We start from the raw sequence: 461,373 nt of genomic DNA on the forward strand, positions 1-461,373 counted from the left end.
GAAAGCGACGAGGGCAGCGAGCGGATCGCGCGGTTCGCTCGCGATCGCCTGTCCCGCCTCAATCTCCCCGTCTTGGGCGGCGGCCGCGGCCTCTACCTTCGGCCGCAGCGCCACGACAGGGCGTACAAGCCTTACTTCCCTCACGTGCAGGCGGTCGGACCAGAGCGAGGAGAGCGTCACGGAGCCCGCGACTTTGCCGATCTCGGCCGTCATGCCGTCGGCATCGAGCGAGACGTTTTCGGCCACCACCGCCAGATGCGGGACGACGGAAAGCCTGACCGGGCCGTTGAGCGCGATCGCGCTGCCGGTCGCGTTCGAGAGTTGCCGCCCCAGTTCGGCGCGCATCCAGTCGCTCGAAACGAAGCTGGGCAGGATCATGACTGAAACGACAGCGAGGACGCCGAGCGCCAGCAGGCAAAGAAAGAAACGCCGCATGTTTCCCCTCGTTGCGAAAGCGATTGATTCGGTATCGTTTTCCAGTGCGCGCCGTTTTGCAACTCCCGTGGCGATCTGCCTTCTCGCCATGGTTGCGCTATCGCGCGGCGACACCCTCTTCGGCGACAGCTGCATCGCCCATCTCGGCGGCTTTCCTCTCGGTCACGGCGGCCGAAGCGACAACCGCGCGCGGACGATGCACGAGCGTGACCAGCACGAAGGACAGGATCATCAGCAGATACCAGGCGCCGAGCTTTTGCACGGAGACTAGCGTCCAGCCGGCATGCTGCGAGGGATAGATCCAGGCCCGCGACCAGGTCCCGATGTTTTCGGCGAACCAGATGAAGAGGGCGACCAGCAGGAAGCCGAGGAGCAGTGGCATGCGGTGACGAAAGCGGAAGACGCGATAATGCACCGTGGTGCGAAGGAAGAGGATCGCGGTCAATCCGAACAGCGCGTAGCGAAGGTCGATGATGTAGTGGTGGCTGAAGAAGTTGACATAGATGGCAAGGGCTAAGAGCAGGGTGGCAAAGAGCGGCGGATAGTTGCTGTAGCGCATGTCGAGAATGCGGGTCACGCGCGCCAGATAAGAGCCGACGGCGGCATACATGAAGCCCGAAAACAAAGGCACGCCGCCGATGCGGAAGAAGCTCGGCTCTGGGTAGATCCAGGAGCCGACGGAGGTCTTGAAGATTTCCATCAGGGTGCCGACGATATGGAAGATCAGGATGACCTTGGCCTCGGCGATCGTCTCGAGCTTGAAGACGAGCAGCGAGACCTGGATGGCGATGGCGCTCAGGAACAGGAAGTCGTAGCGGGCGAGACCACTGCCTTCGGGCCAGTAGAATTTCGTTGCCAGCATCAGGGCCAGCATGGCGCCACCGAAGAGGCAGGCGAAGGCCTGTTTGATGCCGAAGACCAGAAATTCGGTCAGGCCGCCAAGGAGGCCGCTTGCCGGAAGCCGGTCGAGCACGCCATGGGCCGCAGCGTCGATGCGCGCCTCAAGGCTCGTAAACCGCCTCTCCTCGGGCTTTCCAACCATCCGCATCGCCTCCTGTTGCCGTCGCTGCTGCGATGGCCTGACAATGCGGTTGAATTGTGGATGGGTGGAAACCGGGCCGTGTGGGGGCCGCCGCGCGGCCGTCACCGCCCGCAGGCGGCGGGATGGCGACAGGCCGCAAGCAGCGTTCGTGGCGGTCGATCAGCGCGGGAAAGCGTAACGGTCGACGATCGCCCAGATTTCCCGGTTGACCTCCTGCAGCTGCTCGATCACCTCGTTGATCCGAGTGATCTCGGCCTCGTTGATCTGCTCGATCTTGCCGTACTTGATCGTGTCCTTGCTGTCGAAGATCGCCATCAGCTGCGTGCTTGCCTGATCGCCGGTTTCGTCGAAGGAATAGATGCAGTGGCTGTATTTGTTGCGGAGTTTCGCCTGCCGGCCAAGCTGTTGGGTAATCGCAAGAATTTCCTGCCGCTGGGCGGCAGGCGTCTTTCCCATCTTGGTCAGCCGCTCGACGAGTTCGATGCGGGCCCGCGTCGTGTTCAGCGTCAAGAAGATGACGATCGCGGTTTCCTTGTCGACCCGGGCGAGGCCGGCGATGAGGTAGATGAGCAAGCTCTCCGTATTGGTCCACGTATAGTTGAGTTGTCCGATCAGAAGTAGGATCTCATGAAATTTCGCCATGGGCCCCTGCCAACGCTTTCGTCCGTCAATGGACAAACGCTAGAATATCCCATTCTGGCGGCGAGTAAATTTGTTCCGCAGGCGTCCTGCAGGGCCTGAAACGCAACGCCCAGCCCTGTCGTCGGCTTGGCGCCAGCGGAAGGTTGATGGCCACATTTTACCTAACCCACGGGTGAAGACATTTCGCCGTCGCCGCTAGCCCGCGGTGGTTAGCCCGAACTGACAACTTACAATGTGTATCGGTTTTCGACAGACTCTCCAGCGCAACCGGCGAGCAGGACGCATCGGGCCTTATGGGGCTAGCACTGCATCGAATGGCAAAATGCCCTTTAGGGAACCTGATCCGGTCCTCTCGACCCAATAGGGGAGAGGCAGCCAGAAGAAAGCAATCGAAATATCGGCATGCGGACGCTGCGGCGTCCAGGAGGAACCATTTTCATTAAGTTCAACATGTAGCCCGCGCATGGCCCAAATCCGCGTATGAGAAGAATGCGGCTCGGCTGTCGCGGCCTCAACTTGAGGTGATCGTTATGAGCAAGGACAAAAATATCCTGTGGCCATGGGATGACAGCCAGTCTCAAGATCAAGACCAGGATCAAGGGCAAGGCCAGGGTCAAGGACAATTGCAGGCGGAGCTGCAGGGCCAGCTTCAGGGGCAGGGACAAGGCCAGGGCCAGGGGCAAGACCAGGGACAGGGCCAGGATCAAGGGCAGGGCCAGGACCAGGGACAATCGCAATACAGCGAGTCCTACAATGGCAACCTGAACGGCAACGGAAACCTGAATGGCAACGGCAACGCCAATGCCAACGGTAACGGCAACCTGAACGGCAATGGCAATGCCAACCTGAACGGCAACGGCAACGCCAACCTCAACGGTAATGGCAACGCCAATCTCAATGCCAACCTCAACGAAAACAGCACCCATGTCGACGTCGACAGCAAGACGACGGTCGACGTGGACGTCGATCTCGACCTGAGCGGCTACAAGCCGTCGGACGACGACTTTGCCGATATCGACAACTCTTCGATCCACGGCATGGCGAACACGAGCTTCAAGGACATCCTGAACGGCTCGATGAACGGCAACAGCAACGTTGCCAACGTGTTCAGCCAGAACGCCATCATGTCGGATGACGACAGCGCCTCCGACATCAACAACAGCGGCACGCTCAACCAGAACGGCAACGCCAATGCCGGCGATGCCCGCTCGGGCGATGGCATTCAGGCCGGAGCCGACGGTGGTGAAGGCGGAAGCAAGGCTTATGCCAACGGTGGTGACGGCGGCGACGGCGGTCATAGCGTTGGTGGCTTCGCGGGCGCTGGCGACGGCGATGGCGGCGACGCAGACAACAATGCCGATGCGACCGGCGGTGCCGGCCTTGGCGGCATTGCAGCCAGCGTTGGCGTTGGCGGCGGCAGCTCCAGCGGTGACGCGAATGGCGGTACGGCGACAGCCGGTGCCGGTGGTGCAGGTGGTGCCGGCCTCGGTGTCGGCCTCGGTCTCGGTGTCGGCCTTGGCGTCGGCGCGGCAGCCGGCGGCGACGGCGGCAGCAACGGTGCCGGCAACGGTGGCACGAGTGGCGACGTCACGAGCGGCCCGGCAGGATCTTCGGATGCAGGTGACGGCGGCGATGCCGGCGGCTTCATCCTTCCGATCCTGAACCTCGGTGGCGACGGTGGCGACAGCAACGGTGGCAACAGCGTAGCGGTTGGCGATACCGGCAGTGCTGACGGTGGTGATGCCGGCGATGCCGGCGACGGCGGCGGCGCTTTGGGTGCTGGTCTTGGCGCGGGTGCTGGATTCGGCGCCGGTGCAGGCGTCGGTGGTGCCGGCGGCGGCGGTGGCGATGCCTATGCCGGTGGAGGCTCTACGGGTGACTCGACCGGTGGTGACGGTACCGGTGGCGCAGCGACCGGTGGTCACGGCCTAGGCGGCCTCGCGCTCACGGGTTCTTGGGCAGCCGGCGGCGACGGTGGCGATGCCTACGGTGGCCATGCACTCGGTGGTGCCGGCGGTGCCGGCGGCAACGGTGGCTTTGCGACCAATGGCGATGGCGGCGCGGGTGGCAGCGCCGGCATGTGGGGCTCGTACAATGGTGACGACAGCTTCGTCGAAGGGCTCTCCTCGGCTTCGGCAGACGCAGTCATCGACACCAACGCCTTCAACCAGCAGATCGTGCTCGGCGCGAACCTGCAGGGCAACACGATCGACATGACGGTCGTCGGTGGTGATTACACGACCACTGCTGTCGGCGACGACGACAACACCTGATCGGTGAGGGGGCGTCGATCCGCGTCTCGCGGAATCGACCCGAGAATGACTGCGCGGGACGCCTCTCGCGCAGTCAGGCACGACCCGCCAGCCGGCGGGGACTGCCGGTGACAAGAGGAGGGCCTGACCTTGTATTCCGCAAAGATCACCGAGGCCATTGCCCATTTCATCGGTCTCTTCGAACTCTCTACCGAAGAGGCGCGTCTGCGTGAAATCCATGAGAAGTTCGACCCGGATCGTGACGTCCACAAGGATCCGAAGGAGCTCGTTTCTGCGCCGGTCAAGGTGCACGCACCTTACGATCTCGACGACTTCAACCCCGACATCCGGTACAAGCCGGTCGGACCGGACATCTTCATGCCAACTCCTGACGGCTATGCTGGAGTGTCCTTCCCCGAATACCCGATTTTTGGCGGCTCCCTTGGCCGCGCCAGCTCGGAAGCCTTCCTGCAGGGCGGATCGCCGAGATCGGCCTCGCAGGTGGTCGAGCCGCACATCAACCCGCCGGGTTCGGTTGCGGTCTATAGCAACCAGGTCGCCGAGCTTTCGGACAACGACTTCGTCAGCGTCGGCGGGCATGGCCTGACGTCCAGCCTGCAGATCGACAACAGCGCCACCATGACCGAGCTCATCGGCGCGGCACAGCAGGTTTCGCTGTTTGGCGAGACCGATGTCGCGGGCTCCAGCGATGCGATCGCCAACCTCGTAACGAACGCGGCTGAAAGGCTCGATGCCTATGCGGCCAGCGACGAGGCCGAGGCCGAGGGGATGACCGTCAGCCACTTCGTTGCCAAGGCAAGCGCGCTTGAGGGCATCTATGTGAATGGCGTGATCGTCGAGGAAGCGCCTGTTCTCAAGGATCATCTGCCGGGTGAGGACGAGGCCACCGAGACGCCGGACGAGCCTGAACTTACGAACGGGCCGGTCGAGGTCAGCGGCGGCGTCGCATACGGCGAAGGCGCCGTCTCGATCAACAGTTCGGTCGAACTGGAGACCGGCAGCAACACGCTGGTCAACTCCGTCGTGATTACGAGCAATTGGCTGCAGGCGGAAGTGATGGCCGTGGCCGGCGACCACGTCGCGCTCAACGCGATCGTGCAGATCAACGCCTATTGCGACAGCGACCTCGTCAGCTCCGCGCTCAGCGGCGGCAGTCCCGAGCAGGCTGCCACCCAGGCGTTCAACATCGCGATGTTCAAGCACGTCGAGCCGGCTCAGGAACCAGCCCACGCCGAAACCGGGGACTTCCCCAAGGCCTGGGCGATCACCGAGGTCAAGGGCGACCTGATGATGGTGAACTGGTTGCAGCAGTTTACCTTCATGTCGGACCAGGACACGGCGATCCTTTCGGCTTCCGGCTCGAAGCTTTCAATCGTCGCCGGCGACAACACCGCCGCCAACGAGGTGTCGCTATTGGAACTCGGATACCGCTTCGACCTGATCTTTGTCGGCGGTAGCGTCTTCGATGCCAACATCATCCAGCAGACCAACATCCTGCTCGACAATGATCTCGTCGGTTCCGTCGGCGGATTTCACACCAGCGGTGCCGGTTCGGTCTCGACCGGCGGAAACCTGCTTTGGAACTATGCCGGTATCGTCGAGGCCGGTCGTGCGGGCCCGGTCAATCCGATGTCGGACGGTTACCTGTCGGCGCTGCAGGATCTGTCGGAAGGCAAGAAGCCGTCGGGCGACGACTTTCTGCATGATGGCGCCTTTGCCGGGCTCCATGGCTTGCGGGTGCTCTACATTTCCGGCGATCTCATCAGCCTCAACTATATCCAGCAGACCAACATTCTCGGCGACAGCGATCAGGTGACGCTGGCGATGAACGCGCTCGAGGCGCGCCCGGATGCGGACTGGACCATTTCCACTGGCTCGAACGCCCTACTGAACTATGCCGGGATCGTCGATGTCGATACCGGCAAGACGATCTATGCCGGCGGCGGCGCCTATTCGGACGAGGTGCTCATCCAGGCAGAGCTGGTCAAGAACGATCCCTATCTGGGAAGCCAGAACCCGGATGCGCTGGTCAGCGAAGCGGTCGTCTTTCTCGGCGACGACATGCTCACTCCGGATTTCGGTCACCAGCCGCAGGATCAGATCGCGCCGAGCCATGGGCACGGCATCGATACGGCCAGTGCCGACCCCATGCACAGCATGGTCGCCTGATGGGAGTGCGGGAGGATAGTCATGACCGACCGCACCAATCCGTCGCGGCCAGCGTCCGCCGAAACCGAATGCGAGGACGTTTCGCACGCGGGGGAAAACGGAACACGGCCGGAAGCGTCCGGCGCCGACGCCGCGCGACGGCAGTTTCTGCGCAAGCTCAATCATCAGGAACACGTTCTGGACCGTGCTGTTAGGGAGATCGACGGGGTGGCGGACCAAATAAGAAGAGTGGCGGCAAACGGCGCCGGCGAGGATGGCAACTGGACCCCTTCACCCGTTTCGCCTCTTCCCGGATCGGGCGTTGCCGCAAGGCCGGTACAGATCACCGGTCCGACACCCGCCTTCGCACCGGCGCGCGCTGCTGCACCGGCCGCACCGATCGGGATCGCGCAGGCGTCAAGTGCACAGACGGGAACGCTACGGGCGGATGCCGCTGAGACGGTCAACGTCACGTCGCGGCCGTGGCCTCCAAAGACCGAGCCCGTGGCCAGGCCCGAGCCGGCTCTGCGCGGCGAGGCGACGGTCGAGCGCCGCCCGTTACAGGGGGAACCAAAGCCGGAACCCTGCATCGAAAAGCCGGTCGGAAAACCGGCTGCCTGGCCGACGGCGGAGATGAAGGAGCGATATTCGCCTTCGGGCATGGTGGTGATCGAAGCCGACCGTGGGCCGATCAAGGCCGAGCCACGGTCACCCGACAAGGGTGGTGGATCGTCCGATAAGGGCGGCGGCGGAGGCGGTGGAGGGGGCGTCTTCCACAAGCGCCTTGGACCCGTCGATTTTTCGGCGAGCCTCAGCGCCGGTCTCAAGGCGATCCGGCAGAACCTGATGATCGTCATGCTGTTTACGATCGTCACCAACATCCTCGTGCTTTCGATCCCTGTCTATCTGTTCCAGATCTCGGACCGGGTGCTGACCAGCCGCTCGGTCGACACACTGGTGATGCTCTCGGCGATCATCGTCGGCGCGGTGCTGTTGCAGTCGGTTTTCGACGCTATTCGGCGCATGATCCTGATGCGCACCGCCGTGGAGGTGGCCGCGCAACTGGGCGCGCCGATCTTGAGCGCGGCAGCGAGAGCCGCGCTGCATAGCAATGGGCGCGAGTATCAGACGCTGGGCGACCTGCAGCAGCTTCGCTCCTTCCTCGTCTCCGGCACGCTGCTTTCGTTTCTCGATGCGCCGATCGCGCCGCTCTTTCTGGTGGCGGTCTTCCTCATCCACCCGCACCTCGGCATGATCGTCGTCACTTCAGCTGTTCTTCTTCTCATCGTCACGCTGTTGAACCAGAAAGCGACGGCTGCGGCGTTCGGCGAAGCGACCAACTTCCAGACCAAGGCCAACCTTCACCTCGATTCGATGTCGCGCAATTCCCAGATCATCAACGCACTGGCGATGATCCCGGAGGCCGTGCACATCTGGGGCAAGGACATGGCCGGTTCGCTCAAAGCCCAGGTGATGGCGCAGGACCGCAACATCGCTTTTGCGTCGCTGTCCAAGGCGGTGCGCCTCCTGACGCAGGTGACGATGCTCGGTTGGGGGGCCCATCTCGCCCTCAATGGCTCGCTCACCGGTGGCATGGTGATTGCGGCGTCCATCATTGCGGGCCGCGCGCTTGGGCCCATCGAGGGCGCGATCGAGGGATGGAGCCAGGTCATTCAGTCGCGTGCTGCCTACGGGCGCATTTCCGCGCTGCTGAAGACGTCACCACTCAATTTCGAACGGTTGAAGCTGCCGCGGCCCGAAGGGCGCCTCGACGTCGAGCGCCTGCTTTTCGTTCCGCAGGGCACCAAGCGCGTGGTGCTCAATGGCATTACCTTTGCGCTGGAACCTGGCGATTCGCTTGCCGTGATCGGCAGCTCCGGTGCCGGCAAGACGACGCTCGGCAAGATGCTGGTTGGATCCATCCTGCCGACGTCAGGCAACGTCCGGCTGGATCTCATGGACCTGAGGAACTGGGACCAGCGGCAGTTCGGCGAAAGCATCGGCTACCTGCCGCAGGATGTGCAGCTGTTTCCCGGCACGATCAAGGCCAATATCGCCCGCATGCGCGAGGATGCCACCGACGCCGACATCTACGCCGCTGCCAAGCTTGCCGACGTCCACGACATGATCGCCATGCTGCCGCACGGATACGAGACCGTCGTGGCCGCCGACGGCTCGCCTCTATCGGGCGGCCAGAAGCAGCGCGTCGCGCTTGCCCGCGCCTTCTTCGGTAATCCACGCATGGTCGTGCTCGACGAGCCCAACTCCAATCTCGATACCGCCGGCGAGGCGGCGCTGACGCGGGCGCTGACCCATGCCAAGCGCGAGAAGATCACGGTTGTCACCATCACTCAGCGACCGGCGCTTTTGAACAGCGTCGACAAGGTTCTGCTGCTCGTCAACGGCACGGTGGCGCTCTTCGGCATGCGCCAGGACGTTCTCAAGGCACTTGCGTCGCGGGGTGTGAATACCGAAGGCAACCCGCTCGAACAAAACCAGCTTCCGTAGGCGATCATGAGCGACATGGCCAAAGTGCAGGATCTGACCTGGTACGCAGAGGTTCCGCGTTCAATCTGGCAGCATACGATGATCGGCCTGGTGCTGATCGTCGTGACCTTCGGTGGCTTTGGCCTTTGGGCCTTCACCGCGCCTCTGGCGGCAGCCATTATCGCCCAGGGCAGCTTTGTCGCAACCGGGCAGAACAAGGTGGTCCAGCACTTCGAAGGCGGGATCATCAAGGATATTCTCGTGAGCGAGGGCGACCGCGTAACCGTGGATCAGCCGTTGGTGCGGCTGGACGAAACGGCAGCACAAGCGAACGAGAGGCAGTATTTTCTGCGCTGGGCGCGACTGGAGGCGATCGTCGCCCGGCTGACCGCGCAGGCGCACGGTTTAAAGCAGATCGTGCTGCCCGCGGCTCTCACGGAGCATGTCAAGAAAGATCCTGAGATTGTCCCGATCGTGCAGAGCCAAGAGCTCAATTTCCAGACCTGGAGGAGCAAGCTTGATAGCGATATCGGACTGTTGAAGCGGAATATCGAGAGCCTGGAGTTCCGTTCGCAAGGTTTTCAGGAGCAGCTGAAATCGGTGCGCGAGCAACGAGTCCTGCTCGAGGAGGAATACATCGGCAAGAAGACGCTTTTGGCTAAGGACCTGATCCGCAAGACGGAGATCAAGACCATCCAGCGCGCGATCGCCGATGCAGAGGGCCAGATTGGCCGTCTTATGTCCGAAGTCTCGGAGACCGGCGCCCAGATCCTCAAGCAGCAGCAGCAGGTCAACCAGACCGAACAGAGTTACCAAGAGGCCGCGCTCGACGAATTGCAGAAGGCCGAAGGTGAACTGGACACAGTGCGTGAACAATTGCGCGGCGCGACCAATGTGCTCCGCCGCGCGACGATCAACGCGCCGGTGACCGGCACGGTCATCCGGATGCATTTTCATACGTCCGGCGGCGTCATCGAGAGCGGCAAGCCGATCATGGAAATCCTGCCGGCCGACGTACCGCTTATCATCGAGGCGCAGGTGCTGCGCACCGACGTCGACAATATCCGGGTCGGTGAGAAGGCGACGGTGCGGCTGACCGCGCTGAACCAGCGCACGACGCCGGTCCTCAATGGGCAGGTCTTCTACGTGTCGGCGGACGCCCTGCCGGTGCAGACGCATGAGGGCACGCGCGAAGTCTATCTGGCGCGCGTCAGCCTTCCGGCAAGCGAGCTTGCAAGAGTTCACAATTTCGTCGTGACCCCCGGCATGCCGGCGGAAATCCTGATCCAGACGGCGGAGCGCACCTTCTTCGACTATCTCACCAAGCCGATCCGCGACAGCATGGCGCGCGCCTTCATGGAAAACTGACTGTTTCGACCGGCAGCAACGCCTACGACGTGAAACCCGTTTCCGCCTGCCGGCGTGTCGCCTGAAAGCATTCGCATTTCGCCGGCATCACCGGCCGTTCGATCGCATTTACGGCGGCTCTGGACCGGTGCGCCGGTGTTGCGCTGCGCGCATAGCGCATAGCTGGCTTGCGCAAAATCCGCCTACGATTTGGGCAGATAACCTGTATATTCACCTCATCGAAGCAATGCATCTCCTCCCGCAGAGCTTCGACGGGTGAACGATCTCCTCCTCCCAGGCTGCTGATCGATTTTTGAGAGCCTGCCGCTCCTCCCGCGGCGGGCTCTTTTATTTTTCGGCTGACGCTGCCGGCAATTGCGTCCCTCAAGCGACGTATCGGCGACGCTCCGCCCCCCACGATCAACAATGCACGCCCGTCCACGGAACCAAAGCGCCCGGTTAGCGGTTACGCCTGTGGAGGTGCGTGATGTCTATCCGGCACGTGAAATCCGATCTGCAGTCGAAACCGCAGCGCTGGGCGTTTCACCATGGCGCGGGGCGCCTGCGGGCAGGAGATGCAACCCGCAATCAGCCCACGACGGAGGGGCGGCCGGCCCCGGTGGTCGATGCCGGCGACGGTGGCCTCGTCGCGCCGGATCTTTCGGGGTCGCTTGCCTCTCATCGCAACCGGCAGCCGCAGACGCACGACTATAGCCGCCGGACGGTGGGCCGCGAGGCTCTGGCCTCCATTCGCGACCTGCGCGACGAAGACTGCAGCGGCGGGCCGATCTGGGCCGCCTTGCTCGGCGACAATACGAGCGAGGGCATGCGGCAGTTCATCGGGCTCGTGCTCGCCTTCATCTTCCTGTCGGCTGTTTTCTTCTGGTTCCTTGCCTAGAAGGCATAGGGCAGCTGGCCCGGGCATTTTCCAGGTTGACCGTTGATCGCCGAGGCCTAGATAACCGGCGACATCCCGTCCTCCCTCCAATGCCAGCGAGAGCACCATGCACTACAGAACCCTCGGCCGCACGGGCCTGCGCATTTCCGAAATCGGTTACGGTGCCTGGGGCATCGGCAAGAGCCAGTGGCAGGGCGCAAGCGATGACGAGTCCGCGCGCGCCCTCAACCGAGCGGTCGACCTCGGCCTCAACTTCATCGACACCGCACTCGGCTACGGTCAGGGTCACAGCGAGAAGCTGATCGGCGCCTTGCTGCGCGAGCGGTCGGAGACGATCCACGTCGCCACCAAGATCCCGCCGAAGAACATGCAATGGCCAGCGCATGCCGGCACGCCTGCCGAGCAGACTTTCCCGGCCGATCACGTGATCGCCTGCACCGAGACGAGCCTGCGCAATCTCGGCGTCGAGACGATCGACGTGCAGCAGTTTCATGTCTGGTCGGACGAGTGGGTCGGCCGCGGCGACTGGCTGGAGGCGGTCGAGCGGCTGAAGCGCGACGGCAAGATCCGCTTCTTCGGCGTTTCGATCAACGACTACGAGCCGGACAATGCGCTCCGGCTGATCGAGACCGGCGTCGTCGACAGCGTGCAGGTGATCTACAACATCTTCGAGCAGGCGCCGGAGGAGAAGCTGCTGCCGGCGTGCCTGAAGCACAATGTCGGCGTCATCGTCCGCGTGGCGCTGGACGAAGGCGGCCTCACCGGCCAGATCCGCGCCGATACCGTCTTCCCGGAAGGCGATTTCCGCGAAACCTACTTCCGCGGCGAGCGCAAGCGCGAGGTCGAGGAACGGACGCAGAAGATCGTCGAAGACCTGGAAATCAAGCCCGACGCGCTGGCCGAGACGGCGCTGCGCTTCGTTCTCAGCCACCCGGCGGTATCGACGGTCATTCCCGGCATGCGCTCGGTGCGCAACGTCGAGCGCAACTGCGCCATCGGCGACGGTGCCGGCCTGCCGGATACGCAGCGGGCGAAACTGACCGCCCACCGCTGGCGGCGCAACTTCTATCGGGATTGAAGATCGGCGACGTCTCTTTGAAGACGGGGCGTTGCCGAGGCGCGGGCGCCGGCTTCTGTTTACGGGCGGACGTTCGCTTCGGAGGAAGGCAATGTCGGAAACGGTCAACGTCCGCTACATGGTCGACGACGTCGAGGCGGCGATCGCCTGGTATACGACCCACCTCGGCTTTTCGCTTCAGTCGAGCTATGCACCGGCTTTCGCGGATGTGCAGCGCGGAGCACTGCGGCTGCTGCTGAGCGGGCCGACGAGTTCGGCCGGCCGGCCAATGCCGGACGGCGAGAAGCCGGGGCCGGGCGGCTGGAACCGTATCCATCTCCTCGTCGATAACCTCGACGCCGAAGTCGAGCGACTGCGCCGCGCCGGCGTCATGTTCCGCAACGACATCGTCACCGGTCCCGGAGGGGCGCAGATCCTTTTGATCGACCCCTCCGGAAATGTCGTCGAACTGTTCCAACCGGCGCGACGATAGCAACCGTGCGCCCGCTGGTCGTTGATGCGAGCTCCGGGTGGGGGCTCAGCCGGCGCTGGTGTCGATCACTTCGAAATCGTGGGTGATCGTCGCGGTCTTGGCGAGCATGGCCGAAGCCGAGCAGTACTTCTCGATCGACAGCGAAACGGCGCGCTCGACCTTGTTGACTGCGAGCCCGCGGCCCTTGACGATGAAGTGCATGTGGATGCGGGTAAAGACGCGCGGCTCCGTCTCGGCGCGGTCGGCGTCGAGTTCGACGACGCAGTCTTCGACCGGCTCGCGGCCCTTTTCCAGAATGTGCACCACGTCATAGGCCGAGCAGCCGCCGGTGCCGATCAGCACCAATTCCATCGGGCTCGGTCCCGGGGTGCGACCTTCCTCTCCGAAGGCGGTTCCCAAAACGACTTTGTGGCCGCTACCAGACTCTCCGACGAAGGTCCGGTCTTCCACCCATTTGACGCGTGCTTTCATGTGTCTCGTCCTGTTGTAGCCATGGCGTGATCATGGTCCGAAACAGAGCCGATGATCCTTCGTTCACATAGCGTCTTGGAGGGTTTTCGCAAATGGCCCGCGTCCGCTAAAATGGCAACCCGCGCCATTGGTGTGGGAGCGGACCACGCGCAAACCAGGCAACAGGTGTTTTGATGAACGAGACGACAGGAAATGCGCCTGACCGTTCCGGCGCGGTGATCCATCCGCCGATCGCCTGGGTGATGTCGGTGGGCGGCGGCCTGGTACTCGACCGGCTCCACCCGTTGCCGTTCGTGCCCGCGATCGTGCCGGACGCCCTCGCCGGCGGCATCATTTTTCTCGCCGGTCTTGCGCTTTTGATCTGGGCGGCGGTGAGTTTCAGGCGCGCGCGAACCGAAATCCAGATCCATCGCCCAACATCGACGATCGTCGAAGCCGGTCCCTACCGCTTCACCCGCAACCCGATCTATACCGGCATGTTCCTCGGCCTGATCGGCTTTTCCATTCTCTTCGACAGTCTGTGGCTGCTGATCCTGCTGGTCCCCTTTTATCTCGTCATCCGCTATGGCGTCGTGGCGCCCGAGGAGGCCTATCTCGAGCGCGAGTTCGGCGACGTCTATCAGGCCTACAAGGCGCGTGTCAGACGCTGGCTCTAATTGCCCAAGTCGGCATGCTCCGTGGTGATGAGGCCGGTTCGGACGTCGCGTCGCAGCACTTGCGATTTCGAGCGGGTGACCCGGCAAGCTCTCGATTGATTATGGCCTCGGCGGCCGCGGGCATGCCCTTGGGGCTATTCCCGGAATGGACTTGAGCGAGCGTCCATCCCGCTGGAATACGAAAGCTGGTCTTTCGTGCGGGAAGGTCCGGCCTTATCTCGGCGCGACGATCCCGTGATAATAGTCGCCGTCGCCAGCCTCATAGTCAGCGGTGTAGCCGCCACCGCCACCGCCGGTCTGGGAGCATCCGGCGAGGGCTAGAACCATTGCCAACAGGATTGTAGCGCGCATTTATTCTACCTTTCAGTTGAACTGATCACGACAGGTCTGCCATGTTGGCATACCTAACACGCCCTATGGGGTCTGATCGAGTGCGTGTGGCGATCCGTGCCTATGGCAATGCGACGCGCCTCAAACGTGTCGTGATCGCCTGTCGAAGGCGATCACGACCGCCCGGCTACGGGCGCTTATAGATGCGGTCGTATCTCCTGTGCCCACCTCTTTCAGGTAGGTTGCTGAGAAGGGCCATAGACTATATGGCCCTTGACCTCACTTCCGGAACAAGGAGGACACATGACTTCGATCGAACCCGTCTATGGAACCGCGACGCTGCTGCTGATTGCGGCGGCAGCCGTCGGCTTGCTTCTTTTTCTTATCCTCCGGTTGCGTCTGCACGCCTTCGTCGCCCTGGTTTTGGTCAGCCTGTTGACCGCGCTGGTGACCGGCATCTCGTTCAAGGACGTGGTCCCGACGCTGTTGCAGGGGTTCGGCTCGACGCTCGCCTCGGTGGCGCTTCTCGTCGGCTTCGGCGCGATGATCGGGCGGATGCTGGAGGTTTCCGGTGGCGCACAGGTGCTCGCGGACCGGCTGATCGGCCAGTTCGGGCCTGAGCGCGCGCCTTTGGCGCTCGGCATCGCCTCGCTGCTCTTCGGCTTTCCGATCTTCTTTGACGCCGGCCTCGTGGTCATGCTGCCGATCATTTTCAGCGTCGCGAGCCGCTTCGGCGGTTCGGTCCTGCTTTATGCGCTGCCTTCGGCGGGCGCTTTCGCGGTGATGCACGCATTTCTCCCGCCCCATCCGGGCCCGGTCGCCGCCAGCGAATTGCTGGGGGCGGATATCGGCCTGCTGGTGCTCGTCGGTCTCGTCGTCGCTTTGCCCACGTGGTATCTCGGCAGCTACCTCTTCGGCCTCTGGGCGGGCAAGCGCTTCGAACTGCCGGTACCAACCCTTCTCGGATCGCCGAGCGAGGCGGCGCGCGACAAGGTGCCTCCGTCTTTCGGCACCGTCATGCTGGTGCTGCTGCTGCCGCTCGTGCTGATCTTCCTCAATACCGGCCTTTCGACACTGGCCGCCGCGAAGATGATCGACGGTGGCGCCTTGTGGGTCAGCATCCTGCGCATGGCCGGGCAGACGCCCGTCGCCCTGCTGATCACTGTGCTTGTCGGCATGTGGGTCCTCAGCGGCGAGCGCACGCTCAAGGACATGGAGAAGCTGATGGATGGGGCACTTGGCCCGATCTGCGGCATCATTCTCGTCACCGGAGCCGGTGGCATGTTCGGTGGCGTGCTGCGCGCAAGCGGCATCGGTCAGGCGCTCGCCGGCAGCCTCGAGGCGATCGGCATGCCGCTGATCGTCGCCGCGTTCCTCATCTCCACGGCCCTGCGCGTGGCCCAGGGTTCGGCGACCGTGGCATTGACGACGACGGCAGGGCTGCTCGCTCCGACGGTCGCGGCGGCGACGGGGCTCAGCCCCTTCGACCTTTGTTTCCTCGTGATCGCTATTGCCTGCGGCGCGACGGTGCTGAGCCACGTGAACGATTCCGGCTTCTGGCTCGTCGGCCGTTTCCTTCAGATGGATGAACGGACGACGCTCAAGACCTGGACGGTGATGGAAACCTTGCTCGGGGTGATTGGCTTCGGCTTCGCGCTTGTGGGATGGTGGCTGCTATGAGCGAAGATCTGCAGCATATCGTGGTGATGGGCGTGTCCGGCAGCGGCAAGACCACTGTCGGCGAGGCGCTGGCCGCAAGGCTCGGCTGGCGCTTCGTCGAGGGCGACAGCTTTCACCCGCCGGAGAACGTCGCCAAGATGTCCGCGGGCATTCCGCTCGACGACAACGACCGTGAACCCTGGCTGCGGGCGCTGGCGGCAGAGATCGCCAAGGACGAGGCGGCCGGCCGCCCCTCGGTGGTCGGGTGCTCGGCGCTGAAGCGGTCCTATCGCGACATCCTGCGCACAGGCGCGCCTCGCGTCCGCTTCGTGCATGTGCACGGCGACCGCGCCGTGCTGGCCGACCGGCTCTCCCATCGGGCGGGACACTTTTTCCCCGCATCCCTGCTCGACACCCAGCTAGCAACCCTCGAGCTGCTCGGTGCGGACGAAGATGGCGTCGTCGTCAACGTGGCGCTCCCAACAGCTGAGCAGGTCGATCTCGCCATGCAGGGGTTGGGCAACTAGCCCAGCCCCGCTTGCGCTTTTCGCGTCGGCAGGCGGTCGTTGCACGCGATTGTAGCCGGCATCGGCGAGCGGCCTTTGCAGTTGCGCGGCCGGAACCAGCCGCGCAATCGCGTATCAAAGGCGACGTGATCCCTGAACGTCCGCGCATCCGGGAGCCTAAGCTCGAACCCGCGCGTGCTGGCGGAGGGGAGTGGGGGTCGAACCCACCCGGGACAGGCTCGCTGCCCCAACCGGATTTGAAGTCCGGCCGTCCCACCGGAGACGATTCCCTTCCTCAGTGTGCGAACAGGTCGCGGCGATGGGGATTTATGCGACGCAAGTCTCCCCTACGCAAGGTCAGGCCCAGCCGGTCGTAGAAATCGAGGATCTCGATGGCGACCTTGCGGCCGTTGTGCACCCGGTCGCGAAAGGCGGGGGCGGTGAACCAGCCGTCATCCGCCTGCGCTGCCACCTCGAGCACGATCGCTGCCATCTCCTCTACGACGGCGCGGGCGAAGAAATGGTCGTGCGCGATCTCGTGGGTCTGCCCGAGCCGCTGGGCGAGTTTCAGCACGCGCCTTATGTCGCGCTCGTCCGCATTGAGAAGGGCTGTGAAGTCGCGCACGCGCGGCGGCCGGAAGCGGTTGTCGTCGACGAGATGCGGATGGATCCGCTGCCACAGGTCTTCGTCGGCCGGCGACAGCCGGACCGCGTGGCCCGGCAGCCGCAGGAAGGCGCCGTCGAGCACGATGCGACCGGCAGCCGCTTCGTCTCTGAGGAACGCGAGGAAGCTTGCCGTCGGCAGGCGTGGTTTGAGCAGGAGCCGCAGCCGCTCGCGGCCGATACCGGCAAGCTCGGGGCTTTCCGCATGGAAGGCTGCGAGTGTGTCGGTCAGGCTCGCCCGCAGGCCGTCAATCGCTGCGGACGATAGCGCATGGTCGCCGATGGTTTTTGCTCCGGCGGCAAGCAGAAGTCCTGACAGCGCCTCCTCACCCAGGCCACGGTCGCGAAGGAAAGCCGCAAGCGCGATCGGCGCCAGATCGGACAGGGCCGAAAGAGCCGCCGCCGGGTCCGCGTTGCCAGAGGCGGCAAGGAAGGCCAGGCGCTCCGGCGTGCTGCGCTTTCGCGCCGGCGGGCGCAGGTCGAGAAAGCGGCCGCCGCCGATGGTCCGGCTGGCCGAGGTGTCGCGCAGGATGAAGCGGTCGCCGATGGTCGCGGCGATCGGACGGTCGAGGACCAGTTGCACCAGGCCCTCCATCCCGGGATCGAGAGGACCGGCAAGAGGCACGATCCGCGCGCCGACTTCCGTCGCGTGGCTGTGCAGGCGTACGGGAAACCAGGTGCCGATCGGCTTGGCCTCGGAGCCAAGCACGCGGACCTCCGCGTCGATCCGGTCCGTCGGGGCGTGCAGCGCCGGGGCGAGGACGACGTCGCCACGCCGGATCGCGTCCTTCGTCACCCGTTCGCCGGCAAGGTTCAGTGCGCAGCGTTGGCCGGCGAGCCCCTCCGATGTTTTCCGGTTCTGCGCATGGATACCGCGGATGCGGGCGGTCAGGCCGGATGGGCTGACGATGACCGTATCGTCGAGCGTTGCACGCCCGCCGAGCACCATGCCTGTCACCACGGTGCCGGTGCCTGAGAGCGTGAAACTGCGGTCGACGGCAAAGCGCAGCAGGCCGGCATCGCTGCGCGCGGCGGTCTCCGCTTCGGCGGCGGCGAGCCCTGCCCGCAGGGCCTCGATGCCTTCGCCGGTGAGGGCGGAGACGGCAAGGATCTGCGCCTTCGCCAGACCGGTGCCAGCGAGCGTTGCTTGGATTTCAGCTGCCACTTCCGCGCGCCGCTCCGGCCCGGCGAGATCGGCCTTGGTGAGCGCGACGATGCCTCTGGTGATACCGAGCAGGTCGAGGATGGCGAGATGTTCGCGGGTCTGCGGCATGACGCCGTCGTCGGCTGCGACCACCAGCAGCGCGAAGTCGATGCCGCCGGCGCCGGCAAGCATGGTGTGGATCAGCCGCTCGTGACCCGGCACATCGACGAAGCCGGTAACCGTGCCGCCGCCGAGGTCGGCATAGGCAAAACCAAGATCGATGGTGATGCCGCGGGCCTTTTCCTCGGCAAGGCGATCGGCGTCCGTGCCGGTCAGCGCCTTCACCAGCGCCGTCTTGCCGTGGTCGATATGCCCTGCCGTTCCGACGATCATAGCGCCGCCAGGGCCTCGATGAGCGCCGCGTCCACCTCGAGGCAGCGCAGGTCGAGGACCAGCGCGCCGTCGCGGATATGGCCGATTACGGGCAGGGGCAGGGCGCGAAGCCGTGCGGACAGCCGTTCCGGCGCGTCGCCGCCGCTGCCCGTCAGCCGCAGCCCGGCGCTCGGGATCGTATCGACCGGCAAGGCGCCGGAGCCGACCTGGCTCTGGCAGGCGCAGGTCGCTGCCGAATAGCCATGCGGCTTGAGCAGCGCATCGATTGCCGGAGCGAGACGGGCCGCCTGTGCGGCGATGTCGGCTTCCGGTCGGGAGAGGAAGCGCAGCGTCGGCAGCCGCGTCTTCAGCCGGTCGGGATCACGATAGAGCTTCAGCGTCGCTTCCAGCGCGGCAATGCGGATCTTATCGAGGCGAACGGCGCGCTTCAGAGGATTGCGGTTGATCGCGGCAATCAGATCGCGCCGGCCGACAATGAGGCCCGCCTGCGGCCCGCCGAGCAGCTTGTCGCCCGAAAACGTCACGAGATCCGCGCCCTCGGCGACCGCTTCGGCGACCGTCGGTTCGCGCCGGAGGCCGAAGGTGGAGAGATCGACGAGCGAGCCCGAGCCGAGGTCGTTCAAGAGCGGCACACCAGCCTTGCGGGCAATCTCGGCCAGTCTTGGCGCCGGCACCTCGGCGGTAAAACCCTCGATCCGGTAGTTGGACGTGTGGACCTTGAGGATGACGCCGGTCTCGGGGCGGATGGCCCCTTCATAGTCACGCGGATGGGTGCGGTTGGTGGTGCCGACCTCCACCAGTTTCGCGCCGGCGCGGGCCATGATGTCGGGCATGCGGAAGGCGCCGCCGATTTCGATCAGTTCGCCGCGCGAGACGATTACCTCGCGGCCGTCGGCAAGCGTATTGAGCGCGATCAGCACGGCTGCGGCATTGTTGTTGACGATGGTGGCGTCCTCGGCGCCGGTGAGTTCGCAGAGCAGGCCACGCAGATGGTCGTCGCGCTGCCCGCGCCCGCCGCCGTCAAGATCGAACTCCAGCGCCAGCGGGTTGGCCATCGCGGCGCTCGCAGCGCGTACGGCTTCCTCGGCCAGGATGGCGCGGCCGAGATTGGTGTGCAGCACCGTGCCCGTGAGGTTGATGAGCGGGCGAAGGGCGGAGCGGGCAGCGATCGCCAACTCCTCGGCGACGCGGCGCGGCAGGTCGGCCGCAAGCGCTGCCCCATCCTCGCCCGCGCGGATTTTCTCCCGCGCGATCTCGAGCCGGGCGCGGACAGCAGTGACGACGGCAAGGCGGCCATGTTCTTCCGCCAGCGCCAGTCCCTCTGGCGAGGTCAGCATCTGGTCGACCGAGGGAAGCACGCGAAAATCCGGCATCAATACCCCGCGAGGTAGGGGTTGAAGCCACCGCGGCGAAAATCGGTCTCCTTCATCAGGATATCGAGGCCGAGGCTGCCGACGTCGTCGGCGATCGGCTCCAGGCTCGGGTTTTTCACCTGGTAGAAGATCTTGACCCAGGAATGGCATTCCCGGCAGGTCTCGGCCTTTACCGTCGCCTCCGAGGTCTCGACCGAACGATAGCTGATGCCCTTGGTCGAACCGCAACAGAGGCACTTCACCCGCACCTCGTTCCACTGCGTGGCGCAGCAGGCGCAGGCGGCGTAACGCACGTTCTCGACGCCCTGCGTGCCCACGACCGACGACGTCGCCGGGCGGCCGCCGCAGGCGGGACAGACGCCGAGGCCGACAGGGACGAGCGGTTCCGCAGCGAGCGTAGCGGCGAGCCGCGCCATGTGCACCTGCACCGCGGCTGCGACGAAGAGGTGGGGAGCGGCGCTGTCATCCGGAACCTGATCCGACAGGATGTTGGTAAGCAACCAGCGCCGGTCGCCGTCCTCGGCAGCGCGCACCGCATCGAGCGCCAGGCGCGCGGCGTCGGGCATGGAAATCTCGACAGCACCTTCGAGAAGCGCGTCGAGCGTCGCCGAAAGGCCGGGGTCATCGACAAGCACCAGTCGGTCGATCGGCGGCATTTCAGTGCGCGCCGCCTCGGCGACGCGCGCCGATGTCGGCGCCGTCACGGGCGGAAGGGTTACTGCCAAGCGAGCCTGGAGTTTGGAGAGCGCCGCAAGAAAGGTGAGGTAGGGCGCAAGCGCGTTGCTTTCAGCGAGGAACGCGAAGCGGCGCGCGCGTGTCTGGAACAGTTTGACCGGCTCGGGCAGGAAGGCCAGCGGCGGTGTCGGCACGCCGCCGATGAGGGAGGGATCGGGTTGTATGTCTTCAGCCATCGCATCTCCGGTGATCCGACGGAGACGCCGGATCATGCAGCATTCACGGTGCTACAGCGACCGTTGCGCGCCCGACAGGACGCGCGGCGCTGTAGGAGATGTTCACTTTGACGGGTCGGAGCCCTGACGTCCAGCCAGTTCGCGCAGCCATTTGCGATGATGGCGAAAGGCCCAGCCGCCAGTGACGGTGCCGCGGGTCATCGCCCGTATCGTGCCGCGCGTCCAGATCGCCGCATAGACATGGACGATGAAGATCAGGATCGTGAAAAGCGCCGCCAGCGCATGCACGGCGACGGCGATGCGGCGAACGGGAATGGATACGAGATCGGGGAAGTACTGCTCCCAGATCATGATCCCCGTCGTCACAAGCACGACGATCAGGCCGGACATGCCCCAGAAAACCATCTTCTGACCGGCATTGTACTTGCCGAGTTCAGGCAGGCTTTCTTCGTTGCCCTGGAGAAGGTCGCCGAACTTGCGGCTCCATTCCACATCCTCGCGCCGCGGCAGATTGAGCTTCCACATCTGCGCAAACAGGAGGAGGAAGCTTGCGACAAGGACAAGTCCGACGATCGGATGCAGCCACCGCGTCGTCTGCCCGCCGCCGAAAAGCCCGGTCAGGAAAAACAGCGAGGGATGGAAGAAGGAAAGTCCGGAGATCAGAAGCACGATCATGCAGGCGGCGGTGACCCAATGGTTGAGACGGGTATAGCCGCGATAGCGATTGACGGTGACCGGGTGCTTCGTCTCGATCCGGTCGCCGGGGGCCGAATAGATGCGTTTGTCAGCCATCACGCCTCCCTGCCGCCTTGCGGGCGGTTGCGGTCCTCGACGAGTTCTTCGGCCTCGCCTTCCTCGTGGGCGGTCACCTCGTTCGGACGGGCGAAGATGCCGTGCAGCACGGCACCGGCGGCTGCAAGCCCGGCAACGGCGAGGCCGACGGTCTTCGCCGGGCCTTTCCAGCCGCGCACCACCGGCGAAATCTGCGGATCTTCCGGCAGCCCGGAATAGAGCGACGGCTGATCGGCATGGTGCAGCACATACATCACATGCGTGCCGCCGACGCCCTGCGGGTCGTAGAGGCCGGCATGGTCGTAGCCGCGCGACTTCAGGTCCTCGACGCGCTCGTTGGCAAGCGTGACCATGTCTTCCTTCGTCCCGAAGGTGATCGCCTTGGTCGGGCAGGCCTTGGCACAGGCCGGTCCCTGGCCGACCGCGACACGGTCCGAGCAGAGGGTGCATTTCTTCGACACATGCGCGGTCTTGGATATGCGCGGAATGTTGAAGGGACAGCCGGCGATGCAATAGCCGCAGCCGATGCAGTTGTCGGAGATGAAATCGACGATGCCGTTGGAATATTGCACGATGGCGCCGGGCGCCGGGCAGGCCTTGAGACAGCCCGGATCGGCGCAGTGCATGCAGCCGTCCTTGCGGATCAACCATTCGAACTCGTTGGTAACGGGGTTCTCGTATTCGGTGAACCGCATCAGCGTGAACATATCCGCTGTCAGGTCGTGCGGGTTCTCGTAGACGCCGACATTTTCCTCCAGGTCCGGATGGGTGTCGTTCCATTCGATGCAGGCGGACTGACAGGCCTTGCAGCCGATGCATTTTGAAACGTCGATCAGCTTGGCGACCGGGGTCAGCTGTCGTTCGGGTGTCGGCACGTCGCTCGTTGCCGACACCTTGATGACGTCGCTTGGCAACAGGTTCGAAGCCAGCGGCTGCAGCGGCGGGTTGGCGGCGGCTGTTACCGGTTCCGGTGCGCGTTCGCTCATGCCGAAGCTCCTTCTTCCGCCGCGGGTTCGATATTGACCAGGAAGGCCTTGAACTCCGGCGTGTCGATGTTGGCGTCGCCGACGAAGGGCGTGAGGCTGTTCGGGCCGAAGCCCTTGCGGGCCGCACCCATGAAGCCCCAGTGCAAGGGAATGCCGACCACATGGACCGGCTTGCCGTTGCAGATCAGCGGGCGAATACGCTTCGTTACCACTGCCTTCGCCCAGACTTCGCCGCGCGCGCTCCACACGCGCACCCGCCCGCCCTTGGTGATGCCGCGCTCGGCCGCCAGCTCCTCGCTGATTTCCACGAAGAATTCCGGCTGCAGCACGGCGTTGACGCGGCTGTGCTTGGTCCAGAAGTGGAAGTGCTCGGTGAGGCGGTAGGACGTGGCAACGAAGGGGAAGTCGGTGCTCGTGCCCAGCTGTTGCAGGTCGTTGGGGAAGATGCGCGCGACGGGATTGCCGCGAAGCTTGGCGTTGAACGGATTTTCGACCGGGCTTTCGAACGGCTCCATATGCGTGGGGAAGGGGCCGTCCCGCATCAGCTTGCGGGCAAAGAGACGGGCGGTTCCCTCGGCCGTCATGATGAACGGCATCACGGTCTCCGGCTTTGCCGTCACCGCGATGTCGGGCACGTCGAAGCCCGCCCAACGCTCGCCGTTCCATTCGATCAGTTTGCGCGCCGGATCCCAGGGCTTGCCCTCTAGGTCGCAGGAGGCGCGATTGTAGAGTATGCGGCGGTTTGCGGGCCAGGCGAAGGTCCATTTGAGGAAGGTGCCGACATCGCCCGGATCGCTGTTGTCGCGCCGGGCCATCATGTTGCCTTCCTCCGTCCAGGAGCCGGTATAGATCCAGCAGCCCGACATGGTGGAGCCGTCGTCGCGCATGACGCCGAAGTTCGGCAGGAGCTTACCGGCCTCGACCAGCACCTTCGTCGGATCCGTCGGATCGTAGAGCGTTTGCAGCGCCCGTCCGTTCATCTCCTGGGCAAGTTCGGCCGGTTCCGGCTCGTACGGGTCCTTGTAGTCCCAGGCGAGGTTCAGGATCGGTTCGGGACAGACCCCGCCTTCCTTGCGGTAGAGTTCACGCACCCGCAGGAAGATGTTGGCCATGATCCAGGTGTCGTGCTTGGCGTCGCCCGGCGGGGTCGCGCCCGGCCAGTGCCATTGCAACCAGCGGCCCGAATTGACGGTGGCGCCCTCGTCCTCGGCAAAGCACGTCGCCGGCAGTTGCAGCACCTCCGTCATGATCTTGGCGGGATCCACCTGGTTGTAGATGCCGTGGTTTTCCCAGAAATGCGCCGTCTCGGTCTGCAGCGGGTCGATGGTGACAAGCAGCTTCAGCTTCGAAAGACCCTCAGTCAGCTTTGCCCTGTTGGGGAAGGACAGAAGCGGATTGAAGCCCTGGCAGAAGTAGAGGTTCACTTCGCCGCGGCTCATCATGTCGAACATCCGGAGGATGTCGTAGTAGGGCACATCGAGCTTCGGCAGCCAGTCGAAGCCCCAGTCGTTTTCCTTGGTCGCAGCGCTGCCCCACATGGCCTTCAGGAAGCTGACCATGAATTTGGGCGTGTTTTGCCAATAGCTCGTCTGGCCCGGAACGAGCGGCTTGTTGCCGCGCGTCGACATGTAGGTCGTGTAGTCCGTCTCCTTTTCGGTCGCCAGGTTCATGTAGCCCGGCAGGGAATTGGAAAGCAGGCCGATGTCGGTCAGGCCCTGAATATTGGAGTGGCCGCGAAGCGCGTTTACCCCGCCGCCCGGCAAGCCGACATTGCCGAGGATCAGCTGCAGCATCGCCATGCCGCGGATATTCTGGGCGCCTTTCGAATGCTGCGTCCAGCCGAGCGCGTAGAGCGAGGTCATCACCTTGTCGCGGGCGGACGTCGCGCCGATCATCTCCAGGATCTTCAGGTAGCGATCCTTGGGCGTGCCGCAGATGTTTTCGACAAACTCCGGCGTGTAGGCTGCGACATGCTGCTTCAGGAGGTTCCAGACGCAGCGCGGGTCTGACAGGGTCGGATCGGTTTTCACCGTGCCGTCCTCGTTCAGCTGGTATTCCCAAGCGGTGCGGTCGTAGTCGCGTTTCTCCTCGTCGTAGCCGTTGAAGAGGCCATCGACCCAGCCGAAGTCTTCATTCACCAGGTAGGTGGCGTTGGTGTAGTTCTTCACGTAGTCCCACTGCACCTTGTCGTTTTCGATGCAGTAGCGGATCGCGCCCATCAGGAAGGCGATGTCGGAGCCGGGTCGGATCGGGGCGTAGACGTCAGCGACCGATGCGGTGCGGTTGAAGCGCGGGTCGACGACGATCAGCCGGGCACCGCGATGATGCTTGGCTTCCGTTACCCATTTGAAGCCGCAGGGATGGGCTTCCGCCGCGTTGCCACCCATGACGATGACGAGGTCGGTGTTCTTGATGTCGGTCCAGGCGTTCGTCATTGCGCCGCGGCCAAATGTTGGAGCCAAACTGGCTACCGTGGGGCCGTGTCAGACGCGTGCCTGGTTGTCGAAGCCGACGACTCCCATGGACCGGACGGTCTTGTAGGTCAGCCATCCCGTCTCGTTGGTGCCGCCCGAGGCCGCGAGGAAGCCCATCGTCGTCCAGCGGTTGACGGTGACGCCGGCCGCATTCTTCTCGATGAAGTTCTTGTCGCGGTCGTCCTTGATCGCGCGGGCGATCTTGTCGAAGGCATCTTCCCAGGAGATGTCCTGCCAGGTGTCGGTGCCTGGAGCGCGGTGACGCGGCTTCGTGGCACGGGTCTCGGACTTCACGAAGTCCTTGAGCGCCGCGCCCTTGGGACAGAGCGTTCCGCGGTTGGTCGGATGATCGGCATCCCCCTCGATATGGATGAGTTCCGCCTTCTCGCCGGCGGAAAGGTCACCCTTCGAATACATCAGGATGCCGCAGGCGACCGAACAGTAGGTGCAGACGTTGCGGGTCTCGGTGGTGCTTGCGAGTTTGAAGGCACGCACATGAGCGGCTGTTGCGGCCTCGGCCGCTCCGAAGCCCATGGCCCCGATCGTGGTAGCCGCGGCTCCTGCGCCGGCAAGCTTCAGGAAACTGCGGCGAGAAAGATCGATGTTCATTGGAGGTCCTCTTCCATGCGTATCGGTCTTGAAACGAATGGTCGAGCCTTGGAGCCGGCGTGTCAAGGCCGATTTGATCGGCTTTTGTCACGAAAAGTCATGGCCTTGCCGGAAATGATCGGTCATGATCGCGTCCGTGGTCGGCAAGGCCGCCATCGATACCATTGCATCGAGGGAGTTCTGATCGTGAGCAGCCTGCCCGCCTCCGAGCCTCGCCTGACCTCGCTTGCCCATGGCGGCGGCTGCGGCTGCAAGATCGCGCCGGGCGTGCTTCAGGAAATCTTGCGGGGACGCGTCCAGCTGCCGGTGCCGCCGGAGCTGCTGGTCGGCATCGAAACCTCCGACGATGCGGCAGTCTATCGCCTCAACGATCACCAGGCGGTGGTCGCCACCACCGACTTCTTCATGCCTGTTGTCGACGATCCCCACGATTTCGGCCGGATCGCCGCGACCAATGCGATCAGCGATGTCTACGCCATGGGCGGCACGCCGATCTTTGCGCTGGCGCTCGTCGGCATGCCGGTCAACGTGCTGTCGACCGAAACCATCGGCGCCATTCTCGACGGCGGCGCGGTGGCCTGCCGGGCGGCCGGCATTCCGATCGCCGGCGGCCACACGATCGATTCAGTCGAGCCGATCTACGGTCTCGTCGCGATCGGCCTCGTCGATCCCGCGCATCTGAAACGCAACAGCGGCGCCCTTGCCGGCGACGTGCTCATCCTCGGCAAACCGCTCGGCGTCGGCATCTTTTCCGCGGCGCTGAAAAAGGGCGCGCTCGATGAGGCCGGCTATGCCCGCATGCTTGACAGCACCACCCGCCTCAACGCGGCCGGGCCCGATCTCGCGCGGCTTCCCGGCGTCCATGCAATGACCGACGTGACGGGCTTCGGCCTTGCCGGCCACGCGCTCGAAATGGCGCGTGGATCGAACTGCCAGGTCCGGATTGACTGGTCCGCCGTTCCGCTTCTGGAGGGTGCTTTCGAGCTGGCTGCCGCCGGTTTCGTCACAGGCGCCTCCGGGCGGAACTGGGCAAGCTACGGGCAGGACGTGGCCTTTGACCGCGAGATGGGCGCGATCGACAAGGCGCTGCTCTGCGATCCGCAGACGAGCGGCGGCTTGCTCGTCGCCTGTGACCGGTCGGCCGCGCAGGACGTGCTCGGCGTCTTCGGCAAGCACAGCTTCGGCGCAGCGGTGATCGGGGAAACGGTGGCCGGCCCAGCGAGGGTGGTGGTCGCGTAGGCATTGGCGCGTACCCGGCGACCGTCGAGTCTAGCCGCCAATGTCTTGCCCAAAAATCTCGCGCCCATCAGGTCGACTGTAACGTCATCGCCGGGTCGCGTTGGTCCCGGCGATGATCGCTATATTGCGGTCGGGTTGCCTCGGCCGCAGGCCGTGACGGTTGCCCCTCTGTCCCCCGCTATTGCTCGGCGGACCGGAGGGCGCCGGCATCGTATACGACCTCGCCGCCGAGCAGGGTCAACACCGATCGGATGGTATCGATCTCGTCGACCGGCATCGTCATGTAAGGCTTGTCGAGCACGGCGAGATCGGCGAGCTTGCCTTCGGAAAGCGTGCCGCGATCCTTTTCGGCAAAGCCGATCCATGCGGCATTGCGGGTGTAAAGCCTGAGCGCCTCTTCGCGCGTCAGCAACTGGTCGCTCGCCTTCTGCACAGTGCCCCCCAGCGAACGCCCCGTCAGGTGATACTCTATCGCCTGCCAGACGCCGGCGACGCCGATGCGCGTGGAGTCGGTGCCGCCTGCCACCAGCAGCCCCTTGTCGATGGCAAGGCGTGTCGGCGGCGAAAGGGCCGCGACATCGGCGCCGTTGGCGTCGGCGATCGCCGCTCCCTCGAAATAGGGTCCCATCTGGACGGTGTAGGCGAGGCCTATCTTCCGCATCCGGTCGAGGGTCCGCTCCGATCCGGTGTTGAGGTGGGCGATCGACCAGCGGAGGTCGTTGAGCGGATGTGTCTTGTGCACCTCCTCGAAGACGTCGAGGATCGCGCCCGCGGCATCATCGGTATAGGCGTGGATCTCGACGGGGATGCGCCGTTCCGCAGCGAAGAGCGCGACTTTCAGGAGTTCGTCGCGGGCCTCCCTGGGCGGCGCAAAGCCAGGCCCCATCTGCACGCCGTCGTTCATCGCAAAGACCAGGGATTCGCCAAGGCCGAGGAAGCTCAGCGTGCCGTCGTCGTGGACGGCGGGACGGAACGACATGATCTCGCGGAACCATTCGGCTTCCTTGCCGGGGTGGGCCGCCGGAATGCGGTAGCCGGCCCTCAGCGTCAGGCCGCCTTCGTCGCGAAGCGCAAAGAACGGTTCGTAGCCGGCCGCCGGCCCTGCGGAAGGGTCGATGAAGCCGGTAACCCCGACCGCGTTGAGATGCGAGAAGAACACCTTGAGGTTCGCCTTGCGCTCTTCCTTCCCAATCGCGCTGAGCTGTCCGAAGAGCACGTTGAACGAGCCGATGTTGCCGAAGAGCTTACCCGTCGCACGGTTTTCTCCGTTGCGCTCGATCCTGACGCCGGGCGGCAGTTTCGGTTCGGCGCTGTCGAGGGCAAGCAGTTCGATCCCCTTGGTGTTCACGAGCGCGTAGTCATAGAGGTATTGCACATAGGCCGGGGTGTCCGGCAGAGCCTTGTCGAGGTCGGCAAGCTCGGGCGGACGGCGCTCGGCGAACTGGTCTGGATGCCAGGAGCCGACGACCGCAACCCACTGGTCCCTGGCGCGATCGCGCGCCGCAGTCTTCAAGGCTTCGAGCGCGCTCGCAAGGCTCGTTTCGTCATGCCAATAGGTTTCGAACGGATAGGTCTGGCCGCCTCGGATCGCGTGGATATGCGTGTCGACAAGGCCGGGTATGACCGTGCGGCCGCCAAGGTCGAGCACCTCGGTGTCAGGCTGCATCAGCTTTGCGATGTCCTCGTCGCTGCCGACCGCCACGATGCGGCCATTGGAAATGGCAAGCGCTTCCGCCGCCGGCCGGACCTCGTCCATGGTGACGATCGTGCCGTTTCTGAGCACGAGGTCGGGGCGATCGCTTGCCAGGGACGGTTGCGTGAAAACGGCAAGCTGCGCCGCGGCGAGGCATAAGGTCGAAAACCGGCGGATCAAGGCACTCTCCTCAACTGGATCGGTGAAACCAAACTGGCGGAGGACGCGGGTGGTTCGCGTTGCTTTCTCCGGCAGCTGCGGCGTCGGGTGGTGGCCGAGCCGTCATCGCCACGCCTGAGATAGCGGGCTGAAAAAAGATACGGACGCTACAAAGCGGCGGTAGGCACCGAAATCGAGCCATAGTGTCCTAGAAATAGGACAAGGAATTTGGCGCGTGCCGATCCAGGCTGCGATGGCATGGGGAGCCGTTGAGGCAAAGGCCGGCGCTCAATTGCTTCCCATGGCGCGCAGAAAGTCCACGTCGAATTGGACGATAGTCCACCAAAAGAGCACACTCGAACCTCATCTCCACGGGAACGGCAAGCTACCAATCTGTCGGCAGGATGAGGAACCCGCCAGATCAGAACCAAGGGAGCGAGAAATGATCCATGCCGATGACGGCTCACTGTCCCAGGAACAGCGAATGATGCGCGACAGCTGCCGCGCCTTCGTCGACGACGCGGTGACGCCTTTCATTCGATCGAACTGGCAGCGCGAATGGGACATGAGCCCGGGCGAGCGGCTGCCGCGCTCGATCCTTGAGGGTGCCGAAACGATCGGCGTCCGCACGCTCGGCGTGCCGGAAGCCTATGGCGGCGTCGACCTGGAGCGCGAGACGGAGGTCAGGACCTTCGCGCTGATCTCCGAGGAAATCGCTCGCGGCGACTCGGGCCTTGCCGACAAGCTGGTGCAGAACTGGAAGGTTTCGATCCTCCTGCGCGAATTCGCGCCGAAGCACCTGCAGGACAAGTGGTTCCCGCGCCTTCTGGCGGACCCGCAGTTCCTGCTGGCCCATTGCCTGACCGAGCCGCGCGGCGCTTCCGATCGCTGGCTGCCCTACAACGTGCCCGAGGCGGCGATGCACACGAAGGCCGTGCTCAAGGACGGCCACTGGGTGATCAACGGCCGCAAGCAGTTCATCTCCAACGGCTTCGATGCGAGCCTCTATGTCGTTTATGCCAATACGGACTCCTCCGTCGGCATGCTGCAGGGAACTTCGAGTTTCCTCGTGCCCCGCGACACGCCCGGCCTGACGGTGACGAAGTGCAACGAGACCATGGGCTGCCGTTTCATGAACAACGGCGAACTGGTGTTCGAAGACTGCCGGGTGCCGGCCGATCATCTTCTCGTCCAGAACACCGCCCTTGGCAGCGCCGGGCAGTATTTCCGGGCCGGCAAGATCATCCAGGCGGCCAAGAACCTCGGCGTCGGCGTCGCCTGCTTCGAGCGCACGGCGGACTACGTCCAGAACTACGTGCAGGGTGGGCGTATCCTCATCAAGCACCAGGCCGTGGCCCTGCGGCTTGCCGACATGGCGACGCGGATCGAGGCGGTGCGCGCGCTGATCGAGCGGGCGTCGAGGGCCGTCGACGAGGGCCATCCGGACATGGATGTTCTCTGCAACATGGCCAAGGTCTACGCCTCGGAAGAGATCATGAAGGTCGCGACCCACGCGCTGGAACTGCATGGCGGCAACGGCGCGATGCTGGAGTTCGGCATCGAGAAGCTGTTCCGCGACGCGGCAATCTTCCTGCACATGGACGCGACCGTCGATGTCAGCCGGATGAAGATCATCAAGACCATGTTCCCGGCGACCGCCGGCAAATACGCGGGCCCTGAGAACTAGGGCCTGCCGGAGGAGATGGCGGGCTCGGGAGGACGAAGATGAAGATATTGGTCGCGATAAAGCGCGTTGCCGATCCGAACGTGAAGGTGAGGCTACGGTCCGATGGCAGCGGTCTCGACCTTGCCGCCATCAAGATGACGATGAACCCGTTCGACGAGATCGCGGTCGAAGAGGCGGTCCGCCTCAAGGAGGCGGGCATCGCCTCCGAGGTGGTCGTCGTTTCGGTCGGCCCCGAAAAGGCGACGGAGACGTTGCGCACGGCACTGGCGATGGGGGCCGATCGCGGCCTCCTCGTCAGGACGGAGGCGACGACCGAGCCGCTGGCGGTTGCCAAGGTGCTGAGCGCCGTCGCCGGCGAAGAACAGCCGGCCCTGATCCTTCTTGGCAAGCAGGCCGTCGACGATGATTGCAACCAGACCGGACAGATGCTGGCGGCCAAACTCGGTTGGCCGCAGGCGACCTTTGCCTCGCAGCTCACCGTCGATGGCGACCGCGCCACCGTCATTCGCGAGGTCGATGGCGGATCGCAGACGATTGCGCTTGCGCTACCGGCGATCGTCACGGCGGATCTGCGCCTCAACGAGCCGCGCTACGCGTCGCTGCCGAACATCATGAAGGCCAAGAAGAAGCCGCTGGAGGAAAAGTTACCTTCAGACTACGGGCTGGTCATCGAGGAGCGCCTGGAGGTCGTCCGTCTCGAAGAGCCGCCGACAAGGGCGGCCGGCATCAAGGTGAAATCCGTGGCGGAGCTTGTCGAACGACTGAAAACGGAAGCGGGAGTGCTGGCATGAGCGTGCTTGTCTTGGCCGAACACGGCAATGCGCAACTGGACGAGGCAACGGCAAGGGCGGTCAGCGCCGCCCTTTGCCTCGGCAACGACATCCATGTGCTTGTCGCGGGTAAAGGGTGTCACGACGTGGCCCTCGCTGCCGCCTGTCTCGACGGCATCTCCAAGGTGCTGATCGCGGAGGGCGAAAGCCTTGCCAACCAGCTTGCCGAGCCGCTTGCCGATGTGATTGTCGCCCTGTCTGGAAACTACGATGCCATCGTCGCGACATCCACCTCGACCGGCAAGAACGTGATGCCGCGCGTCGCGGCGCTGCTCGACGTCATGCAGGTCTCGGACGTGATCGCGATCGACGGCCCCGACCTGTTTCGCCGTCCGATCTATGCCGGCAACATCGTGCAGACCGTGCGCTCGAAAGACCCGAAACGCGTCCTCACGATCCGGGCGTCGGCATTCCGAGCCGTGGGTCGGGGAGAGGCGAAGCCGATCGAGACCGTCGATGTTACCCCAGGCGCCTCCCGGTCGACGTTTGTCGCCAATGCCGTCGCAGTTTCGGAGCGGCCGGAGCTCACCTCGGCGCGCATCGTCGTGTCCGGCGGGCGCGGCATGGGCTCGGCCGACAATTTCGAGACGGTGCTTGCGCCGCTCGCCGACACGCTGGGGGCGGCATTGGGTGCGAGCCGCGCGGCGGTTGACGCCGGCTATGTGTCGAACGACCTTCAGGTCGGCCAGACCGGCAAGATCGTCGCGCCCGAGCTCTACATCGCCTGCGGCATTTCCGGCGCGATCCAGCATCTGGCGGGCATGAAGGATTCGAAGGTGATCGTCGCGATCAACAAGGACGCGGAGGCACCGATCTTCCAGGTGGCCGACTACGGTCTCGTCGCCGATCTCTTCGAGGCCGTTCCCGAATTGAACGGTACGCTCGCAAGCGCGACTTGAAGCAAGCGGCGTCGGCACTGAGGCAAACAGGGAGGACGGGATGGCAAGGATAGACGGGCAGCCGGGCGATGATCCGGATCAGGACGTGGACGATACCCTGTCGGCGCCCTTTCGTTCCTACGCGCTCGAACGAGCCGACGCGCCCCGTTTCCATATTCGCCTCGTCGAAAAGACCCAGAGGCTCTATCCGGCCCACAAGCACGACTACTTCCAGATCGTCTATTTCATGAGCGAGGGGCCAACGGCGCGCGTCGGCCTAAAGTCCTACAAGCCGCAACCGGGCTCGGTCTATTTTATCGGACCGATGACGCCGCATCAGATGCGGTTCAGCAGTGCGTCGCGGTCCGTCGTCATCTACTTCGATCTCGATTTCCTGCGGCCGGGCATCACGCGCTCCTATCCGATACAGGAGCTGGTGCGCATCGCGCCTGAACTCACGCCGTTTGCCTGGCAGGGGCATATCGACTTCAACCTCGACGAAGCCCAGGCGGCGCGCGTCGAGGAGGCCTGCCGGGAGATGATCCTGGAACATGCCGAGGACCGGATCTGCACCGGGGAGATCATTCGCGCCGAACTGACGCTGATGCTCGGCAGGATCTGCCGGGCCTATGAGGATCGTTTCGACGAACTGTCGCCGGTACTGCCGGCGATCGGCCGGGACAGCGGGCACATGCGCCGGATCTCCGATTTCATCGCCGAGAACTACCTGCGCTCGCCGACGCTCGATCAGGCGGCCGCGTATGCCAGGCTTTCCCGCAGCCGCCTCTGCGCGCTGTTGCGACAGCATACGGGCACCAGCTTCAACGCGCTTATCCGTGAGATGCGCATCGATGACGCGCGCGAACGCCTGGTGCTGACCGACGAGCCGATCGGCCAGATCGCCTATGCCGTCGGCTACAACGACGAGAAGTATTTCCTGCGGGCGTTCCGGAAGTCGGTCGGAATGACGCCGACGGCCTATCGGGCGAAACGGCTGAGCGACCTCGCCGTACCCGCCACGACGCGGCGCGGCCTCGGCGCACAGGCTCCGGGCCTGATGCCAAGGAGCAGGAGCTAGGCGGATCACACGAAACCAGTCGGACAACGGGATTGTCCGACGGACAGAGGAAAGCCTGACCGGGATGCGGTCCGGCATGTGCGGTTGATTGCAACACGGGAGGAGTAGCAATGCTTAAGAATGTCGAGGATCAGGCGCGGGCGCCGCTCCGGATGTCCGGCCTGTTTGTGGGCGGGGAATTTCTGGACGATGGCAGCGCCACCACGTTCAGCGTCGAGGAGCCGGCAACCGGCGCGACGATCGCGCATGTGACCAATGCATCGGAGGCCGACGTCGATCAGGCCGTCAGAAGTGCGCGCGCCGCCTTTCAGGCCTGGCGCGACCGCTCCCCGCGCGAGCGCGGGCAGATCCTGCGGGAGGTCGCCGCCCATATCCGCAAGCACGTGGACGAACTGGCCGAGATCGAGGCGCGCGAAGTGGGCAAGCCACGTCGCGATGCGCTCCGCTTCGACGTGTCGTTCTGCCATGCCTGCTTCGACTATTTCGGCGGTCTCGCCGATACGATCCACGGAGAGATCCTCGACCAAGGGCCAATCGAGGCGCGCATCAACTACGAGCCCTACGGCGTGGTGGCCGCGATCCTGCCCTTCAACTGGCCGCCGATCCACTTCTCCAAGAAGTGCGCGCCGGCACTTGCCGCCGGCAACACCGTCGTCATCAAGCCGGGCGAGCAGGCGCCCTTGACCGTGCTGCGCCTCGTCGAGCTCGCCAACGAGATCCTGCCGCCGGGCGTTCTCAACGCGGTCGCCGGCATGGCTTCCGGCCCGGCACTTGCCGCCCATCCGCTGGTCGAGCGCATCACCTTCACCGGGTCAACGATGACGGGCCGCCGCGTGCTGCAGTCGGCCGCGCAGAACCTCACCTATGCCACGATGGAACTGGGCGGCAAGAACGCGTTGATCGTGCTGCCCGATGCCGATCTCGACGTCGCGATCAACGTCGCGCTCGAAGGCATGTTCTACAATCAGGGCGAGGCCTGCACATCGACGTCGCGCATCCTGGTGCACGATAGAATCCATGACGAGTTTCTGGAGCGGTTCGCACGGGCGACCGAGAAGCTGGTCGTCGGCGACGGGCTTGATCCGGCGACCGATATCGGAGCCATGGTCGATGCGAAACACCGCGACAAGGTTCTCTCCTATCTCGACATCGCGCTGAAGGAGGGAGCCCGCCTGGTCACCCAGGGCAAGCTGCCGACCGACGAGCGCTTGAAGGACGGCTACTGGGTCGCGCCGACGGTTCTGGCCGAGGTCACGCCCGACATGACCCCGGCGCGCGAGGAGATGTTCGGCCCGATCGCCAGCATCATGCGGTTTTCGACCGAGGAAGAAGCGATCCGCATCGCCAATGACAGCGAATACGGCCTGACGGCGGCGATTTGCACGACCGACGAGGCGCATGCCGGCAAGATCGCAGCCAAGCTCGAAGCGGGCATGATCTTCATCAACAACTACATGCGCCGCGCCTTTCTCGGCTCGCCCTTCGGCGGTCAGAAGGGAAGCGGCTTCGGCCGGGAAAATGCGGCGGAAACGCTGCGCGAATTCACGCGCTCGAAGAACGTCCGGTTTCCGTCGGGCCGGGGCACCATCCCGACCTGGCCACCGAAGGACTGAGTTCGTTCTGAACCAGATCCATTGAACAAAACATCCAGCACGGTGGCACCCGTCTTCGGCGCGCCACCGTGCGAGCTTCAACCGGTCCCAGTTTAGGATGGGCGTCGCGTTCCGCGTGGCGCGTCCGCTCTGTACGGCCGGCAATTGATAGGCGGGTTGCATGCAGATGGTTGAACGCGAGAGCATGGAGTTCGACGTTGTGATCGTGGGTGCGGGACCGGCGGGTCTTGCGGCGGCGATCCGGCTGAAGCAGGTCAATCCGGAGCTTTCGGTCGTCGTGCTCGAAAAGGGCGCCGAGGTCGGCGCGCATATTCTGTCCGGCGCCGTCGTCGATCCGATCGGCATCGATAGGCTGCTGCCCGACTGGCGTAAGGACGCCGACCATCCGTTCAAGACCGAAGTGAAGGACGACCACTTCCTGTTTTTGGGCCCCGCCGGCTCGATCCGCCTGCCGAACTTTTTGATGCCGCCACTGATGAACAATCACGGCAACTACATCGTCTCGCTCGGCAACGTCTGTCGCTGGCTGGCGACAAAGGCGGAAGAGCTCGGCGTCGAGATCTATCCGGGCTTTGCCGCAACCGAGGTGCTCTACAACGACGAAGGTGCGGTCATTGGTGTCGCCACCGGCGACATGGGTGTCGAGCGGAACGGCGAGCCGGGTCCGAACTTCGCCCGCGGCATGGCGCTCTTGGGCAAATACACGCTGATCGGCGAGGGCGTGCGCGGCTCGCTCGCCAAGCAGCTGATCGCCAAGTTCGATCTCTCCAGGGACAGCGACGTCCAGAAGTTCGGCATTGGCCTCAAAGAGCTCTGGCAGGTGAAGCCGGAAAACCATCGTCCGGGCCTGGTGCAGCACTCCTTCGGCTGGCCGCTCGGCATGAAGACCGGTGGCGGCTCGTTTCTCTACCATCTCGAAGACAACATGGTCGCCGTCGGCTTCGTCGTGCACCTGAATTACAAGAACCCCTATCTCTTCCCGTTCGAGGAGTTCCAGCGCTTCAAGACGCACCCCAGCATTCGCGGCACCTTCGAGGGTGGCAAGCGGCTCTCCTACGGCGCGCGTGCGATCACCGAGGGCGGCTACCAGTCGGTGCCGAAGCTTTCCTTCCCCGGCGGCGCGCTGATCGGCTGTTCGGCCGGCCTCGTCAACGTGCCGCGCATCAAGGGCAGCCACAATGCGGTGCTTTCAGGCATTCTTGCCGCGGAAAAACTGGCGGCGGCAATCGAAGCGGGTCGGGCCAATGACGAGCCGATCGAGATCGAGCGCGGCTGGCGCGACAGCGCCATCGGCCAGGACCTGAAGCGGGTGAGGAACGTCAAGCCGCTGTGGTCGAAGTTCGGCACGGCGATCGGCGTTGGGCTCGGCGGTCTCGACATGTGGACCAACCAGCTGTTCGGCTTCTCCTTCTTCGGCACGCTGAAGCACGGCAAGACCGATGCGCAGTCGCTCGAGCCGGCCGCCCAGCACAAGAAGATCGATTATCCGAAGCCGGACGGGGTTCTGACCTTCGATCGGCTCTCCTCGGTGTTCCTGTCGAACACCAACCATGAGGAGGACCAGCCGGTCCATCTCAAGGTGAAGGACATGGATCTGCAGAAGCGCTCCGAGCACGACATCTATGCCGGCCCGTCGACGCGCTACTGTCCGGCCGGCGTCTACGAATGGGTGGAGAAGGACGGCAGGCAAGTCTTCGTCATCAACGCGCAGAACTGCGTGCACTGCAAGACCTGTGACATCAAGGACCCGAACCAGAACATCAACTGGGTGCCGCCCCAAGGTGGCGAAGGCCCAGTCTATCCGAACATGTGAGTTCGGGAGGTGGGCTGCACGGACCGCCGCGAGGAACCGCGGCGAAGGCCCGGTCTATCCGAACATGTAAGGGCGCTTCCGCCCTCTTCATTGGTGCCAAGTGAGAGACGTATCCATGCAAGAGCCGAATGCCGTAACCAACCCCGCACTCAACCAGTGGATCGACGATGTCCGAACCCTGTGCGAACCGGATCAGGTCCATGTCTGCGACGGCAGCGATGCGGAGTATCGACGTCTCTGCAACACCCTTGTCGCCGCTGGCACCTTTATCCCGTTGAACGAAGCGAAGCGCCCGAACTCGTTCCTCTGCCGCTCCGATCCCGGCGATGTCGCACGCCTGGAGCATCGCACTTTCGTGTGCACGGCCGACCGGGACGATGCAGGCCCGACCAACAACTGGGCCGATCCCGCCATCATGCGCGCCGACCTTTCGCAGCTGTTCAAAGGATCGATGCGCGGGCGGACCATGTATGTGATCCCGTTCTCCATGGGGGAGCCCGGCTCTAAGCTGGCGATGATCGGGGTCCAGATCACCGATTCCGCCTATGTGGCGGTCAGCATGAAGCTGATGGCGCATATCGGGCTGCCTGTCCTTCGCGCGCCTGGCGCGGGCGATTTCGTGCGCTGCCTGCACTCGGTCGGGGCGCCGCTTGCACTTGGCGATCGCGATGTGCCGTGGCCCTGCAACGCGGAGCACAAATACATTGTCAGCTTCCAGGACGATGGTTCGATCGCATCCTTCGGTTCCGGCTACGGCGGCAATGCGCTTCTCGGCAAGAAGTGCCTGGCGCTGCGGACCGCCTCGCTGAAGGGGCGACAGGAAGGGTGGTTTGCCGAGCACATGCTGATCATGGGCGTGGAGGATCCCACTGGCAGAAGCACCTACGTCGCCGCCGCCTTTCCGTCGGCCTGCGGCAAGACCAATTTCGCCATGCTTCTGCCGCCCGAGGGTTTTGCGGGCTGGAAGGTCAAGACCATTGGCGACGACATCGCCTGGATCCGGCCGGATGCGGACGGCACCTTGCGCGCCATCAACCCGGAGACCGGATTTTTCGGGGTTGCTCCGGGCACCAACGAGAAGACCAATCCCAATATGATGGCGGCGATCGCGCGCAATACCATCTTCACCAATTGCGCGCTCACGCCCGATGGCGACGTGTGGTGGGAGGGGTTGACGGAGGGGGCGCCGCCGGCGCTGGTGGATTGGCGCGGGCTCGACTGGACGCCTGAGGCCGGTCGCCCGGCCGCGCATCCGAACGCCCGCTTCACCGTTTCGCGCGACCGCTGCCCGAGCATGGATCCATCGGCCGCCGATCCCGCCGGGGTGCCGATCTCGGCCTTCATCTTTGGCGGGCGGCTCTCCCACACCTTTCCGCTCGTCTTTGAGGCAAGCGACTGGCGCGAGGGCGTCTACTGGGCGGCAACGCTCGGGTCGGAAGCAACGGCGGCGGCCGAAAACCAGGCCGCGACCCGGCGCGATCCCTTCGCGATGCTGCCCTTCTGCGGCTACAATATGGCCGACTACTTTGCGCACTGGCTGTCTCTGGGCGACCGGCTTGTGAACGCACCGGCGATCTTCCGCGTCAACTGGTTCCGGCGCGACGCGGACGGCGCATTTCTCTGGCCGGGCTTCCGGCAAAACATGCGCGTGCTCAAATGGATCGTTGAGAGGACGGAGAACATCGGCGGCGGAGACGCCGCGTCGATCGGCCTTGTGCCGGGTTACGACGACCTCGACTGGGATGGTCTCGGCTACGACCGCCAGACCTTCGGCGCGCTGATGAGGCTCGATCCGGCCGAACTCACGAAGGAACTGCAGAGCCACGACGCCTTGCTGCAGTCCTTCGGTCAACGATTGCCGCCAGAGCTTTCCGCCACCCGTCGCGCCTTGCTTGACGCGCTGGACCGGGCGCCGGATCGAGACTGAGTGCTATGGCTCTGCCCGTTAGTCAGCCAGGCGCCCACGGCCACCGCTGTGGCGGCAGTGCCGTGCTCAGCCGTCGAGCAGCGCCACGTATTCGGGGTGTTTGGCCGCAAAGGCGGCCATGAAGGGACACTTGGCGATAACGCGCGCGTTTCGCGCGCGAAGAACGTCGAAGACGCCGGTGGCAAGCCGGGTGCCGATCCCTTGCCCCGACAGGGCCTGCGGCACTTCCGTGTGTGTGAGAACGACCCGGCCGTCCTCCAGCCGATAGTAGGCAACGGCGATCTCGTCGCCGATCGGCAGCTCAAACCGAGACGCCTGAGTGTTGTCGACGACCTGTTCGACCAATTCGATGCCTACCTTCCCGCAACCGTTATCTGCTGCTGTGGCTGTGCCCTGCACTATAGGAGGAACGATCCATCCGCGCGACCACTCTGTCGCGCGAATGCGCAGTTCTACGTCTCAGAGCGCCCGGCCGCCATCCACCTGGATGATGTGACCGGTCGAGAAACCGAGCAGCGTTGCGCTTGCCAGGATGGCGGCGGCAATGTCGTCGACTTCGCCGATGCGGCCGAGCGGGGTCGAGGCCGCGACCTTATCGTTGAAGTCCGAGCCGCGTCCGGGAACGAATTGCGTGTCGACGACGCCAGGAGAAATCGCAAGCACCCGGATTTCCGGGGCAAGAACGCGGGCGAGCGCCTTGGTCATTACGTCGATGCCGGCCTTGGCGGCGCAATAGGCGATGTTGGACCCGACGCCGGTGAAGGCGGCGATCGACGAGATGGAGACGACGAGCCCGTCGCCGGACTTCTTCAAAAGCGGAGCGAAGGCGCGGATCGCTGCGAACTGGCTGCGCCAGTTCACCTTGAAAATATCGTCGATCAGCTCGTCCGTCAGCGCGTCGAGATCCCGGTGGGCAATGGGCTTGGTGAAGCCTGCGGCATTGACCAGCACATCGAGCTTGCCGAATTTCTGTTCGATGGTGCGGGCAAGGTCGCCAAGGGCGTTGGAATTCGTGATGTCGACGGCATATCGGGCATGACGTTCTGCGTTCGCAAGCGAAGAAATTACCGCGTCCGCGCTTGCGGCCCCCTGTTCGCCCGGCATGTGGGTGACGAGCACGGTCGCTCCGGCGTCTGCAAACAGCCGCCCCGTCGCCGCGCCGATCGCGCCGTTTCCGCCGATGACGAGAACTGTCTTTCCAACCAAGGACCGCGGATACGCCATAAGTTCCTCCCTCTTGACGTGATGTCTTTCGACCGGCGGAAGCGTCCGCCCGGCAATTTGACGATTGATCGATGCGACCTTAGGGCAATCGATTGCACAAAACAACAAGCAATCGATTGCATGGAAGTTCGCGACGAACGCCCGCACAGGGAGGTTCGCAGGGGAAAGCGATCCGAGAGGCGGTCGAAGCCGCCGAACCCTGATGAATTTTCGGCTGGGGGACTGTCAGCGCTTCTGTGCTGCCACCGGCCCGGTGCTTTCGCGCTCCAGCAGTTCCACCGGCAGCACGGTCTCGAGCGGGATGTCGTCGTCCGCGCCGGCATGCATCAGCCGCAGCAGGATCGACGCGGCGGTGATACCCGCATCATATTGTTGGATGCGGACGGTCGTGAGCCTTGGACGCGCCAGTTGCAGGAACGGCATGTCGTTGAAGCCGCTGACGGAAATGTCCGACGGACAGTCGAGACCGTTCTCCCGCAAGACGTCGATGCAGCCGAGTGCCAGACGATCGTTTGCGCAGAGCACGGCGGTGAAATTGTGTCCGGATGCCAGCAGTTCGCGCGTGCAGCGGGCGCCTTCGTCCTCGTCAAAGCGCATGGCGGTGACGATGAGCTGCGGATCGATGTCGATCGACATTCTCTTGGCGGCATTGCGGAAGGCGGCCAGGCGCAATTGCCCGGTCGATAGATCCTGCGGCCCGGCGAGATGCGCGATCTGCCGATGGCCGAGCTTGGTCAAGTGACGCAGCATTTCGCAGATGCCCATGTCCTCGTCATTGATGACATAGGGGATGTTGGAATTCTCGACGCGCCGGTTCAGCGTTACCACCGACAGGCCATCCTGGGCGGCCTTGGCGATCGAGGGGTCGCTTCTGAGCACCGCCGCATGGATGAGGCCGTCGACACCGCGATCGCGCAACACTTCGAGAAGGCGAACCTCGCGTTCGCGCTCGCTGTCGGTGTTGACGATGATCGACGCATAGCCGAGCGGTTCGAGAACGCTTTCGATCCCTCTGAGGATCGGTGGGAAAATCGGATTGGTGATATCCGGAATGACGACGCCGACCGTCATCGTGCGGTTGGTGCGAAGTCCGAAGGCGATGCGGTTGGGACGATAGTCCAGGCGTTCGGCAGCCGCCTGGATCTTCGCTACGACCTCTGGCGTGATGCTCTTCCGCTCGGTCGGGTCAAGGGCGCGCGATACGGTCGACACATGAACGCCGGTCGCGCGCGCAATGTCCTTCAGCGTGGTTCGTTTCTTCTGCATGTGTCACCTCTCGCCTCCATTTAAAATCTTGCAAGAGGTTTTGCAATCGTTCGCATAGATGCTTGACAAAGCGCAAACGCTGCGCATAATCGCCGATGTGCAATCGTTTGCATATTCAGTTTGCGGCAGGGCGGTTGAGGAGCTGGCCTGCTGTCGATCGAACAGTGCGCAAGTGACGTCCGGCGTGGCTGGGCGATTTGTTTTTCGCTTCAATGCAAACGATTGCGCGCAAATGTCTGGGAGGAGACAAAATGGGAATCAATCGGCTGATCGCGGCAGCAACCATCAGCGTGCTTTCGGCAAGCACCGTTGCGAGCGCTGCGGAAACAATAAGGATCGGCGCATCGCTGCCGATCACCGGTGGCCTTTCGGTCAGCGGCGAGAAACATAAGCGGGGCTACGAGCTCTGCAACAAGCTCATCAACGAAGCGGGCGGCATTCTCGGCAAGCAGGTGGAGCTGATCGTCAGCGACAACCGCTCCGACCCCGCGACGGCCATCAACCAGTACGAACGCTTCATCAATGTCGACAAGGTCGATGCCGTCTACGGCACCTTCTCGAGCCGCCTGACCTTTCCGGTCGGCAACGTTCTGTCCAAGTACAACATGGTTCACCCGGTGCCCTCGGGCGGGGCGCTGCGGATCTATGCCCAGGGCTACAAGAACCTCTTCTATTTCCAGGTCAATGCCGCCGAGTACACCGGCAAGGACGTGATCAGTCTCCTGAAGGAGATCAAGGATCCGGCGGATGCGCCGAAGACCGTCGCCGTCGTCCATGCCGACGACTTCTTCGCCAATGCGATCGCCACCGGCCTTCTCGGCAAGAAGGTGATCGACCCCGCCAACGACAAGGAAATCGCCGACCTCGCGCCCGGTTACTTCAAGGAAGCCGGCATCGAGGTGGTGATGGAGGAGAAGTGGCCCGAGGAAGGCTTTAACGACTGGCTAAACCTTGCCAATTCGATCAAGCGTTCCGGCGCTGAAATGATCGTCGGCCTGACGGCCTCGGCCGAAGAGGCGGTGCAGCTTATGCGCGCACTCAAGACCGTCGGCGCATCGGCAAAGCTCGTCTATCTCAGTCAGGGCGCGCAGACGGAGTTCATCGAGGGTGTCGGCAACGGCGCGGCCGATGGCGTCGTCATCCACACCACCTGGCACAAGGATGTTCCGTTCAAGAGCACGCTTGCCGGAAAGCCCTTCGACAACGCCGATTTCGTCAAAGCGTTCGAAGCCGAATATGGCGTCGAGCCGGATGAGGACAGCGCCATCCCCTTCGCCGTCTGCCAGGGCATCGAGCAGGCGATGGTCGGCGCCGGCAGCACGGACAATGCCAAGATGGGTGAGTGGCTGCACGCCCGCACCAAGGAACAGCCTGTCCAGACCGTGCTCGGCGATTTCAGCTGGGACGATCTCGGCCTGCCCGTCGACAAGTCGCACATCATGACCCAGTGGCAGGACGGCAAGCTGACCTTCGTCTACCCGACCGGCCAGTTCGAGGGCATCGTGCCCTTCCGCTATCCCAAGTCTGGTTTCTGACCCTTTGCAAGGCAGGGGAGGGTGTTTCGTCCGCGAGGCGCCCTCCCGATCCACAGGCATCGACTACCCAATTTCTAGTACAAGGAGATCGCGCGGATGCTCGAGGTTAAGAACCTGTGCAAGCACTACGGCGGAATTCGCGCCGTGGACGGCGCAAGCTTCAAGGTCGAGAAAGGCTCGATCACCGCACTCATCGGCCCGAACGGCGCCGGCAAGACCACGGCCTTCAATTGCATCAGCCGCACCGTCGTCCCGACCTCGGGCGAAGTCTGGCTGGACGGGGAGCGGATCGACAATCTGCGTCCGCACAAGATCACGGCCAAAGGCCTCAGCCGGACCTTCCAGATTTCGCGCAACCTCGGCGACATGACCGTGTTGGAAAACGTGATCGTGCAGGCGCGCTGCCGCGGCTTTGCCGATCTGTTCCGGCCGGCGGTCACAGCGGAAGAGCGGGACAAGGCGATGTCGATCCTCGATTTTCTCGGGATCACCCGCATCGCCTACGAGGATGGGCACAACCTGTCCTACGGCCAGAAGAAGCTCATGGATCTGGCCGCGCTGCTGATGGCCGATCCGAAGATCATCCTGCTCGACGAGCCCGCCGGCGGCGTCAACCCGACGCTGCTCGAAGAGATCGTCGGCCACATCCGGGCGCTCAACGCCAAGGGGCTGACGGTGCTGATCGTCGAACACAACATGGACCTGATCATGCGGCTTTCGCACCGCGTCGTCGTCATGGCGCACGGGCGGGTGATCTGCGACGGCACGCCCGATGTGGTGCGTCGCGATCCGCATGTGCTCGAAGCCTATCTGGGCGGCGTACTGGAAGAGGAAGCGGCCTGATGAGCGATCTCCTGCAAGTCACCAACATCACCGCCGGCTACGGCGACGGCCCGGCCATTCTCGACGGCGCGCGGCTGACGGTCGAGCCCGGCAAGGTTCACTGCATCATCGGCCCGAACGGCGCCGGAAAGTCGACGCTGCTGAAGGCGATCTGCGGCATGCTGACGATCCGCAAGGGCGACGTCATCTTCAAGGGCGAGCGGCTGAACGGCCTGCGCCCGGACCAGATCCTGCGCAAGGGCATCTGTTTCGTGCCTCAGGAACGGGCACTGTTTCCGAAGATGACGGTGCGCGAAAACCTGCGCATGGGCGGATACGTGCTCGACGACGCGAAGCTTCGCGACCGTCGCATCGAGGAAATCCTCGAGCGCTTTCCGGTGCTGCGCGAGCGCGCCGACCAGCACGCCGGAACCATGTCGGGCGGCCAGCAGCAGACGCTTGCGATGGCGCGCACGCTGATCGTCAAGCCGGACATCGTCATGCTCGACGAGCCCTCTCTCGGGCTCGCGCCGAAGATCGTCCAGGAGATGTTCGACATCATGAAGATGATGTCCCAGGAGGGCGTCACCGTGCTGCTCGTCGAGCAGAACGCCATGATGGGCCTCAAGAATTCCGACTGGGGCGTTGTGCTCGACCTCGGACGCACCCTTTTCGAGGGGCCGGCCGAGGCGGTTCTGGCGGACCCGCGCATCCAGGAACTTTACCTCGGCGGCCGCAAGGTCGCGTAGCGGAGGACGTGATGACAGACATTCTTCAGATACTGATACTCGGCCTCGCGCTCGGCGGCGTAATCGCGCTGATGGGGTCCGGACTTTCGCTGGTCTTCGGCGTCATGCGCATCGTCAACCTGGCGCATCCGTCGCTGATCATCTGCGGCGCCTATGTCAGCTACTGGGCCTTCAAGCTCTGGGGCCTCGACCCGATCGCCACGCTGCCGATCGCGGCATTGATCATGGCGGCGATCGGCGTGCTGCTCTATCGCCTGATGTTCGAAAGCCAGGCCAAAAGCGCGCGCTACTCGGAAATGACGGTGCTTTTGACCTTCGCGCTGGCGATGATCGTCGAGGGCTTCCTCGGCGCCGCCTTCACCAACACCCAGCGCGTGACCTCGCCGGATTATGCGACGGATGCCTTCTTCATCGGCAGCCTGTTCATTCCGAAAGGCCAGCTCTATGCCGGCTGCGTCTCGCTGGCAATCATCGGCGCGCTGACGCTGTTCCTCAACTACTCGCGGCTCGGTTATGCCATCCGCGCCACGACCCAGAACCGCGAGGCCGCCGAACTGCTCGGCGTCAACGTCAACCTCATCAGCATGATCGCCTTTGCAATCGGCATCGGCCTTGCGGGTGCCGCCGGTTCGCTGGTGAGCTTCGTCTTCAGCTTCTTCCCCGCCAAGCAGTGGGAGTGGATCGCAATGCTGATGTCGGTCGTCGTGCTCGGCGGCATGGGCAGCGTGCTCGGCACCGTCGTCGCCGCGCTTCTCCTGTCGGTCATCGCCGCCTTCGTCGGCACCTGGGTGGGCGCCACCTGGTCGACCATGACCTTCTTCCTCGCACTCTTCGTCATCCTGCTGATCCGTCCCCAGGGCCTGTTCGGCGAAAAACCGGAGCTGGTATAATGGCCGTAAACCTACAACAAGCCGACGCGGGATCGGTGCTCGAGGCCCGTCGCATTCACAACCAGAAGCTCGCGCGCCAGCATGACCAGACCCGTGCCACGTGGTTTCCCCTTGCCGTCCTCGGTGTCCTGCTCGCCCTGCCGCTCCTGCAACTGACCGGCAACTACAATTACCTGCTGCACCTCGTGCTGTTCACCGCCTCCTATGCGGTCATGGCCAGCGGCTGGAACATCATCGGCGGCTTCGCCGGCTATATCTCGCTCGGCCACGCCGTGTTCTTCGCAATCGGTGGGTACTTCTCAGGCGTGCTCCTGGCGCGATACGGCATCTCGACGCTCTTGACGGCGCCGCTTGCCGGGTTGGCGGCCGCGGCCTGCGGCTATCTCATCGGCCTCATCACGCTGAAGGTTCGTGGCCCGAGCTTCATCATCTCGTCGATCGCGCTCCTGATGATCGCCCGCATCCTGTTCGACCACTGGGAGTTCATCGGCGGCGCCAACGGCATGTCGTTGCCGGTCACCGACCTGCCGGTCGAGACCGCCAAGCTGCCCTACTACTACGCCTTCGTGCTGATGGCCGCCTTCACCGTATGGGCCACCTATCGCATCAAGCATTCCAAGTTCGGGCTTGGTCTGCGCGCGCTCTCCAAGGACGAGGTCAAGGCGGAAAGTGCAGGGATCAACACCCGCTTCTACAAGGTGCTTGCCTTCGCGCTCTCGGCCTTCTTCGTCGGCATGGCCGGTGCGGTCTGGGGCGAGTATCTCACCTATCTCCGGCCGAACATCTTCCTGATCATCCTCGTTTCGGCAAACCTGGTGCTGATGTGCATTCTCGGCGGCAAGGGCACGATTGCCGGGCCGGTCGTCGGCGCAATCCTGATCGTCGCCTTCAACGAGATCTTCGTCGCGACCCTCGGTGCCTCCGAGATCAATATCCTGGCGACCGGTTTCGTGATGGTTCTCGGGCTGATGTTCTTCCCGAATGGCGTGATCGGAACGCTCGCCCGCAAGGGCAAGCTGCCCCGCGTCCTCAACTGGGATTGAGGGGGAGACGATGCCGGACTTCATCCTCTACAACGCCCCTCAATCGACGTGCAGCCAAAGGGTGCGATACGTTCTGCACGCCAAGGGCCTCGCCTTCGAGGAGCATAAGCTCGATCTCTTCACCGGCGACCAGCTCAAGCCGGAGTATCTGGCGATCAATCCGAACGGCGTCGTGCCCTCGCTCGTGCACCGGGGCCGCGCGGTGACCGATTCCGCCGTCATCATGGAGTACCTGGAAGACATTCTTCCAGGTGCGCTTCGGCCTGAGGACGCCTTCGGCGCGGCGAAGATGCGGGCGATGATGCGCTTCATCGACGAAGTGCCGACACCGGCGATCCGGGTGCCGTCCTATAACCTCGCCTTCCTGCCGCACTATCAGGCGATGACGGCGGAGGAGTTTCAGGCGGTCTGCGATGCAAAGCCGCTTCGCCGCGAGTTCCTGATGAAGATGGGGCGCTCCGGCTTTCCGGAGCAGGAGATGAACGAGGCGCTCGGTCGCCTCGAGCGCGGCGTTCAGCGCATGGCGACCTGGCTTTCCGACAATGGCGGGCCCTGGCTCATGGGCGAGCAGATGACGCTGGCGGACATCGCGATCATGCCGGTGATCGTGCGGATGGACGATATCGGGCTGTCCTCGATGTGGGCGGAGACGCCGGCGATCCAGGGCTGGCTCGATGCCATCCGCGCAACCGGCGCCTTCACTGACACCTACTATTACGGGTCCTTGCTGACCGAAAAATATCCGCACCTGAAGACGGCGAAGCCCGAGCTTCGGGTCGCTGGCTCAGGCCTGTGACGCGGAAAGGAGAACTGGGATGAACAGCCATATCAGCCCCGAGGCCAAACTGATCTCCAAGGAGGCCGACGTCACGCCGACGGTGCTTGCCGCCATGTCGCGCGGCGACGATCCGCGGCTCAAGCAGATCATGGACGCTATGGTCAGGCATTTGCATGCGTTCCTGCTGGAGGCACGACCGACCGAGGCGGAATTCGAATACGCCCTGCGCTGGATCACGGCCGTCGGCCAGGCGACCAACGAAGCGCACAACGAAACCGTGCTTGCCGCCGACGTGCTCGGCGCCTCGACACTGATCGACCTGATCAACAATGACGGCATGCAGGGCGAGACGCTGTCGGCACTTCTGGGGCCGTTCTACCGCGGCGGCGCGCCGAAATGCGTGAATGGCGACTGCATCGCCCGTTCGGACACGCCGGGATCGCAGCTCTACTTCACGGGGCGGGTGACCGATCCCGCGGGCCGGCCCGTCGAAGGGGCGACCCTTGATGTCTGGCAGGCGTCCCCGGTCGGGCTCTATGAGAACCAGGACGAAACGCAGGACGACTTCAACCTGCGCGGCCGGTTCACCACGGATGGCGACGGCAACTTTCACTTCGTGTCGGTGAAGCCGGCAGGCTACCCGGTCCCGACCGACGGACCGGTCGGCGACCTGCTGCGGGCGCAGAAGCGGACGCCGATGCGCCCGGCTCACATCCACTTCATCGTTTCGGCGCCGGGCTACAAGACGCTCGTCACCCAGATCTTTTCCGACAGTCACGAAGCCCTGGTCAACGACGTGGTCTTCGGCGCGAAGCAGCAGATCGTCGGCAAGTTCTTCCGCCACGACAGCCCGGACCCGGAATTTCCGGGCGCCGAGGCGCCCTTCTACAGCTGCAACTACCATTTCAAGCTGGTGGAGGGCCAATCGGTCCTGCCGCTGCCGCCCATCTCCGGCAAGAAGGTGGCGCATCATGGCTGAGAGATCGAACGGGCCGCGCCCTGGCGTGGGAGGCATGTGATGCAGCAGAACGTCATCATCACCTGCGCCGTCACCGGCAACCTCACGACGCGGGAGAACCACCCCGGTCTCCCCGTCACGCCGGAGGAGATCGCCAATTCCTGCCTGGAAGCGGCCGATGCCGGTGCAGCGATCGCCCATATCCATGTGCGTGATCCGGTTACCGCGAAGCCTTCCATGGAACTCGAATATTACCGGGAGGTCGTCGAGCGTATCCGGGCCAAGAACACGGCATTGATCCTCAACGTCACGACCGGGCCGGGTGGCCGCTACCACCCGAGCGACGAGAACCCGGCGGTTGCCGGACCGCGCACGACGCTGATGCGGCCGGAAAAGCGGGTCGAGCATATCGTCGCGCTGAAACCGGATATCGCCACGCTCGACCTCAACACCATGACCTTCGGATCGGAGGTCGTCATCAACACGCCGGCGAACGTCAAGATCATGGCCGACATCATCAACGAGGCGGGCTCCAAGCCCGAGCTCGAAGTGTTCGACACCGGGCACATCCAGCTGGCGCAGGATCTCTTGAAGGCCGGCGTTTTGAAGTCGCCGGCGATGTTCACGATCGTCACCGGCGTCAAATACGGCTTCCCCTCGACCACCGACGTGATGGCGACCGCCGCCCGCATGCTGCCCGGCGACGCCGTCTGGACCGGTTTCGGCGTCGGGCGAATGTCGTTCCCGATGGCCGTTCAGGCCTATCTGCTCGGCGGTCACGTCCGGGTGGGGCTGGAGGACAATTCCTACATCGCCAAGGGCGTGCTCGCCAAAGGCAATGGCGAACTGGTCGAACGGGCGAGGGACCTGATCGAGAAGCTCGGCGGGAGGATCGCCGAGCCCTCCCAGGCCCGTGAAATCCTCGGACTGCGTGCATAAGCATCGATTTCTGCAAGGAGGCATAGAATGAACATTCAGGTGGACGCCAAGATCGCCCGGGCGCTGAGGGTGACGGAAAAATCCCCCGATCTCGACAATCTCAAGATCGACGTCGTCGATGTCGCGGTGCCGCGGCCGGGTCCCGGACAGGTGCTGGTGGAGATCGTCGCGGCGGGGGTCAATCCCAGCGACGTGAAGGCGTCCCTCGGGCACATGCCGCACGCCGTCTGGCCGCGCACGCCGGGTCGCGATTTCGGCGGCATCGTGCGCGAAGGACCGTCGTCGATGGTCGGCATGGAGATCTGGGGCGGCGGTGGCGAGCTCGGCATCACCCAGGACGGCAGCCACGCCAAGTGGATGGTGCTCGACCAGAAGGCCGTGCGGGCCAAGCCTGCGAATTTCACCATGCAGGAAGCGGGCTCGATCGGTGTGCCGTTCATCACCGCCTTTGAGGGCCTGCGCGAGGCCGGCGGCGTGCAGCCGACGGATGTCGTGCTCGTGTGCGGCGGCAACGGCAAAGTCGGGCAGGCGGTGATCCAGCTTGCGACCATGGCCGGCGCCAAGGTCTTTGCGGTCGAATACAACGAGCAGCCGCTGCTGGCGCACACCAACGCGCCGGTCGAGATGCTGAACAGCGCCAAGGATGACGTTGCCGCGATCGTGCGTGAAAAGACCGGCGGTCATGGGGCCGACATCGTCTTCAACACGGTCGGCAGTCCCTACTTCGAGATCGCCAACAACGCGATGGCGAAGCAGGCGCGCCAGGTGTTCATTTCCACCTTCGACCGCGCAGTTCCCTTCGATATCTTCAACTTCTTCCGCGGCCGCCACAAATATATCGGCATCGACACGCTGGCGCTGTCCTCGGTCGAGGGCGCGCGTATCTTCGACAAGCTGAAGCCGAAGTTCGAAGAGGGCAAGCTGAAGCCGTTCCCGATCAATCCGGCGACCGTCTATGGCTTTGCCGATGCCGCCAAAGCCTATGCCTCGGTGTTGCGCGGCACCCCCGAGCGCGTGCTGCTGGTGCCTTGAGGAGGAGGCGACGATGCAGGTGACGCGCTACGGCGAGGCCAGATCCTACGAGGCGCCGGAGCACTACGGCATGCATTGCTTGCGGCTCCAGGGAAAGGAGGCGACGGTTACCGATACGATCTGGATCGGCCTGTCGCACCTCCTGCCCGGCGGTCATACGTCGCTGAAGGACGCCGCGGTCGAGAAGATCTACATCGTCGTTGCCGGCGAAGTGACGGTCGAAACTGGCAGCGAGAGCGTCACGCTCGGCTTTCTCGACAGTTGCCGCCTGGCGCCCGGCGAGGCGCGTGCGCTCGTCAACCGCACCAATACGCCGGCGTCCATCCTGCTCGCCATGCCGACCTGAGCGCCGCAGAACGGAGAATCTTGGATGGTTTCAACGGGTCTTTACCGGCTGGGGGCGCGCGCGCCGCGCTTTCCCGCCAACGGACGATTTTACGTCGCGCCCGGTGCCGTGGTGATCGGCGACGTGCGGCTCGACGAGGATGTCAGCATCTGGTTCAACGCCGTCTTGCGCGGCGACAACGAGCCGATCATTCTTCGGCGCCGCTGTAACGTGCAGGACGGATGCGTCGTTCATACCGATCCGGGTTACCCCGTGGAAATAGGCGAGGATGTCACCATCGGGCACAACGCCACCATCCACGGATGCCGGATCGGCAAGGGCAGTCTCGTCGGCATGGGTGCTACGATCCTGAACGGCGCGCAGATCGGAGAGAGATGCTTGATCGGCGCTGGCGCCTTGGTCCGGGAAAACATGGTCGTCCCGGATGGCTCGCTGGTCCTCGGGGTGCCCGCCCAGATCGTCCGCACGCTCGACGCGAAAGTGGCCAAGGGCCTGTCGACCGGGGCGCAGCGATACCGCGCGAAGGCGCAGAGCTACACTGGGGATCTTCAACCGGTATCCGTCGGGCAAGCAGCGCCGGGTTCTGACGAAGGCAATGACATCATGCGGGAGGATATGCATGACCCAGAATGAGAACCGACTGGTCAGTGTCGTCGAGCACTGGCTCCCGCGCATGGAGGTGGCCGGGATTCCGTCGGCAACGGCACGCGCCGTCATCGAGCGCGCCGGCGTCTGGCAGAACTGGCTTGCCACCTGGAGCGAGGAGGGCGAACGGCACGCGGAACTCGGCGCTGCGGCTCTTGCTGCCGGCCGCAACGTGACCGCCGGCGAGGCCTATGCCCGCGCCAGCCTTTTTTATCATTTCGGACAGTTCATGGCTTTCGAGGACCTTGAGGCAAAGGCGAGGGCGGCCGCGCGAAAGGTGGAACTCTACCGTCTCGCAACACCCTTGCTCGATCCGCCCGGCGAGATGGTCGCCATTCCCTTCGAGGGCGGGGAACTTCGGGCCGTTCTTCGCGTGCCGAGCGGAGACGGCAGACACCCGCTGGCGCTGATTATCCCGGGCTCGGATTCGACCAAGGAAGAATTTCCGGCCTTCGAGCGGCACTTTCATGCCCGCGGCGTTGCGACCCTGTCGCTCGACGGCCCCGGCCAGGGCGAGGGCCGTTCGATGGGCGCCCTGCGTCCGGATATCGGCCCGGCCGTCGAGGCGGCCCTCCGGTCGGTGGCGGCGCATCCGCGCCTGTCGGGCAAAGTCGCGCTCGTCGGCATGGCCTTCGGCGGCTTTCTCGCGCTACGCGCCGCCGCGTCCGTGCCGACGCTTGCCGGTGTCGTCTCCATCAACGGCTTCTTCGATCTCGGCGGGTTCTGGGATGCGCTTCCGCAGGTCTATCGCGACAACATGCGCTTCTCGCTCGGGGGCGCGGACGTTCGCGAACGGGCCGACCGTTTCACGCTGGCGCGCTGCCCGCCGCCGACTATCCCGGCCCTCATCCTTCACGGCGGACGCGACAAGATCTTCCCACCCTCCGAGGCGGTAAAATGCGCGGATATCTGCGCGCGCGGCGCCGAACTGCACGTCTTCGAGGATGGCAACCACGTCTGCAACAACATCCCCTGGCTCTATCGTCCGCTTGTCGCCGACTGGGTGGCGGAGCGATTGGGCGCATGAGGCGTTACGCGTCCGTCAAGGTGAAGACGGCGCATGGCGCTGCGATGCCGCGCAAGGAATGCTCGCCGAGCGGCAGCAGCGGCATTGACGTGGCCTCAGCGACGGCACCCGAGATCAGCACGGAGCGGCCGAGCGGCCGGCACAGGCCCTCCAGCCGGCTGACGAGATTGACCGCCGGGCCGATCGCGGTGAAGTCGAGCCTGTCGGCGGCACCGATATTGCCCCAGAGAATGTCGCCGAGGTGCAGGGCCACCCCGAAGGAGAGCGGCGGCAGCCCCTCGGCCTGCCGTGTCTCGTCGAGATGCGCCATTCCGGCGCGTGCGGCGGAGACCGCGCGCAGCGCCGCATCGCAGGCTTCGCCCGGCGAACCGCTCACCGGAAAGATCGCCAGGACGCCGTCGCCGATGAATTTCAGCACCTCGCCGCCAAAGGCGTGGATCGCGCCGGCGAGGCGATCGAACCAGGCGTCGAGGGCGGCGATCACCACGGCCGGTTCCGATGTCTCGGACAGCGCGGTGAAGTTGCGCAAATCGGCATAGAGCAGGGCCGCCCGAATGGTTTCGCCGGTGCCGCGGGTGAGCGCCCCGGCGCGAACGCGGGCGGCACTGCGGCGGCCGAGATAGGCGTCGAGCAGGGCGGTCAGCGCTGCCCGCTCGGCAAGAACCGCCAGGGGCGCGACGGCAAAGCGCGCGACCTCATGAAGTCGCGCCGTCTCTTCCCGGTCGAACGGGCGGCTCCCGGCCCAACTGAGGGGCGCGTGTTCCGTTCCCAGTTTGGCCGATGGTCGCAGCATTGGTCCGAACCCGGCCAGCCACTCTTCACCCGCCCGGTCGGAGACGGCGTCGGCAAAGCCCAGGCTCTCGATCACCACCCCGCTCTCGGCCCGCCACAGCCAGGTGCGGCGGGCGATGATCGGGTGTGGCACGGCGAGCGTAAGGGCGCCGGCCGCGAGCGGCAGGCCATCGGCGACGATCCGGCGGCCGAGGTCGGACAGGAAGCGGTCGGGCTCCGGCGAGGCGCTCGCCTCGTCCAGGAGCCAGGCAAGGGGGGCGGACAAATCCATGCTAGAGAGGATAGGGCCGCGCCCCCTGCCGACAAGCCCCTTCCTGCCGCCGCGCTGAGCCCAAAACGGGGGCAAGCGGTGGCGCCATCCGCAATGGCGGTCTATGATTGCGGCAGCCCGCAGAAGGCTAGCAATCCGCGGGCAGGCCAATCAGCAAAGGGAAGACCGATGCCAGAAGCCCTCGTGGTCCGCCGCGAAACACAGATTCCGGCGCCCCCCGCTGCAGTATTCGCTCTCTTGACCGACCCGGAAAAAATCCTGCGCTGGATGGGAACGGAGGCCGACACCAAGGCGGAGCCCGGTGGCCTCTACCTCGTCAACGTGACCGGCGCGCGTTTTGCCCGCGGGGCTTTCCGCGAGGTCGTGCCGGTGCATCGCCTCGCCTACAGCTTCGGCTGGGAAGGCAGCGACATCGTGCCGCCCGGCTCGAGCCTGATCGAGATCGACCTGATCGAGCAGCCGCCCGGAACATTGCTGCGCCTCACGCAAACGGGCCTGCCCAGCGCCGAACAATGTGCGGGGCATGCGGAAGGCTGGGCGCATTATCTGGAGCGCCTGGGCCAGGTGGCCTCCGGACGCGATCCAGGCCCCGATCCCTGGCTCGGCCGCGACGGTGCGGCTTGATGCAGACGTCCCTTGATTGAAACCACTGGCCCTGAAGGCTTGACGACGGCGTTGGAATGCCATGTTGATTCATCGGGATTGGCGCGAACCTGCTTTTACATCTTATTGATGCCGAATCAGGGCGTTAGGCGGCACCCGTCATTGCGGTGCGCCGGCTGAACGCGCCGGAACATGTATGAATTTACCCGGGGTGGGAGCGAATGGACGACAACAACATCATCAAGTTTGAACGACCAAAGCCGAAAAAGGAGGCGAAGCCGACCAGACCTGTGCCGAGGAAGGCGTTGATTTGGCTGGCAGTGATCGCGGCCCTGGTTGCGGTGTGGTCGTACTATCAGTTTATCGCGCCGCCGAGCATACCGGGCTGACAAATCTTCGGGCCGTCTGCGGGTGACCGCGCGAATTTGCGGTCCACGACCGCCTTCGCTCACTTCCACATGGAGCGCATGCGGGCGCCGACGTCGATGCGGATCTGCTTGGCGCTTCGCTCGCTGGCGTTTGCCGAAATCTTCGGCCAGCTGGTCGTCTCGAAGAATTGCAGCAATGTCGCCGGAATGAAGCGGGTTCGCGAGGCGTAGACATGCCGGTCGCCCTGGGCGTTCTGACCGTGGGTGAAGAAGCGCTGCGGCGTCACCAGGGACAGATGATCGCGTGCCCGTGTCATGCCGACATAGAGCAGCCGCCGTTCCTCTTCGAGTTCGGCGGTCGTGCCCACCCCGAGATCGGACGGAATGCAGCCGTCGACGACGTTGAGCATGAAGACCGAGCGCCATTCCTGGCCCTTCGCCGAATGGATGGTCGACAGGATCAGATAGTCCTCGTCGAGCAGCGGCACGCCCGCCTGGTCGCTGGTGGCATCGGGCGGGTCCAGGGTCAGCTCGGTCAGGAAATGTTCGCGGTTCTGGTAGCCGCCGGCAATCTGCTCGAGCTGCAGCAAGTCGGCCTTGCGGGTATCGGCGTCTTCATGGATCCGGTCGAGATGGGGCTCGTACCAGGTGCGTGCAGCGCCAATCTCCTGCGGCCATCCAGGCTCGGCCCGTCGCAGGCCGGACACCAGATCGACGAAGCCGGTCCAGTTCTCGCCGGTCTTGGCGGGAGGTGGGATCTCTGCAAGGGCTGCGAGCGGTTCCGGATCGGCGGCGATCGCATCGAGGATCTTTCCGGCGGTCTGCGGGCCAATACCGGGTAGCATCTGCAGCAACCGGAAACCGGCGACGCGGTCACGCGGGTTCTGCGCGAAGCGCAGGACTGCGAGCAAGTCCTTCACATGGGCGCTGTCGAGAAACTTCAGGCCACCGAACTTCACGAACGGAATGTTGCGCCGAGTGAGTTCGACTTCGAGCGTTCCACTGTGATTGGACGAGCGAAAGAGCACCGCCTGTTGTTTCAAGGCGATGCCGATCTCACGGCCAGCGAGAACCTGCTCCACGATATAGGCCGCCTGATCCGCTTCGTCCTTGACGGCGACGAGCAACGGTCGTTGCTCCGATTGCCTGTCCGTCCAGAGGTTCTTGGTAAACCGCTCCCGCGCCAGACCGATCACGCCGTTTGCAGCGGCGAGGATCGGCTGCGTCGAGCGGTAATTCCGGTCGAGGGTGATGACGTCGGCGGGCTCGGGCGAAAAGGCGTTCGGGAAATCGAGAATGTTGCGAACCGTCGCAGCCCGGAAGGAATAGATCGACTGGGCGTCGTCGCCAACGACTGTCAAACCGTGGCCGCCGGGTCTGAGCGCCATCAGGATCGAGGCCTGCAGCCTGTTGGTGTCCTGATATTCGTCGACAAGAACATGATCGAAGCGTCCGCCGACATCGTCGGCAAGCTCCGGATCGGAAACCATCTGCGCCCAGTAGAGCAGGAGATCGTCGTAATCGAGCACGTTCTGCGCCTGTTTGGCATCGACGTAGGCCGCAAACAGCGCCTTGAGCTGTTCGTCCCAGCCGGTGACCCAGGGATAGGCCGTCTTCAGCACGTCGCCAATCGAGCTTTCGGAGTTCACGACGCGCGAATAGATCGAAAGGCACGTTCCCTTTGTCGGGAACCGGCTTTCCGTCTTCGAGAAGCCGAGCTCGTGGCGCACGAGGTTCATCAGGTCGGCGCTGTCCTCCCGGTCATGGATCGTAAAATCCGGGCCGAGACCGATTTGTTCGGCATAGATGCGCAGGATCCGGGCGCCGATGCCATGGAAGGTGCCGGCCCAGGAAAGCGCGTCCGTCATGACCGCGGCATTGTCGCCAAGAACCTGGCGGCAGATGCGCGCGACCCGGCGGGTCATCTCGGCTGCTGCGCGTCGAGAAAAGGTCATCAAGAGAATGCGACGCGGATCGGCCCCGTTGACGATGAGATGCGCGACCCGGTGGGCGAGCGTATTCGTCTTGCCGGAGCCGGCGCCTGCGATGATGAGAAGCGGGCCGCCGACCTGTCCTTCCGGCAAGCCGATTCCGTGCTCGACCGCTTCGCGCTGGCGGTCATTGAGTTTTTCGAGATAGGCGGCGCTCATGCGGTCCCGTTCGTTTTCGTCGCACTCAGTCACAGCCCGCATCGATTTGCATCCAAGAGACGGGCAGGAACAAAGAAAGAACTAGCAATTTAGCATCCAGATGAAAACCCTGACGTCGCCGAGTTTTCCGTCCGACAACGTCGGAATTCCACTCTTCCAAGGTTTTGATGACCTGTGAGACCGCAGATGGGGTTGTTTGCGACAGTAGGTGCAATCGACGTCATCGACCGGCCTATACCTATGGCTGTGCGCCGCCATGAAGAACGCGCGACGGCTTGTGGCCTTATATGGTGAATTAGAAATATGCTTCGCTCCTGCGTCCACTCGAAAGAGGAAGAGCACATGGACGAACGGAGCGTTGAAGAGACCTGCGAGGCCACCGGCTCGACCGGCGAACTGCAGGAGATTGCCCGCAAGCTGGCGTCGCTCGCCCAAGAGATCAGGTCAATTGCAGCGACCCCGCTGGGCGAGACGGTCGTATTCGACGAAAGCGGCGATGCATCGGAAACGGCCGTCCACTGACTTCGGTGGGCGACGTCGCTTTCCCGGCACGGGCTCATTCCTCAATTGGGGTATGGCCGTCACCTGTCTGCGCGCTTAGAACCAGCCTACGGTGGCGACCTTGGGATATTCGGGACGTCGATACGAGGCGGCGACCTCGAATATCCCTTGGTGCGACAGCGGACGCCGGTGCTTGATTGTGCGGCGCGGGGGCGCTTCAGCCCGTCACGCAACTGCCTTGGATGTGATCTCGATGTAGCCGGCAAGACATAGGGTCGAGGCCAAGATGCCCGGCGTCGATGGCACGGCTTGCATTATTCTCGCCAGGAAGATGCCGCCTGCGATGAACAATCCGCCGAGAAGTAGACCGTGTTCTGCAACGGCGAGGCCGATGGCGCAGAGGTTCACGGCACTCGCAACCATGGTGAGGGGCGCTACGGCCAGCGCGGCGTTCGATTGTGCTTCGAAGATGAGCCTGAAACGCGGCCAGCTGAGACCGATGGCGAGAACGAGGAATAGCAGGGAGATGCCCATCAGCATGCTCCGGCGAGAGTGCGCTCGATCGATCCGGCCTGTTTGTCTCTGGCCGAAAACACGTCGCCGACGGCGATGAGGACAGGGTTGTCGTAGCCGATCGCTGCGATGCCCTCCGGGATTGTCGCGAGCGTGCCGCGCCAGCTGCGCTCCGTCGCTCGGCTGACATCGCTCATGATCACGGCCGGTGTTTCAGGCGGGCGGCCTTCGCCGATGAGCTTTTCGGCAATCAGACTTGCCGTTCGGCCGCCCATGTAAAACACCGCCGTGCTGCGCGCATCGGCAATGCCTGCCCAGTCGACATCATCGGGCAGGCCGCCGTGGCGGGAATGACCGGTCACCAGCCGAAGCGACTGGGCATAGTCGCGGTGGGTCAGCGACAGGCCGAGACGGGAGGCCATGGCGCTTGCGGCGGTGATCCCGGGAATGACGTCGACGGGGATGTTCTCGCGGTCGAGATAGGTAATTTCCTCGCCGGCCCGGCCGAAGACCATGGGGTCGCCGGATTTCAGCCGCACCACGCGCTTCCCAGCCTTGGCGAGCTTGACCATCATGGCGTTGATGTCTTCCTGCCGGCAGCTTTCGCGGCCGCCGCGCTTTCCGACGAGCATGCGCTTCGCCTCCCGCCGTGCGAGTTCGAGCACATCTGCAGAAACGAGGTCGTCGAAGAGGATGACATCGGCCGCCTGCAGCGCGCGCACCGCCTTCAGCGTTAAGAGTTCGGCGTCCCCCGGCCCCGCGCCGACCAAGGTCACGCGACCGATGGCGGGGGCTCCCGCGAGCCTTTCGGCATCAGCAAGAAGCACCCCGCCTACGCCCTCCTCCGGCGTATCCATGGTCGAAAACACCCGGTCGGCAAAACGCTCCCAGAAGAGGCGGCGCCGGGGACCAGGCTCGATCCTGCGGTTCACCGCTCCGCGAAGAGACTGCGCCAGCTGAGCCCAGGCCTTCAGGCTTTTCGGCAGCAGCGTCTCGATCTTGCGGCGGATCGTCTGGGCAAGGATCGGGGCAGCGCCATCGGTCGAGATCGCGACGATGACGGGCGAGCGGTTGACGATCGAGCCGAACTGGAACTCGCAGAAGTCCGGCTTGTCGATGACGTTGACCGGAACGCCCGCCGCGCGGGCAGCGCCGAAGAATGTCCGCGCCTCTGCCATGTCTTCGCAATCGGCGATGGCGAGTGCGGCGCCATCGAGATCGGCAGGCGTCCAGCGCCGACGGTGATGCGCGAAACGGCCGGCCGGGTGTTGTGGCGTACGGCTGACCAATGTCGCGAGCGCCTCGTCGTCCCCTTCGGCGTAAAGGTCAACGCGGGCGCCGCAGGCGGTCAGAAGCTCGGCCTTCCACATCGCTCCGTCCGTTGCGCCCGCCACCACGACGCGCCGGCCCTCGAGCGCCCAGAAGACCGGCAGTTTGGCGAGTGCCTCCATGCGGGCCGGTCCTTCATTCCGCGGCTGTTGCAAGACATCCATCGATGATCCCCCTGATTTCGGCCCGGCAGGAGCCGCAATTGGTTCCGGCATTGAGCGCCACGCCGACGGCCTCGACGCTGTGACAACCGCCGCGTACGGCGGCGACGATCTGGTTGACGCCGACGCCGAAGCAGGAGCAGACGGTGGCGCCGGGATCCGGCTTGTCCGCTCCCGGCCGGCCAGCGACGAGCGCGAAGCGCTTGCGCAGATTGGCATGCTCAGCGGCCAGCTGGGCGATCGCCCAGTTGCGTGCGACGGCGACCGGTTCGCGCGCCAGGAAGAAGGCTGCGAGAAGCCGTGCGCCGTCGAAGAAGGCGAGCCTGATGTCGCCGGTCTGTGCATCCGCATAGCCGAGCGGCTCCACCCCTTGCGGAATGACGAGGACGCGGCGGCACCAAGCGGCCCAGTCGTCCACCGGCTCTGCAAAAGCCAGCTCCAACCGCCATCCGCCTGCCGCCTTTGCCAGCGCCCAATAGGCGGCATCCGGATCGACCGGCTTTGCCAGTGAGACGGCAAAGGCGTAGTGCGTCGCCTTGAACTTTCGCGCGGTGACGGCGACGTTCTTCGATGCCGGCTGGCCCGAGAGACGATCGGTGATCGGCGGCACGAGCACATCGACGCGTGCCTTCGCCGCAAACTGGTCGCTCCAGTGCATCGGCGCGAAAATGCTGCCGCGCGCCTGGCGCTCGGTGATGAGCGCGCGCACGATCGCTTTCCCCTGCGGGCTTTCGATTTCGACGAGGCCCGCATTGCCGACGCCGATCTCCATCGCATCGCGCGGGTGCAGTTCCGCGAACGGTTCGGCGATATGGGCCGAGAGGCGCGCGCTTTTGCCTGTGCGGGTCATCGTGTGCCATTGGTCGCGGATGCGGCCGGTGTTGAGCGTGAACGGGTATTCGGCATTGGTGCGGTCGGTTTCTACAGGTCGAACCGGTACGAACCGGCCCCTGCCGTCAGCGTGATAAAACTTGCCTGCCGCGAAGAAACGGCTTTCGGAGCGCTTCTGCCCCTCTCGTTGGGGCCACTGGAATGGAGTCAGTCCGTCATAGTCCTCAAGCGCAAGATCGGCATGGGCGCCGATGTCGAAATCGCGGCTGCCGGCGTTTTCGAAGGCGGAGAGTGCGGCATGTTCGCGGAAGATCGCGGCGGGCGCTTCGTAGGCGAAGGCATCGGCACAGCCCAGACGGCGCCCGACTTCGGCCAGTTGCCACCAGTCTGCCCGGGCTTCTCCCGGTGCGGCGAGGAACGCCCGCTGGCGGGAAATACGACGCTCGGAATTTGTGACCGTGCCGCTCTTTTCCCCCCAGCCGAGCGACGGCAGCAGCACATGCGCGTGGCGGGCAGTATCGGTCTCCTTCAAGATGTCGGAGACCACGACGAAGGGACAGGCGCGGATCGCCGCCTCGACGGCATCGGCATCCGGCATCGAGACGACAGGGTTCGTTGCCATGATCCAGAGTGCTTTGATGCGACCCTCTGCCGCCGCCTGGAAGAGATCGACGGCCTTTAGCCCCGGCTTCTCGGCAATCTTCGGCGAACGCCAGAAGCGCTGGACGCGATCGCGGTCGCCGGCCTCTTCGATCGCCATGTGTGCGGCGAGCATATTGGCAAGACCACCGACCTCGCGGCCGCCCATCGCATTCGGCTGGCCCGTCAGCGAGAACGGCCCCATGCCCGGCCGGCCGATGCGGCCGGTCGCCAAGTGACAGTTGAGGATCGCGTTGACCTTGTCGGTGCCCGAGGAGGACTGATTGACGCCCTGGCTGTAGCAGGTCACAACCTTTTCGGTTGTCGAAAACAGCCGGTAGAACTCGCGCAACTGCATGGCCGGAAGGCCGGTCCGTTCGAGTACGTCGTCGAACGAAACACCGCCGGCTGCGAGCAAGGTCTCCGCGAAACCGGCCGTATGCGCAGCGACATAGTTCTGGTCGACGGCATTGCTGGAAACCAGATGCGAGAACAGCCCGACAAAGAGCGCGACGTCGGCGTCGGGCCGGATCGCGAGATGCAGGTCGGCGATATCGGCCGACATGGTGCGGCGCGGATCGATGAGAACGATCTTCAGCCCCGGCCGTTTCGCCTTGGCGGCGGCAAGGCGCTGGTAGAGGACGGGGTGACACCAGGCGAGGTTAGATCCGGTCAGCACCACCAGATCGGCCAGCTCCAGATCCTCATAGGTTCCCGGCACCGTATCCGAGCCGAACGCGCGGCGGTGCCCGGCAACCGATGAGGACATGCAGAGGCGCGAATTGGTATCGATGTTGGCCGAGCCGACAAAACCCTTCATCAGCTTGTTGGCGACGTAGTAGTCCTCGGTGAGCAACTGGCCGGAGACGTAGAAGGCGACCGAATCCGGTCCGTTTTCGGCGATCGTTTCCGCAAAGCGGTCGGCGACGAGGTCGAGCGCTTCGTCCCAGCCGGCCCGGCGTCCGCCGATCTCCGGATGCAGCAGCCGACCATCGAGGTCGAGGGTCTCGGCGAGCGCGGAACCCTTGGAGCACAGCCTGCCGAAATTGGCGGGATGGTCGACGTCACCGCGCACGGCGACGGTGCCGTTGTCATCGACCGTCGCGATGACCCCGCAGCCGACGCCGCAATAGGGACAGGTGGTCTTGACCTCCTTCTCCATGGTCATTCCGCCGCAATCAGCAGGCTCTTGAGCGCGATGAACAACGCGCCGCCGTCCATGCGCACCGGTATGGTGCGCACCGCGCCTTCGTCCGCCCCGAGCGCCTTGCCGGTTTCGAGCGAGATCGCCCAATTGTGCAAGGGGCAGGTCACGGCCTTTGCGTGGACGATGCCTTGCGACAGCGGTCCGCCTTTGTGCGGGCAATGGTCCTCGATGGCGAAGACCTCGTTTTCGGCGGTGCGGAAGACGGCGATCTTGCCCTGAGGCGTCTTAACGCAGCGCGCGCCTCTGAGCGGAATATCCGAGATGTCCCCGATCGGGTGCCAGGTCATGTCCATCATTTCACTCCGCAGCTTGGGGGTAGCCGACCGTCGCCATCGGCCGGAACTCGTGTTTGTCCTTGCCGGAGACGCGCTCCGACCAGGGGTCGACCTGGGCAAATTTCTGGCTAAAGACGAAGCGGTCGTAGTAGGCCTTGCGCTTGTCCGTATCGTCCATGATCTGGCGACGGATCTCGTCGAGCCCGATGCGTTTCGCCCACTTGTAGATGCGCTCGAGATAACGCGCCTGCTCGCGGTACATCTGCGTCAGCGCCACGATATGCGCCAGCGCCTCGTCTTCGGTCTTCACCTGGCCCAGGACCTCGGTGCCCTTGATGTCGAGCCCGGCTGCACCGGCGAAATGGATCTCGAAACCGCTATCGACGCAGATGACGCCGATGTCCTTGCAGGTGGCCTCCGCGCAATTGCGCGGACAGCCGGAGACCGCCATCTTCAGCTTGGCGGGCGTCCAGGAACCCCACATGAACTTTTCGATGCGAATGCCGAGACCGGTGGAATCCTGCGTGCCGAAGCGGCACCAATCCGAGCCGACGCAGGTCTTCACCGTGCGCAGACCCTTGGCATAGGCCTGGCCGGAGATGAAACCGGCCTTGCCGAGATCGGCCCAGACCGCGGGCAGATCTTCCTTTTCGATGCCGAGCAGGTCGATGCGTTGGCCGCCCGTCACCTTAACCAGCGGAATCTCGAACTTGTCGACCACGTCGGCAATCGCCCGCAGCTCGCCGGAATTGGTGACTCCACCCCACATGCGCGGAACGACGGAATAGGTGCCGTCCTTCTGGATATTGGCGTGAACGCGCTCGTTGATGAAGCGCGATTGGTAATCGTCGGCATATTCGTCGGGGAAGTCGCAGACGAGGTAGTAGTTCAGCGCCGGGCGGCACTTGGCGCAGCCGCAGGAGGTCTTCCATTCCAGTTCCTGCATGACCGCCGGAATGGACTTCAGACTCTTGGCCTTGATCAGCCGGCGCACGTCGTCGTGGCCGAGATCGGTGCAGCCGCACATCGGCTGGACGGCGGCCGGACTGTAGCTCTCGCCGAGCGTCAGCGTCATCAGCTTTTCGACAAGGCCGGTGCATGAGCCACAGGAGGCGGATGCCTTGGTATGGGCGCGCACCTCGTCGAGTGACGTCAGGCCCTTGTCGGCAATCGTCGAGACGATCTTACCTTTGCAAACGCCGTTGCAGCCGCAGATTTCCGCATCATCCGGCAAGGCTGCAACGGCCGCCATAGGGTCCAGCGGAGCGCCCCCCTGGAAGGCCTGGCCGAAGATCAGGGTCTGGCGCATCTCGGAGACATCGGTCTCCTTCTTCTTCAGGTCGTTGAACCAGGCACCGTCGGAGGTTTCGCCATAGAGCACCGTGCCGATGATGCGGTTTCCCTTCAGCACCACCCGCTTGTAGACGCCGGCCGTGGCGTCGCGCAGCACGATCTCCTCGCGGTCGTCGCCGTCGGCAAAGTCGCCGAGCGAGAAAAGCTCGATTCCGGTGACCTTGAGCTTGGTCGGCGTGTCGGAATGCACGAAGGAGGCGGAGCGGTCGCCGGCCAGATGGGAGGCCGCGACACGGGCCATCTCGTAAAGCGGCGCGACGAGGCCATAGACCATGCCGCCCACTTCCGCACATTCGCCAAGCGCCCAGATGCGGCCATCCGAGGTCTGCATGCCCTGGTCGACGACGATGCCGCGGTTGATCGCAAGGCCGGCCTCCTTCGCAAGGCCGACGCTCGGCCGGATGCCGACGGCCATGACGACGAGCGTTGCCGGAATGATGCGACCGTCGTCGAGCTCGATGCCCTCGACCCTGCCGTTGCCGACGATCGCCTTGGTGTTGGCCTTGCAGATGATCTTGATGCCGCGGCCTTCCAGTTCCTTCTCAAGGAGGTAGCCGGCGGCCGGGTCGAGCTGACGGTCCATCAGCGTCGGCATCACGTGAAGAACGGTGACATCCATGCCGCGGCCGGCAAGGCCGGCGGCGGCTTCAAGGCCGAGCAGGCCGCCGCCGATGACGACGGCCTTTTCGCGTGACTGGGCGGCGAGCAGCATGGCCTGCACGTCATCGAGATCGCGATAGGTGATGACGCCGGGCAGGTCCTTGCCGGGCACCGGCAGGATGAAGGGCACGGAACCGGTGGCGATCACCAGCTTGTCATAGCTCTCGGTCACACCATGGTCGGAAGTCACGGTTTGGGCATCGCGGTCGATCGCAACGATGCGGTGGCCCTTGTAGAGCGTGATGCCGTGCTTGATGTACCAGCCGTCGCCGTGGATGATGATCTCTTCATATTCCTTTTCGCCCGACAGCACCGGCGAAAGCATGATGCGGTCGTAGTTGACGCGCGGTTCGGCGTTGAAAATGGTTACCTCGTAGCGGTCAGGCGCCTTGTCCAGCAGATGCTCCAGCATGCGCCCCGGCGCCATGCCATTGCCGATGATGACGAGTTTCTCTGTCATGGTCTGTCCTTGTCTGTTTATGCGGCTGCAGCCGTCGGCAGGGTGGGCGCACGGCGCTCCATCTGGCGGATCGAGAGATGCATCCACAGCAGCGATGCGACGACGACGGCAAAGAGAAGCAGGAAGCAGCTCGACCAGAGGCCGGTTGCATCCTTGAGCAGGCCGAAGGCGATCGGCAGCACGAAGCCCCCGAGCCCGCCCACCATGCCGACGATGCCGCCGACCGCGCCGACATTGTCCGGGTAATAGGCCGGGATGTGCTTGTAGACGGCGGCCTTGCCGAGGCTCATGACGAAGCCGAGCACGAAGACCGTGACGATGAAGACGGCAGGCGTGATGCCGAAGCTGTGGCCTTCGCCGGCGGCCGGCAGCGACAGGATCAGCGTTGCCACCGCCGAGATGCCGAGCATCCAGTACATGACGCTGCGTGCGCCCTTGCGGTCGGAAAGCATGCCGCCGAAGGCGCGGAAGACGCTGCCGGGGATGGAGTAGGCGGCGGCGACCATGCCGGCCACGGCGATATCGAAGCCATAGACGCCGACGAGATAACGCGGCAGCCAGAGCGAGAGGGCAACGAAACCGCCGAAGGCGAAGAAATAGTAGAGCGAGAAGCGCCAGACCTGCGCATTCTTCAGCGGCGCAAACTCCTGGAGCAGGCTGCGCTTCGGCGTCTGGCGCTCGCGGCGGCTGCGGAAGGCCGGATCGTCGCTGGTCGTGAACCAGAAGACGAGTGCCGTCACTACGAGTGCTGCCGCCCAGATCTCGGCAACCGTCTGCCAGCCCCAGGCGATGAGGACGAAGGGCGCGACGAATTTCGTCAGCGCAGCGCCGACATTCCCGGCGCCGAAGATGCCAAGCGCCGTACCCTGTTTTTCCGGCGGGAAGAAGGGCGAGACATAGGCGACGCCGACGGCGAACGAGCCGCCGGCAAGGCCGATGCCGAGGCCGGCGAGCAGCATCTGCGGATAGGTCGTGGCGTAGGTGAGCAGAAAGGTCGCAAGGGCCGCGGCCAGCATGGTGAGCGTGTAGACGAGGCGCCCGCCATAGCGCCCGGTCCAGACGCCGAGCAGGATGCGCACCAGCGAGCCGGTGAGGATCGGCGTGCCGACCAGCAGGCCGAACTGCGCTTCGGTCAGCGCGAGGTCCTGCTTGATGCGGATGCCGATGATCGCAAAGATCGTCCAGACGGCGAAACAGATGGTGAAGGCAAAAGTGGACATCCACAAAGCCTTGGCGGGTTCGCTGGCGGATAAAGGCTGCTTGTTCTCAGACATGGCTTCTCCGAGGCCCGACAAGGTCGTGCCGCTCCATCTTGGGGGTGAAAAACAAAAAGCCGCTGGCCAGGTATGCCCGACACGGTTTGCCCCGTGTGCGCAGTCCTGATCAGCGGCTTTGCTGGTAGGGCGCCCGTCGTTGGACGCCGATCTCTTGGCCCGAGGGCCTGCAATAAGAAAAGCAATCAGCGTGCCAGTTTTGGCAAGCTATTGATCTAAAAGAAAAAGTGGATTTGTCGGCCTGGTGTCATCCCGGCGGATGACATTCCTTGGTGCAGTGCGAAGCCATTTTTTGTGCAATGCGCATAAATTAGGCGTCGCGCATTCAGTCCGCAGACTGGGCCGCGATATAGGCATCGAGGTCGTCGGGATCGAAGCGTCCACCGTCGAAGAAGCCATCGGGCCCAAGCGTCAGGGCGCCCGAGGATCCAACCGGGGTTTCCACGGTCAAGGCGCCTTCCACCTTGGCGCTTGCCGACGGCATGGCGATACCAAGGTGCTTCAGGGCGGCGCGGTAGATGTCCGGGCGATAGGTTTCCGCGGCGATGCGCTGGCGTTCTGCCGTATGCTCGATCTGCCGCCAGCGCACCATCTGGGTGTAGAACCAGAGGGCATGGCTCTTCCAGGGGAAGGTCGCTGCCTTGGCGTTCGGAACGAAGAAGTCCCTGACGGCCCGGACCTTACCGCCGCCGACCGGCAGGTTGCCTTTGAGGGCGGGAAGAAGCAGTTCGGCGTCGCGCCCCACATAAGCAGGCCTTGCCAGAAGGGTCGCGAGTACCTCGTGGTTGTCCGGGCGGGCGCACCAAATTGACGCCTGGTGAAGCGCCACGAGCAAGGCGGCCATCGCCTCCGGGTTGGCTTGCCCCCACCGGGCGTTGACGCCAAGAACCTTTTCCGGGCTCGACCGCCAGATCGCTGCCTTGACCGTGGCGAGATGCGCGCCGCGGCGAAGCACGCCGAAGGTGTTCCAGGGCTCGCCGGCGCAATAGCCGTCGATCACGCCTTCGGCGAGCGCATCGCCCATATCGGGCGGCGGCAGCACGACGATCTCGATATCACGATCAGGATCGATGCCGCTCGCTGCCAGCCAGTAGCGCAGTTCGTAATTGTGCCCGGAATAGGGGTGCACGACGGCAAAGCGCAGAGGCACGCCCGCATGGGTATCGATCACCTTGCGCAGGGCTGCACCGTTCGCGCGCGCATCGAGATCCGTGGTCGCGCCGTTTTCCGCCATCCTTTGCCAGAGCGCCGGAGACACCGTCACCGCATTGCCGCCCAGACCCAGCGCCATCGGCACGATCATTTCAGGCGCCGGCACATTGAGACCGAGATTTCCGGCGATCGGCATCGGACCGAGAATATGCGCGACTTCGACATGGCGAACCGCAAGCCGGTCGCGGATACTGGCCCAGGAGCGTTCGCGCAAAAGGGTAAGGTCGATCCCCTGTTCCTCGGCAAAGCCCATCTCGCGGGCAACGACGAGCAGCGCACTGTCGAGCAGCGGCACGAAACCGGCGGTGATGGCGTGGCGCGTCGTCATTCCTTTCCTCCCGGATCGAGCAGGCTGGCGGCGGTAACGAGGCTTTGGGCGATCTCGACGATCTTGCGGTTCTGGTTCATCGCCGTCCGCCGCAGCAGCGCATAGGCCTCTTCTTCGGAAAGCCCCCGCGAGCGCATCAGCAGCCCCTTGGCGCGATCGATCACCTTGCGGTTTTCCAGTTCGCCGCGTGTCTCCTCCAGTTCGCGGTTGAGGCGGGAGAAGGCGTTGAAGCGGCTGATCGCCATCTTCAGGATGGGGCGCACCCGTTCCTGCTTCAGGCCGTCAACGATGTAGGCAGAGACCCCGGCTTCGACCGCTGCCTCGATGGAGGCCTCGTCGGACTTGTCGACGAACATGGCGATAGGGCGCCTGACCGCGCGCGAAAGCTGGAACATGCTCTCCAGCATGTCGCGGTTCGGGTTTTCGAGATCGATGACGATGACGTCGGGATTGAGATCGGCGATGCGTCGCGCAAGACCATGCATGTTGTCGATGACGGTCACCTGGTCATAGCCCGCGTCGCGCAGCCCGTCCTCGATGATCGCGGCGCGGATGCGGTTCTCGTCGATAACCAGGACGTTTAGTTTGCTGTGCTGCATGCCACGACCGCATTCTGACCAAGCTTGACCTGCCGTGTCGGCTCTTTTTGCAATGCAGCATGGCCGGTCCGAAAGCAAGGGCGATCTTTCGGATGGCGCTCACGCACAGCCGGGACTGCAACAATCGGCGGCGAAGATCGGCTTTGCCGCGGCGCGAAGGCCGCGCCGCGGCAATGAGGAGGTCAAGCAATTCCGCGGTCCGTGGAAGTGCAGACAGAACGCATTTCAGGCTGCAATGAGTTCGTCAGCTGGGCCGAAGAATTCGTAGTGGACCCGCTCGCTGGAAACGCCTTCCCGGGCAAGAGCCGGGACGAGCGCCCGAAGGAACGGTTTGGGACCACAGAGATAGAATTCGGCATTGGCGATGGGCGTGTGGTTGCGAAGCCATTCCGCCGTGATGAAGCCATCGAAGTCGTGCGACAGCCCCACAGCATCCCCGTTCGCCGGCGCGCTATAAAAGCTGCTGATCGTGATCTTGCCATGGGCATCGGCGAGTTCGCGAACATGCCGATCCATGGCATGCGTGCCGCTGTTCAGCGCGCCGTGGACGAAGTGCGCCTCGAGGTTTGGATGTTCCTCGGCGATCGTCTCGAGAATGCTAACCATGGGCGTCAGGCCGACGCCACCCGACAGCAATACGACCGGTGCCGCCGGCGCGTCGGGGAGGAAGAAGTCGCCAGCCGGCGGAGTCGCGCTCAAGACCGTGCCGACGGTTGCCTGATCGTGGAGATATCGCGATCCGCCTTGCCCCTGCGCTTCGCGCTTCACGGAGATGCGGTAGAAGCTGTCGTTTGGGCCGCTGGAGATCGAGTAGTTGCGCTTGATTTCCAGGCCATTGTCCAGTTGGAAGCGAAACGTCAGATATTGCCCGGGTCTGTGGCGTACGACGCGACCGCCGTCCTTGGGTTTCAGGATAAACGAGGTGACGACGTCGCTTTCGCGAACTTTCGAGGCGATGACGAAATCTCTCCAGCCGTTCCATCCGCCCGAGCGCGCCATCAGCTCGTCGCGGATGGTGGCTTCGCGCTCCTTGAGAATGTCGGCCAGGAACCAATAGGCCTCGCCCCATGCGTTCAGGAGCTCAGGGGTCGCCGCAGTTCCGAGCACATCCTCGACGGCGGCGAGAAGAGCCTTGGCAACAAAGGGATAGTGCTCAGGAAGGATGTGGTAGCCGATATGCTTTTGGGCGATCCGTTCGACCACCGGGCCAAGCACGCCGAGATTATCGATATTCTGCGCATAGGCGAGAATGGCGGCCGCAAGCGCGTTCACCTGTGAACCGCCCTCGCCCTGGTTGGCGTGGTTGAACAGCGCGCGGATGTGATCGTCTTGGAAGAGGCGGGCATACATGCTCTTCGTGATGTCCGCTCCATGGGCCGCGAGCGCCGGAGCGCTGGCCTTCACGATCTGGACAGTCTCGGGGGAGAGTGGTTTCGGCATGATCTTTCCTTTCGGTGGGGTATCAGTGGGGGCAGGTTGGTGATCTTGGAAATGCGACCGGCAATTCGATGGGCCGGTGATCGGGGGGTGTGTCCCAGTCCCTCGCGGCAACGCATCCCGCGCTCGAAATCCTGCTAATGCGGGCTTCGCAGTAGAAGTCTTCGACGATCATTCTGATCTCAGTTCCGACTGCCGTTCGCGCGGTCATCGCAAATGACCCTTAAAGAGGTATCTGAAATGCATCTATTCGCTCGCGATCAAAGATGCTAATCAAATGCATGTATTTTGAACGGACTTTTTGACGCAGACCCGCGATGAGGCTCACGAAATATACCGATTATGCGATGCGCCTGATGATCTATCTGGGCTCACAGCCGGCGGGGCTCAGCTCCATCCGGGGGATATCCGATACCTTCTCGGTCTCGCAGAACCATATGATGAAAGTGGTTCAAGACCTTGCGAATGCGGGGTTTCTGGAGGCCGTGCGCGGCCGCAATGGCGGTATCAGGCTTGCAAGGGCTGCAAACGAAATCAATCTCGGCGCTCTTCTTCGCCACACGGAGGAACTGTCGGATCTGATCGACTGCCGCGGTTGCCGCATCGCACCCGCCTGCAGCCTGCCGTCCGTCCTTTCGGAAGCCACAGCCGCATTCGTCGCAGTCTTCGACAAATACACGCTCGCGGATCTCGTTGAAAAGCGCTCGACGCTCGGCGCGCTCCTCGGTCTTAGCGCGGCTGTGCCGAGCGAAGACTGCACCCTGTGACGAAGGGGTTTGCGGCTTGCGCGCGCTAGGTCGCTAGTCGCTCAAGGCGTCAGATCGGCAGCAGCGCGTCCGGCTTGACGTCGCCGACCGAGGCGTAGGTGTGCGTCTCCCGGACGCCGGGGAGGGGCAGGATGACCCGTTCGAGAAAATCCTGGAACAGCGACATGTCGGCAATGCGCGCCTTAACCAGATAGTCGAAGCCGCCGATCACCATGTGGCATTCCAGAACTTCCGGCGCCTTTGCAACCGCCTCGGAGAAGCGCTCGAAGATATGCGGGGCGGTATGGTCGAGGCGCACCTGGATGAAGACGACGGTGCCCCGGCCGATCTTCTTCGGATCGAGGATCGCGCGCACAGCCTTCACATAACCCTCGCGGAAGAGGCGCTTGACGCGCTGACTGGCGCCAGTCGGCGACAGGCCCACCCGGCCTGCCAGCTCAAGCGTGGTGCGCCGGCCGTCTTCCTGAAGCAACCTCAGCAAGGTTCTGTCGATGGTGTCCAGACCTGGAATTTCATTCTTCACGCAAAACGATCCTCAACAGAGTGAATCTCACTCACTGGAGCTGCAATCAGCATATTCAGACGCACTGAATGCGGCAATACCATGCGTATGTCGCAGGCGGAGAATGAGGGGTAATCGCCATGGCTGCAAGCGCTGATGATATGACGTTCGACGAGAGTGCCAGTCGCCGGCGGCTCGCTATCCTCGCAGGGTTGGCGGTCGTCGCCATCACCACCGTTCAGTTTGTCGCCGCAAGGTTCAGTCTGCGCGCGCATCTGACGCCGGCCGACATTGTCAGCCTGCGGTTCTCGGGCGCTGCCCTTGCGTTCCTGCCGGTGCTCCTGGGGATCGGCATACCGAGGCTGAGCCGACTCGGCTGGCGGAAGGCCGCTGTGTTGGCGCTGTTGACGGGGCTGCCTTACCCGCTGATCATCAATCAGGGACTGGCTCTTGCGCCAGCGGCCCATGCGGCCGCGCTCTCTCCAGCCGTAATCGTCTTCTTCTCGTTCCTGTTCTCGCGCATCGTCTTCAAGGACAGGGTCTCCGGCGTGCGCCTTGCCGGTATCGCCACGGTCATTGCCGGCCTTCTGGTGTTCGTCGTCCAGTCCGGCGTTGGGGACGGGGAAACGCTGCGCGGCGATCTGTTGTTTGCCGTATCAGGGGTCATGTTCGCGGCCTATGCGGTGCTGGTGCGGCTATGGTCCGTCGATGCGGTCACGGCGACGATTGCCGTCGTCTTCTTCTCCTGCCTGCCATTGCCCTTGCTGCACATCCTGGCGCCGAGCGGATTTGCCACCGCTTCGTTCGCCGAGATTGCCACGCAGTTTGTGATCCAGGGCTTCTTCGCCGGAGCGCTCGCGAGTGTTCTCTACACCTATGTCATCCGTCAATTGGGCCCTCAGCCTGCCTCGCTGTTCATGCCGTGCGTCCCGGTGACGACGACCGCCGCGGGCGTCGTCGTTCTCGGTGAAGTCCCGACGCTGCTTCAGGTCGTCGCCATCGCTGTCATCACGTTCGGAATGGTCTTCCCGATCCTGAAAAGGACGTAGCCCGGGCCAATGGCTGGCCTACTTCTGCGCCTGTTCGGCCGGCATCGGTTTGACCGGTGCGCCCGGGAAAATCTTCTGCAGGTTTCCGGCGATCACCTGGTCGCCCTCCGAAACCCCTGACGTCAGGCCGATGAGGTCGCCGCTCGTCGGCCCGAGAGTGACGAGCCGCTGCTCGACGGTTTCCCCCTTGCCGACGACATAGATGTACTTGCCGAGTTGGCTTGAGCCGAGCGCCGTTTCCGGCACCATCAGCACGTTCGTTTCGTCGCGGATCTTCACCCGGACGCGAACGTATTGGCCGGGCAGCAAAGAGAGATCGGTGTTGTCGATGGTCACACGGGCGACGACCGTTCCGGTGTTGCCCTCGACCGTGTTGTTAATGAAGCTGAGCTCGCCGCGATAGCGCGGTTCCTTGTCGCCGGGCAGAAGCACTTCCGCCTCGACCTTGCCCTTTGCCCGTGCCTTCTGGATGTCGGCGAGTTCCGTTTCGCTCGGGTTGAAGGAGACATAGATCGGCGAAAGCTGCACGAGATTGTTGAGGGGCGTTCCCGCGGTGTTGCTGACGAGCGTTCCCTCCGGCGCCTGGTCGCGGCCGAGACGGCCGGCAAAAGGCGCGCGGATTTCGGTGTAGTCGAAGTTGATCTCGGCGGTTCGCACGGCCGCCCGCGACATGGCAAGTGCGGCCTCGGCCTGATGCACCGCGCTCTGGCGCTGGTCAAAGCTGTCCTTGTCGAGATAGCCCGTCGTGGCGAGTTCGTTGCCGCGGTTGAGGTTGGAGCGCAGATAGGCGAGAGACGCCTCGTCGCGCTCGACCTGGGCCTTCGCCTGATCGAGCGCTGCGCCATAGTCGCGCGCGTCGATCCTGTAGAGCAGGTCGCCTTCCTTCACGTCCGAGCCGTCGGGTGCCGCCTGCGCTTCGATATAGCCCGTGATCTTGGCGCGCAGCGTCACGTTACGGATCGCTTCGGTGCGCGCCGAATAATCGAGATAGATGGGAATGGTTTTCTTGACGACCGAGGCGACGGGAACGGGCATGGCCTGCTGCGGCGGCCCCACCGCCGCGCCGGCGTCACCGCCCTTCAGCTCGAAGCCGCCGTTCTTGTAGTGATAGGCCGCAGCAAGGGCAGCGACCACGACCACTGCGGCAAGGACCAGTCTCGAACCACGCATGTCAGGCTCCAATACCTATTCCGCCGCCTCCGGCTCGTGACGCTGGCCGATCGGTTGCGAGGACGTGCCCTCGCGCCATTTTTCGATGACTGCGTAGAAGACCGGGACGAAAATGAGTGTGAGGATCGTTGCCGCCAGCATGCCGCCGAAGACGGTGGTGCCGATCGACTGGCGGCTGGCGGCGCCGGCGCCTCTGGCATACATCAGCGGCAGCACGCCGAGGATGAAGGCAAAGGCCGTCATCAGGATCGGCCGCAGTCGCAGCCGCGCCGCTTCCGCAGCGGCGGCGACCACGTCGAGCCCTTCCTCGCGCCGGCGTCTTGCGAACTCGACGATCAGGATGGCGTTCTTGGCGGCAAGTCCGACCAGCATCACGAAACCGATCTGCGAATAGACGTCGATCTGCATACCGCGCAGCCACAGCGCCGAGAGCGCGCCCAGGAGCGCAAGCGGCACCGAAAGCAGCACCATGAAAGGCATCGACCAGCTTTCATACTGAGCGGCCAGGATCAGGAAGCAGAAGACGAGGGCGAGCGCAAAGACGAGCGCGGCGATCGAGCCTGCCCGGATCTCCTGATAGGTAATGCCGGTCCATTCGAATGTGTAGTCCCTGGGCAGCGTCGTTTTTGCCACGCGCTCCATCGCCGCCACCGCCTGGCTCGAGCTGAAGCCGGGCGCTGCCGCGCCGTTGATCAGCGCCGAGGGGTAGTTGTTGTAGTGGGTGATGGTCTCTGGGCCGACCGTCGGCTTGAACGTCCCGAGCGTATTGAGCGGCACCATTTCGCCTTCCGTGTTGCGGACATACAGGCGCGACAGGTCCGTCGCCGAGGCCCGCGCACCCTGGTCTGCCTGCAGCGTCACCCGGAAGGTGCGGCCGAAGATGTTGAAGTCGTTGACATAGAGCGAGCCGAAATAGATCTGCAGCGTGCTGAAGATATCCGGCAGGCTCAGGCCCAGCAGCTTTGCCTTGTCGCGGTCGAGGTCATAGTCGAACTGCGGGCTCGAGGTGCTGAAGGTAGTGAACAGCTGGTAGGGATTAATTTCCGGCTGCTTGCGCGCCTCGGCAATCAGCGCCTGAGTCGCGTCGTTCAGCGCCTCGGCGCTGCGGCCGGCAAGGTCCTCCACCTGGAACTCAAAGCCACCGGTGGCGCCCAGCCCCTGGATCGATGGCGGGTCGAAGGCGAGCACCAGCGCGTCCGGGATCTGCAGCAGTTGCGGCATGACCGCCTCGCGCAGCGCCGAGGCCCCCTGTTCGGGCGGCCGCTCGTCCCATGGCTTCAGCACGGCGAACTGCACGGCCGAGTTCGACTGGGCGGCGAAGGACAGGAAGTTGAAGCCGACGACCGAACCGACGAAATCGACGCCGGCGGTGCTGCGCAGGATCTCTTCCGAACGCCGCGCGACGGCCTCCGTGCGCTCAAGCGAAGCGCCGTCGGGCAGCTGGATGACGACGAAGAAATAGCCTTGGTCTTCGACCGGCAGGAAGGTCGAAGGCATGCGCTGCCATAGCGCGTAGGTCGAGGCGATCGCGGCGAGGAAGACGGCAAACAGCGCCCAGCGCCATCGCACGAGCCCGGCGACGCTGCGCGCGTAACCGTGCGACAGCGCATGAAAGCCGCTGTTGAACCAGCGGAACAGCGCAAAACGCGGCTCGCCCCGATAGCGCAGGAACGCGGCGCTCAGCGCCGGACTGAGGGTCAGCGAATTGAAGGCAGAGAAGGCGACGGAGATCGCGACGGTCAGCGCGAACTGGTTGTAGAGGCTGCCGGCGACGCCAGGAATGAAGGCGACGGGGATGAAGACGGCAAGCAGCACCGCGGTCGTGGCGATGATCGGGCCCGTCACCTCCTGCATCGCCTTTTTGGTGGCCTCGAGCGGCGGCAACCCGGCCTCGAGCTGGCGCTCGACATTTTCGACGACGACGATCGCGTCGTCCACCACAAGCCCGATGGCGAGCACCATGCCGAGCAGGCTCAGCATGTTGAGGGAGAAGCCGAAGAGATACATCACGACCAGCGTCGCGATGAGCGAAACCGGAATGGCGATCGTCGGGATGATCGTCGTGCGCAGGTTCTGCAGGAAGATGAAGACGACGAAGACGACGAGTGCCAGTGCTTCGAGCAGCGTGAACACCACATCCTTCATCGCCGCCGAGACGAAGCGCGTGGTGTCGTAGAACATGTGGTAGGCGATGCCTGCGGGGAAGCGCTGCGACAGCTCGTCCATCTTCGCCTGCACGCGCGCCTGCAGGTCGAGCGCGTTGGAGCCTGGCGCCTGGAAGACGGCAAGCACGACGCTTTCCTTGCCATTGAATGTGACCGACGAGGAATAGAGCAGCGCCCCGAGTTCGATGCGCGCCACATCGCGTAGCCGCGTCGTCGCCCCCGTCGTCTGATCGGCGCGAAGCACGATGTCGCCGAATTGCGACGGGTCGCTCAGGCGTCCAAGCGCGTTGATCTGCATCTCGAAGGGCGTGCCGGCCGGCGCCGGCGATTGCCCGATCTTGCCGCCGGCGACCTGGATGTTCTGCTCGGCAATGACGTTCTGGACGTCGACGGCGGTGATGCCGAGATTGGCCATGCGGTCGGGATCGAGCCAGACGCGCATTGAATAGCGGCGTTCGCCGAACAGCTGGACGTCGCCAACGCCCGGCAGGCGTTTCAGCGGGTCGAGGATCTGCAGGTAGGCGTAGTTGCTGACCGCGGCGAAATCGACCGAATTGTCGGGCGAATCCAGGCTGACGAGCACGGTGAAATTGGGGATCTGCTTGGCGATGGTCACGCCCGTCTGGTTGACGAGGGCCGGAAGCGAGGAAGCAGCCTGCGAGACACGGTTTTGTACGTCGAGCGCGGCGACGTCGATCGGGTAACCCACTTCGAAGGAAATGATGATGCGCGACGACCCGTCGTTCGAGCTGGTCGAGGTCATGTAGAGCATGCCCGGAACGCCGTTGATCTGCTGTTCGAGCGGCGTCGTCACCGTATCGGCGACCACCTGGGCGCTGGCGCCCGGATAGTTTGCGGCAACGACGATCTGCGGCGGCGTGACGTCAGGAAACTGCGAGATCGGCAGCAGGAAATAGCAGATGCCGCCGGCAAGCGTCATGATGATGGCGATCGCCGATGCGAAGATCGGCCGGTGGATGAAGAAGTCGATCATGGGGCCGATCCTTTGGGAGCGCCACCATCGCAGCAGGCAGCGGGGCAGAAACTCGGCATGCATGTGCGCGCCGCGCGGACCTTGCAGTCAGCGACGGTCTCCCCAGCCTTCAGCCCATCCAGCATGCGCATCGTAAGGCTCCAGCACGAGATCATGACGGGCCGGTCCGGCCCTAATCACGACGACCAAATCACGAGCGTTATCGAATTTTAAAAGTCTCTGCGGTGTGCGCTCTGGCTAAAAGACGCCTGACGACCGCGCCCACCGACACTGCGCATAAAAATTTTTCTGCTAGTTACCGCCGCCGTTTCCGGAAGAGCTTTTCGCGGCAGGTGGCTGCGCCACGATATGCCGCGCTGGCGAAAATGTTACTGGTCGGTAACATCGTCGCATGTTATCGACCAATGACAGGGCGTCAAGGGGCAAGATTTTCCGCGCCGTTCACGCCGGGCCACTGCGATGACAACGGATTTGTGCAAACCATCCCGTCGTTCGCCGCGCGATCGCATCGTCGAGGCTGCGCGTGATCTCTTTCGCCGCCGCGGCATTCGCGGCACCGGCGTCGATGCGATCGCTGATGCCGCCGACAGCAACAAGATGACGCTCTACCGCCACTTCAGTTCGAAGGACGATCTGATCGTCGAATGCCTGCGCCATGCGGGCATGGAGATGGATGGCTTCTGGCGCGAACTGGAAGACGAGCACCCGGGCGACGGTCTCGGTCAGCTCAGGGCCTGGGTCCGGCGGATCGCCGAACATCTCGGCGAGGACAAGTGCCAATGTGAGATGATGAGCGCCGCCGCGCAGCTGACCGATGAGGATCACCCGGGACGCGAGGTGATCCGCTTGTTCAAGGATGCGCAGCGCGACCGCGTCGTCGAACTCTGCCGCCGCGCCGGCATCGCCAATGCGGAACTGCTCGGCGACACATTGCTGCTACTGATCGACGGCGCGCGCGCCGCGCAGCAGAGCAGCGGCGCCGAAGGGCCGAGCGCCCGTTTCGCCGAGATCGCCGATGCGGCGATCCTGTCCTTTGCCGGGAATAGCACCGCTTCCAGGTAGCCGCCGTTGCCTACTGCTGGGCCGGCCAGTCGGGGTGATGGCTGTCGATCACGAAGACATGGGTGTGGCGGTGGCCGCTGCCGACGCGCGTCGCGCCGGCAAGATGGGGATGATCGTCCGCCATCGCGTGATGCACGTGCTCGATTTCGTCCGGGTCGGGCGCCAGCCAGAGCCGGGCGGCCGCAGTGATGGCGCCGACGGCGATGAGGCCAAGCGCGACGAAGGCCACTTCGAGACCGGCGGTAGCGCCGAGCCAACCGGCCAGAGGATAGGTGATCAGCCAGCAGGCATGCGAAAGGGCGAACTGGGCGGCAAAGAGCGCGGGCCGGTCTTCGGGCTGGGCGGAGCGGCGGAGCAGCCGGCCGGACGGCGTCTGGGTCAGCGAGTAACCGAGACCAATGGCGAGCCAAAGCGGCAGCAGCGCAGCGAAACTTGGAACGAGCGGGCCGATGAACAGGCCGGCGACGAGGATCGTCGCCCCGGAAAACATCGCGAAGCGGTCGGGTGTCCGGTCGAGCAGGCGTGGCAGCATCAGCGCGGCAATCATCGAACCGCATCCAAAGGCGGCAAGCGCGATCGCCGTGTCGGTCTGGGTGAGGCCGAAGCCCGCCTGAACCAGAACCACCGTGTTGACGATGACCATCGACCCGGCCGCCGAGACTGCGAGGTTGAGCGCGAGCAGGCCCCTGAGTCGCGGTGTGGCGAGATAAATGCGCAAGCCCCGCGTCGTGCGGTCGTAGATCCCGCGCCGTTCCGCCGCCTTCGGGCTTGGCAGCGCGACCGACACGACGAAGGCGGCCGAGGCGAGGAAACCGAATACCGTGCCGGCAAACAGGTCGTGGAAACTGACGACGGTAAGAAGTGCCGCAGCGAGCATCGGGCTTGCGACGCTTTCGAGATCATAGGCAAGCCGCGAGAGCGACAGGGCGCGGGTGTATTCCTTTTCATCCGGCAGCACGTCCGGAATAGTCGCCTGGAAGGTGGGGGTAAAGGCTGCCGAGGCCGACTGCAGCACGAAGATCAGCACATAGACCTGCCAGATCTCGGCCACGAACGGCAGGAACAGCGCGACGGCGGCGCGCACCAGGTCGAGGCTGACGAGCATGGCACGGCGTGGAAGCCGTTCCGCGAAGGCGGCGGCGATCGGCGCCACGCCGACATAGGCGATCATCTTGATCGCAAGCGCCGTCCCGAGCACCGCGCCCGCTTCGGCCCCGGCCAGATCATAGGCGAGAAGCCCGAGCGCGACGGTTGCGAGGCCGGTTCCGATCAGCGCGATCACCTGCGCCAGGAACAGGTGGCGATAGGTGCGGTTTGCGAGGATCTGCAGCATGACGATGGGGGCCTCGCTCGGTAGCGGGTTGCGGCAGCGGGTTTGCTGCTCAGAGATATTTCGTGATCGCCTTGAACTCGTCGATGGAATGGCGCTGCTCGCGTGGGAGCGCGCCTATCGTGTCTTCGAGGCAATGGTCCAGATGATCCTGGATCAGGGTTCGCTTCGCCTGGCTGATTGCCTTTTCCACCGCGTGGAGCTGCTGTGCGATGTCGAGGCAGGGGCGTCCGCCTTCGATCATGGCGATGACGCTCTTCAGGTGCCCTTCCGCGCGTTTCAGCCGCTTGACGATATCAGGATGGGTGTCGTGTCTGTGCTCGGTCATGCAAATATCCTATCCCCCTGGATAGGATATATCAAGAGCACGATTTTCGATGGTTCTGCGATGTCCGACGGCGGGTAGTGCCTTCGTCTGTCGCCGCGCCCGCGAGACACGCGCCGCTACGTTCCTGCACTTGACGCACCTATGCCCCGCGACAGGGCGGGGCATAGGGTTGGTCTGGGGCGGCGTGATCCGGTTCGCCGATGCGCCCGTTTTCAGCTAGAGGCGCACGAGCATCTTGCCGGTGTTGGCGCCCTTGAAGAGGCCGATGAAGGCGTCAGGCGCATTTTCCAGGCCGTCGACGATGGTCTCGCGCAGCTGGATCTTCCTTTCCTTGATCCAGGCGCTCATCTTGCGATCGAACTCCGGAATGAGATCGACATGATCGGAAACGATCAGCCCTTGAAGGCGGATGCGTTTCTCGATTGCCTGGAAGATGTTGCGCGGACCGGCCGCGCCGCCGGCGTTGTAGCCGGTGATCATGCCGCAAAGCACGAAGCGGGCGTGGTCGTTGGCAAGAGCGAGCGCCGCTTCGAGATGAACTCCGCCGACATTGTCGAAGTAAATGTCGATGCCGCCGGGTGCTGCGGTCGCGAGCGCTTCGGTCAGCTCGGACGTTTCGCGATAGTTGATGACGGCATCGACGCCGATCTCGTTTCTGAGCCAGTCGGCCTTGTCCGACGAGCCGACCGAGGCGATCACCCGCAGGCCGCTGAGCTTGGCGATCTGGGCGACGATGCTGCCGACGGCGCCGCTGGCGGCCGAAACGAAGATCGTCTCGCCTGGCCTGGCATTGGCGATCCGTGTCAGCCCCACATAGGCGGTGAGGCCGGGAAAGCCGAGCGCGCCGAGATAGGTCTGGGCCGGAAGATCCGGATCGAGCTTGCGGGCCGTTGCCGCGTCGATGACCGCGTAGTCCCTCCAGCCGGCGAAATGCACGACGGCGTCGCCGACGGAGAAGGCAGGATCGGTGGAGTGTTCGACCACGCCGACGGCTGCGCCATCCATGGCCGCGTCAAGCTGGAACGGCGGAATATAGCTTTTCCGCTCGTCCATGCGGCCCCGCATATAGGGATCGACGGACATCCAGGTGTTGCGGACCAGCAGTTGGCCCGGTTTCGCCTCGTCGAGGCGCCGGCTGGCGATCTCGAAATTTTCTGGGCTCGGAAGTCCGGTCGGGCGGCTCTTCAGGTGAATTTCTCGCGTGACGGTAGACATGGCTTTTTCCTTTGTCGTGTTGCGTTCGGTTGAGAGGGGCGCGTGGGTTCGTTCGCGCGCCGCCGGTGGCGGCGTTCGGTTCGGTGGTGATCGATCGAAGATGAGATCTCGGGGGGCGCCGACCCGTCGCTTTCAGGCCGTCGCCGGCATCAGGTGCGGTTGAGGCGAAGGCTTCCGCTGTCCTTCGGCATAGGCGCGGCCGAGATCGTGGGCGGTCGCAAGATTGCGCAGGCGCGCGGCGCGGTCGCTGCTCTCCACGTCCAGGAACAGGTGCGCCTCGACATTGGCGACGCCACTGAAGTTGAAGATGCCGTGGGCGACCTGGGCGGCCATCGCACTTCCATAGCCGTGCTTCTGGTAAAGCCGGTGGCTGCCGGCGCCGGTGGCGATCAGGCGAACGTGCTTTGCCGAAAGCGGACCGGCGAAACGATCGTCGCTGCCAAAGGCCCAGCCTTTGGTGAAGACGCGATCGATCCAGCCTTTCGTTACGGCCGGCAGCGACCACCAATAGATCGGAAAGGCCAAGAGCAGGAGGTCGGCGCGTTCGATGCGTTGCTGTTCGCGCCTGACGTCTTCCGGCAACGGTCCGCGGTCGCGATAAAAAGCCAGGTCCTTGCGGGTCATGCGCGGGTCGAAACCTTCGGCGGCAAGATCGGCCAGTTCGATGGTTGCGGCCTTCGTTTCGCGGATGCCGGCGACATAGCGGTCGGCCAGGGACTTGGCGAAGGACGGGCCTTCCGGATCGGCTGTGACGAGAAGAATGTTCATGTCGGCCTCGTTTGTCAGTGTTCGTTGGATCTATACAAGCATCTGTCAGGACGATAAAAAAGTTCGAATATTGGCGTCTATCTATCGATTGGTTCGATCAATGCTACGCATATCCCTGGATCAGTGGCGGACCTTCATCGCGGTGGTCGATGCCGGCGGCTTCGCCCAGGCGGCACAGGCGCTGAACAAGTCGCAATCGACCGTCAGCTATGCGGTGCGACAGATCGAGGAGCGGCTCGGCGTCGCCGTCTTCGAGATCGAAGGCCGCAAGGCGCTGCTGACCACGGAGGGGCGCATTCTCTACCGCCGCGGCAGGTCACTGGTCGACGAAGCGACGCGGTTGGAGCGGGCGGCTGAAAACCTCGCCAAGGGCCAGGAGCAGATGCTGAGCCTGGCGGTGGAGGGGCTGTTTCCGACCTGGCTGCTGCTGAGCTGCATCGAACGCTTCGGTGAGGAGGCGCCGGAAACCCGCATCGAACTGCATGAAAGCGTCATGGGCGGAACGGACGAGCTGCTGCTGTCAGGTGCTGTCGACCTGGCGATCTGCGCCGACAACCTGCCGGCAGGCCATACGGGCGAAGTGCTCCTGCGCTACCGGGCGGTTGCCGCCGCCGCCCCCTTCCACCCGCTGCATCAGCTGGGCCGGGAACTCGGCGTCGAGGATCTGAAGGGCCATCGCCATCTGGTGATCCGCGACAGCGGCCTGCAGCGGCAGCGCCCGAGCGTCTGGAACGTGACCGAAAGGCGGCTTACGATCAGCCACAAGGCAACCTCCATTCGCGCCGCCTGCATGGGCATGGGTTTTGCTTGGTATCCGGAGGACTGGATCCGCGAAGAGCTTGCTGCCGGCCAGTTGAAGCCGCTGCCGCTGAAGGAAGGCTCGGAGCGCTGGGGCGCCATGTATCTGGTCTACCCGGATCCGGATGCGGCGGGACCGGGCGCCAAGCGCCTGGGCGAAATCATCCGCCAAGAGGCGCGCGCCTTGGGGCAATAGCCGTCCGCCTCCGCGCCTTTCCGGAATGTGCCCGCCGTTGCCTTAGGCCAGCCGTTTCAGAAGACCGCGGCGTCCACGCTCCATCACTACCCCGTGGTTCCAGCGGAAGACGGGCCTGAGGATGAAGGAAAGCCGAACCATCCAGGGCTTCGTGACCGCCACGATCCAGTCATAGCGAACCCGGCACGCGCTGCCGTCGCCTTGCAGCGTCCAGCGGCCGATGCCGTCGAGTTCGCCCAAGGCCCGGCCTTCGATCAAGAGGGGTGGTTCGACCCTCGTGGCTTCCATGTCGAAGACCAGTTCGTAGGGCAGCGCCGTCGACCAGCGCATACGCCTGACGGCGCCGACACCGCGCTCGTCACCCGGTTGCAGCAACGTCACCTGTTTCACCGACGGCCACCACTCGGGCCAGCGCTCCGGCGTGCTGAGTTCACGCCACACGTCTTCAAGCGGGGAGGCGATCGTCCATTCGGTGACGAGGTGAAAATTGGTCGACGACATCGCCGATCCCTCAACAGGCGGAACGCCTGAAGTATAACACGGCATGCGGGCCTTGCGGCCCGCATGCGTCGTTTCATGCCGTCAGGCCGCGCGTGCAGCGACGCCAAGCGGTTCCAGGTCGTCGAGCACCTTGTCGCCGTTGTAGACGGTCTCGTCGAGAATGCCTTCGCGCTTGGCGACGATCGTCGGCACCAGCGCCTGGCCGGCGACGTTGACCGCCGTGCGACCCATGTCGAGGATCGGGTCGATGGCGAGCAGCAGGCCGACGCCTTCGAGCGGCAGGCCGAGCGTCGAAAGCGTCAGCGTCAGCATGACGGTCGCGCCGGTGAGGCCGGCGGTGGCGGCGGAGCCGAGCACCGAGACGAAGACGATCAGCACATATTCCTGGATGCCGAGCGGCAGGCCGAAGAACTGCGCGATGAAGATCGCCGAGATTGCCGGATAGATCGCGGCGCAGCCGTCCATCTTGGTCGTGGCGCCGAGCGGTACGGCGAAGGCGGCATATTCGCGCGGCACGCCGAGGCTCTTTTCGGTCACCGTTTCGGTGACGGGCAGAGTGCCGACGGAGGAGCGCGAAACGAAGGCGAGCTGGATCGCCGGCCAGGCGCCGGCAAAGAAGCGCGAGGGCTTCAGGCCGTGACCAACGAGCAGCGCCGGGTAGACGACGAAGAGCACGATCGCAAGGCCGATATAGACGGCAGCGGTGTACCAGCCGAGCTGCGCCAGCGTTTCCCAGCCGTATTGGGCGACGGCGCGGCCGAGCAGGCCGATCGTGCCGATCGGCGTCAGCCGGATGACCCACCAGAGGACCTTGCGCACGATCGCAAGCAGCGACTGGTTGAAGGCGAGGAACGGCTTGGCGGCGTCGCCCACCTTCAGTGCAGCGGCGCCGACGGCAATCGAAACGACGAGGATCTGCAGCACGTTGAAATTGAGCGAGGTGGTGGCACCCGTGTCAGTGACCTTGGTGCTGGCTTCAAGCCCGAGCATGTTGGCGGGCACGAGGCCCTTGAGGAAATCGAGCCACGAGCCGGAATAGGAGGGCGCCTTGGCAGCTTCCTGCGAAACGGCTGAACCCACGCCCGGCTGAATGATCAGGCCGAGGGCAATCGCGATGACCACGGCGATGAGCGACGTGATCGCGAACCAGAGCAGCGTCTGCCATACCAGCTTGGCGGCATTCTGCAACGTCGCCAGATTGGCGATCGACGCGACGATAGCGGTGAAGACGAGCGGCGGCACCAGCGCGCGCAGAAGCTGGACGAAGATCGAGCCGATCGTCTGCAGGGTGACCGTCAGCCAGTTGGCATTGCCGCTGGCATCGACGCCCATGTTGCGGGCGATGAGGCCGAGCAGCAGGCCGATGACCATGGCCGCCAGGACCTGGAAGCCGAAGGAGGCATAGATCGGCTTTGGTGAGGATTGGGTGGTTGCTTGGGACACGTCTTTCACTCTCATTGTGTGGCAGCGGCCACCTTTTTAGGCAATGGCCGCCGCAAGTGCCCGAAAAATAGGCGAGTATTCTGGTCGAGATAAGAAACCCTTTGGCTCGAAAACTATTCCAAGTGGAATATTTTCCCCGATCAACCGCGCACGCTCGCTGCGGCCAGTTTGCCTCCAGGGACGGCGAAGCGGTCATCGATCTCCAAACCGGGCGAACTGACGAAAAACATTTCAATCTCGCCGCGCCTCATTGAAATCTCCTTTCTCTATAAAAATAGTGTATAATGTAGCCTGTCTGTCGTGGCCGGAGTTCGCCGCGTGTTGCGGAGCGCCTTGTGCGCTTCGCCCTCGGCAGGGCGATCTCCTCGAGTTTAAAGCGAGAACAGGAGAGGATTGAGATGACACGCAAGATCCGGCTTGGAGCCTTTCTTCCCGGCGGCGGGCAGCATATCGCAGCCTGGCGCCATCCCGACCAGCCCGCCGACGGGGCGACCAGTTTCGAGTTTCACAAGCAGCTGGCGCTGACCGCCGAACGTGGTCTGTTCGACGCCTACTTTCTTGCCGACGGTCTGGCGATCGGCTTCGGTGGCGCGCGAGAGGGCGGCAATGCCCGTGTTGCCGGTTTCGAGCCCGTGACCCTGTTTTCAGCGCTGGCGCCGCTCACCACCCATCTCGGCTTCATCGCGACGTCGTCGACGACCTATGAGGAGCCCTATACCACAGCGCGCAAGTTCGCCTCGCTCGACCTGATCTCCGGCGGGCGCGCCGGCTGGAACGTGGTGACGACCACGGGCGATCCGACGGCGCAGAATTTCAACCGCGACACCCAACTTCCGCACGCCGAGCGCTACCGGCGCGCGGCCGAGCATGTCGATGTCGTCAGGAAGCTCTGGGACAGCTTCGAGGACGATACCTTCATCCGCGACAAGCAAACGGGCGTCTTCTTCGATCCGGGCAAGCTGCACGACACGGATCACCGCGGCGAGCATTTCAAGGTCCGCGGCCCGCTCAACATTTCACGCTCGCCGCAGGGACATCCCGTCATCGTCCAGGCCGGCCAGTCCGAGGATGGCCGCGGCCTTGCCGCCGCCACCGCGGAGGTGATCTTCACGGCGCATCAGCACATCGAAACGGCGCAGGAATTCTATCGCGACATCAAGGCCCGCGCCCGCGGCCTTGGCCGTAACCCGGACCATATCCTGGTCATGCCCGGCGTCTCGCCCTTCGTCGGCCGGACGGAAGCTGAGGCGCGGGAGAAATACGAACGGCTGACCTCGCTCATCGTCGAGGAGGACGGCATCGGCCTGCTCAACGGCCTGACGGGCGGAACGCTCGATCTTCGTGGCTACGATCTCGATGGGCCGTTGCCGCCGGCGCCGCCGACCGAGGGGATGAAGAGCCGCCAGGCGCTGATCCGCCAGATCGCCGACGAAAACAACTTCACCATTCGCCAGCTCTATCAGTGGATCGCGTCGGCGCGCGGCCACTACACGATCGTCGGAACGGCGGGACAAATCGCCGATACCCTGCAGGAATGGTTCGAGAACGAAGCCGCCGATGGCTTCAACATCCTGCCGCCATGGTTCCCGACGGCGCTCGACGACTTCGTCGAACTGGTGATACCGGAATTGCAGCGTCGCGGCCTGTTCCGCACCGCCTATGAGGGCAAGACGCTGCGCGAAAACCTCGGCCTGCCCGTACCCGTCAACCGCTGGACTGCCGCCCGGTCGGCCGTTCAGGCAGCAGAGTGAGGTGTTGCCATGTCCTATGAAACCATCAACCCTTCGCTTGCGGCAGGCTTTGCGACCGCGCGTCGTGAAGCTTCCACCAAAAGTTCCACGCCGCCCGTGCAGTCCCGGCCGAACAGCGTGCCGCGCTGGCGCCGCCTGCTCGGCGCGATCGTCGCCCGCTACGGTCTCGTGCTTGCGTTTCTGGCCTTCTGGCAGGTTGCAAGCACCGTCGGCTGGGTCAACGCGGCGGTCTTTCCGCCGCTCGATGTGATCCTGGCCGCCCTTTGGGACGGCATCGCCGGCGGCGCGCTGCTCGACGATATCGCCATCAGCCTGCAGCGATCGGGCATTGCCTTTGCCGCTGCCGTCGCAGTCGGTATTCCGCTCGGGCTGTTCATGGGGCAGGTTCGGCTGGTGGAGCAGGCGCTCGACCCCGTCCTGCAGCTTTTCCGCCAGACCTCGGCCCTGGCGCTCTATCCGGTCTTCATCCTGCTGCTCGGCCTCGGCGAGACCTCCAAGGTCTTCGTGATCTTCTGGGCGACGCTGTTTCCGATCCTGTTGTCGACGATCGGCGGGGTCAAGGAGGTCGATAGGAAGCTGATCGAGATGGCTCGCACCTATGGCGCCGGCTCGCTCGCGGTCTTCCGCCGCGTGGTTCTGCCGGCCTCGGTGCCTGCGATCTTCGTCGGCCTTAGGCTCTCGGCGACGACCGCGCTGCTGCTTCTGATCGCTGCCGAAATGATCGGAGCGAACAAGGGCATCGGCTTCCAGGTGATGAACGCCCAATACAACTTCCAGATCCCGCTGATGTTTGCGTCGATCCTGCTGCTTGCCCTGCTCGGTCTCGCCGCCAACGCGCTGCTTGTTCTCATCCAGCGCAATCTCTGCCGCTGGTCTGCGCCGAGCGTCTGACCGCCTCTACCAGTTCTCCTTCGAAAGGATATCAAGATGACCTTCCATCCCCGCAATCTCCTTCTCTCGGCAGCCGTCACGCTTGGCCTTGCGGCGCCGGCCGCCGCCGCCGACGCCGTCACACTGCGTTATCTCGCCAGCCAAGGCGGCCTGTCGGCCCATGAACTCGCGCAGGAACTCGGCTATTTCGACGGCACCGGCATCACGGTCGAGAGCGTCGGCTTTGCCACGGGCGGGCCGGCTTCGCTGATCGCGCTTGCATCCGGTGATGTCGAGATCGGCAGCGCGGCAACCTCGGCCGTGCTGAACTCGATCATCAGCGGCAACGACTTTGTCGCCGCCTATCCCTCCAACGGCATCAACGACGAGGTGCAGTCGATCTTCTACGTGCTGGAAGACAGCCCGATCAAAAGCATCAAGGACATCGCCGGCAAGAGCATCGCGGTGAACACGCTCGGCGCTCACCTCGACTATACGATCCGCGAGGCGCTGCATTCCGTCGGCCTGCCGACTGATGCGGCCAATCAGGTCGTCGTTCCCGGCCCGCAGCTGGAGCAGGTCCTGCGCTCCGGCCAGGTGGATATCTCCGCCTTCGGCTATTGGCAGACGACCTTCGAAGGCGCGGCTCGCAAGAACGGCGGCCTGCGCGCCATCTTCGACGACACCGACGTGCTCGGCGAGATCGCCGGCGGCTTCGTCGTGCTGCGGCGCGACTTCGTGAAGGAGCATCCCGAAGCGGCAAAGACCTTCGTGCTGCAGTCGGCCCGCGCGCTCGACTATGCCCGCGAACATCCGCAGGAAACGAAGGAGATCCTGGCGAAGGCGCTGAAGGCCCGCGGCGAAAATCCCGACATCGCCCAGTACTTCCGCGGCTATGGCGTGCGGGCCGGCGGCCTGCCGGTCGAGCGTGACCTCCAGTTCTGGATCGACGTGCTGGTGCGCGAGGGCAAGCTCAAGCAGGGCCAGTTGACGCCAAAGGACGTGCTCTTTGCCGTCGACGCCGCAACGGCCAGCAACTGAGGACGTTCCATGAGTGTTGCCCAGAACCTTCGCCGCGGAGAGGTGACGATCCGTCACCTCTCCAAGACCTACCGCCTGAACGGCGCTCCTCTGCCCGTGCTTCGGGATATCAACCTTCATATCCGCTCCGGCGAGACGCTCGCCATCGTCGGCGCCAGCGGCTCCGGCAAGACGACCCTGCTTCGGGTGCTGGCGGGTCTCGAGGATCCGGATGCCGGCGAGGTGCTGATCGACGGCAAGCTGACCAGAGGCGTCGGCACCGACCGTGCAGTGATCTTCCAGGAGCCGCGGCTTTTGCCCTGGCTGACCGTGCTCGACAATGTCGGCTTCGGGTTGGAGACGCGTGGCCTTTCCCGTGGGCAGGCGCGGGAGCGGGCGCGGCGCTACGTCCAGCTGGTCGGCCTGCAACAGTTCGAAGGCGCCTATCCGCGGCAATTGTCGGGCGGCATGGCGCAGCGCGTCGGCATTGCCCGGGCGCTCGCCGTCCAGCCGGAAATCCTGCTGCTCGACGAGCCGCTGGGCGCGCTCGACGCCATGACCAAGATCAGCATGCAGCAGGAGTTGGCGCGGATCTGGCGCGACGAGGACGTGACGACGGTGCTCGTCACGCACGATCTCGAAGAGGCGATCTATCTCGCCGACCGCATCCTCATCCTGCCGCGCGAAAAGGGCGGCGAACCGCGGCTGATCGAGATCGACCTGCCGCGGCCGCGCGACCGCAGCGCCAGCGCCTTCGTGCGCCAGCGCGAGGAACTGCTCGGCATCTTCGGACTGCATTGAGGTCGCTTGCGGAACGGTTGCAGCGGCTGGGCGTTATCTTGGGGAAGCGGCATTCACCGGGGCGACGCTGCCCGGTGAATGCCGGATGCCGAGCCGAGACAGGAGCAACGCCATGAAGCTTTCGAAGGGAATGTCATTCGCCGCAATCGTCTTCGCCCTTGGCGCGGCAGCACCGGCGATGGCCAACGGTTTCTACACCGGTATCGATCCGCACAATCCGCCGGGCACCCAGAACAGGGTTCTCTACGGGCAACCCTATTATGTCGAACCCACGCCCGGCCCGGTCTATATCGAGCCCGTGCAGCCGCAGGTCTATGTCGATCCGATGCCGACCGGCAGCATCTATGTCGACCCGGCCCCGGATTACATCTATCGCCCGCCGGCACGCACGCTGGGTGACGCGCGCCAGCGCTATACGGGTGAGTATCAGAGCGGCGGACAGGGCGACTATTACCTCGGCGTCGCGCATCCGCCGCAGGTTCCCTGAACCGGCGACTGAGGGAAGGGGCGCGGCTCTAGAGCCGCGCTACCTACCTCCGGCCGGCTGCCCCCTCCGACCGGCTGCCGGATGTCAGATGCCGGGCGTTTGAGACGCGTCGGCTGGCGCTAGCGCCAACCAAGCGCCGGCGCGACATGCTTGAGGATCGCCTCGATCACATGGGCGTTGTATTCGACGCCAAGCTGGTTAGGGACCGTCAGCAGCAGCGTGTCGGCCTCGGCGATCGCCTCGTCCTTCGCCAGTTGCTCGACCAGCACGTCGGGTGCTGCAGCGTAGCTGCGCCCGAAGATCGCCCGCGTCTTGTCGTCGATGAAGCCGATCTGGTCTTCCTGCTTGTTTCCGCCGCCGAAATACATCCGATCGCGATCGTCCACCAACGCAAAGATGCTGCGGCTGACCGACACGCGCGGCTCGCGCGTGTGGCCCGCCGCCTTCCAAGCTTCGCGATAGGCCCGGATCTGGTCGGCCTGCTGGACGTGGAATGGCAGGCCTGTTTCGTCGTCCTTCAGCGTCGAGCTTTGCAGGTTCATGCCGAGCTTTGCGGCCCAGACGGCCGTGGCGTTCGAGCTTGCGCCCCACCAGATGCGCTCTCTCAAGCCATCCGAATGCGGCTCGAGGCGCAGCAGGCCGGGAGGGTTGGGAAACATCGGTCGCGGATTGGGTTCGGCGAAACCTTCGCCGCGCAGGACGTCGAGCAGCACTTCCGCGTGCCGTCTTGCCATGTCGCTCTCAGTCTCGCTTTCGCCTGGCTGGTAGCCGAAGTGGCGCCAGCCATCGATCACCTGCTCCGGTGAGCCGCGGCTGATCCCGAGCTGTAGCCGTCCACCGGCAATGAGATCAGCGGCACCCGCATCCTCGGCCATATAGAGCGGGTTCTCGTAGCGCATGTCGATGACGGCCGTGCCGATCTCGATCCGGCTGGTCTTTGCGCCGACCGCCGCCAGAAGCGGGAACGGCGAGGCGAGCTGGCGGGCGAAGTGATGGACGCGGAAATAGGCGCCATCTGCGCCGAGTTCTTCGGCCGCAACGGCGAGATCGATCGACTGCAGCAGGGCGTCGCCGGCCGATCGCGTCTGCGACTGGGGCGAGGGCGTCCAGTGTCCGAAGGAAAGAAAACCGATCTTCTTCATGGCCGTACCGCCTCCTCGATGGAACCAGCCGCTTCCATGGCACAATTCGGGTTCCGGATACAGACGGCGTCCGGTGACTTCGCCGTGAACGGCAGCGCGCGAGGATCACCACGCGCTGCCGTCCTCAACTCTTTCATTGCACCTTGAGTCGCGCTTTCATGTTCGGGTGAAAGCGGCAGATGTAATCGAAGGTTCCGGCCTTGGTGACGGTGAGCGTCGCGGTCTTTTTCGGTGGTATCACGATGTCGAAATCACCCTTGGCCGTTGCCGTGTGCGCCATGACGTCCCTGTTGTCCCACTCGATCACGTCGCCGACGGCGGCGCTGATTTCGGCGGGTGAAAAGACGAGCTTTTCGATCGTCACCCGGATGGTCTCCGCCCACGCCGATGGCGCAGTCAGCATCAGGGCCAGGCCGCACAGCGCGCCAAGGCTTCGCTTTCGGACCATGGCGCCGCCTACTTCATCATCTCGGCGACATGCTCGGCATGTTGCTGGTGCCCCTGGAACAGCTTGAGGCCGGTTTCCAGCAGGTCCTTGAGCTCGGCATTCTTCGCGGAGGGAATGAGCAGCGTCTCAAGCGCGCCATTGACCTGCTTGTGGTAGGCCACCTCGTTGGCGACATAGGCCTTGTCGAAGTCGGCGCCGCTGAGCTTCGCCAGCTTTTCGCGCTCTTGCGTCGCCGCTTTCGTCAGCGCGCGGCTGGTATCGTTGTCCTCGGGCGTCACCTTGAGTTTCTTGACGAGATCGAGGGCCTGCTTGTTGACGGCCTCGTGGTCGCGCAGCATGTCTTTGGCAAAGCTGATGACTTCCTTGTCCTTGGAGATTTTCAGGGCCTGCTTGGCGGCCTCGATATCGATGACGCCGGCGGTATAGGCGATGTGGGCGATCTGGGGGTCGGTGACCTTCGTCCCGGCTGCAAGGGTCGCGCCACTCATGAGGCAGGCGATGGCGAGGGCTGAGGTGAGGCGGGCGTACATCGGGAACTCCTCTCCGGCGGCGATCGCCGCCGGTCTTGATGGATCACGCCCATTGGATGCGCGCCGCCTTCAAAGGTTCCCGGAAATATCAGCCTGAAAGTCCGAGCCGGTTCATGACCGCCTCCGTCAAACGGGCGCAACGGCGTCCGGCAAAGGGGAAGGCATTCAAAAGTACGGGGCCGACCTGGCGATGGATCTGCTGGCGCAGAAGCTGGCGGGCCCGGTGCAGGCGGCTTCTGACCGTCTTCGGGTTGATGCCGAGCAGGGCTGCGGTCTCTTCGACGCTCATCGCCTCGATCACCCGGGCGGTGAACACCAGGCGGAAGGGTTCCGGCAGGGCGTCGGCCGCCTCTTCCACCAGCCGCAGGATCTGCCGCTGCGCAAGGCTGCGTTCCGGATCGTCGGCGTTCGCAGCATTGGGAAAGGGTACGATCTCGGCGCCTGCACTGTCCGTCGCAAGCGGAACCTCCCGGCGCGTCGCCGACCGGCGCAGGCGTCCGAGTGCCTCGTTCAGCACGACGCGATGCAGCCAGGTGGCGAGGCCGGCGTCGCCGCGAAACGTCTCGAGGTGTTCGAAGGCGCGCAGATAGGCTTCCTGCACCACATCCTCGGCGATGCTGTCGTTGCGCACGACGGCGCGGGCGATGCGAAAAAGCCGCTGGTTGTGCCTGGTCATGATGATCCGGAAGGCTTCCGGGTCGCTGGCAAGCGCGCGCTCGACGAGCGCCTCGTCCGTCAAATGGTCCGCTTGCGCCGTGGTGCTCCTCGTCAGCAGTGCATCGTTCATCATCCACCTCCAAACGACCGTTTGATGCGGATCGGGCAACAACGTTCCCGAGAAAGCATACGCCGCGTGAGCGGCAACCGAAATAGGGTGTGACTGGAGCGGTGAGGACCGCTGTTCGAGGCGGCATTTTGCGCATTTCCGCCAGCGGAAGTTGGGTCTCCTGGCGCCGTTCGCGCGGCGGTAATCGCAGGTCCTCTTTTTTTCTCACGACAGGGAACCGGGGTTCCCTCCGGCGAGTTTGAGGAACGGCGACCCCGGTATGGAGGGGCGCGTATCGCGGTCGCATCTTCGCACTAGGAGAGACGACGATGAAGCATCAAACCATCGAACAGTTGCAAGCGCTCGCCGAAATTCGTTCCGATCCCGCGATGACGAGAACGGAACGGCTTCAGCGTTGGGCCGAACTCTTGGAAAGCAATCCCGATCGCCGGCTGGGCACGCTTTCCGGTACTGAACGCGCGACCGCTGCCGCGCGCCAGGCCATGCAGGTCAACGGTTCGCCCATGACCGTCGCCTTCGAGGATACGCAATTGCGCCTCGCGGGGCTCGCAGACGACAGCTACGGTGAAGCAAAACGCTTCTTCGAAATATCGGACCACCAACTGCACGACATCGTCTGCGACTGCAATTTCGGCAGCTCCGTTCGGGCCGCCTATGCCGCCCGGCGGGTTCGTGCGGCCATTGGTCTTTGGCCGCGCCTGAAGGCGCTCTTCAGCTGAGGCTGCGCCGATCGGCCAGCCTCCGGGGAAGCCAGGGCGCCAGCCGGAAGCTTCCCTAAACTCTTGTTTTATGGGCGGCGCGGGCCCCCGCCTTCGCGCCGGGTGACGATTTTGTGCGCCGCCGGATCGCGAACCTTGTCCGCCTGGGCTGTATCGGCACGCGCTTCGTCGCTTCAGATCCGCGCCGTTCTAGCGCGGCATCGCTCGAACCTAGCCCGAGGGAGTATATCGTTATCCTCCCCACTTGCAGCATCATCCCTTCAACGCCGGTGCCGCGCGGCTCGCCGGGGGTGGAGGGATGCAGCCGCGGGAGGAGGATTTCATGACATTGGCAGCAGTAACCCGCGCCTTGGGTGCAACGTCCGCTCTGGCGATCCTGGTCGGCACGGCACAACCGGTTTGGGCCGCACCCGATCTGATCGTGCTCAACGGCGACGTGCGCACGGTCGACCAGGGCAAGCCGAAGGCACAGGCCTTCGCGATCGAGAACGGCAAGTTCACCGCAATCGGCAGCAACGACGAGATCAAGGCGCTGGCCGACGCCGAGACCAAGATGATCGACGCCGGCGGCAAGACCGTGACCCCGGGCTTCATCGACGGCCATACCCATCTTACATCCGGCATGGACATGGTGACCGGCGTCGACCTCTCCTACATCCCGGACAAGAAGACCTGGCTCGAAAAGATCAAGGAAGCCGATCAGCGCTTGCCGAAGGGCGTCTGGCTGATGGGCGGCGGCTGGGACTACACGCTCGGCGAGGGCAAGCTGCCGACGAAGGAAGACCTCGACGCCGTGGTACCGGACCGGGTGGTGGTCCTGCGCGATATCGATTTCCATTCCGTCTGGGTCAATTCCAAGGCGCTGGAAGTGGGTGGCGTTACCGCGAAGTCGGAAGTCGAAGAGGGCGGGCAGGTGCTCTTGAACGACAAGGGCGAGCCGAGCGGCATCCTGCTCGAAAAGGCCGGCGATCTTGTCGAGAAGCATCGTCCGGTGGCGACCGACACGGAACGGCGCGCAGCGCTGCTTGAAACGATGAAGTTTGCCAACAGCCTCGGGATCACCGGCGTCAACGACATGTCGGATCTCGCCGCCGTGCACGACTATGCCGCGATCCTCTCCGAAAAGAAGATGCCGCTTCGCGTCTGGTACGGCTTCTTCGAGGGTGATCCGAAGAAGATTGCCGCCGCGGTCAAGGACCGCGACGAGGTCGACAAGGTTGCCGCCGATTCCGGCGAGCAGGAGGTAAAGGGGCCGATGCTGAAGCTCGGCTACACCAAGTCGGTGATCGACGGGGTGCTCTCGACGCGCACCGCTTACATGCACGAGGACTATTCCGACCAGCACGGCTGGAAGGGCAAGCCTTTCGAGACCAAAGAGCAGCTGGCGGCGGCAATCAAGGCCTCGAACGAAAACGGCTTCCCGACCGCGGTGCACGCGATTGGCGACGGCGGCGTCAGTCTCGTTCTCGACGCCTTTGCCGAAGCCTCGGTGCCGCGGCCGCAGCCGAACCGTATCGAGCATATCGAGGTGGTCGAGACCAAGGACATCCAGCGCTTCAAGGATCTCGGCGTCGTCGCCTCGATGCAGCCGAACCATGCGACCGGCACGATCGGCAAGTACATCACCGAACGCATCGGTACCGATCGCGAGCCGCGGGCCTATGTCTGGCATTCGATGCTCGACGCCGGCGTGCCGCTGGTGTTCGGTTCGGATTGGCCGACATCGCCGCTGAGCCCGCTCACCCAGATCAACGACGCCGTCTTCCGCGAAAGCCCATTTGGCTTGGGTGACGGTCCCTGGCATCCTGAGCAGGCCGTCACCTTCGACCAGGCCCTGCATGGTCTCACCCAGGCGGGTGCCGACATGACGCCCTGGGGGGCTCAGATCGGCTCGATCAGCGTCGGCAAGTGGGCGGATTTCGTCGTGATCGACGGCACCCTCGCAGATCCGCTCGACCGTTCCATCCGCGAACGCAAGGTGGAGGCGACCTATCTCGCCGGAAACGAGGTCTATCGCCGGCCGTGATCGGGAGCGAAAGCGGTCGGTCGCCGTGCGAGGACACGTCGATCGGCAGCCTTTTGTGGCGACGTCCCATCGATCCAGATCACGCACGGCCGGCGCTCCCTGCGCCGGCCGAATTTTTTGTTGGGTCCATGATGCACTAGCTTAGTGCCTGAAAATTCATAATAATTGCGCTTCACTTTGGAGTTTCGCAAGCTAAGGGCGCGATCGAATGGCATTGGACTCGTTGGATGTGCGGCTGCTGCGGATCTTCGTGACGATCGTGGAGGCGGGTGGTTTTGCCGCCGCCCAGGGAGAGCTCAACCTGTCGCTATCGACGATCTCCAATCACATCTCGGCGCTGGAAAGCCGCCTCGGCCTGATCCTCTGCCAGCGCGGCCGGTCTGGCTTTCGCCTCACCGAGGAAGGGCGTGCCGTTTACGAGGAGGCCAAGCGCCTGTTCGGCACGATCGACCAGTTCGATATCCGCATGAAGGGCCTGCAGCACCGGCTGAACGGCACGCTTTCCGTCGGCCTCATCGACAACACCCTGTCGGACCCGGCCTCCCGCCTGACCCGCGTCTTTGCCCGGATGACGGACGAGGCGCCGGAGGTGGCGCTTTCGATCGTCACCCGGCCGCCGCATGAGTTGCTGCGCGACGTGATAACCGGCGAGCTTCACATCGCGATCGCCAGCTTCCCGCGCACGACGCTGGGGCTCGAATATGTCGATCTCTACGAGGAGACGCAGCGCTTCTACTGCGGGGCCGAGCATCCGCTGTTTTCCCGCGACGACAGCACGATCGAAATCGACGACATCCGGTCCCACAATCTGATCGGCCGCTCCTATTGGAATGCCCGCGACCTCAAGATCTTCTCGATCGCCAACCCGCGCGCGACGGTGAGCGACATGGAGGCGGAGGCGCGGCTGATCCTTTCCGGGCGCTATCTCGGCTATCTGCCCGATCACTTCGCCAGCCGCTATGTCAGCGAAGGGCTGCTGCGGCCGATCCGTCCGGATCTCTTCAGCTACAGGGCGCCGTTCCAGGCGGCCTTCGACAAGGCGCGCGCGAAGTCGGGGCTGGTGCCGTTTTTCGTCAAGCTGCTGACGAGCGAGTTCGGCGTTGCACCGTCCGGCCGGAGCGCCTCGCGCCTGCGTGCCGGACGCTAGAACGCCGGGTCGCTGCTGCGGCCCGGCGTTCCGAAGGAACACGTTGCCCGGCCGTTCTAGTCGAGCTCGAAGTTCTCTTTGTAGTCCTGCTTCAGGTGCGCCGGCTGGTCTTCTTTCTTCAGCATGCAATTGCCGACGACGAGGCGCTCGATCTCCGTTCCCATGAAGCAGCGATAGGCGTCTTCCGGATTGCAGACGATCGGTTCGCCACGCACGTTGAAGCTGGTGTTGACGAGCACTGGGCAGCCGGTGCGCGCCTTGAACCGGGTCAACAGCTCCCAGTAACGGGGGTTGGTCTCGCGGTGTACAGTCTGAATACGGGCGGAGTAATCGACATGGGTCACCGCCGGTATTTCCGAGCGCGGCACGTTGAGCAGATCGATGCCGAACAGGTTTTCCTGCGGATGATTGGCGTGCAGGCGGCGGCTTTCCAGGACGTCGCCGACAAGCAGCATGTAAGGGCTGTCGGTGTCGATGTCGAACCAGTCCGACAGATCTTCGCGCCGGATCGACGGAGCGAAGGGGCGGAAGCTCTCGCGGTACTTGACCTTGAGATTGAGCATCTTCTGCATCGTCGGCGAACGGGCGTCGCCGAGGATCGACCGACCGCCGAGTGCGCGTGGGCCGAATTCCATCCGCCCCTGCATCCAGCCGACCGCCTTTTCCTCGGTCAGTGCCGAGACGGTGGAGGAGGTGATCTCCTCGTCCGAAAGGACCTCGAAGTTCGCCCCGGCATTGGCAAGCCGCTGCTCGACTTCGCCTTGCGCGAAGGCTGGCCCGAGATAGCCGCCCGACATGGCATCGCCGTCCTTCACGACGCGCGTGCTTCCGAGATATTCGTGCCAGACCGAAAGAGCCGCCCCGAGTGCGCCGCCAGCATCGCCGGCGGCAGGCTGGATCCAGATGTCGTCGAAGATCCCGGCCTTCAGCAGCTTGCCGTTCGCCACGCAGTTGAGCGCGACGCCGCCGGCAAGGCAGAGGTTCTTTTCGCCCGTCTGGCGCCGGGCATAGCGGGCGAGCCGCATGACCGCCTCTTCGGTCACGACCTGAACGGAAGCCGCCAGGTCCATCTCACGCTGGGTCAGCGGCGATTCCGGCTTGCGGGGTTCGCCTCCGAAGAGGTCGTTAAAGGCCGGCGAGGTCATCCTCAGGCCCGTGCAATAGCCGAAATAGTGCTGATCCAGACGGAACGAGCCGTCGTCCTTCAGATCGATCAGGTTGTCGAGGATCGTCTGCGCGAAACGCGGCCGCCCGTAGGGCGCAAGCCCCATCACCTTGTACTCGCCCGAATTGACCTTGAAGCCCGTATAATAGGTGAAGGCCGAATAGAGCAGGCCGAGGGAGTGCGGGAAATGCAGCTCCTTCAGGAAGTCGAGGCGATTGTCATGGCCATGGGCAAGCGACGTGGTGCACCACTCGCCGACGCCGTCCATGGTGAGGACTGCGGCGGAGGCGAAGGGCGAGGGAAAGAAGGCGCTCGCCGCATGGGACTGGTGGTGCTCGGTGAAAAGCAGCGAGCCGTCCCATTCCTTCTTGCCGACAAGCTTGCCGAGATCCTTGCGCAGCATCTTCTTCTGGAAGAGCTTTTCCTTGATCCAGACCGGCATCGCCACGCGAAACGAACTGAAGCCGTGCGGCACTGTCGCAAGATAGGTCTCGACGAGCCGCTCGAACTTCAGGAACGGCTTTTCGTAGAAGACGACATGGTCGATGTCGTTCATGGTGCAGCCTGCTTCCGACAAGCAGTACTCTATTGCCCGCGCCGGAAAGTCGGGGTCGTGTTTCCGGCGCGTGAAGCGCTCTTCCTGTGCGGCGGCTACGATGCGCCCGTCTTCGACGAGCGCGGCCGCGCTATCGTGATAAAAGGCCGAGATACCGAGGATACGCACGATGGTGCCGCCCTAGAACAGCGTATAGATGAAGGGGGCGACGGCCGTTCCCTGCGTCAGTACCACCAGGGTTCCGAAGATGGTCGTCATGACCAGGATCGGCAGCAACCAGTACTTCTTCCGGTTGCCCATGTAAGACAGGAGTTCCCTAGCAAGGTCCATTTTCGTGTCCTCTGTCCAATACAATAAGGGATAGGTTCTTCAAAATTCAGAACTGGTTCTTCATCGTTGCCTGGGCTGCTTCGGCCTGCGGCTTGTCGATCCAGTAGGTCTTGGCGTTCTTGTCGAACTGTTCGGTCAACGCGTCATTGCCGCGCAGCCTGAGATAAAAGCCGATCGGCACGAAGGTCGTGACGTAAATCAGGAACATCACGACCGGATTGACGATCTTGAACAGTACAAGGCCGAGCCGCATCCAGAGATGGTTGGCGCGTGTTAGGGTGGAAGGCGCGATCAGGGCCAGGACGACCAGAACCACGCCGATCAGGGCGAGCACAGCCGTAACGGTCGTAATCTCGGAAGCCCGCCACCATTTTACGAGCGCAATCAGGGTAAGGATGCCACCGACGGTATAGCCGAAACTTCTGTTCGACGGTCCTTCCGGGGGCCTCTCGTGCAGTGGTCCGTGAGAAATGCTCATTGCTATCCACCTCAAAGCGGTTAGCTAAAAAACGCACAATTTTCATTGTGCCGACGAATGAAAAACTTTTTAGTCATTTATATTGGGAGAATATGAGCGGCAAATACTGGGGTAGGTCAATATGCCAATGGATATAGAGGGTCATATCGGGCTTTCGATTCTTGGCGCGATCTTCCGATACTCGGGTTGATGCCCGCTGGTCGGCCCTGTTCCAGGGCATGCCAGCAGCAGTGCAAGGTTCGTGTGGTCCGGGTGCGCGTGCGTAACCTTGGCTATACTGGTGGCAAATGCATTTGAGCGCTGGAAGAGACGAGCGTATGCTGGCGACACTTGAATATGCAGATTGCAGCGGCTGCCAGGGCCGCGCCGTCCTTGTCGTCGAAGATGCGGCCGGCGGCGCTCGGTGGCCGCGATTTGATTTATTCTCGCTCGTCACGCGCAGGATTATTTTCCAAGGGGCGGTGCAGAGCGGAGACTTGGCATGAGGCTAGGGCCGTCAAACCGTTTCAGCGCCCGCCGCGTGAGCCCGACGACGGCCGCGCCGCCGCATACCGGCGCGCCGATGGATCTGGACCAGTTGTCCGGTCGCAAGGTCTGGACGAACACCTTCCGAGCCCGCTCCGATAAGGTGATTGCCGTCGGGCGCATTCTGCTGGCGCTTGGCAGCGTCTGGATCGCCTGGCTCGATTCCGTTCACGTGCCGCTGCCACCAGAGCCCATCTACTTCCTGCTGATCGGCTATCTCTTCTATGCGATCGCAGCCGCCTTCCTCGTCTGGCGGACGGAGATTTCGCGGGTGCGCGGCACGCTGGTGCGTCACATCATCGATGTCGCGGCGTTTGCGACGTTCATGTCGATGACCGACGGTCCGGCGAGCCCGTTCTTCATGCTGATGCCGTTCACCTTGCTGTCGGCGACGCTGCACTGGCGCTGGCGCGGGGCGCTCTACACCGGTCTCGTCTGCCTGGCGGCCCTGCTCTACCTCGGCTACTTCGATGCCGGTGATATGCTCGATCCGGATGCCGATACGACGACGAACGCCTCGCGCATCCTCTTCATCTTCGTTGCGGCTGCGCTGCTCGTCTGGCTCGGCGCCCACCAGGAGGCGGTCCGGGCCGAGCTGCTTCGGCTGGTGCAGCGAACACCGAGCCAGCCGCGTGGCCGCGAGTGGCCGGCGCGCGCGGCGCTCGATTATGCCGCCCATGTCATGCTGGTGCCGCGGGCTCTCCTGTTGTGGACCGATGCGGAGGAGCCCTGGACCTATGCGGCCCTCTGGAACGAAGGCGAACTTGAGGTCATGCAGATGCCGCCCGATGCCTTCGGCACCTGGACGGATGAAAAATTGCTGCAAAGCAGCCTGCTGATCACCGAGGCCGCCCGTGGCCGGCTTCTCGTGCATGTGGGCGAGGGGCGGTTTCATCAATGGTCCGATCCAGACCCGCCGATCTCGCCGGCGCTTGTGGAGGCGTTCAACATCAACGCCGCGGTCTCGACCTACTTTCAGGTCGACGACCTGCAGGCGCGTCTCTTCGTTCTGGAGCCGCCGGCGCTCACGCTTGACGACGTGGCGATCGCTGAAATCATCGCCGACAGGATCAAGGCGCTGTTCGAACAGGCGATCCTGGTCAGGCGCCTGAGCGACGAGGCTGCCGTCGACGAGCGCATCCGCATCGGCCGCGACCTGCACGACGGCGTGCTTCAGGCGCTGGCGGGCACGGCACTGCAGCTTCAGTCGCTGCGCAAGCTCAAGGATGCAGGGCCGGAGGTGATTGCCGAACGCCTCGAGGCCATCCAGGCGATGCTGCTCGAAGAACAGCGGGAGCTTCGCGGTTTCATTCGCGCGCTCGAGCCGGGCGGAAATCTCCAGGCTACCGGCGAAATGCAGCTCGAGCGACAACTGGAAGCGGTTGCCGCGCGGCTGCGACAGCAATGGCAGATCGACGTCTCGATCGCCTTCGACCCGCCGTCCGGCATCGACCTGCCGCTGGCGCTGACCTACGAGCTGGCGCGCATGACCTCCGAGGCGACCGCCAACGCGGTCAGGCACGGCGGCGCGCAGAAGGTCAGGATCATGGTCAGGATCGACAACGGATCGATCGTGCTGACGATCGACGACGACGGGGTCGGCTTCGGTTATGGTGAGCGCCTTGACCATGCCGAGCTGGAACGGGACAAAATCGGACCGCGGAGCCTGCGCGAACGGGCGGCAGCGCGTGGCGGAAAGCTTGCGATCGAAAGGATAGCGGAATGGACTCGAGTGGTCGTCATGCTGCCAATGCCGCAATAGCGTTGCGCGCTGTCGTCGTCGACGATCATCTGATCGTGCTCGACGGGCTGCGCCGGCTGATCGAGACCGTGCCCGGCTGGGAGGTGGTGGCGACCTGCGAGCGTGCAACCGATGCGCTGCAGGTCCTGTCCGAGCGGGGCGCCGATATCGTCGTCGCCGACCTTCGCATGCCGCATATGGGTGGGCTCGAATTCATACGCCAGGTGCGCAGCACCCACGGACAGCAGATCGCGATCGTCATCCTGACGGCTGATATCGGCGACGACCAGGTTGCCGAAGCGATCCGGCTCGGGGTGAACGGCATCGTCCTCAAGGAACAGGCTCCGGACACCCTGATCGACTGCATGAATGTCGTGGCCAGCGGCAAGACCTATTTCCAGGACCAGGCGCTGAAGTCCGCGATCGAGCGGATACGCGCGCAGGAAGCCGTTGAGACCAGGGGCGTCGACCTGTTGACGCAGCGCGAGATCGAGGTGTCACGGCTGGCGGCCTCCGGCATCCGAAGCAAGGAGATCGGCGCCCGGCTCGGCATATCGCCGGGCACGGTCAAGCTGCATCTCCACAGCATCTACAGCAAGCTCGGCATCTCGACACGCGTCGAGCTGGCCAATCTGGCGAACCGGCTCCCGAAAAGCCCTTCGTGACGGCGCCGGCCGCGCTTGCGGGCCGCCTGCCTTTGCGCTGACCCCCTCCTTCAAAAACGATCGAACCCGCGGCAAGGAGACGCCGCGATCGGCGTTTTTTGCCGCAAGCGAACTGTAAGAAACAGGGCCGGAGTATATCCATCTGGATATATTCAGAACGAAAATCCTGGGATAGAGTTCGGAATTGTAAGGCGTCTCCGGCAGCGAAGTGAAACCTCCGAAGCTAATGTCGCTATATAACGAATAGATTCATGTTCTCGTATTCTGAAAATATTGACGGTGTTCTTCTCTGTTCCGGAGAGCCACTATGCATGTTCAAAGTGTTATTGAAATAGCTGAAACAGACGGTCGGCTTCCGGTCGAGATAATCATAAAGGGTTATCGTTTGAGCCAGAAGCGGCTTACCGTCTTCGTTTTAAACGAGGTGACGCCGGCCGCGGTCAACCGGATCCTGGATCCCGTGGTACCGACGTTGCCTCTTTTCATTCCCGGCGTGCTTTACGTCAAGATTTCGGATGATGTCCGCGTGCGGGAAGCGGTCGAGACGGCGGATGTCGTCTATGCCGCGACCACCCTGTTTCGCGACCAGTTGACGGGGTACGGGACTTTGCCCGGATTGCTTCGACCGATCGAGCTCCTGCGGCCGGATGCATCCAAGCGCATCCGGCTCGCAAAATCGGGCGAACACGCAACCTCTGGCGAACCGAAGCGTCCCTCCGTCGCAAAGACGGCGAGGCGTACGACCACCTATCTCGCCAGCCTGGCACGATCCTATTGGCGCGAGGCCGGAAGCGCCTGAAGCGGGCGATGCGGCAACAATCCGAAATGTTTCAACACAGATCGCACAATCAAGGTGTCAGCTGACATGTCCCGAAAAGCCGAACGTCAGGATGCGCTCAACAACAACAATCCGACGGCGACGCCTGCGGATTTCATCGATCAGAACAAGCCCTCGTCGAGCGGCACCCTGAAGCGCATGCGCCGTTCGCGCAATTTCGGCGGCATCATGGATGGGCTGATCATTCTCGTCTCGGGCCTCGTCGCCATTCTGCTGTGCGAGATGCTGCTGCGTATGGTGCCGAGCCTGCAGCTTCCGGTCGGCGAGGGCGAATATGTCTATTGCGGCGTGCCACGGGCGCGGCATCAGTCGCATGCGCTCTATGGCTATACCGAAATACCGGGCAACAGCTATTTCGAGCGCTTCAGCCCGCTCGACCCCTGGAACCGCGTCCAGATCAACAGCGACGGTTTCCGCGACAATGCGACGGGAACGGGGTCTCCGGTGTTCGTGCTCGGGGATTCCATGGTGCGCGGCTCGCTCGTCAAGGAAAGCGAAACCTTCAGTTCGCTGCTGAACGCATGGCACCCGCAGCTGCTTCTCAAGAACTACGGCACCGGCGGCTACGGCCAGCCGAACGAGATCCGGGTCTACGAGGACAAGGGCCACAGCATCCCTCATAAACTCGTCGTCGTCGGCCTCTCGCTCAGCACCGACCTCGAGGACAATGCCGAGCGTGCGGTGCTGACACCGTCGTCCGTCGACATCACCGTCGAGCCGGCCGGCAGCGGAACGAAGAAGCCCAGCCTCGCTTTGCAGGCGCATCTGTACCTGTGGCAGAACAGCAAGCTCTACAACTGGTTCTATTCGACGCTGCTCAGACCCTATGTCGGCGACCGGGCGTCGCGCCGCGACATCGGCCACGCGATCGAGCTGACGCGGCGCCTGTTCGTCCGGCTTGCCGACGACGCCCGCGCCAACGGCGCCGAGCTGCTCGTCGTCATCCTGCCGGGCTGGGCGGAACTGGCTGGCCGCGACGACGGCCTGCAGCCGGAAAAACAACGTGAAATGATCAAGGCGTTCGCCGCTGCGACGCCCGGCGTGTACGTGGTCGATCCGACCGAAAAGCTCTCTGCCAACGATCCGATGAAAACCTATGGCATCGGCGACAAGCACCTTTCTCCGCTCGGACATTTCCTTGTCGCGGAAGCGATCGACCAGTGGCTGGTCAATGATTGGAGCGGCGGCAAGGGCCTGACGGTCGGCGAGCACCCCTTCGTAAAAACCGCTCCGGTGGAGCCTGATTGCCTGAAGTTTTCTCAGGTCGGACAGTAATCGGCGGACCTGAAAGGAAGATCCGATGAATTCCAATGCAACACGTGTCGTTCAAATGGAACAAAACAGCGTCCGGAAGTCCTCCATTCTCAAACGTGCCCTGCTTGCTGTTCTCGCGACGGCCTTCAGCCTCGTGCTCTGCGGTCTCATGATCGAAGGCATGGCGCGCACCGTCTTCGACAACGGCATGGATTTCGACCTCGAGATGTGGAAATACGCCCGCGACCTGAAACGGGTCAGCGCCGAGCCGGCGATCGGCCACGAGCACATTCCCAATTCGAGCGGCGTGTTCATGGGTGTGCCGGTCAGCATCAACTCCGTCGGTCTGCGCAACCGCGAAATCGGCCCGGTGACCGCCGGGACGACGCGCGTGATGATGCTCGGGGATTCGCTGACTTTCGGCTGGGGCGTCAAAGAGGAAGACACGCCGTCCAGGCTGCTGGAAGCGGTCCTCAACGGCGGCAGCCAGGGGGCACCGAAATACGAGGTGATCAACACCGGTGTCGGCAACTACAACACCCAGATGGAAGTTGCCTACTTCATGACCAAGGGCATCGAGCTCAAGCCGGATGTGGTCGTGCTCAACTATTTCATCAACGATGCCGAGCCGACGCCGCGTCGTCACCAGGTCGGCTGGGGCGAATATTCGCAGGCCTATGTCGTGCTCGCCTCGGCGGTCGACAAGATCTCGCGCATCTTCCTCGGCCGGGCGGACTGGAAGGCCTATTACCGGGGCCTCTATGAAGCCGACCAGCCCGGCTGGACGGAAGGGCAGGATGCCATGCGGCGGCTAATCAGCTTCTGCCGCGAGCGCGGCATCAAGCTCGTGATCGTCAACTATCCCGAACTGCATGAAGTCAAGCAGTATCCGTTCCCGGAAGTCACCGGCGCGGTCGAAAAGATCGCCGAAAGCGAGAAGGTTCCCTTCCTCGATCTTCGCCCGTCGGTCGAGGATCTCGTTCCCGAAACGTTGTGGGTGTCGCCGTCGGATGCACACCCGAACCGGATCGCCAACGAGCGCTTCGCCGCTGCGATCGCCGGAACGCTGGAACGCTCCTACCCGGACCTCTTTGCCGGAACCGGGTCGGTCGCCAAGGTCCAGCCGTGAAGCGGCCCTTGGTCGGTTGTTGCCGGCCTTGGTAGACATGCGATTTAGAAATCGACGATCAGGTTTGCGCGGCCGGCGCTCGACCGCGCGCCGTCGCCGAATTCGCCGAGATAGGTGATTGCCAACCGGGCTGATTTGGAGAGCCGGGCGGAAATGCCCGCTTCCACCACCAGCGCATCGCGCGCGATGGGAACGCCCGCGATGGTAAACGGGCTGCCACCGGCAAAGGCAAGGCGTGCGGACGGTGAAAGGTCGCCTTCCGCATGGCGCCATCCGAGCATGCCGGAGGCGGAAACCGGCATCTGGTCTACCGGCAGATCCGCCCACCAGCGCAGGCCAATGGTCGTGAGCATGGCGTCGTCGGTGGCGCCTTCTGCCGATAGCGCTGCCGAACCACCGTTTTCCTGGAACGCATCCGTATCGAGATAGACATAGGCCAGGTTTGCGAACGGCTGCAGCCTGACGTCGTCCGCACTGAGCGTGAAGGAAAGGTCGGCGAAAACCTGTGCAACGGTGCTGTCGTAGTCGGCGGTCAGGTGATCGGCGAACGAGCCGAATGCGAGGTCACGCTCCGACGAAACCTCGTTGTGGGTATAGATCGCGCCGCCTACAAGGTTCAGCGCCCCGATGTTCCCATATCCGTAGAGGCCGGCATGGTAGGCGTCGACGCGCGCCTGCGGTTGAACGGTGAGATGGCTGTAGCCGAGGATCCCGCCGAGGCGCCAATCGTCGGAAACCGCCATATCGGCGCCGACGAGAACACCTGCCGTACGGCTATCGATAGCGGCGGCGTTGCCGTCACCGGACAAATGGCCCGTGCCTGCAAAACCCGACGTCCAGAAGACGGCGTCCTCTGTTTCCTGAAGTGTCGAGACGGCGGAGCTCGCGCGCTCCAGAATGGCGTCCCGCGGAAAGCGGCTGTCCCACATCAGCGCGCTCTTGACCGAGGCGTGGACTTCTCCGCTCAGCTGGGAAAAGGCGCTTGCGGCCGTTGCATCATCCAGAGAGAGCACGGCCAGCGTGAGCGGGTTCGTGACGCCCAACGCTTCGACGGCGCTTGCCGTCGCGCGCCCGTTGGCGGTTTCTGCAAGGTCAGCGAAGGCAACGTCGTTGCGGTCGAGCGTCAGATCGATGCCGGTGGCGCCATAGGTCAGCGTCGGCGAAAGGAAGGCAAGATTGCTGGTCACCGCGTCGAACTGGCCGCTGACAGTGCCGGCGGAAACGATCGTGTAACTCGTCGACGGGTCATAGACGCCGCTGCCCGCGAGGACCGCGAGCCTGCCGCCCTCAAGCGAAAGCGCGCCCGATACGGCCAGGCGGTCGGATTGCCCCGCCGCATCCACATCCACCTGATAGATCGAGCCCGAACGGAACGTCAGGTCGCCGTTGACGGTTGCAACCGCGATGCCCGGGCCTGGCGAGACCACGCCGCCGGCATTGACCGTCAGGCCGCCGACGATGCCGCTGCCGGACAAGAGACCGCCGTCGAAGATTTGGACAGTCCCGGCGATCGTCCCCTGATTGACGAGCGTGCCGCCCGTGATGCTTGCCGCGCCACTGACCGTGCCGGTGTTTTGGAACAGGCCGCCGCTGTTTGCGAGCGAGGCAATGGTTCCGTCGTTCGACCCGGTGCCGGCGTTGGAGACGGCCCCGGCTGTCGCGCCGCTGTTGTTGGTGAACGTGCCGTTGGCGCCGATCTCGACATCTGCGAGCGCCGCATTGTTGACGACGCTGCCGCCGGCAACGGTTGTCTTTCCGGTCACCGTGCCGTTGCCGTTGTTGGTGAAGGATCCGCCATCGTTGCGCACGGACGCGATGGTTCCGGCATTCGACAGGGTGCCGGCGTTGGCGACGTTGCCGGCGACGGCGCCGCTGTTGTTGACGAAGGCGGCCGCGGCCGCGACGTCTGCGTCGGTGACGACGAAGTTGTTCGTCACGGTGCCGCCTGCAACCGTCGTCTTCCCGGTGATGGTGCCGCCGGCATTGTTGGCGAAGTTTCCGGCCGTGTTGGTCAGTCCGGCGATCGTGCCGGCATTCGACGCGGACCCGCTGTTGATGACCGCGCCGGCGTTCGCCCCCGAGGTGTTTGTGAAGGTGCCGTTCGCGCCGACGGTCACCGCACCGAGTGTCGCATTGTTGGTGACGGCGCCGCCCGACACCGTCGTCTCGCCGGTCACTTCGCCGCCGAAATTGTTGGTGAAGCTTCCGGCGTCGTTGCGCACCGACGCGATGGTGCCGGCGTTCGAGACCGTGCCGGCGTTGGTCATCGCGCCCGCCGTTGCGCCATTGTTGTTGACGAAGGCTGCGGCGGCCGCGACATCCGCATCGGTGACGACGAAGTTGTTGGTGACGGTTCCGCCCGACACCGTCGTTTTCCCGGTGATGGTGCCGCCGGTGTTGTTGGTGAAATTCCCTTGGGTGTTGGTGAGCGAGCCCATGGTTCCGGCGTTGGAGGCGGTACCGGCATTCACCGTCGCGCCGGCGACGGCGCCGGTGTTGTTCACGAAAGTACCCCCGGCCGAGACGTTGACGTCACCGACCTGGCCGTTGTTGGAGAGCGACGTGGCGCTGCCGACGCTGGCGCTGTCCAACGTTCCGTTCACCGACACGTTGCCGTTGTTCAGCGTCAGCCGTCCGTTGAGGTCCCCGTCGATCGACAGGCTGCCGCCGTTCAGTTCGACATCGGAGGTGAGTTCGCCGCCTGCATTGATGCTGACGCTTCCCGAATTGATCGTGCTGCCGTTGGTGACAGTCAGCGCGCCGGTGTTGGAGATGGTGACATTGCCGCCGTCGACGCCGAGCTGGCGGATCGTCCGGCCGTCGTTGACCTGCGGAGAACCGGTGCTGACCTCCGCTGCGTCGTTTGCACCGGGCAGCGCCGGCGCCCAGTTCGCACCGTTGCCGAATTCATTGTCGGCTCCCCCGGTCCAAACGGACTGGGCAAGTGCAGGCGTCGAGAAGGCAAGGGAAGCTAGTGCCGTGAAAAGGCCGAGGCGTTTGGAAAGAACCGCGAGCGGTGTTTGTCGCATGGGTGCCGCCGGTGCTACGAACGCTCGCGAATCAGCCAGCGGAATGGGTAGCTTTGGCTATCTAATCATGGTTAACGATTTACTACCACCGTTGCGCCCGGGCCGGATGCGACGCCGCCATCGGCCGGTGGCGGAGCCGAAGGTTTCGGCTCCGCTTGCCCGTTGAAAGCGTCGGAAAACGCACGCTCAACTGAGTGGGAAGCCCATGGCCGAGACCATTTTCAGCCACGGCCTGCGCCAGCCGCCGGACTTGTCGGCGGTGTCGAGCGCATACATGGTGATCTGTGCGCCGAGCCAGCGGAACGGCTCGGGCGGGATCGTGTTCGGAAGGCTGGTGGCGAAATCCAGCCGGCTCTCCGGCGTCTTCGATCCGTCGAGAATGTCGAGCGCGATGCGCGCGCCGAAACGCGAGGCCGAGACGCCGAAGCCGGAATAGCCGCCAGCATAGACGACCTTTTCATCATGGTAGCGCTGGAAGTGCACGGCCATGCGGGTGCTGAGATCGATCGGACCGCTCCAGGCATGGGTGAAGCGCAGGCCTTCGAGTTGTGGGAAGGTATCGAAGAAGGCGGCGGCCAGCGGCTCATAGGTATCGAGTTCCCGGTCGACCGACGGAAACGGATCGCCGGCAAAGGCATAGGCGAGGCGGCCGCCGAAGATGATGCGGTTGTCCTTGGTGAGCCGCATGTAGTTCATCTGGGTGCGGGTGTCGTAGACGCCCTGGCGATGGTTCCAGCCGATGGATGCCATCTGGTCTGCCGACAGGGGCTCTGTCGCCAGCACCCGGTCGCGCACGGCGACGACCCTGTTTTTGATCTTCCTGTGGCCCGAGGCAAAGGCATTGGTGGCGAGCAGCACTTTCGGCGCGGTCACGCTGCCGGAAGGCGTGTGCGCCTTCATCCGGTCGCCGAGGTCTTCGAGACCGGTCAGTTCGGTGTTCTCGAAGATCCGTACACCGAGCGTGAGCGCGACCCGCTTCAGCCCGAAGGCGAGCAGCGCCGGATGCACCGTGCCGCAGATATGCTTCGACCAGACGCCGGCTTTGTAGCGTGGCGAATTGATTTCGGCGCGGACCGCGCTCTGATCGAGGAAGGCCGCCTGATGACCGTATTTCAGGTGAAGTTCGTGCTCCTCGTGCAGCGCCTCGATATGGGCGTCGTCGACCGCGACGGTCAGCTCCCCGCCCCATTCGGCATGACAATCGATCGCATGCTCCTCAAGCGTCTTGAGAAAGCCGTGCATGTTCTCCTGGCCGAGCTTCTCGAGCGCTGCGATGTCCTTCGGGAAAATGCGCACGGCGTTCGAAAGCCCGTGCATGACCGAGGTCGAGACCACGCCGCCCGGCCGGCCCGAAGCGCCGTTGGCGACCGAGCCTTTCTCGATCAGCACGACCTCGATCTCGGGCCGGCGCTGCTTTGCCTGAATGGCGCCCCACAATCCGGTAAAGCCGCCGCCGACGACGAGCAGGTCGGCTTTCAGATGTCGCGACAGCCGTTCTCGGGGCTCAGGCGCATCCGGCCGGTCGAGCCAGAAGGGCGTCATCGTCACATCTGCAAGAGCTTTGCTTCTTACCTTGGTCATGGGGACGGCTCACATCACTTGGCGGCAGGGGCGGTGTAGAGGACGTAGACCTTGCGCATCGTCTCGATCACCTCGAAACGAACCTCGACGCCGGCTGGAAGCACGTAGCTTTCGCCCGCCGTAAAGGTCTCGATCGAACCATCGGGGTTGGTGATTGCGACCTTGCCCGAGAGAATGACGCTGTATTCGTTGCCATCGGGATAGGACAGCATTTCCGCGTAGGGGGTCGACTGCCAGGTGCCGATGACGACGGCCTTGTCGGGGCTTTCGAAATGCACGTCGCCGAGTTCGTCCGCAACGCCCGAGAGGATCGCCTCCGGCGGCACGACGCTGCATTTTTCGAGCGCGTTGAGGCCGACACCATCGCGCCCGAGTTTGATGACCTTCGACATGTTCACTCCAGTTCAGAAAGACGAGCGCCAAATCGATCGGCCACGCGCCAGGGTTTCGTTGCTTCATTCTTCTGCGGAACGACCAGATGGCCGAGAGCAGTATGCCGTCTCGGCAGTCCTGTGCCGCCCTGCCTGCCGCGGATCTACTGTGCGGCTTGCACCATTTTTCTAGGCGCCGGGACCGCAGGTCGGAATACGCCAAAGGGCTAGGTTCGGGCCGCTGCATTCCGTTCGTCCCGCGTCGCGAGGCCTTGTCCCGCTGGATGTCCGCCGCCTAGGCCGTTGTTTTGGTTCACCAAAAGATAGTTTTGGAAATCCCGTAGTGAAAATCCGTTACTTGCGACGGGCCGAACCTTCACCTAGTCTGTGCTTGGAGGAGAACAACATGAACGATAATACGATCATCAAAGTCTGCGCGCCGACGCAGCAGGTGTCTGGCGTGGGCGATCTGGCGCTGTCGCTGATGGAGGGGGTGGGCCGCTCAGATTTCCAGGACCGGCTGACACATTCGCTCAAGCGGCATATCGCAATCGATGCCGGCCTGATGCTCCTCTATCGACGCGACGCCGCGCCGAAGATCCTTTACAACGACTGGCGCACGGACAGGGGGCTGTCGGATATCCGCGCCTATCTGCAGGGGCCGTACCGGATGGACCCGTTCTACCGGCTGGCGCTCGACAACGGCGACGACGGGCTTTACCGCCTGCGGCAGATCGATCCGTCGTTCGACCGGTCGCAATATTACCGCGACTATTACCGGCATTCGGGCCTGCACGACGAATTCAACGTCTTCATTGGCATCGATGCCGACACCAAGATCGCAATCTCTCTGGCGCGGCGCCATGCGCACGCCGCCTTCAGCGGCGAAGACCAGGATTTCCTGCAGAGTGCGGCGCCGCTCATCAGCATGGCCGTGCTTCGGCACTATCGCGATCTGAGGCCCGAAAGTCTGGGCGACGACGGCTCGCCGCTGCAAAGCGCCCTGGCGCAGGCGGTCAGGAACTTTGGTCGCAGCCTGCTGACCGACCGCGAGTGCCAGGTGGCGCAGATGATCCTGCGCGGTTACTCGGTCAAGGGTGCCGCCGAAAAGCTCGGCATCTCGCCGGCAACCGTCAAGCTGCATCGCCGCAATCTCTATGCCAAGCTCGACATCACCTCGCAGACGGCGCTGTTCTCGCTGTTCATCGACGCCGTGTCTTCGGCGAGCAATGCGTTTGAAGATCCGCTGGCCACCTATCTTTCGCCGGCTGGCGCGCTGAGACCGCATTGATCCCAGCGCGCTGCGTCGGCAATTCCGCAGAAGCACCTCTTCCCAGGAGATGCCTTAAGCGGTGGCGCTTACCCTTTGTTCGGAGCGCCGCGAGACGAGTTGCGCGGCGACCAAGCCCAGCACGACGATGCCGAGGATGATCGTCGAGATCGCGTTGATCTCCGGCGTCACGCCGAACTTGATCTGCGAATAGATCTTCATCGGCAGGGTCGAGGCGCCCGGCCCGGTAGTGAAGCTCGAGATCACCAGATCATCCAGCGACAAGGTGAAGGACAGAAGCCAGGCGGAGACGAGCGCCGGGATCATGTTCGGTAAGGCGACGCTGACGAAGGCTTTCGCCGGCGGGCAACCGAGGTCGCGTGCTGCCTCCTCGAGCGACGGGTCGAGCTCGACTAGCCGCGATTGCAAGACGACGGTCGCAAAGCAGAGCGTGAAGGTGGTGTGCGCCAGCGTGATGGTCAGCGGCCCGCGGTCGATCCCGAGCGTCACGAACATCAGAAGCATCGAGACGGCCATCACCACCTCGGGCATCACCATCGGCGCAAGCAGCATGCCGTTCAAGAGCGCCCGACCGCGGAAGCGTCGCAGCCGCACCATGACGACGGCGGCAAGCGTGCCGAGAAGGGTTGCAGCGGTGGCCGAGACCGCCGCAACCAGGAAGCTGACCTTCGCGCCCTCGATGATCGAGGGGTTGTTGAGAACGGTCGCGTACCATTGGGTGGAGAAACCGCCCCAGACCGTTACGAGCTTCGAGCCGTTGAAGCTGTAGACGACAAGCACGACGATCGGCAGATAGAGGAAGGCGAGGCCGAACAGGATCGACAGCCGATTGAACCAGCTTGGTTTGGTCATCGCTTGCTCCTCAGCCTTGTTCGCGCGATTGGCGTGATTGGAAATAGACGATCGGCACGACCAGAAGGGCGAGCAGCACGATCGTCACGGCAGCCGCCATCGGCCAGTCGCGGTTGTTGAAGAATTCGAGCCAGATGGCGCGGCCGATCATCTGCGTGTCGGCCCCGCCGAGCAAATCCGGGATCACGAATTCGCCGACGACCGGGATGAAGACCAGCGCGCAGCCGGCCAGTACACCGGGCAGGCTCAAGGGGAAGGTGACCCGCCAGAAGGCGGAGATGCGCGAGCAGCCAAGATCGCGTGCCGCCTCGATCAGGGTGCGGTCGGCGCTGCTCAAGGTCGAGTAGATCGGCAGCACCATGAAGGGCAGGTAGGTGTAGACGATACCGATATAGATTGCGGTCTCGGTGTTGAGGATGCGCAGCGGCTCGCTGATCAGGCCGATCTTCAGCAGCAGCGCGTTCAGAAGACCGTCGTTCCTCAGGATGCTCATCCAGGAATAGACGCGGATCAGCATCGAACTCCAGAACGGCACGATGACCAGGAAGACGAGAAGCGATCGCGATGACGGCGAGCAGGATGCGATGCCATAGGCGAGCGGATAGGCGATGAACAGCATGGCGGCAGTCGAGATCGCAGCGATCTTCAGGCTCGTCAGATAGGCCAGAAGATAGGTGTCGTCGGTGAGCACATAGAGGAAGTTCTCGAAGTTGAGCCTGAGATTGAGGATCGATCCGTCCCAGGCGGTCAGCGGCTCGAAGGGCGGCATGCCGAGCCGCACGGTCGAGAGGCTGATGCCGGCGACCAGCGCGAACGGTGCCAGGAACAACACGAGAAGCCAGGCATAGGGAATGGCGATCAGCAGGCGCTTGCCCCAGTTCGCCTTTGCGGGCGATGCCGAAACGGAAGTCATGGTGCTCTCCTATTCGGCCAGCAGCCGGCTTGCCTGCGGCGGCCAGCTTGCAAACACCCGATCGCCGACGCCGAGATCGCTCTCAGCGCCAAGGTTGACCCGGCGCGCGTCGAGTGTCGCGCCCGACTTCAGCCGCACGCGATAGTGCCGCTCAACGCCGGTGTAGGTGAGCTGCTCCACGGTGCCTTCAAGACCGCTGCCCGAAGTCGCAAGTTCCACCCGTTCGGGTCGGACCGAAACCCAGAACGGCCGGTCGAGCGCCACCTGGTCGGTGAAGGCGGCGCGCACGCCGCCGCCGGCCTCATCGCTGTCGATCCGCAGTTCTTCGCCGCTCCGCTCCGTGCGTCCACCGGCAAAGACATTGGTTTCGCCAAGGAACTTCGCGACGTAGCGCGATCGCGGCGCCTCATAGACTTCCGAAGGTGAACCGACCTGCAACACCTGCCCCTGCTTCATGATGGCGATGCGGGTGGAGACGGTCATCGCCTCGTGCTGGTCGTGGGTGACGATGATGAAGGTGAGGCCGAGTTCGCGTTGCAGGCGGACGAGTTCGAGCTGGGTTTCCGTGCGCAGGTTCTTGTCGAGCGCGCCCAAGGGCTCGTCGAGCAGCAGCACCTTCGGCCGCTTGACCAGCGCGCGGGCGAGCGCCACGCGCTGGCGCTGGCCGCCGGAAAGCTGCACCGGCTTGCGATCGAGAAGTGCGGTCAGTTGCAGCTTTTCCGCAACCTCGTCGATCCGCTTCCGGATTTCGCTCTTGTCGAGCCCGTCCTGTTGCAATCCGAATGCGATGTTCTTGCCGACGGTCAGGTGCGGAAACAGCGCATAGGACTGGAACATCATGTTGGTCGGGCGCTTGTGCGCCGGCACGTCGGTGACATCGGCCCCTTCCAGCCTGATCGCGCCCGAGGTTGGCGTCTCGAAGCCGGCGATCATCCTGAGCAGCGTCGACTTTCCGCAGCCCGAGGGCCCGAGGAGGGAGAAGAATTCGCCCTTCTCGATGCCCAAGTTGATGTTGTTGACGGCCGCGACGACGCCATAGGACTTCGCCAGGTTCTCGATCGAAATATAGGATGGCACGGGATCTGGTCCTGCTGTTGACGGTTCGCGCTATTGGCCGGCTCTGAACGCCGACCAGACGCGGGTGCGCTCGCGCGTCTGGCGCGGCGGCAGCGACTTGTCGACGAAGAGCTTGGAACGGACTTCGGCAGGCGGATAGATGTTCGGATTGTCGCGGATCGCAGAATCGACTTCCGGTGTCGCCGCTGCATTGGCGTTGGCGTAGAAGACGTGGTTGCTGATCGCCGCGACCGTCTTCGGCTCAAGAATGTAGTCGATGAAGGCGAGCGCCTGTTGCGGATCCGGCGCGTCGGCCGGGATCGCCATCGTGTCGAAGGAGATGATCGTGCCTTCCTTCGGGATCGAATAGTCGACCGCAACGCCGGTCTCCGCCTCTTCGGCGCGGGCAGCGGCAATGCCGGCGTCGCCACTCCACATCAGCGCCAGGCACAGTTGGCCCGATGCCATGTCGGCGACGAGCTGGCCGCTCTGCATATGGCGGATGTAGGGACGAAGCTTGAGCAAGAGCTCCTTCGCCTTGTCGAGGTCATCCGGCTTGGTCGAATAGGGATCGAGGCCGAGATAGTTGAGCGCGATCGGGATCACCTCGTTCGGCGCGTCGACGATGCCGATGCCGCAGTCCTGGAACTTCGCCGCGACCTCGGGCTTGAAGAACATGTCGAGGCTGTTGGTGGGCGCATCGGGCAGGCGATCGGCGACGAGCTTGGCGTTGTAGGCGACCCCCGTCGTCAGCCACATATAGGGAACAAGGTATTTGTTCTCGGGGTCGTGCTCGGCGACAAGCTTGAGGAGGTCCTTATCGAGATTGCCATAGTTCTTGAGCGCCGTGACATCGATCGGCTTCAGTGCGCCGGACTGGATGAGACGCTCGCCGACCGTGGCGCTCGGGAAGGCGACGTCGAAGCCGCTGCCGCCGGCAAGCAACCGGGTCTCGAGCACTTCAAGGGAATCGTAGAAGTCGACCCGAGTTTCGACGCCGGTCTTCGCCTGGAAGTTCGAAACGGTGTCTTCGGCGAAGTAGTCGGAGAAATTGTAGATGAACAGCTTGTCCTGCGCGTGGGCCGCCGTTGAGGCCGCAAGGGCGACGAGCGACGCCGCAAACATGGAGCGCAGGGCGGTGGGGGTTAAGTTTTGCATGGTTCCTCCCAAGGACACGGTATTTTTGTTTTCGCCAAAGTGATCGGCGGGTCCTTGGAGGGCAACACTCCCTTTGGCTAGGTGCGGGAGGCATGGCGGCGGCGTAAACCGCAATCGACGCCTGCCTTTGCTGCATCAAGGGTGATTGTTTGACCCGCATCGAAGTAACGTTCGATCAAAGGGCATTTCTCCGGTGGCAATGGCTGCTAGGGTTCCGGCGACAGAAAGGGAGAACTTCCATGGACGAAAAATTCAACCAGCCGCTCGGCGGCAACGACATGCCCCGCTTCGGCGGCCCCGGCACGATGATGCGCCTCCCGACGGCGACGTCGGCTGAGGGCCTCGATGCGTGCTTCGTCGGCATCCCCATGGATATCGGCGCGTCCAACCGTTCCGGCACCCGCTACGGACCGCGCCAGATCCGCGCGGAATCCGTGATGATCCGCCCCTACAATATGGCGACGGGCGCAGCACCCTTCGAAAGCCTGCAGGTCGCCGATATCGGCGACATCGCCATCAACACCTTCAACCTGCCGGCCAACATGGAGATCATCGCCCGCGGCATCGGCGAGATCCTGAAGCACGATTGCATTCCGCTGACGCTCGGCGGCGACCATACGATCAGCTACCCGATCCTGAAGGCGGTCGCGGAAAAACACGGGCCGGTCGCCCTCATCCATGTCGATGCGCATGCGGATATCAACGACACGATGTTCGGCGAAAAGATTGCCCACGGCACGCCGTTCCGCCGCGCCTATGAGGACGGCTGCCTCAATCCCAATCTCGTCTTCCAGATCGGCCTGCGCGGCACCGGCTATGCGTCCGACGATTTCGACTGGTCGCGCGACAAGGGCTTTACCGTCGTCCCGGCCGAGGAATGCTGGCACAAGTCGCTGGTGCCGCTGATCGAAGGCATCCGCGCGAAGATCGGCAACCACAAGACCTACCTGACCTTCGACATCGACAGCCTTGATCCGGCCTATGCGCCGGGCACCGGCACGCCGGAGATCGGCGGCCTGACCATCATCCAGGCGATCGAGATCATCCGCGGTTGCCGCGGCCTCAACCTCGTCGGCGCCGATCTCGTCGAGGTCAGCCCGCCCTTCGACACGACGGGCACGACCGCGATCACCGCGGCGAACCTGCTTTACGAAATGCTCTGCGTGCTGCCGGGCGTGAAGTACAAGCGGTAATGCTTCCGGCGAGCTTAGGTGCGGATTGGCAGGAGGCCGGAGGCGGCCTCCTTTCCAAAGACCTTTCGACTACCTTCAGTTCTTTGCCGGTCGCAGGCGGCTCCAGATCGGCGCGACGACATTGCCCATGACGACGATGGTCGCGGCGCCGACGACGATGGCGAGCAGGGCCTGCTGCGCCGAGGTCGCGAGCCAGCCGACGAAGCCGGGGGCGACCTGAAGCGCCTGGGCGACGTGCTCGGAGATGTCGTGGATCAAATGTTCCGGACCGGCCTGGCCCATCTGCGCCATGCCGTGCACGAGGATGCTGCCGCCGACCCAGAGCATGGCGGCCGTGCCGATGGCGGCGAGCAGCTTGAGGAAGACCGGCATGCCGAGCACGAGCCCGCGGCCGAGCGGACGCAGGAGCGAGACGGGGTTCTTGGCAAGCGCGACGCCGGCGTCGTCGGCCTTCACGATCAGGGCGACCGCTCCGTAGACGGCGAGCGTGATGAGGATACCGACGCCGGCCAGAACCGCGCCCTGCATGTAGATGCTGGCTTCGGCAACGGTCGAGAGCGTCAACGCCATGATCTCGGCGGAAAGAATGAAGTCGGTGCGGATGGCGCCGGCAACCTTCTCGTTTTCAAGGGCTGCCGGATCGCTGGTTGCGCCGAGCACGGCTTCCTCATGCGCATGGGCGGCATGGGGGAAAAGCGCGCCATAGAGCTTCTCGGCGCCCTCGTAGCAGAGATAGATGCCGCCGACCATGAGCAGCGGCGTGATCGCCCAGGGGGCGAAGTAGCCGAGAAGAAGGGCTCCGGGCAGAAGGAAGAGCAGCTTGTTCTTGAGCGAGCCGAAGGCGATCCGCGCGATGATCGGCAGCTCCCGCTCCGGCGTCAGGCCGACGACATAGCGGGGCGTCACCGCCGCGTCGTCGATCACCACGCCTGCGGCCTTGGTGCTGGCCTTCACCGTCTGGGCGGCGACGTCGTCGAGCGAGGCGGCAGCCATCTTGGCGATCGCGGTGATATCGTCGAGGAGGGCGATGAGACCTGTGGCCATTGATGGCTGAACCCTTTGAGAGAAATCCGAAAAGTGGCGGTTAAGTCGCCAGTAACCACCATAGCGTGTCGAGTCAACGGCAGCCGGGGTTGCATCAATCGTGGTCTCGCATCGCGGAGGCTTCCGGCGGTTCGGCGCCGGCCATTCTGGTCTTCAAACGTGATCGCGTTGCCCGGCCTGTGCCATTGACGCACACCTCGTTTCGATTTACGACTGACGAAATACAAAATTCGTCAGTCGTAAATCGAAAGGCCAGCGATCCGGTGAGCAACGATATCGTCGTCGACCAGACACGGCAGGACAACATCACGCGCATCCTCGATGCGGCGGAGGGCCTGTTCCGGCATTTCGGCTACAGCAAGACCAACGTGGCCGACATCGCCCGCGAGCTCGGCATGTCGCCGGCAAACATCTACCGCTTCTTTGCGTCGAAGGCTGAGATCCACCAGGCGCTTTGCGCGCGGATGCTCGCAGCAAGCTACCAGCAGGCGCAGGAGATCTGCCAATTGCCGCTCACCGCCAGCGAGCGTCTGCGCCGCTACGTCCATGCCCAGCACCGCATGACGGTGGAACTCATGCTCGACGATACCAAGGTGCACGAGATGGTGATCGTTGCCATCGAGCGCGAATGGCACGTTATCGACAAGCATATCGACCGGATCGACGCGCTTCTCGCCGACGTCATCCGCGAAGGCATTGCCGCGGGCGAGTTCCGCGACCAGGACGCCGATGCCGCGTCCCGCTGTTTCGGGGCTGCGACCGTCACGCTCTGTCATCCGCAAATGGTCGCCCAGTGTCTGAGCAAATCGAACCGTGCAAGCCCCGAAGAGCTGGTCGAGTTCGCGATTAACGCATTGAAAGTTTAGCAGAAATATTTCCGGCGCGGCTTCTGCCTGCGCCAGCCTGTTTTGGGAGTGCGAACATGTTTAAGCCCTTAGAATTTCGCCGCCGTATTTCATTCTTTGCCACTGCTGCACTCCTTACGACGCTCACGGCGACCCTTGCCGGCTGCTCGCAGGAAAAGACCGAAGCCACTGCTGTCGTGCGCCCGGTCAAGGTCGTCGAGATCGCCGAGGCCGACACGGCCCGCCAGCTCAGCTATTCCGGCTCGGTTCGGGCGCGGACCGAAATGAACCTCGGCTTCCGCGTCAGCGGCAAGATCGTCGAGCGGGTCGTCAATGTCGGCGACCGCGTCAAGGTCGGCGATCTGCTCGCCCGTATCGACGCTACCGACTACGAGCTTGCCGTGCGCAGCGCCTCGGCCAATCTGGAAGCGGCCGAGCGCCAGGTCGAGACGGTCAAGCTGGTGCGCGACCGCGCCGAACAACTGCTCGCCCGGAAGTTTGCCTCGCAGGCCCAGTTCGATCAGTCGGTGCTGAGCTACAACCAGGCCGTGGCGACGCGCGACGCCGCGAAGTCGGCGCTGTCGCAAGCGGAAAACCAGGTGACCTATACGAACCTTGTCTCCGACCGGCCGGGCATCGTCACCACGATCAATGCCGATGTCGGCCAGGTCGTCGGCTCGGGCACACCTGTCGCCACCGTCGCCGTCGAGGGCGAAAAGGAAGTGCAGGTCGCCGTGCCCGAGACGGAGATCGCCAATTTCAAGACCGGTCTTCCGGTGAAGGTTGGGCTCTGGTCCGACACCGGCCTGTCGCTGGATGGCACGGTGCGCGAGGTGGCGGGTAGCGCCGACCAGCAGTCGCGGACCTTTTCCGTGCGGGTGAGCCTGCCGAACGATCCGCGGGTGCTGCTCGGCATGACCGCCACCGTCGAGGCTTCTGCCGGCAGCGGCAAGCCTTATGTCTCGGTTCCCTTGAGCGCGCTTGCCCAGAAGGACGGCTACACCATCGTCTGGGTTGTCGACCGCGGTACGGAAACCGTCCGCAGCCGCCCGGTCACGCTTTCCGACTTCACCACCGACGGCGTGCGCGTCACCGACGGCCTTGCGGTTGGCGATCTCGTCGTCGCCGCCGGGACGCAGTTCATGGCAGACGATCTCAAGGTGACGATCTCGAACGCGACAATGCAGCACTCCGCTTCGGCCCAGGCCGAAGTCCCCCTCCTGCGCTGACACCCGAAAACCGCGGAACCGAGCCGATGACCACCTCCTCTTCCGACGAAAAGCGGCCTTTCAACCTTTCGCGCTGGGCGATCGCGCATCCGAGCATGGCGCGTTTCCTGTTCGGCCTCATCATCCTTGCCGGCGTCTTCGGCCTGATGCGCATGGGACAGAAGGAAGACCCGGACTTCACCTTCCGCGTCATGGTCGTGCAGGCCTTCTGGCCGGGCGCCTCGATCGAGGAGATGCAGGACCAGGTCGTCAACAAGATCGAGCGCAAGCTGCAGGAAACGCCGCATCTCGATTTCGTGCGCTCCTATACGCGTGCCGGCAGCGCGATCATCACCCTGCAGGTCGAAGGCGATACCAACGCGCAGCAGGTGGCGGACGCCTTCTATCAGGTCCGCAAGAAGGTCGGCGACATTTCCAACGAGCTGCCCGAAGGCTTGCTCGGTCCCTATTTCAACGACGAGTTCGGCGACACCTTCATCACGCTGCATTCGCTGAGCGGCGAAGGCTACAGCTATCCGGAGCTGAAGAAGTTCGCCATCCAGGCGCGTGACATGCTGTTGACGACGCCCGGCGTCGAGAAGGCCGTCATCATCGGCGACCAGCCGGAGAAGATCTATATCGACGTCTCGTCCAATGCGCTGGCCGAGCGCGGGCTGACGCTCAACGATTTGCGCAGCACGATTGCCGGCCAGAACAACATCGATCCGGCGGGTGCGGTCGATACCGGCACGCGCTCGGTGCGCATCTCGGTCGAAGGCAGTCTCGACAAGGTGGAGGACTTGAAGAACCTGAGGCTTCGCGCCGGCGGCCAGATCACCCGGCTTGGCGACATCGCCACGGTCAGCTCCGGTCTCGAGGATCCCTATTCGCGCAAGTTCCGCTTCAACGGCCAAGACAGCGTCCAGATCGGCGTCGTCATGGCCAAGGGCTTCAAGGTGACCGATGTCGGTAACGCGGTGGAGGCGACCTATGAGCGCTTCGAGGCGTCGCTGCCCTATGGCGTCAAGGTCGACCAGGTCTCCAACCAGCCCGAAGTGGTCAAGGAAGCCGTCGGTGAATTCATGAAGGCTCTCGGCGAGGCGCTGGCGATCGTGCTGGTCGTGTCGTTCCTGTCGATCGGCTGGCGTTCGGGCCTGGTGATCGCGATCACCATCCCGCTCGTTCTGGCCGCGACCTTCGCCATCATGTACGAGCTCGGTATCGACCTGCAGCGCATCTCGCTCGGCGCCTTGATCATTGCGCTCGGCCTTCTGGTCGACGACGCCATGATCGTGGTCGAGATGATGGAGCGAAAACTGGAAGAGGGCTTGGTGAAGGTCGAAGCTGCGAGCTTCGCCTATACCTCTACCGCCTTCCCGATGCTGACGGGCACGCTGATCACCACAGCCGGCTTCATTCCTGTCGGTTTTGCCGCCTCGACCGCCGGGGAATATGTGCGCTCGCTGTTCTACGTGGTCGGCATCGCGCTCGTCGTTTCCTGGTTTGTCGCCGTCTATTTCACGCCCTGGCTCGGCAACATGCTCCTGAAGCAGCGCAGCCACGCGGGCAACCATCACGACGTCTTCGACACGCGCTTCTACCGTCACCTGCGCACGACGGTGACGTGGGCCGTGCGCCATCGCATCATCGTGCTGTCGACGACGCTCGTCATCTTCTTCGTCAGCCTCTGGGCCTTCCAGTTCATTCCGAAGAACTTCTTCCCGCAATCGTCACGGCCGGAAATCCTGGTCGACCTTTGGCTGCCCGAAGGCACCAGCATCAAGGAAGTCGAGAAACAGGCCAAGGCACTCGAAGCCCGCATGATGGACGACGAGGACAAGCGCTTCATCGCCACCTATATCGGCGAGGGTGCGCCGCGCTTCTTCCTGCCGCTCGACCAGCAGCTTCGCAATCCGAACTTCGCCCAGCTTCTCGTGATGGCCAAGGACGAGCCGGCGCGCGAACGGCTGATCGCCAAGATGCGCGGAATTCTGGCCACTGATTTCCCGTCGATCCGCGCCAAGGTTGATCGCCTGTTCCTAGGCCCCCCCACCGGCTGGCCGGTGCAGATGCGCATCATGGGACCGGATCGGGAAGAGGTGAGGCGCATCGCCGATCGCGTCAAGGCGAAGTTCCACGAGAACCCGCAGCTTGGCGCCGTGCATGACGACTGGCTGGAGCCGGTGCCGGGCATGAAACTGGTGATCGACCAGGACCGCGCCCGCGCGCTCGGCGTCACCTCGCAGCGCATCCGCCAGATACTGCAGGCGAGCGTCACCGGTGCGCCGCTCGACAACTTCCGCGACGGCGAGGAGACGGTGGCGATCGTCGCCCGCGAACCGGCGGACAGCCGTAAACTCCTGAGTTCGGTCGATTCCATCTACATCCCGACCGACTTCGGCGGCTTCGTACCGCTCTCGCAGGTGGCCAAGGTCGTGCCGGTGCTCGAACAGGGCATCGAATGGCGCCGCGACCGCCTGCCGACGATCAGCGTGCGCGGCACGCTGCCGGATGGGGTGCAGCCGAACGACGTGGCGATGAAGATGTTCGGCGAAATGCAGCCGCTGCGCGACAGCCTGCCTGCCGGCTACTCGATCGCAATCCAGGGCGGTGCCGAGGATTCCGCCGAAAGCCAGGCCTCGATCGCCGCCAAGGCGCCGATCATGCTCGGTGTCATCGTCATCCTGTTGATGATCCAGCTGCAGCATTTCGGCAAGGCGATGCTGGTTCTCGCGACCGGTCCGCTCGGCATCATCGGTGCGGCGGCTGCCCTTCTGATCAGCGGCGCGCCCTTCGGCTTCGTCGCGATCCTCGGGGTCATCGCGCTGCTTGGCATCATCATGCGCAACTCGATCATCCTCGTCGACCAGATCGACCAGGATATCGCGGCGGGCATGGACCGCGCCGAGGCGATCGTCGGGTCGGCCGTGCGGCGCTTCCGTCCGATCACGCTCACGGCGCTGACGGCAGTGCTGGCGCTGATCCCGATCTCGCGCGGCGTCTTCTGGGGGCCGCTCGCCTACGCCATGATGGGCGGCATTCTGGTCGCGACCGTGCTGACGATCCTGGTTTTGCCGGCGGGCTATGCGCTCTTCTTCGGGCGCGAACCGAAGAAAGGTTCCGCCGAGCCTGAGACGGCGGAAAGCATCGAGGCCGAGGACGCAAAGACCGTAGCCTATCCCGCAGCCGTGGCGGCAGAGTAGCGCCACGGCTCCTTGCGAAGATGGCAGATCGGGCGGCGGGCAAGCCGTCCGACGTCAGGCGGTAATGTACATCGCCTGGCCCTGGGCGAGGTATTGGAATAGCTCGTAGCCCATCCAGATATAGCCATGACGCCCGTTCCATTCGCAGCCCCATTTCTCTCCGAAGCTGTTCTGGATGAGAATGGCCTGCTGCTCGTCGTCGTAGCCGATGATCAACATGCAATGGCCGGTGTTCGGCAGCTTTTCCAGTGGGCCCCTCAACGCGCTTGGCCCTTCATATTGCATGAAGCCCTTGTTCAGGGAGGTGCCGTAGCAAAGCGCGCCGCCCGCGACGATGACGGCCTTGATCGCGTCGAGATCGCTGGTCTCGACCGTCGCCCAGCCGGGGATCTGGAAGCTGGCATCGGCAAGGGCGTTGGGATCGTAGCGCGACCAGAGCTCGGGACAATTCGGAAAATAGGGCGCTGTCTTCCAGTTCGGGGTGCCGCCCTGCTTGAGCAGATTGAGATAGGAGGCGAGCTGCGATCCCGCGCAGCCCGTCTTCCCGTAGCTCTTCATCACCTCGATGTAGATATGGGCGGGGCTTGCCTGCCGCACGGGTTGCAACGGCGCCTCGCCGGTCGAGACCGCCGCCCAATAGCTGGCAAGTCCGTAGGTCGTGGCCCAGGCGGCGCAACTGCCGGGACTGCCGACATGGCTCGGTGTGCCCTGTGCCTTGGGCGGCGGCAGATAAAGCGCGTTGACGCTTGCCGCGCTCGGCAGCGATGCCGGTATCGGCGGCCGGAGCAGCGGGCCGTCTTCCTTGATCGTGGGATCATAGCCGAAGTTGAGAATTGCTTCCTGTACGGTCATCGGGATCTCCTGCCGGCAGCTTGGGTTGGGTGGGTGAAAGTCACGGATGCATGCGCCGCGCGCCGCCGGTATGTCCGGTGAGACGACAGCCGAAAGCGGTTCCCTCGTTTCCGGAGGGTGCAGTCGAAATCTCCCCGGCGACCGCGGTGCGTGTGTCAAGATGATACACATATAGGTTTATATTATCAGGATTATGCACGCTGAAAATCCTGGGTTTCGCAGGGTTTTCGATCATTCCATCGTTGTGCATAATGAAATGCACGTTTCATTATTGACATTTAATGGATCATGCATTCCGTTTAGCGTTCATAAGTCGTCTGGTCCCCTGGGAGGTTTCGAATGAGGAAGTTGCTGTTTGCCGCCATGTCGGTTCTGCTGGCTGGCACCGCTCACGCCGAGAACATCGGCATCACCATTGCCCGTTCCGACAGCGCGTTCCTGACCATCCTGCGTCAGGGCATGGAAGACCGGGCAGCCAAGCTCGATGGCGTGTCGGTCCAGGTCGAGGACGCCCAGAACGATCCGAGCAAGCAGCTGGATCAGGTGCAGAACTTCATTTCCTCCGGCGTCGATGCGATCGTCGTGGTTGCCGTCGATGGTGACGGCACTCCGGCGCTGACGAAAATGGCGAGCGCTGCCGGCATTCCGATTGTCTACGCCAACCATCCGCCGGCCGATGTCGATGCGCTTCCCGAAACGGCGGCCTTCGTCGGATCGAACGAGGTGGACTCGGGCACGCTGGAAACGAAGGAAGTGTGCCGGCTGCTTGGCGGCAAGGGTGCCGTCTACGTGCTGATGGGCCCGCTCAACAATCATTCGTCGCTGACCCGCACGAAGGATATCCACGACGTCATCGCCACCGACGGCTGCAAGGGCATGAGCGTGATCGAGGAGCAGAGCGCCAACTGGGATCGCCTCGAGGCCAGCAACATCATGACCAACTGGCTGTCGACCGGACGGGAATTCGATGCCGTCATCGCCAACAATGACGAGATGGCGATCGGCGCGATCCAGGCGATGAAGGCGGCGGGCACCGACATGTCGAAGGTGGTGGTCGGTGGCATCGATGCGACGCCGGACGGGCTTGCCGCCATGGCTGCCGGCGATCTCGACGTTACCGTCTTCCAGAACGCAATCGCGCAGGGCGCAACCGCGATGGATGCCGCCGTCGCCCTGGCGCGGGAGGAAAAGACGGAACGGCAGATCTGGGTTCCGTTCGAACTGGTAACGCCCGGGAACATGAAGGACTACGCCAAGGCGAACCAATAGCCTTTCGCGTCAAACAATCACTGGTAGATCCCGGTTTTAAGCGATAGAGAAGCCGGCAGGCCGCTCGTTACAGGCCCGCCGGCTCTTCTCGTGTCAAATGTCTTCTGATCGTTTCGCCCAGCATCCTTCCCAGCCGATTGCCGACCTGCAGATCGCAATCGCGGCCTTCGTGGCGGGGGCCGGATGGCTGTTTTCGATCCATGCGCTAGCCGAGCTGCCGCCGCTACTCTTCCTCGGCAGCCGCTTCGTCATCGCCGGCCTGCTGATCGGTCTCCTGGCGCGGTTCGCGACCTTTGCCGAACTCGGCAGGGCGGTGCGCCTGCTGCTTCCCGGCGCGCTCGCCTTTGCCGTCGCCATGATGGCCTGGATTTTCGGCCTGAAACAGACGACGAACCCCGGCGTTGCCGCCTTCATCTCCTCGACCGGCAACCTGCTGGTACCGGTTTTCGGCTTGCTGTTCTTCGGCTGGCCTGTGGGGCGAGCGCTCTGGATCTCGATCGCCGTCGCGCTTGCCGGGATGGGCTTGCTGTTTCTTGGCCCCGGCGCCCGCGTCGAGGCGGCTCACCTCTATTTTGTCGTCTCGGCCCTGCTTTGGGCGGCGAGCATCGCGCTGGTCAAACGCAATTCCGCCGAGGTCGGCGCGGTGGCCGTAGCCGCGATCCAGTTGGTGGTCGCAGGGGTGCTCATCCTCGCCTTTTCACTGCTCGTCGAAAAGATGCCCGCGGCGGTCCCTTCGATCGAGACCTGGGGCTGGTTCCTGGCAAGCATCCTGGTCTCGACCTGCCTGCGTTTCGTCCTGCAGTTTCGCGGCCAGCAGCTGATCTCGGCGGCGCGGGCATCGGTGATCATGTGCTGCGAACCGGTATGGGTTCTCGTCTTCGCGCTGGCGTTTCTCGGGACGCCCTTGAGCCTTTCCCAGATCTTCGGCTGCGTGGTCATCTTCCTCGCCATGATCTGTCAGGTTGCTTTGCCGTCCAGATCGGCCGCCTGAAGATCACTCTTACTTTAAGTCGAAGCGTCTGCGCCGGCATGATCGTCCCGGATCAGAACTCGACCGGTTGTGTCGAGGGGCGCTGATCGTTCGCAACTGGTTAACCGAATGACAAAAGCACCAATTTCTAAGGGTTGCCCGCCGCGCGTTTGCGCACGATCTTCTCTACGCAGCCGGAACGGCAGTCGCACACCGGATCACGCTCCTGTGCCTGCCCCGCCCGGCGGTGTCGTGAGTGGGAACCGTTGGCATGCTCCTGAACCATCGCATCACACGCGTCACAATCGGCATCCTGCTGCTCACGCTTGCAATCGCCGTGCTCTTGCCCGGGTTGACGGGCTTTACCAGCCTCGATGGCACCGTAAACGCGCGTTTTGCGGTCATCAATGCGCCGATCGACGGCGAAATCGGACAGGCGCCGCCGCGCATCGGCGCGCCGGTCGCAGATAACGAGACGCTTCTGACCATCCGCAACGAACGGGTCAATCGGGCGATCCTTGCCTCCCTGCACGCGGAAGGAAAAACGGCCGCCGATCGCGTCACAGCCCTGCAGCGGGAAAGGGACGAACTCGTTGCGTTGCGCAACCAGCTCGCCCATCGGCTCGAGAATTTCAAGAACGCCACCATTGCCAGCCTGGAAAGCGAGCTTCGCATTCTGCAGAAGCGCGTTGAGGTGTCCCGCGCTCAGGATGTCGTTGCGCAGGTAGACCTGGGCAGGCGGCAGGAACTGGAATCCAAGGGGATCTTCACGCGCAAGATGGTCGAGGCGGCAGCCGCCGCCGGCGCCGCCACTGGCGGCGAAGTCGAGATCAGCAATTTGTCGCTCGATCTGCTCGAACAACGGCTGACAGCGCTGCGGCAGGGGGTATTCATCGTCGGCGACGGTCAAAACGACGTACCCTATTCGCGCCAGCGTCAGGACGAGGTGATCGTTCGCATAAACGACATCAACACTCGCATCGTCGAAAACCGCACGCGTGCCGACCAGATTGAACGGCAACTGAAGGAAGAGGAGAAGCGCGTTCGCAGTCTCGAACTGGCAGAAGTCGCGTCGCCCTTCAGCGGCGTGGTGTGGACCCGCAACGTCGTCAACGGCTCCAACGTCATCTTGAACAACGAGCTGTTGCGTATCCTCGATTGCCGCGAACTTTTCGTCGACATTCTCGTTCCCGAAGTCGATTACGACGAGATCTATCCGGGCCGTGAGGCGGAAGTCCGGCTTCTCGGGCGAAGCGAAGTCTTCAAGGGGAAGGTGCAGGCCGTCAAAGGCTCTTCCGCCGTCGTCGAGAAAGACAATCTCGCGGCCAAGGAGCCGGAAGCCGCGGAGCGCGATGCGAGAATCCGCGTTCAACTCCTCCCCTCGGCTCTCAACACCGATTTTGGCAATTTTTGCCAGGTGGGGCGGACCGCCCAGGTTCGCATCTCCCGGCACAACCTGCAACTGACACAGTGGATCAAAGGGCTGTGGTTCAACCTCTTCTAGCGCTCGCGCCGACATTGCTGGTGATCGCCTTCTTCCTGCTTGGGCCATCGAACTGGTCGCGGCATCAAAGCTGGGCGCGCACCATCACCTGCGCGGTCGTTGGGGCGGTCGCATTGCGCTACATGGTCTGGCGCCTCTTCGAGACCGTCCTTCCCTATCCAACCGATGGCGCGAACGTCTGGTGGGTCTGGATCGTCTTCGTCATCGAGCTCCTTGCCTTCACGGAGGTCGTTCTGTTCCTCATTCTGATGAGCCGATACGTCGACCGCAGTCTTGAAGCGGACCGCTTGGGAAAGACTTTTTTCGCACGCGAGCAACAGGACCTACCGACGGTCGATGTCTTCATTCCGACCTACAACGAGCCGCTCGATGTGCTGGAGCGTACGATCGTCGGGGCGTTAGCGCTCGATTATCCGAAGGACAAGTTCAAGGTCTATGTCCTCGACGACGGCCGGCGTGATTGGCTGAAGACCTTCTGCGCCGAGCGGGGTGCGGTCCACCTGACGCGGACGGACAATGCGCACGCGAAAGCCGGGAACATGAACAATGGACTGCGCGCGAGCTCCGGCGATTTCATCGCCATTTTCGATGCAGACTTTGTTCCCTATCGCCATTTTCTCAAGCGCACATTGCCGTTTTTCTCGGACGAGAAGATCGGGATCGTCCAGACCCCGCAGCATTTCTTCAATGTCGATCCGGTGCAATCCAATCTGGGCCTGGAGAACATCTGGCCAGACGAACAGCGCCTCTTCTTTGATGAGATCGCACCCAGTCGCGATGTCTGGGACGTCAGCTTCTGCTGTGGTTCTTGCTCGATCGCCCGCCGCAAGGCCGTAGATGCGATCGGCGGCTTCCCGACCGAGTCGATCACCGAAGATCTGTTGACGACCCTTTCGATGCTGAACAAGGGCTACAAGACCCGCTACCTGAACGAACGTCTGTCCATGGGATTGGCGGCCGAGAACCTGACCGGCTATTTCGTCCAGCGGGAGCGCTGGTGCCAGGGCGGCATCCAGACGCTCTATCTCCACAACGATCCCTTGCGTGGGCCGGGCCTGTCCTTGTTTCAGCGGACCATGTTTCTCCCCATGTCCTGGCTGGTCCAGTACGTCGTGCGCCTGATCGTCCTGATCGTGCCGATCGCCTATCTCTGGTTCGGCGCCTTGCCGCTGCACTTCACCGGCGTTGCCGACTATGTTTCAAACCAGCTTCCGGTGCTCGCGGCCTACTTCCTGCTGATGCTCTGGATCACGCCGACGCGCTATCTGCCTGTGGTCTCCAGCGCAGTCGGGACTTTCGCCACCTTCCGCATGCTGCCGACGGTTCTCTCCAGCCTCGTGCGCCCCTTCGGTAAGCCGTTCAAGGTAACCCCGAAAGGCACCGGTAATGAGGCAAACAGCTTCGACGCCTACACGTTTACCTGGATTGCCGCTTTCATCGCCGTCACGGCGCTGGGACTTCTGATCAACCTCGTGCCGGAAACGGCGCAGGTCCAAGGGTCGTTCTCGGCGATCGGAGCCGTCTGGTCGGGGATCAACATCGTCGTCCTCGTCATTGCGTCGCTGATCTGTTTCGAGAAGCCGCGTCGCCTTTTCCAGGCTTTCAAGCTCGACGAGCCTGCCAATGTCGATGGGACACCCGGGCGTGTGGTCAGCCTCTCGCTCGACAAGGCGGTGGTCGCGGTTCCGCCGGAGGTGCGCTTCCAGTCTGCGCAGGTGACGCTCCGGCTCGACGGTTTCGAGCCGCTGCAGGCAGATCTCAGGCAAGTGACGCAACGGCGCGGCGACATATCGCGTACCGGCGACAAGCGGCGCTTCTACCTTCACCTCTACTACGATCTCGACGGCACGGAGCGCGACCGGATGATCGTCAAGCTCTACACCGGCCGCTATTCCCAGGACATTCCTGATATCGACAAGGTCGCGGTTTCCGTGAACCTCTTGCTGCGTGCCTTCGGACGTACGCGTACTGTCTCCTAGCACACGGTCGCTGCGAGCCGGCGCCTAGCTCCGGCTGCCACCAAACTTCGCTGGTCCGCGCAGTGATTCTCCCCTTTCATCCTCCGGCCTGGGTACATCTGCGACCAAACTAGCAGTCTAAACAAACCGCTGACCGCCGCTTTTTCGGAATTGGTATTCTCGTTCGAAATACCACTTGGCGGTTCGCACCATAACTTTAGTCTCGGCGAAAATACCCCGATTGACAGCGCGACTTTGGCGGACTTATCGTTAAGTCAAATTACTTGACTTAATAGTTCGATCAACGAAGCCTGAGGGGGAATTCGTCATGACGGCAGTCGAGGAAATGCGGCCTTTGCGCAATGTGCCGAGGGTCGGGAGGAGCGGTACGGCATGGCGTTTTGGGACGCTCGCGACCGTGCTGATGATGATCGGCGCCGCAGAGGCGCGCGCTGAATCCGTGCTCACCATGCACATCGAAGAGCAGACGAGCTGGGTGCAGAATTTCAACCCGTTCGACCTTGGCGGTCGTCGGCAGAGCACCATGGATTTCGTCTACGAGCCGCTGGTGATCTTCAACGATTACGACGGCGGCAAGCCGGTCTTTCGGTTGGCGGCGGCCTACAAGTTTGCCGACGATCTGAAGTCGATCACCTACACGCTGCGTGACGGCGTGAAGTGGTCGGATGGCAAGCCGCTGACCTCGGCCGACATGAAATTCACGCTCGAGATGATGCTCAAGAACCCGGCCGTCGATACCGTCGGCGTCGGTGAGACCGTCGCTTCCGTAGAGGCGCCGTCGCCGACCGAGGTGAAGATCAATCTCAAGGACGTGGACACGCATTTTCCGGAGTCGCTTGCCGATTTCCCGGTTGTGCCCGAGCACATCTGGAAGGATGTGAAGGATCCGCTGGCCTTCAAGAACGAGACGCCCGTCGGCTCCGGCCCGATGACCGAGATCCGCCGCTTCACGCCGCAGGTCTACGAGCAGTGCCGCAACCCCAACTACTGGGATGCCGCGACGCTGAAGGTCGATTGCCTGAAGCTGCCGCAGATTTCCGGCAACGACCAGATGCTGGCGCTGCTGCCGGAGGGCTCGATCGACTGGTTCGGCTCCTTCCTGCCGCAGATCGACAAGACCTATGTCGGCCTCGATGCCGAGCACAACGGCTACTGGCAGCCGCCGGCCGAAACCGTTGCCTTCCAGATGAACTTCAAGTCGTCGAACCCCGGCAATGCCGAAGCCTTCAACGACATGACCTTCCGTCGCGCCTTCAGCCTTGCCATGGACCGCACCGCGATGGTCGATATCGCCGGGTTCGGCTACCCGGTCGTCAACACCCATGCGAGCGGCCTGCCGCCGCGCTTCGACAGCTGGCGCAACAAGGCCGCCGAGGGCGCGCAGGACGAGTGGCTCGCCTATGACATCGACAAGGCCAACAAGCTGCTCGACGATGCCGGCTACAAGAAGGACGGCGAAGGCTTCCGCACCACGCCGAGCGGCAAGCCCATCGCCTTCCCGATCATCGTGCCGAACGGCTGGACCGATTGGATCGACGCGGTGCAGATCGCGGCCGAAGGTCTGCGTAAGATCGGTGTCAACGCTTCCGTCGCGACGCCCGAATACGAGCAGTGGCAGAAACAGATCCTCGACGGCAGCTTCGAGGCGGTGATGAATTCGCGCGCCGACGGGCCGACGCCTTTCCGCGGCTACTTCCAGTCGCTGTCGACCGGCTTCGGCGGGCGTATCACCAGCGCGCCGTCACGCTATTCCAACCCGGACCTCGACAAGGTTTTCGATGATTACCGCCGCGCCGCAACGGACGAGGAGCGCAAGAAGCTGTTCGACCAGGTGCAGGTAATCGTCGCCGACAATCTGCCCGTCGTTCCCGTCTTCAACGGTCCGACCTGGTATCAGTTCTCGACCAAGCGCTTCACTGGCTGGGTGACGAAGGACGAGCCGGTCATGAACCCTGAGGATCACGACAACAACCGGATGCGGCTGGTGCATCTGCTTCGCCTGAAGCCCGTACAATAAGCGAAAGCGGGCTCCAGCGATGCGACTTTCCCGTCGACGGCTTACCGTCTACTGCGTGGCGTTCCTCTTCGCGATCGTCATGAATTTCGCGGTTCCCCGGCTAATGCCGGGGTCCCCCGTCGACAGCATGATCGCCCAACTCGGACCGCGGGCAACGCCCGCGGCCGTCGAGGCGATCAAGGCGCGCTTCGGTGCGATCGAGCAGCCGATCTGGCAGCAGTTCGTCGACTATGTCGTCGGGCTCGCTCATTTCGATCTCGGCGTCTCGGTCAAATATTATCCGCAAACCGTGCTTGAAGTTCTCGGCCGCTCGGCCGGGTGGACGGCATTCCTCGTGGTGACCGCCATCGTCTTCTCGCTTTGCATCGGCGTGCTGCTCGGCGCGATTGCCGCCTGGCGTCGCGGCGGGCGTTTCGACAGTTTCGTCTCGCCCTTCTCGGTGGTGATGATCGCCGTTCCGCCTGTCATCATCGCGCTCGCGACTCTCTTCACCTTCGGCGTGACGCTCCGGCTGCTGCCGGTCGGTTACGCCTACGATCCGAACCTCGATCCGGGGCTGAACTTCACCTTCTTCGGCAGCGTCTTCCTGCATGCGATCATGCCGGTGTTGACGCTCTCGCCCTATCTGATCGGCGAGTTCCAGACGACCATGCGTTCCAGCATGATCTCGGTGCTCGGCGAGGACTACGTCACCATGGGCCGGGCCAAGGGATTGTCGGAAGCGACCGTGATGTTCGGTTATGCGGCGCGCAACGCCATGCTGCCGGTGCTGACCAATCTGGCGCTGATGCTGGGTGCGGTCTTCGGCGGCTCGATCGTGACCGAAATCGTCTTCAACTATCCGGGCCTCGGCCTGACGCTCTATACCGCGAGCGTCGCCCGCGACTATCCGGTGATCCAGGGGCAACTGCTCTTGATGACGATCGCCACACTCGGCGCCAATCTCCTGGTCGATATCATCTATGGCGTGGTCGATCCGCGCATCAGGGAGGGCAGGGCATGAATGCGGGCGTCTCCTTGTTCTGGCGGCAGAAGAAGGCCGTCGCCGGCCTTGTCATCATCCTCACGCTCTGCCTGATGGCGCTGTTCGCTCCGGTTCTGGCACCGGGTGATCCGAGCGAGCGTGTCGGCCGTTCGCATCAGCCGCCGACCGTCGAGCACGTCTTCGGCACGACGAAGATGGGCCGCGATGTGTTCTCGCAGTTTGTCTGGGGCGCCAGGCCGTCGCTTGCCGTCGGTTTCGCCACCGGTCTCGCGATCACAGCGCTCGGCACAATCGTCGGCCTCGTCGCCGGTTATTTCGGCGGCCGCACCGATGCGACGCTCGATCTTGCGACCAACGCCGTGCTGGTCATCCCCAACATCCCGCTCTTGATCCTGCTCGCTTCCTTTGCCGGCACGGTCGGGCCGATGGCGATCATGGCGATCATCGCGCTCACCTCCTGGCCCTGGGGCGCGCGCATGACGCGGTCGCAGACCATGGCGCTCCGGCAGCGCGAATTCGTGATGGCGGCGCGCATGGTCGGCGAGCCGCACTGGCGGGTGATCTTCGTCGAGATCCTGCCCAATCTGGTGCCGCTGATCGGCATTAACGTCGTCGGCAGCATCATCTATGCGATCGTCGCCCAGACGACGCTCGAATATCTCGGTTTCGGCGATCCGCTCCGGGTGACCTGGGGCACCATGCTCTACAACGCGCAGAACTCCTCGGCGATCATCGTCGGCGCCTGGTGGGACATTGCCGTTCCGGCCGCAGGCATCGCGCTCGTCGGCCTTGGTCTTGCACTCATCAACTTCACCTTCGACGAGATCGCCAATCCGCAGCTTCGCTCCGGGCCGGCGCTCAGCCGCTGGCTGCGCCTGACGCGACTGCGCCGCCGCGAGCTGGAGGCGGCCCGATGAGCGATACACTTCTGGAAATCCGCAACCTCAACGTCGATTATCTGCTCGACGACGGCGCGTTCCGTGCCGTCAACGACGTCTCCTTCGAGGTCCGCCGGGGTGAACTCTTCGGCCTTGCCGGCGAATCCGGTTGTGGCAAGAGCACGATCGCCTATGCGATCACCCGGCTCTCGAAGCCGCCGGCCTGGGTCGCCGGCGGCGAGATCCTGCTCGACGGGCAAAACCTCCTGAAGATGCCGGAGATGGCGCTGCAGCACGTGCGCTGGCGGCGGATCGGCATGGTGTTCCAGAGCGCGATGAATTCGCTCAACCCGCTGATGCGGGTCGAGGCGCAGTTCTTCGATGTGCTGCGCCGCCACACCGGCGCGACGCGGCAGCAGGCGCGTGCGCGGGCAGAGGAGATGTTCCGGCTCGTCGGCATTCCGGTGGGGCGCCTCGACGACTATCCGCACCAGTTCAGCGGCGGCATGCGGCAGCGCATCGTTATCGCCATCTGCCTGGCGCTGAAGCCGGAGCTGATCATCATGGACGAGCCGACGACGGCGCTCGACGTGGTGGTGCAGCGGGAGATCCTAGAGCAGATCGTCGACCTGCAGCGCAGCCTCGGCTTCTCGGTGCTGTTCATCACCCATGACCTGCACCTGATGGCGCAGCTCTGCCACCGCATCGGTGTTATGCTGAAAGGGCAACTGGTCGAGGTCGGCGACACGCAGCAGATCAGCCGGACGCCGGAGCACGACTACACGCGGAAACTTTGGGGCGCGATCCCGCAACTGCCGTCATCCGTCCGCAGCCTGGGGGTCGTCGAATGAACGTGATGCCGCTAGCGACGACAATGGCTGGTGAAGACGACGCGATCGTGCGCCTCAAGGATATCAGGCGCAGCTTTGGCGCCGTCGAGGCATTGCGGGGGATTTCGCTCGCCTTGAAACCCGGACGCGCGCTGGCGCTGGTCGGCGAGTCCGGTTGCGGCAAGACCACCTGTGCCCGCATCGTCGCAAGGCTCGATGCGCCGACATCGGGGAGGATGGCGTTTCGTGGCGCCGACGTCACCGAGGCCGGCGACCGCGCCGAGGAAAAGTTGCGTCGCCGGGCGATCCAGATGGTGTTTCAGGATCCGTTCGCCTCGCTCAATCCGGTGTTCTCCATCTACCACCATCTTGCGCGGCCGCTTCTGTTGCACGGTCATGCGAAGACCGGGGCCGAAGCACGGGCTGCGGTCGCGCGCCTGCTCTCCGATGTCGGCCTTGATCCCGATGTGACCGCGCGAAAATTTCCGCACGAACTGTCCGGTGGCCAGCGCCAACGCGTCAACATTGCCCGGGCGCTCGCCGTTGGGCCGGATGTGCTCGTCGCCGACGAGCCGACGTCGATGCTCGACGTTTCGATCCGGCTCGACATCCTGGAACTGCTTGCGCGCATCAAGCGCGAGCGCAACCTCGCCATGCTTTACATCACCCACGATATCGCCACCGCCGCGCACATTGCCGAGGAGGTCGTCGTGATGTTTGCAGGCCAGATGGTCGAGTGGGGCGCGACCAGTGCCGTCATCGGCAATCCCCGCCATCCCTATACGCAACTGCTTCTGTCCGCGGTTCCAGATCCCGATCGTCCCTTCGTGCCGGGGCAAAGCGCCCGCTTCCTCGCCCATGCTGACGAGGTGCGGCGAAAGAGCCGTCCGGCCTCCGACGACGTGGAAGAAGTTACCGTGAATCACTTCGTCCGTGCCCTTGGCCAAACGCCGACGGGAGCTATGTGAACCGAGGACACGCCTTCGCCAAGAAACGCGCTGGCCTTCCGGCCGATCGCAGAGACCAATCATTCATGGAGCCATTTGATGACGTTTGCCGCCAAATCTGACTATCTTCTGGAAACGCTCTGGGTGCCCGTTGGCACCGCCGACAGGTCGGTATATGCGCTGACGCTCACCAACAATTCGGACCGGACGATTAAGGGTTTTCGCCTCGGCGTCTCCGGCCCCGCGCGCATCGATCCTGCCGCCGAGGTCGAGGGCGGGCAGCTTCTCGTCCGGCTCTCCAACTATGCCGAATTCGCGCCGCCGGAAGGGTTTGAGCTGAAGCCCGGCGCGAGCTGGACGCTCAAGGCCCTCGGCATGAGCTTCGAGCCGCGCCACTGGACCGATGGCGCCAATGCCGCTTTCCTCGTTCTGTCCGACGGCACGAATGCGCCGGTGGCCGTGCTTGCCTCGCGGGCGCACGGCGACAATGCCGAGCTGAAGCGCGGCGCCGCCGTCTATCCGGTGCCGAAGGTGGCGCCGGTGCCGGTCTCGATCGTACCCTGGCCGCAGGCTGTTGCGGTCTCCGGTCAGTTGCTGGCGCCTCCGGGCCTCGATCTGAAGCCTGAAGGCAGCGAGGCTTCCGCCGCCGCCAAGGCCTTTGCCGATCTCACCGCAAGCCTGTTTCCGGTCGAGGGCATCGTCCGGCCGGCGGCGGAGGGTGGCTTCCCGGTCGAATTGGCAAAGGCGATCGATCTTGGTCCGGAGGCCTACACGATCCGCTTCTCGCCCGCTGGCGTTGCCGTTTCGGGCGGTAGCGAGACGGGCATCCTCTACGGCCTTATCACGCTCGGTCAGGTCCTGCGCGGGGCGCGGTCGCATTCGGGCACCTTCGTGTTTCCGACGGGCGGCGAGATCAAAGACGAGCCGGCGCTCGCCTGGCGCGGCACCCATCTCGACGTCGCCCGGCAGTTCTACAGCACAGCGGAAGTCGAGCGCTTCCTGCAGCTGATGGCCTGGAACAAGCTCAATCGTTTCCACTGGCACCTGACCGATGACGAGGCCTGGCGTATCGAGATCGACGCCTATCCGGCGCTGACCGAAATCGGCGCCTGGCGTGGCCACGGCCGCAAGATCCCGCCGCTGCTCGGCTCCGGTCCTGAACCGACCGGCGGCTATTACACCAAGGCGGCGGTCCGCCAGATCGTGGCGCTTGCAGCAAACCTCGGCATCGAGGTAATGCCGGAAATCGACATTCCCGGACATTCCTATGCCATGCTGCAGGCGATCCCGGAGCTGCGCGATCCCGACGAGAAGGGCAGCTATCATTCGGTCCAGGGCTTCCCGGACAATTGCCTCAACCCGGCGCGCGAAGAGACCTATCGCGTGCTGGAGATCATCTTCGACGAGTTGATCGAGCTCTTCCCGATGCGGGCGATCCATGTCGGCGCCGACGAGGTGCCGCTCGGCGCCTGGTCCGGTTCGCCGGAAGCACTGGCACGGCTGCGCGCGCTCGCCGGCGACGAGGTCGCCGAAACCCATGCCAAGCGGCTGAACGTCGTCACCAACACCCACGGTGCCGACGAGATCGACGGCTCGGGTGCAGCGGTGCTGCAGGGCGAGTTCCTGGCCCGCGTCCAGAAATTCCTGGCAAGCCGCGATTGCGTCACCGGCGGATGGCAGGAGGCGGCCCACGGCAATGTCATCGACAAGGCGAAATCGCTGCTCTTCGGCTGGCGCACGGTCGAGGCATCGGCAGCACTCGCCGAGGAAGGCTATGACATCGTCGTCTGCCCCGGCCAGGTCTACTATCTCGATATGGCCAACAGCCCCGCCTGGTCGGAGCCGGGCGGTAGCTGGGCCGGCTGGTCGGATCCGGAAAAGCTCTACACCTTCGATCCCGTGGAAGGCTGGACGGATGCCCAGAAGAAGCATCTGCTCGGCGTGCAATGCTGCATCTGGTCCGAACCGATGACCGACCGCGCCGTCTTCGATCGGCTCGTCTTCCCCCGGCTTTCGGCGCTCGCCGAAACCGGCTGGACCAAGCCGGAGCGCAAGTCGTTCAAGCGTTTCGAGGCCCTGGTCGGGCTGATGCCGGTACTCTACGGCTTCTATGCAGCGGAGTAAGAACGATTGAGTTTCCAGTTTTCGTCTGGGCTTGGCCAGGCGATGGATTGGATAGGTGAACGGCGGCTTGAGCCGCCGTTTGTCGTTGCGAGACAACCGGACGCATGCCTGTGGTCAGTAGGTGAGGTTTGGATTTTCGTGCTTGTGCGCTGGAGCACGGCACGCAAGAGTAAGCATCGATCCGCGGCAATCCGCGGAGATATAGTAGTTTCCCGAGGCCACGTTATCGATGCGAAGACTCCCTGGATTGTCGGCGATGAAGGTCTTCGAAGTGGTCGGGCAGACCCGCAGCTTCACGCGGGCGGCAGAACGGCTCAACCTCACGCAAAGCGCCGTCAGCCGGCAGGTGCGCAATCTCGAGGACGAACTTGGCGAAGACCTGCTCATCCGCCGCCACCACCATCTCGAATTGACGCCGGCCGGCGCCGAATTGCTGGCGACGATCCAGGAGGCGTTTCACAGCATCGAGGTGTCGCTGCGCAGCATCACCGAGAAGAGCAACCAGAACCGGTTGCGGGTCAACGTTCCGCCGACCTTTGCCAAGCGTTGGCTGCTGCCGCGCCTGCCGCGACTGCGCGCAGCTTTGCCGGACGTCGACATCAGCCTCAGCACCGAGGCCACGGACACGCTTGCCGAGCGCGGTCTTCTCGACTGCGCCATCCGCTTCGGCGACGGCGAGTGGCCGATGCTGGATGCCAGCATTCTGATGACGGAGCGGCATGTGGTTGTCTGTGCGCCATCGCTGCTCCAAGGGGTGAGTGTCGAGGGTCCGGCAGACCTCCAACGCTTTACCTTCCTGCATGTATTGGCCTCGCCCGATCGGCGCTACCTGACCTGGCGCCATTGGCTCGATGCGGCCGGATTCCAGGATGTCGATACGCGCGGCGGGCTGGAGTTCGACCTGCTCGACCTTGCGATCGAGGCGGCCTGCGCGGGTCTGGGCGTCACCGTTGCCGATCGTTCGATGGTGCGGGTTCAGTTGGAAACTGGGCAGCTCGTGCAACTCTTCGATGTCGAAGTCGAGGGGCATGAGTCCTACTGGTTCGTGACGCGGCCCCAGGCAGGAACCGACAGCAAGGTCGATGCTTTTCGTGCCTGGCTGCTTACGGAAGTTTCGGCCGACCGCGCGGCCTGAGCCAAGCATTCCATTTTGGAATGCTCTCACTGAAAATTACTCGCTTGTGCCTCCAGGCCTATCGTCGCAACAGTTTCGTGACGGTCTCGGTCGGGGAGAGAGACGGGCCGTCGCTCGTTGTGCTCTCTCCCGCGCAGTCCGCTTGTCCCGCGCGCTTTTGGCGCCCGGAGCCGCGGCCAACACATCCGAGATGCCATGAGCCCCTATCGCAACTTTTCCGGCGGTCGTTTCATCGAAAGCACGTCTGCGATGACGATCGACGTCCGCAATCCGGCAACCGGCCAGATCTTCACATCGGTCCCGGCTGCCACGGATGAGGAGGCAAAAGCGGCAGTCGAGGCAGCCGTGAAGGCGCAGCGCGGCTGGGCGGCGGTGCCGGCTATCCAGCGCGGTGACGCGCTCCGCCGACTGGCGACCGTATTGGAAAAACGGGCCGAGAACATCGGCGCTGCCCTGGCAAAGGAGTCGGGCAAGAGCCTCGCCGACGCGACCGCCGAGGTCATCTACGGCGCCGAACTGATGCGCTACCACGCCGAATGGGCCCGCCGCATCGAGGGCGAAGTGATCGAGAGCGACAATCCCGGTGAAACGCTGCTCTTGAAGCGTGTTCCGATCGGTGTCGTTGCCGGTCTGATCCCGTTCAACTATCCGATCTACACGCTTGTGCGCAAAATCGCCCCAGCGCTGATAGCGGGTAACGCCGTCGTCGTGCGGCCGAGCAACAACACGCCGACATCCGCCTTCGCCTTTGCCGAAGCGATCGTCGAGTCCGGCCTGCCGGAGGGCCTCGTCAATATCCTCACCATGTCGCATGACGTTGCCAAAACGCTCTGCACCCATCCCGGCGTCGGCATGATCACGCTGACCGGCAGCGTTTCGGCCGGCCGCATCGTGCTCGACTACTGCAAGGAAAACATCGCCAAGCCCTCGCTCGAACTCGGCGGCAAGACGCCTGTCATCGTCGAGCCGGATGCCGACCTCGATGCTGTGGCGCAGGCGATCATCGCCGCCAAGACCGCCCATTGCGGCCAGGTCTGCACCAGCGCCGAGCGGCTCTATGTGCATGAAAGCGTGCATGACACGCTGCTCACCAAGCTGCGGGAGGGCTTTGCAGCCCGCACCTTCGGCGACCGCGCCGAGGATGCGACCCGCATGGGGCCGCTTGCCAATGCCGCCGCGCAAAAGCGCGTGCATGAAATGGTCGAGCAGGCGAAGGCGGAAGGCGGAACGGTCGAGACCGGCGGTTATCTGCCGGAGGGCCCGGGCTACTTCTATCCGCCGACGCTGATTTCCGGCTGCCGCCAGGAGATGGAAATCGTGCGCGAAGAGGTCTTCGGTCCGGTGCTTGCGGTGATCCGCTATTCCACCTTCGAGGACGCGCTGGCGCTGGCGAGCGACCATCAGTTCGGCCTGAGCTCGGTGCTCTTCACCGAGAACTATCGCACCGTCATGCGGGCCAGCGACGCGATCGAGGCGGGCGAGCTCTATGTCAACCGCTTCCCGGCCGATCCCTATCAGGGCTTCCATGCCGGCTGGAAACGCTCGGGCCTCGGCGGCGACGACGGCAAGCACGGCATGCTGGAATTCACCCAGACGCGCCTCGTCGTCCTGAAACACTGATCATTTGAAATGACGCAATTCCGGACGGGAACCGGAATTGTTCGGACATCAACATCAAGACCGGACCGATGGCATTGCTCCCGCCATCGGTCGGGGAGGAGACGACCTTTGAGCTCAATTTCCGAAACAGACATCGCTGCGCCGTCCGTGTCGGCCCGCAGCCGTTATCTGCAACTGGCGCTGATCGTGATCGCCGCCGGCGCGATCTATCCGATCCTCTATCTGCGCCAATCCTACCAGACGACGATGTTGGAGGTGCTGAAGCTCTCGAACACCGAGCTTGGCGTCCTCTATTCCATCCTCGGGACCAGCTTCCTCGTCGGCTACCTGCCGAGCGGCTGGCTCGCCGACCGGGTCCAGCCGCGCATCCTCATTCTCATCTCCATGGTCGGCACCGGTCTGCTCGGCCTCTGGTACGCGACGCTGCCCGGCTACTCATCGCTCCTCGTCATCTACTGCGGTTTCGGCGTCACGACGGGCCTGACGTTTTGGGCGGCGACGCTGAAGCAGGTGAACCTGATTGCCGGCGCCAATGAGCAGGGACGCTTCTTCGGCATTCTCGACGGCGGCCGCGGCCTCGTCGAGGCGCTGCTGGCGAGCGTCGCCATAGCGCTCTTCGTCTTCACGACGGAAACGCGCGGTGCCGGTCTGGCAACCGGTTTCCGTGATGTCGTGCTGCTCTATGCCGTCTTCTGCATCGTCGTCGGCATTGCCTATTTCGCCGTGTCGCAGCCCGTCGCTGTCGACAAGAGCGCGCGCAAGCGCGAGGGCAACCTGCTCGCCGACACCAAGACGCTGCTCCGCATCCCCGAGGTCTGGCTCGTCGCCGCCATCATCTTCTGCGGCTATCACGTGTTCCTCGCGACCTACAGCTTCTCGGCCTATCTGCAGGAAGGCGGATTCGGCATTTCCGCCGCAATGGCCGGCCTGATCGTCACGATCAAGCTCTGGCTGCGCCCGGTCGGCGGTATCGGCGGCGGCTTGCTCGGTGACCGCTTCGGAAAAACCGGCATCCTGCTCCTGAGCTTCATCGTTGCCGCCGCCAGCCTCGTGGCGATGATCGCCCTGCCGGGCATCGGCTCCACGATCCTCTTCGTCGGGCTGGTGCTGCTCGTCGGCCTCATCACCTATACGATCCGTGGTCTCTACTGGGCGATCCTCGACGATTGCCAGGTGCCTGCAAACATCACCGGCCTTGCGATCGGCATCATCTCGCTCGTCGGCTACGCGCCCGACACCTACCTGCCGCTGGTCAACGGATATCTCTCGGACCGCTATCCGGGCATCGCCGGCTACCAGTTCTATTTCGGCTACATCGCCGCCATCTGCGTCCTCGGCGCCATCGCCACCCTGGCGCTGATGGCCCGCCTCAAGAAAAAGGGATGACCCCATGAAGATCGCGTCTCTCAAGACCTATGCCGTCGCCGTCCCGCCGCCGCATGTGGGTGGCATGTACTGGATCTTCGTGCGCCTCACGACCGCCTGCGGCATCGAGGGCATCGGCGAGATCTACGCCACCTCGTTCCATCCGAAGGCGCTGATGCCGCTGATCGAGGACGTCTTCGAGCGGCATCTGCTCGGGCATGACCCGCACCAGATCGAGCGCTTCTGGCGCTCGGCCTATTCGAGCGGTTTCACCCAGCGCCCGGACCCGACGATGATGGGCATCGTCTCGGGCCTTGAGATTGCCTGCTGGGACATCATCGGCAAGGCAGCCGGCCGGCCGGTCGCAGACCTCTTGGGCGGCACGGTGCACGAGAAGTTGCGCGCCTATACCTATCTCTACCCGAAGAATGCGGCCGGCGAGTTCGATTTCAACGACCCGGATCTCGCCGCCGAATGTGCCGTCGAAATGGTCGAAATGGGCTTTACCGCCGTCAAGTTCGACCCGGCCGGTCCGTATACCAACTATTCCGGCCATCAGCTTTCGCTTGGCGTGATGGACCGCTCGGAGGAATTCTGCCGCAAGATCCGCGATGCGGTCGGAAGCAGCGCCGACCTGCTCTTCGGCACCCACGGTCAGATGGTGCCGTCCTCGGCGATCCGGCTGGCCCGACGGCTTGAGAAATACGACCCGCTCTGGTTCGAAGAGCCGGTTCCACCGGGCCAGGAAGCGGCGATGGCCGAGGTGGCGCGCGCGACCTCCATTCCGATTTCGACCGGTGAGCGCCTGACGACCAAATATGAGTTCCAGCGCATCCTCGAACTGAAGGCTGCCTCGATCCTGCAGATGAACGTCGCACGCGTCGGCGGACTGCTGGAAGCGAAGAAGATCGCCGGCATGGCCGAGGCCTGTTACGCCCTGATCGCGCCGCATCTCTACAACGGCCCGGTGGGCGCCGCCGCCAGCATCCAGCTTTCGGCGGCGACGCCGAACTTCCTCATCCATGAGGCGATCCTCGATTTCAGCGGGTTTCATGCGGATGTGCTGAAGACCAAGCTCGTGGTCGAAGATGGCTACATCATCCCGTCACGCGAGCCTGGCCTTGGCATCGAACTCAACATGGACGTCGTCGAGAAGCACACGCCCTATACCGGCGAGCGTCTGCACCTGCAGATGGACAGCCGGCCGGCGGATGTGAAGGCCTTTGCGCCGGCACGCGGATAACAGCGACGATAGGACTTCGAGATGATCTACGACTACATCATCGTCGGCGCCGGGTCGGCGGGCTGCATCCTTGCGAGCCGGCTCAGCGAAAACGGTCGCCACACGGTGCTTCTGATCGAGGCCGGCGGCAACGACAATTCCTTCTGGTTCAAGATCCCGGTCGGCTACGCCCGCAGCTACTACAATCCCGCGGTCAACTGGATGTATTCGAGCGAGCCCGAGGCCGCGCTTCAGGATCGCAGCATCTACGTGCCGCGTGGCAAGGTGCAGGGCGGATCGGGCTCGATCAACGCGATGATCTATGTGCGCGGCGCGCGCGACGACTTCGACGATTGGAAGAGCGCCGGCAATTCCGGCTGGGGCTATGACGAGGTGTTGCCCTATTTCCGCCGGCTGGAAACCCATGCGCGCGGCTCGTCCGAGTGGCACGGCGGCGAAGGTCCGATCCACATCACGCCGATGCGCGGCATGACGCACCCGATCACCGACGCATTTCTGGAAAGCTGCGGATCGCTGCAGCTGCCGCTCAACGAGGATTTCAACGGTGCCTCGATCGAGGGCGCCGGTGTCTACGACGTCAACACCAACAATGGCCGCCGCTCGCATTCGAGCGCGGAGTACCTGCGGCCCGCCCTCAAGCGTCCGAATCTGACGATCGAACGCTATGCGCAGGCCGAGCGGCTGGTCTTTGGTGAAGACGGGCGTGTGACCGGCGTCGATGTCATCCAGAACGGGACGCGGCGGCGCTTCACGGCCGGGCGCGAGGTCATCCTGGCCGCCGGCGCGGTCGGTAGCCCGCAACTGCTGCAGGTCTCGGGCATCGGCGACGGCAAGGCGCTGTCGTCAGCGGGCGTGGAAACGCGCCGGCATCTGCCGGCCGTCGGGCAGAACCTGCAGGATCACCTCTGCGCCAGCTTCTATTATCGCGCGACGATCCCGACGCTCAACGACGAGTTCGGCAGCCTCTTCGGCCAGATGCGTCTCGGCCTGCAATATCTCTTGACCGGCAAGGGACCGTTCTCGATGAGCGTCAACCAGGCGGGCGGTTTCTTCCGCGGCCGGCCCGACGAAGAGCGGCCGAACATCCAGCTTTACTTCAACCCGCTCTCCTACCGGATCCCGAAGGACCCGAAGGCCGGGCTGAAGCCGGAGCCCTATCCCGGCTACCTGATCTGCTTCAACTCCTGCCGCCCGACCAGCCGCGGCAGCATCTCGATCGCGTCCGGCGACCCCTTGGCGAAGCCGTTGATCCGACCGAACTATCTGACGACCGATCGCGATATCGACGAGGTGTTGCAGGGCAGCCGGCTCGTCCGGCGCATCGCATCTGCCTCGGCGCTCTCTTCGCTGACGGCAGAAGAAATTTCGCCGACGCCGCGCGTCGAAAGCGACGAAGCGTTGATGGACTATTTCCGAGAAAACTCGGGCTCGATCTACCACCTCTGCGGCACATGCGCGATGGGGCCGGACCAGTCGAGTTCGGTGGTCGACAGCCGCCTGAAGGTCCACGGTGTTCCCGGCCTGCGCGTCGTCGATGCCTCGATCTTCCCCAACATCACCGCCGGCAACATCAACGCGCCGACGATGATGGTCGCGGAAAAGGGCGCCGATCTGATCCTTGCGGATGCAGCCTGACGCTTGCGCGACGCTTCCCCGTCTCGAAGGCGGGGGAAGCGGACGCGGACCGACTGGCGGCGCTCGGGCGTCGGCCGCGGTCACCTGTGATTTGCCATCGTCGATTGAGCGTGACTATACTTCCCCCACTTCATAGCCGCCCACATCAGGTGCTTGCCCCTACCCGAACGATCGTTGCCACCGCGCTCGACGCGGCGAGGCCACGGTCATTGAATTTTGGCAATGCGCCGCGAGCCTGCGAGGGAGAGACGCATGCCGAGTTCCCGCTTGAAGACCCCGTCGATTACGTTGCTTGTTGCATCGAGCCTGACGCCCTGGGCGGTGCAGGCGGCCTCACCCGAGCCCGTGAAGGCGGAGCATGGCATGGTGGTCTCCGCCCAGCACCTGGCGTCCGATGTCGGTGTTGCCGTGCTGAAAAGCGGCGGCAACGCGGTGGATGCGGCCGTTGCCGTCGGCTATGCGCTGGCCGTCACCTATCCGACCGCCGGCAATATCGGCGGCGGCGGTTTCATGACGATCCGCTTCAAGGACGGCAAAACGACGTTCCTCGACTTCCGCGAACGCGCGCCGCAAGCTGCGACCAAGACCATGTATCTCGACGCAAAGGGCAATGTCGTCGATGGCCTGAGCACCGAGGGCTATCTCGCCGTCGGTGTGCCCGGTCCGGTCATGGGCTTTGAAACGGCGCGCAGCCGCTACGGCACCAAGCCGCTTTCCGAATTGATCGCGCCGGCGATCGCGCTTGCCAAGGACGGCTTCGTGCTGGAGCAGGGCGATATCGATTCCTTCGAGGGCGAGACGGACAGGCTCGCCAAGGATCCGGCAGCCGCCGCCATCTTCCTGAAGGACGGCAAGCCTTTCGTCGCCGGCGAGAAGCTTGTCCAGGCCGACCTTGCCGCATCGCTTTCGAGCATCGCCGAGAAGGGCACCGACGCTTTCTACAAAGGGGCGATTGCCGATCAGATCGTCAAGGCGAGCGCCGATAAGGGCGGCATTCTGGCGAAAGCGGATTTCGAGCGTTACGCCGTGCGCGAACTGGAGCCGGTCAAGTGCAACTACCGCGGCTATGACATCGTCTCCTCGCCACCGCCGTCCTCAGGTGGCGTGATCATCTGCGAAATCCTCAACGTGCTCGAAGGTTATCCGATTTCCTACATGGGCTATGGCGCGGCCGAGACCGTGCATGTGATGATCGAGGCCATGCGCCACGCCTATGTCGACCGCAACACGGCGCTCGGCGATCCTGATTTCGTCGAGAACCCCGTCAGCAAGCTCACCGACAAGGCCTACGCCGAGGAAATCCGTGGCAAGATCGACCCGTTTCGCGCCGGCGTTTCGGCGACGCTGATCCCCAAGGGCTTCGGCGAAAGCAAGGAGACGACGCACTATTCGATCATCGACGACGAGGGCAATGCCGTCGCCGTCACCTACACGCTGAACGGCTCCTTCGGGGCCGGCGTGGTGGCGCCCGGAACCGGCATTCTGCTCAACAACGAGATGGACGATTTCACCGCCAAACCCGGCGTGCCCAATCTCTACGGGCTGGTGCAGGGCGAGGCCAATGCGATCGCGCCCGGCAAGACGCCGCTGTCGTCGATGAGCCCGACGATCATTTCCAAGGATGGCAAGCCCTTCATGGTGATTGGCAGCCCCGGTGGCGCGCGCATCATCACCATCACGCTGGAAGCGATCCTCAACGTCATCGACCACGGCATGAACATCCAGGAGGCGGTCGACGCACCGCGCATCCACCACCAGTGGCTGCCGGACAAGGTGTTCATGGAGCCTTATGCGCTCTCGCCCGATACCCGCAAGTTGCTGTCGGCCATGGGCCACAATGTCCAGATCGACGAAAGCTGGACGATCTGGGGGCAGGCGACCGGCATTCTCGTTGGCGGCGAGAGCCTGTCTGAAATCAACGCTGGAGGTGGCGCCCGCTACAATGGCGCGGTCGACAGCCGCATCGGCGCGGGCGCTGCGCGCGGCTATTAGAGCCCGCGCGAAACGGCGTACAAACCGTGCCTTGGCACCGATTAAGGGCGGCGGATCGCCGGTTCGCCGCTCGATTTCGCGCATGCCACCACCACGTGCTCACGCGAAAAAGATTTGAAAGCGGTTCCGGTTGAATTTATTATGTTTTCAGAGCGTGCGACCGCACGCGATCGTACGCTTTGGCCAAGCTTCATTCGTGGAGGTTGTCATGGCACTGATGGAAGGAAAGAAAGCACAGGACTGGATCAATCTGGTTCTTGCAATCTGCCTGTTCGTCTCCCCCTGGATCATGGGTTTCGTTGTCGAGAGCGTTCCGGCCTGGAACGCCTGGGGCGCCGGCGTCGTGCTCGGCGTTCTGGCGATCGCGACGCTTGCCATGTTTGCGGAATGGGAAGAATGGGCAAGCCTCATCGTCGGGCTCTGGCTGATCGCTTCACCCTGGCTGCTCGGTTTCTCGACCAGTCCCAACCCCATGTGGACGCATGTCGTCCTCGGGGCGCTGGTGACCGTGCTCGCGATCTGGGCCGTCTGGGACGAACGTCAGCATCCGCATGCGCATGCATGACGATGAGTAAGGAAGGATCGCGGCCCGGCGCCGCAGCGCCGGGCCGCGAGCAAATCTGAAAACCGCGAGGAGCCATCCTCTTCGGATTTGCGTGATTTCAAACCTCAGGGCTCTTCGAACCGTCCAAATGGGTCGGCGCATCGGCCCCCCTTACGGTGCCTTCGACAACGGCGTGCAAAGAGTGCGCTGAGACTTCCCGAGCGGCGGGGTAGGTTCTCGACTGCCCGTCGGCAGCGAGGTCGTTGAAGCAGGCTTTGCACCTGCTGAAAATCACTGCCGGCCCGCCATGACATCTTGGTCATTCAGCGATTGCGCACGCCCGCTGTGCGCGCCTGTTGCGCAATTGGATAATACCAATATAACGCCAATCAGCGACTGTTTCGGAACGCGCGCGCAACTTGTATTCGCTATCTGTAAGAAATGTAACACAAATTATTCCAGCTTTGCGCGCCATCCCGGCTGGTTGCGCTGCCGCGAGCTGGACAGGTGGTCATGTTTTGGTATTTCTAATATTGGCCGCAAGGAGATGGCCAAATCGCAAGTGAATACGGAAACGCTATCGGCCCAAGGGCGACAAAGCCGGCGGGCAACCGGAAAACTGGGAGATTTAAATGAAGCCGAGTTCCATTTTTGCCCCCTCGGGGTCGACCGTGACTGCATCGGGCACCCCGCGTTCGGTAAAGGCGCGCAGCGCAAGGCGTCGCCTCCTTGGACTGTTGACAGCGACTGCGTGTCTCATTTCAGCCCTTCCGGCCGTCGCCTTCGACCAGGCCAACGCTGCCCGTATCAAACAGCTGGTCGATACCGGCATGCAGTATTACTGGTCGGGCGGCGACGTCAAAAAGGCGGAAGCCGAGGTCTTCAAGGGCATTACGCTCCATGGCAAATATGATGTCGTGGAGGAAGCCTTCAAGGAAGCGGCGACGCTCGCGCCTGAGCGGTTGGACTTCCAATATGCCGTAGCGGCGACCCAGATCATCCAGAAGAAACTCGACGACGCCCAGGCGACCTTCCAGGGCATCCTTGGCAAGGACCCGACCGCTTTTGATGCGCAAAGCTGGCTGGAGGCCATCGCCCGTATTCGTGGCGATGAGACCAGCGCGGCGCTTGCCCACCAGGCCCTGGCCGGTCTCGATCGCGAGCGGGCGGAAGAGTACCGCAAGCGGTTCGTTCGGGCAGAACAGATCATGGCTGAAAAGCCGAACTTCGACGTCCCGACCGTGTCAGGCAAAGTCGTGATCGTCGCGCTGGGTTATGCGCTCGCCGATGACGGCAAGGCGCAGCAAACTCTGCTCGACCGTCTCGAGGTGACGTTGAAGGCCGCCGAGGCCAATCCGACAGCGCTTGTTATGGTGAGTGGCGGCGTGCCGAAAAATGGCGTTACGGAAGGTGACGTCATGTCCAAGTGGCTGGTCGACAAGGGTATCAGCCGCGATCGCATCATGATTGAGGACAAGTCGAAAGACACGATCGGCAATGTGATCAATGCCGCCAATCTCCTTGTGCGGCATCAGGCCGACACGGTAATCCTGGTGACCAGTTCCAGCCACATGCGCCGTGCGCGCGCCGTCATGGAGGATGCCTTGAGGCAGCGCGATCTGCCATCGGCAGTGGTGCCGCTGAATGCACTGGACGCGCCAACCCAGGATGAAGCCGCAAAGGTCGGGGCTGACGAGCGGTTGGTCATATACCGTGATCTGATGCGTGTTTCGGGCGTATGGGCCTATCCGGGGCTGCAGCAGTAGCCATCGAAACATCCCCCGAAACCTGATGCTTGCGCGTCCCACTCTTGCATTTAAGGGTGGGACGCGTGCGTTTCGGGTTCAGTTTGAGAATGCGCAGGTCGCGCGTGTGGCGCGCGGGAAGAGGCTGCGTTCTTCCGGGGGGCCAACATAACGCTTCCCATCGGTCCTGCTTTGCCCTAGAAGGCGCGCCGTAATCCGGTCGCAGCCTACCCGGTCAAAACAAGGACACCTATCATGAAGACAATCGTCATCTGCTCCGGCGGATTGGACTCGGTATCGCTTGCCCACAAGGTCGCAGCCGAGCACGAACTCATTGGCCTGCTCTCCTTCGACTATGGCCAGCGACACCGCAAGGAACTGGACTATGCCGTCGCCTGCGCCAAGCGGCTCGGCGTTCCGCATCAGATCATCGACATCCGCGCCATCGGCGCCCATCTCACCGGATCGGCGCTGACGGACGATGTCGACGTGCCCGACGGGCACTATGCCGAGGAAACGATGAAGGCGACGGTGGTTCCGAACCGCAACGCCATCATGCTCGCCATCGCCTTCGGGCTGGCGGCGGCACAGAAGGCGGATGCGGTGGCGGTCGCCGTGCATGGCGGCGACCATTTCATCTACCCCGACTGCCGTCCCGGCTTCATCGACGCGTTCCAGGCGATGCAGAACCACGCACTCGACGGTTACGCCGACGTCAGGCTCTACGCGCCCTATGTGACGATCTCCAAGGCGGACATCGTCACCGACGGTGCGAGCCACGGAACGCCCTTTGCCGAGACCTGGTCCTGTTACAAGGGCGGAGCGCGCCATTGCGGCCGCTGCGGCACCTGCGTCGAGCGACGCGAAGCTTTTCACCTGGCCGGGCTCGCCGACCCGACCGACTATGAGGATCCGGATTTCTGGGTGGCGGCGACGTCGGCCTTCGCGGCCGAGGAGGTGAAGTGATGTTCCGGATCACCAAGGAATTCCATTTCTCGGCCTCGCACCAACTGAAGAGCCTGCCGGCGGAGCATCAATGCGCCCGGCTGCACGGCCACAACTACGTCGTCGAAGTCGAACTTGCCGGCGCCGAGCTCAACGAACACGGCTTCGTGCGCGACTATCACGAGCTTTCGCCGCTGAAGCGCTACATCGACGAGAGCTTCGACCACCGCCATCTGAACGAGGTTCTCGGCCACGACCGGGTGACGGCCGAATGCCTGGCGAAGCATTTCTACGACTGGTGCAAGGCAAGGCTGCCGGAAACGTCGGCGGTGCGGGTTAGCGAGACGCCGAAGACCTGGGCGGAATACCGGCCATGAGCGGGTCGGCAGAAGCGCGCATCCGTGTCAGCGAAATCTTCGGGCCGACGATCCAGGGTGAGGGTATCCTGATCGGGCTGCCGACCGTGTTCGTGCGCGCGGGCGGCTGCGATTATCGCTGCAGCTGGTGCGACACGCTGCACGCGGTCGACAGCGAATACCGCGATCAATGGCTGCCGATGGGTGTCGAGGAGATCTGGCAGGAGGTCGTCAAGCTTTCCGGCGGCAAGCCGCTGACGGTCTCGCTTTCCGGTGGAAACCCGGCGATCCAGCCGCTGGCTCCCCTGATCGCACGCGGACGCAAGGAGGGGTACCGCTTCGCGCTGGAGACGCAGGGCAGCCTCGCCAAGGACTGGTTTGCCGATCTCGACGTACTGGTCTTGAGTCCGAAACCGCCGTCGAGCGGCATGGAGACGGATTGGCATGCTTTCGACGACTGTCTTTGCATGGCAGCGGATGGGCCGCAGGTGGCGCTGAAGATTGTCGTCTTCGACGAACGCGACTATGCCTATGCCCGGGACGCGGCGGAGCGCTACCCGCATCTGCCGCTCTATCTGCAGCCCGGCAACGATACCCCGCCACCGCCTGAGGATGACGACGCTCAGGTGGACATCGACGGCATCATCGATCGCATGCTGTGGCTCGTCGGCAAGGTGACGGAGGATCGCTGGTTCGAAGCGCGCGTGTTGCCGCAACTGCATGTCCTGCTCTGGGGTAACCGGCGCGGCGTGTAGACGGCAGGTGCCGTTGCCCCTTTGCGCGATTGGACAACGGTCCGCCGCTATGATCCAAAAGGCGGGGTAACGCGCACCGAGGGCGATCATGCTGGTTCATACGAAACGGGTCTACGAACCGAAGGCCAATAGCGACGGCACGCGCATTCTCGTCGATCGCCTCTGGCCACGCGGAATGACGAAGGCGGAAGCGGCCGTTGACCTGTGGCTGAAGGAAATCGCCCCGTCGACCGAGCTGCGCCGCTGGTTTCATGGCGACCAGGGCAACTGGGCCGATTTCAGCGAGCGCTATTTGGCCGAACTGGAGGGCAACCAGGCGGCCGTCGACCAGCTGCGCCAGCGGATCGCCGCCGGTTCCGTGACCTTTCTCTACAGCGTGAAGGACGAGATCTACAACCACGCGGAGCTTCTCAAGGCCTATATGCTGCACCGTCGATAGCCGCCCGCCAGGCGGAGATAGAAGGCTAATTTAGTGGATCGCGCAACGCCGGCGGGCATCGCGGCGGATAGGAAAACAACGAAAGCGCGAATTTCTTGATCCGCGGTGTCGGGAAGCGCATCCGCCGTGCGTCTTAATCTCGACGCCGGTGTTGGGCCGGCCACACAACAAGGAGATTGAGAATGTTTCGCACCGCTTTGATTGCAGGCGCCCTGCTGCTCTCCGGCACTGCATTTGCCGTGGCCGAGCCGGTGGGCAATCGCGTCGATGTCAACGGCATGAAGATGTACTACGAGGTCTCGGGCGAGGGCGAGCCGCTGGTCGTTCTGCACGGCGCCTATATGAACATTTCGTCGATGGGGGCGATCATTCCGAAGCTGGCCGAGACCCACAAAGTCTATGCGGTTGAGCTGCAGGGTCATGGCCGCACCACCGATATCGACCGGCCGATCACCTATCCGAACCTCGCCGACGACGTCGCCGCCTTCATGGATGCGGTGAAGCTCGAAAAGGCGGATGTCTTCGGCTACTCGATGGGCGCGGCCGCCGCCCTGCAGCTGGCGATCCGCCACCCGGAAAAGGTGAACAAGCTTGCGGCCGCATCCGTCGCCTATGATGCCGAGGGTTGGCAGCCGGAATTCAAGGCCGTGATCCCGCAGATGACCGTGGAGATGATCGTCGGCCTGCCCTTTGCCGAGGATTATCGCAAGCTCGCCGCCAATCCGGACGGCTTCCCGGAACTGGCCCGCAAGCTCATCCAGCTCGAAAAGGAGCCCATGGCCTGGGAGGCGGACGTCAAGGCGCTGAAGGCACCGGTTCTGATCATTGCCGGCGACGCCGATGTGGCGACGCTCGATCACAACGTCGCGATGTTCCGCCTGCTCGGCGGCGGCGCGATGGGCGACATGGGCAAGCCGCTTTCGGCTTCGCGTCTCGCCATCCTGCCGGCAACGTCGCACACGGCGGTCATCAATCAGACGGACCTGCTCTACGCCTTCATCGAGCCTTTCCTGAAGGGTGAGACGCCGAAGGGCATGTTCCCGTAACAACAACGAACGGCGCCATCTTCGCAGGCGGCGCCGTTCTGCCATGGTGGATATTCTCTAGCGCAGGCGCTTGCCGTCTGCGTCGAACACCAGAGCGGCCGTGGGGTCGAAGCGGGCGGCGATGCTGTCGCCGGACTTCAGGCCGCGGCCGTTTTTCGTTTCGATGATGATCAGTTCGCCGTCGCCGTGCCGGGCATAGGCAAAGGTCTCGCCGCCCAGATGCTCCAGCATGTCGATCGTCAGGTCGAGGCTCGCCGAGCCACTGTCGCCGAAATGCTCCGGGCGAATGCCGATGGTGACGGTGCTGCCGGATGTGGCGTCCTTGACCGCAATCGGCAGCGTCGCATTGCCGAAATCCGGCAGGCGGACATGCTTTTCCCCGCCGGCACCCGTTTCGACGATCCCCTTCAAAAAGTTCATTTTCGGCGAGCCGATGAAACCGGCGACGAAGAGATTGGCGGGATCGTCGTAAAGGTCGAGCGGCGAGCCGACCTGCTCGACCACACCGCCGCGCATGACGACGATCTTGTCGGCAAGCGTCATCGCCTCGACCTGGTCGTGGGTGACGTAGACGATCGTGGTCTGAAGCTTCTTGTGCAGTCTGGCGATTTCGATGCGCATGTGCACGCGCAGTTCAGCATCGAGGTTCGACAGCGGCTCGTCGAAGAGAAAGATCTTCGGATGCCGCACGATCGCCCGGCCGATCGCCACGCGCTGGCGCTGGCCGCCCGAAAGCTGCTTCGGCTTGCGGTCGAGCAGCGGTCCGAGCTCCAGGATGTTCGCGGCTTCGCCGACGCGCTGCGCGATCTCGGCCTTCGGCACGCCGGCAAAACGCAGCGCGAAGCCCATGTTCTCCCGGACCGTCATATGCGGGTAGAGTGCATAGGACTGGAAGACCATGGCGATGCCGCGCTTGGAGGGGTCGACATCGTTCATGCGCTCGCCGCCGATGGTGAGATCACCGGACGTGATCTCCTCGAGGCCGGCGATCATCCGAAGCAGGGTCGACTTGCCGCAACCGGACGGCCCGACGAAGACGACGAATTCGCCGGTCTTGATGTCGAGGTCGACACCCTTAATGACCTCGAAGGTGCCATAGGACTTTCTGACGTCTTTAAGTTGGAGTTCGCTCATGCAGCCGCCGCCTCGTCCGACACTGCCGAAAGCTCCAGTCTCACGGTGCCGAGCCGGGTCGAAGTCACCACGACTGCGATGCCGCCGGCAGCCCCCGTCGTTTCCAGCCAGAAACCGGTCGAACCGCCCTGGAAAACCAGGCGCTCAGGCCCGACCAGGCGGGCAGGGCCGGTGACGGTGACATCGACCGCATCGTTGAGGAAGGGCAACACGTTGCCGGCCTGATCGAGTGCGCGCACGATCACCCGCACGCTGTCGCGCCCTTCGGCCCTGAGTGCCGTACTGTCGGCGACCACCTCGAGCGTCGTCGGCACCGGATCGGCGACCATGCGCAGGCTGGCGACGGGCTCGCCGTCGATGAAACCGGTGAAGGCGGCGTCTTCCCACTTCATGCCCCAGACGCCGAGTTCGTCCTTGGTGAAGTGGCGATGGTCGATGACGACGGGCGGATGTGGCAGATGCGGGAAGTTTTCGCGGTCCGGGCCGACGCGCTTGACGAGCGAACCGTATTTCAGCTCGACCTCGTCGCAATTGGTAAGCACGATCAACGGCAGAACACCGCCGATGTTGCGCTCGCCGCGTGCCCAGAAGGTGACGGGCTTCATCACCACGCCCTCCGACGGTTCGCCTTGGCTGGCATAGACATAAGCCGCGAATTTCGGCTGGCGGAACATGTCCATGACACCGTGATAGCAGATCCGGTCGCCGGAGCCGAAGTCCTTGTGGGTGTTGTAGTCGAACATGCACCAGCCGACAGCGCCGGAAATGCTCGGGTCGCCGTAGGCTGCGTTCAGCACTTCCAGATGCCGGCGCACATGCTCGGCCTGGCGCTGCTCTTGGTCGTAGATCTTCGTCGGAAACATGTGACCGCCGAACTCGGTGATCATATAGGGGACCTTGCGGGTGAGACCGGTGCATTCCTGCTGCGGCCGCAGCGCCGTGCGCGGGCGGTTCGCGCCCGGCAGTTCCTCGTTGCCGAGGATGAAGTCGTTCATGGTGTAGACGTCTTCGAGGTACTCGCTGTCGGTAATGTAACGTACGCCGCCGGTCTGCCGCGTCGGGTCGAGTTCGCGCGCCAGCCGGTTGGTCTCGGCGTAGAAATCGTGCGAGTCCTGGGATTCGTTGATGCGCACGCCCCAGATAATGATCGACGGATGGTTCCAGTCGCGCTCGATCATGCGGCGGACATTCTCGATCGCTTCCTGCTTCCAGCTGTCGCCGCCGATATGCTGCCAACCGGGGATTTCCTCGAACACCAGCAGGCCGATGCGGTCGCAATGGTCGAGGAACCATTTTGACTGCGGATAGTGCGAGGTGCGCACGAGATTGCAATGCAGCGTGTTCTTCAGGATTTCCGCGTCGCGCTCTTGTGCCGTGCGGCCCATGGCGTAGCCGACATAGGGGAAGGCCTGGTGGCGGTTGAGGCCGCGGATCTTCAGCGGCCGGCCGTTGAGCTTGAACCCCTCGGTGGTGAATTCGGCCGTGCGGAAGCCGAAGCGCGACGACAGCCGGTCGCTGCCACGGTCGCTGCGCAGTTGCGCCTCGACTTCATAGAGAACGGGGCTGTCGATATCCCAGAGCGAAAGCCCCTTCAGCCCCTTCAGCTCAAGTGTGACGCTCTCGCCGCGGCTTTCGCCTGCAATTTCCGCCAGCACTTTGCCGTTCGCGTCCTTGAGCAGTGCGGTAATTGTGCCGGTGAAGGCCAGTCCTTGCGGATTGGCGAGGTCGCAGCGGATCGAGACGGACTTGGTTTCGCTCAGCGCATCGCGGGTCTCGATCTTGAGATTGGCGATCGAAACGGTATCGGTGACCTTCAGCCACACGTCGCGATAGATGCCGGCATAGGTGAGATAATCGATGCGACCGCCAAACGGCGGGATCTCGGGGTTCTCGCTGCCGTCGATCTTGACGGTGATCAGGTTGTCGCCCTCTCGCAGCTTCTCCGTCAGCCGCGCTTCGAACGGCGTGTAACCGTCCTTGTGGGCGATGATCTCTTCGCCGTTGAGGTAGAGGACGGCGTCGGCCATGGCGGCGTCGAAGACGAGCGAGACTTCGCGACCGTGAAACTCCCGACGCCAGGCGAGCACCTTCTGGTAGGTGAAGGCGCGCTGATAGGAGGTCTCGTCGAAATAGTTGAACGGCAGTTCGACCGCATTGTGCGGCAGGCTGACCGGCTTGCCCACCTGCAGGCGCCCGGCGCTTGCCGCATCGAAGCCTTCTGAGAAAATCCAGGTGTCGTTGAAAGAGGTAACAGAACGCATGATCATTCCTATTTGACTGAGCCCAGCATTCCCTGGACGAATTGGCGTTGCATGAGGAAGAAGACCGCGAGGGTGGGAAGCGTCGCGAGAATGGTGCCGACCATGACGACGCCGTAGTCGGGGTAGTAGGCAGACGCGAGGGAGGAGATGACCAGCGTGATCGTCTTCTGCTCGTTCGACTGCAGCACGATCAGCGGCCAGAGATAGTTGTTCCACGCCGTCATGAAGACGATGATGAAGGCGGCTGCATAGGTCGAGCGCATCACCGGCACGTAGATGAACAGGAAGATCTGCCATTCCTTGAGGCCGTCGACCTTGGCCGCGTCGCGCAGTTCGGACGGGAAGGCCTTGGTGGTCTGGCGGAAGTAGAAGACGATGAAGGCCGAGCCGATCGTCGGCAGCACGACGGCAAGGTGCGTGTTGATCAGCCCCGCCTTGCCCATCATGATGAAGAGCGGAATCATCAGCGCCGCGAACGGGATCATCATCGTGATCAGCATGGCGCTGTAGATCCGATCGCGGCGGCGCGAGCGGAACATCTCGAAGCCGTAGCCGGCAAGCGACGAGACCGCGAGCGTCAGCACCGTCGCCAGAATGGCGATCTTGGCCGAATTCCAGAAGACCAGCGGAGCGTTCACCTGGGTAAAGAAGGTGGCGATGTTGGTGGCAAGTGCACTGCCCGGCATCATCCTGCCCTTGATGATGTCGATCGACGAATTGGTGGCGCCGAGAAGCATCCAGACGAAGGGAAAGATCGAGAGAAAGGCCGTCAGCCCGACGAAGCCGTAGGTGACGATGGTGCCGGCGATACGTGTGGTTCCGTTGCTCATCGGTCGCGCTCCCGTGCCGCGAAGAACTGGAGGCAGGCGAGCAGGGCAACGAGCACGACGATCACATAGGAGACCGTCGCCGCGTAGCCGAAATTCGGCATGAAGCGGAAGGTCAGGTTGTAGATGTAGAGCGAGAGCGTCAGCGTCGCGTTGGACGGTCCGCCTTTGCCTTCGGTCAGGTTATAGACCTCGTCGAAGAGCTGGATCGTGCCGATCGTCGAAATGATCGTCGTGAACAGGATGACGGGTTTCAACAGCGGGATGGTGATGTGGGTGAAGCGTGCCCAGGCGGGCACGCCATCGATCCGGGCGACCTCATAGATCGACTTGTCGATGTTCTGCATCGCCGCGAGGTAGAAGATCATGTTGTAGCCGGTCCAGCGCCAGGTGATCGCGATGATGACGAGGGTTTTTGCCCAGAAGGGATGCGTCAGCCACGGGATCGGCGAGGCGATGAGGCCGACCGCCTCGAGCGTTGAATTGACGATGCCGTCGAGCGCGAACATGCCCTTGAACAGCACCGAATAGGCAACGAGCGAGGTGACGCAGGGCAGGAAGATGGCGGTGCGGAAGAAGCCGCGGCCAACGAGCTTGGGGTTGTTGAGCAGTGACGCCAGGATCAGCGCCAGAAGGATCATGATCGGCACCTGCACGACGAAATAGGTCAGCGTGTTGGTGAGTGCCTTGATGAAGACCGGATCGTTCCAGAGGCGGACGATGTTCGAAAAGCCGGCGAATTTCAGCATCATGCCGCGGCCAGACTGGAATGACATCCAGAGCGACCAGAGGATCGGGTAGATCATGAAAAGCGCGATCAGCCCGAGCGCCGGCGCGACGAACAGCCAGCCATTGACGTTGTAGTATCGGCCGATGCCGCCGCGGCGTGCGAGAGCCATCATCATCCTCATGGGTAAAAGGAGCCGTCGGCCGTGGCTTCTGCCACGGCCGGATGCGGTCAGTCGCGGGAGCGATTACTGGATCTGGGCACTGACTTCAGCGTCGATTGCCTTCAGCACCTCGTCAACCGGCGTGCCCTGGTTCAGGGCCGGCAGCTGCGCGGTGACGGCGGTGTCCGCCTCGTTCGTAAAGACGCCGTAGTTGACCGAGGGTACTTTCGCGAGCCAGTCCGAGAAATTCTGCCAGACCTTTTCGCCGCCGAAGAAGGCATCGGCCTCGCCATAGGCGGCCCCGCTACGGGCAGCGAGCAGCGAGCCGACGGCGCCGCGATCGGTCAGGATCGTCTGGTAGAAATCGACGTCCTTGGCGTAGACCTCGTTCAGGAAGTCGATCGCTTCGGCCTTTTCGGCAGAGCCTTCAAGCACGTACCAGCTCGAGCCGCCGAGGTTGGAGGCATGCGTTGCGCCGTCGATCGACAGCGCCGGGATCGGCGCCACGCCCCACTTGCCGGACTGGTCCGGCTGCGCCTTGACGGTGCCGGTGATCCACACGCCGGTGATGACGGTGGCGACATCGCCCGAGGTGAAGGTACCGACCCAATCGGACCAGCCGGCGGCCGGCTTGTAGATGTTGGCAGACATGATCTTGCCAAGCGTTTCCAGCGACGCCTTCAGCGCCGCGTTGCCGGTGATGTTGGCCTTGCCTTCCTTGTCGAAATACCATTGCCCGGCCGATTGCATGATGATGCGCACGAGGCCTGCGTCGGTTGGGTCGAGACCCATCATCTTCTTGCCGGTCTTGGCCTCGACCTGCTTGCCGATCTCGATGAAGCGATCCCAGGTGATGCCTTGCATGTCCTCGGGCTTGAAGCCGGCCTGCTCCAGATAATCCTTCCGATAGTAGAGCCCGGTGACACCGGAATCGAACGGCATGCCGTAGACCTGGCCATCCAGCGTCATCAGCTCGACCTTGTAGGGAGCGAAGCCGGAATAATCGACGGTGCCGGAGAGCGGCGCGAAGGCGCCGGGGAAGGACTGCAGATACTTCTGCGCGCCGTAGTCTTCGATCAGAACGATGTCAGGCAGGGCGTCCGCGGTGCCGGAGGAAAGGCCGGTCTGCAGCTTCTGCTCGACGTCGGCCTTGGCGAAATCGACGATGTTGAAGGTCACGTCCGGGTGCGTCTTGGTGTAGCGCGCGCCGGCCTCCTTCATGATCGCAACGTTGAAGTTCGGATCCCAGCACCAGATGGTGATTTCCTTGGCCTCGGCGGCCGTGACGGCCAAGAGGCTGGCGCCTGCAAGCGCGATGGCGGCAAAGCGCGGCAGATAGGTACGCATATCCATAGTTTCTCCTCCCTCGAAATTCGTTCCCCGAGACGTTCCTCCTGGTCTCGGCGCGGAGTATTTCGCAAAATTCTGGAGAAGGCAATATTTCAGTAAATTTTTACCACGCGTTTTTTACCGACCGTTTTACGCGCCGGCGGCGGCCGTGCTGCCGCGCCATACCATCTCGGTTCCGAGGATCACCTTCTTCGCGACGTCGCGTCCGGTCAGCCGCTCGACCAGAAGGTCGACGGCCGTCTCGCCGATCACTTCGGCCGGGATCTTAACCGTCGAAAGCGGTGGCCCGAGAAACTGGGCGACGGGAATGTCGTTGAAACTCGCCACAGCGACATCGTCGGGGATCCGCAGGCCCATCTCGTGAATGGCGCGGTAGGCGCCGATCGCCATGTTGTCGTTGCAGGTGACGAGGATCTTGGGTGGATTGGGCTTCGATAGCATCGCCTTGGCGAGCGTATAGCCGCTGTCGGGCGTCAGCTTTTCGACCATACAGAGTTCGGGGTCGTAAAGGCCTGCCTTCGTCATCCAGTGGATGAAGGCGCGGCAGCGGCGTTCCGAATGGATGTCGTCCTTGTCTCTGAAAGCGTCGATCCAGCCGAGAAAGCCGATGCGGCGGTATCCCATGCCGTAAACGCCGTCGAGCAGGCGGTTCATCGCGATCGAGACGTCGCTCATCACACTGTCGTCGACATCATCGTCGGGGGCGAAGTCCGCAAAGACCAGATGGCGGCTGTGCCGCCGCAGCCAGTGCACTTCTTCGCCATAGTGGTGGCCGACGGCGACGACGCCGTTGGCGCCCTGCAGGATTGCCGCCTCCGGCAGATTGCCGTTGTGGAAGACTTTCACCACCTCGATCTTCAGCGCCTGACAGCGGTTCTCGATGCCGAGCCGGACGCCGACATAATAGGGGTCGATCAGTTCCTGGGCAGGCTGAAGGAAATGCACCAGCGCGAATTTCAGGCCCTGCATCGGCCCAGCGCCACGGCCGCGGTTGCGGGGCGTCGCGTAGTTCAACGCCTCGGCCGTTTCGATGATCGCCTGCCGCTTCTTGGTCGAGATCGAAAGGGTCGGATCGTAGTTCAGCACCCGAGAGACTGTTGCCGAGGAGACCCCGACAGCCGAAGCGATTTCCTTGATTGTGACCATATCCAATGTCCTGCCCGCCGCCACTGCCCTCGTTTTGGGCGCGGCGCAATTTTTATTTAGTAAAATTTTGCCTCGGCTTTTTCAATCTCTGGGCGCCTTATTTCGTTGATAGAAAGGGGCGTGCCCGCGCGCGGTCACGCGGCGCGGCTGGTTGCCAGGGCCTGCGCCTGCAGTTCGTCGGAAAGAAACGCCCAAAGTGCGGCGACCGGGCGGGACGCCAGGCCCTGATCGTCGGCGGCGAAAAGTCCAAGCTCGATCACCGGGGCGGGCGGCAGGCCCTCTTCGGCGCCGAGAACCCGCATCGTGTTGGGACGGATGTTGAGATCCAGGAGAACGGCGATGCCAAGCCCCGCCTCGATCATCGACTGGATGGAGGACAGGCTGGCGCTCGTCAGCACCGTGCGCCAGGGACGATCCCCGCCCTTCAGCGCTTCGATCATCTTCTGCCGCCAGGTGCAGACCCCGTCGAAGGTGATGAGCGGCAACGGCCCTTCCGCCGGCACCTCGAAACCGCGTGCGGCAACCCACCGGAGCGGCAGTCGCCAGGTAAGGATCGGCTCGCCGCGGATCAGCGCCGGGTCACCGATCGCGACATCGAGCTGGCCCTGCGACAGCTTTTCCGACAACACGGTGCTTTCGGTCACCGTCAGTTCGAGCGCCACATTCGGATGGCATTCGGCGAAGCGCTGCAGCGCCCTTGGCAGTGAGCCCACGGCAATGTCCTCGATCATGCCGAAGCGGATGGGTCCCTGGAGGGCCTGTCCGGCAAGCGCGCGCCGGGCGCCGGCGCTGAGCCCCAGCATCTTCTGCGCATAGGGCAAGAGCACATGCCCGGCTTCGGTCAGGTCCATGCCTCTTGCATTGCGGTTCAACAGTCTCGCGCCGAGATCGTCCTCCAACCGGCGCAGCTGCATGCTGACGGCCGCTTGCGTCCTTGCCAGCCGCTGGGCAGCACCGCTGACGCTGCCGCATTCCGCGGTCACGACGAAGGCGCGCAACAGGGCGATATCCAAATCATGCATATAACGATCCCTTATGAGGGCATCACAATTATTAGCGTTCCTTATTGTGCCGGGATTGCTATGTCTGTTCAAGCCCAAGAGGAGAACGGACATGGCGGAAACGGAGACGACAGCGGATAGCGCGTGGAGCGAACCGGGTGCGGCGGGTGACGCCAACGGGCGCGTCACGATCGCCATCGTCTTTTGCCTGCTCTCGATGTCGAGTGTGCAGTTTGGTGCCGCACTCTCGAAGCCGGCCATGGAAAGCGTCGGCGCCTTCGGCGCGACCTGGCTGCGGCTCTCCTGGGCGGCCGCCTTCCTGCTTGTTCTCGTCCGCCCGCCTTTTCTCCGCTACACCCGGGCGCAATGGATTTCCGGGCTTTCGCTCGGCGCGACGATGGCGGTGATGACGCTCTGTTTCTTCGCGGCGATCGCGCGCATCCCGCTCGGCCTTGCGGTGGCGATCGAGTTTCTCGGTCCTCTAACCGTTGCGGCCGTTTTCGGCGGTCGTGGCTGGCGCCTGCTCTGCCCACTAATCGCAGCCGCCGGCGTGCTCTGCCTCTCCTGGGACGGCTCCTCCTGGGTTGCGGATACGCGCGGGCTTCTGTTCGCCTTCGGTGCGGCGATCGGCTGGGGCGGCTATATCATCCTGATGAAGCAGGCCGGCCAACGCTTCAAGGGATTGGAGGGGCTTGCCGTTTCGCTGCTCTTTGCCGCGCTGTTTGCGACGCCGTTCGGCCTGTCTCAGGTACAAGCCGGCTTCTCCTTCGACATGCTTTTGATGACGGCCGGGCTTGCCATCCTGGTGCCGCTGCTGCCCTACGCGCTCGAATTCATGGCGCTGCGGCGCATGCAGCCGTCGGCCTTCGGCATCCTGATGAGCCTCGAGCCGGCGATCGGTGCCGGTGCCGGCTTCCTCGTGCTCGGGCAGGCGCTCTCCCTCAACCAAATCTTCGGCGTGGCCCTCGTCATGCTCGCGAGCGCCACCGGGACCTTGCTGGCTGCGAAAGCCTAGCGCGCAGCAGCCAGTCGGCCTTCTGAAAATCCCGGCTGGGTGCCGGCGCCTCAGCGGGCCCCGCGCCCCTTCACGCCGACCTCTCGTAAAAAATTCGACCGCGTGGCGTGCCACAGGCGAAATGTGCCCGTTTACAAAAGTAATATTATATGATTTTTTCTCATAGGCTGCGTGGAGGCAGCTTTCTTTGGGAGGAAATCATGAAAATCGCCAAGGCACTTGCGAGTGCAACGATCCTTGCTGCCTGCACGTTCGGCAGCGCTTCGGCCGCGGACCTCGTTGTCGGCTTTTCGCAGATCGGCTCGGAGTCCGGCTGGCGCGCCGCCGAGACGACGCTGACCAAGCAGCAGGCCGAACAGCGCGGCATCGACCTCAAATTCGCTGACGCACAGCAGAAGCAGGAAAACCAGATCAAGGCGATCCGCTCCTTCATCGCGCAAGGGGTGAACGCCATCCTCGTCGCCCCGGTCGTCGCCACCGGTTGGGACGAAGTACTGCAGGAAGCCAAGGACGCGGAAATCCCGGTCATCCTGCTCGACCGCACGGTCGATTCGTCGAAGGATCTCTACCTGACGGCGGTCACGTCCGACCTCGTGCACGAGGGCAATGTAGCCGGCAAGTGGCTCGTCGACACCACGGCGGGCAAGCCCTGCAACGTCGTCGAGCTTCAGGGCACGACCGGTTCGTCGCCGGCGATCGACCGCAAGAAGGGCTTCGAACAAGCGCTTTCCGGCCACGACAACCTGAAGATCGTCCGCAGCCAGACCGGCGACTTCACCCGCACCAAGGGCAAGGAAGTCATGGAGAGCTTCCTCAAGGCCGAGGACGGCGGCAAGAACATCTGCGCGCTCTACGCCCACAACGACGACATGGCCGTCGGCGCCATCCAGGCGATCAAAGAAGCCGGCCTGAAGCCGGGCAAGGATATCCTTGTCGTGTCGATCGATGCCGTTCCTGACATCTTCCAGGCGATGGCCGCCGGCGAAGCCAATGCCACGGTCGAGCTGACGCCGAACATGGCCGGTCCCGCCTTCGATGCGCTTGCCGCCTTCCAGAAGGATGGCACGGCGCCGCCGAAGTGGATCCAGACGGAATCGAAGCTCTACACGCAAGCCGACGAGCCGCTGAAGGTCTACGAGGAAAAGAAGGGCCTCGGCTACTGACGTCGGCCGTGGCCCGCGCTGCTTCTCGCGCGGGCCACGCTCTTTCTCGAGTTTCCGGCTGAAGAGCGCAGCTTGCCGCAGCCAGGCGCTGCGCCTTTCGCCGGCAGATACCAGCATCGCGGAGACGGTATCGATGCAGACCAGTGACCACATTCTCCAGGCGATCCGGATCGAAAAGGCCTTTCCGGGGACCAGAGCTCTCGACAAGGTCGATTTTTACCTCAGGCGCGGCGAGGTTCATGCGCTGCTGGGCGAAAACGGTGCCGGCAAGTCCACCCTGATCAAATGCCTGACCGGCGCCTACCGACGCGACGGCGGCGCCATTCTGCTCGACGATGCTGAGGTCGATCCGCGCGACACCTTCGAGGCCCAGGCGCTCGGCATCGGCACGGTCTACCAGGAGGTCAACCTGCTGCCGAACCTGACGGTTGCGGAGAACCTCTTCCTCGGGCGCCAGCCCCGTCGTTTCGGCATGGTCGACACCCGTGCCATGAACCGGCGTGCGCGGGATCTGCTTTCCGATTACGAACTCGACATCGACGTCACTCGCGATCTCGCCAGCTATTCGGTCGCGATCCAGCAGGTGGTCGCGATTGCCCGGGCCGTCGATCTCTCCGGCAAGGTGCTGATCCTCGACGAGCCGACGGCAAGCCTTGATGCGCATGAGGTGGCGATGCTGTTCCGCATTGTCAGGCGCCTCAAGGCACGCGGCCTCGGCATCGTCTTCGTCACCCATTTTCTCGAACAGGTCTATGAGATTTCCGACCGGATAACCGTGCTTCGGAACGGGCAGCTTGTCGGGACGCGCGAAACCGCTGGCCTCGATCGCCGCGAACTGATCGCAATGATGATCGGCCGCGAGTTGGCGGCGGAAATCCATGCGCCGCGCGCGGAGGCCCAGCAGGGGCCGTTGCGTTATCGCTTTCGCAACTACGGCCGCAAAGGTCGTGTCCGCCCCTTCGATCTCGACGTCCGCGCCGGCGAAGTGGTCGGCATGGCCGGCCTGCTCGGCTCCGGACGGACGGAGACCGCGGAGCTCCTCTTCGGCGCCCATCGCGCCGATAGCGGCGAGGCCGAAATCGATGGTCGTGCGGTCGACCTTTCGTCGCCGCGCGCCGCCATCCGCCACCGCTTCGGTTTCTGCCCGGAAGATCGCAAGACATCGGGCATTATCGGCGATCTCTCTGTGCGCGAAAACATCGTGCTCGCCCTGCAGGCCCGTCGCGGCTGGACCCGGCCCATCTCGCGAGCCGAGCAGAACCGGCTGGCGGACCACTATATCCGCGCGCTCGATATCCGCACCGCCGACCGGGAGAAGCCGATCAAGCTCTTGTCCGGCGGCAACCAGCAGAAGGCGATCCTCGCACGCTGGCTCGCCACCGAACCGGAATTCCTGATCCTCGACGAGCCGACACGCGGCATCGACGTCGGCGCCCATGCGGAAATCGTCAAGCTGATCGAGGCGCTGCGCGAAAAGGGCCTGTCCCTGATCGTCGTCTCCTCGGAGATCGAGGAACTGGTCGCCTACAGCACCCGGGTGATCGTGCTTCGCGATCGCGCCCATGTCGCCGAACTCGACGGCAGCCGGATCACCGCCGGTGAGATCGTCGAGGCGATCGCCGCAACCGAGGAAAGGAGGACGTCGTGACGTCGTTCCTCAGGCTCTATCTCAACCGGTTGCTGCCGCAACTGATCGCGCTCGGCGTCATCGTCGTGGCCGTATCGCTGGTGTTTCCCGGCTTCCTCAATCTGCAGATCCAGAACGGCCGCCTCTATGGCAGCCTCATCGATATCCTCAACCGCGGCGCACCGGTGGTGCTTCTGGCGATCGGCATGACCGTCGTCATCGCCACCAAGGGCATCGATCTCTCCGTCGGCGCCGTCATGGCGATCTGTGGGGCAACCGCCGCCGCCGCGATCACCTCGGGGCATTCGCTCGCCGCCACGCTGCTGATTACGCTCGGTGTCGGCATTCTCTGCGGTCTCTGGAACGGGGTGCTGGTCGCGGTGCTCGACATCCAGCCGATCATCGCGACGCTGGTCCTCATGGTCGCCGGACGCGGCATCGCCCAGCTCATCACCGAGGGTGCGATCCTGACCTTCAACGATCCCGGCCTCATCTTCATCGGCAGCGGTTCCTTTGCCGGCCTGCCGATGCCGGTGGTGATCTGGCTGGTCTTCGGCATATTGATCGCGGTGCTCGTCCGGCGCACCGCGCTCGGCATGCTGATCGAGGCGATCGGCGTCAATCGCCAGGCGAGCACCCTGTCCGGCGTGCTGACGCCGGTACTCCTGATCGCCGCCTATGTCCTTTCCGGGCTCTGCGCCGCCATCGCCGGCATCATCGCCGCCGCCGATATCCGCGGTGCGGATGCCAACAATGCCGGTCTGTGGCTGGAACTCGACGCCATTCTCGCGGTCGTCGTTGGCGGCACGTCGCTGCTTGGCGGCCGCTTCAGCATCGCCGCATCTGTGCTCGGCGCCATTATCATCCAGGCGATCAACACCGGCATTCTTCTCTCCGGCTTCCCGCCGGAGTTCAACCTGATCATCAAGGCTGCGATCATCGTCTTCATCCTGGTGCTTCAGTCGCCGCGGTTCCGCACCGCCTTTGCCTTCCTCGTGCCGGCGCGCGGCGCGAGAAACCCAAGCGAGCGAGCCGCAAAATGAAGCCCAAATATCTTCCGCTCACCGCGACGCTTGTGATCTTCCTGCTCGGCTACGCGCTCTGCGTGCTGCAGTACCCGAACATGCTGTCGACGCGTGTCATCGGCAACCTTCTGACGGACAACGCCTTTCTTGGCATCGCCGCCGTCGGCATGACCTTCGTCATCATCTCCGGCGGCATCGATCTTTCGATCGGCTCGGTCATCGCCTTTACCGGCGTGTTTCTCGCTGTGGTGCTGGAACACACGAGCATCCACCCGCTCATCGCCTTCGCAATGGTTCTGGCGATCGCGACGCTCTTTGGCGCGGCGATGGGGGCGATCATCCACTATCTGGAGATGCCGCCCTTCATCGTCACGCTGGCCGGCATGTTTCTCGCGCGCGGCATGGCCTTCGTTCTGTCGATCGACAGCATTCCGATCAAGCATCCTTTCTACGCGACCTTGAAGGGGCTCTATTTCAAGCTGCCGGGGGGCGGTCGCATCACGTTGATCGGCGGCCTGATGCTGCTCGTCTTTGCGATCGGCATTCTGATCGCACACCGCACACGCTTCGGCACCAACGTCTATGCGCTCGGCGGCGGCACGGCGACGGCGCGGCTGATGGGCGTGCCGGTCGCAGCGACGACAATCCGCATCTATGCCCTTTCGGGCCTGCTGGCGGGATTGTCCGGCATCGTCTTTTCGCTCTACACCTCGGCCGGCTATTCCCTTGCCGCCGTCGGCGTCGAGCTGGACGCCATCACCGCCGTCGTCATCGGCGGCACCCTTCTGACCGGAGGCTCAGGCTTTGTTGCCGGCACGCTGGTGGGCATCCTCATTCAAGGGCTGATCCAGACCTACATCACCTTCGACGGGTCGCTGTCGAGCTGGTGGACGAAGATCCTGATCGGGCTTCTGCTCTTTGCTTTCATCCTGCTTCAGAAGGGCATCATCTTCGTTTCGCGCCAGCGCCAGCAGCGGGCGTGAGGCAGAGGGCGATGTGGCCGTCCTTCCACCAGCCGCGCAAGCGCACGAGCCACCGGCTCGTGGTCGAGGAGCTCGGCCAGGCGGTGGTCGCAGGAGAATTCGCGGTCGGAGATATCCTGCCGGGCGATGTCGAGCTGGCGGCGCGTTTCAACGTTTCGCGCACGGTCCTGCGCGAGGCGATGAAGACGCTTGCCGCCAAGGGGCTGATCGTCGCCCGCGCCCGCATCGGCACGCGCGTCATGCCGCAGGCAAACTGGAACCTGTTCGACGGCGACGTGCTCTCCTGGCATTTCCGGGCCGGCGTCGACGAGGCGTTTCTTCGCCATGTGAGTGAAGTCCGCCTGGCGCTCGAACCCTACGCAGCCGCACTGGCGGCACGCCGCGCCACGGATGCCGACATTTCCCAGATGATGCGCCTGGCCGTCGCCATGGGCGATGCCGGCCATAGCGCGCAGACGCTGGCGCGCGCGGATCTCGAATTCCATCTCCGCCTGCTCGACGCCTCGCTCAATCCGTTCATGCAGACGGTCGGCAGCCTGATCGAGGCGGCGCTGATGGGCGTCTTTCAGCTGAGCAACGCGGCCGCCGACGGCGCCGAGATCGACCGCGTCGCGGTCGCGCATATCCGCATCGTCGAGCAGATCCGCCTGCGCAACGAAGAAGGCGCACGCATCGCGATGGAGCAGGTGATCCGTGTCGGCCAGCAACAGTTGATCGCCAATTTGAGGGCGCGCGGCTGATCCAAGGCTGCGTCCGTCGGGCAAGGCTCCAGGCGGGTCCCGCGGCACTGCTTGGCATCTGCCGTCACCTGTGCGTAGGCTGCTGTTACTGGCGGAGAAACCCAAGTCCCGATGCGACCGGGCCGCCGGCAGTGCGAGCGGGGAGGAGAGGGTGAAACAGGATGTGCTGATCGTCGGCGCCGGACCGACCGGCCTGGTGCTGGCTCTTTGGCTGACCGCCCAGGGCGTGAAGGTCCGCATCATCGACAAGAACGTTGGTCCCGGCCCGACGTCGCGGGCGATGGTGGTGCATGCGCGAACGCTGGAGCTTTATCGGCAACTCGATCTGGCCGATGCCGTGGTCGAAGCGGGGCACCGCAACCCCTCGGTCAACCTCTGGGCGAAGGGCAGGGTCAAGGCGCGCATATCCTTCAGCCCGACGGGCGGAAATCTGACGCCCTATCCCTTCGTTCTTGTCTATCCGCAGGACCATCATGAGCGGCTGCTCGAGGCCCGACTTGCGGCCTTGGGCGTGAAGGTCGAGCGACAGACCGAGCTTGTCGACTTCGAGCATGATGCCGCCGGGGTGAGCGCGCGGCTGCGCTTGCCCGATGGCGGCTCGGATGTCTGCATGGCGCAGTATCTGGCCGGTTGCGACGGCGCGCGCTCGCCGGTCCGGCATAGGCTGGAGGTCGATTTTGCCGGCGGCACCTACGACCAGACCTTTTACGTCGCCGACGTCGACGCGAGCGGCGCGACGGCGAATGGTGAAGCCCACATTTCGCTCGAGACCGGCGATTTCGTCGCTCTCCTCGCCTATGCCGAGGGGCAGGGCCGCCTCATCGGTCTCGTGCGGGAGAAGCGGGAGGATGGAGACGAACTCACCTTCGCCGATGTGAGCCATCGCGCCATCGAGAGCCTTCGCCTCACCGTCGACAAGGTCAACTGGTTCTCCACCTATCGTGTGCATCACCGCGTCGCCGATCGCTTCAGACGCGGGCGTGTGTTCCTGCTGGGTGACGCAGCGCATGTGCACAGTCCGGTCGGTGGCCAGGGCATGAACACCGGCATCGGCGATGCGGTCAATCTGGCCTGGAAGCTTGGAGCGGTGCTGAAAGCGCATGCGCCCGACAGCCTGCTCGACAGTTTTGAAGCCGAGCGGATCAAGTTTGCCCGGCAGCTCGTCGAAACCACCGACCGGCTGTTCACCTTCGTCACGGCGGACGGCAGCGTTGCGGATTTCCTGCGCGTTCAGGTCGCCCCCGCTTTGGCGGGCATCGCTTACCGCGTCGGCGGTGTCAGGGAGTTCCTGTTCCGCATCCTGTCGCAGACGCAGCTCAACTATCGCGGCAGCCCCTTAAGCCGCACCGCGCACGGTCGGGTGCAAGGCGGTGACCGGCTGCCCTGGGTGCGCGTCAATGGCCTCGACAACTATGCTTCGTTGGCAGCCATCGCGTGGCAGGTGCATGTCTATGGCGAAGCGGGCGGCGACATCCGGACATGGTGCGCGGCAAAGCACGTGCCGCTTCACGTCTTCCCTTGGGGGCCGCAACAGGCGGGCGCGGGCTTGGCGCGGGATGCGGCCTATCTGGTGCGCCCGGACACCTACGTGGCGCTGGTGACGGAGGGAGCACGGCCGGAAGCCCTCGAAGCCTACTTCGCCGAGCAAGGCATCCGCCTGTCGGCAACCTCTGCTTAACGCCTCCCGACAAGGCGTCGCCGTCCGCCACTGTCTCGATGAGGCTCGCCGGACGGGCGAGGCCCATCCCCTAGCCTTTGGGCCAGGCCGGCCTTAGTGACCGGCCGGCGTCTCGGCCTTGCCTTCCGCCGCTTCGCCTTCGACCGCCGGATGCCTGGAAATGCCCACGAGCTTGTGGCCGCGCTCGCGCAGCCACTGGAAGGCGACGTAGAGTGCCGGGATGATGAAGATGCCGACGAGGGCTGCGGCGAGCATGCCGCCGGCAACGCCGGTGCCGACCGCACGGCGACTGAGTTCGCCGGCTCCCTTGGCGACCACCAGCGGCAGCAGGCCGACGATGAAGGCGAAGCTGGTCATCATCACCGCGCGGAAGCGGGCGCGTGCGCCCTCGATCGCCGCATCGACGATCGACGCGCCGGCTTCACGGTGGGCCTTGGCGAACTCGACGATCAGGATCGCGTTCTTCGACGCGAGCGCGATCAGCACGACGAGGCCGATCTGGGCGTAGATGTCGAAGGAAAGCCCGGCGACGAGGATCGAGAGCAGCGCGCCCGAGACGCCGAAGGCGACCGACAGCAGCACCGGCACCGGGATCGTCCAGCTTTCATAGAGCGCGACGAGGAAGAGATAGGCAAAGAGCACGGCCATCGCCAGGATCGCGGTCGTCTTGCCAGCCGCTTCCAGTTCCTGCAGCGCAGTGCCGGTCCATTCGTAGCTGTAACCTGTCGGCAGCGTGGAGGCCGACAGCGCCTCCATGGCGGCAAGCGCTTCGCCCGAGGAATGGCCGGCGGACGGCTGGCCGTTGAGGGTGATCGAGCGATAGTTGTTGTAGCGCACGATCGACTGCGGACCGACGATGTAGTCGACCTTGGCGACCGAGGCGACCGGCACCATGTCGCCGCTGGCGTTGCGCACGTGCAGGCGCTGGATGTCGTCCACTGCGTTGCGGTCGGCCTGTGCGGCCTGCATCGTCACCTTCCAGGTGCGGCCGAAGAGGTTGAAGTCGTTGACGTAGTAGCTGCCGAGCGTGCCCTGCAGCGTGGTGAAGAGGTCGCTCACCGAGACGCCGAGCGACTGCAGGCGGTCGCGGTCGATGTCGAGATAGAGCTGCGGCGAGCTCGCCGAATAGGTGGTAAACGTCGGTCCGAGCGCCGGGTTCTGGTTGGCGGCGATGATCAACCCGCCGGCCGTTGCCGAAAGATCTGCGACGGACCGGCCCTGCAGGTCGAGCAACTGGTATTCGAAGCCCGAGCCGGTGCCCAGGCCCATGATCGGCGGCAGATTGAAGGCGAAGATCTGCGCCCCACGGATCGCCTGACCCTTGCCCATGGCCGTGCGGATCGCCGCTTCGACGCCCGAAGACGGGCTCAAGCGCTCGGCGAACGGCTTCATCGTGACGATGGCGAAAGCCGAGTTGGATTTGGACAGACCGTCGAGGAAGGAGTAGCCGGTGACGCTGATGACATTGGCGACCCCCTCGATGCCGCCGAGCATCGTCTCTACCTGCTGCACCACCGCATCCGTGCGGTTGTAGGACGCGCCTTCCGGCAGTCGGATTTCGGTGAAGAAGGCGCCCTGGTCTTCCGCCGGCAGGAAGCCGGTCGGCACGACCTTGAAGAGGAAGCCGGTGGCGACGAAGGCCACAGCCAAAAGAGCAAGGCCGATGATCGCCCGGCGGGCGATGTGGCCGGCCACATAGGCGTAGCCGTCACGCCCCTTGTCGATGGTGCGCGAGATGTAGCCGAGTATGCCGCGCTTTGGTCCATGATGCGGCTTCAAAAGCACCGCGCAGAGCGCCGGGCTCAGCGTCAGCGCGTTGATCGCCGAAATCACCATCGACACCGAGACGGCGACGGCAAACTGCTGGAACAGTTGCCCGCTCAGGCCCGGAATGAAGGCGACGGGCACGAAAACCGAGAGCAGCACAAGCGTGATCGCGACGATGGCGCCGGTGATTTCGCCCATGGCGCGCCGGGCGGCTTCGGCCGCCGACAGGCCCGGATTTTCCTCCATCACCCGCTCGACGTTCTCGACCACCACGATCGCGTCGTCGACGACGATGCCGATCGCCAACACCATGGCGAGCAGCGACACGGTGTTGAGCGAGAAGCCCATAGCAAGCAGCACCGCGAAGGTGCCGATGAGCGCGACCGGAACGGCAACCAGCGGGATCAGCGTCGCCCGCCAGTTCCCAAGGAACAGGAAGACGATGATGATGACGAGGACGAAGGCTTCGAGAAGCGTCTCCTCCACGTTGTCGACGCTGGCTTCGACGAACTGGGCCGTGTCGTAGGCGACCGAATAGGTCAGGCCCTGAGGGAACGATTTCGACAGCCGCTCCATCGCCTCCTGCACGCCCCGGGCGGCCGCAAGCGCGTTGGCGCCCGGCGCCTGATAGGTGCCGATCATGGCGACCGGCTTGCCATTGATGCGGGCGTTGGAATCGGAACTGGCGGCGCCGAGATCGACACGCGCGACATCTCGAATGCGCACGTAGGAGCCGTCAGGCCTTGCGCGCAGCACCACATCCTCGAACTGTTTGGGATCGGTGAGGCGGCCTTGCGTCTGCAAATTCAGCTGAAACAACGGATCGTCGGTCATCGGCTGGGCGCCGATACGGCCGATCGCGGCCTGGACGTTCTGGGCTTTCAGCGCGTTGATCACGTCGGTCGGCGTCAGGTCGAGACTGGTCATCCGATCGACGTCGAGCACGACGCGCATGGAATAGTCCTGCGCGCCGAACAACTGGGCGTCGCCGACGCCGGGCACGCGCTTGATCGTATCGAGCACGTTGATCGTGGCGTAGTTCGACAGGAAGAGCGAATCGAAGCTCTGCTTCTCGTCCGCAGCGTAGATAGCGACCACCTGCATCAGCGCAGACGACTTCTTGCGCACGCTGACGCCGCTCTGCTTGACCTCCGCCGGCAGCCCGGCTTCGGCGAGCGACACGCGGTTCTGCACGTTGACGGTGGCGATATCGGGATCGGTGCCGACAGCGAAGGTGACGGTCAGCGTATAGGAACCGTCGGCGCCGCTGGTCGATTTCATGTAGAGCATGTCGTCGACGCCGACGACCTTGCTTTCGATCGGCTGGGCGACGGTGGTCTCGACCACGTCGGCGCCAGCGCCGGGATAACTTGCCGTGACGCTCACCTGCGGCGGCACGATGTCGGGGAATTGCGCGATCGGCAGGCGGGTAAGCGCGAGCAGGCCCGCCAGGGTCAGCACGATGGAAATGACCGTGGCGAAACGCGGGCGATCGATGAAGATCTCTGAAATCATCGCTTAGCCACCTGCCGCCGTGGCCGCGTCGACGGTGATACCGGGCCGCACCTTGCCGGCCCCTTCGGTGATGACGTTTTCGCCTTCCTTCAGGCCTTTGCTGATCACGGCCTGGCCGCGGGTATTGCGGGCGACGTCGACGCGGCGAAGCTCCACCTTGGAGCTGCCGTCGACGACCAGGACGAAGGCGCCCTGCTGGTCACGCTGGATCGCCTGCTGCGGGACGGCGAGCACATCCTGCTTGTCGGATTGCTCGAGCATCACCCTGACCAGCGCGCCGTCGAGCAGGATGCTGTCCGGATTGGGAAACTCGGCCCGTACCGTCACCGTGTCGGTGCCCTGCGAAACGTTGCTGGCGATGAAGTTGATCGTGCCTTTTTGTTTGTACTCGGTGCCGTTCGGCAGCCCCAGCCCGACATTGGCGCCGCCGCTGATCTCGCCCTTGAGCACGCGTTCGCGATAGGTGAGGTAGAGGGCGGTTGCCACCGGGAACTGGACGTAGATCGGATCAAGCCGGGTCAAGGTCACCAGCGGTCCGCTGTCGGGACCGACCAGCGCGCCGACATCGGCGCCGGTCAATCCGATGATGCCGTCGAAGGGGGCGACGATCTTCGTATAGGAAAGGTTGAGGTCGGCATTGTCCTTGCTGCCCTTCAGCCGGATCAGGTCGCCCTCCGCCTTGCGGACTTCGGCATGCGCCTCGTCGACCTTGGCCTGGGAGATCGTCTTCGTCGTGAGAAGCTGTTCAGCGCGGTCTCGTTCGAGGATAGCCAGTTCCTTGGCTGCTTCGGCCGCTTCGATCTGGCCTTCGATCTCCTGCACGGCGGCGCGATAGGCGCCGTCTTCCACCCGGTAGAGTTCCGTGCCAGCCGTCACCTTCTGCCCTTCGGTAAAGTTGACCGCTTCGAGGAAGCCGGAGACGCGGGCGCGAATGTCGACCTTCTGGATCGCCGTCACCTTGCCCGTCAGGTCAACGCTTTCGCGCAGGTCCATGATGGCGGCTGGCGCCACGACCACGGCCGGCGCCTGTTGCGCGAATGCCGTTTGCGCGGATAACCCGACGGCGACAAGCAATGCGGATGAGAGTGAAAGGGCAAGAATTCTCGAACGGCGCATGCAACGTTCCCCCTGAACGAAACAGCTGGAGATGACTTCAGTCCTTGGCAGTGCATTGAAATCAGAACATGTTATCCGCCCCAAGTCACGCAACTATTAGTTGATTTAAGCGAGGGCTTGCAAAGATAACGCAAATACCCGCGAGAGGCGGGATCAGAGAGAACTTGTCACAAAAGCAATGATTTGCTCGGCCCTTCCGGTTCAAGGCGAAGGAGGGCGACGGCCCGATTCTGTCGGGGCCTGGTTGAGGGCGTTGCGTGAACGCGAACGTTTTACGTGTGCCCGCATCGTCACAATTGCCGTGTCGGGTCTGCAACCTCCGGTGACGGTTTCGCGGAGCCGTCGGGCAGACGGGCCCCGGCGCGATGCCGGGACCCAAGCTTGTACTGTTGCCGGATCGAGCCGTCAGACGAGGTCGAAACGGTCGGCGTTCATCACCTTGTTCCAGGCGGCGACGAAGTCGCGTACGAACTTTGCCTTGGCATCCGCCTGTCCGTAGACTTCGGCGATGGCGCGCAACTGCGAGTTCGAACCGAAGACGAGGTCGATGCGGGTCGCCGTCCGCTTGACGTCGCCGGTTCCGCGGTCGCGCCCTTCGAAGACATCCTTCGCATCCGATGTCGCCGTCCAGGCCGTGCCCATGTCGAGCAGGTTGACGAAGAAGTCATTGCTCAGCGTTTCCGGACGATCGGTGAAGACGCCGTGGGCGGTCTGGCCGTGGTTCGCGCCGAGAACGCGCAAGCCCCCGACGAGCACAGTCATCTCCGGCGCGGTCAGCGTCAGGAGCTGCGCCCGGTCGATCAGCAGCTCTTCCGGCGAAACGGCGTACTGGCCCCGCTGGTAGTTGCGGAAGCCGTCGGCGATCGGTTCGAGAACCGCGAAGGACTCGACATCGGTCTGCTCCTGCGTCGCATCCATGCGTCCCGGCGCAAAGGCAACCTGAATGTCGTGGCCGGCCGCTTTCGCTGCCTTCTCCACGGCTGCGGTGCCGCCGAGCACGATCAGGTCGGCGAGCGACACCTTCTTGCCGCCGGACTGGGCGTCGTTGAAGCCACGCTGGATGCCCTCGAGGACGTCGAGAACCTTCGCCAGCTGCGCCGGCTGGTTGACCTGCCAGTCCTTCTGCGGGGCAAGGCGGATGCGCGCGCCGTTGGCGCCGCCGCGCTTGTCCGAGCCGCGGAAGGTCGAGGCCGATGCCCAGGCCGTCGAAACCAGTTCGGAAACCGAAAGGCCCGAAGCGAGGATCCTGGCCTTGAGGTCGGCGATATCCTCGGCGTCGACGAGCGGATGGTCGACGGTCGGGATCGGATCCTGCCAGATCAGCTCTTCGGCCGGCACTTCCGGGCCGAGATAGCGGGCGCGCGGACCCATGTCGCGGTGCGTCAGCTTGTACCAGGCGCGGGCAAATGCGTCCGCGAAGGCATCCGGGTTCTCGTAGAAATGCCGTGCGACCTTCTCGTAGGCCGGATCGACGCGGAGCGCCAGGTCGGTCGTCAGCATCGAAGGCGCATGGCGCTTCGACTTGTCGTGCGCGTCCGGCACGGTGTTGGCGCCCATGCCATGCTTCGGCGTCCACTGGTGCGCGCCGGCCGGGCTCTTCGTCAGTTCCCATTCGTAGCCGAAGAGGTTCCAGAAGAAGTTGTTGCTCCACTTGGTCGGCGTCGTCGTCCAGGTGACCTCGAGGCCGCTGGTGATGGTGTCGCCGCCACGGCCGCTGCCGTAGGTGCTTGCCCAGCCGAGACCCTGTTCCTCGATGCCGGCAGCTTCCGGCTCGCGGCCGACATTGGCGGCATCGCCGGCGCCGTGGGTCTTGCCGAAGGTGTGACCGCCGGCGATCAGCGCCACGGTTTCCTCGTCGTTCATCGCCATGCGCGCGAAGGTCTCGCGGATGTCACGGGCAGCCGCCAGCGGATCCGGCGTGCCGTTCGGGCCTTCCGGGTTGACGTAGATCAGGCCCATCTGCACGGCGGCGAGCGGGTTTTCGAGGTCGCGGTCGCCCGAGTAGCGCTTGTCGTCGAGCCAGGTCTTTTCCGTGCCCCAGTAGATGTCTTCTTCCGGCTCCCACACGTCGGGGCGGCCGCCGGCAAAGCCGAAGGTCTTGAAGCCCATCGATTCGAGCGCACAGTTGCCGGCGAGGATCATCAGGTCGGCCCAGGAGATGCTGTTGCCGTATTTCTGCTTGATCGGCCAGAGGAGGCGGCGGGCCTTGTCGAGGTTGGCGTTGTCCGGCCAGCTGTTAAGCGGCGCAAAGCGCTGCTGCCCAGCACCGGCGCCGCCGCGGCCGTCACCGGTGCGGTAGGTGCCGGCGCTGTGCCAGGCCATGCGGATGAAGAGCGGGCCATAGTGGCCGAAGTCGGCCGGCCACCAATCCTGCGAATCGGTCATCAGCGCGAAGAGGTCCTTCTTCACCGCCGGCAGGTCGAGTTTCTTGAATTCCTCGGCGTAGTCGAAGGCTTCGCCCATCGGGTCGGACCGCGAGGAGTTCTGGTGCAGGATCTTCAGGTTGAGCTGGTTCGGCCACCAGTCGCGGTTCGAGGTGCCGGCGGATTGAGCGCTCGTCTGGGCTCCGTGCATGACGGGACATTTGCCCGTCTTTTCGGCTTTCGCGTCCATTTTTATCTCCCTTCAAGATGACGTGATTTTTGGATGGGTCAGAGGAAAAGCGCCAGGCGCGCGCCGGCAGTCGGCCGAGCGCGGGGCCCGGAATGTCCTGTGCCGTCGGTGGTTGTCGTTCCGCGAAGCGGTGTCGACACTGGCTGCGTCTCCCTCATTGTGCCGCGGACTCTATCAAAGTGGTTCCATTAATTTAAGTTGGATTTCCTGATTGTGACGATAAGGCAATCCTATGGCTAATGGACGCGGCTCCGCAGGTGCATGCTTGCAGCCCTCCATGCATTTTTGATGACGTGCGACCGTTTGCCGATTGCAGCCGTTACAAGAAAATTGTTGCACTGCACTCCCGCCAAACTTGCGGAAGAAAGCGCCAATGGTTAGTCACAGCGCAACGACTCAAGAGCTTTCTATTTTTCGCGTGATGAAAGGACAGACATCGTGGCTGAGACAGATACGAAGACCGGTAGTGGCCGCCGCAAGGCGCTCTGGGCTGCAGTCGCGGTGATCGCGATCGCGGCTGCCGGCGTGGCCGGCGGCAAGTTCATGCTTGAAAAGGCGGTCGGGACGTTCATCGCCGAGCGCGGCGGCAAGGCCGGCTCGGTTGAGGCGGATTTCTTCGGCCGCATCCATCTGCGCGACGTCACGCTGCCTTTCGCCGATGGCGTCAGCGCGCGCATCGCGGCAATCGACGGCCGCCCGAAGATCTTCTCTCTGAGCGGCAAGCTCGACGTGAAGGGCCTGGAGCTCGATCTCAAGGCCGCCAAGCTTTCCGTGCCTGCGGCGACGCTTGAAGATCCCGACTTTTTCGCCGCCGGCCTGACCGCAAGCGGGGAAAAGGCTGATCTGCTGAAGCGCATCGAGCGTTTCGCGGCAAAGCAGGTCTCTGCGCCGGAAGTCGCCGTCGTTCAGAACGTTGCAGGCGCCGAGCAGAAGACGGTCTACAAGGATGTCCGGCTCGAGGATATCGCCAGCGGCCGCGTTGCGCGCTATTCGGCGAGCGGCGCCACGTTCGCCTTTTCCATGGATATTCCTGACGGTGAAGGGGCAACGAAGCGGGAGAAAATGGACGGCACCATGGGCGCCGTCACCGGTGAGAGCTTCGATGTGGCCTACATGGCCCGCATCTATACGCAGAAGGCCGGCCCTGAGGACAAGGAGCCGAAGCTGCTCTACGGCCCGATCTCGGTAAAGAACCTTGCCTTTGCCGACAGCAAGTCGCGTTTCGGCTATGACGAAGTGCGCAGCAGCGGCCTCAGTGTCCGCATGCCGACCGAGCCGCTTCTCGAAACGCTCGAGAAGCTCCAGGCGGTCAGCGACCCGGAAGCCCTGCCGCCGGCGGAACGCCAGGCATTCTTCAAACGCATCCTTTCGCTGGTCGACATGCTGGCAAAGGGCGACATGGAACTGCTCGGCCTGAAGATGGAAGTGCCGGAGCAGCAAAGCGCCGAAGGCAAGCTCGTGAAGCTCGCCGTCGACAAGATGGCGTTCCAGCTCAACGGCCGCAGTTTCGATGGCACGATGAACGGTGTCACCGCGGGCGAGGGAACCGACTACTTCAAGTTTGCCGAAGCCAGCATCAAGGGTTTCTCCTGGGCTCCGACCATGGAGGCGCTGACGAAGCTTGCGGGCCTGAAGGAGGAGGAGTTCGAGACCTTCCCCTACACCACGCTGATGCCCGAATTCGGCACGATCAAGATCGCCGGGCTCGACGTGGACATGCCCGGCAGCGACCCGGCAGCGGTGACGGACAGCGAAACCGTCGAGGACGAGAGCGCGATCGAAACCGAGGTCGATCCGTCGGCCAGCGCCGAACAGGCGCTGGAAGCCGAGCAGGTGCCGGATCAAGCGACGGACGGCGAAGCCGCCAGCGATGCGGCGATCCCGGACGATGCGGCAGAAGCCTCGACGTCCGAGGCGCCTGCAGAGCAGTCGGCGGATGAAGCCACCGATGGCGAAGCCGCGAGCGACGCGGAGATCGCCGGTGAAGTGGCGGAAGACCCGATGGCGGAGGCGCCGGTGGAGCAGTCGGCAGTGCCGTCCGTTCCGGAACGCGTTCGTTTCACGCTCGACACCTATGAAGTCGCGCTGACGAAACCGCGCAACGGCATTCCGACGGATGTCCGCGTCAGCTACCGCGATCTCAGCGTTCCGATCCCTGCGGACACGCAGGAGGAGGGCTTCAAGATGCTGCGCAAGATCGGCCTCGACAAGCTGGTCTTCTCGTCCAACGTCGAACTGTCGTGGGATGAGCCCAACGAGAACTTCGTCATCAAGCAGATTTCGCTTGATGGCAAGGACATGGGCAGCCTCTCCTTCTCCGGCGTCATGGGAGGCGCTTCGGAGGACTTCTTCTCCGGCGACCTGAATGCGGCGCAGATCGCGATGTTCGGTCTTACCGCGCGCGAAGTCACGCTCAAGCTCGAGGACAAGGGCATCATGGCCAAGGGCATCAAGCTCTATGCCGAAGATAACCACATGACCGAGGACAGCGTTCGCGGCCTGCTCGTGTTGATGACCAGCGCCGGCGTGCAGCATTTTGCCGCCACGCAGCCGAAGCTGCAGGACGCCGCAACGGCGTTCACCCAGTTCATCAGCAAGCCCGGCACCTTCACGCTGAAGGTCAAGGCCAAGGATGAAGCCGGCGTCGGCGCGCTCGAACTGATGGGCGCTGCTGAAAACCCGGCGCTTCTGCTCGAGCAAGTCGATATCGAAGCGAAGGCGCAGTAAAAAATCGACCGCGGGCCGCATCGTCTGCTGCGGCCCGCCTTGCTTCAGCCTATGGGCGCCTGAAGGAAATCCCGAAGCGCCATCAATTCTTCCTGCCCGATCTCGTGTCCGCCCCTGATGTAGAGGGCCCCGACATCCGCTTTCTGCCCCGCAAGATAGTCGACCAGTTGCTCGGTGAGTGCCAATGGGCGGGCCGGATCGTCCTGGCCGCCGGTGACGAGGATCCGTTTGCCCTGAAGTTCGGCGTTGCCGGGCGGCACCCACGATACGAGGGGATGCAACAGCGCGGTTCGCTCGAACAGATCAGGATATTTGACCAGGAGTGCGGCGAGTTGGGTCGCGCCGGTGGCGTAGCCTATGCCATAGACGGCTTGGCGCGGATGCAGCCGCCGCCTGTTGCCGATCGAGCGCGCCAGGTCTTCCACGGAAGCTGCGAGTGCCCGCATATTGCATAAGCCGTCGCCGATCGCAGATGAGCGCGCGGCGTCGCTTTCGCTTGCGCCTTGGTTGACGACAACCAATTGGGAACCCGGCAGCGTATGGGCGATCAGTTGGGCGACCGCATCGTTCGGAGCGGGGTCGCAGAACGCGAACACGACCGGCGCGTCGGGGCTGAACGGTTCTCTCTGTTCGCTGGACGATGAGAATGTCATGTTTGCCGCTCCCTTCTGGGAGACCGAAGGGCCGAGGTGGCAGCATTCACGCCTGCCTGATCTCTGCCAGCACCCATGTGCTTCTCCCGATGAAAGGATCGGCGCATTCATAACCAAAATGAATAGCAATAATATTGACAATATTATTTCATTTTCAGAAATTATAATGCATGAGCGATTTGAGCGATATCCGGGTTTTCCTGGCGGTGGCAAAGCAGCGGAGCTTTACCGCCGCGGCGCGTCAGCTTTCGATGACGGCGCCAAGCGTCACGCGCGCCGTCAGTGCCTTGGAAGCGGATCTCGGCGTTCAGTTGCTGCTGCGTACAACACGCCAGGTCTCGTTGACCTCTGCCGGTGCGGTCTATGCGGCGCGCATCGAGCCCTTGATCCACCAGTTCGACGAGGCGCACGAGGACCTGCGTGAGCAGCACGGCGATGTCGCCGGGCTGATCCGCCTCAATGCGCCGCTGTCGCTCGGCCAGCATATCCTGCCGGACATTGTCACCGGCTTTCGCGCCGAGCATCCGGGCACGCGCATTTCGCTGTCCCTGACCGACCGGCTGATCGATATCGTAACTGAGGATTTCGACCTTGCGGTGCGGGTGTCGGAGCCGCCACGCGACAAATCGACGATCTGGCGACGGATCTGTCCCGTGCGGCGCGTGCTCGTTGCCTCGCCCGGCTACCTCGCCAGGTTCGGAACCCCGCAGACGCCGGATGATCTCGATCGTCACGGTTGCCTTGCCTATGATGGAGAGGCGGTGGCGGAGACCTGGGAACTCTCGTCCGAAGGCCGGACGCGAAAGGTGAGGGCGGGCCAGTCGCTCGCCGCCAACAACGGCGAATTCGTTGCCAGGCTTGCTGAGAACGGCGAGGGCATCGCGCTTCTGCCGCTCTTCATCGTCGAGGACGCGCTGGCGCGGGGCGCGCTGGTTCAGATCCTCAACGGGTGGGAGGCGCCGCAGCTGTGGCTGACCCTGTATTATCCGCCCTATGAACGGCTGCCGCTCAGGGTTGCCAAGTTCTCCGATTTCTTCGAGAGCTACGTCACCGAGACGCGGCCGCTTTGAAGCGGCTGGATCATGCGGCAGGACCTCAAAACAGCGCCGTTTGCGGCCAAATGTGAGCAAAGGATACAAGAAATCACCGGCAGCACACCCCATGTTTTCCTGGATATGAGCGGTAATGGCGAGATGCCCCCTTGCGTCGGGTCTTTCGCGTATCGAAGCGGATTGCACGCGTGCAGTGAATTCCATCGCCAGAAGGCGGGGGTGGACGAAAGATGACAGAGCCAAGTGGCATTGGAGCGTATTTCGGCGAGCCGAAGGCGCCGTTTCTCATGGCGCGACCGGTACGGGACGCCCGGTTTTCGGTGACGCGTCTGCAGTGCCGGCTGAACGGAGAACTGAGCCGCATCGTATCGCTACCGGCCGACGACGCCTATTTCCTGATGTTCTACTTCAAGGATGTCATGCACTGTGACTTGGTGCCGGGCGAAAGCGAAGGTGACATTCGCCACTACCGGCAGGGGTCGATCTGTCTCGTCGATCTCGCTGAGGGCGCCAGTATCCGGCTTGTCAGCGATCTCGATTCCCTCGCCTTCCATCTGCCGCGCGCCTTGTTTCGTGAAGTCTGCGAGTTTTCGCATGCTCCGGCCGCCACTAGTCTCAGGTGCCGTCGCGGCGAGGTCGACGACGTCATGCACAATCTCGCCTTGGCTCTGTTGCCGCTTCTTGCCGAGGGCGAGGGGCAACCGGGTGCGGTGTTGCAGCACATCGCTGTCGCCATCTGCGCGCATCTTCTGCATTCCTACCCGGATCGCGCCCTTGCATCCGGCGGGCCCGGTCTCTCCGTATGGCAGGAGAAGGCGGCCAAGGACTTCATGATCGACCATTGGGCCAAGGACTTTTCGTTTGCGTCAGCAGCGGCGTCTGCGAACCTTTCGGAGGCGGATTTCGCCGCGGCTTTCGCATCCGTGACCGGCCAGACGCCGCAAGAGTGGTTGATGCGCTTCCGGATCGGTCGCGCCAAGCGCTATCTCATCGAAGAGGGATGGTCGGTGGGCAAAACCGCCGCCAGTTGCGGCTATGCAGACGAGGCCCGGTTCATCGAAGCCTTTCGCGAGGTGACGGGCGTGACGCCCGCCGTCTGGCGCGCGCGCTGGCTGCAGTGAGGGTATGATGCTGACCTTTGACGCTCGGCGATGCATCGCTGGATTCGCCTCTTCATTGCGACAGTCAACCGTTGTAGCATCCGCCCGGCCGCTGAAGCGGGTGGCTGAGCTGGAAATCGGGAGACCCTGACCGATGGCCTTGCAAGAGGGAATGAGCGCAGACGAACGCACACCGCGTCCTATCGTCAAGCGGATCAGCGCCGGCGACATTACCGTCACGAGGACCTTTTCGGATCGCTTCGATCTGGAAGTCGGGCCGCTGATCCCGGTCGCCGATGCCTTCAACGTCATTGTCCAGATGCGTGACTTCGAGGCGCACCGCCTGTGGCGGCGCGGCGAACTCGTTTACGAGGGTGGGCACCCGAAGGCCTCGCTTGCGATCACCGACCTACGCGACCAATGGCAGTGCCATCATTTGTCGCCCTTCGACAATGTCCGCTTCCACATCCCCTTTGCCTCGATGCGCAGCTTCACTGAAAGGGCCGGGCGCGGCGAATATGTGTCGCTTTCTCCCGTACAGGGGCGTGTGGATCCCGTCATGTTCGGCCTTGCCCAGGCGCTGCTGCCTTCGCTCGACGAGCCGGACCGGGCCAATCTGCTGTTCGTCGAACAGATCAATCTTGCCGCATTGGCCCACCTCAGCCAGGCCTATGGTGGCCTGCACTTCCCCGTCGACAAGAAGGGGACGCTGGCGCCATGGCAGGAGAGGCTGGCGACGGAATTTCTGGTCGCCCATTTCAACAGGCCGTTCTCGATCGGCGATCTCGCCGCCCAGTGCGAGCTATCGCGCAGCTATTTCAACAAGGCCTTCAAGGAGAGCTTCGGGCGCACACCGTCCAGGTGGCTGTCCGAGTATCGGATCGCGCGGGTCAAGGAGTGTCTGCTTCAGGACACGCCCCTTGCTGAAATCGCAATCCATTGCGGCTTTGCCGACCAGAGCCACATGACCCGCGTTTTCACGAGCCAGACGGGGGAGACGCCGGCGCGCTTCCGGAAAAAGAACAGGTCGGTCATCGTCGCTGTGGACCGACCTCCGCAATAACGTGGAAAGAGGGCGCGCCCTCATGCAAAATTTTCAAAACAGATGAAAAACGTGCAAGAATGATGCGGCGACCGGGGCAATCATAGGGCCGCTCCTGCAAACGATTTGGTGAACCCCAGAGTGAATCCCGTGCATGGTTTCCATGCGCACGCCGATCCGCATTCTTCGTTTTCGTCATCGCGGCAGGAAGCTTTGCGAATGGTTTCGACATATAGGAGCGAAGACGATGACGAATGTTTCCGCTGCCTCGGCCGGAACGCGACCGCGCGACAGTCTCGGATGCTCGCTCGACCAGCTTGATGACGACAGGACGATCGAAGGCCGCGACATGGTCTTCCACCGCAAGCGGTCGACAGCGGGACCGCCGGGCCAGGTCAGGACCCCTGGCAACGGGCGGGGTTATCTGATCGGCCTGTCGCTTGTCGGCGGCCATAGTCGCCGGGTTTTCGGAGCGCACCACTCAGCGATCCAGGAGTTCAGCCAAAACTCGGTCTACGTCAGGAATTTTGTTGACGACTACAAGGCCGATCTCAAAGGGTCGTTCGATTTCACCTTGCTCGAAATCGGCCACGGTGCGCTCGAGCGCATCGCAGATGCGGCAAATGCTTCCGGCGTCAGCGAGCTTCGGTCCGTTTCTGGCTCGCCCGATCCTGTTCTCGGCGGCATGCTCGGCGCCTTGTTTGCGTCGGTGGACGGCTATACGGATCGAAGCGCGCTGTTTGTCGACCAGCTCTCGGTGGCGATCGGCGTGCATATGGTCCGGCAGTACGGTAATGGCCGTGGCGAGAGCCAGGCCGGAGGACGCAGGCTTTCGCAGCGCTGCCAGGCAAAGATCCGCGATCTGGTGCAATCCCGTCTGGATGGCGAGCTGACCGTCGAGGAACTGGCTGCGACCTGCAACCTGTCGCAGGCGGCTTTTCTGCGTGCCTTTCGCGAGACCATGGGCAGCACGCCCTATCGTTGGCTGCTGCAGCAAAGGATCGAAAAGGCCAAGGATCTGCTGCAGTTCTCGCCCACATCCTTAAGTGAAATTGCGGTCGTCTGCGGCTTTTCGGACCAGAGCCACTTTACCCGGGCCTTTGCGCAGGCCGCGGGTGCCACGCCACGCCAGTGGCGGCGCAGCCGGCAGTCGTAACCCTCTGAAACTACACGCGCCCTGCTGGCTGAAGGCGAGCGGAATTTTCAAAAATCCACCTTTGGCGACAAGAACGGGTTGCCGGTCGGCGGCATAGTTGGGCCTCTCCAATCGGAGTTCAGTTTCAACAGTAAGAGGTCACGACCATGTCTGCGACAGCGACCCCCGGCAAACTCCTCGTCTCGCCCAAGGACCACACCCTGATCATGATCGACTTCCAGTCTCAGATGTCTTTTGCGACCAAGTCGATCGACGCGGTGCTCCTGCGCAACAACGCAGCACTCGTCGCCAATGCGGCGGCAGGTTTCGGCGTTTCGACCATCCTCACGACGGTTGCCGAAAAGACCTTCTCCGGCCCGATGTTCTCCGAGATCACCGATGCCTTCCCGGGCCAGAAACTGCTGGACCGCACCTCGATGAACACCTGGGAAGACGCGGCCGTGATCGAAGAGGTCAACCGCATCGGCAAGAAGCGCCTCGTCATGTGCGGGCTGTGGACCTCGGTCTGCATCGTCGGCCCGACACTTTCGGCGCTCGACCAGGGCTTCGAGGTCTATGTCATCGCCGACGCCTGCGGCGACGTTTCGGACGAGGCGCACGAGCGGGCGATGGACCGCATGGTGCAGGCCGGCGTCCGGCCCATGACCTCGCTGCAATACATGCTCGAGCTGCAGCGTGACTGGGCGCGCACCGAGACCTACGACATGACCACCGGCATCGCCAAGAAGTTCGGCGGCTCGTACGGCCTCGGCATCATCTACGCCAAGTCGATGTTCGGCGCGTCCGAAGGCCACTGACAGAACGCCTCCGCGCTCCAGATTAACGTTCTGGCCGCCGCGCTGCGGCCGGAGCGGCACCTCTATCCCGTGAAGGAGTTGTGGCGATGAAAATGTACCTTCTCTCGCTCGGAGCCGGGCTGCTCGTCGGCGTCATCTATGCGCTGCTCAATGTCCGCTCGCCGGCGCCGCCAGTCATCGCGCTGATCGGTCTGCTCGGCATTCTCATCGGGGAGCAATCCGTGCCCCTGGTCAAGCGCGCCCTCTCGGGTGAGCCGGTCAACCTCTCCTGGTTCAATCGGCAGTGCATGCCGCATGTGTTCGGCCATCTGCCCGGCGGGCAGGCCGCGGCTGGCGTGATGAAGGATGCAGTCGGCAACGACGAGAGGGCCTGACGATGCCGACAAGACGCTCGTTCCTCGGTGCAGCCTCGTCGCTGGCGCTGCCCGCGCTCTTCTCGTCGGCCCGTACCGCCGGCGCCCAACAGACCGGAGATACCTCGATGACGCCCGACCTGATCCTTCACAACGGCCTCGTGACGACGCTTGACCGCGCCAATCCCACTGCCACCGCCGTTGCCGTCAAGGATGGCCTGATCCTCGCTGTTGGTGACGACAGGACGATCATGGCGCTGGCGGGCTCAGGCACAAAGACGATCGACCTCAAGGGCAAGCGCGTCCTGCCGGGCTTGAACGACAACCATACCCACGTCGTGCGCGGCGGCCTCAACTTCAACATGGAGCTGCGCTGGGACGGCGTACGCTCGCTCGCCGATGCTATGGACATGCTGAAGCGGCAGGTGGCGATCACGCCGGCGCCGCAATGGGTGCGCGTCGTCGGCGGCTTCACCGAGCACCAGTTCGCCGAAAAGCAGCTGCCGACGATCGACGAGATCAATGCGGTCGCGCCCGATACGCCGGTGTTCCTGCTGCATCTCTACGACCGGGCTCTGCTCAACGCCGCGGCGCTCCGCGCAGTCGGCTACACCAGGGACACGCCGAACCCGCCGGGCGGAGAGATCACGCGCGATGCCCGCGGCAACCCGACCGGGCTGCTCTTGGCCAAGCCCAATGCCGGCATCCTTTATTCGACGCTTGCCAAGGGGCCGAAGCTGCCCTTCGACTACCAGGTCAATTCGACCCGCCACTTCTTGCGCGAGCTCAACCGGCTAGGCGTTACCAGCGTCATCGACGCCGGCGGCGGCTTCCAGAACTATCCGGATGACTATGCCGTCATCCAGAAGCTCTCGGACGAGGGCCAGATGACGGTGCGGCTGGCCTATAACCTCTTCACCCAGAAGCCGAAGCAAGAGAAGGACGACTTCCTGAAATGGACGTCGTCGGTCAAATACAAGCAGGGCAACGACTACTTCCGCCACAACGGTGCCGGCGAGATGCTGGTGTTTTCCGCCGCCGACTTCGAGGACTTCCGCGAGCCACGCCCGGACATGCCGCCGGAGATGGAGGGCGAACTCGAAGAGGTCGTACGCATTCTTGCCGAGAACCGCTGGCCCTGGCGACTGCATGCCACCTATGACGAGACGATCACCCGTGCGCTTGACGTCTTCGAGAAGGTCAACCGCGATATCCCGCTTGAGGGCATCAACTGGTTCTTCGACCATGCCGAGACGATCTCCGATCGCTCGATCGACCGGATCGCCGCCCTTGGCGGCGGCATCGCCGTGCAGCATCGCATGGCCTATCAGGGCGAGTATTTCGTCGAGCGTTACGGCCATGGCGTCGCTGAAGCAACGCCACCGGTGGCCAAGATGTTGGCAAAGGGCGTCAACGTCTCCGCCGGCACCGACGCGACCCGCGTCGCCTCCTACAATCCCTGGGTTTCGCTGTCGTGGATGGTGACCGGCAAGACCGTCGGCGGCCTGCAGCTCTACCCGCGCGCCAACTGCCTCGACCGCGAAACGGCGCTTCGGATGTGGACCGAAAAGGTGCAGTGGTTCTCCAACGAGGAAGGCAAGAAGGGGCGGATCGAGAAGGGACAGTTCGCCGACCTGATCGTGCCGAACAAGGATTTTTTCAACTGCGCCGAGGACGAGATTTCGTTCCTGACCTCGGAACTGACCATGGTCGGCGGCAAGATCGTCTATGCGGCCGGCGACTTCGCCGCCCACGACGAGAACCCGGTGCCGCCGGCAATGCCTGACTGGTCGCCGGTTCGCACCTTCGGCGGCTATGCCGCCTGGGGTGAGCCCGAGGGCGCCGGCAAGCGCTCGCTCCGGCGCACCGCGATCACGTCCTGCGGCTGCGCCAGCGACTGCGGCGTCCATGGTCACGATCATGCCGGCGCCTGGACGTCGAAATTGCCGATCGCCGACCTCAAGGGCTTCTTCGGCGCACTCGGCTGCTCCTGCTGGGCGGTGTAGCGGAAGGGAGGCGCAAAATGCGAACGATAGCCGGCAGCGTGGCGATGGCCGCGATTGCGCTCCTGATCAACGCATCGCTCGGACCGGAGCATGCCTCGGCCTCGCCGACCGAAGGCCTCCGGCACCCCTCTGCGAAAGTCGTCGTGAACCATCCGCCGGCAAAGCACGGAGCCTACTACCAGGGCATATCCCAGAGCGCGATCACGCCTTTGAAGTGGCCGAAAACCCGATGAGGGCGGCCTTGCCGCCCATCAAGCCGAAGACCGCCTGACAAGGAAACGAAAGATTGAGCCACTCTTCCCTCGAAAACCATCTCGCCGCGCGCCTTCGACCGGGCCGTTCCGGCAACCCATTCATGTTCGTCGGATTGCTGGCCCTCTGCTCGGCCTACATTCAGGGGCCTTTGACGAAGATCTTCGACTTCCCCGGCGCGCTTGCCGAGATGGAGCATTTCGGCCTCCATCCGGCGCCGCTCTTTGCGGTCGGCGTCATCGTTTTTGAGCTTGGGATGTCGGCTCTCGTTCTCTCGGGCTTTTATCGCTGGGCGGCGGCAGGCGCGCTTGCGGCCTTCACGCTCGCCGCGACCGTGCTTGCCTTCCGCTTCTGGGAGCTGCCGCCCGGCATGGAGCGTGCGATGGCGACAAACGGCTTCTTCGAACATATCGGCCTTGCAGGCGCCTTCGTGCTCGTTGCACTCTATGATCTGAGCGAACGTGCATTCACGGGGAGGGGCGGCCAATGACGCAGGCAGCGACCAACAACGCCGGCACCTTCGCGCCCTTGCGCCAGAAGGTCTTCGCCGTGCTCTGGGTGGCGACGATCATCGGCAATACCGGCAGCTTCATCCGCGATGTCGCCAGCTCCTGGCTCGTCACCGACCTGTCGGCAACCCCCGCTGCCGTCTCGATGATCCAGGCGGCCGCGACGCTGCCGATCTTCCTGCTCGCCATTCCCGCCGGCGTTCTCTCCGATATTCTCGACCGCCGCAAATTCCTGATCGTCGTACAGTTCCTGCTCGCCTCCGCGAGCCTTTGCCTGTTGTTTCTCTCCGCAAGCGGACTGCAGTCGGTGACCTCGCTGATTGCGCTGACCTTCGTCGGCGGCATCGGCGCAGCGCTCGTTGCCCCCACCTGGCAGGCGATCGTGCCGGAACTCGTGTCGCGGCCGGACGTCAAGGGCGCGGTCGCGCTGAACTCGCTCGGCATCAACATCTCCCGCGCGATCGGCCCGGCGCTTGGCGGTCTGCTGCTCGCCTGGTTCGGCGCGGCCGTCACCTACGGGGTCGACGTCATCAGCTATGTCTTCGTCATTGCCGCCTTGGTCTGGTGGCGGCGGCAGGTGCCGGAGGACGACGCGCTCGCCGAGCGTTTTCTCGGCGCCTTCCGCGCCGGGCTGCGCTATGCGCGCGCCAGCCGCGAGCTGCATGTGGTGCTTTTGCGTGCAGCCGTGTTCTTCGCCTTTTCAAGTGCGATCTGGGCGCTGCTGCCGCTGGTCGCCCGCCAGCTTCTCGGCGGTGGCGCCAGCTTCTACGGCATCCTGCTCGGCGCGGTCGGCGCCGGCGCGATCGGTGGCGCGCTGTTGATGCCGCGGTTGCGCGCGCGAATGGATGCCGACGGGTTGCTGCTGTTGTCGGCGGTTCTGACTGCCGCCGTCATGGGTGTGCTTTCCTTCGCACCGGCGCAATGGGTGGCAGTCGCCGCACTGCTCGTCTGCGGTGCGGCCTGGATCACGGCATTGACGACGCTGAACAGCACCGCGCAAGCGATCCTGCCCAACTGGGTGCGCGGCCGCACGCTCGCCGTCTACCTGACCGTCTTCAATGGCGCGATGACCGGCGGTAGCCTTGCTTGGGGCGCGACAGCCTCCGCGATCGGTGTGCCCTTCACGCTGGCCGTTGCGGCCATCGGCCTTCTCTGCGTCGGCTTCGCCTTCCACGCCATGAAGCTGCCGAAAGGCGAGGCGGATCTCATTCCTTCCAACCATTGGCCGGAGCCGCTGACAAGCGAGCTGGTCGAACACGACCGCGGACCGGTTCTCGTCCTGATCGAATATACGATCGACAAGGCGGATCGGTCCGAGTTCCTGAAGGCGCTTGCCCGCCTGTCGCATGAGCGGCGGCGCGACGGCGCCTATGGCTGGGGCGTGACCGAGGACGCGGCCGATCCCGGGCGCCTCGTTGAATGGTTCATGGTGGAATCCTGGGCCGAGCACCTGCGCCAGCACAAGCGCGTGTCCAAGGCCGATGCCGACATTCAGGACGACGTCCGCCGCTACCACAAGGGGCCGGCCGCACCGGTCGTCAACCACTTTCTCGCGATCAACCATCCCCATCTCGGTTGACGCGGACCGCAAGTCCCGGCGCGGATCCCGCGTCGGGGGCCAGATCTCGAAGACATGTACCCAACCCAAACAAAGGAACCGTTCCCATGACCGAGAACTTCGTCAGGACTGAAGACGGCGTCGATATCTTCTACAAGGATTGGGGCTCGGGCCAGCCCATCGTCTTTCACCACGGCTGGCCCCTGTCGGCGGACGACTGGGACGCGCAGATGCTCTATTTCGTCAACAAGGGCTTTCGCGTCATCGCCCACGACCGCCGTGGTCATGGCCGTTCGACGCAGGTAAGCGAGGGCCACGACATCGCCCATTATGCGAAGGACGTTGCGGCGGTGACCACCAAGCTCGGCCTCAGCGATGCCATCCACATCGGCCACTCCACCGGCGGCGGCGAAGCGGTGGCGTATGTGGCGCGTCATGGCGGCGGCCGGGTTTCCAAGCTGATCATCGTCGGCGCCGTGCCGCCGATCATGGTCAAGACGGCGAACAATCCGGGCGGCCTGCCGATCGAAGTGTTCGACGGCTTCCGGGCGGCGCTTGCTGCCAATCGGGCGCAATTCTTCCTCGACGTTCCGAGCGGTCCGTTCTACGGCTACAACCGGCCGGGTGCCGAAGCGTCGCAGGGCGTCATCCGCAACTGGTGGCGCCAGGGCATGATGGGCAGCGCCAAGGCGCACTACGAAGGCATCAAGGCCTTCTCGGAAACCGACTTCACCGAAGACCTGAAGGCGATCGACGTGCCGACGCTCGTGATGCACGGTGACGACGACCAGATCGTGCCGATCGACGACAGCGCGCGACTGGCGGTGAAGCTGCTGAAGAACGGCACGCTCAAGGTCTACGAGGGTTATCCACATGGCATGTTGACAACCCATGCCGATGTCATCAATCCCGACCTGCTCGCCTTCATTAAGGCCTAAAGCTCGGGCACGGTCCGCGGTGTCCGGGTATTGCGGACCGTGCCGGGACAACGCTACTGCATGGTTCCCTATTCATCGCCGGTTTTGCGGAAGGAACATGCAGCGCTTCGAAGCGCTACAGCGCCCTCTATGCGCCGCAAAGGCGCGCGGCGCTGTAGTGCCGGCGCCGCATCGACAACGGCGCGCAGCCGTAGCTGTCACCAGCAAATCATCGTCAGTGGTTTCAGCGCGCCCGCTTCGGCCGGCGAACCGCCCGGACGACGCCGCTCGGGCCGCCGCCACAGAAGAAGCGTTCGCCGCCATCGGATTCCAGGCCCGAGACGCCCATTCCGGACGGCATGGCGACCGTTTCAAGCACGGCTCCCGTTTGCGGATCGATGCGCCTGAGATCGCTTTCGTCGCCTTCCCAGGTGCCGTGCCAGAGTTCGCCGTCGACCCAGGTCACCCCGGTCACCACGCGCTTGGATTCGATCGTGCGCAGGATTGCGCCGTTCTCGGGATCGATCTGATGAATTTTGCGGCCCCGATGCTGCCCGACCCAAAGCGTGCCCTCGGCCCAGGCAAGGCCGGAATCGCCGCCGCCGCCCGGTGCCGGGATCGTTGCGAGGATTTTCCCGGTTTCCGGATCGATCTTCTGGATGCGATCTTCGGCAATCTGGAAGAGGTGCTTGCCGTCAAACGCGGTGCCGGCATGGGCGGCGACGTCGATCGAACGGACAGGCGCACCGTTTTCCGGGTCGAAGGCGTTGATCGTGTCACCGGCGGCAAACCACACGTTGCGGCCGTCGAAGGTGACGCCGTGGACCTGGTCTGCCCCGGGGAACGGGCCATAGATGTGGATGATTTCGGCTTCGGATCTTTTCATGGGGTTGATCCTATTCGTTTGGCAAAGGGCCGGGGAGTAACAACACTGTCGGGAATGCGGCAATGGGCGGCACGACCCAGCGCCGTGCCCGCCCGCGCCCGATCGGTATGACCTTGCCTTGCGAGGCGAGCTCTTCGAGGGCCCGCTGCACGGTGCGCGCGCTGGCGTCGAGCGCGATCGCGAGCGCCGAACTCGACCAGGCCTCGCCATCCGCCAGCAGCGCCTGCATGGTCGCATGCCGCTCGTCGACGGGCGGCGCAAGGACGACAACCTCGTGCTTGCCGTGCGGCACCAGCCGAAAGCCGTCGCTCGTCGCCTTGATATCTGCAAGCGGGCGCAGTTCCTCGCGCAGCCGGCCGATTTCGACGCGCAGCCTTGCCCGGTGGGATTCGTCGACATGCCGTGCGCCGAAGGCGCGGGCAAGCAAGGTGCGCCGCGAGACATCTCCCGGCCAGGCTTCGCCAAGCGTGCGCGCCAGCGCAAAGAGCACCGGCCGGGTGGCAAGCGTGCACAGGGTCGCTTGTCTTCTGACGAGGTTCCGGCAGGCATCGACGACCAGGGCGCCGGAAGCAAGCAGCTCTTCGACCTCGCCCAGCTGCAGCGAACGCTCTTCCCCGTCCGCCATCAGGCGGGCAGCCGGCGCTTTGAGCACGGCGGCCGCGTTTTCGACTTCGAGGATCAGGGCGGGAATGCCAGTCGCCCGTGCCGCCTCATCTGCGCGCCCGAAGGCGGCGGTGGCGGCTTCGGTCCGCAATCGGCGCACGGCGATGCCGGCGAGCGCCAGTTCGTGGGCGGCCTTCGACAGTGGTGTCAGCCGAGCCGCATCGATGCCGGCAAGAAGGTCCTCGGCTTCGTCCAGCCGGCCGATCAAGAGTAGCCGCCGCGCGCCGAGATTGCGGGCGTGGGCGGCGTTGAGGTGGTCGCCATGGGCTTCGAGCGTCGAGCGGGCGGCGTCGAGCGCCCGCATCGGCCAGGAGAGGTCGCGGGAGACGATGGCGATCTCCGCCTCGGCGACGATGCACCGGGCCCGCGCCACCGCTTCCTTGGGGCCGAAGGCGCGCGCGGCGTTTTTCAGCAGGACCTTTGCGCGGGTGAAGTCGCCAAGTTGGGCCATGGCGATGCCGCGTAGCGCCAGAGCCGGCGGATCGTCGCGCAGCGCCACCCGCTTCAGCGCGCCGAGCGGATCGCCCGACGCCAGTGCGCGTGCTGCGGCCGTGATCAGCGAATCCATCGAAATCCCGTCACACTTGTCACTCCCGCAAGCCGTGTTCCAACCTTTATCTATCTCTCCGGTGGCAACCGACAACAGAAAGAAGCTTGGTCGCACAATCAAGCAGAAACACTCGGGCAAGCAGAAACAGTCGGCGTGTGCCTTGAAGGCTGCATCGAAGGTGAATCTGCAACTATTATGAAATTCTTTCGGAGCTCCTGTCGGCTCGGTGCCGGCGCGAGCGTCTTTCAATCGGGCGGATGCGGGGGGATGTCCCAGGTACGGTCCGCCGCGCGATCAGATTGCACAATTTGTCGGCGTGGCCGAACGTTCGGCCGGGCGGCTCGAAGGAGATTGCAATGACCAATTCGCATTACCGTTGGGTCATCGTGGCGGCGGGCGGCTTGCTCGGCTGCCTGGCGATCGGCGCCATGTTTTCGCTTCCGGTGTTCCTGCTGCCGATTTCGCGTGATACCGGTTGGTCGGTGACCGGCGTTTCGAGCGCCATGACCATCGGCTTCCTGGCCATGGCCTTTGCCAGCATCGCCTGGGGCAGCCTTTCCGACCGGTGGGGCGCACGCCCGATCGTGCTCATTGGCTCGGTGCTCCTGGCTGTCAGCCTGATGGCGGCAAGCTGGGCGACCTCGCTGATCGCCTTCCAGATCCTCTTCGGTGTCGTCGTCGGCACGGCGACGGCCGCGATCTTTGCGCCGATGATGGCCTGCGTCACCGGCTGGTTCGACACGCATCGAAGCCTCGCGGTCTCGCTCGTGTCTGCCGGCATGGGCATGGCGCCGTTGACGATGTCGCCTTTTGCCGCCTGGCTGGTTTCCGCCTACGACTGGAGAACCGCTCTCCAGATCATCGCGCTCGTCGTCGCCGTGATCATGATCCCGGTCTCGTTCCTCGTTCGCCAGGCGCCGGCCCTTGCCGGCGGCGTTGCCGCGGCCTCGCCCGAGGAAGAGCCGCAGTCGTCGATGACGACCAGCCAGGTGCTGAAATCGCCGCTCTTCATCATCCTGCTCCTGACCAACTTCTTCTGCTGCGCCACCCATTCCGGCCCGATCTTCCACACGGTGAGCTACGCGATCACCTGCGGCATTCCGGTCATGGCGGCTGTGTCGATCTACAGCGTCGAAGGGCTCGCCGGCATGGGCGGCCGCGTCGTCTTCGGCCTGCTCGGTGACCGCTTCGGCGCCAAGCGCGTGCTGGTTCTCGGATTGCTCGCCCAGGCCTTCGGGGCGCTTGCCTATGTCTTTGCCGCCGGGCTCGGCTCGTTCTATGCGGTCGCGGCCCTGTTCGGCTTCATCTATGCGGGCGTCATGCCGCTTTATGCGGTGCTTGCCCGTGAGAACTTCCCGCTGCGGATGATGGGGACGGTGATCGGCGGAACGGCCATGGCTGGCAGCCTCGGCATGGCGACGGGACCGATTGCCGGTGGTCTGATCTATGATGCGCTGGCGAGCTACACCTGGCTCTATATCGGCTCCTGGGGCATCGGCCTCGGCGCGTTCCTGATCGCGCTCACCTTCCGGCCGGCGCCACGCTACCAGCCGGTGGCGGCCGCGGCCTGATCCGAGCGCTGACCGCGAGAAAAAGGGCTCCGCCTGGGAAGGGGAGCCCTTGGGTCATTCTAATTCCAATCAGTCCGTCTTAGCGCTCATCTATCCGGACGGTTCGCGCACCGACATGCAGCGCCCGTCCTGCGCCCATTCCCATGATCGCCACGCCGATGCCGAGCGCGATGAAGAGAATGGCGCTGGCGGCGAAGCTGCCGGTCCAGCTGCGGATGAAGCCGACAAGTAGCGGACCAATGGCGGCAAGCACGTAGCCGACGCCCTGGGCCATGCCGGAGAGATGCGCCGCCACGTGGGAATCGGGCGAGCGCAACACGATGAGGGTCATCGCCGCGGCAATGAGGCCGCCCTGGCCAATCCCTTGCAGAACGGCCCAGACGAGCACCGTCGAGAGCGGCGCAAAGAGGATGCCGATCAGCGCGATGACGGCAGCGGCGACGAGCGCCACGCAGACGGCGCGCTGGTCGCGGCGACGGACGGCGAAGGACGGCACGAGCAGGCACGTGACGACCTGCATCATGATCGAGGCGGAGACGACCGCACCGGCGGTTGCGGCATCGAGGCCACGCTCACGCAGGATCGGGGCCATCCAGCCGAAGACGCAATAGGCGAGCGCGGATTGCAGCCCCATGAACAGGGTCACCTGCCAGGCGAGCCGATCGCGCCAGAGGCCGACGACGCGGAAGCCGCTGTGGCGGGCTTGCGCCTTGCCGCGCAGCGCCTGCGGCGCCCAGATCATCAGCACGATGAGGGCGGGTACCGCCCAGGCCGCAAGCGCGCCGGACCAGGAGCCGACCACATGGTGTTCGATCGTTAGCGTCAGGCCCGCGGCACTGGCAGCACCGGCACACAGCGCCATGGTGTAGAGCCCCGTCATCATCGCGGCCCGGTCGGGAAAGTCACGCTTGACAAGGCCGGGAAGCAGCACGTTGCCGATCGCGATCGCCGCACCCGCGGCAAATGTCGAAAGGAAAAGCAACGGCACGGATTGGACGCCGCGCAGACCCGTGCCGAGCGTGAGCAGGACGAGCACCCCGAGAAGCGTGCGTTCGGCGCCGAAGCGCTGCGCGAGCTTCGGCGCAAGCGGCGCGAAGAGGCCGAGGCAAAGCACGGGCAGGGTGGTGAGCACGCTGGCGCTTGCGGTGGAAACGCCGGTCGCCTGCATCACTTCGGGCAGCAGTACCGAGAGGCTCGAAAAGAGCGGCCGAAGGTTGAAGGCGATGAGCACGAGGCTGGCGCCCAAAAGGATGCGGGCGTTGCGGCTCAGCACCGGCGGCTGCGGGGCTGGCACGCTGTCGGCCTCGGCATCGATCAGCTGATCTTCGATGTCCAGAGGTTCGACGGCTTCGGTTTTGTGGGGGTCGCGAAAAGTCTGGTTCATTGGGAAAGTAGCCGATCAAGTTCAGCGAGGACGGGGGCCATAAACGCCCGAACGGCGGCCGCGGCCGTGTCCGGGTCACTGGTCGCTATGGCCTCGACGATAGCCGCATGCGCCCGGTCGTCCGGCTCCGGCAGGTCGCCCGACAGCGTCGAGTGGATGGTTTCGAGAATGGCCGAGGTGAAAAAGTCATAGAGCTCGACGATCGCCCTGTTGCCGGAGGCTTCGACGATCGACCGGTGGAAGGCGATGTCGCGTCGGCCGAAGGTCTCACGCCCGCCATCGGCAACCGTGCCGCGGGCGAGAAGAAGGCGCTTCATCTGTTCCAGGTCCTTGGGCGTATGCCGGAGCGCCGCCAGGCGGGCGGCTTCCACGTCGAGGGCCGCGCGCGCCTCCCACTGGTCGCGCAGGCTCGCCCGCTTGACGCGGTCAAGCGCGCCGGAGCTGTCGACCGTCGAGCGGACATAGGTGCCGGAGCCCTGGCGGGCGTCGAGCAGCCCTTTCGAGATCAGGACGCGAACGGCCTCCCGCACGGTCCCGCGGCTCACCGCCAGGAGTTCCGTCAGCGCCGTTTCGTTGGGTATGCGCTCGCCAATGGCCCAGCGGCCGCTGAGGATTTCCGCCCGCAGGCTTTCGGCAGCGCTCTCGGCAAGGCTGGTACGATTGATCGGCTGCATCGTCTACTCATCAAGTCATCAGATGATTTTACCGATAAGGCGAGGCGTTCGGAGAGTCAAGCGTGACGAGAGAGAGAGAGAGAGAGAGAGAGAGAGAGAGAGAGAGAGAGAGAGATAGCGGGTGCACGACTGGTCTCGGCGACCGGATTTGTCGGCGGCTGGTGCGTGAGCCTTAGCTTCGCAGAACGGCAGTCGCGCGCCGGTGGGGCGCACGATGCTCAGGCTTTAACTACGGGAACGGGTTCCCGGCACGGTGCGATCTCAGTTGAGCCTGAGATCGAGGCCGGGGTGCAGCTTCTTGAGGTTCGGCAGCGATTTCGACTGCCACGGGATCTCCGAGGTTCCGCGCACCGTCAATTGCACGTTCGGGCGGTTGCGTGCCTCGATCGTCAACTTGGCGAGCAGGTTGATCCCGGACGAGTTCAGGAACTGCAGTTCGGTGAGGTCGATCGTGACGTGCTCAGGCTCGGTCTCCAGCACGCCCATCACCGTCGAGAAGATCGGCGCATAGGCTTCCGTTCCCGGCAGCCGCATCGTGCCTTCAAAATGAATATCGTTGCCTTCGGACCAAACGCGATACTCTTCTTCGTCCTTGTTTTCCATGTTCACCGGCTCATCAGTTCGAGAGGTCTGGGACCGCAATGGAGGCATAAGTCTCCAATGAGGTTTCGCCGTCGTCACCCTGGGCACCAAAAACCCAAGCGAAACGAACGCCATAATCGCTCATCAGCGTCAAAAGACCAAGCCCCGAGCCGCTCTTGCCGAGCCCGGTTGCGTTGGCTTCGATGCGCTCGATGAGCAAGTCGCCCGGGTCGCCGTCGGCGATCTCGGACAAAAGATCCTGGAAGCGCGCGGCCGCTTCGTTGTCGATCACGTTCGACACTTTCGTGCGGAAGCTTTGCGCCTCGAGGGCGGCCTCGACGACTACGGACCCGGAAGCGCGGAACTTCACGGCATTCTCGACCAGTTCGTTGGTCAGGTAGCCGATGTTGTGGCGCACTTCCCGATAGGTGTTGCGCGACGCGCGGTAGCGCAGCGCCGCCAGTTCCGCGACGAAATCCGAAGCCATGGCGCAATGCTTCCAGCTGAGATCCAGCGGCCCGTCGTAGAGACGCAGCCGGGTCATCTTCTGGTGGGCGCCGATCGTCAGGTCCGCCAGTCCGTAGAGCGTGGTCATCTGATCACCTGTGTCTCATGACGACGAGTGTGATGTCGTCGTAGATCTTTTGCTTGCCGATATGCGCCATCAGGTCCTCGATGATACCCGATTTGACGTCCTCGGCGCTCTGTCCGTAAAACTTTCCGGCACTCTCGCACAGTCGCTCGATGCCAAACAGTTCGCCCTTGGCGTTCGCAGCCTCGGTCACGCCGTCCGTGTGCAGCACGATCATGTCGCCGCGGCCGAAGGAGATCTCGCGGGTGGCAACAAAGCGCGAAATGTCCGATTCCAGGCCGATCGGCAGGCCGAGGTCGAGCGTGTCGATCCGCTCGATTTCAGCCCCCTTGCGAACGACGATCAGTTCCTCGTGCTGCCCCGACAGCGTCAGGCGGCCGGCGTCGTAGTCGAGGAAGGCGAGCGACAGATGCTTGTCAGTGTTGGTGCGCACGATGTTCTTGTAGATGGCGCGGTTGAGGCGGTTGAGGAACTGCTCCGGGTCCATGTCGCCGGCTTCCTGCAGGGCCCTTGCGACCGACTGCACCATCAGCATCAATACGCCGCTTTCAAGGCCATGACCGGTCACGTCACCGATGCCGATCTTCAGCCGCTCGCCGTCGCGCAGCACGTCGTAGTAGTCGCCGCCCACCTCATCGGCCGGGCGCATATAGGCGGCGATTTCGAGATCGGCGATTTCCGCGAGCTCGCCTGCCTTCGGCAGCACCATCATCTGGATCTGCTTGGCCACGGCAAGCTCGGCGCCGAGCCGCAGGTTCTCGCTGCGCAACTGTGTGTTCAGCGTCGAAATCTGATGGTTGGCGTCCTCGAGCTGCTTGGTGCGTTCGGTCACCAGGTTTTCGAGGTTCTCGGTGTGGTAGCTGATCTCCTCAGCCATTCTGTTGAAGGCGATAGCGGCTTCACCGACCTCGTCGCGCGTGGTGATGGGCACACGGACGGAATAGTCCTTCGCCTCGATGCTGGTCGCCGCTCCGGCGAGCGCGCTGATGCCGCGGGTCACTCGCTTGGAGATGCCGAACACGGCGAGCGTGACGAACAGCAGCGAAGCGAGCAGGGCCAGGATCTGGTAGATAAGGATGCGGTTCGTCGCTTCGGAGATACTCGCCTGTGCCGCAAACAGCGAGGCGTAGATCTCCCGCTCCGGCACGACGATGCCGATCGACATGGTCTCGCGGCGCACCGGGCCGGACACCCAGAGGTTCTCCGGCTCGAGCTGCTTCAGGAGTATGAGATAGGGGACCTTCTCACCGGCTTCGTCGAGCAGCACCCGCTGAATGGCGCCATCGGTGCCGAGCGGCAGCTCTGCGATTGCGGGCTGCGCGCTGCGGCGCAGCGAGCGCTCCAGTCCGGTGACGCCTTGTCCACCCGTGTCGCTGGATCGCCGCAGGCCAATCACCTTTTCGCCGACCGGATTGATGGCAAGCACGTTGCCGTCGGACATCACCAGAAATCCGAAGCCGCTGTCGCCGACCTTGACGCTTTCGACGACCTCGGCCAGCTGGTCGAGCGTGATATCGGTTCCGGTCGCTCCGGCGACACCCTTGCGGTCGGGTGTCCAGAGCGGCTGGAAGAAACTGACGATCAGCTTGCCCGAGGCCGCATCGGTGTAGGGCGCCGTCTGCGTGGTATCGGCTGCAACGGGCCTGAGGCTTGGGTTCTTCGCCCATTCCTCCCAGGAGTCGTAGAGACCGGGGAAGAAGAAGTTCCAGAAGTTGGCTTCGTTGTGGCCGGGATAGAGACGGTCGAACGTCTGCGCCTGGTCCGCATAGGGCGCCATCCGCAAGATCGGCCGTTCCTTTGGCCCGACGTAGTACATCTGCAGTTTGGAGCGGCCGTGCTCAAGCAAAGCGGGGGCAACCAGATCGAGAACGGCACTGTTCTCGATATCGGCCTGCACCTCGGGCAGGGGTCGGTGGTCGGGGCCAAGCAGATAGCTCCATACGCTTACGCTCGAGAGCTGCCCCGGAAGGTTCTGCGCCCACCCACCTTTGGCATCGTAGGTGACGGTAACCGATTCCGGTGCATGCCGCGCAAGCGCTTCACCGACGTCGGAGCGGCGCACGGGGCGGTCGATCTGCGCCTGGATCACGCCTGCGAGCGTGGCGACGTCGGCGTGAACCTGGCCGAGCAGAAGATTAACCCGCGCGGCCGTCGATTCCGCATAGGTGAGCATGTAATCTTCGTTGGCGTTTTGCAGACCCTGTCCGACCTCCGCCGTTGCGTCGCGCGACAGCCTTTGAACGTTCCAGAGCGCCAGGCCGCCTGTCAGCAGGAGGTCGAAGAGCACGGCACTGCCGACCACCAGCACGAACTTGGCGCGAAAGGATCTCAAACCGAACCGGGGACGTTGGATATTGCTCGCGTTCATAGTGGTTTGCGCCCGGACGCTGCCCAGATCGGCCAGCCCGCATAACCCTTCGGATGCAGGGCAGCGAAGACGTGATCCCGGAAGCCCTGACGGAACCGCTCAATGAATTCGGGTGTTTCGCCGTGCCTCACCGCCATGTCCGCAAACATCTTCTCCCAGCCGGCGATGATATCGGCGAAATCCTGTGGATCACCGTCCAGATTGGTGACCATGAAGGATTCGACCAGGATGTCGTCGAAGCCCGTGTCGGCAAGATAACGCCGGCTCTTCGGCCCGAACTCCACATCGATCTCGAAATTGGTCAAAAGCCGCGCGAGCTCATTGTAGGTCCATTGGATGCTTTGCGCCCGCGGCTCGCCGAGGCAGTGCGAGTTCTTCTCGTTGGTGATGTAGACGCGGCCGCCCGGCTTCACGATCCGATAGAGCTCCTTGAGAAGAAGCTCCGGCTGATTGAAGACCTGCAGCGAGTGGCGGCAGCTCACGAAGTCGAACTGATTGTCCTCGAGCAGCATCTCCGACGCATCGCCGTAGGTGTATTCGATATCCGTCACGCCGAACTCGGCGGCCACCTTGCGGGCATAGGCGAGGCTCGGCTTCGAGTGGTCGAGGGCGACGATCCGCGACGGCTGGAACTCCTTCTGCGCGAGCACGGCGAAATCGCCGATGCCGCAGCAGATGTCGGCCACGGCGATGCCGGGCCGCATGCCGTGGCGCGGCAGGATGGTGCGCTCGTGACGCCAGGTCAATTTCGTCTGCGCGCGCAGGATTGGAATGAAGCTCGTATCCTCGAAGTAGTCTTGGCCGGGATAGAACATCGAATCGTAGACCTCGACGGAGATCTGAGGCTCGATCGTGCTCAGGTGCCGGAACATACGCGTCGTCCAGCTGACGACGCTTGAGGTGACGACGATCAGGCGCAGATCGGACCGCTCGCGGCAGGCGTCGAGGGCCACCCGGATGAAGGCCTGGAAGGCCGTGTTGTTCATCTGGATGAGGCGCTTCACATCGATATAAAGAACGCCGCGCACCGTATCGATCGCTTCCCGCAGCGCATGGATACTCTCGGCGATCTCATCGATCGAACGCGGACGAATCGTTCCGGCAAGCGAGAAGATCTGGCTGTTCGGATCGAAGTCGACCTTGAAACGCTGAGGAAGGCTCGCCGCGATCAACTCACCATTCCTTCAAGAGGAAGATCCACGATCAGGGTGATGGCTGGAGCGGCATCCTCGTCAAGCCGGAGGCGGGCGTCATAATTGACCGCGAGGTCCAGAAGCACCGATTCCCGGCTGGGGGCAAGGTCGTTGGAGATGGCGTCGAGATAGCGGGCCTGGGCATCGCTCTCACGGGTTTTCGAGACCGCCTCGCGATAGAAGCGCGCTTGACCAGGCGGGCATGGGAAGCTCAGCTGAACCCGCTCCGTGGCGCCCTGGCGATAGATCGACAGGCCGATCTTTCCGTCGGTGGTGCCGCCGCGAAACGAAACTTCCAGAAGCTCGTTGAGGGCGGAGGAAAAGAAGTTCGAATGCCGTACCGGATCGGTCCTGTTGTGGCTGATCATCCGGGCAAGGTAGCTCGAGACATGATCGCAATGGTGCCAGTCCGAGAGGAAATCTTCCATCTCCATGTCGAACTGAAGCAACGGCTCGAAAGCCGTTTCCGTGGTCTTGTTGACACTAGCACCCATGCAGCAATGCCCTCCGCACCCCGAACTCTGCCACGGCCATACGCGACTTTCTATAATGATTTCTAACCACGCAACCCCGGGATCTTGCAGAAAGACAACCCGGGTTTTGCCTCGCGCCACATCGGGCGCAACGCACGGATGCGGGGGGCTACAGCGTCGCCATTGCCGATGAGCGGCGAAGATAGGCGCCGATCGCGTCTGCAGGCATGGGCATGCCCAGGAAATAACCCTGCAGACGGTCGCAACCCTCTTTTCGAAGCCAGACGGCCTGCCCGATCGTCTCGACCCCCTCGGCGGTCACGCGCATGCCGAGGCCGTGGGCAAGGCCGATGATCGACCGGACGATCGTCTGGCTCTTATCGTCACTTTCCAGGTCCTTGATGAAGTAGCGGTCGATCTTGATCGTATCGAAGGGGAAGTTCTTGAGGTAGCTGAGCGACGAATAGAAGGTGCCGAAATCGTCGAGCGAGATCTGGATGCCGAGCACGTTGAGCGTGTTCAGCGTGTCGAGATTGTTGGTCGTGCGTTCAAGCAGCACCGATTCGGTGACCTCCAGCTCCAGCCGGTCGGCTCTCAGGCCCGACATGTCGAGCGCTTGGGCGACTCGGTCTGTCAGGCCTTCCCGCAGGAACTCCGCCGGCGACAGGTTGACGGCGACGGTGAAGTGCGACGGCCAGGTGGCAGCCTGCCGGCAGGCCTCCTCGAGAACCCATTGGCCGATTTCGTTCATCAGGCCATCGGCTTCCGCCATCGGGATGAAGACATTGGGCGGGATCGTACCGACAAGCGGATGGTGCCAGCGCACCAGCGCCTCGAAGCCAACGATCGAGAACGGCGGCTCGACGAGTGGCTGGTACTCGATCGAAAACTGCCTGTCCTGCAGCGCGGTGCGCAGACTGCGGCGCAGCATCTCGCGCTGTTCCAGCACGATCAGCATGGAACGGCTGAAGGTCTTTGCCCGGCCCCGTCCGTCCTTCTTGGCGGCATAGAGCGCGATGTCCGCCGCCTTCATCAGCTGCTCGATGTCGTTTCCGTCATTCGGCGCAATGGCAATGCCGATGCTGGCGCCGACGAAGACGGAGATGCCGTCGATGGTGAAAGGTTCGCTGAACGCCTCGATAAGTGCCTCGGCGAGATATTCGGCGTCCGCCGGCTGGTCGCTTTGCCGCTGGATGACGGCGAATTCGTCGCCGGCCAGGCGATAGGCGACTTCGCCGTCGCGAAGGGCGCCGCGAATGCGCTCGGCAGCCATCTTGAGGACGGCATCGCCGGCGCCGTGGCCCAGCGTGTCGTTGACCGGCTTGAAGTCGTCGAGGTCGATCTGCATCAGCGCCAGTTTCTCGCCGGGTGTCGGCAGGATGCTCTGAAGGTCGTCGCTGAACTGCCGCCGGTTAGGCAGGCCCGTCAGCACGTCGTGGGTTGCCTGGTGCAGCAGAAGCGCGCGCTCGCTTTCGCCATGGCTGCCGACCTCGCGGCGTGTGGCGCGACCGCTCGTTTCGAGCACTCCGATGCCGCGCATGGCGCGGAAGACGAGCAGCGTGCGCCTCGACTTGGTAACGGCGTCGACCACTTCGACGCTTCGCGGCACGCCATAGGCGATGACGGATTCGACCGCCGCCTTGGAAACGGGCGCAAGCAATTCGGGATAGAGGTGCCACAGGGTGGCGTCGACAAGCGTGCCGACTTCGTAGGTTTCCTGCAGCGCCGGCGAGGCGCTGGTCAGATGAAAGGCCTCGTCATAGAACGAGAGGACTTCGTCCGTATGAGCCGCAACGGGATCTTGCACTGAAGCTGAAGCAGACAACGTTGCATCAGTGTCCGGCATGCTTGCCTTTCCCTCTCTGTTTCGAACGCGCCTGAAGAATGTAAAAGCCCGCTCCAACGGCGGTCCGGTTCGGCTCGTCCTTCTGCAAAGCTACCGCGTCGCCCGCCCGGGTCAATGCCAATAGGCTGCCTGCGATCTTACCTGTGGAAACCTCGCTTCGGAGCATGGCGAGCGCTGCTCGATATCCTTTGCCCCACACGGTTGTATATAAGCTTCCTCTTGTATCATTTGCCATCATTGCATGCAATTTGGGGCGGAACGGCTGTGGGCGTTTCGGCCCCGCCTGCGCGCATGTTCCATTGTGGGACGCCGTATCAACAGGGGTTTCAGGTGCCTATTGCGGCCGGTCGCGGCCAAGCAAACGGCACATACGCCTGGGCAACGGACCTAGTTGGCTCCGTTTAAGTATCGGTTAACCATAAAGGAAGTTTTCAGGGGATTATGTGGCTTCACCCATCCCGCGATCACCCGGAATTAAGAACCACGGGCCCGTTGGCCACCGGGTTGCCGGTGGCCAATCGCTGTCATGCTCAGTGCGTGCTCAGAATCACGTCGGTCTTCTGGAAGGTCCGGACGTCGATCAGGCCCTTGTCGGAAATCCTGAGTTCCGGGATGACGACGAGCGCCAGCAGCGAGTGCTGCATATAGGCGTTGTTGAGCCGGCAGCCGCAGGCGCGCATGGCCTCGACGATGGCGGCGGCCTTTTCGGCGACGATCTCTGCCCGCTGGTCCGACATCAGCCCGGCGACCGGCAGTTCGACCAGGGCCAGTTCGCGGCCTTCCTTGATGACGACGATACCGCCGCCGACCTCGTGCAGCCGGTTGGCGGCCATGGCCATGTCCGCCTTGTTCGTGCCGACGACGATCATGTGGTGGCTGTCATGCGCGACGGTGCTCGCCATGGCGCAATCGCTGTCATAGCCGAAGCCGGAGACGAAGGCGTTGACCACGTCGCCGGTGCCGCGGTGGCGCTCGACGAGTGCGATCTGGCAGACGTCGTTGGCCCGGTCCATTTGCACGAGGCCGTTTTCGATCGCGACTTCGGCCTGAAGCGCCCGCGTCGGCGCCTGGTTCTCGACGACGCCGATCACGTTGACCCGCGCGCGTGTCGCCCGTGCGTTGGATGGGATGTCGAAATCCGCAGCCGCCAGCAACCGGCCGAGGTGGACGGTGTTGCGGGCGCTTTCCGGGTAGACATAGGCCGGGATATCGCGTGCCAGCGCACCGTTTTCGGCCATCAGCTCGCCGCGGGCAAAGACCATTTCGATCGGCAGCGCGGCGAGATCCGAGGTGACGATCAGATCTGCCCGGCGACCGGGTGCGATCGAGCCGATTTCGCGCTCGAGGCCGAAATGCTGGGCGGTGTTCAGCGTCGCCATCTGGATCGCGGTGACGGGCTTCAGGCCTTGCGCGATGGCATGGCGCACCACGCGGTTCATGTGTCCGTCGTGAACCAGCGTGCCGGAATGGCTGTCGTCGGTGCAGAGCAGGAAGTTGCGCGGGTCGAGGCCGGATTCGGTGACAGCCTTGATCTGTGCCGCAACGTCGTACCAGGCCGAGCCGAGGCGCAGCATGGCGCGCATCCCCTGGCGAACACGAGCGATCGCGTCGTCGACCGTCGTGCCTTCATGGTCGTCGGCCGGGCCGCCGGCGGCATAGGCGTGGAACTCGCGGCCGAGGTGCGGCGAGGCATAGTGCCCGCCGACGGTCAGCCGCGCATCCTGGGTGGCGGCGATCTCGGCCATCATCTTCGGGTCGTTTCCGGCGACGCCGGGGAAATTCATCATTTCGCCAAGGCCGATGACGTTCGGCCAGGCAAGCGCCTCGGCAACATCCTCAGCCGAAAGCTCGGCGCCGGCGGTCTCGAGACCCGGCGCGCTCGGCACGCAGCTCGGCACCTGGACGAGCACGTTGATCGGCAGGCTCTGGGCTTCCTCGTTCATCAGCCGGACGCCGTCGAGGCCAAGCACGTTGGCGATCTCGTGTGGGTCGATGAACATGGTGGTGGTGCCGTGCGGAATGACCGCGCGGGCAAATTCTGTGACGGTGACGAGACCGCTTTCCACATGCATGTGCGCGTCGCAGAGGCCGGGAACGAGATAGCGGCCGGCGGCGTCGACGACCTTGGTGTCGTCGCCGATCGTGTGGCTGGCGTCCGGGCCGACATAGGCGAAGCGGCCGGCTTTGACGGCGATGTCGGTGCCGGGGATGATTTCGCCGGAGTAGACGTTGACCCATTTGCCGTTGCGGATCACGAGATCGGCGGGTTTGCGGCCCATGGCGACGTCGACCAGTTCGGGTGCGGTCTTCGACCAGGATTGAAGCATGACAGTTTCCTTCGGATGGGCAATGTCGGCGCCCCAGCATCGAGGGCGCCGAACGATTTTCTGGCGGTTACTGGGTCTGGGCGACGAGCGCTGCGGCAAGCAGGGCCACGAACCACATGACCGGTCTTACATCGCCGGCCCGGCCGCAGACCAGCTTGATCAGCACATAGGCGATGATCGCAAGCGACAGGCCGAGCGTGATCGAGAAGGTGAGCGGGATCAAGACGATCGCAAGGAAGGCCGGGATCGCCTCGTCGAGCGCGCTCCAGCGGATGTTGCTGATCGGCTCGGACATGAAGAGGCCGGTGAGGATCAGAACCGGTGCGGTCGCGACCGCCGGCACCAGGGAAAGCAGCGGCGACAGGAACAGGAAAGGCACGAAGAGAAGACCCGCGACCAGCGCGACGAGGCCGGTGCGTCCGCCTTGCTGGATGCCGGCGCCGGATTCGAGATAGACGGTCGCCGGGCTCGTTCCGAGCGGTGCGGAGATCAGCGCCGCGATGGCGTCGACATGCATCGATTCTCGGATGTTGCGCGGCATGCCGTTTTCATCCTTGAGGTCTGCCGCTTCGGCGAGGCCAAGGAAGGTCGAGAGCGCCTCGATGAAGTTGGTGAACAAGAAGACGAAGATGAAGGGCAGGTAGATCAGGTTCAGCGCGCCCAGGAGATCGATCTGGCCGACGAAGCTGAAATCAGGCGCGGCGGAAAAGCCGCTCCAGTTGACGAGCGTATGCACATCCGGCGTCTCCGGCCAGAACGCCGCTCCATCGCCCCACCAGCGGCCGATCGGGATCGACAGGATGGTGGTGAGGATCATGCCGGCCATCATGGCGCCGGGCACCCGCCGGACCACCAGTGCCACCGTCAGCACGAAGCCGGCGATGAAGGTCAGCGTCACCGGATTGAACTGCGTCAGACCGACGATCGTGTCGGGATTGGCAACGATAAACTTGGCGTTCTCCAGGCCGATCAGCGCGATGAACAGGCCGATGCCGCAGGCGATGCCATAGCGCAGATCGACCGGGATCGCTTCGATGATGGTTTGGCGAAGGTTGAAGAACGCCATGACGGTGAAGAGCACGCCGGCCCAGAAGACGCAGCCGAGCGCGACCTCGAGCGGCACCTTGGCGCCGACCACCATGGTGTAGGCAAACAGCGCGTTGATGCCCATGCCGGGCGCCACCAGGATGGGGCTGCGCGCATAAAGCCCCATGGCGCAGCTGCCGATGAAGCTGACGAGCACCGTCGCCGTCACGCCCGCCGAAAACGGAATGCCGGCATGCGCGAGGATCGAGGGATTGACGACGATGACATAGGAGGCGGCGAGAAAAGTGGTGAGGCCTGCGAGGATCTCGGTGCGGACGGTCGAGCCGAGCCGCGAAATCTGGAAGTAGCGGTCGAGTAGCGCCGCGAGCCAGGATGTCTCCGGGCTCGGTGCCGCCTCCACGGACTTGTTCTGATAGTTCATCTTGTTCCCCTTTTTTTGAACGAAGAAGGGGGCCGGCGTGACCGGCCCCCTTCCAAGGCATCATTCCGCAGCGACGGCGCGCTCGTCCCCGCCGGCGGGCGAAAACGGCGAGATCACCTTCAGCCCGACGCAGTCGACGACACCGAGATCGGTGATCGCATATTCCGGGATCGCGGTGATCTGCAACACGAACATGTACATGAAGGGCCAGGGCAGCGGGCAGCCGAGCGCGCGGGCCGCGTCGTCGAGCTGGTCTTCCAGCGCCGCCATCTCGGCCGGCTCGATGTCGGAGACGATGCCGCCGATCGGCAGGTGCAGGAAGGCCTCGACCTTGCCGTTCCGGACGACGACCTGGCCGCCATTGTTGGCGATCAGGTGATTGATGGCGGTGCGCATGTCCTCGAGATCGGCGCCGATGCAGATGATGTTGTTGTCGTCGGGAGCCGTGGAACTGGCGATCGCGCCTTCCTTCAGGCCGAAGCCGGAGGTGAAGGCGACCGGGCGGTTGTTCGTCTTGCCGTAACGCTCGACGACGGTGACATATTGGACGTCCGCAGCGGGATCGGCGAGAACCTCGCCATCCTTGACCTTCAGCGTCACGTCGCGGCGGGTGCGCACGAAGATCTTTTCCGGGGTGACGGCGATCGCCATCGCGTCCGCCGTCTCGCCGGCGCCGTGATAAGCAACCTTGAGATCGCCGGGCTGCAGCGGTTTTACCTTGACCGAATTGAGCAGGGCGACGCTGCGCTCAGGCGGCGTGAGTTCGATCGCCATCTTGCCGTTGCGGGCGACCACTTCGCCCTTGGCGACGACGGTTTCGATGCTGAAGTTGCGCAGGTCGTCGACAAGCAGGATGTCGGCGGCGCGGCCGGGCGAGATCGAGCCGACCTTGTCGTCGATCCTGAGCGCATCGGCGCCGTTGATGGTCGCCATCTGTATCGCTGCCATCGGCGAAATGCCCATGGCGATCGCCATGCGCACCATGTTGTCGAGATGGCCGCGCTTGAGGATGTCGCTCGCCACCACGTCGTCGGTGCAGAAGCTGATGCGGCGCAGCGCCTTGACGCCCATCTCGGTAACGATCCGCAGGTTGTCGGCAAGGAAGTGCGAGATCGAAGATTCGCGTACGACGACATGCATGCCGGCGCGCAGCTTTTCGAGCATTTCCTCGGGCGTGTAGCTCTCATGGTCGGCGCGCACGCCGGACTGCTGGTAGCCGTTGAGCCGTGCGCCGCGCGTCATTGGGCAGCAGCCGAGCACCGGCAGGCGGCTCTTTTCGGCAAGTTCGAGCGCCGCCAGGACGTCGGCGTCCTCTTCCTGGATGAATTCGCGTACGGTCTCCCAGATGCCGACGCATTCCGGCCAATGGTGCGTCGCCTGGTGGTCGGCCGGGCTGAAATAGTGGCCGACGGTCGAACGCGGCATGGTGTAGGGCGTCTTGCACGGCGCGCCCCAGAAGACCTTGAGCGGCGTCTGCTTGGCTTCATCGAGGAACTCGCGCGCAGCGGCGGGGCCGCCGACGACGATGATCTGGTCGAGACCGGTGACGATCGAGGTGGTGCCGAGCGGCACGACAGCCTTCGCAAAGCTCGTCAGCGACATCTTCGAGCACTCGACATGCAGATGTCCGTCGATCATGCCGGGTGCCAGGTACTTGCCGGTGGCGTCGACGATCTTCGTCTCAGGCCCGATATAGTCGGTGATGTCGCCGACCGCGATGATGCGTTCGCCATAGATGGCGACGTCGGCCTGATAGATCTCTTCCGAAACGACGTTGACCAGGCGACCGCCGCGGATCGCCAGGGTTGCCTTGCCGCCGGTGCCGGATGCGGCGCGGATGAATTCTCTGATATCGCTCACTGGAACCTCTTCTCCCTTAGCTCCAGTGAATATTCCCAATTCCCAGTCGTTTACACAATGGGCCGAAATAGGCTATTCTCTGGACATATCGTACAAGATTTTGGACGAAATATGGATCTCTCGCTCATCGACTGCTTTGTGAAAGTTGCGGATTCCCGTTCGATTTCAGCGGCTTCCAGGCGCCATCGCCTGCCGAAATCGACGCTCAGCCATAAGATCCGACAATTGGAGGATGAGTTCGGCATCGAACTCTTCGTGCGCGAGGGCCATCAGCTGCATGTGACCGATGCCGGCGCGGAGTTCCTGCGCTACGCCCGCCTGATCCAGTCGAATTGCGACGATGCGGCAACGGCGATGGCGGAGATGCGCCAGGAGGTGGCGGGCACGCTGCGCGTGGGCTCGACCGGCGAATTCGGCACGACCATCACCTCGGAACTGCTCTACGCCTTTCGCCAGCAATATCCGCAGGTCAATCTCGACGTCGTGTTCCTGTCCTCACGCCAGCCCTTTTCCGATGTCACCGAACAGGCGCTCGACGGCATCTTCCACTGGGGCGAGCCGTCCGATGTAGACTACATCAGCCGGCGGCTTTCGGTCTCCTCCTACGGCCTCTTCGCGAGCCCACAATACATCGCCCGCCATGGCCAGCCGGATGATCCGGATGCGCTTGCCGGCCATCGCGGCCTCGTCTTCCGCCAGCCCACGCGGCTGCAGTCCTGGTATCTGACGCAGCCCGGCGAGGACGAGGTGGATCTGCTTCCGACCGCCACCTGCACCACCAACGACTATTGGACGATCAAGTATTTCGCGGTTGCCGGCGAGGGCATCGCCTATCTGCCCGACTTTTTCGTCGAGACCGAGCGCCAGGCGGGGCTGCTCGAGCCCGTACTATCGGACTGGCGCTCACCGCAGACGGCGATCAACCTCATCTATTCCCGCCGCCGGCACGTCTCGAAGCGGTTCAAGGCCTTCGTCGACTTTTGCATCGACTTCTATCGCGACCGGGACCGGGTGAAGATCCCGCGCTACTACGTCGAGCGCGTCAGCCTCTAGAGGCGGGGCAGAGGCATGCAGCCGCGTCTCTAGCCCAGCAACGAAGGCAGCACGCTGGCGCCGTCGATATTGCCGCCGCAGAGCAGGATGGCATTGGTCTGGCCGGCGCATTTTGCTGCAACCTGCCGGAAGCCGGCAAGCGCGAGAGCTGCTGCTCCTTCGACCAGCATATGCTCGTCGAGAAGCACGTCCCGCATCGCCGCGGCAATCTCGGCTTCGGAGCAAGTCACGACCTCATCGACGACGGCCATCGCAAGCCCGAGTGTCATGCTGTCTTCGTCAAGACCGCCGGCGACGGCATCGGCGAGCGTGTCGAGGTGTTCGGTTTCGATCACCCGACCGGCCTTCATCGAAGCCGCGAGCGCCGCCGAATTTTTAGCGGAGACGCCGATGACGCGGGTCAACGGGCTGAAACTCTTCAGCACCGAACCGATGCCGCTGATCAGCCCGCCGCCGCCCATGGCGATGAAGACATTGTCGATGCGCTCGGCCTGCTCCAGCAGTTCAAGCGCGATCGTGCCCTGACCGGCGATGATTTCCGGGTCGTTATAGGGCGAGACGTAGCCGAGCTTTTCGGTCGCGGCCAGTTGCTGTGCATGCTGTTCGGCAAGCCCGGTTTCGGAACCGTGAAGGACGACGTCGACACCGTAGGCGCGGATGCGTTCCAGCTTCGCTGGCTTGACGATCTCGGGCAGCACGACAGTCAGCTTTTGCCCGATCGCGCTTGCCGCATGGGCCGCACCGATGCCGTGGTTGCCGGAGGAGGCGGTGATCACCTGCTGGTCCCGCGGCAGCGACGTCATCTTGCTCGCAGCACCGCGGATCTTGAAGGAGCCGGTCAGTTGCAGGTTTTCCGCCTTGAACAGCACCGTCGAGCATGTTTGCTGCCCGATCGTGCGCGAGGGGAACAGCGGCGTCTCATAGATGAAGGGGCGGATGCGCTGACGCGCACGGACAGAGCGCGCCGCCGTTTCGAGGACGTCTTTGGTCATTGGGTTGTTCCTTGCAGGCGGCCGAGCAGGCCAAGTTCATCGAGGACGGTGCGGGCGATGGCGATGTCCTGCGTCGCGATCCCCGTCAGGTCGGCGATGGTGATGTCACGGTCCGAGCGCCGGCCTTCGGCCGCACCGGAAAGGATCGCCCCGAGCGCAACACAGCGGTCCTCTTCGATCAGCCCGGCGCGGGCCGCTGCAGAAAATTCGCCATGGTCACGGCATTGCTCGGCGAGATCGGCGACCAGCCGGTCGGCGCGTACAACGAGAGCAATGTCGAGTTCCTGCTTACCGGGTGCGTCCGCGCCCATGGCGGTGACATGGGTGCCGGGCGCGATCCAGTCCGATCGGATCAGCGGCTCCGTCGATGGCGTCGTGGTGACGATCGCATCGGACTGGCGGCAGAGGGTTTCGAGATCGGTCGTTGCAGCGATGGAAAGGTCGAGGTCCTCAAGGTCGGCAAGTACGGCGCTGGCCCGTTCCATGGATCGCCCCCAGACCGTGAACCGCAGCGGTCGATCCGAGAGTGCGGCAAGCGCCCGGATCTGGATGCGCGCCTGCGTTCCGGTGCCGACGATCCCGATCCTCCGCGCGTCCTTGCGCCAGAGCGCCATCGTCGCGAGCGCGCCGCCGATACCGGTGCGAAGATCGGTGAGCAGCCCCTTGTCGTCGAGCACGGCTATCACGTCGCCGGTCTGCGAGGATACGGCGACCATCATGCCGTTGCTAGACGGCAGTCCTTTGGCCGGATTGTCGTAGAAACCGGAGGCGATCTTCACGACGAAGATCGGATCGCCTTCGATGTAGCCGTACTTGATGTGGCAATCCGCATTGCGACCAGGAAGCGGTAGATAACCGACCGGCGGCAGGTTGGCACGACCGTCGGTGACCGCGATATAGGCGTCGCGGATGGCCGGTGCGGCGAGCGTCAGCAACGGTAGCTCGGCCAGTCTTTCTCGGTCGATGACGATCATGGCGCGCTCCCCTGGCTCAGATATTTATAGACCGTCGCCCGGCCCATGCCGAGGATCCGGGAAATGTAGGAGGCGGCATTCTTGCCGCCGAAGGCGCCGTTTGCCGAAAGCGCGATCACCAGCGCCTGCTTGTCGGCCCTGCTCAAGGTCGAGATCGTCAGTCCCCGCACCGCCGTCCATTGCTGGACATATTCGTTGACGCGCTCGTGCCAGTCCTCCTTGAACAAGCTTTCCGGCTTGTCGCCCGCGACCGGCACGCGCACGAGCGCGTTCAGCGTGCGGAGAGCTGCGTGAAAATCCGAAACGTCGGCGTTGATGCAGAGCACGCCGATCGCCTTGCCGGTGGCATCGCGCAAGACCGCGCTGATCGCCTTGATCGAGCGGCCGTCCCAGTTGACCTTCTCGTAGGGACCGATGATCGCATCGCCTTGCCTGAAGCCGATTTCGCTGAGCAGCGAAGGTTCACCGATTTCCCGCTTGGAGAAGTTGCCCGCGATATGGACGACGGTTTCGGTTGCCAGATCGTGCAGCACGACCTCGGCATAGGGCTGGAACAAAAGCGTGATCGCGTCGCAGACCAGGCAATAGGGACGGAGTTCTGGGGTCACGGCCTTCCTCTTCCTTGATGCAATCCATAAATCACGTGTAGACAAAAATGTCTATACTGGATTTTTTGTCTTTGCGTATCGAGTAAGGCCCCACACGACGACAGCGGCGCGCGATGAACTCGCACGCCGCTGCCCAAGCAGCCGACAGGGAGGGGGATCAGCTAGCTCGTCGCGGTCTTCATGCGCCTCGTCTTTCTCCAGCCGACCAGAAGCGGCATCACGGCCATGGCGCCCGCCAGGATCCAGAGGATGATCGAGATCTTGCTCTGGAACAGGATCGAGATGTCGCCGCCGCTGATCGCCAGCGCATTGCGCAGGTTCACCTCCATCACATGCCCGAGCACGAAGCCGAGGATGATCGGCGCCATGTCGAAGCCGGCCTTTCGAAGCAGCCAGCCGATGATGCCGATGCTAAGCATCAGGAGGATCGAGAACACCGAAGCGTGGGTCGAATAGACGCCGACGATCGACAGCACCAGGATGCCCGGAACCAGCAGCCAGTTCGGCACTGTCAGCACGCGGGCAAAGATGTTGACGAGCGGCAGGTTGAGGAGAAGCAGCAGCACGTTGCCGATAAACAGCGACGCGACGAGGCCGCCGACCACTTCCGGCCGCTCGGTGATCAGCATCGGGCCCGGCTGGATGTTGTAGAGCATCAGCGCGCCGAGCATGACGGCGGTCGTGCCGGAGCCGGGCACGCCGAGCGTGAGCATCGGCACGAAGGCGCCGCAGGCGGTGGCGTTGTTGGCCGCCTCCGGTGCCGTCAGGCCGCGCACGTCGCCCTTGCCGAAGGTGCCCTCGGTGTCGGAGATGCGCTTTTCCGTGGTGTAGGAAACCGCGCTCGAAACCGATGCGCCGGTGCCGGGCAGCACGCCGACGATGAAGCCGATGACCGAGCCGCGCAATGTCGCGCCGACGGACTTGCGGATGTCGTCGAGGCGGGCGGTCATGCGGCCGAGCTCGCGGATGACCGTGACGCCGCTTGCCTGGTGCTCGAGGATCAGCAGCGCCTCGGACACCGAGAACAGGCCGATGACCAGCACGACGAATTCGATGCCGTCGCCGAGTTCCGGCTCGTTGAAGGTGAAGCGGTAGGCGCCGGAGGTGGCGTCGAGGCCGACAGTCGCAAGCATCAGGCCGAGTGTGCAGCCGATCAGCGTCTTTACCGGCTGGCTGCCGACCATGGAGCCGAGCGTGGCGAAGGCAAAGACCATCAGCACGAAGTACTCGGCCGGGCCGAAGCCGATCGCGAGGCCCGCAAGCAGCGGCGCAAACAGCGCAAGCCCGACGGCGCCGAAGACCCCGCCGACGAAGGAGGAGAGGCCCGAGAGCATCAGCGCCTCCCCGGCGCGGCCCTGGCGGGCCATCGGGTTGCCGTCGAGTGCAGTCATCACGGCGCCGGCATCGCCCGGCACGTTCAGAAGGATCGAGGAAATGCGGCCGCCATACTCGGCGCCGCAATAGACGGCGGCGAGCAGGATCATCGTGCTTTCAGCCGGCAGTCCCATCGTATAGGCGATCGGGATCAGAAGCGCGATGCCGTTGATCGGTCCAATCGCCGGCAGGGCGCCGACCAGGGTGCCGATGAAGCAGCCTGCAAGACCGATGAGCAGGTTCTGCATCGTCAGGGCGACGGTAAAACCGTTCCAGAGATATTCGAGATTCATGGGTTTAACTCCTTGACCGGCGGATCAGCCGAACAGCCGGCCGGCGGGCAGATAGACGTCGAGCAGGTAGGAAAAGACGAACCACCAGAGGACCGCCTGTCCGACGCCGCCAATCAGCGCGAGACGCAGCGGTGCGCCGAAGATCCAGCCGACGCCGAATGTCAAAAGGAATATCGAGGCGGCGAAGCCGGCGGGCTCCAGAAGCAGCGCCGACGCGAGAAGCAGGAACGGTACCGCAACGATCTTCACGAGAAGCGGTCCCCGCGGGAAGGCTTCGGCCGTTCCGGGGCTTTTCAAATAGAAGAGGCACAGGACGGCAAGGGTGATGGCAAGCAGCACCGGCACGACGCGCGGTCCGAGCGGATCCGAGGCGAAGGCATATTCGATCTGGCTGCCGCCGATGCCATAGGCAATCGCCAGCGCAAGCATGGCAAGGCCGCCGATCCTGCCAACGAGGGAGGATGAGGATGGAGTGTCTGACATGTTGGGTTTCCCGATGATCACATCGTCACGGAAAACGGGCATTCCTTCACGGCCAGGCGGATCGCCCGTGCCCGTGTGCCCGCAGGATGATGGCGATCGGAGCGGGAGGTCGTCCCGCTCCGATCCTCGGCATTACATGCCGGCTTCCTTGGCGATGATCTTGAAACGTGCCACGTCCGCCTTGACCTGCTGGTCGAAGGCGTCGCCGACCTGGTTGTATTCGTAGAGGCCGCGCGCCTCGCGCTCCTTCACGAATTCCGGCGTTGCGACGAGCTTGGTGAAGGCGTCGGCCCACCATTTGTAGTCCGCGTCGGAGACGTCCTTGCCGACATAGTAGCCGCGCCAGACCGGCCATTCGATGTCGACGCCCTGTTCCTTGGCCGTCGGCACTTCGGCGAGTTCGCCCGGAAGGCGCTCAGGCGCCATGACGGCGAGCACGCGAACCTTGCCGGCGGCATGGTGCTTGGACATTTCTGCCGCATCGCCGGCGCCGACCTTGACGTGGCCGCCTTCGAGCGCCGTCAGCACCGCACCGCCGCCCTCGAGCGCCACATAGCGCATCTGCTTCGGCTCCTGTCCGGCAGCCTTTGCCAAGAGCGAACCCTTCATCCAGTCCTGCGAGCCGACGGCGCCGCCGCCGGCGACCGAGAAGTCGGTCGGGCTTGCCTTGTAGGCGGCGATCAGCTCGCCAAGCGTCTTGTAGGGGGAATCGGCGGCAACGACGAGCACGCCGTAGTCGGCGCCGAGCGCGCCGAGCCAGCGTACGGCCGTTTCGTCATATTGGCCGAACTTGCCCTGGGCGATCAGAAGCGCCGAGCCGGACGAGGCCGCGGTGATCAGGTTGCCGTCGGTGCCGCGCTTGCCGATGACGTGGTTGTAGGCAACCGCACCGACCCCACCTTCCATGTAGGTGACAGCCATCGGCTTGCCGATGATCTTGGCTTCGAGCAGCGCGTTGGCGGCGAGCCGGCAGGTGAGGTCGAAGCCGCCGCCCGGCTTGGCTCCGGCCAGGCACTCAGGCTTGGTGGGCTCGGCGCCGGCCGGCGATTGAACGGCGGCAAACAGTCCGGCCGCCAGAAGGGTCTTTACGAAGGTTCGGGTCATGGTCTCTCTCCCATCCATGAGTTGTTCTTTCGAAGGCGCTGTCGCGCACCTGCCCCACCGTGACATCCAGGGCCCGGACGGGCATCGACCAGCATCGACGGACCGATTGTGCGGCCGCCCGAAAATGCCCCGGCGATGATTGTCCTCCAGACCCTGGCCGCATCTCCCGTTGTCGCGGTCAGGCAACCCTCTTTCCTCCCCGAACCTGTCACCACGCTGTCACGAAAGCGGTCATATCCGCCGGGTTGATCGGCGGAATCTTCCGTGTCACTGCTTGCTCATGCGCATCTTTCTGGTGGAGGACACGAGGGATGTCGGGGAGGCAATCAGCCGTCGACTGGAAAAGGTCGGGCACACCGTCGATTGGCAGACGGACGGTCAAGCCGCCGCCGACATACTCGAATTTACCGATTATGATCTCGTGATCCTCGACGTCATGTTGCCGGGGCTCGACGGGTTCGAGATTCTGCGCCATCTGCGCGCCCGGCGAAAGACGACGCCGGTGCTTGTGCTGACGGCGCGTTCCGAAATCGAGGACCGGGTCGGCGCGCTCGACCTCGGCGCCGACGACTATCTCGTCAAACCGTTCGATTTCCGCGAGCTCGAAGCGCGTACGCGTGTGCTCCTGCGCCGTCGCCAGGGCGATCCGACCAACCTCATCGAGTGTGGCGACCTGGTGCTCGACCGCAACAGCCGCTCGGTGCGGGTGGGCAACCGCGAGGTCCAGCTCAAGCGCCGCGAGATCACGCTTCTGGAGGTGCTCGCCGCCCGGCCGGGGCGGGTTTTCAGCAAGGACGAGCTGCTCGACCGGCTGTTCGGCTTCGACGAAAACGTCAACCCCAATGCCGTCGAACTCTATGTCGGAAGGCTGCGCAAGAAGATCGAGGGCTCGTCGGTGCGCATCGTCACCATCCGCGGTCTCGGCTATCAACTGCTGGCCGATGAAGCGGCGTGAAACCTCCCTCTTCTGGCGGCTGGTGCTGCGCGTGGCGCTGGTGCTTTGCGCTGGGGCGGCGCTGCTCTCGGCGGCTGCCTGGTACTATGCCCGCGCGGCTGCCGACGATGCCTACGACCGGCTGCTGCTCGGCGCGGCGATCCAGATCACCGCGAACATGACCGTTGACGCCGGCAATCTGGGCGTGACGCTGCCGTCGTCGGCGTTTGAGCTCCTTGGCCTTGCCGAGCGCGACCGCATTTTTTATCGCGTGGTGGGACCGGATGGCCGAACCCTGACCGGCTACGACGATCTCGATACCGGCGTCGACGTGACAGCGGCGCGGGCTGGCCCAGTGTTCCTGACGACGGAATATCGCAAGGTGCCGGTGCGCGTGGCCGTGGTCTCGCGGGCGCTCTCGGACCCGTCCTTTTCCGGCTGGGCCTACGTGGTGATGGCGCAGACGACCGAAGCGCGGCGCGGGCTTGCCGGCGAGCTGACGACGCGCGCGATGATCCTCGTCGGCATCATGAGCCTGCTCGCGCTTGCCGGCACCGTGCTTGCCATCCGCTATTCGCTGCTGCCCGTCGATGCCCTTGCCGCGACGCTGCGTGCCCGCGATCCGCAGGACCTGACCCCCGTCGAGGCCGACATGCCAAGGGAGCTCAAACCCTTTGTCGGGTCGATTAATCATTTCATGGGCCGTCTCGACGAACGCGTCACCCTGCTTCAACGCTTCATCGCCGATGCGGCCCACCAGATCCGCACGCCGTTGACGGCCCTTTCGGCGCAGGTCGACATGCTCGAAGACGACGATCTCGACGCCAACCGCAGACGGCATCTGGGGAGGGTGCGCGATCGCGTCAGCCAGCTGGCGCGGCTCACCAACCAGTTGCTCAGCCATGCCATGGTCATCCACCGATCCGATTCCGTGCGTTTCAAGCCGGTCGATCTTGGCGATATCGCCCGCAAAGCGTTTCGCTCGACGGTACCGATTACCGTCGACCCGGATGTCGTCGTCTCCTTCGAAGACTGCAGCGAGCCGGTCTTCGTGCTCGGTGATGCGGTGAGCCTGCGTGAGGCGATCGCCAACATCATCGACAACGCGCTGCAGCACGGTGTCGCGCAACGGCTGGCCGTACGCGTGCGGCGCGACGATGAGCGGGCCCTGGTGGAGGTCGCCGACGACGGTCCCGGCATTCCGCCGGGCGAATGGGCGGCGGTGACCACGCGGTTCGTCAGTTCCAAGACGGGAGAGGGAAGCATGGGGCTCGGCTTTGCAATCGCGGCGGAGGTGGCGCTTGCCCATCGCGGCACGGTCCGGTTTCTGGAGAAAGGCGCGCACGACTTCACCGTCATTCTCGATGTTCCCCTTTATCGGGAGGGACCATGAGGATGTGGCGACAGCTTCCTTCGATCGGACTTGTCGCGGTCCTTGGCCTTGCCGGCCCGGCGGGCGCGGTCGAGGGGACGCGCGCGTTCTTTCCGGCGCTCGACGCTGAACGCGGCCGGCTCGTCATCAACGGCGCGACCGACATCGAGGCGATGGAGCCGCTGATCCGCGATTTTCAGCTGACGGCGCGGGATGTCGCCATCGACTATACCGACTACGTGACCAACGAGCTTTATCACGATGCCGACATCGCCTGCCGATTGCAGCAGCCCTTCGGTGACCTCCTGTTGTCGTCCTCCGTCGACCAGTTGGTGAAGCTTGCGAACGACGGCTGTGCTTTGCAGCATGTCTCGCCGGAGACCGGCAGCGTGCCGGCTTGGGCGAACTGGCGCGACGAGGTCTTCGGCTTTACCTTCGAGCCCTCGGTCATGGTCTACCATAAGGACTTCGTGCCGCCGGAGGACGTGCCGCACACCCATGGCGAGCTGACCGATCTGCTGCGCTTCAAGCCGGATTATTATCGTGGCCGCATCGGCACCTATGATCTGCGCCAGTCCGGCATCGGCTACCTGCTCGCCTTCCTCGATGCCCAGCAGGCCTCGACCACCTACGGCCGCCTGCTCGAAAGCCTGAGCCGCGCCCAGGCGGTGCTGCGCTGCTGCAACAACGCGGTTCTGTCGGAACTCGACAGCGGCAACGTCTATATCGGCTATAACATCCTCGGCTCCTACGCCTATGCCGCCTCGCGCCGGAACGCCAAGCTCAGGATTGTTCTGCCGCGCGACTATACGCTGATCCTCAGCCGCGGCGCGCTGGTCCCGGTGGGGGCGAAACGCCGCGATCTTGCCGGTCGTTTTCTCGACTATCTGCTCTCGGAACGAGGACAGGAGGTGGCGCGGGAGAAAGCGTTCTTCTTTTCGTGGAACGGCGCACTGCCGGCCGAGGTCGACGGCCCGGCAAAACTCGTGGAGTCCGGTATTGGCCGGCCGATCCGCATCGGCCCGGCATTGCTTGCCGCCCAGGACCGACTGCAGCGGTCCCGCTTCATCGACGACTGGACCAAGCTGATCGTCGATACCCCGGTGCGGCTGCGCCCGAACTGAGGGACGGCGCCTGCGGCAGATGCAGTCGCCGGGATCGTGGAACCTATCGTCCGCCCTTGCGCCAGGCGCACAGCAGGTGATCGAGCGACAGCTTGCCGGGACCGGAGGCCATCAGCGCGAGCGCCATGGCGGCCCAGGTAATGTGGATCGGCCAGCCGTCCGGCACGGTCAGCTGCACGACGATCGTCATCACAAGCAGGCCGAGGGCGGCAAAGCGGGTCGCCAGGCCGAAAACGAGCAGAATGGGCAGAACGATTTCCGCCGAGCCGGCCGCAAAGGCCGTTACGGCGGGAGCGGGGTAGGGATAGGGTCCGCCCGGCAGATGCAGCTGGAACTCGGAGCTGAAGAGCAGCACCGCCACGTCGTTCAACTGCAGGAAGCCGTCCCACTTGCTCATGCCGGATCGGAAGAAGGGGACGGCAAGGCCAAAGCGCAGCACAAGCTGGGAGAGCCAGAGCGGCGCAAGCAAACCGACGGCGCGGTTCGCTCGACGGGCCCATTGCGAGAGGTCGGCAGGACTGCCGTTCTGCGAAAATCTGGATGCGGACATCATGGTTTCATCCTCCGTGATGAATGGCCGCAAAGGCGCCGGCTTCGAGCGCGGTGGCGATTGCGGTCGTAAGATCGAGCGTGGGAGATCGGGTTGCAGCTTCCGCGGCGGCCGCGGCGAGGGGAACGCCTGCCAGCAGGCGCGAAAGCAGGAGATCGGCGCCGGGCGCGAGGTTTCGAACGATCACATCGAGACCGGGCCGGGTAATCAGCGCGCTCTCCGGATCAGCCGTTTCGATGCGCCCGACCGGTCCGCGCCCGCGGTTGACGGCAAAGATCGTGACGGCCGGATAATCGGAACGGGCGATCCTGCTTGCCGGATGCGGTTCGAAAACGACGTCGCCAAGCCGCTCGGGCGGAACCAGGGAAAGCGCCGACGGCGCAAGCGCCGGCGCATCGGCGGCATGATAGGCGTCGAGCCAGGCGCGCTCGATCCTGGCAACGTCGGCAAGCCAGGGCATTCCCTTCGCGTATTCGTAGCGCGCGATGAAATCGGGAAAGTCGTGGCCGTATTCGAAAAGCAGCGGCGAGTTCGGCGGCGTCTCCCGTACGTGAAAGCGCGCCATGGCGCGGAAGAAGGCCTCGCCGGTGATCCGCTCGGTTGCCGGAAAAGTCGCCGCCAGCGCCTCGATCAGGCTGACCGTGACGTTGTTGCGATAGACATTGAAGCGCTTCACCGCCGCCTTGCCGTTGGGACCGGCGACAGCGGCCGGTGTCGGCCGGTCGGGTGCAAGCAACGGCGGCACGAAACCGGCGGCATAGCTGCCGGCTCGGCCGATCGGGATGGGGAGCGTTGCGTCAGGCGCGGACACGGATCTTCTCCTGCGACAGCCGCTGCCCGTGAGCATCGAGGATCGCTTGCGCCGCCATGGCCTCGCGTTTCAGCACCGGCCAGTCGGGAATGGCGCTGTCCCATTCGATCAGTGTCGGGATGGCGCCGCTCCTGGCGATGACGATTTCGTAGAGTTTCCACACGGCGTCTGCGACCGGGCCGTCATGGCTGTCGATCAGCAGAAGCTCGCCCTCGTCGTCTTCCTGCTCCGCATGCCCGGCAAGGTGGATCTCTCCGACATGCTCCAGCGGAAAGTCGCCGAGGTAGTCGCGCGCCGAATAGCCCTGGTTGGTGGCCGAGACGAAGACGTTGTTGATGTCGAGCAGCAGCCCGCAGCCGGTGCGTTTCACCAGTTCGCGGATGAACGCAGTTTCGCTCATCGTCGATTCCGGGAACGTCACATAGGTCGAGGGGTTTTCGAGCAGCAGCGGGCGTCCGATCGTTTGCTGGACCTCGTCGATATGCGCGGCAACGCGCGCAACGGTCGCTTCGGTATAGGGGAGCGGCAAAAGGTCGTTGTAGAAGGTGGTTTCATGGGTCGACCAGGCGAGATGCTCGGAGACGAGCGCCGGCTCATAGCGGTCGACCAGCGCCTTAAACCGGGCGAGGTGCGATTTGTCGAGCGGCTGCGGGCCGCCGATCGACATGCAGACGCCATGGAGAGAGACCGGAAACTGCTCGCGGATCCGGGCAAGCGCCGCGTGCGGCGGGCCCCCGGCGCCCATGTAGTTTTCCGCATGAATTTCGAAAAAACCGCCCGGGGCTTCGTCGGCGAGGATCGCCTGAAGGTGCTGGTGCTTGAAGCTCGTTCCGGCCAGCCCGGCAATTTGATGGTTCGGCAGGCGAGGGCTCACCGGGGCAAGTCCGCTGCCGTCGTTGGTTGAAGTGCGCATTGCCAATCCCGTTCCAATCCTGTGAGCTTTGATGGCGGGCGGGAGCGTTGCTCGACCGGCCATCCCCTTGAAAACCGAAGTGCAACGGGAGGCGATTGCCCCGCCTCCCGTTTCCGTCTTGTCGTGGATCAGGACGCCATGTCGCGGGAGAGCGGTTCGGGCGAGCCCTTGCGGCCGTCGGGCAGTTCCATCGTCGTGCAGGTGCCGCCATCGACGAATTTCCAGGCGTTGCCCTGGTAGTCGACCGTCGAGGTTGCCTGGCAGGTGGTGCCGGGGCCGGCGGCGCAATCGTTCTGGCCCTTGAGCGCGACGCCGAAGCATTTTTCCTTGCCCGCATCCATGGCGGACTTGACCTGTGCCTCGGTGAGCGGTGCGGCGGTCGCAAGCGACGACAGGGCCGCGGCCACAGCACCGGCCAACATTGCGGTGCTGATCGTGGACTTCGTGGACATGAATGTGTCTCCGTGTTGAATTGATCGAATGCGCTCCTGACTGAGGCGCACATCGGGTCTTTCGCCACGCAGGTGTCGGGCGTTACATAACGTTGGCAACACGCTTTCGTGATGGGTCCGCGAGGCCGGTCCGAGCAGACAGCAGCCGTGAATTTGCGATAGCCGTGTAACAAATGCCGGGAATCGGCGAATGGGAGGAAGGGCCCGGGTGAGCGGCGCGGACGACGAACATCTCGCAGGGCTCCTTCGCGCGGCGGTGGCCGGCGACGAAAAGGCCTATGCCGATTTCCTGCGGGACGCGGCACAGGTGATCCGCGGCTGGGCCCGGCGCTGGACCATCGGCGGTGGCGTCGATGCGGAGGACGTCGTGCAGGAGGCGCTGCTGGCGGTGCACGTCAAGCGCCACACCTGGCGGGAGGACGCGCCCGTCATGCCGTGGCTGCATGCCGTCGCCCGGCACAAATACGTGGATGCCGTGCGCCGACAAGCTCGCCGCCCGACGGTGGGCATCGAGGGGCTCGAAGAGACGCTGCCGAGCGTCGAAACCGAGACGGCCAGGGATTGGGAGATCGGCCGGGCGCTGGAGGGGCTCGCTCCGGGCCAGCGTTCGGTGGTCAGTGCGATCTCGGTCGAGGGGTTCACCGTGGCCGAGACGGCGCAGAAACTGGACATGAACGAAACGGCGGTTCGGGTGGCGCTGCACCGCGGCCTTGCTGCAATCGCCCGCCGATTTGGACGAAACTGAGATGGATACGAACGACCTCATCAAGGCTCTCGCAGCGGACAATCGGCGCCCCGGTCTGCCGATGAACACCGTATGGCCCGCTGTGGCGATCGGCGCGCTCGTGCTTGCCGGTGTCGCGTTTTCGATCTTGCTCGGCCCGCGGCCGGATATCGCCGCTGCTGCCGAGACGGTCCGGTTCCTGTTCAAGTTCGTGGTGGCGATCGCGCTTGCTGCGGCCGCCTTTGCGGCCATGCGCGTCGCTGCCTGGCCCGATGCGGACCCGCGCCAGCTGGTGCCTTTTCTCGGCATCGCGCCGCTGCTCGTTGCCGGTGGCGTACTGTTCGAGCTTCTTGCCGTGCCATCCGATGCCTGGGCGACGAAACTCGTCGGAACCAATTATCTGGTGTGCATGACCTTCATTCCGCTGATCGGCATTGCACCCCTTGGACTGTTCCTTGTCGCTCTGCGCCATGGCGCGCCGTCGCGCCCCGGCTTTGCCGGCGCCCTGGCGGGGCTTGCAGCCGGCGGCATTGCCGCGACCTTCTACGCCGCCCACTGCCCGGACGATTCGCCACTCTTCGTCGCGACCTGGTACACGATCGCGGTCCTCATACTGACGGTGCTTGGGGCGTTGGGCGGTCGCTGGGCCGTGCGCTGGTAGCAGTTGCACGGGCGCTTGCCGGCGCTGAAAACAAAAAAGGTCGGCAATGCCGACCTTTTCCCGTTCGCTGCGTCACACTGCCAGTACATCCGTGGTCAGCGTTTGCGCGCGAACTACGCCCGGAGCCTTCGGTTGATCATATCCGTCGCGCTCCACGGGCAATTCGTTGATGCCTATGTGTGGTGTCGGGTGAAGGGTTTCAAGCCCCCGGCAAAAATCGCTGCCGGCATCCCTCGGCACTGGCTCCCCCCGACGCTAGCAATGAACGCTGACGCCGTGCTCGCGCAGAAGGGCGACGATCTGTTCGTCGGGCAGCCGGTCGGTGACCAGCGCATCGATATCGGCAAGCGATGCCAGCCGTACCAGCGCGCGCCGCCCGAACTTGCTGCTGTCGACGGCGAGAATGACGCGCTCGGCCTGGCGCATGGCGGCCGAGACAGCGGCGACTTCGGCATGGTCGTCGTCGCCGATATCGCCGTCCTGGTCGATGCCGCTGACGGAGATGATGGCGACATCGAACTTGAATTTGCGGATGTAGTCGGCGGTCTCCTCGCGGAACACGCCGGCATCTACCTGGCGCACGAAGCCGCCGGGCACGGCAACGGCAAAGCTGCTGCTTTCGCTGAGCGTGGTCGCGACCCGCAGACTGTAGGTGACGACGCGCAGGTCGCGGCGCTTGAGAAGGCCCCGCGCCACCGCCTCGCAGGTCGTTCCGGTGTCGAGGAACACGGCAGCGCCGTCGGCGACGAGCTCCGCGGTCAGTTGCCCGATGCGCTCCTTCAGTTCCGCGTTGTCGATGCGCCGCTGGCGGTAGATGTTGGGATCAACCGGGGTCGCAATGGTCGCGCCACCGTGCAGGCGCCGCACCGTGCCCTCCTGTTCGAGCGCCATGATATCGCGCCGCGCCGTCTGGGTGGTGACGCCGAACAGGCCGGTAATCTCCTCGATCGAAATATAGTGGTTCGTTTCGAGGTGGCTGAGAAGCTGCGCTTGCCGGCGCGCCTTCTTATCCCCACCCGCAATATCCCGATCGTCCATCACCCTCATCCTCATTGCCCCTCAGCACGTTTTGCTACCATAGGGCCAACGCCGATCTCCAAGGAAGCCGGCGCAGCGCCTGTGGGCCGCGCGAAATTTTATGGCGCCCTATGAAATGTTGTAAAACTGACATTTGACTCGCCTAATGTCCGCAATCGTACATTTCAGTGAACTCTTCCGCTCATCAACACCATCGCCATGAAGGTCTTGTGACGGAGCGTGTTCGCATCGCGACATTGGAGCAGATAATGAGACAACGTGGACACGACCTCCGCGGGGTGCGGGCCTTCGCGCGCCTTACGCAACCGTTGCGCCTGGCGACGGCGATCCTTCTATGCGGCACGAGCCTGACGCTCTCGGCGGCCGAGGCGCGCGCCGCTGACGACAGCATGAAGATCCTGACGCTGAACACCTGGCTGGACCGTTTCAAGGCCAACCCGAGCGTCATGTCGGACTTCTTCACCAAGGGGAACTACGACATCCTGACCTTCCAGGAGTTCCGCGCCAACAGCACCTACGCGCGTGACATCCCGGGCATCCTGAAGAATGCCGGCCTTGGAACCTACGCCACCCGACAGGACAGCGATACCGGCGTGTTCTCGCGTCTTCCCGGCACCTTCGGCGCAAGCACGCTCGGCGACATCGTGACCTATACGGTGGTCGATCCGACCGTCAGCAAGCCGCAGGTGGTCGTCGGCACCACCCACCTCAATTATTACGACCCGGCGACGACGCGCATCAGCGAGGCCAAGGGCATCAACCAGTGGGCCAAGGGCGAGACGCGACCGATCATTCTCACCGGCGACTTCAATGCCGGCGACGTCTCGGAACGCGGCCTGCATTCGGTCAGCCAGCAGGAATTGCTGCTTAAGACCTACGTCAAAAGCCCAAGCAACAGCTTCTATCTGAGCCTCCTGCGCGACTACGCCAAAGACCAGCAGAAGCTCGATGCCTATATCGCCGAGTGGAAAGGCAAGAGCGCTTCGGCGATCAACGCCTCGACTGTGCCGTCAGGCCTCTTTGCCGACGAGATGTATCCGGTTGCCGGCAACCTGCCGCAGACGATGAACATCCTGAAGAAGCAGTTCCAGATCCTGCAGCTTCCGAACGAGCGCGAACAGTTCTCGCCGCATGCTCTGAACGACGGCAGCGTCACCTGGCCGTCGCACGGCGAGGACGCCACCAACACCTGGGCGAGCTGGCACCGGGTGAAGATCGACCACTTCCTGGCCTCGCGCCCCTTCGGCAAGTGGTGGACGCTCGCCGACGATCCGAAGGATCCCTATTCCGGCGTCATCACCGACGTTAGCTACGTGACCAATCCGGATGGCTCGAAGACGCCGCTTTCGGACCATGAGCCGGTTGGGCACACGGTGCGCTGGGTTGGCCCGGTGCTGCAGAACTACACGGATCCGGCGACCTCGGCGGCAAAGACCCGCATTGTCTGGGGTGACGAAGCGTCGACCTTCACTGAAAAGGGCGGGGTATTCAACCTCAGCCGCAACAACATGCGCAACGACGTCTATCTCGGCCAGATCGCCGACGAGAACGGCCTGCCGATCCTTGCCGGCCTGACCGACCAGGAAAAGAAGACGCTGCTCGACTGCAAGAGCACGGATGCCCGCTTCCAGCAGGCGATCCGCGACTATTGTATCGACGACCACTCCTTTATCGGCGAAACGCTGGTGACCGACGGCGGCACCGTGGTCGTCGAAGAGGATGCAGCCCTCGGCAGCGCAGCGGCGAAGCTCCGACTCGACGGCGGTGCGCTCCGGATCGCCGGCCGCGAAATGCACCAGATCAACCGCGATATCGTGCTCGAAGCGGGCGGCGGTTCGCTCGACGTGGCGGACGCTGCCAACGTCGTTGCCGTCAACAAGGCGATCAGCGGCAGCGGCGGTCTCACCAAGCTCGGCGCCGGCGCGCTCGTGCTCAACGGCCAGAACACCTATACCGGCGCGACCGTGGTCAAGTCAGGCCTGCTCTCTGTGCAAGGGTCGATCGCCTCGTCTTCGGGGCTCACCATCGAAAAGGACGGCGCCATCGGCGGCATCGGAACGTTCGGCAGCATCACCATTGCCGACGGCGGCGTGATCGCGCCCGGCAATTCGATCGGTACGCTCAACGTTGCCGGTGATATCAATTTCGCGGCCGGCTCCACCTATCAGGTCGAAGCCAACGACAAGGGTGAAAGCGACAAGATCGTCGCGTCAGGCAAGGCGACGCTCAACGGCGGCTCGGTCCTAGCGCTTGCGGCCAATGGCAGCTATGCGCCCCAGACCAGCTACACGATCCTGACGGCGGCCGGCGGCGTGACCGGTACCTTTGCCGACGTCGCATCGAGCCTCTTCTTCCTCGACCCGACGCTCGGCTACGACGCCAACAGCGTGACGCTGACGCTCAGCCGCAACGACATCCGCTTCGCGGACGTCACCGAGACCTCCAACCAGCGGGCAACGGCGATCGCCGCCGAAAGTCTCGGCTTCTCCAATGCCGCCTATTCGGCGCTCACCAACCTCGACCGCGCACAGGCGCGTTTTGCCTTCGACCAGCTCTCGGGCGAGATCCATGCCTCGACCAAGGGCATGCTGCTGCAGGACGGTCTGCTTCTGAATGCGGCAGCCACCAACCGCATCCGTGCGGCCTTCGGCGATGACAGCACCAAGGCGACACCGGTGCTCGCCTACGGCGAAGGCGGCATAGAAAGCGTTGCGGCCGATACCGAGCGCTTCGCCTTCTGGAGCCAGGCCTTCGGCACCTGGGGCGATACGGACGGCAACGGCAACGCGGCCGGCTTCCAGCGCAATGTCGGTGGGTTCCTCATGGGCGCCGACGGTCTTGTCGGTGACAACTGGCGCGCCGGCCTCTTCGGCGGCTACAGCCGCTCGACCTTCGATGTGGTCGACCGTCGTTCCTCGGGAGACAGCGACAACTACCATATCGGCGCCTATGCCGGGACCGGGCTTGGCGCGCTGTCGCTGACGGCGGGTGCGACCTATAGCTGGCACCGCATCGAAACGACCCGCAGCGTAGCCTTCGGCGGTTTCGACGACAGCCTGTCGGCAGCCTATGATGCCCGCACCGCCCAGATCTTCGGCGAGGCGAGCTATGCGGCAAGTGCCGGTCGCTTCGATTTCGAGGGCTTCGCCAACCTCGCCTATCTCAACCTCGACATGGACGGTTTCCGTGAAAAGGGCGGAGCAGCGGCGCTCTCGGGTCGCTCGGACAACACCGACACGACCTTCACGACGATCGGCGTGCGCACCTCGACCGACGTGTCCTTCGGCGAAACGGCGGCGGTTCTCAGCGGCACCGTCGGTTGGCGCCATGCCTTCGGCGATGTCGTGCCGACCTCGACGCTTGCCTTTGCTGGCGGCCAGGGCTTTACCGTCGGCGGCGCACCGATCGCCCGGGATGCCGCACTCGTCGAAGCCGGTATCGACTTCAAGATCGCTCCGACCGCGACCTTTGGCGTCAACTACACCGGCCAGATCGCCTCCGGCGTTTCCGACCACGGCGTTAACGCCAAGCTGAAGGTGAGCTTCTAAGGGGGCGGCAATCCCTCTGAATATCGAACGCCGCGCATGGCTTCCATGCGCGGCGTTCTTGTGGCTGGTTGCGGCAGCCTGGTCGATCAGATCCAGACGGTTCTTCCGGCGCCATCGCAGCCAAGGGCGCGCAGGATGTTGAGGGGCACGTCGAGCATGGTCTCGCGACCTGACGAGAGCAGGAACGAGGCCGTCTGCGGCTCGCGATAGGCAAGAATCTCGTCGCGCGAGGCGGCGGTGTAGATGCCGCGCAGCGCCCTGAGGCAGCCGCTATGGGTAACCACGACATGGCGCCGGCCGCGATCGAGCGTGTCGAGCCAGGCTTCGAGGCGCGCTGCAAGTGCGGTCCGGCTTTCACCGCCCGGCATCGAATAGTCGAACGGGTCGGCGCTGTGCGCCTCGTACTGGTCCACAAGATCGCGCTCGATCTCGTCATGGGCCAGGCCCTCCCACGCGCCATAGGAGCGTTCTGCGAGGGCGGCCGCCTCGGCAAAACGATCGAAGGGGATCGACCAGGTGTCGGCGAGGATCGATGCGGTCTGGCGGGCGCGGCCAAGCGGGCTCACCCAGAAGGTCAGGTTCTTGTCCTCCTCGGCGATCCGTTCGGCAAGGCGCAGGCCGACGGCGAGCGCCTGGCGCACGCCATTGGCTGTCAGCGGCGTGTCCTTGCGGCCCTGCAGTCGGCCGGCGACGTTCCATTGGGTTTCGCCGTGGCGGATGAGGATGAGGCTTGGAAGATCTTTTTTCATGCGGAACTCGGGTGTCAGCGGTATGGCGCTGCTTGAATGGAGGAGGGGCGCGTCCGCCGGTCAGACCGGCGGACGCGCGTCGTATGCTCTAATGGGCGAGCCATTGCGCCGACGACGGCTTGAGGCCGAGCGTTGTTGCCGCACCGGGTTCGAGAAGCGCGTCGCCGGAATGGAACGGCGCGTCGATCAGCACCGTCGCAGCCCCGATCCTGACGCCATAACGCACGGTCGCGCCCAGGAATTCGCGATGCGCGATGATGCCTTCGAGCGCGACGGCGCCGGGCTCGAGGCTGCCGATCGTCGCATATTGCGGCCGGAAGACGAGCTTGGCGCCGGCGGGCACGTCGGTGCCGGCCGGGATCGGGATGGAGCCGCCGCCCACGACCTCGAAGCTCCTGGCAGCGCCGCTGCTGGCCACCTTGCCATCGAGGATGTTGGCCGTGCCGAGGAAGTTGGCGACGAACAGGTTGGCCGGTTTCTCATAGAGGCCCATCGGCGTTCCCACCTGCTGGATGCTGCCCTCGTTGAAGACGGCGATCCGGTCGCAGACGGTGTTGGCCTCTTCCTGGTCGTGCGTGACGAAGATCGTCGTCAGCTGCAGCCGCTGCTGCAACTCGCGCAGTTCACGCCTCACCTCGACACGCATCTTGGCGTCGAGGTTGGAGAGCGGTTCGTCGAGCAACAGCACCTTCGGTTCGATGGCGATGGTGCGGGCGAGCGCCACGCGCTGCTGCTGACCACCCGAAAGCTGCGACGGGCGTCGGTCGGCAAGGTGCTTGAGGCCGACGAGGTCCAACGCCTTCTGGACGCGACTTTCGATCTCCGCGCGGGGCAGCCGACGCTCTTCGAGGCCGAAGGCGACGTTGGCGGCGACCGTCATGTGCGGCCAGAGCGCATAGGACTGGAAGACCATGCCGATGTCGCGTTTCCATGCGGGCATGTCGAGCACGTCCTGTCCGCCGATCACGACCTTGCCCTGGCGGGCATTGTTGAAGCCAGCGATCAGCCGCAAAAGCGTTGTCTTGCCGCAGCCGGACGGGCCGAGGAAGGCGAAGAATTCGCCCGGCCGGATTTCAAGGTTGATGTCCTTCAGCACGTGAAGCGCGCCGTAGTAGAGATTGACGTCGCTGATGCTGATCGCCTTGGCGGGGCCGGCGGCGAGTACAGCGCTGTTGATGTTCACTGTCATTGTTTTTCCTCCCGAATTACTTGGCCGTACCCAGCGCCTTCTGGCGACGCTCGATGACGTAGTGGGACAGAAGCGTGCAGAGCGCGACCATGATCACGGCGATGACGCCGAGGGCTGCACCCGGTCCGCGACCGGCCGGCGATTGCATGAAGACGTAGAGCCCGTAGGCGATCGGCGCGTCCGAATTGCTCTGGATCAGCATCAGCGTCGCCGAGAGTTCGACAGCGGCGGTCGAGAAGCTGGTGACGAAGCCGGCGAGCAGGCCGCCGGTCATCAGCGGCAGGACAATGCGGCGGATGGTCCGCTGCTTGGTCGCGCCGAGGTTTTCGGCCGCCTCTTCGAGCGATTCCGACACCTGCTGCAGGGCAGCGTAGCAGGCGCGAAGCGCATAGGGCAGGCGGCGGATGGCGAGCGCCAGAACCACCATGACCCAGAGTGTGGCAAGCGGCGTGCCATCGGGCAGCGTGATGCCGTAGAAGGTTCTGAGATAGCCGATGCCGAGCACAACACCGGGGATGGCGAGTGCTGCGGTTGCCGCCCAGTCGAGCCATCGACGGCCGATGACCTTGGTGCGCAGCACCAGATAGGCGATGGCGCCGCCGATGACCACGTCGATCAGGCCGGCAAGGCTGGCGTAGATCAGCGTGTTCTTGATGTAGAGCGAGCTCTCGCCGAAGACGCGGCCGTAATGGGCGACGGTGTAGGCGTCGGGCAGCGGGCTGAACGACCAGACGGTCGCGAAGGAGAGCAGCAACAGGCCGATATGCGGCGACAGCACCAAGAGCAGGATCAGCGCGACGACGCCATAGGCGATCACGCTTTCGCCTCGGCTGAGCTTGCGCCTGGAAAGGCCGCCACCGCCGCGCTGCACCGTCGAATAGTCCTTGCCGCGCATGGCGACCGCCGAAAGCCACATGGCAAAGATCGAGACGGCGATCAGGATCACCGAGATGACGTAGCCCATCGGATCGGTGAGGCCGACCGAGGTGACGCGCAGATAGGCCTGCGGCGCCAGCATGTCCTTGACGTTGAGAAGCAGCGGCGTCGCCAGGTCGTCGAAGACCTTGACGAAGACCAGCGACGCGCCGGCGAGATAGCCGGGCATGGCGAGCGGAAAGACGATGCGGCGGAAGAGCCGGAAGCCGGAGGAACCGAGGTTCTGGGCGGCCTCTTCCATCGACCGGTCGATGTTGCGCAGGCTGGTCGACAGGTTGATCAGGATGAAGGGGAAGTAGTGCAGCGACTGCACGAAGATGACGCCGTTCAGCCCTTCCATGAACGGGATGCGGATGCCGAACCAGTCGTTCAAGAGCAGGTTCACCGTGCCGTTGCGACCGAAGAGAAGCTGCATCGCCACCGCGCCGACGAAGGGCGGCATGATCAGGGGCACGAAGCCCAGCGTCTGGATGATGAGCGAACCGCGGAAATCGAAGCGGGTCGTCAAGACCGCGAGCGGAAGCGCGATGGCGCTCGCCCAAACGACCGACATCCCGGATACATAGACGGAGTTGAAGAAGGACCGGCGGAAGAGGTCGGTGTTGAAGAAGTCGATGAAGTTGACGATGGTCAGCGCACCGGTGCCCTTCTCGGTGAAGGCGGTGTAGATGACCGTGCCGGCGGGGATGACCAGGAAGATCGCCAGGAACAGGGCGATCACCGAGACAGCCAGGATCTGGCCAGGTTTGGCCGCGGCGGGCCGGATGGGAACGGAAGCGACGAGCGCCATGGGGCAGACTCCGGAGTGAGTTCGGCCAGCCCGGCGCGAAAGGCGCGCCAGGGTCGGCGAAGCTTGAATGTTTGCGGGAGCTTGACCGCCCGCCGGGATGGGCAGGCGGTCGCTGTCGTCGCTTAGTCGACGAGGTTCAGGGCTTCGTCAGCCTTGGCCTTGGCGGCGGCATACTTTTCCGTCGCGAAGGCGGCCCACTTCTGTTCCAGTTCCGCCTGGCGCGCGGTCTTGTCCTCGCCGCCGGTGAAGGCGTCGCGGGTCTCCTTGCTCGCCGCCTCGTCCGCCGTGATCGGCATCGCGGCAACCAGGGCCTTGGCTTCATCGAGAAGTGCGCGGGCGGCCGGCTGCTCGTTGGCGGCAAGCGCCTTTTCGGCCGCATGGATCGCCTGAGTGGCGCCCTTGAGGTTTTCGAGCTGGAAGGAGATGAGCTGGTCGAACAGCGTATCGACGACATCCGTGCGCTTCTTCGAAACGTCGCTGTCAAAGGTGATCATCGACTGGAAGCGCGGATCCTTGAAGGGGTTCGGGAAGCCTTCGGGCGCCTTGGCGTAGAGTGCCGGGTTGATCGGCAGACGACGGATCGCCGGCTCGAGCAGGACTTCCTGGCCCTTCTCCGACAGGATGTAATTGACGAAGGCTTCAGCGCCGGCCTGGTTCGGCGCATTGGCGACGATGCCGATATTGGCCGGAACGACCGTCGTGACCGACGGATAGGCGAAGCTGACCGGGAAGCCGCTCGCCTGGGCCGAGAAGGCGAAGAAGTCGATGACGATACCGATGCCGGTCTGGCCGGAGTTGACCGCATCCGGAACGCCGAAGGAGCGTTCGGTCACCTGCTGCAGGTTGCCGCCGATGCCCTTCAGCGTACCCCAGCCCTTGTCCCAGCCTTCGCCCTGCAGGATCGTCTCGATCGTCAGGTGGGTCGTGCCGGAGCGCGACGGTGCGGCGATGGCGACGTGGTCGAAATATTCCGGCTTGGCGAGATCGCCCCACTCGGCGGGCTTCGGCAGATTGTTGGCTTCCAGGTAACGGTCGTTCGACATGATGCCGTAGCCCGATGCGGCAAAGCCGAAATAGAAACCGTCAGGATCGTTGACCGGATAGGAGCCGACCTTTTCCGGCAGGCCCGTCACCGATGGCGTGAATTTGGCGAGCAGTTCCCTGCTCTTCAGGCTATCGAAGGCGTCAGGCGCGGACGCCCAGAACAGGTCGACCTGGTTGTTGACCTTGGTTTCGTCGATGTACTTGACGCCCGAGCTGGTGCTCTTGTTCTGGACGTCGAGGGTGAAGCCGGGGTTGGCGGCCTCGAAGCCGGCCTTGAACGGGTCGGTCACGTCCTTGGAGAACGAGGTGACGATCGTCACCTTGCCGCCGTCTTGCGCATGCGCCGTCACGATGAAGGCAGCCGACATCAGCATCGCTGCTGCGATGGTTTTCAACATAGGTATCTCCTCCCAATAGACCGCCAATGCTTGGCGGCTGTCCTCTTGAGAGCAAGGCCCGTGCCAGATCGAAAATCCCGGAAAACCGGCCATTTCAGATCGAAATGGGTAAGAAAGGTAACATCGGGGCCGGTGAGGCGGGGTCAAAAGGGTAACATCACCCCTCGTCGCCATCGGTCCGGGCATCGATGTCGAACTTGCGCATCTTCAGATAGAGCGTCTTGCGGGAGATCCCGAGCGCGTCGGCGGTCGCACCCACGCGGCCTTCATGCCTGGCGAGACTGTTGATGAGGATGGTCCGCTCCAGCCGATCCATCTGTGCTTCCAGCGTCTCGCCGCCCGCCGTCGCGGCTTCGGTGTCCGGGCGCTCCTCGAGCCCGAGCACGAAGCGTTCCGCGACGTTGCGCAGCTCTCGCACGTTGCCGGGCCAGGGCCGGGCGTTGAGGTCGGCGAGATGCTCGGCGCCGACCGGTGGCGGCGTGCGCCCCTGGCGCTTGGCGGCAAGGCCGAGGAAATGCTGGAACAGGAGGCCGACATCGCCCTTGCGACGCGCGAGCGGCGGCAGTTCGACCCGGGCGATGTCGAGCCGGTAGGCGAGGTCCTCGCGAAACTCCCCGCGCCGCGCGGCGTCGTGCAGGTCGGCCTTGGTCGCCGCCACTACGCAGATATTGACCGGCAGTTCGACGTTCGAGCCGAGGCGCTCGATCACGCGCTCCTGCAGCACACGCAGCAGCCGCACCTGGGCTGCGAGCGGCATCGATTCGATCTCGTCGAGAAACAGCGTGCCGCCATCGGCATATTCGATCTTGCCGATGCGCTTCTCGCGCGCGCCGGTAAAGGCACCGGCCTCATGGCCGAAAAGCTCGGATTCGAGCATGGTTTCGGGAATGGCGCCGCAGTTGACGGCGACGAAACGGCCCTTGCGTCCACTGAAATCGTGCAGGGCGCGCGCCGTCACTTCCTTGCCGGTGCCGGTATCGCCGATGATCAGCACGTCGGCACTGGCCGCCGCGATGCGCTGCAGCTTGTCGCGCAGCGCCACCATCGGCGCTGAGTGCCCGATCAGCCGCGTTTCCCAGCCGTCCTTGTCGACAGAGAGCCGTAGCCGCCGGTTTTCGAGCAGCAGCCGCCGGTGATCGCGGGCGCGGCGCACGGTCTCGATCAGGTGGACCGGATCAGCCGGCTTTTCGAGGAAGTCCCAGGCGCCTTCGCGCATCGCACGCAGCGCCATCGGGATGTCGCCATGCCCGGACATCAGCACGATCGGGATATCGGGATCGATCTTGCGCACGGCGGCGACCAGGTCGAAGCCGTCATGATCGGGCATGCGGACATCCGAGACGATCACGGTGTCGCTGTCGGCGCGCAGGCCGGCGAGCGCCGAGATGACCGAACCGTGCGGGGCGACGGTGAAGTCCTCCAGTTCCAGCACCTGGCAGCAGGCCTCAAGCACGCTGGCGTCGTCGTCGATCAGGATGATGTCCGCTTCCGGTCTCATTCCGGGCCTTTCAGGGATACGAGGAATCGGGTGCCGGCCGGGCCAGTCTCGAGGATGGCGATATCGCCGCCGAAATCCTTGACGATGTTGTAGGAGATCGACAGGCCGAGGCCGAGCCCCGAGCCTACCGGCTTGGTGGTGAAGAACGGGTCGAACACGGCCGGCAGGTCTTTCGTGGCGATGCCGTGCCCGGTATCGCCGACGATCAGGCGGGCGGCGCCACCGGTCATTTCCACGCTGACGGTCACGCGCCGAAGCGGCCGGTCGGAGACCGCGTCGAGCGCATTGCCGACAAGATTGACGGCCACTTGCTCGAGCCGGACCGGCTCAGCCATGACCATTGCCGGGAAGCCTTCCGGCAACGAAAGCTCGAGCATGACGCTCTCCTCCTCGAAACGATGTTCGAGCAGGCTGAGGGCGTCGCGCACCGCTGCGGTGAGATCGACCGGCCGCAGCTGCGCGTCGGGCCGTCGGGCAAAGCGGCGGATATGGCTGATCTGGTCGGCCATGCGTCCCGTCAGCCCCTTCATCTTGTCGAGGTTGTTGACCGCCTGTTCGCCCTTGCCGCGGCCGATCAGCGTGGCGGCGTTGTGGATGTGTGCGCGAAGGGCGGCCAGCGGCTGGTTGAGTTCGTGGCCGATGCCGGCCGCCATCTGGCCGAGGGCCGCAAGCTTTGCCGACTGGATCAGCTCGTCGCGGGTCTGGCGAAAGAGGGTCAGCGCACGCGAGAGGTCGCCGAGCTCGTCGGCCTCGGGCGGCGGGATCGCCGTGGAATGCCGGCCCGCGCTGATCGCGCCGGCGGCCGTCGCCAGCAGGCGGATACGGGCGATGAGGTTGCGGTGGACGTAGAAGTAGCCGATGGCGCTTGCCACCAGCACCGAGAGGATGGCGATTGCGAGGAGCAGGCTGCGTCCGGTTTCGATTGCCGCGGCCGCGCGTCGAGCGGCGTCCCCGGCGCTCGCCTCGATCGCCACCACCTCCGTCTCGATCTTGCGGCCAAGCTCCTCGACCAGCCGGCCGTTTTCGCTGGCAAGTTCGGCAAGCGTGCCGGCCTGCAGCATTTCCGAGCGCTTGCGATTGGGGATACCCGTCGAGGCGTTGGACTGGTCGAGAATGCGCCCGGCCAGCTGCCGCACGGTGATGCTGTCGGGCCAGCCGTCGAGCGAGCGGATGCGACTTGCCAGTTCGTCGGCGCTGTCTCCGAGGAAGGCGTTGGTCTCCTGCATTTCCTCTTCGGTCGTGGCGTTGACGAGCCGCCCGATGAGACCGGTCGCAAGGTTTGCCTGGGAGACGACGGTCAACAGCGCTTCGCTCTTCTGCTGTTCGGCGAGCGCGGCCGCACCCTGGCCCTTGCGGGTTTCCGCCTCGATGTTGAAGCGGATGTCGTCGACCAACGGGTCGGCTTCTTCCAGAAGATCTGCCTGGACCCAGCGAAGCTCGTCGATGTCCGAGCGCATCGCCTCGCGCAGGGTGAAGCGCTTGCCGGCTGCAAGGTTGATCTTTTTCAGGTTGGTGCCGATGGCCTCGGCGAGCGGCAGCAGCGCCGCCGTGCTCGATTGCGCCGTGTTTTCTTCCAGCAGGGCACGAAGGGTCTGGAGGCGCGTCGCGTAGACGGCGCGGATCTCGTTGTATTCGGTACGGTTCTCGGCGCCGGCAAGCACCGACGTTACGGAGCCGATGTCGGCCCCGGCCTTGGAGAGGCGTGACGCGAAGGCGAGTTGCGGCATCTGCTCGTCGGCCATGCGCGACAGTTCGCCCGACAGCCGCTCATAAGAAAGCCAGCCGACCACGCAGGCGCCGACGGCAAGCCCAACGATCGCGACGAAGGCGAGCACGAGGCGGGCGCCGATCCCGAAGCGCCAGCGCGGCTGCCGGGCGGTCGTTTCGAGCACCGCCATCGTCACTGCCGCCACGGATGGAGATTGACGGATCCGCCGGATCGCGCGGCCGAGGACAGCAACTGCTCCGCCTCGCTGAGGTTCTGCTCGATCCGCGCGCGCAGGCGGCTCGCGAGTTCCGCATGGGCAGGGGTGCGGGCTACGCCACGCGGCCATTCGCCTTGCAGGGCCTCCGCCACATTGGCGACTTCGCTTGCCGAAAGCGGAGGCTGGCCCAACAGCCGCCGTGCCCGGGCCAGCATGCTCAGCCTTTGCGCGTCTTCGATGTTCATCGCCTCCAGATCCGCGGCCCTCTTCCACAGTCGGGCAAGGGTTGCCCGGCGGCGCACGATATAGTCGTCGAAAATCAGATTGACGAGCCCGTATCTGCGCGCCGACAGCGCCGCGTCGAAGCCACCGGATTTCAGCAGGCGCTCGCCGTCTTCCTGTGGCAGCAGGTTGCTGTTGAGCGCGGGATTGACCGGAATGCGCGCGATTGCCGGCGACAGCAGGAGTTTCTGGCCAGCCTCCGAAAGCACGAAATCGACAAAGCGTTCGGCTCCCGGCACGTTGCGCGCCCGGGTCAGGATGCCGATGCTTGCCGGCACGAACACGGTGTCGGGCGGCAGGACGAAGACATTGCCGGCGCCGGCGAAATCCGGCGAGGTGGCGAGGAAGTCGATGGTGATGCCGATGCTGAAGCGCCGCTGCGCCACGCCGGAGGCCACCCCGAAGCTGCGGGCGGTAACCGTCGAGAGATTGCCGCCGAGCTGCGACAGCATCGCCCAGCCTTTCTCCCAGCCGTAGGTTTGCAGCAAGGCCTCGACGATCAGGTGCGTCGTGCCCGAGCGCGAAGGCGTGGTGATGCCGATCTGGCCGGAATAGACGGGGTTCAGCAGATCCTGCCAGTTCTCCGGCACGGGCAGTTTGCTGCGCGCGAGATGGGCGGGATTGTAGACGAAGCCGTAGCCCGACAGCGCGAAGCCGAGATAATAGCCTTGGGGGTCGTTCACCGGGTAGCCGAAGACATGATCCGGTGCGCCGGTGTTGCGCGGCGCGATCGGACGCAGGCTTCGGTTGCGCTTCAGGAGTTCGAAGGCATCGGCCGCCGAGGCCCAGAAGATGTCGGCCGGCACATCCGCCTTCTCGATGACGAAGCGGCTGGCGCTCGCGGTGTTGCGCTGCACGATCGTCACCCGCATGTCGGCATTGGCGTGTTCGAACGCAGCGCGGAAGGGCTCGAAGAAGGACGGCGGATAGGAGGTGACCACCACGAGTTCCTGCTTCTCGACAGCACGTGCAGGGCCCGCAAACGCCATGAAGCCAAGGGTGATCAGCGGCAGCAGGGCCGCAACGATATAGAACCGGAACCTTGTCAATTCACTCCCACCGCGCATCGCCGTCCGGTCATTGCCGGTGCCGGTTGTCGCGGACCCTCCCCAAGATGCCGCCGTTTCGTGCCATGCACGGTCGGCGATCGCGGCGTACTCTGCTACGAACAGCACATCGCCGTAAACCCCGCAGGCATGTCGGAGACTGTTGCAAACAGGTCGCAGCCGCGACGATTGGCGCCATGGCAAGATTTCTGCACTTGGCGGTTGCGCGCGATTCGCCTATAGCTCGTCTTCCGGCAACCAATCAGGGAGGTTTCAAAAGATGCCAGCTTTTTCTTTCTCCCTACGGGGCGGCGTGCAGTCTTGAACTGGGCCGGGAAGGGCATTTTCGCCTTTCCGTCTTTTCCAGGTCGGATTTCTTCTCGCTGACCTTGGCCCTTCCTCTCTTGAGGATACGGTCACTCCAATGATGCCGCATCGGAAGCTGGGTTCCTTTTAACGGCATATTCCATTCTGATCTTGTTTGAGGCCGATGCGTCGCGCATCGGGCGATTGTTATGGCTTTTACTCGTATTGACCTGCGCGGCGGTGCGTTCCGCAGCGTTCTCGGATTCACTTGGTCGCACTGGAAAGCGCAGCCGCTGCGCATCAGCGTCATTCTCGGCATGGTTCTCCTGTCGACGCTCGCCGACGTCCTGACGCCGCTCTATTCGGGCCGGCTCGTGGACGCCGTCGTTTCCGGCGTGGCGACCGATCAGCTTGCCTGGGATGCGGCGCTAGCCGCCTTCTGGATGCTGATGGCGCTGTCGCTCGGCGCGATCATCCTCAGGCACTTCACCTTCCTGGGGGTCACCGATCTGACGCTCAAGATGATGACCGACATCGCGTCGGCTGCGTTTTATCGCATCCAGCGCTTCTCCACCGACTGGCATGCCAACAGCTTTGCCGGATCGACGGTGCGCAAGGTGACGCGCGGTATGTGGGCGCTCGATCTCTTGAACGACACCTTGCTCGTCGCCCTGTTTCCGTCCGTCGTGATGCTGGTCGGATCGACAATCCTGATGTCGTTCTACTGGCCGATGATGGGCGTCATCATCGGTATCGGGTCGATCGTCTTCATCCTGATGACGATCGTGCTGTCGCTCGGCTATGTGGCGCCGATGGCAAGCCTTGCCAACCGGTGGGACACCAAGCTCGGCGGGGCGCTCGCCGATGCCGTGAGCTGCAACATCGTCGTGAAGGGTTTTGGCGGCGAAAGCCGCGAGGACGCACGCCTTGCCAAGGTGCTCGCCAAATGGCGTGACCGCACGCGCCGCACCTGGATCCGCGGCACGACCAACGGCACGTCGCAGGGCGCCATGCTGCTTATCCTGCGCGCGGCGGTGATCGGTTTTGCGTTGTTCCTCTGGTCGAAGGGCCAGGCGACGGCCGGCGACATCACCTTCGTGCTTACCTCGTTCTTCATCCTGCAGGGTTACCTGCGTGAAGTCGGGCAGCACATCCGCAACCTGCAGCGCTCGATCAACGACATGGAAGAGCTTGTCGACATCCACGGCCAGTCGCTCGGCATCGACGATAAGGCGGATGCCAAGCCGATCCGGATCACCGACGGCCGCATCGAGTTCAAGGATGTGACGTTCCACTACGGTGCGCACCGCAAGCCGCTCTACGACCGGTTCTCGGTGACCATCCGGGAGGGCGAGCGTGTCGGTCTCGTCGGGCATTCCGGTTCGGGCAAGACGACCTTCGTCAAGCTGATCCAGCGCCTGCACGACCTGAAAGCCGGCGAGATCCGGATCGATGGTCAGGACATCGCGTCGGTGACGCAGACGTCGCTTCGCCAGCAGATCGCGATCGTCCAGCAGGAGCCGATCCTGTTCCATCGCTCTCTGTCGGAGAACATCGCCTACGCGCGGCCGAACGCCACGCAGAGCGAGATCGAGAAGGCGGCGAAGCTTGCAAGCGCCCACGACTTCATCACGGCGTTGCCGAAAGGCTACGGCACGCTGGTGGGCGAACGCGGCGTCAAGCTCTCGGGCGGCGAGCGTCAGCGCATCGCCATTGCCCGCGCGTTCCTCGCGGATGCGCCGATCCTGATCCTCGACGAGGCGACATCGAGCCTCGATTCGGAATCGGAGGTGCTGATCCAGCAGGCGATGGAGCGGCTGATGCTCGGCCGCACGACACTGGTGATCGCACACCGGCTGTCGACCGTCCGGGCGCTCGACCGTCTGCTGGTTTTCGACCACGGCCGGATCGCCGAGGAGGGTACGCACGACGCGCTGATCCGTCTCGACGGCGGCATCTACCGCGGTCTCTTTGAGCGCCAGGCGCTGGAACTGACCAAGGGGCTGGTGTTGAACGACCAGTAAGGCTTTGACGCCACTTGAAACGATCGCCGCGCCTGGCAAGGGCGCGGCGACTTTTTATGCCGCTCGGCTAAGCCAGCGATCGAGCCCGCGCGCCGCCGCACGGCCTGTGGCAAAGCAGGCGGTCAGCAGATAGCCCCCGGTCGGTGCTTCCCAGTCGATCATTTCGCCGGCGACGAAGGTGCCGGGCAGCGCCTTCAGCATGTAGTCGTCATCGATCGCGGACCAGGCGATGCCGCCGGCCGACGAGATGGCTTCGGCGATCGGGCGCGGGCGGACGAGCGGGATTGGCAGCGCCTTGATCAAGGCCGCAAGTTCCGGCGGCGGCAAGCGCGCGGCATCAGGCGAAACCTCACGCACCAGCGCCGCTTTCACCCCTTCGAGGCCAGCCCCCTTGCGCAGGCGATTGGAGAAGCTGGTCTTGCTGTCGAAGCGGCCAAGGTCTTTTGCCAATTTCTCGACGGAGCGCCCCGGGGTAAGGTCGACCACCAGGTTGGCCGTTTCGCCGCGCGACAGCCGGTCCCGAAGCGCGCTCGTGTGAGCATAAACGAGACTACCTTCGATGCCGGCTCTGCTGACGACGAATTCGCCCGGGACGGTGCCCGCTTCCGAGGTCGCGGTGACGCCCTTCAGTGCGGCGCCGGAGAAGCGATCGCGGAAGGTCTCGCTCCAGTCGACGTCGAAGCCGCAATTGGCGGGCTGGAACTTGGCGACAGACACGTCCCTGTGTTCCAGCCATGGTGTCCAGGCGGCATCGGATCCGAGGCGCGGATAGCTGGCGCCACCGAGCGCAAGCAGGGTCGCATCGGGGCTGACAAGCGCCTTGCCGTCGGGAGTATCGAACGCAAGCGCGTTGCCCTCAAAACCTGTCCAGCGGTGCCGCGTCAGGATGCGAACGCCGCGGCCTTCCAGCGATTTGAGCCAGGCGCGTAGCAGCGGGGAGGCCTTCATCACCTCTGGGAAGACGCGGCCCGAGGAACCGACGAAGGTCTCCGTGCCGAGCGTCTTTGCCCAACGCCTGATGTCATCCGGCGTGAACGCGTCCAGCGCCGCACGCAGCTGTGGCGAAGCATCGCCGAAGCGCTCGGCAAAGGTGGCATAGGGCTCGGAATGGGTGATGTTCAGACCCGACTTGCCGGCGAGCAGGAATTTGCGCGCCACCGTCGGCATGCTGTCATAGACGGTGACCGCGTGGCCGCGCTCGGACAGCACCTCGGCGGCCATCAAGCCGCTCGGTCCGCCGCCAATGACGGCGATGTTTTTTTGTCCCATGCGCTTTGCCCGGTCACAGATTTCGCTTCGGCGCACTCTTGGCCCGGCGGCGCGTGGCACGCAACCCCCGTCGGATGCGGCTATCGGCGATGGCCACCGTTGAGCTTCCTTTCCAGCCAAAGGCTGTAGCGAGAGCCGGTGAAGCAGATGGCGAAATAGACCAGCGCCGCGAAGATATAGGCCTCGCTGTAAAAGCCGAGCCAGGCGGGGTCGGTGGCCGAGGTCTTGGCGGCATTCAGCAGATCGTAGATGCCGATGACGGCCAGCAGCGAGGTGTTGAGCACGATGCCGATCGACAGGTTGACGATCGCCGGGATGACGGCCCGCAGCGCCTGCGGCAGCACCACCAGCCGGAGCATCTGGATCTGGCCAAGGCCAAGCGACAGGGCCGCCTCCTTCTGGCCCGCCGGGATCACTTGCAGGCCGGCGCGGATGATCTCGGCGAGATAGGCGGAGAAGAACAGCGTGACGCCGATCTGTGCGCGCAGCAGCTTGTCAATGGCCGCGCCGCTCGGCAGCGCCATCGGCACGATCAGCATCGCCACGTAGAGAACGGCGATCATCGGCACGCCGCGCAACACTTCGATGAAGGCGATGGCCAGGGACCGAACGATGCCCATGTCCGACTGGCGCGCAAGGGCCAGCAGCAGCGCAATCGGGAAGGCGAAGGCGAGGCCGACGATCGAGACGGTAAGGGTGATCGGCAGTCCGCCCCAATGATTGGTGGAGACCGGCTCCAGGCCTGCCGCGCCCGCCATCAGCAGCCAGATGCCGAGAAGCGCCAGCAGCCAGATCGGCACCAGGCGGAGGCTCCAGAAGCGGGGAAGGGCGGAGACCGTCAAAAGCGCAGCAATCAGGACGATCACCAGCATGGGGCGCCATTGCAGCGGCGGCGGGAAGAAGGCAAACAGCATGAACCGAAATTTGGCGCCGACAAAGGCCCAGCAGGCGCCAGCGCCTTCCGCGGCGCAATCGGCCGCCGTGCCGGTCCAGACGGCATCGATGACGGCCCAACGGACAAAGGGAAGAGCAAGCCAGAGGAGCGCGGCGAGCGTTGCCAGCGTGACGAGGCCATTGGCCCAGCCGCTGAAGAGGCCTTCGCGCCATCGGTGCCAGTCGGGTGCAACCGGCGGCGCAAGTTCGATCTGGCTCATCGTCCTTCTCCGCGCAGGACCACGCGCCGGTTGTAGAGATTCATCAGGGCCGAAACCGAGAGGCTGATGGTCAGGTAGACGCCGCCGATGAGGATGATCGCTTCGAGCGCCTGACCGGTGGTGTTGGCCGTGGTGTTGGCGACGCTGACGAGATCCGGATAGCCGATCGCGACCGCGAGGCTCGAGTTTTTCGTCAGGTCGAGAAAGCTCGAGATCATCAACGGTGTGATCACGCGAAGCGCCTGCGGCAGCACGACGAGGCGCATGATCTGCGCCGGTTTCAGCCCGAGCGCCCGGGCGGCTTCCCATTGTCCCGATGCCACCGATTGGATGCCGCTGCGCACGATCTCGGAGATCGAGGCGGAGGCATTGACGACGAGGCCGATCAGCAGGGCGGCGAATTCCGGCGTTAGCGACAGGCCGCCGCGAATGTTGAAGCCGCCCTTGGCGGGCACGTCGATCGAGGCGCTGAAGCCGAAGGATACGAGAGCGAAATAGAAGATTGCCAGCGCGCCCAGCACTGTTCCGGCGGCTTTCGGCAGATAGAACGTTGCGCCCGCGAGCAGGCGTCTGGAAATGACGAGTGCGGCGAAGACCGTCAGGAGCACCGCGGGCAGCCACACGGCGGCCGGCAGGCCGTCGACCGAAAGCGAGGGCAGGAAGACGCCGCGATTGCTGAGATAGACGCCGCCGAGGAACGTATAGGCGCCGCGCGGTGGCGGCAGCGCGCGGATGATCGCGCTCCAGAGAAACAGTTGCAGCAACAATGGTGTGTTGCGCAGAAGCTCGACATAGCCATGCACGAAGGTCGCGAGCAGCAGATTGCCCGAGAGCCTGATAATGCCGAGCGCGACACCGAGCACAGTTGCAAGCAGGCAGCCGACGAGTGCGACCTTGACCGTATTGGCGATGCCGGCGGCCAGCGCCCGGGCGTAGCTGTCGCCGGCTGCGTAAGGAAGGACACTTTCGCCAATCTCGAAATTGGCCTGATGGGAGAGGAAGGCAAAGCCCGGCGTCAGGCCCATGCGGTGCATGCTCTCGGCGGTGTTCTGGCCGAGAAACGCAAAGAGCAGCAGCACGCCGACAAAGAGCAGGCCTTGCTGCAACGGGAGCGGCCCGATCCACGACAAGAGACGCGAGACGGGTCCGGGCCCCGAAGGGCCCGGTTGGATGTGGCGTGTCATGGGAAATGCCATGGACCGGCTCAACGGAACGGCGGCGAATAGAGCAGGCCGCCTGCCGTCCAGGGCTGGTTGTAGCCGCGCTCGAAGTTGAGCGGCGTGCCCTTGCCAACGTTGCGCTCGAAGATCTGGCCGTAATTGCCGACGGTCTTGACGATGTTGTAGGCGAACTTCGGATCGAGACCGATGGCTTCGCCGAGCGACGGATCGACACCGAGGAAGCGCTTGATCGCTGGGTCTTCGCTCTTGAGGAAGGTATCGACATTGTCCTTGGTGATGCCGAACTCTTCCGCCTGGATCGTTGCGTAGACGGTCCAGTTGACGATTTCGAGCCACTGGTCGTCACCGGCGCGAATTGCCGGCGCCAAGGGCTCCTTCGACAGGCGCTCCGGAAGAAGCACGTAGTCGTCGGGCTTGGAGAGTTGGGTGCGCTTGGCGGCAAGGTCGGTCGCATCCTGGGTGAGCGCGTCGACACGGCCACTGTCGAGCGCCTTCAGGAATTCGCCGGTCTCCTCGATCGTGACCGGCGTGAAAGCCTTGCCGGTCTTGCGGAAGAAATCGGCGATGTTGAGTTCACCGGTCGTGCCGCTCTGGACGCCGATCGTCGCACCGTCGAGTTCCTCGCCCTTGGATACGCCGAGGTCCTTGCGCACCAGCAGGCCCTGGCCGTCGTAGAAGACGACGGGGCCGAAGTGGAAGCCAAGCTTGAAGGCGCGGCTCACCGTCTGGGTGACACCCGAAAGCAGAATGTCGAACTCGCCCGATTGCAGCGCCGGCAGACGCTGCTGCGGCGACGAATTGGTGAACTCGACTTTCTCGGCATCGTTGAAGACGGTGATGGCGATGGCGCGGCCGAAGTCGACGAAGAAGCCCTGCCAGCGGCCGTTGCTGTCGGGCGAGAAGAAGCCCGGTGTGGTGCCAACGCCGACCTTGATGACGCCGCGCGCCTTGATCTTGTCGAGCGTTTCGCCGGCAAGCGCCGAAGTGGCGATCAGGCCGGCAGCCAGCGCTGCCGTCGCGGCAAAGGCTTTTGTGAAAAGTTTTCGGTGAGTGGAAGTTCGCTGCATAAGGGTCCCCAAAGCCAAAGAATGTCATTTCGCCACCGGCCAGAGCCGCTTGAGGCGTGCTTAAAAATTAAATCTATAGAAATTATATAATAGGTATGATTGTGCGAAATAAGCGCGGGACCCGAAACAGATTTCGCCGCCTCGTTTTTGCCGGGAACGTTTTTGACAAGAGCTCATCGGTTGCTGGCGATGACCCCAGAAGGGGGCATTGCATTCGCCCTCGACCGATGACCGGCACGCTGCAGCGCAAAACTCCGGCTGCATATGCAGGCCTATGCCTCTTGTTGAGATCGGCGGAAGCTCCTAGGTTCCGCCCGTCGATTGGTTTATCTCCTTGGCGATGCAGCTTTTTGCGGGAAATTGGCGGGAACGGATGGGATGGGGCGCGCCGGTGTCGGTCGCCCTGCACCTCGTCGTCGCCCTTTTCCTTTTGTACGACCTGCCGTTCGAGCTGCCGAAGCCGCCGAAGGAGCAGACCGTCAACGTCGAGCTCGTTCCGCCGCCGGCAGAGGCGAAAGAGCCGAAGAAGGCCGAGCAGAAGCAGGCAGAGCAAAAGAAGGCGGCGCCGAAAAAGGGCGAAGAGAAGAAGGCTGAACAGCCAAAGCCGCAGCCCAAGCCTCAGCCCCAGCCGAAGGCAGACCCGAAGCCGCAACCCAAGCCGGCGCAGCAAATGCCGCAATCCTTCGCCTCGGCGATGGCCAAGACAAAGCAGGACAACAAGGAGGCAGAGCTTCCGCCGGCTGCGCGCGAGACGGAGAAAAAGACCGAGGCTTCCGAGCCGGCAAAGGCCGTGGACGACAAGGCAAAGCCGGCGGATAAGCCGGCAACGGCGCCTTCGGCCGAGAAAAAAGAACCGGTCAAGGAGCCGAAGCCCCCGTCAACGCTTGCCGTGCCTGCGAGATCCACTGACAGCGCCACGCAGAAGGCGGATGAAAAGCCTGCGGCGACGGTGGCCGAAGCCAAGCCTGAACCAAAAGAAACGCCTGACGCCAAGCCCCAGACGGCCAAGTCGGAAGGGACCACAAAGACCAAGCCGGCCGATGCTGCGGCAAAGGTCGACCTCAAGCCCGTTCCGAGCAAGTTGACCGAAGCAAAAGAACTTTATTCTGCAAAGTCGATTGCCGACCCGCGGGTCAAGCAGGCCCTGATCAACCTGCCGGTCAAGAGGCGGATCCTGCAACTGTGCAATCTCGAGGCCCTGGAACAGATCCGCAGCCAACGGCCGGATACCCCGCCCGAAGGGTTGGTGCCATTCGGACCGAAGGGCGGCTTCATCGCCAGAAACCGTATGGACGCCAGCGGTGGGGCCTACCAGAACAAATCGAATTGGTACGACGTCGACTTCAATTGCGTCGTCAATGAAGATGCGACCGAAGTGACCTCCTTCAGCATAGCGATCGGTGGCGAGGTGCCGAAAGCAGCCTGGAAGGAGCGACGGCTTCCGGGGAATTGATCCTTGCGTCGTGGGTAGAGGGGTGTGTGGTCGCCGACCGAGCCCCCTACGCTCGCTGTGTGCAGCGCCCGCCGTGACCCCGGTCGCCGCGCTGCGCTGAGAAACACTTTGCCTGCCGGACCTAATGAGCCCGGCAGGCGCAGGTGCGAGTTGCCACTCCCGCACCAAGCTGATGCGTTTGTTGTTACTCCGCCGGTTGAAGAACCCGCTCGCGATAGACAGACACCAGCGAGGTTCCGAGCAGCGCCGACACCGCGGCGAACAGGAACACGCCGGCCGGTCCCTGCAGTTCGACGAGCAGGCCACCGAGGATTGCGCCGGTGGAAATGGCGATCTGGAAGGTGGTGAGCGTGGCAGCGCCCGCACCTTCGGCCTCATCGCCGGCAGCCCGGCTCAGGAACGACTGGACGCTGACCGGCAGCGCGCCGAAGGCAAAACCCCAGACGGCGGTGGCCGCGATAGCGACGGCTGGCAGGGCACCGGCGAGCCCCAGAATCAACGTGGTGGCGGCGACGCCGGCCGCCGCCGACATCATCGCAAGGCGTGTGCTGCGTTCGGCTAGAAAGCCGCCGGCAATGTTGCCGAAGAAGCCGCCGACGCCGAAGGCGAGCAGGATGGCGGTGATCGCCTCGACGCCGAACTGCGGCACCTGCTCGAGGAACGGCCGAACGTAGGTGAAGCCGGCGAAGTGACCTGTGACGACCAGCAGGATGGTGGCAAGGCCGAGCCGGATCGCGGGACGCTTCAATACGTTGAGGATGGTATTGAGGCCGGTGGTCCCCCTCGGCGGCAGGCGCGGAACGGTCAGCGCCTGGACGATGAAGGTGACGATGCCGACGGCGGCGGCAAGCAGGAAGGCGTAGCGCCAGCCGAGCGTCGCGCCGATCCAGGCGCCGACCGGGGCCGCGCAGACGGTCGCGATCGAAACGCCGGACATCACGATCGCCATGGCGCGCGGCATCAGCCGGCCTGGAACGAGCCGCATGGCAAGCGCCAGCGACAGGGCCCAGAAACCGCCAAGACCAATGCCGAGCAGGAAGCGCGCGACAAGCAGCATCGGAAGGCTGGATGCGAAGCCGGCGATCAGGCTGGAAATGATGAGAAGCGCCGTCAATGTGAGCAGCACGTTGCGGCGGTCGAAGCGACCGGTGTAGACGACGATCGCCGGGCCGGCGATGGCGGCAACCACCGCCGTGGTCGTCACCGATTGTCCGGCCGCGCCGACGGTAACGCCGAGATCGGCCGACATCGGCGTCAGCAGGCTTGCCGGCAGAAATTCCGCCGTGACCAGGCCGAAAACGCCGAGCGCCAGGGATACGACCGCCGCCCATAGCGGCTTTTCTTGTTCATCCGCCTCGCCCGTGGGCCTTGCGACGATGCCATCCATAATTTCTATCTCCATTGCAGGTGAGATGAAAATATGCATGGCTTACTGGAGTTTCTATGCTAGAAAATCCAAAACACTGTGCCGTTTGTCCAAAGCTGGAGTGACCCATGACCGATGCGCTGACCGACATCCTGCGCGGCCTGAGGTTAGACGGAGTAGAATATGGGCGTTGTCAGCCCTGTGCGCCATGGGCAACCGCCTATCCGGCGCAGGAACCAGCGCGTTTTCACTTTCTCGCGTCCGGTTCGGCCCATCTCCAGAGCCCCGATGGCGCCTGGGTCGAGTTGACGCCCGGCGATGCCGTGCTCTTGCCGCGTGGCGACGCGCATGTGCTTGCCAGCAAGCCCGGCCTGCCGACGATCTCGATCCACGACTTGCCGAAACGGCAGCTTTGCGACGGCATCGTCGACGTGCAATGCCCCAATTCCGATACCCAGAACCTGCTGTTCTTCGCGGTGATGCAGTTCAACGTCGACCGGCTGCACCCGCTCCTGCAGCTCATGCCGTCGGTCATGCGCACCAGCGACCTGGCCTCAAACGAGCCGTCGATCCCGTCGCTGCTCGATACCATGACGCGCGAGGCGGCGATGCAGCGCGTCGGCTCCGGCGGCATCCTGGCGCGGCTTGCCGACGTGCTGACCGCGACGATCATCCGCGCCTGGGTGGAGCACGGCTGCGGCACATCGACCGGCTGGCTTGCCGCCGTGCGTCATCCGGAGGTCGGCCGGGTGCTCGCCGCCATCCATCTCGACCCGACGAAGGACTGGACGGTGCCGGAACTCGCAAAGCTCATGGGCGCGTCGCGCTCGGGTTTCGCCCAGCGCTTCGCCGATACCGTCGGCGAGACGCCGGCGCGCTACGTGGCACGGATGCGCATGCACCAGGCGCATCAGTGGCTGCGTGAAGGAAAGCGCGTCGCCCATGTCGCCAACCGTCTCGGCTATGATTCCGAGGCGTCCTTCAGCCGCGCCTTCCGCAAGATCATGGGCGCGCCGCCAAGCCATTCGCGCAGCCCGATGCCGGCGCCCGAGCAGATCGCTTCGTGACCGGCGAGGCCATCAGCCGCTAGAACTTGATGGCGAGATCGGCCCGCACGCCATGATCGTGTGTGGTCGAGGCGAGTTGCCCCTGATAGGAGATGCCAAGCGTTGCCGTCGGTGAAACGGCAAAGTCGAAACCGGCCTCGATGAGGGCGCTGTCGCGCGCGATCGGTGTGCCGGCGACGGAAAAGGCGTCGCTGCCGGAAAACGCCTGGGAAACCGCCGGCGTGACGTCGCCATACGCGTGTCGCCAACCGATGACGCCTCGGGCGGTCGCTTTTGCCGTTCCAAGGTCGAAATCGGTCGCCAGCCGCAGGCCGATAGTGGTGAAGGTCATGTCGTCGGAGCCGCCGCGTACGGATAGGGCCGCTGCGCCGCCCTTCTCTGTGAAGCTGTCGGTCTGCACGTTGACATAGGCGAGATTGGCAAAGGGCTCGAAGGAAAGACTGCCCGCCTGCATGCCATAGCCGAGTTCGCCGAACACCTGCGTGGTGCCCGCGCGGTAGTCGGCGGTCACGCTGTCGACCAGCGCCGGCGAGATCACATTGCGGCTGCTGTCGATATCGCTCCACGTATAGGCAAGGCCCGATCGGAACAACAGGGCGCCCCACTCCGTGCCGCCATAGACGCCGAGATGATAGTTGTCGCCGGAGGCGGACGAACGGCGGTCGTCCACCTTGAAGCTCGACGAACTGTAGCCGGCGAGGAAGCCGAGTCTCCAGTCATCGTTGACGAGGCCGTCGAGGCCGGCGACGAAGCCGCCGGTGGAACGCGATAGCGCGGCGGCGTTGCCGTCACCATCCGTGTGGCCCCAGGTGCCGAAGGCCGAGCCCCAGGCGCCCGACTGTGCCTCCTTCGCAATCGACCCTGTCGTGAGATCATCCGCTGCCACGATCGGCAAAGCCTTCGCGCCGACGGTCTCGAAGGCGGAGCGCAGCCGGTCGTTCATCTGGTTGCCGATGACCTGGCTGTTTTCGATCAGGCCGGTCACGGTCGAGCCGTAGACTTCGCCGGGCAGCTGGCCGAAAAGATCGGAGGCGGTAGCGGCGTCAAGGGTCACCGCGAAATCATGCAGGGATCGGCCGATGCCAAGATGCTCGATTGCGGCAGCGGTTGCCGCAGCGTTGCGGGTGGTTGCTACATCCGCAAAGGCCACGCCGTTGCGGGCGACGTCGAGATAGACGGTGGTCGGGTCGTAGGCCAGTGAGAGATCGAGAAACGCGTAGCAGCCGCAATCGTCCTCGAAACGTCCGCTGACGCCGCCCGCTGCGGAAAGGATGGTATGGCGGCCATCACCCCGGTAGTTTTCTGGCCTGACCCTGACATCCACCATGCCGGCGATGTCCGCCGTGCCGGTGACATCCAGCCGGCTGCTCCCGTCGGGGGCGTCGAGATTGACGAGGAACCAGGCGTCGCTTGACTGGCGATAGTTGCCGTTCACGGTCAGAGCGCCGCCTTGCCCGGCCCATCCGGGATAGATCGCACCGCCATTGTCGATGTTGCCGTGGATGATGCCGTCGCCCGAAAGCGTGCCGGTTTTATCGACAACGGTGTTGGAGGCGATGCTGCCGGAAAGTGCCAGAATGCCGCCATCGATGCGCGTATCGCCGCCATATGTGCTGTTCCCGTGCAGCATCAGCACGCCATCGCCTGATTTGATCAGGCCACCTTGTCCTGTGATGTCGTTCGACCAACTGCTCTGCCCGTCGGGGACGTCAGCGTGAAAATCGCCCCAGTCGAACTTGCCCGGGCCACGCACCGCTCTGCCGGCGCTGACGAGGCCGTAGCCGAAGATTGCGTCAACACCCGGATCACCGGAGTCGGTCGCAGTCCCCAGCAAGACCTGCCGCACCTGCTGCATTGTCATGTAAGGGAAAGCCTGCGCAACCAAGGCTGCCGTGCCCGCGACGAAAGGGGCCGCAAGCGACGTGCCGGTTTCTCTGACGTAGCTGCCGCCGGGCGTTGCAACCATGATGTTGTTCTCCGGGGCGGCCCATACCCATTCGCCTTTTTCCTCGTCCCATCGCTCAACATCGTCACCCCCAGGTGCTGCAAGGCACCAATCCATGCTGACGCCGCACCGGTTCGACCAATTGGCTATGCGCGAGGGGCCGGTCGCAACGACGGCCAGAAAGCCTGGTTCCAATTCCGGAAACAGGTAGGGCGCGCCTGCCAACAACGAGGACTCTGTTCCGCCCGCATTACCGCTTGCGAAGATCAGTAGCGCGCCCTGGGATACCGCATAGCGATAGGTGGCGAGATTGCCCGGCATTTCTGCTTCAAACTGTTTAGCAGTCAATTCGCCTGCGAACCCACCGCCATAGCTGTTGTTGATGATCCGCACGCCCTGATTTACCAGCGTCCGAATGCCATAATTGGTCGCATCGAAATCGACATAGCCGGGCCTGTCCGACGCCCCCACGGCGACGATGGTTGCGCCAGGGGCAATGCCATGCATGCCGACCCCGTCGCGATTGGCGGCAATGACAGAGGTAACCATGGTGCCGTGGCCCTCGGCGATCGAATTCCACGGCTTGTCCGGGTCGAATGTTATGCCTTCCACATAGCGCCCGACAAACTCGGGATGGGTGATGTCGAGGCCGCTATCGACCACGCCAACCTTGATGCCGCTGCCGTCGAGGCCAAGCATGTAGGCATATTCGGCATGGATCGCCCTTAGCCCCCACTGTGCCTTGAACTCCGGCGTGCGCCACGTTTCCGGATCTCGCGGATCGCCAGCGCCTTGCCCAAGCGCCAAGGAGGGCAGGGCCGTCGATAACATGAGGGCGGCAAGACGGGTGATCGTGCGGCAGTTCTTTTTCAAAGCAGGTCCCCAACGCCCGCCAGCGTGGCGCATCCGTGGCGCAGGGCATTGAAAGAAAACGGAGATTCACGGCGTGGGCACGCGCAAGTTAGCGGCGTGCCGCGCCCCAAGAAATACGGCAGTTGCCGTATTTCAGTCGTCCAGTCGACCGATTGTCCAGCCGCGCTTCCCGTCCGCTGCTAACGATGAGGATCATCACTTGACTGCGCCGCCGTGCGGCTCATGACGACTTTGCCAACGATGGAACCGCTCTCCACCAACTGATGTCCTTCTTCGAGGGCTTCGGCGGAAAAGGGCGACAGGCAACGCGTCATCGTCGAGCGCAGGATGCCTGCATCGGTGAGTGCCGCGACCTCGTTCAGGATGCGATGCTGCCCGATGAGATCGGCAGTGCCATAGAGCGGGCGGGTGAACACCATTTCCCAGTGCAGCGAAAGGCTCTTGGCCTTGAGCGGTGCGGCATCGAGGCTGTCGTGATCGTCGATCACACCGATCTTTCCATGCGGCTCGATGATCTCGATCAGCTCGGCAAAGTGCTGCGCGGTGTGCGTCAACGAGGCGACATAGCGCACCGGTGGCGCTTCCAACGCTTCCACCTGCTGTGGCAACGGCCGGCGATGGTCGAGGACATGATGTGCGCCCATCTGCAGGCACCAGTCTCGGCTTTCCTCGCGCGACGCGGTCGCAATCACCGTCAGGCCGGTCAGTCTGCGGGCGAGTTGCGTCAGCACGGAGCCGACCCCGCCGGCACCGCCGACGATCAGGAGTGCGCCGCCATCGAACGATTTGGTCGCCGGCACGGCGAACCGATCGAACAGGAGCTGCCAGGCGGTAAGGCCCGTCAGGGGAAGGGCCGCCGCCTGTGCAAAGGAAAGCGAGCGCGGCTTGCTGCCCACCATGCGTTCATCAACGAGATTGAGCTCGGCGTTGGCGCCTGAGCGTGTGAAGGTGCCGGCATAAAACACCGCATCGCCCGGTTTGAACAAACGCGCCTCTGTGCCGACGGCGACCACGGTTCCCGCCGCGTCCCAGCCAAGTGTCACGACACCGTTCGGAACGGCAACAGGGCCCGCCCGCACCTTGGTATCGACCGGGTTGATCGAAACGGCCTCGATACGGACGAGCAGGTCGCGAGGGCCTGGCACCGGTGTCGGCAGTTCGATCTCTTGGAATAAGGGCGCGGCTTGGTTTTCAGGGGCTGTTTGAAACGAGATGGCTTTCATGGATCCTGTCCGTCACTTGCAATCCTGCCCAACGTCGCCATTACCTGCCATCTTCGCAAGTACGGTAAATTTCCGTATATAGTTCCCGAAAGGGAACTATCATGGCTGACAAGCACTATCGCAACATTCCGGGATGCCCTGTCGAGGTCACGCTGGATCTCATCGACGGCCGATGGAAGGGCGTCGTCCTGCATCATCTGCTCTCGGCCGAATACCTGCGCTTCAATGAGCTGCAGCGGCGCATGCCGGGGATCACCCAGCGGCTCCTGACCAAGCAATTGCGCGAACTTGAGGCAGCCGGTCTTGTGGATCGGACCGTCTATGCCGAGGTGCCGCCGCGGGTGGAGTACCGTGTCACGGCCGAAGGCGAGAGCCTGCGTTCGTTGATTGCGCTTGCGGAAGAATGGGGCAGGGGACGAATGGCGCGGCGCGCCGACGTCAAATAGCTGTTCACCGAAGGACGAGGGGCGGCGGCTGCATCCACCGCCCCTTTTTCTTGGCTATTGCGCCGGCTGGCTCTCGGCCGGTAGCACCGCCGCCGGAGATCCGGCGGCGGGCTGCACGGTGCTTTCGGCCGGCGGGACCGGTGAGCGCGTTCGCAGCGTTTCGGCGCGATGGCGGCCGACCGAGACCCAGAACAGCGCGACGAGCGCTGCGACCGTCACGGTGACGGTGACGTAGCGGATCCAGGTCGGGGCGTGGCCGCCGGGGTCGATGTGCTTCTCGTCGATCTCGCGCTTGCGGGTGATCGCGGCCGAGTAGAAGACGATAGTCGAGATCACGAAGATCAGCGACCAGCGCGTCTGCTCACCATCGGAACCGATCAACGCCACCAGGCTGTAGATCGCCGCGGCCAGGCCGATGATCACATACCAGTTGTACGTGCTTGCCGGCATCTTCTTGTAGCCGAGCACCTTGATGGAGATCGCCGAGTAGATGTAGGGCAGCAGCGTCATGATCACGGCGATCGAGGCGATCTTGCCGAACTGCTCGCTGGCCGTCGGCGACATCGTTGCAAAGACCTGAACCGTCATGATGACCGCGACGATCGCAAGGCCGGCCGAGGGAACGCCCTTGGAATTGACCTTGGCGAAGATCGAGCCGAAGAGCCCGTCATCGGCCGCGGCCTTGGCGGTCTGCCCGACGAGCAGCGTCCAGCCGGCAAGCGAGCCCAGGCAACCGAGGGCTGCGCAGATCGCGACGACGGCACCGGCCGTATCGCCGAGCGCCAGGCGCGCGGCATCGGCAAAGGGCGCCGAGGAGGCGATCAGCTCCTTGTTCGGGATCATGCCCATGATGACGGTCGACGATAGGATATAGGCGACGGCGGCGAGGATGACGCCGCCGACGGTCGCGATCGGCACGTTGCGCTGCGGGTCACGCACGACGCCCGCCGAGACCGACGCGCTCTCGACCCCAATGAAGGCCCACAGGGTGAAGTTCAGCGTCGCCATGATCGCCGCCCAGCTGTCCTTGCCCGACACGTTCCACCCTTCGGAGAAGGTCGCCGGCGAGAACCAGAACCAGCCGAAGATCGCCATGCCGAGGATCGGCACCAGGGCGAAGGAAGTGGTGAAGGACTGCAGCCTGCCGACGACGTTCGGCCCAAGGATGTTGGCGTAGGTGAAGAACCAGATCAGCGCCACCTGCGCCAGCGCAGACACGAGAGGATCGCGCAGCATCGGGAAGAAGGCGGTGAGGTAACCGAGACCGGCGACCGCCAGGCCGACATTCCCGACGACATTGGCGAGCCAGTAGATAAGGTTCGTCTGGTAGCCCATGTAGTCGCCGAAGGCCTTGCGCGTATAGGCGTAGGGCCCGCCGGCGGCGGGGTCGATCGCCGCCAGCTTGGCGAAGGTCAGGGCCAGCGCAATCGCGCCGGCAATGGTGATCAGCCATCCGAAGACGGCGATGGACCCGACCGCGGCGAGGTTCGCCGGCAGCATGAAGACGCCCGAGCCCATCATGTTGCCCGCGACCATCAGGGTCGCGGGAACGAGCCCGATCTTGGCGGAGTCCGCCACACCCGACGATGTGGCCTTGGATGCGCTATCGACAGCAGCCATGTTCGTTGCTCCCAGGGCCGGTTCAACGGGTCAGGACATAGACGCGGTAAAGGCCGTTCTCGACCTCGACCCCGTGCGTGTCATGGGTAAAGCCCGGGAACCGGAGGTCGTAGGCCTCGAGCGCCTTGAGATAACCGAGGACCGGACCATCGGCGGGGCCGGCGTTTTCGCCCGGCATCAGCAGCGGAATGCCCGGCGGATAGGGCACGACGCCGGTCGCGACGGTCCGGCCGGCCAGATGGTCGAGCGTCACCTGTTCCACCTCGCCGCGCACCAGCCGCTCATAGGCGCGCACCGGGCTCAGGTCCGGATGCGGCAGCACGGAGAAGCCGGCCGCCATGGAGGCCGTGGTCTTCAACTGGTCCATCGCCGAGAACATCGTGTCGGCAAGATCCTTGAGGCCCATGCCGGCGTAGCGCTCCGGGTGGTCCTCGATCAGCGACGGGATCGCCACTTCGAGGGTGAGGTTGGCGTCGTAGTCGCGCTTGAAGTCGCAAAGCGCGCTGACGAGCGAGCCCCACTTGCCCTTGGTGATGCCGAGCGAGAAAAGGAACAGGATGGTAAAGTCGGTCGTCTTCTCGACGACGATGCCCCGGGCATCGAGATAGGCGGTGACGAGGCTCGCGGGGATGCCGACCGGCATCAGCCCGCCGCCGGGCGCAACACCCGGCGTGACGATCGAGACCTTGATCGGGTCGAGCATGCAATAACCGTCCTCGATCTCGCCGAAGCCGTGCCATGCGGCTCCCGGCTTCAGCACCCAGCAGGACGGATCGGTCGCAAGCGATTCCGGCGAGGCTTCGTGGAAGGGGCTGGTGCGGCCGGTCTTCGGGTCGCGCACCGTGTCCGGCTGCCAGCAATCGAAGAACCAGTCACCGCGCTCGGCCGCGTCGTTGGCGAGCCGCGACATCATCAGGCGGAAGGAGACCGCTTCCTCGATCGATTCATTGGTGAGCGCCGCTCCGCCGGGGCCGTCCATCATCGCAGCCGAAACGTCGTTCGAGGCGATGATCGCGTAGTTTGGCGAGGTCGAGGCGTGCATCATGAACGTCTCGTTGAAGATGCCATGCGGGATCGGCTTCCTTCCGTCGCGCACGTGGATGAAGGAGGCCTGCGAAAGGGCGGCCAAAAGCTTGTGCGTCGACTGGGTGGCAAAGACCGTCGGCTTGTCGGCCGTATGCGCCTTCGGATCGCCGTGCATGGCGTGGCGGTCGCGATAGATCGGGTTGAAGCGGGCGTAGCCGTACCAGGCTTCGTCGAAATGCAGCCGGTCGACGCTGGCGCCGAGCAGTTCCTCGACGCGGGTGACGTTGTAGCAAAGACCGTCATAGGTCGAGTTGGTGATGATCGCGTGCTTCGGCTCCTTGTCCGAGAGGTCGGCGGCAAGCGGGTTCTGGTCGATCGCCTTGCGGATCGCCACCGCCGTCAGCCGTTCCGGCGGAATCGGGCCGATGATGCCGTAGTGGTTCCGGGTCGGCACCAGATAGGTCGGCACGGCGCCCGACATGGTCATCGCGTGTTCGGCCGACTTGTGGCAATTGCGGTCGCAGAGCGCGATCTGGTCGCGGCTGACGCTCGCCATCAGGATGACGCGGTTGGATGTCGAGGAGCCGTTGGTGACGTGGTAGCTGCGGTGCGAGCCGAAGACGCGGGCGGCATATTTTTCGCTGGCGCCGATCGGCCCGGAATGGTCGAGCAGCGACCCAAGTTCGCCGACCGAAATCGACAGGTCCGAGCGCAGCAGCGGTTCGCCGAAGAACTCGAAGAAGGCGCGGCCGGGCGGGGACTTGAGGAATCCGGTACCACCGGTGTGTCCTGGCGTATGCCAGGAATACTCGTGCACCTGTGAGAACTGGGCGAGCGCCTTGAACATCGGCGGCAGCACGGTGGAACGATAGCGCTCGATTGCCGCCTGGATGCGCCCGCCGACGAAGTCCATCGTGTCTTCGAGCATCCAGACGAAATCGTCGACCTTCGCCATGATGTCGGCAGGCACCGACGAGGCGACGCTGCGGTCGGCAAGGAGCAGCAGTGGAACGGTGCCGTTGCGCTTACGCAGCGCCTCGACGACTTCGATCGATTGTTCATGACCGTCCGGTCCGAGGTCCCAGTCGACCAGCACGCATTGGAGAGCGGGATCGGACCTGATCACGGCGATACCGTCGTCAGCGCTTTCGGCGGTCACCACCTCGATCTGGCGGCGCTCGAGTTCCGCGATCAGCGAGCGAACGGCGCGGCCGGCAGCACTTTCCTCGCTGATCTCGTCGTCAAGAACGAGTGCTTTCATGCCGAGGCGGCGGTGACCCCTGTTTGACGTGCTCATATCCAATCCTCTCCATAGTTTGGTGCTAGGTGCGGGTGGGGGTATTTCGAAGTGTCAGCTGGTGGATCGCTCCTTCCTTTCGACCGACAGGTAAACGGGCAGCGCCACGAGCAGCAGCAGCAGGCACCAGAGGCCCGCCTGAGGTCCGCTGCCGTAGACCGTCCAAAGGGAAAAGAAGAAGGCGACCAGCGCATAGGGCCTGTAGGGGCCAATGCGGATGCCGGCCCACTCCGCGTCGCGCGGACGCGCGAGCGCCAGGAAAAGCGCGCCCTCGACGAGGCTGCAGAAGACGTAAGGCACCATGGCCGCCGTGGTCGAAAGATCGACGGCGAAGCGATAAACAGCCATCAGCCCGGAGACGCCCGAGGTCTGCAGCACCAGCAGTGCCGAGGCGAGCAGCATCGACACGACGATGCCCCACTGAGGGACGCCGCGGCTCGACAGGCGGCCGAAAACCGGCGGGAACAGGCCGTCGCGCGCCGCCGCCATTGGCACCTGCGCCATCAGTAGCGTCCAGCCGTTGAGCGCGCCGATCGACGAAAGCACGACCGCGGCCGCTACCAGCGTGCTCCCCCACCAGCCCCACATCATGAAGGCCGCATCGGAAAAGGGGGCGGCGGAACGGGCAAGCGCTTCGCGTGGAACCGTGCCCATCACGACGAGCGTGCCGAGAATGAAAACCAGGCCGCAGCAGAGCGTGCCGAGGATCGTCGCCCGCGGGATCGTGCGTTTCGGGTCGTCGACATCGCCGGCCGGCACGGTTGCCGACTCGATACCAAGGAAGGCGAACATCGTCAGTGGGGCGGTGGCGGAGATCAGGCCCAGGACGGAGAGGCCGCTGGGATTGACGGGCGTCAGGTTCTGCGGCTCGATCCAGAAGAGGCCGAACAGCGCGATGGCGATGAAGGGAACGAGCTTCAGCCCGACGGTCACCACCTGAAAACGGCCGGCGCTCTTGACGCCGAACATGTTGATGGCAGCGACCAGCCACATGGCGGCAAGCGAAACCGCGGTGAACCCGCCTGGCACATGCTGAAGGTTCGGGAAAAAGACGCCGAGATATCCGGCGAAGGCCATGGCGATCGCCGGCAGCGAAGCCCAGATCGATATCCAGTAGGCCCAGGCGACGAGAAAGCCGGCGAACGGTCCGAAAGCCATGCGGCTGTAGGCGTAGGGGCCACCGGTCGCGGGCCTGACGCTGGCAAGCCGGGCAAAGACCAGTCCGAGGCACATGGCGGCAATGGCCATGCCGACCCAGCCGACGAGTGCGGCGGCGCCATAAGGGGCGAGCGCTGCAGGCGACAGGTAGAAACCGGAGCCGATGATATTGCCGACGACAAGCGCCGAGCAGGCCCAGATGCCGAGGCTCGGGCGGGCGCCCGTCCCTGCGGACGTCATTTGCGGAGAATTGCTGGCGGTTGCATCAAGCGGCTTCATCATCGAGTGCCGTCGTTCCAAATGCCAAGGACGAGGCGAACTTATGAACTGTTTCTTATGGTTGCAACTGCTTTATTTCACTCCACTATCAGTCGCCGCATGCGCCGACGCGGTGCTTCTGCAAGATCGGTTTTGACCGCCGCTCGTGACGAGCCTTCGCGATCGCTGGCGTTGCAGGCTTCTCATGAAACTATTCCATTTTTGCGATGCCGTTTTGCCGCCGGGGGATGTAGGTTGCCCTGCGACGAAATGCCTGCTTCGCGAACAGGCCGATGGACGGGAAAACGACGAAAAAATGACGAATATCAAGCGCTTGCGCCTTCGAGATCTTGGTTTCCGGCCAGGAGTCTACGAGCCGGGTCCGCTCAACGCGATCACCGATGTCCCGGGCGTTGCCGTCGGCCAGGCCACCGTTGTCGACGCGGACCACATCCGCACCGGGGCGACCGCCATCCTGCCGCATGACGGCAACCTCTTTCAGGACAAGGTGCCGGCCGGCTTCGCCGTGCTCAACGGCTTCGGCAAGTTTGCGGGTTCCACCCAGATCGACGAACTTGGCGAGCTGGAAACGCCCGTCGTTCTCACCAACACGCTGGCGACGGGGCGGGCTATCGAGGCGGTCAATCGCTGGACTCTGGCGCAGCCGGACAACGAGAAGGTCGTGTCGCTGAACGCGGTCGTCGGCGAGACAAACGATTCCCGCCTCAACGACATCCGCGCCAGCCGCCCGACGGTCGACGAGATCGGCGCTGCCCTGGCCGCTGCGAAGACCGGTGCCGTCGAAGAGGGGGCTGTCGGTGCCGGAACCGGCACGGTGGCCTTCGGGCTGAAGGGCGGCATCGGCACGAGTTCGCGTCTTGTGAAGGCGGCCGGCTCGGTCTTTACGCTCGGCGTGCTCGTCCAATCCAATTATGGCGGCCGGCTCACCGTCTGCGGCCGTGCCTACGATGCGCCGGCGGCACACGACCGGGACGGCTCGATCGTCATCGTGGTTGCAACCGATGCGCCGCTGTCTGCCCGCAATCTCAAGCGCCTGGCCGAACGCGCCTTCGGCGGTCTCGCCCGCACCGGGGCGGCACTCAGCAACGGTTCCGGCGACTATGCGCTTGCCTTCTCGACTGCGGCTAGCGTGCGCCGCACCAAGGCGCGGCGAGCCGCGATTGCCGACTATCCGGACCTTCCGAACGACCTGATGTCGCCGCTCTTTGAAGCCGCGATCGAGACGACTGAGGAGGCGATCCTCAATTCTCTGACGATGGCGTGCACGACGCACGGCTTCAACGCCGCGAACGGCAAGCCGAGCACGGTCGAGGCGATCTCGCTCGAACGGCTTCGCGCGCTCAACGAAAACTGATTTTGCGCACTTTGGATCGCGCCCGGTGTTGCGATCCATGCGCTTCTGCCAAACCAATTCCTACGGAGCCCCCATGTCCCAGCCGTCCATCCGCACCGTCTATCTCAACGGCGAGTTCTTGCCGGAGAACGAAGCGCGCCTCTCGATCTTCGACCGCGGCTTCCTCTTCGGCGATGGCATCTACGAGGTTACCGCCGTGCTCGAGGGCAAGCTGATCGACAGCGCCTCGCATATGGCGCGCCTGGAGCGCTGCGCGCGTGAAATCGATGTGCCGTTGCCGGTATCGACCGACGAGATCGTCGGGATCGAAAAGCGGCTGATCGAAGAAAACGGCCTTGTCGAAGGCATGGTCTATCTGCAGCTTACCCGGGGCGCCGAGGACCGGAACTTTCTGTTCTCAGAGGATATCAAGCCGACGCTGGTGCTCTTCACCCAGGCAAAGACGCTGGTGACTGCCACCACCAAGGGGTTGTCGGTCAAGACCGTGCCCGACCAGCGCTGGGCGCGCCGCGACATCAAGAGCGTGTGCCTGTTGCCGCAGGTGATCGCCAAGCGGATCGCCAAGGCCGAAGGCTGCGATGAGGCCTGGATGATCGAGGACGGGTTCGTGACCGAAGGCGCATCGTCGACCGCCTACATCGTGACTGCGGACAACCGCATCGTCACGCGCGGCAACAGTCAAAAGACGCTGCCCGGCTGCACCAGGCTCGCGGCTCTGGCGCTCGCCGCCGAACAGGGAATGACGCTGGAAGAACGCCCCTTCACGCTCGAAGAGGCGCTCAACGCTCGCGAAGCGTGCCTGACCAGCGCTTCGAATTTCGTTGCTCCGATCACCCGCATCGACGGCAAGCCTGTCGGTAGCGGTGAGCCAGGCCCGGTGGTCAGGCGCCTGCGCGAACTCTATTTGGAGCACGCGCGGCGAACGGCGATCTAGCTCGACCGTGCGGGCCAGGCTGTCGCTTAAGCGACAGCTTCCAGATTCTGCCAGACGCGACCGACCACTGGGCGGCGGTTCTCCTTGGACCGGTAGAGCCGGATCTCGACGCTCACGTCCCAGCGCGGGTCGGCGGCCCTGACCAGCGCGCCGTTCGCCAGCTCGTCCGTCATCAGGCTCTCGGGCACCCAGGCGATGCCCCAGCCGGCTTCCGCCATGGCCTTCAAGCCCACCGACATGCTGCCTTCGTGCACCCTTTGCGCCGGCGGCAGTGTGGGGCCGATCAGGTCGTCGAGAAGCTGACCGAAGAAGGACGACTTTTCGTAGCGCAGATGCGGGAAAGGTTTCGTGCCGCCTTCGAGCCGGTGTAGCGGCGCGCCCGCTTCATTCGCCGCCGAGACCGGGATGATGCGCTCGTGCCCGAGCACGCGATGCTCGAAAGCCTGCGGATCGAGCAGGTGCGGAACCTGGGTATGGGCGTAGGTGAGCAGGAAGTCGCATTCGCCGTCGACGAGCGAGTTGAGGTTTTCCTCCATGCTGCCGGAATCCGGGCGAAGCCGGGAAAAGAGCGGCCCGCTCCGGGCGTTGACCCGTGTCATCCACGCGGGAAAGAAGGTGAAGGAGAGCGTGTGCAGCGCCGTCAGCTTGATGGTGCGGGCGTCGGAGCCCTCCTCCTGCTGCAGATTGCGTCGCGCCTGATAGAGTTGCTTCAGTGTGTCCTGCGCTACCGGCACGAATTTCGATCCCGCTTCCGTCAGGCGCGAAGGATAGGTCGCGCGGTCGACGAGCGTTGTGCCGAGCCAGGCCTCCAGCTGTCGGATGCGCCGGCTGAAGGCGGATTGGGTGACATGGCGCTCGTCCGCCGCCTTCGAGAAGTTCAGCGTGCTGGCGAGCGCCAGAAAGTCCTCAAGCCATTTGATTTCCACGGGCATGCACTCCTGAAGTCCGGCCCGTCATTCGCCGGCGACCGGGCTTCTTTTGAGGCAGCGCCCGCGCGCCATCAAGAAAAATCAGGCGCGGCGGCGATATTCGATCATCCGGGCACGGCTTGTCACCAGTTCGAGGTGATCGGGCCCGAGGAGATGCAAGCAGATGCGCTTGACCCAGGGCCCATCGCTCAACGTGAACAGGAAGCGACCGTTGCCAAGCGGCGTGAGCGCCATGGTCTGACGGACGGGACCGACGCCCATCAATACCGCGCCGTTCTCGATCGTGAACTCCGCGCCTTCGTCCGAGCACCAGACCCCGGAGAGCGATGCCGGCAGCGGCTCGGCCGTTGCGGCTGGAAGGAAGCGTCGCGCGGCATGCCCGATCTCTCCGACAAGGGCGGCGCCGTCGCGGCGCAGTCGCAGGGGCGATGAGGCGGAGCGCGACGAGACCCAGCCGTCGCCGTCGTCGTAGAGCGTCTCGTCCGCATCGAGATAGGTGCAGGTGCTGCCCTTGACCTCGATCCACCAGGGGCCGGTTTGCGTCACATAGAAACCGTCGCCGAGGTCAGCCGCGGGATCCGGCAGCGCGAGCCCGGTGAGCGCTGCCATGCTTTCGAGCGCGATCTTGTAGCCGTTGGTGTCCTCGCGGTTGGAGACGACGACGAAGCCGACGCGCGTCTCGGGATCGAGCAGAAAATAGGTCTTGTAGCCGGGGTGCGATCCGCCATGGCCGACGAATTCGCGGCCGCCGAGCGACGAATTGCGCAGGCCGAGACCATAGCCCGTCGAGCGTCCGTCGGCGAGATACCGGGGTGCCCGCAATTTTTGCAGAAGACCGGCGAAGCGACCTTTGTCATCGAGCAGGGCCTGCAGCCAGGTAGCAAGCGCCCGGGCGCTGCCGGTGAGACTGCCCGACGCGGAAATGTGCAGGCCGGCGGCAGAAAGCTGCCAGCTTTCGCCCGAGTGCCAGTATCCGGGAACGAGGCCCGCCACCGGATCGTTCCAGACATCCGGCGCTTTCAGCGCAATGCCAAGCGGGCCGGCGATTTCCGATTGGACGAAATCGTCGAAGCGGAAATCCCGGCGCTCCAAAGCCGCTTCGATGAGGCGATAGCCTGTGTTGGAGTAGGAGACCTCGCTGCCGGCGTCAAAGTTCAGCCGCTCCAGGCGTGAGAGGTATTCGAGCAGCGGTCCCGCCTTCGTCTCCGTGTAGACGGAAAGGCCGAGCAACGACAGGCATTCGCGGGTATCCGGCAGGCCGCTCGTCATGTCGAGCGCCTGCCCGACCGTCACGTCGGCAAGCGGCGAGCGCAGTTCCGGAAGGTGTTGGCCGAGCGGATCGTCGAGACCGATGAGATCGGCATGGGCCAGCACCATCGCTGAGAACACGTGCTTGGTGAGCGACGCATAGCGCGCGACGCTGTCGACCGTGAAGGGTGCGGATGTCGCGAGGCTCTCGACGCCAGCCGTATGCGAGAAGCAGATGCCGGATGCGTCGAAGCCGATGACCGCGCCGCCCGGCTCGTCCGCCGCCCATTGTGCGGTCAGGCGTCCCGCAGCCGCTTCGGCGGCCTGCCAATCGAGCGTTGCCGGCTTCGTCATGTCCATTCTCCAATCCTGACCGCAGCGGTTTCCCGTGCGTATTCCCGACTAAGCACGACAGTGCCTTGTGCCGCCAATTCCGATTCCGGCAGGGCCTATGCACGGTTTGCATTTGCCCGGTCTGCCTGCATCGGGTTAGGGCAGCGGGGAAAAAGGGTGCGGTTCGCGCACCCAATGTCTATGGTCCGTCGGCGACTATCCATGAGTCGCGCTTGAGGACAACAGGTTGAGAAGGCGGTCCAGAATTGGCGACGCAAGCGAAAATCCCGGTCTTTGACGGACATAACGACGTGCTGTCGCGGCTCTGGCGTTCGCCGGGCGGCGCTGCCGAGCGTCGTTTCCTCGATGGTGTCGATACCGGGCATATCGATCTCGACAAGGCCGCGGCGGGTGGCCTCGCCGGCGGCCTCTGCGCCGTCTATGTGGCATCGCCGGGCCTCGCCAAGGACGGCAGCGGCGAGTTCGCAACGCCCGATCAGCAAAGCGCGCTCGAAGCCACGCTCGGCATGGCGAGCCTGCTGATGCGGATCGAGCGCCAGTCCGAGGGTCGGCTGAAGATCTGCCGCAGTGCTGCCGATATCCGCGCCGCAGTGGACAAGGGTGCCTTTGCCTCGGTGCTGCACATCGAGGGTATCGAGGCGGTCGGCGCCGATCTCGACCCGCTCTACGTGCTTCACGCCGCGGGTCTGCGCACGCTCGGCCCCGTCTGGAGCCGGCCGAACATTTTTGCCTATGGCGTTCCCTTCCGCTTTCCCTCCTCGCCCGATATCGGTCCGGGGCTCAGCGAGGCCGGCAAGGATCTGGTGCGCGCCTGCAACGAGCTGAAGATCATGCTCGACCTTTCGCATATGAACGAGCAGGGCTTCTGGGACATCGCCGCGCTGTCGCAGGCGCCGCTCGTCGCCTCCCATTCCAACGTGCATGCGCTCTGCCCGCACAGCCGCAACCTGACGGACCGTCAGCTCGACGCCATCAGGGACAGCGGCGGTTTGGCCGGCATCAACTTCGGCGTCCTTTTCCTGCGCGCGGACGGGACCAGAAACACGGATACGCCGCTCTCGCTCCTTGTCGACCACATCGACTACATCGTCGAGCGTATCGGTATCGAGCATGTGGCGCTCGGCTCTGACTTCGACGGTACGGCCATCCCGGCCGCCATGCGCAGCGCGGCCGATCTGCCGCTCCTCGTCGACCTCTTGCGCACCCGCGGCTATGACGATGCGGCGCTCGCCAAGATCTGCCACGGCAACTGGATCCGCGTGCTGGAGACGACCTGGGGCGCGTGAGCGCCGGCCGGAGCCGCGCAGGCGCTAGGTCCTGGAAGCGATCGGCAGGGCTTCGAGGAGCACGCTGATCGCGCAATCCACAGCGGCCGTGCGTCGATCCCGGGCGAAAAGCCCATATTGCACGGCAAACGGCTTCGGCACGGCAGACGAAGCGGGCAGCGCCCGCATCGTGCCGGCGCGGATCGCTTCCGGCGGAAGCAAACCAATGCCGAGGCCGTTCTCGATCGCGGCCTGCAGCGCCGTGATGCTCTGGCTGGTAAAGGTGATCCGGTGTTCCCGGCCCTGGTCGGCCAGCGTCTCGATCATGCGCCGGCGCCAGAGGCAGGGCGCGGCGAAGGCGACGAGGTCGATCGGCCGCGTTTCGTCGAAAGCGTAGTCCGTCGCACAGACCCATTGCAGTTCGACGTTCCAGGTGGTGAGGGCGTCGGCGGTGACCACCGAGGTCGGCACGACCATGATGTCGAGGTCCCCTTCGGGCCAGGTCTTTCCAAGCGCCACGCATTGTTCGACGACAACATCGAGCCGGATCTCTTGGTAGCCGCGCCGCAATCGCCCGAGCGCTTCGGGCAGCGCCGTCGTTGCCACTTCCTCGGCAAGCCCGACCCGCACGCCACCACTCAGGTCCGCCTGTCGCAGCCGCGCCGCCGCTTCGTCGCCGAGCGCCAGCATGCGCGTGGCGTATCCCAGAAACAATTCGCCTTCGGGTGTTGGCACGACGCCACGACCGGTGCGGGTGAAAAGTTGCCGGCCGAGAAGATCTTCTAGCCGCCGCATCTGCATGCTCAGCGCCGATTGCGTACGGCCGGTCTGGGTGGCGACGCGGTTCAGGCTGCCCTGTCGACAGACCGCGACGAAGCTGCGCAGGAGGTCGATGCTGATCTGATCAGATATCACGATCTTTGAACTCTGTTGTCATTGATATCAGTCTACACGGGGGGCTCACGCATGGCTATCTGTCAGATGTGATCAGCGAGGAAGGCGGGGCAACACCAAGCAGATTGGCATCGACCGTCGCTTGGAGGCTGCCCGGGCCAGCCGACCAACCAGAGGACCAGATCGATGAAAGCTATCCGCGTGTATCAGCACGGCGGGCCTGATGTGCTCGCCTATGAAAATGTCGAACTCGACGAACCCGGCCCCGGTGAAGTGCGCGTGCGCAACCGGGCGATCGGCGTCAACTTCGTCGACATCTACCTGCGCAGCGGCGCCTACCCACCGCCGCAGCTTCCTTTCATCCCAGGCAAAGAGGGAGCGGGCGAGGTGATCTCGGTCGGGCCTGGCGTCGAGGGCTTCAAGCCGGGGGACCGCATCGCCTACGCCGAAGCGCTCGGCGCCTATGCGGAGGAGCACAATGTGCCTGCCCGTGTCCTCGTGCATCTGCCTCACGGCATCGATTTCGAGACGGGCGCAGCGATGATGCTGAAGGGCCTGACGGCGCAATATCTGTTGCGTCGCACCTTCCGGGTCGAGGCCGGTCATACCATCCTCGTCCATGCGTCTGCCGGCGGTGTCGGCCTTATCCTGACGCAATGGGCGAAACATCTTGGCGCAAAGGTCATTGGCACCGTCGGTTCGCCGGAGAAGGCCGAACTTGCGCTGGCCAACGGTGCGGACCACGTGATCGACTACGGCAACGAGAATTTTGCGGCGCGCGTGCGCGAAATCACCAAAGGCGAGGGGGTCGATGTCGTCTATGACAGCATCGGCAAGGCGACGTTCGAAGGTTCGCTCGACAGCTTGCGCCCCTTCGGTCACTTCGTCAGTTTCGGTGCCGCATCCGGCCCGATCCCGCCCTTCGATATCACGACGCTGGCGCAGAAGGGGTCGCTTTACGCCACCTGGCCGCTGTTGCCCGCGCATCTTGTCCGGCGCGAGGACGTGCTGGCGATGAGCAAGGATCTCTTCGCCGTCGTCGCAAGCGGCGCGGTCAAGATCCCCGTGCACGCGCGCCTGCCGCTTTCCGAGGTAGCCGAGGCGCATCGCCGGCTCGAAGGACGTCAGACGACGGGTGCCATGGTGCTCCTGCCATAGATCAGCGGGGCGAGCCATTCGACAAACGCGTGACGGTGCCGGTTGCGGCGCCTGTCACTTGTCTTCGGCGATCCCGCTGGCGTCGAGCCGGTTTTCGGCTCGGGTCACGGCTAAGCTGTCGGCGGGGCTTCCGGAGGGGGCGCCGTCGCCGAAGACGTCCATCGTGCAGGTGTGCAGGATCGTGGTCGGCTCGCTGGTGTGGTTCCACATCGTATGGGTGCGCAGCGACGGGAAATGGGCGGAATCGCCCGGCTCCAGAACCATCGCTTCGCCGTCAACTTCCAGCGTCAGTGCTCCCTTCAGGATGAAAAAGATCTCCTCCCCCTCATGCGACATCGGTTCGCTGCGATGGCCGGGCGGCTCGTGGATGATTGTGCTTCTGAGCACGTTGCCGGGAAAGGACGCGGAGAGCCGCTCGTAGGAGACGGCCTTGCCGCTTTCTCCACCGAGCCCATAGACCGGCCGGTGTTCGCGCCGGGTGAACGGCGTCGCCACCTTCGGCGGGTTGAGGAAGCTGCCGGCCTCGACCTTCAAGGTCCGGCAGACGGCGATCAGCGAGGTCAGCGACGGAACGGTGATGCCGCGCTCGATCTGCGAGATGAAGCCGACGGAAAAACCGGCCTCGTCGGCGACCTCCTGAAGCGTCATCTTCAAGCTCTTTCGCCGCTGGCGCAGGCGATCGCCAAGCGACGGCGTTTCTGCCGCGCCGGTCGATGCGCCGCTGGCATGGTCCGCCGTCGTCACTGTCTGTCCCCTTCTCGTCTCTCCTCAAGCTAGGGTGCAGCCCGATTTCCTGTCAATCGTTTTTAGATATCCTAAAAATTTCGAGCGCGCCCGAAGGGCCGGTTCGGCGTGAAATAGCGCGAGATCGGTCAGTTGCTGCGCGGCTGTTCGACGGTGGCCGCTACGATGCGGCGCACGAACGGAAGGACCACCAGCAGGCTCGGGAAGGCGACCAGCCAGGAAAAGGCCCAGGCCTTGATCCACAGTGCGAGAATATCGGGGTGGATGCCGTTGCCGATCGCCGTCGAGACGAAGGAAACGATGCCGGACATCAGGACGGAGAGAACGAGCGGCATGACGATGGTCTGGTATCGGTGCGGAAGCTTCTTTGGCATGAGGTGAACTCCGGGGGGACGGGAAGGGATACGGTCGCCAGCCTTTAGGCCTGCGCCAGTTCGTGAATGAAACTCTCGAGATTGCGCGGTTCGCGCTGAAGTGCGGCGCGCAGCGTCAGGCTGTTTCCACCGAGGCCGACTTCGGCATAGTGGGCGTGGACCTTGGACAGCAGTTCCAGCTGGTGGTCGGTGTATTTTGTAGCGATCGGCTTTGCCCATTCGTGAAAGCCGATGGTTGCCGCAACGATCGGCCGACCGAGCGCGGCGCTCATCATTTCGGCAATTTCCTCGCGGTTGTGCCGGCCCTCGGCCGAGAGCTCCAGCGTCGCATAGGCAAGGCGGTCTTCCGTGAGCGCGATCGCCGCGACGTCGGCGACATCACGGTAGTCGACGCGGGCGATGCGCGTGCTTGTCGGAAACGGCTCTGCGAAGCTGCCGGTAGCAAGCACGCTTGCCCAGGCAGACCGCAGGTTCTGCATGAAGTTTGCCGGATGCAGGATGGTGTATTCGAGCGGTGACGAATAGAGCGCGTCCTCCACCGGGATCTTTGCTGCGTGGTTCTTCAGCCGCACATGGGTCGGCTGGATGACCGAAGAGAAGACGAACTTCCTGACGCCGGCGCGCACGGCGGCATCGACCATCGATACGCCCATCGCTGCCTCATCCGGTGCAAAGGCCGGACCGATGTGGAAGACCCCGGCAGCACCCTCAAGTGCGTGGTCGAGGCTTTCCCGCTCGCGCAGATCGCCGATCGCGATCTCCGCTGCGCCGAGCGATTTCGCAAGCGCGCCCTGCGCTTTGTCGCGGATCAGGGCACGGACGCTGGCGCCGCGCCGCGCCAGTTCCGGAACGACGAGGCCGGCAAAGCGGCCGGTGGCGCCGACGACAAGGATCGTGTTGGAGCGCTGGTTCATGGGGGTCTGCCTTTCGAGCCGTCGTGATGTGACGATCTCAAGCTAGTGGCGCGCAACAATGCGGACAATCAGCAAGAAATGTGATTTATTCTCCAGCAAAACGGGATTATCGCATGAGCCGCATCGAAGACCTGGAAGCCTTTCTGGCTATCGTCGAGCAGGGGAGCCTGACGGCCGCGGCGAAACGCCTGGGGCGGCCGCTGCAGACGGTCAGCCGGTCGCTCGCCATGCTCGAAGCCGATGTCGGGGTCGAGCTGGTGCATCGAACGACCCGCCGCTCGATGCCGAGCGAGGCGGGCGAGAGCTTCTATCTGCGCATCAAGCCCGCAGTGGAGGAGATTCACGAGGCGCGGGAGGAGGTGGCACAGCGTCGCTCCGAACCGTCAGGCGTGCTGCGTCTCGGGGCGCCCAGTCTGTTTGCGCCGCGGTTCCTGATGCCTGTGATCGCCGAGTACATGGCGAAGTATCCGCAGGTCGAGGTCGATCTCGACCTCTCCGATGCTTTCGTCGACCTCGCCGCAAGCGGGCTCGATCTGGTGGTGCGGATCGGCGATCTTCAGGATTCCGGGCTGACCGGCAAGCGCCTGGGCGCGCTTCGCCGCGTCGTCTTCGGTTCGACCGCCTATTTTGCGCGCTTCGGCCGGCCTTCTCATCCGCAGGAACTCTCGGCCCATCGTTGCGTCACGCGCACAGGCGATGAGCGACCCGGCGTCTGGATGTTCACCATCGACGGGCGGGCTCGGGCGTTCAAGGTGAGCGGCGCGGTTCGCACCAACTCGATGAACGCGATCTATGCGGCGGTGGAACAGGGGCTCGGCCTTGGTTTTTCGCCGCTCTGGCAGATCAAGGACCTGATCGATGCGGGCAAGGTCGAAACAGTGTTGGAAGACTTCGAGCCTGCTCCGGTGCCGATCCACGCGCTCTGGCTGGAGGGGCGGACCCCATCTGCAAAGATCCGCCGCTTTCTCGATCTGCTCGGAGAGCGGTTGAAACTCGACCGGCTCTAGGCGGGCGCAGGCCTGCTTGCCTGCACCCGCCTGATCCGTGAATTCGCCTACTTCGCGAACTTCTTGGCGCCGGCGACGCAGAGCACGATCGCGCCGGTCGCCGCCAGCATGCTCCAACTGACCGGCTCGCCGAGAAGCGTTGCCGCCAGCGCCAGGCCGAAAAAGGGCTGGAGAAGCTGCAATTGCCCGACGCCGGCCACGCCGCCGAGCGCGAGGCCGCGATACCAGAAGACGAAGCCGACGAGCATGCTGAAGAGCGAGACATAGGCAAGGCCCGCCCAGGCGCCGTTCGTGACGGTCGCGAAAGAGGCTGGCAGTGTGAACAGCGTCAGCGCCAGCATGATCGGCAAGGACAGGACCAACGCCCAGCAGATCACCTGCCAGCCGCCGAGCTTGCGCGACAGGCTGGCGCCTTCGGCATAGCCGAGGCCGCAGACGATGATGGCGCCGAGCATCAGGAGGTCGCCGATCGGCGAGGCGGCAAAGCCCTGCACCAGGGCGAAGCCGACCACCGCGGCGCTGCCGAGCGAGGAGAAGAGCCAGAAGGCCGGGCGTGGCCGCTCGCCGGCGCGCATGACGCCGAAGATCGCGGTTGCCAGCGGCAGCAGGCCGACAAAGACGATCAGATGCGCCGAGGTGACATGCTGCAGGGCCAGCGCGGTCAGCAGCGGAAAGCCCAGTACGACGCCGAAGGCGACGATTGCCAGCGAAACGAGGTCGGCCTTCGCCGGGCGCGGCTGGCGGAAGATGAGAAGCAGGACGAGCCCGAGCAGGCCGGCGATCGCCGCGCGCGCCACCGTCAGGAATACCGGGTCGAAATCCATCACCGCAACGCGGGTCGCGGGCAATGATCCGCTGAAGATCAGCACCCCGAGGAAACCGCTCACCCAACCGTCTGCCGTCTTGTCCATAGCATTCTCCTTTTTCGCCTGTATCGGGCGAATGGGCTGGCCCGGCCAGAGACAATGCGGTACAGTTTTGCAAAACTGTATTGGATAGATGAGCAGTACGGATGACGGTCCAGGATTTGGAGATCGGCAGCGAGACGCTGCTCGAAGGCGTGATGGCGACGATCCGGCAGCGGATCGCCGGGCGTATCCTGACGCCGGGGACGAAGCTTCCGTCGATCCGTGCCTTCGCCAACACCATGCGCGTTTCGAAATCCACCGTCGTCGAAGCCTATGAACGGCTGGTGGCCGAAGGCGTCATTCGCTCAAAACCCGGCGCCGGCTTTTTCGTCTCGGCGCCGCTGGCGCCCCTTTCTCTGGCAGAGATCGGTCCGCGGCTCGACCGGGCCGTTGATCCGCTGTGGGTGTCGCGCCAGGCGCTTGAAACGGGCGATAGCGTGCTGAAGCCCGGCTGCGGCTGGCTGCCACCGAGCTGGATGCCGGAAACTGCAATCCGCCGTGCGCTCAAATCCGCAACCAAGCTGGAGGCGAGCGGGCTGACGGACTACGGAACGCCGCTCGGTCATCGGCCCCTGCGCCAACTTCTCGCCCGACGCCTCGGCGAACACGGCGTCGAGGCATCGCCCGACCAGATCATCCTGACGGAGTCGGGCACGCAGGCGATCGATATTCTCTGTCGCTTCTTGATCGAGCCAGGCGATACGGTCGTGGTCGACGACCCCTGCTACTTCAATTTCCATGCCCTGCTGCGTGCTCATCGGGCCGACGTGGTGAGCGTGCCCTATACGCCTTCGGGTCCCGATCTCGAGAAATTCGCCGAGGTTCTCGCGACCCACCGGCCGCGGCTCTACATCACCAATTCCGCCCTTCACAATCCGACGGGCGCCACGCTTTCTCCGGTCGTCGCCCATCGTCTGCTGAAGCTGGCCGAACAGGCCGGGCTGACGATCGTCGAGGACGATATCTTCGCCGATTTCGAGCATGCGCCGGCGCCGCGGCTTGCCGCCTTCGACGGGCTCGAGCGTGTCGTGCAGATCGGCAGCTTCTCCAAGACCCTCTCGGCCTCCATCCGCTGCGGCTTCATCGCCGCGCCGCGGGAGTGGATCGAGGGACTGGTCGACCTGAAGATCGCCACCACGTTCGGCGGGCCAAGCCTTTCGGCAGAGCTGGTTTTTGCGATGCTCAAGGACGGCAGCTACCGCAAGCACATGGAGGCACTACGCCAGCGCCTGTCGCGGGCTATGAGCGATACGGCGGCGCGGCTTGGCGAGATCAGCATCACGCCATGGATCGAGCCGCAGGCGGGCATGTTTCTCTGGTGCCGTCTGCCCGAGAGTGTCGATGCGGCCGAGGTGGCGCAGAAGGCGCTGCAGCAGGAAATTGTTCTGGCGCCCGGCAACGTCTTTTCCCACGCCGGCACCGCCAACGGCTTCCTGCGCTTCAATGTTTCCCAATGTGATGACGCGCGGCTTTTCAAAGTTCTGCCCACGATCATGCGCCAATGCGGGAAGCCGCCGGCCGGCTGAGCGAGCTGCTTACGGCGCCGCTGCACGTTTTGCAGGCAATCGCCGACATTTGCCAGCGCTCGATCATCGATCGTCACGTTGTTGCCCCGGTTTGCCGCGGAGTCGGGCAGGATTTGCCTATTTTTTATGCGATTCGCTGCTTCCTTGCGCTGCCGCACCGGTCCGCCGGAGCCGCATCTGTCGCCAATGATCGTTTTATCTCGATTTTCGGCCCTGAATCCGAGTTGGCACGATTAATGCTTCTTAATTGGCATCGGTCGTCGGGTAGCCAATCTGGATTGCCCAACCGCCTTCGGAACCCAGCCATTCCTGGCGTCATGTGAGAGAACGAAATGACAAAGTTTAAGCTCGAATACATCTGGCTCGACGGTTACAAGCCCACCCCGAACCTGCGCGGCAAGACCCTGATCAAGGAATTCGACGCTTTCCCGACGCTTGAACAGCTCCCCTTCTGGGGCTTCGACGGTTCCTCCACGATGCAGGCCGAAGGCAGCAGCTCGGACTGCGTGCTGAAGCCGGCCGCCGTCTATCCGGATCCGGAGCGCAAGAACGGCGTTCTCGTCCTTTGCGAAGTCATGATGCCGGATGCCAAGACGCCGCATCCGTCCAACACCCGCGCGACGGTCCTTGAAGACGACGGCGCCTGGTTCGGCTTCGAGCAGGAATACTTCTTCTACCAGGGCGGTCGCCCGCTCGGCTTCCCGGACGCCGGCTTCCCCGCGCCGCAGGGCCCCTACTACTGCGGCGTCGGCTTCAGCAACGTCGGCGACGTGGCCCGCAAGATCGTCGAAGAGCATCTCGACATCTGCCTGGCTGCCGGCATCAACCATGAAGGCATCAATGCGGAAGTCGCCAAGGGCCAGTGGGAATTCCAGGTGTTCGGCAAGGGCTCGCGCAAGGCTGCCGACGAAATCTGGCTTGCTCGCTACCTCTTGCAGCGCCTGACGGAAAAGTACGGCATCGACGTCGAATACCACTGCAAGCCGCTCGGCGACACCGACTGGAACGGCTCTGGCATGCACGCCAACTTCTCGACCGCCTACATGCGCGAAGTCGGCGGCAAGGAATACTTCGAGGACCTGATGGCGGCTTTCGCCGACGCCCGTGCCGACCACATCGCCGTCTATGGCCCGGACAACCACATGCGCCTGACCGGCAAGCACGAAACCGCTTCGATCCACCAGTTCAGCTATGGTGTTGCTGACCGTGGCGCGTCGATCCGCGTTCCGCACAGCTTCGTCAACAACGACTACAAGGGCTACCTGGAAGATCGCCGCCCGAACTCCAAGGGCGACCCCTACCAGATCGCTTCGCAGATCCTGAAGACGATCTCCACCGTTCCGACCGACGTCGAAAAGCGCGAAGCCGCCTGATTTAATGGCCCGGCGCACACGAGGGCGCCGGGCCAAAATCGACGGGGTTGCGCTTTTCGCGACCAAACAAAAACGCCCCGCGGTAAGCGGGGCGTTTTTGTTTTTGCCGCTCGGCAGGCGGCTCAGGCCGCGCGCACGAAATGATCGGGCTCGACCTCACGGATCGTCGCCTGATCTGCCGCCGAGCGCCGGCGGGTTTCGTCTGCTTCAGCGGAACTGACCTGTGCGTTCGGGTCGTCGAAGCGGATATCCGGATCCGGCACCGCGGACAGCAGCAGCTTCGTGTAGGGGTGGGCCGGGTTGTCGATGACCTTGCCGGTATTGCCCCATTCGACGATCTGGCCGGCATACATCACCGCGATATCCTCGGCGACGTAGCGAGCGGTGGCGATGTCGTGGGTGATGTAGAGCAGGCCGAGGTTCATGTCGCGCTTCATCTCGCTCAAGAGATTGAGCACGCCGAGCCGCACGGAAACGTCGAGCATCGAGGTCGGCTCGTCGGCAACGATGACCTCGGGCTTGGCCGCAAGCGCCCTAGCGATGTTGACGCGCTGGCGCTGGCCGCCGGAAAGCTCGTGCGGGTACTTCGGCGCGACGATCTCAGGATCGAGCTTCACCTGGCGAAGCAGGGCCTTGATCTCCTCGTCGACCGCAGCCCCCCGGATGTCGGGACGGTGCAGCATCAGCGGCCGCTTCAGGTGATAGGCGATCGTGTGGGCCGGATTGAGCGAGGCGAAAGGATCCTGGAAGATCATCTGCACCGAGCGGCGATAGTCGGCGATTTCCTTGGCTCCGGCCGCGTCGACGGGCTTGCCCTTATAGAGCAGCCGCCCTTCGCTCGGCTCATATTCGCGCATGGCGATGCGGGCGCAGGTGGTCTTGCCGCTGCCGGATTCGCCGACGACGGCGAGCGCCCGGCCGGCATGCAGCGAAAACGAGATGGCGCGCGCGGCGCGCACCGCATTCGGGCCATTGCCGAAGGTCTTGCTGACCTTGTCGAGCGTCAGGATGGGGGCGGATTGGCCGGTCATCTGAGAACGCCTCCGTGCAGCGAGGGGAAGGAGGCCCAGAGCTTCTTGGTATAGTCGTGCTCCGGTGTCCGGTAGATGGCGTCGGCGGTGCCCTGTTCGACCAGCTTGCCGCCGAGCATGATGCCGATGCGGTCGCAGAACTGCACCATCAGCCCGAGATCGTGGGTGATGAAGAGCACGGCAAACCCAAGCTTGCGCCGGAGTTCGTTGATCCGCTGCAGGATTTCGCGCTGGACGACGACGTCGAGCGCCGTTGTCGGCTCGTCCATGACGATCAGACGCGGATCAAGCGCCAGGCAGATGGCAATGACGATACGCTGGCGCATGCCGCCGGAGAACTGGTGCGGATAGTCGCGCATGCGGTCCGGCGAGATATCGACGAGCTTGAGCATCTCGGCGGTGCGGTCCCGCGCCTGGGCGCGAGTGATCCGTTTGTGTGTTCTCAGCACGTCGTAGAACTGCTGCTCTATGCGCAGCACCGGGTTCAGCGAATTCATAGCGCTCTGGAACACCATCGCCACTTCGCGCCAACGGAAGTCGGCGAGATCCCTCTGGTCGAGGTCGAGCACGTTGCGGCCGTCGAGCAGGATGGTACTTTCCTTGCGGATCAGCGCCGGCGGCTTGTGCAGCCGGCTGATGGCAAAGGCGATCGTGCTCTTGCCGCAGCCGCTCTCGCCGGCAAGGCCGAAGACCTCGCCCGGCGCGACATCGAAGCTGACGTCGTCGACGGCGCGGAAGTCGTTGGTCTCGCCAATGTAGTCGATGGTCAGGTTCTTGACCGAAAGCAGAGGTGCGGTCACAGGCGGCCCTCCCCGGAGCGGATGAGCGCGGACCAGCGGCCGAGCCGGTTACCGGTGCGAAGCCGCGGGTTGGCGATTTCGTCGACGGCGAAGTTTAGCAGCGACAGGCCGATGCCGAGGAAGGCGAGCGCGAAGCAGGGCGTCAGGATGTCCCACCAGGCGCCGACCGAAAGCGCAGAGGCCTTCTGCGCGGCATAGAGCATGGTGCCCCAGGAAACGACCTTGGGGTCGCCGAGGCCGAGGAACTCCAGGGTTGCCTGGGTGATGATCGCGAAGATAACGCTACCGATGAAGTTGATGCCGACGATCGAGATGAGGTTGGGGAAGATCTCGAAGGTCATGATGCGCCAGCGTGGCTCGCCCATCATCTCGGCGGATTTCACATAGTCTTTCTGCTTGACCGAAAGCGTCTCGGCGCGGGTGACGCGGGCGCCCCAGGCCCAGGAGGTGCAGCCGAGAATGAGCGCGATGACCCACGGGCTTGCCTGGCCGATGAAGGCGGCGAGCACGAGCAGCAGCGGCAGGTTCGGTACGACGAGCACCATGTTGGTGAAGAAGCTGATGACCTCGTCGATCTTGCCGCCGCGATAGCCGGCGATGATGCCGAGCGCCGTGCCGACAACGGTGATCAGCAGCCCTGCGCCGAAGCCGACGGCCAGCGACGTGCGGGCACCGTAGACGAGGCGTGCGAAGACGTCCTGGCCGATGCGCGTGGTGCCGAGCCAGTGTTCGAGCGACGGCGACTGATGCGGCCGCCCGACGCGGGCGCCGGGATCGTAAGGTGTCAGCAAGGGGGCGGCGATCGCGACCAGAAGAATGAAGGCGACGATCAGCGCGCCGACCATGGCCTTGCGGTTGTGGATGAGCGGGAAGGAGGAGGTCTTCATATCACGCCCTCTTCAGTCGTGGGTCGAGCAGCACGTAGCTGACGTCGACGATGAAGTTGGCAATGAGCATGGTGGCGGTCATGATCAAGAGCTGTCCCTGGATGACGGGGTAATCGCGGGCGAGGATCGCCTGGTAGAGGATGTTGCCGAGGCCCGGATAGTTGAACACCACCTCGGTGACCAGCGAGCCGCCGAGCACCGTGCCGATGGCGATCGCAAGGCTGGAGACGGTCGGCAGCAGGGCGTTGCGCGCCGCATACCAGATCATCACACGGGTGTCGGAGAGCCCCTTGGCGCGGGCCATGACGATATAGTCTTCGCCAAGCAGGTTGATCATGTTGTTGCGCATGGTCACGGCAAAGCCGCCGGTCAAAACCGCGCAGAGCGTCAGCATCGGCAGGATGCCGTGGTAAAGGATGCTGCCGATGTATTCGAATGTGAAGGCCGGATCGAGCGCCGGGTCAGCGGCATAGCCGGTCGGGAACCAGCCGAGCGTGAAGCCGAAGGTGAAGACGACGATCAGCGAGGTGACGACGGCCGGAACCGAGGTCGCGAAAATCGCGCCGACGGAAACGATGACGTCGAACAGGCTGCCGCGCCGCCAGGCCGCGAGAATGCCGAGGAAGGTGCCGAGCGCGAAGCTGACGATGGTGGCGGTTCCCATCAGGCCGACGGTCCACACGAGCGCGTTGCCGAGCACGGTGGTCACCGGCAGCGGGAAATACTTGATGGAACGGCCGAGGTCACCGCTGAAGATGCTGCCGAGATAGGTCAGGTACTGCTGCCACAGCGGGCCGTCGACGAAGCCGAAGGTGAGTTTCAGGGCCTGCAGGCTTTCGGGCGGCAGTTCAGCGCCGGCGCTCGAAAACATGATCTGCACCGGATCGCCGGGCATCAGCCGCGGCAGGAAAAAGTTGATCGTCGCCGCCGCGACGAAGGCCGCCAGATAGAAGCAAAGGCGGCGAAGCAGAAAGGCCATCGGGAACTCCATCGACTGCGGCTGCCGCAAGAGCGCGTCAGGTGGCAGGGCTGTCTTCTTGTCGAACCGCCCGTGGAGACGGACCCCAAGGACGATTGCGTGGCGGACGAAAAGCGCCTGCCACCGTTGCCGATCGAGATGCGGCGTCCTCCCGGATCATCGTCCGAAAGGGCGCCGCGCCTTCGATCAGGGATCACTTCACCGGTTCAAGCGCCAGCAGGTGCAGAAGACGCGCCGGGTTGTTGCGGGTGATCGACGGGTTGACGAAGGGGTTTTCCGCCGTCGCCCAGCCCTTGAAGCGCTTGGTGTTGTACTGGTACCAGTTCGGGTTGTTGAACACGGGCATCATCGGCATGTTCTCGGCGACGATGCGCTGCGCCTTGTTCATCGCTTCCTTCTGCTTGGCCGGATCGGCCGTCTGGGTGAACTCGGTCAGCAGAGCCTCGACTTCCGGATTGAACCAGCGTTGCGAGGTGAAGCGGGTCTTGCCCTTGTCCGACGCGCTGAAGGCACGCTTGTAGGGATAGTAGGGCGAGGCCGATGCCGGCAGGCTGTTGATCGCGGCGTCGAAGGTGCCGTTGATCAGGTTGCCGGTCCAGACGGCTTCCTCGGGCGTTTCGATCTTGGCGTCGAGACCGACGGCCTGCAGGCCTTCGACGGCGATCGTCACCGTGTCGATCCAGTCGGTCCAGGAGCTCGGCACGATGATCGAGAACGAGATTTTGCTGCCATCCGGGTTATCGCGGAAGCCGTCACCGTCCTTGTCAGCATAGCCGGCCTCGTCGAGCAGCGCCTTGGCGGCATCCGCATCGTACTTGCCGTATTTGCCGAAATCGGCGGCAACCGACGGATCGGCCCAGCTCTTGTAGAGCTCGCCCATGCCCGCCGGGTCTTCGTTCAGCGTCGGGTAGCCGTAGCCGGCGACGTCGACCATGGTGCCGCGGTCGAGCGCCATCGAAGCGGCACGGCGGAACTTCACGTCGTTGAAGGCCTTGCGGTTGTTTTCATTGGCCGTTTCCTGGTTGAACAGGAAGGCGACCATGCTGCTCGGCGAATACCAGAAGTGGAAGTGTTCCGGATCCTTGGCGACGTAGACGTTCTCGATATCCGGGATGAAGGAGACGCCCCAGTCGAGCGTGCCCGACGCGGTCGCCGTCAGGATCTGGTTGTTGTCGGCAAGCTGCGGGAAGCGTACGCAGTCGACCTTGAGGGTTGCCGCATCCCAGTAGTGAGGGTTGCGGCACTGGTCGTAGGTCTGGCCGGTAAAACGCGGAATTTCGGTCAACGGGCCGCTGCCGACAGGCGTCTCGTTGGCGAAGGTCACCGGCTCGGCGATGTCCTTCCAGACATGCTCGGGCACGATCGGCAGCTGCGCCAGTTGCTCGGCAGCAAGCGAGCTCGGGTTGGCGAGCGTGAAGCGCACGGTCTGGCCATCAACGGCTTCGACGCCGGTGATGAAGGTCCAGATGCTGACGAAGTCGAGCGCCGGGAACTTCTTCAGGTAGTCGTAGGTGAACTTGACATCGGTTGCCGTCAGCGGCTTGCCGTCCGACCACTTCAGGTTAGGGCGCAGCTTGAACTCGATCGACTTCAGGTCGTCGGAGGGCTTGAAGCTTTCGGCGAGGCGAAAGACCGGCTTGTTGCCGTCGAAGCGGTTGAAGACGACCAGCGGCTCGTAGATGAAGTCGAGCGTGCTCTGGCGCGCCGACGTCTGGTTGAACGGGTTGAAGTTGCGAACCCAGGTGGTCGCCGGCTCGATGTTGGCGGTCAGCACCGTCTGTGCTGCCGCCGGACCGGCGATGAGGGCGAGCGCGGTGGCTGCGCCGAGAAGCGATTTTTTCACGGTAGTTCCCCTTTTAGATCGCTAGGATTTCTTGTTTCGGTCAGGCAACGAGGGCGCTGTTGAAGATGTCCTCGACTTCGGCGTGGGCTGCGCGCACATCGACCTTGAGCGTGCCGAGGCGCGCCTTGCCTGCCGCGATGCGTTTCAGTGCCGCCTCCGTCAGCGGCCTTGCTGCCTTGGCTGCCGCTTCGCTTTCCGCGAGTGTGCCGTGGCTGTGCAGCGCAATGTCGGAGCCGGCATCGAGCACCTGGCGGACGCGCTCCGGCAGTGTGCCGCGCAGCGATTCCATGAAGATGCAGTCGGAGACGAGCACGCCGTCATAGCCCATGTTGTTGCGGATGACGTCGTGCATGATCGGCGAGATGGACGCCGGCAGCTCCTTGTCGAAGGCGGAATAGACGACGTGGGCGACCATGGCCCAGGGCGTGTCGCGAAGCGCAACGAAGGGCTTGAAATCGGTGGACGTCAGCAACTCGCGCGAGGCGTCGACAACAGGACGCTCCTTGTGCGAATCGAGCGTCGCGCGGCCATGGCCGGGAATGTGCTTCATAACAGGCATGTTGCCGGTCTCGAGCAGGCCATCGACCACTTCGCGGCCGAGGGCGGCGATGAAATCCGGGTCGGCGCCGAAGGAACGGGCGCCGATGACGGAGCTCGTCGTCGAGAAGACGAGGTCGAGCACCGGCGAGCAGCCGCTCGTCAGGCCGAGCTCGGTCATCATCGTGCCCATGGCCTGGCTCGACAGGCGCAGCGCCTTCTTGCCGAGGGCAAAGTCACGGCGGGCCAGTTCGGCGAATTCGCCGAAGGAACGGAACAGCGGCCAGGGGCCGGCGTCGAGATGCTGAACGCGTCCGCCCTCCTGGTCGGTGAACACGGGAGCGTCTTCACGGCCGACGGCTTCGCGGAAGCGCTCGATCAGCACTTTCACCTGGCCGGGTTCGCGCTGGTTGCGGCGGCCGACGAAGAGGCCGAGCGGGTTGGTTTCGCGAAACAGCGCGAACTCGTCGTCCGAAAGCGTAGGGTTCGGAAGACCGACAAAAAGGGCGAGGGGTGTCGAGGACATTCAGAGGCTCCGAGATTGGAATTATTTGGAGGGGCGACGCAGCATGCCCTGGTAGATCCCCTTGTCGGGGGCGGGGATCGGAACGGCGCCGACGGTCTTTGCGTAGAAATCGACGGGACCGGCGTCGCCGATGAAGGCATAGGCGTGGCCAAGCGTCTTCATGGTGTCGAGGCAGTCGGAAAGCAGCGCGACGCCGATGCCCTTGCCGCGGGCGACGGGATCGACGCCGGTCGGGCCGAAGAAGCCGGGCGCGGTCGTGTCGTAGCAGGCGAAGCCAACGAGCTTGCCGTCGTCAACCGCGATAAGACAGGCGACGGGCCTACGCGTGAAGGCGACAGTCACCTCGCTCGCCCAGTTCTCGCTGAAGTTCTCCCGAACCCAGCCAACAACCAGGCCCATTTCCGGCGGCAAGGCGGGACGGATCGTCACCTTGTCGGTTTCGGTTCTGCGCTTGAGTTCACCGAGGATCGGCGAATACAAGCTCACCAGCATGTCAGGCATATGCTCCTCCACATATTCCTTTATTAAGGAATTGCTGCCTTTGTAATGCAATAGATGGAGCCAACCCGACCGGCTTGTCAATCGCCAATCATCAGTTTTGGGGGTCTATCTGCGTTTCGCAGATCCCCATGCGGGCCGATGAAACGTTTCCACGGCCGTTCGCGTTGTCTAAAATCACGCGATCGTGCATCGCGTGCATCCGGAACAACGGTCGAGCAAGAGAGCGAGCCGATGTGCGGCTGCGGAAATTGCACATTTGTACAACTTTGTTCTTGAGTTGTTCGAAGTATATTTTGATTTACAAAAACACTAAGTATCGATGGGTGCGCCCATAGCGTGTGCTGGCGGGTAATATTTCGACCTTTTCGAGTGTGAGAGGCTTCGTTTCTCGCGTGGATGGGGCCAGCTTCAGGCCCGGCTACTCCGCGGGGCGCGTCAGGATGAACAGCGCGGGAAGCGCCATAGCGGCTGCGACGATAGCAGCGAGCAACAGGCTCGGATTGCCAAAGAAGAGGAAGAGGCCGAAACTGGCGGCCATGAGGCTGACTGCCCCGGTTTTGGCCCGCCGGGAGATAGCCCCCTTTTCGCGCCACAGCCGCAGCGAGGCGCCGAAGACCCGGTGGTTGAGCAACCATTGCTCCAGTCGGGGCGAGGCGCGGGCAAAGAGCCCGGCCGCCAGCAACAGGAACGGCGTCGTCGGCAGGATCGGCAGGAAGGCGCCGATGACGCCGAGGCCGACCATCAGCCATGCGAGGCAAAGGTAGAGAAGGCGAAGCGCAGGGTTCACCGGAGGGCTCCAAGCTGGGTCATGCTTCGGATGCCTCGGCGCTCGCGACCGTGGCGGTCTCGAGCGGAGGCCAGCGGCGAAGCGCTTCGACCCCCTGTTCCGACAACGCGTAAAGGCCTCGGTCGATCCGGTCGAACCAGCCATAGACGTTGCTGAGCAGGATTTTGGCCGCATCCGGCGCGACCGGGCGCAGATCGCGCGGGCGTTGCTGACCGGCTTGAAGGGCGGCGGCGCAGGCGAGCGCCTGCTGCCGGTAGGCGGTCATGATCGGCGTGCGCGTCGCGCCGCCCGCGGTCGGATCGCCCTTGCGGCGGCGGTGTTCGCTGATCAGGCGCGCCCGCTTCCTGTTGTTCTTGCGCGGCATCACCGCGGAAGCGGTGAGAATGACATCGACCATGCCATTGTCGGCAACCGCCAGCATGCCGAAGCCGAGCCGGCGGCAGAGATCGCGGAAACGCCGGTCGCTCTCCCGCCCCTTGCCCTTGGCCGAAACACGGGCGGCGACCCACACCTCGTCACCGGCGGTGGCGCGGTCGACCGCCTGGAGGATCAGTTCGAGATTGAAGCTCAGCTTCAGTTCGCACACGACCACCAGCGGCGGTTCGTCGTCGCTGAGTGCGACGATATCGCAGCCGCCGATCTCGCCCTTGACGCTATAGCCGCGGGTTTCAAGGAAGCTCTTGATCGGCTGGTAGAGGGTCGTCTCCAAACCCAAAAATCCTGTTCTGCTGAAGCCGCAAGGCGCCATGAAGGCGGCCTCGAATAGGCGGCGAAGCGTTGCCGCCGAAATGAACACCTAGCAGATAACGCCGATCGTCGCCGTTGTCATCCCGTCGCAGCCGGGAGGCCGCCGGCGTCCCACACTCTGACTTGCGGGCTCGGGTGTGCAGTAGCAGCCTTCGCTTCGTCCTAACCTTGTGTTGTGCTATCATGCGGCCAGTGGCCCTGTTCGCAGGTGTCGAGCATGCGAGGTTCTGACGACGGATGTTGCGAACCCTCACGCTGTTGTTTTTGTTGATCTTGTCCTTCGCGTTTCCAGCTTCGTCGCGGGCCGAAAACGATCGGGTCGCCTTGGTGCTGCATGTCGACGGCGCCATCGGTCCGGCGACCGCCGAATATGTCAGGCGCGGCCTGACGAAGGCGGAAGAGCGCCGGCTGCCGCTGGTGGTCCTGCAAATCGATACGCCCGGCGGCCTCGATACCTCGATGCGCGAGATCATCCGCGCGATCCTTGGCTCGCCCATACCGGTCGCAACCTACGTTGCGCCGAGCGGTGCGCGGGCGGCGAGCGCCGGCACCTATATCCTCTATGCCAGCCATATTGCGGCGATGGCGCCGGGTACGAACCTTGGTGCGGCGACGCCGATCGCGATCGGCGGCGACATGTTCGGTCAGGGTAAGGACGGCGACACCGGCAAGGACGGCGACAAACAGCCGGCGGCGCAGAGCCCTGCCGAGGCGAAAATGGTCAACGATGCCGTAGCCTATATCCGCGGGCTGGCGGAGTTGCGTGGTCGCAATGCCGACTGGGCCGAAAAGGCGGTGCGTGAGGCTGCAAGCCTCTCGGCCGAGGCGGCGGTCCGGGAGAAGGTTGCCGATTTCACTGCGACCGACGTTGCCGATCTGCTGAAGCAGGCGAACGGGCGGACGGTGCGCGTCGGGCAGCGGGAGATCGTGCTCGACACGGCAAGTCTTGCGACCGAGGACTTCGTGCCCGACTGGCGCACCCGGCTGCTTTCGGTGGTCACTGATCCCAACATCGCGGTCATCCTGATGATGATCGGCATCTACGGCCTGATCTTCGAGTTCCTGTCGCCGGGGTCGGTGGCGCCGGGAACCATCGGCGGTATCTGCCTGCTGCTCGGGCTCTATGCGCTTTCGGTGCTGCCCGTCAGCTATGCCGGAATCGGGCTGATCATGCTCGGGATCGGATTGATGGTCGCCGAGGCGCATTCGCCATCCTTCGGCGTGCTCGGTGCCGGCGGCAGTTTTGCACTGGTCTTGGGCGCGGCCATTCTCTTCGACACGGACACGCCGGGTTTTGGGGTTTCCTGGCCCGTACTTACGGTGCTTGCAGTTGCAAGCCTTGGCTTCAGCCTGCTGGTTGCGCGGCTCGCCCTCAGCTCACGCCGCCATGTGGTGGTGACCGGCAGCGAACAGATGATCGGCCTTGCCGGCACGGTCGAGAACTGGACCGGCGCGACCGGTACCGTCATCGCCCATGGCGAGCGCTGGCAGGCCGTCAGCGCGGAGACGCTGTCGAGGGGCGAGAATGTGAAGGTCATCGCGCGAAACGGACTGACGCTCGAAGTGATCCGAGGCGACCCAAAGACATAGCGCCCGCGGATCCGGTGAGGGCGCGGTGGTGAAGGCGCCCGGAATGGAGGAATGGTCATGGACATGTTCGGGAGCCTTGCTCCTTTTGCCGCGTTGTTGGTGCTCGTCATTCTCGTTATCGCCTATTCGATCCGGATCCTGCGCGAATACGAGCGCGGTGTGGTCTTCACGCTCGGCCGGTTCACCGGCGTCAAGGGGCCGGGGCTGATCCTGCTTGTGCCCTATGTGCAGCAGATGGTGCGGGTCGATCTGAGGACCCGAGTGCTGGACGTGCCGAGCCAGGATGTCATCTCCCACGACAACGTGTCCGTCCGGGTCAGCGCCGTGATCTACTTCCGGGTGATCGATGCGGAGAAATCGACGATCCAGGTCGAGGACTTCATGATGGCGACGAGCCAGCTTGCGCAGACGACCCTGCGTTCCGTGCTCGGCAAACATGATCTCGACGAGATGCTGGCCGAGCGCGACCGGCTGAACGACGATATTCAGAAGATCCTCGACAGCCAGACCGATGCCTGGGGCATCAAGGTGGCGACCGTCGAGATCAAGCATGTCGACATCAACGAGAGCATGGTTCGGGCGATCGCCCGCCAGGCGGAGGCCGAACGGGAGCGGCGCGCCAAGGTGATCAACGCCGAAGGCGAGCAGCAGGCGGCCGCCAAGCTGCTCGAGGCTGCCGAGATCCTCGCCCGGCAGCCTCAGGCCATGCAGTTGCGCTATCTGAGCACCTTGAACGTCATTGCCGGCGAGAAGAACTCGACCGTCATCTTCCCGTTCCCAATGGAGCTCGGCGGCCTGCTGGGCTTCAAGCCCGACAAGCCGACCGGCCCGACTGAGCGGTGATCAGGCTGCTGCCCGGTCGAGCTGGGCGACCTTCAGCAGGTCGTCGACAGCCCCAGGTGCTGCCGCCAGCACCGGCGCCCAATGCGTCAGCGCCTCGCCGCGCGCCGGGAAAGGCAGCGTCCAGCCGCCGGCTTCGGTCACCAGGCAATAGCCGCCAAGGCAATCCCAGGCATGCATGTAAGGCTCGTAGTAGCCGACGAGGCGACCGGCGGCGACATAGGCGATCATCAGCGCGCCGGAGCCGTTGCGCATGAAGTTGCCGCCGTCCGAAAGCAGGCGCTCGACGATAGCGCCCATCTCGCCCGGTTTCACCTGGTCGTTGGCGCCAAGCCCGGTGACGGCGTTGCGGATCGTGCGGGTGCCGTCGAGACGAAGCGGCTTGCCGTTGAGCGCCGCACCCCGGCCGGTTGCCGCCGCATAGGTTTCCTGATGGCAGGGTGCGTGGATGACGCCGATAACGGGCTTTTCCGCATGGACCACCGCAATCGAGACGCACCAGTTCGGCATGCCGTTGACGAAGGGCGTGGTGCCGTCGATCGGATCGAGCACCCAGGTGAAGCCGGACGTGCCGTCGAGAAGACCATGCTCCTCACCGAGCACGCCGTCGTCAGGAAACGCGGCGGCGATCTTGTCGCGGATCAGCGTCTCGACGTTGCGGTCGGCGATCGAGACGACGTCGTGCGCGTCGCGCTTGGTTTCGATGACGAGCGTTTCGCGCTTCAGGAAATAGTCGAAGGCGAGCCGGCCAGCCTCTTCGGCCATGGATTTGGCAAGCGCGAACCGGGCGTCGAGGCCGGCAATTTCAGCAGTCATGCAAGTGTCCTTCTCGTATCCAGTTGTGAAAAGTCATGCGTCAATCAAAGCCAGGCCGCGGTTGCGGAAACCGATGGCGACCTCCGTTGCCGGAGATAGCATTTCCTCCACCGCCTGATCGACAACAAAGAGCAGACCCGCCGGCGTTTCGACCTCGTATTCGACGTGGCCGCCGAGATAGGCGGCGCTGCTGATCGTGCCGGAAAGGGCAGCACCCTTGGCCGGTGTCAGCGTCACAGCGTTGGGCCTCACGGCGAGTTTCGACGGACCCGGCCGGGCGCCCTTGGAGGGCAGGCGGTGCTCAAATCCGCCGATGCGGATCGTCGCCTGGCCGGCGTCAGACGCGGTCACTTCGCAGGGCAGCACGTTGGCCTCGCCCATGAAGTCGGCGATGAAGGTGGAGGCGGGCGCCTCATAGAGGTCGCGCGGTGCACCTTGCTGCGCGATCGCACCATCCTTCATGACGATGATGCGATCGGAAACCGCAAGCGCCTCGTCCTGGTCGTGGGTGACGTAGACGGCGGTGAAGCCGAGGCGCTGCTGCAACTCGCGGATTTCCGTGCGCACCTTGCGGCGCAGACGCGCGTCGAGGTTGGACAGCGGTTCGTCGAGCAGCAGCACCTGCGGTTCGAGCACGAGCGCGCGGGCAACGGCGACGCGCTGCTGCTGGCCGCCCGAAAGTTCTGCCGGAAGCCTCTGACCGAGGCCGCCGAGACCGACGAGCTGCAGGCCTTCCTCTGCACGCTCGCGCGCTTCCTTCTTCTTGATCCCCGAGGATTCCAGCCCGTAAGCGACATTGTCGAGCGCGGACATGTGCGGGAACAGCGCATAGGACTGGAAGACCATCGAGACGTCGCGTTCGTTGGCCGGCAGCATGGTCACGTCCTTGCCGCCGATCAGGATCCGGCCGGCGGAAGGATGTTCGAGGCCCGCCAGCATGCGCAGCGTCGTCGTCTTGCCACAGCCGGAGGGGCCGAGCAGGGTCACCAGCGTGCCCGGCTCGATGGTGAGCGACAGGTCGTGGATGGCGGTGAAGCTGCCGAACTGCTTGCGCACGTTCTGGAAGACGACCGAGCCGGTGCGCGGGGTGTTCATGGAGGTGCTCATGCGGTTTTCTCCTGGGAGATGGTGGTGGTGGACGAATGGGCCGGAGCGGCGCCGAGGACGCGGTTTTCGCGCCTCAGCTTGCGTTCGCCGACGAGGAGTTGCAGGCCGGTGATGACGGTGATCATCACCAGGATGAGGGCCGAAGAGTAGGCGATCGCCACGCCGAACTCGCCGTTTTCGACAAGGCCGACGATGTAGGCGGTTGCCATGTTGTATTCGGCGCTGACGAGGAAGACGACGGCGCTGATCGAGGTGATCGCTCGGACGAAGGAATAGACGAGTGCTGCGACGATCGCCGGCCTCAAGAGCGGCAGGATGACCTTGCGCAAGGTGCGGAAGCTCGTTGCCCGCAGCGTCAGCGATGCCTCGTCGAGGCTCTTGTCGAGCTGGCTCATCGCCGCAATGCCCCCGCGCACGCCGACCGGCATGTTGCGGAAGACGAAGCAGGCGACGAGGATCAGCGCCGTGCCGGTCATTTCCAGCGGTGGCAGGTTGAAGGCGATGATGTAGCTGATGCCGATGACCGTGCCTGGAATGGCAAAGCTCAGCATCAGCGCGAACTCGAAGACGTCACGGCCGGCGAAGCGCTGGCGCACGATCAGATAGGCCGTCAGCAGACCCACCATGGCGGTCAGCGGCGCTGCGATCAGCGAGATCTCCATGGTCGTCCAGAAGGAGTTCCAGGCAACACCGGTCCAGGCGATCGCGCCGTCGGCAAAGGAGATCGAGAAGGCCTTGGCGTAGTGGTCGAGCGTCAGCGAGTTGTCGAGGCCCCAGGTCTTCACGAAGCCGCCGAAGAGGATCATGCCGTAGACGACGACGGTGAAGATCATCCAGGGAATGACGATGGCGTGAACACCGATCGAGATCGAGCGCGGCAGTGCGCTGTGGGCGCCGGAGTCACCCTTGCCGGTCACGGTCGAATAATTCTTGCCGGCAAGCCAGTAACGTTGCGCGACGAAGGCCGTGAGCGTGAAGCAGAGCAGGATGATCGCGAGAACCGCGGCGCGGGACGGATCGTTCTGCGCGCCGACGACGGCGAAGAAGATTTCGGTCGAAAGCACCCCGTGGCTGCCGCCGAGCACCAGCGGATTGCCGAAGTCGGCCATGCTTTCGATGAAGCCGATGAGGAAGGCGTTGGCGAGGCCAGGCTTCATCAAGGGCAGCGAGACGGTCCAGAAGGTGCGCCAACGATCGGCGCGCAGCGTCTGCGACGCTTCTTCCATGGAGGGGCTGACGCCTTCGACGACGCCGATCAAAACGAGGAAGGAGATCGGGGTGAAGGAAAGGACCTGGGCGATCCAGATGCCGGTGAGGCCATAGAGCCAGCGGCCCGGTTCGACGCCGAAGGCATCGGAGAGAAATTCGGTAACGACGCCGGCACGGCCGAAGAGCAGCGTTAGCGCCAGGCCGATGACGAAGGGCGGCGTGATGATCGGCAGCACAGTCAGAAGCCGCATGCCCTTCTTGAAGGGGAAGCGCGTGCGGGTGGCAACGAGCGCGAAGGCAAGGCCAAGCAGCGTCGAGCCGGACGCCGTCATCAGCGCCAGCCACAAGGTGCGCCAGGCGACACCGCAACGGCCTTCGCCGACGACGCAGCTCAGGCTCCAGATCGAGGCGTCTTGGATATTGCGGATGAAACCGTCCGGTTTGAACGAGCCGTCGAAATCCTGAACCGACGCGGCGAACATGCTGCCGACCGGGTAAAAGACGAAGACGATGACGAGGGTCACGAGCAGGGAAATCGCCGCGACGATGAAGGCGTCGCCCTTGAGCACGCCGCGCTCCGCAAGCCCGAAGGCGAACAGAAGAACGAAGGTGAGGGCCATAAGCACGGCGCCGGCGCCCATCGACGGCTGGCCATCGGAAAGCGTGCCGAATAGCGTCTCGCTCATTGTCCAGGTCCAGCCGGAAAAGCCGATCGCCAGCCCCTGGAGAGCGAGATAGAGAACGCCCGCTGCGCCGGCGACGGCAAGCAGCAGGCCCCGACGCGCGGGATCGCGGACGAAACGCGCTGCAACGCAGATGCCGAGCAGCGCCAGCGCCACGATCAGCCATGGCCGGCCGTGGGCGAAGATCTGCATCAGGCCGGGGGCAACGGCCGGATCGCCGGGGAAATCGGCAAGCCAGCCGAGCCCGAAGAAGCCGCCTTCGATGCGGTACCAGGGGACAGCCAAGAATGCGGCCAGTCCGAGCCCGAGTGTCAGGTCGAGCCTGCGGTTGCGATGTTCCATGACGGTCCTCGCGCAATTTGAAATGAAAGATGATGTGACGTCACATCGCCTCGGCACGTGCCGGCGGCAAAGAACGACGGTTGGGACCGTTGGGCGGTGTCGGCCGGATCAATCACCCGGCCGAACCGTTCAAGCCGCGATCAGTTGGCGCTGGCGCCGACCTCGCGGTCCCAGCGCTCAAGCAGGGACTTGCGCTTCTCGGCATCGCCGAAGGTGGCGAAGTCGTAGTCGATCAGCTTGATGTCCTCGAACTTCGGCGCTTCCTTCGGCACCTCGGCCGACTTGTTGGACGGCAGCTGGAAGGACTTGGCGTCCTTCATGCGCGACTGCACTTCCGGCTTCAGTGCCCAGTCGTACCAGGCCTTGGCGCTGTCCAGGTTCTTGGCGCCACGGATGATCGACATCGAGCCGATCTCGTAGCCCGTGCCTTCGCAAGGCGCGATCGACTTGATCGGGAAGCCTTCGGCGGTCTGGGCCACCGCGTCGTGCATGAAGACGATGCCGAGGCCGGCTTCGCCGCGTGCAGCCGCCTTCACCGGCGCCGAGCCCGACTTGGTGTACTGCGCGATGTTGCCGTTGAGCTTTTTCAAATAATCGAAGGCCTGGTCCTCGCCCATGATCTGCACCAGCGAGGCAAGCGCGGTATATGCAGTCCCGGAAGAGTTCGGGTTGGCCATCTGGATCTCGCCCTTCAGCGAGGGGTCGAGCAGGTCGGCCCAGCACTTCGGCTCTTTCAGGCCCTTCTTCGAGAAGATCTCGGTGTTGTAGCCCCAGCCGAGCGCGCCGGCATAAACGCCGACGGTGCGGAAGCCCGAGCCTTCAGCCTGCTTCTTCGCCCAGTCCTGAAGCTGGTCCAGCATCGGCGATTTGTATTCAAGTGTCAGGCCGTCCGACGCCGCCTGCAGGTGCGGGTCGCCGGTGCCGGCCCACCAGATATCTGTCTTCGGGTTGCGCGCCTCGGCACGGATCTTGGCGTAGGTCTCGCCCGAAGACAGGCGGACCATGTTGACCTTGATGCCGGTCTCCTTCTGGAAGTCGCTGGTCATCTGTTCGCAGATCACCACGTCTGCGGAGCAGATGAGGTTGAGGCTGCCGGCGGCCTGGGCGGGCAGGGCGGCAAGCGCCGTGCCGGCAAAAAGCATGAGGGAAAGCGTCGTTGTTTTCATTGGGGCATCCTCCTGTTGCCTGTTTGAAACTTGGGCGTGAACGGGCATGGCGCGGCCATCGGCCTGCCCGCCGGGCGGCACGTTCACGATTACGGTGCTGCGGATTTGTTAGGCTCCTGCGGAGCGCTCAGTTCGTCGCGGCGATCTCCGCGTCGAACCGTTTGAGCAATCGACTTCGTTCATCCGGCGAGCCGAAGGTGGCGAAGTCGAAATCGACCATTTTTATTAGCGAGATGTCGGGTGCCGCCGGCGGCAGCTCGGCGCGGGCATTGGATGGGACCTGGTTCTGGCCGGCGGCCGCACCCGTGCCCTGGCCTTCCGGGGTGAGTGCGAAGTCGACGAAGCTCTTGGCGTTTTCCAGGTGGCGCGCGCCCTTGACGATGCTGACGGCGCCGATTTCGTAGCCCGTCCCTTCGCAGGGCGCGACGATGACGAGCGGCGAGCCGGCCTGCTTCTGCGTTACCGCGTCATGCATGAAGGAGATGCCGATCAGGGTCTCGCCGCGTGCCGCCGCCTTGACCGGGGCCGAGCCGGCGGTGGTGTACTGGTCGATGTTGCGGTTGAGTGCGCCCATGAACCGGAAGGCCTCGTCCTCGCCGAAGAGCTGCACCAGCGTTGCAAGCGTGGTGAAGGCGGTGCCCGACGAGTTCGGGTTGCCGCTGCGGATACGGCCGCGATAGGCCTTGTCGGCGAGATCCTTCCAGCAGGTCGGGGCCGGCAGTTTCAAGGCATGCAACAGGTCGGCATTGTAGGCAAAGCCGAGTGCTCCGGCATAAATGCCCGCCGAACGTCCGCCAGAGATGGCGAAGAAATTCTGTGCCCAGGGCAGCATGTCGCGCTCATGCGCCGGGCGGTAGGGTTCAAGCAGGTTTTCCGATCCCGCCTGCAGATGGGTGTCGCCGGTCCCACCCCACCACACGTCGATGGTCGGGGCGTTCTTTTCGTCGCGGATCTGAGTGAGGATATCGCCGTTGCTCTTTCGGGTCATGGCGACCTCGATGCCCGACTTCGCCTCGAACGCGGCCTTCATCGTCGCGCACCACGCCTCGTCGACACCGCAAAGTACGGTGAGCGCCGGTGCCGTCATGCCTGACGTGGCGGCGCACAGCCACAGGGCCACGCCCGCGCCGATAGCGGTGATGCCTCTCACGATGTCCTCCCATTTGGAGCGCTGCCGCCCCAATCTCCGCAATCAGGATGTCGGTATTCCCCGCGGGTCGCAACCCGCAGAATGGTTACCGTTCTTACAACACGAATGCGGCTTTGCCGTTTCAAGATTACAAAGATTACAAATGTGACAATGCGGATAACGCGAGCCGCTTTGATCATTGGGACAGCCCCGCCTATGATGGCGACGGGAGGACGTGCATGCTGAGTGAGAGAATACGGATTCTGATCGTCGAGGACGATCCGGACATGGCGGAGCTCGTTTCCGATCTGGTGGAGGCCGAAGGCTGGATGCCGCTGACGGCGCCTTCGGCGGAGGCTGCCGCCATCGTCCTCGAGCGGGAAACGGTGCACCTTGTGCTCGTCGACCATAACCTGCCTGGAACATCGGGCCGGACCTTTGCCCAGCGACTGAGGGCGCGCACCAATATCGGCATCGTCATGGTCACGGCGGCAGGCAGCGCCGCCGACCGGGTGCTGGGACTGGAGACGGCCGCCGACGATTATGTCGTCAAACCGTTCGAGCCGATCGAACTGACGGCCCGGATCAAGGCCGTTCTTCGACGCACCTACCCGTCGCTGAAGCCGGAGCGGGAGACCGAACGCGAGCACGAGCCCGCGGCGCTGAAGCTCGGTGACTGGTCGATCGATCTCAAGAGCCGGCGCGCGGTCTGCCTTTCCGACGCGACCCGGTCGCTCACCAGCGCCGAGTTCGCACTGCTCGAAATCCTCGCGGAAACGCCGAACACGCCTGTCACCCGGGCGCACATCCTCGATCGGCTGGGCGCCGAAAGCGATCGCTACATCGACCGCAACGTCGATGTGCTCGTGCTCCGGCTGCGGCGCAAGATCGAGCGCAATCCGGACCTGCCGCGCCACATCAAGACGCGGCGCGGCAAGGGCTATGTGCTGGATACCGACGACGGCGAGGCCCGGCCGTGATCAGCCGCGCGTTCCTTTCGTCGATCGCCTTCCGCCTGCCCTTTGCGATCGTCTTCATCTGCGTCCTCGTCTTCAGCCTGGCAACAGTCGCCGTATTCGGCCTGCAACGGGCGCGTGACGAGATGGCGGCCTACGGGCTGCAGGCCTTTTCGAGCCTCGCCAAGGCGTCGCTGGTTTCGCGTCAGGTTTCCGACCTCGTGTCCAGCGCGCCGTTCCTGATGAACGCAACATCGCCCTATCGGGTGTCGAGCGAAAGCCGTTCGGTCGTCGCGCAGGTCGACGTCCTGCTTCAAACGATGGCGCCGGAGATCGGCAAGACAGCGGTCGAGGGCTTTGCCAGCGCCCACATCGTCGAGCTGCTGGATGCGATCCGCACGCAGACGGTGACACTTGCCGCCGACGCGGATTCGGCCCAGCAGTACAAGGCCGATGCGGCAGCAGCACTTGGAGAGATTGCCACCGGCAACGGCATCGCCAACGCCGAGGTCCGCCAGAGCCTCAATGCGATCGTGCAATCGGCGTCCAACTCCGACAGCCTGTTCCAGCTTGGCGAACTGCGCCGCCGCTACGTTGCCGTCACGACGCCACGGCTGGCGCCCGCCGGGCCCGATAGCCGGATTTCGGCTGCCGAGCTGACGCCCTATGAGCGGGTGTTCGAGGCGCAGACCCACTATCTTCTGGAAATGTTCGCCATCCGCGCCGCGGTGGCGCGGCTGCATACGGTCTCGCGCGATCTTTCGCATGCCACGGAAACACAAAGCGAGGCCGTTGCCCGCGGGCTCAACGAGGATCTCGCCTCGACTTCCGATGCGCTGAGCCGCCTGCTCGTCATCGTTGCGGTCTCCGCGCTGCTCGTGCTCGTCATGGCGATCTTCTCGATCCGCTCCGTCATGCGGGTATCGCGCGGGATCGTCTCGCTCTCCAAGGGCATGAATGCGCTTGCGCAGGGGCGCCGTGATGTCGACACGCCGAGCTACAAGGGGACGGAGACCGAGTTCTTGCGGCTGCTCGAAGCCTTCAGCGCGTTTCGCGAAAGCGTCGAGCGCGTGTCGCGGCTCCGCCGTACCGCCGAAGCGGCGGCCCGCACCATTCGCTCGACCTTCCGCAACATGAACGAGGGCATTGCGCTCTTCGACCCGAGCGGCAAACCGATTACGATGAACCGGCGCGTCATGGAGCTCGTCGGCTGGCCGGGCTCGGCGCGGAAGTTGCCGCTGCGCCGGTTCGTCAGTCCGATGCCGGAGATCGACCCGACCCTTTTGCCCGCTGACCGAGAGGCGGGCTCGCTCGATGACCGGCTGGTGCTGCGCCATCGATCCGGTGTGGGCCGGGTGACCGAAGTCTCGCTGTCGCGGCAGCCGGACCGGGGTATCGTGTTGCTGGCACGGGACGTGACGGAGATCGACCGCCAGGAGGCCGAGGCAGCCAAGGCGCAGCGGCTGGACGGGATCATGCGCATGACCCACCAGGTGAGCCATGAGGTCGGCAACATGATCGGCATCATCACCGGCAGCCTGGGGCTGTTGGAGCGCGAAACGGGCTTCAGCGACCGGCAGAAACGCCATATCGCCCGCATTCGCAAGGCGGCCGATCGCGGGCGCTCGCTGGCCTCGAGCATGTTGTCCGTCGGCAGCCAGCATCCGCTTCAGCCGGGGGCGCTCGAAATCGGCGCGGTGCTGCGCGGCATGGCCGACGTGCTGGAAATTGCCGTCGGCGAAAAATGCCGGCTCGCCTTCGAGATCGCCGACGACCTGCCCAACGTGCATCTCGATGCAGCCCTCTTCGAGCAGGCGATCCTCAATCTCTGCCTCAACGCCGCCGCGGCGATGCCGCTCGGCGGTACGATCCTGATTCGCGCCGGCAGCGCCGAGGCCGATGTCGTCGTTTCCGTGACCGATGCGGGGATCGGCATGTCGCCGGAGGCGGTGGACAAGGCGTTCGAGCCCTACTTCACAACCCGCGACCAGGAGGGCGGCGCCGGCCTTGGCCTTGCCGTCGTCTACGGCTTTGTCCGGCAAAGCGGCGGCGACGCCCGCATTCTCTCGCAGCCGGGACGCGGAACGACAGTGGAACTCGTCTTTCCGCGTTGAAGCTGTGCCGGTTTCGCAGGCGCTCTATGGCGCGCTTCGGCGCGAAAGGCGCATCACGGCGGCATCGATCCGTTCGCCGTTTTCGGTAAACACGGCCCACAGCCACGCCATCAGCCACAGCATCAGGCACCAGGCCAGCACGACATCGGACAGATAATGCGCGCCGAACACGATCCGGTTCAGCGAGAAGGCGAGGACGAGGGGGACGAGGGCGATGATCGCCGTTCGCCGCCATTGAACCGGCAGCAGCAGCGCAAGCGCCACGAGCGCGATCGCGGTGGCGGATTCGCCTGACGCAAAGGAGCAACTGCGCGAGCAGGCGCCGGAGACTTGCCAGGCCGGCGTGAACGGCAGGCTGCCGCCGAAATCGGTGATCTCATAGGGGCGCGCCCGCCCGATCAGCCGCTTCAGCGCCTGGATGAGGAGCCCCGGCCCGACCGCAAAGAAGGTCAGGAAGAACAGCGCCTTGTGCGGGCGGGGCAGCCAGGGCCGGGGTGCGACGGCTTGCGCAATCAAAAGCGCCAGCACGCAGGGCAGAATGAAAACCGGCAGGATACGGTTGAGGTCACGAAGGGCGCGCAGCTCCGGCTCCCGCGAGAGCGGAAAGTCGCCCGTGGCGAAGGCGGCCCAGCGTGAGACGGCAAGATCGATGCCGGGAAAGGCCATGAAGACGAAAGCTGCGCAAATGGTCAGCGCGCCGGCAGCCGCAATCGGCTGCTGTTCGAGGCGGGCGCGCGCCTGCCCCGGCCAGAGACGGGGATTGGGGCGCGGCCATCGGCTGCTGTTTGAGGAAGTGGCCGTGGATGAGTAAAGGCTGGACATGCGGTCGCTCGCAAGTTGTCGGAATGTGTGGGCCGGACACTTGCTCTGCTCTGTCAAGGCTGCGTCGAGGAACGGGGAGCGCTTGATGCGCAAGATCGGATGGCTGGCGGATACACCTTCTGGTCGAGTGCAAACGGCAAGCGGGAATGCAAATCTTCGGCGCTCATTAACGGGCGGCTTTGCATTTCGCCGGCGCAGAGAACCTGTTTTGCCGGTCGTGCCGGCTGTCCGCCGCCAATTGTCAAGAAACGGCGAAGATTTGTCCGGAGCTCTATCCGGAGGGCCGGTCAAGCGTCGATCGGGCCACGCGGATGAATTGCAACGCGGGCGCATTCGTCACATAAGCTGCTGATCACAACATCAGCTCCAGGGAGTTAGTACATGGTCGATAAGGGTCTCATCCTTCTGGCGGAGGACGAGCCGGAGATTGCGCAGATCCTCGATGCGTATCTCGTGCGCGACGGTTTCCGGACGGTGCGTGCCGCCGACGGCGAGACGGCGCTGACCCACCATGCGGTGCTGTCGCCGGACCTGGTGCTGCTGGACGTTCGCATGCCGAAGCTCGACGGGTTCGAGGTTCTCGCCCGCCTTCGCCGTGAGGGGAACACGCCGGTCATCATGGTCACGGCGCTGGCGGAAGATCTCGACCGGCTGACCGGACTGAGGCTCGGCGCGGATGACTACGTCATCAAGCCGTTCAACCCGCAGGAGGTGGTGGCGCGCGTCAACGCGGTGCTGCGCCGCACCCGCAACGGCGCCGGCGCAACCGTGCTCCGCTTCGAGAGTGTCGAGGTCGATCTCGACGCCCATGTCGCCTTCGTCGAAAAGGCCGGCAATCGCCACTCCGTGCCGTTGACGCTCAGCGAGTTCCGCATCCTTGCCCACATGATCCGCCGCCCGACGCATGCCTTCGATCGCGCCGATATTCTCGACGCCTGCCTGCCTGACAGCGACGCGCTCGCCCGCACCGTCGACACCCACATCGCCAATCTCAGGCGCAAGCTGGAAGATCTCGGGGCCTGCGGCTTCTTCAGCGCCGTGCGCGGCGTCGGTTATCGTTTCGTGGAGCCAAGATGAAAGTCAGCCTGTCGCGCCTTCCGCTGGGTATCCTGACCGCCCTGGTGATCGTCGTCCTGCTCGTGTTCAGCGTCGTCATCGTCTACGGCGGTGTGAACTCCATGGAGTCGCAGCTGGAGGCAAAACTGCTGGAGAGGATGCCGGCAAAGGCGGTCGAGGCTTACAAGGATCTCAATAGCGGCAAGGTGCCGTCGCCGGACTCGCTACAGGTCCTGCTGGCCAGCACGGAGGAGCTTGAGGAGTGGGGGAACTGGGAAGTCGACAAGCTCATTCTCGGTTTCGGGGGCATCGCCGTCGCGTTCTGCGGCTTGGTCGGCTACTGGCTGGCACGCAAGATCAGCCGCCCGCTTGAAGCGTTGGCACGGGCGACACAGGACCTCCGGGCCGGGGACTTTGCGGTGCGTGTCGGCTCGATCCGCAAGGGGGCCAAGGAGGTGGCTACTCTCGTGAAAACATTTGATGAACTGGCGGCCGAGCTTGAAAGCATGGAAGACAGGCTCCGCTTCAACACGATGGCCGTGGCGCATGAACTGCGCACGCCGCTGACGATCCTGCAGGGCAACCTTCAGGGAATGGCCGACGGCGTTTTCCCCCTTGAGCAAGAGAGGGTGCGGCAATTGCTGTTGCAGGTGGAGGGGCTCTCCGCGCTGGTGGAGGACCTGCGCACCCTGTCGCTTGCCGCCGGACAGAAGCTGGTCACCCAGCGCCACCCGGTGGATCTCGCCGTCGAGGCGACCCAGGTGCTTGGCGCGTCGAACACCCTGCTTGGCTCGGTAGGCATGTCCGTGGAGGTCGCGCTCGAGCCGGTGCGGGTTTCCGGCGATTCGCAGCGCCTGCGCCAGGCGCTGCTGGCGCTGATCGAAAACGCCACGCGCTACGCCGCAGACGGCCGTGTCCTGCGCTGCGAGACCGGGCGACGGGGCGTCGACGAGGCCTTTGTCCGGATGCTGGACCGTGGTCCCGGTCTTCCTGACGACGTTTCGACCCATTCGATCGACCTGTTCTGGCGCGGCGACGCCTCGCGATCGCGCGCGACGGGCGGAACGGGTCTGGGGCTTTCCGTCGTCCAGGCGATCGCCAAGGCGCATGGCGGACGGCTGGAGTTTGCCGCGCGCGCCGGCGGCGGCGCCGTCATCACGCTCGTCCTGCCGCGGGAACCCGCCCTCTGAGCGACGGCCGCTGCTGCTGCCGTACTACGCAATTTTTCGTTTCTTGTCCGGCCGGAACTTCGACGCGTCACCATCCTTGCGCGTGTATGGAACCGGTGTGCAATTGCCCACCGGTTCTCCGCAAATCCTTGACAGTGCCCGGGCAAACCTGAGCTCGGCCGAGTCCTTCGGCCAGCAGCGTTTGCTCTCAAGGATAGCATCATGTCCCTGGAATTCAGGCAGGAATACAGCGCGGATCTGCGGTTGCCGGTCGACGGCAAGGCATTCATCAGCGAGCCGCTGGCGCCTTCGAACCGGTCGGTTTCTGCGCCCGTCGTCGGTGAAAATTCAGGGGAGAAAACGTCGCTCACCGGCCATGTGCTCAAGCTCGGCCTGAGAGTGAGCCTGAAGCGCGCAGTCGTCTTTTGCATGCGGTTTGCGCGCCATCCGCTCCTGACATCGCGCTGGATCGGCTTTCTTGGAGATTTCTCCGAGCGCTACCGACTGGGCTTGCCGCATGACGACCTCGTGCGCAAATCGATCCCGACATTCTTCCTGCACGGCGCGTCGTCGGCTGCGAGGCTCGACCTGCTGCTCAATCACTTCGATGTCGCAAGTGAGGTTCTGTCGCGCCGGTCGCTGATGGCGCTCTGGCGCGGCAGCACCCTGGAGATGGGCACGGTTTCCGGCCGCAGCGAGAATTATCGCATCCAGCTGCAACTGGCCGACCATAGTGGCGCCCGCCACGAGGGGGCTTTCGCAATCCGGCTGCGCCGGCAGAGCGACGGCTACGCGCTCTGCACCGTCGGCTTCGTCTTCGTGCGGTGCGAGGGAGACAGCTATAGTCTCGCCATCGGCGGAATGCAGGGGCCGAAGGGTGAAGAGGCCAAGCGAGCGCTGATCACGGCAACGCGCGATCTCGGCGGGCTTCGGCCCAAGGATGCGGCCTTGCTCGTCCTCAGCGGCCTGGTGACGGAAGGCCAGGCCGGGCACGTCTTCGCGGTTTCGAACGACAGGCACGTCATCAACCGCCGCCGGCTCAAGCGGCGCCGGATGATGCGCGCCGACCTCGATGCCTATTGGTGCGATCGCGGCGGCGTGCCGGCCGAGCCTTTCGGCTTCAGTCTGCCGATCGGCGACGACCAGGCGGCCCGGGACGGCAACAGGCGTGATCAGAGCAAACGCGCGTTTCGCGATATCGGCGCGTGGTTCTACTGAACCGGCGCCTGGGCGACACCGGCACAAACGTTGCTGCGATTACGGGATCTTCGTGAAGTCCATTTCGAAGGCGCCGGAGACGATCCGGCCCTTCAGCGCCGGCCCGCTGTCGTCGATATGGAACAGCATGTCCCGTGAAAGCACGAAGTAGGTGTCCGCCGACATGGCATAGAGCGGCTCGCTGACGCCTTCCTTCAAGGAGACGGTCAACTGTCCGTCGTTGTCGGCAATCGAGAACGTGCCTCGGTTCGGAACCTGATACTCGCCGGCGAGCTTGGCCGCCCTGTCGGCGGCGACCGGAATGCTCGGCCTTTCGATGCTGCCGTAATCGGGCCAGCCATAGGCGACGGAAACGCTGTGGACGAGCTCGTTCGCCAGTTCCCCGCCCTGCTGCCCGTTGGTCATGATCACGACACCGTCGCCGCTTCCGGAAAAAGCGACGAGCATGTTTTCGTAACCGGCGTTGCTGCCGCTATGGGAAAAGCTGTGAGCGCCGGCGGTCGTGCGCAGGCTGAAGCCAAGGCCGTAGTCGGATTTCACCGGCGTCAGCATCGCGTCGGCAAGCGCCGGTGGCAACAGCGCGCCGGGCGTGTGGCTTGCCGCGGCACGGACCGCAAGCGCGAAGCGGGCGAGATCGCTTGGCGTCGTCCATAGGCCGGCTGCCGCGAGTTCCGGATAGGTATGCGGGCCGCCGGGGATCGGCGCACCCTTGGCGTCATGCGGCCAGGCCGCCGTCCGCAGCGCCGTTTCGCCAAGCGGTTGCGCAAAGCTGCTGTGTGTCATCCTTACGGGTTCGAGCACGGTTTCGCTGAGGATCTCGGCGAAGGGGCGGCCGGTGGCATCGCCGATCAGCTTCTGCATGACGGTGTAACCGCCGCCGGAGTAGCGCCAGACCGTTCCCGGCGGAGTATCGACGAGCACGGCCGGCGTATTTGCGGATGGCCCGCCGCGCAGCACCTCTTCCGTGCTTGGCACTGGCTTTCCGGCCGCGTAACCCGGAAAGCCAGGCACCGTCGTGCCCGCCGTGTGCGAAAGCAACTGCCGCAATGTAACGGGATGGCCGCCGGCGCCGGGAAGCTTCCAGCCTTGAAGCTGCTCGTTGACGTCGCGGTCGAGGCCGAGCTTGCCTTGATCGACCAGCCGCAGGGCGGCAAAGGCCGCGACGGGCTTGCTGATCGAGGCCGCCTGAAAGATCGTGTCGGGCGTGACCGGCGCTCCGCCGGCGCTGACGACGCCATAGCCCTTTGCCCAGGCGATCGTGCCACCCTGCAGAACGGCGATGCTGACCCCCGGCACGTGCAGCCGCGCCATCTCGTCGGTGAGCGACCTGCGCTCGGTGGGGGCGCCGGCAATCAGGACCGCCGGCGCAAGACCGTGTTCCACCGCATCGACGATTGCCGCCTGTTCGGCCGGCGGGCGCACACCATCCTCGGCCATTGCCTCGCCTGCGATGCCGCCGACAACCACAAAGGCAGATATCACCCGAACTGCACGCATGGACGCCTCCAATTTGGTCGCGGATGTTTATACTGGCGCCGATTCGAAGCCACAACTGGAGGTAAGTATGACGCGGTCCGTTGCCAAGAGGCTCAAGCCGCACACGGGCGGATGCCTTTGCGGAGCAATCCGGTTCGAGGCGCAGGGGAAAGCCGGCAAACCGCATACGTGTTCGTGCAAGATGTGCCAGCGCCATTCGGGCGCCTTGACCCTGGCGTGGGTCGAATTTCCGAGCGAAGCCGTGACCTGGACCGGACCGGGCGGCGCGCCATCGGTCTATCGTTCCTCTGATTATTCCAGCCGCGCCTTCTGCCCGTCCTGCGGCAGCAGCCTCGGCGCGATCGACGATGCGCCGGTGGTTGCCCTTCTGCTCGGTGCGTTCGACAAGACGAATGCCGTCGATCTCATCCCGAAGAGCCACAGCTATCGCACTGCCCGACCCAAGTGGTGGCATGTCAAGGCGGTGAAGCCCGCGACCTGACGAGGTGCAGGGCCGAAAGTGATTGACGCAGCCGGTAAAGGGCTGCGTCGACAGGCGTTAGAGCAGCCCCTTCGCGGCGGCGCCGATGGCAATGATGCCGAAGGCGATCAGAACCAGCCCCGAAATGCGCGATACCCAGACGACGAAGCTGTCGGGCAGTCGCGACCGGGCGATCGCTACACCGCCGCTTAGGAAAAACCACCAGCCGAGCGATCCCAGGAAGACGCCCAGGACCACGACGGCAGCGCTGAGCGCGTCGCCCGCTTCGGCAAGGCCGAGGCCGGCGAAGATGGCGGCAAAGGAAAGGATCGTCGCCGGGCTCGTCATCGTCAGGAAAAAGGTGGCGATGGTCGTGCGAATGAGATCGCGTCCACCGACATCGGCCGCCGCCGTGACCGGCTTCGGCCGCAATCCGCTCCAGCCGAGCCAGATCATGAACAGTCCGCCGGCAAGGCCGAGCGGCATGGCGATGATCGAAAGCACGGCGGCAAAGGCGGCAAAGCCGATTGCCGCAAGGGCCGCATAGGTCGCATCGGCGGCAGCCGTTCCGAGGCCCCCGGCCACGCCCGCCCAGAAGCCGCGCTCCAGAGTGCGGTTGATGCAGAGCGCCCCGATGGGGCCAAGTGGAGCTGCGACCGCGAGGCCGACGAGCAGGCTTTTTCCAAACAGCAATGTGGACATGGCATTGGGCTCCGGCCGCGGCATGGTCGCACCGATCCGCTTGAAGGACGGTGCCTGCCCGGCAAAACAAAAAAAGTTGCAGCAGTTTGCGCGTCCGTCAGGCGCGCGGCGCGATCGTCGTCAGGCTTTCCCGCACGGTCGACAGCGCGATCACCGTTTCGCTTCGCGCCAGGAACCGCCGTTGCTTCATTTCGGCAAGGAACGGCTCGAGGTCACTGAGCGACGGCATCCGCACCTTGACGCAATAGGACCAGGCGCCGGTGACATGGTGGCATTCCGCCACGGCGGGATGGCCGGCCATGAAGCCGCGGAACGCTTCCTCGTCCGCGTCCGGCGCAAGGCCGATCCAGACGAAAGCGAGCACGTCGAGGCCGAGCGCGCGATGATCGACCTCGACGGTGAAATTTCGGATCACGCCACTGGCGACGAGCCGGCGAATACGTTCGTTGACGGCCGACGGCGACAATTCCACCGCGGCGCCGATATCGGTCAGCGATCGCCGTGCATCGTCAGCGAGAATTTCGACGATTTTTCTGTCAACGTCATCCATGGCCAATGAATACGATGATTCTAATGTAATGTACAGAGGATTTTTCTGTTTTACGCCGTAGCGACCGCGGAATCGGTGGCGTCCTGGGCTATTCGATGTCTTTCAATGCGTCGAGCGGGCCTGTCAGCGCCGTGCGCGGCTGCACCAACTCGGGCTGGATCAGGTGGATGCGTGGCTGCGGCCGGGCTTCCTCGATGACGTCGAAGGCCTTGGTGATCATGCCCTCGACGTCCTGGCGGATCATGATGACGGGGAAGGGCAGGAAGGACGCGAAGGGATCGTAGTCGTAGCAGCCGACGACGAGGTCGGCGAAATTCTCGTGCGGGTGGCCGGCCATGAAACGTAGCAGGCCTTCGAAGTTGATCGACGAGTTGACGAAGAGGCCGCGCGGCAGCTTGCCGTGCTTCTCGTAGAAGGCCTCGAAGGCGAGGCGGGCATTGTTCGGCGCATAGCCGGTCGGCTGGATGCATTCGTCCGGATCTGCGCCGAGAAGTTCGCTTTTGACGGCGCGGAAGCCGCGGATGCGCTCGCGGCTGGCGTGGTCGTTGCGGCCGCCAAAGAGGTAGAGTTCGTGCGGCGCAAGCGGACCGGACGCCTGGAAGTGACGGATGATCGCTTCCGTCAGCATGCGCCCGCCCTCGTAGTTGTCGCTGATGACGGAGGGCACCTTGGTGCCGGGCAGGTCGATATTGATGTGCTTGAGGCCGGCTGCCTCGCAGACCTCATGCACGCCGTCAGGGTCGGTCGCGCCGCAGATGAACAGCTCGTCGATCGAATAGGAGATGAGCGTTTCGGCCGTCTTGCGCTCTTCCTCCGGGTCGCGGCTGGCGCTGACGACGATCGGGCATTGGCCTTTGCTTCGGACATGCGCCTCGAAGGTCTGGGCCATCGACGAAAAATAGCGGTTGTCGTGGATCGGAAGAAGCAGGCCGATCAAGCCGGAGCGCGAGCTGCGCAGTCCGCGCGCCTGGCGGTTGGCCGTGTACTGGTGGGTCTCGGCCAGGCTGCGGATCAGTTCCGCCGTGCTTTCCTTGATCCGGCGCTTCTGCCAGGTGCCGTTCAGGACCGCACTTACGGTTGAGGGTGAACTCCCCGACAACACCGACAGGTCGTAGATCGTCGCTTTCTTCTTGCTGCTGCTGGCCATCGTTTTCTCCCCTCGTGGTTTTAGTGCCGATTTCCCCTTGACGAAAGATTAAGTCTGCACAATAGTTCTTGCACCATCGATTGTGCAAACAAGAAATATCGATTGTGCAAATTTGATGGTGTCGTCTGAGGAGGCGGCGTTTCAGGGAGGCGAGGAACACTTCGCCAGTGATGATTTGAAACTGGAGGCCGGCGCTGACGCGACCGGGCGCGTTCCCTTGATGGGAGCGAGTGGAGGAGAGAACATGATCAGGAAAATTCTCGTCGCCGCCCTGGCGACATCGCTGGCGCTTGCGAGTTCGGCGGCAGCCTTTGCGCAAGATGCCGGCAAGGTCGGCGTCGTCGTCAAGATCGGCGGCATTCCGTGGTTCAACGCCATGGAAGCCGGCATCAAGGAGCGCGGCCAGAAGCTCGGTATCGACGCCTTCATGGTCGGCCCGACCAGCGCCGACCCGGCGCTGCAAGTGCGCGCCATCGAGGACCTCATCGCCCAAGGCGTGAAGGTGATCGGCGTGGTTCCGAACGACGCCAAGGTGCTGGAGCCGGTGCTGACCAAGGCCAAGGAAAAGGGCATCATCGTCATTACCCATGAATCCCCGAGCCAGAAGGGTGCCGACTGGGATTTCGAGCTCGCATCCTCGACCGGTTTCGGTGAGGCGCACGGCAAGCTGCTGGCCGAGAAGATGGGCGGCAAGGGCGAATATGCCGTCTTCGTCGGCTCGCTGACCGTGCCGCTGCACAATGCCTGGGCCGATGCCGCGATCGCCTACATCAAGAAGAACCATCCGGATATGACACTGGTCGGCGATCGCTACGGTGTTGCCGAAGACGTCGACAAAAGCAGGTCGACCGCGCTCGACCTGATCTCTGCCCATCCGAACCTGAAAGGCTTCCTTGCCTTCGGCAGCCAGGGCCCGATCGGCGCCGGCCGCGCCGTCGAGGAGCGCCGCAAGGTCGGCGAGATCTTCGTGCTCGGTCCCTTCTCGCCCGGCCAGGGCCAGAAGCTGGTGAAGGCCGACGCGATCTCCGGCGGCTTCATGTGGAATCCGAAGCAGGCCGGCGAAGTCTTCGTCACGCTCGCCGACAAGCTGATGAAGGGCGAAGAGGTCAAGGACGGTGACGAGATCGAAGGTCTCGGCAAGGTCAAGCCGGACTTCGAAAACCGCAACATCATCGTCGATCAGCTCGTGCCGATCAACAAGGACACGGTCGCAGATCTTGCGGCCATGGGTCTCTGAAAACCCGAGTTCAAGGGTTCTCCCGGCTGCTGGGCCGGCTTCGGCCGGCCTGGCAAGTCCCTCAACCGTGCCGGAGCCGGATGAGGAAAGGTGTTTGCGGTTTCTGCCCGCATCCTGCTCGGACTTAACGTGATTTAGGGGCAGTCCATGCACCAGCTTGCGACCGCGGGAGGAGGCGAGACGCCGCTTCTGGCCCTGCGCGATATCAACATGACGTTCGGTGGGGTTCGCGCGCTCAAGAATGTGAGCTTCGACGTCCGCCCGGGCGAGGTTCATTGCCTTGCCGGCGAAAACGGCTGTGGCAAGAGCACGCTGATCAAGATCATCACCGGCGTTTACCGCCCCGCCGACGGCGCCTTGATCGAGTTCGATGGCGAAACCTATTCCCACATGTCGCCGGTGACCGCGCAGGATCGCGGCATCCAGGTGATCTGGCAGGATCTGGCGCTGTTTCCCGAGATGAGCGTCGCCGAAAACATCGCCTTCCAGACCGTGCTCGGCCGCTGGCCGAAGCTCGTTGACTATGGCCGCATGCGCCAGATCGCCACCGACGCGCTTGCCCGTCTTGGCGTGACGCTCGATGTCGACCTGCCGCTCAAGGAATATGCGATTGCCCAGCGCCAGATCGTGGCGATCGCCCGCGCGCTGGTCGGCGAAGCGAGGCTCGTCTTCATGGACGAGCCGACGGCGTCCCTGACGCAGTCGGAAACCGACCATCTGCTCGATATCGTTCGTGGCCTTTCCGCCTCCGGCGTTGCCGTCGTCTTCGTCAGCCATCGGCTTGCCGAGGTGTTGGAGATTTCAAGCCGCATCACGGTCTTGCGCGATGGTGCGCTGGTGGGCGTCTATCCGGCAGCCGGCATGACCCAGTCGCGCATCACCGAACTGATGACCGGCAAGACCTTCGACCAGCAGGTGCGGGCGAAATCCCGTGATGGCCAACCCGTTGTGCTCGACGTGAAGGGCCTTTCCCGCCCGGGCCAGTTCGAGGATATCTCGCTCTCGGTCAGGCGCGGCGAAACGCTTGGGATTACCGGCTTGCTCGGCGCCGGGCGTACCGAACTGGCGCTGACGCTCTTCGGCATGCTGAAGCCGGCATCCGGCACCATTGCGCTTGAAGGCAAGCCGGTCCGCTTTTCCTCCAACCGCGACGCGATAGCGGCGGGCGTCGCCTATCTCTCGGAGGACCGGCTGTCGCTCGGCCTCATCCAGCCGCAGTAGATTGCCGACAATCTCGTCATCAGCTCGCTCGACAAGATCCTTTCGGGCGGTCTGCTTTCCGAGGATCGCAAGCGCAGCCTTGTTGCCCGTTGGATCGCCGATCTCGGCGTCAAGATCGGGCTGCAACAGGATGCGATCTCGACGCTTTCCGGCGGCAACCAGCAGCGTGTGGCGATCGCCAAGTGGCTGGCGACCGACCCGAAGCTCCTAATCCTCGACGCCCCGACCGTCGGCGTCGACGTCGGGGCGCGTGCCGGCATCTTCGACATCGTCGCGCGGCTTGCCGAGACCGGACTTGCGATCATCCTCATCTCCGACGAGGTGCCGGAGGTCTATTTCAACGCCGACCGTGTGCTGCACATGGCGCAGGGCCGCATCGTCGGCAGCTACGATCCGCGCACATCCTCGCTCGCTGACATCGAAGGAGCGGTCTATGCGTAGCTTCGTCCGCACCCACGCAACCGAAGTGTCGCTGCTTGCCGTCATCATCGCGATCAGCGCCGTGCTGTCGGTCTCGACTGCCAACTTCTTCTCGCTCGGCAACGCCTTCGACCTGCTCAACATCAGCTCGGTCAACATCATCTTCGCCGTCGGACTGCTCGTAGTGCTGATCGCCGGTGGCATCGACATCTCCTTTGCCGTTGCCGCATCGGTGGTGCAGTACGGCACGGCGATCATGCTTGGCTGGATCGGTGGAGGCGGCTGGATTTCGGGCCTTTTGATCGCCGGCTCGCTCGGCATCCTGCTCGGCGCCATTAACGCCTTCCTGATCCATCGCTTCCGGGTGATCTCGATCGTTGCGACGATCTCCACCTTCAACATCTATTTCGGCCTGTTGATGTTCTTCACCAAGGGCGTGTCGATCTACGACCTGCCGGACTGGTTGACGGACCGCGTCATTCTGTTCGAGCACGAGATGCCGGATGGAACCTGGATCGAGATCACCCTGCCGGTTTTGGTGATGGTTCTTTGCGTCATCGCCACCTGGGTGCTGATCACCCGCACCACCACCGGCCGCCAGCTCTATGCCTTCGGCGACAATCCCGAGGGCGCGCGTCGCTTCGGCATCAATATCGGCGCCATGCAGTTCATCGCCTTCGGTTGGCTCGGGCTCATGGCCGGGATCGGCGGGCTCATCCAGGCGCACTACGCGCAGGAGGTGGTGCCGAACGCGCTTTATGGCCGCGAACTCGACGTGCTTGCAGCGGTCGTTCTCGGCGGCGCGCGGCTTGGCGGCGGCAAGGGCTCGGTGCTCGGCTGCGTGCTCGGCGTGCTCCTGATCTCGATCACTCAGAACGGCCTCAACCTGATGGGCGTCTCGCCCTTCGCCTTCAAGATGATCATCGGCGCCATCATCCTCGTGGCGATCACGCTCTCCAACACCCGCATCGAAAGGCTGTTGCCCTTCGTCAGCCAGAAAGGAGCCGGGCGATGAGCGCGATCGTCGACCGCGTGAAGACCCTCATCGGCCCGGAGATGGCCGGGCCGGGGCTGGCTTTTCTCGCCGTGATGCTGGTCTTCGGCATCGCCTCGCCGCAGTTCCTCAGCGCCGCCACCTTCGGCTCGGTCGCCTTCCAGCTTCCGGAGCTTGGCCTGCTGACGCTCGCCATGCTGTTGCCGATCCTGACCGGCGGGCTCAATCTCGCAATCACCTTCACGGCCAACATCGCTGGGCTGACGCTTGCCTGGGTGCTGCAGGCAAATGGCGGGGTGGAGGCGGGCCCCGGCGCCTTCCTGCTCGGTTCGGTGCTCGCCATTCTAGTTGGTGCGGCAAGCGGCGTGGTCATGGGGCTGGTGATCGCCTTTACCCGCGCGCATCCGATCCTCGTTTCGCTGTCGATGATGATCTTCCTGCGCGGCCTCGGCGAGTTCCTGACGCGTGGCGGCGACGTCTCGGGTTTTCCGGCCTTCCTTGGCCCGCTCGGCCACGGGTCGTTTCTCGGTGTGCCGATCCCGCTCATCGTCTTCATCGTCTGCGTGCTCGCCTGGCACGTGCTGCTCACCCGCACCAAGCTCGGCTTCAACACCTACATGATCGGCTCCAACCTCGAGGCGACGCGATATTCCGGCATCAACACTCGCAAGGTGATCGTGCTGGTCTATGCGCTTTCGGGCGCCATGTGTGCAATTGCCGGCATCATCATGCTGGCGCGCTTCAACTCCGTGCGCATCGGCCACGGCGAGAGCTACCTGTTGATCACGGTGCTCGCCTGCTTCCTCGGCGGCGTCAATCCGTTCGGCGGCTTCGGCCGGGTCATTCCAGTCTTCGTCGCGCTGGTGGTGCTGCAGCTTCTCTCTTCCGGCCTCAACCTCGTCGGCGCCAACCAGCATCTGGCGACTGCCGTCTGGGGGCTGCTGCTCGCCGGCGTCATGGTGCTGCGCTTCGTCGCCACCAAGTTCAAGATTTCATTTGTCAGAAAGGAAACATGACCATGCAGGGTTTTGGCGTCCATACGAGCATGTGGACCATGAATTGGGATCGTCCCGGTGCCGAGCGTGCCGTCGCGGCGGCGGTGAAATACGCCGTCGATTTCATCGAGATCCCGATGCTCAATCCGCCGGCGGTCGACACCGCCCACACCAAGGCGCTGCTTGAGAAAAACAAGCTGCGTGCGGTCTGCTCGCTCGGCCTGCCGGAGCGCGCCTGGGCGTCCGTTCGGCCGGATGCGGCGATCGAGCACCTGAAGGTGGCGATCGACAAGACGGCCGATCTCGGTGGTGAAGCGCTCTCCGGCGTGATCTACGGCGGCATCGGCGAGCGCACCGGCGTGCCGCCGACCGAGGCCGAATACGACAACATCGCCCGCGTGCTTCAGGCTGCCGCCAAACATGCCAAGACGCGCGGCATCGAGCTCGGGGTCGAGGCGGTCAATCGCTATGAGAACCACCTGATCAACACCGGTTGGCAGGCGGTCGACATGATCAAGCGGGTCGGCGCCGACAATGTCTTCGTGCATCTCGACACCTACCACATGAACATCGAGGAAAAAGGCATCGGCACTGGCATCCTCGATGCCCGCGACTTCATCAAATACATTCACCTGTCCGAAAGCGACCGCGGCACGCCCGGCTACGGCAACTGCGCCTGGGATGAGATTTTCGCGACGCTGGCCGCAATCGGCTTCAAGGGCGGTCTCGCGATGGAAAGCTTCATCAACATGCCGCCGGAAGTCGCCTATGGCCTCGCCGTCTGGCGGCCCGTCGCCAGGGACGAGGAGGAAGTGATGGGCGACGGCCTGCCGTTCCTCAGGAACAAGGCGAGGCAATACGGATTGATCTAGGCGGGCGCGCTTTAAGCACCGCCTCGATCAGGACGGAGGGTTGCAGCATGGCAGTTTCAGCGGGTGCGGACACGGGGACGGTTGCCGTCCTTGACGTCGGCAAGACCAATGTGAAGCTGAACGCGGTCACATCAGACGGTTTCGTCCTGGAAACGCTGAGCGTCGCCAACCCGGTGCTGCCAGGCCCACCCTGGCGGCATCACGATCTCGAAAGCCTCGGCGAATGGATCTTCACCAGTCTCGCCGATCTCGGTCGCCGCCATCCGCTGCAAACCTTCGTCGCCGCCGGTCACGGGTCCGGCGGCGTACTCGTTGGCGACGACCCGGATATGGCCGCCGGCGCGGCCCTGCCGATGATCGATTACGAGCAGCCGGTGCCGGAGAAAATCCAGCTCGGCTACGCGCCGCTCTCCGGCTCCTTCTTCGATCGCGGCAGCGCGACGATGCACAGCGCCACGCACCAGGCGCGCCAACTCTACTGGATGCAGGAGCATGCGCCAGAGTCGGTAGCGGCCGCGCGCTGGTATCTCGGCCTGCCGCAATATTGGGCGTGGCGGCTGTCGGGCGTTGCCGCATCCGAGGCGAGCCTGCTTGGCGCGCAATCGCATCTCTGGAATGTCGCCGACCGCCGCTTTGCGCCCATTGTCGGGACACGCGGCTGGCGGAGCCTGATGCCGGATTTTGCCGATGCCTGGCAGGTCCTCGGCTCCGCCCGTCCCGAGCTTGTCCGGCGCCACGGGTTGCCGGTAGGCTTGCGCGTGCTTGCGGGCGGCCACGACAGCAGCCTCAACCATTATCGCTATCACGCCGGCGGGCTCCTCGATTTCATCGTCGTTTCGACCGGGACCTGGATCGTCGGCTTTTCCGGCCGCACGGCCCTTGACCGGCTCGACGAGCACCGCGGCATGACGCTGAACAGCGACGTCTTCGGACGCCCTCTCGGTGGTGTGCTCACCATGGGCGGCCGCGAATTCTCCCATGTGGCGGGCCGCGAACCGCCGGACGCCGCGGTGCCTGACGACGTCGTTCTCGGCCTGATCGCCAAGCGCACCATGGCACTGCCGTCCTTTGGCGACGATGATGGCCTCTTTCCGGGAAGTGCCGGTCGCGGTCGTATCAGCGGGCCGCCGCCGGAAACGCCGATCGAACGCAAGGCGCTGGCGCTGCTCTATTGCGCGCTTCTAACGTCGGAGTGCGTGGAGGCGCTGGGGCCGGGGCCGCTGGTCGTGCTCGACGGAAGCTTCCTGCGCGATCCGCTCTATGCCCGCCTCGCCGCCGCACTCATGCCGAACCGGCGGGTGCGCTTCAATCTCGATGCCTATGGCGTGGCCTCCGGCGCCGCGCTGCTTGCAAATGAGGGCCGGCGCCAGCGCCCGGCGCCGCTTTCGCTCGCCGATCCCGGCGACGTGTCTCACCTCTCGCCTGCTGTCGCCGTCTATGCGTCGCAATGGCGAGCCCGCGCCCGGGCTGGGCACAACAATGGTTTCAGTCGCGACTTCGAAAGGACATATCGATGACCAAGGCCGACATTCTGTCGCTCCGCCGCGAGATGGTGGACATCTGCCGCCGCATGAACTCGAACGGTATCAACCAGGGCACGGCGGGCAATATTTCTGTTCGCACCGAGGCCGGTTTCCTGATCACCCCGTCATCGCTGCCCTATGAGACGATGCAGCCCGAAGACCTGGTCGAAATGGATTTCGACGGTACCTACGCAGGTCTTCGCCCGTCGTCGGAATGGCGTTTCCACCGCGACATCCTTCGGGAACGCACGGATATCAACGTCGTGCTGCACTGCCATTCGGTCTATGCGACCACGCTTGCCTGCCACCACAAGACCATCCCGAGTTTTCATTACATGACCGGCATCGCCGGCGGCACGACGATCCGCTGCGCGGAATATGCGACCTTCGGCACCCAGGCCCTGTCCGACAATGCGCTTGTCGCACTCAAGGACCGCACCGCCTGCCTGCTTGGCCAGCACGGCCAGATCTCGCTTGGCAAGACGCTCGAAGGCGCGCTTTGGCTCGCGATCGAGATCGAAACCCTGTCGCGCATGTATGTGCAGGCGCTGACGCTCGGCGAGCCGCCGGTTCTGCCCGACGACGAGATGGAACGCGTCATCGCCCAGATGCGCCGCATGAGCTACGGGCAGGCCCCGGATGACGAGGGCGTCAACGATCTCGCCCGCCCGCGCGAGGCGGTTTGAGGCCGTCCGGGGACGTGTCGCTGAAGAGCGTCGGTGCCACTTGAAACAATCGATTTTCAGGGGATGAAACTGCGCGCCTGTGCCCGGTGGCATCTCTGCCCCCATACTTCGCGGGTTTGCGAAATGGGGTGAATCAACTAATGCTCAGCCATGATGCAACGATATCTGAGTCGGAGATTCGGCACGTCGGAGAGACGGCTGCGCCCTGCACAAGCTTGGCGCGTGGCTGCAGCGTCGCTCGTGGCCGCGACCGTGCTGTCGGGCTGCAACACGCGCCAGGACGTCGGCACGCCGACCGGCAGCATCATGGTTCCCTCGGAAAACGCGCTGATCCTGCCGCCGCCCGGCGGACCTGCAGTGCTGAACGTCGTTGAACGGCGCAGCACCAACGCGATCGAGCAGGATATCTATCTTTACACCTCGGCGGCGACCCCGGGTCAGAACCTGCTGCGGGCCAAGTTCTTCGGCCCGATGAACGCCAAGTTCGACCAGCAGTCGCGATCGAACTATGCCGGCGTGCGCGACAACAAGATGATGGCTGAGGCGCGCCGGGCGCTGCCCGGCGTTTCGCTGTCGCTCAACCCATACTTCCTGCAGAACAATTACGGCCCGTTCGGCTATGCCTTCGGCCAGGGCCGAGGGAGCGACGCCTGCATCTTTGCCTGGCAGCAGATCCGCCAGGCGGAGAACCACCGCTCGCCGCTCAAGGGCTACGGCACGATTCAGGTGCGGCTGCGCTATTGCGCGGCAGGCGCCAGCGAGACCGAGCTTCTGGCCCCGGTCTACGGCTACACGATCACTGGCACCTTCGGCGATCCCGCCTGGAACCCCTATGGCGCCCCGCCGCCGCTGGAGGCGGGTCTCGGCCGAACCGGCAACCCGATTTATCGCAAGGAAGAAACGGCGACCGAGAGCGCGCCGGCAGTGGTCATCCGACGCCAGGCGCAGCCGGTGGCGCGACGCGAGGTCACCAGCGTCCCGGCCCGCGCCGAGCAGCCTGTTGTCGCGCCCACCGCGGTAACGTCGATCCCGGTTCCGCAACCGGACGGGACCGTCTCGGTGCCGCAGGCGCAGGCGGAAACCACGGCGAAAACCTTGCCGAACGTGATCGTGCCGGCTCCGGCATGCGCAGGGCAGCAGAGCGGAGGAGCCTGCCCTTAATCGACCGCTAACCATCCTTTGTTATGGGCTGGTGTCGGTAGGGGAGACTCGGTCGAATATGGGTCGGGCAATACCAGTGGCATGATGCCGAACGCTGGAAGGCAAATGTATGAGCAGGATCGGATCGGTTGCGGCTTGGGCGTTTTTTTCGCTTTGCGTGATGGCGGTCATCACGCTGCCGGTGAACCTCCAGACGCAGCTCATCGTCAGCGTTCTCATCGTTACCTTCATGGCCGTGCTCAAGCTTGCCAATGCCGGTGGCCGCTGGCGGCTGATCGCGCTGGCCTTCGGTACGGCAATCGTGCTGCGCTACGTCTACTGGCGCACGACGAGCACGCTGCCGCCGCTCAACCAGCTTGAAAACTTCATTCCGGGCTTCCTGCTCTATCTGGCTGAAATGTACAGCGTGATGATGCTGTCGCTCAGCCTGTTCGTGGTGGCGATGCCGTTGCCGCCGCGCAAAGCGAGCTCGATTTCTCCCGGCAAGTTTCCGAAGGTCGACGTCTTCGTGCCGTCTTACAACGAGGACGCGGGCCTGCTGGCCAATACGCTGGCGGCCGCCAAGGCGATGGATTATCCGGCCGACAAGCTGACGGTGTGGCTGCTCGACGACGGCGGCACGCTGCAGAAGCGCAATTCGGCAAACCTCGTCGAAGCGCAGCGCGCATCCGCCCGCAATGCCGAACTGCAGGCGCTTTGCGACGATCTGGGCGTGCGCTATCTCACCCGCGAGCGCAACGAGCACGCCAAGGCCGGCAACCTCAACAACGGCATGCTGCATTCCGACGGCGAGCTGATCGCGGTCTTCGACGCCGACCACGCGCCGGCGCGCGACTTTCTGCTGGAGACCGTCGGCTATTTCGAGCAGGATCCGAAGCTGTTCCTGGTGCAGACGCCGCACTTCTTCCTCAACCCGGACCCGCTCGAGCGCAACCTGCGCACTTTCGAGAAGATGCCGAGCGAGAACGAGATGTTCTACGGCATCATCCAGCGCGGTCTCGACAAGTGGAATGCCGCCTTCTTCTGCGGCTCGGCCGCCGTTCTGCGCCGCAAGGCGCTGGAGGATACCGAAGGCTTCAGCGGCATGAGCATCACCGAGGACTGCGAAACGGCGCTGGCGCTGCACGGACGCGGCTGGAACAGCATCTATGTCGACCGTCCGCTGATCGCCGGCCTGCAGCCGGCAACCTTCGCCAGCTTCATCGGCCAGCGCAGCCGCTGGGCGCAGGGCATGATGCAGATCCTCATCTTCCGCTTCCCGCTGTTCAAGGGCGGCCTGTCGATCCCGCAGCGGCTTTGCTACATGTCGTCGACGCTGTTCTGGTTGTTCCCGATCCCACGGACGATTTTCCTTTTCGCACCGCTCTTCTATCTGTTCTTCGACCTTGAGATCTTCACGGCGTCTGGCGGCGAGTTCCTCGCCTATACGCTGGCCTACATGGTCGTGAACCTGATGATGCAGAACTATCTCTACGGCTCGTTCCGCTGGCCCTGGATCTCCGAACTCTACGAGTTCGCCCAGACGGTGCATCTGCTGCCGGCGGTCATCTCGGTGCTGCTGCGGCCGAGCCGGCCGACCTTCAAGGTGACGGCAAAGGATGAATCGATCCTTGAAAGCCGGCTCTCCGAGATCGCACGGCCGTTCTTCGTCATCTTCGCGGTACTTTTCGTTGCCCTGCTGATGACGGTCTACCGGGTCTACACCGAGCCCTACAAGGCAGACGTGACGCTCGTCGTCGGCGGCTGGAACCTCCTGAACCTGATCATGGCCGGCTGCGTGCTCGGCGTCGTCTCGGAGCGCGGCGAACGGGCAGCCTCCCGGCGCGTCAAGGTCAGCCGCCGCTGCGAGTTCGGGGTCGCCGACAAATGGTATCCGGCAACGATCGAGGACGTTTCGGCCAACGGCGCGCGGGTCCAGGTCTATGGCATCGATGCATCGACGATGCCGACCGACACGGAGGGTGGCATCCGCTTCGAGCCCTACAGCGGCAGCGGCGGGGCCGAAACACTGCCCGTCGCAATCAGGAACAAGGAGATTGCCGGCGATATTACCGTCATCGGCTGCCGCTACCTGCCGCAGGTCGCCCGCCATCACGGCCTGGTCGCGGACCTTATCTTTGCCAATTCGCGGCAATGGAGCGAGTTTCAAAGCGCGCGGCGCGGTAATCCGGGCCTTGTGCGCGGAACACTCTGGTTCCTCTGGCTGGCGCTCTATCAGACGAGCCGCGGCATGATCTATTTCCTTCGCAGCCTGCGCGGCTCCGAGGCGCAGAAGGAAGGTGCTTGATGCTCAGGCGCCTCGTTCTCCCGGCCCTCTTGCTTGCCAGCCTTGCAACCGGCGCGTCCGCGCAGCCATCGCCCTTCGACATGTCCGGCGAGCGGCCGGCGGATGCCCCGATCCTGCAGCCGCCGGCAGATGCCGGAAGCAACACCGGGCCGTCCGAGCCCATCGTCACGCTCAAGCCGCCGGACGACTTCAAGCGCTTCATCATTCCGTTCAGCGCGTTGTCGCTGACCGGCGAGGTCGATGAACGCACCTGGTCCGTCTATCTGACGCCGGCACAGGCGCAATCTGCTGCCTCGCTCAACTTCGCCTATCAGAACGCGATCGTCGTTGCGCCGGAAGCGTCGACACTGTCGATCTTCGTCAACGGCGAGCTGGCCGGTGAAAAGGCGATCGGCTCGGCGGAGGCGGCCACGCTGCTGAGCTACGACCTGAAGCCCGGGCTGCTGCGTGCCGGTTCCAACGACATTCGCGTCAGGGTTCGCCAGCGCCACCGCACGGACTGCACGGTCGAATCGACCTATGAGCTGTGGACCGAGATCGCGCCGGAATCGGCCTTCATCCGCTTTGCCTCCGGCGACAGCGCGACGCTTTCCAGCCTCGACGACGTGCGCGCCGTCGGTCTCGATGCGCGCGGCCGGACACAGTTCAACCTGGTCGTTCCCGGCCTCCAGCAGCCGAGCCGTACTGCGGCGCTGATGCGGCTTGCGCAAGGTTTGGCGCTGCGCGGACAGATGCCCGCCCAGGAATTCGCTCTCAGCGAGACCATGCCTGAACTCGCAAAACCCGGGCAGATGACGGCACTCGTCGGCACGGCCGAGGAAGTGACGCCTTTCCTCGAACGCCCACCGGAAGGCGCGTCCAGCGGCCCGGTCGCCATGTTCGTGCGCGACGGCAAGACGAAGTCGTCGGTGCTGGTGATCAGCGGTCCGGACTGGTCCGCGGTGCAGGAGGCGATCGAGGGGATCACGCAGCCCATGGACCGCCCGAGCAACGTGCCGCGCGACGTGATCGCCACTGGGCGCTGGCAACTGCCGGAAACGCCGCTGGTCGTGACGCATGCGCGCCTGCGCTTCTCCGAACTCGGGGTCGAGACCAGCGAATTTACGGGCCGGCGCTTTCGCACGCGCTTTTCCGTCGCCGTGCCGTCGGACTTCTATGCCGATGCCTATGGCGATGCGACGCTTTTGCTCGACGCCGCCTACACGGAAGCCGTGCTTCCGGGCAGCCACATCGACATCTACATCAACGGCAACATCGCATCGACGATCCCGCTGAATTCGGCCAACGGCGACATTCTGCGCCACCTGCCGATCAAGGTAACGATGCGGCATTTCAAACCCGGTCCGAACCTGATCGAGATCGAGGCTGTGCTCTCCGCCGAGCCGGACAAGGCCTGCGCGCCGGGAACGCCTGCTTCCAACGATCCGCGCTTCGCGCTCTTCGATACGTCCGAACTGCGGATGCCGGATTTCGCGCGCATCGGCCGCCGGCCGAATATCGCCGCGATTTCGGGTGCTGCCGCCCCCTACCGCAGCGATAGTGCCGCGGTTCCGCTCTTCCTCGATCGTGCCGACGAAGACACGCTGTCGGCCGCCGCGACCTTCCTTGCCCGCCTGGCCGTTGCCGGCGGCAGGCCACTGCTGCTGGAGGTAATCACATCGCCGCTTGCAGCCGGCAGCCGCAATGCGATCTTCATCGGCGCCATGCCGCAGCTGCCGAAGACGGTGCTGACGCAGGTCGGTATCGACCCTGCCCGGCAGATGTCCTGGGGCAATGCGGAGGACACCGGCCGTCCTGACGATACGCAGAAAGCCATCGACGAGTGGCGCACGCGCCTGAGCGGCGGCGCTTGGCGCAACCAGGTCACGGGGTTCCAGACCTGGGTGAAGCAGGAGTTCGACATTTCGCTGAGTTCGCTGCGCATCCTGCCCGAAGCGCAAGCCGCCTATGTTCCGCCGGAAAGCGCCGGCCTGGTGATCGCGCAAGGGGCCAACCCGAGCGACGACGCGACCTGGACGCTGCTGACGGCGCCAACCGGCAAGCGTCTGCGCGAGGGCACGGCGGCGATCGCCGACGTCACGCGCTGGCAGCAGCTTGCCGGACGGGTCTCGGCCTATGAGCCGGCGACGGACAAGATCGAGGCGACGCCGGTCGCCGGCTTCGATTTCGTCCAGACGCAGCCGCCGTCGCTCACCAACTACCGCCTGATCTTTGCCAACTGGCTGTCCAGCAACATCATGGTCTATGCTCTGCTCTTGATCGTGCTGTCGGTGCTTCTGGGGCTGGCGACATCCTCGATGCTGACCCGCCTGGGGCGGCGCCAATGAGGTGGTGGACCGCGCTTCTCGCCGGATTGCTTGCGCTGCTGCTGCCTATGGCAGCCGGCGCCGACGAACAGGGGGGCTCGGTGAAGGCTGGCGAATGGGACCAGTACAAGGCGCGGTTCCTCGATTCCGGCGGTCGGATCATCGACGACGCCAATGGCAATGTCAGCCATAGCGAGGGTCAGGGCTATGGCCTCCTGCTCGCCGTGCTCGCCGAAAACCCGGCCGACTTCGCGCTGATCTGGTCGTTCACGCGCCGCGAACTGTTGCTGCGGGACGATGGACTGGCGGCCTGGAAGTGGAGTGCCACCGAAACACCGCACATTATCGACATCAACAATGCCACCGACGGCGATATCCTGATCGCCTATGCGCTGGTGCTTGCCGGTGAACGCTGGAAGCGGCAAGACTATCTGCAGGCGGCGTCGCGGATCGCCAAGGCTATCCTCGACAACACCCTGCTCGACCATGGCGGACGAACCTTGCTGTTGCCCGGCGTTACGGGCTTCGGCACGACCGATCGTCCCGATGGCCCGGTCGTCAATCCGTCCTATTGGATCTTCGAGGCTTTTCCGGCCCTTGATCGGGTGGCGCCGTCGCCGCGCTGGAAAGCGCTCTCGGATGACGGCCTGGTCTTGCTCAATGCTTTGCAATCGGGTCCGAGAAAGATGCCGGCCGACTGGGTCAGCCTGCGTACGATGCCGAAGCCGGCCCAGGGCTTTCCGGCCGAGTTCGGCTACAACGCCTTGCGCATCCCGCTCTACCTCGCCCGGGCCGACATGGGTGGCCGCGATCTGATGGCGCGGCTGCGGGCGGGAATGGCCGGCGACAACGACGCATTGGTCCTCAGCGACGTCTCCACGGGGGCGGTTCAAACCAGCCTCACGGACCCCGGTTATCGATTTGTTAACCATATTCTGGCCTGTGTCTTGGACAGGGTCCCGATACCCGACAGCGTCAAGGTGTTCAGCCCGACGCAATATTACCCTTCCACGCTGCACCTGTTGGGGTTGTCTTACGTGAGGGAGAAGCGTCCGGAGTGTCTATGAAGTCCTCAATCGTTGCCATTGCCGCTGTGATGACTACGGCGATCGGGGTTGCCGGACTGACCGATGGCGGCTTCTTGCGCCAGGACAACAAGAAACTCGGCAGCTTGGCCGGTGAGAGCCAGGAGGCGCCCGCCGTCGGCAGCAGCGCCGGCCAGAGCGCGCGCGGTGCCGCGCCGCAATTTACCGAGGTGGCCCAGGCCGACAGGCCGTCAGAGGCAACGCAAAGCGCAAGCAAGCCGCAGCCGGTCGTCGACGAATCGGCGCTTCGCTACTTTGCCGCCAAGGGCGACACGGCGCGCCTGCAGGCGGAAATCTCGCGCCTGCGCTCGCTTTATCCCGACTGGGTTCCGCCCGCCGATCCGCTGGCCGTGCCGCGCAACAACGATGTCGCGCTCGAAACCATGTGGCGGCTCTATTCTGAAGGCCGCTACGCCGAAGTGCGCAAGGCGATCGCCGAGCGTCAGGCGAAGGAGACTGCCTGGCAGCCGCCGGCGGACCTGCTTGAGCGCCTCAATGTGGCCGAGGCCCGCGCCCGGTTGGTGAACGCCTCCGAGCTCAAGCAGTATGAAACCGTGATTTCGATCGCCGCCAGCACGCCGAGCCTTCTGACCTGCTCGGAAGTCGATGTGCTCTGGCATGTGGCGCAGGCCTTTGCCGAGACCAAGCGGCCGGACCGGGCCCGCGACGCCTATCTCTATGTGCTGAAGAGCTGCGACGACGCGCCGGAACGCCTCGCGACCGTGCAGAAGGCTGCCGCGGTGCTGCCCTACGCGACGCTGCAGGATCTGCTCGCGCTGGAGCGCACCACGCCCGAGGGCGTGCCGGAGTTCGAAAGCATCCGCGACGATCTCGCCCGGCGCTTCGTTGCCGAAGGCGACGGAGACAAGACGCTCGCGGTTGATCCCAAGTATGTCCAGCGCGTCGAAAAGCTGGCGGAAACCGGCGGCACGGCAAGCGACGCATTGCTGCTCGGCTGGTATCAGCTGCGCCGCGACAACATGAGCGCCGCGGAGCAATGGTTCCGGCGCGCCCACGACAAGGAAGATAGCGCTTCGGCCGCGCAGGGCCTGGCACTGACGCTGATCGCGCGCAAGGCTCCGCTCGAGGCCGAGGCAGTCCTCTATCCGTGGCGCGACAGCTCGCCCGACGCGCTTGCGACCTATTTCGCGGCGACGGCCAATCTGCTGGCGATCGATCCGCCGGTCGCCCTCGATGCCGCCGTGCTGGCGCGGATCGCGCAGGAAACGACCAAGGCGCGCGAGCCGGCGACGGCCCAGCAGTTCGGCTGGTATGCGCGCGCCCTCAACCAGCCGGCAACCGCCGCACAATGGTTTGCAACGGCGCTGCGCTGGAAGCCGGACGATGAGCCGTCGGCCTATGGCCTCGCGCTCAGCCGCGACCAGTTGAACGACAAGGATGGCGTCGTCGAAATCCAGCGTTTGTGGTCGGGCCGCTCCGAACGCATCGCCCGGCTTGGCGAAGTCAAGGAGAAACTCGACGAAGTCAGCCGCGCGCCGCTTCCGACCGCCGAAGTGCAGCAGCGGACGCAACAGCAGTCGGCGGCGCGCACCACCGTCGTCACCGAGGTGGTCGAACAACCCGTCGCTCAGAGGCCGCGTATGGGCGGTGTTGTCCAGAAATCGGTGCGCAGCGGCGCCGGTTGCCGCACCACCATCAACCCTGCCGGCATGGCGCCGCAGGCGGCGCTCGCGCGCGGCTGGTGCCTGATGGACCTCAACCGTCCGCTGGAAGCCGCAGAAGCCTTCGAGGTCGCCTTGCAGGCACCTGCGTCGCAGACCCGCGAAGACGCTGCCTATGGCCAGAGCCTGGCCTATCTGCGCGCCGGCCTCACCAACAAGGCGGCGGTGTCGGCGACGAAGTCGACGCAGAGCCGCGGTCGGGTCGACGAGCTGCAGACGGCGATCCTTGCCGACCGCGCCATTGCCGCTTTCAATGCCAATCGCTACCGCGAGGCGATCTTGTTTCTCGATCAGCTCGGGCAGATTTCGCAGCGCCGCCAGGACCTGATGGTGCTGCGCGGCTACGCCTACATGAACCTCAAATACCACGCGGAAGCGCGGCGCATCTTCGAAGCGCTTGCCGCCACCGGCAATCGCGACGCGATGCAGGGTCTTGCGGCCGTCGACGCCAGCCAGGAAATCTGGCCGAACAAGAACTGATCGTCGATCCCGCGACGTCACGGAGCTCCTTGGCGCCATCTCGGGAATGGAACGCCAACCGTCGGACCGGCGCGAGGGTGCGCCAACCCGTTCGCGCACAGGATGCAATCGGCGGGCGCCTCCGGATTTGCATATCGTGCTTGGCTTTGCCCCTCTTTGGAAGGAAATTAGCGAAACGCGGTGCTATCGTCCGGCCATGTCGCGGCGTTGATATCATTGCATTCGCCGCGATCCGCGTAGAGGATGGAGCGTTATCGTCCGGCCGCTGTGGGAGGAGACCGCACTGGCCGGAACGGTGGGAGGATAGACATGTTTCAGGGCGGCTTGAGCTTCGCGCTTGGCGAGGACATCGACGCGTTGCGCGAGAGCGTGCGGCGCTTCGCAACGGACCGTATCGCGCCTTTGGCGGACGAGACCGATCGCAACAACGCCTTTCCGATGCCGCTCTGGCGCGAGATGGGCGAGCTTGGTCTGCTCGGCATCACTGCCGCCGAGGAGCACGGCGGCGCCGGCATGGGCTATCTCGCCCACTGCGTGGCGATGGAAGAGATCAGCCGCGCATCGGCCTCGATCGGCCTCAGCTATGGCGCGCATTCCAATCTCTGCGTCAACCAGATCAACCGCAACGGCAACGACGACCAGAAGGCGCGTTACCTGCCGAAGCTGATTTCCGGCGAGTATGTTGGCGCGCTGGCGATGTCGGAGCCCGGCGCCGGTTCCGACGTCGTATCGATGACGCTGAAGGCCGATAAGCGTGGCGACCGCTATGTGCTTAACGGCAACAAGATGTGGATCACCAACGGCCCGGATGCCGACGTGTTCGTCGTCTACGCCAAGACCGATCCGACCGCCGGCCCGCGCGGCATCACCGCCTTCCTCGTCGAGAAGGGCTATGCCGGCTTTTCGACCGGCCAGAAGCTCGACAAGCTCGGCATGCGCGGCTCCAACACCTGCGAGCTGATCTTCAAGGATTGCGAAGTGCCGGAAGAAAACGTGCTCGGCACCATCGGCGGCGGCGTGCGCGTTCTGATGTCGGGGCTCGACTATGAGCGCGTCGTGCTGTCGGCCGGGCCGCTCGGCATCATGGCCGCTTGCCTCGATGTGGTCGTCCCCTATCTGCATGAGCGCAAGCAGTTCGGCCAGGCGATCGGCGAGTTCCAGCTGATGCAGGGCAAGCTTGCCGACATGTATGTGACGGCGAATGCGGCGCGCGCCTATGTCTATGCGGTGGCAGCCGCCTGCGACCGCGGAGAGACGACGCGCAAGGATGCGGCTGGCTGCATTCTCTATGCGGCCGAAAAGGCGACGGCGCTGGCGCTCGAGGCAATCCAGGCGCTCGGCGGCAACGGCTATACCAACGACTACCCGGCGGGTCGCCTGCTGCGCGACGCCAAGCTCTATGAGATCGGCGCCGGCACCAGCGAGATCCGCCGCATGCTGATCGGGCGGGAGCTGTTTACCGAGACGCGGTAGCCGCCAACTAAAACGGCCGAACTCGATCGAAAGAGGACTTGATGACCGTTCTGAAATCTCACATTTCTCCGTCCTCCGATACGTTCAAGGCAAACCAGGCGGCCATGGCGGAGGCGATCGCGACTGTCGAAGACGCGGTGAAGGTGGCGGCCGCCGGTGGTGGCGACACGGCGCGCGAACGCCATGTCAGCCGCGGCAAGCTCCTGCCGCGCGATCGGGTCGCCAACCTCATCGATCCGGCGACGCCCTTCCTCGAAGTCGGCATGACGGCGGCGCACGGCATGTACAACGGCGACGCGCCGGCCGCCGGGCTGATCACCGGCATCGGCCGGGTGTCGGGCCGGGAATGCATGATCGTCTGCAACGATCCGACCGTCAAAGGCGGCACCTACTATCCGCTGACGGTGAAGAAGCACCTGCGCGCGCAGGAAATCGCCGCGGAAAACAGTCTGCCCTGCATCTACCTCGTCGATTCCGGTGGCGCCAACCTGCCGAACCAGGACGAGGTCTTTCCGGACCGGGATCACTTCGGCCGGATCTTCTATAACCAGGCCAACATGTCGGCTGCCGGCATCCCGCAGATCGCCGTGGTCATGGGCTCGTGCACGGCGGGTGGCGCCTATGTACCGGCCATGTCGGACGAGACGATCATCGTCGAAGGCCAGGGCACGATCTTTCTCGCCGGGCCGCCGCTCGTGCGCGCCGCGACAGGCGAGGTCGTCTCGGCGGAGGACCTCGGCGGCGCCGACGTGCACACGCGCCTCTCCGGTGTGGCCGATCATCTGGCGCGCGACGACGCCCATGCGCTGGCGCTTGCCCGCCGGGCTGTTTCGGCGCTCAACCGGCATAAGCCTTTGACGGTCGAGCTCGCGACACCGGAGCCGCCGCTCTACGATCCGCAGGAGATCGCCGGCATCGTACCGTCCGATCTGCGCACGCCCTATGATATCCGCGAGGTGATCGCCCGCACCGTCGACGGTTCGCGCTTCGACGAGTTCAAGGCGCGCTACGGCACGACGCTTGTCTGCGGCTTTGCCCATGTGCACGGCATTCCGGTCGGCATCATCGCCAACAATGGCGTGCTGTTTTCGGAATCGGCATTGAAAGGCGCGCATTTCGTCGAGCTCTGCGCTCAGCGCAAGATCCCGCTGGTCTTCCTGCAGAACATCACCGGCTTCATGGTCGGGCGGAAATATGAAACCGAAGGCATCGCCAAGCATGGGGCCAAGCTTGTGACGGCGGTGGCGACGGCGCGGGTGCCGAAGGTGACGATGCTGGTCGGCGGCTCGTTCGGGGCCGGTAATTACGGCATGTGCGGCCGGGCGTTTTCGCCGCGGTTCCTGTGGACCTGGCCGAACAGCCGCATCTCCGTCATGGGCGGCGAACAGGCGGCCGGCGTGTTGACGACCGTTCGCAGCGAAGCGCTGAAACGGGCCGGCACGCCGTGGAACGACGAGGACGAGGCGCGTTTCCGCCAGCCCATCCTCGATCTCTTCGAGCGCCAGAGCCATCCGCTCTATGCCTCGGCCAGACTTTGGGACGACGGCGTCGTCGATCCGCGCAAGACGCGCGACGTGCTCGGCCTGTCGCTGTCGGCGGCGCTGAATGCGCCGATCGAAGACACGCGCTTCGGCCTCTTCAGGATGTAGGAACACCGTCATGAAACGCGACAACATCAATGCCCCGAACGCACCGCAGCCGCGCGGCGGCTATTCGCAGGCCGTTCGCCTGGAGAATTTCGAACGTCTGCTCTTCGTCAGCGGGCAGGTGCCGCTGACGCCTGAAGACGCGCTGCCGGAGGGTTTCGAGGCGCAGGCCCGCCAGGTCTGGGCCAACATCGACGCGCAATTGGCCGCGGCGGGCATGGCCAAGGCCGATATCGTCAAGGTGACGGTGCTGCTTGCCGATCGGCAATACGCCATGGCCAACCGCGCGGCCCGCGCCGAATATCTCGGTCCGCTCGCACCAGCGATGACAGTTGCGATCGCCGGCATCTTCGATGCCGGCTGGTTGCTCGAAATCGATGTGATTGCAGCGCAATAGGGCCAGGAGATGCCGATGTTTTCCAAACTCCTGATTGCCAATCGCGGTGAGATCGCCTGCCGGGTGATCCGCACCGCCAAGCGCCTCGGCGTCCGCACGGTCGCCGTCTACTCCGATGCCGATGTCGGCGCGCTGCATGTGGCGCTTGCCGACGAGGCGATCCGCATCGGCCCGGCGCCGGCGCTCGACAGCTACCTTGTGGCCGAACGCATCATCGCGGCGGCGCACTCCGTCGGCGCGGACGCCATTCATCCCGGCTATGGCTTCCTGTCGGAGAACGCCGACTTTGCCGAAGCCGTGGAGGCGGCCGGCATCACCTTCGTCGGACCGTCGGCGTCCGCCATTCGCGCCATGGGGCTGAAGGATGCCGCCAAGGCGCTGATGGAGCAATCCGGCGTGCCCGTGGTTCCCGGCTATCACGGCGAGACGCAGGATCCGGATTTCCTTGCCGGGGAAGCGGCGAACATCGGCTATCCCGTGCTGATCAAGGCGCGCGCCGGCGGCGGCGGCAAGGGCATGCGGCGGGTCGACAGTGCCGCCGATTTTCCGGCGGCACTGGAAGCGGCGCGTCGCGAGGCGGAAGCGGCCTTCGGCGACGGCGCGGTGCTGATCGAGAAGTATCTGACGAAGCCGCGCCACATCGAGGTGCAGGTCTTCGGTGATCGGCACGGCAACATCCTGCACCTTTACGAGCGCGACTGCTCGCTGCAGCGCCGCCACCAGAAGGTGATCGAGGAAGCGCCGGCGCCAGGCATGACTGCGGAAGTGCGGCGCGCCATGGGTGATGCGGCCGTTCGCGCGGCGCAGGCGATCGGCTATGTCGGGGCGGGCACCGTCGAATTCATCGCCGACGTGACCGACGGGCTCTGGCCGGACCAGTTCTACTTCATGGAAATGAACACTCGGCTGCAGGTGGAGCATCCGGTCACAGAGGCGATCACCGGCATCGACCTCGTCGAGTGGCAACTACGCGCTGCAGCCGGTGAAGCACTGCCAAAACGCCAAAGCGAGATCGCCATCGACGGCTGGGCCTTTGAGGCCCGCATCTATGCGGAAGACCCATCGCGCGGTTTCCTGCCGGCGACCGGGCAACTGACGACCTTGAGCTTTCCGGAGGAGAGCGTCCGCGTCGATGCCGGCGTCCGGCAGGGAGACAGGATCACGCCGTTCTACGATCCGTTGATCGCGAAGCTGATCGTCCATGGGCCAAACCGGTCGACGGCGCTGGCTAGGCTCGAGAACGCGCTCAGGGCTTGCCGCATCGGTGGCACGGTCACCAACCTCGATTTTCTGGCCCGCCTGGCGGCTGAACCGGATTTTCGCGCCGGGCACCCGGATACCGGCTTGATCGACCGCTCGATCGACCGGCTTTCGGCGTCGCCGGTGCCAAACGACGCGGCGCTTGCGCTTGCGGCCATCATTTCGACCGGAGCCCTGCAGCCGGACGGGTCGGCCGATCCCTGGTCTTCGCTCGGCCACTGGCAGATCTGGGGTGACGCCAACCGCAACATCGCGATCGAGCATCTGGGCGGACGGACGACCGTGGCGCTGGCTGCGCGTGGCCGGGATCAGTTCGCCGTTCACACCGGGACGGCGGCGTTGCCGGTCGTGATCCTCAGTCGCTCGGCCGATGGCGCCCGTGCGGAAATCGCCGGGGCGCAGCAGGAGTTCCGCTTCCTGCGCGAAGGCGAGCAGATCACGCTGTTCCTGAATGGTGAGACCTATGTGCTTCGTTTGCCGGACGCGCTTGGTGCGGGCCATTCCAGCGAGGTCGCCGATGACGCGGTGTCGGCGCCGATGCCCGGCATCGTCAAGCTGATCCGGGTTCGCCCCGGTGATGCCGTCGAGAAGGGCCAGGCGCTTGCCGTCATGGAAGCGATGAAGATGGAGCTGACGCTGTCGGCGTCGCGGGCTGGCGTGGTCGAGAACGTGCTGGTCAGCGAAGGCGAGCAGGTGACTGCCGGCGCCGTGCTGGTGATGCTCCAGCCGGAGAGCGCGGAATGAGCGGAGCGGCGGCGCAGCATGTGACGATCGTCGAGATGGCGCCGCGCGACGGGCTGCAGAACGAAAGCACGCTCGTCTCAACAAGCGACAAGATCCGCCTCGTCGATATGCTCTCCGACTGCGGCTACGAGCGGATCGAGGTGACGAGCTTCGTCAGCCCGAAATGGGTGCCGCAGATGGCCGATGCGGCCGAGGTCATGGCCGGCATCCGCAGGCGAGCCGGGACGCGCTACGCGGTGCTGACGCCCAACTTGCGTGGGCTTGAAGCCGCCATCGAAGCTGGTGCCGACGAGGTGGCGATCTTCGCCTCCGCGTCCGAAACCTTCTCGCAAAAAAACATCAATTGCTCGATCGCCGAAAGCATCGGGCGCTTTCGACCGGTTGCCGAACTGTGCCGCGAACGCGGGCTATTGCTACGCGGCTATGTCAGTTGCGTCGTCGAATGCCCTTATGAGGGTGCGATAGCGCCGGCCAGCGCCGCCCGCGTTGCCGGTCTGCTCAACGATCTCGGCTGCTATGAGATCAGTCTCGGCGACACCATCGGCCGCGGTACGCCAGAGGCCGTGGATGCGATGTTGGCCACGGTGCTGGAACGCATTCCGGCCAACCGGCTCGCCGGGCATTTTCACGACACATCCGGCCGCGCGCTCGATAACATTGCCGTGGCGCTCGACCGCGGCCTCAGGGTCTTCGACGCTTCGGCTGGCGGCCTTGGCGGCTGCCCCTATGCGCCGGGTGCTGCCGGCAATGTCGATACGCTCGCCGTCAACGCCTTCGTCACGGCCAAGGGTTTTTCGACCGGGCTCGACGCAGCGAAGCTCGAACAGGCGGCCGCTTTCGCGCGCACCTTGAGGACGGGATCATGACCTTCGAAACGATCCGGATCGAAACCGATGCGCGCGGTGTCGCGCGGCTGACGCTGGCGCTGCCGCAGAAGCACAACGCGCTCTCGGCGCGGATGATCGGCGAATTGACCTCGGCGGCAGAACAGCTTTCGGCCGACCGTTCGGTCCGCGTGGTTGTCCTTGAGGGTGAAGGCCGCAGCTTCTGCGCCGGAGGCGATCTTGGCTGGATGCGCGAACAGTTCGATGCGGACAGGGCGACCCGCATTGCCGAGGCGACACGGCTGGCGATGATGTTCAAGGCGCTGAACGAGATCGCAAAACCCGTGATCGGCCGCCTGCATGGCAATGCCTTTGGCGGCGGCGTTGGCCTGATGAGCATCTGCGATGCGGCGGTTGCCTCGGCCGACGCAAAGTTCGGTTTGACCGAGACGCGCCTCGGCCTGATCCCGGCAACCATCAGCCCCTATGTCGTCGCCCGCATCGGCGAGGGCAAGGCGCGGCCACTGTTCATGTCCGCCAGGCTTTTCGGTGCGGAGGAGGCGCGCGCCTTGGGGCTCGCCACCACCGTCGTTGCCGCCGACGCACTGGAGGCGGCGATTGAAGCGGAAATCGAGCCCTATCTGGCGGTCGCGCCGGAAGCCACCGGCCGGGCCAAACGGCTGGCCCGTTCACTTGGGGCCCCGATCACCGAAGAGACCATTGCCGCGACGATCGAACAGCTTGCCGACTGCTGGGAATCCGATGAAGCGCGTGAGGGTGTCGGCGCCTTCTTCGACAAGCGCGAGCCCGCCTGGCGGCAATAGGCTTCCTTGATTTGGGCATGTTTTGATCTTATTTTGATAGCGCAATGATCAAAACAAGCGCGGATCGTGTCATGGCTGCTGTCGGTCTCAATATCTCCACCGCCCATTACGGCGAAAACCACTCGTCCTTTCTGTCCGCTCGGCTGGTTGCCGATCGGCTCGGCGTGACGCTTGCGGAACTGGCGAAGCTGATCGGTGTCGCGCGCAACACGCTGACGGCGAAGTCGAGTGCCCGCAAGGTCGATGCGGCCTTGAGCAGCGTCGTCCGTATCCTCGCCATGGCCGGCGAAATGGCGGGCGACGACAGTCGCGCCGTCATCTGGTTCAAGCACCAGCCGATCCCCGGCTGGGCCGGGAAGACCGCCTATGACCTCGTTGGCGAGGGCAAGGCCGACAAGGTGCTCGCTTATCTCGAAGCCGTGCGTTCCGGTGTCTACGCCTGATGGCGGTTGACGAGCCGGTGCGCCTCTGGCGCGCCTATGTGCCGCGCTGGGCGCATGCGCCGCTTTCGGGCGAAGGGGCAGGGCGATATGGTGGGCGGTGGAATCCCGTGGGAACGCCGACAATTTATGCCGCCCGCGAGCTCTCGACCGCCTGGGCCGAATACAATCAGGGTTTCGTCCAGCACCCGGCGCTGATCGCCCAGCTTGAACTACGTTATGCCCGTCTTGCCGATCTGACGGCGCCGGAGATTCTTTCCGACCTCGGCCTCACGGAAGACATCCATCGTTGCGAATGGCGCGATGCGCTCGATCGCGGCCTCGTGCCGGAAACGCATCGCCTGCAACTGACGCTGAGCGACCGAGACTTCGATGGCCTGATCTATCCGTCCTTCATGTCACCCGGCGGAACCTGCGTCGCGCTCTGGCGCTGGAATGCGGGCGAGGGGGCCGAGTTGAAGGTGATTGATCCCGATGGGCGCCTGCCGAAAAATCCGGCCTCCTGGCTCTGAACCCAGTTGTTGCGAAGGGTTGTCTCCGGGATTGGTCCTTCTATAGTCGTGGTCTCAGATCACCTTGCCCGGATTGAGGATGCCGTTCGGGTCCAGCGCCTGCTTGATCCGCCGCATGAGTTCGAGTTCGGACGGACTGCGCGAATGGTCGAGGAAATCGCGTTTCAGCGTGCCGATCCCATGTTCGGCCGAGATCGACCCTTTGTAGCGCCGGACGATTTCATAGACGACGCCGTCGACGATATGCGGGGTGTCCGCGTCGCCGTTCGGTTCCGAAAAGGCGATATGCAGGTTGCTGTCGGCGACATGGCCGAAGAAGGAGACATGGGCTGCCGGGAACCGGGCGGATAGAGCCTCACCGCATTCCGCGGCGAAGCGGCCGATATCGCCGATCGGCAGGCTGACGTCGAGGTTGACGAGATCAGGCAACTGGCTGTCCATCGCGTGGCCTTCGCGCACGCTCCAGAAAGAACGGCTTTCCTTCTCCGACTGGGCGATCAGCGCATCGGCAATGATGCCATCTTCAAGCGCTTCGCCGAGAAAGGCCTCAAAGCCGTCACGCTCGCCGGCATCACCGAGCAGATCCTGCTCGACGATCACCGCGAAGGCCGGGATTTCTTCAAAGAGCTTCAGCTTCTCCGCTTCGGCATTGAAGCGGAAATAGCTTTCCCACATAGCCTCGAAAGCCGAGAGGCCGGGAAGGCCGCGCTGACACCGCGCGAGGAACGAAACCACGGCTTCGTAGCTTTCGAGTGCACAAAGCGCCGTCAGCCGGCCGGCGGGCAGTGGCCGCAGCCGCAGGACTGCGCGGGTGATCACGCCGAGTGTTCCCTCCGAGCCAATGAAGAATTGCCGGAGGTCGTAGCCGGTGTTGTTCTTGATCATCTTGTTCAGCGACGAGATGATTGTGCCGTCGGCAAGTACCGCTTCGAGACCGAGGACGTTGTCGCGCGTCACACCATAGCGCAGCACCCGGATGCCGCCGGCATTGGTAGCGAGGTTGCCGCCAATCTGGCAGGAGCCACGGGCGCCAAGATCGATGGGCAGCAGGAAACCGGCGTCTTCGGCGGCGCGCTGAGCTACCTCGAGCGCGGTGCCGGCCCGCACGGTCATGGTGCCGGCTTGGGGGTCGATCTCTTCGATGCCGGCAAAGCGTTCGAGCGAAATCACCACAGCGTCACCGCCGGCATTGGCGCCGCCGGCAAGTCCGGTCAGGCCGCCTTGAACGACGACCGTTTGGCCGTTCTCGTTGCAAAGCCGGAGAGCCGTGGCAATCTCTTCGCTGCTTGTCGGGCGGATCACGGCCTTCGGCAGCTCACGGCCGGTCAGGCTGGCATCGCTGCGATGGCGTTCGCCGATTTCGGTGCCGGTGAGCACGATGTCGCCGAGGGCTTGTTTCAGGTCGTCGACGATCGTCATGCGCTTCTCCCGTTTCCGCAGCCATTGTCGGCAGCGGGCGTCCCTGCTTAGCGCATATCGAGGCAAACCGATATCCGCGCGGCGACGCTGCCGTTTGCCGGCGCGCCTGCACACTCGGCACGACAAGAGGGGCGAAACTGGACTGGGGCGCGCGACCGGTCAGCTGCCGGTGCGAGCCAGTTCGAACGGTTCGGCCGTCTCGACCTCGGCCGGCGCCTGCGGCGTTGTCGGCGTTGTGGCGGTCTTGGGCTGTTCCTCCCTGAACAGTTTCCACTTTGTCGGCCGGAAGGCGATGCGACTGTGGTCGCCGGCGGCGGCCCGTTCGGGGGAGAGTTCGATCTCGACATGCGGATGGTTGCGGCCAAGGTCGAGTTCGAGATGGCGGGTGCCGGCAACCCGGCGGCTGGCGGCAACCAGACCGGCGAGACAACCGCCGCAGCCGTCGATCAGTTCGATGTCGTGCGGGCGGAAGTGCAGTTTTGCCGGACCGTCGGGCTCGGATGGCGCGCGCAAGCCGATCGGCCGATCCTCGAACCAGATCTCGCCGTTCTGCAGCGTGACCGACAGGCAGTTCGACTGGCCGATGAAGCCGTAGACGAAGGGCGAGACCGGATGGTCGTAGATCTCGTCGGGGGTGCCGACCTGCTCGATCACGCCCTTGCTCATGACGACGACGCGGTCGGCGAGTTCCAGCGCTTCGTCCTGGTCGTGGGTGACGAAGATGGTGGTGTGGCCGGTGCGGTCGTGAATGTCGCGCAGCCACTTGCGCAGCTCTTTGCGCACCTGCGCATCGAGCGCGCCGAAGGGTTCGTCGAGCAGAAGCACGTTCGGTTCCACCGCCATGGCGCGGGCGAGCGCCACGCGCTGGCGCTGGCCGCCCGAAAGCTGGGCCGGATAGCGCTTGTCGAGACCGGAGAGCTGCACGAGGTCGAGAAGATCGAGGGCGCGCTTGCGGATTTCTGCGGCCGGCGGCCGGCGGTTGGCGGGCCGCACCTTCAGGCCGAAGGCGACGTTGTCGAGCACGGTCATGTGGCGGAACAGGGCATAGTGCTGGAAGACGAAGCCGATGTTGCGCTCCTGCACGGTCTTTTGCGAGGCATCCTCGTTGCCGAAGAAGATCGTGCCTTCGGTCGGGCTTTCGAGACCGGCCACGAGCCTGAGCAGCGTCGTCTTGCCGGAGCCGGAGGGGCCGAGCAGCGCGATCAGCTCGCCGGAGCGGATGTTAAGCGAGACGTCGTCGAGCGCCGGGAAGCGGCCGAATTCCTTGCGGATGTTGTGAACGCGCACGTCCATGGCGATACCTTTCGAATGCTGGTCAGTGTCTGCGGCTGGCGGCGATCTCGGCGCTGTAGCGGATCTCCAGCGCCGTCTTCAAAATCAGGGTGATCAGCGCCAGCAGCGCCAGCAACGCCGCCACCGCGAACGCGGCGACGAAGTTGTATTCATTATAGAGGATTTCCACCTGCAACGGCATGGTGTTGGTCTCGCCGCGGATATGGCCGGACACGACCGAGACGGCGCCGAACTCGCCCATGGCACGGGCGTTGCATAAGAGCACGCCGTAAAGCAGCCCCCATTTGATGTTGGGCAGCGTCACATGCCAGAAGGTCTGCCAGCCGGACGCCCCCAAGGAAAGTGCTGCTTCCTCGTCGCTCGATCCCTGTTCCTGCATCAACGGGATCAACTCGCGGGCAACGAAGGGGAAGGTGACGAAGACGGTGGCGAGCACCAAGCCGGGCACGGCAAACAGGATCTGGATGCCGTGGCTCTGCAGCCAGGGGCCAAGCAGGCTGTGCGAGCCGAACAGAAGCACGAAGACGAGGCCGGAGATAACCGGCGAGACCGAGAACGGCAGGTCGATCAAGGTCGTCAGAAACGCCTTGCCCTTGAACTCGAACTTGGCGATCGCCCAGGCGGCGGCGACGCCGAAGACGAGGTTGAGCGGCACGGCGATGGCAGCGACGATCAGCGTCAGGCGGATGGCGGAAAACGTCTCGGCATCGCCAAGCGCCAGCACGAATTCGGTCACGCCCTTGCGCAGCGCCTCGGTAAAGACGGCGGCGAGCGGCAGAAGCAGAAACAGCGCGACGAAGGCAAGGGCCGTGATCGTCAGCGTCAGCCGGGCAAAACGGCTTTCGGAGGTGGCGGCGGCCAGTTCCGGCAGCGCCGGCTTCGGGCCGGAGGCCGGACTGAGACCGGGACTGGGTGCCGAAGCGGCGGTCAGATCATGCGACATAGACATATCTCCGCCGGCTCCAGGCCTGGATCGAGTTGATGAGGAGCAGCATGGCAAAGGAGATCGCCAGCATGACCGCGGCAATGGCAGTCGCTGCCGCATAGTTGAACTCTTCGAGCCTGATGACGATCAGAAGCGGGGCGATCTCGGAGACGTAGGGCAGGTTGCCGGCGATGAAGATGACCGAGCCGTATTCGCCGACGCCACGGGCAAAGGCGAGCGCAAAGCCGGTGAGGCCGGCCGGCAGCAACCCCGGCAGAAGCACCCGGCTGATCGTCTGGAAGCGGCTGGCGCCGAGCGTGGCTGCGGCTTCCTCCACCTCCTTGTCGATCTCTTCCATGATCGGCTGCACGGTCCGGACGACGAAGGGCAGGCCGACGAAGATCAGCGCGATGACGATGCCGGCGGGGGTGAAGGCGATCTTGATCCCGAGCGGCTCGAGGAACTGGCCGATCCAGCCGTTCGGGGCATAAAGCGTCGTCAGCGCGATGCCGGCAACGGCGGTCGGCAGCGCAAAGGGCAGGTCGACCATGGCGTCGATCACGCGCTTGCCGGGAAAGCGATACCGCACCAGCACCCAGGCGAGGATGACACCGAAGACGAGGTTGATGATCGCCGCGATGAAGGCCGTGCCAAACGAGATCTTCAGGGCATTGAGCGTGCGTTGGTCGAGCGCCAGCTCAAAGAACTTGGACCAGCCGAGACCGCTGGCGCGAAACACCAGGCCCGACAACGGGATCAACACGATCAGAACCAGCCAGCTCAGCGTGATCCCGAGCGACAATCCAAATCCAGGCAAAACACTCGGCTGGCGAAATCGCCAGGGTGCAGTCTTCGTCGCATCCGTCAATGGCACTACCTTTGCAGTCTTTACGCGGCACGATGAAACGCGCTTCGCTTCGAGTGTTCGGCCCGGCGCGAAGCAGGACGCGCAACCGGGCTTGCCGGCTGCGCGCGCAGTTCAGGTTTTATTGGCCCGGCTTGTAGAGCTGGTCGAAGACACCGCCGTCGCCGAAGAACTTCGGCTGGGCTTCCTTCCAGCCGCCAAAGTCCTCAATGGTGACGAGCTTCAGCTCGCCGAACCGCTTGATATCAGCCGGATCGGCGGCCGCCGGCTTGAACGGCCGGTAGTAGTGCTTGGCGGCGATCTTCTGGCCGGCATCGCTGTAGAGGTAGCCGAGATAGGCTTCCGCCACCTTGCGGGTGCCCTTGGCGTCGACATTGCCGTCGACGAGGGCCACCGGCGGTTCAGCCTTGATCGAGATCGACGGCGTGACGATCTCGAACTTGTCGGGGCCGAGTTCCTCGAGCGACAGATAGGCTTCGTTTTCCCAGGCGAGCAGCACGTCGCCGAGGCCACGCTGGACGAAGGTCGTCGTCGAACCACGCGCACCGGTGTCGAGCACCGGCACGTGCTTGAAGAGCTCCGTCACGTATTCCTGGGCTTTCGCTTCGTCACCTCCATTGGCGGCGCGGCCATAGGCCCAGGCAGCGAGGAAGTTCCAGCGCGCGCCGCCCGAGGTCTTCGGGTTGGGCGTGATCACCTGGATGTCCGGCTTCACCAGGTCGCCCCAATCCTTGATGCCCTTGGGGTTGCCCTTGCGCACCAGGAAGACGATCGTCGACGTATAGGGCGCGCTGTTGTTCTCGAACTTCGTCTTCCAGTCCGCCGGGATCTTGCCGGTTTCCTTGGCGATCGCATCGATGTCGGCTTCGAGCGCGAGCGTCACGACGTCGGCCTGCAGGCCGTCGATCACCGAGCGCGCCTGCTTGCCCGAGCCGCCGTGCGACGTCTGGATCGTCACGGTCTCGCCGGTGTCGGCCTTCCACGTCTCGGCGAAGGCAGCATTGAAGTCCTTGTAAAGTTCACGTGTCGGGTCATAGGACACGTTCAAGATCGTCGTGTCGGCAAACGCTACACTCGCGGCACCGAGCTGCAGGCCTCCGAGCACGATTGCCAGTCCCACCATTCCGGTAATTCGTCCAAAGACCATTTCGACCTCCATTGGTTACCAGATAAAACTATCAATTTTGTCGACTGCTACAACGTAAACCGATGATGCCAGAGGCAGCTATGGGGAAATGTCCTATCGTTTTGTCGGGCTTTTCGGGAACGGTTTGCCCGCAACCACGCCGGCGGCGGTGCCAACCATCGACAGATAACATGGGAAGCGCGCCGCGGCTGTCCAGTGGGCCGGCGTCGATTCTACCGTCCGGCGCCTCGGGTGCGGAAGGGCACAGGAGATGTGTTCGGCAGCAAGACCGATGGCGATGAACGGCGAATCTGTCAGGCGAAACGCTTCAATTCAGCGCTGTTCGTTTTCGATTGGAGGCGCCTAGAGAACGTGGCCGCGCGCTACTACCGGCCACACATCCTTCAATTTGTCGCCTTCGACGATATGGATGGCGTCCACCATGTTGGTGACGACGCAGGCGTGGTTCGGCACGATCCTCAGCTGGTCGCCGACATTGAGCCCGATCGGGCCGTCGGTGACGAGGCGGCCGTGTTCCTCCGACAGCTGGTCGATGCGGATGTCGTCGCGGCCAAGCACGTGGCCGTAGCCGGTGAGGCCGAGCAGGTCCGAGGTCAGCACCTTGCTGCCGGCATCGATGATGGCGCGGTTTTCGGACGGAACGGATACGACGGTCGCCAGCACCGTGAGCGCGCACTCGTCCCAGCCGGCGACGCCGCGCGCAACCAGCGAGCGGTCGTTATAGATATAGGTGCCCGGTCGGTACTCGCTCGCGACCGGTGCACCGTCGGCACGCATCATGCTCGGCGTGCCGCCGGAGGTAATCGCCGGCACGGCAATGCCGTCGGCTTCGATCAGCTGCTTCGCCTCGCTCATGAAGGCCTGGACCTTCGCCTCGCCGTTGACGGGCGGATAGGTCATCAGGCCGCCGAAGACGAGCCCCTTTGCCTCTTCGATCCGGCGGGCGAGTTTGGCGGCTTCCGCCGGGGAGCCGACGCCGCAGCGATCGGCGCCGGTGTTGCATTCGACGAACACGCGCAGCGGCTTGTCCTTGCCGGCGAAATAGCCGGCGAGCCCGTCGATGACCGTTTCGCTGTCGGCGACGACCGCGAGCGAAACGCGGTCATTGAGCCGCTCCAGCCGCGCCATCTTGGCGTCGCCGAGAATATTGTAGGTGATCAGAACGTCCCTGATCCGCTCGCTGCCCGCAACCATCGCCTCCGCCTCGGTGACCTTCTGGCAGGTGATGCCGATGGCGCCGGCTTGAAGCTGAAGCTCGGCCATCTGCGGCAGCTTGTGCGTCTTGATGTGCGGGCGGACGCGAATGCCGTGCTCATCCGCATAGGCCTGAAAGCGCTCGATGTTGCGCTTGGCAATTTCAAGATCGACGAGAACGGCCGGGGTTTCGATCGGCAGGGGCATCGCGACTCAACTCCTCTTGGGCGGCGCAGGATCGGGGCGAAACTACCTCAACTGCCCTTGACAAGATATGACTGCGGGCCTTTGATACGTCAATCCATTATTCAAGATTATAATGCATAGTTATAGAATAATGGTGAGGAGGCTAAAAAAGGGAGGAATGAAATGAGCAAGACCGTTTTTGCAGCGGCTGCCATCGCAGTCATGGCTATGGCCGGTACGGCCGCGGCCCAGGAACCGGCGAGCAAGCTGGACGAAGTGATCGCCCGCGGCCATCTGGTCATGGGCACCGGCAGCACCAATGCGCCGTGGCATTTCAAGAGCGCCGACGACAAGCTGCAGGGCTTTGATGTCGACATGGGCCGCATCATCGCCAAGGCGCTGTTCGGCGATCCGGAAAAGATCGAGTTCGTCAACCAGTCGTCCGACGCCCGCATTCCGAACATCACCACCAACAAGGTGGATATTACCTGCCAGTTCATGACGGTGACCGGTGAGCGCGCGCAGCAGATCGCCTTCACCATTCCCTATTATCGCGAGGGCGTGGGCCTGATGCTGAAGGCCGACGGCAAATATGCCGATTACGCCGCGCTCAAGGCCGCCGGCTCGTCCGTCACCGTATCCGTGCTGCAGAACGTCTATGCCGAGGCGATGGTGCATGCCGCCTTGCCGGAAGCGACGGTCGACCAGTACGAATCCGTCGACCTCATCTATCAGGCGCTGGAATCCGGACGCGCCGACACCGTCGCCACCGACCAGTCGTCGCTCGCCTGGTACATGACCCAGAACCCCAACCGCTACAAGGATGCCGGCTACGGCTGGAACCCGCAGACCTACGCCTGCGGCGTCAAGCGCGGCGACCAGGACTGGCTGAACTTCGTCAACACCGCACTGCACGAGGCGATGACCGGCGTCGAGTTCGACTTCTATGCGAAGTCGTTCAAGACCTGGTTCGGCAAGGATCTTGCTCCGCCGCAGATCGGTTTCCCGGTCGAGTACAAGTAAGCCTCTCCGGGCGATCCCGCCGCCTGTGGGGTCGCTCTCCGTCCTTCGGCATGGGTGGCTGAAACATGGGCTATACTCTGAATTTTTCCGCAGTCTGGCGCTCCTTCGATCTTCTGCTCGAAGGGCTGGCGCTCAGCCTCGGCCTCGCCTTCGCGGCGATCCTTGCGGGCTGCCTGATCGGCCTCGTCACGGCCTTCGGGCTGGTGTCGAAGAACCCGTTCCTGCGCAAACCGGCCGGTCTCTACGTGACCGTCATCCGCAACACGCCGATCCTGGTTCTGGTGCTGTTCAGCTACTTCGCCTTGCCGCAACTCGGCGTCAGGCTCGGCAAGATCGAGAGCTTCGTGCTGACGCTGGCGATCTATTCCGGCGCCTATCTCGCTGAAGTTTTTCGCGGCGGGCTGCTCTCGGTTCCGCCGGGGCAGCGCGAGGCGGGGCTGGCGATCGGGCTCACGGAAATGCAGATCCGCACCTCGATCATCCTGCCCTTGATGCTGCGCAACGTGCTGCCCTCGCTCAGCAGCACGATGATCTCGCTGTTCAAGGACACCTCGCTCGCCGCGGCGATCGCCGTTCCCGAACTCACCTTCGAGGCGCGCAAGATCAACGTCGAGACCTTCCGGGTGATCGAGACCTGGATCGTAGCGAGCTGCCTCTATGTCGCCACCTGTTCGGTGCTTGCCGCCCTGATGCGCGCGGTCGAGCGTCGTCTCTCCGTGCCGAGGTGATCGCGATGGATTTTCCAGCATTTCTTGATCAGCTCTGGCTCGCCCGCATTCCCTTGCTGAAGGGGCTTGGCGTTTCGATCTCGATCTCCTTCCTGTCGATCGTCGTCGGAACGGTACTCGGCGTCTTCGTCGGCCTTGCGCTCACCTACGGCTATCGGCCGGTGCAATGGATCGTGCGCGGCTATACGGATTTCATCCGGGGTACGCCGGTTCTCGTGCTCGTGCTTGCGAGCTACTATGTGCTCAGCACCGTCGGCATTGATCTCGGTCCCTTCCAGGCCGGCATCCTGGCGCTGTCGATCTTCTGCAGTTCCCATGTCGGCGAGCTTGTCCGCGGCGCCCTGCAGGCGATCCCGAAGGGGCAGACGGAGGCGGCGAAGGCCATCGGCCTGACATTCTCGCAGACCTTCGTCGACGTGCTCGGGCCGCAGGCGTTGCGGCAGGCGCTGCCGGCCTGGGTCAATACGGCGGCCGAGATGGTCAAGGCCTCGACGCTTCTGTCGATCATCGGCGTCGCCGAGCTTCTGCTGCGCACCCAGGAGCAGATTTCGCGCAGCTTCATGAGCCTCGAGTTCTACTTCTTTGCCGGCTTCCTCTATTTCGTCATCAACTACAGCATCGAGCGCTTCGGCCGTTACGTCGAACGCAAGACCGCTGTCCCATCCTGAGGCTTCGGCTCCGATGACCCAGACATTGCTTGAAATCCGCGATCTCCACAAACGCTACGGCGCCGTCGAAGTGCTGAAGGGCGTCGACTGCACCATGGCGCAAGGGGAGGTCATCTCGATCATCGGCTCCAGCGGCTCGGGCAAGACGACGATGCTGCGCTGTATCAACATGCTGGAGGAATTCCAGGGCGGCTCGATCCGCATCGACGGCCAGGAGATCGGCTACGAGACCGTGGGCGGGGTGCGCAAACGTAAGAAGGAAAAGGAAATCGCCCGCCAGCGGGCGATGACCGGCATGGCCTTCCAGCAGTTCAACCTCTTTCCGCATATGAGTGCGGCGAGAAACATCATGCTCGGCCTGATGAAGGTCCGCGGCATGGGGCGCGACGAGGCGCGGGCGGTTGCCGAGAAATGGCTGGACCGCGTCGGGCTGCTGTCGCGCATGGATCACTTTCCCGGCCAGCTCTCCGGCGGCCAGCAGCAGCGCGTGGCGATCGCCCGGGCGATCGCAATGAACCCGAAGCTGATGCTGTTTGACGAGGTGACCTCGGCGCTGGATCCGGAACTCGTCAACGAGGTGCTTCAGGTGATCAAGGGCCTTGCCGAAGACGGCATGAGCATGCTGCTCGTCACCCACGAAATGCGCTTTGCCTATGAGGTCTCGTCGCGGGTGATCTTCATGAACCAGGGGCGCATCGGCGAGGAGGGCAATCCGAAGGAAATGTTCGTGAAGCCGCAGACGGAGCGTCTGGCGGAGTTCCTGAAAAGCTCGTCCTTCAACTGATCCGGGTTCTATGATCGGGCTGGCCGCCGCGAAAGCGACGGCCGGCTCTTGTTTTCCGCGAAAGGCTCAACCTTTCGCGAGCGACCGGCCGCTTTGCGGATCGAAGAGATGCAGCGCATCAGCCTCTATGGTGAAAGCGCGCTCGTCGCCGGCAAGCAGCGAACTGCGCGGCGGCAGGCAGGCGGTGATGCGCTGGTCGCCGATCCGCGCGGTGGTGACGAGTTCCGCGCCGGTCAGTTCAACCACCTCGACTCGCGCCTTGAACTGCGGCGCAGCCTCGTCGCCGGAGGCCAGACTTAGCGCTTCCGGACGGATGCCGACCTTGACGCGCTGACCATCGGAGACCAGGCCGCGAAATTGGGGCGGCAGGGCGATCGCCTGATCACCGCCGGCGATCGTCACCCGGCCTTGTGCAACGGTCGCGTCCAGGATGTTCATCGGCGGTGAACCGACGAAGCCGGCGACATAGAGCGTGGCGGGTCGATCGTAGATCTCTTCCGGCGTTCCCAGCTGCTCGATACGGCCGTCGCGCATCACGGCGATACGTGTCGCAAGCGTCATCGCCTCGATCTGGTCGTGGGTGACGTAGACGACGGTCGTCTTCAGCATCTGGTGCAGGCGTTTGAGCTCGGTGCGCATTTCCATGCGCAGCTTGGCGTCGAGGTTGGAGAGCGGCTCGTCGAACAGGAAGACCTGCGGATTGCGCACCAGCGCCCGGCCGATGGCAACGCGCTGGCGCTGGCCGCCCGAGAGCTGGCTCGGCTTGCGCTCGAGCAGGTTTTCGATCTGCAGCAGCTTTGCCGTTTCCTTCACCGCCTTCTCGCGTTCGGCGACCGGAACCTTGCGCATCTCCAGGCCGAAACCGATGTTTCGCGCGACGCTCATGTTCGGGTAGAGCGCATAGGACTGGAACACCATGGCGATGTCGCGATCCTTCGGATGCGCGCCGAGAATGGAGCGCTCGCCGATGCGGATGTCGCCGCCAGTCGGTTCTGCGAGGCCCGCGATGATGTTGAGAAGCGTGGACTTGCCGCAGCCGGACGAGCCGAGAAGAACCAGGAACTCGCCGCTTTCGAGCGCGATGTCGATGCCCTTCAGCGTCTCGATCTCGCCATAGCGCTTGTGGATGTTCTCTATGGCAAGAGCGCTCATGCGCCGGTCTCCTGAAGGTAGGACGAAAGCGGTTGGCCGTAGCTGCGCGGCAGGGTGGAGATCGCCTCGGAGGCGATGGCGACGCCGGTGCGCAGGCAGGCCTCGAGCGGCATTTCGGCGGCAAGTGCCGCGAGGAAGCCGGCATTGAAGACGTCGCCGGCGCCGATCGTATCAACGACGGTGACGGCGGGTGCGGCCGCCGATGAAACGCGGCCGTCCGCGTCGATGGCGATCGCGCCGTGCGGTCCGCGCTTGACGACGACGATCGCGCCTTCGGGCATGTGTTTGCGGAGCTCGCGCGCCGCCTCGGTCGGGTCGGAGACGCCTGTCAGGGTCGTCGTCTCGACCTCGTTGAAGAGCGCCAGCCGGCAACGCTTCAGCCAGCCGATGGTCGCCGCGCAGTTCGCCTCGATCCAGCCGTCGAGCGGCCAGCCGGTGTCGAGGGCCACGGCAATGTCGTGCGCATCGGCCCAGTCGAAGAAGCGGTCATAGTCCGCGGTCAGCGCGTCGGTCAGGAACGAGCCGGTCAGGAGCGCGTAACCGCCGCGCAGCTTTTCGCCGTCGAGCATGGCACGGACTTCCTCGAAATTGAGGAGCGGCAGATGCCCGCGCGTGGTGAAAAAGGTGCGCTCGCCATCGGGATGGGTGATGCCGACGGAGAGTGTGGTTCCGACAGCCTCGACCGGCCACGCCTTGGAGCGCTCGGGAAAGGCCTGCCTCAGCCAGGTGCCGAACTGGTCGTTGCCGACATTGGCGGCGATCGCGTAGTCGACGCCGAGCGAGTCCCAGGCGAGCGCGCTGTTGCCGGCGCAGCCGCCGACGCGCAGCTCGTCATGGTCGACGATGATTTCGGTTCCGGCCTTGGGCCAGGGGGCCGCCGGCCCGAGGATGAGGTCGACATTGGCGTTGCCGACCACGGCAAGAGGACGCATCGTTATTCGCTCCGGGTAATTTTGGTCGAGCGCACGGGGGTGCCGGCATTCTCGACGCGGGCCGCCGCAAAGGCGATCATGAAGGATTGGGCGACCGGCAGCATGGCGAAGATCGCCGCCAGGCCGGAAGCCGATGCAAAGGGGATGGTGGTGACGCCATCGATCGCTGCCTCGCCGGAAGCGTCGAAGACGACGACCGGCGAACCGGCTTCGGCAGCCGAGATCGCCATGGCGCGAACGAGCCCGGCGGTCGCATCTGCGCCACGGAAGAGAACGACGCCGACCGAAGGGCCAAGCATTTCCATCGGCCCATGTCGAAGCTGGCCGCCTTCGAGCGAGAAGCACGGCAGGCGCGAGAGTTCGGTGAGGCCGAGGCCGATCGCCTCGGCGAGACCCTGCAGGCGACGGGCCGAAGTGACGACGGAGCGGACGTCCGCCAGCGCCGCAAGCGCTGCGGACGTATCCGGCGCTTGCGGATTTTCCAATGCGGAAAGCGCGTCGGCGGGATCGTCGCCGAGCGCTGCGAGCACGGCGAGATGCAGGGCGAAGCTGATGGTCAGGCTGCGGGTGGCGGCAAAGGCCTTTTCAGTCCCGCCGACACCGACGAGCGACGGTGCGTTCGTCGCCAGGAAGGAGTCCCTCTCCAGCGTCAGCCCGAACGTATGCGGCGTTCCGCCATTGGTCTCGCCGAACCAGCGCAGCACTTCGGCACTTTCACCGGATTGCGAGGTGATGAGGATCGTCTTGCCTTCGATCGACAGTGGCTGGCCGAGCTGCTCGGAGAGTGGCAGGGCGACGGCGTCGATGCCATGGGCGCGGTAGAGCGGTTCGACGGCGCGGCCGACGGCATGCGAACCGCCCATGCCGAGCAGCAGGAGTTTGCCGGTCGCCTTCAGCGAGCGGGCGATCTCCGCGGCGCGTGGCGCTGCGCCGCGGACCGAGGCGACAGCGTCGGCGGCCTGGCGCGCCATTTCACGATCGATTGCGACGAGCCCAGCGGGGCGTTCCGAAGTGGTCATAGCCGTTATCCCTTCACACCGCCGCTGGTAAGCCCGGAGATCAGGGCACGTTGCATGATAAGGCCGATCAGGACCGGGGGCAGGGCGGCCAGCACCCCGGCTGTGGCGATCAGCCCGTAATCGGAGACACGGCCGCCGGCGAGGTCGGAAATGGCAACCGTAAGCGTCTTGGCGCGCAGATCCGACGTGAAAAGCAGCGCATAGAAGAATTCGTCCCAGGCGAGCAGGAAGGCAAAGAGCGCCGATGTCGCCATGACGGGTGCCGCGAGCGGCAGGGTGATGAGCCGCAGGATCTGGTCGAGGCGGGCGCCGTCGATCATCGCCGCACTCTCGATTTCCTTGGGAATGGAATCGAAGCCGGATTTCAAGAGCCAGGTCGTGAAGGGTGCGAGAATGGTGAGGTAGACGAGCGCCAGGCCGAACACCGAATTCAGAAGTCCGAGATAGGCAAGCCCCATATAAAGCGGCACGGCAAGCGCCACCGGCGGCAGCATGTAGGTGGCAATCACCGCATAGAGCGACCAGGAGACATTCGACGTGCGCGACACCGCCCAGGCGGCCGGAATGGCGACCGCGATCGCTGCCAGCGTCGCCATGCCGGCGACCTTCAGGCTGTTGAACAGCGAAGCGGTAAAGGCCGCGCCTGCGCTGTTTTCGATCGTCGAAAGCAGCAGCCGGTAGCGCGAAAGGTCGATTTCCTCCGGCCACCAGTTGAGCGGTTTCGCCGAAAGGTCGGCGGCCGACGAAATGCTCATGACGAAGAGCCAAAGGATCGGGGCGAGAATGACCGCCGCCAGCAGCAGTGCAGCCGCATAGACGAAGACGGTAAAGAGGGGGCTTTGGCGTTCCATCACGAGGCTCCCGCGGCTTTGCGCACCATGGCCGCGTAGGCGACGGCGAGCACGGTGACGAGCAGGGTGACGATCAGCGCCAGCGAGGCGCCGGATCCCGCCCGCTGGAAGGAGAAGGCCTCCTGGTAGACCAGGATCGACAGGGTGCGGGTGCTGTTGGCCGGTCCGCCGCGCGTCATCACCCAGATGAGGTCGAAGACCTTGAAGGCCTCGATGGTGCGCAGCACCAGGGCGACGAGAAGAGGGCCGGCCAGATAGGGCATGATGACGTAGCGGAACCGATTGAACGGCCCGGCCCCGTCGACGAGCGAGGCGGCGGTGATGTCGCGCGGCACGGCCTGAAGGGCGGCGAGCGCGATCAGCGCCACCAGCGGAAAGTTCTTCCAGCAGTCGGCGATGATCAGCGCTGTCAGCGCCGAGCCGGGCTCGCCGAGCCAGGAGCGGTAGCTGTCGATCAGGCCGAGCTGCATCAGCGCGGCGTTGAGCGCGCCGTATTCCGGGTTGTAGATCAGCCGCCACAGCGTGGCATTGACCACGGTCGGCAGCGCCCAGGGCAGGATCATCAGGGCCCTGAGCGCCGTTCGGCCGCGAAATTGCTGGTTGAGCAGCAGGGCCGCGAGCACGCCGAGCACCATTTCGGCGGTGACGGAGACGACCGCGAACCAGGTCGTCGTGATGAACGCACGCTGGAAATTCGAGCCACCAAGCATCTTGGCATAGTTGTCGAAGCCGACGAACGTGCCTTCCGTGCCGACGAGCTTGGCGTCGGTGAAGGAAAGCCTGACCGTGTCGATCAACGGCCAGCCGATGACGGCGATCATCACCGCCAGCAGCGGCAGCATGAGCAGCCATGCGCGCGTTGTTATCCAGGTGCCGGACATAGGATGGAAACCTTCTCGGGCCTAGGGAGCCCCGTCATGCTATCGCATCTTGCCCCGGATCGTCATCGACCCAAGCGAATGATGCGCCAAATCAAAGTGTTGAAGCGTGGCGGTGCTGCCGCCAGTTCCCGCGGTCCCCGGGCGGTTTCCCGCCCGGGGCTTGGGAGGGCGGCTCAAAGGCCGCTGTTTTCGGCCGCCGTCTTCAGGGCGTCTTCGGCCGAAGCCTGGCCGAGAAGCGCTTCCTGGATCGCCTGTTGAAGGGCGGTCGAAAGTTCCTGGTATTTCGGGGTCGTCGGACGCGGATACATCGCCGCAAGGCCGAGCTTGGCAGCGCCGATCAGCTCTTCCTGGCCCTTGGTGACGCTGGCGTCCTCATAGGACGAGGCCCAGATCGGCAGGCTGAGCTTGGCATAAGTGTTCTGCGTTTGCTGCGAGGTCATGTAGACGATGTACTTCCAGGCCTCGTCCGGGTTCTTGCTGGTCGAGGTTACGCCGAGACCCATCGAGCCGTTGACGGCCGAGACTTCGCTCTTGCCGGCCACGCCCGGCGCCGGCACGACGCCGACCTTGCCAGCTACCTTGCTTTCCTTCGGATCGTTGGCGAGGTTGTACATATAGGTCCAGTTGAGCGCGAAGGCAGCTTCGCCGTTCTGGAACACCTTGCGCACGTCCTCCTCCAGGAATTCCTTGGAGTTCGGATTGGTGAGCCCCGAGGTGTAGCTCGTCACCATGTAGTTGAGCGCATCGAGACCGCCGCCCGACGTAAAGGCCGGCTTGCCACCGTCGATGAACTTGCCGCCATAGGCGCTGACGAGGGTGGTATAGTCGCAGATCGCGGCTTCCGCCTGCGACCAGCTCCAGGCGATCGGGGTGGCGAGCAGGCCCTTGTCCTTGATGACCTTGGCCTGTTCGGCAAGCTCGTCCCAGGTCTTCGGCGGCGCCTTGATGCCGGCCTTCTCCAGGATTTCCTTGTTGTAGAACAGGTATTTGGTGTCGAGGATCCAAGGCATGCCGTAGCGCTTGCCGTCATATTCGACCGTCGTCCAGGCACCGGGCAGAACGCCGGACTTCATTTCGTCGGTGATGCGGTCGGTGACGTCGACGAGCACCTTGTTGGCTGCATATTCGGCCGGCCAGATCACGTCGAAGAGCACGACGTCGTAGCCGCCACCGGAACCCTGCGCCAGCACGGTCTTGTCGTGCAGGCCTTCGTAGGGAACGAATTCGAGATTGACCTTCACATCCGGGTTGGCCTTGGTGAAGGCCTCGGTCATGGCGCGCACATCCGCCTCGCTATAGGCGGCCTGGGCCATGAACAGTGCGTTGAGCGTCGTTTCCGCATGCGCGTGGCCAGCAAAGGAGACGCCGGCAAGGGTCGCGCAAAGCAGCGTCGTTCTTATGGATTTCAACATTCCTACCTCCCAATGACATAAGCGTTTCAGATTTCCCGGCATGCCTTATGCGGCACGCCGCATGCGAGAAGGCCGCCTTTCACGAAGCGGCTGTCGACATATCAATTGGAGCGCTCGCGGTGGTCTTGCCGCCGCTGTCGTTCCCCCGAAGCTCTTTTCGGCTTCTATTAAGTCAATTGTCTTGACTTATTTTTTGTTCAATATTCTAACAGTGTCAAGAGGGGTTTTTGGATGAACGATATGCGCCTGATCCGGGCGAAGAGCGGCACCAATCAGGAGGGGACGAGCGCGCATAACCGCCGCGTCATGATCGACGCGTTGCGGCTGAACGGCCAATTGTCCCGCGCTGACCTTGCCCGCGCGACGGCGCTGACCAAGCAGACCGTTTCCAACATCATCGAGGACCTGGAGCGAGACGGGCTGGTCGAGTCGCTGGAGGCCGTTCGCAACGGCCGCGGGCAGCCGTCCACGCCCTACCGGCTGGTGCCGGAAGGCGCGTTTGCAATCGGGTTGCAGATCGACCGGCACGTGACGCGCACGATCGCGGTCGATCTTGTCGGCCGGGTGCTTGCCCGCGGCGAGGCCAACCTGCCGGCCGGCGGGCCGGCGACCGGAGTCAGGACCATCCTCGAGCTGATCGAAAAGACCCGCCGCGACCTGACGGCGCTGGCGCCCCATTCGGAGGATCGTCTCGTCGGGCTTGGCGCCGCCATGCCCGGTCCGTTCGGTGTGGACGCCGATGCCGACGACCCCTGGATGATGGCCGCCTGGCAGAACTTTCCGTTGCTCGAAACGCTTGCCGCCGGTACCGGGCTCGATGTCGGCCTGCAGAACGACGCCGCTGCGGCCGCGACCGCCGAGCGTATGGTCGGGGCTGCGCATGGTGTCGATCATGCGATCTGCATTTACTTCGGCTACGGTCTCGGCGCGGGCCTGATCCTCAACGGCGAGCTTTATCGCGGCGCCAACGGCAATGCCGGCGAGATCGGCATGATCCTCAGCCTGCCGCGCGGGGCAAGCTCCGACGACCGCATGCCGCTCGAACACCGTGCCTCGATCGCGTCGCTGTGCAAGCTTCTCGACCTCGATCCGGCCGACCCTGACCTCTATGCGCGCATCGATGCCGTGGCCGCGAGCCCGGACCACAGCCTGCTTTGCTGGATCGACGCGGCCGCCTTCGAAATGCGCGCGGCTGTCCAGGCGCTGGAAACGATCTTCGACCCGCAGACGGTGATCCTCTGCGGTGGGCTGCCGCCGGGTCTTGCGCGCCTGTTGACCGACGCGATGATGCCGCTGCTTCCGTCGATCGCTGAGCGGCGGGACCGCACGCTTCCGAGGCTTCAGGTCGGCTTCACCGACCCCTGGGCGGTGGCGATCGGTGCTGCCGCCGAGCCGATCAGCCGGACCTTCGATCCGCGCTTTTCGGCAATCCTCAAGACCCGGGTCGCCGCCGTCGTCTGACCGCCGGCTTTCGGCGATCAGGTCCGGGGCTCGTCCAGACGGGCAAGTTCCGCAAATTCGGCGCCGAGAAAATCGAGTAGCGCGCGGACAGAGGGAAGCAGGCCACGCCGCGACGGGAAGGCCGCATGAATGATGCCGGCCTTCGGCGCCCAGTCGGGCAGAACGTCCACAAGCGTGCCGTCCTTCAGGTCTTGCCGCACCACCATGGTCGGCAATTGGCAGATGCCGACGCCGTTGAGCGCGGCGAGCCGCAGGGCCACCATATCCTCCGTCACCAGCCGCGGCCGGTGCCGGACGATCGCGGTCGCGCCGTCGGGGCCGTCGAGCCGCCAGTCGTGGCTCTGGCGATCGGGGTTCCAGGCAAGGCTCGGCAGGCCGCCGAGATCCGCCGGTGCTGGCGGGTTGCTCATGCCGGCAAGTAGCCTGGGGCTGGCGACCAGCCTTTGCTTGCTCTCGGCGAACCGCTTGACGACGAGATCGCTTTCCTCGAGCGGCGGGAAGCGCACGCGGATCGCGACATCGATGCCTTCGCGCAGGACATCGACGCGCCGATTGGTGCTTTCGAGCACGACCTCGACCTTCGGGCATTCGGCCATGAAGCGCGCGATCATCTCACCCACCTGGAAATAGACGACCGACGACGGGCAACTGACATGAACCACGCCCTGCGGTTCGGAACGGGTGCGGTCGATCATTTCCTGCGCGGCCTCGGCCTCCACCAGCATGGCCACGCAATGACGGTAATATTCGCGCCCGATCTCGGTAATGACGAAGTGGCGCGTCGAGCGTTGCACCAGCCGCACCCCGAGGCGCTCTTCGAGAAGGCCGATGCGACGGCTCAGGCGCGAGCGCGGCATGTTCAATTTGCGGGCCGCGGCGGCAAAGCCGTTCTGCTCGACGACGTCGACGAACAGCTTGAGATCGTTCAAATCCTGCATGGGCGTTTGTCCTGTTTTCAGGACACTATAGACCGGTTTAGCCGCCTACCGCCAGATTTGGTGCACGCATATCTTCCCTCCAACGCTCTCGCTGACATGGCGAGGCCAAGGAGAAACAGCCATGAGAAAGATACTCGGCATCTTCGGGAATGCGCATCCGCATTGGGTTGGCGATGGCTTCCCGGTTCGTTCGCTGCTGGCGCGTGACCGCGCTGGCGATCACGCCAGCCCCTTCCTGCTGCTCGACTACGCTGGGCCGATGAATTTTGCGCCTGGTGTCACGCCGCGCGGCGTCGGTGTCCATCCGCACCGCGGCTTCGAGACCGTGACGATCGTCTACCAGGGCGAGGTCGACCACCGCGACTCCGCCGGCAATGGCGGCCATATCGGTCCGGGCGACGTGCAATGGATGACGGCTGCGGGTGGCATCCTGCACGAGGAGTTCCATTCGGAGCGTTTCACTCGCGAAGGCGGCACGCTTGAAATGGTGCAGCTCTGGGTCAACCTTCCGGCCGCCCACAAGAGTGTCGATCCCGGCTACCAAACGTTGCTCGATCGCGACATTCCGACGGTCAACCTGCTGGACGGTGCGGGATCGCTAAGGGTGATCGCCGGAAATTACGCCGGAACGCAGGGACCTGCGCGCACCCACACGCCGCTCAATCTCTGGGACCTGCGCCTGAAGCAGCAGGGCTCGCTCAGCCTTGACCCGCCCGAGGGCCACTCGCTCGGCCTGGCGGTCCTGCGCGGCAACGTGCTCGTCAACGGCAGTGATCTCGTCGGCGAGGCGCAGTTCGTGCTCTTCGGCCGCGTCGGTGGCGGCATCACGCTGGACGCCAGTTCGGATGCGACTGCGCTCATCCTGACCGGCGAGCCGATCGACGAACCGGTCGCCATGTACGGCCCCTTCGTCATGAACACCGAACAGGAAATCAGGCAGGCGATGACGGACTTCCAGTCCGGTCGCTTCGGCAAGATCGCGAGCGCCTAGCCCCGGCTGGGGCGCACGCACCGGGTCGATGCTCGGATGACCCACCGGCGGAAGCGATCCGCCTAAAGATATCGAGCCTCACACGGAGCAACGGCCACAAATCAACCGGGCCGTTGTCTCGACGCAAACAGACGTCAATCAACAAGGAGCAAGACCATGACCCCTGCAAACTTCAACGGACAGCGCCCGGTTATCGATCCCGATGATGCGGTGATGCTTTTGATCGACCACCAGAGCGGCCTGTTCCAGACCGTCAACGACATGCCGATGCCGAAGCTTCGCGCCCATGCGGCAGCGCTTGCCAGCATGGCGACGCTGACGAAGATGCCGGTCATCACCACCGCCTCCGTGCCGCAGGGCCCGAACGGCCCGCTGATCCCGGAAATCCATGCTAATGCGCCGCATGCCAAGTATGTTGCCCGCCGCGGCGAGATCAACGCCTGGGACAATCCGGACTTCGTCGCCGCCGTCAAGGAAACCGGTCGCAAGACCCTGATCATCGCCGGCACGATCACCAGCGTCTGCATGGCCTTCCCGGCGATCAGCGCCGTCCATGAGGGCTACAAGGTGTTCGTCGTCATCGACGCCTCGGGCACCTATTCGAAGATGGCGGAGGAAATCACTCTTGCCCGTGTGGTCCAGGCCGGCGTGGTGCCGATGGATACGGCAGCCGTCGCGTCTGAACTGCAGCGCACCTGGCATCGCGACGACGCCCAGCAGTGGGCCGAGATCTACACCAAGATCTTCCCGGAATACCAGCTGCTGATCGAAAGCTACCTGAAAGCCCAGCAGGTCGAGAAGGACCACGAACAGCTGGACTCCCAGCGCGGCTAAGACCATCGCGAGAGCAAACGAAGCACCCACGGCAGACATTCTGCCGTGGGTGTTTTGTATTGATGATCAGCGGCGGTCGATTTCCAGGATGGTCTGGAACAGGACCTCGGCGCCGCGGGCACATTCCTTGGGTGACGTGTATTCCGCCTCGTTGTGCGACAGCCCGTCCTTGGACGGCACGAAGATCATGGCGGTCGGAGTGATCGTCGCAATATGGGCCGCATCATGCCCGGCTCCGGAGACCATGTCGGTCGCCGAATAGCCGAGCGCTCCCGTACTGGCGCGCACGGCGTTTACGATCGTCGGATCGAAAACGACCGGCGCCTTCGACCAAATGTGTTCCAAGGCGACGCCAGGGCCAGCCTTGCGGACAGCGTCTTCAAGAGCCGCTTGCATCTGGTCGAGTCCGATCTCGGACGGATGGCGCATATCGATCTGCAGTCGCACGGAACCCGGCACGACATTGCGCGAATTCGGGCCGACCTCGACGAAGCCGACAGTGCCGACGCCCGGCGGGTTCTGGTGGGCGATGTCGCGGACGGCAAGGACGATCTCGGCCGCCGCCACAAGCGCATCGTCGCGCTGCGCCATCGGCGTGCTGCCCGCATGCGCCTCCGTGCCGGAGACGACGACATCGAACCAGCGCAATCCCTGGATACCGGTGACGACACCGATCTCGGTCGCCGACGCTTCGAGCAGCGGCCCCTGCTCGATATGGAGCTCGACATAGGCGGCAAAGGCAGACGGATCGATCTTGGCCTCGCCGCGATAGCCGATCGCATCGAGGGCCGTTCCAACCGTGACGCCTTCGCGGTCGGTGCGCGCCTGGGCGTCATCGAGCGCCATCGCGCCGGCAAAGACGCCGGAGCCCAGCATTGCCGGCGAGAAGCGGGAGCCTTCCTCGTTCGTCCAGTTGATGACCACGAGCGGATGGCGGAGCCGGGTGGCGCTCTCCTTGAGCGTGCGCAGGATTTCGACCCCGGCAAGCACGCCGAGAATGCCGTCGAAGCGGCCGCCCTGCGGCTGGGTGTCGAGATGGCTGCCGACGGCGATCGCCGGCAGCGACATGTCCTCGCCTGCATAGGTCGCGAAGATGTTGCCGATGGCGTCGATCTCGACCGTGCAGCCGAGCGCTCGGCATTCGCCAACGTACCAATCGCGGACCTCGCGATCCTCCTCGGTCAATGTCAGTCGCGTGACGCCGCCCTTGTCCGCAGCGCCGAAGCGCGCGGTCGAGACGATGTCGGCCCACAGCCGGTCGCCGTTGGTCGCCGGCGTGTTGATGCGGCTCGGTTCGCTGCGCATGGCTTCCGCGTTCATTTCGATTGCTCCGGCGCGTCCTTGTTGAGCCGGTAGCGGAAATCGCAATGGGAAGCGCCCTGCATCACCGTCTGGGTGCGCTCTAGCGTGATGCGCGGATCGTAGCCGGTGCAGAAGACGCCGTCGCGGTTGCAGGACAGCAGGTGTCCGATATGGCCGAGCCCCATCTCGCTGTAGGTCTCGGCGTAGCGACAGCGCTTCACGTTGTAATGGAATTCGTCGTCGGTCGCTTTCGTCACCTCGATCACGAGGGCGTCGTCCTGGGTCCAGAGATCCTGCAGTTCCTGGAAAGTGCGCAGGTTGGTGCCGCCGGGGGTCTTTGCGGCAAAGGTCCGGCCGGCCTCGATCGCGGCCTTGGTGATCGCCTTGTCGAGGATCGCCTGGGCGCGCTCCTCGCCGATCTCCTCGCGCATCGCCTCATAGATCGGCGCGATGATGCCGGCCTCGATACGGCGGCGTGCGAGAATGCCGATCTCGCCGTCCATCGCCGCGCGTGTATCGGTGTTTTGTTTGTCCGTCTTGTCCATGCAATGCCTCCCTGTCTGCCACAGGGCAGATCGACAGGGGACAGGATACTACGCCGAACATGCCTCGGTGTTGCAAATCTGTGCCGGAGCTGTTTCTCCAGGTGCAAATTTTTTGCGTCAAATTGCCGTTGTGCAGGAATCGATCGCGAGCTTGTCGAAAAGCACCGAACGACAGGTGCGTGGAAGCGCTGGATTCTGCGGCGCGATCAGCGCTCGCTGCTTGAAACGAACCACCGATAGTAGGGATTGTCCGGCTCCACGCGCATCAACAATTCCATGTCGCGCGCCCACTCCTCGCGATAGCCGGCATAGGCGTTGAGCGAGGCCTGGTAGAACAGCATCAGCCGGTTGTGGGCGTCACTTACGGATTTTTCGAGCGCGGCGTCGTCGCCGGCAACTGGCGCCTTCGAACGCAGGGCAACGAGGGCCGGAAGCGTGCGCTGCAGTTCGTCGGGGCGAACCCAGCTTGCATATTCGATCCGCGGCTGGTCGTCGGTGACGGGAAGGGCGGAACCGGCATAGCGCTCGAGCCCGGCCCGGTCGGTCATCCAGGTGGCGATGAGGTCGGCCGGCCCGGAAATGCCGACCTCGCCAAGCGCTGCCGCAAGCGTCGGGTCGGAGAGCCGGGCGGCGATGCGGGAAGCGTCAAGCTCCTGCGGCTCGAGCGAGCCGACGAGCAGCATCTCGTGCAGTTCGGTCGACCAGAGCGTGGCGTGGGGGAAACTGTCGAGAAAGCTGCGCACGAGCGCGCGGGTGTCCTCGTCGTTCTGGGTGGCGATCGGCAGCCATTGCGCGACCAGGCCGTTCGGCGCGAGGCGCTCGCGCGCCAGAGCGTAGAAATCGGAAGAGTAGAGATTGACGACGCCGGCGGCGGATGGCGGCGGCGGTTCGAGTGTGATGAGGTCGTAGCGTTCTTGGCTGCGCATCAGTTCGCGCCGCCCGTCGGCGACACGCACGTCGAGGCGGCTATCGACGGCCGCATTGAAGTTGCCGGCAAAGAGCGCCGAGGCGCGGGCGACCGAGGGCAGGAGTTCGGCGGCAACGCGTCGGTCGAGACCGGGATAGGCGAGCAGCGAACCGGCGGTAATGCCTGTGCCGAGGCCGATGACGAGAGCCGATTTCGGTTCGCCCTTATGGATGACAAGCGGCAACAGCGCCTGCAGCCGCATGTAGCGCAACGACGGCATGGCGTCGCCGGTGTTGGAAACGCCCTGGATGTAGAGCCGGCGGAAGCGGCGGTCCTGCTGGCCCTGCTCGATGACGGCGACGGTCGCGCCGAGGCCCTCCTCATAGGACACGATCGTGCCGTTGCCGCGCGAAAGGTTGAGCAGATTCGCGAGCCGGTCCGGCGGCACGACGAGGGCGATCACCACGGTGAGGACGCCGAGCGCCGGTGCGAGAAGCCGCCGGCTGGTCCAGCCGCCTTTTCCGCGGCTGACGGCGATGAGGCCGATTGCGGCGGCGGCCACGGCGAGAACGGCAAAGCTCCGGACAATGCCGAGGGACGGGATCAGCACGAAGCCGGTCAGAAGCGTGCCGAAGATGCCGCCGAGCGTGTTGAGCGCCAGAACCCGGCCGGTGTCGCGGCCGGCGTGTTCCGGATCGACCGCGAGCCTGAGGGCGACCGGGAAGGCGGCGCCGAGGATCAGCGTCGGAACGAAGACGATCGTCAGCGCAGCAACGAGGAACCGCACGCACATGCCCGCAAAGATGCTGCCAGTAAAGCCGGCGACGGCGGCCTCGGCGCTGGTCTGCAATGCCGTCAACCAGGGGCCGAGCAACGCGAGTTCGGCAAGCGCAACCAGGCCGGCAAGCGTGATCAGCAGGCCGAATGTGCTCCAGGGATCGGAGAGGCGCTCGCTTCGTCGCGCGAAAAGGGCGGCGCCGAGGGCAAGGCCAGCGAGATAGGTGGCAAGCACCACCGAAAAGGCGAAAGAGCGGGTGGAGATGAACTGAACAATCGCTTGCGACCAGGCGACTTCATACCCAAGGGCGATACCGCCGGCGACCGCATAAAGGACGAGCGCCAGCCGCGAGCCGCCGGCGCTACGCGTTTCCGCAGGCGGCCTCCCTTGGCCGGGTTCTTGGGCGGCTGGGGTGTTCAGGGAAAGTGCTACCGCTGCGGCGGCAAGGCCGAGCCCCGCGGCCGCGAGCCCGGTCGCCTGAACGCCGAGGGCTGGAATGAGAACGAAGGAGACCGCGAGGCACCCGGCGATGGCGCCGAGCGTATTGGCGGCATAGAGCCGGCCGCCTTTTGCGGCGACCCCGCCCGGAGCTGCATTCAGTGCCCGCAGCAGCACCGGCAGGGTGCCGCCCATCAGGAAGGCGGGCATGGCGATGATCAGGACCAGCAGGGCCCAGGCGGCCAGCGGGCTTGTGCCTTCGATCGCGACGAAGAGCGGCGCAATCCTGGAAAGGATGAAGGTAATGCCGGCGCCAAGCACGGCGACGCCGGTTTCGAGCAGGGCATAGAGGCGGAGCGGCCGTCGGGAACGGTCGCCGGCGCGGCCAAGGGCAAAGCTGCCGAGCGCAAGGCCGAGGAAGAAGGCGCTGACCCCGGTGCTGACCGCGTAGACATCGACGCCGGTGACGAGCGAGAGCTGTTTGATCCAGAGAACCTGGAAGACCAGCGCGGCAGTACCGGAGAGAAAGAGCATGAATGCCGCGACTGCCGGACCGAAGCGTCTCCGCTCTGCCGCCACGGCATCTTCATTCGCCGCCTCCATGGCAACCGTTCGAGCGGGCGGAATGGTCTTCGTCATTGCGGCACGCCATCTCCAGCAAAGGCAAAAGGAAGGCGGCGCAAGGCGCCGCCTCCAATAGATTATTGAGCCGGTTGCGACTTGGCCAGGATCTCGTCGATCTTCTGGTGCACGCTTTCCTCGATCTGGTCTACCGAGAAGCTTGCCGGCTTCTGGCTCGGCGGGTACTCGATGAAGGTTTCTAGGAATACGGCTGCCTTTTGCACGGCCTGTGCGCTCAGATAGACGTTCTTGGTCCGCCAGTCGTTGTACTGGTCCGAAACGATGTCTGCGCGTTCATACGGGTCCATGCGCAGGTTGAAGATCTTCGGAACGCGCAGGCAGACGAATGGATCCTGCCAGACGTCGAATCCGCCAGGCTTGCGCATTTCGCAGAAGACGTATTTCCAGTTATCGAGACGCATGCCGACGAGCTTGGCGTCGTCGTTGAAGTAATAGAACTCGCTGCGTGCGCCCTTTGGCTGCTCGCCCAGTATGTAGGGAAGCTGGTTGTAGCCATCGAGGTGGACCTTGAAGGTCTTGCCGTCCAGGTCGGTGCCCTTCAGCAGCCGATCCTTGATGTCCTTGTCGCCGGCAGCAGCAAGCAGGGTCGGGAACCAGTCGAGACCGGAGACCATCTCATTGGAAATCCCGGGCTTGATCTTGCCCGGCCAGCGGATCATCGCCGGCACGCGGAAAGCGCCTTCCCAGTTGCTGTCCTTCTCGCTGCGGAACGGCGTGGTTGCCGCATCCGGCCAGGAGAACTGATTGGGACCGTTGTCGGTCGTGTAGACGACGATGGTGTTGTCGGCGATCTTCAGTTCGTCGAGCAGGTCGAGGAGCTTGCCGACGTCGTTGTCGTGCTCGACCATGCCGTCGGCATAGTCGTTGCCGGGCATGCCGCTCTGGCCCTTGTACTGGTCGCGCACATGGGTGAAGAGGTGCATACGCGTCGTGTTCATCCAGGTGAAGAACGGCTTCTTCGCCTCGGTCTGCTTCTTGATGAACTCCATCGCCGCCGCGGTCGTCTCGTCGTCGATGGTTTCCATGCGCTTGGAGTTGAGCGCGCCGGTGTCTTCCACCTTGCCGTCGGCGAAGGAATGCAGCACGCCGCGCGGCGCGTAGGATTTCAGGAACGCCGGATCATCCTTCGGCCAATAGGGGCGCTCCGGCTCTTCCTCGGCGTTGAGGTGATAGAGGTTGCCGAAGAACTCGTCGAAGCCATGTGCCGTCGGCAGGAAGCGGTCCTGGTCGCCAAGATGGTTCTTGCCGAACTGGCCGGTGGCGTAACCCTGCGCCTTCAGCGCCTGGGCGATCGTCACGTCGCGGTCCTGGATACCGACCGGGGCGCCGGGAACGCCGACTTTGGACATGCCGGTGCGCAGCACCGTCTGGCCGGTAATGAAGGACCGGCGGTGCAGCTGTTCTCGGCATAGTAGTCGGTGAACATCAGGCCGTCGCGGGCGATCCGGTCGATGTTCGGGGTCTTGTAGCCGACGACGCCGAAGGAATAGGCGCTGATGTTGGTCTGGCCGATATCGTCGCCAAAGATAACGAGGATGTTCGGCTTGGCGGCGTCCTGCGCGTGGGCTGGAAGTGCGGAGGCGGAAATTGTCGACATCAGCACGGTGCCGGCGAGCGCCAGCGCCTTCGGTTTCGCGGCATGCCCGATGGTACACGCGGCGATCCGGCCAAGCCGGTTCTTCAGATCGATACTCATCTCATGTCTCCCTGAGGCAGCAAGCAATCGCTCTCGGAATGCAGGCAAAGGTTTGAGCTTACCGATGCAACTTCTACCGGTGGGCGTTCACGGGTAAGTACGTAACAGTTACGAAGGCAGGCAACGGCGTGTAAATCAGGCCTGACCGGCAACAAGGCGCCTTGGCGGTTCGGCCTCCAGTCCGGGGTTGAGATCGGGCAGGTCCGATGCCGGGCCGCCGCCATCGGCGGAGGTTTCCGCAAGCCAGCGCTGTCTTGCCGCCTTCAGGCCGGCGCGCAGCCGCGGAAGATCCGGCCCGTCCTGATGGGGGCCGGGGCTACCGTATCGGCTGCGGCGAAAATCGGCGAATGCGTTTGCCGTCGCCGGGTCGGCAAAGCTGTCGAGCCAGCGCGAGAGCGGCGTGTTGCCGGTGCGGCGCGACCAATGGTCGAGCGCCGCCTCCAGCCGCGACGGGTCATGATCCCGACAGGCGTCGAGCACATGGCGAAACGCCGTCGCCTCGGATTGCGCCCTCTGTTCGTGTGCGGTTTCCAGCCTAATTTCGAGGCGGCCGAACAGATTGGCGGTCAGCTGGATAAGCGCCGCAAGGGCGGCGACCGATGCCACGATGCTGAACCACCACAGCCAGTCGAAGGGTTCCTCGGACGGCGGCGAGGTCGGCGGGGCGAGCGCAGGCTCCACCACTGGAGCCGCACCGACGCTGACGGTAGCGCCAGCCGCTTCGGCCGACTGCATCGATCCGCTCGCCGGATCGAACCAGGGCAGGCTGATCGCCGGAAGCGAATAGCTGCCGGGCTTTGCAAAGACGTAGGTCGCCACGTCCTTGCGCAACCCCGCCGTTATCTCTCCGCGTGACGTGCGTTCCTGCGAAAGCACGGGGTCGTGCCGGTAGACCTGCACGCCTGCCGGGGCATCGAAGGTCGGTTCGGGGATCATCATCGGCGCCAGTCCGGCTGCGCGGATGGTGATCGTTCGCACCAGAGCGTCGCCTGCCTTCAACCCCGCCGGATCCCGGTCGAACGACTGGGCGATGGTGATTTCTCCGGCGGTGACGCCGGCCTTTCCGCCCGCGCCCTGAGGAACGGCTTCGACCGTGAATTTGAGCGAAGGCAATGTCACCTGACCCTTGCTCGTCTGGCCGGGCACGGCGGCATAGCCGAACGGAATGACCGCAGCCGGCAGCACGTAATCGCCGGGTGCCTGCGGGGTGATCGCGTAGGTCTTGCGGATGCCGGAGAAGGCCTCGCCGTTGACGGTCTCGTTGAGATTCATGCCGCGTTCGTCGGGCATGGTGACGACAGTGCCGGGAAGGTCGAACAGGGGAAACTGCGGCGGCGAAAGGAAGTAGTTCGGCACGAAGACGTCGACGTCGACTTCGATCTGCTGGCCGGCATAGATCGGCCCCTTCGTCGTGACCGTTGCGCGGGCGAAAGGATCGGCGGCGAAGGCCGTGCCCGCGAACGAGAGCGACAGGCCGACGAGCCAGAGAACCAGACGTTGCAGGGCGACGAGGGCTGTCACGGGGCCTCCTCCTTCGCTTCGATCGCAAACTTTCTTGCCAGCAGTTCGGCCGGTGACACCTGGATGTTGCGCATCCACATGTCGGCCGTCTGCGGTCCGCCCTGAACGGTGGCTTCCGTTCCCTTCTTGCCCTTGTCGTCGAACTGGACCTGGTCGGGGTCGATGCCCGCCTGCTCCTGCCGTGCGTCCTGTTCCTGCTTGTCCTTGTCGGTCTTTCTCTTCCGGGCGATGTCGAGGTTCTTCTTGGCGTCCGGCCAGTCGGGACGGCGCTTCAACGCCTGTTCGTAGGCGGCGATCGCCTCCTCGGCCTTGTCGAGGTGCAGCAGCGCATTGCCCTGATTGTAGTAGCTTTCGGCCGTATCGCTCTCGGCAAAGGCGTCGATCGCATCCTGGAAGCGACCGGCACGGTAGAGCGCCGCGCCGCGCCAGGCGGGATCGGCGAACGTTTCTGATGCGCCCTGGAAATCGCCTTGCTCGAAGGCGCGTCGGCCCTGCTGGTCCGGCGTCAGCCAGAGGTCGACAAAGCGGTTGTCCGCTGCCTCTGCCCGATCGTTGCCGATCAGCGAAATGGCAGCGAGCAGATAGACCGCCCAGCGGATGGTCCAGCCACGGCGGAACCAGAAGAGGCCGAAGACGGTGATCGGGATCGTCAGCCACCAGCCGAGATCGTGCCAGCGCGTCAGCCCCTCGGCCGTCTTCGCGGCAAAATTCGTCTGGATGCGCCTGACGATCCAGCTGACATCGGCGTCGTCGGCGGTCACCGACGCGACCTCGGCCTTGGAGGCCGACTGCAGCGCCTTGAGGCCCTCGACATCGAGTTTCGCCCGGACATGCGCGCCGGTGGCATCGGTCAGGAACCCGCCGTCCGCCGTCTTGACCGGGCCGCCCTCGGCGGTGCCGATGCCGAGCACCATCAATGAGTTGCGCCCCTGATAATCACCGAAGGCCTTGAAGGCGGAACGCTCGACGCCGTCGGTCATGAACAGGATGGTGCCGGGCACCGTTTCGTTGGCGAGTGCCTTCTCGACCGCCTGGAGGGCCTTGGCCGTGTCCTTGCCGTCGACCGGCATGATCTGCGGTGACAGCGCGGCAAGGTAGGACTTCACCAGCGCCGCGTCGTCGCTGAGCGGCAGCACCATGTGGGCGGAACCGGCATAGGCGAACAGGGCGGTGCGCGAGCCTTTCCGCCGCTCGAGAATGTCCTGGACCTTGAGCTTGGCACGTTCGAGCCGCGTCGGCGAAATATCGGTCGCGTTCATCGTCGGGTTGAGGTCGATGGCGATGGCCAGAGGCGCGGTGTCCTCGACGAAGGGCGGCCGCTCGCGCTGCCAGGTCGGGCCGGCGGCCGCGACCGCCGCAACGGCGATCAACGCAGCGGTGATATGTACCGGCTGGAAGCGCCGCTTGCCGCCCTTGTCGATCAGCAGATGATCGAGCAGGTGCGGTGCGATCATGTCCTGCCACTGCGAGCGGACATCGCCGCGCCGGGTTACGAGATAGATCAGCAGCGGGACGGCGGCGATCGCCAGCAGCCACAGCGGCCGCAGAAAATGAAAATCCGCGATCATGGCGCTGCCTCCCGGCGCTGACGGCGATCACCGAGCGACGACAGGAGCCACATGGCGGCATGATAGGCGAGCACAAGCAGCAGTGCTGCGCCAAGCGGATAGTGGAACAGCTCGATGCGCGGCCGCCAGGAGAGCGTCTTCTGGTTTGCCGGCGTCAACTGGTCGAGCAACTGGTAGATGTTTTGCAGACCGGCCTGGTCCTGGCCGAAGAAGTAGCGCCCCTTCGTCGCTTCGGCGATCTGCTGCAGCGCCTTGGTGTCGAGCTTCTGTTCGCCCTGGGCATTGGGATCGCCGATGCCGACCGTGTGGATCACCACTTTTCGCTCGGCGGCGATGCCGGCGGCCTTGTCGGGCGGCATCTTGCTGGCGGTGTCGTTGCCGTCGGTCAAGAGGATCATCACCTTGTCCGGCGCGGTGCTGGCGTCGAACATCTTGATCGCAAGCCCGATCGCGTCGCCGACGGCGGTGCGCGGACCGGCCATGCCTGGCAGACTGTCGGCCAGCATTAGCTTGACGGTCTTGTGGTCAAGCGTGAACGGAACGAGCGGATAGGGCGCATCGCCGAAGGCGATCAGGCCGAGCCGGTCATTGGGACGCCGGTCGATGAAGTCGGCGACCACCTTGTGCACGGCTTCGGCGCGGGTCTGCAGGTTGCCGGAGGGATCGCGAAAATCGCGTGTGTCCATGGATTGCGAAAGATCGATCGCCAGCATCAGGTCGCGCTGCGGCTCTACCTTTTCGATCGGCGGCTCGACATATTGCGGCCGGGCCAGCGCCAGCACGATCAGTGTCCAGCACAGGGGCGCGATCACCTTCTGGCCGAGATTGGTCCTCGGAACGACGGAACCTTCGGTCGGGCCGAGATTGGCGGCCGCCGTGATGTCCTTGAAGAACGGCACCCTGACGGCAGCCGATTGCTCGCGGTATGGCGGAAGCAGCCACCAGACGAGGAAGGGCAACGGCAAGAGGATCAGCGCCCAGGCATGGTCAAGCACGTACATGATGCGCCTCGATCCAATGCCGCGCTGCTGCGATGTAAGCCCTTGCCTCTGCCTCAGGGACCGCGGCGAGCGCCTGGCTGCCGCGATACTCGGCTTCCTCGAAAAAACGCGCAGAGGCGATCGGGAAGACGGGGCCGCCGGAATGAGCGTCGAGGTATTTGGTCCAGCCGGTGCCGTGCAGGCCGGCAATGGCCTCGCGCGGCCAGACCGAAAGCGCGGTCCGCTTCAAAAGGACAGGCAGGGCAACAAGGGCCTCGCCACGCGTGCCGGTGGCAGCCACTCCGGCCTCGATCTTCCTGAGGTCGGCGAGTGCTTCGCGGCGGTAGCTATTGGCCTCCCAGCGGCGGTACCAGCGCCAACAGGCAAGCGCGATCAGCAGCAATATGAAGCAGCCGAGCGCTGCCCATGCCTGGGTTTGAGGCATCATCGAGACCGGCTGCGGCAAGGCGATATCCGCGAGCCCGCGAAGGGCGGCCTCGAGCAACGGGTCTTTCGGAGGGGCTGCCGTCGCCATCATCGCCTCCGCTGCCGGCTGGCGAGTTGGCCGAGCATGGTGCGCAGCTGCGGCGCTACCTCTTCCGCTGATGAGATCGGCAGCATCGGCAGGCCGAGCTCCTCCTGCCAGGCGCGCAGCGCCCGCCCGCGCTTGCGGGCAAAGCTGTCGATCGCCTCGCGCACATTGCCGTGGCCGAACTGCACTTCGGCCTGAAGCAGCCCGCCGCTGAAGACGATATCGCCCTTGCGCGGCAGTTCGAGCAGGAAGGGATCGTAGATCAGAACGCAGATCACGTCGTTGTGGGCCGAAAGCTTCAAAAGCATGTCGCGGGTTTCGAGGCTGTAGCCGTCGAAGTCGCTGATGACGATGACCAGGTGATCGTGCCGGGCGATGTTGGCGACGGTCGTCAGCACGACATCGAGCTGCTCGGCGCCATGCGGCGCCTGCGAACCCGCCTGCAGCGCGGTGTTGTGGCGAACGATGCTGTCGGCGAGCCGGATCACCGCTTCGCGGCTGCGATAGGGGCGCGTCTCGGTCACCTCCTCGTCGCCGAAGACGAAGCCACCGACACGGTCGCCGAGCGCCAGCACGCGCCAGGCGGCGAGCGCTGCGACCTCTGCCGCGGCGACCGACTTCATCGCGCGGCGGCTGCCGAAGAACATGTTGATACGCTGGTCGACGACAATGAGGGCCGGACGATCCTTCTCCTCGTCGTAGACGCGCACGACCGGCTTGCCGGTGCGCGCCGTCACGCGCCAGTCGATCGCGCGGATGTCGTCGCCGGGCAGGTAGTTGCGCAGTTCCTCGAAGGAAAGTCCGCGGCCGCGCATGCGCGATTCATGACGCCCGGCAAGCAGGCGCCGCACCGGCGCCTTGCGCAGGAACGTCAGGTCGCGGGCCATGGCTTCGAGGCCGACAAGCGCGTCCACGGAGGTATAGACGCCGGTGGTGTCGGCCGTGCGGGGCTTTATGATGCCGCGTGAGCGGGCGAGGGCCGGCAAGGATATGGCCATCGAGGAACCTCCATCCTCAGGCGACCGCGACGAGCTCGACGATGCGGTCGATCACCTGGTTGGCGGTGGTGCCGCCAGCATGGGCTTCGTAGGAAAGCACCAGGCGATGGCGAAAGACGTCGTGCACGGTCGCCTGCACGTCGTCGGGCGTGACGAAGTCGCGGCCGTTCAGCCAGGCATGCGCCCGCGAAACCTTGTCGAGGCCGATGACGCCGCGCGGGCTGACGCCGACCTGGAGCCATTTGGCGAGATCCTTGTCGACCTTGTCGGGATAGCGCGTCGCCATCACCAGCGCGACGATGTAGTTTTCGATCGCTTCGGAAACGGTGATCGCCGAAATTTCCTTGCGCGCCACGAAGACCGCGTCCTGGGCGAGCTTCTCGGTCGCATGGTTGTCGGACTTGGCGTTGGTCTCCTCAGAGCGTACGAGCCGCATGATGTCCGCCTCGGAGGCCGCATCCGGATAGTCCACCTGGATGTGCATGAGGAAGCGGTCGAGCTGCGCCTCGGGCAGCGGATAGGTGCCTTCCTGCTCGATCGGGTTCTGGGTCGCCATGACCAGGAAGAGATCGGGCAGCATATGGCTCTTGCCGCCGATCGTGACCTGGCGCTCCTCCATCGCCTCGAGCAGGGCCGACTGCACCTTGGCCGGCGCGCGGTTCACTTCGTCGGCGAGAATGAGATTGGCGAAGATCGGCCCTTCCTGGAACTGGAACGCGCCCTTGCCGCCCTCGGAGAAATAGACTTCGGAGCCGGTGATGTCGGCCGGCAAGAGGTCCGGCGTGAACTGGATGCGCGAAAGCTCCGCATCGAGGTTCTTCGCCATGCTCTTGATCGCGCGGGTTTTCGCAAGTCCGGGCAGGCCCTCGACCAGCAGGTGGCCGTTGCTGAGCAACCCCAGCAGCAGGCGCTCGATCATGCCTTCCTGGCCGATGATCGCTTCGCCGATGCGCTTGCCGAGTTGCTGGATATCGTCGCGTGCACCCATGAAGTCCTGCTCCCTTGCCCTGTCGGCAACATCAGTCGTCATGAACTTTCGCTTGAGCTTATTGTTAAATCAGCCCGATTGGAAAGAACGTAACAGTAACGAAGGACTGCGTGACGCTGGCGGATACGTCCCACGGCAGGCGGTTTCGCATTCCAGAGGCTTCGGGCGATTGCGTAACGGTTACGTACTTTGGGCGGCGGGCATTTGGCGCTAACGTGTGCCGGCCGTCTGCGGATATCTTTGCCGATGGCGCCCAGGGAGATCAGAGCCAGATGCAAATGTCCCCGAAAATGCCCCTTGTCGACGAAACGCCGGCGGCGATCAGCGCCCGCGAGCAGGTCTGGATAGAGGGCGGGACCTTTGTCATGGGCTCGGACAAGCACTATCCGGAGGAGGCGCCGGCCCATCCGGTGAAGGTCGACGGCTTCTGGATCGACGTCACGCCCGTTACGAACCGGCAGTTTGCGGCTTTTGTCGAGGCGACCGGCTACGTGACCGAGGCCGAAAAGACGCCAGACCCGAAGGACTATCCCGGTGCGCTTCCGGAGATGATGCGGGCGGGCTCGGTGATCTTCGATCCGCCGAAACGGGTGGCCGGCAACAGTCCGTCGCAATGGTGGAACTTCAAGTTCGGCGCCGATTGGCGGCGACCCTACGGGCGGCAAAGCAACATCCGCGGCAAGCTCGACCATCCGGTCGTGCAGGTCTCCTTTCTCGACGCCAGGGCCTATGCAGCCTGGGCGGGCAAGGACCTGCCGACGGAAGCAGAGTGGGAGTTCGCCGCGAAAGGCGGGCTCGAAGGCGCGGAATTTGCCTGGGGAGACGAACTGGTCCCGGATGGGCGCTTCATGGCGAACACCTGGCACGGCCTGTTTCCAACGGAAAACCTGAGGCCCGACGGCTTCGAGCGGACCTCGCCGGTCGCGAGCTTCCCCGCCAATGGCTACGGCCTCTACGACATGATCGGCAACACCTGGGAATGGACCAGCGACTTCTGGTCGACCCGCCACCCGGCGCCGGCGCAAAAGAGCTGCTGCATTCCCGCCAATCCGCGGGGCGGGGACCGGGAGGCGAGCTTCGATCCGCGCCAGCCCACGCTCCACATTGCCCGTCGGGTGGTGAAAGGGGGCTCGCACCTCTGCGCGCCCAACTATTGTCGCCGGTATCGGCCGGCGGCGCGTCACGCGCATGAGGAAAACGCGGCGACGACCCATATCGGGTTCCGTTGCATTCGGCGGCCCTGATCCGGCCAGAGGACTTTAAAAACCGTTCCGCGAGGAGGATGGATGATGACGGCAACAGCGATGCGTTCCGGGTCCGTGGTGGACGGCGATGCCCGTAGACTGCGGCGTCGCTCCAGGCTCGCCGGCCTGCTGCTTACGTTCGCTGCGGCCTTTGCATCGCCGAGCGCGCTCCTGGCAGCGGATGCGCCGGCCGACACGCTCCCTTCGTGGAACGATGGCGCTGCGAAAACCGAGATCGTCGATTTCGTCACACGGGTCACCAGCGAGGGCAGCGCCGATTTCGTGGCGCCGGCAGAGCGGATCGCCGTTTTCGACAATGACGGCACGCTCTGGACCGAGCAGCCGAACTATTTCCAGGGCATGTTCGCCATCGACCGCGTCAAGGCGATGGCGCCCGAGCATCCCGAGTGGAAGGACAAGGAACCCTTCGCATCGCTGTTGAAGGGCGACATGGCCGGCGTTGCGGCCGCCGGCGAAAAAGGCATCGTCGAACTGGTCATGGCGACTCATGCCGGAATGACGACGGACGCGTTCACGAAGACCGTCAAGGACTGGTTTGCGACCGCCCGGCACCCGCGCTTCGATCGCCCCTATAACGAGATCACCTTTCTGCCGATGCGCGAGTTGCTCGATTATCTGCGGGCAAACGGCTTCAAGACCTATATCGTCTCGGGCGGCGGTATCGAGTTCATGCGGCCGATGACCGAGCAGATGTATGGGATCCCGCCCGAGCAGGTGGTCGGCAGCAGCATCGCGACGAAGTACGAACTCGACGGCGACGCGCCGGTGCTCATGCGCGAACCCAAGATCGACTTCATCGACGACGGTGCCGGCAAGCCGGTCGGGATCAACACCTTTATCGGCCGGCGGCCGATCTTTGCTGCCGGCAATTCCGATGGCGACTACGAGATGCTGCGTTGGGTGACGGCCGGCTCCGGCCCGCGGTTCGGCATGATCGTGCACCATACGGACGGCGAGCGCGAATGGGCCTATGATCGCCAATCGCCGGTCGGCAAGCTGGACAAGGCGATGACCGAGGCCGAGCAGCGGAACTGGCTGCTGGTCGACATGAAGAACGACTGGCGCAAGATCTACGCCTTCGAAAAATAAACGGCTGCGCTGCTGGCGCGGTATGCGCCAGCGATCGATGTCGAGGCGAAGGCCGACGCCGAGCGCGACTTGCTGTGCGCGCGGCACCGGCAGGCCATCGCCGCGCGAACGATGCTGCTCTGGCGCGTCTATCCCGCCCCGGAATATTTCCCAGGATCGATCGCGATATCGCCCATGCAGCCGGTGACGGCGCAATTCATGAGGATTCGGGGCGAAGATCGCCAAGACGGCGGCCAATACGGGCCAATGTTACTGTTACGTACTTCCGAAAATCGGCGTTCGTGCCACTTTTCGTTCAGGGGAGAGGTAAGCGAGGGCCGGATTGGCCACAAGCGCCGACCGGCGAGCCGGCCCCCGCCCGCAACGGTGTCTGGTCGTCACTGACACCCCCGGGGAATGCCAATGCATGAGCATCGATTGTCGTTCAGGCGGATGGTAACCCATGCCCAGCGCAGCCTTTCAACGGGGACTTCTGAAGCTTATGCTCAAGCTGCCGGCATTGCGCGGCCAGTTGCAATTGATCAGTGCCAAGAACCAGTCCCTGGCAAGCCTCTGCGAAGCCTATGAGGAAGCAAGCTCGATGCTTGACCGGCAAAGGCGTCTCGCCCCTCTGGATCATTCGATGATCTCGGAGTATGAATTGATCTGTCGCGAGATCGAAGAAGAAGTCATTTCCGTCTGTATCGCCGATACGGGGACATGAGCCTAGTCCGTTGTGATTAACGAATACATCGCTTGAGCTTGCCAGAGCGACGAAAACCCCACAAGAATTCTATGGGAATTATCGGGGTTCCTGTTCCAATTTAAAATGATTCAATTCTTCGATAAAAATATTTTGTGACGGTGCGATATTCTTCTTTCCGCCACAGAAGCTCTCGTCTAGAGTTCGCCTCGCGTTGCACTCTCTTTGGGGTTGTGGCAGTTGGGAGCGCATCATGGAAGCCAGCAGAAATGCGGGTCATATGAACTGCATTGCCGTTGCAGAATGCGAGGCGCGAGCCGCCCTTGAGCGCATTCTTGCCGATAGCCAGTTTCACGCGACCGAGCGTCATCGCAAGCTGTTGCGGTATCTGGTTGACGAGTTTTTCGCTGGCCGTTCGGGCCAGGTGAAAGCCTACACGATCGCCATCGACGTCTTTGGGCGGCCCGCGTCCTTCGATCCTGCGACCGACCCGATCGTGCGGGTGGAAGCGTCGCGCCTGCGCGCGGCCCTGGCGCAGTATTACGAGGCGCTCGGCGAAAGAGCGGAGCTTCGCATCGAGTTGCCGAAGGGCAATTACGTCCCACAGTTCGTGATTAGCGGCGAGCCCTTGCAAGGGATGCCCGAGAGCGCGGCGCCGGTTGCAGAGCCCGCAGCCGAGCAGCCCGTAGAGCCGGTGATTGCACCGGCCGCGATTGCGCGCAAATGGCCCCCGCTTGCCGGCTTCGCGGCACTCGGTGCCGGCGCGGCGGTCATGGCCGGGGCCTTCTACCTGTCCGTGGCCGACCATCTTCCCTGGCAACCGGTTTTCTCGGCCAAGCCGACTATCGTCGTTGACGTGCCGACGCGGCTCGGGGCCGACGACGACGTGCAGAAGAAGGCCGGAGACTATCTGGTCCACGCGCTCTCGCAGTTTTCCGCTGTCCGTACCCTCGCGCCGGTCTCGCCCGCGGGTGTCGATGTGGCTTCGATCACCGGGTGGGTCTCGTCCGCGCCGCCGGTCAAGCTGCAGGGCAGCAAGGAATACAGGCTTTCGATCGCCTACAGCACCGACGAACGCCAGCACGAGGTCTCCTGGCAGGTCATCGACGTGCAAAGCAACGAGGCCTTGAGAGCCGGCATTTCGAAGGCGGCGCTCGACAGTGGCGATGCGCGCGAAATACAGGAGAAGCTGCTTTCTCGTCTTGCTCTTTCGCTTGCCGGCGAGGAGGGCGTCATCGTCAGCCTGGAGGCTGCGCGGCAGCTGGTGACGCCGTCGATCGGCTACGGCTGCGTGCTGCAGGCGGATGTGGCGCTAGCACGGATCGATCCTGAGGGCCTGGCTTCGGCTCACGGGTGCCTCGAAAAATCGGTCTCCTACCAGGCCGCCGACGCCGATGTTCTGGCGAGCCTGGCGATGGTGCTGGTTGCGACCGGCGAAGCCAGCGCTGCGCCGACGGTTGCCGAGCGTGCCTTGAAACTTGCGGACAAGGCCGTTGCTCTGGCGCCGCAATCGAGCCAGAGCTATGTGGCCCAGATGCAGGCGCGCTTTGCGGCTGGCGAGACGGAAGCGGCGTTCATCTCCGGTCGTCGCGCGGCGGCGCTCAATCCGCTCGACGATGCCATTCCGGCTCGGCTCGGCCTGCTGCTGTTCGTCAGCGGCGCCTATTCGGACGGCGTGAACCTGGCCCGCGTGGCGGATGCCGGCAGCGAGTATCTGCACCACGACGCCGCGCTGACCATGGCGCTGGAAGACTATCGCAGCGGCCGCTATCGCGAAGCGCTGAGGCGCGCCCGCGAGCTTGCCAATCCGGCGGACACTGCCGTCAATCTTCTGCGCGTGGCAGCGGCAGGCCAGCTCGGCCTGACGCGTGAGGCGACAAGCGCCCTGGATGGATTGCGCCTGAGCAGAACGCGCTCGCCACAGCCATACGACGCGGAACTGGTCGCTCGCGGCTATGCGCCGGACCTGATCGCACTGCTCGACGACGGTCTCGCCAAGGCCGGCTTGCATCCGGTCGCCCAGCAGTAAGGCCGGGCCCGAGCCTTCTCAGCTTTCGGCGGCGACCCGGATGACCAGTTTGCCGAAATTGCGGCCGTCGAGCAGGCCGATGAAGGCCTCCGGCGCATTCTCGATTCCGTCGACGATGTCTTCGCGATATCGCACCTCGCCGCCTTTGATCCAGCCGGCCATCTCCTGATAGAAGAGCGGCCGCTGGTCGGCAAATTCGCGCTGGATGAAGCCCCGGATGAGCAGGCTCCGGCTCAGCACTTCACGCATGACGCCCGGCAGCCGGTCGCCTCCGGCTTGTGCGCCTGCGGGCTGGTTGTAGTGCGCAATAAGGCCGCAGACGGGCACGCGGGCGAAATCGTTCAGCAGCGGAAACACTGCATCCCAGACATGGCCGCCGACATTTTCGAAATAGACGTCGATGCCTTTCGGGCAGGCGGCGGCGAGTTGTTCGGCGAAGTCCGGCGCCCGATGATCGATCACGGCGTCAAAGCCGAGCGTGTCGCGAACGAAGGCGCATTTGTCCGCGCCGCCGGCGATCCCGACTGCGCGCGCGCCCTTGATGCGGGCAATCTGCCCGACCGCCGAGCCGACGGCGCCGCTTGCGGCCGCAACGACGACCGTTTCGCCGGGCTGCGGTTTGCCGATCGTCAGCAGCCCCGCATAGGCGGTGAAGCCGGGCATGCCGAGAATGCCGAGCGCCGTCGACAGGGGCGCGGCCGCCGGATCGAGCTTGCGCAGGTCAGCACCGCGCGACAGCGCATAGCTTTGCCAGCCGGAGTGGGAAAGCACGAAGTCGCCGTCGCTGAAATCCGGGTGCCGCGAGCGGACGACGCGGGCGACCGTACCGCCCTCCATGACCGAACCGATCTCCACCGGCTTGGCATAGGACCGGCCGGCATTCATCCGGCCGCGCATATAGGGGTCGAGCGAAAGGTAGAGGATCTTCAGGAGAACCTCGCCTTCCGCCGGCTCCGGAATTGCCGTTTCGACGACGCGGAAATCGCTGGGCGCCGGTTTCCCGGATGGCCGCGCGGCAAGCAGGACCTGGGTGTTCGTGTTCATTGTCTTTTCCTCCTTGTGCGCGTCTCGATGTGCCGCGGCGACGGACGCGCCCGGCAACATCAATCCGACATGACTGCCCCCTTTTCGCATGAAACGAAACAAAGGCCTATGGACGTGTCTTGAACCGAAAACGGCACCGCGGGCTCACCCCTCTTGGATGAGCCCGCGGAAGATGCGAAAGCGTCGCTCGCTCAGGCGGCGTCGATCGCCTGCCTGAGGTCGGCGATGATGTCGTCGGCATGTTCGATCCCGATCGAGAGCCTGACATAGCCGGGCGTCACGCCGGTTTTCAGCTGGTCGATCTCAGACAGCTGCGAATGGGTCGTCGTTGCCGGATGGATGGCGAGCGAGCGCGCGTCGCCGATATTGGCGACATGGTAGAGCAGCTTCAACCCGTCGATGAAACGCCGTCCCGCCTCGCGACCGTCCTTCAGTTCGAAGCCGACAAGCGCACCATAGTGGCCGTTCAGCAGATATTTTTCGCCGCGCGCCTTCGCCTCGCCATCCTGGAACTTCGGAAAGATCACCCGCGCCACCTTCGGGTGGGTGCGCAGGAACTCGGCCACCTTGATGGCGTTCTCGTTGTGCTGCCGGATCCGCAGAGGCAGCGTTTCCAGGCCCTGGATGAACTGGAATGCGTTCAGCGGGCTGATCGCCGCACCAAGGTCGCGCAGCAGCACGGCGCGAGCGCGCAGGATATAGGGATGAAACGCGATTGCGGCCGCCTTTTCGAGCCAGGTCTTGCCCTGGTAGCTCGGGTCCGGCTCGTGCAGGTTCGGATGCCGCGCCTCATGCTCGTGCCAGGGAAACTGGCCGCTGTCGATGATCGCGCCGCCGATCGAGGTGCCGTGCCCGCCGATGTACTTCGTCGTCGAGTAGACGACGACGGCAGCGCCATGGTCGAAAGGACGGATCGTCAGCGGCGCTGCGGTGTTGTCGACGATCAGCGGAATGCCGAAGCGCTTGCCGATTTCGGCGACCTCGGCAATCGGAAAGACCTCGAGCTTCGGGTTCGGCAGGGACTCGGCGTAGTAGGCGCGCGTCCGCTCGTCCGTCGCCCGGGCAAAGGCTTCCGGATCCGCCGCATCGACGAAACGAACCTCGATGCCGAAGCTTTTCAGCGTCGCGGCAAACAGCGCCCAGGTGCCGCCATAAAGGCCCGCGGCGCTGACGACGTTGTCGCCGGAGCGCGCAAGGTTCAGAAGCGCGAAAGCCGATGCCGCCTGGCCGGAACCAAGTGCGAGCGCTGCTGCACCTCCTTCGATTTCCGCCAGCCGTTGTTCGAAGGCGTCCTGCGTCGGATTGGAGACGCGGGTGTAGAGATGCCCGGGCGCCTCCAGCGCAAAGAGCTTGTCGGCGCCGTCGGTGCCGGGCAACTGGTAGGAGGTCGTTTGGTAGATCGGCACGGCGACGGCGCCGGTTGCCGGATCGAAGCGATAGCTTCCGCCGTGGAGCGCCAGCGTTTCGGGACGCAGCCGGCCGCTGGCTTCGCGCAAGCCGGTTGGCACCTGGATCTCGACTGCAGGCTCTTCCGGCTTCTGATAGATCGTCATGCCATTTCTCCTTGGCTCTCAGGTTGATCGGCGCTGTCCGGTTGGTCAGGCGGGCACGGCCGCCTTTGGCTGTTCCAGCAGGTCTGCGTGGTGCGCGGCGGCGACATCGGGGTGCGAGCGCAGCCGGGACTTCAGCACGTTGCGGCCGACCTCGTGGAAGAGGGGGTTCTGCGGATCCTGGGTGACGCCGCGGACCTCGGCTGCAAGCTGTGGCGGCAGATCGAGGACAGGGATGGTCGATGCGAGATTGGCGCCGAGGAAGAAGGCGACCGAAAGCCGATCGCCGCCGGCCGGCGGCGTCACCACCCGGTGGATGTTGGCGAGCAGATAGCCGTTCGATGCCAGTTCCAGGAGTTCGCCGACATTGATGACGAAGCTGCCGCGCTTCGGCGGCGCGTCGATCCAGCCGCCCTTGCCGTCGTCGACCTGCAGCCCGCCGACCACGTCCTGCAACAGGATGGTGACGAAGCCGCCATCCTTGTGGGCGCCCACGCCCTGGTCGCTTTCGGTCTTGTCGCGGCCGGGATAGCGGATGATCTTCAGCAACTGGTTGGGGCCGTCCTTATAGATCGGCCCGAAGACATCGGGCTTCTGCCCGAGCGCTTCGGAGAAAATCTCGATCAAGCGGATGCCGAGCCCGGTGACGGCTTCGATATAGCCAAGGATCGCAGGCTTCAGTTCCGGCAAGGCGTCTGGAAACTGGTTCGGGCCGACGAGCCGCTTCCAAGGCGCGTCGCCGGACGCGATATCGAGGCTCCGGCGCTCAGGGCCGAAGTCCACCTGTTCGCGCCAGTCCTGGGTGCCCCGGGTATATTCGAGGCCGGCGCGATTGTAGCCGCGGAAGTGCGGCGAGTTGCGCATTTCGATCGCCAGCTTGTCATCCTCCGGCAGCGCGAAGAAGCGGCGCGAAAGCGAAAGAATGCCGTCGATCTCTTCCTGCGGAATGCCGTGGCCCTCGAGATAGAAGAAGCCCACCGAGCGGGCAACGCTACGCAACTCGTCGAGCGCTGCGGCCCGCTCGGGGTGGCCCGCCGCAAAGCGTGAGAGGTCAAGGACGGGCAGGGTTGGATTTGTCTGGCTCAAGCTGGTCTCCCTTGGTCGTTCGGGCGTTCGGGGCAGTCCCTCGGACAAGGGCCCTGCGCCGGTTCGCACATGATGGGAGAAGCCTAACCGGAGGTGGCTGGGCCACTCAATATTGTCTATGGAAATTATGGACTAAATTTCAACGAAAGCGCGAAGCGGGCTTTCGAACGGAACTGGCTTGCGGGGAATATCCGTCCCGGCCGTTTGTTTTCCGAATTCTCGGGGGCTGGCTCATGCGGTGCGAGAGAGCGATCGCTTCTGCGACCAAATCCGATCGCGGCGGAGCGCGGGGACGGGCCCACCGCGGGCCGAACAACGGCGGCGACCCCGCTTCGCCTTTGGCAAAACGGGGCTAGCCGGTTGTCGGCGTCATCGAGGTCATGCCGTCGCTTATCCGCAAAACTAAGGGTTCGCGGAGGCAGACCAACCGCCGAATGACGGTAATCCCAGAAGCGGCGTGGAACCTAGCAGCGACCGAGGCTCGGGCGTGTCAGCAGCTCGTTGGTCAGATGTGCTCTCTGGCTGCCGCAGTCTTCGGCTTCCTTGAGCAGCGATGCGAGCGCGAGTTCGAGGCAGTATTGCACGCCTTCGACGTTGAGGGTCTTGGCGGAGTCGCGCGCATAGGTGACGAGACGAGCCAGTGCCAAGAGCTCCTTTTCCTTGTCTTCCGGTTCGACCGGTACAGCAAATGAAGATAGCATGATTTTCCCCAGCTTCCATTGGACCCAAAGGCCCAGCCCAGCGTGACCAATCATAGCGTGACTTGGCGGGAGTGCGCGTGACATGAGCGTGACACACGTTGTATCTGAAAACCACACCCTTAAGATGAAGCGTCAGGTTGACCGAACAACCTCTTCCACATGCTGGTAGAATTGAATTTCCAGCTTTGCGGTACAACCGTTCGTTGGGCCGGTGCATGTTGCAGTGCGTCCAGCAAATGTCGCGCGTCGATGCCCTTCTGGTCGACATATTCGCGCGCGAGCAGAGCAACGAGACGGGTGCGGTCCGTGCCCGCCGGAAGCGCCACGCGCGCGACGATGCTCGCCCAGTTGCGCTCCTTGTAGAACATGGCGGACGCGTTCGCGCCGATCGACGTGATGAGCTCCGGGGCAAGGACGTGGCTCTGCGAAAGGCGCCTGAGCGTCGCATCGACATTGACCAGCGGTAGCGTCAGCGGCAGATAGCCGAGTTCGGCGGGGCCGTGGATCAGCGCAACGTCGGCGTCGTCCACGCGCTCGCCCTCGGCGTATTGCCGGTAGATCTCGCCAATGCCGACCATGCCGTAGGGTGCGCATTCTGCCGCCCGCAGCGCGCCCATGCTGGCCGCGCCGAAGACCTGCACGCCTCTCGACAGGGCATAGAGGATTTCCTTGTGCCAGACGGGCGCGACATTCTCAAAGTTGCCGTCGATTAGCCCGATCGCGGTTGCGCCGTCCTCAACAGCGCGCAGCACGTCGCCCTGGACGGCGGGCGGGAGGACGAGAACGCTCTTGTCCGCGGCGTTTCGTACGTCGGGCAAGGTCGGGCCGACAAAGACGACGTTCATCCGGCCTCCAGTGCGCGCGCGAGCGCCCGTTCGCCGAAACGGCGCTTGCGCAGACCGTCGGGATTTTCGAGGGCCGGAACGATGACCTTGACCACGGAGAAAGGCGCTACGCCTTCCATCAGCGGAACGACGACAACCGTCCGGATGCCGGCCGTTTCGAGCTGCTGCACGACGTCATCGAGCAACGCCTGCGGCCCGGCCGGGGTATGTGGCGCGGCTACGCTTCTCCGCTGCGGCACGGCGGCAAACAGGCCTCGCGTTTCCTCGGGAAGGTCGCGGGTGAAGGTTTCCGGAAACACGTCGTCGCGGGCGCCGCTGATATAGGTGAGCCGCGACTGGGCAGCCTCCGTCACCGCACGGATGGCGGCGCGCCGCGCGACCAGATGGGCGCCGTGCCCGATGGTGACATCGTGATAGCGCGGCTGCCTGGCCGAAAGAATGCCTGCTCCTGCAAGGGTCGCGGCATAGCAGGGAATGCCGACGTCGCTCGTCATGTCGAAGAGGCGCAGGTCCAGGCCCGACAAGGCGATCCGTTCCGCGAGCTCGTCGAGAACGGGATCCTCGAAGCTTCCCGGATCGATGCAGCCGCGGTGCTTGCCGCTTAGCGGCAGCATTCGCCACAGCGTTTCTGCATCGCGCTCGATGCGCTCGAGCAAGCCGTGCAGGACCGCCTCGGTCTCGGTGTTGCCCGATGCCAGGCCGTCGGAGGATTGCCAGTAGCGACAGCCGACGATCGTGCGGTCGAGGATCGCCGCTTCGCGCGGAACCCAGGTGGTTGCGCCGTCAAAGAGGTCGAAGCCCCGAAGCCAGTCGATGGTTTCGTCGTCCTGAAGGTCCGCTTGCCCGGCCGCGATGAGCCCCGGCAGATGCAATGTTCGGTCGCCTGTTTCGGAAAGAGCCCGGCTGGTGGCCGTTCTTGTCGCGGCTGACGGTGCGCAGGCCACTGTGCGCTCGATCGCCTCCATGGCCGCCGAAACCTTTGCGTCGATGTCGGTGATGCCTTTTCCCTGGTTGATGACGATCGATCGGGCGTTGGGCGATACGGCGCTCCACACCGGGATGCCGATCCGGTCGAGGCCCGTCAGTCGCGCAAGCCGGGTGACGCCGAGCGCCGGCAAGTATGCCTCGATCCGCCGGAATGTTTCTTCGGGCGGGCAGGCGCGATCGCTATAGCAAAACGCGCCGGCCGCCGGACGGCTGGAATGCTCGTCCGACGGCCGGCCGGTTTCAGCGGCTTGTGCCACGCGTGGACTAGCCGTCCATGAACCCGCCGGAAACGGAGCCGGACGAGGCCGCAACGACGGCGAGATTGACGCCCTTGTGCACCATGGCCCCACTGTTGTTGCGCAGGTCGTTGGCCGCAGCCAGCGGTCCCTGCGTCGGCGTCGCAATCTGCGTGACCGTGCCCGCATCCAGATCCGCGACCCAAAGACGGTTGTCGTCCGCCAAACCGATCACCACTACTTTTGCCATTTTCCCCTCCTGGCCGTTGTCGATGTGAGAAATCAGAAGCCTGCCTTGCGCAGGCCCTCGCAATAATGAACGCGCTGCCATTCTTCCCTAAAGGGAACGATCGTCATCCACTTGTCGAGATCAAAGTCCGGATGCACGTCGAAAGTCTTACGGACGAACTGGCGCGCCTTCTTCCGGTTGCCGAGCATGCCCCAACTTGCCGCCGCCAGGCGGTCGGCAGGGGTCGGATCGCGCATGCGCTCGATATAAGCGATCGCCTGCTCATACTGACCAAGCGAGTAGCTGGCGCCGGCCGCGGTCCAGAAATACTCGTCCGGCGCAATCGGGTTGAGCTCGATTGCTGCCTGGATCTTGCGCAGGCCGCCCTCGGGGCGTGAGGCCTGCACCAGCGTGTCGGCATAGCTCGCGATCACGTTGGCGTGCTGAGGGCTCAGCGCCTCCGCCTTGTCATGGTATTCCATGCTCTCGTCGAACTGTCTCAAGTAGAGCTTGACGACGCCAAGCTCGCGGTAGCCCGTCGCCAGCGTGTCGTCGGCCACAACCGCATCGCGCGCATGCCGTTCGGCAAGCGCCAGCAATTCGGCGTCGCCACGGGCCGTCAGCAGCCATTCGACGAAATAGCTGCGGGCCAGACCGCTCATCGCCGGCGCGAAGTCGCCGTGCTGGTAGAGCGCTTCGCGGAAACTCTTGCGGGCGCGCCGTACCTCCGGAAGATTGAGCTGCTTGAGATAGCGCTGGCCGAGCAGGAAGTTGCGGTAGGAACCGACATTCGTCTCGTAGGTCTGGCGATGGGTCTCGTTGCGCTCCACCTGGTTGGCGATCGCCAGCGCGATCTGGCGGGCGATTTCCCGTCGCGACGCCATCAGCCCATCACCGTCGAGATTGAAACGGTCGGCCCAGATCACCTCGTCATTGGCAAAGAAGATCAGTTGCGTGAAGAGCGTCAGCCGGCTGCCTTCGTCGGTGAGGCGCGTGTCGAGAATGTAGCTGATGGCATGTTTCTGGTAGGTGTTGGCCTTGTCGGCCTGCAGGCTGATTTGCGCGGCTGTATAGGGCGCGATCACCGAAACCGAGCGAAGCGCGCAAAGCCCGATGGTCACATCTTCGATCAGGGCGCTCGCAAATTGGGTTGCCGGACTATCGATCGCGCCGTTGTTCGGCGGCAGAAGGACGACACGTGGCGGGCGCGTGTCGACGGCCGCCTCCGGCGTCGGCGCAATTATCGTCGAGACCGATCGAAACTCCGGCCTGCTGACTGCGATCGCACCGCCACCATTCGAGACGGCCCGTGCCTCCAGGTGATTGCCTTCGAGCTGAAACGCCTGGGTCAGGATCTTGCGCACGTCTTCGTCGAGCGGGTTGCGCTCGAGCAGCCGGGTCGCCGCCGCCTTGACCAGCTTGCGATGGTTGTTCGTCGCCTCCGCTGCTGCGAGCAGCAGGCTTTCGCGCAGCAGCGCCATGTGCTCGCCACGCTGCCGCTCGATCCAGCCATGCAGCGCCTGGCCCTGGGACTTCAGGTCCTTGAGGAAGTCTTCCTGGAACGTTTCGACCGCCCACTGGAGGCGCGAAAGCGGATCGCCGGCCTCGCGCCCGATGGCATCGACGTCGCTTTTGAGCCGGCTGGCGTCGAGGCGCACGGACGACGGGGAGAAACTCAGAAAATGACAGCCGAGCTCTTCCTGGCGCGCGCTGATGCGGGAGATCGTCTTGCGCAGATTGACGAAGGCCTGGCTCGGGACGATCTCGTCCCAAAGGAGCTTGGCGATATCGTTTCTGGACTGCTCGCTGTGGCCGTCGACGATCAGATGACACAGGATCAGCAGACCCTTTTCGGGAAACGCTACCTCACGCCCGCCGTTATCGACGAGCCGCAAGCGCCCGAGGGTCTGCAGTCTGAATGTCATCCGGTCATTCCTGTCGGGCGCTGGCCTGTCGGGCGCGGGTGTTTAGCCGTGCAGGTCCTGAGCGTGGCTCGCGCTTGAGCGGGCGGTCTCGGTCTCCGGCGTCTGAGCAACCGCTGCCACCAGCGAGATGATCTTCTTGCGCAGCACCGGGTCCGTGATCTTCAGGAAAGCCCGGTTGAGCGCAATGCCTTCCTTCGACGAAACGAAGGACGAGATTTCGCTCGGTTCGCGCGTGGTGTCGCCCGCACCGTTGCGTGCGCCGGCCGGGTCTTCACCTTCCTGGAAGAAGAAGCTCGGGTGCACGCCGAGGATATCGGCGATCGCCTGCAAACGGCTCGCGCCAATGCGGTTGGTGCCTTTTTCGTACTTCTGTACCTGCTGGAATGTGATCCCGAGACCGTCGGCCAGCTTCTCCTGGCTCAGTCCGGCCATCAACCGACGCATCCTGACGCGGGAACCGACAAAGACATCGATCTGGCTGGGGGCTTTCGTGTTCACTTGTATTTCCTCCGCACGTAGGAGTGGTCAAATCATGCATATGAGTTTGCTTGAATAAATGACGCTATGCAATCACTACGGGCTAAAACACAAAGATTTGCGACGCTTTGATGATTTCCCTTGGGGAGACGGGATAGCGACCGTCGCGATCGGGACAGAAGCGGGCGAGCTGAAGGACCGTAAGGGGCGGTGAAACGGCATGGGCCCCTGCGGCGCTCCGAATCGCTTCCGTGCCGGGCGTATGCTGCGACATGCTCCGCGCCATCCACCGTCTCGCTGACCCGTTACGGTCGCCGTTACTGTTACGTACTTGCGCTACGGCAGCGGGCAAAGATGCTTATGGCTCAACCGGTTCCGGTGCCAGCTTCGGCTTCAGTCGTTGCGGGCGCGCGTCGGGCCGCCCGGGATCTCGGAGAACCGTTCATGCGCAGACTGACGCTCGCTTTCACCCTGCTCGCGATTGCCACCGTTCCGGCGCAGGCCGGGCCGGCGACGACGAGCGCCTCCGTCAATTTCCGGGAAGGACCGGGAACCGGCTTCAACAGCCTGGGCACGATCGCGGAGGGAACCGAGGTCGATGTCAAGGAATGCGACGATGCGGGCGCCTGGTGCGCGGTGAGCTTCAACGGCCAGAACGGCTTCGTCAGCGGCAAGTACCTGAACGATGCCGATCCCAAGGGGCTCGGCTGGCCGCGCGCCTACAAGACCGATAGCGGCGCGACCATCACGCTCTACCAGCCGCAGATCAACGCCTGGAAGGATTTTACCGACCTCGACGCGCTGATTGCCGCCGAATACAAGCAGTCCGACGACGCCAAGCCGATCTTCGGCGTAGTCGGCGTTACCGGCAAGACCGACGCCGACAGTGCGTCGGGGCAAGTCGTCGTTTCCGACATCAAGATGACCGAGATCAACTTCTCCGTCCTCGACCGCAAAGAGCTGGCGGACCTGACGCTTGAGGTCGGCAAGCTGATGCCGGTCGGGACGATAACCGTTTCGGAGGACAAGCTGACGGCGAGCCTTGCCGACTATCAGCGGCTCGGCAATGTCGAGGGGCTGAAGGCCGACGCGCCGCCGATCTTCGTCAGCAAGAAGCCGGCAATCCTGGTGCAGACCGACGGCAAGATCGTGCTCGCCCCGGTCAAGGGCGTCGAGGGGCTCTCCTTTGCGGTCAACACCAATTGGGACCTGTTCAAGGTCGAGGCCGACGCGATCTACTACCTGCGCAACGACAAGTCATGGCTGCAGTCCAAGGATATCTCCTCGGGATGGCAGCCTGCGGCGTCGCTTCCCGACATTCTCAGCAAGCTGCCGGACGACGACAACTGGAAGGATGCCAAGGCGGCGATCCCGCCGCAGGCGGACAAGGTGATCGTCCCCGACGTCATCTATTCGGACAAGCCGTCGGAACAGCTCGCCTTCGACGGTGAGCCGAAACTCGAGCAGGTTCCGGGCACCGGCCTCAAGGTTGCGACCAATACAGAGAGCGACGTCTTTTACCGTGACGCCGATAGCAGCTGGTACATCCTCGTATCCGGCCGCTGGTTCGCGAGCACCTCGCTCGACGGGCCCTGGACCTTTGCAACACCCAAACTGCCGCAGGACTTCCAGAACATCCCGCAGGATGCGGCCTATTACACGGTGCGCTCATCCGTTCCCGGCACCTCCGAGAATGCAGAGGCACGGCTGAAGGCCAGCATCCCCGAAAAGGCGCGTGTCGCCCTCGACGGTTCGGTCACCGTGGACGTCGTCTATAGCGGCGACCCGAAGTTCGAAAAGATCGACGGGACCTCCCTGACCTATGCGGTCAACACCAACGAGACCGTCATCAAGGTCGGCGACAAGTACTTCGTGCTGAAGGACGGGGTGTGGTTCGTCGGCGATGCACCGACCGGGCCATTCGCCGTGGCAAAGGCGGTGCCGGACGAGATCTATACCATCCCGCCGTCTTCGCCGATCTACAACGCCACCTATGTGCGCATCTACGATACCGAGCCCGACGCGGTCTGGTTCGGCTATACGATGGGTTATCTCGGCGCCTATCTTGCCTGGGACACCTTCGTCTACGGCACCGGCTGGTACTATGACGACTACTGGGATTACGGATGGGCCGGTGGCGGCTACTGGCCCTATTATCCGCGCCCGGTGACCTATGGCGTCGGCGCTTTCTACAACCCCGCCATCGGCACGTTCGGCCGTTACGGATATGCGTACGGGCCCTATCGCGGCATTGCTGCCGGTGCGGCCTACAATCCGCGCACGGGCACCTATATTCGCGGCGCGGTCGGCTACGGGCCGAACGGAGACCGCGGCTTCGTTGCCGCCTACAATCCCCGCACCGGCAACGCGGCGATCGCCCGCGGAGGGCATAACGTTTACGGCAGCTGGGGCACGGCGGCCGTCAAGCACGGGTCCGATTTTGCGCGCATCAGCGGCGGCTCGACTGCCAATGGCGCCGGCGTCAATTGGCGCACGTCGGATGGCAACCACGGCTTTGTCGCCGGCGGCAAGGGCGGCGACGTCTATGCCGGCCGCGACGGAAACGTCTATCGCCGCGACGACGGACAATGGCAGAAGCATACGCCGGACGGCTGGCAGCCGGTCCAAAAACCTTTGATCCAGGACAGGACAAAAGCCGGTGAACAATTCTCCGCCAACCATCCGGATGCGGCTGCGAACCTCAACCAGCGGATCGAGACGCGCCAGCAGACCGGCCAGGGTGCGGCGCGGGCTGCCCGCGAACACGCTCCCGATCATCTGGCGATCGACAATATCGGCCGGCAGCTCGGCAACCAGCGCACCTTCGAGCGGCAGTCCTTCGATCAGCGGCCGCTGAACTTCCCGGCCGGTGGCGGCGGCGGCTTCGACCGCCCAGGCGGTTTCGGGGGCGGCGGTTTTGACGGCGGCGGCTTCCACGGTGGTGGCGGCTTCCAGGGCGGGGGTGGATTTGGCGGTGGGGGTGGCTTCCATGGCGGTGGCGGGTTCCACGGAGGTGGCGGGTTCCATGGCGGCGGTGGCTTCCGCCGCCGCTGACCGCATTGCATTTGACGTTGACGCAACAGCCAGGTGGTATGTTAGCCTTTGTAAAGATTGGGAGTCGTGCCGGTCGGGGGACGGGCATGTTCGTCGGGGGTGTTGAGAATGGGCTGTGTCGGATCGTCGGGTCGTTTGCTTATGGGGCCGGTCTTCGGTCTCCTGGCTTTTCTTTCCGTATTTTTCGGGCTGGTTTCGCCGGGGCTGGCGCAGGAGGCCGCGCCTGCGGCGCCGCCCGCAAAGGTCCAGCAGCTGATCCAGCTTCTCGATGATCCGGAAGTGAAGCAGTGGCTGTCGACGAAACAGACGGCGCCAGCCGCGTCGGCGGATACAGCGGACGGAACGCCCGCGACCGGCGTCGTGGCGCGGTGGACCGCCGAAATCCGGCGCCACCTGACCGGCATCGGCAATGCGGTTCCGCGCGTCGGTCCGGAAATTCGGGCGGCGCAGGAGCGCCTTGCCGGCGACATGGAGAGCCACGGCACTGCGCCCATCCTCAAGGGGTTTTTCCTGATCCTGGTGATCGGCTATGGCGCCGAATATCTCCTGCGCTGGCTGCTCGGACGTAGCCTGAAGGGGGCGGTGCTGACGGGGCCTGCCCGCACGATGCTTACGCGGGTGCTGCCGCTCATCGTTTTTGCCGCTGCCAGCATGTCGGTGCTGGCGATCGCCGACTGGCCGACGCGGCTGGAAACGACCATCGCGCCGCTGCTCGGCGCCTGGATCGGTGCCCGCCTGCTGATAATCATCGCTTCGGCCGTGCTGACGGGCGGCCCTGTCAGCGAAGAGAGTGCGGACGGGCGAGGGGGCTATCTGTCACTGACAACGGAGGAGGCCAGGTTCTGGCATCGGCACAGTCTGTGGCTGATCGGCGCCGCCGCCCTCGTCTGGGGTGTCGGCGACGCGATGCGCGCGCTTTCGATCTCCAGCGACGTGCATGATCTCATCACCGCGCTGCTTGGTCTGCTGGTGCTGGCGCTCGGGATACTGACCGTCGTGCGCCGGCCTGCCGGCACCGTTGTCGGTTCGCGCCGTATCGTCGGCAATGTGTTCCTGGTTGCCTTCCTCATCGTGCTGTGGCTGCTTTGGGTCGCCGGCATGGACGTCCTGTTCTGGATCGGCCTCTACGTCATCGGCATACCGCCGCTGCTGCGCTTCACCAGCGCGTTCACCAAGACCTTGCTGCAGGCATCCGCCGAAGACGACTTGCATGTGATGCGCAACATCTTCATCGAGCGCGGCGCGCGACTGCTGGTCATCACTCTGGCGGCCGGCTGGCTGGCGCTCGTCTTCAAGGTCAGCGCCACGGCGATGATGCATGACGACGCCTTCAACCGGGTGGTCCGCGGGGCGCTCGCCGGTATCGTCATTCTGCTGGCGGCGGATCTGGTCTGGCAGCTGGTGAAGGGGTTCATCAATCTGCGCGTCAAGCAGGCCAATCACGCGACCGAGGATCCTGCCGAACGCGCGCGCAACACCCGCCTGATGACGCTGCTGCCGATCCTGCGCAATTTTCTCGCGGCCTTCATCGCCGTCGTGGCCGTGCTGATGGTGCTCTCCGGCCTTGGCGTCGAAATCGGCCCGCTGATTGCCGGCGCCGGTGTCTTCGGCGTGGCCATCGGCTTCGGTTCGCAGACGCTGGTCAAGGACGTCATTAGCGGCATCTTCTATATGATGGACGATGCCTTCCGGATCGGCGAGTACATCCAGAGCGGCAGCTACAAGGGCACGGTCGAGTCATTCAGCATTCGCTCCGTTAAGCTCAGGCATCACCGCGGTCCGGTCTATACGGTGCCCTTCGGCTCTCTCGGCGCGGTGCAGAACATGAGCCGCGACTGGGTGATCGACAAGTTCCTGATCAACGTTTCCTTCGATGCCGATGTGGCCAAGGTGAAGAAGCTGGTGAAGGGGATCGGCGCCAAGCTGCTCGAGGATCCAGATATCGGGCCGCTGATCCTGGAGACGGTCAAGATGAAGGGCGTCGAGAACTTTGGCGACTACGGCATGACGTTGAGTTTCGCCATGAAGACGAAGCCCGGGTCGCAGACCCAGGTCCGGCGCCGGGCGCAGGTCATGATCAAGGAATCCTTCAAGGAAAACGGCATCAACTTTGCCTCGCCGACCGTGCAGGTGGCAGGCGACGAGCAGCAGCATTCGGCCGCTGCCGCCGCCGCAACCCGCGACGCGATCGCCAAGAAGAATGCCGCGGCCGCGCTCGGCGAGGAGGGCGGGGCAAAGGAGTAAAATTCGTCAACGGGTTTCTCAGGGCTGGGGAGGCCGACCATGAAACGCATTCTGTTGGGGCTGTTGCTGATCGTGTTTTTTGCGAGCGGCAGCGCCATGGCGCAATCGAGCGAGCAATTCCTTCGCTCGATGTTCGTCCCGCACGCGGATGACTTCGACGGCATGGAGAAGCGGCGGCTGATCCGCATCATCGTGCCGTTCAGCAAGACGATCTATTTCCTCGATCGCGGCCAGCAACTGGGCACGGCCGTCGATTTTGGAACGGCACTCGAAAACGAACTCAACAAGGGCCGCAAGAAGCAGATCGACAAGATCCGCGTCGGGTTCCTGCCGATGCCGCGGGCGCGGCTGCTGTCGGCGCTCGAAGAGGGGCTTGGCGACATCGTCATGGCCAACCTGACGATCACCGAGACGCGGCTTGCAAAGGTCGACTTCACCGCGCCGCTGTTCGACGACGCCAAGGAGGTGCTGGTCACCGGCCCTTCGGCGCCGCCGATCACGAGCGTCGACGATCTGAGCGGACAGGAACTGCATGTGCGCCGATCGAGCAGCTATTACGAGCACCTGGCGGCGCTCAGTGCCGGCTTCGAAAAGGCCGGCCGCGCGCCGATCGCGCTGAAGGACATGGATGAGAACCTCGAGGACGAAGATGTCCTGGAGATGATCAATGCCGGCCTGTTGCCCTGGACGGTCGTCGACAAATACAAGGCGGACATCTGGGTGAAGGTGTTCACCGACCTCAAGGTGCGCGACGATATCGTCGTTTCCGACCATGGCGAGATCGCCTGGGCGATCCGCAAGGACAGCCCCAAGCTCAAGGCGATGCTCGACGACTTCGTCAAGACCCACAAGGTGGGGACCACCTTCGGCAACATTCTGAGGAGCACCTATTACAAGGGCGACAAGATGCTGAAGCGCGCCTATGCGCCGGCCGATGTCGAGCGCTTCAAGCAGCTCGTGGAAATCTTCCGCACGCACGGGAAGACCTATTCCTTCGACCACCTGATGCTGATGGCACAGGGCTACCAGGAATCGCAGCTCGACCAGTCCCGCCGCAGCCACCGGGGCGCGGTCGGCATCATGCAGCTTCTGCCATCGACCGCCGCCGACAAGGCCGTCAACATCCACGGCATCGACAAGGACGAAAACCTCAACGTCGAGGCCGGCTCGAAATATCTGCGCTACCTCGTCGATACCTACATCAACGACCCGGCCGTCACACCGAAAAACCAGATGCTCTTCGCCTTCGCGGCCTACAATGCCGGGCCAGGAAACCTGCGCAAGTTCAGGGCCAAGGCCAAGGATATGGGGCTCGATCCGAACCTCTGGTTCGGCAATGTCGAGAACGCAGCCGCGGCGATCGTCGGGCGCGAGACGGTGCAATACGTCAGCAACATCTACAAATACTATGTCGCCTACAGCCTGCTGTCGGAGCATGATGCGCAAACCTCGGCCGCGAAGACCGGCAGTGCTGGGGTGGCTGCAACGCCGTAGCCGGCGCGGGGCGTATCCCGCGACCTGGCCGCAGGCTGGAAGACGAGAAACGAAACAAGGAGTGGCAGGCACGGAGCGGTCGGCAGACGGCGATGGGCTGCCAGTTGATCATGGTGAAAAGCATCCGCAGTCTTGGCGGGCTGTTTGGCCTGCTTGCTCTGTCCGCGGCGACGCTTGCGGGCTGTACGACGCCGGACCTGGAGCCGATCCCCGGCAGCATCACCTATGGCGGGCAGCCCCGCACGAAGCTGACGAAAGCACCCGTCGGCAGCATCGTCCCGCACCGTTTCACGAGCGGCAACAGCTTCGTTCAGGAAACCTATGTCATCGAGCCGGACCGCTCGCTGAAACTGATCCGCCGGGACTACTACGATTTGCCGATCGACCGATGAACCGGTGGTGGCGGTGCCAACTCCCCTTGACCGTATACGGGCTGCGCGGTGACGCGAACGCCTGGTTTTTCTTCCCGCGTTCCCATCGGAAAATGTCAGGCTCCGAGCGCAGTCGGTTGACAGTCTGCTGCGGAGAAACGATAGCTCGGTGCGGATGAAGATCGCCTTTTACGCTCCCTTGAAATCCCCTGACCATCCGGTTCCCTCGGGTGACCGGCTGATGGCGCGCATGCTGGTCGCGGCGCTCTGCGCAGGAGGGCACGAGGTCGAGGTCGTCTCGGATCTGCGCAGCTTCATGGCGACCGCCTCGGACTTGGATTTTCGGGAACTGGAGCAGGCGGCGGCGGGCGAAATCGCCCGACTTCGGCAGGGCTGGAAACGCGACGGCACCCCTGATCTCTGGTTCTGCTACCATCCCTACTACAAGGCGCCGGACCTGCTTGGCCCATCGCTTGCCGCCGAATTCGCCATCCCTTACCTGACGGCAGAAGCCTCCTATTCGGCGCGGCGAAACGAAGGCGTGCGCGCGATCGCCCAACGTCACGTTCTGCAGGCCGTCGGGCAGGCGGCGGTCAACATCTGCCTGACGCGCCGGGACCGGGATGGTCTGCTGGAGGCCGCGCCCGATTGCCGCCACGCGATGCTTGCGCCGTTCATCGATGCGACCCCTTTTGCGCCTGCGGGCGGAAGCACGGATGACCTCTGCCGCATGGTCGTTGTCGCGATGATGCGCAGCGGCGACAAGATGGACAGCTACCGCATGCTGGCACAATCGCTGACACGCATCGCCGACAGCCGCTGGACCCTGACGATCGTCGGCCACGGTCCGTGCCGCGACGAGGTGCAACAAGCCTTTTCGACCCTGCCGTCCGACCGGTTGGAATGGCTCGGCGAAAGGAGCGCTGCCGATCTGCCGGCTATTCTTGCGCGCGGCGATCTCTATGTCTGGCCGGGTTGCGGCGAGGCCTATGGGCTTGCCTACCTCGAAGCCCAGGCGGCGGGCCTGCCGGTCGTTGCGCAAAATACTGCCGGCGTGCCGGAAGTGGTCAAGGACGGCGAGACAGGGATCCTCACGTCCGACGGCGATGTCGCGGCCTTCGCGGCGGCGTTGCGGGCGCTGATAGAGGATCCGGCTCTCCGCCGGAGATTGGGCGCAGCAGCCGGACGGTTCGTCCACGAGGAACGTTCCTTTCCTGCCGCGGCGCGGCGGCTGCGCACGATATTCGACGAGCACCTGGAGGCGATGCCATGACGCAATCCCACTGGCAGCAGCTTGCCGTCGCGCTTGAGGGCGTGGCTGAATCCGGGCGACAGGTGGATTTCTGGCTGCGGGACGACGATGCCGCCGAGCCGACGGCAGCGCTCGACCGCCTGCTGTCGCTGGTCGACAGCCACCAGCTTCCGGTGGTCATCGCCGTGCCGCCGGCGCTGACGGGCGAGGCGCTTGCGCGCCACCTCGATGGGCATGCCGGCGTCAGCATCGCGGTGCACGGCTGGGCGCATCGCAACCACGCTCTACCGGAAGAGAAGAAGCAGGAACTCGGCGCCCACCGGCCCCGCTCAACGGTTCTCCAGGAACTCGCCGAGGGCTATGCGCGCCTCCAGGCCCTGTTTCCGCGCAGCTTCGTGCCGATGCTGGTGCCGCCGTGGAACCGGATCGATGGCGCGCTTCTGGATGGCCTGCCCGGGATTGGTTTTGAAGCGCTCTCGGTCTACGGCCCCGAAAAGCCTTCGCCGTTCAAGCTCGTCAACACCCATGTCGATGTGATGGACTGGCACGGAACGCGCGGTTGCCGCGACCACGCGGCAATCGTGTCCGACCTAATCGCCCGGCTGCGGCAGGTCTGCGGTGACGATGAAAAGAGGCGGGATCAGACCGGGCGAACCATCGGCGTGCTCACCCATCATCTGGTTCACGACGCCGGCGTCTGGTCCTTCATGGAGGCGCTGTTCGCCCTGACGGCCGGGCATCCGGCCTGTCGCTGGCGGGCCGGTGCCGATCTCACAGCCTGACAGACCTGCGCTGCCACCGGCTTCGCTGACTGTCGCGAGAGACAGCGCGTCTCGGATTGGGCGCTTGCCGCGATGTCCGGTCGGCGCGGCCTCGGATGCGACGGCCATGCTTAGACACCCTCAGCCGCTACCGGGAACGATCGCGTCGTCGTCGTTGTCCGGCAGCAAGCCGGAGCCGGGCGTCTTGCTCTTGTCGGTCAGTCGATCCTTCGCATGGGGACCTGCAGTCGGAAGATTCTGCCCACCCGAGGGTTCCTTGCCGGTTTCCTCGATCGCCTGTTGGGCCTTCTTGTCCTTGTTCATGCGCTACTCCTTCTTTGGAAAGAAGGAATCCGCAGGGCGAGAAATAGTTCCGCCCCGAATTTGGCGCGCTGGCGAATGTGAAGCCAATTCCGACGCGGTATCGGATGCTCAGTCGAGCTCGACGATCTGTCCGTCACGGGCGGCAAAAGCACCGGGGAACGTCGCCTGGACGTCGCGTTCCATGGCGGCCAACGCCTCGTCGGTGCGCGACGGGTCGTGGTGGAACATTGCAAGCTGCTTGACACCGGCGGCCATCGCCAGTCTTGCGCCATGCATGCCGGTCGAGTGTCCGTAACCCTGAAAATGCTCCATCTCGCTTTCGAGATAGGTGCAGTCGTAGACGAACAGGTCGGCACCGGCGATCAGGTCGAGGACGCCGGGATCGAGAACGCCCGGCTCATGCTCGGTATCGTAGACGAGCGCGACGGCGCGGCCGTTCCATTCGATCCGGTAGCCGACGCAGCCACCGGGATGGTTGAGGCTCGTCGTGCGGATGGTGACGCCGGCACGCGGGGTCAGCACGTCACCGGGTTTGAAGTCCATGCCGTCGAGGCTAGCCTGACAGATGTCCGGATCGACCGGGAACCACGGCGGGCGCATGAAATCGCGGATCATCTCCCGCGTGGTCATGGTGCCGTGCAGGTGGCCAGACCAGAAGCGCACCGAATTGCGACACTTGTAGATGGGTTTGAAATAGGGAAGACCGATGATGTGGTCGTAGTGGCTGTGGGTGAAGAACAGATCGAACTCTTCGACACCTTCGGCGATCAGGGCATAGCCCGCCTCGCGCAGGCCGGAACCGGCGTCGAACAGCAATACGTCCTTGCCGCATCGAATCTCGATGCAGGATGTATTTCCCCCATAGGCGACGTATTGTTGGCCGGAGACCGGCAAACTTCCTCTTACGCCCCAGAACCGCACTCGAAAGTTGTCGTCACGCATTCAGTTTCGGCTTCACTACGCACGCTTGGATCATTTTGATCCTTGTGTGACTGTTAAACAAGCACAGATGGCCACACCCCTGCAATGCCATGGGTTATTATTTGGAAACTAACCTTCGCGTCGCCAAGTCCCGCTCCAGCCAATCCGCTCCTCGCATGTCTTCTAGGCCATCGAACCAGAAAGAGGTGTCCCCGTGGTAACAGCCAATGAAACTTTTTGTTGCGCTCCTGCGTGAAATATCTATCGAACGTTAAGAGCGAGCGAAGATCGAGGCGCTGATGGCTGAAGCAATGGAAGGCCGATTTTACGATAGCGTGCCGCTGTTCGACGCCTTCGAAGGCGTCGCGGACGAGGCGAATTACCGGCCATTGCCGGACGGCTGGCTGCTGGCCGTCGCCGATATCGTCAATTCGACCGGTGCGATTGCCGACGGCCGCTACAAGACGGTCAATATGGCCGGCGCGAGCGTCATATCCGCCCTGATGAACGTACTCGAAGAAAAGACGATGCCCTTCGTATTCGGGGGGGACGGCGCCTTGGCGGCGCTGCCGGCCTCGATGGCCGACCGGGCGCGGGATGCGCTTGCGGCGGTAAAGACTTGGGTGGCGGAGGAACTAGACCTTGAGTTGCGGACCGCGCTCGTTCCGGTCGGCGACATTCGCCAGCAAGGGCTCGACATGCGCGTCGCCCGCTTCAAGGCGAGCGACGAGGTTTCCTACGCGATGTTTGCCGGCGGCGGCGCAAGCTGGGCCGAGGCGGCGATGAAGGCCGGGCGCTATCATGTCGCGGCGGCGCCTGCCGGAAGCCGGCCGGACCTGACCGGCCTTTCCTGTCGCTGGAACCCGATCGAGTCTCGCCACGGCACCATCGCCTCGATCATCGCGGTGCCGGGGTCAAAGGGCAACGGCCCGGAATTCCAGGCGCTGATCGCCGACGTCGTCGCGCTTGCCGACGAGGAAGACCGCGGCGGTCACCCCGTTCCCGAGCTCGGGCCGACCGCGCGGTTCTCTTTCCAGGGGATCGACACCGAGACGCGTGCGGCCGCTCCGCGAGGGCGACGTTTCCTGAAGCGTTGCGTCATCACCGTGCAGACCCTGGCACTTTTCGTCTGCCTTCGCATGGGCTGGAACCTCGGGCCTTTCGATACGAACCGGTATCGCCGCGACCTTGCCGACAACACCGACTTCCGCAAATTCGACGACGGCCTGAAAATGACGATCGATATCAGCGCTGCGCGCCTCGAGCGGATCGAGGCGCGGTTGCAGCGGGCAGAGGCCGAAGGTGTCGGGCACTATGGCCTGCACCGGCAGGATTCGGCGCTGATGACCTGCATCGTGCCGACGCCGATGACCCGCGACCACATACACTTCGTCGACGGTGCCTCAGGCGGTTATGCGGTGGCGGCAAGCAATCTCAAGGCTGCGCTGGCCCGCAACAAGGCCGCTCCACCCTTCGCGGGTGGCACTCCCTAAGCGTTGCGGCACAGGGACGCGCTTCATCCGTTGCGCTATGCCTTGATGATGTGGCTGCCCGTCACGCCGTTGCGGTGGAAGACATTGCGGGTATCGACGATGAGCGGCGCCCACTTGGCGAGGGCCGCGTAGTCCACCTGATCGTGGTCGGTGGCGATCAGCACGGCGTCGAACGCCGCCACCGTGGGCTCGTCGAGCGTCACCGAACGGCGGCCCTTCAGAGCAGCATATTCGCGCGTCGGCGGGATCTCGGCGACGTAGGGGTCGTGATAGGCGGTACGGCCGCCACGCTCCTCGATCAGTTCGATCAGACGCAGCGAAGGGCTCTCGCGAATATCGGGAACGTTCTTCTTGTAGGCGAGGCCGATGACGAGGACGTTGGAGCGGCTGAGCGCCTTGCCCGCGTGCCGGTCCAGTGCTTCGGCCAGCCGGCTGACGACGTGGCGCGGCATGGCCGAGTTGATCTCGCCGGCAAGCTCGATGAAGCGCGTCGGCAGGTCGTACTCGCGCGACTTCCAGGTGAGGTAGAAGGGGTCGATCGGAATACAGTGGCCGCCGAGGCCCGGGCCGGGATAGAACGGCATGTAGCCGAACGGTTTGGTCTTGGCCGCCTCGATCACTTCCCAGACATCGATGCCCATCGCCTCGTAGACGATCTTCAATTCGTTGACGAGCGCGATGTTGACCGAGCGGAAGATGTTTTCGGTGAGCTTCACGGCTTCCGCCGTGGCGTTGGACGAGACCGGCACGACGGTCTTGACCACGGAGGCGTAGAACGTCTCCATCAGCTTTGACGCCTCGGGCCCGTCGCCGGCGACAACCTTCGGAATGCTCACGGTCTCATAGACCGGATTGCCGGGGTCTTCGCGTTCCGGCGAAAAACCGACGAAAAATTCGGCGCCGGACTTGAGCCCGGTTTCCTCGAGAATGCTGCGCACGATGCCGTCGGTCGTGCCGGGGTAGGTGGTCGATTCCAGGACGATGAGCTGCGCGGGGCGCAGGGTCGCGGCGATCGCGCGCGACGTCTTTTCGACGAAGGAAAGGTCCGGGTCGCGGTATTTGGTCAGGGGCGTCGGCACGCAGATGACGATGACGTCGCAGCGGGACAGTTCGAGGAAATCCGTCGTGGAACGGAAGCGGCCGGCGCTGCTCTCCTGCGCAAGTACAGCGTCCGAGACCGCGCCGATATAGGATTTGCCTGCGTCGAGCGCGACGATCTTGCCGGGATCGATGTCGAAACCGATGACGGAATAGCCCGCGCGCGCCGCGGCGATCGCCAATGGCAGGCCGACATAGCCGAGCCCGATGACGCCGACCTTGGCGCTCCGGGCGGAGATGGACGACAGCAGGCTTTCGAAATGAGGTGAGGTCAAGTTTCGGTTCCGGATCTCGTGGACAGACAGGCGCGGCGCGCGAACATGTCGTGGTTTGTTGGAGAGAAACAAGCCCCAAGTCAAGCGAGGCACGGCGCTGCGGCCGTCGGCAGGCCGGTGAGCCGGCTATCAAATCTTCGTGCTGCAACAGGTCGGAAAAATCTTCGTCCGCCTCTGGAAATTGGCGGCGCGCGTGAATATCTGCAACATATAAGTGCCGCATTCCGGGTGCCTGCACGTCATCGACGCCGGAATCGGTTGGAGCATTTTCTTAACGGGCACGGCTCATCATCATCCACCGCGAACAGCAACCGGCAAATTGCCGGGGCGTTCGCCGTCTCCGGATGCTGACGCGGGACGGTCTGTCATGCGAGGACGCGAAATGGGCCCGACGAACGACAACGTATCCGAAATCCTCATCGACAAGGTCGCCGACTGGCTGATGCGCACATCGCTGAGCGACGCGCCGCTGGAGACGATCGTCAAGGGCTTCTGCGAGCGGCTGGCGGCGGCCGGCCTGCCGCTGATGCGCGTCCATCTTTCCTTCTCGATGCTGCACCCGCTTTATGATGCGCTGGGTTTCACCTGGGTGCGCGGCAAGGGCGTGGAGGTCAGCGGCCTTCGACACGAGGAACTGGCGCTCAACCCCGAGCGGTTCCTGCAGAGCCCCTATTACTACCTTCTCAACAACAATCTCGAGCATGTCCGCCGGCGCCTCTACCAGGATACGCCGTCCGAGTTCCCAATCTTCGACGACCTCAAGGAAATGGGGGCAACGGATTATCTCGCCTTCATGCAGTCGCTGGGCGCCGATTCCGGTCACGGCATGGTCGGCTCCTGGACGACCGATCGCCACGGCGGTTTTACAGATGACGTGATCGGCGCACTGTTGAAATTGCAGTACCACTTGGCGGTCGCCGCGAAGATGGCGGTGCTCGGCAAGCTCGCCGACAACATGCTGACCACCTATCTCGGCTCCAGCGCCGGCCGGCGCGTGATGAGCGGCCAGGTTCGCCGCGGCGACGGCGAGACCGTGCGCGCCATCCTGGTTATGGGCGACATGCGCCGCTCGACGATGCTTGCCGAAAAGGAAGGTCGTCAGTCCTATATCGAGACGCTGAACACCTATTTCGATGCGATCGCAGCCCCCTTCAATCGCAACGGCGGTCATATTCTGAGCTTCGTCGGTGACGGCTTCATCGCCGTCTATCCCTGTGGGCGCCACAAGGAGCCCTCGGAGTTTGCCGCCCGCGAGGCCTTTGCCGCCGTTCGCGCGGCAACCGCCCGCATGGACATGCTGAACGGCGAGCGGCGCAAGCAGGCGCGCGATCCGATCGGCTACGGCATCGGCCTGCATGTGGGCAACGTGATGTTCGGCAATGTGGGCCTGCGCGACCGGCTGACGTTCTCGGCTTTCGGCTCCGCCGTCAACGAAGTCCAGAGGTTGCAGAACCTGACCAAGAAATATGCCCACAGCGTCGTCGCAAGCGAAGCCTTCGTCAATTATTGCGGTGGCGACTGGACGGCCCTCGGCCAGGAAAAGCTCCGGGGCGTAAGGCAGAAATTCACGATCCTCTACCCCAACGATGCTGCCTTGCTCGCAAGGGCCGACGAACGCTTCGACGACGTGTTGCAGGATGGACTTTCCGAGGCGGAGCATGTCATGCTGCTTCATCGCAATACGCGTCCGCTGCAGCCGCCGCGCGGCCTGATCGACAAGATGCTTCAGTAGGGGGAAGAATGTTTCGTACCGTCCTTTTCGCCGCTTCCATCCTCATGGCCGGGAGCGCGATGGCGCAGCCATGGGAAACCAAGCTTTCCGACGGCTTCGAGGGGCGGGATTTCGCGCCTGAGGGCGGGCTCTACTATCGCGAGAATTTCGAACAGACCGCCGGCACGGTGGAGTTTCAGAGCGACGTCAAGCACAACGGCAACGGCGCGCTCAAGCTGAGCGTCGTTCCGACCTGTCCAGATTCGCTCGACGGTTGCAGCGAGCGGGCCGAGATCTGGGAGAAGACGGCACTGCGTGTGCCCTACGACCAGGGTGTTTGGTATGGCTTTGCCGTCAAGTTTGCCGACCCGATCCCCAACGAGGACCATCGTTATCTGATCGCCCAGTGGAAGCGCGAGATCGACCCGGGTGCGGAGGGCGATTTCAGCCCGTTCCTCGCCCTGAGGCTTGAGGCTGGCAAGCTCTTCGCCACGGTGGAAACGAACTATATCGCGCCGCTCTCGGCCGGTCCTGAGGGAAAGCCGGCGAGCTGCAAGCCGGGTGAAGTCCCCGTGTGGGGACGGCCGGGCGTCAACCAGATGCGCATGCTGGTCGCGGCGGACAACAATTGGGAGCTGATCGACGGCAGTCTCTTCAATGCGTGCACCGATGCGATCAAGGTGACGAGCCACGGCAATCCGTTGCCCGACCCGAAGTCCGGCTGGATCGATTTCGCGATCTACACGCTGCCGGGAGCCAATGGCACGGGGCGTATCGAACTCTTCGCCAACGACAAGCCGATCATCACGGTGACCGGCCATATCGGCCACGACGACAAGGGGCTCGGCAAGAACCAGTACTTCAAGTTCGGCCCCTACCGGGCGGCCGATGACACCAACTGGACGCTGTTTTACGACGACTTCCGACGCTCGCCCAATTGCGCCGACGTGTTGAAGGGCGGTGCCTGCCCTTCGTTCTAACCATCTGAAGATGCAGGTGGGTATAGCCTCGTCCGCCACCGGGTGTGCTGGACAGCCCTTAGAAGCTGCGCTAGTCTTTTTTAGAGGCGGCGGATAAAAAGCAATGAGGGAAGCGTGCTGCTATGACATCTGGGGCGGACCTGCTTCGAGTTGAAGGTCTGCGGATCACATTCTCGGTGCTCGGCGGCGAAGTTCAAGCCGTCAATAACGCGAATTTCAGGATTTTGCCCGGCAAGGTGACGGCGCTCGTCGGCGAATCCGGATCGGGAAAATCCGCAATCAGCCAGGCGGTGATGGGCATTTTGCCCAACGTCGCCAAGGTTGGTGGCAAAATTTTGTTCAACGACCCGACGACGGCGGCAAAGCCGATCGACCTGCTCTCGCTCGAGCGGGAAGGGGAGGAGATCCGCGCCCTGCGCGGCACGCGCATCAGCAAGATTTTCCAGGAGCCGATGACATCGCTGTCGCCGCTCCACACGATCGGGAACCAGATTTCCGAAGTCCTGAAGATCCACACGGACGCGGAGAAGGCGGAACGGCGGGCGCGAACGGAAGAGCTGCTCGGCTATGTGGGTTTTGCCAATCCGAAGCGCGCCTACGACATGTATCCGTTCGAGCTTTCGGGTGGCATGCGCCAGCGCGCGATGATCGCCATGGCATTGATCTGCCGGCCGGCGCTGTTGATCGCCGACGAGCCGACGACGGCGCTCGACGTGACGGTTCAGGCGCAGATCCTGAAACTCCTGCGCGAGCTTCAGGTCAAGCTCAACATGGCCATGCTGCTGATCACCCATGACCTTGGCGTCGTCGCCAACATGGCCGACGAAGTTGTGGTCATCTATCACGGCCAGATCGTCGAGGCCGGTCCGGTCGAGGCGATCTTCCGCAATCCGCAGCATCCCTATCTCAAGGGGCTGATGGCCGCGGTTCCGCATTTCGACATGAAGCCCGGCGAGCGGCTGAAGGCGTTGCGCGAAGTGCCGGTCAAGGCCGGCACGCTGCTTGGGACCTCGGCGGCCGACCGGCGCACCGGTCCCGATGTGCTGTTGTCCGTCCGCAATGTCTCGAAGACCTACGGAACGCGCAAATCGTCCTGGTTCGGCGGTGGCGAAAATACGCTCCATCGCGCCGTCGACGATGTCAGCTTCGACATCCGCCGTGGCGAGTGCCTCGGCCTCGTCGGGGAAAGCGGCTGCGGCAAGACCACAGTCAGCAAGATCCTGATGCGCGCCATCACGCCCGACCAGGGCACGGTGACCTTCGACAATGGCGAGGGACCGGTCGATGTGCTGAAGGTGCAGGGCGACGACCTCAAGGCCATGCGGTCCAAGATCCAGATGGTCTTCCAGGATCCGGTTTCCTCGCTCTCGCCACGCATGACCGTCAAGAACATCCTGAGTGAGCCGCTGGAGATCCACAGCCGCGGCACGGCGAAGTCGCGCGTCGAGACGGTGCGCTCGTTGTTGCAGGCCGTCGGCCTCGACCAGCGCTTCATCAACCGCTACCCGCATTCGTTCTCGGGCGGCCAACGCCAGCGCATCGGCATTGCGCGTGCGCTTGCGCTCGTGCCGGAACTGCTGATCTGCGACGAGCCGGTGTCGGCGCTCGACGTTTCCGTCCAGGCGCAGATTCTCAACCTGCTCAAGGATCTGCAGAAGGAGCTGGGGCTGACCTGCCTGTTCATCTCGCACAATCTTGCGGTCGTGGACTACATGGCCGATCGCATCGCCGTGATGTGCGCCGGGCGCATCGTCGAGCTGGCGCCGCGCGAGGTGCTGATGCGCAATCCGGTTCATCCCTATACCAAGTCGCTGCTGGCGGCGGTCCCTTACCCGGATCTCGACCGGCCGCTTGATTTCGAACGGCTGAAGGACAGCGAAGGTTCGGACATGCGGCGCTGGGGGCCACAGTTCCGGGACGACGATGCCGGCGACGCGCTGATCCCCGCGGATCTCGGCGGTGACCACATCGTGCTGGCACGCCGATCCGTGGATGCAAGGGAGTTGCGGCCATGATCACCCGCCGAACTGTACTGGCATTGCTTGCGACCGTGGCTCTGCCGACGCGGCTCTTTGCGGCTGCGGGCGAGCCCGCGTTCTGGGAAAAGCAGATTGCCGACGGCAAGTTGCCGCCGCTCGCCGAGCGCCTGCCGAAGACGCCGCGCGTCATCAACGTCGCGGCCATGGGGCGCCAGCCCGGCAAGTATGGCGGCGAGGTGCGGATGCTGATTGGCAGCGCCAAGGACATCCGCCTGATGACCATCTACGGCTATGCCCGTCTGGTCGGCTTCGACGAAGCGCTGAAGATCGAAGCGGACGTTCTCGAAAGCTTCGAAACGGTCGAGGACCGCATCTTCACCTTCCATATTCGCGAAGGCCACAAGTGGTCTGACGGCACGCCGCTGACGTCGGAGGATTTCCGTTATTGCTGGGACGACGTTCTCAACAACGAGAAGCTGAGCCCGGCCGGGCTGCCGACGGCGCTGGTCATGGATGGCGAGGCCGCCAAGTTCGAGATCATCGACGAACGTACGGTGCGCTACTCCTGGTCGACGCCCAATCCCGACTTTCTGCAGAAGCTCGCCGGCCCCCAGCCGATGGTGGTGGTGATGCCGTCGGCCTACCTGAAACAGTTCCATGAGAAGTATCAGGAAGAAGACAAGCTCAAGGCGCTGATGAAGGAGGAGCGGGTCAAGAAATGGAGCCAGCTGCACATGCGCATGGCCCGTTCCTACCGCCCGGAAAACCCGGACCTGCCGACGCTGGACCCCTGGCGCAACACGACGCCGCTTCCGGCCGAGCAATTCGTCTTCGAGCGCAATCCCTATTACCATCGCGTCGACGAGAACGGCCTACAGCTACCCTATATCGACAAGTTCGTGCTCAGCGTCAGTTCCTCGGCGCTGATCCCGGCCAAGACCGGCACCGGCGAGAGCGACCTGCAGGCAACCAGTATCGACTTCGTCGACTATACCTTCCTGAAGGATTCCGAGAAGCGCTATCCGGTGAAGGTGCTGCTGTGGAAGAAGACGCAGGGCTCGCGCCTGGCGCTGCTTCCCAATCTCAATTGCTCGGACGAGGTCTGGCGAGCGCTGTTGCAGGATGTGCGTGTTCGCCGCGCGTTGTCGCTTGCGATCGACCGTACAGAAATCAACAAGGCGGTGTTCTACGGCCTGACCAAGGAAAGCGCCGATACGATTCTGCCGGACAGCCCGCTCTTCCGGCCCGAGTTCGCCAGTGCCTGGGTCGCCCACGATCCGGAACAGGCCAATGCGTTGCTCGACGAGGCAGGCCTTACGAAGAAGGGCAGCGACGGCATCCGCATTCTCTCCGACGGCCGTGCGGCGCAGATCGTTGTGGAAACGGCCGGGGAAAGCACGCTCGAGACGGACGTGCTGCAGCTCATCACCGACTACTGGCAGAAGGTCGGAATATCGCTCTTCATCCGGACCTCGCAGCGTGACACGTTCCGCAGCCGCGCCGTCGGTGGCGAGATCATCATGTCGATGTGGTTCGGCATAGACAATGGCGTGCCGACGGCCAGCATGAACCCCGGCCAGCTTGCGCCGACCGCGGACGACCAGCTGCAATGGCCGGTCTGGGGGCTGAACTACCTGTCTCACGGCGAAATGGGCCAGGCCCCGGACCTTCCGGCAGCCGTCGAGCTGACGGAACTGCTGCAGCGCTGGCGGCATTCGGCCGAGGACGCCGAACGGACGGAGATTTGGAGCCGGATGCTCTCGATCTACACCGACCAGGTGTTCTCGATCGGCATCGTCAACGCCTCGCTCCAGCCGATCCTCGTGGCAAAGAAGCTGAGGAACGTGCCTGACACTGCGCTCTACGGCTTCGACCCCACGTGTTATTTCGGTGTCTACAAACCCGACACCTTCTGGATCGAACAGGAAGGCTGACATGCTGCGATATATTCTCTGGCGTATCGCGGCGATGGTTCCGACCCTCCTCATCATTTCCGCCCTTGTCTTCACCATCATCGAACTGCCACCGGGCGACTACTTCGAGAGCTATGTCGCCGAGATCAAGGCGCAGGGCGAAGGCGTCGACATGGAGCAGATCGAAGCGCTCCGGAAGGAGTATGGCTTCGACCAGCCGCCGGTGCTGCGCTACGTCTATTGGCTCGGCGGCATGCTGCAGGGCGATTTCGGCTATTCCTTCGAGTACGAGCTTCCGGTCAGCGCCGTCGTCGGCGATCGCCTGTGGCTGACGATCCTCGTTTCCTTCGTCACCATCATCTTCACCTGGCTGATCGCTTTCCCGATCGGCATTTACTCGGCAACCCATCAGTACAGCTGGGGCGATTACGGCCTCTCGCTGATGGGCCTGATCGGCATCGCCATCCCCAATTTCATGCTAGCGCTGATCCTGATGTACTTCGCCAACATCTGGTTCGGGATTTCCATCGGCCACCTGATGGACCAGAAGTATCTCGCCGAACCCATGAGTTGGGAAAAGGCGAAGTCGATCCTTGAGCACATCTGGATTCCGGTGATCATCGTCGGCGCGGCGGGTACTGCCGGCATGATCAGGCGCCTGCGCGCCAACCTGCTCGACGAACTGCAGAAGCAATATGTGGTGACGGCGCGCGCCAAGGGCCTGTCACCGATGCGCACGCTGGTGAAATATCCGCTGCGCATGGCGCTGAACTTCTTTATCTCGGATATCGGCTCGATCCTGCCGGCGATCATCTCCGGCGCGGAAATCACTGCGATCGTGCTGTCGCTCGAGACCACCGGCCCGATGCTGATCAAGGCGTTGCAGAGCCAGGATATGTATCTTGCCGGGTCGTTCCTGATGTTCCTGGCCTTCCTGACGGTGATCGGCGTGCTGATCTCCGACATCGCGCTCGCCATTCTTGATCCTCGAATTCGGCTGCAAGGCAGGAGCACCAAGTGACGTCATTTCTCCCGGCGCCCGGCGAGCCCATGCCGCACTACGTATCTACGGCCCCGTTCGATCCCTATTCCGTCGAGGCGATGACGGACGAGCAGGTGCGCGTCAACCAGGCTTCGCAGCTGCGACTGATGTGGTGGAAGTTCCGCCGCCACAGGCTCGCGCTTGCGTCGGGCATCTTTCTCGCAGCGCTGTACCTGATGATCGTCGTCTGCGAGTTTCTGGCGCCCTACAACCTGCACACACGCAACATGGACTACATCTATGCCCCGCCGCAGGGGGTGCATCTTTTCCATGAGGGCAAGTTCGTCGGTCCCTTCGTCTACGGCCGCACGATGACGCTGGATATGGACACGCTGAAGCGCAACTACGCCGACGATACCAAGGACGTGCAGCCGCTTCGCTTCTTCTGCCGCGGCGACGGTTATCGTTTCTGGGGGCTGTTCGAAAGCAACGTGCATCTCGTCTGTCCGGCAAAGGGCGGTCAGGCCTTCTTCCTCGGAACGGACCGCCTCGGTCGTGACGTGCTGTCGCGCATCATCTATGGCGCGCGGATTTCGCTGACCATCGGCCTGCTCGGCATCACCGTCAGCTTCGTGCTCGGCATCGTCATCGGTGGTCTCGCCGGCTACCATGGCGGTGTCTTCGATCTCATCGTCCAGCGCGTGATCGAGGTGCTGCAGTCGATCCCGAGCATTCCGCTCTGGCTGTCTCTGGCGGCGATCATGCCGGCGACCTGGAGCCCGATCTTCATATATCTGGCGATCACGATCATCCTCGGCCTGCTCGACTGGACCGGGCTTGCCCGCGCTGTCCGCTCGAAGTTGCTGGCCTTGCGCGAGGAGGATTATGTGCTTGCGGCCCAGCTGATGGGCGCAAGGAGCAGCCGCATCATCGGCCGGCACCTCGTGCCGGGTTTCATGTCGCATCTGATTGCCACGGCGACGATTGCGATTCCCGGCATGATCCTGGGCGAAACGGCGCTCAGCTTCCTTGGCCTCGGTCTCAGGCCGCCCATCACCAGCTGGGGTATTTTGCTGACGGAGGCGAAAAGCGTCAGCGTCATTGCCTTCTATCCCTGGCTACTATTTCCCACAATTCCGGTCATTTTTGTGATTTTGGCGTTCAACTTCTTGGGAGATGGGTTGCGTGACGCCGCCGATCCCTACAAATGAAGCCCGGTTTGACGCAGCCACACGGCGCGCGTGAAACGGTTCATCGTACCCTGAGTGAAAGGTCTTTTGCATGATGCGGCGTTTTGAAGATGCCCGGATCCTCATGTATAGCCATGACACGTTCGGGCTCGGACACCTCAGGCGCTGCCGCACGATCGCGCATTCGCTGGTGGAAGACTATCGCGGCTTGAACATCCTGATCATTTCCGGGGCGACGATTGCCGGCGCGTTCGACTATCGTGCGCGCGTGGATTTCGTGAAGATCCCGAGCGTGATCAAGCTGCACAATGGCGACTACACCTCGCTCGACCGCCATATCGAACTCGACGAGACGCTGAAGATGCGCCAGGCGATCATTCGCCATACGGCAGAGACCTTCAAGCCGGATATCTTCATCGTCGACAAGGAGCCGATGGGCCTGCGTGGCGAGGTCGAGGAGACGCTGACCTATCTGAAGGCGCACGGCACGACGCTGGTGCTCGGCCTGCGTGAGGTCATGGACGCGCCGCACCTGCTCGAGGCCGAGTGGAAGCGCCGCGACACCATGCGCAAGATCGAGCAGTATTACGACACGATCTGGGTCTACGGCCCCCCCGACTTCTACGACCCGCTGACCGAACTCGACGTGCCGCCGGCGGTGCGCGAGCGCATGAACTTCGTAGGCTTCCTGCAGCGCAGCGTTCCGCGCGAGGAACTGCCGGGCCATAAGCCTCAGGGCGACTACATCCTCGTCACCACGGGCGGCGGCGGCGACGGCGCGGACCTGATCCACGATGTCATCCACGCCTATCAGCAAGATCCCGAGCTCACCCACAAGGCGCTGATCGTGCTTGGGCCCTATATGCCGGTGAAGAAGCGGGAGAAGCTGATCCGCAAGGGCAGCAAGATACCCTTCATCAAGATCATCGAATTCGACAATCGCATGGAGGAGCTCATCGCCGGCGCCAAGGGCGTCGTCGCCATGGGCGGCTACAACACCTATTGCGAAATCCTCTCCTTCGACAAGCCGGCGCTGATCGTGCCGCGCATCCAACCGCGCGAGGAGCAATTGATCCGCGCGCGCCGGGCTGCCGAGCTCGGGCTGGTCGAGATGCTCCTGCCGGACGAGGCGGAAGATCCGTTGCGGCTGGCGGCGGCGCTGAGGGCGCTGCCCTATCGCGCGCCACCGTCGAAAAGCAGCGCCAACGGCCTGCGGCTGGAAGGCCTCGTGCACATCTCCGAAATCGTCGGCAGATGGCTCGATCGGCCATCGAGCGACCACCTGAACATCGTGAAGAAATCGAGCTGAAGCATTGCCGACAGACCGCAAGATTGCAGTCGTGCTGAAGGGCTACCCGCGTCTTTCGGAAACATTCATCGCCCAGGAACTGCTTGGCCTCGAACGCGCCGGGATGGAACTCGTCCTGATCTCGCTTCGACGTCCGACGGACGGCAAGCGCCACCCGGTTCACGACGAAATCCGCGCCGACGTCCATTACCTTCCGGAATATCTGCATGAGGAGCCGCTAAGGGTCCTGCGCGGGCTGGTGCGCTGTCTGCCGAAGCCCGGGTTCTGGCGCGCCCTCGGCTTGTTCCTCAAGGACCTGCCGCGCGATTTCAGCCGCAACCGCTTTCGCCGCCTCGGCCAGGCGCTGGTGCTCGCCGCCGAGTGGCCGGGGCGGCCGCGCTGGCTGCACGCGCATTTCATCCATACCCCTGCCTCGGTGACGGCCTATGCCAGCGTGATTGCGGGCACGCCCTGGACCTGTTCGGCGCATGCAAAGGACATCTGGACCTCGCCCGACTGGGAACTGTCCGAAAAGCTCGGCCTTGCGCGCTGGACCGTGACCTGCACGCGCATGGGGTACGAGCATCTCCGCAGCCTTGCGCGCGACAAGTCGAGGGTTCATCTGAGCTATCACGGCCTCGACCTCGATCGCTTCCAGCGTTTCGACGGCACGCATTCCAACCGCACAGGCTCCGATCCTTCGGACCCCGTCCGTATCGTCAGTGTCGGGCGTGCGGTTGGCAAGAAGGGCTACGACGTCTTACTGAAGGCGTTGGCCAAGCTTCCCTCGGAGCTTCATTGGCGGTTCGAGCATATCGGTGCCGGGGAACTGACCGGCCAGTTGAAGACGATTGCCACGGACCTCGGCATCTCCGACCGCATCGTCTGGAAGGGTGCGCTCGACCAGACCGATGTGCTTGCGCACTATCGGGCAAGCGACATCTTCGCGCTCGCCTGCCGGATCACCGCGGATGGCGATCGGGACGGCTTGCCGAACGTGCTCGTGGAAGCATCGAGCCAGCGCCTTGCCTGCGTCTCGACGGACATATCCGGCGTGCCGGAACTGCTCGAGAATGGCGAAAACGGCCGTGTCGTTCCGTCGGAGGACCCGCAGGCGCTTGCGGTCGCGCTAGAGGAACTGATCCGCAATCCGGCCCTTCGCCACCGGTTCGGCGATGCGGCCGAGCGAAAGGTTCGCGGCCAGTTCGACCACCACACCAGCATCGAACAACTCGCCGGCCTGTTTGTCCGCGAATGGAGAGCCGCCTGATGTCCGCCCGCCGCGTCTTCTTCTACGTACAGCACCTGCTCGGCATCGGTCACCTGGCGCGGGCAAGCCGGATCGCGAGCGCCTTGGCGGCCAAAGGCTATGACGTGACCGTCGTGACGGGCGGCAGCCCGGTGCCGGGGTTCCCGGCAAACGATGTGAAACACGTGGCCCTGCCGCCAGTGTTGGCGGGCGACAAGGGGTTTAGCGGACTTGCCGATGGCGAGGGAAATCCGGTCAGCGGAGCTTTCAAGCAAAAGCGCCGGGGCCTTCTGATCGAGGCCTTTCTTGCCTGCAAGCCCGACATCGTCATCTTCGAAGCCTTCCCCTTTGGCCGTCGCCAGATGCGTTTCGAGTTGATGCCGCTGCTGGAGGTGATCGAGAAGCAGGAGCCGCGGCCCCTCGTTGCCGCATCGCTGCGCGATATCCTGCAGGAGCGCACGAAGCCCGGGCGCGCCGAAGAAACCCTCGACGTGGTCAGGGCGCATTTCGACCTCGTGCTCGTGCACGGCGATCCGGCCTTCGCGCGGCTCGAAGAGACCTATCCCTATACGGCGGAGATCCAAGACAAGATCGTCTACACAGGCCTTGTCGCCGGCCATCCCCCTGAACCCCCGGCTGAAAGGTTCGACGTGCTTGTTTCGGCCGGCGGCGGCGCGGTCGGCAAGGAACTGATCGGCGCGGCGCTGCAGGCGGCCGGGCTGCTTGCGGGCGACCTGAAATGGTGCCTGATCACCGGGCCGAACCTGCCGCAGGTCGACTACGACGGCTTTGCCGCCGCAGCGCCCGCAAACGTGCATCTCTTCCGCTTCCGCAAGGATTTTGCGAGCCTCTTGTCGGGTGCGCGGCTCTCGGTCTCCCAGGCCGGCTACAACACCGTCTGCGATATCTTCCGCGCCGGCTGTGCATCGCTGCTCATCCCCTTCGTCGCCGGCGGCGAGACCGAGCAATCGACGCGCGCGGAAAGGCTTGAAAAACTGGGCCTTGCCGGCGTTCTGCCGGAAGCGGACGTAACACCGGAGCGGCTGGCCCGCGACGTCGAGATGATGCTGGCGCGGCCAAGGCCGGAGATCCCGCCGCTCGATCTTAACGGTGCCGCTAAAACGGCCGAGATACTGGAGCTTCAGGCGGTTCGCTAGCCCGTGCTCGGTGGTGCCCCATCGGTCTTCGGCGAAGGGCGCGCTGGTGCGGAACCACCGCCCTAGAAAAGTCGCTCGGCAAACCAAAGCTCGGACGAGCATTCGTTTGTCTGCCAGAATGTAGTCGTCTGGATATATTACTCGCGCTCTGCGTGTTCCGGCTGGCTGCCTCCGGAATCGTATGTTAGGTAAATAAATAATACCGATTCTGAATATACGCAGTGCGTTTCCACCGAACGATAACCTGGGTTCCCTTGCGCACGAAACGCAAGGTCTCGCCAGGACTGGTTCATTCTCTTGGCGAAGCGTTGCCCGCACGGCTCTCCTACCTTGTCGATTTCTCCAACGACCGCTGGCCTCGCGCCATCGCCTGTGCGCTGAACCGGTGCCGGCTGACGGGCGTAGAGGCAGTGGCGCGGTCGCGGTGAACGTCGGTCGCAGAACAATGCCAGGGGATTTCGGCGCGTCGAGCGCTTAAGGCAGGAGGGGCAGTTGAGAAATCTGATCGCGCTGTTGATCTCAGTGACCCTGGCGTTGGGGGCCGGCGAGGTAATGCTGCGCGTGTTCACGCCGTTTCCGATCGGAACGCAATCGCACCGAACCACCGACGAGAAGTACGGCTATCGTCTCGATCCTACCCTTTCCGGCGTTGACGGGGACGGCTTTCGCGACCCGGCAGGCGCACGGCAGGACTTTCACGTCGCCGCAATCGGCGACTCGATGACCTATGGCAACAACGTCGAGAGCGGCCAGGCCTGGCCGGCCGTCTTCCAGGCCATCACCGGCGAGCACACCTACAATTTCGGTATCGGAAGCTACGGCATCTACACCTACCACGCGCTCATCCACGACGCGCTGGCACAGGGAGCCAAAGGCGCGATCGTCGCTATTTTCCCAGCCAACGACTTCGCGATCGTTTTTTCGGCCTGCGATATCATGAACGCGCGTTCCGACTTCTGGCTTGCAGAACAGGCGCGGCTTCACCTGCAGGCTCTCTTCAGCCCGACCGGAAGCCATACGCAATGCACCAAGGCACGATCGGCGAACATCAAGACGAAGCTGTTCGAGAACGTCGCGCTTCTGAGCGCTTATCAGTATGCGGTTAAGGACCGTGTGGCGAACTTGTATGCGCGCCTGTTTGGCGCGGGCGGCGATGAAACCTCAGACTATTACCGGTTCCCGGACGGGATCCCGCCCGTGTCGCGGCGCTATGTGGATGATGCCGGTCGAATGAGCGATTTGGCTTCATCCGAGACGGCAGCGATGTTTGGCGACTTTGAACGTTTCGCGGCCGACTGGGCCGCGCAGGGACGGGGACGGGTGGGACTGTTGCTCATTCCGTCCAAGGAGCGTGTGGTTTTCGAGCATCTTCGGCGCAGTGGCCAGCTGGCCGTTGCCGATCCCGGCTTCATCCGCAGTGTCGAACGTCAGATCGCGCTTGAGGATAAAATTCGGGAAGTCGCCGGCCGCCTTGATCTGTCGTATCGTAGTGCGGTCGACGCAACGGCCGATGCCTTGCTGGATGCGATCTTGGCCGGGCAGCGCTTTTATCCTGACAACGACGGACATCCGTTTGAAGCAGGCTACAGGGCCTTCGCCGGAACCGCGTCGTCCCTCTGGAGCGAGATGAAAGCAAGAGCTGCCGAGACGCATGACTGAACGTCGAGGAGCGGCGGTAGCCGCCGCTGCCGAAGACGGGCAACGGTGCCGGAGCGCATGGGTGTCGTCCGGTCAAACACGTGCACTCCCGATCGGTTCAGACCGTGCCGATCAGCATGAAGCGGGTGTATTTTTTCGTCGGCAGCGCGCCGGCGAATTCGACAGTCGTCAGCGCCGCCTGTTTGGCGAACTCCTCGACCGAGGCCACGCAGTTGATATGCGTCGGCTCGCTGAAATAGTCGTTGGATTGCAGTAGAACCCGCGTGCCGGCCGGTATGCGATCGAGCCACGCCTTGAGGTCCGCGATATGCTCGCAGCTCGTGTTGATCACCAGGTCCGCCTTGAGCGCTGCGTAGTCGATCGCGTACATGTCCGCCGTCACGGCGTGAAACTTGTCCGGAAAGGCAGCGTTCAGGGTCCGCGCCACTGTTTCGACGTCCGGGTCGATGTCGAAGCTGTCTACGGCTGCCACGTCGAAGCGCTGGTCTTCCAGAAGCATGGCGCCGAGAATACCGTACCAGCCGCCGAGAATGGCGATCTTGCCATAGGAGGGGCCCGCGACCTCAAACAGCGTATCGCGCGCCCAGACCTTGCAGGCGACCTGCTTGTGGTTGAAGGCATTGGCGATGTGTGCGTCGGGATGCTTGGCGATCACCCGTCCGATCCCTTCGATCAGCGGACTGCGCGTATAGGCGGCGATGCCACGCGCGAGATCGAAGGCATGCTCGTACCAGTCGCGGGTTTGGGCAGGGGGATGGCTGGTGTGTTTCATGCGGCCGTTGTAAGCTGCGCATTGAGCGAGTGCAATAACGGCGTGTTCCTTTGGGAACGTCGACCTCTGCGTCGATAGTATATAAGCCGCCTGTTGGAAACCGCGTCCATTGCAGATTTCCCTCGCACCTGCATAATCGATCAACCGGATTCGGCGCCGGGCGGAATATGCAGGCGTCCCTTCAGGAGCGTGCCCTAGGGCACCGTCCGGAGGTGTCGCCGAAGAGTGATGCGTGCAGGGGACATGTGGCAACCCGGCCCGCCAGCAGCAGTCGTGTTCAATAAGGTCCTATCGCCAGTAACATGGAACCACGCCTTTCCCGCTATATCTGGACCCACACGCGCAAGGACCAGCTTTGGATCCTGGTTGTCGTCGCGCTGTCGATGATCCCTTACTTCCTGTCGTTCGATCTGCCGAAGCAGATCGTCAACGGGCCGATCCAGGGCGATGGCTTCGACAGTCCGGAGGCCACGCAGGCCTTTCTGCCGATATCCTTCGACCTGCCGTATTTCGGCACGTTCAATGTCTTTGACGGCTTCCAGCTCGGCCGCGAAGGCATGCTGCTTGCCCTCAGCCTGGTGTTCTTGGCGTTGGTGGTGGTCAACGGTCTCTTCAAATTCTACATCAACACGTTCAAGGGACGGCTCGGCGAGCGGCTGTTGCGGCGCATCCGTTTCGAACTCGTCGACCGGGTGTTGCGCTTTCCGCCCAGCCATTTCAAGCGGGTGAAGCCCGCCGAAATCGCGACGATGATCAAGGACGAGGTCGAGCCGCTCGGCGGTTTCACCGGCGATGCCTTCGTCTCGCCCGCGTTGCTCGGCGGCCAGGCCTTGACGGCGCTGGTGTTCATCCTCCTGCAGAGCTTCTGGCTCGGGCTGATCGCAACGCTGATCGTCGCGGTTCAGGCGATTATCATTCCGCGCATGCGCAAGCGGCTCCTCGTGCTTGGACGCGAGCGGCAGTTGACGGCGCGCGAGCTCTCCGGTCGCGTCAGCGAGATCGTCGACGGCATCGGCGCGATCCGCGGTCACGACACGTCGAACTACGAGCGCGCCGACATTGCGGCTCGCCTCGGCCGGATCTTTCAGATCCGCTACGACCTCTACCAGTGGAAATTCCTCGTCAAGTTCATCAACAACTTCCTGGCGCAGGTCACGCCCTTCCTGTTCTACGCGATCGGCGGTTATTTCGCCCTGCAGGGTCGCCTCGACATCGGCCAGCTCGTCGCCGTCATCGGCGCCTACAAGGACCTGCCGGGTCCGCTGAAGGAGCTGATCGACTGGGACCAGGCCCGTCAGGACGTCCAGGTGAAATATGCGCAGGTGGTCGAGCAGTTCAGTGTCGACACGCTGCTCGATCCCAAGGTGCAGGCGGTGGCGACGACCGCTGCGGTGCCGCTCGCCGGCCCGCTTGCGGCCGTCAATCTGACGGTGATCGACGACGGCGGCTCGACGTTGCTCGACCATGTCTCGCTGCAGGTGCAGCCCGGCGAGAAGGTGGCGCTGATGGGCGGCGGCGAAGTGCTCGCCGAGGCCTTCGGCCGCCTCGTCTGGCCGGCAAGCGGCAAGGTGCTCGTCGGTGGACAGGACATTCTGGAGCTGCCGGAATCGGTGACCGGCCGGCGTATCGCCTATGCTTCGTCCGACGTCTACGTCTTCCAGGGCAGCCTCGGCGACAACATCCTTTACGGGCTGAAGCATGCGCCGCTCACGAACGAGGTCTATGAGGGCGAGCGTGCCACGCACCGCAAGTGGGAGGTGACCGAGGCCCGGCTGGCCGGCAACCCGTATCTCGACGTCAACAGCGACTGGATCGACTATGGATCCGCCGGGGCGAACGGGCCGGACGATCTGCTCGTGCAGATCCGGCCGGTTCTCGACGCCGTGCTTCTGACCAACGACGTCATGGCGCTGGCCGTGCGTTCGACCATCGATCCCCATGAGCATGCGGAGTTTGCCGCTGGCATCGTCGAGATGCGCAGTGCGCTCCGGCAGCGTCTGGAAAAGGAAAAGCTCAGCGACCTCGTCGTGTTCTTCGAGCCCGGGACCTACAACGTCGAGGCGACGATCGGCGAAAACATGCTGTTTGGCACCATCACCGATCAGGTGGTGTGGGCAGACGCGCTGGAGAACCATCCGTTCTTCAAGACGATCCTGCAGCGGGTCGGCCTGCGCGACGTCTTCTACGAGATGGGCATCGAGATCGCCGAGAACGTCGTCGAACTGTTCCGCGACTTGCCGCCGGATCACCCGTTCTTCCAGCAGTTGACATTCATGACCGCCGAGGAAATCCCGGTCTATGAGGCCATTCTCCAGAAGGTCCGCACCAAGGGCAAGGGCGAAGTCTCGGAAGACGATCAGATCAAGGTGCTGAGGCTGTGCTTCGACTATATCGAGCCCCGGCATCGTTTCGGTCTCTTGACCGATGAGGTCATGGCGAAGATCGTCGCCGCCCGGCGCGAGTTCGACGAAGGCCTGCCGGCCGATCTCGCAGGCATGATCGAGCACTACCGTCCGAACCGCTTCATCGCGTCCGGCAGCATCATCGATAACGTGCTCTTCGGGCGTATCGGTCACAAACACGCCGACGGCTCGGAGAAAATCCGCGCCATCGTCCGGGACCTCTTCGAGGCCGGCGGCCTCTACAACGAAGTGCTTTCCTTCGGCTTCGACTTCAATGTCGGCGCCGGCGGCAAGCGACTGACGGCCGCGCAGCGGCAGAAGCTCGATCTTGCGCGCGCGTTGATCCGCAATTGCGATTACTACATCTTCAATCAGCCGCTCCTGGCGCTCGACCAGCGTGTCCAGGAACAGGTCGTCCGCAACGTTTTTGCGATGCTCGATCAGGGCGGGCGCGATCCGGCGGTGATCTGGGTCCTCGCCAATCCAGCGTTGACGGACCTCTTCGACCGCGTCGCCCGTTTCGAGAACGGGCGCCTGCTGCACGACGCCAATGTGGATGAACGACCTGACTATAAGGAAATGGCATCTTGATGTAATATTAATGTCAGGGCACGAGCATATGGTCCCGCCGCGATGCGGGAGGCAAGTTGCTCCCGACGGGAACTCGGAGACACGGATTGTGATGTTGCTCAAAGATGAAGTCGAAATGCTGCGCCGAATAACCCTGTTCTCGGGATTGCCGCCGGCAAAGCTGAAACTTCTGGCCTTCACGTCCGATAGGGTCATGTACAGCGCCGGCGAAGCGCTCTTCTACCAGGGTGACATCGGCGACGCCGCCTATGTCATTCTTTCCGGCAAGGCCGAGGTGTTGATCAATACGGCGAGCGGACCGTTCACGATCGCCGAAGTCGAGCAGAATTCGATCGTCGGCGAAATCGCCATTCTCTGTAATACGCCACGCACGGCGACCGTGCGCACCAGCACGCCGCTCGAAGCCCTGCGCATCCGCAAGGACGATTTCCTTAAGCTTCTGGCCGATTTCCCCGAGATGGCGGTGGAAATCATGCGTGTTCTCGCCGACCGCCTCGCGCAGACGACGGCAGAACTCAGCGAGGCCCGCGGTTCGATGGAGCCGGTGGACGCCTGACGGCGGCGGCTCCCTTGTACGGGCGATCCTTCCCGAAAATGCAGACGGTGATGCGCCGGGGCAGTCATTCGCCTCGGGCATACGAGCCCTTCGCAAAATCGATTCCGCTTCGTCCGGATATGGGTTAGAGAAACGCCATGCGTTCGATCACCTATTTCCACAAGACCGTTCAGTTTCCCGACAAGCCGGAAAAGAAGCGCTTTTTCGCGCGGCTGCAGAACGGTGACTGGGAGCCCTGCACGTTCCAGAACATCGAACGCCTGGTCGACGCCAAGACGACCTTCATCGACATCGGCGGCTGGATCGGCGTGACGCCCTATTGGGCGGCACAGATTGCCGACAACGTCATCACGGTCGAGCCCGACCCTGTCTGTTTCGGCATCCTCAAGGAAATGCAGCCGGAGAATTGCGGCGAGGTGCGGGTCATCAATGCCGCTCTGTCGGAGGATGACGTTCTCGTGTTGCATTCCGTCGGCGGCGGTTTCGGCAGCTCCGAAACATCGGCCCTGATCGCCGACGACGACGGCGAGGCGATCAGGGCGCGTACCGTGACGATCGCAACCCTTCAGGACATGGCCCGGACCGAACGGCTCTGTTTCAAGATCGACATCGAAGGCTACGAGTATCGCGCGCTGGACCAGTTCCGAACGATCGATCGGACGCGGACGGCCGGTGTGCTGCTGGCGGTCCACCCGCAGATCCTGTTTGCGTCGCTGACGGGCTCCAGGCTGTCACGTGTCCTTCGCACCATGACCGCCACTGTCGGGCTGATCCGCAGCTTCGAAGGTTTCCGCCTCGACAATCCCTCGGCCATCTGGACGGCGCTGCGCAAATCGATCGCGCGCCGGGAGTTCCGCGGTTTCGACCTGCTGTTCGTGGCTCGCGAGGGCAGCCGCTGAGGACTGCTGGCAGCTCAAATTCGTTCCGTGTCTTCAGAACGCGAATGGCGATGCTCCGGGCATTCGCCGAGAACCGAAACGATCCCCGGTTCGGTTAACCATGCCTCCGCTTAAAGTTAATTCTTCGTTTCAAGATGTTACTTCCGGTGGTATAAGTCCGCTGTTGCTATTTTCTGGTTTCGGTTGTGGCGCGTCGCGGAGGGCGGTCGCATGTCCTGGTTATACGTTGCCGGTGTCGCCTATGGCCTGACCGCGTTTTTTCTCGTGGCGATGACGTATCTCGAGGGCTTGCAGGCGCATGCACCCTGGAACATGTATCGCTTCGCCGGGCTTCTGGTCTGCGTTTTCTGGCCAATCCTGTTTCTGTATCTGATGCTCAGGATGGCATCGAAAAGACGAATTCCGGAGCGCTGACGGCAGAGGCCAGCGGCGCTCATCCTCAAGGCGGCGCCTGAACGGCGGTATTTACCATACAACTAGAAAATGCCGGAGATTAACCCATGATTCCGTCATGCGGTTTATGGTCCGGCAGTGATCGAACGGTGTGAAAGTATCTCGGCATGTGCGGTTACGGTGGCTATTTCGGGTCGGTCCCGGAGGCGGAAATCCTTCTCAAAAGGATGGCCTCTGCGATCGCGCATCGCGGCCCGGATGAAAACGGTATTCTTGCCGCGCCGGAGGCCGGGCTCGCCCATGTGCGGCTCTCGATCGTCGGTCTCGGCGACGGCCAGCAGCCGATGTCCGATGAAGCCGGCGACCTTTCGATCGCCTTCAATGGTGAGATCTTCAACTACGTCGAATTGCGCGAGGAACTGCGCGCCAAGGGGCGGCGGTTCCGCACCGGGAGCGACACCGAGGTCATCCTGCACCTCTACGCCGAGATGGGCGAGGACTGCCTGTCCGTCCTCAACGGCGACTTCTCTTTCGCGATCTGGGATCGACGCCGCCAGCGCATGATGTTGGCGCGCGACCGCATGGGCGTGCGCCCGCTGTTTTATACGACCCATGGCGGGACGTTCTATTTCGCTTCCGAAATCAAGGCTCTGCTTCAGGTTCCCGGCATTTCCGCCGAACTCGATCCGGTTGCGCTCGACCAGATCTTTACCCTTTGGGCGCCGATCGCGCCGCGGACCGGTTTTCGCGGCATTCACGAGCTCGAGCCGGCTCACCTGATGATCGTCGAGAAGGGCAGGACGTCGATCCGCCCCTATTGGCAACTCGACTATCCGGATCACGACGCGCCGCCATTGTTTACGGATGAGCGCAGCGCGGCTGAGGAATTGCGCGCCCTTCTTAGCGATGCGACCCGGATCCGCATGCGGGCCGACGTGACCGTCGGCTCCTATCTTTCGGGCGGGCTCGACAGCTCCATCGTCTCGGCGCTTGCAGCGGGAATGGCGCCACAGGGGCTGCGCACGTTTTCCGTAACCTTCGATAGCGTCGAGCACGACGAGAGTGCCTTCCAGATGGAAATGGCGAAGGCTCTCGGCACGCATCATAGCGCGGTCGCCTGTCGCGCCGGCGACATCGCGAAAGTGTTCCCGCAGGTCGTCCGTTTCGCCGAACGTCCAATCATCCGCACGGCGCCGGCTCCGCTTTACCAACTCTCGGGCCTCGTGCGCGAGCAAGGGCTGAAGGTCGTACTGACAGGCGAGGGCGCCGACGAGGTTTTTGCCGGCTACGATATCTTCAAGGAGGCGCGGGTGCGCCGCTTCTGCGGCCGCCAGCCCGGTTCGAAGATCCGCCCGCATTTGTTCCGGAAGCTCTACCCCTACCTGCCCGGCCTGCAGCAGCAATCGGCAGAATATCTCGCCGCATTTTTCGGCGCCGGCGACGTGCCGCTCGACGACCCGCTGTTTTCGCACCACCCGCGGTTCAAGAGCACGGCCGCGACCAAGATCTTCTTTTCTCCCGATCTGCGCGCCACGCTGAAGGGCTACGACGCGGCCGAAGATCTGGCGAGCAGGCTTCCTGCCGAATTCGGTCGCTGGCATCCGCTGCACCAGGCGCAGTATCTCGAAAGCCGTTTCCTTCTGCCCGGCTACATTCTCTCCAGCCAGGGCGACCGCATGGCGATGGCGCACGGGATCGAGGGACGCTTCCCGTTCCTGGACCACCGGCTCGTGGAGTTCGCGACGCGCCTGCCGCCGGAAATGAAGCTGAAGGGCCTGGTGGAAAAACACATCCTGCGCGAAGCGACAAAGGATCTGCTTCCGCGGACGATCGGTCAGCGCACAAAGCAGCCCTATCGCGCGCCCGACAGCCATTCGTTCACCGGCGCCGGCGAACTGGATTACGTTCGCGATGCCATGAGCGAGACGCGCATCGGTGACAGCGGTCTGTTCAATGCCAAGGCCGTGAGCAAGCTCTACGAGAAATGCCAGTCGCAACCGACCACCGGCTTCAGGGACAACGCCGCCTTCGTCGGCATCCTGTCGACGCAGCTCTGGCTGCAGACCTTTACCGGCACCAGCATCCGCGCCGCTCAAGCGGCCTGAAACCCATTGGGAAAGGACATGAAATGACGGAAACGATTAAGGACAAGGTCAGGGCCTTTGTCATCGAGAACTTCCTGTTTGGCGATACCTCCTACGATCTCGCCGACGGCGCATCGCTGATCGAGAACGATATCATCGACTCGACCGGCGTTCTCGAACTCGTCGCCTTCATCGAAGACCAGTTCGGCATTGCCATGGCCGACGCCGACATCGTGCCTGCGAACCTCGATTCGCTCGCGCGCATCTCGGCCTTCATCGAGGCAAAGGCCGGAGTGCCGGCCACGGCCTAACCAAGACCCGAGGGCGTTCCATGCGGTTCGAGCAATTTCTCATCGGCAATGCGGCACGGCATGCGGCTAAGACGGCGCTGGTCACCGATCGCAAGCGGCTCAGCTACGGCGAGTTCGACGAGCTGTCGAACCGGCTGGCGGCCGCGCTGGCTAAGGCAGGCGTCAAGCGCAACGACCGCGTCCTCGTGTTCATGGACAATTGCTGGGAGGCGGCCGTCTCGATCTTTGCGATCCTGAAGGCGGGCGCGACCTTCAGCCCGATCAACGCCTCCACCAAGGCGGACAAGCTCGCCTACATTATCGATGACTGCGAGCCGGCCGCGATCCTGACGCAGGCCAAGCTGATGCCGGTGGTGGCGGAAGCCCGGGCGCAGAGCAGCGGCAAGGCCGACATCTTCGTTGCATCGACCGCAGCCCCCAGTGGTCAGTCGCCTGCCGGCGCGGTGCCCTTCGAGGGCTGCCTGTCGGCAGCGGCGACGCCGGTGCCGCATCGCGGCATCGATGTCGATCTGGCGATGCTGATCTACACGTCGGGTTCGACCGGGCGCCCGAAGGGCGTGATGATGACCCATCGCAATATCGACGCGGCGTCGGAATCGATCACCACCTACTTGCGCAACGAGCACGACGATATCATCCTCAACGTGCTGCCGCTCGCCTTCGACTATGGCCTCTACCAGTTGCTGATGGCGATCAGGCTCGGCGCGACGCTGGTGCTCGAAAAGTCCTTTGCGTTCCCGCATGCGATCTTCGAGCGCATCCGCGAGGAGGGCGTCACCGGCTTCCCGCTGGTGCCGACGATGGCGGCGATGATCCTGCAGATGCGCGATCTGGAGCCGGGGTTCCTGCCGAGCCTGCGTTATCTCTCCAACACCGCCGCGGCGCTGCCGCCGCCGCACATCGCCCGCCTGCGTGAGCTTTTCCCGGGCGCGCGGCTCTATTCGATGTACGGGCTGACCGAGTGCAAGCGCTGCACCTATCTGCCGCCGGAGGAACTGGATCGCCGGCCGGGCTCCGTCGGCATCGCCATCCCGAATACGGAAGCCTTCGTCGTCGACGACGAGGGCAGCCGCGTGCCGCCGGGCGTTCCCGGCGAACTCGTCATCCGCGGGCCGCATGTGATGCAGGGCTACTGGCGCAACGACGCGGCGACCGAGCGCATGCTACGGCCCGGACCGAACCCATGGGAAAAGGTGCTCTATACGGGCGACCTCTTCCAGACGGACGAAGAGGGCTTTCTCTATTTCGTCGGCCGCAAGGACGACATCATCAAGACCCGTGGCGAGAAGGTGGCGCCCAAGGAAGTCGAGACCGTGCTCCATGCTCATCCCGGCATCGCCGAGGCCGTCGTGGTCGGCGTGGCCGATCCGGTGCTCGGCCACGCGATCGCTGCCCTTGTGGTGCGCACGGATCCTGACTTGACCGACAAGGATATCATCCGCCACTGCACCCGCCACCTCGAGGATTTCATGGTACCGAAGATCATCGAATTCCGCGCCGAACTGCCGAAGACGGATACCGGCAAGGTCAGCCGTCGACTTGCCGCCGAGACGATGGAGCCTGCACAATGAACATCAGAACAACCGGGGGCACGGGCCTGTTTTCGGCCGAAACCCTGACGATCGACCATGCGGCCGAGACCGACCGCATCGTTTCCGGCTTGCGCGGGCAGTTGCGCTCCATGAAGAAGCGCGGTCTGGTGCTCGGGCTCTCCGGCGGCATCGACTCGAGCGTCTCTGTGGCGCTTGCGGTGCGCGCGGTCGGCGCCAAGAACGTCTTCTGCCTGTTCATGCCGGAAAACGATTCCGATCCGGAAAGCCTGCGCTTCGGCCGGCTGGTGGCTGAAACCTTCGGCGTCGAGGCGATCGTCGAAGACATCGGGCCGACGCTCAAGGCCATGGGCTGCTACGAGCGCCGCGACGCCTTCATTCGGGAACTGGTTCCGGACTATGGCGACGGATGGGCCTCGAAGGTCGTCATCGCCAATGCGCTCGAGGGCGAAGGCTACAACATCTCGTCGCTGGTGGTTCAGAGCCCTGAAGGCGTGCAATCGAAACACCGCATGCCGCCATCGGTCTATCTCGGCGTCGTCGCTGCCACCAACATGAAGCAGCGCACCCGCAAGCAGGTCGAGTACTACCATGCGGACCGGCTGAACTTCGCCGTGCTCGGTACGCCGAACCGGCTGGAATACGACCAGGGCTTCTTCGTCAAGAACGGCGATGGCGCCGCCGACGTCAAGCCGATCGCCCATCTCTACAAGTCGCAGGTCTATGCGCTTGCCGCCCATCTCGGTGTTCCCGCCGAAGTTTGCCGTCGCCCGCCGACGACCGACACCTATTCGCTGGAGCAGACGCAGGAGGAGTTTTATTTCTCCCTGCCTTACGATCGCATGGACCTCTGCCTATACGGCCTCAACCACGGGATCGAGATCGACGACGTCGCCAAGGCGGCCGGCCTGACCGTGGTGCAGGTCGAACGGGTCTGGGCCGATATCGCCGCCAAGCGCAAGGCGACGCGCTACCTGCATCTCGGGCCGCAACTGGTGCAGCCCGTGGAGGAGATCGCCGGCTATTGAGGCCTGGCCGGACCGCCGGTCACGCTCAAGAGAAGCTGCCGCCGATCAGCCGGCTCCAATATTCGCCGGAAATACCGTTGAAGAAGCCCTGTCCGTCGCGGCAGGCTTCGACAATCTGCTGGTCGCGCGAATGCACGACGGTCGAGGCGACGTGCACGAAGGCGATGCGTCGGCCGAGCATGGCTTCCATCAGCGCCGGCTGCGTGCGTCCGCGCAAGCCCGCAAGGCCCCGTCTCGACGCCGCGTCGACCAGGCAGTCGATGACCGGCCCGGCCTGCCCTGGCCGCGCCAGGATCTGCAGGACCCGACCGATTTCACCGGCCTTGGCGTAGTAGGCGAAGGCCCCGACGACGGCGCCCGTGCGGGCCGTTACCAGCGCGTAGACGAGCTCGCCTTGCTCCGGCTTCTTTTCAGCATCGGCTAGGATGTGGTCGAGCTGGCCATCGCTCCATTCGGGGCGAAGTGGAAATTGCGCGGTGAACTGGTCGACAACGGCGGCAAAGCCGCTGCGGTCCGTCTCGGTCGCGGTGAAGCCGGCCGGTGCCGCTCCCGCTTCGGGAAGGGCGGACCAGCGCTGCTCGCCCTGGCCCATGCGCTTGCGATAGAAATTGTCGAGCGCACGCGCGAAGGGCGCGGCGAGCCGGGCGGGCTTGATACGGTTCGAGGCGACGCTGAGGCTGAACGTCGCCGGACGGATGACGCGCACCCAGTCGAGGCTGTACTGCGGCAGGACCACGCCGCGAAGCCGCGTCCACATCTGCACCGAGACTTCGCTTGCCGTCTCGCTGAACGATAGATCCTGCAGACCGGCGAGGAACGCCTTCATGAGGCGCGCTCCCGCCAAGGGATCGCTTTCACGGTCTTCCGCCATCAGCGATCCGCAGATCGCGGCGCGCAGAGGCCGACCGTTCAGCGTCATCGGCAGCGCGTTGACGCCGACGAAACCGGTGATCCGGCCTTCGTCGTTCACATGCACCAGCGGTCTGATTTCCGCATCGGAGTTCGGTCCGTCGAGATAGAGCTGCCGCATATAGTCGGCAAGGGCTGGCGAAGTGGTCCGCTCCTCGCGGAACACCCGCTGGAACATTCCGGCGACCGCTGGAACGTCCGCGTATTCTAGCGAACGGATTTCGCTCATCGGGCGAGCTCTCCGGTGCCCGCCGCCGCCGGGTCGGCGATTTTCTGGACAATGGCGACACGCGGTTTGCCGTCGCGGTCGGTCGCGAAGGTGACCGGTGCATAGGCTTTCGCCCGTGAGAGAAGGGCGGCTGCCTGCCGCTCCTGGCCCTCGCCGAACTCGAACAACAACCAGCCTCCCGGCTTCAGGAAGGCAAGCGCGTCGCGGATCAGGCGCTGATGGATGGAAATGCCGTAGGGGCCGCCATCGAAGGCTTCGCGCGGCTCGCTCTCGAGCAGGTGCGCGCGGTCGCCCTCCAGCCGGCCGGTCGAGATATAGGGCGGATTGCAGACCACGACGTCAATCTTGCCTTGCAGATCGTCGCTTTCAAGCGCCGCGAAAAGATCGCCCTGCCGGATGGAGACGCGCGAGCCGAGGCCGAGCCGATCGACGTTGCGGCGGGCAAGCGCGACGGTGCTGTCCGTCAGATCCGCGCCCCAGACACGCGCCGAGGGGATCTCGCTGGCGATGCCAAGGGCGAGGTTGCCGGAACCGCAGCACATGTCGATGATGGTGACGTCCGAAGGGCCGCCTTCAAGGATCGAAACGGCCTTCCTTCCAAGAAGCTCCGTTTCTTCCCGCGGAACCAGGACGTCGGGCGCAAGTTCCAGTTCGACACCCATGAACCGGTGCAGTGTCGCGGCCCGGTCTTCGGTCGGTCGGTCGGTCGGATTGATGTCGTCGTGCGCCACGGCCGCTCCTCATGTCGCTGGAAAACTCTGTAGACGTGCGGACCGCAGCCTAGTGTAATTGAGTAAACGGAAGCTGAAATACAATTGCTGCGAGCACGTTAACCGCGCAATCATTTCTGCCTGTTACCGTGCGCGTGATCAGAGGCGGGTGCTCGCTGTCATTGAACGCTTTTTGAGCGTAACAATGAGCGGTTGAGATCAAGGGCAGATCGGAATGGCTTCGGAAGGTGTGAAGGAACGCGCGCACAAACCGTTCCTCTCGATGATCATATCCTATGCTGCATCCGGCGGCAGCCTTGTCATTGGCTCGGCTGCGCAACTCCTGACCTTTGCGATCCTCGCGCGTTTTCTCGGCGTGCATGAGTTCAGCGTCTTTGTCGCAATCACGGCCGTTGCCAACATCGCGGTTCACCTGTGCGGTCTCGGCGCGATGGAGTGCCTGGTGCGCCGCGTCGCGCGCGACCGCAGCATGTACCCGCAGATGCTCGGCCACAACATCATCCTGACTGCGATCAGCGGCGTGCTGCTGGTGTTGCTTGGCGCGGCGGTGTTGCCGTTCTTCTTCACGCTTTCGCCCGATCCGGTGACCAATGTCACAGTGATCACCTTGATGCTCGTGACCAACATCATCTTCGTGCGCGTCATCGTGCTGGCGGAGCAGATCTTTCTCGCGCATTCGAATTTTGCCTCGGCCAACAAGGTGGTCGTCGGTTTCGCCCTGGCGCGCACCATCGCTGCAGCGCTCGCCTGCATCGCCTTCGGAGTGGCGTCGGTTGCCTCCTGGGCCGTTTGGCAGTTCGTGTGCCATGTGATCGTGGCCTTTGGCTGCTGGCGGGCGGTCAAGGGACTGGGACGTCCGACCTACGGGATCGTGCGGGAAGAGCTGCCGCTCGGGCTCTATTTCAGTATCCCGTTCATCCTGCGCGCAGTGCGGCAGAACGCCGATCTTCTGGTCCTGAGCCTGGTCGCGAGTGCCGAGGTCATGTCCAGCTACAGCGTCGCACGACGCATGCTGGAGAGCAGCTACCTGTCGGTCGAGGCCTTGAACCGGTTGATCTATCCCGGTTCGGCAAAGGCGACCGCAGCCGGCCTGCACCATGCCTTCGAGCGCGTGCGCAAGGTGCTGTTCGCGGCCACCTCGATCAGCATTGCTGCGGCCGTCGCCGTCTTCGTGGTGGCGCCGGTGCTTCCCTATCTCTTCGGCAAGGACTACGTCTCCCTCGTTTCCTTCGTTCGCATCCTGTGCTGGGTCGTCGTGCCGCTTGCCATGTGGTCGGTGGCGATGGAGGCGCTTGGCGCGTCCGGCCATCATCCGGCCCGCGCGTCGGTCATGGGTCTTGGCAGCGTGCTTGGGGCGGCACTCACCGCTTGGGCGACCTGGTACGCACCGCCGACAGGCACGTTCATTTCCTTCTACGTGATCGAGATCGCGATGGTGATCGTCTCATGGGCGGTCTTCCTGCGTTTCGTGCGGCGCGATCGGGAGCAGGCCGGTGCAGCTTCCCTGTCGACGGGGGTGGCGCATGGAGGCTGAGCTGGGGAAAATCCAGGCTGCACGGTCGCTCGGACGGGAAATGCCCCGCATGGGCAATGTGCGTGCCATGGAACCCCGGGATATTCCGGCCGTCAGCAGCATGTTCACCCGGATCTTTCGCAAGCGGGAGCAGGACGCGAGCCCGGAACTGCAGAACTATGTCGAGACCATCTTCTTCGGCAGCCCCCTATACGCGCCTGAACACGGCAGCATCGTCTACGACGACGGCTCCGGCAGCATCGGCAGCGCCATCCTGGCACTTCCCATGGAGTTCACGGTCAACGGCCGCCGGACGGTGGCGAAGCTTCTCTGCGCCTTCATGTCCGAAGGCAAGGCCGGCGCGGTCGGCGCCGCCTGCCTGGCGCGCGCCATGCGGGCGACACGCCAGGACATGTGTTTTTCCGACAACTCGTCTCCGGTCAGCGCCGATCACTGGGTTGCCGGCGGAGGCGTCGTGCTGCCGATCCAGAGTCTCGACTGGCGTCGCTCCTTCCGGCCGTTCAAAGCCTGGGGGTTGACGGTTAGTCGGCAAGTGCGCCCGCTCCGATCCCCGATCCTTTCCAAGCCGCTCGCGCTTGCCGACCGGCTGTTGCGGCGTCGCCGCCCGCGTACGAAACCCGATCCGGTGGCCGGCTGCACGACGCACGCCATCGACCCCGCCGCCTTCGTCGATCTCGCAGAACCGATGCTGCAGCGCTTTTCCGTGAGGCCGGTCTGGTCGCGAAGCGAGTTCGACTGGCTGGTGATGGTCGCGCGATTGAACACGCCGCTCGGCGATCTTCTCTGCCGCGAGGTTCGAGACGAGAGCGGGCGCGTCATCGGCGCCTATCTCTACTTCGGCAAGGCCGGCGAGCGGGCGACGGTGCTCAATGTCGTCTGCGAGGCCGGCCGCGAGTTCGACGTCACCGCACAGATGTTCCATGCGCTTGACGCCGAAGGCTATGCGCTCGCCGTCGGCAGCTCGCAGCCGTTCCTCATGAATGCGATCTCGCGCCAGAGATGGCTGTCTTTCCACCATCGCGGCTATTTCTGCATGGTGACGCGGCATGCCGATCTGAAAGACGCGGCCCAGCGCAACGATATCTATGTCGGCGGCCTGGCATCGGAGAGCTGGAGCCGGTTGTTGACCGACTTCTGAAGCCATGGGTTAAGCGACAATCCTGCCGTTTAACGGAATATTCACCGTACAACCTTAATTCTGCGCTAGAAGGCGGCTCGCGGGGTCACGATCTTCGCGTCTTGATGGGCGTGCGTGAGGGATGCTTATGTATAGGCCGGACGAGGCCGGAAAACAGGGGGCCAGTCAACCGGCACGCGAGCAGCGTGCACCGGTCGAAAGAGGCTCGTTGCTCGATCTGCTCTCGTCGGACCTTCACGAAGCGGAGGCTGCCGCCGACAGGTCGGCAACAGACAGGCCCGCCGAAATCCAGCGCCAATCCAGAGATATTCCGAACGCCACGCCCCACCCCACTGACGTGGCGCGTCCCGTGTCCAGGACGGCTAACGCGCCTCGTGATAGCTATTTTCCCGGGTTGAGCGGCCTTAGCAGGATCGGCATCGACGATATCATCGGCTGGTTGCGCGACGGGCTCATCTGGATCGTGCTGGCGCTCGTCCTGTGTGTGGGCGGTGCGCTCGCCTATGCGATGACGGCGACGCCGCGCTATACGGTCTACACTGATATCGTCGTCGATCCGTCCAACCTCAACGTCGTCAGCGATGACGTTTTCACCAGCAACCCGCAGCGCGATGCGCAATTGCTGGAAGTGGAAAGCAAGCTGCGCATCCTGACGTCGCGCAATGTGCTGTCGCGGGTGATCACCCAATTGCGCCTCACCGAGGATCCGGAATTCGTGAAGCCCTCGGCCTTTAGCTCGCTGAAGAACCTCTTCTCGACGAAGGCGGAACAGCAGGCCGGAAACGAGCTTGCCGCCATGCGCGCCTTGTCGGAGCGGGTGGAAGCCCGGCGCGAAGAGCGGTCCTTCGTGGTGGTGATGAAGGTCTGGAGCGAAGAGCCTGCGAAAGCGGTGACGCTGTCGGATGCGATCGTCGCGGCCTTCGAGCAGGAGCTGTTTCAGTCCGCCGCCGAGAGTGCCGGTCGCGTCGCGCAAAGCCTCAACGCCCGGCTCGACGAACTTCGCCACAACGTCACCGAAGCCGAACGGGCGGTTGAGGATTTCCGCCGCAAGAACGGGCTGCAGTCGACCAATGACGGCCAGCTCGTGAGCAATCAGCTTTCGAACGAACTCAACACCCAGGTCCTCGACGCCCAGCAGCGCTTCATCCAGGCCGATACCCGCTACCGACAGATGAACGATGCGATCGCGCAAGGGCGGACCGCAAGCGCCTCCGAGTTCGAATCCGTCAACATGACGAATCTGCGCGAACAGTACAACGTGCTGCAGCAGCAGATCGCCTCCATGCAGCGCACCTATGGCGAGCGCCATCCGCGCCTCGTCAACGCGCGCTCGGAGCGCGCGAACCTCGAATCGGCCATGGCCGACGAAGCGCGCCGCATCCTCGATCGCGCCAAGGCGGACATGGACCGGGAGCAGCAGGCCTTTTCGGCCTTGCGCGCCAAGGCGAGCGACGAGAAGTCGAACGTGTTTTCCGACAACGAAGCCCAGGTACAGCTGCGCGATCTCGAAAGGGACGCCCGCGCCAAGGCCGCCATCTATGAGACCCACCTGGCGCGTGCCCAGCAGATCACTGAACGCCAGCAGATCGACACGACCAATGTTCGCGTGATCTCGCGCGCCTTGCCGCCGAATGCACGCAGCTGGCCGCCGCGCACCGTGGTTCTGCTCGCCGGCGGCGGCTTCCTCGGGATCGTTCTCGGCATATCGCTCGCGCTTGCCCTCGGTCTGTGGAGATACATCCGTCGTCCGCAGCCCCTGGCGCCGTGAGAGGGCGGCCATCGTGCCCGATCTCAGCGGCAATCCGGTCAACTCTGCCGAAACCCTGAGGGTCCGCGTCGGGACCTTCCTGTTCCTGGCGATTTCCATCTACTACTGGATTCCCTTCCATTCCTTCGTCGACCTGACCAAGGAAAGCCTGCTGGAGCCGGGCGGTGACAATTCCAGCCGGCTGAACCAGATCGTGGCCTTGCTGCTGTTTGCCGGCGCTTCTTGTTACGGTGTGCTGCATCCGATGCGGCGCGGGCTGATGCAGCCGCGGGTGCTGCTTGCGGTTCTGCTTTTGTGGGTGCTCTTTGCCTGTCTGGTTTCCGCTCATCCGGCCAACGGCATCAAGGCGATCATCCTGACGACGATGGTCGCGGTCAACGCCAACGTCTATCTGCTGCTGCCGGCCAACGAGCGGCACTTCGCCAAGATGCTGGCGATCTCGACGCTCGTCATGCTCGCGGTTGCCTATTACGGCGTTCTGTTCAAGCCGCTTCTGTCCATTCACCAGGCCAACGAAGTGCTGGAGCCGATGCATGCAGGGCTGTGGCGCGGCCATTTTCGTCACAAGAACGAAGCGGCCGTCGCCATGGTGCTGGCCTCGTTTCTCGGCCTTTACGTCCTGCATCGGTGGTCGAAGCTAGCCGGCGTGACCATCGTTGGCCTCGCCTTCTTCTTCCTCATCCACACGGGAGGGAAGACCTCGACGGCGATGCTGCCGGGCATCCTGCTTCTGGCATGGCTGTTCGAACGCGTACGCCTGATGCGCATCCCGATCGCGATCGGCGGCGTGGCCCTGTTCAATCTTTTCGCCGTCGGGTCGGCCGTCTTTCGGCCACTTGGCGAATTCGTCACGTCGCTCGGCATTGACGCGACCTTCACGAACCGCGCCGACGTCTGGCGCTTCGCCTTTTCGGTGATCGCCGAACAGCCGTTTATCGGGCGCGGCTTCAAGGCTTTCTGGCAGACCGAGGAAGTGGTCTTTAGCGGCGGCGGCATCGAGACCTGGGCGGTTCGCGCCGCCCATGCACATAATTCCTATCTCGAGACGCTTCTGGTCATCGGCATACCCGGATTGATCCTCACGCTGCTCTGGCTGGTGGTGCTCCCGCTTTATCATATCTCGCGCATTCCGCCGGCCCGGCAGCGCAGCGATCTCACGCGGCTGTTCCTGCGGATCTGGCTCTATTCGATCTACAGCGCCAGCCTCGAGGCCTTCTTCTTCGATGGTCCGAACGTGCTGTGGTTTACCTTGCTCTTCGCGATTTGCGGTTTGCGCCTGCAGTCCTCGGCAGCGCTTGCAACCGAACCACGCCCGCTTGCACAAAGGATGGTGGCGCATGCCTAGTTTTTCACAGGCTCTGTCGAGGGTCGACGGCCTTGTCGACCGCGTCGCCAACCGGCTGATCTGGCGTCTCGCGGCGAAACCGCGTGACGTTATAACCGATGCGCCGCTTGTCTCCTTCACCTTCGACGACGTGCCGGACTCAGCACTGCACAACGGCGCCGCGATCCTCGAACGTCATGGCGTGCACGGAACGTTTTATATCGCCGGAGGGCTTGGGGGGCGGGTCGAGACGGATCGCACCCTGATCTCGCCGGAGGGCTGCGCCGAGCTCGCTCGTCGGGGTCACGAGGTCGGCTGCCACACCTATTCCCACAGCAAGATCAGGCGTCTGGGCGGAGGCGGGCTCGCCCGGGATCTCGACCGCAATGCCGCCTATCTCAGGCAGAGCGGCGTCAGTGCGGCTGCAACAAACTTCGCCTTTCCCTACAATGCCGCCTGGCCGCCGGCGCGGCGGGAACTGGGGCGCCGCTACCGCACTTGCCGTGCGGCCGGCGAGAGCGTCAACCGCACGGCCGTCGATCCGCTGATGCTGAAGGCCGTCGAGATCCGGCAGCCGGAGGCGGACGCTCGAGCGCTCACGGGCTGGATCGACGATGTCGTCGATCGACCGGGCTGGCTCGTGTTTTTCACCCACGACATCGCCGCGCGTCCGACGCCCTACGGCTGCACGCCCGAGACCTTCGAGACCCTGGTTCGCTATGCGGTTGAGAAGGGCTGTGTCGTGTTGCCGGTCGAGCAGGCGCTCGACAGGCTCGGCTGGTAGGAGGGCGCATGTCGGGGCAGGGGAACGGCGGCAACAGGCTGCTCGCCATCAACAACTACTTCTATCGCCGCGGCGGCGCGGAGGCGGTCTTTTTCGACCATATGAAGATGTTTTCGGATATCGGCTGGGACGTGGTGCCTTTCGCCATGCAGCACGAGGATAACGAAGCCTCGCCATGGTCCGACTATTTCGTCTCCGAGATCGAGTATGGCCGGCGCACCAACCTCCTGCGCAAGGTGGTGCAGGCGGCAAGCGTCATCTACTCGCGCGAAGCGCAGAAGAACGTCAGCCGGCTGATCGAGCGCGCCCGGCCCTCCGTCGCCCATGCTCACAACGTCTACCACCATCTTTCGCCGGCGATCTTCTCGACGCTGAAGGCGGCCGGCGTCCCGGTCGTCATGACCGCCCACGATCTGAAGCTCGCCTGTCCCTCCTACAAGATGCTGCGTGACGGTGCCGTTTGCGAGGACTGTCGCGGAGGGCATATCTACAACGTCTTGCGTCATCGCTGCATCAAGGGGGAGACGACGCTGAGCGCCGTCGTGCTCGCCGAAACCGTCGTTCACCGCGGCCTCGGTCTCTACCGCAACAAAGTGGACCGCATCGTCGTACCGAGCAAATTCTATGTCGAGAAGCTGGTCGAATGGGGCTGGCCGCGGGAACAGATGGTCCATATCCCGAACTTCGTCGATGTCGACGACTATTCGGCCGACTGGGTCGAGGCCGACTATTTCGTCTTTGCCGGACGGCTGGCCCCGGAGAAGGGGTTGGCGACGCTGATCCGCGCGGCGGCCGCATCGGGCCAACGGCTGGTGATCGCCGGAACCGGGCCCGAGGAAGCGATGCTGCGTCAGCTGGTTGCGCAAACCGGCGCCGACGTAACCTTTGCCGGCTATCTCTCCGGCGAGGCCCTGCACCGCCTGATTGGGCAGTCGCTGGCGCTGGTTCTGCCTTCCGAATGGTATGAGAACGCGCCGATCAGCGTGCTTGAGGCCTATGCGTTGGGGCGGCCGGTGATCGGAGCCTCGATCGGCGGCATTCCTGAAATGATCCGCGAGGGCGAGACCGGCATGACCGCGATTTCGGGGGACGCCGACGATCTCGCCCGCGTGCTCTCGACGATGGCCGGTCTGCCGGCTGCCGAACGCGCTGCGATGGGGGCTTCGGGCCGACGCTGGATCGCAAACGAGTTCTCCGCCGCCGCCTATCGGCAAAGGACGATCGACCTCTATTCCAGGCTGGGCGCGGTCTGATGGCGTCCGCCATTAACGTTACGATACAATTTGTAGTAACCTGGGCTCGCGCTATGGTTTTCGGTCATTTATATAAGGGGTAAATGAAATATCTTGGCGGTGATTAAGTATATCGCCCTAGTAAACGGAACGGGCAACCTTCGAGGCGACACATGAGCAGAAAGTCTGATGTTTCGCGAAGTCATCGCCAGCAACAGCCGGTGATTGCGCAGGAGATGGTACAGACCGGACTGTCGGACGGCGCCGGCCGGCTGCCACTGCAAAGCGCCGCACGCGCTGGCCGACAGCACGGCCACCCCGCTCAGAGCGGCGCGCTGGCCGCACGCGGCGAGCGCAAGCGTGTGATGATGCTGGGCCTGCGCGGTATCCCCAACGTTCAGGGCGGCGTCGAGAAACACGTCGAAATGCTGGCGAGCAAGCTGCTTGGATACGGCTGGGACGTCGAGGTGGTCGGACGCCGCGGCTATCTGAAGGATCGCGAGGCTTACGCCTGGAATGGGGTGGACGTCGTTCCTATCTGGGCGCCGCGCCGTATGGCGCTGGAAGCGATCGTCCATACCTTCCTCGGTGTCTGGCTCGCCGCCTGGCGGCGCCCGGATGTCCTGCACATTCATGCCATCGGCCCGGCGCTGATGACGCCGCTTGCGCGCTTGCTCGGTCTCAAGGTCGTGGTGACCCACCATGGCTACGATTATGACCGGCAGAAATGGGGCGGGTTTGCCAAGCGCACGCTGAAGCTCGGCGAGCGCCTCGGCATGCGGTTCTCGAACGGTCGCGTGGCGATTTCGAAGGACATCGCCGAGACGATGCACGCCCAGCACCATGTTGCGATGACGCTGGTGCCGAACGGCGTCCAGGTAACCCCGCCGACGGGAGAGGCCGGCACTCTCGCGGAGTTCAGCCTGGAGCGGCGGCGCTATATTCTGCTCGCCGCCCGCCTGGTTCCGGAAAAGCGGCAGCTCGATCTCATCCGTGCTTTCGCCAAGTGCGGCCTCAGCGACACGAAGCTCGTTCTTGCCGGCGGCGCAGAGTTCGAGACGCCCTATGCCAAGGAGGTGAGGGCGCTTGCGCACGACGTGCCGGGCGTCGTGCTCACCGGCTTTCAGACGGGCGACAGGCTGGCGGAACTCTTCGACAATGCCGCCCTCTTCGTGCTGCCGTCCAGCCACGAGGGAATGCCGATTGCGCTGCTCGAGGCGATGGCCTACGGGCTGCCGGTCCTGGCAAGCGATATCGTCGCCAATCAGGAGCTGGAGCTGGCGCCCGACGAGTATTTCCCGTTGGGCGATATCGATGCGCTGGCGTCCGGCATCGTGGACAAGCTCGCAGCCCCGCTTAGCGACGAGGAGGTGCGCGAACGCGCCGCGCACGCCGAAGCCGCCTATAGCTGGACAAATGTGGCGCAAAGGACCGCGGCGGTGTATAGCGCGTTGCTGGCGAAGTAGCCGGGCGTTCGCGTCCGCCGTGTCGCCGGCCGGAGCCTGCCTCGTGCGTTCACCGCACACCGCTCTCCTCAAGAATGCGACCGCGCCCCCGCAACGCGATGAACGCGCAGGCGCCGTCGCCGATCGTTCGATGATTGCCGTGCCTCGCACGCCGCCTGGAAGACAAGCCGACAATGACTATCAAACGCGCCGCCAGCCTTTTCGCATGGATCCTGTTTGCCGTGATCGCCTATTCGACGATGTCGCCGCTCGACCTGCGGCCGCGCATCGGGCACATGGTCCATCTCGAACGTTTCGGGGCCTTCGGACTGCTGGGCCTGCTGTTTGCGATCGCCTATCCGCGGCGGCTGGCGCTCGTGCTGGTTCTGGTCTTTGCGACCGCCATCGGCTTCGAACTGTTGCAGATGGTTTCTGCCGACCGCCACGCACGCCTGACGGATGTGATGGTCAAGCTTCTCGGCGGCGCCTGCGGCGTCTTTGGCGGCTGGTTCCTCTATCGCTTTCGCTTGCCGCTGCTGCGGCTGCTGGGGCGGTAAACCAAAACGCAAAATATCGCCGGTAAGATCGGCGGCAACCGGAGCAGGCCTGCGCTCCGTCGAGACTGGGGGATCGCGTGGCAGTATCCGTCATCATCAAGACGCTGAACGAAGAAAAGCGCATCGCCGCGACGATCGAAAGCGCGTTGAAGGCGCTCGAAGCCGTTGGCGGCGAGGTCATCGTCGCCGACAGCGGCTCCAGGGACCGGACGGTGGAGATCGCCTCGCGCTATCCTGTTGTCATCGCACAGATCAGCCCGCCGGCGCTTCCGAGCTGCGGCATCGGCCCGCAACTCGGCTTCCAATATTCGCGGCACGCGCATATCTGCCTGCTTGACGGCGACATGTTGCTGGACGACGACTTCCTCGAAGTGGCGGAAGCGTTCCTTGCTGACGATCCCACAGTGGCTGGTGTTACCGGCCATGTGCAGGAGATGCTGACCTCCAACCTCGAATTTTCCCGGCGGGTCACCCGTAATTCACCGGAAAACCGGATCGGCGCGATCGACCGCATGAACGGCGGCGGCCTCTATCGCCGGTCGGCGATAGAGGCGGTCGGCTATCTCTCCGATCGCAACCTGCACGGCTATGAGGAGTTCGACCTCGGCATCCGGCTCAGAAGCGCCGGCTTCAAGCTGCATCGCCTCGACCGACGCTTCGTCCAGCATTTCGGCCACACGGACAATTCCTATCGCCTGCTCGTGCGCCGCTGGAAGAGCAAGTACCTGTTCGGCATCGGGGAGTTGTTGCGCGCCTCGCTCGGCCAGCCCTATTTCTTCCAGCTCGTCCGGGAGCTGCCGGAGCTCAAGCTTTGGGCGCTGGTCTATCTCTGGTGGGCAGCGTCGCTGGCGATCCTGCTGTTCGTGCCCGACAAGCTCGTTGCGCTCGGTATCGTTCTTGCGATCCTTGCCGGCGTCGTCGGGCTCATGAGCCTGCGCAAGGGCGGTTTCAGCATGGGGCTCTACACAGTCGTTGCCTGGTTCTTTCATGCGGCGGCGCTGCCGGTCGGCTTCTTCCGCGCGCGCCGGAAGCCTGACGCGCCGATCGAAAGCAAGCTGCTCGGAGCCCCGGCATGAGGTGGCAGCCGCTGCTGGCGGCAGCCGCGGCGCTTGCTGCCGTCGGCGCGCCGGCGCAGGCATCGGACCAGTGGCTTCTGGTGCGGGAAATCTCGCTTGAGTTCGAGGCTGGCAGCCCTCTCGATTTTTCCTCTTTCCTGCCGAACGGCACGATCGATGCGGATCACCGCCTGGTCGTCGGTGCCGGCGGACGACTTGCCCTCGCGAAGTCACCGGACAAGCCGGAGCGCATGCTCTGCGCATCGCTTGCCTGGAGCCCGGCCTCCGGCGGGTTTCCCGATCACGAAACCGCCGATCGTTACGCCCGGCAACTGGCGATGCGCGGCTACAATCTCGCCCGGCTGCATTTCGTCGACGGCAGCCTGATGTTCGGCCGCGACCGGGACTTCGATTTCGACCCCGAGACGCTCGACCGCATCCACTATCTGCTGGCGGCGCTGAAGCGAAACGGCATCTACTGGATGATGGACGGCCTGTCGTCGCTGCGCGGCGTTTACGGCGGCTTTGACGATCGCTGGGACGATGGCGGCAACCTCAAGCTCGAGCTGTTTGTCGACGAGCGGGCGTTCGACCACTGGAAGCGCATGCAGGAGACGATCCTCGGGCGCGTAAACCCATATACGGGCGTGGCGCCGATCCGCGACGACGCGCTCGCGGTCGTCATTCTTGCCAACGAGAACGGCATGGAGTTCGACACCGTCGTGCACGATCGGCCGGGCAAGCCGCCCTATGATCCGCAGCTTGCCAAGCCGTTCAACGCGTGGCTGGCCAAACGCTACGGATCGACCGCGGCGCTTGCCAAGGCGTGGCCTGATCTGCGCCCAGACGAGACGATCGAAGCGAGATCCGTGGCGCTGCCGGCGGACCGCTACGTTCCCGGCCCGCGGCTGCGCGACCTGCAGGCGTTCTTTACAGAGACGGAAGCGGCGACGACCGCGCGCATGAGCGAGGTGCTACGCGGGCTCGGCTACCGCGGCCTGATCAGCAACTACAACAACTGGCCTACGGTCCAGGCGTCGCTCAGCCGGCGCGGCCTCGAAGCCGTGACCATGAACACCTATCACGACTGGGTCAGCGGCTATGCGCCCGGCAGCAAGACGACGCAGGTCAGTTCGATCGCCGACGGGGTGAATTACATTCGCATGATCGCCGCCACGCGCTGGCTCGACCGACCGTTCCTCGTCAGCGAATACGATCACCTCTTCTGGAACCGCTACCGCTACGAGGCCGGGCTGGCGATGCCGGCCTATGCGGCGCTGCAAGGCTGGGATGCGCTCTGCCGTCACGGCCATGGCCCGATCGTTCTTTCCTATGGCGAGCCGTTCCCGCACAAGAAGGCAATGCTGCCCTACGCCATTGCGCTCGATCCCGTCGCGCGCGCCGGCGAGACGCTGTCGGCGCTTCTCTACCGTCGCGGCGACGTGGCGACCTCAGCCGTTACCGTCCCGTTTGCGGTGCGCGGAGAAGAGGATCTTTCCGACGACATGCAGGCGCGCGAACCGGAGCGCCTGACGGACCTCGCGCTGGTCGGGCGGATCGGCCTTGAAGAGGCGAACCGGCTCGGCGATGTGCCCGCGGTAAAGCAACCGCGCCAGCAAGACAGCGAAGGGATACTCGACAGCCTGCGCCAAGACGGCGCGCTTTCGGATGATAACGGCACCAGCATCGGCGCCGGCATTTACCAGAGCAGTACCGGCGAAATCCGGTTGAACCGCTTTGCCGGCCAATTGCGCGTCGTCACCGACAGGACCGAGGCCGCCGCCTTCTCGACGCTGCGGGAGCCGATCGATCTCGGCCTGCTCCGGGTCGAGCGGGCCGATGGCAACGGGCTTGTTGCGATCTCGGCGCTCGATGCGAATGCAGGGCTCGCCAGCAGCCGGCGCCTGCTGCTGATCTTTGCGACCGATGCGCAGAACACCGGCATGGCGTTTCGCGATACCGAGGAGAAGGTGATCGAGGATTTTGGCCGGCTGCCGGTTCGGCTGCGCGAAGGCTATGTCGATCTGACGCTGGCGCGGACCGCGGGGAACTGGAGCGTTTCGCCGGTGGGCCTCGACGGCAACGTGCATGCGCCGGTGGTGCAAGGCACGGGTAATGTCGCCTTCCGGCTCTCCAACAACGGCCCTTCCGGCCCGACCACCTATTTCCTCCTGGAACTGCGGTAGGAGTGGGGCAGCCTTTCGCGGATCAATGAATGGCCATGATGTCAGCCTATGCTCCCCCGCTTTCACGCACAGGAGGATGAGATGAGAATATCGGAAGCCATGCATCCCGGCGCTCGCTGGATCTCTCCCGAAACCGATCTGAAGACGATCGCGCGTATCATGCGCGACGAGGACATCGGCGCGTTGCCGGTCGGCGAAAACGACCGCCTGATCGGCATGGTCACTGACCGCGACATTGCGCTACGCGCTTTTGCCAACGGGCGGGACCCGGCGTCGATGACGGCGCGGGACGTGATGACGAGGGATATCGTCTATTGCCGCACGGACGAGACGATCGAACATGCCGTCCATCTGATGGAGGCAAAACAGGTGCGGCGTCTGCCGGTGATCGACCAGGACAAGCGCATGGTCGGTATGCTGTCGCTCGGGGACGTCTCCCATGCCGGCAGCCAGCAACTGTCAGGCGAACTCGCCAAGGCCGTCACGGCCCATCACGTCTGACGTCGGCTTTGCAGCTTGCGGCGCCTTTGAATAGGCGCCGCCAGCCGTTTCGTTTGGTTCTGTCAGAACCGGTAGCTGATACCGGTGCCGATCAGCCACGGATCGAGCTTGACCTTGCCGCTGACAGCGCCGGCGCCCGGCAGGGTGGCGTTGACCTCAGGCTCTAGGAACAGCTTCTTCACGTCGAAGTTCAGGCCCCAGTGGTCGTCGAGCTTGATATCGACGCCCGCCTGCAGTGCCACGCCGAAGGTGTTTTTCAGATTGAAGCTGGAGAAATCGCCGCGGGGCTTCTCGTTGTAGAACATCGTGTAGTTCACGCCGGCGCCGACATAGGGCTTGATCTCGTCGGTGACGTTAAAGTGATACTGCAGTGTGAGCGTGGGCGGCAGCAGCCAGGCCTTGCCGATCTCGCCGAGGCCGGCGATCGAGCCGCTGCCGCGCGCCGTGTGCGGCGTCGTGCCGAGGATCAGTTCGGCGGCGATGTTGTCGGTGAAGAAGTAGGTGATGTCGAGTTCCGGCACGACGGAGTTGCTGACGCCGACCTTTTCGCCGTCGAGTGCGCTGCCGTTGAGATAGAGTGTGCCCTTGTCGTCAGGCAGGACGGCGAGCGCGCGGCCACGGATCATCCACGGGCCGGGCTCGCTTGCCAGTGGCATTTCCGGTGCCGCGACCGCGCCCGGCTCGGAGAGATCTGCCGCCGTCGCGAGCGCGAGCGGCGCCGCGAATGCGGCGAAAAGGACGGCAGATGGCAGAATGGCGCGAGTAGGCATGATTTTCCGGACCCCCAGAAGAAGTTGAACATCGCCGGCCAGGGCGTTCGGCGGCAGGGATTCTGCGGCCGACGGCACTATGCTCAACAGGGCGTCTCAGCGGTTGTCCTGGATCAATGCAGGCGCGAATCATCAAGACCTTGGGGATAAAGGTGGATTCGGCTAAAGACGCGATATCCGCGCCAATCCCTTGTCAGGCGGGCATGCGCGGAATGCTGGCAAGAAGACGCTGCGTATAGGGATGTTGCGGGGCGGCCAAAATGTCGCGGGTCTTGCCGCTTTCGACCACCTTGCCACGCTCCAGAATGACCATCTCCTCGCAGAGGGCCGCGACGACGCCGAGATCGTGGGAGACGAAAACCAGCGTCAACTTCTCGGCGAGCGTCTTGAACAGCTCGACGATGCGGATGCGGGTGGAAAGGTCGAGCGCGCTGACCGCCTCGTCGGCAAGGACGATCTGAGGGCGGGCGACGATGGCGCGGGCAATGGCGATGCGCTGGCGCTGGCCGCCGGAAAACTCGTGCGGGTAGCGGCGGAGTGCATCGGCAGGAAGCCCGACCGCTTCGAGCGCACCGATGACCGCCTGCGTCCGGTCGCCCGGGATCCGCAGCGACCTTAGCGGCTCGCCGATGATGTCGATCACCCGCTGGCGCGGGTCGAGAGAGGAATAGGGATCCTGGAAAACGGGTTGCACGGCGCGGCGGTAGCGTTGCATGAAGGCGCTGCTGCCGGTGTCGAGGGCTTCCTCGCCGAAGCGAATGGTACCGCTCGTCGGGCGAATGAGCCCGAGCATCAGTCGCAGCAGCGTCGTCTTGCCCGATCCGGATTCGCCGACGAGGCCGACGCTCACCCTCGGTCGCACCGAGAGCGAGACATTGTCGAGCGTGGTCTGCTGGCGGGAGTAGCCGAAGCTGACGTTTTGAAGATCGAGCATCATGATCCGGTTGCTCCGAGCGCTTCGTCGAACAGGCGGGCGGCCTCGACCAGGGTTTTGGTATAGTCGTGCTGCGGTGTGCCGAAGACCGAGCCGACCTGGCCCTCTTCGACGGCGATGCCGTTTTTCAGCACGATGACGCGCTCGACGACCTGGGAGACGACCGGCAGGTCGTGGCTGATGAACAGAAGCGCCATGCCGGTCTCGCGCACCAGTTGGTCCAGCAGTTTCAGGATCTCGGCCTGCGTCGTGACGTCGAGTGCTGTCGTCGGCTCGTCGGCAATCAGCAGCTTCGGGCGGCAGGCGAGCGCCATGGCGATGGCCACGCGCTGGCGCTGGCCACCGGACACTTCGTGCGGGTAGGAATTGATGATGCGGTCGGGCTGCGGCAATGCCACCTTGTCGACCAGGTCGCGGACTTCGCGTTGAACCGCTTCCTTCGTTGCCTTGCCGCCGTCCCGCTCCAGACGTCGGCGAACCGGTTCGGCGATCTGCCGGCCGATCTTCATCAGGGGATCGAGCGCGGTCAACGGCTCCTGGAAGACGACCGCTGCGGCGACGCCGCGCAGCCGGTTCATCACCCGGTCGGTGGCGCCGACAACCTGTTGCCCGTCAAGCGTGATCGAGCCGGCGACGGCAATCGATGGCGGCAGCAGGCCAGTCGCTGCCATTGCCGTCATCGACTTGCCGGAACCGGATTCGCCGATCAGGCCGACGCGTTCACCGGGGCGAATGGCGAAAGAGAGGTCGGACACCAGAGGCTTGTCGCCGGCGCGGATGTCGAGACCCTGGATGTCGAGCAGCGCTATCATCGCGATCTCCCCCGCGTCGGATCGGCGATATCGCGCAGGCCGTCAGCCAGAAGATTCATGCCGATAACGAGCGCGACGAGGGCGATGCCCGGTGCGATCGCGCCGATCGGCGCCGTATAGACGGTCCCTTGCGCTTCCTGCAGCAGCCGTCCCCAGGAGGCATTCGGTGGTGGCGCGCCAAGGCCGAGATAGGAGAGCGACGCTTCGGCGATGACGGCGAGGCCGAACTGCAGGGCAAAATTGACCGACAGTGTCGGCCAGATATTGGGCAGCACGTGGCGGAAGACGACGCCGGTCCAGGAGGTTCCGGACGTGCGCGAGGCGACGATGTAGTCCTGCCTAAGCACGCGCTTGGCGAGGATGCGGGTCAGCCGCGCAACGATCGCCGAGATGGCAAGCCCGAGTGCCAGGATCGCAGACCAGAGGCTGGCGCTGTCGCTTGCCGCCACCACCAGCATGGCAAGCAGCAGGGTGGGGAATGCGATCAGGATATCGAGCGTCGCAGCCATCACGTCGTCGGCCAGGCGCGTGGCGAAGGCGGCGACAACGCCGAGGCTGACACCGATCGCAGCCCCGATCGCAACTGCACCGGTGCCGACCAGCAGAGCGGTACGGGCGCCGATCATCAACTGGGTAAGCAGGTCGCGGCCCAGGCGGTCAGTGCCGAGCCAGTGCAAAAGTGACGGCGCTTCCAGTCGTCCACCCGAGGCATTCAGCGCATCATAGGGCGTCCAGAAAAGCGTCAGTACCGCGACGGCGACGTTGAGGCCGACGAGGGCAAGGCCGACGGTCAGGGCCAGCGAGCGCCGGCGCTTCGGTGCGGAAACGGCTGTATCGACGGGGCTCATGCGTTGCCTCCGACGGCGCGTTCGCGCAGGCGCGGATCGATCAGCCTTTGGGTGAGATCAGCGGCAAAACCGATGAGCAGCACAAGCAGGGTGGAGATGAACAGAACGCCCTGAACATTCGGATAGTCGCGCTGCTCGATTGCGAGCAACAGCATCGAGCCAAGGCCCGGAAGGGCGAAGACGCGCTCGACGACGACTGCTCCGAGCAAGGTCGTTGCCAGCTCGATGCCGAGGATGGAGACGATCGGCACGGCGCCGTTGCGGATGCCGTGACGAATGAGCGCCTCGGGGAAGCTGGCGCCGAGGGCACGTGCGGTGCGCAGATAGTCGCTGCCGAGGACGTCCTGGGTCGCCGAGCGCACGTAGCGCAGCAGGGACGCGCCCATGACGAGGCCGATCGTCATGACGGGCAATGCAAGCGCATAGAGCACCTGTCCCTCGTTCTGCCAGCCGCGGCGGGGAAAACCGCCCGAAGGGAACAACCGGAAGGTGACGGCAAACACCGTGACCAGCAGGATGCCGACCCAGAAGACGGGGATGGCGATGCCGAGCTGTGAAATGGTCGAGATCAGTCCGCCATACCAGCGATCAGCTTTGACGGCCGAGAGGATGCCGAGCGGAACGGCAATCAGGACGGCGAGCACGAAGCCCATCAGCGCCAGCGGCACGGTGACCGTCAGCCGCGCGGCGATCTCCTCGATCACCGGCTTGCCGCTCACAAAAGAGGTCCCGAGATCGAAGCGGGCGAGGCTGCCGGCAAAGCGCAGGAACTGCTGCCAGAGCGGTAGGTTCGAGCCGACCTGTTCGCGCGCCTTCTCGATCTGCACGGCATCGGCGCCGACAGAGAGAAGCGCATTGGCGGGATCGCCGGGCAAAAGGCGCAAAAGCACGAACAGCACCACCGCCGCGATCAGCAGCGACAGAAGCAGAATGGCAAAGCGGCGGACGAGATAGGTGAGAATGGCTGCATTCCTTTCTTCTCACGGGGGCCGTGATCAGAGAGCTGGCTTTTGCACCAAAAAGATCGGGCAGGCTAGAGCATGGTCCATCTTTGGTCGCGCCTGTGGAAGGACGGCGAATTGCCCGGACAATTGGCGCGAAACGCAATCAGCCCCCGGAACGGATCCAGGGGCTGTTGTTTATGCATCCGACGCTAGGGCGCATCGGATAGTGATGCCGCTTACTGCTCGCTCTTCTTGATGCCGAAGGCGAAGAACTGCGAGTTCAGGCCGTTCACGGGATAACCGGTGACGGCCGAGCTCGAGACGACGATCTGCGGGTAGAGGTAGAGCCAGTTGCTGGCCGCATCTTCGGCGATGATCGTGTTGGCTTCCTTCAGCTTCGCCGTCTGCTCGTCGGTGTTGGCGGCGGCCTCCGACGCCTTGATCAGATCGACGACCTTGGGATTGTTGTAACCCCAGTAGAAATCCGGATTGCCGTAGAAGACGATGTCGCGGTGATTGACGTGCTCCTGCAGCGTCGCCTGGAAGTCATGCGCCTTGTAGACCTTGGTGTACCACTCGTTGGCGGTGATCACGTTGATCTCGACCTTGATGTTGACCTTTGCGAGTTCGCTCTGGATGAACTGCGCGACGATCGGGTGCGGATCGTAGTTCGGCGTATCGAGCTTGAAGGTGAAGCCATCGGCAAAGCCCGCTTCCTTCAAGAGCGCCTTGGCGCTCTCGACGTCATAGGCGTCGACGGCGGTCAGGTCCACGTACCAGGGATCGGTCGGCGGAACGAAGGAGCCGATCAGCGTGCCGTATTCGCCCCAGATCGAGGTCAGGAGCTTCTTGTCGTCGATGGCACGGGCGATCGCCTTGCGGACCTTGACGTTGTCGAAGGGGGCGACGCGGTCGTTGAAGGCAAGCAGTTCCTTGGTCGTCGACTGGCCTGCAGTGACCGTGAAGTCAGGATTGTCCTTGAACTGGGCAATCGAGTCCGGGCTCTGGACGCTGGTGACGATGTCGACGGCGCCGGTCAATAGCGCATTGTTGAGCGCGGTCGCATCGGTGAAATATTGGAAGACGACTTCGTCATTGGTCGGTGCCGTGCCCCAGTATTTGTCGTTGCGGACGAGCGCTAGCGACGAACCGCGGCGCCATTCGTCGAGGCGATAGGGGCCTGTGCCGTCTTCGCCCGCGTTCAGGTCCTTGGCTGCATCATTGACGATCCAGACATAGCTCAGATTGTAGGGCAACGAGATCGAGCGGGCGGACAGCTTGACGACGACCGTCTGGTCATCGGGCGTTTCGATGGAGTTGATGGTTGCAAGGCTCTTCTTGCGCGAGCTCTTGGATTGCTCGGCCGTCACGCGCTCGATGCTGTACTTGACGTCGGCGGCCGTTAGAGGATCGCCGGAGTGGAAGGTGACGCCGGGGCGAAGCTTGAAAGTGTAGGTGAGGCCATCGTCGCTGACGCTCTGCTCGGCCACGAGGCCCGGCTGAACGTCGCCGGCATCGGTCAGCGTGAACAGCGCCTCATAGACATTGCCGTTGAAGGCTTCGTTGATGCCCTGGCCGGCGCCGGCAGTGTTGTCGAGGTTCTGCGGCTCATAAAGCGAGCCGATGGCGATCGAGGCGTTGGGATCGAACTTCGCGTCCTCGGCAAAAACGGCCGTGCTCGACGCAAGAGCCAGTGCCAGCGTGGTGGCTGCCAAGGTTGCGCCGCGCGCCCGGCGGGCCTGTCCCGTGGTCTTGCCAAAGCCGATGATAGTGCCAGTCATGTCCCAAACTCCTGCTTATGCCTGTTGTGCGGATCGCACCGCCGCCCGAATTCTAGCCATCGGACGATTGCCGTGCATCATACTTATTCCCTAGTAATTTAGTGGGAAAATTGATTTCTTTTGTCAGGCGAAGTTGAAATTTGTACCCGCGATTGCGGCGGTTGGGCAGATGCGCATTTCGCTTTTCACCGCATGTCGTGGACAGAGATATATCAGGCCGGCCTTGGATAGGCCTGCCCACCCTTTGACAAATTGGCGCGAATTCCTTCCGCTGGCTGTGAATGCCGGGGGTCAGGCAGAAATTGATTGTTGTTCGCGTAGGTTTTCCCTCGAAAATTGCAAAATGCAACGAGTCGACAAAAGGATTCGACAGTCGGGAGATTCTGATATATCGGCTGATTAATCGTTTAATCACGCGATAGCGGGAACACTGTCTTGGCGCGTTCCGGACCAAAACTGACGAGGATTGCCAGAACGCTGGGCGTCTCCGCGGCGACGGTTTCCAACGCGCTCTCCGGCAAGGGGCGCGTCTCCGCCGAGATGGTGGAAAAGATCCGCGCGACCGCTGCCGAACTCGGCTATGTGCCGAGCCAGGCGGGCAGGGCGCTGCGCACCGGCCGCACCGGCGTTCTCGGTCTCGTCCTTCCCGATATTGCCAATCCGCTCTTCCCGCAAATCGCCCAGGCAATCGAGCTCGCCGCTTCGTCGTCGGGCTATGGCGTGCTGATCGCCGACTCCCGCGGTGACGTCTCGACCCAGACCAAGGCGATCGAGCGTCTGATCGATCGCGACGTCGATGGTCTCGTGATCGTGCCCAGGCGCGGCACGCGCATTGCCGATGTCGGTTGTCCGGTTGCCGTCATCGATACGCCCTCGACGCCTGGCAACACGGTTGCTGCCGACCATTGGGGTGGCGGCCAGCAGATCGCCGAGCATCTGAAGGTGCTCGGCCACCGCCGGGTGCTGATCATCGGCAACAATCCCGCCTCGAACGTACAGAACGACCGCGCCGGCGGCATCCGCTCGGTCTTCGGCGAGGGCTGCCATACCGATACGCTCTGGATTGAGCCATTGGAAAAAGCGGCGGGCAAGGGCTGTCCGCTCGGCCTCGCCGATAAGGTGGCCGAAGGCTACACCGCCTTTGCCTGCATCTCCGATCTTCATGCGCTCCGGGCGCTCACCGAATTGCAGCGCGCCGGCATCGATGTGCCGGAAAAGGCAAGCGTCACCGGTTTCGACGACCTGATCTGGTCGCCGGTCATCACGCCGGCACTGACGACGGCGCGCATGGACATGACCGAGATCGCGGCGGTCGCCGTCGCGGCGCTCGTCAAGGCGATCAGCGAGCGCGACCCGTCCGATCCTGAGATCGGCGCGCCGGTTACGGCGGCGACCTCCAAGGTGCCAATGCACCTGGTCGTCCGGCAATCGGCCGCAGCGCCGCCCGCGCCTCAACCCGTTCATACCACTGTCACCGCAGCCACATCCGTCACCGAAGGAGGACCCCAGCCATGAAGAAGTTCCTGCTCGCCTCAAGCGCGCTCTTGCTCGTTACCGCCAACGCCGCATCTGCCCAGGACAAGACGCTCACCATTTCCGTCTACGGCTTTGCCCAGGACGCCTTCAAGGAACTGGTCTACACACCGTTCGAAGAGAAGTGCGGCTGCAAGCTCGTCGTCGAAACCGGCAACAGCGTCGAGCGCCTGGCCAAGATGGAAGCCAACAAGGCAAGCCCGGTCGTCGACATGGCCGTCGTGTCTATGGCCGACGCGCTTTCGGCCACCCGCGCCGATCTGATCGAAAAGATCGACACCTCGAAGCTCCAGAACTTCAACAAGCTCTACGACCTCGCCAAGGACCCGAACGGCGACGGCATGAGCGTCGGCTACACCTTCTATGCCACCTCGATCGTCTACCGCTCGGACAAGATGGAAGTGAACTCCTGGGCCGACCTCCTGAGCGAGAAGAACGCCAGCCACGTGGCGTTCCCGAACGTCACCACCAACCAAGGCCCGCCGGCGCTCTACATGGTCGGCGAAGCCATCGGCAAGAATACGCCTGACCTCAAGGAAGCGATCGCCGCCGTCGGCGCCAAGAAGGACGAGATCGTCACCTTCTACGTCAAGTCCTCGCAGCTCGTTCAGCTGATGCAGCAGGAAGAAATCTGGGCCGCCCCGATCGGTCGTTTCTCCTGGGAAGGCTTCACCAAGCTCGGCCTGCCGATCAAGTGGGCAACGCCCAAGGAAGGCCAGACCGGCGGCATGAACGTGATGGTGCTGACCAAGGGCGGCAAGAACCAGGATCTCGCACTTCAGTTCATGGACTTCTGGCTCTCGACCGAAGTTCAGACCGCACTTGCCGAAAAGCTGGTCGACAGCCCGGCCAACAAGGACGTGAAGGTCTCGCCCGAGATCGCCGAAAACCTGACCTACGGCGAAGAGACCGTGAAGAATCTCAAGCTGATCCCGTCGGCCGTCGCCCTCGACAACCGCGAAGCGTGGCTGTCGGAGTGGAACGCCCAGGTCGGCCAGTAAGTCCAAGCCATTGCGACCTCCATCGGCGGACACGCACCGCCGGTGGAGACTTGATGCGACGGGCGCGATGAGACGCACCCAGGAATGCCTTGAAAGGAAGAAGGATGTTCCAGAACCGCGCCGAAGCCCTGGCGCTCGCTCTGCCCGCAGCGGTTTTTGCGGCGATCGTCTTTCTGGCGCCGGTGGTGATCCTGCTGGCGGAAGGCTTTCGCAGCGCCGACAGCTGGTCATTGTCGGCCTACACGACCTTCTTTTCCGATTCGCTGAACCGCACCGTCTTCCTGCGCACCTTCCGGCTCGGCCTGATGGTTACCGTCGTTTCGGCGGTCATCGGCTATGCCGCGGCCTTTGCGATCGTCAATCTGTCGCCGCGCAACAAGGGACAGATGATCGGCCTCGTCGTGCTGCCGCTGATGATCTCGTCGGTCGCGCGCACCTATGCCTGGATCGTCATCCTCGGCCGCACCGGCATCGTCAACCAGGCGCTGCAGCTCGTCGGCCTCTCGGATGAGCCGATCCGCTTCCTCTTCACCGAGACCGCCGTGTTCATCGGCCTACTGCAACTGTTCCTGCCGTTGATGATCCTGTCCTTGATCAGCGCGCTCGAAAACATGCCGAAGGATGCGATCCCGGCGGCCCGCGTTCTCGGCGCCAACTGGTTCCAGGTGTTCTTCAAGGTGATCCTGCCGCTGACCAAGGAGGGCCTTGTAATCGGGGGAACACTGGTCTTCACCGGTTCGCTCACCGCCTATATCACGCCGGCGATCCTCGGCGGCTCCAAGGTTCTGATGCTTGAAACGCTGCTCTACCAGCGCGTCACCGTCGCCAACGACTTCGTCGCCGCAAGCGTCATCGCCTTCATCCTGATCGTCATGAGCTTTGCCGCCAATCTTCTCCTGAAACGGCTTGCCACTGCGAGGAACAAGCGATGACCCCTCGTATCTTTACTCCGCTCGTCCTCTTCCTGGTGATCGCCTTCCTGATCGGGCCGTTCTTCATCATCGTCGCGGCGTCGCTTTCGGGCGGCGAGACGCTGGCCTTCCCGCCTCAGGGCTTCTCGCTCAAGTGGGTCACCAAGGTCTTCACGGTCGAGAGCTTCCAGGAGAGCTTCGCGATCTCGATGCTGCTGGCGATCGGCGGCACGGCGGCCGCTCTCGTGCTCGGCGTTCCCGCCTCTTACGCCCTGTCGCGCTACAAGCTGCCTTTCGGCGAAACCATCCGCACGATCGTGTCGCTGCCGATCATCGTGCCGGGCATCATCGTCGGCCTGGCGCTCCTGCGCTACATCGTCGTGCCCTTTGGCCTCAACATCACGCTGACCCTGTTCCTCGCCCACACCGCGCTGGTTCTGCCCTATGCGGTGCGGGTCGTCTCGGCGAGCCTCAACAACCTGCGCTCGGATATCGAAGAGGCGGCCGTGCTGCTCGGGTCGTCACGCGCCGGCGCCTTCTTCCGCGTGGTGATGCCGAACATCCGCAGCGGCATTCTCGCCGCCTTCATCCTCGGCTTCGTCACGAGCTTCAACCAGGTGCCGGTGTCGCTCTTCCTCTCCGGCCCGGGAGTGCGCACCCTGCCGATCGACATGCTCTCCTACATGGAGATCACCTACGATCCGTCGGTCGCAGCCCTCTCGGCACTGCTCGCCTTCATGTCCATCGGCATCGTTTTCCTTGCCGAACGCTTCCTGGGATTCTCTCGCTATGTCTGACGCCCCCTTCCTCAGCCTTGAAAAACTGACGCTCGCCTATGGCGACACCGTTGCGGTGAAGGATCTCGACCTTTCGATCCGCAAGGGCGAACTTGTGGCGTTCCTTGGGCCCTCCGGTTGCGGCAAGACGACGACGATGCGCTCGATCGCCGGCCTGCTGTCGCCGGCCTCCGGCGCGATCAAGCTTGATGGCGCCGACATCACCCGCGTGTCCGCCAACAAGCGCTCCGTCGGCCTCGTCTTCCAGTCCTACGCGCTGTTCCCGCACCTGACCGTGTTCGAAAATGTCGCCTTCGGCCTGCGGCTGAAGAAGCTGCCGGCTGCCGATATCGAGAGCAAGGTGACGGCTGGCCTCAAGTCCGTCGGGCTTTCGAAGTTCTCCGCCCGCAAGCCGGGCGAGCTTTCGGGCGGCCAGCAGCAGCGCGTGGCGCTGGCGCGTTCCATGGTGATGGAACCGAAGGTGCTGCTTCTCGACGAGCCGCTGTCGAACCTCGATGCTCGCCTGCGTCTCGAAATGCGCACGGAACTGCAGCGGGTGCAGAAGGAAACCGGCGTCACGATGATCTTCGTCACCCACGATCAGGGCGAAGCCCTGTCGCTGGCGGACCGCATCGTTGTCATGCTGAACGGCGCGATCGAGCAGATCGGCACGCCCGAGGATATCTACAACCGCCCGATCTCGCGCTTCGTCGCCGATTTCGTCGGTTTCGAAAACATCTTTGCCGTCGAGGGCGGCAAGCTGAAGGCCGAAAACGGCCCGATCGATCTTTCCGGATCCCTGCCGCCTGACACGGCAGGGCTTGCGTGGCGTCCGCGCATGGTGACCCTTGGTTCAGGTCCTTTCCAAGGCACTGTGCGCGGAGCCTCTTTCTCCGGCAGCACGCGCGAGTATCTGCTCGATACGCCGCTCGGCGCCATCAAAGCGGAAGAGGATGCAGCGCTTGCAGCCCGTGAAACCGGTTCTGCCATCGCCTTCGACCTGCCGGTCGAGAAGGCCGCACGCCTCAAGAAGTTCGGGTAAGGTCAAATGGGTGTCTGGATCGATACGGACATGGGGTTCGACGACATCGCCGCCGTGCTTGTCGTCCTTCATGCCGGTGAAGAGATCGACGGCGTTTCGCTCGTCTTCGGCAACACGCCGCTTGACCGGGTGAAGCGCAATGCAGCCAGTGCCGCGCGCGCCTTCGACTGGGCTTTCCCAATCCACGAAGGCCGTGCCCTTCCGGTGCTCGGCAAGCTCGAAACCGCCGAACGCATCCTCGGCGAAGCCGGCATGCCGACCGCCGGCCTGACGCTGCCGGAGGCTGACGCCTTGCCGGCGAGCGACGCCTTTGCCGCCCTTTGCGGCTGGCTGGAGCAGGAGGGCCCGAAGCGCATTCTGGCACTCGGACCGCTCACCAATCTCGCTGCCCTTTGTCTTGCCCGTCCGGACCTGGCCAGCCGGATCACCGATCTCACCTGGATGGGCGGCGGTGTCACCAGCGGCAACCATACGGCATCCGCCGAGTTCAACGCCTTTGCTGACCCGGAAGCGTTGGCGATCGTCATCGCGCATGGCCTGCCGTTGCGCATGGTCGATCTCGATCTTTGCCGCAAGGTCTTTGCCTACCCCGATGACGTCGCGCCGATCCGCTCGGCGGGTGGCGCCCACGCGGCCCTCATCGCCGATCTGCTTGCCGGCTTCATTTCGATCGGCACCAGCCGTGGGCGACCCGGCATGGCGATCTATGATCCTTGCGCTGCCGTTGCCTTCGTCAATCCGGGCGCGGTCTCGTTTCGCCAGGCGCGCATCGACGTCGAACTTGGCGGGACACTGACCCGCGGGCGTACCGTCGTCGAAACGCGCGAAAGCCATGCGATCTTCAATGCCGAATATGCTGTCGATGCCCATGTCGAGACGACGCGGGCACAAATCCTGGGCGCCCTGATGAAGGAAGCGCAGAAGTGAGTTTCAAAGAGCAGCCTCAGGACCTGATGGATGCGGCACTCCGCAGCCGGGCAGTGGCCGCAGCGCGTGGTGCCGAGCCGTTCGACGTTTTGATTTCGGGCGGCACGCTCGTCGACGTGGTGACCGGAGAGCTTCGTCCGGCCGATATCGGCCTCGTCGGATCGTTGATTGCAAGCGTTCACGAACCGGGCGCGCGCAGTGACGCAGTAACCGTTGTTGATGCCACCGGCGCTTTCGTTTCGCCCGGCCTGATCGACACGCACATGCATGTCGAAAGCTCCATGGTGACGCCGGCGACCTATGCCAATGCGGTGTTGCCGCGTGGCGTGACGACCGTCGTCTGGGATCCGCATGAGTTCGGCAATGTCAACGGCGTTGCCGGCGTGCGCTGGGCGGCGGACGCCAGTCGCGATCTGCCGCTGCGCACGGTGCTGCTGGCGCCCTCCAGCGTGCCGTCTGCCCCCGGCCTGGAGCTGGCCGGCGCCGATTTCGACGCTGATGTGATTGCCGACATTTTGAGCTGGCCGGAAATCGGCGGAATCGCCGAAATGATGAACATGCGCGGCGTCATCGACGGCGAAGCGCGCATCACCGGGATCGTCCAGGCGGGGCTTGCGGCCGGCAAGCCGGTCAACGGCCATGCGCGCAGTCTTGCCGGCTCCGATCTCCAGGCCTTCGTGACGGCCGGCGTCAGCTCCGACCATGAGCTGGTCTCGGGCGACGATCTCCTGGCAAAGCTCCGGGCCGGTCTGTCGATCGAACTGCGCGGCTCGCACGACCACCTGCTGCCGGATTTCGTCAGGACGATCAAGGCTCTCGGCCATCTTCCTCAGACGGTAACGCTTTGCACCGACGACGTCTTCCCCGACGATCTCGCCCATGCCGGCGGCCTCGACGACGTCGTTCGCCGGCTGGTGCGCTATGGCCTGCCCGCCGAATGGGCGCTTCGGGCGGCAACGCTGAACGGCGCCGTGCGCCTCGGCCGTCACGACCTTGGGCTCGTGGCGCCAGGCCGCCGGGCGGATATCGTGCTCTTCGAGGATCTCGTTGATTTCCGTGCGCGCACCGTCATTGTCGATGGCAAAATGATTGCAGATGCCAGTCGGATGATCGAGCCGCTGAGCAGCATCGCCGCCGAGAGCCTGCACGGCACGATGAAGATCGCGCCGCTTTCGGATGACGATTTCCGCATTCCTGCCGACGGCACCAAGGTCCGCATCGCGACCATCGATCGGCCGCGTTTCACCCAGTGGGGCGAAGCCGTTGCTCAGGTTGAGGGCGGCTTCGTCGTTCCGCCTGAGGGCACGACTCTGATCGCCGTCGCGCATCGTCATGGGCGCGCCGATAGCCGACCGCGCGTTGGTCTGTTGTCGAGCTGGGGCACCTGGCGCGGCGCCTTTGCGACCACGGTTTCGCATGACAGCCACAACCTCACGGTCTTCGGCGGCAATGCGCAGGATATGGCGATCGCGGCCAATGCTGTGATTGCATCGGGCGGCGGCATGGCTGTCGCGTCCAGTGGCAGGGTCGATGCGCTCCTGCCGCTGCCGCTTGCCGGGCTGGTTTCCGAGACGCCGTTGGAAGAGGTGGCGGATAACTTTGCAGCACTCCGCGAAGCGGTCGGCCGCATCGTCGATTGGCAGCCGCCATACCTGGTCTTCAAGGCCTGCTTCGGCGCGACGCTCGCCTGCAACGCCGGCCCGCACCAGACCGATCGCGGCATCGCCGACGTGGCGACGGGCACGGTCATGGAAAGCCCGATCCTCGAGATCCTTGAAGCCTGACATTCAAGGCCACCCGGCCTGGGCGGCCTTTGAAGTCCGACGCCACTTCCGTCGAGGCGGGCAGCCTCGCTCTTTAAGCGCTGGCTCTAAATCCTTGAGAACACGGGTTCCCGCGGGCATCTTCGCGATGCACGCGTTACTCCGCCTGTGCCAGTTCCTGCTCCACCAGGGTCGACCAGAAGGCGGCGCCCGGACCGATCGCTTCGTCGTTGAAATCATAGGCGGTGTTGTGATGCAGCGCGCCATCGACGGCGGGGCCGTTGCCAAGCCAGACATAACAGCCGGGCGCCTCCAGCCCGAAGAAGGCGAAGTCGTCGCCGGCGGTTGACGGCGGAAATGCCGCGCGGGTCTTCTTGCCGAACACCGCCTGAGCGGCGCTCAACGCCCTGGCCGTGGCATCGGCGTCGTTGACGACGGGCGGAATGCGGCGTTCGAACTCGTAGTCGACGGAAATCCCGTACATCTCTGCCGTACCGCGCGCGAGACGGCCGATCTCCGTTTCGAGCTGATCGCGCACTTCGGGCGTATAGGCGCGGGCGGTACCGCCAATTTCGACGATGTCGGGGATGACGTTGAGCGCCTTCTGGTCGCCGGCGCGCACGGAGCAGGCGCTGACGACGGCTGGCTGCAAGGGATCGACGACGCGACCGACGATCGACTGCAGCGAGGCAAGGAAGGTGCCTGATGCCGTTACCGGATCGCGGCCGAGATGCGGCTTGGCCCCATGGGTGCCGACGCCGCGGAAGGTGAGCCGCCAGCTATCGGACGAGGCAAGCTGCGGGCCGGCTACGACGGCCATTTCGTCGGGATCGAGACCGGGCATGTTGTGCAGGCCGTAGACTGCGTCGCAGGGAAACAGGTTAAACAGCCCGTCCTCGACCATGCGCTTCGCACCGCCACGCCCTTCTTCGGCAGGCTGGAAGATGAAGTGCACGGTCCCGGAGAAATTGCGCGTCTTCGCCAGATGGCGGGCAGCGCCGAGCAGCATTGTCGTGTGGCCGTCATGGCCGCAGGCATGCATCTTGCCGGCCTCGCGGGATTTGTAGGGACGATCGGCGATTTCCGGCATGGCAAGCGCGTCCATATCGGCGCGAAGGCCGATCGAGCGCGTGCCGTTGCCGACCTGCAGCGTACCGACGACGCCGGTTTTTCCCAAGCCTCGGTGGACCTTGATCCCTGCGTCTTCAAGCCATTTGGCAACGAGGTCGCTGGTGCGTACCTCTTCGAAGCCGAGTTCCGGATGGGCATGCAGATCGCGACGGAAGTCGGTGAGGAAGGTGAGGTCGTCGGCTATTCCGTCTGGCAGGCGCATCGTCAGGCATTCCCATGTTCATTGCGCGAAGGGGCTTGTGAATTCCGCGTGCTTTGCTTCAGCCGCGGCGCCCTTTCGGTTTGATCGAAGTCGCAAACGGTATAGACGAAAACGGCCGGAACCAGAACAGCAAGCCGGCCTTTTTGATCGCCTTTCATTTCGGGCGAAAGCGCGCAGACGAGGACCGGACCGATGCAGCCCCACGACTTCTGGCAGGAAATCTACCCGCCGAAAAGCTTCGACATTCAGGCGGGTTATCGCAATTTCTTCCCGGTATCTCTCGGCGATGGCAGCCAGATCCTGTTGCCGATCCGTCCGCTTTCCGACGGCAAGCATGCGCTGGCCTCGCTGATCGTCAATCAGGCGAGCTTTGCCGTCGAGGATGCGCTGGCAACGGAACTGGCCGCCAAGCTCGCGCCCTATGAGCCCGAAGTCGTCGCCGGCCTGCCGACGCTCGGCCTGACGCTCGCCTCGGCCGTCGCCCGCAAGCTCGGCCACAGCCGCTACGTGCCGCTCGGGACCTCCAGGAAATTCTGGTATGTCGACGATCTCTCCGTCCCGCTTTCCTCGATTACGACGCCCGACCAGAAGAAGCGGCTCTATGTCGATCCGCGCATGCTGCCGCTGCTGGAAGGAAAACGGGTGGTGCTGATCGACGATGTGATTTCGAGCGGCACGTCGATCCTTGCCGGGCTGACGCTGATGGAGACCTGTGGCATCGAGCCGGTCGCGATCGGCGCCGCCATGCTGCAGACCGAGCGCTGGCGCCAGCCGCTCGCCGACCGCGCGCCGCATTGGCCGGAGCGTGTCGTCGGGGTGTTCCAGACGCCGCTGCTCACCCGCAACGAGGACGGTAGCTGGCGAGGGGCTTGATCGAGCGACGGCTGCCACCCAGTCGCCCGAATGTGCCTGCGCTCTCGCCCAAACAAATTCCTTTGCCTCCTGCGACCGCAGCGCGCTAGCCTCGACCCGGCGTTGCAGCAGCGAGGCAATTCATGCGCTTCATCAATCCGATCCCCTTTGTCGGCGACATCGACCGATCGCGGGTCTTTTACGAGACAGTACTTGGTCTGACGATCCGAGAGGACTTCGGCGACTTCGTGCTTTTCGAGGGCGGCTTTGCCATCCACGAAGGACGCGCGCTCCAGCGGACGATCTGGCGGCAGGACCTGTCTTCGGGCGAACCCTATGGGCGGAAAAACGTGCTCCTGTATTTCGAGGATGACGATGTAGAAGCAGCCTTCGCGCGCATCGCACCGCATGTGGAGCTGATCCATCCGATCGAGCTGCAGACGTGGGGTCAGCGCGTCTTTCGATTTTACGATCCGGACGGGCATGCAATCGAGATCGGAGAGCCACAGGACTTGGGCGCCGCAGGCACCGCAGTTTAGGGCGTCTCAATTGGCGAGGCGACGTCAAAGTTCGGGCACCGCCGCGATCGCGGACGCGCCCGAACTTTTCGTGCAAGACAGCCCAGAGGGCTTTGAACGGCTGGGACCGGTTTCTAGTTCGCCGGCCGGACCTGATAATAGACCGTCGACTTCGCGCCGCCTGCCTTTGCGATCGTGTAGACATCGTAGGAGGCCTGCGGATCATTGCCCATGCCGAGCGAACCCGAGGGCATGCCGGGAACCGCGATGCCTGCGACATCAGGCTTTTCCGAGAGCAGCTTCTTGACCGCCTCGAGCGGTACATGACCCTCGATGACATAGCCGTCGATGACGGCGGTATGGCAGCCTTCCATGTCGGCGGGAACCGCAAAGCGCGTCTTGATCACCGACATGTCGGCCTCGTCGCGCACCTCGACCTTGTAGCCGGCCGCTTCCATCGCGTCCGCCCATAGTTCGCAGCAACCGCATTGCGGGTCCTTGTAGACCGCCATGGTGCCGGTTGCCGCGACTGCGCCTGTTGCCAAGAGGGTGATGCCCGCAATCGTGCCTGCAACGAAATGCCTGCGTAACACGTTCATCGAACACTCCTTTCCGTTTCTTCCTGATTTCCGGATTGTGACGCCCGGGCCGCGCAAAGTCGACCCGGGCGGTTTGCCGCAGTTTACTTGACCTCGGTCACCGTAAGCTTGCCGTTGACCCGGTCGGCGACGAATTCGATCGCAGCACCTTCCTTGAGTTTGGCAAGCACCGCGTCGTCGGCGCGGAACACCATGGTCATGGCCGGCATGTCGAGGTTCTTCAGATCCTCATGGTCGATCGTCACCTTCTTGGCCTTGGTGTCGATCTTCTTGACCACGCCCTTGGTGAACTCCGCCGCATAAGCGGGCAGGGCGAAGGCGGCGGAAACGGTGAGCGCGAGCGCTGCAAAGAGGGTACCTACGGTTTTCATGGTTTCATCCTTTCCTGTTTTCTCGGGTTACTTCTTCACGACGTCGAGCGGGCCGTGCATGCCGGCGTCGTAGTGGCCCGGCACCAGGCACGCGAATTCGAAGGTGCCGTCATTGGTGAAGGTCCAGTAGATGTCACCGGACTTGCCGGGCTCGAGCCGAATGGCGTTCGGGTCGTCGTGCTCCATGTCCGGGAACTTCTCCATGGTGATCTTGTGTTCTTGGATCGTCGCCTTGTCGTCGAGCACGAATTCATGCGCGAGTTCGCCGGCGTTCTTGATCGCGAAGTGGACCGTCTGGCCCTGGCGAACCTTGATGGTCGAGGGCGTGAAGATCATCTTGCCGTCGTCGGTTTCCTTCATGGTGACGCGGATCGTCTGCGTCGACTTCTTGCTGTCGCCGGGCTCGCCGATCGACACCTTGTCGTCGCCGCCGGCGTGGCTGCCGCTGGCGAGCGCCTGGGAGGAAAGGGCGGAGGCGACAACGAGCGCCAGAGCGAATGCTGATTTCTTCATCGTAATGTTCCTGATGGATTTGAAAGAGTTCATTGCAGTCGGCCGCCCTCTCACGGTTTGGGCGTGAGCACGGTCTTGGCATCCTTGGCCCGCGTCGGTTCCGGCAAAGCACCGGTCCATTCCCAGGCCTGTGTTCCCGGTGGGTTTTCGTACCAGCCGGGATCGCTGTAATCGCCGGCGGAGATGCCTTCGCGCACCTTAACCACCGAGAACATGCCGCCCATCTCCAACGCGCCGTGCGGACCCCAGCCGGTCATCATCGGGATCGTGTTGTCGGGGAGCGGCATTTCCATTTCGCCCATGTCGGCCATGCCGGCCGTACCCATGGGCATGTAGTCGGGCTTCACCTTGCGGATCTTCGCCGCGACCGATTTCTTGTCGGCGCCGATGAAAGTCGGGATATCGTGACCCATGGCGTTCATCGTGTGGTGCGACTTGTGGCAATGGATCGCCCAGTCGCCCTCGTACTTGGCGTCGAACTCGTAGGCGCGCATGGCGCCGACGGGGATGTCGATCGACACTTCAGGCCAGCGTGCCTCCGGCCTGACCCAGCCGCCGTCGGTGCAGGTGACCTCGAAGTCGTAACCATGCATATGGATCGGATGGTTGGTCATGGTGAGGTTGCCGACCCTGACCCGCACCCGGTCGTTCTTCGACACGACCAGAGGGTCGATGTCCGGGAAGATCCGGCTGTTCCAGCACCACATGTTGAAGTCGGTCATTTCCATGATGCGCGGCACATAGGTGCCGGGATCGATGTCATAGGCATTGAGCAGGAACACGAAGTCGCGGTCGACGCGCATGAAGTTCGGATCCTTCGGATGCACCACGAAGAAGCCCATCATGCCCATGGCCATCTGCACCATCTCGTCGGCATGGGGGTGGTACATGAAGGTGCCGGACTTCACGAGGTCGAACTCGTAGACATAGGTCTTGCCGGCGGGGATATGCGGCTGCGACAGGCCGCCGACACCGTCCATGCCCGAGGGCAGGATCATGCCGTGCCAATGGATGGTGGTGTGCTCCGGCAGCTTGTTGGTGACGAAGATCCTGACGCGATCGCCCTCGACCGCCTCGATCGTCGGGCCCGGCGACTGGCCGTTATAGCCCCAGAGATAGGCGGTCATCCCGTCGGCCATCTCGCGTTCGACCGGCTCGGCGACAAGGTGAAATTCCTTGACGCCGTTGTTCACGCGGTGCGGCAGCGTCCAGCCGTTGAGGGTGACGACCGGGTTGTAGTCCGGTCCGCTCGTCGGCACGAGCGGCTTCTGGGTCGTGGCATTGTCCATGCTTGCCGCTTCGGGCAGCCCGGAGTTGGAGGTTTGCGCCCAGGCGGCGGTCGAGACGAGAGCAGCACCGGCGCCGAGGAAGTTTCTTCTGTTGAACATGATCTGATCCTTTTTGAATGAGGCGGGATGCGTACGGAAAACCGCACACATTTTTCCTCAACCCGCCCTAGTGCCCGGCGCCGCCGGCTTCCGCTGCCGCGGGTGCTGCCGCCCCTCCAGCCGAGCCACCTGATCCGCCGCCGTGGATGGCGGTCATCAGGTCGGCATCGGCCAGCCAGAAATCGCGCTTTGCGTTGACGGAGAGCACGGTCGAATTGACCTTGGCCCTGACGTCGGCAAGCAGCTCGAAGGTGCTGGTGATCATGCCGTTGTAGCTGAGGGTCGCTTCCTCCTCGATCTTGTTGCGCAGCGGCACGACGTTGTTGCGGTAGTGCCGGGCGATGTCGTAGCGCGAGCGGTAGGCCTCATAGGCCGAGCGGGCTTCCGAGCGGATGTTGACCGCCTTTTCCGCCAGCAGGTTTGCCGAGCGCATATGGGCAAGCTCGGACTTGCGCATGCGCGCGCTGCCGCTGTCGAAGATCGGGATCACGAATTCGAGCTCGAACTGGCCTGTTGTCTCGACCTTGGTGCCGTCGTCCTCCTTCTCCCGTTCCGCTTCCGCTCCGGCGATGAGCTCGAGGTCGGTCACATAGCGGGTCGCTTCGGTGAGCTTGTAGGACTTGGCCACCGCTTCGAGGTCGAGGCGGGCGATCTGCAGGTCGACGCGGCGTTTCAGCGCTTCCGCCTCGATGCTGTCCTTGCGCGCCAGCGTCTTCGGCAGGTTCGGCAGGCGGTTGGGAACCTGGTAATCGACGTCGGAACCCCAGAGACCCATCAGGCGCGTCAGGTTCTCCTTGGCAAGACGCGCCGCAAGCCGGGCTTCTGCCGTCTGGCCGGCAAGTTCGGCGTTGAAGACGTGCTCGCGCGCCTGGTTGCCCTTGCCCATGGCGCCGGTTTCGCCAAGTTTTGCGGCGAGCTCCGAGGAGGCGTCTGCCGCCGCCTGGGCCTGGTTCAGCTGTGCGACGGTTTCCCAAGCGGCAACCGCTTCGATCCAGGCGCGGCGGGTTTCGGCCGCCAGCTGCAGTGTGCTGAGCGCCGCGTTGAGCTGCGCCTGGCGGAAACGCGCATCGGCAATGGCGATCGTCTTGTCGCGGGTCAGGAGCGCCAGGATGTTGGTCGTGACGAGGCCCTCGATCGCCTTATAGGCCTGCAGTTCCGGCGTGCCGATTCCGGTGGTGCCGATCGAGACGGTGGGGTTGAGGAACAAGGTCGCCTGCCAGGCATCAGCCGACGCGTCGCCGAGATCGGCATAGGCCGCCTGCAGGCCCTTGTTGTTGAGAAGGGCGATCTGAACGGCCGTGTCGGCGTCGATGGTCTTGCGCTTCAGCAGCGCCTTGACCTCGGCATTGACCTTGTCGGCCTGTTCGCGGTTCTGGATCCAGACGCTCTTCTTGGTCGCGGCCGTCGAGACCTTGGCATCTACGGTGGTGAAGCCCGCGTCCTTGGCCGAGTATTCGGTCACGCATCCGGCGAGCACGAGAGGCAGACCGATGGCTGCTGCGAGGTTGAGTTTGCGAAGCCTCATGACGCGTCTCCCTTGGACTGCGCGTCGTTGAGCGGTCCCCAGGCCTTGGGGCCGGTCGGTTCGCGGTGGGTGTAGCCCGAAATGGGGCTGCGATACTGCGTGCTTCGAATGCCGCTCGTGCTGTTGGCGGGATCGCCAAGGCTTGAGACCTCGGCAGGCAATGTGGCAGCGCATCCGCCCAGGATCATGGGCAGGAGCGCCATGGAAAGCAAACGTTTCATGGTCAAACCTGAAATGTGAATGGCAGAGGTCGGCGGTCGACCGGATGAAACCGGGCGGGCCTTGTCGCGGACCGCGCTAGAGGTGGGGCGAGCGTCTCATCGGACACGCGGAAGCCACGGCAGCGCTTCGCACCGCCACAGACCCTTTAGTCGGCAAGGACCAAAAGAAGCCCGCGGCAGCGGTCACAGGTTCACGAAATCAGGCTCTTGGGGGGCGATGAAGGCCGTCAAGCTCACCGGGGGTGAGCTGCGGGTGCGGGCCGAAATTGCGGACCGAGCGTGGGAACGTCGGATGGCTGCCGTCGAAATCGCCAAGCACCGCGACGGCGGCGCAGAAGGTCTTGCAGCAATCCTTCTTGTCCGCCTTGCCGTTTTCCTGTGCCGGCTTCACCTTGCCCTTGTCGAGGCTCGGGCAATGCTCGGTCGCAGATTGCATCGGATTGGCGGCTGCCTCGATCTGCATCGAGCCGTGCGCGGCCGCATGCATCATGCCGGAGGCGGTGGAAAAGGGCAGCACGGCCAGCGACAAAGCGATCGCCAGCTTGAGCACTATCAGCAAACGCAGATATGTGGTTCGCACCTTCTTCATGATCGATCCGTAGAAACGCCTTTGATTCCTGTCAATGCTGCTTGCGCTTGGCGCCGTCACGAATGCGTGAGGCCTCCGGGGCTGCATACGCGTCGTCACCCGTGCCGCCGGTTGCGGACCGGATCGATGCCGGCCGTACCGAAGCGAGCGGGCTCGGTTGCCTTCGTCGGCGCGTTCGTGGCGTCGGCGAGGTCCTCGAGTATGGGGCAGTCCGGGCGCCCGTCGCCATGACAATGGGCGGCGAGATGCTTGAGCGTCCGGCTCATCGCCTTCAATTCCTCGGCCTTGCGCTCCAGGATCTCGACATGTTCGAGCGCGATCTTCTTGACCTCGCCGCTGGCGCGCTCGCGGTCGCGCCAGAGCGCCAAAAGGTCGGCCATCTGCTCGACGGTGAAGCCGAGATCGCGCGAGCGGCGAATGAAGCGCAGCGTATGGACATCGTTGTCGCCATAGTTGCGATAGCCGGCTTCGCTGCGGTCGGCCTGCGGGATGAGGCCGATCGTCTCGTAATAGCGGATCATTTTCGTCGAGACGCCGGAGGCGCGGGAAGCTTCGCCGATATTCATGATGTCATCCTTGTTACCGCCGTGCGGCCATTCCCTTGAGAATATAAGGGCTCTCCCCGGCTTCCGCCATGCTGGCGAGAGCCGGGGAGACGATCGAACCTAGGCCGCCTGTGCTGCGGCAACCGGGCGAAAGGCCCGAAGCCGGAGCGCATTGCCGAGCACGAAGACGCTCGACAGCGCCATGGCGCCGGCCGCGAAGATCGGCGACAGCAGAAGGCCGTAGACCGGGTAGAGGGCGCCGGCGGCAACCGGGATCAGCACCGCGTTGTAGGCGAAGGCCCAGAACAGGTTCTCCTTGATGTTGCGGATCGTCGCCTTGGACAGCGCGATCGCATTCGGCACACCCAAGAGATCACCCGACATCAGCACCACGTCGGCGCTTTCGATGGCAACGTCCGTACCGGTGCCGATCGCGAGGCCGACATCGGCTTCGGCGAGCGCTGGTGCATCGTTGATGCCGTCGCCGACGAAGGCGACCGCCCGCCCGCCTTGCTTCAGCTTCTTCAGGGCCGCGACCTTACCGTCCGGCAGCACTTCGGCGATGACCTCGTCGATGCCGAGCTTGGCGGCGATCGCCTCGGCGGTGCGACGATTGTCGCCGGTGATCATCGCGACCTTCAGGCCGAGATCGTGCAGCATGCGGATCGCCTGCGGCGTCGTCTCCTTGATCGGGTCGGCAACCGCGATGATCGCCGCAAGCTTGCCGTCGATCGCCGCATAGAGCGGGCTCTTGCCTTCCGAGCCGAGGCGGGCCGCCTGGTCGGCGAAGGCCGACACGTCGAGCTTCAGCTGCGTCATCAGCCGGTCGGCACCGACATGGACGGTGCGGCCCGACACCTCGGCGCTGGCGCCGAAACCGGGGATTGCCTCGAACCTGGCCGGTTCAGCGATATCAAGACCCTTTGCCTTGGCCGCCTCGACGATCGCTTCGGCGATCGGGTGCTCGGAGCGGGTTTCGACGGCCGCGACCAGCGCCAGCACGGCGTCACGCTCGAAGCCTTCGGCGGTGGCAAGATCGGTCAGTTCCGGCCGTCCCTTGGTCAGCGTTCCGGTCTTGTCGACGGCGATGACTGCGGCGTTGCGCAAGGTCTGCAGTGCCTCGCCCTTGCGGAAGAGCACGCCCATTTCGGCGGCACGGCCGGTGCCGACCATGATTGAGGTCGGCGTGGCAAGGCCCATGGCACAGGGGCAGGCGATGATCAGTACGGCGACGCCGTTGACGAGCGCGAAGGTGAGCGCCGGATCGGGACCGAAGACAAGCCAGATGCCGAAGGTCAGAAGCGCAATCGCGATGACGGCCGGCACGAACCAGGCGGTGACACGATCGACCAGCGACTGGATCGGCAGCTTGGCGCCCTGGGCCTGCTCGACCATCTTGATAATCTGCGCCAGCACCGTGTCGGCGCCGACCTTGGTGGCGCGGAAGGTGAAGGATCCGGTCTTGTTGATCGTGCCGCCGACCACCTCGCTGCCGGCGATCTTTTCGACCGGAACCGGCTCGCCGGTGATCATCGATTCGTCGACATAGGATTTGCCGTCGAGGACGCTGCCATCGACCGGAACCCGGTCGCCGGGACGCACGACGACGGTGTCGCCGGTCTGCACGTCGGACAACGGAACCTCGATCGTCTCGCCGTTGCGGATGACGCGGGCGGTCTTTGCCTGCAGGCCCATCAGGTGCTTGATCGCCTCGGAGGTCCGGCCCTTGGCGCGAGCTTCCAGGAACCGGCCGAGCAGGATCAGCGTCACGATGACGGCAGCGGCTTCGTAATAGACGTTGGCCGTACCGTCAGGCAGAAGGTCGGGCGCGAAGGTGGCGACGACCGAATAGATCCAGGCGGCGGACGCGCCGATCGCGACCAGCGAGTTCATGTCGGGCGCCAGGCGGAAGAGGGCGGGAACGCCCTTCTGGTAGAAGCGCAGGCCCGGGCCGAAGAGCACCAGCGTTGTCAGCACGAACTGCAGATACCAGCTTTCCTGCATGCCGATATTGTTCATGACGAATTCGTGCACGGCCGGAATGAAGTGCGAGCCCATTTCAAGCATGAAGATCGGCAGCGTCAGCACGCCGGCAATCAGCAGCGAGCGCGCAAGCTTGCGGGTCTCCTGTTCGCGCTTCTCGCCTTCGCGGTCGACGCTTTCGTCGCCGGTGATGCGCTTGGCGGCATAGCCGGCAACGCGGACCGCTTCTTCGAGTGCTGCGGCCGTGGCGATGCCCTTGGTTACCCGCACCGACGCGCGCTCGGTGGCCAGGTTGACGTTGGCCTCGGTGACACCCGGCACGGTCTTCAGCGCCTTTTCGATGCGCGCGACGCAGGAGGCGCAGGTCATGCCTTCGATGGTGAGCTCGATCGTGTCTTCGGCCGCACCATATCCGGCATTCTCGATCGCCTTGACGATATCGGCGGACTTTGTGCTGGCATCGAAGCGGACGTCGGCGCGTTCGGTTGCGAGGTTGACCGAGGCTTCGGTGACACCAGGCACGGCGCGAATCGCCTTTTCGACGCGTGCCACGCAGGATGCGCAGGTCATGCCCTCGACGGGAATGCTGGCGCTTAATGCCGCGGCGGACATCGCTTCGAGATCGTTCGTTCTAATGGGGGTCACAGATCCCATGATCGTGCTCCTTTCTCTGTCTTTTGTCGCAAGATGGGGCTTCCAACGATGGGAAGGTCAAGGGCGAAAAGGAGATTTCTGGGCGCCATCTTCGGAGCGGCCTGGAGAGGTCTGCCACCGCAGCGACAATTGCCCGGAATGCATGGTCGCAGCGTCCTTGACGCAAGCTTGACCGCGGAGCCCGGGAGGCTTGTCAAAGCTCAGGTCGAATGGCTCAAGGCTTGCCGGCGATCCAAGGCTGCAACCGTACTTTGCCTGCCTCTTGCGAGTGAACCGTATCGGATCCATCCTGTAGAAGTTGCGTCCCATAGGGAGGTTAGGATGACGGCTTACAATTGTGTCCGTTTCCGCGTGAGACCCGGCCAAGAGGAACGGTTCGAGCACCTTTTTCGCAGCGCTCTTCGCGACTTTGAAGGTTTGCGGAAGATGGCGCTCAGCAAGGCTGCGGATGGATCGTATTTCTCAATTGCCGAGTGGGAAAGCCTTGAGGCGATCGCTGCGGCACGTCCCATGATGAAGGCGAACCTCGATACGTTCCGCGATACGCTCCTGGAACTCGGTCAGGATCTCGGGGTCACGGACCCTATTTCCGGCGAGGCGATCTTCGAAATGGCGCGTTAATGTCGCTGAGAAAGGTGACGGCAACGGCTCCGCCAGTCGGTTGACGGGAAGAGTGTTGTTGCCTGCCAAGGTCGCGGATCTGACGGCAGTGATGTCGTCGGCTCGTGAACGTGTGGGGCAATGTCAGAAGCGGCGCGACATCTCGCGCCGGATTTAGGTGCGTTGAGAAAAGAACACTGCGACGAAGGCGCGATGACGGGTTGAGGTCACCGCAGGCAATGGCTATGTCGTGCCGCACACACGCGTCACGAACCATAAGGCCATTCGGAATGATCCCAGACTTTCTCGTTACCCATTCCGGTGGTTTCCACGCCGACGAACTGCTTTCCAGCGTCATCCTTACGCGGCTTTTCCCCGAGGCTCGCCTCGTTCGCAGCCGGGCGCCGGAATGGCTGAAGCCGGGGACGGACCGCATCATCTACGACGTCGGCGGCCAGTATGATGCCGAGGCAGGGCTGTTCGACCACCATCAGCGCGGGGCGCCGGTGCGAGAGGATGGCCAGCCTTACAGTTCGTTCGGCTTGATCTGGAAGCATTACGGCCGCGCCTATCTGGCAGCGTTCGGCGTTCCCGAGGCCCATGTAGAGGCGGTTCACGCCGCCTTCGATGCGCGGTTCGTGCTGCCGATCGATCTGGTCGACAACGGTGCGCTCGATCCTTCCGTTGCTGGGCCCTTGGCGGGGTTGACGCTGTCGGCGCTGCTGGAAACCTTGAAGCCTGTCTTCGACGAAGGCGGCCAGGAGGCCGAGGATCGCAGCTTCCATCAGGCCCTTTCGATCGCGCGCGCCTTTGTCGAGGCTGGCGTGTCGCAGCGCGCCGCAAAGCTTCGGGCCGAGGCGCTCGTGCTTGCGCAGATCGCGCTTGCCGGTGGAGGCCGCGTGCTCGAACTGCCGCGGGGCATGCCTTTCCGCCCGGCGATCGTGAAGGCTGGCGCCGACCACCTGCTGTTCGTCGTTCATCCGCGCGAGAACGACTGGTGCCTGACGGGCATTCGCAAGGCCGACGAAGGGTTCGAGCTGCGCGCCGATCTCCCGGCTGCCTGGGCCGGCCTGACGAACGGCGAACTGGAGGCGGCTTGCGGCGTGGCCGGCGCGCGCTTCTGCCACAATGGCCGCTTCATCGCGGCGGCAGCGACGCGAGAGGCAGCGCTCGCCATGGCGGAACTCGCCGTCAAGGAAGTCGCGACAGCGGGTAGCGGCCAGGCCTGAGGAAACCGACGAGCCGACGGCGGCGACGGCCAGTGTGCTTTTGGCCGGGCCGCCTGGGACGGGTTACGCCGGAAGCGTGGCCCTGAACTTGCTCGGTGATTGACCGTAGGTCTTCGCAAAAATTCGCGAGAAGTGGCCGGCGTTCTCGAAGCCGACTTCGAGCGCGATGTCGATCAGCGGCGCCTTCGTCTGCGTCAGCAGATGCTTGGCTCGTTCCAGCCGAAACTTCCGATAGACGAGCGCCGGCGACATCTTCGCCTTGTCCATGAACAGGCGCTCGAGCTGCCGTCGGGACAGGCCGACGGATGCGGCCAGTTCCGGGATCGACAGCGTGTTGTCCGTGTGCTGCTCCATGATGATGAGGGCGGCGTTCAGGCGCGGGTCGTTGCTCTCGATCGCCAGCGGCTTTCTCGGCTGGACATGAAGATGCGAGCGCGCCTTGTCGATCTGCAGCACCTCGAGCGCATTCCGCTCGGCTTCCTTGCTGATGTGCAGGCGCACGATATGGGCTGCCATGTCGGCGGCACTGCTGCCACCTGCGCAGGACCCGCGGGTGCGGTCGAGATTGAAGAGACGGTCCGAACGAACCTTGAGATCGGGGAAACGCTCGCGGAACGCCTGATAATGAAGCCAGCTCACGCAGACGGTGTGCCCGGTCATCAGGCCCGCTTCGGCAAGCACGAAGGTCCCGGTGCAGAGGCCGATCAGAGGCACCCTGCGCGCCGCCGCCTTCTGAAGGAAGCGGACCGTGTCGTCGTCGATCGGCTGCTTGCTGTTGAGCAGGCCGCCGACCACGACGATGTAGTTGAACCCGGCGGGATCGACGAGGTCGGATGTCGGCGCCACCTGCACGCCGCAGCTGGAGGCGATGAGGTGCCGGGTGTTGCCCAGGACCTGCCAGTCCGCGCGGATGCGGCCGGACTTGTCGAGCTCGTCGCTCGCAAGCCGCAGCGTGTCGATGAACAGCGCGAATGCGGAAAGGGTGAAGGACCGCGCCAGAACGAAGCCGATCTTGAGACGCTCGGGCTGTGTCTCGCTGGATTTGATGGTCGTCGTCATTTGCCCTTCATGCTCGCGCCGCCAAGATCTCCCGTTCGCTGTCGAGCATGCTCGAACATATCCGGAGAGGTGGCCGCTGGCGGCCGAGACTTGCCTTTCGCTGTCCATGGGAGCCGGGGTTCGGTTCTTCCGGCACCCCATGGTGTGGCGCGGGAGGTCGACGCCCGGATGAGGGTGTCTTCGTCCTCATCATAACGAAGAGGTCGGGCTCAGATTGCTCTCGTCACGACCTGCGCCGCCACGGTTACGAACATTGCGGCCAGTGTCAGCGCCGCACTGAAGCGTGCAACCTTCATTCGCCGTTCGCGTGAGCCGCTCCAATCATAACCCATCTTTTCTCTCCCTTTGTCGCGACTGGGCCGGAACGCGTTTGCTCGGACGTCCGCCGAGCTGCGAGCCTTTCCAGGTCGTGGCTCTGAGTAGCGCTCATGCTGACGCGATGCCGTCGATCGTGTCAAGTTTGCCTCGGCACGCAACGTTCCGGTGCCAGTCATGGCTCTGCGTCGCAGGCGACTGTGCAAAGGAATTTGCTGTTCGAGGGCGCAAACCCCCCAGTTGTGCGGGGAGCCTCTTTCCGCCGTTGTGATAGTTTTCTCTTTGGTGTGATTATTAAAGGGAGGGCGACGATGCCCGGCACATTCTCTACCGCCGACATGGACGTCATCAAACAGCAGCACGAGGAATGGTGTCGCGCCAACGACACCGACCCGAACAGTCCCGCGGGCATAGAGAAAGCCATGCAGATGCTGGTGAATTATGGCGGCAGCGCCAGCCGGCAACCGCCCGCGCAGCCGGAGACGGTGCGCGCCAAAGCGCGCGCCTGATCACAGCGTCCACCTACATTCTTTAGCAGTCTCGTCCGGTCTTCGATCATCTCGAGCGAGGGTTGTGGTCGGCTGCGTAGGGAATGCATTCCATGGCGCGCGGCGGCGCTATCGCGATCAGGCGTTGCGCCCGGTTGCTTGGGGTGCGCACGTCAAAGATGTATGCGCCAAGCGTTGGCTTAAAGGTTCTCCTTGAGGAGGACCTCTATCCTGATCTTGTCCTGAGCGGCGTGCGGTTCGCGAAAATCGGTCCGCGCGCGCATAATGCGGATGGCGCTGCGCACCGCGTGGCCCGGATCCTGGGCGATGACGGCGTCGATGCTGGCGTCGCGCAGGCCGCGTTCACTGAAGGGGGTGCGCTCGTGTACGACCACCGTGATCTTTTGCAGATCGGTGAAGGATGCTGCGCCCTCAAGCGGAATCCTCGCCTCGGAACTCAGCACGTAGATTGCTGCAACCTCCTGATTGTTTTCCAGAACTCTCTGGAGAATCTGGGTCGCCCTGCGCTCGTCGCCGTGGGTCTCGACCGAGGGCAGACACTGCAGGTGCGGGAACTGTGAGTTGACGACATCGTCGAAGCCGAAGCGGCGCTGGATGCTGTCGAGCGACTGCATCGTCTCGGCCACGATCAGGACTTTTCCGGCCCTCTGGCCGACAAACCGGCCGATGATCTTGGCCGCGGTCGCGCCGGCGGCATAGTTGTCGACGCCGACGAAATCTGCGGTCGGCAGCTTTTCCTGCCCGGACAGGAACTGCACGAACTTGACGCCGCGTTCGATCAGGCGGCCGATCGCATCGCGGACCTGCGGCGATTCCGGCGCCATCATCGCGATCCCGTCGAATTCGTTCTCGTCGATGTCGGCGAGATATTTTGCGACCTTGTGCGGGTCGTCGATCGGGATCTGGACGACATCGAGGTCGACGAGGTCGCCCTTCATTGACACCCGCGCCTCCTCGACCCGGTGGATGAGTTCCGCCAGATAGAGGTCGCCGCTCGTCGGCAGCACGAACCGGAACCGATAGCTCTTGTTGCGGGCCAGGCTGACGGCCGCCGGGTTTCGAATAAACCCAATACGCTCAATGGCTTCGTTGACGCTGCGGACAGCCTTCGGGCTGACATTCGGCCTGTCGTTCAGCACGCGGTCGACGGTTGCGAGGCTCAACCCCGCTGCCTCAGCAAGATCCTTGGCTGTTGGCCGCATGCGGAACTCCCAGTGTGTATCGTCCCCAATCTACTCCACCAAAATCGCCGCGAAATCAAGAATTGATGTGCGCACCTCAAAAATCGCTTGCGCTGAGGTGCGCACCTCAGTTATGAATCCTTCAGCGAAGAACGCAGGCCCTGAATGCGGCCGCGCCCACCGCTCGTGCCAAGAGGATTTAGGTACGCCAACCGCCCGGTCAGGGCGCTTCCTTCTGATGGAGGTCAGAAGGTACAAGGGGGAGGAACCCGATGATGAAGCAGATTCTGTTGAGCTCCACAGTCATGGTCGGAGCGTATTTTGCCATTGCGGGTGCGTCCGGTACGCACGCTTCCGCAGCGGAGCTGACCCTTTGCTGGGCCGCTTGGGATCCGGCCAACGCGCTCGTCGAACTCAGCAAGGACTTCGAAGCCAAGAGCGGCAACACGATGAAATTCGAGTTCGTGCCGTGGCCGAACTTCGCCGACCGGATGCTGAACGAGCTGAATTCCGGCGGCAAGCTCTGCGATCTGATGATCGGCGACAGCCAGTGGATCGGCGGCGCCGCCGAGAATGGCCAATACATCAAGCTCAATGATTTCTTCGACAAGGAAGGGATCAAGATGGACGACTTCATTCCGGCAACCGTCATCGGTTACGCGGAATGGCCGAAGAACTCGCCGAACTACTGGGCGCTGCCGGCGTTCGGCGACGTGGTCGGCTGGACCTATCGCAAGGACTGGTTCTCGCGTCCTGAACTCCAGGCGGAGTTCAAGCAGAAATACGGCCGCGATCTTGCCGTGCCGAAGACCTTCGCCGAGCTCAAGGATATCGCCGAATTTTTCCAGAAGCGTCAGATCGACGGCAAGACCGTCTATGGCGCTGCGATCTATACGGAGCGCGGCTCTGAAGGCATCACCATGGGCGTGATGGACGTGCTCTACAGCTACGGCTTCGAATACGGAAATCCGAAGAAGGCCTATGAGCTCGACGGCTTCGTCAACTCGGCGGATGCGGTCAAGGGCCTGGAATTCTACAAGGCGCTCTACGATTGCTGCACGCCGCCCGGTCATTCCGACGCCTACATGTCGGAGGACATCGACGCCTACAAGTCCGGCCAGGTCGCCCTGCAGATGAACTTCGCCTTCACCTGGCCCGGCATCCATGCCGACGCCAATGTCGGCGGCGACAAGTCCGGCTACTTCCCCAATCCCGCCGGCCCGACCGGTGTGCAGTTCGCGCAACTCGGCGGCCAGGGCATCTCGGTCGTCGCGGCGTCCGACAAGCAGAAGGAAGCGCTGGATTACATCAAGTGGTTCGCGCAGCCTGAAATCCAGAAAAAGTGGTGGGCGCTTGGCGGTTACTCCGCGCTGCGCTCGGTGGTCGAGGACCCGAGCTTCGCCACGAGCCAGCCCTATGCGCAGACCTTCCTGGACTCGATGGCAATCGTGAAGGACTTCTGGGCAGAACCTTCCTATGCATCTCTGCTCCAGGCTTCCCAAAAGCGCTTCCACGACTATGTCGTAGCAAAGCAGGGCACGGCGAAGGACGCGCTCGATGGTCTCGCTGACGACTGGAAGGACATCTTCGAGGACGAAGGCAAGTATTGACGCAAACACCCGCCGCCTCCCGGCGGAAGCGTCCATGCGGGGCCGGCCGGCCGATCTCTCGCGCCGGTCCCGCATGCCCATTCGTCAATGCCTTAGGGGAATACCATGCTCCATTCTTCGATCGATCGCGCTGCGCACGCGACGCCGCCCGTGCTTGCACGGCGCATCAAAGGGTTGTCGGACCGCGCGATCGCCTGGATCTTCGTCGCACCGTCCATCGTGCTTTTGCTTGCGATCAACATCTTCCCGCTGATCTGGACCGTCCGGCTGAGCTTCACCAATTTTCGCGTGAATCGCCCGAACGAGCCTGTTCAGTTCGTCGGTCTGCGCAACTACCTGAACATCCTGACCGACAAGGACATCTGGCTGACGATGCAGGCGACGGCCCACTTCCTGATCTGGACGATCGTCCTGCAGGTGTTGATCGGCTTTGCTCTCGCCTATCTCATCAACAAGAAGTTCCGCGGTAACGACCTGTGGACGACCATCATCGTGCTTCCGATGATGCTGAGCCCCGCCGTCGTCGGCAACTTCTGGACCTTTCTCTACCAGCCGCAGATCGGCCTCTTCAATTACGCGATCGGGTTCCTGACCGGAGCAGACCCGTCCAGCTTCTCGATGATCGGCGACACGTCGCTGGCGCCCTGGGCGATCATCATCGTCGACACCTGGATGTGGACGCCGTTCGTCATGCTCATCTGCCTCGCCGGGCTGCGCTCCATTCCAAGCAGCATCTATGAGGCGGCGGAATGCGACCGGGCCAGCAGCTGGCGCCAGTTCTGGACGATCACCATTCCCATGGTGCTGCCGTTCCTGATGCTGGCCATCCTTTTTCGCGGCATCGAGAACTTCAAGATGTTCGACCTGGTGGTGCAACTGACGGGTGGCGGCCCAGGCTCGATCACGGAGCTGACGTCGATCAACCTGAAGCGCGAAGCCTTCGAGAAATGGCGCACCGGATACGCCTCCGCCTATGCCGTCATCCTCTTCGTGACCGTCTTCGGCCTGGCGTCGATCTATGTCAAAGCACTGAACAAGGTGAAGCAGAGATGAGCAGCTTTTCTGTAACGGAGCCATCCGCACGGCAGAAGTGGTTCGCAGGCGCCCTGGTCGTGCTGTATGCGGTGATCACCATTCTCCCGCTGCTCTGGATCATCGGAACGGGGTTCAAGTCGCCGTCGGACGCGATCGCCTATCCGCCGAAAACCTTCTTCGAGCCGACGCTCGAAGGCTATGTGAACCTCTTCACGACGCGCACCCGCGTTTCTGAAGAGCAACTGAAGGAGATGGGCGAGCCGAAGACCTGGTACGAGCGTCTCGTTCGCAAAGATGGGCTGATCATCGCCGGCCCGTCGCGCTTCCCGGAGCGCTTCTACAATTCCGTCATCATCGGGTTTGGTTCGACGGTGCTGTGCATCGTGCTCGGAACGGCTGCGGCCTATGCCTTCTCGCGCTTCAAGGTGCCGCTCAAGGACGACCTGCTGTTTTTCATTCTTTCCACCCGGATGATGCCGCCGATCGCGGTCGCCATACCGATCTTCCTGATGTTCCGCTCGCTCGGTCTGAACGACACCCATGCCGGCATGATCCTGCTCTACACGGCGGTCAACCTGTCGCTCTCGGTCTGGCTGCTCAAGGGGTTCATCGACGAGATCCCGATCGAGTATGAAGAGGCGGCGCTGATCGACGGCTACACGCGCTTCCAGGCGTTCTACAAGGTGGTGCTGCCCCAGGCGGCGACCGGCATCGCGTCGACGGCGATCTTCTGCCTGATCTTCGCCTGGAACGAATACGCCTTCGCCGTGCTGCTGACGTCCGGCACCGCGCAGACCGCACCGCCCTTCATTCCGACGATCATTGGCGTCGGCGGCCAGGACTGGCCGGCCGTAGCGGCCGGCGCGACCCTCTTCCTCGTCCCCGTGATGGTGTTCACGATCTTGCTTCGCAAACACCTGCTGCGCGGCATCACCTTCGGAGCGGTAAGAAAATGACAGCTTTCCTCAACCAGTTGCTCCGGCTTCGCCGTGGCGCATGGGAAATGGTGGCATCGGTGCTCATCGCGCTCGGCGTGGTCATGCTGATGCAGCCGGTCTCGCTCACGCTCTACTCCTTCTCCTTCCTCGTGACGCTGCTTGGAACAGTCATGTTCATCATCGTCAGCCATTTTCCGGAGTGACCCATGGCACAGATCAGAATTGAAAATGTGCGCAAGGAGTTCGGGGCGTTCACGGCTGTCCAGTCCTCGAGCTTCACGGTGGAAGACGGCGAGTTCTTCATGCTGCTCGGCCCCTCCGGATGCGGCAAGACGACGACGCTTCGCATGATGGCGGGACTGGAACTGCCGACGAGCGGCCAGATCTATATCGGCGGCGAAGAGGTCGGCATGAAGCGGGCAAGGGAGCGCGATATCGCCTTCGTCTTCCAGATGTTCGCCCTCTATCCCCACATGAACGTGCGCAAGAACATCTCCTATCCCCTCGTCAGCCAGGGCATGAAAAAGGCGGATGTGGCGACGCGTGTCGCCGAGGTGGCAAGGATCCTCAGAATTGAAGGCATCCTCGATAAGCCCGTCGGCGGGCTCTCAGGCGGCGACCGCCAGCGCGTCGCGCTCGGCCGGGCGATCGTACGCAACCCGAAGGCCTTCTTCATGGACGAGCCGCTCGGCGCGCTCGACGCGGAGTTCCGCGAACATATGGCAGGCGAGCTGCGGGCGCTGCACGATCGCATGGGCGCCACCACCGTATACGTCACCCACGACCAGCTGGAAGCGATGCAGATGGGCGACAAGAT

393 protein-coding genes, 1 tRNA gene and 2 pseudogenes (2 of these 396 only partly in view) are annotated in these 461,373 nt (G+C 64.0%); 209 read left to right on the plus strand and 187 right to left on the minus strand.

Features of this window, described 5'->3' with window-relative positions; genetic code table 11:
* From ACIQUG_RS10870 to ACIQUG_RS10880, 3 genes are all read right to left on the minus strand, one after another.
* Positions 1-435, minus strand: partial view of an AsmA family protein gene (locus tag ACIQUG_RS10870; RefSeq protein ID WP_402320963.1) — the 5' end (the start) only. The gene continues 2,622 nt to the left of window position 1, outside the view; 435 of the gene's 3,057 nt are visible here — the first part of the coding sequence; its start codon is at positions 433-435; its stop codon lies beyond the left edge, outside the window.
* 97 nt (positions 436-532) lie between these two features.
* Positions 533-1,477 carry a DUF817 domain-containing protein gene (locus ACIQUG_RS10875; protein ID WP_402320966.1) on the minus strand — a complete coding sequence of 315 codons (945 nt, stop codon included), beginning with the start codon at positions 1,475-1,477 and terminating at the stop codon, positions 533-535.
* Between the two features lie 159 nt (positions 1,478-1,636).
* Positions 1,637-2,119 carry a hypothetical protein gene (locus ACIQUG_RS10880; RefSeq protein ID WP_402320969.1) on the minus strand — a complete coding sequence of 161 codons (483 nt, stop codon included), beginning with the start codon at positions 2,117-2,119 and terminating at the stop codon, positions 1,637-1,639.
* A gap of 530 nt (positions 2,120-2,649) precedes the next feature.
* On the opposite strand from ACIQUG_RS10880, the gene ACIQUG_RS10885 reads away from it, so the two are divergent.
* The 7 genes from ACIQUG_RS10885 to ACIQUG_RS10915 all read left to right on the plus strand — a co-directional run bounded on the left by ACIQUG_RS10885 (position 2,650) and on the right by ACIQUG_RS10915 (position 12,822).
* Positions 2,650-4,392, plus strand: coding sequence for a hypothetical protein (locus ACIQUG_RS10885; protein WP_402320972.1), 1,743 nt, complete (start codon positions 2,650-2,652; stop codon positions 4,390-4,392).
* 129 nt (positions 4,393-4,521) lie between these two features.
* Entirely contained in the window at positions 4,522-6,561 is a 2,040-nt protein-coding gene (locus ACIQUG_RS10890) for a type I secretion protein (protein WP_402320975.1), read from the plus strand.
* Positions 6,562-6,582: 21 nt separating this feature from the next.
* The gene (locus tag ACIQUG_RS10895) at positions 6,583-9,048 is read left to right on the plus strand and encodes a type I secretion system permease/ATPase (protein ID WP_402320978.1); all 2,466 of its coding nucleotides are present in this window, start codon (positions 6,583-6,585) and stop codon (positions 9,046-9,048) included.
* 6 nt (positions 9,049-9,054) lie between these two features.
* Positions 9,055-10,395, plus strand: a complete 1,341-nt coding sequence (locus ACIQUG_RS10900) for an HlyD family type I secretion periplasmic adaptor subunit (RefSeq protein WP_402320982.1) — start codon at positions 9,055-9,057, stop codon at positions 10,393-10,395.
* A 466-nt stretch (positions 10,396-10,861) separates the two neighbouring features.
* Entirely contained in the window at positions 10,862-11,272 is a 411-nt protein-coding gene (locus tag ACIQUG_RS10905) for a hypothetical protein (protein WP_402320984.1), read from the plus strand.
* 106 nt (positions 11,273-11,378) lie between these two features.
* Positions 11,379-12,350: an aldo/keto reductase gene (locus ACIQUG_RS10910; protein ID WP_043623464.1), complete on the plus strand. Its 972-nt coding sequence runs from the start codon at positions 11,379-11,381 to the stop codon at positions 12,348-12,350.
* A gap of 91 nt (positions 12,351-12,441) precedes the next feature.
* Positions 12,442-12,822, plus strand: coding sequence for a VOC family protein (locus ACIQUG_RS10915; RefSeq protein WP_402320987.1), 381 nt, complete (start codon positions 12,442-12,444; stop codon positions 12,820-12,822).
* A 45-nt stretch (positions 12,823-12,867) separates the two neighbouring features.
* Here ACIQUG_RS10915 and ACIQUG_RS10920 read toward each other — a convergent pair whose 3' ends face one another.
* On the minus strand, positions 12,868-13,293 hold the full coding sequence (locus ACIQUG_RS10920) for an OsmC family protein (protein WP_275025234.1): 426 nt from the start codon (positions 13,291-13,293) through the stop codon (positions 12,868-12,870).
* Positions 13,294-13,466: 173 nt separating this feature from the next.
* Here ACIQUG_RS10920 and ACIQUG_RS10925 point away from each other — a divergent pair, with 173 nt between their 5' ends.
* Positions 13,467-13,949, plus strand: coding sequence for a methyltransferase family protein (locus tag ACIQUG_RS10925; RefSeq protein ID WP_402320991.1), 483 nt, complete (start codon positions 13,467-13,469; stop codon positions 13,947-13,949).
* A 213-nt stretch (positions 13,950-14,162) separates the two neighbouring features.
* Here the strand turns inward: ACIQUG_RS10925 and ACIQUG_RS10930 are convergent, their stop codons facing one another.
* The gene (locus ACIQUG_RS10930; protein WP_402320994.1) at positions 14,163-14,300 is read right to left on the minus strand and encodes a hypothetical protein; all 138 of its coding nucleotides are present in this window, start codon (positions 14,298-14,300) and stop codon (positions 14,163-14,165) included.
* 282 nt (positions 14,301-14,582) lie between these two features.
* Here ACIQUG_RS10930 and ACIQUG_RS10935 point away from each other — a divergent pair, with 282 nt between their 5' ends.
* Both ACIQUG_RS10935 and ACIQUG_RS10940 read left to right on the plus strand, forming a co-directional pair.
* Positions 14,583-15,959, plus strand: a complete 1,377-nt coding sequence (locus tag ACIQUG_RS10935; protein WP_402320997.1) for a GntP family permease — start codon at positions 14,583-14,585, stop codon at positions 15,957-15,959.
* On the plus strand, positions 15,956-16,465 hold the full coding sequence (locus ACIQUG_RS10940; RefSeq protein ID WP_402321000.1) for a gluconokinase: 510 nt from the start codon (positions 15,956-15,958) through the stop codon (positions 16,463-16,465). The genes ACIQUG_RS10935 and ACIQUG_RS10940 overlap by 4 nt, the downstream gene beginning before the upstream one ends.
* A 178-nt stretch (positions 16,466-16,643) precedes the next feature.
* Here ACIQUG_RS10940 and ACIQUG_RS10945 read toward each other — a convergent pair.
* The 7 genes from ACIQUG_RS10945 to fdnG form a co-directional block, all read right to left on the minus strand.
* A tRNA-Sec gene (locus ACIQUG_RS10945) sits at positions 16,644-16,739 on the minus strand.
* Positions 16,740-18,644 (minus strand): selenocysteine-specific translation elongation factor, encoded by a 1,905-nt coding sequence (selB, locus tag ACIQUG_RS10950; RefSeq protein WP_402321003.1) that lies wholly within the window; start codon positions 18,642-18,644, stop codon positions 16,740-16,742.
* Complete coding sequence (selA, locus tag ACIQUG_RS10955; RefSeq protein WP_402321006.1) at positions 18,641-20,017, minus strand: L-seryl-tRNA(Sec) selenium transferase; 1,377 nt, start codon at positions 20,015-20,017, stop codon at positions 18,641-18,643. The genes selB and selA overlap by 4 nt, the downstream gene beginning before the upstream one ends.
* On the minus strand, positions 20,017-20,928 hold the full coding sequence (fdhE, locus tag ACIQUG_RS10960; protein WP_402321009.1) for a formate dehydrogenase accessory protein FdhE: 912 nt from the start codon (positions 20,926-20,928) through the stop codon (positions 20,017-20,019). The genes selA and fdhE overlap by 1 nt, the downstream gene beginning before the upstream one ends.
* Positions 20,929-21,030: 102 nt before the next feature.
* Complete coding sequence (locus tag ACIQUG_RS10965; RefSeq protein ID WP_043623496.1) at positions 21,031-21,720, minus strand: formate dehydrogenase subunit gamma; 690 nt, start codon at positions 21,718-21,720, stop codon at positions 21,031-21,033.
* Positions 21,720-22,706 (minus strand): formate dehydrogenase subunit beta, encoded by a 987-nt coding sequence (gene fdxH / locus ACIQUG_RS10970; RefSeq protein WP_402321013.1) that lies wholly within the window; start codon positions 22,704-22,706, stop codon positions 21,720-21,722. The genes ACIQUG_RS10965 and fdxH overlap by 1 nt, the downstream gene beginning before the upstream one ends.
* Positions 22,703-25,789 carry a formate dehydrogenase-N subunit alpha gene (gene fdnG / locus ACIQUG_RS10975; protein WP_402321016.1) on the minus strand — a complete coding sequence of 1,029 codons (3,087 nt, stop codon included), beginning with the start codon at positions 25,787-25,789 and terminating at the stop codon, positions 22,703-22,705. Before fdnG ends, fdxH begins: the two co-directional genes overlap by 4 nt.
* Before the next feature lie 195 nt (positions 25,790-25,984).
* Between fdnG and selD the strand changes: the two genes are divergently transcribed.
* Positions 25,985-27,028, plus strand: a complete 1,044-nt coding sequence (gene selD, locus ACIQUG_RS10980; RefSeq protein WP_402323008.1) for a selenide, water dikinase SelD — start codon at positions 25,985-25,987, stop codon at positions 27,026-27,028.
* A 178-nt stretch (positions 27,029-27,206) separates the two neighbouring features.
* Here selD and ACIQUG_RS10985 read toward each other — a convergent pair whose 3' ends face one another.
* Complete coding sequence (locus tag ACIQUG_RS10985) at positions 27,207-28,901, minus strand: amidohydrolase (protein ID WP_402321019.1); 1,695 nt, start codon at positions 28,899-28,901, stop codon at positions 27,207-27,209.
* Between the two features lie 421 nt (positions 28,902-29,322).
* Here ACIQUG_RS10985 and ACIQUG_RS10990 point away from each other — a divergent pair, with 421 nt between their 5' ends.
* The 7 genes from ACIQUG_RS10990 to ACIQUG_RS11020 all read left to right on the plus strand — a co-directional run bounded on the left by ACIQUG_RS10990 (position 29,323) and on the right by ACIQUG_RS11020 (position 38,706).
* Positions 29,323-30,567, plus strand: a complete 1,245-nt coding sequence (locus tag ACIQUG_RS10990; RefSeq protein ID WP_043623505.1) for an acyl-CoA dehydrogenase family protein — start codon at positions 29,323-29,325, stop codon at positions 30,565-30,567.
* Positions 30,568-30,605: 38 nt separating this feature from the next.
* Positions 30,606-31,358 carry an electron transfer flavoprotein subunit beta/FixA family protein gene (locus ACIQUG_RS10995; protein ID WP_402321023.1) on the plus strand — a complete coding sequence of 251 codons (753 nt, stop codon included), beginning with the start codon at positions 30,606-30,608 and terminating at the stop codon, positions 31,356-31,358.
* A complete protein-coding gene (locus ACIQUG_RS11000) occupies positions 31,355-32,296 on the plus strand; it encodes an electron transfer flavoprotein subunit alpha/FixB family protein (protein WP_402321025.1) in 942 nt (313 codons plus the stop codon). Before ACIQUG_RS10995 ends, ACIQUG_RS11000 begins: the two co-directional genes overlap by 4 nt.
* A 40-nt stretch (positions 32,297-32,336) precedes the next feature.
* Entirely contained in the window at positions 32,337-33,353 is a 1,017-nt protein-coding gene (locus ACIQUG_RS11005; protein WP_402321028.1) for an AraC family transcriptional regulator, read from the plus strand.
* Between the two features lie 110 nt (positions 33,354-33,463).
* Entirely contained in the window at positions 33,464-34,966 is a 1,503-nt protein-coding gene (locus ACIQUG_RS11010; protein WP_402321030.1) for an aldehyde dehydrogenase family protein, read from the plus strand.
* A 160-nt stretch (positions 34,967-35,126) separates the two neighbouring features.
* The gene (locus tag ACIQUG_RS11015; protein ID WP_402321033.1) at positions 35,127-36,779 is read left to right on the plus strand and encodes an electron transfer flavoprotein-ubiquinone oxidoreductase; all 1,653 of its coding nucleotides are present in this window, start codon (positions 35,127-35,129) and stop codon (positions 36,777-36,779) included.
* Positions 36,780-36,894: 115 nt separating this feature from the next.
* Positions 36,895-38,706: a phosphoenolpyruvate carboxykinase (GTP) gene (locus ACIQUG_RS11020; protein ID WP_402321035.1), complete on the plus strand. Its 1,812-nt coding sequence runs from the start codon at positions 36,895-36,897 to the stop codon at positions 38,704-38,706.
* A 66-nt stretch (positions 38,707-38,772) separates the two neighbouring features.
* On the opposite strand, the gene ACIQUG_RS11025 is transcribed toward ACIQUG_RS11020, so the two are convergent.
* The 3 genes from ACIQUG_RS11025 to ACIQUG_RS11035 form a co-directional block, all read right to left on the minus strand.
* Positions 38,773-39,051 carry a GNAT family N-acetyltransferase gene (locus ACIQUG_RS11025; protein WP_402321038.1) on the minus strand — a complete coding sequence of 93 codons (279 nt, stop codon included), beginning with the start codon at positions 39,049-39,051 and terminating at the stop codon, positions 38,773-38,775.
* Positions 39,052-39,165: 114 nt separating this feature from the next.
* On the minus strand, positions 39,166-39,930 hold the full coding sequence (locus ACIQUG_RS11030; RefSeq protein WP_402321041.1) for an SDR family NAD(P)-dependent oxidoreductase: 765 nt from the start codon (positions 39,928-39,930) through the stop codon (positions 39,166-39,168).
* 225 nt (positions 39,931-40,155) lie between these two features.
* Positions 40,156-41,196: a LacI family DNA-binding transcriptional regulator gene (locus ACIQUG_RS11035; RefSeq protein WP_402321044.1), complete on the minus strand. Its 1,041-nt coding sequence runs from the start codon at positions 41,194-41,196 to the stop codon at positions 40,156-40,158.
* Between the two features lie 251 nt (positions 41,197-41,447).
* Here ACIQUG_RS11035 and ACIQUG_RS11040 point away from each other — a divergent pair, with 251 nt between their 5' ends.
* The 12 genes from ACIQUG_RS11040 to ACIQUG_RS11095 all read left to right on the plus strand — a co-directional run bounded on the left by ACIQUG_RS11040 (position 41,448) and on the right by ACIQUG_RS11095 (position 51,960).
* Positions 41,448-42,731 (plus strand): amino acid ABC transporter substrate-binding protein, encoded by a 1,284-nt coding sequence (locus ACIQUG_RS11040; protein ID WP_402321047.1) that lies wholly within the window; start codon positions 41,448-41,450, stop codon positions 42,729-42,731.
* A 96-nt stretch (positions 42,732-42,827) separates the two neighbouring features.
* Positions 42,828-43,574 (plus strand): ABC transporter ATP-binding protein, encoded by a 747-nt coding sequence (locus ACIQUG_RS11045; protein ID WP_402321050.1) that lies wholly within the window; start codon positions 42,828-42,830, stop codon positions 43,572-43,574.
* A complete protein-coding gene (locus ACIQUG_RS11050) occupies positions 43,574-44,302 on the plus strand; it encodes an ABC transporter ATP-binding protein (RefSeq protein WP_043611329.1) in 729 nt (242 codons plus the stop codon). Before ACIQUG_RS11045 ends, ACIQUG_RS11050 begins: the two co-directional genes overlap by 1 nt.
* 11 nt (positions 44,303-44,313) lie before the next feature.
* Positions 44,314-45,192 carry a branched-chain amino acid ABC transporter permease gene (locus ACIQUG_RS11055; RefSeq protein WP_043611327.1) on the plus strand — a complete coding sequence of 293 codons (879 nt, stop codon included), beginning with the start codon at positions 44,314-44,316 and terminating at the stop codon, positions 45,190-45,192.
* Positions 45,192-46,235, plus strand: a complete 1,044-nt coding sequence (locus ACIQUG_RS11060; RefSeq protein WP_043611325.1) for a branched-chain amino acid ABC transporter permease — start codon at positions 45,192-45,194, stop codon at positions 46,233-46,235. Before ACIQUG_RS11055 ends, ACIQUG_RS11060 begins: the two co-directional genes overlap by 1 nt.
* Positions 46,236-46,245: 10 nt before the next feature.
* Entirely contained in the window at positions 46,246-47,031 is a 786-nt protein-coding gene (locus ACIQUG_RS11065; RefSeq protein ID WP_402321055.1) for a glutathione S-transferase family protein, read from the plus strand.
* 19 nt (positions 47,032-47,050) lie between these two features.
* On the plus strand, positions 47,051-47,992 hold the full coding sequence (locus tag ACIQUG_RS11070; protein WP_402321058.1) for a dioxygenase: 942 nt from the start codon (positions 47,051-47,053) through the stop codon (positions 47,990-47,992).
* Between the two features lie 39 nt (positions 47,993-48,031).
* The gene (locus ACIQUG_RS11075; RefSeq protein ID WP_113541483.1) at positions 48,032-48,910 is read left to right on the plus strand and encodes a 3-keto-5-aminohexanoate cleavage protein; all 879 of its coding nucleotides are present in this window, start codon (positions 48,032-48,034) and stop codon (positions 48,908-48,910) included.
* A gap of 27 nt (positions 48,911-48,937) precedes the next feature.
* Entirely contained in the window at positions 48,938-49,942 is a 1,005-nt protein-coding gene (locus ACIQUG_RS11080; RefSeq protein ID WP_052201538.1) for a zinc-binding alcohol dehydrogenase family protein, read from the plus strand.
* 13 nt (positions 49,943-49,955) lie between these two features.
* Positions 49,956-50,288, plus strand: a complete 333-nt coding sequence (locus ACIQUG_RS11085; RefSeq protein ID WP_402321061.1) for a cupin domain-containing protein — start codon at positions 49,956-49,958, stop codon at positions 50,286-50,288.
* Between the two features lie 24 nt (positions 50,289-50,312).
* Positions 50,313-50,921 (plus strand): gamma carbonic anhydrase family protein, encoded by a 609-nt coding sequence (locus ACIQUG_RS11090; protein WP_402321064.1) that lies wholly within the window; start codon positions 50,313-50,315, stop codon positions 50,919-50,921.
* Positions 50,908-51,960: an alpha/beta hydrolase family protein gene (locus ACIQUG_RS11095; RefSeq protein ID WP_402321067.1), complete on the plus strand. Its 1,053-nt coding sequence runs from the start codon at positions 50,908-50,910 to the stop codon at positions 51,958-51,960. Before ACIQUG_RS11090 ends, ACIQUG_RS11095 begins: the two co-directional genes overlap by 14 nt.
* 4 nt (positions 51,961-51,964) lie before the next feature.
* Here the strand turns inward: ACIQUG_RS11095 and ACIQUG_RS11100 are convergent, their stop codons facing one another.
* Complete coding sequence (locus tag ACIQUG_RS11100) at positions 51,965-53,023, minus strand: adenylate/guanylate cyclase domain-containing protein (protein ID WP_402321070.1); 1,059 nt, start codon at positions 53,021-53,023, stop codon at positions 51,965-51,967.
* 168 nt (positions 53,024-53,191) lie between these two features.
* On the opposite strand from ACIQUG_RS11100, the gene ACIQUG_RS11105 reads away from it, so the two are divergent.
* A complete protein-coding gene (locus ACIQUG_RS11105; protein WP_043611143.1) occupies positions 53,192-53,647 on the plus strand; it encodes an SRPBCC domain-containing protein in 456 nt (151 codons plus the stop codon).
* Positions 53,648-53,847: 200 nt separating this feature from the next.
* A complete protein-coding gene (locus ACIQUG_RS11110) occupies positions 53,848-54,015 on the plus strand; it encodes a hypothetical protein (RefSeq protein WP_402321074.1) in 168 nt (55 codons plus the stop codon).
* A 59-nt stretch (positions 54,016-54,074) separates the two neighbouring features.
* Here ACIQUG_RS11110 and ACIQUG_RS11115 read toward each other — a convergent pair whose 3' ends face one another.
* Positions 54,075-56,144, minus strand: coding sequence for an ATP-dependent helicase (locus ACIQUG_RS11115; protein WP_402323009.1), 2,070 nt, complete (start codon positions 56,142-56,144; stop codon positions 54,075-54,077).
* Positions 56,145-56,486: 342 nt separating this feature from the next.
* Between ACIQUG_RS11115 and ACIQUG_RS11120 the strand changes: the two genes are divergently transcribed.
* A complete protein-coding gene (locus ACIQUG_RS11120) occupies positions 56,487-56,666 on the plus strand; it encodes a hypothetical protein (protein ID WP_402321076.1) in 180 nt (59 codons plus the stop codon).
* 204 nt (positions 56,667-56,870) lie between these two features.
* Here ACIQUG_RS11120 and ACIQUG_RS11125 read toward each other — a convergent pair whose 3' ends face one another.
* The 9 genes from ACIQUG_RS11125 to hmpA all read right to left on the minus strand — a co-directional run bounded on the left by ACIQUG_RS11125 (position 56,871) and on the right by hmpA (position 68,926).
* On the minus strand, positions 56,871-57,179 hold the full coding sequence (locus tag ACIQUG_RS11125) for a hypothetical protein (protein WP_402321079.1): 309 nt from the start codon (positions 57,177-57,179) through the stop codon (positions 56,871-56,873).
* Entirely contained in the window at positions 57,179-58,651 is a 1,473-nt protein-coding gene (cysG, locus tag ACIQUG_RS11130) for a siroheme synthase CysG (RefSeq protein ID WP_402321082.1), read from the minus strand. Before cysG ends, ACIQUG_RS11125 begins: the two co-directional genes overlap by 1 nt.
* Positions 58,623-61,280, minus strand: a complete 2,658-nt coding sequence (locus ACIQUG_RS11135; RefSeq protein ID WP_402321085.1) for a molybdopterin-dependent oxidoreductase — start codon at positions 61,278-61,280, stop codon at positions 58,623-58,625. Before ACIQUG_RS11135 ends, cysG begins: the two co-directional genes overlap by 29 nt.
* A 2-nt stretch (positions 61,281-61,282) precedes the next feature.
* Positions 61,283-61,618 (minus strand): nitrite reductase small subunit NirD, encoded by a 336-nt coding sequence (nirD, locus tag ACIQUG_RS11140; RefSeq protein ID WP_402321087.1) that lies wholly within the window; start codon positions 61,616-61,618, stop codon positions 61,283-61,285.
* A 4-nt stretch (positions 61,619-61,622) separates the two neighbouring features.
* Complete coding sequence (gene nirB / locus ACIQUG_RS11145; RefSeq protein ID WP_402321090.1) at positions 61,623-64,073, minus strand: nitrite reductase large subunit NirB; 2,451 nt, start codon at positions 64,071-64,073, stop codon at positions 61,623-61,625.
* A 17-nt stretch (positions 64,074-64,090) separates the two neighbouring features.
* Positions 64,091-65,347 (minus strand): nitrate/nitrite transporter, encoded by a 1,257-nt coding sequence (locus tag ACIQUG_RS11150; RefSeq protein ID WP_402321093.1) that lies wholly within the window; start codon positions 65,345-65,347, stop codon positions 64,091-64,093.
* 325 nt (positions 65,348-65,672) lie between these two features.
* Positions 65,673-66,887 carry a CmpA/NrtA family ABC transporter substrate-binding protein gene (locus ACIQUG_RS11155; RefSeq protein ID WP_402321096.1) on the minus strand — a complete coding sequence of 405 codons (1,215 nt, stop codon included), beginning with the start codon at positions 66,885-66,887 and terminating at the stop codon, positions 65,673-65,675.
* Positions 66,884-67,486 carry an ANTAR domain-containing response regulator gene (locus ACIQUG_RS11160; protein WP_402321098.1) on the minus strand — a complete coding sequence of 201 codons (603 nt, stop codon included), beginning with the start codon at positions 67,484-67,486 and terminating at the stop codon, positions 66,884-66,886. Before ACIQUG_RS11160 ends, ACIQUG_RS11155 begins: the two co-directional genes overlap by 4 nt.
* 225 nt (positions 67,487-67,711) lie before the next feature.
* A complete protein-coding gene (gene hmpA / locus ACIQUG_RS11165; protein ID WP_402321101.1) occupies positions 67,712-68,926 on the minus strand; it encodes an NO-inducible flavohemoprotein in 1,215 nt (404 codons plus the stop codon).
* A 314-nt stretch (positions 68,927-69,240) separates the two neighbouring features.
* Between hmpA and ACIQUG_RS11170 the strand changes: the two genes are divergently transcribed.
* Positions 69,241-69,690 (plus strand): Rrf2 family transcriptional regulator, encoded by a 450-nt coding sequence (locus tag ACIQUG_RS11170; RefSeq protein WP_402321104.1) that lies wholly within the window; start codon positions 69,241-69,243, stop codon positions 69,688-69,690.
* 49 nt (positions 69,691-69,739) lie between these two features.
* Here the strand turns inward: ACIQUG_RS11170 and ACIQUG_RS11175 are convergent, their stop codons facing one another.
* Entirely contained in the window at positions 69,740-70,201 is a 462-nt protein-coding gene (locus ACIQUG_RS11175; RefSeq protein WP_052201531.1) for an Lrp/AsnC family transcriptional regulator, read from the minus strand.
* A 131-nt stretch (positions 70,202-70,332) separates the two neighbouring features.
* Here ACIQUG_RS11175 and ACIQUG_RS11180 point away from each other — a divergent pair, with 131 nt between their 5' ends.
* A complete protein-coding gene (locus tag ACIQUG_RS11180; RefSeq protein WP_402321107.1) occupies positions 70,333-71,241 on the plus strand; it encodes a DMT family transporter in 909 nt (302 codons plus the stop codon).
* Between the two features lie 18 nt (positions 71,242-71,259).
* Here the strand turns inward: ACIQUG_RS11180 and ACIQUG_RS11185 are convergent, their stop codons facing one another.
* Positions 71,260-72,411 (minus strand): efflux RND transporter periplasmic adaptor subunit, encoded by a 1,152-nt coding sequence (locus tag ACIQUG_RS11185; protein WP_402321110.1) that lies wholly within the window; start codon positions 72,409-72,411, stop codon positions 71,260-71,262.
* Positions 72,412-72,426: 15 nt separating this feature from the next.
* Positions 72,427-75,570 (minus strand): efflux RND transporter permease subunit, encoded by a 3,144-nt coding sequence (locus tag ACIQUG_RS11190; RefSeq protein ID WP_402321113.1) that lies wholly within the window; start codon positions 75,568-75,570, stop codon positions 72,427-72,429.
* Positions 75,571-76,029: 459 nt separating this feature from the next.
* Between ACIQUG_RS11190 and ACIQUG_RS11195 the strand changes: the two genes are divergently transcribed.
* Positions 76,030-76,632 (plus strand): TetR/AcrR family transcriptional regulator, encoded by a 603-nt coding sequence (locus tag ACIQUG_RS11195; RefSeq protein WP_402321116.1) that lies wholly within the window; start codon positions 76,030-76,032, stop codon positions 76,630-76,632.
* A 10-nt stretch (positions 76,633-76,642) separates the two neighbouring features.
* Here ACIQUG_RS11195 and ACIQUG_RS11200 read toward each other — a convergent pair whose 3' ends face one another.
* The 4 genes from ACIQUG_RS11200 to ACIQUG_RS11215 form a co-directional block, all read right to left on the minus strand.
* A complete protein-coding gene (locus ACIQUG_RS11200) occupies positions 76,643-77,965 on the minus strand; it encodes an MFS transporter (RefSeq protein WP_402321118.1) in 1,323 nt (440 codons plus the stop codon).
* Between the two features lie 49 nt (positions 77,966-78,014).
* On the minus strand, positions 78,015-78,290 hold the full coding sequence (locus ACIQUG_RS11205) for a metal-sensing transcriptional repressor (protein WP_192449350.1): 276 nt from the start codon (positions 78,288-78,290) through the stop codon (positions 78,015-78,017).
* Positions 78,291-78,506: 216 nt separating this feature from the next.
* Positions 78,507-79,505: an NADP-dependent oxidoreductase gene (locus ACIQUG_RS11210; protein WP_402321122.1), complete on the minus strand. Its 999-nt coding sequence runs from the start codon at positions 79,503-79,505 to the stop codon at positions 78,507-78,509.
* A 132-nt stretch (positions 79,506-79,637) separates the two neighbouring features.
* Complete coding sequence (locus tag ACIQUG_RS11215; protein ID WP_402321125.1) at positions 79,638-80,273, minus strand: NAD(P)H-dependent oxidoreductase; 636 nt, start codon at positions 80,271-80,273, stop codon at positions 79,638-79,640.
* Between the two features lie 100 nt (positions 80,274-80,373).
* Here ACIQUG_RS11215 and ACIQUG_RS11220 point away from each other — a divergent pair, with 100 nt between their 5' ends.
* The gene (locus ACIQUG_RS11220; RefSeq protein ID WP_402321128.1) at positions 80,374-81,267 is read left to right on the plus strand and encodes a LysR family transcriptional regulator; all 894 of its coding nucleotides are present in this window, start codon (positions 80,374-80,376) and stop codon (positions 81,265-81,267) included.
* A 42-nt stretch (positions 81,268-81,309) separates the two neighbouring features.
* On the opposite strand, the gene ACIQUG_RS11225 is transcribed toward ACIQUG_RS11220, so the two are convergent.
* Together ACIQUG_RS11225 and ACIQUG_RS11230 are read right to left on the minus strand one after the other, a co-directional pair.
* Positions 81,310-81,768, minus strand: coding sequence for an SRPBCC family protein (locus tag ACIQUG_RS11225; protein ID WP_402321131.1), 459 nt, complete (start codon positions 81,766-81,768; stop codon positions 81,310-81,312).
* Positions 81,769-81,849: 81 nt separating this feature from the next.
* Positions 81,850-83,211 (minus strand): dicarboxylate/amino acid:cation symporter, encoded by a 1,362-nt coding sequence (locus tag ACIQUG_RS11230; RefSeq protein WP_402321134.1) that lies wholly within the window; start codon positions 83,209-83,211, stop codon positions 81,850-81,852.
* 398 nt (positions 83,212-83,609) lie between these two features.
* On the opposite strand from ACIQUG_RS11230, the gene ACIQUG_RS11235 reads away from it, so the two are divergent.
* The 5 genes from ACIQUG_RS11235 to ACIQUG_RS11255 all read left to right on the plus strand — a co-directional run bounded on the left by ACIQUG_RS11235 (position 83,610) and on the right by ACIQUG_RS11255 (position 88,140).
* The gene (locus tag ACIQUG_RS11235; RefSeq protein WP_402321137.1) at positions 83,610-84,962 is read left to right on the plus strand and encodes an LLM class flavin-dependent oxidoreductase; all 1,353 of its coding nucleotides are present in this window, start codon (positions 83,610-83,612) and stop codon (positions 84,960-84,962) included.
* A 9-nt stretch (positions 84,963-84,971) separates the two neighbouring features.
* Entirely contained in the window at positions 84,972-85,853 is an 882-nt protein-coding gene (locus ACIQUG_RS11240; protein ID WP_402321139.1) for an ABC transporter permease, read from the plus strand.
* 36 nt (positions 85,854-85,889) lie between these two features.
* Positions 85,890-86,873 (plus strand): ABC transporter substrate-binding protein, encoded by a 984-nt coding sequence (locus ACIQUG_RS11245; protein ID WP_402321142.1) that lies wholly within the window; start codon positions 85,890-85,892, stop codon positions 86,871-86,873.
* A gap of 9 nt (positions 86,874-86,882) precedes the next feature.
* Positions 86,883-87,653 carry an ABC transporter ATP-binding protein gene (locus ACIQUG_RS11250; protein WP_205236902.1) on the plus strand — a complete coding sequence of 257 codons (771 nt, stop codon included), beginning with the start codon at positions 86,883-86,885 and terminating at the stop codon, positions 87,651-87,653.
* Between the two features lie 112 nt (positions 87,654-87,765).
* Entirely contained in the window at positions 87,766-88,140 is a 375-nt protein-coding gene (locus ACIQUG_RS11255) for a hypothetical protein (protein WP_402321146.1), read from the plus strand.
* 119 nt (positions 88,141-88,259) lie between these two features.
* Here the strand turns inward: ACIQUG_RS11255 and ACIQUG_RS11260 are convergent, their stop codons facing one another.
* The 4 genes from ACIQUG_RS11260 to ACIQUG_RS11275 all read right to left on the minus strand — a co-directional run bounded on the left by ACIQUG_RS11260 (position 88,260) and on the right by ACIQUG_RS11275 (position 91,047).
* A complete protein-coding gene (locus ACIQUG_RS11260; protein WP_402321149.1) occupies positions 88,260-89,282 on the minus strand; it encodes an LLM class flavin-dependent oxidoreductase in 1,023 nt (340 codons plus the stop codon).
* A 133-nt stretch (positions 89,283-89,415) separates the two neighbouring features.
* Positions 89,416-89,730: a cupredoxin family copper-binding protein gene (locus ACIQUG_RS11265; protein WP_402321152.1), complete on the minus strand. Its 315-nt coding sequence runs from the start codon at positions 89,728-89,730 to the stop codon at positions 89,416-89,418.
* Positions 89,731-89,738: 8 nt separating this feature from the next.
* The gene (locus ACIQUG_RS11270) at positions 89,739-90,260 is read right to left on the minus strand and encodes a DUF4142 domain-containing protein (RefSeq protein ID WP_402321155.1); all 522 of its coding nucleotides are present in this window, start codon (positions 90,258-90,260) and stop codon (positions 89,739-89,741) included.
* Positions 90,261-90,348: 88 nt separating this feature from the next.
* A complete protein-coding gene (locus ACIQUG_RS11275; RefSeq protein WP_402321157.1) occupies positions 90,349-91,047 on the minus strand; it encodes an RNA polymerase sigma factor in 699 nt (232 codons plus the stop codon).
* A gap of 308 nt (positions 91,048-91,355) precedes the next feature.
* Here ACIQUG_RS11275 and ACIQUG_RS11280 point away from each other — a divergent pair, with 308 nt between their 5' ends.
* The 3 genes from ACIQUG_RS11280 to ACIQUG_RS11290 all read left to right on the plus strand — a co-directional run bounded on the left by ACIQUG_RS11280 (position 91,356) and on the right by ACIQUG_RS11290 (position 94,939).
* Positions 91,356-91,766 (plus strand): hypothetical protein, encoded by a 411-nt coding sequence (locus ACIQUG_RS11280; protein WP_043611094.1) that lies wholly within the window; start codon positions 91,356-91,358, stop codon positions 91,764-91,766.
* Between the two features lie 322 nt (positions 91,767-92,088).
* Positions 92,089-93,792, plus strand: a complete 1,704-nt coding sequence (locus ACIQUG_RS11285; protein WP_402321162.1) for an amidohydrolase — start codon at positions 92,089-92,091, stop codon at positions 93,790-93,792.
* A 208-nt stretch (positions 93,793-94,000) separates the two neighbouring features.
* Positions 94,001-94,939, plus strand: a complete 939-nt coding sequence (locus ACIQUG_RS11290) for a LysR family transcriptional regulator (RefSeq protein ID WP_402321165.1) — start codon at positions 94,001-94,003, stop codon at positions 94,937-94,939.
* A gap of 56 nt (positions 94,940-94,995) precedes the next feature.
* On the opposite strand, the gene ACIQUG_RS11295 is transcribed toward ACIQUG_RS11290, so the two are convergent.
* From ACIQUG_RS11295 to ACIQUG_RS11305, 3 genes are read right to left on the minus strand one after another with little or no spacing between them, the layout of a single operon-like run.
* On the minus strand, positions 94,996-96,828 hold the full coding sequence (locus ACIQUG_RS11295; protein ID WP_402321167.1) for a carbamoyltransferase: 1,833 nt from the start codon (positions 96,826-96,828) through the stop codon (positions 94,996-94,998).
* A gap of 12 nt (positions 96,829-96,840) precedes the next feature.
* Complete coding sequence (locus tag ACIQUG_RS11300; protein ID WP_089043047.1) at positions 96,841-96,990, minus strand: DUF5989 family protein; 150 nt, start codon at positions 96,988-96,990, stop codon at positions 96,841-96,843.
* A gap of 46 nt (positions 96,991-97,036) precedes the next feature.
* Entirely contained in the window at positions 97,037-97,468 is a 432-nt protein-coding gene (locus ACIQUG_RS11305; RefSeq protein WP_043611091.1) for an SxtJ family membrane protein, read from the minus strand.
* A gap of 481 nt (positions 97,469-97,949) precedes the next feature.
* On the opposite strand from ACIQUG_RS11305, the gene ACIQUG_RS11310 reads away from it, so the two are divergent.
* From ACIQUG_RS11310 to ACIQUG_RS11330, 5 genes are all read left to right on the plus strand, one after another.
* Positions 97,950-99,755, plus strand: a complete 1,806-nt coding sequence (locus ACIQUG_RS11310; RefSeq protein ID WP_402321172.1) for a sensor histidine kinase — start codon at positions 97,950-97,952, stop codon at positions 99,753-99,755.
* The gene (locus ACIQUG_RS11315; RefSeq protein ID WP_402321175.1) at positions 99,716-100,399 is read left to right on the plus strand and encodes a response regulator; all 684 of its coding nucleotides are present in this window, start codon (positions 99,716-99,718) and stop codon (positions 100,397-100,399) included. Before ACIQUG_RS11310 ends, ACIQUG_RS11315 begins: the two co-directional genes overlap by 40 nt.
* A 385-nt stretch (positions 100,400-100,784) precedes the next feature.
* A complete protein-coding gene (locus ACIQUG_RS11320) occupies positions 100,785-101,198 on the plus strand; it encodes a hypothetical protein (protein WP_402321178.1) in 414 nt (137 codons plus the stop codon).
* A 66-nt stretch (positions 101,199-101,264) separates the two neighbouring features.
* Positions 101,265-102,512 carry a hypothetical protein gene (locus ACIQUG_RS11325; RefSeq protein WP_402321181.1) on the plus strand — a complete coding sequence of 416 codons (1,248 nt, stop codon included), beginning with the start codon at positions 101,265-101,267 and terminating at the stop codon, positions 102,510-102,512.
* A gap of 25 nt (positions 102,513-102,537) precedes the next feature.
* Positions 102,538-103,620 (plus strand): SGNH/GDSL hydrolase family protein, encoded by a 1,083-nt coding sequence (locus ACIQUG_RS11330; RefSeq protein ID WP_402321183.1) that lies wholly within the window; start codon positions 102,538-102,540, stop codon positions 103,618-103,620.
* A 44-nt stretch (positions 103,621-103,664) separates the two neighbouring features.
* On the opposite strand, the gene ACIQUG_RS11335 is transcribed toward ACIQUG_RS11330, so the two are convergent.
* The 3 genes from ACIQUG_RS11335 to ACIQUG_RS11345 all read right to left on the minus strand — a co-directional run bounded on the left by ACIQUG_RS11335 (position 103,665) and on the right by ACIQUG_RS11345 (position 108,622).
* The gene (locus ACIQUG_RS11335; protein ID WP_402321186.1) at positions 103,665-106,649 is read right to left on the minus strand and encodes an autotransporter domain-containing protein; all 2,985 of its coding nucleotides are present in this window, start codon (positions 106,647-106,649) and stop codon (positions 103,665-103,667) included.
* A 186-nt stretch (positions 106,650-106,835) separates the two neighbouring features.
* Complete coding sequence (locus tag ACIQUG_RS11340) at positions 106,836-108,230, minus strand: NAD(P)/FAD-dependent oxidoreductase (RefSeq protein WP_402321189.1); 1,395 nt, start codon at positions 108,228-108,230, stop codon at positions 106,836-106,838.
* A gap of 14 nt (positions 108,231-108,244) precedes the next feature.
* Positions 108,245-108,622 (minus strand): cupin domain-containing protein, encoded by a 378-nt coding sequence (locus tag ACIQUG_RS11345; protein WP_402321191.1) that lies wholly within the window; start codon positions 108,620-108,622, stop codon positions 108,245-108,247.
* A 385-nt stretch (positions 108,623-109,007) separates the two neighbouring features.
* Between ACIQUG_RS11345 and ACIQUG_RS11350 the strand changes: the two genes are divergently transcribed.
* Positions 109,008-109,892 (plus strand): LuxR C-terminal-related transcriptional regulator, encoded by an 885-nt coding sequence (locus tag ACIQUG_RS11350; RefSeq protein ID WP_402321194.1) that lies wholly within the window; start codon positions 109,008-109,010, stop codon positions 109,890-109,892.
* A gap of 54 nt (positions 109,893-109,946) precedes the next feature.
* On the opposite strand, the gene ACIQUG_RS11355 is transcribed toward ACIQUG_RS11350, so the two are convergent.
* Genes ACIQUG_RS11355 through ACIQUG_RS11370 form a run of 4 tightly spaced genes read right to left on the minus strand, consistent with a single transcriptional unit; the run spans position 109,947 to position 113,871 of the window.
* Positions 109,947-110,744: an ABC transporter permease gene (locus tag ACIQUG_RS11355; RefSeq protein WP_402321197.1), complete on the minus strand. Its 798-nt coding sequence runs from the start codon at positions 110,742-110,744 to the stop codon at positions 109,947-109,949.
* Between the two features lie 10 nt (positions 110,745-110,754).
* Positions 110,755-111,657 (minus strand): ABC transporter permease subunit, encoded by a 903-nt coding sequence (locus tag ACIQUG_RS11360; protein ID WP_402321200.1) that lies wholly within the window; start codon positions 111,655-111,657, stop codon positions 110,755-110,757.
* A 9-nt stretch (positions 111,658-111,666) separates the two neighbouring features.
* Positions 111,667-112,734 (minus strand): ABC transporter ATP-binding protein, encoded by a 1,068-nt coding sequence (locus ACIQUG_RS11365; RefSeq protein ID WP_402321203.1) that lies wholly within the window; start codon positions 112,732-112,734, stop codon positions 111,667-111,669.
* Between the two features lie 30 nt (positions 112,735-112,764).
* Positions 112,765-113,871: a polyamine ABC transporter substrate-binding protein gene (locus ACIQUG_RS11370; RefSeq protein WP_402321205.1), complete on the minus strand. Its 1,107-nt coding sequence runs from the start codon at positions 113,869-113,871 to the stop codon at positions 112,765-112,767.
* Positions 113,872-114,110: 239 nt separating this feature from the next.
* Here ACIQUG_RS11370 and speB point away from each other — a divergent pair, with 239 nt between their 5' ends.
* Positions 114,111-115,064 carry an agmatinase gene (gene speB, locus ACIQUG_RS11375; protein WP_402321208.1) on the plus strand — a complete coding sequence of 318 codons (954 nt, stop codon included), beginning with the start codon at positions 114,111-114,113 and terminating at the stop codon, positions 115,062-115,064.
* A gap of 75 nt (positions 115,065-115,139) precedes the next feature.
* Here speB and ACIQUG_RS11380 read toward each other — a convergent pair whose 3' ends face one another.
* Positions 115,140-116,108 (minus strand): DUF808 domain-containing protein, encoded by a 969-nt coding sequence (locus tag ACIQUG_RS11380; protein WP_402321211.1) that lies wholly within the window; start codon positions 116,106-116,108, stop codon positions 115,140-115,142.
* 263 nt (positions 116,109-116,371) lie between these two features.
* Between ACIQUG_RS11380 and ACIQUG_RS11385 the strand changes: the two genes are divergently transcribed.
* Genes ACIQUG_RS11385 through ACIQUG_RS11395 form a run of 3 tightly spaced genes read left to right on the plus strand, consistent with a single transcriptional unit; the run spans position 116,372 to position 121,364 of the window.
* Entirely contained in the window at positions 116,372-116,974 is a 603-nt protein-coding gene (locus tag ACIQUG_RS11385) for a TetR family transcriptional regulator (protein WP_043611063.1), read from the plus strand.
* A 56-nt stretch (positions 116,975-117,030) separates the two neighbouring features.
* Entirely contained in the window at positions 117,031-118,182 is a 1,152-nt protein-coding gene (locus ACIQUG_RS11390; protein ID WP_402321216.1) for an efflux RND transporter periplasmic adaptor subunit, read from the plus strand.
* Positions 118,183-118,208: 26 nt separating this feature from the next.
* Positions 118,209-121,364 (plus strand): efflux RND transporter permease subunit, encoded by a 3,156-nt coding sequence (locus ACIQUG_RS11395; RefSeq protein ID WP_402321219.1) that lies wholly within the window; start codon positions 118,209-118,211, stop codon positions 121,362-121,364.
* 54 nt (positions 121,365-121,418) lie between these two features.
* Here the strand turns inward: ACIQUG_RS11395 and ACIQUG_RS11400 are convergent, their stop codons facing one another.
* A complete protein-coding gene (locus ACIQUG_RS11400; RefSeq protein WP_402321222.1) occupies positions 121,419-122,216 on the minus strand; it encodes a C1 family peptidase in 798 nt (265 codons plus the stop codon).
* Between the two features lie 339 nt (positions 122,217-122,555).
* Between ACIQUG_RS11400 and ACIQUG_RS11405 the strand changes: the two genes are divergently transcribed.
* The 23 genes from ACIQUG_RS11405 to ACIQUG_RS11515 all read left to right on the plus strand — a co-directional run bounded on the left by ACIQUG_RS11405 (position 122,556) and on the right by ACIQUG_RS11515 (position 150,539).
* Entirely contained in the window at positions 122,556-123,485 is a 930-nt protein-coding gene (locus ACIQUG_RS11405; RefSeq protein WP_402321225.1) for a sugar ABC transporter substrate-binding protein, read from the plus strand.
* Between the two features lie 97 nt (positions 123,486-123,582).
* The gene (locus tag ACIQUG_RS11410) at positions 123,583-124,476 is read left to right on the plus strand and encodes a DMT family transporter (RefSeq protein WP_402321228.1); all 894 of its coding nucleotides are present in this window, start codon (positions 123,583-123,585) and stop codon (positions 124,474-124,476) included.
* A 250-nt stretch (positions 124,477-124,726) separates the two neighbouring features.
* Positions 124,727-125,959: an HlyD family secretion protein gene (locus tag ACIQUG_RS11415; RefSeq protein WP_402321231.1), complete on the plus strand. Its 1,233-nt coding sequence runs from the start codon at positions 124,727-124,729 to the stop codon at positions 125,957-125,959.
* Entirely contained in the window at positions 125,941-127,938 is a 1,998-nt protein-coding gene (locus ACIQUG_RS11420) for a glycosyltransferase (protein WP_402321234.1), read from the plus strand. The genes ACIQUG_RS11415 and ACIQUG_RS11420 overlap by 19 nt, the downstream gene beginning before the upstream one ends.
* A 403-nt stretch (positions 127,939-128,341) precedes the next feature.
* The gene (locus ACIQUG_RS11425) at positions 128,342-129,955 is read left to right on the plus strand and encodes an ABC transporter substrate-binding protein (RefSeq protein WP_402323010.1); all 1,614 of its coding nucleotides are present in this window, start codon (positions 128,342-128,344) and stop codon (positions 129,953-129,955) included.
* A 19-nt stretch (positions 129,956-129,974) separates the two neighbouring features.
* Positions 129,975-130,958 (plus strand): ABC transporter permease, encoded by a 984-nt coding sequence (locus ACIQUG_RS11430; RefSeq protein ID WP_402321237.1) that lies wholly within the window; start codon positions 129,975-129,977, stop codon positions 130,956-130,958.
* Positions 130,955-131,857, plus strand: a complete 903-nt coding sequence (locus tag ACIQUG_RS11435) for an ABC transporter permease (RefSeq protein ID WP_402321240.1) — start codon at positions 130,955-130,957, stop codon at positions 131,855-131,857. Before ACIQUG_RS11430 ends, ACIQUG_RS11435 begins: the two co-directional genes overlap by 4 nt.
* Positions 131,854-132,669 carry an ABC transporter ATP-binding protein gene (locus tag ACIQUG_RS11440; RefSeq protein ID WP_402321243.1) on the plus strand — a complete coding sequence of 272 codons (816 nt, stop codon included), beginning with the start codon at positions 131,854-131,856 and terminating at the stop codon, positions 132,667-132,669. The genes ACIQUG_RS11435 and ACIQUG_RS11440 overlap by 4 nt, the downstream gene beginning before the upstream one ends.
* Positions 132,666-133,616, plus strand: a complete 951-nt coding sequence (locus tag ACIQUG_RS11445; RefSeq protein ID WP_402321246.1) for an ABC transporter ATP-binding protein — start codon at positions 132,666-132,668, stop codon at positions 133,614-133,616. The genes ACIQUG_RS11440 and ACIQUG_RS11445 overlap by 4 nt, the downstream gene beginning before the upstream one ends.
* A 78-nt stretch (positions 133,617-133,694) precedes the next feature.
* On the plus strand, positions 133,695-135,719 hold the full coding sequence (locus ACIQUG_RS11450) for a beta-N-acetylhexosaminidase (protein WP_402321249.1): 2,025 nt from the start codon (positions 133,695-133,697) through the stop codon (positions 135,717-135,719).
* A 256-nt stretch (positions 135,720-135,975) separates the two neighbouring features.
* Positions 135,976-136,854: a LysR substrate-binding domain-containing protein gene (locus tag ACIQUG_RS11455; protein ID WP_402321252.1), complete on the plus strand. Its 879-nt coding sequence runs from the start codon at positions 135,976-135,978 to the stop codon at positions 136,852-136,854.
* A 195-nt stretch (positions 136,855-137,049) separates the two neighbouring features.
* The gene (gene aldA / locus ACIQUG_RS11460; RefSeq protein WP_402321255.1) at positions 137,050-138,474 is read left to right on the plus strand and encodes an aldehyde dehydrogenase; all 1,425 of its coding nucleotides are present in this window, start codon (positions 137,050-137,052) and stop codon (positions 138,472-138,474) included.
* Between the two features lie 108 nt (positions 138,475-138,582).
* Positions 138,583-139,860 (plus strand): nitrate/nitrite transporter, encoded by a 1,278-nt coding sequence (locus ACIQUG_RS11465; protein ID WP_402321258.1) that lies wholly within the window; start codon positions 138,583-138,585, stop codon positions 139,858-139,860.
* A gap of 4 nt (positions 139,861-139,864) precedes the next feature.
* Complete coding sequence (locus tag ACIQUG_RS11470) at positions 139,865-141,082, plus strand: mandelate racemase/muconate lactonizing enzyme family protein (RefSeq protein ID WP_402321261.1); 1,218 nt, start codon at positions 139,865-139,867, stop codon at positions 141,080-141,082.
* Positions 141,083-141,103: 21 nt separating this feature from the next.
* The gene (locus ACIQUG_RS11475; protein ID WP_402321264.1) at positions 141,104-142,717 is read left to right on the plus strand and encodes a GMC family oxidoreductase; all 1,614 of its coding nucleotides are present in this window, start codon (positions 141,104-141,106) and stop codon (positions 142,715-142,717) included.
* A gap of 252 nt (positions 142,718-142,969) precedes the next feature.
* Positions 142,970-144,709: a gamma-glutamyltransferase gene (gene ggt / locus ACIQUG_RS11480; RefSeq protein ID WP_402321267.1), complete on the plus strand. Its 1,740-nt coding sequence runs from the start codon at positions 142,970-142,972 to the stop codon at positions 144,707-144,709.
* Positions 144,710-144,917: 208 nt separating this feature from the next.
* Complete coding sequence (locus tag ACIQUG_RS11485; protein ID WP_043611028.1) at positions 144,918-145,274, plus strand: SPW repeat protein; 357 nt, start codon at positions 144,918-144,920, stop codon at positions 145,272-145,274.
* 611 nt (positions 145,275-145,885) lie between these two features.
* Positions 145,886-147,019 carry an ElyC/SanA/YdcF family protein gene (locus ACIQUG_RS11490; protein WP_402321271.1) on the plus strand — a complete coding sequence of 378 codons (1,134 nt, stop codon included), beginning with the start codon at positions 145,886-145,888 and terminating at the stop codon, positions 147,017-147,019.
* A gap of 234 nt (positions 147,020-147,253) precedes the next feature.
* A complete protein-coding gene (gene queC, locus ACIQUG_RS11495; protein ID WP_402321274.1) occupies positions 147,254-147,964 on the plus strand; it encodes a 7-cyano-7-deazaguanine synthase QueC in 711 nt (236 codons plus the stop codon).
* Positions 147,964-148,320 carry a 6-carboxytetrahydropterin synthase QueD gene (gene queD / locus ACIQUG_RS11500; RefSeq protein WP_402321277.1) on the plus strand — a complete coding sequence of 119 codons (357 nt, stop codon included), beginning with the start codon at positions 147,964-147,966 and terminating at the stop codon, positions 148,318-148,320. The genes queC and queD overlap by 1 nt, the downstream gene beginning before the upstream one ends.
* A complete protein-coding gene (gene queE / locus ACIQUG_RS11505; protein WP_402321280.1) occupies positions 148,317-149,054 on the plus strand; it encodes a 7-carboxy-7-deazaguanine synthase QueE in 738 nt (245 codons plus the stop codon). The genes queD and queE overlap by 4 nt, the downstream gene beginning before the upstream one ends.
* Positions 149,055-149,142: 88 nt before the next feature.
* Entirely contained in the window at positions 149,143-149,493 is a 351-nt protein-coding gene (locus ACIQUG_RS11510; RefSeq protein WP_402321283.1) for a DUF488 domain-containing protein, read from the plus strand.
* Between the two features lie 182 nt (positions 149,494-149,675).
* A complete protein-coding gene (locus ACIQUG_RS11515; protein ID WP_402321286.1) occupies positions 149,676-150,539 on the plus strand; it encodes an alpha/beta fold hydrolase in 864 nt (287 codons plus the stop codon).
* A gap of 57 nt (positions 150,540-150,596) precedes the next feature.
* On the opposite strand, the gene ACIQUG_RS11520 is transcribed toward ACIQUG_RS11515, so the two are convergent.
* The 7 genes from ACIQUG_RS11520 to ACIQUG_RS11550 all read right to left on the minus strand — a co-directional run bounded on the left by ACIQUG_RS11520 (position 150,597) and on the right by ACIQUG_RS11550 (position 159,169).
* Positions 150,597-151,673 carry an ABC transporter ATP-binding protein gene (locus tag ACIQUG_RS11520; RefSeq protein WP_402321290.1) on the minus strand — a complete coding sequence of 359 codons (1,077 nt, stop codon included), beginning with the start codon at positions 151,671-151,673 and terminating at the stop codon, positions 150,597-150,599.
* Complete coding sequence (locus tag ACIQUG_RS11525; RefSeq protein WP_402321293.1) at positions 151,670-153,934, minus strand: glycoside hydrolase family 2 protein; 2,265 nt, start codon at positions 153,932-153,934, stop codon at positions 151,670-151,672. The genes ACIQUG_RS11520 and ACIQUG_RS11525 overlap by 4 nt, the downstream gene beginning before the upstream one ends.
* Positions 153,935-153,942: 8 nt before the next feature.
* A complete protein-coding gene (locus ACIQUG_RS11530; RefSeq protein WP_402321296.1) occupies positions 153,943-154,764 on the minus strand; it encodes a carbohydrate ABC transporter permease in 822 nt (273 codons plus the stop codon).
* Positions 154,761-155,660, minus strand: coding sequence for a carbohydrate ABC transporter permease (locus ACIQUG_RS11535; RefSeq protein WP_402321299.1), 900 nt, complete (start codon positions 155,658-155,660; stop codon positions 154,761-154,763). Before ACIQUG_RS11535 ends, ACIQUG_RS11530 begins: the two co-directional genes overlap by 4 nt.
* Positions 155,661-155,735: 75 nt before the next feature.
* Complete coding sequence (locus tag ACIQUG_RS11540; protein WP_402321302.1) at positions 155,736-157,004, minus strand: ABC transporter substrate-binding protein; 1,269 nt, start codon at positions 157,002-157,004, stop codon at positions 155,736-155,738.
* A 126-nt stretch (positions 157,005-157,130) separates the two neighbouring features.
* Positions 157,131-158,147, minus strand: coding sequence for a LacI family DNA-binding transcriptional regulator (locus ACIQUG_RS11545; RefSeq protein WP_402321305.1), 1,017 nt, complete (start codon positions 158,145-158,147; stop codon positions 157,131-157,133).
* A gap of 134 nt (positions 158,148-158,281) precedes the next feature.
* Positions 158,282-159,169 (minus strand): LysR family transcriptional regulator, encoded by an 888-nt coding sequence (locus ACIQUG_RS11550; protein ID WP_402321307.1) that lies wholly within the window; start codon positions 159,167-159,169, stop codon positions 158,282-158,284.
* 91 nt (positions 159,170-159,260) lie between these two features.
* Between ACIQUG_RS11550 and ACIQUG_RS11555 the strand changes: the two genes are divergently transcribed.
* The 7 genes from ACIQUG_RS11555 to ACIQUG_RS11585 all read left to right on the plus strand — a co-directional run bounded on the left by ACIQUG_RS11555 (position 159,261) and on the right by ACIQUG_RS11585 (position 167,379).
* Positions 159,261-160,163, plus strand: a complete 903-nt coding sequence (locus tag ACIQUG_RS11555) for an EamA family transporter (RefSeq protein WP_402321309.1) — start codon at positions 159,261-159,263, stop codon at positions 160,161-160,163.
* Between the two features lie 200 nt (positions 160,164-160,363).
* Positions 160,364-161,326: a galactofuranose ABC transporter, galactofuranose-binding protein YtfQ gene (gene ytfQ / locus ACIQUG_RS11560; RefSeq protein WP_192449417.1), complete on the plus strand. Its 963-nt coding sequence runs from the start codon at positions 160,364-160,366 to the stop codon at positions 161,324-161,326.
* A 133-nt stretch (positions 161,327-161,459) separates the two neighbouring features.
* Entirely contained in the window at positions 161,460-162,974 is a 1,515-nt protein-coding gene (gene ytfR, locus ACIQUG_RS11565) for a galactofuranose ABC transporter, ATP-binding protein YtfR (RefSeq protein ID WP_402321313.1), read from the plus strand.
* Positions 162,971-163,996, plus strand: a complete 1,026-nt coding sequence (locus ACIQUG_RS11570; protein WP_402321316.1) for an ABC transporter permease — start codon at positions 162,971-162,973, stop codon at positions 163,994-163,996. Before ytfR ends, ACIQUG_RS11570 begins: the two co-directional genes overlap by 4 nt.
* On the plus strand, positions 163,993-164,961 hold the full coding sequence (yjfF, locus tag ACIQUG_RS11575; RefSeq protein ID WP_402321319.1) for a galactofuranose ABC transporter, permease protein YjfF: 969 nt from the start codon (positions 163,993-163,995) through the stop codon (positions 164,959-164,961). Before ACIQUG_RS11570 ends, yjfF begins: the two co-directional genes overlap by 4 nt.
* 11 nt (positions 164,962-164,972) lie before the next feature.
* Positions 164,973-165,701: a FadR/GntR family transcriptional regulator gene (locus ACIQUG_RS11580; protein ID WP_402321322.1), complete on the plus strand. Its 729-nt coding sequence runs from the start codon at positions 164,973-164,975 to the stop codon at positions 165,699-165,701.
* 151 nt (positions 165,702-165,852) lie between these two features.
* Positions 165,853-167,379 carry an FAD-dependent monooxygenase gene (locus ACIQUG_RS11585; RefSeq protein ID WP_402321325.1) on the plus strand — a complete coding sequence of 509 codons (1,527 nt, stop codon included), beginning with the start codon at positions 165,853-165,855 and terminating at the stop codon, positions 167,377-167,379.
* Positions 167,380-167,472: 93 nt separating this feature from the next.
* On the opposite strand, the gene ACIQUG_RS11590 is transcribed toward ACIQUG_RS11585, so the two are convergent.
* The 3 genes from ACIQUG_RS11590 to katG all read right to left on the minus strand — a co-directional run bounded on the left by ACIQUG_RS11590 (position 167,473) and on the right by katG (position 174,390).
* Positions 167,473-170,661 carry an efflux RND transporter permease subunit gene (locus tag ACIQUG_RS11590; RefSeq protein WP_402321327.1) on the minus strand — a complete coding sequence of 1,063 codons (3,189 nt, stop codon included), beginning with the start codon at positions 170,659-170,661 and terminating at the stop codon, positions 167,473-167,475.
* Between the two features lie 3 nt (positions 170,662-170,664).
* Positions 170,665-171,777 (minus strand): efflux RND transporter periplasmic adaptor subunit, encoded by a 1,113-nt coding sequence (locus tag ACIQUG_RS11595; RefSeq protein WP_205236849.1) that lies wholly within the window; start codon positions 171,775-171,777, stop codon positions 170,665-170,667.
* 405 nt (positions 171,778-172,182) lie between these two features.
* A complete protein-coding gene (gene katG / locus ACIQUG_RS11600) occupies positions 172,183-174,390 on the minus strand; it encodes a catalase/peroxidase HPI (RefSeq protein ID WP_402321330.1) in 2,208 nt (735 codons plus the stop codon).
* Between the two features lie 438 nt (positions 174,391-174,828).
* On the opposite strand from katG, the gene ACIQUG_RS11605 reads away from it, so the two are divergent.
* On the plus strand, positions 174,829-177,117 hold the full coding sequence (locus tag ACIQUG_RS11605) for a hypothetical protein (protein ID WP_402321333.1): 2,289 nt from the start codon (positions 174,829-174,831) through the stop codon (positions 177,115-177,117).
* A gap of 44 nt (positions 177,118-177,161) precedes the next feature.
* Here ACIQUG_RS11605 and ACIQUG_RS11610 read toward each other — a convergent pair whose 3' ends face one another.
* Positions 177,162-177,770 (minus strand): alpha/beta hydrolase, encoded by a 609-nt coding sequence (locus ACIQUG_RS11610; RefSeq protein WP_402321336.1) that lies wholly within the window; start codon positions 177,768-177,770, stop codon positions 177,162-177,164.
* Between the two features lie 170 nt (positions 177,771-177,940).
* Here ACIQUG_RS11610 and ACIQUG_RS11615 point away from each other — a divergent pair, with 170 nt between their 5' ends.
* From ACIQUG_RS11615 to ACIQUG_RS11665, 11 genes are all read left to right on the plus strand, one after another.
* Positions 177,941-178,840, plus strand: coding sequence for a LysR family transcriptional regulator (locus ACIQUG_RS11615; RefSeq protein ID WP_402321338.1), 900 nt, complete (start codon positions 177,941-177,943; stop codon positions 178,838-178,840).
* Between the two features lie 212 nt (positions 178,841-179,052).
* A complete protein-coding gene (locus ACIQUG_RS11620; RefSeq protein ID WP_402321341.1) occupies positions 179,053-179,943 on the plus strand; it encodes a helix-turn-helix transcriptional regulator in 891 nt (296 codons plus the stop codon).
* Between the two features lie 133 nt (positions 179,944-180,076).
* Positions 180,077-180,985 carry a helix-turn-helix domain-containing protein gene (locus ACIQUG_RS11625; protein ID WP_402321343.1) on the plus strand — a complete coding sequence of 303 codons (909 nt, stop codon included), beginning with the start codon at positions 180,077-180,079 and terminating at the stop codon, positions 180,983-180,985.
* Between the two features lie 226 nt (positions 180,986-181,211).
* Positions 181,212-182,120, plus strand: coding sequence for a helix-turn-helix domain-containing protein (locus ACIQUG_RS11630; protein WP_402321346.1), 909 nt, complete (start codon positions 181,212-181,214; stop codon positions 182,118-182,120).
* A 146-nt stretch (positions 182,121-182,266) separates the two neighbouring features.
* Positions 182,267-182,917, plus strand: coding sequence for a hydrolase (locus ACIQUG_RS11635; protein WP_043623178.1), 651 nt, complete (start codon positions 182,267-182,269; stop codon positions 182,915-182,917).
* Between the two features lie 86 nt (positions 182,918-183,003).
* Positions 183,004-183,291 carry a XapX domain-containing protein gene (locus tag ACIQUG_RS11640; RefSeq protein WP_402321350.1) on the plus strand — a complete coding sequence of 96 codons (288 nt, stop codon included), beginning with the start codon at positions 183,004-183,006 and terminating at the stop codon, positions 183,289-183,291.
* Positions 183,292-183,293: 2 nt separating this feature from the next.
* Positions 183,294-185,276, plus strand: coding sequence for an amidohydrolase (locus ACIQUG_RS11645; RefSeq protein ID WP_402321353.1), 1,983 nt, complete (start codon positions 183,294-183,296; stop codon positions 185,274-185,276).
* 17 nt (positions 185,277-185,293) lie between these two features.
* Positions 185,294-185,509: a hypothetical protein gene (locus ACIQUG_RS11650; RefSeq protein WP_402321356.1), complete on the plus strand. Its 216-nt coding sequence runs from the start codon at positions 185,294-185,296 to the stop codon at positions 185,507-185,509.
* Between the two features lie 122 nt (positions 185,510-185,631).
* Positions 185,632-186,018: a DoxX family protein gene (locus ACIQUG_RS11655; RefSeq protein WP_402323011.1), complete on the plus strand. Its 387-nt coding sequence runs from the start codon at positions 185,632-185,634 to the stop codon at positions 186,016-186,018.
* Positions 186,015-187,616, plus strand: a complete 1,602-nt coding sequence (locus ACIQUG_RS11660) for an MFS transporter (RefSeq protein ID WP_402321358.1) — start codon at positions 186,015-186,017, stop codon at positions 187,614-187,616. Before ACIQUG_RS11655 ends, ACIQUG_RS11660 begins: the two co-directional genes overlap by 4 nt.
* A gap of 86 nt (positions 187,617-187,702) precedes the next feature.
* Positions 187,703-188,533, plus strand: coding sequence for an alpha/beta fold hydrolase (locus tag ACIQUG_RS11665; protein ID WP_192449436.1), 831 nt, complete (start codon positions 187,703-187,705; stop codon positions 188,531-188,533).
* A gap of 223 nt (positions 188,534-188,756) precedes the next feature.
* Here the strand turns inward: ACIQUG_RS11665 and ACIQUG_RS11670 are convergent, their stop codons facing one another.
* Both ACIQUG_RS11670 and ACIQUG_RS11675 read right to left on the minus strand, forming a co-directional pair.
* A complete protein-coding gene (locus ACIQUG_RS11670; RefSeq protein WP_205236840.1) occupies positions 188,757-189,398 on the minus strand; it encodes a DUF5074 domain-containing protein in 642 nt (213 codons plus the stop codon).
* A 10-nt stretch (positions 189,399-189,408) separates the two neighbouring features.
* A complete protein-coding gene (locus tag ACIQUG_RS11675; RefSeq protein WP_402321362.1) occupies positions 189,409-190,629 on the minus strand; it encodes a helix-turn-helix domain-containing protein in 1,221 nt (406 codons plus the stop codon).
* A 338-nt stretch (positions 190,630-190,967) separates the two neighbouring features.
* Between ACIQUG_RS11675 and ACIQUG_RS11680 the strand changes: the two genes are divergently transcribed.
* The gene (locus ACIQUG_RS11680) at positions 190,968-192,182 is read left to right on the plus strand and encodes an MFS transporter (protein WP_402321364.1); all 1,215 of its coding nucleotides are present in this window, start codon (positions 190,968-190,970) and stop codon (positions 192,180-192,182) included.
* Positions 192,183-192,261: 79 nt separating this feature from the next.
* Here ACIQUG_RS11680 and ACIQUG_RS11685 read toward each other — a convergent pair whose 3' ends face one another.
* From ACIQUG_RS11685 to ACIQUG_RS11735, 11 genes are all read right to left on the minus strand, one after another.
* Entirely contained in the window at positions 192,262-193,566 is a 1,305-nt protein-coding gene (locus tag ACIQUG_RS11685; RefSeq protein WP_402321367.1) for a CynX/NimT family MFS transporter, read from the minus strand.
* A complete protein-coding gene (locus ACIQUG_RS11690) occupies positions 193,563-194,240 on the minus strand; it encodes a FadR/GntR family transcriptional regulator (protein ID WP_402321370.1) in 678 nt (225 codons plus the stop codon). Before ACIQUG_RS11690 ends, ACIQUG_RS11685 begins: the two co-directional genes overlap by 4 nt.
* A gap of 261 nt (positions 194,241-194,501) precedes the next feature.
* Positions 194,502-194,843 (minus strand): slr1659 superfamily regulator, encoded by a 342-nt coding sequence (locus ACIQUG_RS11695; protein WP_043624455.1) that lies wholly within the window; start codon positions 194,841-194,843, stop codon positions 194,502-194,504.
* Positions 194,844-194,856: 13 nt separating this feature from the next.
* Positions 194,857-195,417 (minus strand): slr1658 superfamily regulator, encoded by a 561-nt coding sequence (locus tag ACIQUG_RS11700; RefSeq protein ID WP_043624452.1) that lies wholly within the window; start codon positions 195,415-195,417, stop codon positions 194,857-194,859.
* Between the two features lie 4 nt (positions 195,418-195,421).
* Positions 195,422-197,782 (minus strand): SpoIIE family protein phosphatase, encoded by a 2,361-nt coding sequence (locus ACIQUG_RS11705; protein WP_402321373.1) that lies wholly within the window; start codon positions 197,780-197,782, stop codon positions 195,422-195,424.
* Positions 197,779-198,954 (minus strand): class I SAM-dependent methyltransferase, encoded by a 1,176-nt coding sequence (locus ACIQUG_RS11710; protein ID WP_043624447.1) that lies wholly within the window; start codon positions 198,952-198,954, stop codon positions 197,779-197,781. The genes ACIQUG_RS11705 and ACIQUG_RS11710 overlap by 4 nt, the downstream gene beginning before the upstream one ends.
* Positions 198,951-199,469, minus strand: a complete 519-nt coding sequence (locus ACIQUG_RS11715; RefSeq protein ID WP_034790260.1) for a hypothetical protein — start codon at positions 199,467-199,469, stop codon at positions 198,951-198,953. Before ACIQUG_RS11715 ends, ACIQUG_RS11710 begins: the two co-directional genes overlap by 4 nt.
* Positions 199,470-199,617: 148 nt before the next feature.
* Complete coding sequence (locus tag ACIQUG_RS11720) at positions 199,618-201,294, minus strand: putative bifunctional diguanylate cyclase/phosphodiesterase (protein WP_402321378.1); 1,677 nt, start codon at positions 201,292-201,294, stop codon at positions 199,618-199,620.
* 530 nt (positions 201,295-201,824) lie between these two features.
* Complete coding sequence (ade, locus tag ACIQUG_RS11725; protein ID WP_402321381.1) at positions 201,825-203,621, minus strand: adenine deaminase; 1,797 nt, start codon at positions 203,619-203,621, stop codon at positions 201,825-201,827.
* A gap of 67 nt (positions 203,622-203,688) precedes the next feature.
* Positions 203,689-205,089: an NCS2 family permease gene (locus ACIQUG_RS11730; RefSeq protein WP_402321384.1), complete on the minus strand. Its 1,401-nt coding sequence runs from the start codon at positions 205,087-205,089 to the stop codon at positions 203,689-203,691.
* A gap of 60 nt (positions 205,090-205,149) precedes the next feature.
* Positions 205,150-206,949 (minus strand): adenine deaminase, encoded by a 1,800-nt coding sequence (locus tag ACIQUG_RS11735; RefSeq protein WP_402321387.1) that lies wholly within the window; start codon positions 206,947-206,949, stop codon positions 205,150-205,152.
* Between the two features lie 111 nt (positions 206,950-207,060).
* Here ACIQUG_RS11735 and ACIQUG_RS11740 point away from each other — a divergent pair, with 111 nt between their 5' ends.
* On the plus strand, positions 207,061-208,002 hold the full coding sequence (locus ACIQUG_RS11740) for a LysR family transcriptional regulator (RefSeq protein WP_043624434.1): 942 nt from the start codon (positions 207,061-207,063) through the stop codon (positions 208,000-208,002).
* 29 nt (positions 208,003-208,031) lie between these two features.
* Here the strand turns inward: ACIQUG_RS11740 and ACIQUG_RS11745 are convergent, their stop codons facing one another.
* The 6 genes from ACIQUG_RS11745 to ACIQUG_RS11770 all read right to left on the minus strand — a co-directional run bounded on the left by ACIQUG_RS11745 (position 208,032) and on the right by ACIQUG_RS11770 (position 213,830).
* Positions 208,032-208,994 (minus strand): pyridoxal-phosphate dependent enzyme, encoded by a 963-nt coding sequence (locus ACIQUG_RS11745; protein ID WP_402321390.1) that lies wholly within the window; start codon positions 208,992-208,994, stop codon positions 208,032-208,034.
* Positions 208,991-209,968, minus strand: coding sequence for an ornithine cyclodeaminase family protein (locus ACIQUG_RS11750; protein WP_402321393.1), 978 nt, complete (start codon positions 209,966-209,968; stop codon positions 208,991-208,993). The genes ACIQUG_RS11745 and ACIQUG_RS11750 overlap by 4 nt, the downstream gene beginning before the upstream one ends.
* Positions 209,965-210,576 (minus strand): transcriptional regulator, encoded by a 612-nt coding sequence (locus ACIQUG_RS11755; RefSeq protein WP_402321395.1) that lies wholly within the window; start codon positions 210,574-210,576, stop codon positions 209,965-209,967. The genes ACIQUG_RS11750 and ACIQUG_RS11755 overlap by 4 nt, the downstream gene beginning before the upstream one ends.
* A 161-nt stretch (positions 210,577-210,737) precedes the next feature.
* On the minus strand, positions 210,738-212,243 hold the full coding sequence (locus tag ACIQUG_RS11760; protein ID WP_402321398.1) for a tripartite tricarboxylate transporter permease: 1,506 nt from the start codon (positions 212,241-212,243) through the stop codon (positions 210,738-210,740).
* A gap of 24 nt (positions 212,244-212,267) precedes the next feature.
* Positions 212,268-212,726: a tripartite tricarboxylate transporter TctB family protein gene (locus ACIQUG_RS11765; protein ID WP_402321401.1), complete on the minus strand. Its 459-nt coding sequence runs from the start codon at positions 212,724-212,726 to the stop codon at positions 212,268-212,270.
* Between the two features lie 132 nt (positions 212,727-212,858).
* The gene (locus ACIQUG_RS11770) at positions 212,859-213,830 is read right to left on the minus strand and encodes a Bug family tripartite tricarboxylate transporter substrate binding protein (protein ID WP_402321404.1); all 972 of its coding nucleotides are present in this window, start codon (positions 213,828-213,830) and stop codon (positions 212,859-212,861) included.
* A 280-nt stretch (positions 213,831-214,110) separates the two neighbouring features.
* Between ACIQUG_RS11770 and ACIQUG_RS11775 the strand changes: the two genes are divergently transcribed.
* Genes ACIQUG_RS11775 through ACIQUG_RS11785 form a run of 3 tightly spaced genes read left to right on the plus strand, consistent with a single transcriptional unit; the run spans position 214,111 to position 217,260 of the window.
* Complete coding sequence (locus ACIQUG_RS11775) at positions 214,111-214,785, plus strand: response regulator transcription factor (protein WP_402321407.1); 675 nt, start codon at positions 214,111-214,113, stop codon at positions 214,783-214,785.
* Positions 214,772-216,157 (plus strand): sensor histidine kinase N-terminal domain-containing protein, encoded by a 1,386-nt coding sequence (locus ACIQUG_RS11780; RefSeq protein ID WP_402321410.1) that lies wholly within the window; start codon positions 214,772-214,774, stop codon positions 216,155-216,157. The genes ACIQUG_RS11775 and ACIQUG_RS11780 overlap by 14 nt, the downstream gene beginning before the upstream one ends.
* On the plus strand, positions 216,154-217,260 hold the full coding sequence (locus ACIQUG_RS11785; RefSeq protein ID WP_402321412.1) for an ABC transporter substrate-binding protein: 1,107 nt from the start codon (positions 216,154-216,156) through the stop codon (positions 217,258-217,260). Before ACIQUG_RS11780 ends, ACIQUG_RS11785 begins: the two co-directional genes overlap by 4 nt.
* Before the next feature lie 43 nt (positions 217,261-217,303).
* Here ACIQUG_RS11785 and ACIQUG_RS11790 read toward each other — a convergent pair whose 3' ends face one another.
* The 4 genes from ACIQUG_RS11790 to ACIQUG_RS11805 form a co-directional block, all read right to left on the minus strand.
* The gene (locus ACIQUG_RS11790) at positions 217,304-217,813 is read right to left on the minus strand and encodes a DoxX family protein (RefSeq protein WP_402321415.1); all 510 of its coding nucleotides are present in this window, start codon (positions 217,811-217,813) and stop codon (positions 217,304-217,306) included.
* A 4-nt stretch (positions 217,814-217,817) separates the two neighbouring features.
* Entirely contained in the window at positions 217,818-218,621 is an 804-nt protein-coding gene (locus ACIQUG_RS11795; RefSeq protein ID WP_402321417.1) for a putative DNA-binding domain-containing protein, read from the minus strand.
* Positions 218,608-219,534 carry a DUF692 domain-containing protein gene (locus ACIQUG_RS11800; RefSeq protein WP_402321420.1) on the minus strand — a complete coding sequence of 309 codons (927 nt, stop codon included), beginning with the start codon at positions 219,532-219,534 and terminating at the stop codon, positions 218,608-218,610. The genes ACIQUG_RS11795 and ACIQUG_RS11800 overlap by 14 nt, the downstream gene beginning before the upstream one ends.
* Before the next feature lie 128 nt (positions 219,535-219,662).
* On the minus strand, positions 219,663-219,986 hold the full coding sequence (locus ACIQUG_RS11805) for a DUF2282 domain-containing protein (protein ID WP_043624401.1): 324 nt from the start codon (positions 219,984-219,986) through the stop codon (positions 219,663-219,665).
* 208 nt (positions 219,987-220,194) lie between these two features.
* On the opposite strand from ACIQUG_RS11805, the gene ACIQUG_RS11810 reads away from it, so the two are divergent.
* Complete coding sequence (locus ACIQUG_RS11810) at positions 220,195-220,731, plus strand: sigma-70 family RNA polymerase sigma factor (RefSeq protein ID WP_205236820.1); 537 nt, start codon at positions 220,195-220,197, stop codon at positions 220,729-220,731.
* A 1-nt stretch (position 220,732) separates the two neighbouring features.
* Complete coding sequence (locus ACIQUG_RS11815) at positions 220,733-221,371, plus strand: NrsF family protein (protein WP_402321424.1); 639 nt, start codon at positions 220,733-220,735, stop codon at positions 221,369-221,371.
* Between the two features lie 255 nt (positions 221,372-221,626).
* On the opposite strand, the gene ACIQUG_RS11820 is transcribed toward ACIQUG_RS11815, so the two are convergent.
* Positions 221,627-222,418 carry a DeoR/GlpR family DNA-binding transcription regulator gene (locus ACIQUG_RS11820; RefSeq protein ID WP_402321426.1) on the minus strand — a complete coding sequence of 264 codons (792 nt, stop codon included), beginning with the start codon at positions 222,416-222,418 and terminating at the stop codon, positions 221,627-221,629.
* A gap of 239 nt (positions 222,419-222,657) precedes the next feature.
* Between ACIQUG_RS11820 and ACIQUG_RS11825 the strand changes: the two genes are divergently transcribed.
* A complete protein-coding gene (locus ACIQUG_RS11825; protein WP_402321429.1) occupies positions 222,658-225,957 on the plus strand; it encodes an autotransporter domain-containing protein in 3,300 nt (1,099 codons plus the stop codon).
* A gap of 86 nt (positions 225,958-226,043) precedes the next feature.
* Here the strand turns inward: ACIQUG_RS11825 and ACIQUG_RS11830 are convergent, their stop codons facing one another.
* The 7 genes from ACIQUG_RS11830 to ACIQUG_RS11860 form a co-directional block, all read right to left on the minus strand.
* On the minus strand, positions 226,044-226,706 hold the full coding sequence (locus tag ACIQUG_RS11830; protein ID WP_402321432.1) for a histidine phosphatase family protein: 663 nt from the start codon (positions 226,704-226,706) through the stop codon (positions 226,044-226,046).
* A gap of 88 nt (positions 226,707-226,794) precedes the next feature.
* Positions 226,795-227,895 (minus strand): ABC transporter ATP-binding protein, encoded by a 1,101-nt coding sequence (locus ACIQUG_RS11835; protein ID WP_402321434.1) that lies wholly within the window; start codon positions 227,893-227,895, stop codon positions 226,795-226,797.
* Between the two features lie 16 nt (positions 227,896-227,911).
* Positions 227,912-229,621, minus strand: a complete 1,710-nt coding sequence (locus ACIQUG_RS11840; protein WP_043624382.1) for an iron ABC transporter permease — start codon at positions 229,619-229,621, stop codon at positions 227,912-227,914.
* 122 nt (positions 229,622-229,743) lie between these two features.
* Positions 229,744-231,063 (minus strand): ABC transporter substrate-binding protein, encoded by a 1,320-nt coding sequence (locus tag ACIQUG_RS11845; protein ID WP_402321437.1) that lies wholly within the window; start codon positions 231,061-231,063, stop codon positions 229,744-229,746.
* 157 nt (positions 231,064-231,220) lie between these two features.
* Positions 231,221-232,561 (minus strand): sigma-54-dependent transcriptional regulator, encoded by a 1,341-nt coding sequence (locus tag ACIQUG_RS11850; protein WP_402321439.1) that lies wholly within the window; start codon positions 232,559-232,561, stop codon positions 231,221-231,223.
* Positions 232,558-234,459, minus strand: coding sequence for an ATP-binding protein (locus ACIQUG_RS11855; protein ID WP_402321442.1), 1,902 nt, complete (start codon positions 234,457-234,459; stop codon positions 232,558-232,560). Before ACIQUG_RS11855 ends, ACIQUG_RS11850 begins: the two co-directional genes overlap by 4 nt.
* Before the next feature lie 2 nt (positions 234,460-234,461).
* Positions 234,462-235,817: an ABC transporter substrate-binding protein gene (locus tag ACIQUG_RS11860; protein ID WP_402321445.1), complete on the minus strand. Its 1,356-nt coding sequence runs from the start codon at positions 235,815-235,817 to the stop codon at positions 234,462-234,464.
* A 512-nt stretch (positions 235,818-236,329) separates the two neighbouring features.
* Between ACIQUG_RS11860 and ACIQUG_RS11865 the strand changes: the two genes are divergently transcribed.
* The gene (locus ACIQUG_RS11865) at positions 236,330-238,144 is read left to right on the plus strand and encodes an ABC transporter ATP-binding protein (RefSeq protein ID WP_043624374.1); all 1,815 of its coding nucleotides are present in this window, start codon (positions 236,330-236,332) and stop codon (positions 238,142-238,144) included.
* Between the two features lie 54 nt (positions 238,145-238,198).
* Here ACIQUG_RS11865 and ACIQUG_RS11870 read toward each other — a convergent pair whose 3' ends face one another.
* The 4 genes from ACIQUG_RS11870 to ACIQUG_RS11885 all read right to left on the minus strand — a co-directional run bounded on the left by ACIQUG_RS11870 (position 238,199) and on the right by ACIQUG_RS11885 (position 242,815).
* On the minus strand, positions 238,199-239,413 hold the full coding sequence (locus tag ACIQUG_RS11870; protein WP_402321448.1) for a TIGR03862 family flavoprotein: 1,215 nt from the start codon (positions 239,411-239,413) through the stop codon (positions 238,199-238,201).
* 80 nt (positions 239,414-239,493) lie between these two features.
* Entirely contained in the window at positions 239,494-240,567 is a 1,074-nt protein-coding gene (locus tag ACIQUG_RS11875) for an amino acid ABC transporter permease (protein ID WP_402321451.1), read from the minus strand.
* Positions 240,564-241,751, minus strand: a complete 1,188-nt coding sequence (locus tag ACIQUG_RS11880) for an amino acid ABC transporter permease (protein WP_402321454.1) — start codon at positions 241,749-241,751, stop codon at positions 240,564-240,566. The genes ACIQUG_RS11875 and ACIQUG_RS11880 overlap by 4 nt, the downstream gene beginning before the upstream one ends.
* A 20-nt stretch (positions 241,752-241,771) precedes the next feature.
* Positions 241,772-242,815, minus strand: a complete 1,044-nt coding sequence (locus ACIQUG_RS11885; RefSeq protein WP_402321457.1) for an amino acid ABC transporter substrate-binding protein — start codon at positions 242,813-242,815, stop codon at positions 241,772-241,774.
* A gap of 373 nt (positions 242,816-243,188) precedes the next feature.
* Between ACIQUG_RS11885 and ACIQUG_RS11890 the strand changes: the two genes are divergently transcribed.
* Complete coding sequence (locus tag ACIQUG_RS11890) at positions 243,189-244,268, plus strand: DUF930 domain-containing protein (protein ID WP_402321460.1); 1,080 nt, start codon at positions 243,189-243,191, stop codon at positions 244,266-244,268.
* 184 nt (positions 244,269-244,452) lie between these two features.
* Here ACIQUG_RS11890 and ACIQUG_RS11895 read toward each other — a convergent pair whose 3' ends face one another.
* A complete protein-coding gene (locus ACIQUG_RS11895) occupies positions 244,453-245,655 on the minus strand; it encodes an MFS transporter (RefSeq protein WP_402321462.1) in 1,203 nt (400 codons plus the stop codon).
* A 107-nt stretch (positions 245,656-245,762) separates the two neighbouring features.
* Here ACIQUG_RS11895 and ACIQUG_RS11900 point away from each other — a divergent pair, with 107 nt between their 5' ends.
* Positions 245,763-246,701, plus strand: coding sequence for an AraC family transcriptional regulator (locus ACIQUG_RS11900; protein WP_402321465.1), 939 nt, complete (start codon positions 245,763-245,765; stop codon positions 246,699-246,701).
* 19 nt (positions 246,702-246,720) lie between these two features.
* Here ACIQUG_RS11900 and ACIQUG_RS11905 read toward each other — a convergent pair whose 3' ends face one another.
* Positions 246,721-249,519: an autotransporter domain-containing protein gene (locus tag ACIQUG_RS11905; RefSeq protein ID WP_402321468.1), complete on the minus strand. Its 2,799-nt coding sequence runs from the start codon at positions 249,517-249,519 to the stop codon at positions 246,721-246,723.
* 179 nt (positions 249,520-249,698) lie between these two features.
* On the minus strand, positions 249,699-250,742 hold the full coding sequence (locus tag ACIQUG_RS11910; RefSeq protein ID WP_402321471.1) for a zinc-binding alcohol dehydrogenase family protein: 1,044 nt from the start codon (positions 250,740-250,742) through the stop codon (positions 249,699-249,701).
* A gap of 101 nt (positions 250,743-250,843) precedes the next feature.
* Between ACIQUG_RS11910 and ACIQUG_RS11915 the strand changes: the two genes are divergently transcribed.
* Positions 250,844-251,188: a winged helix-turn-helix transcriptional regulator gene (locus ACIQUG_RS11915; RefSeq protein WP_402321474.1), complete on the plus strand. Its 345-nt coding sequence runs from the start codon at positions 250,844-250,846 to the stop codon at positions 251,186-251,188.
* A 54-nt stretch (positions 251,189-251,242) separates the two neighbouring features.
* Here ACIQUG_RS11915 and adiC read toward each other — a convergent pair whose 3' ends face one another.
* Genes adiC through ACIQUG_RS11930 form a run of 3 tightly spaced genes read right to left on the minus strand, consistent with a single transcriptional unit; the run spans position 251,243 to position 256,529 of the window.
* Positions 251,243-252,808 carry an arginine/agmatine antiporter gene (gene adiC / locus ACIQUG_RS11920; protein WP_402321477.1) on the minus strand — a complete coding sequence of 522 codons (1,566 nt, stop codon included), beginning with the start codon at positions 252,806-252,808 and terminating at the stop codon, positions 251,243-251,245.
* A 22-nt stretch (positions 252,809-252,830) separates the two neighbouring features.
* Entirely contained in the window at positions 252,831-255,131 is a 2,301-nt protein-coding gene (locus ACIQUG_RS11925) for an Orn/Lys/Arg decarboxylase N-terminal domain-containing protein (protein ID WP_402321480.1), read from the minus strand.
* A 54-nt stretch (positions 255,132-255,185) separates the two neighbouring features.
* A complete protein-coding gene (locus ACIQUG_RS11930; protein ID WP_402321483.1) occupies positions 255,186-256,529 on the minus strand; it encodes an amino acid permease in 1,344 nt (447 codons plus the stop codon).
* 334 nt (positions 256,530-256,863) lie between these two features.
* On the opposite strand from ACIQUG_RS11930, the gene ACIQUG_RS11935 reads away from it, so the two are divergent.
* A complete protein-coding gene (locus tag ACIQUG_RS11935; protein WP_402321486.1) occupies positions 256,864-257,922 on the plus strand; it encodes a P1 family peptidase in 1,059 nt (352 codons plus the stop codon).
* A 73-nt stretch (positions 257,923-257,995) separates the two neighbouring features.
* A complete protein-coding gene (locus ACIQUG_RS11940) occupies positions 257,996-258,856 on the plus strand; it encodes a D-amino-acid transaminase (protein ID WP_402321489.1) in 861 nt (286 codons plus the stop codon).
* A 26-nt stretch (positions 258,857-258,882) separates the two neighbouring features.
* Here ACIQUG_RS11940 and ACIQUG_RS11945 read toward each other — a convergent pair whose 3' ends face one another.
* Positions 258,883-259,782: a LysR family transcriptional regulator gene (locus ACIQUG_RS11945; protein WP_402321492.1), complete on the minus strand. Its 900-nt coding sequence runs from the start codon at positions 259,780-259,782 to the stop codon at positions 258,883-258,885.
* Positions 259,783-259,866: 84 nt separating this feature from the next.
* The gene (locus ACIQUG_RS11950; protein ID WP_402321495.1) at positions 259,867-261,387 is read right to left on the minus strand and encodes a serine hydrolase domain-containing protein; all 1,521 of its coding nucleotides are present in this window, start codon (positions 261,385-261,387) and stop codon (positions 259,867-259,869) included.
* A 245-nt stretch (positions 261,388-261,632) separates the two neighbouring features.
* On the opposite strand from ACIQUG_RS11950, the gene ACIQUG_RS11955 reads away from it, so the two are divergent.
* Positions 261,633-262,673: a dipeptidase gene (locus ACIQUG_RS11955; protein WP_402321498.1), complete on the plus strand. Its 1,041-nt coding sequence runs from the start codon at positions 261,633-261,635 to the stop codon at positions 262,671-262,673.
* 24 nt (positions 262,674-262,697) lie between these two features.
* Here the strand turns inward: ACIQUG_RS11955 and ACIQUG_RS11960 are convergent, their stop codons facing one another.
* Positions 262,698-263,567, minus strand: a complete 870-nt coding sequence (locus ACIQUG_RS11960) for a LysR substrate-binding domain-containing protein (protein ID WP_402321502.1) — start codon at positions 263,565-263,567, stop codon at positions 262,698-262,700.
* A 165-nt stretch (positions 263,568-263,732) separates the two neighbouring features.
* Here ACIQUG_RS11960 and ACIQUG_RS11965 point away from each other — a divergent pair, with 165 nt between their 5' ends.
* Entirely contained in the window at positions 263,733-264,704 is a 972-nt protein-coding gene (locus ACIQUG_RS11965) for a quinone oxidoreductase family protein (RefSeq protein WP_402321505.1), read from the plus strand.
* Positions 264,705-264,758: 54 nt separating this feature from the next.
* Here the strand turns inward: ACIQUG_RS11965 and ACIQUG_RS11970 are convergent, their stop codons facing one another.
* The 3 genes from ACIQUG_RS11970 to ACIQUG_RS11980 all read right to left on the minus strand — a co-directional run bounded on the left by ACIQUG_RS11970 (position 264,759) and on the right by ACIQUG_RS11980 (position 266,736).
* A complete protein-coding gene (locus ACIQUG_RS11970) occupies positions 264,759-265,448 on the minus strand; it encodes a helix-turn-helix domain-containing protein (RefSeq protein ID WP_210335958.1) in 690 nt (229 codons plus the stop codon).
* Between the two features lie 128 nt (positions 265,449-265,576).
* The gene (locus tag ACIQUG_RS11975) at positions 265,577-265,822 is read right to left on the minus strand and encodes a DUF2798 domain-containing protein (RefSeq protein ID WP_043622886.1); all 246 of its coding nucleotides are present in this window, start codon (positions 265,820-265,822) and stop codon (positions 265,577-265,579) included.
* A gap of 44 nt (positions 265,823-265,866) precedes the next feature.
* Entirely contained in the window at positions 265,867-266,736 is an 870-nt protein-coding gene (locus ACIQUG_RS11980) for an NmrA family NAD(P)-binding protein (protein ID WP_402321509.1), read from the minus strand.
* A gap of 113 nt (positions 266,737-266,849) precedes the next feature.
* Between ACIQUG_RS11980 and ACIQUG_RS11985 the strand changes: the two genes are divergently transcribed.
* Complete coding sequence (locus tag ACIQUG_RS11985) at positions 266,850-267,743, plus strand: LysR family transcriptional regulator (RefSeq protein ID WP_402321512.1); 894 nt, start codon at positions 266,850-266,852, stop codon at positions 267,741-267,743.
* Between the two features lie 47 nt (positions 267,744-267,790).
* On the opposite strand, the gene ACIQUG_RS11990 is transcribed toward ACIQUG_RS11985, so the two are convergent.
* On the minus strand, positions 267,791-268,654 hold the full coding sequence (locus ACIQUG_RS11990; RefSeq protein WP_402321515.1) for a DMT family transporter: 864 nt from the start codon (positions 268,652-268,654) through the stop codon (positions 267,791-267,793).
* A gap of 101 nt (positions 268,655-268,755) precedes the next feature.
* Between ACIQUG_RS11990 and ACIQUG_RS11995 the strand changes: the two genes are divergently transcribed.
* Genes ACIQUG_RS11995 through ACIQUG_RS12005 form a run of 3 tightly spaced genes read left to right on the plus strand, consistent with a single transcriptional unit; the run spans position 268,756 to position 271,550 of the window.
* Complete coding sequence (locus ACIQUG_RS11995) at positions 268,756-270,177, plus strand: PLP-dependent aminotransferase family protein (protein WP_402321518.1); 1,422 nt, start codon at positions 268,756-268,758, stop codon at positions 270,175-270,177.
* A complete protein-coding gene (locus ACIQUG_RS12000; RefSeq protein ID WP_402321521.1) occupies positions 270,153-270,500 on the plus strand; it encodes a hypothetical protein in 348 nt (115 codons plus the stop codon). Before ACIQUG_RS11995 ends, ACIQUG_RS12000 begins: the two co-directional genes overlap by 25 nt.
* Before the next feature lie 9 nt (positions 270,501-270,509).
* The gene (locus ACIQUG_RS12005) at positions 270,510-271,550 is read left to right on the plus strand and encodes a glutamine synthetase beta-grasp domain-containing protein (protein ID WP_402321524.1); all 1,041 of its coding nucleotides are present in this window, start codon (positions 270,510-270,512) and stop codon (positions 271,548-271,550) included.
* Positions 271,551-271,672: 122 nt separating this feature from the next.
* Here ACIQUG_RS12005 and ACIQUG_RS12010 read toward each other — a convergent pair whose 3' ends face one another.
* The 9 genes from ACIQUG_RS12010 to ACIQUG_RS12050 all read right to left on the minus strand — a co-directional run bounded on the left by ACIQUG_RS12010 (position 271,673) and on the right by ACIQUG_RS12050 (position 280,150).
* Positions 271,673-272,581: an ABC transporter ATP-binding protein gene (locus tag ACIQUG_RS12010; RefSeq protein ID WP_402321527.1), complete on the minus strand. Its 909-nt coding sequence runs from the start codon at positions 272,579-272,581 to the stop codon at positions 271,673-271,675.
* Positions 272,578-273,381, minus strand: coding sequence for an ABC transporter ATP-binding protein (locus tag ACIQUG_RS12015; protein WP_402321530.1), 804 nt, complete (start codon positions 273,379-273,381; stop codon positions 272,578-272,580). The genes ACIQUG_RS12010 and ACIQUG_RS12015 overlap by 4 nt, the downstream gene beginning before the upstream one ends.
* On the minus strand, positions 273,378-274,268 hold the full coding sequence (locus ACIQUG_RS12020) for an ABC transporter permease (protein WP_402321533.1): 891 nt from the start codon (positions 274,266-274,268) through the stop codon (positions 273,378-273,380). The genes ACIQUG_RS12015 and ACIQUG_RS12020 overlap by 4 nt, the downstream gene beginning before the upstream one ends.
* A 1-nt stretch (position 274,269) precedes the next feature.
* Positions 274,270-275,247 carry an ABC transporter permease gene (locus ACIQUG_RS12025; RefSeq protein WP_060529168.1) on the minus strand — a complete coding sequence of 326 codons (978 nt, stop codon included), beginning with the start codon at positions 275,245-275,247 and terminating at the stop codon, positions 274,270-274,272.
* A 193-nt stretch (positions 275,248-275,440) separates the two neighbouring features.
* On the minus strand, positions 275,441-277,090 hold the full coding sequence (locus tag ACIQUG_RS12030; RefSeq protein WP_402321537.1) for an ABC transporter substrate-binding protein: 1,650 nt from the start codon (positions 277,088-277,090) through the stop codon (positions 275,441-275,443).
* A gap of 40 nt (positions 277,091-277,130) precedes the next feature.
* Positions 277,131-278,153, minus strand: a complete 1,023-nt coding sequence (locus tag ACIQUG_RS12035) for a glycoside hydrolase family 3 N-terminal domain-containing protein (protein ID WP_402321540.1) — start codon at positions 278,151-278,153, stop codon at positions 277,131-277,133.
* 21 nt (positions 278,154-278,174) lie between these two features.
* Positions 278,175-278,654 (minus strand): GNAT family N-acetyltransferase, encoded by a 480-nt coding sequence (locus tag ACIQUG_RS12040; protein WP_192449499.1) that lies wholly within the window; start codon positions 278,652-278,654, stop codon positions 278,175-278,177.
* Between the two features lie 418 nt (positions 278,655-279,072).
* Positions 279,073-279,441 carry a YbaN family protein gene (locus tag ACIQUG_RS12045; RefSeq protein ID WP_192449500.1) on the minus strand — a complete coding sequence of 123 codons (369 nt, stop codon included), beginning with the start codon at positions 279,439-279,441 and terminating at the stop codon, positions 279,073-279,075.
* Between the two features lie 19 nt (positions 279,442-279,460).
* Entirely contained in the window at positions 279,461-280,150 is a 690-nt protein-coding gene (locus ACIQUG_RS12050) for a DUF2161 domain-containing phosphodiesterase (protein WP_402321543.1), read from the minus strand.
* Between the two features lie 275 nt (positions 280,151-280,425).
* Here ACIQUG_RS12050 and ACIQUG_RS12055 point away from each other — a divergent pair, with 275 nt between their 5' ends.
* Positions 280,426-281,778, plus strand: coding sequence for a nodulation protein NfeD (locus tag ACIQUG_RS12055; RefSeq protein WP_402321546.1), 1,353 nt, complete (start codon positions 280,426-280,428; stop codon positions 281,776-281,778).
* 57 nt (positions 281,779-281,835) lie between these two features.
* Complete coding sequence (locus ACIQUG_RS12060; protein ID WP_402321549.1) at positions 281,836-282,621, plus strand: slipin family protein; 786 nt, start codon at positions 281,836-281,838, stop codon at positions 282,619-282,621.
* Here ACIQUG_RS12060 and ACIQUG_RS12065 read toward each other — a convergent pair whose 3' ends face one another.
* From ACIQUG_RS12065 to ACIQUG_RS12085, 5 genes are all read right to left on the minus strand, one after another.
* The gene (locus tag ACIQUG_RS12065) at positions 282,622-283,434 is read right to left on the minus strand and encodes an inositol monophosphatase family protein (protein WP_402321552.1); all 813 of its coding nucleotides are present in this window, start codon (positions 283,432-283,434) and stop codon (positions 282,622-282,624) included. It lies immediately after the preceding gene.
* Between the two features lie 33 nt (positions 283,435-283,467).
* On the minus strand, positions 283,468-284,529 hold the full coding sequence (locus ACIQUG_RS12070) for an ABC transporter ATP-binding protein (RefSeq protein WP_402323012.1): 1,062 nt from the start codon (positions 284,527-284,529) through the stop codon (positions 283,468-283,470).
* Between the two features lie 8 nt (positions 284,530-284,537).
* On the minus strand, positions 284,538-286,775 hold the full coding sequence (locus ACIQUG_RS12075) for an ABC transporter permease (RefSeq protein WP_402321555.1): 2,238 nt from the start codon (positions 286,773-286,775) through the stop codon (positions 284,538-284,540).
* A 140-nt stretch (positions 286,776-286,915) separates the two neighbouring features.
* Positions 286,916-287,941, minus strand: coding sequence for an ABC transporter substrate-binding protein (locus ACIQUG_RS12080; RefSeq protein ID WP_402321558.1), 1,026 nt, complete (start codon positions 287,939-287,941; stop codon positions 286,916-286,918).
* A 127-nt stretch (positions 287,942-288,068) separates the two neighbouring features.
* Entirely contained in the window at positions 288,069-289,091 is a 1,023-nt protein-coding gene (locus tag ACIQUG_RS12085; RefSeq protein WP_402321561.1) for an ABC transporter substrate-binding protein, read from the minus strand.
* A gap of 218 nt (positions 289,092-289,309) precedes the next feature.
* Between ACIQUG_RS12085 and ACIQUG_RS12090 the strand changes: the two genes are divergently transcribed.
* Both ACIQUG_RS12090 and ACIQUG_RS12095 read left to right on the plus strand, forming a co-directional pair.
* Positions 289,310-290,050, plus strand: coding sequence for a response regulator transcription factor (locus ACIQUG_RS12090; RefSeq protein WP_402321564.1), 741 nt, complete (start codon positions 289,310-289,312; stop codon positions 290,048-290,050).
* Entirely contained in the window at positions 290,047-292,140 is a 2,094-nt protein-coding gene (locus tag ACIQUG_RS12095; RefSeq protein ID WP_402321567.1) for a nitrogen regulation protein NR(II), read from the plus strand. Before ACIQUG_RS12090 ends, ACIQUG_RS12095 begins: the two co-directional genes overlap by 4 nt.
* 24 nt (positions 292,141-292,164) lie before the next feature.
* Here ACIQUG_RS12095 and ACIQUG_RS12100 read toward each other — a convergent pair whose 3' ends face one another.
* On the minus strand, positions 292,165-292,962 hold the full coding sequence (locus tag ACIQUG_RS12100; RefSeq protein WP_402321570.1) for a phosphatase PAP2 family protein: 798 nt from the start codon (positions 292,960-292,962) through the stop codon (positions 292,165-292,167).
* Between the two features lie 381 nt (positions 292,963-293,343).
* Here ACIQUG_RS12100 and ACIQUG_RS12105 point away from each other — a divergent pair, with 381 nt between their 5' ends.
* From ACIQUG_RS12105 to ACIQUG_RS12115, 3 genes are all read left to right on the plus strand, one after another.
* Positions 293,344-294,039: a response regulator gene (locus ACIQUG_RS12105; RefSeq protein ID WP_043626533.1), complete on the plus strand. Its 696-nt coding sequence runs from the start codon at positions 293,344-293,346 to the stop codon at positions 294,037-294,039.
* The gene (locus ACIQUG_RS12110; protein ID WP_402321573.1) at positions 294,036-295,208 is read left to right on the plus strand and encodes an ATP-binding protein; all 1,173 of its coding nucleotides are present in this window, start codon (positions 294,036-294,038) and stop codon (positions 295,206-295,208) included. Before ACIQUG_RS12105 ends, ACIQUG_RS12110 begins: the two co-directional genes overlap by 4 nt.
* Positions 295,209-295,409: 201 nt before the next feature.
* Positions 295,410-296,405, plus strand: coding sequence for a DUF535 family protein (locus tag ACIQUG_RS12115; protein WP_402321576.1), 996 nt, complete (start codon positions 295,410-295,412; stop codon positions 296,403-296,405).
* A 39-nt stretch (positions 296,406-296,444) separates the two neighbouring features.
* On the opposite strand, the gene ACIQUG_RS12120 is transcribed toward ACIQUG_RS12115, so the two are convergent.
* Positions 296,445-297,902 carry a serine hydrolase domain-containing protein gene (locus tag ACIQUG_RS12120; RefSeq protein ID WP_402321578.1) on the minus strand — a complete coding sequence of 486 codons (1,458 nt, stop codon included), beginning with the start codon at positions 297,900-297,902 and terminating at the stop codon, positions 296,445-296,447.
* 67 nt (positions 297,903-297,969) lie between these two features.
* Here ACIQUG_RS12120 and ACIQUG_RS12125 point away from each other — a divergent pair, with 67 nt between their 5' ends.
* Positions 297,970-298,383, plus strand: coding sequence for a GFA family protein (locus tag ACIQUG_RS12125; protein WP_402321580.1), 414 nt, complete (start codon positions 297,970-297,972; stop codon positions 298,381-298,383).
* Between the two features lie 57 nt (positions 298,384-298,440).
* Here ACIQUG_RS12125 and ACIQUG_RS12130 read toward each other — a convergent pair whose 3' ends face one another.
* The 3 genes from ACIQUG_RS12130 to ACIQUG_RS12140 form a co-directional block, all read right to left on the minus strand.
* The gene (locus ACIQUG_RS12130) at positions 298,441-299,064 is read right to left on the minus strand and encodes a LysE family translocator (RefSeq protein ID WP_402321583.1); all 624 of its coding nucleotides are present in this window, start codon (positions 299,062-299,064) and stop codon (positions 298,441-298,443) included.
* A gap of 97 nt (positions 299,065-299,161) precedes the next feature.
* On the minus strand, positions 299,162-299,614 hold the full coding sequence (locus ACIQUG_RS12135; RefSeq protein WP_402321587.1) for an Lrp/AsnC family transcriptional regulator: 453 nt from the start codon (positions 299,612-299,614) through the stop codon (positions 299,162-299,164).
* Positions 299,615-299,702: 88 nt separating this feature from the next.
* Entirely contained in the window at positions 299,703-300,761 is a 1,059-nt protein-coding gene (locus ACIQUG_RS12140) for a LacI family DNA-binding transcriptional regulator (protein ID WP_402321590.1), read from the minus strand.
* Between the two features lie 244 nt (positions 300,762-301,005).
* Here ACIQUG_RS12140 and ACIQUG_RS12145 point away from each other — a divergent pair, with 244 nt between their 5' ends.
* From ACIQUG_RS12145 to ACIQUG_RS12240, 20 genes and pseudogenes are all read left to right on the plus strand, one after another.
* Positions 301,006-301,998: an autoinducer 2 ABC transporter substrate-binding protein gene (locus ACIQUG_RS12145; protein WP_156134040.1), complete on the plus strand. Its 993-nt coding sequence runs from the start codon at positions 301,006-301,008 to the stop codon at positions 301,996-301,998.
* Between the two features lie 147 nt (positions 301,999-302,145).
* Positions 302,146-303,660, plus strand: a pseudogene (locus tag ACIQUG_RS12150) (sugar ABC transporter ATP-binding protein).
* The gene (locus tag ACIQUG_RS12155) at positions 303,653-304,654 is read left to right on the plus strand and encodes an ABC transporter permease (protein ID WP_402321593.1); all 1,002 of its coding nucleotides are present in this window, start codon (positions 303,653-303,655) and stop codon (positions 304,652-304,654) included. The pseudogene ACIQUG_RS12150 and the gene ACIQUG_RS12155 overlap by 8 nt, the downstream one beginning before the upstream one ends.
* The gene (locus ACIQUG_RS12160) at positions 304,651-305,649 is read left to right on the plus strand and encodes an ABC transporter permease (protein ID WP_402321596.1); all 999 of its coding nucleotides are present in this window, start codon (positions 304,651-304,653) and stop codon (positions 305,647-305,649) included. Before ACIQUG_RS12155 ends, ACIQUG_RS12160 begins: the two co-directional genes overlap by 4 nt.
* 2 nt (positions 305,650-305,651) lie before the next feature.
* Positions 305,652-306,500, plus strand: a complete 849-nt coding sequence (locus ACIQUG_RS12165; protein WP_402321599.1) for a sugar phosphate isomerase/epimerase family protein — start codon at positions 305,652-305,654, stop codon at positions 306,498-306,500.
* A 47-nt stretch (positions 306,501-306,547) separates the two neighbouring features.
* A complete protein-coding gene (locus ACIQUG_RS12170) occupies positions 306,548-308,017 on the plus strand; it encodes an FGGY family carbohydrate kinase (RefSeq protein ID WP_402321602.1) in 1,470 nt (489 codons plus the stop codon).
* Positions 308,014-308,709, plus strand: a complete 696-nt coding sequence (locus ACIQUG_RS12175; protein ID WP_402321605.1) for a class II aldolase/adducin family protein — start codon at positions 308,014-308,016, stop codon at positions 308,707-308,709. Before ACIQUG_RS12170 ends, ACIQUG_RS12175 begins: the two co-directional genes overlap by 4 nt.
* A gap of 222 nt (positions 308,710-308,931) precedes the next feature.
* A complete protein-coding gene (gene bcsN / locus ACIQUG_RS12180; RefSeq protein ID WP_402321608.1) occupies positions 308,932-309,870 on the plus strand; it encodes a cellulose biosynthesis protein BcsN in 939 nt (312 codons plus the stop codon).
* A gap of 109 nt (positions 309,871-309,979) precedes the next feature.
* A complete protein-coding gene (bcsA, locus tag ACIQUG_RS12185) occupies positions 309,980-312,157 on the plus strand; it encodes a UDP-forming cellulose synthase catalytic subunit (RefSeq protein WP_043614998.1) in 2,178 nt (725 codons plus the stop codon).
* Positions 312,157-314,484, plus strand: a complete 2,328-nt coding sequence (locus tag ACIQUG_RS12190; RefSeq protein WP_402321613.1) for a cellulose biosynthesis cyclic di-GMP-binding regulatory protein BcsB — start codon at positions 312,157-312,159, stop codon at positions 314,482-314,484. Before bcsA ends, ACIQUG_RS12190 begins: the two co-directional genes overlap by 1 nt.
* On the plus strand, positions 314,481-315,530 hold the full coding sequence (locus ACIQUG_RS12195; protein ID WP_402321616.1) for a glycosyl hydrolase family 8: 1,050 nt from the start codon (positions 314,481-314,483) through the stop codon (positions 315,528-315,530). Before ACIQUG_RS12190 ends, ACIQUG_RS12195 begins: the two co-directional genes overlap by 4 nt.
* Positions 315,527-317,710 carry a cellulose synthase gene (locus ACIQUG_RS12200; protein ID WP_402321619.1) on the plus strand — a complete coding sequence of 728 codons (2,184 nt, stop codon included), beginning with the start codon at positions 315,527-315,529 and terminating at the stop codon, positions 317,708-317,710. The genes ACIQUG_RS12195 and ACIQUG_RS12200 overlap by 4 nt, the downstream gene beginning before the upstream one ends.
* A 309-nt stretch (positions 317,711-318,019) precedes the next feature.
* Positions 318,020-319,183, plus strand: a complete 1,164-nt coding sequence (locus ACIQUG_RS12205) for an isovaleryl-CoA dehydrogenase (protein ID WP_402321622.1) — start codon at positions 318,020-318,022, stop codon at positions 319,181-319,183.
* A 41-nt stretch (positions 319,184-319,224) separates the two neighbouring features.
* A complete protein-coding gene (locus ACIQUG_RS12210; protein ID WP_402321625.1) occupies positions 319,225-320,832 on the plus strand; it encodes a carboxyl transferase domain-containing protein in 1,608 nt (535 codons plus the stop codon).
* A 10-nt stretch (positions 320,833-320,842) separates the two neighbouring features.
* Positions 320,843-321,226 (plus strand): RidA family protein, encoded by a 384-nt coding sequence (locus ACIQUG_RS12215; protein WP_402321628.1) that lies wholly within the window; start codon positions 320,843-320,845, stop codon positions 321,224-321,226.
* A 15-nt stretch (positions 321,227-321,241) separates the two neighbouring features.
* On the plus strand, positions 321,242-323,230 hold the full coding sequence (locus ACIQUG_RS12220; RefSeq protein WP_402321631.1) for an acetyl/propionyl/methylcrotonyl-CoA carboxylase subunit alpha: 1,989 nt from the start codon (positions 321,242-321,244) through the stop codon (positions 323,228-323,230).
* Positions 323,227-324,096 (plus strand): hydroxymethylglutaryl-CoA lyase, encoded by an 870-nt coding sequence (locus ACIQUG_RS12225; RefSeq protein WP_402321634.1) that lies wholly within the window; start codon positions 323,227-323,229, stop codon positions 324,094-324,096. The genes ACIQUG_RS12220 and ACIQUG_RS12225 overlap by 4 nt, the downstream gene beginning before the upstream one ends.
* Positions 324,093-324,878, plus strand: coding sequence for a crotonase/enoyl-CoA hydratase family protein (locus ACIQUG_RS12230; RefSeq protein ID WP_402321637.1), 786 nt, complete (start codon positions 324,093-324,095; stop codon positions 324,876-324,878). The genes ACIQUG_RS12225 and ACIQUG_RS12230 overlap by 4 nt, the downstream gene beginning before the upstream one ends.
* A 71-nt stretch (positions 324,879-324,949) precedes the next feature.
* Entirely contained in the window at positions 324,950-325,321 is a 372-nt protein-coding gene (locus ACIQUG_RS12235) for an antitoxin Xre/MbcA/ParS toxin-binding domain-containing protein (protein ID WP_402321640.1), read from the plus strand.
* The gene (locus tag ACIQUG_RS12240; protein ID WP_402321643.1) at positions 325,321-325,830 is read left to right on the plus strand and encodes an RES family NAD+ phosphorylase; all 510 of its coding nucleotides are present in this window, start codon (positions 325,321-325,323) and stop codon (positions 325,828-325,830) included. Before ACIQUG_RS12235 ends, ACIQUG_RS12240 begins: the two co-directional genes overlap by 1 nt.
* A gap of 54 nt (positions 325,831-325,884) precedes the next feature.
* Here the strand turns inward: ACIQUG_RS12240 and ACIQUG_RS12245 are convergent, their stop codons facing one another.
* The 6 genes from ACIQUG_RS12245 to ACIQUG_RS12270 form a co-directional block, all read right to left on the minus strand.
* On the minus strand, positions 325,885-327,249 hold the full coding sequence (locus tag ACIQUG_RS12245; protein WP_402321646.1) for an FAD-binding oxidoreductase: 1,365 nt from the start codon (positions 327,247-327,249) through the stop codon (positions 325,885-325,887).
* Positions 327,250-327,408: 159 nt separating this feature from the next.
* Positions 327,409-328,542, minus strand: a complete 1,134-nt coding sequence (locus ACIQUG_RS12250; RefSeq protein ID WP_402321649.1) for a sulfate/molybdate ABC transporter ATP-binding protein — start codon at positions 328,540-328,542, stop codon at positions 327,409-327,411.
* 22 nt (positions 328,543-328,564) lie between these two features.
* Positions 328,565-329,473 (minus strand): sulfate ABC transporter permease subunit CysW, encoded by a 909-nt coding sequence (gene cysW, locus ACIQUG_RS12255; RefSeq protein WP_402323013.1) that lies wholly within the window; start codon positions 329,471-329,473, stop codon positions 328,565-328,567.
* Position 329,474: 1 nt separating this feature from the next.
* Positions 329,475-330,341 (minus strand): sulfate ABC transporter permease subunit CysT, encoded by an 867-nt coding sequence (gene cysT, locus ACIQUG_RS12260; RefSeq protein ID WP_402321653.1) that lies wholly within the window; start codon positions 330,339-330,341, stop codon positions 329,475-329,477.
* Positions 330,342-330,453: 112 nt separating this feature from the next.
* The gene (locus tag ACIQUG_RS12265) at positions 330,454-331,455 is read right to left on the minus strand and encodes a sulfate ABC transporter substrate-binding protein (protein WP_402323014.1); all 1,002 of its coding nucleotides are present in this window, start codon (positions 331,453-331,455) and stop codon (positions 330,454-330,456) included.
* Positions 331,456-331,821: 366 nt separating this feature from the next.
* On the minus strand, positions 331,822-332,880 hold the full coding sequence (locus ACIQUG_RS12270) for a D-TA family PLP-dependent enzyme (protein WP_402321656.1): 1,059 nt from the start codon (positions 332,878-332,880) through the stop codon (positions 331,822-331,824).
* 162 nt (positions 332,881-333,042) lie between these two features.
* On the opposite strand from ACIQUG_RS12270, the gene ACIQUG_RS12275 reads away from it, so the two are divergent.
* The 4 genes from ACIQUG_RS12275 (at position 333,043) to ACIQUG_RS12290 (ending at position 336,062) form a co-directional block, all read left to right on the plus strand.
* Positions 333,043-333,882 (plus strand): transporter substrate-binding domain-containing protein, encoded by an 840-nt coding sequence (locus ACIQUG_RS12275; protein ID WP_052201656.1) that lies wholly within the window; start codon positions 333,043-333,045, stop codon positions 333,880-333,882.
* Positions 333,883-333,947: 65 nt separating this feature from the next.
* Positions 333,948-334,610 carry an amino acid ABC transporter permease gene (locus ACIQUG_RS12280; protein ID WP_043613628.1) on the plus strand — a complete coding sequence of 221 codons (663 nt, stop codon included), beginning with the start codon at positions 333,948-333,950 and terminating at the stop codon, positions 334,608-334,610.
* Between the two features lie 5 nt (positions 334,611-334,615).
* Positions 334,616-335,278, plus strand: a complete 663-nt coding sequence (locus ACIQUG_RS12285; RefSeq protein ID WP_402321661.1) for an amino acid ABC transporter permease — start codon at positions 334,616-334,618, stop codon at positions 335,276-335,278.
* Positions 335,279-335,291: 13 nt separating this feature from the next.
* Positions 335,292-336,062 carry an amino acid ABC transporter ATP-binding protein gene (locus ACIQUG_RS12290; protein WP_402321664.1) on the plus strand — a complete coding sequence of 257 codons (771 nt, stop codon included), beginning with the start codon at positions 335,292-335,294 and terminating at the stop codon, positions 336,060-336,062.
* Positions 336,063-336,128: 66 nt separating this feature from the next.
* On the opposite strand, the gene ACIQUG_RS12295 is transcribed toward ACIQUG_RS12290, so the two are convergent.
* From ACIQUG_RS12295 to ACIQUG_RS12320, 6 genes are all read right to left on the minus strand, one after another.
* Positions 336,129-337,214, minus strand: coding sequence for an ABC transporter ATP-binding protein (locus tag ACIQUG_RS12295; protein ID WP_402321667.1), 1,086 nt, complete (start codon positions 337,212-337,214; stop codon positions 336,129-336,131).
* Positions 337,211-338,146 carry a carbohydrate kinase family protein gene (locus ACIQUG_RS12300; RefSeq protein WP_402321670.1) on the minus strand — a complete coding sequence of 312 codons (936 nt, stop codon included), beginning with the start codon at positions 338,144-338,146 and terminating at the stop codon, positions 337,211-337,213. The genes ACIQUG_RS12295 and ACIQUG_RS12300 overlap by 4 nt, the downstream gene beginning before the upstream one ends.
* 2 nt (positions 338,147-338,148) lie before the next feature.
* Positions 338,149-339,165 carry an SIS domain-containing protein gene (locus ACIQUG_RS12305; protein WP_402321673.1) on the minus strand — a complete coding sequence of 339 codons (1,017 nt, stop codon included), beginning with the start codon at positions 339,163-339,165 and terminating at the stop codon, positions 338,149-338,151.
* 5 nt (positions 339,166-339,170) lie between these two features.
* Positions 339,171-340,016: a carbohydrate ABC transporter permease gene (locus ACIQUG_RS12310; RefSeq protein ID WP_402321676.1), complete on the minus strand. Its 846-nt coding sequence runs from the start codon at positions 340,014-340,016 to the stop codon at positions 339,171-339,173.
* Positions 340,016-340,897, minus strand: coding sequence for a carbohydrate ABC transporter permease (locus ACIQUG_RS12315; RefSeq protein WP_402321680.1), 882 nt, complete (start codon positions 340,895-340,897; stop codon positions 340,016-340,018). The genes ACIQUG_RS12310 and ACIQUG_RS12315 overlap by 1 nt, the downstream gene beginning before the upstream one ends.
* 173 nt (positions 340,898-341,070) lie before the next feature.
* Positions 341,071-342,309 (minus strand): extracellular solute-binding protein, encoded by a 1,239-nt coding sequence (locus tag ACIQUG_RS12320; RefSeq protein ID WP_402321683.1) that lies wholly within the window; start codon positions 342,307-342,309, stop codon positions 341,071-341,073.
* A 231-nt stretch (positions 342,310-342,540) separates the two neighbouring features.
* Between ACIQUG_RS12320 and ACIQUG_RS12325 the strand changes: the two genes are divergently transcribed.
* Complete coding sequence (locus ACIQUG_RS12325) at positions 342,541-343,770, plus strand: ROK family transcriptional regulator (RefSeq protein ID WP_205236753.1); 1,230 nt, start codon at positions 342,541-342,543, stop codon at positions 343,768-343,770.
* A gap of 17 nt (positions 343,771-343,787) precedes the next feature.
* Here ACIQUG_RS12325 and ACIQUG_RS12330 read toward each other — a convergent pair whose 3' ends face one another.
* Positions 343,788-344,708, minus strand: coding sequence for a LysR family transcriptional regulator (locus tag ACIQUG_RS12330; RefSeq protein ID WP_402321686.1), 921 nt, complete (start codon positions 344,706-344,708; stop codon positions 343,788-343,790).
* A gap of 121 nt (positions 344,709-344,829) precedes the next feature.
* Between ACIQUG_RS12330 and ACIQUG_RS12335 the strand changes: the two genes are divergently transcribed.
* Both ACIQUG_RS12335 and ACIQUG_RS12340 read left to right on the plus strand, forming a co-directional pair.
* Positions 344,830-345,699, plus strand: a complete 870-nt coding sequence (locus ACIQUG_RS12335) for a pirin family protein (RefSeq protein ID WP_402321689.1) — start codon at positions 344,830-344,832, stop codon at positions 345,697-345,699.
* A 156-nt stretch (positions 345,700-345,855) separates the two neighbouring features.
* Positions 345,856-346,533, plus strand: coding sequence for an isochorismatase family protein (locus tag ACIQUG_RS12340; protein WP_402321692.1), 678 nt, complete (start codon positions 345,856-345,858; stop codon positions 346,531-346,533).
* 66 nt (positions 346,534-346,599) lie between these two features.
* Here ACIQUG_RS12340 and ACIQUG_RS12345 read toward each other — a convergent pair whose 3' ends face one another.
* The 10 genes and pseudogenes from ACIQUG_RS12345 to ACIQUG_RS12390 all read right to left on the minus strand — a co-directional run bounded on the left by ACIQUG_RS12345 (position 346,600) and on the right by ACIQUG_RS12390 (position 359,428).
* Positions 346,600-347,853 carry a Zn-dependent hydrolase gene (locus tag ACIQUG_RS12345; RefSeq protein ID WP_402321695.1) on the minus strand — a complete coding sequence of 418 codons (1,254 nt, stop codon included), beginning with the start codon at positions 347,851-347,853 and terminating at the stop codon, positions 346,600-346,602.
* Positions 347,850-348,380: an L-2-amino-thiazoline-4-carboxylic acid hydrolase gene (locus ACIQUG_RS12350; protein WP_402321698.1), complete on the minus strand. Its 531-nt coding sequence runs from the start codon at positions 348,378-348,380 to the stop codon at positions 347,850-347,852. Before ACIQUG_RS12350 ends, ACIQUG_RS12345 begins: the two co-directional genes overlap by 4 nt.
* Positions 348,381-348,586: 206 nt before the next feature.
* Complete coding sequence (locus tag ACIQUG_RS12355; protein WP_402321701.1) at positions 348,587-351,142, minus strand: fused MFS/spermidine synthase; 2,556 nt, start codon at positions 351,140-351,142, stop codon at positions 348,587-348,589.
* A 62-nt stretch (positions 351,143-351,204) separates the two neighbouring features.
* A pseudogene (locus ACIQUG_RS12360) lies at positions 351,205-352,841 on the minus strand (arylsulfatase).
* Between the two features lie 135 nt (positions 352,842-352,976).
* Positions 352,977-354,362, minus strand: coding sequence for a BatD family protein (locus tag ACIQUG_RS12365; protein ID WP_402321703.1), 1,386 nt, complete (start codon positions 354,360-354,362; stop codon positions 352,977-352,979).
* Positions 354,359-355,930, minus strand: a complete 1,572-nt coding sequence (locus tag ACIQUG_RS12370) for a VWA domain-containing protein (protein WP_402321706.1) — start codon at positions 355,928-355,930, stop codon at positions 354,359-354,361. The genes ACIQUG_RS12365 and ACIQUG_RS12370 overlap by 4 nt, the downstream gene beginning before the upstream one ends.
* On the minus strand, positions 355,927-356,931 hold the full coding sequence (locus ACIQUG_RS12375) for a vWA domain-containing protein (RefSeq protein WP_402321708.1): 1,005 nt from the start codon (positions 356,929-356,931) through the stop codon (positions 355,927-355,929). The genes ACIQUG_RS12370 and ACIQUG_RS12375 overlap by 4 nt, the downstream gene beginning before the upstream one ends.
* Positions 356,918-357,445 carry a DUF4381 domain-containing protein gene (locus ACIQUG_RS12380; protein WP_402321711.1) on the minus strand — a complete coding sequence of 176 codons (528 nt, stop codon included), beginning with the start codon at positions 357,443-357,445 and terminating at the stop codon, positions 356,918-356,920. The genes ACIQUG_RS12375 and ACIQUG_RS12380 overlap by 14 nt, the downstream gene beginning before the upstream one ends.
* Positions 357,445-358,440, minus strand: a complete 996-nt coding sequence (locus ACIQUG_RS12385) for a DUF58 domain-containing protein (protein WP_402321713.1) — start codon at positions 358,438-358,440, stop codon at positions 357,445-357,447. Before ACIQUG_RS12385 ends, ACIQUG_RS12380 begins: the two co-directional genes overlap by 1 nt.
* A 16-nt stretch (positions 358,441-358,456) precedes the next feature.
* Positions 358,457-359,428: an AAA family ATPase gene (locus ACIQUG_RS12390; RefSeq protein WP_402323015.1), complete on the minus strand. Its 972-nt coding sequence runs from the start codon at positions 359,426-359,428 to the stop codon at positions 358,457-358,459.
* A 278-nt stretch (positions 359,429-359,706) separates the two neighbouring features.
* On the opposite strand from ACIQUG_RS12390, the gene ACIQUG_RS12395 reads away from it, so the two are divergent.
* The 4 genes from ACIQUG_RS12395 to ACIQUG_RS12410 all read left to right on the plus strand — a co-directional run bounded on the left by ACIQUG_RS12395 (position 359,707) and on the right by ACIQUG_RS12410 (position 364,493).
* Entirely contained in the window at positions 359,707-360,672 is a 966-nt protein-coding gene (locus ACIQUG_RS12395; RefSeq protein WP_402323016.1) for a formylglycine-generating enzyme family protein, read from the plus strand.
* Between the two features lie 45 nt (positions 360,673-360,717).
* The gene (locus tag ACIQUG_RS12400) at positions 360,718-361,782 is read left to right on the plus strand and encodes an HAD family hydrolase (protein WP_402321716.1); all 1,065 of its coding nucleotides are present in this window, start codon (positions 360,718-360,720) and stop codon (positions 361,780-361,782) included.
* A 442-nt stretch (positions 361,783-362,224) separates the two neighbouring features.
* Entirely contained in the window at positions 362,225-362,485 is a 261-nt protein-coding gene (locus tag ACIQUG_RS12405; RefSeq protein ID WP_043613666.1) for a hypothetical protein, read from the plus strand.
* Positions 362,486-362,717: 232 nt separating this feature from the next.
* Complete coding sequence (locus tag ACIQUG_RS12410) at positions 362,718-364,493, plus strand: tetratricopeptide repeat protein (RefSeq protein ID WP_402321720.1); 1,776 nt, start codon at positions 362,718-362,720, stop codon at positions 364,491-364,493.
* Positions 364,494-364,511: 18 nt separating this feature from the next.
* Here the strand turns inward: ACIQUG_RS12410 and ACIQUG_RS12415 are convergent, their stop codons facing one another.
* The 9 genes from ACIQUG_RS12415 to ACIQUG_RS12455 all read right to left on the minus strand — a co-directional run bounded on the left by ACIQUG_RS12415 (position 364,512) and on the right by ACIQUG_RS12455 (position 373,594).
* On the minus strand, positions 364,512-365,537 hold the full coding sequence (locus ACIQUG_RS12415; RefSeq protein ID WP_402321723.1) for an NADP-dependent oxidoreductase: 1,026 nt from the start codon (positions 365,535-365,537) through the stop codon (positions 364,512-364,514).
* A 191-nt stretch (positions 365,538-365,728) separates the two neighbouring features.
* Positions 365,729-367,090 carry an O-acetylhomoserine aminocarboxypropyltransferase/cysteine synthase family protein gene (locus ACIQUG_RS12420; protein ID WP_402321726.1) on the minus strand — a complete coding sequence of 454 codons (1,362 nt, stop codon included), beginning with the start codon at positions 367,088-367,090 and terminating at the stop codon, positions 365,729-365,731.
* Between the two features lie 45 nt (positions 367,091-367,135).
* Positions 367,136-368,173, minus strand: coding sequence for an isopenicillin N synthase family dioxygenase (locus ACIQUG_RS12425; RefSeq protein WP_402321729.1), 1,038 nt, complete (start codon positions 368,171-368,173; stop codon positions 367,136-367,138).
* A gap of 464 nt (positions 368,174-368,637) precedes the next feature.
* Positions 368,638-368,874, minus strand: coding sequence for a hypothetical protein (locus tag ACIQUG_RS12430; RefSeq protein ID WP_034799160.1), 237 nt, complete (start codon positions 368,872-368,874; stop codon positions 368,638-368,640).
* 119 nt (positions 368,875-368,993) lie between these two features.
* Complete coding sequence (locus tag ACIQUG_RS12435) at positions 368,994-369,719, minus strand: TfuA-like protein (protein ID WP_402321733.1); 726 nt, start codon at positions 369,717-369,719, stop codon at positions 368,994-368,996.
* Positions 369,716-370,963, minus strand: coding sequence for a YcaO-like family protein (locus ACIQUG_RS12440; RefSeq protein ID WP_402321740.1), 1,248 nt, complete (start codon positions 370,961-370,963; stop codon positions 369,716-369,718). The genes ACIQUG_RS12435 and ACIQUG_RS12440 overlap by 4 nt, the downstream gene beginning before the upstream one ends.
* A 7-nt stretch (positions 370,964-370,970) precedes the next feature.
* Positions 370,971-371,192: a hypothetical protein gene (locus ACIQUG_RS12445; RefSeq protein WP_043613678.1), complete on the minus strand. Its 222-nt coding sequence runs from the start codon at positions 371,190-371,192 to the stop codon at positions 370,971-370,973.
* A gap of 32 nt (positions 371,193-371,224) precedes the next feature.
* A complete protein-coding gene (locus ACIQUG_RS12450; protein WP_402321743.1) occupies positions 371,225-373,096 on the minus strand; it encodes an SARP family transcriptional regulator in 1,872 nt (623 codons plus the stop codon).
* Positions 373,097-373,138: 42 nt separating this feature from the next.
* Entirely contained in the window at positions 373,139-373,594 is a 456-nt protein-coding gene (locus tag ACIQUG_RS12455; RefSeq protein WP_402321746.1) for a helix-turn-helix domain-containing protein, read from the minus strand.
* Between the two features lie 423 nt (positions 373,595-374,017).
* Between ACIQUG_RS12455 and ACIQUG_RS12460 the strand changes: the two genes are divergently transcribed.
* From ACIQUG_RS12460 to ACIQUG_RS12485, 6 genes are all read left to right on the plus strand, one after another.
* The gene (locus ACIQUG_RS12460; protein ID WP_402321748.1) at positions 374,018-376,627 is read left to right on the plus strand and encodes an SH3 domain-containing protein; all 2,610 of its coding nucleotides are present in this window, start codon (positions 374,018-374,020) and stop codon (positions 376,625-376,627) included.
* A gap of 141 nt (positions 376,628-376,768) precedes the next feature.
* Entirely contained in the window at positions 376,769-378,871 is a 2,103-nt protein-coding gene (locus ACIQUG_RS12465; protein ID WP_402321751.1) for a mechanosensitive ion channel family protein, read from the plus strand.
* Positions 378,872-378,910: 39 nt separating this feature from the next.
* Positions 378,911-380,365, plus strand: a complete 1,455-nt coding sequence (locus ACIQUG_RS12470) for a transglycosylase SLT domain-containing protein (RefSeq protein WP_402321753.1) — start codon at positions 378,911-378,913, stop codon at positions 380,363-380,365.
* Between the two features lie 92 nt (positions 380,366-380,457).
* Positions 380,458-380,757: a hypothetical protein gene (locus tag ACIQUG_RS12475; protein ID WP_402321756.1), complete on the plus strand. Its 300-nt coding sequence runs from the start codon at positions 380,458-380,460 to the stop codon at positions 380,755-380,757.
* A gap of 154 nt (positions 380,758-380,911) precedes the next feature.
* Entirely contained in the window at positions 380,912-382,009 is a 1,098-nt protein-coding gene (locus tag ACIQUG_RS12480; RefSeq protein ID WP_402321758.1) for a glycosyltransferase family 4 protein, read from the plus strand.
* A complete protein-coding gene (locus tag ACIQUG_RS12485) occupies positions 382,006-382,770 on the plus strand; it encodes a polysaccharide deacetylase family protein (RefSeq protein ID WP_402321761.1) in 765 nt (254 codons plus the stop codon). The genes ACIQUG_RS12480 and ACIQUG_RS12485 overlap by 4 nt, the downstream gene beginning before the upstream one ends.
* 120 nt (positions 382,771-382,890) lie before the next feature.
* Here the strand turns inward: ACIQUG_RS12485 and ACIQUG_RS12490 are convergent, their stop codons facing one another.
* Together ACIQUG_RS12490 and ACIQUG_RS12495 are read right to left on the minus strand one after the other, a co-directional pair.
* On the minus strand, positions 382,891-383,073 hold the full coding sequence (locus ACIQUG_RS12490; protein WP_043613687.1) for a hypothetical protein: 183 nt from the start codon (positions 383,071-383,073) through the stop codon (positions 382,891-382,893).
* Between the two features lie 108 nt (positions 383,074-383,181).
* On the minus strand, positions 383,182-384,015 hold the full coding sequence (locus ACIQUG_RS12495; RefSeq protein ID WP_402321765.1) for an MBL fold metallo-hydrolase: 834 nt from the start codon (positions 384,013-384,015) through the stop codon (positions 383,182-383,184).
* 278 nt (positions 384,016-384,293) lie between these two features.
* Here ACIQUG_RS12495 and ACIQUG_RS12500 point away from each other — a divergent pair, with 278 nt between their 5' ends.
* Positions 384,294-385,487: a DUF3095 domain-containing protein gene (locus ACIQUG_RS12500; RefSeq protein WP_402321768.1), complete on the plus strand. Its 1,194-nt coding sequence runs from the start codon at positions 384,294-384,296 to the stop codon at positions 385,485-385,487.
* A gap of 35 nt (positions 385,488-385,522) precedes the next feature.
* Here the strand turns inward: ACIQUG_RS12500 and ACIQUG_RS12505 are convergent, their stop codons facing one another.
* Entirely contained in the window at positions 385,523-386,860 is a 1,338-nt protein-coding gene (locus ACIQUG_RS12505) for a nucleotide sugar dehydrogenase (RefSeq protein ID WP_402321771.1), read from the minus strand.
* A 382-nt stretch (positions 386,861-387,242) separates the two neighbouring features.
* On the opposite strand from ACIQUG_RS12505, the gene ACIQUG_RS12510 reads away from it, so the two are divergent.
* From ACIQUG_RS12510 to ACIQUG_RS12555, 10 genes are all read left to right on the plus strand, one after another.
* On the plus strand, positions 387,243-388,592 hold the full coding sequence (locus ACIQUG_RS12510; protein ID WP_043613693.1) for an adenylate/guanylate cyclase domain-containing protein: 1,350 nt from the start codon (positions 387,243-387,245) through the stop codon (positions 388,590-388,592).
* An 8-nt stretch (positions 388,593-388,600) separates the two neighbouring features.
* A complete protein-coding gene (locus ACIQUG_RS12515) occupies positions 388,601-389,551 on the plus strand; it encodes a polysaccharide lyase (protein WP_402321775.1) in 951 nt (316 codons plus the stop codon).
* 122 nt (positions 389,552-389,673) lie between these two features.
* Complete coding sequence (locus ACIQUG_RS12520; protein ID WP_402321778.1) at positions 389,674-391,566, plus strand: ABC transporter ATP-binding protein; 1,893 nt, start codon at positions 389,674-389,676, stop codon at positions 391,564-391,566.
* Complete coding sequence (locus tag ACIQUG_RS12525) at positions 391,563-393,464, plus strand: ABC transporter substrate-binding protein (RefSeq protein WP_402321780.1); 1,902 nt, start codon at positions 391,563-391,565, stop codon at positions 393,462-393,464. The genes ACIQUG_RS12520 and ACIQUG_RS12525 overlap by 4 nt, the downstream gene beginning before the upstream one ends.
* Before the next feature lies 1 nt (position 393,465).
* Positions 393,466-394,464, plus strand: coding sequence for an ABC transporter permease (locus tag ACIQUG_RS12530; RefSeq protein ID WP_043613700.1), 999 nt, complete (start codon positions 393,466-393,468; stop codon positions 394,462-394,464).
* A gap of 29 nt (positions 394,465-394,493) precedes the next feature.
* On the plus strand, positions 394,494-395,636 hold the full coding sequence (locus ACIQUG_RS12535) for an ABC transporter permease (protein WP_043613701.1): 1,143 nt from the start codon (positions 394,494-394,496) through the stop codon (positions 395,634-395,636).
* A 70-nt stretch (positions 395,637-395,706) separates the two neighbouring features.
* Positions 395,707-396,924, plus strand: coding sequence for a glycosyltransferase family protein (locus tag ACIQUG_RS12540; protein ID WP_402321784.1), 1,218 nt, complete (start codon positions 395,707-395,709; stop codon positions 396,922-396,924).
* Between the two features lie 4 nt (positions 396,925-396,928).
* Positions 396,929-398,173, plus strand: a complete 1,245-nt coding sequence (locus ACIQUG_RS12545; protein WP_402321787.1) for a glycosyltransferase family 4 protein — start codon at positions 396,929-396,931, stop codon at positions 398,171-398,173.
* Positions 398,173-399,309, plus strand: coding sequence for a glycosyltransferase family protein (locus ACIQUG_RS12550; RefSeq protein WP_402321790.1), 1,137 nt, complete (start codon positions 398,173-398,175; stop codon positions 399,307-399,309). Before ACIQUG_RS12545 ends, ACIQUG_RS12550 begins: the two co-directional genes overlap by 1 nt.
* A gap of 492 nt (positions 399,310-399,801) precedes the next feature.
* Entirely contained in the window at positions 399,802-400,968 is a 1,167-nt protein-coding gene (locus ACIQUG_RS12555; RefSeq protein ID WP_402321792.1) for a hypothetical protein, read from the plus strand.
* Positions 400,969-401,065: 97 nt separating this feature from the next.
* Here the strand turns inward: ACIQUG_RS12555 and ACIQUG_RS12560 are convergent, their stop codons facing one another.
* Positions 401,066-401,740, minus strand: a complete 675-nt coding sequence (locus ACIQUG_RS12560; RefSeq protein WP_402321795.1) for a class I SAM-dependent methyltransferase — start codon at positions 401,738-401,740, stop codon at positions 401,066-401,068.
* Between the two features lie 302 nt (positions 401,741-402,042).
* Here ACIQUG_RS12560 and ACIQUG_RS12565 point away from each other — a divergent pair, with 302 nt between their 5' ends.
* From ACIQUG_RS12565 to nadE, 8 genes are all read left to right on the plus strand, one after another.
* Positions 402,043-404,733: an ABC transporter transmembrane domain-containing protein gene (locus tag ACIQUG_RS12565; protein WP_402321798.1), complete on the plus strand. Its 2,691-nt coding sequence runs from the start codon at positions 402,043-402,045 to the stop codon at positions 404,731-404,733.
* Positions 404,734-404,824: 91 nt separating this feature from the next.
* Positions 404,825-405,289, plus strand: coding sequence for a cyclic nucleotide-binding domain-containing protein (locus ACIQUG_RS12570; protein ID WP_402321801.1), 465 nt, complete (start codon positions 404,825-404,827; stop codon positions 405,287-405,289).
* 137 nt (positions 405,290-405,426) lie between these two features.
* A complete protein-coding gene (locus ACIQUG_RS12575; protein WP_402321804.1) occupies positions 405,427-406,188 on the plus strand; it encodes an FkbM family methyltransferase in 762 nt (253 codons plus the stop codon).
* A 210-nt stretch (positions 406,189-406,398) separates the two neighbouring features.
* Positions 406,399-406,602, plus strand: a complete 204-nt coding sequence (locus ACIQUG_RS12580; RefSeq protein ID WP_043613717.1) for a hypothetical protein — start codon at positions 406,399-406,401, stop codon at positions 406,600-406,602.
* A gap of 146 nt (positions 406,603-406,748) precedes the next feature.
* Positions 406,749-408,686 carry an asparagine synthase (glutamine-hydrolyzing) gene (asnB, locus tag ACIQUG_RS12585; RefSeq protein ID WP_402321807.1) on the plus strand — a complete coding sequence of 646 codons (1,938 nt, stop codon included), beginning with the start codon at positions 406,749-406,751 and terminating at the stop codon, positions 408,684-408,686.
* Positions 408,687-408,709: 23 nt separating this feature from the next.
* Positions 408,710-408,976 (plus strand): acyl carrier protein, encoded by a 267-nt coding sequence (locus tag ACIQUG_RS12590; RefSeq protein WP_034799210.1) that lies wholly within the window; start codon positions 408,710-408,712, stop codon positions 408,974-408,976.
* Between the two features lie 20 nt (positions 408,977-408,996).
* Positions 408,997-410,547: a class I adenylate-forming enzyme family protein gene (locus ACIQUG_RS12595; RefSeq protein ID WP_402321812.1), complete on the plus strand. Its 1,551-nt coding sequence runs from the start codon at positions 408,997-408,999 to the stop codon at positions 410,545-410,547.
* The gene (gene nadE / locus ACIQUG_RS12600) at positions 410,544-411,554 is read left to right on the plus strand and encodes an NAD(+) synthase (protein ID WP_402321815.1); all 1,011 of its coding nucleotides are present in this window, start codon (positions 410,544-410,546) and stop codon (positions 411,552-411,554) included. Before ACIQUG_RS12595 ends, nadE begins: the two co-directional genes overlap by 4 nt.
* 25 nt (positions 411,555-411,579) lie before the next feature.
* Here the strand turns inward: nadE and ACIQUG_RS12605 are convergent, their stop codons facing one another.
* Together ACIQUG_RS12605 and ACIQUG_RS12610 are read right to left on the minus strand one after the other, a co-directional pair.
* The gene (locus ACIQUG_RS12605) at positions 411,580-412,692 is read right to left on the minus strand and encodes a hypothetical protein (protein ID WP_402321818.1); all 1,113 of its coding nucleotides are present in this window, start codon (positions 412,690-412,692) and stop codon (positions 411,580-411,582) included.
* Positions 412,689-413,354 carry a N5-glutamine methyltransferase family protein gene (locus tag ACIQUG_RS12610; protein WP_402323017.1) on the minus strand — a complete coding sequence of 222 codons (666 nt, stop codon included), beginning with the start codon at positions 413,352-413,354 and terminating at the stop codon, positions 412,689-412,691. The genes ACIQUG_RS12605 and ACIQUG_RS12610 overlap by 4 nt, the downstream gene beginning before the upstream one ends.
* 283 nt (positions 413,355-413,637) lie before the next feature.
* Here ACIQUG_RS12610 and ACIQUG_RS12615 point away from each other — a divergent pair, with 283 nt between their 5' ends.
* The 11 genes from ACIQUG_RS12615 to ACIQUG_RS12665 all read left to right on the plus strand — a co-directional run bounded on the left by ACIQUG_RS12615 (position 413,638) and on the right by ACIQUG_RS12665 (position 426,947).
* Positions 413,638-414,957, plus strand: a complete 1,320-nt coding sequence (locus ACIQUG_RS12615) for a lipopolysaccharide biosynthesis protein (protein WP_402321821.1) — start codon at positions 413,638-413,640, stop codon at positions 414,955-414,957.
* 49 nt (positions 414,958-415,006) lie between these two features.
* Entirely contained in the window at positions 415,007-416,095 is a 1,089-nt protein-coding gene (locus ACIQUG_RS12620) for a GNAT family N-acetyltransferase (protein WP_402321823.1), read from the plus strand.
* A 127-nt stretch (positions 416,096-416,222) separates the two neighbouring features.
* On the plus strand, positions 416,223-417,863 hold the full coding sequence (locus ACIQUG_RS12625; RefSeq protein WP_402321825.1) for a GumC family protein: 1,641 nt from the start codon (positions 416,223-416,225) through the stop codon (positions 417,861-417,863).
* 13 nt (positions 417,864-417,876) lie between these two features.
* Positions 417,877-419,208, plus strand: coding sequence for an O-antigen ligase family protein (locus ACIQUG_RS12630; protein ID WP_402321828.1), 1,332 nt, complete (start codon positions 417,877-417,879; stop codon positions 419,206-419,208).
* Positions 419,201-419,971 carry a polysaccharide deacetylase family protein gene (locus ACIQUG_RS12635; RefSeq protein WP_402321831.1) on the plus strand — a complete coding sequence of 257 codons (771 nt, stop codon included), beginning with the start codon at positions 419,201-419,203 and terminating at the stop codon, positions 419,969-419,971. Before ACIQUG_RS12630 ends, ACIQUG_RS12635 begins: the two co-directional genes overlap by 8 nt.
* A gap of 8 nt (positions 419,972-419,979) precedes the next feature.
* Complete coding sequence (locus ACIQUG_RS12640) at positions 419,980-421,224, plus strand: glycosyltransferase family 4 protein (protein WP_402321834.1); 1,245 nt, start codon at positions 419,980-419,982, stop codon at positions 421,222-421,224.
* 344 nt (positions 421,225-421,568) lie between these two features.
* Positions 421,569-422,669, plus strand: a complete 1,101-nt coding sequence (locus tag ACIQUG_RS12645) for a glycosyltransferase family 4 protein (RefSeq protein WP_402323018.1) — start codon at positions 421,569-421,571, stop codon at positions 422,667-422,669.
* A gap of 173 nt (positions 422,670-422,842) precedes the next feature.
* Positions 422,843-423,205: a VanZ family protein gene (locus ACIQUG_RS12650; protein ID WP_192449603.1), complete on the plus strand. Its 363-nt coding sequence runs from the start codon at positions 422,843-422,845 to the stop codon at positions 423,203-423,205.
* Positions 423,206-423,282: 77 nt separating this feature from the next.
* Complete coding sequence (locus tag ACIQUG_RS12655) at positions 423,283-424,281, plus strand: glycosyltransferase (protein WP_402321836.1); 999 nt, start codon at positions 423,283-423,285, stop codon at positions 424,279-424,281.
* Entirely contained in the window at positions 424,278-426,446 is a 2,169-nt protein-coding gene (locus tag ACIQUG_RS12660; RefSeq protein ID WP_402321839.1) for a glycoside hydrolase, read from the plus strand. The genes ACIQUG_RS12655 and ACIQUG_RS12660 overlap by 4 nt, the downstream gene beginning before the upstream one ends.
* A gap of 81 nt (positions 426,447-426,527) precedes the next feature.
* Entirely contained in the window at positions 426,528-426,947 is a 420-nt protein-coding gene (locus ACIQUG_RS12665) for a CBS domain-containing protein (protein ID WP_043613745.1), read from the plus strand.
* A 62-nt stretch (positions 426,948-427,009) separates the two neighbouring features.
* On the opposite strand, the gene ACIQUG_RS12670 is transcribed toward ACIQUG_RS12665, so the two are convergent.
* The 6 genes from ACIQUG_RS12670 to ACIQUG_RS12695 all read right to left on the minus strand — a co-directional run bounded on the left by ACIQUG_RS12670 (position 427,010) and on the right by ACIQUG_RS12695 (position 433,036).
* Positions 427,010-427,717 (minus strand): OmpW family protein, encoded by a 708-nt coding sequence (locus ACIQUG_RS12670; RefSeq protein ID WP_402321842.1) that lies wholly within the window; start codon positions 427,715-427,717, stop codon positions 427,010-427,012.
* Positions 427,718-427,910: 193 nt separating this feature from the next.
* The gene (locus tag ACIQUG_RS12675; protein WP_402323019.1) at positions 427,911-428,657 is read right to left on the minus strand and encodes an ABC transporter ATP-binding protein; all 747 of its coding nucleotides are present in this window, start codon (positions 428,655-428,657) and stop codon (positions 427,911-427,913) included.
* Positions 428,651-429,463, minus strand: a complete 813-nt coding sequence (locus ACIQUG_RS12680; RefSeq protein ID WP_402321845.1) for an ATP-binding cassette domain-containing protein — start codon at positions 429,461-429,463, stop codon at positions 428,651-428,653. The genes ACIQUG_RS12675 and ACIQUG_RS12680 overlap by 7 nt, the downstream gene beginning before the upstream one ends.
* Entirely contained in the window at positions 429,460-430,311 is an 852-nt protein-coding gene (locus tag ACIQUG_RS12685; protein WP_402321848.1) for an ABC transporter permease, read from the minus strand. Before ACIQUG_RS12685 ends, ACIQUG_RS12680 begins: the two co-directional genes overlap by 4 nt.
* The gene (locus tag ACIQUG_RS12690) at positions 430,308-431,273 is read right to left on the minus strand and encodes an ABC transporter permease (protein ID WP_402323020.1); all 966 of its coding nucleotides are present in this window, start codon (positions 431,271-431,273) and stop codon (positions 430,308-430,310) included. Before ACIQUG_RS12690 ends, ACIQUG_RS12685 begins: the two co-directional genes overlap by 4 nt.
* Before the next feature lie 218 nt (positions 431,274-431,491).
* Positions 431,492-433,036, minus strand: coding sequence for an ABC transporter substrate-binding protein (locus tag ACIQUG_RS12695; protein WP_402321851.1), 1,545 nt, complete (start codon positions 433,034-433,036; stop codon positions 431,492-431,494).
* Between the two features lie 435 nt (positions 433,037-433,471).
* On the opposite strand from ACIQUG_RS12695, the gene ACIQUG_RS12700 reads away from it, so the two are divergent.
* The 7 genes from ACIQUG_RS12700 (at position 433,472) to ACIQUG_RS12730 (ending at position 441,010) form a co-directional block, all read left to right on the plus strand.
* Positions 433,472-434,551 (plus strand): LacI family DNA-binding transcriptional regulator, encoded by a 1,080-nt coding sequence (locus tag ACIQUG_RS12700; protein WP_402321854.1) that lies wholly within the window; start codon positions 433,472-433,474, stop codon positions 434,549-434,551.
* Entirely contained in the window at positions 434,548-435,570 is a 1,023-nt protein-coding gene (locus ACIQUG_RS12705) for a PotD/PotF family extracellular solute-binding protein (protein ID WP_402321857.1), read from the plus strand. Before ACIQUG_RS12700 ends, ACIQUG_RS12705 begins: the two co-directional genes overlap by 4 nt.
* Positions 435,571-435,674: 104 nt before the next feature.
* Positions 435,675-436,502, plus strand: coding sequence for an ABC transporter permease (locus ACIQUG_RS12710; RefSeq protein ID WP_402321860.1), 828 nt, complete (start codon positions 435,675-435,677; stop codon positions 436,500-436,502).
* Positions 436,499-437,278 carry an ABC transporter permease gene (locus ACIQUG_RS12715; protein ID WP_402321863.1) on the plus strand — a complete coding sequence of 260 codons (780 nt, stop codon included), beginning with the start codon at positions 436,499-436,501 and terminating at the stop codon, positions 437,276-437,278. Before ACIQUG_RS12710 ends, ACIQUG_RS12715 begins: the two co-directional genes overlap by 4 nt.
* Positions 437,271-438,299 carry an ABC transporter ATP-binding protein gene (locus ACIQUG_RS12720; protein ID WP_402321866.1) on the plus strand — a complete coding sequence of 343 codons (1,029 nt, stop codon included), beginning with the start codon at positions 437,271-437,273 and terminating at the stop codon, positions 438,297-438,299. The genes ACIQUG_RS12715 and ACIQUG_RS12720 overlap by 8 nt, the downstream gene beginning before the upstream one ends.
* Before the next feature lie 6 nt (positions 438,300-438,305).
* Positions 438,306-439,226 carry a nucleoside hydrolase gene (locus tag ACIQUG_RS12725; protein WP_402321869.1) on the plus strand — a complete coding sequence of 307 codons (921 nt, stop codon included), beginning with the start codon at positions 438,306-438,308 and terminating at the stop codon, positions 439,224-439,226.
* A gap of 26 nt (positions 439,227-439,252) precedes the next feature.
* On the plus strand, positions 439,253-441,010 hold the full coding sequence (locus ACIQUG_RS12730; protein ID WP_402323021.1) for an adenine deaminase: 1,758 nt from the start codon (positions 439,253-439,255) through the stop codon (positions 441,008-441,010).
* A 136-nt stretch (positions 441,011-441,146) separates the two neighbouring features.
* On the opposite strand, the gene ACIQUG_RS12735 is transcribed toward ACIQUG_RS12730, so the two are convergent.
* Complete coding sequence (locus ACIQUG_RS12735; protein WP_402321871.1) at positions 441,147-442,322, minus strand: M20 aminoacylase family protein; 1,176 nt, start codon at positions 442,320-442,322, stop codon at positions 441,147-441,149.
* Between the two features lie 156 nt (positions 442,323-442,478).
* Here ACIQUG_RS12735 and ACIQUG_RS12740 point away from each other — a divergent pair, with 156 nt between their 5' ends.
* On the plus strand, positions 442,479-443,195 hold the full coding sequence (locus tag ACIQUG_RS12740) for a phosphoribosyltransferase (protein ID WP_402323022.1): 717 nt from the start codon (positions 442,479-442,481) through the stop codon (positions 443,193-443,195).
* Between the two features lie 122 nt (positions 443,196-443,317).
* A complete protein-coding gene (locus ACIQUG_RS12745) occupies positions 443,318-443,713 on the plus strand; it encodes a VOC family protein (protein ID WP_402321874.1) in 396 nt (131 codons plus the stop codon).
* A gap of 113 nt (positions 443,714-443,826) precedes the next feature.
* On the opposite strand, the gene ACIQUG_RS12750 is transcribed toward ACIQUG_RS12745, so the two are convergent.
* From ACIQUG_RS12750 to ACIQUG_RS12790, 9 genes are all read right to left on the minus strand, one after another.
* On the minus strand, positions 443,827-444,285 hold the full coding sequence (locus tag ACIQUG_RS12750; protein WP_371826517.1) for a DUF411 domain-containing protein: 459 nt from the start codon (positions 444,283-444,285) through the stop codon (positions 443,827-443,829).
* Positions 444,286-444,374: 89 nt separating this feature from the next.
* Entirely contained in the window at positions 444,375-444,662 is a 288-nt protein-coding gene (locus ACIQUG_RS12755) for a copper-binding protein (protein ID WP_402321877.1), read from the minus strand.
* Between the two features lie 27 nt (positions 444,663-444,689).
* Positions 444,690-445,175: a plastocyanin/azurin family copper-binding protein gene (locus ACIQUG_RS12760; protein WP_402321880.1), complete on the minus strand. Its 486-nt coding sequence runs from the start codon at positions 445,173-445,175 to the stop codon at positions 444,690-444,692.
* Positions 445,176-445,225: 50 nt separating this feature from the next.
* Positions 445,226-446,563 carry a multicopper oxidase family protein gene (locus ACIQUG_RS12765; RefSeq protein WP_402321883.1) on the minus strand — a complete coding sequence of 446 codons (1,338 nt, stop codon included), beginning with the start codon at positions 446,561-446,563 and terminating at the stop codon, positions 445,226-445,228.
* A 67-nt stretch (positions 446,564-446,630) separates the two neighbouring features.
* Entirely contained in the window at positions 446,631-448,088 is a 1,458-nt protein-coding gene (locus tag ACIQUG_RS12770) for a TolC family protein (protein ID WP_402321886.1), read from the minus strand.
* Complete coding sequence (locus ACIQUG_RS12775) at positions 448,085-448,309, minus strand: hypothetical protein (RefSeq protein WP_402321889.1); 225 nt, start codon at positions 448,307-448,309, stop codon at positions 448,085-448,087. Before ACIQUG_RS12775 ends, ACIQUG_RS12770 begins: the two co-directional genes overlap by 4 nt.
* 199 nt (positions 448,310-448,508) lie before the next feature.
* Entirely contained in the window at positions 448,509-448,898 is a 390-nt protein-coding gene (locus tag ACIQUG_RS12780; RefSeq protein WP_402321892.1) for a hypothetical protein, read from the minus strand.
* 95 nt (positions 448,899-448,993) lie between these two features.
* Positions 448,994-449,464 carry a Cu(I)-responsive transcriptional regulator gene (gene cueR, locus ACIQUG_RS12785; RefSeq protein ID WP_034799282.1) on the minus strand — a complete coding sequence of 157 codons (471 nt, stop codon included), beginning with the start codon at positions 449,462-449,464 and terminating at the stop codon, positions 448,994-448,996.
* Between the two features lie 99 nt (positions 449,465-449,563).
* On the minus strand, positions 449,564-452,038 hold the full coding sequence (locus ACIQUG_RS12790; protein ID WP_402323023.1) for a heavy metal translocating P-type ATPase: 2,475 nt from the start codon (positions 452,036-452,038) through the stop codon (positions 449,564-449,566).
* 363 nt (positions 452,039-452,401) lie between these two features.
* On the opposite strand from ACIQUG_RS12790, the gene ACIQUG_RS12795 reads away from it, so the two are divergent.
* Both ACIQUG_RS12795 and ACIQUG_RS12800 read left to right on the plus strand, forming a co-directional pair.
* On the plus strand, positions 452,402-452,701 hold the full coding sequence (locus ACIQUG_RS12795) for an antibiotic biosynthesis monooxygenase (RefSeq protein WP_043613796.1): 300 nt from the start codon (positions 452,402-452,404) through the stop codon (positions 452,699-452,701).
* Positions 452,702-452,970: 269 nt separating this feature from the next.
* On the plus strand, positions 452,971-453,909 hold the full coding sequence (locus ACIQUG_RS12800; protein WP_402321897.1) for an MYG1 family protein: 939 nt from the start codon (positions 452,971-452,973) through the stop codon (positions 453,907-453,909).
* Between the two features lie 63 nt (positions 453,910-453,972).
* Here ACIQUG_RS12800 and ACIQUG_RS12805 read toward each other — a convergent pair whose 3' ends face one another.
* Both ACIQUG_RS12805 and ACIQUG_RS12810 read right to left on the minus strand, forming a co-directional pair.
* Positions 453,973-454,968: a GlxA family transcriptional regulator gene (locus ACIQUG_RS12805; protein ID WP_402321900.1), complete on the minus strand. Its 996-nt coding sequence runs from the start codon at positions 454,966-454,968 to the stop codon at positions 453,973-453,975.
* Between the two features lie 209 nt (positions 454,969-455,177).
* Positions 455,178-455,300 carry a hypothetical protein gene (locus ACIQUG_RS12810; RefSeq protein WP_256442640.1) on the minus strand — a complete coding sequence of 41 codons (123 nt, stop codon included), beginning with the start codon at positions 455,298-455,300 and terminating at the stop codon, positions 455,178-455,180.
* A gap of 294 nt (positions 455,301-455,594) precedes the next feature.
* On the opposite strand from ACIQUG_RS12810, the gene ACIQUG_RS12815 reads away from it, so the two are divergent.
* Positions 455,595-455,792, plus strand: a complete 198-nt coding sequence (locus ACIQUG_RS12815; RefSeq protein WP_043613804.1) for a hypothetical protein — start codon at positions 455,595-455,597, stop codon at positions 455,790-455,792.
* 179 nt (positions 455,793-455,971) lie between these two features.
* Here the strand turns inward: ACIQUG_RS12815 and ACIQUG_RS12820 are convergent, their stop codons facing one another.
* Positions 455,972-456,994 carry a LacI family DNA-binding transcriptional regulator gene (locus tag ACIQUG_RS12820; RefSeq protein WP_402321904.1) on the minus strand — a complete coding sequence of 341 codons (1,023 nt, stop codon included), beginning with the start codon at positions 456,992-456,994 and terminating at the stop codon, positions 455,972-455,974.
* A 254-nt stretch (positions 456,995-457,248) separates the two neighbouring features.
* On the opposite strand from ACIQUG_RS12820, the gene ACIQUG_RS12825 reads away from it, so the two are divergent.
* From ACIQUG_RS12825 to ACIQUG_RS12845, 5 genes are all read left to right on the plus strand, one after another.
* A complete protein-coding gene (locus ACIQUG_RS12825) occupies positions 457,249-458,583 on the plus strand; it encodes an ABC transporter substrate-binding protein (protein ID WP_402323024.1) in 1,335 nt (444 codons plus the stop codon).
* A gap of 105 nt (positions 458,584-458,688) precedes the next feature.
* Complete coding sequence (locus tag ACIQUG_RS12830; protein ID WP_402321907.1) at positions 458,689-459,636, plus strand: carbohydrate ABC transporter permease; 948 nt, start codon at positions 458,689-458,691, stop codon at positions 459,634-459,636.
* Positions 459,633-460,574, plus strand: a complete 942-nt coding sequence (locus tag ACIQUG_RS12835; protein WP_043613810.1) for a carbohydrate ABC transporter permease — start codon at positions 459,633-459,635, stop codon at positions 460,572-460,574. The genes ACIQUG_RS12830 and ACIQUG_RS12835 overlap by 4 nt, the downstream gene beginning before the upstream one ends.
* Complete coding sequence (locus ACIQUG_RS12840) at positions 460,571-460,759, plus strand: hypothetical protein (RefSeq protein ID WP_034799314.1); 189 nt, start codon at positions 460,571-460,573, stop codon at positions 460,757-460,759. The genes ACIQUG_RS12835 and ACIQUG_RS12840 overlap by 4 nt, the downstream gene beginning before the upstream one ends.
* Before the next feature lie 3 nt (positions 460,760-460,762).
* Positions 460,763-461,373, plus strand: partial view of an ABC transporter ATP-binding protein gene (locus ACIQUG_RS12845; protein ID WP_402321911.1) — the 5' portion only. Its footprint extends 487 nt past the window's final position; the window shows 611 of its 1,098 coding nt (coding positions 1-611); the start codon lies at positions 460,763-460,765; its stop codon lies off the right edge, out of view.

The organism is Ensifer sp. NPDC090286 (assembly GCF_044769565.1).
Classification (GTDB): Bacteria; Pseudomonadota; Alphaproteobacteria; order Rhizobiales; family Rhizobiaceae; genus Ensifer.

Bases quoted from the DNA above. Each gene is read 5' to 3' on its own strand.
- ACIQUG_RS10875 (WP_402320966.1), bottom strand. From the start codon at position 1,477: ATGGTTGGAAAGCCCGAGGAGAGGCGGTTTACGAGCCTTGAGGCGCGC.
- ACIQUG_RS10880 (WP_402320969.1), bottom strand. From the start codon at position 2,119: ATGGCGAAATTTCATGAGATCCTACTTCTGATCGGACAACTCAACTAT.
- ACIQUG_RS10885 (WP_402320972.1), top strand. From the start codon at position 2,650: ATGAGCAAGGACAAAAATATCCTGTGGCCATGGGATGACAGCCAGTCT.
- ACIQUG_RS10895 (WP_402320978.1), top strand. From the start codon at position 6,583: ATGACCGACCGCACCAATCCGTCGCGGCCAGCGTCCGCCGAAACCGAA.
- ACIQUG_RS10900 (WP_402320982.1), top strand. From the start codon at position 9,055: ATGAGCGACATGGCCAAAGTGCAGGATCTGACCTGGTACGCAGAGGTT.
- ACIQUG_RS10905 (WP_402320984.1), top strand. From the start codon at position 10,862: ATGTCTATCCGGCACGTGAAATCCGATCTGCAGTCGAAACCGCAGCGC.
- ACIQUG_RS10910 (WP_043623464.1), top strand. From the start codon at position 11,379: ATGCACTACAGAACCCTCGGCCGCACGGGCCTGCGCATTTCCGAAATC.
- ACIQUG_RS10915 (WP_402320987.1), top strand. From the start codon at position 12,442: ATGTCGGAAACGGTCAACGTCCGCTACATGGTCGACGACGTCGAGGCG.
- ACIQUG_RS10920 (WP_275025234.1), bottom strand. From the start codon at position 13,293: ATGAAAGCACGCGTCAAATGGGTGGAAGACCGGACCTTCGTCGGAGAG.
- ACIQUG_RS10925 (WP_402320991.1), top strand. From the start codon at position 13,467: ATGAACGAGACGACAGGAAATGCGCCTGACCGTTCCGGCGCGGTGATC.
- ACIQUG_RS10930 (WP_402320994.1), bottom strand. From the start codon at position 14,300: ATGCGCGCTACAATCCTGTTGGCAATGGTTCTAGCCCTCGCCGGATGC.
- ACIQUG_RS10935 (WP_402320997.1), top strand. From the start codon at position 14,583: ATGACTTCGATCGAACCCGTCTATGGAACCGCGACGCTGCTGCTGATT.
- ACIQUG_RS10940 (WP_402321000.1), top strand. From the start codon at position 15,956: ATGAGCGAAGATCTGCAGCATATCGTGGTGATGGGCGTGTCCGGCAGC.
- selB (WP_402321003.1), bottom strand. From the start codon at position 18,644: ATGATCGTCGGAACGGCAGGGCATATCGACCACGGCAAGACGGCGCTG.
- selA (WP_402321006.1), bottom strand. From the start codon at position 20,017: ATGCCGGATTTTCGCGTGCTTCCCTCGGTCGACCAGATGCTGACCTCG.
- fdhE (WP_402321009.1), bottom strand. From the start codon at position 20,928: ATGGCTGAAGACATACAACCCGATCCCTCCCTCATCGGCGGCGTGCCG.
- ACIQUG_RS10965 (WP_043623496.1), bottom strand. From the start codon at position 21,720: ATGGCTGACAAACGCATCTATTCGGCCCCCGGCGACCGGATCGAGACG.
- fdxH (WP_402321013.1), bottom strand. From the start codon at position 22,706: ATGAGCGAACGCGCACCGGAACCGGTAACAGCCGCCGCCAACCCGCCG.
- ACIQUG_RS10990 (WP_043623505.1), top strand. From the start codon at position 29,323: ATGATCCATGCCGATGACGGCTCACTGTCCCAGGAACAGCGAATGATG.
- ACIQUG_RS10995 (WP_402321023.1), top strand. From the start codon at position 30,606: ATGAAGATATTGGTCGCGATAAAGCGCGTTGCCGATCCGAACGTGAAG.
- ACIQUG_RS11000 (WP_402321025.1), top strand. From the start codon at position 31,355: ATGAGCGTGCTTGTCTTGGCCGAACACGGCAATGCGCAACTGGACGAG.
- ACIQUG_RS11005 (WP_402321028.1), top strand. From the start codon at position 32,337: ATGGCAAGGATAGACGGGCAGCCGGGCGATGATCCGGATCAGGACGTG.
- ACIQUG_RS11010 (WP_402321030.1), top strand. From the start codon at position 33,464: ATGCTTAAGAATGTCGAGGATCAGGCGCGGGCGCCGCTCCGGATGTCC.
- ACIQUG_RS11015 (WP_402321033.1), top strand. From the start codon at position 35,127: ATGCAGATGGTTGAACGCGAGAGCATGGAGTTCGACGTTGTGATCGTG.
- ACIQUG_RS11020 (WP_402321035.1), top strand. From the start codon at position 36,895: ATGCAAGAGCCGAATGCCGTAACCAACCCCGCACTCAACCAGTGGATC.
- ACIQUG_RS11030 (WP_402321041.1), bottom strand. From the start codon at position 39,930: ATGGCGTATCCGCGGTCCTTGGTTGGAAAGACAGTTCTCGTCATCGGC.
- ACIQUG_RS11035 (WP_402321044.1), bottom strand. From the start codon at position 41,196: ATGCAGAAGAAACGAACCACGCTGAAGGACATTGCGCGCGCGACCGGC.
- ACIQUG_RS11040 (WP_402321047.1), top strand. From the start codon at position 41,448: ATGGGAATCAATCGGCTGATCGCGGCAGCAACCATCAGCGTGCTTTCG.
- ACIQUG_RS11045 (WP_402321050.1), top strand. From the start codon at position 42,828: ATGCTCGAGGTTAAGAACCTGTGCAAGCACTACGGCGGAATTCGCGCC.
- ACIQUG_RS11050 (WP_043611329.1), top strand. From the start codon at position 43,574: ATGAGCGATCTCCTGCAAGTCACCAACATCACCGCCGGCTACGGCGAC.
- ACIQUG_RS11055 (WP_043611327.1), top strand. From the start codon at position 44,314: ATGACAGACATTCTTCAGATACTGATACTCGGCCTCGCGCTCGGCGGC.
- ACIQUG_RS11060 (WP_043611325.1), top strand. From the start codon at position 45,192: ATGGCCGTAAACCTACAACAAGCCGACGCGGGATCGGTGCTCGAGGCC.
- ACIQUG_RS11065 (WP_402321055.1), top strand. From the start codon at position 46,246: ATGCCGGACTTCATCCTCTACAACGCCCCTCAATCGACGTGCAGCCAA.
- ACIQUG_RS11070 (WP_402321058.1), top strand. From the start codon at position 47,051: ATGAACAGCCATATCAGCCCCGAGGCCAAACTGATCTCCAAGGAGGCC.
- ACIQUG_RS11075 (WP_113541483.1), top strand. From the start codon at position 48,032: ATGCAGCAGAACGTCATCATCACCTGCGCCGTCACCGGCAACCTCACG.
- ACIQUG_RS11080 (WP_052201538.1), top strand. From the start codon at position 48,938: ATGAACATTCAGGTGGACGCCAAGATCGCCCGGGCGCTGAGGGTGACG.
- ACIQUG_RS11085 (WP_402321061.1), top strand. From the start codon at position 49,956: ATGCAGGTGACGCGCTACGGCGAGGCCAGATCCTACGAGGCGCCGGAG.
- ACIQUG_RS11090 (WP_402321064.1), top strand. From the start codon at position 50,313: ATGGTTTCAACGGGTCTTTACCGGCTGGGGGCGCGCGCGCCGCGCTTT.
- ACIQUG_RS11095 (WP_402321067.1), top strand. From the start codon at position 50,908: ATGACCCAGAATGAGAACCGACTGGTCAGTGTCGTCGAGCACTGGCTC.
- ACIQUG_RS11100 (WP_402321070.1), bottom strand. From the start codon at position 53,023: ATGGATTTGTCCGCCCCCCTTGCCTGGCTCCTGGACGAGGCGAGCGCC.
- ACIQUG_RS11105 (WP_043611143.1), top strand. From the start codon at position 53,192: ATGCCAGAAGCCCTCGTGGTCCGCCGCGAAACACAGATTCCGGCGCCC.
- ACIQUG_RS11110 (WP_402321074.1), top strand. From the start codon at position 53,848: ATGGACGACAACAACATCATCAAGTTTGAACGACCAAAGCCGAAAAAG.
- ACIQUG_RS11115 (WP_402323009.1), bottom strand. From the start codon at position 56,144: ATGAGCGCCGCCTATCTCGAAAAACTCAATGACCGCCAGCGCGAAGCG.
- ACIQUG_RS11120 (WP_402321076.1), top strand. From the start codon at position 56,487: ATGGACGAACGGAGCGTTGAAGAGACCTGCGAGGCCACCGGCTCGACC.
- ACIQUG_RS11125 (WP_402321079.1), bottom strand. From the start codon at position 57,179: ATGGGCATCTCCCTGCTATTCCTCGTTCTCGCCATCGGTCTCAGCTGG.
- cysG (WP_402321082.1), bottom strand. From the start codon at position 58,651: ATGGATGTCTTGCAACAGCCGCGGAATGAAGGACCGGCCCGCATGGAG.
- ACIQUG_RS11135 (WP_402321085.1), bottom strand. From the start codon at position 61,280: ATGGAGAAGGAGGTCAAGACCACCTGTCCCTATTGCGGCGTCGGCTGC.
- nirD (WP_402321087.1), bottom strand. From the start codon at position 61,618: ATGGACATGACCTGGCACCCGATCGGGGACATCTCGGATATTCCGCTC.
- nirB (WP_402321090.1), bottom strand. From the start codon at position 64,073: ATGACAGAGAAACTCGTCATCATCGGCAATGGCATGGCGCCGGGGCGC.
- ACIQUG_RS11150 (WP_402321093.1), bottom strand. From the start codon at position 65,347: ATGTCTGAGAACAAGCAGCCTTTATCCGCCAGCGAACCCGCCAAGGCT.
- ACIQUG_RS11155 (WP_402321096.1), bottom strand. From the start codon at position 66,887: ATGACGACGCGCCACGCCATCACCGCCGGTTTCGTGCCGCTGCTCGAC.
- ACIQUG_RS11160 (WP_402321098.1), bottom strand. From the start codon at position 67,486: ATGCAGCACAGCAAACTAAACGTCCTGGTTATCGACGAGAACCGCATC.
- hmpA (WP_402321101.1), bottom strand. From the start codon at position 68,926: ATGCCGAAACCACTCTCCCCCGAGACTGTCCAGATCGTGAAGGCCAGC.
- ACIQUG_RS11170 (WP_402321104.1), top strand. From the start codon at position 69,241: ATGAGGCTCACGAAATATACCGATTATGCGATGCGCCTGATGATCTAT.
- ACIQUG_RS11180 (WP_402321107.1), top strand. From the start codon at position 70,333: ATGGCTGCAAGCGCTGATGATATGACGTTCGACGAGAGTGCCAGTCGC.
- ACIQUG_RS11185 (WP_402321110.1), bottom strand. From the start codon at position 72,411: ATGCGTGGTTCGAGACTGGTCCTTGCCGCAGTGGTCGTGGTCGCTGCC.
- ACIQUG_RS11190 (WP_402321113.1), bottom strand. From the start codon at position 75,570: ATGATCGACTTCTTCATCCACCGGCCGATCTTCGCATCGGCGATCGCC.
- ACIQUG_RS11195 (WP_402321116.1), top strand. From the start codon at position 76,030: ATGACAACGGATTTGTGCAAACCATCCCGTCGTTCGCCGCGCGATCGC.
- ACIQUG_RS11200 (WP_402321118.1), bottom strand. From the start codon at position 77,965: ATGCTGCAGATCCTCGCAAACCGCACCTATCGCCACCTGTTCCTGGCG.
- ACIQUG_RS11205 (WP_192449350.1), bottom strand. From the start codon at position 78,290: ATGACCGAGCACAGACACGACACCCATCCTGATATCGTCAAGCGGCTG.
- ACIQUG_RS11210 (WP_402321122.1), bottom strand. From the start codon at position 79,505: ATGTCTACCGTCACGCGAGAAATTCACCTGAAGAGCCGCCCGACCGGA.
- ACIQUG_RS11215 (WP_402321125.1), bottom strand. From the start codon at position 80,273: ATGAACATTCTTCTCGTCACAGCCGATCCGGAAGGCCCGTCCTTCGCC.
- ACIQUG_RS11220 (WP_402321128.1), top strand. From the start codon at position 80,374: ATGCTACGCATATCCCTGGATCAGTGGCGGACCTTCATCGCGGTGGTC.
- ACIQUG_RS11225 (WP_402321131.1), bottom strand. From the start codon at position 81,768: ATGTCGTCGACCAATTTTCACCTCGTCACCGAATGGACGATCGCCTCC.
- ACIQUG_RS11235 (WP_402321137.1), top strand. From the start codon at position 83,610: ATGACACGCAAGATCCGGCTTGGAGCCTTTCTTCCCGGCGGCGGGCAG.
- ACIQUG_RS11240 (WP_402321139.1), top strand. From the start codon at position 84,972: ATGTCCTATGAAACCATCAACCCTTCGCTTGCGGCAGGCTTTGCGACC.
- ACIQUG_RS11245 (WP_402321142.1), top strand. From the start codon at position 85,890: ATGACCTTCCATCCCCGCAATCTCCTTCTCTCGGCAGCCGTCACGCTT.
- ACIQUG_RS11250 (WP_205236902.1), top strand. From the start codon at position 86,883: ATGAGTGTTGCCCAGAACCTTCGCCGCGGAGAGGTGACGATCCGTCAC.
- ACIQUG_RS11255 (WP_402321146.1), top strand. From the start codon at position 87,766: ATGAAGCTTTCGAAGGGAATGTCATTCGCCGCAATCGTCTTCGCCCTT.
- ACIQUG_RS11260 (WP_402321149.1), bottom strand. From the start codon at position 89,282: ATGAAGAAGATCGGTTTTCTTTCCTTCGGACACTGGACGCCCTCGCCC.
- ACIQUG_RS11265 (WP_402321152.1), bottom strand. From the start codon at position 89,730: ATGGTCCGAAAGCGAAGCCTTGGCGCGCTGTGCGGCCTGGCCCTGATG.
- ACIQUG_RS11270 (WP_402321155.1), bottom strand. From the start codon at position 90,260: ATGTACGCCCGCCTCACCTCAGCCCTCGCCATCGCCTGCCTCATGAGT.
- ACIQUG_RS11275 (WP_402321157.1), bottom strand. From the start codon at position 91,047: ATGAACGATGCACTGCTGACGAGGAGCACCACGGCGCAAGCGGACCAT.
- ACIQUG_RS11280 (WP_043611094.1), top strand. From the start codon at position 91,356: ATGAAGCATCAAACCATCGAACAGTTGCAAGCGCTCGCCGAAATTCGT.
- ACIQUG_RS11285 (WP_402321162.1), top strand. From the start codon at position 92,089: ATGACATTGGCAGCAGTAACCCGCGCCTTGGGTGCAACGTCCGCTCTG.
- ACIQUG_RS11290 (WP_402321165.1), top strand. From the start codon at position 94,001: ATGGCATTGGACTCGTTGGATGTGCGGCTGCTGCGGATCTTCGTGACG.
- ACIQUG_RS11300 (WP_089043047.1), bottom strand. From the start codon at position 96,990: ATGGACCTTGCTAGGGAACTCCTGTCTTACATGGGCAACCGGAAGAAG.
- ACIQUG_RS11305 (WP_043611091.1), bottom strand. From the start codon at position 97,468: ATGAGCATTTCTCACGGACCACTGCACGAGAGGCCCCCGGAAGGACCG.
- ACIQUG_RS11310 (WP_402321172.1), top strand. From the start codon at position 97,950: ATGAGGCTAGGGCCGTCAAACCGTTTCAGCGCCCGCCGCGTGAGCCCG.
- ACIQUG_RS11315 (WP_402321175.1), top strand. From the start codon at position 99,716: ATGGACTCGAGTGGTCGTCATGCTGCCAATGCCGCAATAGCGTTGCGC.
- ACIQUG_RS11325 (WP_402321181.1), top strand. From the start codon at position 101,265: ATGTCCCGAAAAGCCGAACGTCAGGATGCGCTCAACAACAACAATCCG.
- ACIQUG_RS11330 (WP_402321183.1), top strand. From the start codon at position 102,538: ATGAATTCCAATGCAACACGTGTCGTTCAAATGGAACAAAACAGCGTC.
- ACIQUG_RS11335 (WP_402321186.1), bottom strand. From the start codon at position 106,649: ATGCGACAAACACCGCTCGCGGTTCTTTCCAAACGCCTCGGCCTTTTC.
- ACIQUG_RS11340 (WP_402321189.1), bottom strand. From the start codon at position 108,230: ATGACCAAGGTAAGAAGCAAAGCTCTTGCAGATGTGACGATGACGCCC.
- ACIQUG_RS11345 (WP_402321191.1), bottom strand. From the start codon at position 108,622: ATGTCGAAGGTCATCAAACTCGGGCGCGATGGTGTCGGCCTCAACGCG.
- ACIQUG_RS11350 (WP_402321194.1), top strand. From the start codon at position 109,008: ATGAACGATAATACGATCATCAAAGTCTGCGCGCCGACGCAGCAGGTG.
- ACIQUG_RS11355 (WP_402321197.1), bottom strand. From the start codon at position 110,744: ATGACCAAACCAAGCTGGTTCAATCGGCTGTCGATCCTGTTCGGCCTC.
- ACIQUG_RS11360 (WP_402321200.1), bottom strand. From the start codon at position 111,657: ATGACTTCCGTTTCGGCATCGCCCGCAAAGGCGAACTGGGGCAAGCGC.
- ACIQUG_RS11370 (WP_402321205.1), bottom strand. From the start codon at position 113,871: ATGCAAAACTTAACCCCCACCGCCCTGCGCTCCATGTTTGCGGCGTCG.
- speB (WP_402321208.1), top strand. From the start codon at position 114,111: ATGGACGAAAAATTCAACCAGCCGCTCGGCGGCAACGACATGCCCCGC.
- ACIQUG_RS11380 (WP_402321211.1), bottom strand. From the start codon at position 116,108: ATGGCCACAGGTCTCATCGCCCTCCTCGACGATATCACCGCGATCGCC.
- ACIQUG_RS11390 (WP_402321216.1), top strand. From the start codon at position 117,031: ATGTTTAAGCCCTTAGAATTTCGCCGCCGTATTTCATTCTTTGCCACT.
- ACIQUG_RS11395 (WP_402321219.1), top strand. From the start codon at position 118,209: ATGACCACCTCCTCTTCCGACGAAAAGCGGCCTTTCAACCTTTCGCGC.
- ACIQUG_RS11400 (WP_402321222.1), bottom strand. From the start codon at position 122,216: ATGACCGTACAGGAAGCAATTCTCAACTTCGGCTATGATCCCACGATC.
- ACIQUG_RS11405 (WP_402321225.1), top strand. From the start codon at position 122,556: ATGAGGAAGTTGCTGTTTGCCGCCATGTCGGTTCTGCTGGCTGGCACC.
- ACIQUG_RS11410 (WP_402321228.1), top strand. From the start codon at position 123,583: ATGTCTTCTGATCGTTTCGCCCAGCATCCTTCCCAGCCGATTGCCGAC.
- ACIQUG_RS11415 (WP_402321231.1), top strand. From the start codon at position 124,727: ATGCTCCTGAACCATCGCATCACACGCGTCACAATCGGCATCCTGCTG.
- ACIQUG_RS11425 (WP_402323010.1), top strand. From the start codon at position 128,342: ATGATGATCGGCGCCGCAGAGGCGCGCGCTGAATCCGTGCTCACCATG.
- ACIQUG_RS11430 (WP_402321237.1), top strand. From the start codon at position 129,975: ATGCGACTTTCCCGTCGACGGCTTACCGTCTACTGCGTGGCGTTCCTC.
- ACIQUG_RS11435 (WP_402321240.1), top strand. From the start codon at position 130,955: ATGAATGCGGGCGTCTCCTTGTTCTGGCGGCAGAAGAAGGCCGTCGCC.
- ACIQUG_RS11440 (WP_402321243.1), top strand. From the start codon at position 131,854: ATGAGCGATACACTTCTGGAAATCCGCAACCTCAACGTCGATTATCTG.
- ACIQUG_RS11445 (WP_402321246.1), top strand. From the start codon at position 132,666: ATGAACGTGATGCCGCTAGCGACGACAATGGCTGGTGAAGACGACGCG.
- ACIQUG_RS11450 (WP_402321249.1), top strand. From the start codon at position 133,695: ATGACGTTTGCCGCCAAATCTGACTATCTTCTGGAAACGCTCTGGGTG.
- ACIQUG_RS11455 (WP_402321252.1), top strand. From the start codon at position 135,976: ATGAAGGTCTTCGAAGTGGTCGGGCAGACCCGCAGCTTCACGCGGGCG.
- aldA (WP_402321255.1), top strand. From the start codon at position 137,050: ATGAGCCCCTATCGCAACTTTTCCGGCGGTCGTTTCATCGAAAGCACG.
- ACIQUG_RS11470 (WP_402321261.1), top strand. From the start codon at position 139,865: ATGAAGATCGCGTCTCTCAAGACCTATGCCGTCGCCGTCCCGCCGCCG.
- ACIQUG_RS11475 (WP_402321264.1), top strand. From the start codon at position 141,104: ATGATCTACGACTACATCATCGTCGGCGCCGGGTCGGCGGGCTGCATC.
- ggt (WP_402321267.1), top strand. From the start codon at position 142,970: ATGCCGAGTTCCCGCTTGAAGACCCCGTCGATTACGTTGCTTGTTGCA.
- ACIQUG_RS11485 (WP_043611028.1), top strand. From the start codon at position 144,918: ATGGCACTGATGGAAGGAAAGAAAGCACAGGACTGGATCAATCTGGTT.
- ACIQUG_RS11490 (WP_402321271.1), top strand. From the start codon at position 145,886: ATGAAGCCGAGTTCCATTTTTGCCCCCTCGGGGTCGACCGTGACTGCA.
- queC (WP_402321274.1), top strand. From the start codon at position 147,254: ATGAAGACAATCGTCATCTGCTCCGGCGGATTGGACTCGGTATCGCTT.
- queD (WP_402321277.1), top strand. From the start codon at position 147,964: ATGTTCCGGATCACCAAGGAATTCCATTTCTCGGCCTCGCACCAACTG.
- queE (WP_402321280.1), top strand. From the start codon at position 148,317: ATGAGCGGGTCGGCAGAAGCGCGCATCCGTGTCAGCGAAATCTTCGGG.
- ACIQUG_RS11510 (WP_402321283.1), top strand. From the start codon at position 149,143: ATGCTGGTTCATACGAAACGGGTCTACGAACCGAAGGCCAATAGCGAC.
- ACIQUG_RS11515 (WP_402321286.1), top strand. From the start codon at position 149,676: ATGTTTCGCACCGCTTTGATTGCAGGCGCCCTGCTGCTCTCCGGCACT.
- ACIQUG_RS11520 (WP_402321290.1), bottom strand. From the start codon at position 151,673: ATGAGCGAACTCCAACTTAAAGACGTCAGAAAGTCCTATGGCACCTTC.
- ACIQUG_RS11525 (WP_402321293.1), bottom strand. From the start codon at position 153,934: ATGCGTTCTGTTACCTCTTTCAACGACACCTGGATTTTCTCAGAAGGC.
- ACIQUG_RS11530 (WP_402321296.1), bottom strand. From the start codon at position 154,764: ATGAGCAACGGAACCACACGTATCGCCGGCACCATCGTCACCTACGGC.
- ACIQUG_RS11535 (WP_402321299.1), bottom strand. From the start codon at position 155,660: ATGGCTCTCGCACGCCGCGGCGGCATCGGCCGATACTACAACGTCAAT.
- ACIQUG_RS11540 (WP_402321302.1), bottom strand. From the start codon at position 157,004: ATGGATATGCGTACCTATCTGCCGCGCTTTGCCGCCATCGCGCTTGCA.
- ACIQUG_RS11545 (WP_402321305.1), bottom strand. From the start codon at position 158,147: ATGGTCACAATCAAGGAAATCGCTTCGGCTGTCGGGGTCTCCTCGGCA.
- ACIQUG_RS11550 (WP_402321307.1), bottom strand. From the start codon at position 159,169: ATGCATGATTTGGATATCGCCCTGTTGCGCGCCTTCGTCGTGACCGCG.
- ACIQUG_RS11555 (WP_402321309.1), top strand. From the start codon at position 159,261: ATGGCGGAAACGGAGACGACAGCGGATAGCGCGTGGAGCGAACCGGGT.
- ytfQ (WP_192449417.1), top strand. From the start codon at position 160,364: ATGAAAATCGCCAAGGCACTTGCGAGTGCAACGATCCTTGCTGCCTGC.
- ytfR (WP_402321313.1), top strand. From the start codon at position 161,460: ATGCAGACCAGTGACCACATTCTCCAGGCGATCCGGATCGAAAAGGCC.
- yjfF (WP_402321319.1), top strand. From the start codon at position 163,993: ATGAAGCCCAAATATCTTCCGCTCACCGCGACGCTTGTGATCTTCCTG.
- ACIQUG_RS11580 (WP_402321322.1), top strand. From the start codon at position 164,973: ATGTGGCCGTCCTTCCACCAGCCGCGCAAGCGCACGAGCCACCGGCTC.
- ACIQUG_RS11590 (WP_402321327.1), bottom strand. From the start codon at position 170,661: ATGATTTCAGAGATCTTCATCGATCGCCCGCGTTTCGCCACGGTCATT.
- ACIQUG_RS11595 (WP_205236849.1), bottom strand. From the start codon at position 171,777: ATGCGCCGTTCGAGAATTCTTGCCCTTTCACTCTCATCCGCATTGCTT.
- katG (WP_402321330.1), bottom strand. From the start codon at position 174,390: ATGGACGCGAAAGCCGAAAAGACGGGCAAATGTCCCGTCATGCACGGA.
- ACIQUG_RS11610 (WP_402321336.1), bottom strand. From the start codon at position 177,770: ATGACATTCTCATCGTCCAGCGAACAGAGAGAACCGTTCAGCCCCGAC.
- ACIQUG_RS11615 (WP_402321338.1), top strand. From the start codon at position 177,941: ATGAGCGATTTGAGCGATATCCGGGTTTTCCTGGCGGTGGCAAAGCAG.
- ACIQUG_RS11620 (WP_402321341.1), top strand. From the start codon at position 179,053: ATGACAGAGCCAAGTGGCATTGGAGCGTATTTCGGCGAGCCGAAGGCG.
- ACIQUG_RS11625 (WP_402321343.1), top strand. From the start codon at position 180,077: ATGGCCTTGCAAGAGGGAATGAGCGCAGACGAACGCACACCGCGTCCT.
- ACIQUG_RS11630 (WP_402321346.1), top strand. From the start codon at position 181,212: ATGACGAATGTTTCCGCTGCCTCGGCCGGAACGCGACCGCGCGACAGT.
- ACIQUG_RS11635 (WP_043623178.1), top strand. From the start codon at position 182,267: ATGTCTGCGACAGCGACCCCCGGCAAACTCCTCGTCTCGCCCAAGGAC.
- ACIQUG_RS11640 (WP_402321350.1), top strand. From the start codon at position 183,004: ATGAAAATGTACCTTCTCTCGCTCGGAGCCGGGCTGCTCGTCGGCGTC.
- ACIQUG_RS11645 (WP_402321353.1), top strand. From the start codon at position 183,294: ATGCCGACAAGACGCTCGTTCCTCGGTGCAGCCTCGTCGCTGGCGCTG.
- ACIQUG_RS11650 (WP_402321356.1), top strand. From the start codon at position 185,294: ATGCGAACGATAGCCGGCAGCGTGGCGATGGCCGCGATTGCGCTCCTG.
- ACIQUG_RS11655 (WP_402323011.1), top strand. From the start codon at position 185,632: ATGTTCGTCGGATTGCTGGCCCTCTGCTCGGCCTACATTCAGGGGCCT.
- ACIQUG_RS11660 (WP_402321358.1), top strand. From the start codon at position 186,015: ATGACGCAGGCAGCGACCAACAACGCCGGCACCTTCGCGCCCTTGCGC.
- ACIQUG_RS11665 (WP_192449436.1), top strand. From the start codon at position 187,703: ATGACCGAGAACTTCGTCAGGACTGAAGACGGCGTCGATATCTTCTAC.
- ACIQUG_RS11670 (WP_205236840.1), bottom strand. From the start codon at position 189,398: ATGAAAAGATCCGAAGCCGAAATCATCCACATCTATGGCCCGTTCCCC.
- ACIQUG_RS11675 (WP_402321362.1), bottom strand. From the start codon at position 190,629: ATGGATTCGCTGATCACGGCCGCAGCACGCGCACTGGCGTCGGGCGAT.
- ACIQUG_RS11680 (WP_402321364.1), top strand. From the start codon at position 190,968: ATGACCAATTCGCATTACCGTTGGGTCATCGTGGCGGCGGGCGGCTTG.
- ACIQUG_RS11685 (WP_402321367.1), bottom strand. From the start codon at position 193,566: ATGAACCAGACTTTTCGCGACCCCCACAAAACCGAAGCCGTCGAACCT.
- ACIQUG_RS11690 (WP_402321370.1), bottom strand. From the start codon at position 194,240: ATGCAGCCGATCAATCGTACCAGCCTTGCCGAGAGCGCTGCCGAAAGC.
- ACIQUG_RS11695 (WP_043624455.1), bottom strand. From the start codon at position 194,843: ATGGAAAACAAGGACGAAGAAGAGTATCGCGTTTGGTCCGAAGGCAAC.
- ACIQUG_RS11700 (WP_043624452.1), bottom strand. From the start codon at position 195,417: ATGACCACGCTCTACGGACTGGCGGACCTGACGATCGGCGCCCACCAG.
- ACIQUG_RS11705 (WP_402321373.1), bottom strand. From the start codon at position 197,782: ATGAACGCGAGCAATATCCAACGTCCCCGGTTCGGTTTGAGATCCTTT.
- ACIQUG_RS11715 (WP_034790260.1), bottom strand. From the start codon at position 199,469: ATGGGTGCTAGTGTCAACAAGACCACGGAAACGGCTTTCGAGCCGTTG.
- ACIQUG_RS11720 (WP_402321378.1), bottom strand. From the start codon at position 201,294: ATGCCGGACACTGATGCAACGTTGTCTGCTTCAGCTTCAGTGCAAGAT.
- ade (WP_402321381.1), bottom strand. From the start codon at position 203,621: ATGCTTCAATCCTGGTCGAAGACCGCACCCGAACTGGTCGACGTCGCC.
- ACIQUG_RS11730 (WP_402321384.1), bottom strand. From the start codon at position 205,089: ATGAACTATCAGAACAAGTCCGTGGAGGCGGCACCGAGCCCGGAGACA.
- ACIQUG_RS11740 (WP_043624434.1), top strand. From the start codon at position 207,061: ATGGATCTCTCGCTCATCGACTGCTTTGTGAAAGTTGCGGATTCCCGT.
- ACIQUG_RS11745 (WP_402321390.1), bottom strand. From the start codon at position 208,994: ATGACCAAAGACGTCCTCGAAACGGCGGCGCGCTCTGTCCGTGCGCGT.
- ACIQUG_RS11750 (WP_402321393.1), bottom strand. From the start codon at position 209,968: ATGATCGTCATCGACCGAGAAAGACTGGCCGAGCTACCGTTGCTGACG.
- ACIQUG_RS11760 (WP_402321398.1), bottom strand. From the start codon at position 212,243: ATGAATCTCGAATATCTCTGGAACGGTTTTACCGTCGCCCTGACGATG.
- ACIQUG_RS11765 (WP_402321401.1), bottom strand. From the start codon at position 212,726: ATGTCAGACACTCCATCCTCATCCTCCCTCGTTGGCAGGATCGGCGGC.
- ACIQUG_RS11770 (WP_402321404.1), bottom strand. From the start codon at position 213,830: ATGACCCGAACCTTCGTAAAGACCCTTCTGGCGGCCGGACTGTTTGCC.
- ACIQUG_RS11775 (WP_402321407.1), top strand. From the start codon at position 214,111: ATGCGCATCTTTCTGGTGGAGGACACGAGGGATGTCGGGGAGGCAATC.
- ACIQUG_RS11780 (WP_402321410.1), top strand. From the start codon at position 214,772: ATGAAGCGGCGTGAAACCTCCCTCTTCTGGCGGCTGGTGCTGCGCGTG.
- ACIQUG_RS11785 (WP_402321412.1), top strand. From the start codon at position 216,154: ATGAGGATGTGGCGACAGCTTCCTTCGATCGGACTTGTCGCGGTCCTT.
- ACIQUG_RS11790 (WP_402321415.1), bottom strand. From the start codon at position 217,813: ATGATGTCCGCATCCAGATTTTCGCAGAACGGCAGTCCTGCCGACCTC.
- ACIQUG_RS11800 (WP_402321420.1), bottom strand. From the start codon at position 219,534: ATGCGCACTTCAACCAACGACGGCAGCGGACTTGCCCCGGTGAGCCCT.
- ACIQUG_RS11805 (WP_043624401.1), bottom strand. From the start codon at position 219,986: ATGTCCACGAAGTCCACGATCAGCACCGCAATGTTGGCCGGTGCTGTG.
- ACIQUG_RS11815 (WP_402321424.1), top strand. From the start codon at position 220,733: ATGGATACGAACGACCTCATCAAGGCTCTCGCAGCGGACAATCGGCGC.
- ACIQUG_RS11820 (WP_402321426.1), bottom strand. From the start codon at position 222,418: ATGAGGGTGATGGACGATCGGGATATTGCGGGTGGGGATAAGAAGGCG.
- ACIQUG_RS11825 (WP_402321429.1), top strand. From the start codon at position 222,658: ATGAGACAACGTGGACACGACCTCCGCGGGGTGCGGGCCTTCGCGCGC.
- ACIQUG_RS11830 (WP_402321432.1), bottom strand. From the start codon at position 226,706: ATGAAAAAAGATCTTCCAAGCCTCATCCTCATCCGCCACGGCGAAACC.
- ACIQUG_RS11835 (WP_402321434.1), bottom strand. From the start codon at position 227,895: ATGACAGTGAACATCAACAGCGCTGTACTCGCCGCCGGCCCCGCCAAG.
- ACIQUG_RS11840 (WP_043624382.1), bottom strand. From the start codon at position 229,621: ATGGCGCTCGTCGCTTCCGTTCCCATCCGGCCCGCCGCGGCCAAACCT.
- ACIQUG_RS11845 (WP_402321437.1), bottom strand. From the start codon at position 231,063: ATGTTGAAAACCATCGCAGCAGCGATGCTGATGTCGGCTGCCTTCATC.
- ACIQUG_RS11850 (WP_402321439.1), bottom strand. From the start codon at position 232,561: ATGAGACCGGAAGCGGACATCATCCTGATCGACGACGACGCCAGCGTG.
- ACIQUG_RS11855 (WP_402321442.1), bottom strand. From the start codon at position 234,459: ATGGCGGTGCTCGAAACGACCGCCCGGCAGCCGCGCTGGCGCTTCGGG.
- ACIQUG_RS11865 (WP_043624374.1), top strand. From the start codon at position 236,330: ATGGCTTTTACTCGTATTGACCTGCGCGGCGGTGCGTTCCGCAGCGTT.
- ACIQUG_RS11870 (WP_402321448.1), bottom strand. From the start codon at position 239,413: ATGGGACAAAAAAACATCGCCGTCATTGGCGGCGGACCGAGCGGCTTG.
- ACIQUG_RS11875 (WP_402321451.1), bottom strand. From the start codon at position 240,567: ATGAGCCAGATCGAACTTGCGCCGCCGGTTGCACCCGACTGGCACCGA.
- ACIQUG_RS11880 (WP_402321454.1), bottom strand. From the start codon at position 241,751: ATGACACGCCACATCCAACCGGGCCCTTCGGGGCCCGGACCCGTCTCG.
- ACIQUG_RS11885 (WP_402321457.1), bottom strand. From the start codon at position 242,815: ATGCAGCGAACTTCCACTCACCGAAAACTTTTCACAAAAGCCTTTGCC.
- ACIQUG_RS11890 (WP_402321460.1), top strand. From the start codon at position 243,189: ATGGGATGGGGCGCGCCGGTGTCGGTCGCCCTGCACCTCGTCGTCGCC.
- ACIQUG_RS11895 (WP_402321462.1), bottom strand. From the start codon at position 245,655: ATGGATGGCATCGTCGCAAGGCCCACGGGCGAGGCGGATGAACAAGAA.
- ACIQUG_RS11900 (WP_402321465.1), top strand. From the start codon at position 245,763: ATGACCGATGCGCTGACCGACATCCTGCGCGGCCTGAGGTTAGACGGA.
- ACIQUG_RS11910 (WP_402321471.1), bottom strand. From the start codon at position 250,742: ATGAAAGCCATCTCGTTTCAAACAGCCCCTGAAAACCAAGCCGCGCCC.
- ACIQUG_RS11915 (WP_402321474.1), top strand. From the start codon at position 250,844: ATGGCTGACAAGCACTATCGCAACATTCCGGGATGCCCTGTCGAGGTC.
- adiC (WP_402321477.1), bottom strand. From the start codon at position 252,808: ATGGCTGCTGTCGATAGCGCATCCAAGGCCACATCGTCGGGTGTGGCG.
- ACIQUG_RS11925 (WP_402321480.1), bottom strand. From the start codon at position 255,131: ATGAGCACGTCAAACAGGGGTCACCGCCGCCTCGGCATGAAAGCACTC.
- ACIQUG_RS11930 (WP_402321483.1), bottom strand. From the start codon at position 256,529: ATGACGTCCGCAGGGACGGGCGCCCGCCCGAGCCTCGGCATCTGGGCC.
- ACIQUG_RS11935 (WP_402321486.1), top strand. From the start codon at position 256,864: ATGACGAATATCAAGCGCTTGCGCCTTCGAGATCTTGGTTTCCGGCCA.
- ACIQUG_RS11940 (WP_402321489.1), top strand. From the start codon at position 257,996: ATGTCCCAGCCGTCCATCCGCACCGTCTATCTCAACGGCGAGTTCTTG.
- ACIQUG_RS11950 (WP_402321495.1), bottom strand. From the start codon at position 261,387: ATGACGAAGCCGGCAACGCTCGATTGGCAGGCCGCCGAAGCGGCTGCG.
- ACIQUG_RS11965 (WP_402321505.1), top strand. From the start codon at position 263,733: ATGAAAGCTATCCGCGTGTATCAGCACGGCGGGCCTGATGTGCTCGCC.
- ACIQUG_RS11975 (WP_043622886.1), bottom strand. From the start codon at position 265,822: ATGCCAAAGAAGCTTCCGCACCGATACCAGACCATCGTCATGCCGCTC.
- ACIQUG_RS11980 (WP_402321509.1), bottom strand. From the start codon at position 266,736: ATGAACCAGCGCTCCAACACGATCCTTGTCGTCGGCGCCACCGGCCGC.
- ACIQUG_RS11985 (WP_402321512.1), top strand. From the start codon at position 266,850: ATGAGCCGCATCGAAGACCTGGAAGCCTTTCTGGCTATCGTCGAGCAG.
- ACIQUG_RS11990 (WP_402321515.1), bottom strand. From the start codon at position 268,654: ATGGACAAGACGGCAGACGGTTGGGTGAGCGGTTTCCTCGGGGTGCTG.
- ACIQUG_RS11995 (WP_402321518.1), top strand. From the start codon at position 268,756: ATGACGGTCCAGGATTTGGAGATCGGCAGCGAGACGCTGCTCGAAGGC.
- ACIQUG_RS12000 (WP_402321521.1), top strand. From the start codon at position 270,153: ATGCGGGAAGCCGCCGGCCGGCTGAGCGAGCTGCTTACGGCGCCGCTG.
- ACIQUG_RS12005 (WP_402321524.1), top strand. From the start codon at position 270,510: ATGACAAAGTTTAAGCTCGAATACATCTGGCTCGACGGTTACAAGCCC.
- ACIQUG_RS12010 (WP_402321527.1), bottom strand. From the start codon at position 272,581: ATGACCGGCCAATCCGCCCCCATCCTGACGCTCGACAAGGTCAGCAAG.
- ACIQUG_RS12020 (WP_402321533.1), bottom strand. From the start codon at position 274,268: ATGAAGACCTCCTCCTTCCCGCTCATCCACAACCGCAAGGCCATGGTC.
- ACIQUG_RS12025 (WP_060529168.1), bottom strand. From the start codon at position 275,247: ATGGCCTTTCTGCTTCGCCGCCTTTGCTTCTATCTGGCGGCCTTCGTC.
- ACIQUG_RS12035 (WP_402321540.1), bottom strand. From the start codon at position 278,153: ATGTCCTCGACACCCCTCGCCCTTTTTGTCGGTCTTCCGAACCCTACG.
- ACIQUG_RS12040 (WP_192449499.1), bottom strand. From the start codon at position 278,654: ATGCCTGACATGCTGGTGAGCTTGTATTCGCCGATCCTCGGTGAACTC.
- ACIQUG_RS12055 (WP_402321546.1), top strand. From the start codon at position 280,426: ATGTTGCGAACCCTCACGCTGTTGTTTTTGTTGATCTTGTCCTTCGCG.
- ACIQUG_RS12060 (WP_402321549.1), top strand. From the start codon at position 281,836: ATGGACATGTTCGGGAGCCTTGCTCCTTTTGCCGCGTTGTTGGTGCTC.
- ACIQUG_RS12065 (WP_402321552.1), bottom strand. From the start codon at position 283,434: ATGACTGCTGAAATTGCCGGCCTCGACGCCCGGTTCGCGCTTGCCAAA.
- ACIQUG_RS12070 (WP_402323012.1), bottom strand. From the start codon at position 284,529: ATGAACACCCCGCGCACCGGCTCGGTCGTCTTCCAGAACGTGCGCAAG.
- ACIQUG_RS12075 (WP_402321555.1), bottom strand. From the start codon at position 286,775: ATGGAACATCGCAACCGCAGGCTCGACCTGACACTCGGGCTCGGACTG.
- ACIQUG_RS12080 (WP_402321558.1), bottom strand. From the start codon at position 287,941: ATGAAAACAACGACGCTTTCCCTCATGCTTTTTGCCGGCACGGCGCTT.
- ACIQUG_RS12090 (WP_402321564.1), top strand. From the start codon at position 289,310: ATGCTGAGTGAGAGAATACGGATTCTGATCGTCGAGGACGATCCGGAC.
- ACIQUG_RS12100 (WP_402321570.1), bottom strand. From the start codon at position 292,962: ATGTCCAGCCTTTACTCATCCACGGCCACTTCCTCAAACAGCAGCCGA.
- ACIQUG_RS12105 (WP_043626533.1), top strand. From the start codon at position 293,344: ATGGTCGATAAGGGTCTCATCCTTCTGGCGGAGGACGAGCCGGAGATT.
- ACIQUG_RS12110 (WP_402321573.1), top strand. From the start codon at position 294,036: ATGAAAGTCAGCCTGTCGCGCCTTCCGCTGGGTATCCTGACCGCCCTG.
- ACIQUG_RS12115 (WP_402321576.1), top strand. From the start codon at position 295,410: ATGTCCCTGGAATTCAGGCAGGAATACAGCGCGGATCTGCGGTTGCCG.
- ACIQUG_RS12120 (WP_402321578.1), bottom strand. From the start codon at position 297,902: ATGCGTGCAGTTCGGGTGATATCTGCCTTTGTGGTTGTCGGCGGCATC.
- ACIQUG_RS12125 (WP_402321580.1), top strand. From the start codon at position 297,970: ATGACGCGGTCCGTTGCCAAGAGGCTCAAGCCGCACACGGGCGGATGC.
- ACIQUG_RS12130 (WP_402321583.1), bottom strand. From the start codon at position 299,064: ATGTCCACATTGCTGTTTGGAAAAAGCCTGCTCGTCGGCCTCGCGGTC.
- ACIQUG_RS12135 (WP_402321587.1), bottom strand. From the start codon at position 299,614: ATGGATGACGTTGACAGAAAAATCGTCGAAATTCTCGCTGACGATGCA.
- ACIQUG_RS12140 (WP_402321590.1), bottom strand. From the start codon at position 300,761: ATGGCCAGCAGCAGCAAGAAGAAAGCGACGATCTACGACCTGTCGGTG.
- ACIQUG_RS12145 (WP_156134040.1), top strand. From the start codon at position 301,006: ATGATCAGGAAAATTCTCGTCGCCGCCCTGGCGACATCGCTGGCGCTT.
- ACIQUG_RS12155 (WP_402321593.1), top strand. From the start codon at position 303,653: ATGCGTAGCTTCGTCCGCACCCACGCAACCGAAGTGTCGCTGCTTGCC.
- ACIQUG_RS12160 (WP_402321596.1), top strand. From the start codon at position 304,651: ATGAGCGCGATCGTCGACCGCGTGAAGACCCTCATCGGCCCGGAGATG.
- ACIQUG_RS12165 (WP_402321599.1), top strand. From the start codon at position 305,652: ATGCAGGGTTTTGGCGTCCATACGAGCATGTGGACCATGAATTGGGAT.
- ACIQUG_RS12170 (WP_402321602.1), top strand. From the start codon at position 306,548: ATGGCAGTTTCAGCGGGTGCGGACACGGGGACGGTTGCCGTCCTTGAC.
- ACIQUG_RS12175 (WP_402321605.1), top strand. From the start codon at position 308,014: ATGACCAAGGCCGACATTCTGTCGCTCCGCCGCGAGATGGTGGACATC.
- bcsA (WP_043614998.1), top strand. From the start codon at position 309,980: ATGAGCAGGATCGGATCGGTTGCGGCTTGGGCGTTTTTTTCGCTTTGC.
- ACIQUG_RS12190 (WP_402321613.1), top strand. From the start codon at position 312,157: ATGCTCAGGCGCCTCGTTCTCCCGGCCCTCTTGCTTGCCAGCCTTGCA.
- ACIQUG_RS12195 (WP_402321616.1), top strand. From the start codon at position 314,481: ATGAGGTGGTGGACCGCGCTTCTCGCCGGATTGCTTGCGCTGCTGCTG.
- ACIQUG_RS12200 (WP_402321619.1), top strand. From the start codon at position 315,527: ATGAAGTCCTCAATCGTTGCCATTGCCGCTGTGATGACTACGGCGATC.
- ACIQUG_RS12205 (WP_402321622.1), top strand. From the start codon at position 318,020: ATGTTTCAGGGCGGCTTGAGCTTCGCGCTTGGCGAGGACATCGACGCG.
- ACIQUG_RS12210 (WP_402321625.1), top strand. From the start codon at position 319,225: ATGACCGTTCTGAAATCTCACATTTCTCCGTCCTCCGATACGTTCAAG.
- ACIQUG_RS12215 (WP_402321628.1), top strand. From the start codon at position 320,843: ATGAAACGCGACAACATCAATGCCCCGAACGCACCGCAGCCGCGCGGC.
- ACIQUG_RS12220 (WP_402321631.1), top strand. From the start codon at position 321,242: ATGTTTTCCAAACTCCTGATTGCCAATCGCGGTGAGATCGCCTGCCGG.
- ACIQUG_RS12225 (WP_402321634.1), top strand. From the start codon at position 323,227: ATGAGCGGAGCGGCGGCGCAGCATGTGACGATCGTCGAGATGGCGCCG.
- ACIQUG_RS12230 (WP_402321637.1), top strand. From the start codon at position 324,093: ATGACCTTCGAAACGATCCGGATCGAAACCGATGCGCGCGGTGTCGCG.
- ACIQUG_RS12235 (WP_402321640.1), top strand. From the start codon at position 324,950: ATGGCTGCTGTCGGTCTCAATATCTCCACCGCCCATTACGGCGAAAAC.
- ACIQUG_RS12240 (WP_402321643.1), top strand. From the start codon at position 325,321: ATGGCGGTTGACGAGCCGGTGCGCCTCTGGCGCGCCTATGTGCCGCGC.
- ACIQUG_RS12245 (WP_402321646.1), bottom strand. From the start codon at position 327,249: ATGACGATCGTCGACGACCTGAAACAAGCCCTCGGCGACATCGTGCTC.
- ACIQUG_RS12250 (WP_402321649.1), bottom strand. From the start codon at position 328,542: ATGGACGTGCGCGTTCACAACATCCGCAAGGAATTCGGCCGCTTCCCG.
- ACIQUG_RS12265 (WP_402323014.1), bottom strand. From the start codon at position 331,455: ATGGTGGGACTGGCAATCGTGCTCGGAGGCCTGCAGCTCGGTGCCGCG.
- ACIQUG_RS12270 (WP_402321656.1), bottom strand. From the start codon at position 332,880: ATGCCCCTGCCGATCGAAACCCCGGCCGTTCTCGTCGATCTTGAAATT.
- ACIQUG_RS12275 (WP_052201656.1), top strand. From the start codon at position 333,043: ATGAGCAAGACCGTTTTTGCAGCGGCTGCCATCGCAGTCATGGCTATG.
- ACIQUG_RS12280 (WP_043613628.1), top strand. From the start codon at position 333,948: ATGGGCTATACTCTGAATTTTTCCGCAGTCTGGCGCTCCTTCGATCTT.
- ACIQUG_RS12285 (WP_402321661.1), top strand. From the start codon at position 334,616: ATGGATTTTCCAGCATTTCTTGATCAGCTCTGGCTCGCCCGCATTCCC.
- ACIQUG_RS12290 (WP_402321664.1), top strand. From the start codon at position 335,292: ATGACCCAGACATTGCTTGAAATCCGCGATCTCCACAAACGCTACGGC.
- ACIQUG_RS12295 (WP_402321667.1), bottom strand. From the start codon at position 337,214: ATGAGCGCTCTTGCCATAGAGAACATCCACAAGCGCTATGGCGAGATC.
- ACIQUG_RS12300 (WP_402321670.1), bottom strand. From the start codon at position 338,146: ATGCGTCCTCTTGCCGTGGTCGGCAACGCCAATGTCGACCTCATCCTC.
- ACIQUG_RS12305 (WP_402321673.1), bottom strand. From the start codon at position 339,165: ATGACCACTTCGGAACGCCCCGCTGGGCTCGTCGCAATCGATCGTGAA.
- ACIQUG_RS12310 (WP_402321676.1), bottom strand. From the start codon at position 340,016: ATGGAACGCCAAAGCCCCCTCTTTACCGTCTTCGTCTATGCGGCTGCA.
- ACIQUG_RS12315 (WP_402321680.1), bottom strand. From the start codon at position 340,897: ATGTCCGGCACCTGGATAACAACGCGCGCATGGCTGCTCATGCTGCCG.
- ACIQUG_RS12320 (WP_402321683.1), bottom strand. From the start codon at position 342,309: ATGTTGAAATCCATAAGAACGACGCTGCTTTGCGCGACCCTTGCCGGC.
- ACIQUG_RS12325 (WP_205236753.1), top strand. From the start codon at position 342,541: ATGAACGATATGCGCCTGATCCGGGCGAAGAGCGGCACCAATCAGGAG.
- ACIQUG_RS12330 (WP_402321686.1), bottom strand. From the start codon at position 344,708: ATGCAGGATTTGAACGATCTCAAGCTGTTCGTCGACGTCGTCGAGCAG.
- ACIQUG_RS12335 (WP_402321689.1), top strand. From the start codon at position 344,830: ATGAGAAAGATACTCGGCATCTTCGGGAATGCGCATCCGCATTGGGTT.
- ACIQUG_RS12340 (WP_402321692.1), top strand. From the start codon at position 345,856: ATGACCCCTGCAAACTTCAACGGACAGCGCCCGGTTATCGATCCCGAT.
- ACIQUG_RS12345 (WP_402321695.1), bottom strand. From the start codon at position 347,853: ATGAACGCGGAAGCCATGCGCAGCGAACCGAGCCGCATCAACACGCCG.
- ACIQUG_RS12350 (WP_402321698.1), bottom strand. From the start codon at position 348,380: ATGGACAAGACGGACAAACAAAACACCGATACACGCGCGGCGATGGAC.
- ACIQUG_RS12355 (WP_402321701.1), bottom strand. From the start codon at position 351,142: ATGACGAAGACCATTCCGCCCGCTCGAACGGTTGCCATGGAGGCGGCG.
- ACIQUG_RS12370 (WP_402321706.1), bottom strand. From the start codon at position 355,930: ATGATCGCGGATTTTCATTTTCTGCGGCCGCTGTGGCTGCTGGCGATC.
- ACIQUG_RS12375 (WP_402321708.1), bottom strand. From the start codon at position 356,931: ATGTACGTGCTTGACCATGCCTGGGCGCTGATCCTCTTGCCGTTGCCC.
- ACIQUG_RS12380 (WP_402321711.1), bottom strand. From the start codon at position 357,445: ATGGCGACGGCAGCCCCTCCGAAAGACCCGTTGCTCGAGGCCGCCCTT.
- ACIQUG_RS12385 (WP_402321713.1), bottom strand. From the start codon at position 358,440: ATGGCCATATCCTTGCCGGCCCTCGCCCGCTCACGCGGCATCATAAAG.
- ACIQUG_RS12390 (WP_402323015.1), bottom strand. From the start codon at position 359,428: ATGGGTGCACGCGACGATATCCAGCAACTCGGCAAGCGCATCGGCGAA.
- ACIQUG_RS12395 (WP_402323016.1), top strand. From the start codon at position 359,707: ATGTCCCCGAAAATGCCCCTTGTCGACGAAACGCCGGCGGCGATCAGC.
- ACIQUG_RS12400 (WP_402321716.1), top strand. From the start codon at position 360,718: ATGACGGCAACAGCGATGCGTTCCGGGTCCGTGGTGGACGGCGATGCC.
- ACIQUG_RS12405 (WP_043613666.1), top strand. From the start codon at position 362,225: ATGCCCAGCGCAGCCTTTCAACGGGGACTTCTGAAGCTTATGCTCAAG.
- ACIQUG_RS12410 (WP_402321720.1), top strand. From the start codon at position 362,718: ATGGAAGCCAGCAGAAATGCGGGTCATATGAACTGCATTGCCGTTGCA.
- ACIQUG_RS12415 (WP_402321723.1), bottom strand. From the start codon at position 365,537: ATGAACACGAACACCCAGGTCCTGCTTGCCGCGCGGCCATCCGGGAAA.
- ACIQUG_RS12420 (WP_402321726.1), bottom strand. From the start codon at position 367,090: ATGACGATCTATCAGAAGCCGGAAGAGCCTGCAGTCGAGATCCAGGTG.
- ACIQUG_RS12430 (WP_034799160.1), bottom strand. From the start codon at position 368,874: ATGCTATCTTCATTTGCTGTACCGGTCGAACCGGAAGACAAGGAAAAG.
- ACIQUG_RS12435 (WP_402321733.1), bottom strand. From the start codon at position 369,719: ATGAACGTCGTCTTTGTCGGCCCGACCTTGCCCGACGTACGAAACGCC.
- ACIQUG_RS12445 (WP_043613678.1), bottom strand. From the start codon at position 371,192: ATGGCAAAAGTAGTGGTGATCGGTTTGGCGGACGACAACCGTCTTTGG.
- ACIQUG_RS12450 (WP_402321743.1), bottom strand. From the start codon at position 373,096: ATGACATTCAGACTGCAGACCCTCGGGCGCTTGCGGCTCGTCGATAAC.
- ACIQUG_RS12460 (WP_402321748.1), top strand. From the start codon at position 374,018: ATGCGCAGACTGACGCTCGCTTTCACCCTGCTCGCGATTGCCACCGTT.
- ACIQUG_RS12465 (WP_402321751.1), top strand. From the start codon at position 376,769: ATGGGGCCGGTCTTCGGTCTCCTGGCTTTTCTTTCCGTATTTTTCGGG.
- ACIQUG_RS12470 (WP_402321753.1), top strand. From the start codon at position 378,911: ATGAAACGCATTCTGTTGGGGCTGTTGCTGATCGTGTTTTTTGCGAGC.
- ACIQUG_RS12475 (WP_402321756.1), top strand. From the start codon at position 380,458: ATGGGCTGCCAGTTGATCATGGTGAAAAGCATCCGCAGTCTTGGCGGG.
- ACIQUG_RS12480 (WP_402321758.1), top strand. From the start codon at position 380,912: ATGAAGATCGCCTTTTACGCTCCCTTGAAATCCCCTGACCATCCGGTT.
- ACIQUG_RS12485 (WP_402321761.1), top strand. From the start codon at position 382,006: ATGACGCAATCCCACTGGCAGCAGCTTGCCGTCGCGCTTGAGGGCGTG.
- ACIQUG_RS12490 (WP_043613687.1), bottom strand. From the start codon at position 383,073: ATGAACAAGGACAAGAAGGCCCAACAGGCGATCGAGGAAACCGGCAAG.
- ACIQUG_RS12495 (WP_402321765.1), bottom strand. From the start codon at position 384,015: ATGCGTGACGACAACTTTCGAGTGCGGTTCTGGGGCGTAAGAGGAAGT.
- ACIQUG_RS12500 (WP_402321768.1), top strand. From the start codon at position 384,294: ATGGCTGAAGCAATGGAAGGCCGATTTTACGATAGCGTGCCGCTGTTC.
- ACIQUG_RS12510 (WP_043613693.1), top strand. From the start codon at position 387,243: ATGGGCCCGACGAACGACAACGTATCCGAAATCCTCATCGACAAGGTC.
- ACIQUG_RS12515 (WP_402321775.1), top strand. From the start codon at position 388,601: ATGTTTCGTACCGTCCTTTTCGCCGCTTCCATCCTCATGGCCGGGAGC.
- ACIQUG_RS12520 (WP_402321778.1), top strand. From the start codon at position 389,674: ATGACATCTGGGGCGGACCTGCTTCGAGTTGAAGGTCTGCGGATCACA.
- ACIQUG_RS12525 (WP_402321780.1), top strand. From the start codon at position 391,563: ATGATCACCCGCCGAACTGTACTGGCATTGCTTGCGACCGTGGCTCTG.
- ACIQUG_RS12530 (WP_043613700.1), top strand. From the start codon at position 393,466: ATGCTGCGATATATTCTCTGGCGTATCGCGGCGATGGTTCCGACCCTC.
- ACIQUG_RS12535 (WP_043613701.1), top strand. From the start codon at position 394,494: ATGCCGCACTACGTATCTACGGCCCCGTTCGATCCCTATTCCGTCGAG.
- ACIQUG_RS12540 (WP_402321784.1), top strand. From the start codon at position 395,707: ATGATGCGGCGTTTTGAAGATGCCCGGATCCTCATGTATAGCCATGAC.
- ACIQUG_RS12550 (WP_402321790.1), top strand. From the start codon at position 398,173: ATGTCCGCCCGCCGCGTCTTCTTCTACGTACAGCACCTGCTCGGCATC.
- ACIQUG_RS12560 (WP_402321795.1), bottom strand. From the start codon at position 401,740: ATGAAACACACCAGCCATCCCCCTGCCCAAACCCGCGACTGGTACGAG.
- ACIQUG_RS12565 (WP_402321798.1), top strand. From the start codon at position 402,043: ATGGAACCACGCCTTTCCCGCTATATCTGGACCCACACGCGCAAGGAC.
- ACIQUG_RS12570 (WP_402321801.1), top strand. From the start codon at position 404,825: ATGTTGCTCAAAGATGAAGTCGAAATGCTGCGCCGAATAACCCTGTTC.
- ACIQUG_RS12575 (WP_402321804.1), top strand. From the start codon at position 405,427: ATGCGTTCGATCACCTATTTCCACAAGACCGTTCAGTTTCCCGACAAG.
- ACIQUG_RS12580 (WP_043613717.1), top strand. From the start codon at position 406,399: ATGTCCTGGTTATACGTTGCCGGTGTCGCCTATGGCCTGACCGCGTTT.
- asnB (WP_402321807.1), top strand. From the start codon at position 406,749: ATGTGCGGTTACGGTGGCTATTTCGGGTCGGTCCCGGAGGCGGAAATC.
- ACIQUG_RS12590 (WP_034799210.1), top strand. From the start codon at position 408,710: ATGACGGAAACGATTAAGGACAAGGTCAGGGCCTTTGTCATCGAGAAC.
- ACIQUG_RS12595 (WP_402321812.1), top strand. From the start codon at position 408,997: ATGCGGTTCGAGCAATTTCTCATCGGCAATGCGGCACGGCATGCGGCT.
- nadE (WP_402321815.1), top strand. From the start codon at position 410,544: ATGAACATCAGAACAACCGGGGGCACGGGCCTGTTTTCGGCCGAAACC.
- ACIQUG_RS12605 (WP_402321818.1), bottom strand. From the start codon at position 412,692: ATGAGCGAAATCCGTTCGCTAGAATACGCGGACGTTCCAGCGGTCGCC.
- ACIQUG_RS12610 (WP_402323017.1), bottom strand. From the start codon at position 413,354: ATGGGTGTCGAACTGGAACTTGCGCCCGACGTCCTGGTTCCGCGGGAA.
- ACIQUG_RS12615 (WP_402321821.1), top strand. From the start codon at position 413,638: ATGGCTTCGGAAGGTGTGAAGGAACGCGCGCACAAACCGTTCCTCTCG.
- ACIQUG_RS12620 (WP_402321823.1), top strand. From the start codon at position 415,007: ATGGGCAATGTGCGTGCCATGGAACCCCGGGATATTCCGGCCGTCAGC.
- ACIQUG_RS12625 (WP_402321825.1), top strand. From the start codon at position 416,223: ATGTATAGGCCGGACGAGGCCGGAAAACAGGGGGCCAGTCAACCGGCA.
- ACIQUG_RS12635 (WP_402321831.1), top strand. From the start codon at position 419,201: ATGCCTAGTTTTTCACAGGCTCTGTCGAGGGTCGACGGCCTTGTCGAC.
- ACIQUG_RS12640 (WP_402321834.1), top strand. From the start codon at position 419,980: ATGTCGGGGCAGGGGAACGGCGGCAACAGGCTGCTCGCCATCAACAAC.
- ACIQUG_RS12645 (WP_402323018.1), top strand. From the start codon at position 421,569: ATGATGCTGGGCCTGCGCGGTATCCCCAACGTTCAGGGCGGCGTCGAG.
- ACIQUG_RS12650 (WP_192449603.1), top strand. From the start codon at position 422,843: ATGACTATCAAACGCGCCGCCAGCCTTTTCGCATGGATCCTGTTTGCC.
- ACIQUG_RS12660 (WP_402321839.1), top strand. From the start codon at position 424,278: ATGAGGTGGCAGCCGCTGCTGGCGGCAGCCGCGGCGCTTGCTGCCGTC.
- ACIQUG_RS12665 (WP_043613745.1), top strand. From the start codon at position 426,528: ATGAGAATATCGGAAGCCATGCATCCCGGCGCTCGCTGGATCTCTCCC.
- ACIQUG_RS12670 (WP_402321842.1), bottom strand. From the start codon at position 427,717: ATGCCTACTCGCGCCATTCTGCCATCTGCCGTCCTTTTCGCCGCATTC.
- ACIQUG_RS12680 (WP_402321845.1), bottom strand. From the start codon at position 429,463: ATGATAGCGCTGCTCGACATCCAGGGTCTCGACATCCGCGCCGGCGAC.
- ACIQUG_RS12685 (WP_402321848.1), bottom strand. From the start codon at position 430,311: ATGAGCCCCGTCGATACAGCCGTTTCCGCACCGAAGCGCCGGCGCTCG.
- ACIQUG_RS12695 (WP_402321851.1), bottom strand. From the start codon at position 433,036: ATGACTGGCACTATCATCGGCTTTGGCAAGACCACGGGACAGGCCCGC.
- ACIQUG_RS12705 (WP_402321857.1), top strand. From the start codon at position 434,548: ATGAAGAAGTTCCTGCTCGCCTCAAGCGCGCTCTTGCTCGTTACCGCC.
- ACIQUG_RS12710 (WP_402321860.1), top strand. From the start codon at position 435,675: ATGTTCCAGAACCGCGCCGAAGCCCTGGCGCTCGCTCTGCCCGCAGCG.
- ACIQUG_RS12715 (WP_402321863.1), top strand. From the start codon at position 436,499: ATGACCCCTCGTATCTTTACTCCGCTCGTCCTCTTCCTGGTGATCGCC.
- ACIQUG_RS12720 (WP_402321866.1), top strand. From the start codon at position 437,271: ATGTCTGACGCCCCCTTCCTCAGCCTTGAAAAACTGACGCTCGCCTAT.
- ACIQUG_RS12725 (WP_402321869.1), top strand. From the start codon at position 438,306: ATGGGTGTCTGGATCGATACGGACATGGGGTTCGACGACATCGCCGCC.
- ACIQUG_RS12730 (WP_402323021.1), top strand. From the start codon at position 439,253: ATGGATGCGGCACTCCGCAGCCGGGCAGTGGCCGCAGCGCGTGGTGCC.
- ACIQUG_RS12735 (WP_402321871.1), bottom strand. From the start codon at position 442,322: ATGCGCCTGCCAGACGGAATAGCCGACGACCTCACCTTCCTCACCGAC.
- ACIQUG_RS12745 (WP_402321874.1), top strand. From the start codon at position 443,318: ATGCGCTTCATCAATCCGATCCCCTTTGTCGGCGACATCGACCGATCG.
- ACIQUG_RS12755 (WP_402321877.1), bottom strand. From the start codon at position 444,662: ATGAAAACCGTAGGTACCCTCTTTGCAGCGCTCGCGCTCACCGTTTCC.
- ACIQUG_RS12760 (WP_402321880.1), bottom strand. From the start codon at position 445,175: ATGAAGAAATCAGCATTCGCTCTGGCGCTCGTTGTCGCCTCCGCCCTT.
- ACIQUG_RS12765 (WP_402321883.1), bottom strand. From the start codon at position 446,563: ATGTTCAACAGAAGAAACTTCCTCGGCGCCGGTGCTGCTCTCGTCTCG.
- ACIQUG_RS12770 (WP_402321886.1), bottom strand. From the start codon at position 448,088: ATGAGGCTTCGCAAACTCAACCTCGCAGCAGCCATCGGTCTGCCTCTC.
- ACIQUG_RS12775 (WP_402321889.1), bottom strand. From the start codon at position 448,309: ATGAAACGTTTGCTTTCCATGGCGCTCCTGCCCATGATCCTGGGCGGA.
- ACIQUG_RS12780 (WP_402321892.1), bottom strand. From the start codon at position 448,898: ATGAAGAAGGTGCGAACCACATATCTGCGTTTGCTGATAGTGCTCAAG.
- cueR (WP_034799282.1), bottom strand. From the start codon at position 449,464: ATGAATATCGGCGAAGCTTCCCGCGCCTCCGGCGTCTCGACGAAAATG.
- ACIQUG_RS12790 (WP_402323023.1), bottom strand. From the start codon at position 452,038: ATGTCCGCCGCGGCATTAAGCGCCAGCATTCCCGTCGAGGGCATGACC.
- ACIQUG_RS12795 (WP_043613796.1), top strand. From the start codon at position 452,402: ATGACGGCTTACAATTGTGTCCGTTTCCGCGTGAGACCCGGCCAAGAG.
- ACIQUG_RS12800 (WP_402321897.1), top strand. From the start codon at position 452,971: ATGATCCCAGACTTTCTCGTTACCCATTCCGGTGGTTTCCACGCCGAC.
- ACIQUG_RS12805 (WP_402321900.1), bottom strand. From the start codon at position 454,968: ATGACGACGACCATCAAATCCAGCGAGACACAGCCCGAGCGTCTCAAG.
- ACIQUG_RS12810 (WP_256442640.1), bottom strand. From the start codon at position 455,300: ATGGGTTATGATTGGAGCGGCTCACGCGAACGGCGAATGAAGGTTGCA.
- ACIQUG_RS12815 (WP_043613804.1), top strand. From the start codon at position 455,595: ATGCCCGGCACATTCTCTACCGCCGACATGGACGTCATCAAACAGCAG.
- ACIQUG_RS12820 (WP_402321904.1), bottom strand. From the start codon at position 456,994: ATGCGGCCAACAGCCAAGGATCTTGCTGAGGCAGCGGGGTTGAGCCTC.
- ACIQUG_RS12825 (WP_402323024.1), top strand. From the start codon at position 457,249: ATGAAGCAGATTCTGTTGAGCTCCACAGTCATGGTCGGAGCGTATTTT.
- ACIQUG_RS12830 (WP_402321907.1), top strand. From the start codon at position 458,689: ATGCTCCATTCTTCGATCGATCGCGCTGCGCACGCGACGCCGCCCGTG.
- ACIQUG_RS12835 (WP_043613810.1), top strand. From the start codon at position 459,633: ATGAGCAGCTTTTCTGTAACGGAGCCATCCGCACGGCAGAAGTGGTTC.
- ACIQUG_RS12840 (WP_034799314.1), top strand. From the start codon at position 460,571: ATGACAGCTTTCCTCAACCAGTTGCTCCGGCTTCGCCGTGGCGCATGG.